The organism is Mycobacterium hackensackense, from assembly GCF_025822555.1.
GTDB classification, from domain to species: domain Bacteria; phylum Actinomycetota; class Actinomycetes; order Mycobacteriales; family Mycobacteriaceae; genus Mycobacterium; species Mycobacterium fluoranthenivorans.
On the sequence record NZ_JACKUC010000029.1, the window covers coordinates 566,679 to 1,028,051 of the forward strand.

At 66.8% G+C, this 461,373-nt stretch carries 428 protein-coding genes, 2 tRNA genes, 1 other RNA gene and 5 pseudogenes (1 of these 436 cut by a window edge); 216 read left to right on the forward strand and 220 right to left on the reverse strand.

Going from position 1 to position 461,373, the window contains the following annotated elements:
* Positions 1-813 carry the 5' portion of an LLM class F420-dependent oxidoreductase gene (locus H7J86_RS05845; protein ID WP_090357166.1) on the reverse strand. The gene continues 225 nt to the left of window position 1, outside the view, so 813 of the gene's 1,038 nt are visible here — the first part of the coding sequence; its start codon is at positions 811-813; the stop codon falls past the left edge of the window.
* A gap of 59 nt (positions 814-872) precedes the next feature.
* Here H7J86_RS05845 and H7J86_RS05850 point away from each other — a divergent pair, with 59 nt between their 5' ends.
* Positions 873-2,381, forward strand: coding sequence for an acyl-CoA carboxylase subunit beta (locus tag H7J86_RS05850; protein WP_267289846.1), 1,509 nt, complete (start codon positions 873-875; stop codon positions 2,379-2,381).
* Positions 2,382-2,414: 33 nt separating this feature from the next.
* On the opposite strand, the gene H7J86_RS05855 is transcribed toward H7J86_RS05850, so the two are convergent.
* The 3 genes from H7J86_RS05855 to H7J86_RS05865 are packed head-to-tail and all read right to left on the reverse strand — an operon-like array spanning position 2,415 to position 4,920.
* Positions 2,415-3,461, reverse strand: a complete 1,047-nt coding sequence (locus H7J86_RS05855; protein WP_090357170.1) for a TIGR03857 family LLM class F420-dependent oxidoreductase — start codon at positions 3,459-3,461, stop codon at positions 2,415-2,417.
* Positions 3,462-3,511: 50 nt separating this feature from the next.
* The gene (locus tag H7J86_RS05860; protein ID WP_187098849.1) at positions 3,512-3,883 is read right to left on the reverse strand and encodes a nuclear transport factor 2 family protein; all 372 of its coding nucleotides are present in this window, start codon (positions 3,881-3,883) and stop codon (positions 3,512-3,514) included.
* Positions 3,880-4,920: a phosphotransferase gene (locus tag H7J86_RS05865; RefSeq protein ID WP_267289848.1), complete on the reverse strand. Its 1,041-nt coding sequence runs from the start codon at positions 4,918-4,920 to the stop codon at positions 3,880-3,882. Before H7J86_RS05865 ends, H7J86_RS05860 begins: the two co-directional genes overlap by 4 nt.
* Before the next feature lie 66 nt (positions 4,921-4,986).
* Here H7J86_RS05865 and H7J86_RS05870 point away from each other — a divergent pair, with 66 nt between their 5' ends.
* The gene (locus H7J86_RS05870; RefSeq protein ID WP_235632824.1) at positions 4,987-5,604 is read left to right on the forward strand and encodes a TetR/AcrR family transcriptional regulator; all 618 of its coding nucleotides are present in this window, start codon (positions 4,987-4,989) and stop codon (positions 5,602-5,604) included.
* On the opposite strand, the gene H7J86_RS05875 is transcribed toward H7J86_RS05870, so the two are convergent.
* Entirely contained in the window at positions 5,601-6,047 is a 447-nt protein-coding gene (locus H7J86_RS05875) for a nuclear transport factor 2 family protein (RefSeq protein WP_267289850.1), read from the reverse strand. The two genes, H7J86_RS05870 and H7J86_RS05875, sit on opposite strands and share 4 nt — an antisense overlap.
* Before the next feature lie 2 nt (positions 6,048-6,049).
* Positions 6,050-6,871: a mycofactocin-coupled SDR family oxidoreductase gene (locus tag H7J86_RS05880; RefSeq protein ID WP_187098846.1), complete on the reverse strand. Its 822-nt coding sequence runs from the start codon at positions 6,869-6,871 to the stop codon at positions 6,050-6,052.
* A gap of 84 nt (positions 6,872-6,955) precedes the next feature.
* Here H7J86_RS05880 and H7J86_RS05885 point away from each other — a divergent pair, with 84 nt between their 5' ends.
* The 3 genes from H7J86_RS05885 to H7J86_RS05895 are packed head-to-tail and all read left to right on the forward strand — an operon-like array spanning position 6,956 to position 10,198.
* Complete coding sequence (locus H7J86_RS05885; protein ID WP_267289852.1) at positions 6,956-7,954, forward strand: aromatic ring-hydroxylating oxygenase subunit alpha; 999 nt, start codon at positions 6,956-6,958, stop codon at positions 7,952-7,954.
* Complete coding sequence (locus tag H7J86_RS05890; RefSeq protein ID WP_267289854.1) at positions 7,951-8,541, forward strand: cysteine hydrolase family protein; 591 nt, start codon at positions 7,951-7,953, stop codon at positions 8,539-8,541. Before H7J86_RS05885 ends, H7J86_RS05890 begins: the two co-directional genes overlap by 4 nt.
* A complete protein-coding gene (locus H7J86_RS05895; RefSeq protein ID WP_267289856.1) occupies positions 8,534-10,198 on the forward strand; it encodes an acyl-CoA synthetase in 1,665 nt (554 codons plus the stop codon). The genes H7J86_RS05890 and H7J86_RS05895 overlap by 8 nt, the downstream gene beginning before the upstream one ends.
* Here the strand turns inward: H7J86_RS05895 and H7J86_RS05900 are convergent.
* Positions 10,185-11,660: an aldehyde dehydrogenase family protein gene (locus tag H7J86_RS05900; protein WP_267289858.1), complete on the reverse strand. Its 1,476-nt coding sequence runs from the start codon at positions 11,658-11,660 to the stop codon at positions 10,185-10,187. The two genes, H7J86_RS05895 and H7J86_RS05900, sit on opposite strands and share 14 nt — an antisense overlap.
* 177 nt (positions 11,661-11,837) lie before the next feature.
* On the opposite strand from H7J86_RS05900, the gene H7J86_RS05905 reads away from it, so the two are divergent.
* Positions 11,838-13,061 (forward strand): cytochrome P450, encoded by a 1,224-nt coding sequence (locus tag H7J86_RS05905; RefSeq protein ID WP_267289860.1) that lies wholly within the window; start codon positions 11,838-11,840, stop codon positions 13,059-13,061.
* A gap of 63 nt (positions 13,062-13,124) precedes the next feature.
* On the opposite strand, the gene H7J86_RS05910 is transcribed toward H7J86_RS05905, so the two are convergent.
* Complete coding sequence (locus H7J86_RS05910) at positions 13,125-14,591, reverse strand: aldehyde dehydrogenase family protein (RefSeq protein ID WP_276065096.1); 1,467 nt, start codon at positions 14,589-14,591, stop codon at positions 13,125-13,127.
* A 186-nt stretch (positions 14,592-14,777) separates the two neighbouring features.
* Between H7J86_RS05910 and H7J86_RS05915 the strand changes: the two genes are divergently transcribed.
* From H7J86_RS05915 to H7J86_RS05940, 6 genes and pseudogenes are all read left to right on the forward strand, one after another.
* Complete coding sequence (locus H7J86_RS05915; RefSeq protein WP_090357189.1) at positions 14,778-15,200, forward strand: Zn-ribbon domain-containing OB-fold protein; 423 nt, start codon at positions 14,778-14,780, stop codon at positions 15,198-15,200.
* A gap of 11 nt (positions 15,201-15,211) precedes the next feature.
* Positions 15,212-16,357 (forward strand): thiolase family protein, encoded by a 1,146-nt coding sequence (locus tag H7J86_RS05920; protein ID WP_267290605.1) that lies wholly within the window; start codon positions 15,212-15,214, stop codon positions 16,355-16,357.
* Positions 16,358-16,450: 93 nt separating this feature from the next.
* Positions 16,451-17,683 (forward strand): amidohydrolase family protein, encoded by a 1,233-nt coding sequence (locus H7J86_RS05925; protein WP_090357193.1) that lies wholly within the window; start codon positions 16,451-16,453, stop codon positions 17,681-17,683.
* A 3-nt stretch (positions 17,684-17,686) separates the two neighbouring features.
* Positions 17,687-18,901, forward strand: coding sequence for a cytochrome P450 (locus H7J86_RS05930; RefSeq protein ID WP_090357195.1), 1,215 nt, complete (start codon positions 17,687-17,689; stop codon positions 18,899-18,901).
* Positions 18,902-18,938: 37 nt separating this feature from the next.
* Positions 18,939-20,158: pseudogene (locus tag H7J86_RS05935) on the forward strand (HNH endonuclease signature motif containing protein).
* A 137-nt stretch (positions 20,159-20,295) separates the two neighbouring features.
* Complete coding sequence (locus tag H7J86_RS05940) at positions 20,296-20,598, forward strand: PLD nuclease N-terminal domain-containing protein (RefSeq protein WP_090364846.1); 303 nt, start codon at positions 20,296-20,298, stop codon at positions 20,596-20,598.
* Between the two features lie 7 nt (positions 20,599-20,605).
* Here the strand turns inward: H7J86_RS05940 and H7J86_RS05945 are convergent, their stop codons facing one another.
* The 8 genes from H7J86_RS05945 to H7J86_RS05980 all read right to left on the reverse strand — a co-directional run bounded on the left by H7J86_RS05945 (position 20,606) and on the right by H7J86_RS05980 (position 29,181).
* A complete protein-coding gene (locus tag H7J86_RS05945) occupies positions 20,606-21,787 on the reverse strand; it encodes an acyl-CoA dehydrogenase family protein (RefSeq protein ID WP_187098836.1) in 1,182 nt (393 codons plus the stop codon).
* A 2-nt stretch (positions 21,788-21,789) separates the two neighbouring features.
* A complete protein-coding gene (locus H7J86_RS05950) occupies positions 21,790-22,860 on the reverse strand; it encodes an acyl-CoA dehydrogenase family protein (RefSeq protein ID WP_267289864.1) in 1,071 nt (356 codons plus the stop codon).
* Entirely contained in the window at positions 22,860-23,711 is an 852-nt protein-coding gene (locus H7J86_RS05955; protein ID WP_267289866.1) for an amidohydrolase family protein, read from the reverse strand. Before H7J86_RS05955 ends, H7J86_RS05950 begins: the two co-directional genes overlap by 1 nt.
* A complete protein-coding gene (locus H7J86_RS05960) occupies positions 23,708-25,330 on the reverse strand; it encodes an acyl-CoA synthetase (RefSeq protein ID WP_267289868.1) in 1,623 nt (540 codons plus the stop codon). Before H7J86_RS05960 ends, H7J86_RS05955 begins: the two co-directional genes overlap by 4 nt.
* An 8-nt stretch (positions 25,331-25,338) precedes the next feature.
* Positions 25,339-26,589, reverse strand: a complete 1,251-nt coding sequence (locus H7J86_RS05965; protein WP_267289870.1) for an amidohydrolase family protein — start codon at positions 26,587-26,589, stop codon at positions 25,339-25,341.
* Positions 26,590-26,604: 15 nt separating this feature from the next.
* The gene (locus H7J86_RS05970) at positions 26,605-27,417 is read right to left on the reverse strand and encodes an enoyl-CoA hydratase (RefSeq protein ID WP_267289872.1); all 813 of its coding nucleotides are present in this window, start codon (positions 27,415-27,417) and stop codon (positions 26,605-26,607) included.
* 153 nt (positions 27,418-27,570) lie between these two features.
* A complete protein-coding gene (locus H7J86_RS05975) occupies positions 27,571-28,368 on the reverse strand; it encodes an SDR family NAD(P)-dependent oxidoreductase (protein WP_267289874.1) in 798 nt (265 codons plus the stop codon).
* 45 nt (positions 28,369-28,413) lie between these two features.
* The gene (locus H7J86_RS05980) at positions 28,414-29,181 is read right to left on the reverse strand and encodes a crotonase/enoyl-CoA hydratase family protein (protein WP_276064979.1); all 768 of its coding nucleotides are present in this window, start codon (positions 29,179-29,181) and stop codon (positions 28,414-28,416) included.
* A 171-nt stretch (positions 29,182-29,352) separates the two neighbouring features.
* Between H7J86_RS05980 and H7J86_RS05985 the strand changes: the two genes are divergently transcribed.
* A complete protein-coding gene (locus tag H7J86_RS05985) occupies positions 29,353-30,090 on the forward strand; it encodes a TetR/AcrR family transcriptional regulator (RefSeq protein WP_267289876.1) in 738 nt (245 codons plus the stop codon).
* 34 nt (positions 30,091-30,124) lie between these two features.
* Here the strand turns inward: H7J86_RS05985 and H7J86_RS05990 are convergent, their stop codons facing one another.
* Together H7J86_RS05990 and H7J86_RS05995 are read right to left on the reverse strand one after the other, a co-directional pair.
* Positions 30,125-31,300: a thiolase family protein gene (locus H7J86_RS05990; RefSeq protein ID WP_090364833.1), complete on the reverse strand. Its 1,176-nt coding sequence runs from the start codon at positions 31,298-31,300 to the stop codon at positions 30,125-30,127.
* A 74-nt stretch (positions 31,301-31,374) separates the two neighbouring features.
* Positions 31,375-32,250 carry an enoyl-CoA hydratase/isomerase family protein gene (locus H7J86_RS05995; RefSeq protein WP_267289878.1) on the reverse strand — a complete coding sequence of 292 codons (876 nt, stop codon included), beginning with the start codon at positions 32,248-32,250 and terminating at the stop codon, positions 31,375-31,377.
* A gap of 214 nt (positions 32,251-32,464) precedes the next feature.
* Between H7J86_RS05995 and H7J86_RS06000 the strand changes: the two genes are divergently transcribed.
* The 4 genes from H7J86_RS06000 to H7J86_RS06015 are packed head-to-tail and all read left to right on the forward strand — an operon-like array spanning position 32,465 to position 36,274.
* Positions 32,465-33,247, forward strand: a complete 783-nt coding sequence (locus H7J86_RS06000; RefSeq protein ID WP_090364831.1) for an enoyl-CoA hydratase/isomerase family protein — start codon at positions 32,465-32,467, stop codon at positions 33,245-33,247.
* Between the two features lie 13 nt (positions 33,248-33,260).
* A complete protein-coding gene (locus H7J86_RS06005) occupies positions 33,261-34,064 on the forward strand; it encodes an enoyl-CoA hydratase/isomerase family protein (protein ID WP_090364829.1) in 804 nt (267 codons plus the stop codon).
* A 6-nt stretch (positions 34,065-34,070) separates the two neighbouring features.
* A complete protein-coding gene (locus H7J86_RS06010; RefSeq protein ID WP_187098830.1) occupies positions 34,071-34,844 on the forward strand; it encodes an enoyl-CoA hydratase/isomerase family protein in 774 nt (257 codons plus the stop codon).
* Positions 34,844-36,274, forward strand: a complete 1,431-nt coding sequence (locus H7J86_RS06015; RefSeq protein ID WP_267289880.1) for a class I adenylate-forming enzyme family protein — start codon at positions 34,844-34,846, stop codon at positions 36,272-36,274. Before H7J86_RS06010 ends, H7J86_RS06015 begins: the two co-directional genes overlap by 1 nt.
* Before the next feature lie 34 nt (positions 36,275-36,308).
* Here the strand turns inward: H7J86_RS06015 and H7J86_RS06020 are convergent, their stop codons facing one another.
* Positions 36,309-37,496: a CaiB/BaiF CoA transferase family protein gene (locus H7J86_RS06020; protein ID WP_267289882.1), complete on the reverse strand. Its 1,188-nt coding sequence runs from the start codon at positions 37,494-37,496 to the stop codon at positions 36,309-36,311.
* 77 nt (positions 37,497-37,573) lie between these two features.
* Here H7J86_RS06020 and H7J86_RS06025 point away from each other — a divergent pair, with 77 nt between their 5' ends.
* The gene (locus tag H7J86_RS06025; protein ID WP_267289884.1) at positions 37,574-38,008 is read left to right on the forward strand and encodes a VOC family protein; all 435 of its coding nucleotides are present in this window, start codon (positions 37,574-37,576) and stop codon (positions 38,006-38,008) included.
* Position 38,009: 1 nt separating this feature from the next.
* Here H7J86_RS06025 and H7J86_RS06030 read toward each other — a convergent pair whose 3' ends face one another.
* Genes H7J86_RS06030 through fabG form a run of 7 tightly spaced genes read right to left on the reverse strand, consistent with a single transcriptional unit; the run spans position 38,010 to position 44,757 of the window.
* A complete protein-coding gene (locus tag H7J86_RS06030; protein ID WP_267290609.1) occupies positions 38,010-38,891 on the reverse strand; it encodes an alpha/beta hydrolase in 882 nt (293 codons plus the stop codon).
* Between the two features lie 11 nt (positions 38,892-38,902).
* Complete coding sequence (locus H7J86_RS06035; RefSeq protein WP_090364819.1) at positions 38,903-39,526, reverse strand: TetR/AcrR family transcriptional regulator; 624 nt, start codon at positions 39,524-39,526, stop codon at positions 38,903-38,905.
* Positions 39,523-40,848: a flavin-containing monooxygenase gene (locus H7J86_RS06040; RefSeq protein WP_267289886.1), complete on the reverse strand. Its 1,326-nt coding sequence runs from the start codon at positions 40,846-40,848 to the stop codon at positions 39,523-39,525. Before H7J86_RS06040 ends, H7J86_RS06035 begins: the two co-directional genes overlap by 4 nt.
* 51 nt (positions 40,849-40,899) lie before the next feature.
* Positions 40,900-41,613 carry a GntR family transcriptional regulator gene (locus tag H7J86_RS06045; protein WP_267289888.1) on the reverse strand — a complete coding sequence of 238 codons (714 nt, stop codon included), beginning with the start codon at positions 41,611-41,613 and terminating at the stop codon, positions 40,900-40,902.
* Positions 41,597-42,790 (reverse strand): acyl-CoA dehydrogenase family protein, encoded by a 1,194-nt coding sequence (locus tag H7J86_RS06050; RefSeq protein ID WP_090364813.1) that lies wholly within the window; start codon positions 42,788-42,790, stop codon positions 41,597-41,599. Before H7J86_RS06050 ends, H7J86_RS06045 begins: the two co-directional genes overlap by 17 nt.
* Complete coding sequence (locus H7J86_RS06055) at positions 42,787-44,016, reverse strand: acetyl-CoA C-acetyltransferase (protein ID WP_267289890.1); 1,230 nt, start codon at positions 44,014-44,016, stop codon at positions 42,787-42,789. The genes H7J86_RS06050 and H7J86_RS06055 overlap by 4 nt, the downstream gene beginning before the upstream one ends.
* The gene (gene fabG, locus H7J86_RS06060) at positions 44,017-44,757 is read right to left on the reverse strand and encodes a 3-oxoacyl-ACP reductase FabG (protein ID WP_267289892.1); all 741 of its coding nucleotides are present in this window, start codon (positions 44,755-44,757) and stop codon (positions 44,017-44,019) included.
* Positions 44,758-44,859: 102 nt separating this feature from the next.
* Here fabG and H7J86_RS06065 point away from each other — a divergent pair, with 102 nt between their 5' ends.
* Positions 44,860-46,050, forward strand: a complete 1,191-nt coding sequence (locus H7J86_RS06065) for an acyl-CoA dehydrogenase family protein (RefSeq protein ID WP_267289894.1) — start codon at positions 44,860-44,862, stop codon at positions 46,048-46,050.
* Here H7J86_RS06065 and H7J86_RS06070 read toward each other — a convergent pair.
* The gene (locus tag H7J86_RS06070; RefSeq protein WP_267289896.1) at positions 46,043-46,498 is read right to left on the reverse strand and encodes a MaoC family dehydratase; all 456 of its coding nucleotides are present in this window, start codon (positions 46,496-46,498) and stop codon (positions 46,043-46,045) included. The genes H7J86_RS06065 and H7J86_RS06070 overlap by 8 nt on opposite strands.
* Positions 46,499-46,898: 400 nt before the next feature.
* On the opposite strand from H7J86_RS06070, the gene H7J86_RS06075 reads away from it, so the two are divergent.
* From H7J86_RS06075 to H7J86_RS06085, 3 genes are read left to right on the forward strand one after another with little or no spacing between them, the layout of a single operon-like run.
* Positions 46,899-47,642: a hypothetical protein gene (locus H7J86_RS06075; RefSeq protein ID WP_267289898.1), complete on the forward strand. Its 744-nt coding sequence runs from the start codon at positions 46,899-46,901 to the stop codon at positions 47,640-47,642.
* The gene (locus tag H7J86_RS06080) at positions 47,639-49,762 is read left to right on the forward strand and encodes an Rv1355c family protein (protein ID WP_267289900.1); all 2,124 of its coding nucleotides are present in this window, start codon (positions 47,639-47,641) and stop codon (positions 49,760-49,762) included. The genes H7J86_RS06075 and H7J86_RS06080 overlap by 4 nt, the downstream gene beginning before the upstream one ends.
* Positions 49,759-51,633 (forward strand): putative bifunctional diguanylate cyclase/phosphodiesterase, encoded by a 1,875-nt coding sequence (locus H7J86_RS06085; RefSeq protein WP_308204825.1) that lies wholly within the window; start codon positions 49,759-49,761, stop codon positions 51,631-51,633. Before H7J86_RS06080 ends, H7J86_RS06085 begins: the two co-directional genes overlap by 4 nt.
* A gap of 26 nt (positions 51,634-51,659) precedes the next feature.
* Here the strand turns inward: H7J86_RS06085 and H7J86_RS06090 are convergent, their stop codons facing one another.
* Complete coding sequence (locus tag H7J86_RS06090; protein WP_267289902.1) at positions 51,660-52,406, reverse strand: FAD-binding protein; 747 nt, start codon at positions 52,404-52,406, stop codon at positions 51,660-51,662.
* Positions 52,407-52,802: 396 nt separating this feature from the next.
* Between H7J86_RS06090 and H7J86_RS06095 the strand changes: the two genes are divergently transcribed.
* On the forward strand, positions 52,803-54,035 hold the full coding sequence (locus H7J86_RS06095; RefSeq protein WP_267289904.1) for an acyl-CoA dehydrogenase family protein: 1,233 nt from the start codon (positions 52,803-52,805) through the stop codon (positions 54,033-54,035).
* Positions 54,036-55,202, forward strand: a complete 1,167-nt coding sequence (locus H7J86_RS06100; protein ID WP_267289906.1) for an acyl-CoA dehydrogenase family protein — start codon at positions 54,036-54,038, stop codon at positions 55,200-55,202.
* Here H7J86_RS06100 and H7J86_RS06105 read toward each other — a convergent pair whose 3' ends face one another.
* The gene (locus H7J86_RS06105) at positions 55,203-56,795 is read right to left on the reverse strand and encodes an FAD-dependent oxidoreductase (protein ID WP_267289908.1); all 1,593 of its coding nucleotides are present in this window, start codon (positions 56,793-56,795) and stop codon (positions 55,203-55,205) included.
* 181 nt (positions 56,796-56,976) lie between these two features.
* On the opposite strand from H7J86_RS06105, the gene H7J86_RS06110 reads away from it, so the two are divergent.
* Genes H7J86_RS06110 through H7J86_RS06120 form a run of 3 tightly spaced genes read left to right on the forward strand, consistent with a single transcriptional unit; the run spans position 56,977 to position 59,266 of the window.
* Complete coding sequence (locus tag H7J86_RS06110) at positions 56,977-57,570, forward strand: TetR family transcriptional regulator (RefSeq protein ID WP_170847524.1); 594 nt, start codon at positions 56,977-56,979, stop codon at positions 57,568-57,570.
* Positions 57,571-57,626: 56 nt separating this feature from the next.
* The gene (locus tag H7J86_RS06115; protein WP_090364850.1) at positions 57,627-57,812 is read left to right on the forward strand and encodes a MalT transcriptional regulator family protein; all 186 of its coding nucleotides are present in this window, start codon (positions 57,627-57,629) and stop codon (positions 57,810-57,812) included.
* The gene (locus H7J86_RS06120) at positions 57,809-59,266 is read left to right on the forward strand and encodes an AMP-binding protein (RefSeq protein WP_267289910.1); all 1,458 of its coding nucleotides are present in this window, start codon (positions 57,809-57,811) and stop codon (positions 59,264-59,266) included. The genes H7J86_RS06115 and H7J86_RS06120 overlap by 4 nt, the downstream gene beginning before the upstream one ends.
* A gap of 18 nt (positions 59,267-59,284) precedes the next feature.
* On the opposite strand, the gene H7J86_RS06125 is transcribed toward H7J86_RS06120, so the two are convergent.
* Together H7J86_RS06125 and H7J86_RS06130 are read right to left on the reverse strand one after the other, a co-directional pair.
* Positions 59,285-60,052, reverse strand: coding sequence for a DUF2127 domain-containing protein (locus tag H7J86_RS06125; protein ID WP_090364787.1), 768 nt, complete (start codon positions 60,050-60,052; stop codon positions 59,285-59,287).
* Between the two features lie 10 nt (positions 60,053-60,062).
* On the reverse strand, positions 60,063-61,118 hold the full coding sequence (locus H7J86_RS06130) for a LacI family DNA-binding transcriptional regulator (RefSeq protein ID WP_267289912.1): 1,056 nt from the start codon (positions 61,116-61,118) through the stop codon (positions 60,063-60,065).
* 98 nt (positions 61,119-61,216) lie between these two features.
* Between H7J86_RS06130 and H7J86_RS06135 the strand changes: the two are divergent.
* From H7J86_RS06135 to H7J86_RS06150, 4 genes and pseudogenes are all read left to right on the forward strand, one after another.
* Positions 61,217-62,647 (forward strand): annotated as a pseudogene (locus H7J86_RS06135) (sugar porter family MFS transporter); the annotation flags it as partial.
* A gap of 21 nt (positions 62,648-62,668) precedes the next feature.
* Positions 62,669-63,589, forward strand: coding sequence for a sugar phosphate isomerase/epimerase family protein (locus tag H7J86_RS06140; RefSeq protein WP_267289916.1), 921 nt, complete (start codon positions 62,669-62,671; stop codon positions 63,587-63,589).
* A gap of 13 nt (positions 63,590-63,602) precedes the next feature.
* Positions 63,603-64,634 (forward strand): Gfo/Idh/MocA family protein, encoded by a 1,032-nt coding sequence (locus H7J86_RS06145; RefSeq protein WP_267289918.1) that lies wholly within the window; start codon positions 63,603-63,605, stop codon positions 64,632-64,634.
* A 2-nt stretch (positions 64,635-64,636) separates the two neighbouring features.
* On the forward strand, positions 64,637-65,515 hold the full coding sequence (locus tag H7J86_RS06150; RefSeq protein WP_267290611.1) for a sugar phosphate isomerase/epimerase family protein: 879 nt from the start codon (positions 64,637-64,639) through the stop codon (positions 65,513-65,515).
* Positions 65,516-65,521: 6 nt separating this feature from the next.
* On the opposite strand, the gene H7J86_RS06155 is transcribed toward H7J86_RS06150, so the two are convergent.
* Complete coding sequence (locus H7J86_RS06155) at positions 65,522-65,785, reverse strand: hypothetical protein (RefSeq protein ID WP_090355107.1); 264 nt, start codon at positions 65,783-65,785, stop codon at positions 65,522-65,524.
* A gap of 188 nt (positions 65,786-65,973) precedes the next feature.
* Between H7J86_RS06155 and H7J86_RS06160 the strand changes: the two genes are divergently transcribed.
* On the forward strand, positions 65,974-67,698 hold the full coding sequence (locus tag H7J86_RS06160; protein WP_267289920.1) for a GMC oxidoreductase: 1,725 nt from the start codon (positions 65,974-65,976) through the stop codon (positions 67,696-67,698).
* Here the strand turns inward: H7J86_RS06160 and H7J86_RS06165 are convergent.
* From H7J86_RS06165 to H7J86_RS06180, 4 genes are read right to left on the reverse strand one after another with little or no spacing between them, the layout of a single operon-like run.
* The gene (locus H7J86_RS06165) at positions 67,683-68,402 is read right to left on the reverse strand and encodes a hypothetical protein (protein ID WP_267289922.1); all 720 of its coding nucleotides are present in this window, start codon (positions 68,400-68,402) and stop codon (positions 67,683-67,685) included. The two genes, H7J86_RS06160 and H7J86_RS06165, sit on opposite strands and share 16 nt — an antisense overlap.
* The gene (locus H7J86_RS06170; protein ID WP_267289924.1) at positions 68,399-68,749 is read right to left on the reverse strand and encodes a hypothetical protein; all 351 of its coding nucleotides are present in this window, start codon (positions 68,747-68,749) and stop codon (positions 68,399-68,401) included. The genes H7J86_RS06165 and H7J86_RS06170 overlap by 4 nt, the downstream gene beginning before the upstream one ends.
* Positions 68,750-68,753: 4 nt before the next feature.
* Positions 68,754-69,851 carry an alpha/beta hydrolase family protein gene (locus tag H7J86_RS06175; RefSeq protein ID WP_235683610.1) on the reverse strand — a complete coding sequence of 366 codons (1,098 nt, stop codon included), beginning with the start codon at positions 69,849-69,851 and terminating at the stop codon, positions 68,754-68,756.
* Complete coding sequence (locus H7J86_RS06180; RefSeq protein WP_267289925.1) at positions 69,848-72,472, reverse strand: helix-turn-helix transcriptional regulator; 2,625 nt, start codon at positions 72,470-72,472, stop codon at positions 69,848-69,850. The genes H7J86_RS06175 and H7J86_RS06180 overlap by 4 nt, the downstream gene beginning before the upstream one ends.
* A gap of 236 nt (positions 72,473-72,708) precedes the next feature.
* Between H7J86_RS06180 and H7J86_RS06185 the strand changes: the two genes are divergently transcribed.
* The 3 genes from H7J86_RS06185 to H7J86_RS06195 all read left to right on the forward strand — a co-directional run bounded on the left by H7J86_RS06185 (position 72,709) and on the right by H7J86_RS06195 (position 76,018).
* Positions 72,709-73,905, forward strand: coding sequence for a hypothetical protein (locus tag H7J86_RS06185; protein WP_267289926.1), 1,197 nt, complete (start codon positions 72,709-72,711; stop codon positions 73,903-73,905).
* A 41-nt stretch (positions 73,906-73,946) separates the two neighbouring features.
* Positions 73,947-75,677: a ubiquinone-dependent pyruvate dehydrogenase gene (gene poxB / locus H7J86_RS06190; protein WP_267289927.1), complete on the forward strand. Its 1,731-nt coding sequence runs from the start codon at positions 73,947-73,949 to the stop codon at positions 75,675-75,677.
* A gap of 191 nt (positions 75,678-75,868) precedes the next feature.
* A complete protein-coding gene (locus H7J86_RS06195; RefSeq protein WP_090355121.1) occupies positions 75,869-76,018 on the forward strand; it encodes a hypothetical protein in 150 nt (49 codons plus the stop codon).
* A gap of 58 nt (positions 76,019-76,076) precedes the next feature.
* On the opposite strand, the gene H7J86_RS06200 is transcribed toward H7J86_RS06195, so the two are convergent.
* The 6 genes from H7J86_RS06200 to H7J86_RS06225 are packed head-to-tail and all read right to left on the reverse strand — an operon-like array spanning position 76,077 to position 103,983.
* A complete protein-coding gene (locus H7J86_RS06200; RefSeq protein ID WP_267289929.1) occupies positions 76,077-76,883 on the reverse strand; it encodes a hydroxypyruvate isomerase family protein in 807 nt (268 codons plus the stop codon).
* A 3-nt stretch (positions 76,884-76,886) separates the two neighbouring features.
* Positions 76,887-77,621, reverse strand: a complete 735-nt coding sequence (locus H7J86_RS06205; RefSeq protein WP_187098803.1) for an SDR family oxidoreductase — start codon at positions 77,619-77,621, stop codon at positions 76,887-76,889.
* Positions 77,622-77,631: 10 nt separating this feature from the next.
* Complete coding sequence (locus H7J86_RS06210) at positions 77,632-100,188, reverse strand: non-ribosomal peptide synthase/polyketide synthase (protein WP_267289931.1); 22,557 nt, start codon at positions 100,186-100,188, stop codon at positions 77,632-77,634.
* Entirely contained in the window at positions 100,185-102,005 is a 1,821-nt protein-coding gene (locus tag H7J86_RS06215; RefSeq protein ID WP_267289933.1) for an ABC transporter ATP-binding protein, read from the reverse strand. Before H7J86_RS06215 ends, H7J86_RS06210 begins: the two co-directional genes overlap by 4 nt.
* Entirely contained in the window at positions 102,002-103,714 is a 1,713-nt protein-coding gene (locus H7J86_RS06220) for an ABC transporter ATP-binding protein (RefSeq protein ID WP_267289935.1), read from the reverse strand. The genes H7J86_RS06215 and H7J86_RS06220 overlap by 4 nt, the downstream gene beginning before the upstream one ends.
* A gap of 14 nt (positions 103,715-103,728) precedes the next feature.
* Positions 103,729-103,983: an MbtH family protein gene (locus H7J86_RS06225; RefSeq protein WP_090355129.1), complete on the reverse strand. Its 255-nt coding sequence runs from the start codon at positions 103,981-103,983 to the stop codon at positions 103,729-103,731.
* 114 nt (positions 103,984-104,097) lie between these two features.
* On the opposite strand from H7J86_RS06225, the gene H7J86_RS06230 reads away from it, so the two are divergent.
* On the forward strand, positions 104,098-105,042 hold the full coding sequence (locus H7J86_RS06230) for a methionyl-tRNA formyltransferase (RefSeq protein ID WP_167157962.1): 945 nt from the start codon (positions 104,098-104,100) through the stop codon (positions 105,040-105,042).
* Between the two features lie 63 nt (positions 105,043-105,105).
* Here H7J86_RS06230 and H7J86_RS06235 read toward each other — a convergent pair whose 3' ends face one another.
* Positions 105,106-106,437, reverse strand: a complete 1,332-nt coding sequence (locus H7J86_RS06235) for a lysine N(6)-hydroxylase/L-ornithine N(5)-oxygenase family protein (RefSeq protein WP_267289937.1) — start codon at positions 106,435-106,437, stop codon at positions 105,106-105,108.
* Positions 106,437-106,844, reverse strand: coding sequence for an aspartate 1-decarboxylase (panD, locus tag H7J86_RS06240; protein WP_267289939.1), 408 nt, complete (start codon positions 106,842-106,844; stop codon positions 106,437-106,439). Before panD ends, H7J86_RS06235 begins: the two co-directional genes overlap by 1 nt.
* A 76-nt stretch (positions 106,845-106,920) precedes the next feature.
* Here panD and H7J86_RS06245 point away from each other — a divergent pair, with 76 nt between their 5' ends.
* Positions 106,921-107,931: an iron-siderophore ABC transporter substrate-binding protein gene (locus H7J86_RS06245; protein WP_267289941.1), complete on the forward strand. Its 1,011-nt coding sequence runs from the start codon at positions 106,921-106,923 to the stop codon at positions 107,929-107,931.
* Here H7J86_RS06245 and H7J86_RS06250 read toward each other — a convergent pair.
* Genes H7J86_RS06250 through H7J86_RS06265 form a run of 4 tightly spaced genes read right to left on the reverse strand, consistent with a single transcriptional unit; the run spans position 107,928 to position 111,685 of the window.
* Positions 107,928-108,746 carry an ABC transporter ATP-binding protein gene (locus tag H7J86_RS06250; protein WP_267289943.1) on the reverse strand — a complete coding sequence of 273 codons (819 nt, stop codon included), beginning with the start codon at positions 108,744-108,746 and terminating at the stop codon, positions 107,928-107,930. The genes H7J86_RS06245 and H7J86_RS06250 overlap by 4 nt on opposite strands.
* Positions 108,747-108,758: 12 nt before the next feature.
* Positions 108,759-109,817 carry a FecCD family ABC transporter permease gene (locus tag H7J86_RS06255; RefSeq protein WP_267289945.1) on the reverse strand — a complete coding sequence of 353 codons (1,059 nt, stop codon included), beginning with the start codon at positions 109,815-109,817 and terminating at the stop codon, positions 108,759-108,761.
* Positions 109,814-110,845 carry a FecCD family ABC transporter permease gene (locus tag H7J86_RS06260; protein ID WP_267289947.1) on the reverse strand — a complete coding sequence of 344 codons (1,032 nt, stop codon included), beginning with the start codon at positions 110,843-110,845 and terminating at the stop codon, positions 109,814-109,816. The genes H7J86_RS06255 and H7J86_RS06260 overlap by 4 nt, the downstream gene beginning before the upstream one ends.
* A 3-nt stretch (positions 110,846-110,848) precedes the next feature.
* A complete protein-coding gene (locus tag H7J86_RS06265; protein WP_267289949.1) occupies positions 110,849-111,685 on the reverse strand; it encodes a siderophore-interacting protein in 837 nt (278 codons plus the stop codon).
* Between the two features lie 204 nt (positions 111,686-111,889).
* Here H7J86_RS06265 and H7J86_RS06270 point away from each other — a divergent pair, with 204 nt between their 5' ends.
* Entirely contained in the window at positions 111,890-112,999 is a 1,110-nt protein-coding gene (locus H7J86_RS06270; protein WP_372517223.1) for a GGDEF domain-containing protein, read from the forward strand.
* Between the two features lie 102 nt (positions 113,000-113,101).
* Here H7J86_RS06270 and H7J86_RS06275 read toward each other — a convergent pair whose 3' ends face one another.
* From H7J86_RS06275 to H7J86_RS06295, 5 genes are all read right to left on the reverse strand, one after another.
* A complete protein-coding gene (locus H7J86_RS06275; protein ID WP_090355150.1) occupies positions 113,102-113,260 on the reverse strand; it encodes a DUF6131 family protein in 159 nt (52 codons plus the stop codon).
* A 158-nt stretch (positions 113,261-113,418) separates the two neighbouring features.
* A complete protein-coding gene (locus H7J86_RS06280; RefSeq protein WP_090355153.1) occupies positions 113,419-114,225 on the reverse strand; it encodes a transglutaminase-like domain-containing protein in 807 nt (268 codons plus the stop codon).
* A 255-nt stretch (positions 114,226-114,480) separates the two neighbouring features.
* Positions 114,481-114,639, reverse strand: a complete 159-nt coding sequence (locus H7J86_RS06285) for a DUF6307 family protein (RefSeq protein WP_170847159.1) — start codon at positions 114,637-114,639, stop codon at positions 114,481-114,483.
* A gap of 195 nt (positions 114,640-114,834) precedes the next feature.
* On the reverse strand, positions 114,835-115,296 hold the full coding sequence (locus H7J86_RS06290; protein ID WP_267289951.1) for a DUF5994 family protein: 462 nt from the start codon (positions 115,294-115,296) through the stop codon (positions 114,835-114,837).
* A gap of 295 nt (positions 115,297-115,591) precedes the next feature.
* The gene (locus H7J86_RS06295; protein WP_267289953.1) at positions 115,592-115,828 is read right to left on the reverse strand and encodes an ANTAR domain-containing protein; all 237 of its coding nucleotides are present in this window, start codon (positions 115,826-115,828) and stop codon (positions 115,592-115,594) included.
* A 321-nt stretch (positions 115,829-116,149) separates the two neighbouring features.
* On the opposite strand from H7J86_RS06295, the gene H7J86_RS06300 reads away from it, so the two are divergent.
* The 3 genes from H7J86_RS06300 to H7J86_RS06310 all read left to right on the forward strand — a co-directional run bounded on the left by H7J86_RS06300 (position 116,150) and on the right by H7J86_RS06310 (position 118,441).
* Positions 116,150-116,857, forward strand: coding sequence for a GAF and ANTAR domain-containing protein (locus H7J86_RS06300; RefSeq protein WP_090355159.1), 708 nt, complete (start codon positions 116,150-116,152; stop codon positions 116,855-116,857).
* A gap of 125 nt (positions 116,858-116,982) precedes the next feature.
* Entirely contained in the window at positions 116,983-117,660 is a 678-nt protein-coding gene (locus H7J86_RS06305; protein ID WP_267290615.1) for a GAF and ANTAR domain-containing protein, read from the forward strand.
* A gap of 25 nt (positions 117,661-117,685) precedes the next feature.
* Positions 117,686-118,441, forward strand: coding sequence for a GAF and ANTAR domain-containing protein (locus tag H7J86_RS06310; protein WP_267289955.1), 756 nt, complete (start codon positions 117,686-117,688; stop codon positions 118,439-118,441).
* An 84-nt stretch (positions 118,442-118,525) separates the two neighbouring features.
* Here H7J86_RS06310 and H7J86_RS06315 read toward each other — a convergent pair whose 3' ends face one another.
* From H7J86_RS06315 to H7J86_RS06325, 3 genes are read right to left on the reverse strand one after another with little or no spacing between them, the layout of a single operon-like run.
* Complete coding sequence (locus H7J86_RS06315) at positions 118,526-119,416, reverse strand: LLM class flavin-dependent oxidoreductase (RefSeq protein ID WP_187098788.1); 891 nt, start codon at positions 119,414-119,416, stop codon at positions 118,526-118,528.
* A gap of 28 nt (positions 119,417-119,444) precedes the next feature.
* Positions 119,445-120,218 (reverse strand): SDR family NAD(P)-dependent oxidoreductase, encoded by a 774-nt coding sequence (locus H7J86_RS06320; RefSeq protein ID WP_090355166.1) that lies wholly within the window; start codon positions 120,216-120,218, stop codon positions 119,445-119,447.
* A gap of 24 nt (positions 120,219-120,242) precedes the next feature.
* A complete protein-coding gene (locus H7J86_RS06325) occupies positions 120,243-121,328 on the reverse strand; it encodes an alkene reductase (protein WP_267289957.1) in 1,086 nt (361 codons plus the stop codon).
* Positions 121,329-121,525: 197 nt separating this feature from the next.
* Between H7J86_RS06325 and H7J86_RS06330 the strand changes: the two genes are divergently transcribed.
* Positions 121,526-122,029: a MarR family winged helix-turn-helix transcriptional regulator gene (locus H7J86_RS06330; RefSeq protein ID WP_187098785.1), complete on the forward strand. Its 504-nt coding sequence runs from the start codon at positions 121,526-121,528 to the stop codon at positions 122,027-122,029.
* 387 nt (positions 122,030-122,416) lie between these two features.
* Here the strand turns inward: H7J86_RS06330 and H7J86_RS06335 are convergent, their stop codons facing one another.
* Positions 122,417-122,869 carry an LppU/SCO3897 family protein gene (locus H7J86_RS06335; protein WP_267289959.1) on the reverse strand — a complete coding sequence of 151 codons (453 nt, stop codon included), beginning with the start codon at positions 122,867-122,869 and terminating at the stop codon, positions 122,417-122,419.
* Between the two features lie 539 nt (positions 122,870-123,408).
* Here H7J86_RS06335 and H7J86_RS33560 point away from each other — a divergent pair.
* Complete coding sequence (locus H7J86_RS33560) at positions 123,409-123,840, forward strand: transposase (RefSeq protein ID WP_372517224.1); 432 nt, start codon at positions 123,409-123,411, stop codon at positions 123,838-123,840.
* The gene (locus H7J86_RS33565) at positions 123,837-124,001 is read left to right on the forward strand and encodes a hypothetical protein (RefSeq protein ID WP_372517225.1); all 165 of its coding nucleotides are present in this window, start codon (positions 123,837-123,839) and stop codon (positions 123,999-124,001) included. Before H7J86_RS33560 ends, H7J86_RS33565 begins: the two co-directional genes overlap by 4 nt.
* A gap of 32 nt (positions 124,002-124,033) precedes the next feature.
* Here the strand turns inward: H7J86_RS33565 and H7J86_RS06350 are convergent, their stop codons facing one another.
* Both H7J86_RS06350 and H7J86_RS33355 read right to left on the reverse strand, forming a co-directional pair.
* Entirely contained in the window at positions 124,034-124,348 is a 315-nt protein-coding gene (locus H7J86_RS06350) for a hypothetical protein (protein WP_267289961.1), read from the reverse strand.
* A 1-nt stretch (position 124,349) separates the two neighbouring features.
* A complete protein-coding gene (locus H7J86_RS33355) occupies positions 124,350-126,368 on the reverse strand; it encodes a colicin D domain-containing protein (protein WP_267289963.1) in 2,019 nt (672 codons plus the stop codon).
* Between the two features lie 547 nt (positions 126,369-126,915).
* On the opposite strand from H7J86_RS33355, the gene H7J86_RS06360 reads away from it, so the two are divergent.
* Positions 126,916-127,179, forward strand: a complete 264-nt coding sequence (locus H7J86_RS06360) for a hypothetical protein (protein WP_090355180.1) — start codon at positions 126,916-126,918, stop codon at positions 127,177-127,179.
* A gap of 459 nt (positions 127,180-127,638) precedes the next feature.
* On the opposite strand, the gene H7J86_RS06365 is transcribed toward H7J86_RS06360, so the two are convergent.
* Together H7J86_RS06365 and H7J86_RS06370 are read right to left on the reverse strand one after the other, a co-directional pair.
* A complete protein-coding gene (locus tag H7J86_RS06365; RefSeq protein ID WP_139169871.1) occupies positions 127,639-128,160 on the reverse strand; it encodes an Rv0964c family protein in 522 nt (173 codons plus the stop codon).
* A gap of 15 nt (positions 128,161-128,175) precedes the next feature.
* Positions 128,176-128,499: a type VII secretion target gene (locus H7J86_RS06370; RefSeq protein ID WP_090355185.1), complete on the reverse strand. Its 324-nt coding sequence runs from the start codon at positions 128,497-128,499 to the stop codon at positions 128,176-128,178.
* Between the two features lie 766 nt (positions 128,500-129,265).
* Between H7J86_RS06370 and H7J86_RS06375 the strand changes: the two genes are divergently transcribed.
* The 7 genes from H7J86_RS06375 to H7J86_RS33570 all read left to right on the forward strand — a co-directional run bounded on the left by H7J86_RS06375 (position 129,266) and on the right by H7J86_RS33570 (position 135,763).
* Complete coding sequence (locus H7J86_RS06375) at positions 129,266-129,412, forward strand: lasso RiPP family leader peptide-containing protein (RefSeq protein ID WP_170847160.1); 147 nt, start codon at positions 129,266-129,268, stop codon at positions 129,410-129,412.
* A gap of 209 nt (positions 129,413-129,621) precedes the next feature.
* The gene (locus tag H7J86_RS06380) at positions 129,622-130,554 is read left to right on the forward strand and encodes an aKG-HExxH-type peptide beta-hydroxylase (RefSeq protein ID WP_170847161.1); all 933 of its coding nucleotides are present in this window, start codon (positions 129,622-129,624) and stop codon (positions 130,552-130,554) included.
* On the forward strand, positions 130,551-132,380 hold the full coding sequence (locus H7J86_RS06385; RefSeq protein ID WP_090355191.1) for an ATP-binding cassette domain-containing protein: 1,830 nt from the start codon (positions 130,551-130,553) through the stop codon (positions 132,378-132,380). Before H7J86_RS06380 ends, H7J86_RS06385 begins: the two co-directional genes overlap by 4 nt.
* Positions 132,381-132,391: 11 nt before the next feature.
* Positions 132,392-132,670 (forward strand): PqqD family protein, encoded by a 279-nt coding sequence (locus H7J86_RS06390; protein WP_090355197.1) that lies wholly within the window; start codon positions 132,392-132,394, stop codon positions 132,668-132,670.
* 16 nt (positions 132,671-132,686) lie between these two features.
* Complete coding sequence (locus H7J86_RS06395) at positions 132,687-133,601, forward strand: aldo/keto reductase (RefSeq protein WP_267289965.1); 915 nt, start codon at positions 132,687-132,689, stop codon at positions 133,599-133,601.
* 67 nt (positions 133,602-133,668) lie between these two features.
* Positions 133,669-135,276 (forward strand): asparagine synthase-related protein, encoded by a 1,608-nt coding sequence (locus H7J86_RS06400; protein ID WP_267289967.1) that lies wholly within the window; start codon positions 133,669-133,671, stop codon positions 135,274-135,276.
* Positions 135,266-135,763, forward strand: a complete 498-nt coding sequence (locus H7J86_RS33570; protein ID WP_170847163.1) for a lasso peptide biosynthesis B2 protein — start codon at positions 135,266-135,268, stop codon at positions 135,761-135,763. Before H7J86_RS06400 ends, H7J86_RS33570 begins: the two co-directional genes overlap by 11 nt.
* Before the next feature lie 644 nt (positions 135,764-136,407).
* Here H7J86_RS33570 and H7J86_RS06405 read toward each other — a convergent pair.
* Positions 136,408-137,025, reverse strand: a complete 618-nt coding sequence (locus H7J86_RS06405) for a TetR/AcrR family transcriptional regulator (RefSeq protein ID WP_267289969.1) — start codon at positions 137,023-137,025, stop codon at positions 136,408-136,410.
* 232 nt (positions 137,026-137,257) lie between these two features.
* On the opposite strand from H7J86_RS06405, the gene H7J86_RS06410 reads away from it, so the two are divergent.
* Positions 137,258-137,716, forward strand: coding sequence for a tyrosine-type recombinase/integrase (locus H7J86_RS06410; RefSeq protein ID WP_267289971.1), 459 nt, complete (start codon positions 137,258-137,260; stop codon positions 137,714-137,716).
* Here H7J86_RS06410 and H7J86_RS06415 read toward each other — a convergent pair.
* The 3 genes from H7J86_RS06415 to pgm all read right to left on the reverse strand — a co-directional run bounded on the left by H7J86_RS06415 (position 137,708) and on the right by pgm (position 140,820).
* A tRNA-Ala gene (locus H7J86_RS06415) sits at positions 137,708-137,780 on the reverse strand. The genes H7J86_RS06410 and H7J86_RS06415 overlap by 9 nt on opposite strands.
* Positions 137,781-137,835: 55 nt before the next feature.
* The gene (locus tag H7J86_RS06420; protein WP_187098783.1) at positions 137,836-139,089 is read right to left on the reverse strand and encodes an MFS transporter; all 1,254 of its coding nucleotides are present in this window, start codon (positions 139,087-139,089) and stop codon (positions 137,836-137,838) included.
* Positions 139,090-139,185: 96 nt separating this feature from the next.
* Positions 139,186-140,820 (reverse strand): phosphoglucomutase (alpha-D-glucose-1,6-bisphosphate-dependent), encoded by a 1,635-nt coding sequence (gene pgm, locus H7J86_RS06425; protein WP_267289973.1) that lies wholly within the window; start codon positions 140,818-140,820, stop codon positions 139,186-139,188.
* 74 nt (positions 140,821-140,894) lie between these two features.
* Between pgm and H7J86_RS06430 the strand changes: the two genes are divergently transcribed.
* Positions 140,895-141,557 carry a hemerythrin domain-containing protein gene (locus H7J86_RS06430; protein WP_267289974.1) on the forward strand — a complete coding sequence of 221 codons (663 nt, stop codon included), beginning with the start codon at positions 140,895-140,897 and terminating at the stop codon, positions 141,555-141,557.
* Here the strand turns inward: H7J86_RS06430 and H7J86_RS06435 are convergent.
* A complete protein-coding gene (locus H7J86_RS06435; protein ID WP_267289976.1) occupies positions 141,554-144,829 on the reverse strand; it encodes an ATP-binding protein in 3,276 nt (1,091 codons plus the stop codon). The genes H7J86_RS06430 and H7J86_RS06435 overlap by 4 nt on opposite strands.
* A gap of 48 nt (positions 144,830-144,877) precedes the next feature.
* Between H7J86_RS06435 and crcB (H7J86_RS06440) the strand changes: the two genes are divergently transcribed.
* Genes crcB (H7J86_RS06440) through mbtN form a run of 6 tightly spaced genes read left to right on the forward strand, consistent with a single transcriptional unit; the run spans position 144,878 to position 149,775 of the window.
* Positions 144,878-145,273, forward strand: a complete 396-nt coding sequence (gene crcB, locus H7J86_RS06440) for a fluoride efflux transporter CrcB (protein ID WP_090355222.1) — start codon at positions 144,878-144,880, stop codon at positions 145,271-145,273.
* The gene (crcB, locus tag H7J86_RS06445; protein ID WP_267289978.1) at positions 145,270-145,647 is read left to right on the forward strand and encodes a fluoride efflux transporter CrcB; all 378 of its coding nucleotides are present in this window, start codon (positions 145,270-145,272) and stop codon (positions 145,645-145,647) included. The genes crcB (H7J86_RS06440) and crcB (H7J86_RS06445) overlap by 4 nt, the downstream gene beginning before the upstream one ends.
* The gene (locus tag H7J86_RS06450; protein WP_090355228.1) at positions 145,644-146,705 is read left to right on the forward strand and encodes a DUF190 domain-containing protein; all 1,062 of its coding nucleotides are present in this window, start codon (positions 145,644-145,646) and stop codon (positions 146,703-146,705) included. The genes crcB (H7J86_RS06445) and H7J86_RS06450 overlap by 4 nt, the downstream gene beginning before the upstream one ends.
* A 45-nt stretch (positions 146,706-146,750) precedes the next feature.
* On the forward strand, positions 146,751-147,044 hold the full coding sequence (locus H7J86_RS06455; protein WP_267290616.1) for an acyl carrier protein: 294 nt from the start codon (positions 146,751-146,753) through the stop codon (positions 147,042-147,044).
* Positions 147,041-148,618, forward strand: a complete 1,578-nt coding sequence (gene mbtM, locus H7J86_RS06460) for a long-chain-fatty acid--ACP ligase MbtM (protein WP_267289980.1) — start codon at positions 147,041-147,043, stop codon at positions 148,616-148,618. Before H7J86_RS06455 ends, mbtM (H7J86_RS06460) begins: the two co-directional genes overlap by 4 nt.
* Positions 148,615-149,775 carry a mycobactin biosynthesis acyl-ACP dehydrogenase MbtN gene (mbtN, locus tag H7J86_RS06465; protein WP_267289982.1) on the forward strand — a complete coding sequence of 387 codons (1,161 nt, stop codon included), beginning with the start codon at positions 148,615-148,617 and terminating at the stop codon, positions 149,773-149,775. Before mbtM (H7J86_RS06460) ends, mbtN begins: the two co-directional genes overlap by 4 nt.
* Before the next feature lie 10 nt (positions 149,776-149,785).
* Here the strand turns inward: mbtN and H7J86_RS06470 are convergent, their stop codons facing one another.
* Both H7J86_RS06470 and H7J86_RS06475 read right to left on the reverse strand, forming a co-directional pair.
* Positions 149,786-150,415, reverse strand: a complete 630-nt coding sequence (locus H7J86_RS06470; protein ID WP_267289984.1) for a GNAT family N-acetyltransferase — start codon at positions 150,413-150,415, stop codon at positions 149,786-149,788.
* An 85-nt stretch (positions 150,416-150,500) separates the two neighbouring features.
* Positions 150,501-150,887: a DUF2237 family protein gene (locus H7J86_RS06475; protein WP_090355242.1), complete on the reverse strand. Its 387-nt coding sequence runs from the start codon at positions 150,885-150,887 to the stop codon at positions 150,501-150,503.
* A gap of 168 nt (positions 150,888-151,055) precedes the next feature.
* Between H7J86_RS06475 and H7J86_RS06480 the strand changes: the two genes are divergently transcribed.
* Positions 151,056-151,286 (forward strand): hypothetical protein, encoded by a 231-nt coding sequence (locus tag H7J86_RS06480; RefSeq protein ID WP_090355245.1) that lies wholly within the window; start codon positions 151,056-151,058, stop codon positions 151,284-151,286.
* Here H7J86_RS06480 and nagA read toward each other — a convergent pair.
* The 3 genes from nagA to H7J86_RS06495 are packed head-to-tail and all read right to left on the reverse strand — an operon-like array spanning position 151,243 to position 153,644.
* Positions 151,243-152,403 carry an N-acetylglucosamine-6-phosphate deacetylase gene (nagA, locus tag H7J86_RS06485; RefSeq protein WP_267289986.1) on the reverse strand — a complete coding sequence of 387 codons (1,161 nt, stop codon included), beginning with the start codon at positions 152,401-152,403 and terminating at the stop codon, positions 151,243-151,245. The two genes, H7J86_RS06480 and nagA, sit on opposite strands and share 44 nt — an antisense overlap.
* Entirely contained in the window at positions 152,404-153,189 is a 786-nt protein-coding gene (gene nagB, locus H7J86_RS06490; protein WP_187098771.1) for a glucosamine-6-phosphate deaminase, read from the reverse strand.
* The gene (locus H7J86_RS06495; RefSeq protein WP_267289988.1) at positions 153,189-153,644 is read right to left on the reverse strand and encodes a PTS sugar transporter subunit IIA; all 456 of its coding nucleotides are present in this window, start codon (positions 153,642-153,644) and stop codon (positions 153,189-153,191) included. The genes nagB and H7J86_RS06495 overlap by 1 nt, the downstream gene beginning before the upstream one ends.
* 68 nt (positions 153,645-153,712) lie before the next feature.
* Here H7J86_RS06495 and H7J86_RS06500 point away from each other — a divergent pair, with 68 nt between their 5' ends.
* Positions 153,713-155,257, forward strand: a complete 1,545-nt coding sequence (locus H7J86_RS06500) for a PTS transporter subunit EIIC (RefSeq protein ID WP_267289990.1) — start codon at positions 153,713-153,715, stop codon at positions 155,255-155,257.
* Between the two features lie 12 nt (positions 155,258-155,269).
* Here H7J86_RS06500 and H7J86_RS06505 read toward each other — a convergent pair whose 3' ends face one another.
* Positions 155,270-155,914 (reverse strand): TetR/AcrR family transcriptional regulator, encoded by a 645-nt coding sequence (locus H7J86_RS06505; RefSeq protein WP_372517226.1) that lies wholly within the window; start codon positions 155,912-155,914, stop codon positions 155,270-155,272.
* A gap of 93 nt (positions 155,915-156,007) precedes the next feature.
* Here H7J86_RS06505 and H7J86_RS06510 point away from each other — a divergent pair, with 93 nt between their 5' ends.
* From H7J86_RS06510 to H7J86_RS06525, 4 genes are read left to right on the forward strand one after another with little or no spacing between them, the layout of a single operon-like run.
* Entirely contained in the window at positions 156,008-157,132 is a 1,125-nt protein-coding gene (locus H7J86_RS06510; RefSeq protein ID WP_187098768.1) for a VOC family protein, read from the forward strand.
* The gene (locus tag H7J86_RS06515) at positions 157,129-158,064 is read left to right on the forward strand and encodes a fumarylacetoacetate hydrolase family protein (RefSeq protein ID WP_267289992.1); all 936 of its coding nucleotides are present in this window, start codon (positions 157,129-157,131) and stop codon (positions 158,062-158,064) included. Before H7J86_RS06510 ends, H7J86_RS06515 begins: the two co-directional genes overlap by 4 nt.
* 41 nt (positions 158,065-158,105) lie before the next feature.
* Positions 158,106-159,428, forward strand: coding sequence for a bifunctional 3-(3-hydroxy-phenyl)propionate/3-hydroxycinnamic acid hydroxylase MhpA (gene mhpA, locus H7J86_RS06520; RefSeq protein WP_372517239.1), 1,323 nt, complete (start codon positions 158,106-158,108; stop codon positions 159,426-159,428).
* Positions 159,425-160,591: a cytochrome P450 gene (locus tag H7J86_RS06525; protein ID WP_267289996.1), complete on the forward strand. Its 1,167-nt coding sequence runs from the start codon at positions 159,425-159,427 to the stop codon at positions 160,589-160,591. Before mhpA ends, H7J86_RS06525 begins: the two co-directional genes overlap by 4 nt.
* On the opposite strand, the gene H7J86_RS06530 is transcribed toward H7J86_RS06525, so the two are convergent.
* Positions 160,588-161,487 carry an LmeA family phospholipid-binding protein gene (locus H7J86_RS06530; RefSeq protein WP_267289998.1) on the reverse strand — a complete coding sequence of 300 codons (900 nt, stop codon included), beginning with the start codon at positions 161,485-161,487 and terminating at the stop codon, positions 160,588-160,590. The genes H7J86_RS06525 and H7J86_RS06530 overlap by 4 nt on opposite strands.
* A 48-nt stretch (positions 161,488-161,535) precedes the next feature.
* Here H7J86_RS06530 and H7J86_RS06535 point away from each other — a divergent pair, with 48 nt between their 5' ends.
* Entirely contained in the window at positions 161,536-163,287 is a 1,752-nt protein-coding gene (locus H7J86_RS06535; RefSeq protein WP_267290000.1) for a sulfatase-like hydrolase/transferase, read from the forward strand.
* 26 nt (positions 163,288-163,313) lie between these two features.
* Here the strand turns inward: H7J86_RS06535 and H7J86_RS06540 are convergent, their stop codons facing one another.
* Positions 163,314-163,982: a YceI family protein gene (locus H7J86_RS06540; protein ID WP_267290002.1), complete on the reverse strand. Its 669-nt coding sequence runs from the start codon at positions 163,980-163,982 to the stop codon at positions 163,314-163,316.
* Between the two features lie 111 nt (positions 163,983-164,093).
* On the opposite strand from H7J86_RS06540, the gene H7J86_RS06545 reads away from it, so the two are divergent.
* From H7J86_RS06545 to H7J86_RS06555, 3 genes are all read left to right on the forward strand, one after another.
* Positions 164,094-165,701, forward strand: a complete 1,608-nt coding sequence (locus H7J86_RS06545; RefSeq protein WP_267290004.1) for a peptide chain release factor 3 — start codon at positions 164,094-164,096, stop codon at positions 165,699-165,701.
* Positions 165,702-166,197: 496 nt separating this feature from the next.
* The gene (locus H7J86_RS33360; protein WP_267290006.1) at positions 166,198-167,409 is read left to right on the forward strand and encodes an amidase domain-containing protein; all 1,212 of its coding nucleotides are present in this window, start codon (positions 166,198-166,200) and stop codon (positions 167,407-167,409) included.
* A 5-nt stretch (positions 167,410-167,414) separates the two neighbouring features.
* Complete coding sequence (locus tag H7J86_RS06555) at positions 167,415-167,921, forward strand: hypothetical protein (RefSeq protein WP_267290008.1); 507 nt, start codon at positions 167,415-167,417, stop codon at positions 167,919-167,921.
* 51 nt (positions 167,922-167,972) lie between these two features.
* Here the strand turns inward: H7J86_RS06555 and H7J86_RS06560 are convergent, their stop codons facing one another.
* From H7J86_RS06560 to H7J86_RS06570, 3 genes are all read right to left on the reverse strand, one after another.
* A complete protein-coding gene (locus H7J86_RS06560; protein ID WP_139169877.1) occupies positions 167,973-168,311 on the reverse strand; it encodes a hypothetical protein in 339 nt (112 codons plus the stop codon).
* A 290-nt stretch (positions 168,312-168,601) separates the two neighbouring features.
* A complete protein-coding gene (locus tag H7J86_RS06565; RefSeq protein ID WP_267290010.1) occupies positions 168,602-169,417 on the reverse strand; it encodes an SDR family oxidoreductase in 816 nt (271 codons plus the stop codon).
* Positions 169,414-170,325, reverse strand: coding sequence for a haloalkane dehalogenase (locus H7J86_RS06570; RefSeq protein WP_267290012.1), 912 nt, complete (start codon positions 170,323-170,325; stop codon positions 169,414-169,416). Before H7J86_RS06570 ends, H7J86_RS06565 begins: the two co-directional genes overlap by 4 nt.
* 96 nt (positions 170,326-170,421) lie before the next feature.
* On the opposite strand from H7J86_RS06570, the gene H7J86_RS06575 reads away from it, so the two are divergent.
* The 5 genes from H7J86_RS06575 to H7J86_RS06595 all read left to right on the forward strand — a co-directional run bounded on the left by H7J86_RS06575 (position 170,422) and on the right by H7J86_RS06595 (position 174,481).
* Positions 170,422-170,727 carry a WXG100 family type VII secretion target gene (locus H7J86_RS06575; RefSeq protein ID WP_187098759.1) on the forward strand — a complete coding sequence of 102 codons (306 nt, stop codon included), beginning with the start codon at positions 170,422-170,424 and terminating at the stop codon, positions 170,725-170,727.
* A 3-nt stretch (positions 170,728-170,730) separates the two neighbouring features.
* A complete protein-coding gene (locus tag H7J86_RS06580) occupies positions 170,731-172,287 on the forward strand; it encodes a DUF4185 domain-containing protein (RefSeq protein ID WP_267290014.1) in 1,557 nt (518 codons plus the stop codon).
* A gap of 44 nt (positions 172,288-172,331) precedes the next feature.
* The gene (locus tag H7J86_RS06585) at positions 172,332-172,862 is read left to right on the forward strand and encodes a hypothetical protein (protein ID WP_267290016.1); all 531 of its coding nucleotides are present in this window, start codon (positions 172,332-172,334) and stop codon (positions 172,860-172,862) included.
* A 19-nt stretch (positions 172,863-172,881) separates the two neighbouring features.
* Positions 172,882-173,388 carry a hypothetical protein gene (locus tag H7J86_RS06590; RefSeq protein ID WP_267290018.1) on the forward strand — a complete coding sequence of 169 codons (507 nt, stop codon included), beginning with the start codon at positions 172,882-172,884 and terminating at the stop codon, positions 173,386-173,388.
* A 136-nt stretch (positions 173,389-173,524) separates the two neighbouring features.
* On the forward strand, positions 173,525-174,481 hold the full coding sequence (locus tag H7J86_RS06595; protein WP_267290020.1) for a DMT family transporter: 957 nt from the start codon (positions 173,525-173,527) through the stop codon (positions 174,479-174,481).
* A gap of 3 nt (positions 174,482-174,484) precedes the next feature.
* Here H7J86_RS06595 and H7J86_RS06600 read toward each other — a convergent pair whose 3' ends face one another.
* The 7 genes from H7J86_RS06600 to H7J86_RS06630 all read right to left on the reverse strand — a co-directional run bounded on the left by H7J86_RS06600 (position 174,485) and on the right by H7J86_RS06630 (position 183,163).
* Positions 174,485-175,540 (reverse strand): DUF7159 family protein, encoded by a 1,056-nt coding sequence (locus tag H7J86_RS06600; RefSeq protein WP_267290022.1) that lies wholly within the window; start codon positions 175,538-175,540, stop codon positions 174,485-174,487.
* Positions 175,541-175,772: 232 nt separating this feature from the next.
* Positions 175,773-176,630 carry an NAD(P)-dependent oxidoreductase gene (locus H7J86_RS06605; RefSeq protein WP_090355294.1) on the reverse strand — a complete coding sequence of 286 codons (858 nt, stop codon included), beginning with the start codon at positions 176,628-176,630 and terminating at the stop codon, positions 175,773-175,775.
* A gap of 47 nt (positions 176,631-176,677) precedes the next feature.
* The gene (locus H7J86_RS06610) at positions 176,678-176,965 is read right to left on the reverse strand and encodes an ANTAR domain-containing protein (protein ID WP_267290024.1); all 288 of its coding nucleotides are present in this window, start codon (positions 176,963-176,965) and stop codon (positions 176,678-176,680) included.
* Positions 176,966-177,214: 249 nt separating this feature from the next.
* Positions 177,215-180,313 (reverse strand): DEAD/DEAH box helicase, encoded by a 3,099-nt coding sequence (locus H7J86_RS06615; protein WP_267290026.1) that lies wholly within the window; start codon positions 180,311-180,313, stop codon positions 177,215-177,217.
* A gap of 150 nt (positions 180,314-180,463) precedes the next feature.
* Entirely contained in the window at positions 180,464-181,615 is a 1,152-nt protein-coding gene (locus H7J86_RS06620) for a hypothetical protein (RefSeq protein WP_267290028.1), read from the reverse strand.
* A 197-nt stretch (positions 181,616-181,812) separates the two neighbouring features.
* Positions 181,813-182,130, reverse strand: a complete 318-nt coding sequence (locus H7J86_RS06625; protein WP_090355306.1) for a hypothetical protein — start codon at positions 182,128-182,130, stop codon at positions 181,813-181,815.
* A 400-nt stretch (positions 182,131-182,530) separates the two neighbouring features.
* On the reverse strand, positions 182,531-183,163 hold the full coding sequence (locus H7J86_RS06630) for a DsbA family protein (RefSeq protein WP_267290030.1): 633 nt from the start codon (positions 183,161-183,163) through the stop codon (positions 182,531-182,533).
* Positions 183,164-183,265: 102 nt separating this feature from the next.
* Here H7J86_RS06630 and H7J86_RS06635 point away from each other — a divergent pair, with 102 nt between their 5' ends.
* Positions 183,266-183,595 carry a hypothetical protein gene (locus tag H7J86_RS06635; RefSeq protein WP_167157843.1) on the forward strand — a complete coding sequence of 110 codons (330 nt, stop codon included), beginning with the start codon at positions 183,266-183,268 and terminating at the stop codon, positions 183,593-183,595.
* A 48-nt stretch (positions 183,596-183,643) separates the two neighbouring features.
* Here the strand turns inward: H7J86_RS06635 and H7J86_RS06640 are convergent, their stop codons facing one another.
* Positions 183,644-186,496 (reverse strand): MMPL/RND family transporter, encoded by a 2,853-nt coding sequence (locus tag H7J86_RS06640; RefSeq protein WP_267290032.1) that lies wholly within the window; start codon positions 186,494-186,496, stop codon positions 183,644-183,646.
* 219 nt (positions 186,497-186,715) lie between these two features.
* Between H7J86_RS06640 and H7J86_RS06645 the strand changes: the two genes are divergently transcribed.
* The 3 genes from H7J86_RS06645 (at position 186,716) to H7J86_RS06655 (ending at position 188,340) form a co-directional block, all read left to right on the forward strand.
* A complete protein-coding gene (locus H7J86_RS06645) occupies positions 186,716-187,144 on the forward strand; it encodes a MarR family winged helix-turn-helix transcriptional regulator (protein WP_267290617.1) in 429 nt (142 codons plus the stop codon).
* A gap of 32 nt (positions 187,145-187,176) precedes the next feature.
* Positions 187,177-187,536 (forward strand): nuclear transport factor 2 family protein, encoded by a 360-nt coding sequence (locus tag H7J86_RS06650; RefSeq protein WP_267290034.1) that lies wholly within the window; start codon positions 187,177-187,179, stop codon positions 187,534-187,536.
* Between the two features lie 63 nt (positions 187,537-187,599).
* Positions 187,600-188,340, forward strand: coding sequence for an SDR family NAD(P)-dependent oxidoreductase (locus tag H7J86_RS06655; RefSeq protein ID WP_267290036.1), 741 nt, complete (start codon positions 187,600-187,602; stop codon positions 188,338-188,340).
* Positions 188,341-188,355: 15 nt separating this feature from the next.
* On the opposite strand, the gene H7J86_RS06660 is transcribed toward H7J86_RS06655, so the two are convergent.
* The 5 genes from H7J86_RS06660 to ilvD form a co-directional block, all read right to left on the reverse strand.
* Positions 188,356-189,162, reverse strand: a complete 807-nt coding sequence (locus H7J86_RS06660) for a transglutaminase-like domain-containing protein (protein ID WP_090355323.1) — start codon at positions 189,160-189,162, stop codon at positions 188,356-188,358.
* Positions 189,163-189,210: 48 nt separating this feature from the next.
* Positions 189,211-189,936, reverse strand: coding sequence for a proteasome-type protease (locus H7J86_RS06665; RefSeq protein WP_090356197.1), 726 nt, complete (start codon positions 189,934-189,936; stop codon positions 189,211-189,213).
* A 151-nt stretch (positions 189,937-190,087) separates the two neighbouring features.
* On the reverse strand, positions 190,088-191,752 hold the full coding sequence (locus H7J86_RS06670) for a glycoside hydrolase family 13 protein (RefSeq protein ID WP_267290038.1): 1,665 nt from the start codon (positions 191,750-191,752) through the stop codon (positions 190,088-190,090).
* Positions 191,749-192,669 carry a glycosyltransferase family 4 protein gene (locus H7J86_RS06675; RefSeq protein ID WP_235683600.1) on the reverse strand — a complete coding sequence of 307 codons (921 nt, stop codon included), beginning with the start codon at positions 192,667-192,669 and terminating at the stop codon, positions 191,749-191,751. The genes H7J86_RS06670 and H7J86_RS06675 overlap by 4 nt, the downstream gene beginning before the upstream one ends.
* Before the next feature lie 245 nt (positions 192,670-192,914).
* Complete coding sequence (gene ilvD, locus H7J86_RS06680; RefSeq protein ID WP_267290040.1) at positions 192,915-194,756, reverse strand: dihydroxy-acid dehydratase; 1,842 nt, start codon at positions 194,754-194,756, stop codon at positions 192,915-192,917.
* 76 nt (positions 194,757-194,832) lie between these two features.
* On the opposite strand from ilvD, the gene H7J86_RS06685 reads away from it, so the two are divergent.
* The gene (locus H7J86_RS06685; RefSeq protein ID WP_267290042.1) at positions 194,833-195,624 is read left to right on the forward strand and encodes a helix-turn-helix transcriptional regulator; all 792 of its coding nucleotides are present in this window, start codon (positions 194,833-194,835) and stop codon (positions 195,622-195,624) included.
* Here the strand turns inward: H7J86_RS06685 and H7J86_RS06690 are convergent.
* Entirely contained in the window at positions 195,609-196,193 is a 585-nt protein-coding gene (locus H7J86_RS06690; RefSeq protein ID WP_267290044.1) for a hypothetical protein, read from the reverse strand. The two genes, H7J86_RS06685 and H7J86_RS06690, sit on opposite strands and share 16 nt — an antisense overlap.
* A 188-nt stretch (positions 196,194-196,381) precedes the next feature.
* Between H7J86_RS06690 and H7J86_RS06695 the strand changes: the two genes are divergently transcribed.
* Genes H7J86_RS06695 through H7J86_RS06705 form a run of 3 tightly spaced genes read left to right on the forward strand, consistent with a single transcriptional unit; the run spans position 196,382 to position 199,724 of the window.
* On the forward strand, positions 196,382-197,632 hold the full coding sequence (locus H7J86_RS06695; RefSeq protein WP_267290046.1) for an aminotransferase class I/II-fold pyridoxal phosphate-dependent enzyme: 1,251 nt from the start codon (positions 196,382-196,384) through the stop codon (positions 197,630-197,632).
* On the forward strand, positions 197,629-198,573 hold the full coding sequence (locus tag H7J86_RS06700) for an NAD-dependent epimerase/dehydratase family protein (RefSeq protein ID WP_267290048.1): 945 nt from the start codon (positions 197,629-197,631) through the stop codon (positions 198,571-198,573). Before H7J86_RS06695 ends, H7J86_RS06700 begins: the two co-directional genes overlap by 4 nt.
* A gap of 53 nt (positions 198,574-198,626) precedes the next feature.
* On the forward strand, positions 198,627-199,724 hold the full coding sequence (locus H7J86_RS06705) for an acyl-CoA dehydrogenase family protein (RefSeq protein WP_267290050.1): 1,098 nt from the start codon (positions 198,627-198,629) through the stop codon (positions 199,722-199,724).
* Here the strand turns inward: H7J86_RS06705 and H7J86_RS06710 are convergent.
* The 3 genes from H7J86_RS06710 to H7J86_RS06720 form a co-directional block, all read right to left on the reverse strand.
* Positions 199,708-201,900 carry an MMPL family transporter gene (locus H7J86_RS06710; protein WP_267290052.1) on the reverse strand — a complete coding sequence of 731 codons (2,193 nt, stop codon included), beginning with the start codon at positions 201,898-201,900 and terminating at the stop codon, positions 199,708-199,710. The two genes, H7J86_RS06705 and H7J86_RS06710, sit on opposite strands and share 17 nt — an antisense overlap.
* A 126-nt stretch (positions 201,901-202,026) precedes the next feature.
* Positions 202,027-203,265, reverse strand: a complete 1,239-nt coding sequence (locus tag H7J86_RS06715; protein WP_267290054.1) for a hypothetical protein — start codon at positions 203,263-203,265, stop codon at positions 202,027-202,029.
* 70 nt (positions 203,266-203,335) lie between these two features.
* Positions 203,336-204,262, reverse strand: coding sequence for a UTP--glucose-1-phosphate uridylyltransferase (locus tag H7J86_RS06720; RefSeq protein WP_090355353.1), 927 nt, complete (start codon positions 204,260-204,262; stop codon positions 203,336-203,338).
* Positions 204,263-204,882: 620 nt separating this feature from the next.
* Between H7J86_RS06720 and H7J86_RS06725 the strand changes: the two genes are divergently transcribed.
* Positions 204,883-207,234 carry a glycosyltransferase family 2 protein gene (locus tag H7J86_RS06725; protein ID WP_267290056.1) on the forward strand — a complete coding sequence of 784 codons (2,352 nt, stop codon included), beginning with the start codon at positions 204,883-204,885 and terminating at the stop codon, positions 207,232-207,234.
* Between the two features lie 53 nt (positions 207,235-207,287).
* Here H7J86_RS06725 and H7J86_RS06730 read toward each other — a convergent pair whose 3' ends face one another.
* Entirely contained in the window at positions 207,288-208,316 is a 1,029-nt protein-coding gene (locus H7J86_RS06730; protein ID WP_267290058.1) for a glycoside hydrolase family 26 protein, read from the reverse strand.
* Here H7J86_RS06730 and H7J86_RS06735 point away from each other — a divergent pair.
* Entirely contained in the window at positions 208,315-209,613 is a 1,299-nt protein-coding gene (locus H7J86_RS06735; protein ID WP_235632759.1) for a glycoside hydrolase family 26 protein, read from the forward strand. The genes H7J86_RS06730 and H7J86_RS06735 overlap by 2 nt on opposite strands.
* A 238-nt stretch (positions 209,614-209,851) precedes the next feature.
* Positions 209,852-210,508, forward strand: a complete 657-nt coding sequence (locus H7J86_RS06740) for a helix-turn-helix transcriptional regulator (protein ID WP_267290060.1) — start codon at positions 209,852-209,854, stop codon at positions 210,506-210,508.
* Between the two features lie 121 nt (positions 210,509-210,629).
* Here the strand turns inward: H7J86_RS06740 and ssrA are convergent.
* Together ssrA and H7J86_RS06750 are read right to left on the reverse strand one after the other, a co-directional pair.
* Positions 210,630-211,001: a transfer-messenger RNA gene (gene ssrA / locus H7J86_RS06745) on the reverse strand.
* Positions 211,002-211,080: 79 nt separating this feature from the next.
* Positions 211,081-211,914 carry a maleylpyruvate isomerase family mycothiol-dependent enzyme gene (locus H7J86_RS06750; protein ID WP_267290061.1) on the reverse strand — a complete coding sequence of 278 codons (834 nt, stop codon included), beginning with the start codon at positions 211,912-211,914 and terminating at the stop codon, positions 211,081-211,083.
* Between the two features lie 109 nt (positions 211,915-212,023).
* On the opposite strand from H7J86_RS06750, the gene H7J86_RS06755 reads away from it, so the two are divergent.
* The 6 genes from H7J86_RS06755 to H7J86_RS06780 all read left to right on the forward strand — a co-directional run bounded on the left by H7J86_RS06755 (position 212,024) and on the right by H7J86_RS06780 (position 217,976).
* Complete coding sequence (locus H7J86_RS06755; protein ID WP_267290062.1) at positions 212,024-212,236, forward strand: hypothetical protein; 213 nt, start codon at positions 212,024-212,026, stop codon at positions 212,234-212,236.
* 31 nt (positions 212,237-212,267) lie between these two features.
* The gene (locus H7J86_RS06760) at positions 212,268-214,097 is read left to right on the forward strand and encodes a serine/threonine-protein kinase (protein WP_267290064.1); all 1,830 of its coding nucleotides are present in this window, start codon (positions 212,268-212,270) and stop codon (positions 214,095-214,097) included.
* A 115-nt stretch (positions 214,098-214,212) separates the two neighbouring features.
* A complete protein-coding gene (locus tag H7J86_RS06765) occupies positions 214,213-214,953 on the forward strand; it encodes a CDP-alcohol phosphatidyltransferase family protein (protein ID WP_267290066.1) in 741 nt (246 codons plus the stop codon).
* A complete protein-coding gene (locus H7J86_RS06770) occupies positions 214,950-215,561 on the forward strand; it encodes a lysophospholipid acyltransferase family protein (RefSeq protein WP_187098737.1) in 612 nt (203 codons plus the stop codon). Before H7J86_RS06765 ends, H7J86_RS06770 begins: the two co-directional genes overlap by 4 nt.
* Positions 215,545-216,393, forward strand: coding sequence for a phosphatidate cytidylyltransferase (locus H7J86_RS06775; RefSeq protein ID WP_267290068.1), 849 nt, complete (start codon positions 215,545-215,547; stop codon positions 216,391-216,393). The genes H7J86_RS06770 and H7J86_RS06775 overlap by 17 nt, the downstream gene beginning before the upstream one ends.
* Positions 216,390-217,976 (forward strand): ABC transporter ATP-binding protein/permease, encoded by a 1,587-nt coding sequence (locus H7J86_RS06780; RefSeq protein ID WP_267290070.1) that lies wholly within the window; start codon positions 216,390-216,392, stop codon positions 217,974-217,976. Before H7J86_RS06775 ends, H7J86_RS06780 begins: the two co-directional genes overlap by 4 nt.
* A 67-nt stretch (positions 217,977-218,043) precedes the next feature.
* On the opposite strand, the gene H7J86_RS06785 is transcribed toward H7J86_RS06780, so the two are convergent.
* Genes H7J86_RS06785 through prfB form a run of 7 tightly spaced genes read right to left on the reverse strand, consistent with a single transcriptional unit; the run spans position 218,044 to position 223,568 of the window.
* Positions 218,044-218,889 (reverse strand): EamA family transporter, encoded by an 846-nt coding sequence (locus H7J86_RS06785; protein ID WP_187099297.1) that lies wholly within the window; start codon positions 218,887-218,889, stop codon positions 218,044-218,046.
* Entirely contained in the window at positions 218,886-219,380 is a 495-nt protein-coding gene (smpB, locus tag H7J86_RS06790; protein ID WP_090355375.1) for an SsrA-binding protein SmpB, read from the reverse strand. The genes H7J86_RS06785 and smpB overlap by 4 nt, the downstream gene beginning before the upstream one ends.
* A gap of 2 nt (positions 219,381-219,382) precedes the next feature.
* On the reverse strand, positions 219,383-220,276 hold the full coding sequence (gene ftsX, locus H7J86_RS06795) for a permease-like cell division protein FtsX (protein WP_090355378.1): 894 nt from the start codon (positions 220,274-220,276) through the stop codon (positions 219,383-219,385).
* On the reverse strand, positions 220,277-220,966 hold the full coding sequence (ftsE, locus tag H7J86_RS06800; protein WP_090356209.1) for a cell division ATP-binding protein FtsE: 690 nt from the start codon (positions 220,964-220,966) through the stop codon (positions 220,277-220,279).
* 35 nt (positions 220,967-221,001) lie between these two features.
* Entirely contained in the window at positions 221,002-221,535 is a 534-nt protein-coding gene (locus H7J86_RS06805) for an Rv3103c family proline-rich protein (RefSeq protein ID WP_267290074.1), read from the reverse strand.
* Positions 221,532-222,440 carry a mechanosensitive ion channel family protein gene (locus H7J86_RS06810; RefSeq protein ID WP_235632763.1) on the reverse strand — a complete coding sequence of 303 codons (909 nt, stop codon included), beginning with the start codon at positions 222,438-222,440 and terminating at the stop codon, positions 221,532-221,534. The genes H7J86_RS06805 and H7J86_RS06810 overlap by 4 nt, the downstream gene beginning before the upstream one ends.
* Positions 222,441-222,443: 3 nt before the next feature.
* On the reverse strand, positions 222,444-223,568 hold the full coding sequence (prfB, locus tag H7J86_RS06815) for a peptide chain release factor 2 (RefSeq protein WP_090355381.1): 1,125 nt from the start codon (positions 223,566-223,568) through the stop codon (positions 222,444-222,446).
* Positions 223,569-223,708: 140 nt separating this feature from the next.
* On the opposite strand from prfB, the gene H7J86_RS06820 reads away from it, so the two are divergent.
* Positions 223,709-225,064: an FAD-dependent oxidoreductase gene (locus H7J86_RS06820; protein ID WP_267290076.1), complete on the forward strand. Its 1,356-nt coding sequence runs from the start codon at positions 223,709-223,711 to the stop codon at positions 225,062-225,064.
* On the opposite strand, the gene H7J86_RS06825 is transcribed toward H7J86_RS06820, so the two are convergent.
* Complete coding sequence (locus H7J86_RS06825; protein ID WP_090355387.1) at positions 225,065-225,472, reverse strand: PPOX class F420-dependent oxidoreductase; 408 nt, start codon at positions 225,470-225,472, stop codon at positions 225,065-225,067.
* A 93-nt stretch (positions 225,473-225,565) separates the two neighbouring features.
* Positions 225,566-225,913, reverse strand: a complete 348-nt coding sequence (locus H7J86_RS06830) for a hypothetical protein (RefSeq protein ID WP_090355388.1) — start codon at positions 225,911-225,913, stop codon at positions 225,566-225,568.
* Positions 225,914-225,937: 24 nt separating this feature from the next.
* Between H7J86_RS06830 and hisN the strand changes: the two genes are divergently transcribed.
* The 4 genes from hisN to H7J86_RS06850 all read left to right on the forward strand — a co-directional run bounded on the left by hisN (position 225,938) and on the right by H7J86_RS06850 (position 230,909).
* On the forward strand, positions 225,938-226,714 hold the full coding sequence (hisN, locus tag H7J86_RS06835) for a histidinol-phosphatase (RefSeq protein WP_267290078.1): 777 nt from the start codon (positions 225,938-225,940) through the stop codon (positions 226,712-226,714).
* A gap of 80 nt (positions 226,715-226,794) precedes the next feature.
* Positions 226,795-228,171, forward strand: coding sequence for an acyl-CoA dehydrogenase family protein (locus H7J86_RS06840; RefSeq protein ID WP_267290080.1), 1,377 nt, complete (start codon positions 226,795-226,797; stop codon positions 228,169-228,171).
* A gap of 20 nt (positions 228,172-228,191) precedes the next feature.
* A complete protein-coding gene (locus tag H7J86_RS06845; RefSeq protein WP_090355394.1) occupies positions 228,192-229,400 on the forward strand; it encodes an acyl-CoA dehydrogenase family protein in 1,209 nt (402 codons plus the stop codon).
* A gap of 114 nt (positions 229,401-229,514) precedes the next feature.
* Positions 229,515-230,909, forward strand: coding sequence for an FAD-dependent oxidoreductase (locus tag H7J86_RS06850; RefSeq protein ID WP_267290082.1), 1,395 nt, complete (start codon positions 229,515-229,517; stop codon positions 230,907-230,909).
* Between the two features lie 66 nt (positions 230,910-230,975).
* Here the strand turns inward: H7J86_RS06850 and H7J86_RS06855 are convergent, their stop codons facing one another.
* Complete coding sequence (locus tag H7J86_RS06855) at positions 230,976-231,944, reverse strand: esterase family protein (protein WP_090355398.1); 969 nt, start codon at positions 231,942-231,944, stop codon at positions 230,976-230,978.
* A 231-nt stretch (positions 231,945-232,175) separates the two neighbouring features.
* Here H7J86_RS06855 and H7J86_RS06860 point away from each other — a divergent pair, with 231 nt between their 5' ends.
* From H7J86_RS06860 to nuoN, 28 genes are all read left to right on the forward strand, one after another.
* A complete protein-coding gene (locus tag H7J86_RS06860; RefSeq protein ID WP_090355401.1) occupies positions 232,176-232,742 on the forward strand; it encodes a TetR/AcrR family transcriptional regulator in 567 nt (188 codons plus the stop codon).
* A gap of 44 nt (positions 232,743-232,786) precedes the next feature.
* Positions 232,787-233,944: an acyl-CoA dehydrogenase family protein gene (locus H7J86_RS06865; protein ID WP_267290084.1), complete on the forward strand. Its 1,158-nt coding sequence runs from the start codon at positions 232,787-232,789 to the stop codon at positions 233,942-233,944.
* Between the two features lie 68 nt (positions 233,945-234,012).
* Positions 234,013-234,180 carry a hypothetical protein gene (locus H7J86_RS06870; protein ID WP_267290086.1) on the forward strand — a complete coding sequence of 56 codons (168 nt, stop codon included), beginning with the start codon at positions 234,013-234,015 and terminating at the stop codon, positions 234,178-234,180.
* Positions 234,181-234,383: 203 nt separating this feature from the next.
* Positions 234,384-235,487, forward strand: a complete 1,104-nt coding sequence (locus H7J86_RS06875; RefSeq protein WP_267290088.1) for a homogentisate 1,2-dioxygenase — start codon at positions 234,384-234,386, stop codon at positions 235,485-235,487.
* Positions 235,488-235,495: 8 nt separating this feature from the next.
* Positions 235,496-236,686 carry an alpha/beta hydrolase family protein gene (locus tag H7J86_RS06880; protein ID WP_267290618.1) on the forward strand — a complete coding sequence of 397 codons (1,191 nt, stop codon included), beginning with the start codon at positions 235,496-235,498 and terminating at the stop codon, positions 236,684-236,686.
* Positions 236,683-237,885, forward strand: coding sequence for a CaiB/BaiF CoA transferase family protein (locus H7J86_RS06885; RefSeq protein ID WP_187098726.1), 1,203 nt, complete (start codon positions 236,683-236,685; stop codon positions 237,883-237,885). The genes H7J86_RS06880 and H7J86_RS06885 overlap by 4 nt, the downstream gene beginning before the upstream one ends.
* A complete protein-coding gene (locus H7J86_RS06890; protein WP_267290090.1) occupies positions 237,882-238,772 on the forward strand; it encodes a hydroxymethylglutaryl-CoA lyase in 891 nt (296 codons plus the stop codon). Before H7J86_RS06885 ends, H7J86_RS06890 begins: the two co-directional genes overlap by 4 nt.
* Position 238,773: 1 nt before the next feature.
* Positions 238,774-239,388, forward strand: coding sequence for a TetR/AcrR family transcriptional regulator (locus H7J86_RS06895; protein WP_187098724.1), 615 nt, complete (start codon positions 238,774-238,776; stop codon positions 239,386-239,388).
* Positions 239,389-239,408: 20 nt separating this feature from the next.
* A complete protein-coding gene (locus H7J86_RS06900; RefSeq protein ID WP_187098723.1) occupies positions 239,409-240,647 on the forward strand; it encodes an acyl-CoA dehydrogenase family protein in 1,239 nt (412 codons plus the stop codon).
* Entirely contained in the window at positions 240,644-241,624 is a 981-nt protein-coding gene (locus tag H7J86_RS06905; RefSeq protein ID WP_267290092.1) for a phosphotransferase family protein, read from the forward strand. The genes H7J86_RS06900 and H7J86_RS06905 overlap by 4 nt, the downstream gene beginning before the upstream one ends.
* The gene (locus tag H7J86_RS06910; protein ID WP_267290094.1) at positions 241,621-241,947 is read left to right on the forward strand and encodes a DUF6285 domain-containing protein; all 327 of its coding nucleotides are present in this window, start codon (positions 241,621-241,623) and stop codon (positions 241,945-241,947) included. Before H7J86_RS06905 ends, H7J86_RS06910 begins: the two co-directional genes overlap by 4 nt.
* A 19-nt stretch (positions 241,948-241,966) precedes the next feature.
* Entirely contained in the window at positions 241,967-242,335 is a 369-nt protein-coding gene (locus H7J86_RS06915; RefSeq protein ID WP_267290096.1) for a nuclear transport factor 2 family protein, read from the forward strand.
* Positions 242,332-242,841: a YceI family protein gene (locus tag H7J86_RS06920; protein ID WP_090355428.1), complete on the forward strand. Its 510-nt coding sequence runs from the start codon at positions 242,332-242,334 to the stop codon at positions 242,839-242,841. The genes H7J86_RS06915 and H7J86_RS06920 overlap by 4 nt, the downstream gene beginning before the upstream one ends.
* Positions 242,842-242,851: 10 nt before the next feature.
* Complete coding sequence (locus H7J86_RS06925; protein ID WP_090355431.1) at positions 242,852-243,253, forward strand: Rv3143 family two-component system response regulator; 402 nt, start codon at positions 242,852-242,854, stop codon at positions 243,251-243,253.
* 159 nt (positions 243,254-243,412) lie between these two features.
* A complete protein-coding gene (locus H7J86_RS06930; RefSeq protein WP_090355434.1) occupies positions 243,413-243,787 on the forward strand; it encodes an NADH-quinone oxidoreductase subunit A in 375 nt (124 codons plus the stop codon).
* Entirely contained in the window at positions 243,778-244,332 is a 555-nt protein-coding gene (locus tag H7J86_RS06935; RefSeq protein ID WP_090355436.1) for a NuoB/complex I 20 kDa subunit family protein, read from the forward strand. The genes H7J86_RS06930 and H7J86_RS06935 overlap by 10 nt, the downstream gene beginning before the upstream one ends.
* Entirely contained in the window at positions 244,329-245,003 is a 675-nt protein-coding gene (locus H7J86_RS06940; RefSeq protein WP_267290098.1) for an NADH-quinone oxidoreductase subunit C, read from the forward strand. Before H7J86_RS06935 ends, H7J86_RS06940 begins: the two co-directional genes overlap by 4 nt.
* Positions 245,003-246,328, forward strand: coding sequence for an NADH dehydrogenase (quinone) subunit D (gene nuoD / locus H7J86_RS06945; protein WP_090355439.1), 1,326 nt, complete (start codon positions 245,003-245,005; stop codon positions 246,326-246,328). Before H7J86_RS06940 ends, nuoD begins: the two co-directional genes overlap by 1 nt.
* A 7-nt stretch (positions 246,329-246,335) precedes the next feature.
* A complete protein-coding gene (gene nuoE / locus H7J86_RS06950) occupies positions 246,336-247,046 on the forward strand; it encodes an NADH-quinone oxidoreductase subunit NuoE (RefSeq protein WP_267290100.1) in 711 nt (236 codons plus the stop codon).
* Positions 247,043-248,347, forward strand: a complete 1,305-nt coding sequence (nuoF, locus tag H7J86_RS06955) for an NADH-quinone oxidoreductase subunit NuoF (RefSeq protein ID WP_267290102.1) — start codon at positions 247,043-247,045, stop codon at positions 248,345-248,347. Before nuoE ends, nuoF begins: the two co-directional genes overlap by 4 nt.
* Complete coding sequence (locus H7J86_RS06960) at positions 248,344-250,713, forward strand: NADH-quinone oxidoreductase subunit G (RefSeq protein WP_267290104.1); 2,370 nt, start codon at positions 248,344-248,346, stop codon at positions 250,711-250,713. The genes nuoF and H7J86_RS06960 overlap by 4 nt, the downstream gene beginning before the upstream one ends.
* On the forward strand, positions 250,710-251,927 hold the full coding sequence (gene nuoH, locus H7J86_RS06965) for an NADH-quinone oxidoreductase subunit NuoH (protein ID WP_267290106.1): 1,218 nt from the start codon (positions 250,710-250,712) through the stop codon (positions 251,925-251,927). Before H7J86_RS06960 ends, nuoH begins: the two co-directional genes overlap by 4 nt.
* Positions 251,920-252,459 carry an NADH-quinone oxidoreductase subunit NuoI gene (gene nuoI, locus H7J86_RS06970; protein ID WP_090355453.1) on the forward strand — a complete coding sequence of 180 codons (540 nt, stop codon included), beginning with the start codon at positions 251,920-251,922 and terminating at the stop codon, positions 252,457-252,459. Before nuoH ends, nuoI begins: the two co-directional genes overlap by 8 nt.
* Complete coding sequence (locus tag H7J86_RS06975) at positions 252,456-253,190, forward strand: NADH-quinone oxidoreductase subunit J (protein WP_267290108.1); 735 nt, start codon at positions 252,456-252,458, stop codon at positions 253,188-253,190. The genes nuoI and H7J86_RS06975 overlap by 4 nt, the downstream gene beginning before the upstream one ends.
* Positions 253,190-253,489 carry an NADH-quinone oxidoreductase subunit NuoK gene (nuoK, locus tag H7J86_RS06980; RefSeq protein ID WP_090356218.1) on the forward strand — a complete coding sequence of 100 codons (300 nt, stop codon included), beginning with the start codon at positions 253,190-253,192 and terminating at the stop codon, positions 253,487-253,489. Before H7J86_RS06975 ends, nuoK begins: the two co-directional genes overlap by 1 nt.
* Complete coding sequence (nuoL, locus tag H7J86_RS06985; RefSeq protein WP_267290110.1) at positions 253,489-255,363, forward strand: NADH-quinone oxidoreductase subunit L; 1,875 nt, start codon at positions 253,489-253,491, stop codon at positions 255,361-255,363. The genes nuoK and nuoL overlap by 1 nt, the downstream gene beginning before the upstream one ends.
* Positions 255,357-256,937 (forward strand): NADH-quinone oxidoreductase subunit M, encoded by a 1,581-nt coding sequence (locus H7J86_RS06990; RefSeq protein ID WP_276065129.1) that lies wholly within the window; start codon positions 255,357-255,359, stop codon positions 256,935-256,937. The genes nuoL and H7J86_RS06990 overlap by 7 nt, the downstream gene beginning before the upstream one ends.
* Entirely contained in the window at positions 256,934-258,517 is a 1,584-nt protein-coding gene (gene nuoN / locus H7J86_RS06995) for an NADH-quinone oxidoreductase subunit NuoN (RefSeq protein ID WP_267290114.1), read from the forward strand. Before H7J86_RS06990 ends, nuoN begins: the two co-directional genes overlap by 4 nt.
* On the opposite strand, the gene H7J86_RS07000 is transcribed toward nuoN, so the two are convergent.
* Complete coding sequence (locus H7J86_RS07000; protein ID WP_267290116.1) at positions 258,507-259,397, reverse strand: alpha/beta hydrolase; 891 nt, start codon at positions 259,395-259,397, stop codon at positions 258,507-258,509. The two genes, nuoN and H7J86_RS07000, sit on opposite strands and share 11 nt — an antisense overlap.
* 30 nt (positions 259,398-259,427) lie before the next feature.
* Between H7J86_RS07000 and H7J86_RS07005 the strand changes: the two genes are divergently transcribed.
* Positions 259,428-260,192, forward strand: coding sequence for an enoyl-CoA hydratase (locus H7J86_RS07005; RefSeq protein ID WP_187098711.1), 765 nt, complete (start codon positions 259,428-259,430; stop codon positions 260,190-260,192).
* A 7-nt stretch (positions 260,193-260,199) separates the two neighbouring features.
* On the opposite strand, the gene H7J86_RS07010 is transcribed toward H7J86_RS07005, so the two are convergent.
* Positions 260,200-260,796, reverse strand: a complete 597-nt coding sequence (locus H7J86_RS07010; protein WP_090355467.1) for a TetR/AcrR family transcriptional regulator C-terminal ligand-binding domain-containing protein — start codon at positions 260,794-260,796, stop codon at positions 260,200-260,202.
* Between the two features lie 42 nt (positions 260,797-260,838).
* On the opposite strand from H7J86_RS07010, the gene H7J86_RS07015 reads away from it, so the two are divergent.
* Entirely contained in the window at positions 260,839-261,963 is a 1,125-nt protein-coding gene (locus H7J86_RS07015) for a phosphotransferase family protein (RefSeq protein WP_267290118.1), read from the forward strand.
* Between the two features lie 2 nt (positions 261,964-261,965).
* Positions 261,966-263,081, forward strand: a complete 1,116-nt coding sequence (locus H7J86_RS07020) for an Rv3169 family protein (protein ID WP_090355472.1) — start codon at positions 261,966-261,968, stop codon at positions 263,079-263,081.
* A 73-nt stretch (positions 263,082-263,154) separates the two neighbouring features.
* Here the strand turns inward: H7J86_RS07020 and H7J86_RS07025 are convergent, their stop codons facing one another.
* On the reverse strand, positions 263,155-263,490 hold the full coding sequence (locus H7J86_RS07025; RefSeq protein ID WP_090356223.1) for a DUF4345 domain-containing protein: 336 nt from the start codon (positions 263,488-263,490) through the stop codon (positions 263,155-263,157).
* Positions 263,491-263,542: 52 nt separating this feature from the next.
* Here H7J86_RS07025 and H7J86_RS07030 point away from each other — a divergent pair, with 52 nt between their 5' ends.
* Entirely contained in the window at positions 263,543-264,298 is a 756-nt protein-coding gene (locus H7J86_RS07030) for an AraC family transcriptional regulator (protein ID WP_267290120.1), read from the forward strand.
* Here H7J86_RS07030 and mug read toward each other — a convergent pair.
* From mug to H7J86_RS07045, 3 genes are read right to left on the reverse strand one after another with little or no spacing between them, the layout of a single operon-like run.
* Positions 264,263-264,781, reverse strand: coding sequence for a G/U mismatch-specific DNA glycosylase (gene mug, locus H7J86_RS07035; RefSeq protein WP_267290122.1), 519 nt, complete (start codon positions 264,779-264,781; stop codon positions 264,263-264,265). The two genes, H7J86_RS07030 and mug, sit on opposite strands and share 36 nt — an antisense overlap.
* A gap of 48 nt (positions 264,782-264,829) precedes the next feature.
* The gene (locus H7J86_RS07040; RefSeq protein WP_267290124.1) at positions 264,830-266,428 is read right to left on the reverse strand and encodes a flavin-containing monooxygenase; all 1,599 of its coding nucleotides are present in this window, start codon (positions 266,426-266,428) and stop codon (positions 264,830-264,832) included.
* A gap of 45 nt (positions 266,429-266,473) precedes the next feature.
* A complete protein-coding gene (locus H7J86_RS07045; RefSeq protein ID WP_187099294.1) occupies positions 266,474-267,445 on the reverse strand; it encodes a TIGR03617 family F420-dependent LLM class oxidoreductase in 972 nt (323 codons plus the stop codon).
* 59 nt (positions 267,446-267,504) lie between these two features.
* Here H7J86_RS07045 and H7J86_RS07050 point away from each other — a divergent pair, with 59 nt between their 5' ends.
* The gene (locus H7J86_RS07050; protein ID WP_267290126.1) at positions 267,505-268,833 is read left to right on the forward strand and encodes a flavin monoamine oxidase family protein; all 1,329 of its coding nucleotides are present in this window, start codon (positions 267,505-267,507) and stop codon (positions 268,831-268,833) included.
* 49 nt (positions 268,834-268,882) lie between these two features.
* Here H7J86_RS07050 and H7J86_RS07055 read toward each other — a convergent pair whose 3' ends face one another.
* Positions 268,883-269,806: an alpha/beta fold hydrolase gene (locus H7J86_RS07055; protein ID WP_090355490.1), complete on the reverse strand. Its 924-nt coding sequence runs from the start codon at positions 269,804-269,806 to the stop codon at positions 268,883-268,885.
* A gap of 53 nt (positions 269,807-269,859) precedes the next feature.
* On the reverse strand, positions 269,860-270,948 hold the full coding sequence (locus tag H7J86_RS07060) for an NAD(P)-dependent alcohol dehydrogenase (protein WP_267290128.1): 1,089 nt from the start codon (positions 270,946-270,948) through the stop codon (positions 269,860-269,862).
* Between the two features lie 23 nt (positions 270,949-270,971).
* Here H7J86_RS07060 and H7J86_RS07065 point away from each other — a divergent pair, with 23 nt between their 5' ends.
* The gene (locus tag H7J86_RS07065) at positions 270,972-271,940 is read left to right on the forward strand and encodes an NADPH:quinone oxidoreductase family protein (protein ID WP_090355495.1); all 969 of its coding nucleotides are present in this window, start codon (positions 270,972-270,974) and stop codon (positions 271,938-271,940) included.
* On the opposite strand, the gene H7J86_RS07070 is transcribed toward H7J86_RS07065, so the two are convergent.
* From H7J86_RS07070 to H7J86_RS07120, 11 genes are all read right to left on the reverse strand, one after another.
* On the reverse strand, positions 271,937-273,601 hold the full coding sequence (locus H7J86_RS07070) for a CocE/NonD family hydrolase (protein ID WP_267290130.1): 1,665 nt from the start codon (positions 273,599-273,601) through the stop codon (positions 271,937-271,939). The genes H7J86_RS07065 and H7J86_RS07070 overlap by 4 nt on opposite strands.
* A gap of 15 nt (positions 273,602-273,616) precedes the next feature.
* Positions 273,617-275,146 carry a long-chain-fatty acid--ACP ligase MbtM gene (gene mbtM, locus H7J86_RS07075; protein ID WP_372517240.1) on the reverse strand — a complete coding sequence of 510 codons (1,530 nt, stop codon included), beginning with the start codon at positions 275,144-275,146 and terminating at the stop codon, positions 273,617-273,619.
* Between the two features lie 145 nt (positions 275,147-275,291).
* Positions 275,292-275,582, reverse strand: coding sequence for a WhiB family transcriptional regulator (locus H7J86_RS07080; RefSeq protein ID WP_267290134.1), 291 nt, complete (start codon positions 275,580-275,582; stop codon positions 275,292-275,294).
* Positions 275,583-275,694: 112 nt separating this feature from the next.
* Entirely contained in the window at positions 275,695-276,516 is an 822-nt protein-coding gene (locus tag H7J86_RS07085) for a BtpA/SgcQ family protein (RefSeq protein ID WP_267290137.1), read from the reverse strand.
* A gap of 46 nt (positions 276,517-276,562) precedes the next feature.
* Positions 276,563-277,333, reverse strand: coding sequence for an SDR family NAD(P)-dependent oxidoreductase (locus H7J86_RS07090; RefSeq protein WP_267290139.1), 771 nt, complete (start codon positions 277,331-277,333; stop codon positions 276,563-276,565).
* A gap of 36 nt (positions 277,334-277,369) precedes the next feature.
* On the reverse strand, positions 277,370-278,440 hold the full coding sequence (locus H7J86_RS07095) for an ABC transporter ATP-binding protein (RefSeq protein ID WP_267290140.1): 1,071 nt from the start codon (positions 278,438-278,440) through the stop codon (positions 277,370-277,372).
* Between the two features lie 23 nt (positions 278,441-278,463).
* On the reverse strand, positions 278,464-279,279 hold the full coding sequence (locus H7J86_RS07100) for a carbohydrate ABC transporter permease (protein ID WP_090355510.1): 816 nt from the start codon (positions 279,277-279,279) through the stop codon (positions 278,464-278,466).
* Positions 279,276-280,127, reverse strand: coding sequence for a carbohydrate ABC transporter permease (locus H7J86_RS07105; protein ID WP_267290620.1), 852 nt, complete (start codon positions 280,125-280,127; stop codon positions 279,276-279,278). The genes H7J86_RS07100 and H7J86_RS07105 overlap by 4 nt, the downstream gene beginning before the upstream one ends.
* A gap of 67 nt (positions 280,128-280,194) precedes the next feature.
* Positions 280,195-281,529 (reverse strand): ABC transporter substrate-binding protein, encoded by a 1,335-nt coding sequence (locus H7J86_RS07110; RefSeq protein ID WP_090355512.1) that lies wholly within the window; start codon positions 281,527-281,529, stop codon positions 280,195-280,197.
* 25 nt (positions 281,530-281,554) lie between these two features.
* Positions 281,555-283,036 (reverse strand): FGGY-family carbohydrate kinase, encoded by a 1,482-nt coding sequence (locus H7J86_RS07115; RefSeq protein WP_267290141.1) that lies wholly within the window; start codon positions 283,034-283,036, stop codon positions 281,555-281,557.
* A complete protein-coding gene (locus H7J86_RS07120; protein WP_090355516.1) occupies positions 283,033-283,833 on the reverse strand; it encodes a DeoR/GlpR family DNA-binding transcription regulator in 801 nt (266 codons plus the stop codon). Before H7J86_RS07120 ends, H7J86_RS07115 begins: the two co-directional genes overlap by 4 nt.
* A 290-nt stretch (positions 283,834-284,123) precedes the next feature.
* On the opposite strand from H7J86_RS07120, the gene H7J86_RS07125 reads away from it, so the two are divergent.
* From H7J86_RS07125 to H7J86_RS07135, 3 genes are all read left to right on the forward strand, one after another.
* On the forward strand, positions 284,124-284,366 hold the full coding sequence (locus H7J86_RS07125) for a hypothetical protein (protein WP_267290143.1): 243 nt from the start codon (positions 284,124-284,126) through the stop codon (positions 284,364-284,366).
* Between the two features lie 67 nt (positions 284,367-284,433).
* On the forward strand, positions 284,434-285,645 hold the full coding sequence (locus tag H7J86_RS07130; protein ID WP_187098696.1) for a sensor histidine kinase: 1,212 nt from the start codon (positions 284,434-284,436) through the stop codon (positions 285,643-285,645).
* Entirely contained in the window at positions 285,642-286,304 is a 663-nt protein-coding gene (locus H7J86_RS07135; protein WP_267290145.1) for a response regulator, read from the forward strand. The genes H7J86_RS07130 and H7J86_RS07135 overlap by 4 nt, the downstream gene beginning before the upstream one ends.
* Positions 286,305-286,308: 4 nt before the next feature.
* Here the strand turns inward: H7J86_RS07135 and H7J86_RS07140 are convergent, their stop codons facing one another.
* The gene (locus H7J86_RS07140; RefSeq protein WP_235632764.1) at positions 286,309-286,884 is read right to left on the reverse strand and encodes a hypothetical protein; all 576 of its coding nucleotides are present in this window, start codon (positions 286,882-286,884) and stop codon (positions 286,309-286,311) included.
* A gap of 440 nt (positions 286,885-287,324) precedes the next feature.
* On the reverse strand, positions 287,325-287,687 hold the full coding sequence (locus H7J86_RS07145; RefSeq protein ID WP_090355524.1) for a histone-like nucleoid-structuring protein Lsr2: 363 nt from the start codon (positions 287,685-287,687) through the stop codon (positions 287,325-287,327).
* A 444-nt stretch (positions 287,688-288,131) separates the two neighbouring features.
* Between H7J86_RS07145 and H7J86_RS07150 the strand changes: the two genes are divergently transcribed.
* Positions 288,132-288,332 (forward strand): hypothetical protein, encoded by a 201-nt coding sequence (locus tag H7J86_RS07150; protein WP_187098694.1) that lies wholly within the window; start codon positions 288,132-288,134, stop codon positions 288,330-288,332.
* A 35-nt stretch (positions 288,333-288,367) separates the two neighbouring features.
* On the opposite strand, the gene H7J86_RS07155 is transcribed toward H7J86_RS07150, so the two are convergent.
* Positions 288,368-288,673, reverse strand: a complete 306-nt coding sequence (locus tag H7J86_RS07155; protein ID WP_090355530.1) for a DUF4193 family protein — start codon at positions 288,671-288,673, stop codon at positions 288,368-288,370.
* Between the two features lie 175 nt (positions 288,674-288,848).
* Between H7J86_RS07155 and H7J86_RS07160 the strand changes: the two genes are divergently transcribed.
* Positions 288,849-289,478: a TetR/AcrR family transcriptional regulator gene (locus H7J86_RS07160; RefSeq protein ID WP_267290147.1), complete on the forward strand. Its 630-nt coding sequence runs from the start codon at positions 288,849-288,851 to the stop codon at positions 289,476-289,478.
* A complete protein-coding gene (locus tag H7J86_RS07165) occupies positions 289,475-290,299 on the forward strand; it encodes a hypothetical protein (RefSeq protein ID WP_267290149.1) in 825 nt (274 codons plus the stop codon). The genes H7J86_RS07160 and H7J86_RS07165 overlap by 4 nt, the downstream gene beginning before the upstream one ends.
* A gap of 47 nt (positions 290,300-290,346) precedes the next feature.
* Here the strand turns inward: H7J86_RS07165 and H7J86_RS07170 are convergent, their stop codons facing one another.
* Positions 290,347-290,706, reverse strand: a complete 360-nt coding sequence (locus H7J86_RS07170; protein WP_090355535.1) for an Rv2640c family ArsR-like transcriptional regulator — start codon at positions 290,704-290,706, stop codon at positions 290,347-290,349.
* Positions 290,707-290,808: 102 nt separating this feature from the next.
* Between H7J86_RS07170 and H7J86_RS07175 the strand changes: the two genes are divergently transcribed.
* The 7 genes and pseudogenes from H7J86_RS07175 (at position 290,809) to H7J86_RS07205 (ending at position 296,390) form a co-directional block, all read left to right on the forward strand.
* Complete coding sequence (locus H7J86_RS07175) at positions 290,809-291,303, forward strand: ArsI/CadI family heavy metal resistance metalloenzyme (protein WP_267290151.1); 495 nt, start codon at positions 290,809-290,811, stop codon at positions 291,301-291,303.
* Between the two features lie 48 nt (positions 291,304-291,351).
* Complete coding sequence (locus tag H7J86_RS07180) at positions 291,352-291,726, forward strand: ArsR/SmtB family transcription factor (protein WP_267290153.1); 375 nt, start codon at positions 291,352-291,354, stop codon at positions 291,724-291,726.
* Positions 291,723-292,787 (forward strand): annotated as a pseudogene (arsB, locus tag H7J86_RS07185) (ACR3 family arsenite efflux transporter); the annotation flags it as partial. The gene H7J86_RS07180 and the pseudogene arsB, both read left to right, overlap by 4 nt.
* 38 nt (positions 292,788-292,825) lie before the next feature.
* Entirely contained in the window at positions 292,826-293,494 is a 669-nt protein-coding gene (locus H7J86_RS07190; protein ID WP_267290155.1) for an arsenate reductase ArsC, read from the forward strand.
* On the forward strand, positions 293,491-293,916 hold the full coding sequence (locus H7J86_RS07195) for an arsenate-mycothiol transferase ArsC (protein ID WP_267290157.1): 426 nt from the start codon (positions 293,491-293,493) through the stop codon (positions 293,914-293,916). Before H7J86_RS07190 ends, H7J86_RS07195 begins: the two co-directional genes overlap by 4 nt.
* 173 nt (positions 293,917-294,089) lie before the next feature.
* Positions 294,090-294,725 (forward strand): GPR1/FUN34/YaaH family transporter, encoded by a 636-nt coding sequence (locus H7J86_RS07200; protein ID WP_187098687.1) that lies wholly within the window; start codon positions 294,090-294,092, stop codon positions 294,723-294,725.
* A 972-nt stretch (positions 294,726-295,697) separates the two neighbouring features.
* Positions 295,698-296,390 carry a hypothetical protein gene (locus H7J86_RS07205; RefSeq protein ID WP_267290159.1) on the forward strand — a complete coding sequence of 231 codons (693 nt, stop codon included), beginning with the start codon at positions 295,698-295,700 and terminating at the stop codon, positions 296,388-296,390.
* A 114-nt stretch (positions 296,391-296,504) separates the two neighbouring features.
* On the opposite strand, the gene H7J86_RS07210 is transcribed toward H7J86_RS07205, so the two are convergent.
* The gene (locus tag H7J86_RS07210; protein ID WP_267290161.1) at positions 296,505-297,122 is read right to left on the reverse strand and encodes a DJ-1/PfpI family protein; all 618 of its coding nucleotides are present in this window, start codon (positions 297,120-297,122) and stop codon (positions 296,505-296,507) included.
* Positions 297,123-297,200: 78 nt separating this feature from the next.
* Here H7J86_RS07210 and H7J86_RS07215 point away from each other — a divergent pair, with 78 nt between their 5' ends.
* Complete coding sequence (locus H7J86_RS07215) at positions 297,201-298,538, forward strand: aminotransferase-like domain-containing protein (protein ID WP_267290163.1); 1,338 nt, start codon at positions 297,201-297,203, stop codon at positions 298,536-298,538.
* 123 nt (positions 298,539-298,661) lie between these two features.
* Here the strand turns inward: H7J86_RS07215 and H7J86_RS07220 are convergent, their stop codons facing one another.
* Both H7J86_RS07220 and H7J86_RS07225 read right to left on the reverse strand, forming a co-directional pair.
* Positions 298,662-299,726: a hypothetical protein gene (locus H7J86_RS07220; protein WP_267290165.1), complete on the reverse strand. Its 1,065-nt coding sequence runs from the start codon at positions 299,724-299,726 to the stop codon at positions 298,662-298,664.
* 477 nt (positions 299,727-300,203) lie between these two features.
* Positions 300,204-300,965, reverse strand: a complete 762-nt coding sequence (locus tag H7J86_RS07225; RefSeq protein WP_267290167.1) for a hypothetical protein — start codon at positions 300,963-300,965, stop codon at positions 300,204-300,206.
* Positions 300,966-301,301: 336 nt separating this feature from the next.
* Between H7J86_RS07225 and H7J86_RS07230 the strand changes: the two genes are divergently transcribed.
* From H7J86_RS07230 to H7J86_RS07260, 7 genes are all read left to right on the forward strand, one after another.
* Complete coding sequence (locus H7J86_RS07230; protein WP_372517242.1) at positions 301,302-302,453, forward strand: MCE family protein; 1,152 nt, start codon at positions 301,302-301,304, stop codon at positions 302,451-302,453.
* Positions 302,453-303,484 (forward strand): MCE family protein, encoded by a 1,032-nt coding sequence (locus H7J86_RS07235; protein ID WP_267290171.1) that lies wholly within the window; start codon positions 302,453-302,455, stop codon positions 303,482-303,484. Before H7J86_RS07230 ends, H7J86_RS07235 begins: the two co-directional genes overlap by 1 nt.
* Entirely contained in the window at positions 303,471-304,541 is a 1,071-nt protein-coding gene (locus H7J86_RS07240) for an MCE family protein (protein ID WP_372517243.1), read from the forward strand. The genes H7J86_RS07235 and H7J86_RS07240 overlap by 14 nt, the downstream gene beginning before the upstream one ends.
* Entirely contained in the window at positions 304,538-305,944 is a 1,407-nt protein-coding gene (locus H7J86_RS07245) for an MCE family protein (RefSeq protein WP_267290175.1), read from the forward strand. Before H7J86_RS07240 ends, H7J86_RS07245 begins: the two co-directional genes overlap by 4 nt.
* Entirely contained in the window at positions 305,941-307,107 is a 1,167-nt protein-coding gene (locus H7J86_RS07250) for an MCE family protein (protein ID WP_267290177.1), read from the forward strand. Before H7J86_RS07245 ends, H7J86_RS07250 begins: the two co-directional genes overlap by 4 nt.
* The gene (locus tag H7J86_RS07255; protein WP_267290179.1) at positions 307,107-308,789 is read left to right on the forward strand and encodes an MCE family protein; all 1,683 of its coding nucleotides are present in this window, start codon (positions 307,107-307,109) and stop codon (positions 308,787-308,789) included. Before H7J86_RS07250 ends, H7J86_RS07255 begins: the two co-directional genes overlap by 1 nt.
* A 184-nt stretch (positions 308,790-308,973) precedes the next feature.
* A complete protein-coding gene (locus H7J86_RS07260; RefSeq protein ID WP_187098675.1) occupies positions 308,974-309,621 on the forward strand; it encodes a TetR/AcrR family transcriptional regulator in 648 nt (215 codons plus the stop codon).
* Positions 309,622-309,963: 342 nt separating this feature from the next.
* Here H7J86_RS07260 and H7J86_RS07265 read toward each other — a convergent pair.
* The 4 genes from H7J86_RS07265 to H7J86_RS07280 all read right to left on the reverse strand — a co-directional run bounded on the left by H7J86_RS07265 (position 309,964) and on the right by H7J86_RS07280 (position 315,840).
* Positions 309,964-310,037: transfer RNA gene (locus H7J86_RS07265), tRNA-Met, on the reverse strand.
* Positions 310,038-310,088: 51 nt separating this feature from the next.
* Positions 310,089-311,498, reverse strand: coding sequence for an FAD-binding oxidoreductase (locus H7J86_RS07270; protein WP_267290182.1), 1,410 nt, complete (start codon positions 311,496-311,498; stop codon positions 310,089-310,091).
* A 199-nt stretch (positions 311,499-311,697) separates the two neighbouring features.
* Positions 311,698-314,697 carry a UPF0182 family protein gene (locus H7J86_RS07275; RefSeq protein ID WP_267290184.1) on the reverse strand — a complete coding sequence of 1,000 codons (3,000 nt, stop codon included), beginning with the start codon at positions 314,695-314,697 and terminating at the stop codon, positions 311,698-311,700.
* Positions 314,698-314,799: 102 nt separating this feature from the next.
* Positions 314,800-315,840, reverse strand: coding sequence for a YlbL family protein (locus tag H7J86_RS07280; protein ID WP_267290186.1), 1,041 nt, complete (start codon positions 315,838-315,840; stop codon positions 314,800-314,802).
* An 81-nt stretch (positions 315,841-315,921) separates the two neighbouring features.
* Between H7J86_RS07280 and H7J86_RS07285 the strand changes: the two genes are divergently transcribed.
* The 3 genes and pseudogenes from H7J86_RS07285 to H7J86_RS07295 all read left to right on the forward strand — a co-directional run bounded on the left by H7J86_RS07285 (position 315,922) and on the right by H7J86_RS07295 (position 319,545).
* Positions 315,922-317,277, forward strand: coding sequence for a zinc-dependent metalloprotease (locus H7J86_RS07285; protein ID WP_187098671.1), 1,356 nt, complete (start codon positions 315,922-315,924; stop codon positions 317,275-317,277).
* 35 nt (positions 317,278-317,312) lie between these two features.
* Positions 317,313-318,164 carry a cyclodehydratase gene (locus H7J86_RS07290; protein ID WP_267290190.1) on the forward strand — a complete coding sequence of 284 codons (852 nt, stop codon included), beginning with the start codon at positions 317,313-317,315 and terminating at the stop codon, positions 318,162-318,164.
* A gap of 42 nt (positions 318,165-318,206) precedes the next feature.
* Positions 318,207-319,545, forward strand: a pseudogene (locus tag H7J86_RS07295) (macrolide-binding ATPase MABP-1).
* Between the two features lie 23 nt (positions 319,546-319,568).
* Here H7J86_RS07295 and H7J86_RS07300 read toward each other — a convergent pair.
* The 3 genes from H7J86_RS07300 to H7J86_RS07310 all read right to left on the reverse strand — a co-directional run bounded on the left by H7J86_RS07300 (position 319,569) and on the right by H7J86_RS07310 (position 322,423).
* Positions 319,569-319,847 carry a WhiB family transcriptional regulator gene (locus H7J86_RS07300; RefSeq protein ID WP_090355590.1) on the reverse strand — a complete coding sequence of 93 codons (279 nt, stop codon included), beginning with the start codon at positions 319,845-319,847 and terminating at the stop codon, positions 319,569-319,571.
* Positions 319,848-320,000: 153 nt separating this feature from the next.
* A complete protein-coding gene (locus tag H7J86_RS07305; RefSeq protein ID WP_090355593.1) occupies positions 320,001-320,210 on the reverse strand; it encodes a hypothetical protein in 210 nt (69 codons plus the stop codon).
* Positions 320,211-320,329: 119 nt separating this feature from the next.
* Entirely contained in the window at positions 320,330-322,423 is a 2,094-nt protein-coding gene (locus H7J86_RS07310) for an ATP-dependent DNA helicase UvrD2 (protein ID WP_267290622.1), read from the reverse strand.
* Between the two features lie 147 nt (positions 322,424-322,570).
* Here H7J86_RS07310 and mrx1 point away from each other — a divergent pair, with 147 nt between their 5' ends.
* Positions 322,571-322,813: a mycoredoxin Mrx1 gene (mrx1, locus tag H7J86_RS07315; protein ID WP_267290192.1), complete on the forward strand. Its 243-nt coding sequence runs from the start codon at positions 322,571-322,573 to the stop codon at positions 322,811-322,813.
* Between the two features lie 220 nt (positions 322,814-323,033).
* On the opposite strand, the gene nudC is transcribed toward mrx1, so the two are convergent.
* Complete coding sequence (gene nudC / locus H7J86_RS07320) at positions 323,034-323,960, reverse strand: NAD(+) diphosphatase (RefSeq protein ID WP_090355601.1); 927 nt, start codon at positions 323,958-323,960, stop codon at positions 323,034-323,036.
* Between the two features lie 3 nt (positions 323,961-323,963).
* Positions 323,964-325,049, reverse strand: coding sequence for a potassium channel family protein (locus tag H7J86_RS07325; RefSeq protein WP_090355604.1), 1,086 nt, complete (start codon positions 325,047-325,049; stop codon positions 323,964-323,966).
* A gap of 42 nt (positions 325,050-325,091) precedes the next feature.
* Here H7J86_RS07325 and H7J86_RS07330 point away from each other — a divergent pair, with 42 nt between their 5' ends.
* Positions 325,092-325,487: a DoxX family protein gene (locus tag H7J86_RS07330; RefSeq protein ID WP_267290194.1), complete on the forward strand. Its 396-nt coding sequence runs from the start codon at positions 325,092-325,094 to the stop codon at positions 325,485-325,487.
* A 3-nt stretch (positions 325,488-325,490) separates the two neighbouring features.
* On the opposite strand, the gene H7J86_RS07335 is transcribed toward H7J86_RS07330, so the two are convergent.
* Together H7J86_RS07335 and H7J86_RS07340 are read right to left on the reverse strand one after the other, a co-directional pair.
* On the reverse strand, positions 325,491-328,712 hold the full coding sequence (locus H7J86_RS07335; protein ID WP_267290624.1) for an ATP-dependent helicase: 3,222 nt from the start codon (positions 328,710-328,712) through the stop codon (positions 325,491-325,493).
* Positions 328,712-331,798, reverse strand: coding sequence for an ATP-dependent DNA helicase (locus tag H7J86_RS07340; RefSeq protein ID WP_267290196.1), 3,087 nt, complete (start codon positions 331,796-331,798; stop codon positions 328,712-328,714). Before H7J86_RS07340 ends, H7J86_RS07335 begins: the two co-directional genes overlap by 1 nt.
* Positions 331,799-331,857: 59 nt before the next feature.
* Here H7J86_RS07340 and H7J86_RS07345 point away from each other — a divergent pair, with 59 nt between their 5' ends.
* Together H7J86_RS07345 and H7J86_RS07350 are read left to right on the forward strand one after the other, a co-directional pair.
* Positions 331,858-332,640: an alpha/beta fold hydrolase gene (locus H7J86_RS07345; RefSeq protein WP_308204827.1), complete on the forward strand. Its 783-nt coding sequence runs from the start codon at positions 331,858-331,860 to the stop codon at positions 332,638-332,640.
* A 1-nt stretch (position 332,641) separates the two neighbouring features.
* Entirely contained in the window at positions 332,642-332,941 is a 300-nt protein-coding gene (locus tag H7J86_RS07350) for an MGMT family protein (protein ID WP_090355613.1), read from the forward strand.
* Here H7J86_RS07350 and H7J86_RS07355 read toward each other — a convergent pair.
* The 11 genes from H7J86_RS07355 to H7J86_RS07405 all read right to left on the reverse strand — a co-directional run bounded on the left by H7J86_RS07355 (position 332,926) and on the right by H7J86_RS07405 (position 343,777).
* The gene (locus H7J86_RS07355) at positions 332,926-333,996 is read right to left on the reverse strand and encodes an MSMEG_0565 family glycosyltransferase (RefSeq protein WP_187098666.1); all 1,071 of its coding nucleotides are present in this window, start codon (positions 333,994-333,996) and stop codon (positions 332,926-332,928) included. The two genes, H7J86_RS07350 and H7J86_RS07355, sit on opposite strands and share 16 nt — an antisense overlap.
* 1 nt (position 333,997) lies before the next feature.
* On the reverse strand, positions 333,998-334,843 hold the full coding sequence (locus H7J86_RS07360; protein ID WP_090355619.1) for a carbon-nitrogen hydrolase family protein: 846 nt from the start codon (positions 334,841-334,843) through the stop codon (positions 333,998-334,000).
* Positions 334,844-334,851: 8 nt separating this feature from the next.
* A complete protein-coding gene (locus H7J86_RS07365) occupies positions 334,852-336,258 on the reverse strand; it encodes an MSMEG_0567/sll0787 family protein (RefSeq protein ID WP_267290200.1) in 1,407 nt (468 codons plus the stop codon).
* Entirely contained in the window at positions 336,258-337,313 is a 1,056-nt protein-coding gene (locus tag H7J86_RS07370; RefSeq protein ID WP_090355624.1) for an MSMEG_0568 family radical SAM protein, read from the reverse strand. The genes H7J86_RS07365 and H7J86_RS07370 overlap by 1 nt, the downstream gene beginning before the upstream one ends.
* 9 nt (positions 337,314-337,322) lie before the next feature.
* Positions 337,323-338,594: an MSMEG_0569 family flavin-dependent oxidoreductase gene (locus H7J86_RS07375; protein ID WP_187098663.1), complete on the reverse strand. Its 1,272-nt coding sequence runs from the start codon at positions 338,592-338,594 to the stop codon at positions 337,323-337,325.
* Complete coding sequence (locus H7J86_RS07380) at positions 338,591-338,887, reverse strand: MSMEG_0570 family nitrogen starvation response protein (RefSeq protein ID WP_167157606.1); 297 nt, start codon at positions 338,885-338,887, stop codon at positions 338,591-338,593. Before H7J86_RS07380 ends, H7J86_RS07375 begins: the two co-directional genes overlap by 4 nt.
* Positions 338,880-339,779 carry a carbon-nitrogen hydrolase family protein gene (locus H7J86_RS07385; protein ID WP_187098662.1) on the reverse strand — a complete coding sequence of 300 codons (900 nt, stop codon included), beginning with the start codon at positions 339,777-339,779 and terminating at the stop codon, positions 338,880-338,882. Before H7J86_RS07385 ends, H7J86_RS07380 begins: the two co-directional genes overlap by 8 nt.
* A 12-nt stretch (positions 339,780-339,791) precedes the next feature.
* Positions 339,792-340,313 carry an MSMEG_0572/Sll0783 family nitrogen starvation response protein gene (locus tag H7J86_RS07390; RefSeq protein WP_090355635.1) on the reverse strand — a complete coding sequence of 174 codons (522 nt, stop codon included), beginning with the start codon at positions 340,311-340,313 and terminating at the stop codon, positions 339,792-339,794.
* Between the two features lie 234 nt (positions 340,314-340,547).
* Positions 340,548-341,402, reverse strand: a complete 855-nt coding sequence (locus tag H7J86_RS07395; protein WP_090355638.1) for a TIGR02569 family protein — start codon at positions 341,400-341,402, stop codon at positions 340,548-340,550.
* A gap of 37 nt (positions 341,403-341,439) precedes the next feature.
* Positions 341,440-342,615, reverse strand: coding sequence for an adenylyltransferase/sulfurtransferase MoeZ (gene moeZ / locus H7J86_RS07400; RefSeq protein WP_267290202.1), 1,176 nt, complete (start codon positions 342,613-342,615; stop codon positions 341,440-341,442).
* A gap of 97 nt (positions 342,616-342,712) precedes the next feature.
* Positions 342,713-343,777 carry a DUF3152 domain-containing protein gene (locus H7J86_RS07405; protein ID WP_372517227.1) on the reverse strand — a complete coding sequence of 355 codons (1,065 nt, stop codon included), beginning with the start codon at positions 343,775-343,777 and terminating at the stop codon, positions 342,713-342,715.
* 171 nt (positions 343,778-343,948) lie between these two features.
* Between H7J86_RS07405 and fasR the strand changes: the two genes are divergently transcribed.
* Entirely contained in the window at positions 343,949-344,608 is a 660-nt protein-coding gene (gene fasR / locus H7J86_RS07410) for an HTH-type transcriptional activator FasR (protein WP_090355646.1), read from the forward strand.
* Here fasR and H7J86_RS07415 read toward each other — a convergent pair.
* Complete coding sequence (locus H7J86_RS07415; protein WP_090355649.1) at positions 344,595-344,849, reverse strand: DUF3107 domain-containing protein; 255 nt, start codon at positions 344,847-344,849, stop codon at positions 344,595-344,597. The two genes, fasR and H7J86_RS07415, sit on opposite strands and share 14 nt — an antisense overlap.
* Before the next feature lie 236 nt (positions 344,850-345,085).
* On the opposite strand from H7J86_RS07415, the gene H7J86_RS07420 reads away from it, so the two are divergent.
* On the forward strand, positions 345,086-345,847 hold the full coding sequence (locus H7J86_RS07420) for a hypothetical protein (RefSeq protein ID WP_187098661.1): 762 nt from the start codon (positions 345,086-345,088) through the stop codon (positions 345,845-345,847).
* A 16-nt stretch (positions 345,848-345,863) separates the two neighbouring features.
* On the opposite strand, the gene H7J86_RS07425 is transcribed toward H7J86_RS07420, so the two are convergent.
* Positions 345,864-346,556 (reverse strand): ferritin-like fold-containing protein, encoded by a 693-nt coding sequence (locus H7J86_RS07425; RefSeq protein WP_090355654.1) that lies wholly within the window; start codon positions 346,554-346,556, stop codon positions 345,864-345,866.
* 291 nt (positions 346,557-346,847) lie between these two features.
* On the opposite strand from H7J86_RS07425, the gene H7J86_RS07430 reads away from it, so the two are divergent.
* Together H7J86_RS07430 and H7J86_RS07435 are read left to right on the forward strand one after the other, a co-directional pair.
* The gene (locus H7J86_RS07430; RefSeq protein WP_090355656.1) at positions 346,848-348,365 is read left to right on the forward strand and encodes a DEAD/DEAH box helicase; all 1,518 of its coding nucleotides are present in this window, start codon (positions 346,848-346,850) and stop codon (positions 348,363-348,365) included.
* A complete protein-coding gene (locus H7J86_RS07435) occupies positions 348,366-349,595 on the forward strand; it encodes an Rv3212 family protein (protein WP_090355659.1) in 1,230 nt (409 codons plus the stop codon).
* A gap of 19 nt (positions 349,596-349,614) precedes the next feature.
* Here H7J86_RS07435 and H7J86_RS07440 read toward each other — a convergent pair whose 3' ends face one another.
* The gene (locus H7J86_RS07440; protein WP_090355663.1) at positions 349,615-350,418 is read right to left on the reverse strand and encodes a ParA family protein; all 804 of its coding nucleotides are present in this window, start codon (positions 350,416-350,418) and stop codon (positions 349,615-349,617) included.
* Between the two features lie 50 nt (positions 350,419-350,468).
* Between H7J86_RS07440 and H7J86_RS07445 the strand changes: the two genes are divergently transcribed.
* The 5 genes from H7J86_RS07445 to H7J86_RS07465 all read left to right on the forward strand — a co-directional run bounded on the left by H7J86_RS07445 (position 350,469) and on the right by H7J86_RS07465 (position 356,443).
* A complete protein-coding gene (locus tag H7J86_RS07445) occupies positions 350,469-351,113 on the forward strand; it encodes an acid phosphatase (protein WP_187098660.1) in 645 nt (214 codons plus the stop codon).
* Complete coding sequence (locus H7J86_RS07450; RefSeq protein ID WP_235683592.1) at positions 351,098-352,180, forward strand: isochorismate synthase; 1,083 nt, start codon at positions 351,098-351,100, stop codon at positions 352,178-352,180. Before H7J86_RS07445 ends, H7J86_RS07450 begins: the two co-directional genes overlap by 16 nt.
* Positions 352,173-352,658: a GNAT family N-acetyltransferase gene (locus H7J86_RS07455; protein WP_267290204.1), complete on the forward strand. Its 486-nt coding sequence runs from the start codon at positions 352,173-352,175 to the stop codon at positions 352,656-352,658. Before H7J86_RS07450 ends, H7J86_RS07455 begins: the two co-directional genes overlap by 8 nt.
* Positions 352,659-352,817: 159 nt before the next feature.
* The gene (locus tag H7J86_RS07460; protein WP_090356240.1) at positions 352,818-355,037 is read left to right on the forward strand and encodes an adenylate/guanylate cyclase domain-containing protein; all 2,220 of its coding nucleotides are present in this window, start codon (positions 352,818-352,820) and stop codon (positions 355,035-355,037) included.
* Entirely contained in the window at positions 355,034-356,443 is a 1,410-nt protein-coding gene (locus H7J86_RS07465) for a mechanosensitive ion channel family protein (RefSeq protein WP_090355673.1), read from the forward strand. Before H7J86_RS07460 ends, H7J86_RS07465 begins: the two co-directional genes overlap by 4 nt.
* On the opposite strand, the gene H7J86_RS07470 is transcribed toward H7J86_RS07465, so the two are convergent.
* The 3 genes from H7J86_RS07470 to H7J86_RS07480 are packed head-to-tail and all read right to left on the reverse strand — an operon-like array spanning position 356,440 to position 359,032.
* On the reverse strand, positions 356,440-356,826 hold the full coding sequence (locus H7J86_RS07470) for a hypothetical protein (protein ID WP_187098656.1): 387 nt from the start codon (positions 356,824-356,826) through the stop codon (positions 356,440-356,442). The genes H7J86_RS07465 and H7J86_RS07470 overlap by 4 nt on opposite strands.
* The gene (gene aroQ, locus H7J86_RS07475) at positions 356,823-357,263 is read right to left on the reverse strand and encodes a type II 3-dehydroquinate dehydratase (protein WP_090355678.1); all 441 of its coding nucleotides are present in this window, start codon (positions 357,261-357,263) and stop codon (positions 356,823-356,825) included. Before aroQ ends, H7J86_RS07470 begins: the two co-directional genes overlap by 4 nt.
* On the reverse strand, positions 357,260-359,032 hold the full coding sequence (locus tag H7J86_RS07480) for a sugar phosphate isomerase/epimerase and 4-hydroxyphenylpyruvate domain-containing protein (RefSeq protein WP_267290206.1): 1,773 nt from the start codon (positions 359,030-359,032) through the stop codon (positions 357,260-357,262). The genes aroQ and H7J86_RS07480 overlap by 4 nt, the downstream gene beginning before the upstream one ends.
* Positions 359,033-359,138: 106 nt before the next feature.
* Between H7J86_RS07480 and H7J86_RS07485 the strand changes: the two genes are divergently transcribed.
* The 17 genes from H7J86_RS07485 to H7J86_RS07565 all read left to right on the forward strand — a co-directional run bounded on the left by H7J86_RS07485 (position 359,139) and on the right by H7J86_RS07565 (position 375,241).
* Positions 359,139-359,783 (forward strand): TetR/AcrR family transcriptional regulator, encoded by a 645-nt coding sequence (locus H7J86_RS07485; protein ID WP_090355683.1) that lies wholly within the window; start codon positions 359,139-359,141, stop codon positions 359,781-359,783.
* A gap of 99 nt (positions 359,784-359,882) precedes the next feature.
* On the forward strand, positions 359,883-360,743 hold the full coding sequence (locus H7J86_RS07490) for a shikimate dehydrogenase (RefSeq protein WP_187098653.1): 861 nt from the start codon (positions 359,883-359,885) through the stop codon (positions 360,741-360,743).
* A 39-nt stretch (positions 360,744-360,782) separates the two neighbouring features.
* Complete coding sequence (locus tag H7J86_RS07495) at positions 360,783-362,117, forward strand: MFS transporter (protein WP_187098652.1); 1,335 nt, start codon at positions 360,783-360,785, stop codon at positions 362,115-362,117.
* 15 nt (positions 362,118-362,132) lie between these two features.
* Positions 362,133-362,918: a protocatechuate 3,4-dioxygenase subunit beta gene (pcaH, locus tag H7J86_RS07500; protein ID WP_187098651.1), complete on the forward strand. Its 786-nt coding sequence runs from the start codon at positions 362,133-362,135 to the stop codon at positions 362,916-362,918.
* Entirely contained in the window at positions 362,915-363,469 is a 555-nt protein-coding gene (gene pcaG, locus H7J86_RS07505; RefSeq protein WP_090355693.1) for a protocatechuate 3,4-dioxygenase subunit alpha, read from the forward strand. Before pcaH ends, pcaG begins: the two co-directional genes overlap by 4 nt.
* Entirely contained in the window at positions 363,466-364,662 is a 1,197-nt protein-coding gene (locus H7J86_RS07510; RefSeq protein WP_267290208.1) for a lyase family protein, read from the forward strand. Before pcaG ends, H7J86_RS07510 begins: the two co-directional genes overlap by 4 nt.
* Complete coding sequence (pcaC, locus tag H7J86_RS07515; RefSeq protein WP_235632766.1) at positions 364,659-365,033, forward strand: 4-carboxymuconolactone decarboxylase; 375 nt, start codon at positions 364,659-364,661, stop codon at positions 365,031-365,033. The genes H7J86_RS07510 and pcaC overlap by 4 nt, the downstream gene beginning before the upstream one ends.
* 76 nt (positions 365,034-365,109) lie before the next feature.
* On the forward strand, positions 365,110-366,162 hold the full coding sequence (locus H7J86_RS07520) for an acyl-CoA dehydrogenase family protein (protein ID WP_267290210.1): 1,053 nt from the start codon (positions 365,110-365,112) through the stop codon (positions 366,160-366,162).
* A 1-nt stretch (position 366,163) separates the two neighbouring features.
* Positions 366,164-367,399: an acyl-CoA dehydrogenase family protein gene (locus H7J86_RS07525; RefSeq protein WP_267290212.1), complete on the forward strand. Its 1,236-nt coding sequence runs from the start codon at positions 366,164-366,166 to the stop codon at positions 367,397-367,399.
* Positions 367,400-367,403: 4 nt separating this feature from the next.
* Positions 367,404-369,683 carry a CaiB/BaiF CoA-transferase family protein gene (locus tag H7J86_RS07530; RefSeq protein ID WP_267290214.1) on the forward strand — a complete coding sequence of 760 codons (2,280 nt, stop codon included), beginning with the start codon at positions 367,404-367,406 and terminating at the stop codon, positions 369,681-369,683.
* Positions 369,684-369,704: 21 nt separating this feature from the next.
* Positions 369,705-370,622 carry a LysR family transcriptional regulator gene (locus H7J86_RS07535; protein WP_187098645.1) on the forward strand — a complete coding sequence of 306 codons (918 nt, stop codon included), beginning with the start codon at positions 369,705-369,707 and terminating at the stop codon, positions 370,620-370,622.
* Positions 370,609-371,010 (forward strand): YchJ family protein, encoded by a 402-nt coding sequence (locus H7J86_RS07540; protein ID WP_267290216.1) that lies wholly within the window; start codon positions 370,609-370,611, stop codon positions 371,008-371,010. The genes H7J86_RS07535 and H7J86_RS07540 overlap by 14 nt, the downstream gene beginning before the upstream one ends.
* 10 nt (positions 371,011-371,020) lie before the next feature.
* Entirely contained in the window at positions 371,021-371,524 is a 504-nt protein-coding gene (locus H7J86_RS07545; protein ID WP_267290218.1) for a M15 family metallopeptidase, read from the forward strand.
* A 69-nt stretch (positions 371,525-371,593) separates the two neighbouring features.
* Entirely contained in the window at positions 371,594-372,223 is a 630-nt protein-coding gene (locus H7J86_RS07550; protein WP_187098642.1) for a TetR/AcrR family transcriptional regulator, read from the forward strand.
* Positions 372,220-373,437, forward strand: coding sequence for a glycosyltransferase (locus tag H7J86_RS07555; RefSeq protein ID WP_267290220.1), 1,218 nt, complete (start codon positions 372,220-372,222; stop codon positions 373,435-373,437). Before H7J86_RS07550 ends, H7J86_RS07555 begins: the two co-directional genes overlap by 4 nt.
* 10 nt (positions 373,438-373,447) lie before the next feature.
* The gene (locus tag H7J86_RS07560; RefSeq protein WP_187098640.1) at positions 373,448-373,696 is read left to right on the forward strand and encodes a F0F1 ATP synthase subunit C; all 249 of its coding nucleotides are present in this window, start codon (positions 373,448-373,450) and stop codon (positions 373,694-373,696) included.
* A gap of 126 nt (positions 373,697-373,822) precedes the next feature.
* Positions 373,823-375,241, forward strand: coding sequence for an HNH endonuclease signature motif containing protein (locus H7J86_RS07565; RefSeq protein ID WP_267290222.1), 1,419 nt, complete (start codon positions 373,823-373,825; stop codon positions 375,239-375,241).
* Here H7J86_RS07565 and H7J86_RS07570 read toward each other — a convergent pair.
* From H7J86_RS07570 to H7J86_RS07585, 4 genes are read right to left on the reverse strand one after another with little or no spacing between them, the layout of a single operon-like run.
* Entirely contained in the window at positions 375,238-375,885 is a 648-nt protein-coding gene (locus H7J86_RS07570; protein WP_267290223.1) for a CoA transferase subunit B, read from the reverse strand. The genes H7J86_RS07565 and H7J86_RS07570 overlap by 4 nt on opposite strands.
* Positions 375,882-376,658, reverse strand: coding sequence for a CoA transferase subunit A (locus tag H7J86_RS07575; protein ID WP_090355711.1), 777 nt, complete (start codon positions 376,656-376,658; stop codon positions 375,882-375,884). The genes H7J86_RS07570 and H7J86_RS07575 overlap by 4 nt, the downstream gene beginning before the upstream one ends.
* Positions 376,655-377,407, reverse strand: coding sequence for a 3-oxoadipate enol-lactonase (gene pcaD, locus H7J86_RS07580; RefSeq protein ID WP_267290225.1), 753 nt, complete (start codon positions 377,405-377,407; stop codon positions 376,655-376,657). The genes H7J86_RS07575 and pcaD overlap by 4 nt, the downstream gene beginning before the upstream one ends.
* Positions 377,404-378,615 (reverse strand): acetyl-CoA C-acetyltransferase, encoded by a 1,212-nt coding sequence (locus tag H7J86_RS07585; protein ID WP_267290227.1) that lies wholly within the window; start codon positions 378,613-378,615, stop codon positions 377,404-377,406. Before H7J86_RS07585 ends, pcaD begins: the two co-directional genes overlap by 4 nt.
* Before the next feature lie 77 nt (positions 378,616-378,692).
* Here H7J86_RS07585 and H7J86_RS07590 point away from each other — a divergent pair, with 77 nt between their 5' ends.
* The 3 genes from H7J86_RS07590 (at position 378,693) to whiB1 (ending at position 381,148) form a co-directional block, all read left to right on the forward strand.
* Positions 378,693-379,580 carry a LysR substrate-binding domain-containing protein gene (locus H7J86_RS07590; protein WP_187098634.1) on the forward strand — a complete coding sequence of 296 codons (888 nt, stop codon included), beginning with the start codon at positions 378,693-378,695 and terminating at the stop codon, positions 379,578-379,580.
* A gap of 114 nt (positions 379,581-379,694) precedes the next feature.
* On the forward strand, positions 379,695-380,642 hold the full coding sequence (locus H7J86_RS07595; RefSeq protein ID WP_187098633.1) for a diacylglycerol/lipid kinase family protein: 948 nt from the start codon (positions 379,695-379,697) through the stop codon (positions 380,640-380,642).
* A gap of 251 nt (positions 380,643-380,893) precedes the next feature.
* Entirely contained in the window at positions 380,894-381,148 is a 255-nt protein-coding gene (gene whiB1 / locus H7J86_RS07600) for a transcriptional regulator WhiB1 (RefSeq protein WP_036402183.1), read from the forward strand.
* Positions 381,149-381,220: 72 nt separating this feature from the next.
* Here whiB1 and H7J86_RS07605 read toward each other — a convergent pair whose 3' ends face one another.
* Both H7J86_RS07605 and H7J86_RS07610 read right to left on the reverse strand, forming a co-directional pair.
* Positions 381,221-382,729, reverse strand: a complete 1,509-nt coding sequence (locus H7J86_RS07605; protein ID WP_090355723.1) for a sensor histidine kinase — start codon at positions 382,727-382,729, stop codon at positions 381,221-381,223.
* Between the two features lie 12 nt (positions 382,730-382,741).
* The gene (locus H7J86_RS07610; RefSeq protein WP_090356248.1) at positions 382,742-382,957 is read right to left on the reverse strand and encodes a biotin/lipoyl-binding carrier protein; all 216 of its coding nucleotides are present in this window, start codon (positions 382,955-382,957) and stop codon (positions 382,742-382,744) included.
* A 126-nt stretch (positions 382,958-383,083) separates the two neighbouring features.
* Between H7J86_RS07610 and H7J86_RS33575 the strand changes: the two genes are divergently transcribed.
* A complete protein-coding gene (locus tag H7J86_RS33575) occupies positions 383,084-383,176 on the forward strand; it encodes a 50S ribosomal protein bL37 (protein ID WP_090355725.1) in 93 nt (30 codons plus the stop codon).
* A 64-nt stretch (positions 383,177-383,240) separates the two neighbouring features.
* Here H7J86_RS33575 and rsrA read toward each other — a convergent pair whose 3' ends face one another.
* Entirely contained in the window at positions 383,241-383,549 is a 309-nt protein-coding gene (gene rsrA, locus H7J86_RS07615) for a mycothiol system anti-sigma-R factor (RefSeq protein ID WP_267290229.1), read from the reverse strand.
* Complete coding sequence (locus H7J86_RS07620) at positions 383,546-384,193, reverse strand: sigma-70 family RNA polymerase sigma factor (RefSeq protein ID WP_170847192.1); 648 nt, start codon at positions 384,191-384,193, stop codon at positions 383,546-383,548. The genes rsrA and H7J86_RS07620 overlap by 4 nt, the downstream gene beginning before the upstream one ends.
* A gap of 207 nt (positions 384,194-384,400) precedes the next feature.
* Between H7J86_RS07620 and H7J86_RS07625 the strand changes: the two genes are divergently transcribed.
* From H7J86_RS07625 to chrA, 4 genes are read left to right on the forward strand one after another with little or no spacing between them, the layout of a single operon-like run.
* Positions 384,401-384,892, forward strand: coding sequence for a YbaK/EbsC family protein (locus H7J86_RS07625; protein WP_187098632.1), 492 nt, complete (start codon positions 384,401-384,403; stop codon positions 384,890-384,892).
* 19 nt (positions 384,893-384,911) lie between these two features.
* On the forward strand, positions 384,912-385,769 hold the full coding sequence (locus H7J86_RS07630; RefSeq protein WP_267290231.1) for an SDR family oxidoreductase: 858 nt from the start codon (positions 384,912-384,914) through the stop codon (positions 385,767-385,769).
* Positions 385,770-385,772: 3 nt separating this feature from the next.
* Positions 385,773-386,099, forward strand: coding sequence for a GNAT family N-acetyltransferase (locus H7J86_RS07635; RefSeq protein ID WP_267290233.1), 327 nt, complete (start codon positions 385,773-385,775; stop codon positions 386,097-386,099).
* Positions 386,100-386,116: 17 nt separating this feature from the next.
* On the forward strand, positions 386,117-387,268 hold the full coding sequence (gene chrA / locus H7J86_RS07640) for a chromate efflux transporter (protein ID WP_235632768.1): 1,152 nt from the start codon (positions 386,117-386,119) through the stop codon (positions 387,266-387,268).
* Between the two features lie 31 nt (positions 387,269-387,299).
* On the opposite strand, the gene H7J86_RS07645 is transcribed toward chrA, so the two are convergent.
* Positions 387,300-388,019 (reverse strand): YqjF family protein, encoded by a 720-nt coding sequence (locus H7J86_RS07645; RefSeq protein WP_267290235.1) that lies wholly within the window; start codon positions 388,017-388,019, stop codon positions 387,300-387,302.
* 27 nt (positions 388,020-388,046) lie between these two features.
* On the opposite strand from H7J86_RS07645, the gene H7J86_RS07650 reads away from it, so the two are divergent.
* A complete protein-coding gene (locus H7J86_RS07650) occupies positions 388,047-388,802 on the forward strand; it encodes a class I SAM-dependent methyltransferase (protein WP_267290237.1) in 756 nt (251 codons plus the stop codon).
* Between the two features lies 1 nt (position 388,803).
* On the opposite strand, the gene H7J86_RS07655 is transcribed toward H7J86_RS07650, so the two are convergent.
* Both H7J86_RS07655 and H7J86_RS07660 read right to left on the reverse strand, forming a co-directional pair.
* Positions 388,804-390,270: a DUF7782 domain-containing protein gene (locus tag H7J86_RS07655; protein ID WP_267290239.1), complete on the reverse strand. Its 1,467-nt coding sequence runs from the start codon at positions 390,268-390,270 to the stop codon at positions 388,804-388,806.
* Between the two features lie 13 nt (positions 390,271-390,283).
* Positions 390,284-391,042, reverse strand: a complete 759-nt coding sequence (locus H7J86_RS07660) for an SOS response-associated peptidase (protein ID WP_170847176.1) — start codon at positions 391,040-391,042, stop codon at positions 390,284-390,286.
* A 19-nt stretch (positions 391,043-391,061) separates the two neighbouring features.
* Between H7J86_RS07660 and aroA the strand changes: the two genes are divergently transcribed.
* Both aroA and rsgA read left to right on the forward strand, forming a co-directional pair.
* Positions 391,062-392,366 carry a 3-phosphoshikimate 1-carboxyvinyltransferase gene (aroA, locus tag H7J86_RS07665; RefSeq protein WP_372517228.1) on the forward strand — a complete coding sequence of 435 codons (1,305 nt, stop codon included), beginning with the start codon at positions 391,062-391,064 and terminating at the stop codon, positions 392,364-392,366.
* A 7-nt stretch (positions 392,367-392,373) separates the two neighbouring features.
* Positions 392,374-393,360 (forward strand): ribosome small subunit-dependent GTPase A, encoded by a 987-nt coding sequence (gene rsgA, locus H7J86_RS07670; protein ID WP_090355747.1) that lies wholly within the window; start codon positions 392,374-392,376, stop codon positions 393,358-393,360.
* Positions 393,361-393,429: 69 nt separating this feature from the next.
* On the opposite strand, the gene H7J86_RS07675 is transcribed toward rsgA, so the two are convergent.
* The 4 genes from H7J86_RS07675 to H7J86_RS07690 form a co-directional block, all read right to left on the reverse strand.
* A complete protein-coding gene (locus tag H7J86_RS07675) occupies positions 393,430-394,677 on the reverse strand; it encodes a fatty acid desaturase family protein (RefSeq protein ID WP_187098628.1) in 1,248 nt (415 codons plus the stop codon).
* Positions 394,678-394,748: 71 nt separating this feature from the next.
* A complete protein-coding gene (locus H7J86_RS07680) occupies positions 394,749-395,882 on the reverse strand; it encodes a ferredoxin reductase (RefSeq protein WP_267290241.1) in 1,134 nt (377 codons plus the stop codon).
* Positions 395,883-395,961: 79 nt separating this feature from the next.
* The gene (locus tag H7J86_RS07685; protein WP_267290243.1) at positions 395,962-396,468 is read right to left on the reverse strand and encodes a DUF6912 family protein; all 507 of its coding nucleotides are present in this window, start codon (positions 396,466-396,468) and stop codon (positions 395,962-395,964) included.
* Positions 396,465-397,874 carry a WS/DGAT/MGAT family O-acyltransferase gene (locus H7J86_RS07690; RefSeq protein WP_187098625.1) on the reverse strand — a complete coding sequence of 470 codons (1,410 nt, stop codon included), beginning with the start codon at positions 397,872-397,874 and terminating at the stop codon, positions 396,465-396,467. The genes H7J86_RS07685 and H7J86_RS07690 overlap by 4 nt, the downstream gene beginning before the upstream one ends.
* 235 nt (positions 397,875-398,109) lie before the next feature.
* Between H7J86_RS07690 and H7J86_RS07695 the strand changes: the two genes are divergently transcribed.
* Positions 398,110-398,577: an Rv3235 family protein gene (locus H7J86_RS07695; RefSeq protein WP_090355760.1), complete on the forward strand. Its 468-nt coding sequence runs from the start codon at positions 398,110-398,112 to the stop codon at positions 398,575-398,577.
* A gap of 14 nt (positions 398,578-398,591) precedes the next feature.
* On the opposite strand, the gene secA is transcribed toward H7J86_RS07695, so the two are convergent.
* The 7 genes from secA to H7J86_RS07730 all read right to left on the reverse strand — a co-directional run bounded on the left by secA (position 398,592) and on the right by H7J86_RS07730 (position 408,019).
* The gene (gene secA, locus H7J86_RS07700; RefSeq protein WP_090355762.1) at positions 398,592-401,405 is read right to left on the reverse strand and encodes a preprotein translocase subunit SecA; all 2,814 of its coding nucleotides are present in this window, start codon (positions 401,403-401,405) and stop codon (positions 398,592-398,594) included.
* Positions 401,406-401,558: 153 nt separating this feature from the next.
* Entirely contained in the window at positions 401,559-402,197 is a 639-nt protein-coding gene (hpf, locus tag H7J86_RS07705) for a ribosome hibernation-promoting factor, HPF/YfiA family (RefSeq protein WP_170847178.1), read from the reverse strand.
* Positions 402,198-402,536: 339 nt separating this feature from the next.
* Entirely contained in the window at positions 402,537-403,166 is a 630-nt protein-coding gene (locus tag H7J86_RS07710) for a ComF family protein (RefSeq protein ID WP_090356259.1), read from the reverse strand.
* A 75-nt stretch (positions 403,167-403,241) separates the two neighbouring features.
* Positions 403,242-405,008, reverse strand: coding sequence for an MtrAB system accessory lipoprotein LpqB (lpqB, locus tag H7J86_RS07715; protein ID WP_187098623.1), 1,767 nt, complete (start codon positions 405,006-405,008; stop codon positions 403,242-403,244).
* Positions 405,005-406,654, reverse strand: coding sequence for an MtrAB system histidine kinase MtrB (gene mtrB / locus H7J86_RS07720; protein WP_267290245.1), 1,650 nt, complete (start codon positions 406,652-406,654; stop codon positions 405,005-405,007). Before mtrB ends, lpqB begins: the two co-directional genes overlap by 4 nt.
* Complete coding sequence (mtrA, locus tag H7J86_RS07725; protein ID WP_090355772.1) at positions 406,651-407,337, reverse strand: two-component system response regulator MtrA; 687 nt, start codon at positions 407,335-407,337, stop codon at positions 406,651-406,653. Before mtrA ends, mtrB begins: the two co-directional genes overlap by 4 nt.
* A gap of 52 nt (positions 407,338-407,389) precedes the next feature.
* Positions 407,390-408,019, reverse strand: coding sequence for a dTMP kinase (locus tag H7J86_RS07730; RefSeq protein ID WP_267290247.1), 630 nt, complete (start codon positions 408,017-408,019; stop codon positions 407,390-407,392).
* Positions 408,020-408,130: 111 nt separating this feature from the next.
* Between H7J86_RS07730 and H7J86_RS07735 the strand changes: the two genes are divergently transcribed.
* The 6 genes and pseudogenes from H7J86_RS07735 to H7J86_RS07755 all read left to right on the forward strand — a co-directional run bounded on the left by H7J86_RS07735 (position 408,131) and on the right by H7J86_RS07755 (position 414,531).
* Positions 408,131-408,817 (forward strand): WXG100 family type VII secretion target, encoded by a 687-nt coding sequence (locus H7J86_RS07735; protein WP_372517229.1) that lies wholly within the window; start codon positions 408,131-408,133, stop codon positions 408,815-408,817.
* Positions 408,814-409,101, forward strand: coding sequence for a WXG100 family type VII secretion target (locus tag H7J86_RS07740; protein ID WP_235632770.1), 288 nt, complete (start codon positions 408,814-408,816; stop codon positions 409,099-409,101). The genes H7J86_RS07735 and H7J86_RS07740 overlap by 4 nt, the downstream gene beginning before the upstream one ends.
* A gap of 464 nt (positions 409,102-409,565) precedes the next feature.
* Positions 409,566-412,235: pseudogene (locus H7J86_RS33720) on the forward strand (toxin glutamine deamidase domain-containing protein); the annotation flags it as partial.
* 148 nt (positions 412,236-412,383) lie between these two features.
* The gene (locus tag H7J86_RS33725; RefSeq protein WP_504928624.1) at positions 412,384-412,863 is read left to right on the forward strand and encodes an SUKH-4 family immunity protein; all 480 of its coding nucleotides are present in this window, start codon (positions 412,384-412,386) and stop codon (positions 412,861-412,863) included.
* Between the two features lie 730 nt (positions 412,864-413,593).
* Positions 413,594-413,830 (forward strand): hypothetical protein, encoded by a 237-nt coding sequence (locus tag H7J86_RS07750; protein ID WP_267290253.1) that lies wholly within the window; start codon positions 413,594-413,596, stop codon positions 413,828-413,830.
* An 80-nt stretch (positions 413,831-413,910) separates the two neighbouring features.
* The gene (locus H7J86_RS07755; RefSeq protein WP_267290255.1) at positions 413,911-414,531 is read left to right on the forward strand and encodes an FMN-binding negative transcriptional regulator; all 621 of its coding nucleotides are present in this window, start codon (positions 413,911-413,913) and stop codon (positions 414,529-414,531) included.
* On the opposite strand, the gene H7J86_RS07760 is transcribed toward H7J86_RS07755, so the two are convergent.
* The 12 genes from H7J86_RS07760 to mftA all read right to left on the reverse strand — a co-directional run bounded on the left by H7J86_RS07760 (position 414,514) and on the right by mftA (position 424,976).
* Entirely contained in the window at positions 414,514-416,319 is a 1,806-nt protein-coding gene (locus H7J86_RS07760; protein WP_267290632.1) for a CocE/NonD family hydrolase, read from the reverse strand. The two genes, H7J86_RS07755 and H7J86_RS07760, sit on opposite strands and share 18 nt — an antisense overlap.
* Positions 416,320-416,370: 51 nt before the next feature.
* Positions 416,371-417,663: a lipase family protein gene (locus H7J86_RS07765; protein ID WP_372517244.1), complete on the reverse strand. Its 1,293-nt coding sequence runs from the start codon at positions 417,661-417,663 to the stop codon at positions 416,371-416,373.
* Between the two features lie 109 nt (positions 417,664-417,772).
* The gene (locus tag H7J86_RS07770; protein WP_267290257.1) at positions 417,773-418,237 is read right to left on the reverse strand and encodes a hypothetical protein; all 465 of its coding nucleotides are present in this window, start codon (positions 418,235-418,237) and stop codon (positions 417,773-417,775) included.
* Positions 418,238-418,242: 5 nt separating this feature from the next.
* Positions 418,243-419,703 carry an adenosylhomocysteinase gene (gene ahcY / locus H7J86_RS07775; RefSeq protein ID WP_090355792.1) on the reverse strand — a complete coding sequence of 487 codons (1,461 nt, stop codon included), beginning with the start codon at positions 419,701-419,703 and terminating at the stop codon, positions 418,243-418,245.
* Between the two features lie 150 nt (positions 419,704-419,853).
* Positions 419,854-420,486 (reverse strand): TetR family transcriptional regulator AlkX, encoded by a 633-nt coding sequence (gene alkX, locus H7J86_RS07780; protein WP_090355795.1) that lies wholly within the window; start codon positions 420,484-420,486, stop codon positions 419,854-419,856.
* Positions 420,487-420,558: 72 nt separating this feature from the next.
* Entirely contained in the window at positions 420,559-420,741 is a 183-nt protein-coding gene (locus H7J86_RS07785) for a rubredoxin (RefSeq protein ID WP_267290259.1), read from the reverse strand.
* Between the two features lie 10 nt (positions 420,742-420,751).
* Positions 420,752-420,916 (reverse strand): rubredoxin, encoded by a 165-nt coding sequence (locus H7J86_RS07790; protein WP_090355799.1) that lies wholly within the window; start codon positions 420,914-420,916, stop codon positions 420,752-420,754.
* A 2-nt stretch (positions 420,917-420,918) separates the two neighbouring features.
* Positions 420,919-422,172, reverse strand: a complete 1,254-nt coding sequence (locus tag H7J86_RS07795; protein WP_090355801.1) for an alkane 1-monooxygenase — start codon at positions 422,170-422,172, stop codon at positions 420,919-420,921.
* A 102-nt stretch (positions 422,173-422,274) separates the two neighbouring features.
* The gene (gene mftD, locus H7J86_RS07800; protein WP_090355803.1) at positions 422,275-423,441 is read right to left on the reverse strand and encodes a pre-mycofactocin synthase MftD; all 1,167 of its coding nucleotides are present in this window, start codon (positions 423,439-423,441) and stop codon (positions 422,275-422,277) included.
* Between the two features lie 10 nt (positions 423,442-423,451).
* Positions 423,452-424,612: a mycofactocin radical SAM maturase gene (gene mftC, locus H7J86_RS07805; RefSeq protein WP_090355805.1), complete on the reverse strand. Its 1,161-nt coding sequence runs from the start codon at positions 424,610-424,612 to the stop codon at positions 423,452-423,454.
* Positions 424,609-424,869 (reverse strand): mycofactocin biosynthesis chaperone MftB, encoded by a 261-nt coding sequence (gene mftB / locus H7J86_RS07810; protein ID WP_187098613.1) that lies wholly within the window; start codon positions 424,867-424,869, stop codon positions 424,609-424,611. The genes mftC and mftB overlap by 4 nt, the downstream gene beginning before the upstream one ends.
* Before the next feature lie 2 nt (positions 424,870-424,871).
* Positions 424,872-424,976 (reverse strand): mycofactocin precursor MftA, encoded by a 105-nt coding sequence (gene mftA / locus H7J86_RS07815; RefSeq protein WP_090356266.1) that lies wholly within the window; start codon positions 424,974-424,976, stop codon positions 424,872-424,874.
* Between the two features lie 159 nt (positions 424,977-425,135).
* Between mftA and mftM the strand changes: the two genes are divergently transcribed.
* Entirely contained in the window at positions 425,136-426,002 is an 867-nt protein-coding gene (gene mftM, locus H7J86_RS07820) for a mycofactocin oligosaccharide methyltransferase MftM (RefSeq protein ID WP_090355808.1), read from the forward strand.
* Here mftM and H7J86_RS07825 read toward each other — a convergent pair.
* Together H7J86_RS07825 and H7J86_RS07830 are read right to left on the reverse strand one after the other, a co-directional pair.
* The gene (locus H7J86_RS07825) at positions 425,999-427,108 is read right to left on the reverse strand and encodes a sensor histidine kinase (RefSeq protein WP_267290260.1); all 1,110 of its coding nucleotides are present in this window, start codon (positions 427,106-427,108) and stop codon (positions 425,999-426,001) included. The genes mftM and H7J86_RS07825 overlap by 4 nt on opposite strands.
* A complete protein-coding gene (locus H7J86_RS07830) occupies positions 427,108-427,830 on the reverse strand; it encodes a response regulator transcription factor (RefSeq protein ID WP_187098610.1) in 723 nt (240 codons plus the stop codon). Before H7J86_RS07830 ends, H7J86_RS07825 begins: the two co-directional genes overlap by 1 nt.
* Before the next feature lie 167 nt (positions 427,831-427,997).
* Here H7J86_RS07830 and H7J86_RS07835 point away from each other — a divergent pair, with 167 nt between their 5' ends.
* The 4 genes from H7J86_RS07835 to H7J86_RS07850 are packed head-to-tail and all read left to right on the forward strand — an operon-like array spanning position 427,998 to position 430,377.
* Positions 427,998-428,207 carry a hypothetical protein gene (locus H7J86_RS07835; protein ID WP_187098609.1) on the forward strand — a complete coding sequence of 70 codons (210 nt, stop codon included), beginning with the start codon at positions 427,998-428,000 and terminating at the stop codon, positions 428,205-428,207.
* Positions 428,208-428,253: 46 nt separating this feature from the next.
* On the forward strand, positions 428,254-429,345 hold the full coding sequence (locus H7J86_RS07840) for a catalase family peroxidase (protein ID WP_267290262.1): 1,092 nt from the start codon (positions 428,254-428,256) through the stop codon (positions 429,343-429,345).
* Positions 429,335-429,901: a cytochrome b gene (locus H7J86_RS07845; RefSeq protein ID WP_267290264.1), complete on the forward strand. Its 567-nt coding sequence runs from the start codon at positions 429,335-429,337 to the stop codon at positions 429,899-429,901. Before H7J86_RS07840 ends, H7J86_RS07845 begins: the two co-directional genes overlap by 11 nt.
* A complete protein-coding gene (locus H7J86_RS07850) occupies positions 429,898-430,377 on the forward strand; it encodes a DinB family protein (protein WP_267290266.1) in 480 nt (159 codons plus the stop codon). Before H7J86_RS07845 ends, H7J86_RS07850 begins: the two co-directional genes overlap by 4 nt.
* 10 nt (positions 430,378-430,387) lie before the next feature.
* On the opposite strand, the gene H7J86_RS07855 is transcribed toward H7J86_RS07850, so the two are convergent.
* From H7J86_RS07855 to mdo, 7 genes are all read right to left on the reverse strand, one after another.
* Positions 430,388-430,723, reverse strand: a complete 336-nt coding sequence (locus H7J86_RS07855) for a sigma factor (protein ID WP_267290268.1) — start codon at positions 430,721-430,723, stop codon at positions 430,388-430,390.
* A gap of 35 nt (positions 430,724-430,758) precedes the next feature.
* Positions 430,759-431,421: a MadR family response regulator transcription factor gene (locus H7J86_RS07860; RefSeq protein WP_267290270.1), complete on the reverse strand. Its 663-nt coding sequence runs from the start codon at positions 431,419-431,421 to the stop codon at positions 430,759-430,761.
* Entirely contained in the window at positions 431,418-432,755 is a 1,338-nt protein-coding gene (locus tag H7J86_RS07865; RefSeq protein WP_276065156.1) for a MadS family sensor histidine kinase, read from the reverse strand. The genes H7J86_RS07860 and H7J86_RS07865 overlap by 4 nt, the downstream gene beginning before the upstream one ends.
* A 51-nt stretch (positions 432,756-432,806) precedes the next feature.
* On the reverse strand, positions 432,807-433,991 hold the full coding sequence (locus H7J86_RS07870) for an iron-containing alcohol dehydrogenase (RefSeq protein WP_267290634.1): 1,185 nt from the start codon (positions 433,989-433,991) through the stop codon (positions 432,807-432,809).
* A 180-nt stretch (positions 433,992-434,171) separates the two neighbouring features.
* On the reverse strand, positions 434,172-435,665 hold the full coding sequence (madC, locus tag H7J86_RS07875; RefSeq protein ID WP_267290272.1) for a MadC family VWA domain-containing protein: 1,494 nt from the start codon (positions 435,663-435,665) through the stop codon (positions 434,172-434,174).
* Complete coding sequence (locus tag H7J86_RS07880; RefSeq protein WP_267290274.1) at positions 435,662-436,762, reverse strand: MadB family AAA-type ATPase; 1,101 nt, start codon at positions 436,760-436,762, stop codon at positions 435,662-435,664. The genes madC and H7J86_RS07880 overlap by 4 nt, the downstream gene beginning before the upstream one ends.
* Positions 436,763-436,835: 73 nt before the next feature.
* Positions 436,836-438,107, reverse strand: a complete 1,272-nt coding sequence (gene mdo, locus H7J86_RS07885) for an NDMA-dependent methanol dehydrogenase (RefSeq protein ID WP_167157462.1) — start codon at positions 438,105-438,107, stop codon at positions 436,836-436,838.
* A 62-nt stretch (positions 438,108-438,169) separates the two neighbouring features.
* Between mdo and H7J86_RS07890 the strand changes: the two genes are divergently transcribed.
* Positions 438,170-438,301 carry a hypothetical protein gene (locus tag H7J86_RS07890; RefSeq protein ID WP_267290276.1) on the forward strand — a complete coding sequence of 44 codons (132 nt, stop codon included), beginning with the start codon at positions 438,170-438,172 and terminating at the stop codon, positions 438,299-438,301.
* Positions 438,302-438,327: 26 nt separating this feature from the next.
* Here H7J86_RS07890 and H7J86_RS07895 read toward each other — a convergent pair whose 3' ends face one another.
* The 5 genes from H7J86_RS07895 to H7J86_RS07915 form a co-directional block, all read right to left on the reverse strand.
* Positions 438,328-438,930, reverse strand: coding sequence for an acyltransferase (locus H7J86_RS07895; protein WP_235632773.1), 603 nt, complete (start codon positions 438,928-438,930; stop codon positions 438,328-438,330).
* A gap of 76 nt (positions 438,931-439,006) precedes the next feature.
* Positions 439,007-440,239 carry a mannose-6-phosphate isomerase, class I gene (gene manA / locus H7J86_RS07900; RefSeq protein WP_267290278.1) on the reverse strand — a complete coding sequence of 411 codons (1,233 nt, stop codon included), beginning with the start codon at positions 440,237-440,239 and terminating at the stop codon, positions 439,007-439,009.
* Between the two features lie 39 nt (positions 440,240-440,278).
* Complete coding sequence (locus tag H7J86_RS07905) at positions 440,279-441,358, reverse strand: TobH protein (protein WP_267290280.1); 1,080 nt, start codon at positions 441,356-441,358, stop codon at positions 440,279-440,281.
* Complete coding sequence (locus H7J86_RS07910) at positions 441,355-442,794, reverse strand: phosphomannomutase/phosphoglucomutase (protein WP_267290282.1); 1,440 nt, start codon at positions 442,792-442,794, stop codon at positions 441,355-441,357. Before H7J86_RS07910 ends, H7J86_RS07905 begins: the two co-directional genes overlap by 4 nt.
* Before the next feature lie 109 nt (positions 442,795-442,903).
* Positions 442,904-443,338, reverse strand: coding sequence for a DUF3499 domain-containing protein (locus tag H7J86_RS07915; RefSeq protein WP_090356282.1), 435 nt, complete (start codon positions 443,336-443,338; stop codon positions 442,904-442,906).
* A 131-nt stretch (positions 443,339-443,469) separates the two neighbouring features.
* Here H7J86_RS07915 and H7J86_RS07920 point away from each other — a divergent pair, with 131 nt between their 5' ends.
* Positions 443,470-443,892, forward strand: a complete 423-nt coding sequence (locus tag H7J86_RS07920) for a metallopeptidase family protein (protein ID WP_090355842.1) — start codon at positions 443,470-443,472, stop codon at positions 443,890-443,892.
* 79 nt (positions 443,893-443,971) lie between these two features.
* Here H7J86_RS07920 and H7J86_RS07925 read toward each other — a convergent pair whose 3' ends face one another.
* Entirely contained in the window at positions 443,972-444,223 is a 252-nt protein-coding gene (locus tag H7J86_RS07925; protein WP_170847195.1) for a WhiB family transcriptional regulator, read from the reverse strand.
* 504 nt (positions 444,224-444,727) lie between these two features.
* On the opposite strand from H7J86_RS07925, the gene cofD reads away from it, so the two are divergent.
* Genes cofD through H7J86_RS07940 form a run of 3 tightly spaced genes read left to right on the forward strand, consistent with a single transcriptional unit; the run spans position 444,728 to position 447,626 of the window.
* Positions 444,728-445,738, forward strand: coding sequence for a 2-phospho-L-lactate transferase (gene cofD, locus H7J86_RS07930; protein WP_187098601.1), 1,011 nt, complete (start codon positions 444,728-444,730; stop codon positions 445,736-445,738).
* A complete protein-coding gene (locus H7J86_RS07935) occupies positions 445,735-447,090 on the forward strand; it encodes a coenzyme F420-0:L-glutamate ligase (RefSeq protein ID WP_187098600.1) in 1,356 nt (451 codons plus the stop codon). The genes cofD and H7J86_RS07935 overlap by 4 nt, the downstream gene beginning before the upstream one ends.
* Positions 447,087-447,626 (forward strand): NUDIX hydrolase, encoded by a 540-nt coding sequence (locus H7J86_RS07940; protein WP_090355851.1) that lies wholly within the window; start codon positions 447,087-447,089, stop codon positions 447,624-447,626. The genes H7J86_RS07935 and H7J86_RS07940 overlap by 4 nt, the downstream gene beginning before the upstream one ends.
* Before the next feature lie 4 nt (positions 447,627-447,630).
* Here the strand turns inward: H7J86_RS07940 and manB are convergent, their stop codons facing one another.
* From manB to H7J86_RS07955, 3 genes are all read right to left on the reverse strand, one after another.
* The gene (gene manB / locus H7J86_RS07945) at positions 447,631-448,707 is read right to left on the reverse strand and encodes a mannose-1-phosphate guanylyltransferase (RefSeq protein WP_187098598.1); all 1,077 of its coding nucleotides are present in this window, start codon (positions 448,705-448,707) and stop codon (positions 447,631-447,633) included.
* A gap of 14 nt (positions 448,708-448,721) precedes the next feature.
* Entirely contained in the window at positions 448,722-449,642 is a 921-nt protein-coding gene (locus H7J86_RS07950) for a glycosyltransferase family 2 protein (RefSeq protein WP_308204831.1), read from the reverse strand.
* Between the two features lie 79 nt (positions 449,643-449,721).
* Complete coding sequence (locus H7J86_RS07955) at positions 449,722-450,774, reverse strand: endo-1,4-beta-xylanase (protein WP_187098597.1); 1,053 nt, start codon at positions 450,772-450,774, stop codon at positions 449,722-449,724.
* 207 nt (positions 450,775-450,981) lie between these two features.
* Here H7J86_RS07955 and H7J86_RS07960 point away from each other — a divergent pair, with 207 nt between their 5' ends.
* Entirely contained in the window at positions 450,982-452,454 is a 1,473-nt protein-coding gene (locus tag H7J86_RS07960) for an LCP family protein (protein WP_187099279.1), read from the forward strand.
* 1 nt (position 452,455) lies between these two features.
* Entirely contained in the window at positions 452,456-453,166 is a 711-nt protein-coding gene (locus H7J86_RS07965) for a TIGR03089 family protein (RefSeq protein ID WP_090355855.1), read from the forward strand.
* Between the two features lie 16 nt (positions 453,167-453,182).
* Here H7J86_RS07965 and H7J86_RS07970 read toward each other — a convergent pair whose 3' ends face one another.
* The 3 genes from H7J86_RS07970 to H7J86_RS07980 are packed head-to-tail and all read right to left on the reverse strand — an operon-like array spanning position 453,183 to position 456,167.
* A complete protein-coding gene (locus H7J86_RS07970) occupies positions 453,183-454,340 on the reverse strand; it encodes an acyl-CoA dehydrogenase (RefSeq protein WP_090355857.1) in 1,158 nt (385 codons plus the stop codon).
* A gap of 47 nt (positions 454,341-454,387) precedes the next feature.
* A complete protein-coding gene (gene purE / locus H7J86_RS07975; protein ID WP_090355860.1) occupies positions 454,388-454,915 on the reverse strand; it encodes a 5-(carboxyamino)imidazole ribonucleotide mutase in 528 nt (175 codons plus the stop codon).
* Positions 454,908-456,167, reverse strand: coding sequence for a 5-(carboxyamino)imidazole ribonucleotide synthase (locus H7J86_RS07980; RefSeq protein WP_267290638.1), 1,260 nt, complete (start codon positions 456,165-456,167; stop codon positions 454,908-454,910). The genes purE and H7J86_RS07980 overlap by 8 nt, the downstream gene beginning before the upstream one ends.
* Before the next feature lie 86 nt (positions 456,168-456,253).
* On the opposite strand from H7J86_RS07980, the gene H7J86_RS07985 reads away from it, so the two are divergent.
* Positions 456,254-456,940 (forward strand): GtrA family protein, encoded by a 687-nt coding sequence (locus tag H7J86_RS07985; RefSeq protein ID WP_267290284.1) that lies wholly within the window; start codon positions 456,254-456,256, stop codon positions 456,938-456,940.
* Here H7J86_RS07985 and H7J86_RS07990 read toward each other — a convergent pair.
* From H7J86_RS07990 to H7J86_RS08005, 4 genes are all read right to left on the reverse strand, one after another.
* A complete protein-coding gene (locus H7J86_RS07990) occupies positions 456,895-457,413 on the reverse strand; it encodes a PH domain-containing protein (protein WP_090355866.1) in 519 nt (172 codons plus the stop codon). The two genes, H7J86_RS07985 and H7J86_RS07990, sit on opposite strands and share 46 nt — an antisense overlap.
* 10 nt (positions 457,414-457,423) lie before the next feature.
* Complete coding sequence (locus H7J86_RS07995; protein WP_267290286.1) at positions 457,424-458,239, reverse strand: biotin--[acetyl-CoA-carboxylase] ligase; 816 nt, start codon at positions 458,237-458,239, stop codon at positions 457,424-457,426.
* A complete protein-coding gene (locus tag H7J86_RS08000) occupies positions 458,236-459,507 on the reverse strand; it encodes a lipase family protein (RefSeq protein WP_267290288.1) in 1,272 nt (423 codons plus the stop codon). The genes H7J86_RS07995 and H7J86_RS08000 overlap by 4 nt, the downstream gene beginning before the upstream one ends.
* Positions 459,508-459,573: 66 nt before the next feature.
* Positions 459,574-461,022, reverse strand: a complete 1,449-nt coding sequence (locus H7J86_RS08005) for a sugar transferase (RefSeq protein ID WP_090356294.1) — start codon at positions 461,020-461,022, stop codon at positions 459,574-459,576.
* Positions 461,023-461,373: the final 351 nt, after the last annotated feature.

The window sequence follows — 461,373 nt, forward strand, 5'->3', positions numbered from 1 at the left end:
CAGTTCGGTGTGCAGGTCGCCCCAGCCGTGCAGGTCCAACACCTTGCGGTAGGCGGGGGTGGATCCGTAGAAGGCGATCTGCTTGCGGTGCGCGGCGGCCGCGGCGGCGAACTGCTCCTCGGTCTCGCCGGTTACGACGAAGACCGGGCAGGACACCTCCAGTGCGCATCGGTCCCGACCGGACCGCGCCAACCCGGCCCGCACCGCGGGGATGGTCACCTCGTCGAGGTAACGCCGGGTGGTGAAGGCGTGCGCAATGAGCCCGTCGGCCACCTCACCGCACAACTGCGTCATCGCATCGCCGACGGCGGCCAGGAAGATCTTCGGCAGGCCATGCGGATGCGGCTCCGGGGTGAACATCGGGGTCATCAGCCGGTGCGTGTAGAACTCCCCCTCGAAGGCGAGCCTGCTGTGGTCGCGCCAGGAGGCCCAGATCGCCTGCACCGCAGCGACGAACTCGCCCATCCGGCGCACCGGCTGCCCCCACGGCATGCTGAACCGTTTTTCGATATGCGCCTGTACCTGGGTACCGAGACCGAGGATGAACCGGCCTTGCGAATAGGACTGCAGGTCCCAGCCCAGACCCGCGACGATCATCGGATTGCGTGCGAAAGCCACCGCGATGCTCGTGCCGAGCTGCATCCTGGTGGTGTGCTCGGCGGCAAGAACGAGCGGCAGGAAGGGATCATGGTTGATTTCACCGGTCCAGCACCCGTCGTAGCCCTGTTCCTCCAGCGTGCGCGCCACAGCGGGCACCTCATGCAGGTCGCTGGGGATGCCCCGATCAATGGCGAGCCGGGCGCGGTTACCCATGCCGGGGACGCTACAGTAAGCAATTCAGTATGGTCAACGCCAGCAGACAGGGACCGGTGATGGCGAACGCTTCGGACTGGCAGGAAACTCTCGACGATCTCGATCGCCGACGACGGCACACACTCGGCATGGGGGGCCACGAGCGGGTCGCCAAGCACCGCGCCAAGGGCAAGCTGGATGTGCGCGCCCGACTGGACCGACTACTGGACAAGGGTTCGTTCCGCGAGCTCGGCATGCTCGCCGGCGAGGATATCGCCGCCGACGGCATCGTGACCGGCTCCGGGCTGATCAACGGCTCACCGGTGATGGTGGGCGCCGAGGACTTCACCACCCTGGCCGGCAGCATCGGGCCATCGGGTAACGCCAAGCGGTACCGGGTGGCCGAACTCGCGCTGCGCGACAAGATTCCGTTGGTCATGTTGCTGGAGGGCGCCGGCCACCGTGCCAGCGGGGAGCGCTACGGACGTACCCCCACCGATCTACTGGCCCAGGCACAGTGCTCAGGCCGGGTGCCGACGGTGGCCGCTCTGCTCGGTCCGTCGGCCGGACACGGCGCGCTGGTGGCACCGGTGAGCGACTTCCGCATCATGAGCAGCCAAGGTGCCATCTTCACCGCGGGTCCCCCGGTGGTGAAGGAGTCCACCGGCGAGGAGATCACCAAAGAAGACCTCGGCGGTCCGAGCGTCGCCCTCTACAGCGGAGTGGTCCACAACCTCGGCGAAGACGACGAGGCCGTCATCGACGACATCCGGCGCTACCTGTCGTACTTCCCGTCGAGTGCGTGGTCCTATCCGGAACAGGTCGCAGAGGACATCGCAGAGGACGAGGAGACCGCGCCCCGGCCGACCCCAGAACTGTTGGACATCATCTCGCGCGACAATCGGCGCGTCTACAACATGCGTTCGGTGCTCGACGTCGTATTCGACAACACCGATTGGTTCGAGGTCCAGCCGTATTTCGGCAAGGCCATCATCTGTGCACTGGCGCACCTGGGCGGCCATCCGGTCGCCGTGGTCGCCAACCAACCCAACGTGCTGGCCGGATCCATCGATGCCGACGCCGCCGACAAGGCAGCACATTTCATCATGGTGGCCGATTCCTTCCATCTGCCGATCGTGTTCTTCGCCGACAACCCGGGCATGCTGCCGGGCAGCCGCTCGGAGCGCTCCGGCGTGCTGCGGGCCGGCGCCCGGATGTTCGCCGCGCAGACCGCCGCCACCACGCTCAAACTGCATGTCACACTGCGTAAGGCGTACGGCTTCGGCTCAATGGTGATGTCGCTGCTGGGATTCGACGGGCAAGACGCCACCTTTGCCTTCCCCGGCGCCACCATGGGCGCCATGAGTGCGGCGGCGCTGTCGAAGGCCTCGCACGCCGAGGAGGATTTGGCCGCCACCCTGCGTGAAGCCGAACTCACGGCCTCGTTCCGGTCCGCCGGGCGTCTCGGTTTCGATGAACTCATCGACCCGCGCGAGACCCGCGACCAACTGCTCGACGCGTTGCGGCGGGGACTGCGATCCCGCCAGGCGGCCGCCGAACCGGTGCAGCGCACCGTCATCCTGCCCTGAGCACGCGGTGCGGGTGTGGCGGCGCCCGAGGGCTCAGGACTGCCGGTAGGCCGTCACGATCGGTTCCAGCTCGTCCGGGGTCGCCCCGTGCAGGATGACCGCGTCGGCGCCGTAGCCGAACTCCTTGCGGATCCGGTCCACACACTGGCGCGCCGATCCGGTCGCCGAGGGCTCCAGCCATTCGTCGGGGATCAGGGTGGCGATGTGCTCGATCTGTTCGGCGGTGGCCTTGTGGTCGATTCCGCCGGGGATCGAGGTGACCACAGGGTCCTCGCGGAAGCGTTGCAGCACAGCAGGATCCCAGTTGTTCGTGGCGACCAGGAGATCGCCGTAGCCCTGGAGGTAGGTAGCCAGGCGGGCAACGGTCTTCTTCAGCCGCAGTTCCTCGGGTAGGTGGTCGCCGACGGTGGCGAAACATGACCACACCCGCACGCTCGCGGGATCTCGGCCGGCTTGCTCGGCGGCGTCCTTGACCGTTTTGACCGCGCGCTGCAATGTCTCCGGTGTGAAGTAGGTGTGCAGGATGACATCGTCGAAGGCGCGGCCACCGAGGGCCAGCGTCTGGGGCCCGAACGCCACGATCGCCAATCGGATGTCCTCCCGGAAATCGGGATCCAGGAACAGCACCTGGTACTTGCCGATCGGTCCGTCGTGGTTGAAGATCACCTCGCCGTGCCACAGCCGGCGCATCACCTGCGCGAAGTCCTCCATCTGCGCGGTCGTCACCGCGGGCACGCCGAAGGCGTGGTACATGGCCGCGATCCCGCGCCCGATGCCCAGGGTGAACCGACCCCGGGACAGCTTGTGCATGGTGGTGGCCCAGGATCCGGTGATCAACGGGTGGCGGGTGTGGTGATTGGTGGCGGCGGTGGCGATCTGCATCCGATTCGTCACCGCGCACGCGGCACCGGTGAGCGACGAGGCCTCCTTGACGTTCCAGCGCTCGGAGATGAACGCGGTACCGAATCCGAGCTCCTCGCCCCGGCGCGCCTCGTCCATCAGCGTCGCCGGACCCTCACCCCCGGCGCCGGCCAGCAGGTAGTAGCCCAGTTCGTCGAGTACTGCTGCGCCGATCCCCATGCCGCTTCGCTCTCCCCCGCAAGCGGGAGGTACCCCCAGCCCGCCGGACGTCACGCCCAAACTCCTTGCTTGTAGCCACAATTCCACACCTCGGTGATACGGCCGTCGCGCACCCGGAAGATCTCGATGCTGCTGATGGTGGTCGCGGCACCGTCCTTGAGCGTCATCGGAGACTGGTAGACGATCGCGACGTGCTCACCGTCATCGCCGGCCACCACCAGGTTCAGGTCGAACCGGATGGTGTCGAACATCGCCCAGTGATCCACCACCCGCCGGACCGCTTCGGCATGGGTGAGGGTGGTGGACTCCCCGACGTCATGCCGGATCACCTGCTCGCCCAGCAGTTCTTCGGCCAGCGCGAAGTCACGTTCGTTCCACACCACCAGGTTGTACTGCTCCACCACTTCCCGTGCCGACCTCACCGGAACTCCTCCAGCGCACCGGTGTCCTCGATCGCCGCGACGGCGCGGTCGATCAGCGTCACACACAGCCGCCTCGACCGGTCGGGCACGATATCCCAGGTGAGCAGGGCAACCACCGGCATGTACATCAGAAGGGCGACGCCGAGTCGGTAGTGCCGCCATGCCTGCTCGAACGAGTAGTCGTTGACTCCATGGGATTTCAGGTATCCCACATATTCGTGCACCAGGTCACGGTCCTTGCCGCGGCGAACCTCGGTCGGCAGGCCCTGGCTGACCAGGTAGGCGATATCGGCCGCCCCTGCTCCGCGCACCGCCAACTGAAAATCGACGATCTTGAGAGCGTCGTCGCGGAAGAACATGTTGTCGGCGCGGATGTCGCCGTGCAGCAACATCGCCCGTTCGGTCAGCGCGGTCAGCGCCTGCGGCGCCAGGTCACCGAACCGCTCGGCGAACCTGGCGACCTGGTCGGGTACCGGTTGGTCGGTCTTGTCCAGATACAGTTGCCAGCCGGGAGTGAAAGCGGGCAGGAACAGATCCCTGGTCAGCGCATCATCGATCACCGGAAAACGTTGCAGGGAAGCCTCTTCGGCATCCGTCTCGGACCACGCGTGCAGGCTTGCCAGTGCGTTGAGGGTGGCCCGGGCCCGCGGCAACGACAGGCCGGCGAGATGGTCGGCGTTCTCCCAGTCCCGCAGGTCCTCCAGCACCAGCACGAAATCGTCGCCCGAGATCAGCGCGGCGTGACAGGCCGGGACGGACAACGGCGCCGCGGCTGCGATGTGGCGGTAGAAGTCGAACTCTCGCCGGTACCCACCGAGCAGCGCCATACCGCCGCGCGCCTCGGATTCCGCGGGGAGTTTCACGATCACGGTCTCGGGAACATCGGTCCCGGTCAACTGCAACCGGTAGAGCAGCGCCGAGAATCCGGTGTCCTCGGCGATCCGCTCGGCCCGCGCGGCGGTGACGGTGCCGGGCAGCGCCTCCGACAGCCAGGCCGCCGTCACCTCATCGATACCGGACGGCACCACCGAAGTCATCGTTGACCTTTCGGGAAATTTGACGCTGAACAACTAAGTTAGTTGTCGGCCCACTAATATGCAAGGGTGCCGTCCCCCGCCCAGGGCCTGACCCAACCACAACGCGTCGAGATGTCCTCCCAGCGGCTGCTCATCGCGGCCGCCGAATTGATCGTCGAAAAAGGCTGGGAGGCAACGACAGCGGCGGAGATCGGGCGGCGCGCCGGGTACAGCCGGGCCATGGTGCACGCCCGTTACGGCAGTAAGGACGCCATCCTGGCGGCGTTCCAGCAGACCTACGTGGCCCGGCTGAACCCCGATCCGGAGCCCGATGCCGATGGTCTGGCGCAGGTGCTCGCGCATTTCGAGCGCATCCAGGAGATCCACGCGGTGGACCCCGCACTCATGCGGGCCATGTTCGTGTCGGCGTTCGAGGCGGTCAAGACCGTCTCCCCGCTGCGTGAGGCCGTCCGCACCCAACTGCGCGACGCGGCCGGCAAGATCGAGGCCGGCCTGCGCACCGGCATCGACGACGGATCGATCCGGCCCGATATCGATATCGACAGCGCCCGGGAGGACATCACCGCGTCGGTATTCGGCATCGCCTTCCAGTGGATCGTGGTGCCCGAGGATCACGATCTCGACGCCGAGATCAACCGCGTTCGGGCACGGCTGATCTCAAGCTACGCGCCGGCGCGCGTCTAGCCGCCGGCACTGCCCGCGGTGAACCGCAGAATGGTGCGCGTCAGATGCAGGCTGGTGATCACCCATGTGCCCGCGCGCTTCTCGTACGTCTCGTGATAGTGGCCGGCCCCGAACAGTTCGCCCCCGTTCGCGAACAGCAGCAGATCCTCCATCGCCCAGATCGCGGTGGCGGTGGTGTCCGAGGTCAGCGTGATCTCCGGGGTGTGACAGTGATGTTTGGTCTGAGCACCCTCCACCCCGCCGAGCACGACGGGCAGGAATTCGTCCAGGCCGTGCAGATCCGGCGCGGTCTGTCCGTCGGCTCCCCCGGTGGAGATCGCCATGTCCAGTTTGACCACCACGTCCGGTGCGAACACCGTCTTCCATGCCTCGATGTCCTTGGTATCCAGGAACCTGCAGTAACGGGCCTTGAGCTGGCGGATCGCCTCGACGTCATCGGTCATGTTCAGAACTGTGCCATTCCGTTGTCGATCGACAGGGCCACCGCGCTGATGTGCCGGGCCTCGTCGGAGGCCAGCCAGACCGCGGACGCGGCGATGTCCTCCGGCTCGACGATCCAATTCGGGGTGAACGGCGTGCCCATCTGCACCAGCGCCGGGTTGGTCTCGAAGGCCTTGTTCAGGGCGACGACCATGTCACCGGTGCCCATCGCGGTCGCCACCGGACCCGGGTGCAGGCTGTTCACCCGGATGTGATGCTTACCGAGTTCGGCGGCGAACGCGCGTGCCATTCCGGTGACGGCGTGCTTACTGGCGGTGTAGTGCACCATGAACGCCTGCATCTTCACGCCCGCAAGCGAACTCACCAGGATGACCGACCCGCCCCGGCCGCCGTCGATGATGTGCTGAGCGCCGGCCATCACCGTGTTCCAGGTGCCGATGACGTTGACGTCGATGGTGTCGCGGAACGATTCCGGGGTGATGTCGTGCCATGCCTCGGGGATGGTGATACCCGCATTGGCGACGATGACATCGAGGCGCCCCAATTCGGCCACACCGTCAGCGACGGCGGCATTCAGGCCGTCGTAGTCGCGGACGTCGACCACGCGGTGAAAGATCCGCCGGCCCTCGGCCTTCACCAGATCGACCGTCTCCGCGAACTCATCGGGTGTGGCCGACAGATAGGGCACCTTCGGTGGCAACGGTCCGGCGATGTCGACCGCGATGATGTCTGCGCCCTCTCTCGCCATCCGCACCGCGTGCGCGCGCCCTTGGCCACGCGCCGCTCCGGTGATGAACGCGACCTTGTCGGTCAACAACCCTGGCATCGTGCTCCTTTTGCATTTCACAGCAGTTGCAGACGATACTACTGTAAGCTGTTCAGTATCTCGGCCGGATCGCGGAGGTTGATCGTGAAGGTTCCGTTCACCTGGAAGGTCACCGGCTGGTTCGTCATCGGCTGGTCGGCGGAGTTCCTCACCGGCGAAACCCGGGCCCTCCGATACTTCGGTGAAGACCTCGTCGCCTGGCGGGACGAGTCGGGTGAACTGCACCTGATGGAGGCGCACTGCAAGCATCTCGGCGCCCATCTGGGCCACGGGGGCAAGATCGTCGGCGACTGCGTGGAATGCCCCTTCCACGGGTGGCGCTGGGGACCCGACGGCACCAACAGATTCATCCCCTATCAACCCGACCGGCCCAACCGTGGAGTCCGCCTGCGCGTGTACCCGGTGCGGGAACAACACGGTGTGGTGTTCATGTGGCATCAACCGCACGGGACGCCGCCGCAGTGGGAGCTGCCCGACATCTTCGACAAGTTCCCCCAGTTCCCCACCGACCCAGACGGGTACTACCGCCCGTTTCCCGAATTCTCCCGGTTCGCCGAGAACGAGCCCGTGCATCCGCAGATCGTCGCCGAAAACGGGCCCGACAGCGCACATTTCCGCTATGTGCACCGCGCCACCGTCACCCCGGTGTGCCTGGACTGGAAAGTGGTCGACAACGAATGGCAGTTCCTCACCGGGTGGCCCGACGCGCGCAGTGCCGACCCCGACCGGATGGCGCTCTACATCCACAGCCACTTCTCCGGCCTCGGCTTCGCCATCAGCGTCTTCGAAGGCGCCTCCAACCACCGGCTGATCTTCGCGTGCACACCCGTCGACGACCAGGTGTCGAACATGTTCTATTCGATCTGGTGGCCCAAAGAACCCGGCGACACCTCCGATATCCCACCCGAGGAGGTCCGTAAGCGGGTGGAGAAGCAGTACCTCGTCACCGTCTGGGACGACCTGGAGATCTGGCGCTATCAGAAATACGTCGAACGGCCGTCGCTGTCCAAGATCGACGCGAAACCCTATATGGCCATCCGTAAGTGGGCCACCCAGTTCTATGAGGTCGGCGTGGACGCGTGAGCACGGCCGTCATCACCCAGGAACTCCAGGGTGCCGTGGTCGGGCCCGACGCCGGGCTGGCCCTGCTCGCCGAGGAGGCACAGCGGGTGGCACTGCCCAACATCGCCCGGTTGCTGCCCGCGGCCCGTGCCGCCGGCCACCACGTCGTGCACTGTCTGGTGCAGCGCCGGCCGGATGGGTTGGGCTCCAATCACAATGCCCGGCTGTTCGCCGCGGGTAAGCGCTCCGTCGACATCACCCCCGGGAGCGCCGGTGCCACCCTGCTGCCCGAATTCGGTCCGGAGCCCGCGGATCTGGTGCTGTCACGCTGGCACGGCGTCGGCCCGATGGGTGGCACCGATCTGGACGCGATCCTGCGCAATCTGGGTGTGACCACCATCGTCGCCGTCGGCGTCTCGCTGAACATCGCCATCCCCAACCTCGTGATGGACGCCGTGAACGCCGGCTACCGGGTCGTGCTCCCGCGCGACGCGGTCGCGGGATTCCCGGCCGAGTACGGTGCGGCTGTCATCGACAACAGTCTGTCCCTACTTGCCACCGTCACCACCACCGATGATCTGATCGCGACTTGGAGCACACATGCCTGACGCAGCAACGCAATTCACCGTTACTGCCGTGGCCGAATCGGTCGCAACCGCCATACCGGACCGCACCCTGGTCAGCCAGGGCGAGCGCCGGTACAGCTATCGCCATATCGTGGACCGGTCGAATCGGCTGGCGACCTACCTGCATTCACGCGGTCTGGGCTGCCACACCGACCGTGATGCGCTGGCCGGTCATCAGGTGGGCCAGGATCTGCTCGGCATCTACGCGTACAACGGGCCGGAGTTCGTCGAAGGACTGCTGGGCTCCTTCCGCGCCCGGGTGGCGCCGTTCAACGTGAACTACCGCTACGTCAAGAACGAATTGCAGTATCTGCTGGCCGATTCCGAGGTTTCGGCATTGCTGTATCACGCGGCGTTCGCACCCCGGGTCGCCGAGATCCGCGCTGAGCTGCCGAACCTCAAGGTGCTCATCCAGATCGCGGACAGTTCCGGTAATGAGCTGCTCGACGGCGCGGTCGACTACGAGTCGATTGTCGCCGAGAATGTCCCGGCACCCCCGGTGCAGCCCTCCCCCGACGATCTCTACGTCCTCTACACCGGTGGCACCACCGGCATGCCCAAGGGCGTCTTGTGGCGCCAGCACGATATCTTCATGACCGCCTTCGGCGGCCGCAACATGGTGACCGGCGAGCGGGCCGGCTCGGTCGACGAGATCGCACAACGGGCGGCCGAGAACCCCGGCACCAAGCTGCTGATTCTGCCGCCGCTCATCCACGGCGCCGCCCAGTGGGCCGCCATGACGGCGATCACCACCGGTCAGACGCTGGTCTTCCCCAGTGTCGTCGATCGTTTCGACACCGATGACGTGGTACGCACCATCGAGCGCGAACAGGTGCTGGTGGCCACCGTCGTCGGCGACGCCATGGCCCGGCCGCTCCTGACCGCGATCGAAACCGCTCTGCGTGACGGCACCGCAGATGTCTCCAGCCTGGCTGTCGTCGCCAACGGTGGCGCGCAGCTCACTCCGTACGTCAAACAGCGATTGATCGACGCCAAACCGGGGCTCATCGTGATCGACGGCGTCGGCTCCTCGGAGACCGGTGCGCAGATGAGCCACATGTCGGCTCCCGGCACCGTCTCGACCGGCACCTTCAATGCGGGACCCGATACCTGTGTGGTGGCCGAGGATCTCAGTTCCGTACTGGCGCCGGCACACGACGGTCTGGGCTGGCTGGCCCAGCGTGGCTACGTCCCGCTGGGTTACAAGGGGGACGCAGCCAAGACGGCGGCGACCTTCCCCGTCATCGGCGGCGTGCGCTTCGCGGTGCCGGGTGACCGTGCTCGCCATCTGGACAACGGCGCCATCGAACTACTCGGCCGGGATTCGGTGACCATCAACTCCGGCGGCGAGAAGATCTTCGCCGAAGAAGTCGAATCCGCGATCGCCTCGCACCCCGCGGTCGCCGATGTCGTGGTCGCCGGCCGGCCCAGTGAGCGGTGGGGCTCCGAGGTCGTCGCGGTGGTTGCGCTGGCAGACGGCGCCCATGTCGACGCCGAGGAGCTCATCCGGCACGCCGAGAAGTCCATCGCGCGTTACAAACTGCCCAAAGCCGTGGTGTTCCGGCCGGTGCTTGAGCGCAGCCCGGCGGGCAAGGCCGACTACCGGTGGGCCCGCGAACAGGCGATCACCGCTTCCTGAGCCTGCGATGGGTGCGCCGGCGCGCCATGGCGAGGGTGGCGTCGGCGTACAACCGCAGTCCGCGCCGGAACGGCGGCGCCGCGCTGCCGGTCATGCTGAACGGCAGGTCGGTACCCACCACCGTGCGCTGGTGACTGAACGCATCGAAGCCGGCCTTGCCGTGGTAGGCGCCCATACCGCTGCGCCCGACGCCGCCGAATGGTGCCGCCGACGGAATCATCTGCGCGGCGAAGTCGTTGCGGGCCACACCACCACTGCGGGTGTGGCTCACGAAGGTCCGGAACGCCGTGCCGTCGGGTCCATACCAGTAGGCCACCAGGGGCGCGGGGCGGGCGTTGATGTAGTCGATCGCCTGTGTCAGCGTGGAGTACCCGTGCACCACCAGGACAGGTCCGAAGATCTCCTCCTGGGCGATCTTCATCGTGTCGTCGACATCGCGCACGATGGTCGGTGCGATCTTGCGGCTCGTCCGGTCCGGCAGCGGCTCGCCCAGCGGCGCAACGGCTTCCACCGTGGCCCCGCGGGTGCGCGCATCGTCGATCAACCCGACCACCCGGTCGAAGTTGGCGTCGTTGACGCTCGAGCAGTAATCGCCGTTGGCGATGATCGACGGGAACATGGTGCGCAACGTCTGGCGGGCGACGTCGACGAACTCGCCGATCTTGTGGTCTGGCACGAAGACGTAATCGGGACAGACGCATACCTGTCCGCCGTTGACCATGCGTGCCTGAGCGATCCGGGTGGCCGAGCGGCGGATATCGGCGTCGGGTGCCACCACCACCGGGTTCTTGCCCCCGAGTTCGAGGGTCACGGGGACCAGGTTCTCCGATGCAGCGCGCTGCACCAGGGCGCCGACTCCGGGCGAGCCGGTGAAGAAGAGGTGATCCCACGGCAGCGTCGAGAACTCCGCGGCCGTCTCGGCACCACCGACCAGCACGGCCAGTTCGGTTTCGTCGAAATAGTCAGGCGCCTTCGCGCACATCACCTCTGCTGTGTGCGAGGTGATCTCGGACATCTTGATCATCACCCGGTTTCCTGCGGCGAACGCGGCCGCGGCCGGCAGCACCACCAGATTCAGCGGGAAGTTCCATGGACCGATGATGCCGACGACACCCAGCGGCGCCGGCTCCACCTCGGCTCGCAGGCCCGCCACCCGGGCGGCACGCATCAGCTTGGTCGCCCGCATCCATTGCGCCACGTGGGCTCTGGTGTGTTCGATCACCGGGATGATCCCGACGACTTCGGTGAACAGTGATGCCGACCGGGACCGGGTGCCGAAGTCGGCCGCCATCGCGTCGGCGAACTCGTCGGTGTTGTCGAGCACCAAGGCCAGCAACCGGTCGATGCGGTGCCGCCGGACCGCGACGTCCGGCGGTCCGTCGGCGATGAAAGAGCGCCGCTGACGGTCCAGCAGGGCACGCATGTCGACCCGGCCACTCACCCGTTTGTCGGTCGTGCCCATATCCGCCCGCTCCCTTCCGGTGACTGCCACGGTAGCAGCCCGCGCCGTCCCAATGCGCTGACGCCGTCCAGCGACATCCCCGCTGGAAAGCGAGGTGTTTCGACCTACCGGCATCATCTACTGTAATCTTTACCGTAATAACGATTGCATTCGATCGCACCACAGCGGGGAGCAGGCGTGGAAAGCCAGATCGAGGATCCGACCGGTACCCCGGACGTCCTGAGCGAATCCTTCAACCTCTTGCGGGATCCGTATCCCCTGTTCGCGTATCACCGCGCCCGCAACGGCGTGTTCGAGGGCAGTGTGATGGACTGGCGCAAGACCCCCGAGTCGCTGCGCGCCGAGCATCAATTCGCCGCAGTGTCGTTCGATGCGGTCAGCACCGTCTTCCGGGACGGCAAGTCCTTCAATTCGAAGATCTACGACGCCACCATCGGTCTGTTCATCGGACCGTCCATCCTGGCCATGGAGGGCAAGCCGCACCGGGACCATCGAAACCTCGTCACCACGGCATTCAAGACGAAGTCGCTGGCCCGCTGGGAACCCGAGATCGTGCGGCCCATCTGCGAGGCGCTGATCGACGAGTTCATCGAGGCCGGGCGCGCGGACCTGGTCCGTGATTTCACCTTCGAGTTCCCCACCCGCGTCATCTCGAAGTTGCTGGGTCTGCCCGAAGAGGATCTGGCCTGGTTCCGCGCGCGTGCCGTCGAATTGATCAGCTACACAGTCAAATACAAGCGCGCCTTCGAGGCGTCCGCGGCGCTCAAGGACTACTTCCTCAACCAGATCGAACTGCGCCGTTGCTCGCCCACCGACGACATCATCGGAGACCTGGTGACCGCCGAGGTGTCCGGCGAGAAGCTCACCGACGAGGCCATCTACTCCTTCCTACGACTGCTGCTACCCGCCGGACTGGAAACCACCTACCGCTCTTCGGGCAATCTGTTGTATCTGCTACTGACCCATCCCGAGCAGTTCGCGGCCGTCCAAGCCGACCGGGGACTGCTCGGCCAGGCCATCGAGGAAGCGCTGCGGTTCGAGACACCGCTGACCACCGTGCAACGTTCGGCCAATGTCGAGACCGAGCTCGATGGGGTGAAACTGCCCGCGGGCGCCGTGATCGACGTGTGTATCGGCTCTGCCAACCGCGACGAAACCCGTTGGGAGCGATCCGAAGAATTCGACATCTTCCGCACGCGCGTGCCGCACATCACCTTCGCCGCCGGCGAGCACACGTGCCTGGGCCTGCACCTGGCCCGGATGGAGACCCGGGTGGCGATGGAGTGCCTGCTCAACCGTGTCACCGATATCGAACTCGACACCAGCACCGATCCGCATGTCTTCGGGCAACCGTTCCGTTCACCCACCGCCATCCCCGTCACCTTCGAACCGGTCATCTAGCCAGCGCCGCGGCCGACGACGGCGATCGCGTTGTCCGACTTCCCCATTCGTGGCCACTTTCTGCTATGCGGACTGCCGGGGCAGTCGCCATCCGATCGTCTTGGTCTCGGTGTACTGCGCAAAGCCCTCGATACCGCACTGCCGGCCGACACCGCTGTTCTTGTAGCCGCCGAACGGAGCGTCGGCTCCGTAGTACATGCCGCCGTTGACACCGACGGCGCCGCTCCGGATCCGGCGTGCCACAGCCATGGCACGCTCCGACGATGCCGACACCACCGCTCCGGCCAGGCCGAAAGCACTGCCGTTGGCCAGCCGTACCGCTTCGTCGTCATCGTCGAACGGGATGAGCACCAGGACCGGACCGAACACCTCGTCCTGCGCGATCGACGACGACGGATGCGCCCCGACGATGACCGTGGGCGCCACGAAGTGTCCACCGGCCAGATGAGCCGGCAACCCCTCGGGCACAGCGCCGCCCACCACGATCTCGGCACCGTCGCGGCGCGCGCCCTCGATGGCGTCGAGCACCCGCTGTTTCTGGGCTGCACTGATCAATGGGCCCACCAGCGTGGTGGGCAGTACCGGATCGCCGACCGGCACCGCGCCGAAGGCCATCGCCACCTCGGCGACGGCCTCATCGAACAGGCTGCGGTGCACCAGCATCCGGGTGTTGGCCGCACACGCCTGACCGGCGTGCACGCAGGCGCCGATGGCGCCGGGGATGATGTGCGCCGGGTTGGCGTCGTCGAGCACGATCATCGCGGACTTGCCGCCCAATTCGAGGAATGTACGCTTCATGGTGTCCGCACCGACCCGCATGAGGTGCTTGCCCACGGCGGTCGACCCGGTGAACGACACCATGTCCACGCGCGGGTCGGTGCCGAGCCGGCCGGCCACCTCGTTGGACGGCGTCGGCACCACATTGACCACACCTGGCGGGATGTCGGTATGTTCGGCGATCAGACGACCCAGCCGGGTGGCGTTCCAGGGCGTGTTCGGGTCCGGTTTGAGCACCACCGTGTTACCGGCCGCCAGGGCCGGGCCGAGCTTGTTGAGGATGACCTCGATGGGGAAGTTCGACGGTGTGATCGCCGCGACCACACCGACCGGTTCCTTGACCACCGTCCGGGCGTTGCGCTCACCGAACAGGCCGCCCCCCACGAGTGCGCGCTCCCATTCGAATTCATCGATCAGTCGGGCGGGGTAGCGCAGCGCATCGGCGAGCGGCCAGTCCAGTTGTGCGTTCTGCGTCGTCATGGCCGGGCATCCGACCTCGGCGATCAGTTCCTCACGCAGATACTCCATTTCGACCTCGATGGCATCCTGCAGTTGCAGCAGCACACGCCGGCGCAGTGCGCGATTGGTCGACCACTCGCTCTCATCGAAGGCGCGCCTGGCGGCGCCGATCGCGGCGTCCATATCCTCGGCATCGGCGGCCGCGGTCGCGCCCAGCACCAGCCCGGTCGCCGGGCTGACATTGTCGAACTCGGCGCCGGAGGCGGCCGCCACCAACCGACCATCGATCAACATGCGTTTCTCCGCACGGCTCGCCGCACGCCGCCCGATCTCCACGCTCGTGCTCTGCTCTGCGACGAGCTCGCTCACCACAACCTCCCTCACCCCGGCTTCGTGGCCTTACCGACCAGACCCGATATACGATACTGTAAGAATTACAGTTGGCTTCTACAGTTCACCGAATCGGCAGGAGGCGCGCCCATGCAGACAGCACTGGCACCGGAGATCTCGACATGGCCGGCTGCCGATCCAGCGCTGATCGGCAGCCGCTGCGGCGCCTGCGCCGCCACCACGTTCCCGGTGCAGCACCGCTGCCCGAAATGCAGCAGTGACACGATGACCGCTGAACCGCTGCCCCGCCGCGGCACCCTGGTGGCCTGGACCACCCAGGGTTTCCCGCCAGGCCCGCCGTACAAGGGTCCGACCGGCAAGGATTTCGTGCCGTTCGGTGTGGGGCTGGTCCAGCTGGGAGATGTGGTCCGGGTTGAGGGCCGGTTGACCGAGAACGACCCCGCCGCACTGCGGTTCGGCCAGCACGTCGAACTGACCATGGTGCCGTTGGCCACCGATGCCGAGGGCAACGACATCATCACGTTCGCGTTCGCCCCTGTGCAGGAGGACTGATGAGCGCCGGCGTGAACGACGTAGCGATCATCGGGGTCGGCCTGCACCCGTTCGGCCGGTTCGAGGGCAAGTCCGCCATGGAAATGGGAGTGGACGCGATTTTTGCGGCCGTCGCCGACGCGGGAGTCGAATGGCGCCACATCCAAGCGGCAACGGGCGGCAGCTGGACGGTCGCCAACCCCGACGCCATCGTCGGCATGGTGGGGCTGTCCGGAATCCCGTTCACCAATGTGTTCAACGCGTGCGCCACCTCCGCGTCCGCGGTCAAGGTGTGCGCCGACGGTATCCGGCTCGGCGACTACGACATCGGCATCGCCGTCGGGCTGGACAAACACCCGCGCGGCGCGTTCACCGAGGATCCGGCGCTGGTCGGGATGCCGAGCTGGTACGCCGAGAACGGCCAATACCTGACCACCCAGTTCTTCGGCATGAAGGCCAACCGCTACCTGCACGACCACCACATATCGTCGCGCACGCTGGCCAAGGTGGCCAACAAGAACCTGCGCAACGGCGCACTCAATCCGAATGCTTTCCGGCGCAAGCCGATCGCCGAGGACGACATCCTCAACTCGACCATGCTGAACTATCCGCTGACGCAGTACATGTTCTGTGCGCCCGATGAAGGCGCCGCCGCGGTGGTCATGTGTCGCGCCGACATCGCGCACCGCTACACCTCCAAGCCGGTGTACCTCAAGGCCGTGGAGATCCGCACCCGCCGCTACGGGGCTTATGAGGTGAACACCACGTGCGCGCCGGTGGAAGAAGACGTGGCACCCACCGTGTACGCCGCCCGAGCCGCATTCGAAAAGTCCGGTGTCGCACCCGAGGACGTCGATATCGTGCAGCTACAGGACACCGATGCCGGCGCCGAGATCATCCATATGGCCGAATGCGGATTCTGCGCCGACGGCGACCAGGAGAAGCTCCTCGCCGACGGCGCCACCGAGATCGGCGGCTCACTGCCCATCAACACCGACGGCGGATTGATCGCCAACGGCGAACCGATCGGCGCGTCCGGTCTGCGGCAGATCCACGAACTGGTGCGCCAGCTCCGTGGCGAGGCCGGTGATCGTCAGGTCCCCGGCACACCGCGAGTCGGCTTCGCCCAGCTCTACGGCGCCCCCGGCACCGCCGGCGCCACCATCCTGACGCTCTGACCCACCCCCCGCCGAAATGAACACACGGGCCGCAAAGTGCGAGTAGATCCGGCCATTTCGTCGATCTCGGCATCCTGAGAAAGGCAAACCCCGATGACCCAACAGTTCCGGGACGCACCGATCTTCGACGCGGACCAACACATGTACGAGACCGGCGACGCGTTGACGAAATTCCTACCGGAGAAGTACAGCCGCGCCGTGCAGTACGGACAGTTCGGCAAGCAGACCCGCATCGTGATCAACAACCGCGTGACCGACTTCATCCCCAACCCCACCTTCGAACGGGTGGCCGCCCCCGGAGCGCACGAGAAGTTCTTCGCGGGTGAGAACACCGAAGGCCAGACCCTGCGCGAGATGCAAGGCCAGGCCGTCGAGGCACCCGAGGCGACCCGGAATCCGGTCGCACGGCTCAAGGAGCTGGACCGCCAGGGGGTGACCGAGGCGTTGAACTACCCCACCCTGGGCAGCCTGGTAGAGCACTCCAGTGCCGATGACCCGGCCCTGACCCTGGCGATCATCCACGCGCTCAACGAGTGGATTCACGAGCACTGGGGGTTCAACTACGAAAACCGGGTGTTCACCACACCGATCATCAACCTCTCCGAGGTCGATGCCGCCCAGCGCGAGCTCGCCTGGCTACTCGAGCGCGGCGCGAAAGTGGCGCTCATCAAGCCCGGTCCGGTGAACGGACTGCACGGCTGGCGCTCCCCCGCTCTCCCCGAATTCGACCCGTTCTGGCGTGATGTCGAAGCCGCCGGGTTACCCATCGTGCTGCACGCCAGCTACCCACCTTTGGACGACTACGTCGGCAAGTGGGAACCGCCGTACACGCAGAACTTCATGACGCAGAGCGCCTTCCGCTGGATGGTGCTGGGCCACCGCGAGATCGCCGATATGATCACCGCTCTCATCTGCCACGGCACCCTGACCCGGTTCCCCAAGCTGCGCGTCGCCAGCGTGGAGAACGGCAGTGGCTGGATCTTCCCGCTGTTCAACGATTTCGAGGACCTGCAGAAGAAGATGCCGCAGAACTTCCCCGAACACCCGCACGACGTGTTCCGGCGCAATATCTGGGTCAGCCCGTTCTGGGAGGGCTGTGTGTCCGATGTGGTGAACACCGTGGGCTGGGACAAGGTCATGTTCGGTTCGGACTACCCACACCCGGAGGGGCTTGCCGAGCCGAAGGGCTTCTGGAAGTACGCCGAAGGCATGGACGTACGTCGCACCTACGACTTCATGGGTGACAACGCGCGCCGGTTCATGGGCCTGCCGTTGGCGAATCCCGACCCCGCCGCGGCGCAGCCGCCCGCCCTGGCCGAGATCTGAGCCATGACCACGGCGACCTCACCCAAGGTCGAATTCGACCCGTTCTCCGAGGACTTCTTCGCGAATCCGTATGACATCTATCGCCGGATGCGGCAGGAGACCCCGGTCTATTACAGCGGTCGGTACGACTTCTATGCGTTGTCCCGGCACGAGGACGTCGCTGCGGCGTTCAAGGATTACGAAACCTTCTCCTCCGCTTACGGTGTCGATCTGGCGCAGGTACGCAAAGGCGAAGTGACCGAACACGGGTCGATCATCGCCATGGACCCGCCGGCGCATCGCCGGATGCGCAGCCTGCTCAACAAGGTCTTCACCCCGCGCGCCATCGAGGCGCGCCGCGAGTTGGTGACCTCGTCGGTCGAGCGGCACTTGGCGGCGGTCGACCCGCGCGGGTTCGACTTCGTCCAGGACTTCTCGGCGCGGTTCCCAGTCGACGTGATGACCATCATGCAGGGCGTGCCCGAGCCGGACCGCCAAAAGGTCCGGGTATGGATCGACGATCTCCTGCACCGGGACCCCGGCCAGGTCGACATGAGCGAGTCCGGTCTGAAGGCCGGGGTGGACATGGCGGTCTACTACTACCGGCTGGTCAAGAGGCGCCGTGGTGAGCTCGGTGAAGATCTGCTGAGCACCCTGATCGCCGCCGAGATCGAGCGCGACGGCGGTGCGATGGAACCGCTGACCGACCTCGAAATCACCGAATTCGCCATGCTTTTGGGCGGCGCCGGTGCCGAAACCGTCACCAAATTGCTGGGGAATGCGGCCGTCGTGTTCGCGCAGAACCCGGATCAATGGCAGAAGCTGCTCGACGACCGCAGCAAGATCCCGCTCGCCGTGGAAGAGCTGTTGCGCCTCGAAGCGCCCGCACAGTACAACGTCCGCCGGGCGCTTCGGGACGTCACACTGCACGGCGTGACCATTCCCGCAGGCAAGCCGGTCTTCCTGCTGGGCGGCTCGGCCAATCGAGATCCTCGGGCCTGGACGGATCCCGACCGATTCGACATCGCGCGTGACCGCACCCAGGCGCAGAATCTCGGGTTCGGCTACGGAATCCACAGCTGTTTGGGGGCGGCGTTGGCCCGGATGGAGAGCGGGGTGGCACTCGAGCGGATGCTGGACTTCATGCCGCACTACGAAGTGGACTGGTCCGGCTGCAAACGCGTCAACATGCAGAACGTCGCGGGCTGGAGCCATGTGCCGGTCAGGGTACTTCCCTAGCTCCACCTTGTCGTACCCCTCTGCGAGAATTGGGGTCATGTCCGGTACCGCAACATCTTTGGCCGCCGGAGAGCGGCTGGAGGTGTTGTTCGACGAGATCGCCGAGTTGTGCGGGCAACGCAATGCGATCGATGGGCGCCTGGTGCAGATCGTGGCCGAATTGGAGCGCGAGGAGTTGTGTGGCCTGACCGGCGTCCGCTCCATGTCCGCTCTGGTGGCCTGGAAAACCGGGGTCGCCCCGCGCAACGCCGAGACCGTCGTCGCGATCGCACGGCGGCTGGAAGAGTTCCCGCGCTGCACCGACGCCCTGCGGGAGGGCCGGTTGTCACTGGATCAGGTCGGGGTGATCGCCGAACGCGCCGCCGAAGGCTCCGACGCGCACTACGCCGAACTCGCTGCGGCGGCCACCGTCAGCCAATTACGCACCGCAATCAAGATGGAACCGCGACCCGATCCCGAGACACCGCCCGAATCCGGACCCGAGGTCAGCACAACCTCCACCGGGGAGCGGTACACCACCTATCGGATCCGGCTCCCGCGGCTGGACGCCGCGAAATTCGATGCCGCCGTGCAGTCCCACCATGACGCGCTGATCGCCGAACACCCCGCCGACACCGAGGAAGCGTTCCCGACGCGGATCGATGCGTTCATGAGCCTGGTCGAGGCCGGCTGGGATTGCGACGTGGCCCAGCGTCCGCACGGCCAGCACACCACCGTGGTCGTACACCTCGACATCGACAAGCCGGTCGCATCACTGCATCTGGGCCCGCTGCTGTCCGACGATGAACGCCGTACCTGCTCTGCGATACCACCTGCGAGATCTGGTTCGAACGCCACGGCCAACCGATCGGCGCCGGCCGGACCACCCGCACCGTCAGCCGCCGCCTGCGCCGCGCACTGGAGCACCGCGACCACCGCTGCGTGATCCCCGGCTGCAGTGCCACCCGCGGGTTGCACGCCCACCACCTCCAGCATTGGGAAGACGGCGGCCCCACCGAACTGTCCAACCTGGTACTCGTCTGCCCGTTCCACCACCGGTTGCATCACCGCGGCGGCCTCACCCTCACCGGCCCCGCGGATCGGCTGGTCGTCACCGACAGCGACGGCCGAAAACACGAGGGCGGAGCCTTGGCCCGCCCACCCACCACACCGGCACCCGCGGTCCCGCCCTACCCCGGGCCGACCGGGGAACGCGCCCAATGGTGGTGGTACCACCCCTTCGAACCCCAGCCGCCGCCGGAAACTGACCGGGGGTGACGTCCGCGCAGGTCAGGCCGTCCTGCGGCGCGAGCCTGCGCCGCGTTTGCTAGATTCGCAGCATATGAGTCGGCCCATCGTTGCGCCATCCGGTCGATCACGCCACTGACCGCCGGCCTACGAGAGGACCGTTGCCCGTGCCCTACCTGGGATTGCTGGTCACCGCGCTCATGGTGATCGCCATCGTCGACATCGCCCGCGCTGACGAATCGCGCATCCGCGGACTCCCCCGCACCCAGTGGACATTGCTGGTCGCCCTCGTTCCGGTGGCAGGCGCGCTCGCGTGGTGTATCGCGGGGCGCCCATCGCAGGATCGGAGTGCACCCGAGCAGCCGATCACCGATCCGGGTGCCGAAGAAGAATTCCGCCGGCGGTGCCGGGAGCGCGCCGAGATGCAACGCCGGGCCGCACGCTCGGGGCGGGACAACTCGACCGACTGACAGGTCGTCAGGAAACCACCTTCTGGCGCGGCGGCGCGTAGGCCGGCTTACCCAGCCCCAGCACGTGCTGGGCGATCATATTGCGGAAGACCTCGAGCGTCCCGCCGTAGATCCCCACCAACGGCGCGAAGCGGTACACGTACTCGCTGCGGTCGTCCAGCCCGCCCTCGGCTCCGATGGGCAGTGCGGCGGCCGGTCCGGCGATATCCATCAGATCAGGTGCCACATCCCGCATGGTCTGCGCCAGCGCGACCCGTCCGAAGATGCTGGATGCGGACAGCGACGCCTCGATCCGGGCGATGCTGCGGCCCAGCCGATAGCCGACCGAGGTGTCTTCGGTGGCCCGCGCCCCGACCAGGGCGGCGATGTTGTCGGCGGCCTCCACCATGAATCCGGCCTGGTGCATCATGATCGACACATCGGCCAGCCCGTCATCGGCGGCCGCGACCGCGCCGTGCTCGGCGTCCAGGGGTTCACGCACGACCGTCCAGCCGCCATTGACCTCGCCCATGCGGTACGTGTCCTCGACGCGGACATCCGAGTAGTACACGATGTTGGTCCGGTCGCCGTCGACGGTGCGGATACCCTGGATCTCGATGCCCGGCAGATCCAGGGGCACCAGAAACATGGTGAGGCTCTTGTGTTTCGGTGCGTCGGGGTCGGTGTTGGTGATCAGGAAGACGTACTTGCAGTTGTGCGCGCCGGTGGTGAACATCTTGGAGCCGTTGATAATCCACGTTGATCCATCGCCATCGCGCACCGCGCGGGTCTTGCACGTGGCGACGTCGGAGCCGCCCTCCGGTTCGGTGTAGCCCAGGCACAGCCGCACCGTGCCGTCGAACACCCCACGCAGCACCTCGTCACGGATCTCGGGCTGGGCGAATTTCGCCACCGACCGGGCCACCATCGAGGTGGTTCCCCACGTCACCCATGGCACCTCGGCACGGCGCTTCTCCAGCTCCCAGATGCGGCGACGGACCCGGGTGAACCCGCCGTCGGTCTCGGACTTCCACTCCTTCTCCAGATACCCGGCGGCGGCGAGGGCCAGATGCACACCCTCGTCGAAGTTGTCACCGGTCTCCCGGTCGCGACGGATGACGTCCTCGGTCACCACGGCAGCCAGGAACTCGCGCACCTCGGCGCGAAAGGCCTCGTCCTCGGCGGATAGTTCGACTCGGGAGAAATCCATGCCTAACCCTCTTTCTTCTGGGCCGACCGGCTCTCGCGGGCCGTGACGATCTGGGCGATGTGTATCGCCGTGGCGCCGGGGTCACCACCGGCCAGTGCCCAGCCGCGGGCGCGGACCAGGTAGGCGGTGGCCGCGGCCTCGGCCGACACCCCGAGCCCACCTTGCACGTGCACGGCCATGGTGGCCGCCTTGGCGGCCTCCTCGGCCATGAACACAAATGCGGACGGTGCCAGTTCGGGCCGTTCGGCCGGCTCGTTGTCCAGGAACCACGCGGCCCGCCGGGTTAGACCGCGACCGCTCTGCACGGTGATCGCGATATTGGCCAGCGGGTGCGAGATCCCCTGCAGCGTCCCGATCGGCACGCCCAGGGTGTAGCGGGACTTGGCGAACTCCGCGGCGATGGTCATGGTCTCCTCGACCAGGCCAACCAATGCCGACGCGGTCAGCAGATTCCATTCATCCAGTGCGCGTTGATATTCGACGACGGCGGTGTCACCGCTGGCAAGTACCATCCGGTTGTCCGCACCGGCCGGGTCCACCCACGCCATCGGTAACTTGCCGATGTTGTCCACCTTGGCCGGCAGACTCGAGAACTCGAGGAGCACGATCGCTGCATCCTCTTCGCCGTCACGGATGATCACCCGGTCAGCGAGGGATCCGGCCGGGATCAGCCGGGTGCCCGACGGCGGGACCTGCTGCGGGCCGAACGCGACAAGCTGCGTTCCCTGCACGATCTCCTGCGAGTCCAGCGCTCCCAACCGCGCCAGGAGCCGGGACGCGACCACATGATCGATCCACGGGACCGGCGCCAGCGCCCGTCCGATCTCCTCGGCCACCAGGGTGAGATCGACAAGGGTGGCACCATCGCCCCCAACGGACTCGGGCAGCGCCATCGTGGTGGCACCCATGGCGCACAACCGTTCCCACAGACTCTTGTCGAAGCCACTGGGCTCGGCCGCCCGCACCGTCTCGATATCGCAGTGCGACTTGAAGAACTGCCGGTAGGCGGTCTGCAGATCGACATGGTCCGCGGTCAGGCTGTAATCCAGTCTGCGCAGTTCGAAGCGATCCATCACTTCTCCTTCTCTGGCCGTTCGCCGAAGAAGAACTCCGCGGCATTGTTGAACAGGTAGTCGTCCAGCACGTCGGCGGGAAGATCGAGGGCCAGCGCCTCCGGCACCACCCGCTCCATCCGCAGCACCGGAAAGTCGGAGGCGAAGATGACCTTGCCCTTGCCACGCGTGCGCATGTAGTGCAACAGGCTCTCCGGCAGGCGTTTCGGCGACCACGCCGACGTCATCAACCGAAGGTTCTGATACTTGATCAACATCCTGATCGCGATATCCCACCACGGGTCGGCGCCGTGAATCATGCACAGCTTGAGTTCGGGGAACCGTACGCAGACCCGGTCCAGGTGAATCGGGTTCTGCACCTCGCCGGGGATCGGCGGTCCCGGGATACCGGTGTTGACGCACAAGGGCAGTTCCAGTTCGGCGCACTTGGTGTAGAGCGGGTAGTACACCGCGTCGCTCGGCGGGTACTGTCCGTCGCCCCAGAAACTCGGTCCGACAACGGTATACGCGACGGGTAGATCGTTGGCGATGGCCGCGAGTTCGCGCAGCGATGGGATGGGCCGTAGCAGGTTCACCCCGCCCATCGCCAGCGCGAAGCGGTCGGGATGGGCATCGACGAACTTGCGCGCCGTCACCGACGGCTTGGCCAGCGAGTCCATCAGGATGGCGCGCCGCACACCGTGAGTGTCCATCTCGTCGAGCAGTTCGGCCAGATCGATGGGGTCGTACATCGATTTCGGGCCCTTGAAATAGTCGTCGCGCACCTTCGTCATGAAGGCGGGCTGGTTCTCCGTCTCACCGAAATGCACGTTGGCCAGACAATCGATGACTGGACGGGCACTACTTGTCATGCCTTGACTCCTCCGACCGCGAGTTCTTTGGCCCACCGATAGTCGGCCTTGCCGTTGCCGAGCCTGCGTATCTGATCGACGAACAACACGTCCTTCGGGATCTTGAAGCGCGCCAACAGTGTCGTGCAATGTTCGCGAAGCTCCTCGGTGCCCACCTCGGTCCGCGGCCGTATCGAGACGATCCCGACGATCTCTTGACCCCAGCGTTCGCTGGGCCGACCCACCACCAGAGCATCGGCAACGCCGGGGTGCGCACGCAGCACCTCTTCGACCTGCTCGACGAAAACCTTCTCACCACCGGTGTTCACGACCAGCGAATCCCGGCCGTACAACCGCAGCGACCCGTCGGACTCCAGGGCCGCACGATCACCCGAGACCACCACCCGCTGCCCGGCAACCTCGGGGAAGGTGCGGGCGGTGCCGGCCGCATCGTCGAAGTAGCCCAGCGGTATTCGCCCGTTACGGGCCACCCAGCCGATCTCGGGCTCTCCCGGCGTCAGGAACCGGGAGTAATCCTCGGCGAGCACCAAACCGCCGGCCCGCAGCTGGAAGGTATCGGCGGTGGGGGTCTCACGCCGGGTGTGCCCGAACCCCATGTTTCCGGTCTCCGATGAACCGAAACCGTTGATGATGGTGATCTGCGGAATGTGTTCCAACAGCGCCCGTTGGTGTGTGGGATTGGTCGCGGCACCGCCGGTGCCGATCGCGAACATCGACGACAGGTCGTAGGACCGCCGTGTCAATTCCTCCACCAATGGTGCGGCATAGGCGTCGCCGACCATGGTCATCAGGCCGATCTTCTCGCGCTCTGCCGTGACAAGCACCGTCCGCGGATCGAACTTCGGCTTGGTGTCGTGCAGTACGACGGTTTGGCCGGATAGCAGGCCGGAGAACGCCGTCCACATTCCCGCGGCATGCATCAGCGGGGACACCGCGAACCAGGGCGGCCCGGCATGGGTGACCTTGGTGTGGATCTCCTCGACCGCGTCGTGATCGGCCCCGTTCATCGACGACACGTAGATGTCACCCTGACGCCACAGCACCCCTTTGGGACGGCCCGTGGTGCCGCCGGTACAGATCATCAGCAGGTCGTCCGGTGACACCGGACCCACGCAATCGGTATCACCTTGGGTCAGTGCGTCATCCAGTGAGATCGAACCCGCCAGCTCGGGGCCTTCCCCATCGTCGACCGAGATCAACAGATCGCCGCTCAGTGCCGCATCGCGCAACACAGAAGCAAACCTCGCACCCAGCGAGCGGTGATAGATGACCGCCCGCGGCGCCAGGTACGTCAGCAGGTCGGCGACCTCACCGGGCGAGTAGTAGTAGTTGACGTTGACCGGCACCGTGCGCGCCTTCAGGGCGCCGATGACCATCTCCGGGTACAGGTCGTTGTGCATCAACAGCGCAACCCTGTCCTGGCCGCACTCCCACCGGTTCAGCTCGCCGCGTTCGGTGTGCGCACCGAGTCCGTTGGCGGCCAAGAAGTTCGCCAGCCTGCGGGTTCGGTCCGCACCGTCGGCAAAGGTGGTGCGCCGTGATCCGCACACCGTCATCTCACGGTCCGGAACCGCGTCGGCGATGGCGTCGATGACGGCGCCGATGGTCCACTCGGGCACGGCGGTGGCTAGGCCGGCACCGTCAGATGTGCCACACCGGGCGCGATTCGGTGCACATCACCGAGGAGTTCGAGTGCGTTGTCGCGCATCACCTTTCGGGTGTCCTCCAGGCTGAACTCGGGGAACTGCGGGATATCGGCGGTGAAGGTGGTCGGGTCGGCGAGCCCCTCGCCGTGCGGCCAGTCCGAACCGAACAGGATCTTGTCCACGCCGATGGTGGCCGCGAGCAGTTTGACGTCATCCTCGTAGTAGGGCGCGATCCAGACATTGTTGCGCAGTTGCTCGACCGGATCCTCTTTGAAGTGATAGGGCGCGTTGTTGGCCGCCTTCTTCAGACGTTTGATCAGCCGGTAGACGAAATACGAACCGTTCTCGATGCTGGCGACCTTGAGTTCGGGGTGCCGGGTGAAGACCTGGTGCACGATCATCGACGCCATCGTGTCGTGGATCGCGCGGTCGTCCATGATCACCATGTCCAGCGGATCGCGCTTGCCGAATCCCTTGAACACGCCGCTACCGCCCCATAACGCCGGGACCGCCATGTACCCGGAGTCGGACAGATGGAAGACCACGGCGACGCCCGCCTCGGCCAGCCGCGCCCAGACCGGATCATGGGACGGGTCACCCAACGAACGCGGCTTGGCCACCCCCGGCACCGGAGCCGGTCGCACACAAACGATCTTGGCGCCGCGGCCGATCACGAACTCGACCTCCTCGACCGCCTTGACGGGGTCAGCCAGCGAGATGATCGGTGCCGACACGAAGCGGCCGTCGGGTCGCTCGAATCCCCAGTCCTCATCCAGCCACAGGTTGAACGCGTGCACCGAGGCCATGGTGGCCTCGATATCGTGCTTGAGACCTTCCTCGACACCGCAGGCGAAGGTCGGCAGCATGAACACCGTCTCCAACCGCTGCCGGTCCAGCACCGTCAGCCGGGCGTCCCGGTTCTGATATTCGGGATGGTCGGACAGCCGGTCCACCTTCATCAGCGAGGCCGGATCGACACCCTCGGGGATCTCGCCGCGGAACAGCAGATCCAGGCAGCCCGGTTCGATGATCGGGTCGAAGGTCGGGTTCGGGATGAAGTGGTTGACCGTGCCGCCGAACACCGCGAGCGTACGTTTGCCGTCCTGCACCATCTGGACGCCGCGGCTGCGGAATTCCTTGGGCAGGTGCCGGGTGAACGCGTCGATCGGCTCGTAGTAGTGGTTGTCGACATCGACGGCCAAGTAGGGCAAGCGCTCGGGTGTATCGGTCATGGTCATTCCTTCCAATCAAGCAAGCGGCGGGAAATTCGGGGGGCGTTTTTCGAAGAATGCGGTGATGCCTTCGACAAGATCCGGCCGGACCATCGATTCGTGCATCAGGGCTTCGGCGCGGGAGCTGACGTTCACCACCTCATCGGTGGCGTCGCCGTAGAGCTGTCCCTTGATCACGGCCATGGACGCCGGCGAGCAGTTGCGGGCCAGGTCCTCGGCATATTCCAGCGCGCGTTTGAGCAGATCCTCGGGCGCCACAACCTCTTTCACCAAACCGAGCTGCTGAGCCTCCTCCGAGTAGAAGGTGCGCCCGGACAGCAGCAGATCCGCCGCCGCACCCCAGCCGGCCAGTCGCGGCAGGATCCAGGTGATGCCGTACTCGCCGATCAGCCCACGGCGCGGAAAGGCCGTCGCGAACTTCGCGCCGGCCGCGGCGAACCTGACATCGCACATGAGTGCGTGGGTCAGTCCGATCCCGACGCAGGCACCGTTGATCGCCGCGATGACGGGTTTGCCCAAGGTGGTCAGGAAGTGTGGATGACGTTCCCCGACGATCTTGCTGACGTCGGTGTCACCGCTGATCGATGCACCCAGATCCTGCATCGCACCCATGTACGCGCCGGCACAGAACCCCCGGCCGGTGCCGGTCAGCACGATGACCCGGACCGCCGGATCGCCCTCGGCGCGGTCGAACCTGGCGTACACCCCGGCGGAGATATCGGCTCCCCAGGAGTTCAGCCGCTCGGGCCGGTTCAGGGTGATGACCGCGACGCCGGTATCGGTGACCTCATACAGGACCGCATCACAGGGCGACGTGTCACTGACCATAGATACTGTATACCTATCGGTAACGCATTCTGCAAGCCACTGTATGCCCCGCTACCAGCGGAAAACTCCCGCCACGCGGGGGCTTCGCCACGGCCGGAAGTTCGGCTTGGAGCGGGCGCGAATACGGGTGGTCACCGCGGTGGGCATGCCCGGTCAGACGAAATCGCTGCCACCGTCGACGTTGATGTTCGCCCCGGTCATATACGAGTTGCGCTTGGACGCAAGAAACGCTGCCACCGGACCGATTTCGTCGGGCAGGCCCGCGCGCGGCAGGTGCGCCGGGTGGCCGAAGTGCTCGTCGATGGCCGACATCAGCCGGTAGGGGTTGGTGCCGTCGATCCCCACCGAATCGGCCCAGCCGAGCAGCGCCTCCGACGAGATACTGCCCGGGGACAGCACATTGACCATGATCTCGTCCTTGGCCAGCAGCAACGACAGGTTTTTCGACACGCTGTTGACCGCGGCCTTGGCGGCGGTATAGGCCGGCAGCCGGGTGCTCTGCCGCTGGGTGGAGTGCGCGGAGAAGTTGACGATGCGGGCCCACTCGGCACGGCGCAGCAATGGCAGGGCGGCCCGCACGCAACGCACCATGCCCATCACACCGGCATCGAACGCGGCCTGCCACTGGCCGTCGGTGAGCGCCTCGAAATCGCCTGCCGCAGCAGGGCCCACGGTATTGATCAGGGCATTGAGCGTGCCGTCCCAGCGTCGGCCGATCTCGTCGAACGCCCGGTGCACATCGGTGTCGTCGCCGATATCGGCGACGACACCGACCGCATCGGGACTGCCCAATCGAGTCAGCTCGTGCGCGGCGGTATCGAGGACGTCCCGGGATCGCCCGACGATCGCGACCTTCGCGCCGTCCTGCGCCAGGCACCTGGCGGTGGCCAGCCCCATACCGCGACCGCCGCCGACGACGACAGCGCCGGCCCCGTCAAACCCGAGATCCACGGTGAATCGATCGCCTGGTCGCTTCGCTCCTGCCCGCCGGCGGCGCTAGCTACCGGTCCAGTTCGGGGCGCGCTTCTGCGCGAACGCGGTGGCGCCCTCGATGGCGTCCTTGGACCCGAACACCGGGGCCATGATCTCGTTCTGCTTCTGCCACATCTCGGACCGGCTCCACTCGCCCGACTTGACGATGATCTCCTTGGTGGCCGCCACCGCCAGCGGGCCGTTGGCGGTGATCTTCTCCGCCAACTCCAGCGCCCCGGCCAGGGCCTCGCCGGGCTCGGTGAGCTTGTTGACGAAGCCCCACGCGGCCGCCTCCTCGGCGGTGAAATTCTCGCCGGTGAGCGCCAATTCGAGCGCCTTCTGATAGGGGATGCGGTGTGGTAGACGAAGCAGTCCGCCGCCGCCGGCCACCAGACCGCGCTTGACTTCGGGGATACCGAACTTGGCGGTGCGCGAGGCCACGATCAGATCGGTGGCCAGCACCATCTCGGTGCCGCCGGCAAGCGCGTAGCCCTCCACCGCGGCGATCACCGGCTTGCGCGGCGGGCGCTCGGTGAAACCGATTCCGCGACCCTCGACGTAGGGCAGCTCGCCGGACGCGAACGCCTTGAGATCCATACCTGCACTGAAGTTTCCGCCCGCTCCGGTGAGGATCGCCACCGACAGCTCCGGGCTGTCGTCGAGCTCGTCCATCGCCGCCGCCAAGCCCTGGGCCACCGCCAGGTTGAACGCGTTGCGCGCCTCGGGCCGGTTGATGGTGATCACCAGGGTGCGCCCCTGCCGCTCGGTGAGGATCTCGTCCGCCACGCTCATCCCTCGCTTATCGCCTTGATTCGGTCACCGTGAATGCCGGTTCAGCCGACACCCGGAAAAACTTACTATAGCCATTTCGGTAACCGGGCCGGAAGTGTGCGAACCCCGCGTCACGGTATGCCTACCGGTAAGCTTGACGGTCTCCCACCGCATGTGGTGGCGGGAAAACAGATGGAGGTGTCTGCGGTGGCAAAGCAACCGGTGGCCGAGAAGCGGCAACGACGGGAGCGCGGGTCCATCAATCCGGACGACATCATCAAGGGCGCCTTCGAACTCGCCGAGCAGGTCGGCATCGACAACCTCAGCATGCCGCTACTGGGCAAGCACCTCGGCGTCGGCGTCACGAGCATCTACTGGTACTTCCGCAAGAAGGACGACCTGCTCAACGCCATGACCGACCGGGCACTGAGCGAGTATGTCTTCGCGACCCCGTACGTGGAGGCCAAGGATTGGCGCGAGACGCTGCGCAACCATGCCCGCACCATGCGGAAGACGTTCGTGGGCAACCCGATTCTGTGCGACCTCATCCTGATTCGGGCCGCGCTGAGCCCACGCGCGGCCAAGCTCGGCGTGCTGGAGATGGAGAAGGCGATCTCCGGCCTGGTCGAGGCCGGCCTTAGCCCCGAAGAAGCCTTCGACACCTACTCCGCGGTGACCCTGCACGTCCGCGGATCGGTGGTACTGCAGCGGCTGGCCGAGAAGAATCAGGCCGACGCGGAGGACGGGCCGGGAGCCTACGACCAGACGTTGATCATCGATCCCGAGGTGGCACCGCTGCTGGCGCAGGTCACCGGTGAGGGACACACGTTCGGTGCCGCCGACGAAGGCAACTTCGAGTACGGGCTCACATGCATCCTGGACCACGCCGCAGCCAAACTCAGCCCGCCGAAGGCGAAACGTCGAGCGTGAACTCCCGCACGAGTTCACGTTCGACGTCCGGTGTCTAGACCTCGATGACGAGCCCGCCGCCCTGACCGCCACCGGCGCACATCGCGGCCACGCCGATGCCGCCGCCGCGGCGCTGCAGTTCGTAGATCAAGGTGGTGACCATCCGCGCGCCGGACGCCGAGATCGGGTGGCCGAGGCTGCAGCCGCTGCCCGAGAAGTTGACCAACTCCTCGTCGATACCGTACTCACGGACCGCGGCGATGGGCACCGAGGCGAACGCTTCGTTGATCTCCCACAGCGTGACATCGGAGGGCTTGAGGCCGGCGCGCTTGAGCACGTGCCCGATCACCTTGACCCCGCCGAGGCCGGTGTCCTTGGCGGCAACGCCGACCGAACCCCAGGCCCGGACCTTGGCCAGCACGTTGAGGTGCTCCGCTGCGGCGTAGTCGTCGGCGACGAGCGCGACAGCGGCGGCAGCGTCATTGGTGCCACTGCTGTTGCCCGCGGTGATGGAGAATCCTTCGATCTCCGGATGCAGGACCTTGAGCTCGGCGAGCTTCTCCGCGGTGGTACCGCGACGCGGATGCTCATCGACGCTGAACTCGATGACCGAACCGTCCGCCTGGGTCACCTTCAGCGGCACGATCTCGTCGAGGAACTTGCCCGCGTCGATCGCCGCGATCGCGCGCTGATGCGACCGCGCGGCCCAGGCGTCCATCTCCTCACGGGTGATACCGGCAGCCTGCGCGGTGTTCCAGCCGACCGTGATGGACATATCGCGCATCGGCGAATCCGGCGTCTCGACGTGGGTCGGGGTCATCCACGGCTCGATGAAGGTCAGCTCCGGCCCGGGCACCCGCCACTTCATCAGCGGCGAGGAGGACAGCGACTGCACACCACCGGCCAGCAGCACCCGTTCCATCCCGGAACCGATCTGCGCGGCGGCGTTGCCGATCGCGGTGAGGCTGCCCGCGCAGTGCCGGTTGACGGCCTGACCGGGAACCGACTCCCAGCCCAGCGCGTCGGCAGCGTAACGGGCGATATCGCCGCCACCGTAGTTGGATTCGGCGAAGATCAGGTCGTCGATCGCCTCCGGCGCGATACCGGCACGACGCACCACCTCGGGCAGCACCGTGGTGATCAGGTCTTCCGGGGTGGTGTTGACCAGCGTCCCTTTGAATGACCGGCCGATGGCGGTGCGGGCAGCACCGACGACAACGGGTTGGGGCATATCTCTCCGCCTTTACGATATCCAGTGTTTATGTAAACGTAGCACCTAGCTTAGGCGCCCCGCTGTGAGGTTGGCTACTGCGGCTCCGGAACGTGGAAATGCTCGTCACGCAGCCGGAACGCCTCCTTGGTGCCGTGCTGGGCCCGGGTCTTGACGAAGTTGAACTCCCCCGGCGAGAACTGCAGATTGGTGCCGTACGCGTGGAAGATGTAGCTGGCGACCTCCTCCCCCTGGTATGCCTGGCTCTGCTCGACCAGCCGAAACGCCTCCTTGGCGATCACCACGCCGTCGGCGGGCATCTTGGCCGCCTTCTGCGCCCAGTACCGCGCCCGGGCCGGAACCTGGGCGGCATCACAGGTGTCGGTGAAGATGCCGAGATGTTCGATCGAACCTGCCTCGATGATGTCGCCGGTGAGCAGCATCCGCCGCGCGAGCACCGGACCGAGCCGGTGGAAGAACATGTGCAGGCTGCCCAGCGCCGGCCCGAGGAAACGGGTGGCGGGCATGCCGATCTTGGCTTCGCGGGCGATGACCGAGATATCGGTCATCAGCGCCATCTCGAAACCGCCACCGAGGGCGTAGCCGCCGATCTCCCCGACGGTGACCTTCGGGAAGCCCAGGAAGTTGTGATAGAAGTCGAATGACTTGCGGTCCACGGTAAGTCGACGCCGCTGGCTCGGACGGGACTTCTTGGCAGCTTCGTCGGCACCCTCCTTCTGTCCGTACCAGCCGTAGGCGTTGTTCATATCCGCCCCCGTGCTGAACACGCCCTCCGCGCCGCGCAACAACACCACCGTGATGTCGTCATCCTCGGCGACGATGTCGAGGTAACGAGCGATCTCGTCGCGCATCGCGGCGTCATAGGAGTTGCGCTGGGCGGGATTGTTGAAGGTGATGGTGGCGATGCGGTGGTCCGCGTCCACCTCGTAGAGCACCCGGTCGTCAGTCATGCGAAATCAGCCTCGCTTCAATCGTTTTGTCGGTTCCGGCGGCGAGCGTTGACCGCCGCGTGGAGATGATCGGCCGCGACCCTCGGCTGACATATGCGCGGCACCCGCACTCTCCTGTTCCCCCTGGGGGTTTTCCTTGCTAACTTGTACCGAATAGTAACTGCATGACATACCGTATGGTCAACTGTATGCACGTTGAAAGGCCGGGTCACAGGTGATCACCACCTCTGTCGACAACGCGGTCCTGCGGATCACACTCGATCGACCGGATCGACGTAATTCTCTGAGCCACAACATGATCGACGATCTGGTCAGACTTCTGGGTACGGCCGCGCACGACGACTCGTTGCGCGCGGTCGCGCTGACCGGATCCGGGGAGGACTTCTGCGCCGGCGCCGACTGGGTCGCCACCAACGCCGAGAACAAGCGGCCACGCACCGGTGATCTGGTGCGCCGGATCCCGCACACCGCACACCGCCTGGTCGAGCTGATCGCCACGATCCAGCTGCCGGTGGTGTGCACGGTGCGCGGCTGGGCCGTCGGACTCGGGTGCAATCTGGCGCTGGCCGCCGACTTCACCGTCGCCGACACCGCGGCCACCTTCTGGGAGCCCTTCCTCCAGCGCGGGTTCAGCCCCGACTCCGGGGCGACCTGGCTGCTGCCGCGGCTGGCCGGCGTCGCCCGGGCCAAGCGCATGCTGCTGCTCGGCGAGAAGGTCACCGGCGCCGACGCGGCCGACTGGGGGCTGATCCACGCCGCCGTCCCCGCCGATGAGCTGACCGACGCCGCCGATGAGCTCGTGACCCGCCTCGCCGCCGGCCCCACCGTCGCGATCGGGCTGGCCAAGCAGGCCCTGGCCTACGGACAGTCCGCCACCTTGGCCCAGTCGATGAACCAGGAACTGTCCAATCTTGAGCTGTCCTGCCGTACCGCGGATTTCAAGGAGGGCCTGGCTGCGTTCCGGGAGCGCCGCGACCCCGACTACAAGGGCTTCTGAAAGGGAACGACACGTGTCCTACGAGACGATCATCTATGAGGTGGACGGCCACAAGGCCACCATCACCCTCAACCGGCCGGATGCCCTCAATGCGCTGTCCCCGCACATGATCACCGAATTACGCTCCGCCTACCACGAGGCCGAGAACGACGACGACATCTGGGTCACGATCGTCACCGCCGCTGGGCGGGCATTCTGCACCGGCGCCGACGTCAAGGAGATCCCCGGCGACGGCAAGGTGGTCAATGAGCGGCCCTACCTGTCCACCTACGAACAGTGGGAGGCGCCGCAGGAAGGCACCCCGCCCTTTCGCACGATGACCAAACCCGTCATCGTCGCGGTCAACGGAATCTGTTGCGGCGCAGGACTGGATTGGGTCACCACCGGTGATATCGTGATCGCCTCGGACCAGGCGACCTTCTTCGATCCACACGTCAGTATCGGGCTGGTCGCCGCGCGCGAGATGGTACGGCTGGCCCGCGCACTCCCCCGGTCGGTGGCGTTACGGATGGCACTGATGGGCAAGCACGAACGGATGTCGGCGCGGCGTGCGTACGACCTCGGGCTCATCACCGAGATCGTCGAACACGCTCACCTGCTGGAACGCGCGCACGAGATCGCCGACACGCTGAATCTCAATGCGCCACTGGCGGTCCGCGGCACCCGGCTGGCCATCCACAAGACCCTCGATCTACCGTTGCACGAAGGTGAGATCCTCGCCGAGACGTTCCGGGAGCGTGTCACTCGCACCGAGGACGCCTTGGAGGGACCGCGGGCGTTCGTGGAGAAACGCAAGCCCAACTGGCAGGCGCGGTAACCGACGATGGACACCATCCTGCTCGATCTCGACCACGGCTCGCGGGTGGCCACCGTCACCTTGAATCGACCCGACGCCATGAACTCGTTCAACCGCGCGATGTGTCACGAGATGCGCGACGCGTGGCACGCCATCAAAGACGATGAGAGCATCAACGCCGTCGTGCTGCGCGCCGCCGGTGACCGCGCGTTCAGCGCCGGGCTCGACATCAAATCCTCGTACGGACAACCCGAGATCGTGTGGAATCATGAGGATCCGGGTGAGCTGCTGAGCCCGAAGTGGCAGAAGATGTGGAAACCGGTGGTGTGTGCCGTTCAGGGCATCTGCACCGCCGGCGCCCTGTACTTCGTCAACGAATCCGATGTGGTGATCTGCTCGCAGGACGCCACCTTCTTCGACTCACACGTGAGTGCCGGACTGGTGTCGGCGCTGGAACCGATCGGCCTGATGCGCCGCGTCGGGCTGGGCGACACCTTGCGGATGGCGTTGATGGGCAACGACGAACGAGTCGGCGCCGATACCGCGCTGCGGATCGGCCTGGTCACCGAGGTGGTGTCCCGCGCCGAACTGTGGGCCCGCGCCCACGAGATCGCGGCCACCATCGCCGCCAAACCACCGACCGCGACCCAGGGCACCGTCAAGGCCATCTGGGAATCGCTGGACAAGCCCTATCGCGCCGCCATGGATCAGGGTCTGATCTACACGCGACTGGGCAACCCGATCGCCAAGGCCGAGTTGGCCGACCGGCCGATCTCCACAGCCACACCGCGGATCCGTTGATGTCCCATCCCCTTTCGCTGCGCATCGGCCAGGTGCTCGACCTCGACCCGGCAGCGAGGGCCATCCAGTACGACGGCCGGTGGGCCAGCTGGGGCCAGGTCGGCCGCGCGGCGCGGCGTATCGGCGCGCTGACCGGTGCGCGTCGGGTCGGGGTGATGCTGCGCAACACCCCGGCGCACGTGGCAGCGCTGCTCGGCGTGCTGGAGGCCGGCGGCACCGTCGTGGTCATCAACCCGTCCCGCGGTGATGAGCGCACCCGCGCCGATATCACCGCCCTGGCCCTGCCGGTCATCGTCGGGCTCGAAGACGATCTCGCCAGCCTGGTCACCCCGACGGCCGGCACCATGCTGGTCACGCTCGCCGGCCTCGACGCCGAACCGGCCGCCGCCGGTGAGCCGGCCGACGACGCCGGCCGCCCCGGTGTCGCGGTGTGGATGCTGACCAGCGGCACCACCGGCCCGCCGAAACGCGTCGACCTCACCTACTCCATGCTGGCCCGCAGCGTCATGGGCCGCGACCCCGAGAGCTCGCCGGCACCGACGCGACTACGTCGCGGCGTGGCGATCGTCAACTCTCCGCTGGTCCACGTCGGCGGGGTGTTCCGGATACTGCTGTGTATCGCCGAGGCCAGACCGTTCGTGCTGCTGCCGAAGTTCGACCTCACCCAGTGGGCCGATGCGGTCCGTGAACACCAGCCACGCGCGGTGTCCCTGGTGCCGGCGGCCCTGCGGATGGTGCTGCATTCCGATCTCACCCGCGACGATCTGGCCGGTGTCCGTGCGGTCACGTCCGGGACCGCGCCCCTGTCGGCCGATGACGCCGACGCGTTCACCGCGAAGTTCGGCATCCCGGTGCTGACGTCCTATGCGGCCACCGAGTTCGGTGGCGGGGTGGCCGGCTGGACCCTGGCCGACCACGAACGATATTGGGCTGCCAAACGCGGCAGTGTGGGCCGGGCCAACCCGGGGGCCCGGCTGCGGGTCGTCGATGACGACGGCCGACCGTTGGGCCCCGACCAGCAAGGTCTGCTCGAAGTCATCCCTGCCCAGCTGGACACCGCCGAGTGGATGCGCACCACCGACCTGGCGCGTATCGACGCCGACGGCTTCGTCTGGATCCTCGGCCGAGCCGACCAAGCCATCATCCGCGGCGGATTCAAGGTGATGCCCGACGATGTCCGCACCGCTCTGGAAGCCCATCCCGCGGTGCGCGGCGCCGCGGTGATCGGGCGTCTCGACGAACGCCTCGGCGAAACACCCGTGGCGATGGTCGAATTGCACGGGCAGGCCACCGCGGACGAGCTTTCCGAGTTCCTGACCGCCAGGCTGGCCCGCTACGAGATCCCCACCGATATCGCCATCGTCGACGTGATCCCGCGTACCCCCTCCGGCAAGGCCGATCTCGGCGCCGTACGTGCACATTTCGCCTGACTCGCTGGCCGATCTGGTCCGCCAAGATTCGGACCTAGACGATGCCACCGGCCCGTAGGAGATCAATTTCTGCTGTGCCGTAGCCGATCTCACCGAGCACCTCGTCGGTGTGCTCACCGAGCAGTGGCGCGCGCCGCCGGATGGTGCCCGGGGTGGCCGACATCCGAAACGGGGTCTCGACGATCGGCACCTCACGGGAGGCCCCGGGGAACGGCACCCTCCGCAGATACCCCATCGCCCGGACATGCGGATCGTCGAGCACATCCTGGGTGGAATACAGCGGCGCAGCAGGCATTTTCGCCTTCTCCAACAACTCGAGGACCTCGGCCCTGGTCTTGTCGGCACACCAGGCGGCCATGATGTCGTTGAGCACGTCGCCGTGCTGCCAACGGGAATCGTCGTCGGCGAAGCGGGGATCGGCGAAGAGATCCAGACGGTCGACCAACCGGCACCACCGTTTGAACATCGGTTGGCCGGCGACCTGCAGCAGCACCCATTGCTCATCGGCGGTCTTGTACAGGTCACAGGGGGCGACCGAGGCGCCCTTGTTGCCCATCCGTGGCTTGTCCACCTGCAACAGTTCACGTTCGATCAGGAACGCGTTCGACAGCATCAACGCCGTCGGCAGCAGTGCTCCCTCCACATGTTGGCCCACCCCGGTGCGGTCGCGGTGATACAGCGCCATCATCACCCCGATCGCCAGCGTGAGCGCGGTGCCGAAGTCGGCGTACGGCACCACCGTGCGAATCGGCATGTCGGGCAGGCCCTGTCGGTACACCGCGCCGGACATCACCTGCCCGGCCCCGTCGAATCCGATCCTGTCGCTGTAGGGCCCACCCTCCCCGTAGGCGGTGGCACTGGCCAAGATGATATCGGGTTTGACTGCGCGCAAGGTCTCGTAATCCAGACCATTGGCACGCATCCCCGCGGCAGGCATATTGGCGATGACGATATCGGCCCGCGCCACCAGACGGCGGGTGATCTCCGTTCCCTCGACCGTGGTGGAATCCAGCGTGAGAGAGCGCTTGTTGCGGTTGCATTGCAAGAACGTGCCCCCCTCCCCGCTCTCGGTGACGGCTTGTACCCAACGATCCTCGCCGCCTTCGCGCTTTTCCACCCGTAACACCTCGGCGCCCATATCGGCCAGGATCGCGCTGCACCAGGGCGCGGCGATGAAGCGTCCGTAGTCGAGCACCCGGATCCCATCCAGCACACCTGACATCGCGCCGTCACCTCCATCGAAGTACAGACTGTAAGTATTACAGTACGGCCTCCCCAGCCCCGCGCTACCGTCGTGTCATGGATCAGCAGCTCAATTTCGTCACCATTGCCGCCGCCGACCTGGACGCCACCCGCCGCTTCTACGGTGCACTCGGCTGGCTTCCGCTGCTGGACGTGGCGGGCGAGATCGTCTTCTATCAGACCGCGCCCGGCCAGATGCTCGGATTCTTCCTCGCCGAGAAGTTCAACGCCGACCTCGGCCTTCCACCCGATGACGCGGCCGCTCACGTCTCGGGAATCACGTTGGCGCACAACGTGGCCAGCCGCGCGGATGTGGCACATGTGGTCGAGGTGATGGCAGGCGCAGGCGGCACCGTACTGAAACCCCCGCAACCCGGACAGTTCGGTGGCGTCTTCCACGCGCACGTCCGCGACCCCAACGGAGCGATCTGGGAGATCGCCCACAATCCGGGCTGGCGTGTCGAGGCGGACGGCACGGTCCGCCTCGGCTGATTCACACGGTGCGGGCCAGAAACGCCAGTTGGTCACCCACCGCGTGGTCGAACCAGTCATTGCCCGGCCACACGTCGAAGTGGTCGCACGGATAGTGATGCACCTGGGCGCGGGCCTGCTCCGCGGTCTTGGCCGCCGCAGACGCCGGGGCGAACCGGTCGAAGTCGCCGATCTGCACCAGCACCGGGACTCCCAGCCTGCGGGCCGCAGCCTTGGTGCTCATCCGGCTCAGTTCCAGTCCGACCGAGGCGTCGATCTCGTTGCGCCACGTCGGCCCGGCCATCGCCAGGTAGCTCTCGTAGGCTCCGGCCAGGGTCAGGGCCCCGGCCTGGCCGGGCCTGCCGACGATCGGCATGAACGTCGCTGCCGCGCCTCGGGTCACCGCGACCTTGTTGCGTAGTCCGGCCGCGGTCCAGCGCACCACGGGCAGCAGGTCCTTCGGCCCGGCGATCGCGGTTCGCCCGGCGGCCAGGCCGTCGGTCATCGGCGTCAGCGCGATCACCGCGGCGATATCGTCGCGCCCGGCTGCCACCCGCAGCACATGGCAGCCCGACATCGACACTCCCCACAACACGATGCGGTCCACGTTCGGCAGCGCCAAGGCCGCGTCCACGGCGCGGTGGTAGTCGCGCACCTGCCGCTCCAGTGAGATCGTCTGTCGTGGGTCGCCCCCGGAGGCACCGAACCCCCGGTAGTCGAAGGCCAGCGCGTCGATACCGGCCGCGGCGAACCGTTGCGCGAACGGCTGCAGACCCGAATCCTTGGTCCCCCCGAACCCGTGGGCCATCACCACGGCCGGCCGCCGCGCGGAACCTTCTGCCGGGAAATGCCAAGCGCTACAGGACGTTCCCTCAGAGTCGAAGGTCAGCTCGCGAAAGGACATCTCCTGGACGGTCACCGGCCCACTCCGTACACCGTCGACAGCCACACCGCGGCGGCCGCATCCGTCAGCTCCTCGCGCGACAACGGACCACCCAGGATGAACCGTTCGATGATCCGGTCGTTGAACTCCAGTAACACCAACGCGAGCACCCGCGGGTCCGGCGCGGCCTCCAAGGGCGAGCGAAGCGACGGGGAGTGACGCTGTGCGGCGATCAGCTCGGCCACCGACGGACCGAACGATTCCCGCGCCGAATCCCAGATCTCGCGCACCGCCGCGCTGGAACCCCGGGCCTCCAGCATGGCGGCGAACACGTGACGGTACCGGTCGCAGGTATCGAACAACCCGTCCAGCATGGCGTGCACCCGGTCCCTGGGGTTCGCCTCACCCGCGACGAATTCGGTGTTGACCATGTCGACTTCGTCGATGATCCGCTCCATCAGCGCCGCGACGGCGGCCGCCTTGTTCTCGAAGTAGAAGTAGAACGCCGACCGGGACACCCCGGCCTGTTTGGCGATCTCGGCGATGTTGACGGCCTCCAGGCTCGATGCCCGCAACCATTCGTCCAGCGCGTCGAGGATGGCCTCGCGGCGCATATCGCTGCGCACGACGGGCCTGCGGTCGGTCGGTGATCTCATACTGTCGCAGCCCGTTTCATCCCCGCGGGCAGCTCCCGCGTACGCAGATCATGTTCATAGACGAAGTAGTCCACCTGCTGGGTGTGCCGGGGGCGATCGGTGCAGTGCCCCGCGTGCAGCCGCTGATCGGCCTCGATGACCCGTTCCATCTCGTCCGTCGACGGGAGGGTGTAGCGCCCCACCGCGTAGGCGGCCAGGAGCCGAGCCTGGCATTCGACGAAGGGGAACAGGGTCGGCACCGCCTGGGCGAATCCCATGAAGACCACATCGTCGAATCCCGGCTTGAACATGCGTTTGTAGAGCCGGATCTGGTTGCCGGGGGCGCTGATCACCTCCGGGTCGAAGAACGGAAAGGTGATGTTGTAACCGGTCGCATAGACGATGACGTCGAACTCGTCGAAGGTGCCGTCCTCGAAATGCACGGTGGCGCCGTCCAGTCGCGACACATTCGGCTTGGGGGTCACGTCTCCGGAGCTCAGCCGTAGGGGCAGTTCCACCGATTGGGTGGGATGCGCCTCGAACAGCTTGTGATTGGGTGCGGGTAGCCCGTACTTCGTCGGGTCGGCGCCCACCAGCGGTACCAGCAGCTGCGCCATCTTGCGCTGCCAGGACAGCGGCAGGTGCGGTGAGGTCTTGAAGATCTTGTCACCCGGTACGCCGGCGAGGAACTTCGGCACGATCCAGGCACTCGAACGGGTCGACAGGGTGACCTTGTTCTGCAGTGTCTTCGACGAGAGTTCGACGGTGATGTCGGCGGCGCTGTTGCCGATACCGACGACCAGGATCCGCTTGCCGGTCAGCGCCAGCGGCGTCTGTGGGTCGATGTAATGGTGCGAGTGCATCGTCTCGCCGTCGAACGTGCCGGGGAACTCCGCCCACCGCGCGTCCCAGTGATGACCGTTGCCCACCACCAGCAGATCGAATTCCCGGCGGTTCCCGGCCTGGTCCTCGATCAGCCAGCCGCCGCCCGGGCGCCGTCGGGCCGACACCACCGCATTGTTGAATTCGATGTGCTCCAACAACCCGAATGCATCGGCATAGGAATCCAGGTAGGCCTTGATCTGCGAATGATGCGGGAAGGCCGGATAGTCCCGCGGCATCGGAAAGTCTTTGAAGGACAACCGATGTTTGGACGTGTCGATGTGCAGGGAGCGGTAGGCGCTCGACAGACCGTTCGGATTGCCGAACGCCCAGTTGCCGCCGATGCGATCGGAGATCTCGAACGTGGTGTACGGGACGCCGTAGTCCTTGAGCATCTTGCCGGCCGTCAACCCGCTGATGCCCGCACCGATCACCGCGGTGCGTGGCTGCGCTCGCTGCATGGCGGGCACCCTACCAGCCACCTGACACACGTCAACGACTTCTGACACTTGTCAATCGGGTGCGATGACGCCCCGTCCGATCAGATGCTCGGTCAGCGGCTGCACGCCGATGGTGAAGTGCTCGGCCATCGCCGCCCGGACCCGTTCACCGTCCCGAAGTCGCAGCGCGGCGATCACGTTGCGGTGGTCCTTGATCGACTGGGCCGGCCAGCCCTCCAGGGTCGGGAACACCGACTCCGGTGCATAGCGGGTGACCCCGGACATCACCTGGGTGAGCTTCGGCGAATCGGCGACGACGTTGATCAGCCGGTGGAACTCATGGTTGAGCCGCACCGTACGGTCCAGATCGTTGTGTTCGTAGGCCTTTTCCAGCTCGTCCTGGATGCCGGTGAGCTCGGCCAGCTGTTCATCGGTGATGTTCGCGGCCGCCCGCGCACCGAGCTCACCACCGACGTAGGCCTGCACGTTGGCCACATCGGCGATATCGCGGGCGGTCACCTCCAGCACCATGAACCCGCGCCGTGGGTGCTGCACCAGCAGCCCCTCGGCGCGCAGGTTCAGCAGCGCCTCGCGCACCGGCGTGACGCTGATCCCGAGGTCGTCGGCCAATTGATCCAGGCGCAGGTAAATCCCGGCCGGATAGGTGCCGTGGAAGATACGGCGCCGCACCACCCGGGCCACATCGTCGGAGAGTTGCGGGCGGACCGCGAAGTCCGGCTCTCCCCGTCGCTTCGCTCGCCCGCCGGATTCAGATGCGGTACTCATCGAGCAGATTCTTGCTGATGATGGTCTTCTGGATCTCGCTGGTGCCCTCGCCGATCAGCAGGAACGGAGCATCCCGCATGAGCCGCTCGATCTCGTACTCCTTGGAGTAGCCGTAACCGCCGTGGATCCGGAAGCTCTGCTGAGTCACCTCCGAACAGAATTCGCTGGCAAGGTATTTCGCCATCCCGGCCGCCACATCGTTGCGTTCACCGGAGTCCTTGAGCCGCGCGGCGTTGACCATCATCAGGTGCGCGGCCTCGACCTTGGTGGCCATCTCGGCCAACTGAAAGGCAATCGCCTGATGCTCGGCGATCGGCTTGCCGAAGGTGGCTCGCTGCTGGGCGTAACGCGCCGCCAGCTCGAAGGCCCGGATACCCACACCGCAGGCCCGCGCCGACACGTTCACCCGACCCACCTCGATGCCGTCCATCATCTGGAAGAAACCCTGCCCGGGCGCCGCACCGAGCACGTCCTCGTCGGAGGCGACATAACCGTCGAAGATGAGCTCGGTGGTGTCGATGCCCTTGTAACCCATCTTGTCGATCTTGCCGGGGATGGTCAGGCCCGGCTTCACCTCGCCGAACCCGGCGGGCTTCTCGATCAGGAAGGCCGTCAGGTTGCGGTGCGGTTTGGCCGCTCCCTCATCGGTTTTCACCAGTGCGGCCACCAGTGTCGAGCTGCCCCCGTTGGTCAGCCACATCTTCTGGCCACTGATGGTGTAACCACCACCCGGATTGCGCACGCCCTTGGTGCGGATCGCGGCGACATCGGAACCGAGTTCGGGCTCGGACATCGAGAAGGCACCGCGCACCTCGCCGGTGGCCATCCGCGGCAGATAGCGCTGCTTCTGCTCGTCGGTACCGTGCTGGCGCAGCATGTAGGCGACGATGAAGTGGGTGTTGATCACCCCGGAGACACTCATCCAGCCGCGGGCCAGTTCCTCCACGCACAGCGCGTAGGTCAGCAGTGACTCCCCCAGCCCGCCGTACTCCTCCGGAATCATCAGTCCGAACAATCCCATCTCGCGCATACCATCGACGATGGCCTGCGGATAGGTGTCCGAGTGCTCCAGCTCCTGGGCGTTCGGGATGACCTCCTTGTCCACGAACTGCCGTACCGTGGAAACGATTTCGGCCTGTACCTCGGTCAATCCGAGGGTCTGTGCGAGTTTGGTCATGACGCGATCCGTTCGAATACGGCGGCCAGCCCCTGCCCGCCTCCGATGCACATGGTTTCCAGTCCGTAGCGGGCACCGCGGGCGTCCAGTTCGCGCGCCAGCGTGGCGAGCATGCGCCCGCCGGTGGCGCTCACCGGGTGTCCGAGCGAGATTCCGGATCCGCGCACGTTGGTGCGCTCCAGGTCCGCCTCGGTGAACTTCCATTCCTTCAACACCGCCAGTGCCTGCGCGGCGAAGGCCTCGTTGAGCTCGATGATGTCGATCTGAGAGAGACTGAGCCCCGCGTGGCGCAGCGCCACCTCGGTGGCCGGTACCGGCCCGATACCCATCACCTTGGGCGCCACCCCGGCCAAGCCCCAGGAGACCAGCCGGACAAGGGGTTTGAGGCCGAGTTCGGCGGCCCGCTCGGTGGTCGTCACGATGCACATCGATGCCGCGTCGTTCTGCCCGCTGGAATTGCCCGCGGTGACCGTGGCATCCGGGTCGGTCTTGCCGAGAACCGGACGCAGCTTGCTCAGCGTCTCCACCGAGGTGTCGGCACGCGGATGCTCATCGGTGTCGATGACCTGCTCGCCGGACCTGGAGGTCACGGTGACCGGAATGATCTCCTCGGCGAGTACCCCGCTGGCCTGGGCGGCCACCGCCTTCTGGTGCGAGCGCACCGCCAGCTCGTCCTGTTCCAGACGCGAGATGCCGTACTCGCGGCGCAGGTTCTCGGCGGTTTCGAGCATGCCTCCGGGCACCGGGTAGTTCTTGCCGCCGGCGGTGACCCGCCCACGGGCCAGGCCGTCGTGCACGGTGATGCCGCCGCGCGAGCCACCCCACCGCATATCGGTGGAGTGGAACACCACGTTGCTCATCGACTCGGCGCCGCCGGCGATGACGAGTTCGTGTGCGCCGCTGCCGACCTGCAGACACGCCTGGATGACGGCCTGCAGGCCCGATCCGCATCGACGGTCGAGTTGCATGCCGGGCACCGTGATCGGCAGACCGGCGTCCAATGCGACCACCCGGCCGATGGCCGGTGCTTCGCTGGACGGATAGCAGTGGCCGAGAATGACGTCCTCTACCGCGTCGGCGGGCACCCCGGTGCGCTGCAGCAGGCCCTGTAATGCCGCCACGCCGAGGTCCACGGCCGTCAGCGAGGAGAACATCCCGCCGTAACGGCCGATCGGGGTGCGCACCGGTTCACAGATGACCACCGCGTCATTGACAGAGTGCGCCATCTAGATGTGCCGCCCGCCGGTCACTTCGAGCACACAGCCGGTCATGTACGAGGACATGTCCGAGGCCAGGAAGGCCGCGACCGATGCCACCTCGCTGGGCTCCGCAGCGCGCGCCATCGGAATCTCCGCCAGCTTCTGATCCCAGATGCGTTGCGGCATGGCCTCGGTCATCGCCGAGCGGATCAGTCCGGGCTGGATCGCGTTGATCCGGACGCCCAGATGCGCGACCTCCTTGGCCGCGGCCTTGGTGAGGCCGACGATGCCGGCCTTGGCCGCCGAGTAGTTGGTCTGACCGATCAGGCCGACTTTGCCCGAGATCGACGAGATGTTGATGATGGCGCCGCTCTTGGCCTCACGCATGATGTTCGCGGCCAGCCGGGTACCGTTCCAACACCCCTTCAGATGGACGTCGATGACCTGATCGAACTGCTCCTCGGTCATCTTGCGCATGGTGGCGTCCCGCGTGATTCCGGCGTTGTTCACCATGATGTCCAGGCCGCCGAAGGTGTCGACGGCGGATGCGACGAGCGCCTGCACCTCGGCGGCCGAGGTGACGTCGGCACGCACCGCATGTGCGACAGCGGTGCCGCCGAGCCGGGCCACCGCCGCTTCGGTCGCGTCGAGATCGAGGTCACCGAGGATCACGCGGGCCCCCTCGGCGATGAATCGTTCCGCGATTGCGTAGCCGATCCCCTGAGCACCGCCGGTGATCACCGCGGTGCGTCCGTCTAGCAGGGCCATCGCGCCTGCTCCTTCCTCTGCAGCTGTTGGACACAACATAAAATATGATATTTCTTGCATCAAGTCTGAGTTCCCCCGGGTAGCAGTCAAGGAGATCGACCCATGTCATCAGCCGTCACCAGCGAGGTCAGCGACAAGGATTTCGCGGATATCCATACCGCCACCCGGCAGTTCATCCGCACTCAGGTGGTACCCCGCGAGCTGGAGATCATGGCCGCCGACAAGGTGCCCGACGATATCCGCCAACAGGCCAGGGACCTCGGCCTGTTCGGCTATGCCATCCCCCAGGAATGGGGCGGCCTGGGGCTGAACCTGGCCCAGGACGTCGAGTTGGCCATGGAGTTCGGCTACACCAGCCTGGCGCTGCGGTCGATGTTCGGCACCAACAACGGCATCGCCGGACAGGTGCTCGTCGGCTTCGGCACCGACGAGCAGAAGACCCGCTGGCTGGAGGACATCGCTTCCGGTGCGGTGGTGGCCTCCTTCGCCCTGACCGAGCCAGGAGCCGGGTCCAACCCGGCCGGCCTGCGCACCAAGGCGGTCAAGGATGGTTCACAGTGGGTGATCAACGGCCAGAAGCGATTCATCACCAATGCTCCGACGGCTGACCTGTTCGTGGTGTTCGCCCGCACCCGTCCGGCCGATGCCGACGGTGCCGGAATCGCGGTATTCCTGGTCCCCGCCGCCACACCGGGCGTGGTGATCGGGGCCAAGGACGCCAAGATGGGCCAGGAGGGCGCCTGGACCGCCGACGTCAGCTTCGACGATGTCCGTGTCGGTGCGGACAGCCTCGTCGGCGGCAGCGAGGACATCGGCTATCGCGCCGCCATGACGTCGCTGGCCCGCGGCCGCGTCCACATCGCCGCACTGGCGGTCGGCACCGCTCAGCGCGCACTCGACGAGTCGGTGTCGTACGCCGCCACCGCCACTCAGGGCGGCACGCCGATCGGCAATTTCCAACTGGTACAGGCGATGATCGCCGACCAGCAGACCGGCGTGATGGCCGGCCGCGCCCTGGTCCGCGACGCCGCTCGGCTGTGGGTATCCGGCGAGGACCGGCGGATCGCACCGTCGGCCGCCAAGTTGTACTGCACCGAGATGGCCGGGCAGGTCGCCGACTCGGCTGTCCAGATCCACGGTGGCAGTGGATATATGCGCGAGGTGGCAGTGGAGCGCATCTACCGCGAGGTGCGGTTGTTGCGCCTGTACGAGGGCACCAGCGAGATCCAGCGGCTCATCATCGGTGGCGCCCTCGTCAAAGCCGCTGCTCGTCAGCGCGCCTCGCTCAGCTGATGTAGCGGACGATCGACTCGACCGCCGCGGCAGGCTTGTCCGACCCCTCGATCTCGATGGTGACGGTGACCGTCGCCTGCGCGGTGCCCTGGGCGGGTACGGCGACATCGGTGAGCACGCCACAGGCGCGGATCTTCGCACCCACCTTCACGGGGCTGATGAAGCGCACCTTGTTGTAGCCGTAGTTGACCGCCAGCTTGACACCCTCGACGCCGTAGAGCTGATGGGAGAAGTGCGGCAACAGCGACAGCGTCAGCAGGCCATGGGCGATGGCCCCGCCGAACGGCCCGGCGGCAGCCCGCTCCGGATCGACGTGAATCCACTGATGGTCCTCGGTGGCGTCGGCGAACAGATTCACCCGGTCCTGGGTGATCTCCAGCCATTCGGTGGGCCCGAGTTCGGTGCCCACCCCGGCCACCAACTCGGCGAGATCCTTGAAGACTTTCACTATTTCTCCTCTCGAGTAACGCTTCATACATAGCCTCTTGTGAGGACGGCCCGACCACCGGGTCCGAAGCGCGAACTCGTCGCCTTCGGCCAAATACGGCAATCCGGGCCCCGAGACGGCCAGTCGGCCGCCATCACGCAGGCAATTATTGACACAATGCGAAATTTTTGCCGTATCCTATGGTTCGTCCCCATTAATTGACGCAAAACATAATAAATGGCCATGGTCGGGTCATTGCTGTTCAGTCAGGGTTTTCGTTACAGCAAATGGTTGGCATTTACGGTCAAAAGATTCCCCTGGAATAACCCCAGGATATGGCGATACTTAATCGACCTATTTGAAATGGCATGAAAATGCACGCATCGCAGCTGCGATGCCGGCTACTCGATCGGGGTTCACGATGAGCACTTCCTTGGCCGCGGTGACTGCCGCACCGGGCGCAGTCGAAACCGCGCAATGGTGGGACGTCGGCACCGACTGCACCCTCGTGATGAGTACGCCCGGAGCCGAGCCCGAACTGTGGGACGACTTCATCGACGGCGCGCTGTACAGCTACCGGGAGCACGGCGCCGAACGCGCGATCGACGAAGATGTCCTGCGCGACCCGGCCATGACGCCGCTCTTCCTCGCCGCACTCGACTCCACCGGCACGGTCGTGGGTGGGGTGCGCGCCCAGGGGCCCTACGGTGCGGTCGAAGAGTCGCACGCCGTCGTGGAGTGGGACGGCCAGCCCGGGCTGACGGCCGTCCGCAAAATGATCGGCGACCGCCTACCGTTCGGCGTCGTGGAGATCAAGACGGCCTGGACCGCCAAGCACGACCGAGGACGAAATCTGACCGCCGCGCTCGCGCGGATGCCGCTGCACGCCACCGCGATACTGGGAGCCAAATTCGCCATGGCGACGGCCGCGGCGCATGTACTGGACCGCTGGCGGTCCTCCGGCGGTATCGTCGTGTCTCGCATACCCGCCACCCCCTATCCCGATGCCAGGTACCAGACGAAGATGATGTGGTGGGATCGCGCCGAATTCGCCCGCTCAGCCGATCCGCAGCAGATCTCGACGATCTTGGCCGAGTCGCGAATTCTGTTGCCGCTCATGGCCGGGCTGGATGCCGACGACACCGCGGCCGGGAGCGACGCGTGACGGATACGGGCAACGCGATCATCCTGTCCGATGACGAGGCCGGCCACGCCGAGTTGCTCTGGCAACTGCGCGCCAGGCCGGATATCGAGTTCATCGACAATCTGGCCGGACAACGCGCCGCTCTGCTCAAGCTGACGCCCGAACCGACCGAGGACATCCTCGCCGAGTCCCCGCACTGGATCTACTTCCCGTGGCGGCGATCGGTGTTGGCGATGCTCGGCCCGCGGGCGTTCCGCCGGCTCCGGCTGGACCGCAACCGCAATCTCATCACCCTCGACGAGCAGAACCGGCTCGGGGAGCTGCGCATCGGCGTCGTCGGACTCAGCGTCGGTCATGTGATCGCCCACACTCTTGCCGCTCAGGGCATCTGCGGCGAACTGCGGCTGACCGATTTCGACGATCTGGAGCTCAGCAATCTCAATCGGGTGCCCGCCACGGTGTTCGACGAAGGCCACAACAAGGCGATCGTCGCCGCGCGCCGGATCGCCGAACTGGACCCGTACCTGCCCGTGCGCGCCGAAACCTCGGGGCTCACCCCCGAGACGATCGACGCCTTCCTCGACGGCCTCGACATCGTCGTCGAGGTCTGTGACTCCCTGGACACCAAGGTGCTGCTGCGCGAGGCCGCGCGGGCCCGCCACATCCCGGTGCTGATGGCCACCAGCGATCGCGGTCTCATCGATGTCGAGCGTTTCGATCTGGATCCGGCCCGACCGATTCTGCACGGGCTGCTCGGAGACGTGCAGACCGCCGGGCTGGCGGGTCTCACCAGCGCGGACAAGGTGCCCCATGTGCTCGGCATCCTCGATGCCGGCCAATTGTCCGCGCGGATGGCGGCGTCGCTGTGCGAGGTGGGCGAGACCCTGTCCACCTGGCCGCAACTGGCCGGTGAGGTGACCCTCGGCGCGTCACTCATCACCGAAGCGGTGCGACGGATCGGCCTGGGTGAAACCCTGCCATCGGGCCGGGTGCGCATCGATATCGGGGCGGAAATGGCGCATTCCACCGATCCGTACAGCGCCCAGCAGGACCACGCCGACGAGGTGATCCCCGACCTCGACCAGGGCGAGTTCGCGTCCGTGCCGGCAGTCATGGCGGCGGCCGCCACGCGCGCCCCGTCCGGCGGCAACGCACAACCCTGGCAGATCGAGACGGGGCGGGACTCGCTGACGGCGCGCATCGATCCGGCTCGCACCACCATGATGGACGTCGAGTTCCGCGGCAGCGCGGTTGCCCTCGGCGCCGCGGTGTTCAACGCCAGGGTGGCCGCCGCGTCGCGTGGCCACGGCACCGAGGTGACCGTCACCGGCGGCGGCGAGCGCTCACCGCTGGAGGCCGTCGTGTCTCTGTCCGGCGCGGCCGACCCCGAGCTGGCGGCGCTGTACGCACCGATGCTCGACCGCGCCACCAACAGACATCGGGGCTCCGGCAACGAGATCTCGCCGCACGTTGCAGACCTGTTGCGGGCCAAGGCTTCCCACTTCGGCGTCCGGCTGCACCTGCTCACTGCCAGAAGTGAAATCGAAGCGGGCGCATCGGTTCTGGCCGCCGCGGACCGTCTAAGATATCTCACCCCGACACTGCACGCGGAGATGTTCTCCGAGCTCTGGTGGCCGGGGGATCCCGCTCCGGAGTATGGGATCGACGTGCGCGGCCTGGAGTTACCGGCGTCGGATCTGGCGGTCCTCGACGTGCTTCGCCGCGCGGACGTGATGGCACAGCTGGCCCGCTGGGACGCCGGTGGTGTGCTCGGCACCGACACCCGCGACCGAGTGGTCGCCGGTTCGGCCCTGGCGGTGGTGTCGTTTGACGGAGGCACGCTGGCCGACTACGCCCGGGCGGGCGAGGCCGTCGAGGCGGTCTGGATCACCGCCCAACTGCACGGACTGGCGGTACAACCCGTCTCCCCGGCCTTCCTCTACGCCCACGATGACAACGAACTGGCATCCTTGACCCCCACCTTCACCGGTGAACTGCGTTCCCTGCAATACACTTTCCGCAAGCTGATCGGCGCCGAACCGCAGGAGGCACAGGCATTGGTGTTGCGATTCACCGAAGCCCCGCCTCCCTCGGTGCGGAGCCGCCGTCAGAGTCCACCCCGCCAGACCGTGTCGCCGTGACGGCGACGCCCGGACAAGAGGTAGAGGTGTCGCCCCCCAGTCTGGAGCTACTCGTCACAGCGGTCGCCACCCGACTGATCGCCGTCGACGCCGCTACCGCCGCTTCGGTCAGCAGGCAGGTCCTGGCCGAACTGGTCAAGTACTTCGACGTCGACTTCAGCTTCCTGCGACACAACGACCACACGATTCATGCGACCCGCTTGATCGCCGAGTGGCCGCCGAGGCCGGAGAGCGAGGGGCCCGATCCCCTCGCGCTCGTCTACTTCGCCGATGCCGACCCGGTGTTCAAGCTCGCCGAAACCCTCAAAGCGCCCAAGGTATTCGATCCCAACAGCACGCTCGACTACCAGCGGACCATCGAGTCGGGGCGGCACATCCCCACCACGTCGATGGCGTGCGTGCCGTTGCTGTCCGGCGAGGTGACCACGGGCGTCCTCGGCTTCGTCAAGATCGGTGTGCGGCAGTGGAGTGACGAGGAACTCAATGCCCTGATGGCTATCGCCTCGCTGTTCGCGCAGGTGCAGGCCAGGGTCGCCGCCGAGGACCGGCTGCGGTTTCTCGCCGAACACGACGACCTGACCGGGTTGCACAACCGGCGGGCCCTGACCGCGCACCTGGACCAGCGGCTACGAGCCCGACGACCGGGTCCGGTGACGGCGCTGTTCCTGGATCTCGACCGGCTCAAGGCGATCAACGACTACCTCGGCCACATCGCCGGCGACCGCTTCATCCGGGTGCTCGCCGAGCGGCTGGCCGCGGCAGTCGGACCCGCCATGATCGCGAGGCTCGGCGGCGACGAGTTCGTGGTGATCCCAGCGGTGGCGATGTCCACGGTCGAGGCAGAAGAGCTGGCCTACCGGCTGCAAACCGTATTGGGCGAACGCGTACCGATCGACGGTGAAATGCTCACGCGCACCGTGAGCATCGGCGTCGCGCTCGGAATCCCGGGCCGCGACACCACCTCGGATCTGCTCCGACGCGCCGATCAGGCGGTCCTGACCGCGAAAAACTCCGGCGGCAATCAGGTGGCGGTGTTCTCCGACGCGATGGAACTGGAGAACGAGTTCCGCAACGATATCGAACTGCACCTGCAGAACGTGGTCGAGACGGGCGCACTGTTCCTGCGCTATCTACCTGAAATCGATATGCGGACCGGGAAGATTCTCGGCGCCGAGGCGCTGGTGCGATGGCAGCATCCGACGCGAGGTTTGCTCTCGCCCGACTCCTTCATCGGAGTGGCCGAATCCATCAACCTCGCCGGCGAACTCGGCCGCTGGGTGATGCGTACCGCGTGCGCCGACTTCGCCCGATGGCAGGCCAACGGCGTCGGCCAGGACACCGTATTGCGGATCAACGTCTCACCGGTGCAGCTGGTGGCCGACGGGTTCGTCGAATCGGTCGCCGGCATCCTGCACGAGTTCGGACTCGAGCGCAGCTCGGTGTGCCTGGAAATCACCGAGAGCGTCGTCGTCCAGGACATCGATACCGCACGGATCACCCTGGCCGGATTGCGCGATGTCGGGGTGCAGGTGGCCATCGACGATTTCGGGACCGGATACAGCGTGCTGTCGCTGCTGAAGTCGCTGCCGGTGGACGCGCTGAAGATCGACAAGAGCTTCGTCCAGGACCTCGGCGCCAGCCCGGGTGACCTCGCCATCGTGCGCGCCATCATCGCGCTCGCGGAGGCATTCGGACTCGAACTGATCGCCGAGGGGGTGGAGACGGATTCGGCCGCGGTGACGCTGCTGCGCCACGGTTGCCACCGCGCGCAGGGATTCCTGCTCTCGCGCCCGATCTCCAGCGACGCCATGGAGGCGTTGCTACGCCAGCGCCGGGTCTCGGTCGATTTCTCGACGGGCCTGCGGCCCTAGACGATCTCTCGACGCCGGCCGCGGCCTCAGTCCGGGGCATCCCCGGTGTGCACCAACTCAAGCCGCACGAATCGGCTCCCCGCCAGCCCGACCAGCGCGATATCGCCGCCGGCGGGGACCGACGCGGTGGGTGGCGGCTCGGTCGGCGTCAACGCCACGCCGTGCCGGGCCTGCACCGCATACTCGCCGTCGGGCGTGTCGAAGACCACGCCGATCACCCGGCCGTCCTCGAACACCAGGCGCTGCAACGTGGCGTCTTCGAGGGTGGAGATCTCCCGCTCGTGCACCGCCTCGGCCAGCCAATCGTCCAGTTCGCGGCCGTCCGCCGCGCCGATCGGGGCGACTCCCACCGAGAGACCCTCGGCTGTGCGCATGGTGGCCGGCCAGTGGTCCACCGTCGTGAGCACCGCGCCGAACGAGGACGCCAGGCAGGCGCCGGCCCAGACGGACAGGCGTGGACCGACGAAGGTCTCCACGACGGCTTTTCGCGTGCGCTGCGCGGGCGGGCTGTACAGCATGCGCACCGGCAGGTCGGGAGCGGCGGCAGCGGTCGGCGCAGTCGCCCCGGCGACCAGTTCTGCCAGGTACTCGTCGGTGAGAGGATCGCTGACGGCGGGCAGCCAGCCGCGCGCGGCGTCACCGGCGTGGACGTCCGTGCGGCGCGGCGGCGCCGCGATCAGGACATCCAGCCCGGCGTCGGCGGCGGCCGCCACGTAGGCCAGGCCCCCCGGACCCGCGCCTACCGAAATGATTTCGACCTCGTCGTCCCACATGGCTCGTTAGTGACCTCACCGTTGCTCAATCTTGAACCGCCGCGTACGCAGTGTGGCTGTGAGCAACAGAGGCGATGCGTTCAGGCAGACCCGGAAGTCGGGGCTCCCCACAGTATTGACACTTGTGGAAGGAATCAACCGAGACGCACACAGCCCCGCGCCAGCACACTTTCGCAAAGAGGAGCCGCGGTCCACGCGAGGGATCGAGGGGGTTTGCCAGCATGGACCGCGGCAACCAGATGAAGATAGCACCCAACCCGTCGGAACAGCTGTGCAGAATCGTGCGCCGACCACGTGTCCGCAACCCTGTCGACCCGATCAAACCCTTCGGTACCGCCGGGGCGAAGGCTCCAGTTATATTACGTAGTTAGATAGCCGAGGGAAGGTTACGGAGATATGGACCTGAGTTGGTCGGAGGCGGATGCCGCCTTCCGGGACGAGGTGCGCGAGTTCCTCGCGGCCCGGCTCACACCCGAACTACGGCGGGCCGGCCGCCTGATGACCAGCGTTTACAGCGATCACGAGGCCAGCATGGAGTGGCAGCGGATCCTGCACGAACGTGGCTGGGCCGCTCCCGCCTGGCCGGTTGAGCACGGCGGGTGCGACTGGACGCTGACCCAGCACTACATCTTCAGCCGGGAATCCCAGCTCGCCGGTGCGCCGTCGTTGTCCCCGATGGGGATCCGCATGGTGGCCCACGCCATCGTCAAGTTCGGCACCGACGAACAGAAGAACTTCTTCCTGCCGCGCATCCTCACCGGCGAGGTGTTCTTCTGCCAGGGCTATTCCGAACCCGAGGCCGGCTCCGATCTCGCCGCACTGACGATGGCCGCCGTGCACGACGGCGACGACCTGGTCTGCACCGGCAGCAAGATCTGGACCACGCACGCCACCGAGGCCAACTGGATGTTCGCCCTGGTGCGCACGTCACGCACCGGCAAGAAGCAGCAGGGCATCACGTTCGTGCTGATCGACATGACCACCCCGGGGATCGAGATCCGGCCGCTGGTGATGACCTCCGGCGAGGAGGTGCAGAGTCAGGTCTTCTTCGATGAGGTCCGGGTTCCGAAAGCGAACGTCATCGGACAGATCGACGACGGCTGGACCGTCGCGAAGTATCTGCTGGAGTTCGAGCGCGGCGGCGGTGCCACCGCACCGGCGCTGCAGGTGATGGCCGAACAGGTGGCCGAGGCAGCGGCCACCCAGCCCGGGCCGGCCGGGGGCTCGCTGATCGACGACCCGTCTTTCTCCCGCAAGCTCGCCGATGCCCGGATCCGCACCGAGGTGCTCGAGATCCTGGAGTACCGGGTCCTGGCGGCGCTGGCCGGTGGCGGCCATCCCGGTGCAGCCTCTTCGATGCTCAAGATCATCTCCACCGAACTGAGCCAGGTGCTCACCGAACTCGCCATGGAGGCGGCCGGGCCGCGCGGCCGGGCCTACCAGCCGCACGGAACCTGCCCGGGCGGACCCATCGCCGACTTCCTCGTGCCCGAGGACGGCTACCTCACCGGCGAGCCGTGGCAGGCGGTCGCCCCGCTGCGTTACTTCAACGACCGGGCCGGCTCAATCTATGCCGGCAGCAACGAGATTCAGCGCAATATCCTCGCCAAGGCAGAGTTGGGACTGTAAATGGACTTCACACTGACCGATGAACAGGAACTCCTGCGCGACGGCCTCACCAAATTCCTGTCGACCCGTTACCAGCTGGAGTCCAGCCGTGCCGCGGCCAAGATCGGAGCCGGTTGGCAACCCGAGATCTGGCGCGCGTTCGCCGACGAACTCGGCATCCTCGGCGCCGCGCTGCCCGAGGAGGTCGGCGGTATCGGCGGCGGCCCGGTCGAGGTCATGGTGATCGCCGAGGCGCTGGGGCAGGCACTGGTCGTCGAACCGTATGTGGACACCGTGGTGGTGGCGGGCGGCCTGTTGCTGCGGGCCCGGGCGAGCGAAGCGACGGGGAATGTACCCGGGGCGAGCGAAGCGACGGGGAATATGTCCAGGGCGAACGAGCTGCTGGAGCAACTCGTCGCGGGTGAGGCTGTCATCTCGCTGGCCGCCACCGAGGCACAGTCCGGGGAACGTTGGCAGGACGCAGCCACCACGGCCCGCCCTGACGGCGACGGCTGGGTGCTCGACGGCGCAAAGATCATGGTGATGGGTGCACGGCTGGCGACACACCTGCTGGTGACCGCCACGACGACGGCGGGACTGTCACTGTTCCTGGTCGACGTGGCCGACCCGCCGGCCGGTCTCACCGTGCACGGGTACCGCACTGTCGATGACCGCTGGGCGGCCGATATCGAGTTCGACGGGGTTTCGGCGACTCTGCTGGGCGAGGACGGGGCCGCCTGGCCGTCATTGGCCCAGGCCCGTGACGAGGGCGCGGCCGCGGTATGCGCCGAAGCGGTGGGCAATATGCGCAAGGTGCTGGCCGACACCGTCGAATACAGCAAGCAGCGTCAGCAGTTCGGGACCGCGATCGGCAGTTTCCAGGCCCTGCAGCACCGCATGGTCGACATGCACATGGAGCTCGAGCAGTCGGTGGCGGCGGTGTACCTGGCCGTGCTCAATCTGACGGCCGACGCCGACCAGCGGGCCCGGGCGGTATCGTCGGCCAAGGCCACCATCGGTCGCGCCGCCCGGTTCATCGGCCAGAACGCGGTGCAGTTACACGGCGGGATGGGCATGACCGAAGAACTCGCCATCGGCCACTACTTCAAGCGGCTCACCGCAGTGCAGTACGAGTTCGGCTCCACCGACCACCATCTGGCGCGCTACGCCGAGCTCACGAGGCGCTGATCAGCTGTCGGCCAGTGCCGCGGCATGCAGGTCCTCGATGGCGATGAACTTCACCCGGGGACGTGATGCCACGGCGCCGCGGTCCCGTTCGGCACCGTCGATCGCCCGCCATCCCGACCAGTCCAGAGGCCGGATCCCGCGTTCCTCCAGCAGCTTTCGCAACGTCACGGGCTCGGCCACATCGCGCTGCAACGCACCGTCGAGGTGGTCCTGCCAGAGCGCGTCGACGGTTTGCACGGCGCAGGTCCGGTTGGTCCCGATGACGCCCCGCGGACCGCGTTTGATCCAGCCGGTGACATAACTTCCCCGCACACCGGACACCCGGCCGTCCTCGTTGAGCACCACCCCGGCGGCCTCGTCGAACGGGAGCCCGTCGACCGCGAGCCCGCGATAGCCGATGGACCGCAGGATCAATCCGGTCGCCAGGGTCTCGGTGGTTCCGCCACGGGCGACCCGCAACTCCTGCGCCACGCCGCTACCGATGATCTCCTGCGGAGTCGCGTTGAAGCGGAACACGATTCGCTTGTTCCCAGGTGTCTGCGCCCGACCCGCGTATTCGCGGGCGATGTCGACCTTCAGCGCCGCGCCGAATCTCTCTCCGTCGCTTCGCTCGCCGTCGGCCGGATCGGAGAGGTCGCCGTCGATGACGATATCGACCCCGTCGAGGTGCCCGAGCGCGAGGAACTCCCCCACCGAGAAGGCGGCGTCGGCGATTCCACGCCGCCCCAGAATCACCACTTCCCGGATCGCGCTGGTACGCAAGGCTTCCAGGGCGTGCTCGGCGATATCCGTCGCGGCCAACGCGTCCCGGTCCATCAGCAGCACGCGTGCGACGTCCAACGCGACATTGCCGTTGCCGACGATCACGGCACGTTCGGTGTCGAGATCGAAGGCCCGGCCGGCGTGATCGGGATGACCGTTGTACCAACCCACGAAATCGGCGGCCGGGTGGCTGCCGGGAAGGTCCTCACCGGGGATGCCGAGCGCCCGACTGGTCGCGGCGCCGACCGCATAGATGACGGCGTGGTGATGCGCCAGTAGATCCTCATGGGTGAGGTCACGGCCGATCTCGACACCGAGATGACAACCGAAACGCCGATTGGTGAAGACCCGTTCGAAGATGTTCACCACCGACTTGGTGTGCTGGTGATCGGGAGCCACCCCCGCCCGGATCAGACCGAACGGTGTCGGCAGTCGTTCGAAGAGGTTGACCTCGACACCGTCGATGGCGATCAACTCGGCCGCGGCGTAGCAGGCGGCCGGTCCGGCACCCACGATCGCGACCCGCAGAGCGCCGCTCGGGACGGCGGGCCGGGAGGGCCGCAGCGGCGCGGTATCGGGTTGCAGCGGATACCGCTCGAAGTACGCGGCGTTGATCTCCCGGAAGCGCTCCTGCCCGGGCGGCAGGTCGTCTTCGTAGTGGATGGCATCGACCGGGCACTCGTCGAAGCATGCCCCGCAGTCGATACACGAGTCCGGGTCGATGTAGAGCATGTCCGTGTCATCGCCCTCGACGGGACGGATGCAGTCGACCGGGCAGACCGGTATGCAACTGGCGTCCTTGCAGCAGTTCTGCGTGATCACGTAGCTCATGACATCCCCTTCAGCGTCGCCCGAACACTACTGGACACTTGTCCGGAAATCCTAGCTGGACGTCACCCGCGGCACAGCGCAGCACAGCCGAAAAAGCCGGAGACCGTACAAAAACAAGCACGTAGAGACGTCTTTCTGGCGAGCGATTGCCAATCAGACGGTGCGCCTATATCCTGGACACATGTCCAGCCCAGCGGTGGCTGATGTCACCTTCCTGCAGGATCGCGTGCACGATCCGGTCGTTCGGCTCAAGCAGACACACCAGCAGGTGTTCGGCGCCGCCGCCGCGATCCTCGATGCGCGCGCCGAGCTGTCACTCGGCGAGCTGGCCACCCGCGCCCGCATCGCGCCGTCGGCGGTGTCCGCACATTTCCCGTCGGTCGACGCGATGTTCGCCCAGCTGTATCTGGCCCGGGTGTACGAGCTGCCGCTGATCGTCGATCCCGACGCCGACGTCCGGACTCGGGTCGGCACGCAGCTGCGCGCGCTCACCTTGGTGCTGGCCGAGGAACCTCTGCTGGCCTCGGCCTGTGCCCGCGCATTGTTGCGTGATGACGACGACGCGGTGGCAGCGATTCGCACCCGTGTCGCCGCCGAAGTACGCCGGCGCACGGCCGCGGCCCTGGGGATGGGCGCGTGGCCGGAGGTCATGGACACCTGCGAGACGCTCTTCTGGGGCGCGCTGCTGCAGGTGCAGACCCGCGTCATGAGCTATCACGCCATGGCGGACCGCCTCGACACCATGCTGTCGCTGCTGCTGCCCGACAGCGACTGACCGCAGCCCGATTGCCCCTGCGCCCGGGCTCCGGCTCGGTCAGAATGCAGCCCAGCATGGACACCACATTCGAGAGCAACGATCTGGTCGCCGGTCGACTCAACATCGCCCCGGCCACCGTCCGCACCCACCTCCAGCGGGTCGGGGTCAAGTACGTCGCGGCGGGCAGGCCCGCGCCGACCAAGGCCGCGTTGGTGGCCCGCCCCGTTCAGGACGGCATCATCAGCATCGATGACCTGTGACCGCGCTCCTGCACGAACTGATCACCGCGGTCGCCGCCGAGGCACCCGACCGGCCGGCCCTCATCGGCCCCGACGGGACCTCGATCAGCTTCGCGCAGTTCGACACCCAGATCCGCCGCACCGCAGCATGGGTGGCGGCCCACAGCAGCCCCGGTGACCGGATGGCCGTCATCGCCGACAACGGTGCCGACTATGCCAGGGTGTACTACGCGGTCCCGCGCAGCGGTCGCGTGCTGGTGCTGATCAACCAACGGCTCAACAGCACCGAACAACTCGACCAGCTGGCGTCGGTCCAGCCGGCCCTTGTGCTCGGCGATCCCGGCTACCTGGCACCGCTGGCCGGTAGCGGATACCGGTTGGTGCCGTTCGACAGCATGCGGTGCCACGATCTTCCGGATCCGCCGGCCACCGCGGTGGTCGCGCCGGATGATCCCGCCTGGCTGCTGTTCACCAGCGGCTCAACCGGAAAACCCAAGGGTGTCATACATACCCACCGTTCACTGCTGGCCGCCGTACGCGGGACCATCGCCGGTCGGTCGGTCCGCGCCGGCGGGGTCTACCTGCTGCCGTTCCCCATGTGTCACATCGCCGGTTACAACATGCTGGTGCACCATGCGGCCGGCTCGACAGTGCTTCCGGTACCGGCGTTTCGGCCGGACGCCTTCACCGATGCGGTCAACACCCACGGCGTGACGTCCTGCTCGCTCGCCCCGACGATGCTGCACGCCCTGCTGGCCCATCTCGAGGACACCGGGACCGAGCTGCCCACCCTGCGCGATATCGCCTATGGTTCGGCCGCGATCCCGGCCGACCTGTTGGACCGGGCCGTCACCCACCTCGGGGTGGGATTTCATCAGGGTTACGGGATGACCGAAACCGGCGGCAACATCACCTTTCTCGGACCCGAAGAACACCGGTCCGGTGACCCGGCGATTCTGGCGACCGCCGGCCATCCGCACTCCGGGGTGCAGATACGCATCGCCGGCCCCGGGCCGATCGGCGAGATCCTGGTGCGCGGCGAACAGGTCGCCACAGGCTACTGGCCGGATCTGCCGGCCACGGTCGACGGCTGGTTGCACACCGGGGATATCGGCCAGTTCGATCAGAATGGTCGCCTGGTGGTATCCGATCGCCTCAAGGATGTGATCATCACCGGTGGGGAGAACGTGTCCTCCCGGGAGGTCGAGGACGTGCTGTCGCGGCATCCGGACGTGGAGCAGGTTGCGGTGGTCGGCGTACCCGATGCCTATTGGGGCGAGGCGATCTGTGCGGTGGTCGTGGCCCGGTCCGGCAGCGCGGTCAGCGCCGCGGATCTCGTCGAGCTGGTGCGCGGCAGCCTCGCCGGATTCAAACGCCCCCGACATGTCCTGTTCGTCGAGTCCCTGCCGCTGACCAGCAACGGCAAGATCGCGAAAGAGGCTGTGCGGCAGTATGCGCGGGGGCGGTTGGGCTGAGCCGGCCGCCGCACCGCGCTACCGCGTCGCGCCTTCCAGGCCGGCCCGCTCCACGCTCATCAGACTCTCGGTGTGGTGCTCGGCCCAGTACGCCGCGGCCCCGCCGTTGAGGCCGAACAGCCGCTTGCTCCACAGCAGCCACACCACTGCGATCACGTTGATGACCACCGCCGCCACCCGCAGCACGGTCACCTTCTCGGTCAGTTCGTAGATCTCCAGTGGCAGGAAAGCACTGGTCGCCACGACCGCGAAATACTCCCCCCAGCGCTTCATCAACCACAGACCGGTCGCCTCGACCAGTTGGGTGCCGGCGTAGGCGGCCAACCCGATCGCGATCCACAACAACGTGGTCGACGACAGGGAGAAGGCGTCACCGATATGACGGATGATCTTGGAATCGTCCAGATTCCAGCCGATCTGATCGGCCAAGGGGCGCAACAACGGAAGCTCGTCCTCGAAGGCCTGCTTCAGGTGCTCCCGTTCACCGCGAACCTTGAGCACCCCGCCGGCGGCCAGGAGCAGCAGCAGCGCGCGGATCACCCGTTCGGCGGCCAGGATCCGCATCAATGTCCGGTCCCGGAGCAGGCGGCCACGCGGCACCTCGGGTGCGGTGTCGGCGGGACCATGCCCACGCGGCGGGCCGACCACGAACGTCTCGCAGCGCAGGCATCGCCAGGCCTCACCCACCGGGGTGTCCACCCGAAGCCGTTCCCGCAATTCGGGCTCATCGGGCGCGAACGTCGCGTGCCCGCGCAGGCCACAGGACCGCAGCGCGAAGTTCACCATGGCAGGGACACTACCGCCGGGCTCGTGAGGGCGGCACGCCGCTGGTACCGCGGACGACGAGTTCGGCTTCCAGCACAATCTCTTTGGGCCCACTGCAGCGCTGCTCCAGCAGCTCGACCGCCAGCCGCACCGCGTGCCGGGCCAAGCCGGGGGCATCCTGATGCACCGTGGTCAGGTCGATCCGCGGATAGTCCGAGAGCCGGCTGTCATCGAATCCCACCAGCGAGAGATCCCCGGGGATGTCGACGCCGGCGCGGGTCAGGACGTCGAGCAGGCCCAGTGCACTACGGTCGTTACTGGCCAGCACGGCGGTCGGCAGGTCCGGGCGGGCGAGCAGTTCCCGCGCGGCGGTGCCGCCACCCTCCTCGGTGTGCGCGCCGGCGATGACGTCGATTCGGTCACCGAGACCGTGCGCCTGCATGGCGGCACGGTAACCGCGGCGACGCTCAGGCGAGCCCGAGTCCTCGCCGCCGTCGACATGCACAATGTCCTTGTGCCCCAAGGCGACCAGATAGTCGACCGCTTCCCCCGTCCCCTGGGCGTCATCGGTGCGCACTGAGGCCAGATTCAGCCCGTCGCGCAACGCTTCGGCGGGAAGCCGGGGACCCACCACGACGACGGGCACCTCGGACGCCAGGGTGGTCAGATAGTCGACTCCGGACGTGGGCGCCAGCAGCACCAGGCTGCCGCACCGGTGACTCAGCAGCGCATTCACCGGTACCGATTCGGGGCGGTCGGACAGGTTCGTCGTCAGCAGCACCTCATAGCCCAACTCTTCGGCGGCCGGGTAGATACCGGTCACCAACTCGGCCTGAAACAGCTGACGGACATCGGTCAACACACCGAGCGTGCGACTTCGCCCGAGGGCGAGGCCGCGGGCCGCCGAATCGGGCCGGTAACCGATCTCCTCGGCGATGGCGAGCACGCGTCGCCGGGTCTCCTCGCTGGCGCCCGGTTTGCCGTCGAGGATGAACGACACCAGAGTCCGGGAGACACCGGCGCGCGCGGCGACCTCGGCCATCGTCGGGCGGCGCGACGACGTGGCATGGCGTGGCGCCTGGGGCATCTCACCTCCCGGATGACGTGATGGTTGACACATCCCCATCGATGCACCCATAGTAGCTCTAACGCGCGTTACTAACGCGCGTTAGATCAAAGGAGTGGCGACGTGTCCGTCGCTCTCGGCGAGACAGACAGGGTGCACCGATGACGTTGACAACACCGGGCTCACGACGATTCCTGACCAAGCTCACCGTCATCGCGACGCTCGGTGGTCTGCTGTTCGGCTACGACACCGGCGTCATCTCCGGCGCGCTGCTCTACATGAAGGACGATCTGGCACTCTCCGCCTTCGACGAGGCCACCGTGGTGAGCTCTCTGCTGTTCCCGGGTGCGGCGTTCGGCGCGCTGTTCGGCGGGCGGGTCGCCGACCGGATCGGGCGCAAGCGCATGCTGTTGGTCTGCGCAGGGCTGTTCCTGCTCGGCGCCCTCGGCTGCGCGCTGGCACCCAACGTCCAGATCATGGTCGCCGCCCGGATCGTTCTCGGCCTCGGTGTCGGCGCCGCCGCGGTGACCTGCCCGCTCTACCTCGCCGAGATGGCGCCCGCCGACCGGCGCGGCCGGATGGTCACCATCAACGAACTGATGATCGTCACGGGGCAGATGCTCGCGTTCGCCACCAACGCTCTGCTCGACCATCTCATCCACGACCCGCATGTCTGGCGGACCATGCTCGCCGTCGCGGCGGTGCCTGCCATCGCACTGTTCCTCGGGATGCTCGTCCTACCGGACTCTCCCCGCTGGTACGGATTGAAGGGTCGGATGGCCGAGGCGCGCGAGGTGCTCCGGCGTGGCCGCAGCACCGCCGAAGCCGACGACGAGTTCGCTCTGATCGCCGAGCACACCGCTCACATGCTCAAGAGCACCGCCACCCCGTTCTCGGTGATCCGCGATGTGCCGTGGATCCGCCGGGTGGTACTGATCGGTTGCGGTCTGGCGATCGTGCAACAGGCCACCGGCATCAACACCGTCAACTACTACGCGCCGACCATCCTCGAGCAGAGCGGACTCGGCGTCAGCGCGGCACTGGTGGCGACCATCGCCGTCGGCGTCACCTCGGTGGTCACCACCATCATCGGCATCATCCTGCTCGGGTTCGTGGGCCGGCGCACCATGCTGCTCATCGGATTCGCCGGCGTCGCGTTGTCGCAGGCCGCCCTCGCCGCCACCTTCGTGCTGCCCGGATCGATGACCCGCAGCTACGTCATCCTGGCCTGCATGGTGCTGTTCGTCGCGTTCGTCCAGATGTTCATCGGCACCGTCGTGTGGCTGCTGCTGTCGGAGATCTTCCCGCTGAGCATCCGCGGATTCGCCATGGGCATAGCAGTTTTTGTGCTGTGGTGCACCAATGCCATCATTTCGTTCGCCTTCCCGCTGCTGAATACCGCGCTCGGGTCGACGGGCACCTTCGGACTGTTCGTCTTCGTCAACATCGCCTCGTTCCTCTTCGTTCTGCGCCACGTACCCGAGACCAAGGACACCACCCTCGAAGAGCTCGAAGAGCGCTTCGAGGCACAGCACAGCACCGCCGTCTGAACACCGAAAGGACTATCCCCGATGAGCACGATTCTTGTTGGCTCCGCACCCGACTCCTGGGGCGTGTGGTTCCCCGACGACCCGAATCAGACCCCGTACACCCGGTTCCTGGACGAGGTCGCCGAATCCGGTTACCAGTGGATCGAGCTGGGCCCGTTCGGCTACCTGCCCACCGACCCGAAGGAGCTGTCCGACGAACTGGCCCAGCGCAACCTGAAGCTGTCCGCCGGCACGGTCTTCGAGCACCTGCATCGGGATGGACCTCTGGCGGCCGAGAATTGGGACTCGGTCTGGAGCCAGGTAGAGGATGTCGCGAAATTGACCGCTGCCGTGGGCGGTAAGCACGTCGTCGTCATTCCCGAGATGTGGCGCGACCCGGCCACCGGAGCAGTGCTCGAGGACCGCAACCTCACCCCCGAGCAGTGGCACAAGAAGACACGCGGGATGAACGAACTGGGCAAGGCCATGTTCGAGAAGTACGGCGTGCGTGCGCAATACCACCCGCATGCCGACAGCCACGTGGACACCGAGGAGAACGTCTACCGCTTCCTCGACGGCACCGACGGCGAGTTCGTCAACCTGTGCCTGGACACCGGGCACATCAGCTACTGCGGCGGCGACAACATCGCCATCATCCGGCGAGCCCCGGAGCGCATCGGCTACCTGCACCTCAAGCAGGTCGACCCTGAGGTGCGCGCCAAGGTGGAGGCCGAGGACCTGCCGTTCGGCGAGGCCGTCAAGCTCGGCGCCATGACCGAACCGCCCCTCGGCATTCCGGAGATGCCACCGCTGCTCGCCGAGATCGACAAGCTCGGTATCGATGTCTTCGCGATCGTCGAGCAGGACATGTACCCCTGCGAGGTCGACGCTCCCCTGCCCATCGCCAAGCGCACTCAGAACTACCTGAGCTCGTGTGGCATTCCCTCCGTCCGTTTCCGCTAGGAGCCGAAAACTCATGTCCGATATCAAGATTGCCGTCCTTGGCGTAGGGATCATGGGCGCCGACCACGTCGCGCGGATCACCTCCCGTATCTCCGGGGCCAGGGTGGTCGTGGTCAACGACTACCTCGCCGAGAAGGCCGGGGCCATCGCCGCAGGCATCCCCGACTGCCGTGCCGTCGGCGATCCCCTGGACGCCATAGCCGATCCCGAGGTCGACGCGCTCGTGATCGCCAGCCCGGGGCCCAGCCACGAGAAACAACTGTTGGCGTGCCTGGAGCACGGCAAGCCGGTGCTGTGCGAAAAGCCGCTGACCACCGATACGGAGACCTCACTCGCGGTGGTCAAGCGCGAAGCCGAACTGGGCAAGCGATTGATCCAGGTCGGCTTCATGCGCCGTTTCGATCATGAGTACGCGCAGTTGAAGTCCCTGCTGGACGCCGGCGAGTTCGGTCGCCCGCTGGTGCTGCACTGCGTGCACCGCAATCCGGCGGTTCCACCGACTTTCGATTCGGCGATGGTGGTCCGCGATTCACTGGTGCACGAGGTGGACGTCACCCGCTTTCTCCTCGAGGAGGAGATCGTCTCGATCCAGATCGTGAAACCGTCGGCCAATCCCGGTGCACCCCAGGGACTTGCCGACCCGCAGATCGCCATCATGCGCACCGCGTCGGGAAAGCACATCGACGTCGAACTGTTCGTGACGACCGGGGTGGCCTACGAGGTGCGCACCGAGCTGGTCGGCGAAAAGGGTTCGGCGTTCATCGGTCTCGATGTCGGCCTGGTCCGCAAGACGGCCGCCGGTATGTGGGGCGGGCAGATCACCCCGGGCTTCCGGGAGCGGTTCGGGCAGGCCTATGACACCGAATTCCAGCGCTGGGTCGATGCCGTGCACGCTGGAGCGACCACCGGCGACTACACCGACGGTCCGGTGGCGTGGGACGGTTACGCCGCGGCCGCGGTCTGCGAAGCGGGCGTGCTGTCGCTGAACAGCGGTGAGCCTGTCGACGTCCGCATGGTCGCCCGCGAGTCCATCAAGGGAGCATGACGGTGAAGATCGCGCTGGATCCCACTCCGTTCCATCATGATTACGAGCTGCTGGCGTTGCCGCGGGTGGTCGCGGAGTTGGGGTATGAGTACCTGCAGCTGACCCCGCACCGGGATTTCATCCCGTTCTTCAACCACCCGCGCGCCGACGACGACCTGGTCACCACGTTCCGCAAGGCCTGCGCCGACGCCGGCGTCGGGATCGCCTCGGTGCTCCCGGTACTGCGCTGGTCCAGCCCCGACCCCGACGCCCGCGAGGCCGCCGTGCGCAACTGGAAACGCGTCATCCAAATCACCATCGACCTCGGCGTCAACGTCATCAACACCGAATTCTCCGGACGCCCGGAAAAAGCCGAGGAATCCGAGCGGGCATTCTTCCGGTCCCTGGAAGAACTGCTGCCGATCATCGAACGCGAAGGCCTCGACGTCCGGATCGACCCGCACCCCGACGATTTCGTCGAAGACGGGCTGGAAGCGGTGCGCATCATCCGCGGGGTCAACTCCCCCAACATCGGCATGGTCTACGTCGCCTGCCACACCTACCACATGGGCGCCAACATGACCGAGATCATGCGCGCGGCCGGTGACAAGCTGCGCCTGGTGCACGTGGCCGACACCATGGACCACCACCGCAGCCACGGCCTGCGCTACATCACCAACCCACCGGGCAACCCGGTGCGGGTGCACCAGCACCTCAAGATCGGTGACGGCGACATCAACTGGGACGAGTTCTTCGGCGGCCTGGCCGAGATCGGCTTCTACGACCGCGATGACACCGTGATGGTGTCCTCGGTGTTCGCCGAGGACGAGACGGCCCACGACGTCTCGGTCTACCAGCTCAAGACCATGACCGACCACGTCTCCAGATACTCGCGTCGCTGACCGGCGTCATTCGGGTTGCTTGTAGCGATTCAGGAACGCCAGGGCGGCGATCGCCGCGGTGACGCCGATGGCGGTCCACAGGACGAACGGGAAGACCAGTGCGATGGGCGACCAGCCGACACCGGCCAACACGGTGGCGGAGTAGACCAGCCAGACGAGCCGGTAAACCGACCACAGCACGGTCAACCCGGCGACGATGCCGAGCACCATGGCCCGGGAGCGGTCGACGCGGTTGATCTGTTCCTGGATACGGGCGGGCACGATGTTCATGTCTTCGGAGTTCCTCTCATGGTGCGCCGCCCCGGTGGCGTCGCTGTGAGAGCAAGTACAGTGCGCGCCGATCGCTACCGATCCCAACATTCGTCCGCCGAACGGATGGATATCGCGCGTTGGCGCTGCTCGGCGTGGGTGGTGGACTAATTTCTAGGCACCAGCCAACCGCCCCCGGAGATTTCGCCATGCCACTGGACAAAGAACTGCCACCGGACACCGAGGTACTCATCGTCGGAAGTGGTTTCGGCGGATCGGTGATGGCCGCGGAGTTGGCCAAGGCCGGGCGCGATGTCTGCGTGTTGGAGCGGGGGCGCGCCTATCCACCCGGATCGTTCCCCCGAGATCCGGCCGGGGTGAGCCTCAACTTCTGGGATCCCGCCGCCGGACTGCATGGCATGTTCGATGTGTGGAGCTTCGACAACATCGACGCCATCGTCGCCAGCGGGCTCGGCGGCGGATCGCTGATCTACGCCAATGTCATGCTGCCCAAGGATGAGTCGTGGTTCACCCAGCCGACTCCCGACGGCACCGCCACCGAGCAGTGGGCGCTGACGCGCCGACACCTCGACGAGCACTACGGCGCCGTCACCGAGTTCCTGCGAGTGCAGACCCTGCCGAACGGCCCGGCGGACGCCGCATTTCAGCTGCCCAAGACGACCCGTTTCCTGCAGATGCGCCCGGCCGACGGCGGTGAGCCGGCCGTCCTCGCCCCGCTGGCGGTCCGGTTCCGCGACGATGACGGGCACCCGTCGGTGGGAGCACCGCTGACCGGCGAACCCTACGGCAGCGTTCACGGCCCGGGTTATCACCGCCGCACCTGCCGGCTCTGCGGCGAATGCGACCTGGGGTGCAATGACGGCGCCAAGAGCAGCATGGACACCACCTATCTGTCGCTGGCCGACCATCACGGGGCGAGCATCCACACCCGCACCGAGGTCATCGGTTTCACCCCGATCTCGACCGAGGAGGGCCACCTCTTCGACGTCCGCGTGCGGGTACATCACGAAGGGTCATCGACCGAGCGCTCCGTCAAGGCCAAGCGCCTGGTGCTCGCGGCGGGCACCCTGGGTAGCACATATCTGCTTCTGCGCCAGCAGGATACGTTCAATATCGACAACGGCGCCCTGGGCACCCGGTTCAGCGGCAACGGCGACTACCTCGGCTTCGTGCACAGTGCCGACGGCGACCTGGCCTGCACCAAAGGCCCGGTGATCACCGCCTACCGTCACTATCCGGGTGACGGACGCGGTCAGGGTATGTACATCGAAGACGCCGGCTATCCCGCGTTCGCGGCATGGCTGATGCAACTGGGCCAAGCCGGCGGTATGGCGGTGGACGCGATGCGGATGGTGCTGAGCCGCAAGCTCGGCGACGTGCTCGGTCGCAGGAAGGACCCCAACCTCGCATCGGAGATCAACCAGATCCTCAAGGATGGGTCGTTCTCGGCCGGCTTCATGCCGCTACTGGGAATGGGACGGGATCGACCGGACGGACGGCTGTCCCTGGACGACAGCGGCGCGGTCCTGCAGAACGACTGGTCGGTCGCCACCTCGGAACCCTATTTCGACGCGATGCGAACGCGGATGGCCGCCATCGCCTCCGGTTTCGGCGGTGAGTTCACGCCCAACCTGATCGCCGATTTCTTCGAGCGGGTCATCACCGTGCATCCCGTCGGTGGCTGCCCGATGGACACCAACCTGGCCGCGGGGGTGATCGACACCTACGGTCGGGTGCGTGAGGTGCCCGGGCTTCGGGTCTGCGACGGTTCGGTGTTCCCCGGCCCGATCGGCCCCAACCCGTCCCTGACGATCGCAGCGTTCGCCCGCCGCTCTGCCCTGAATCTGCTGGCCGAACCCGATTTCGGTCGCGCACCGCACCCCGCCGACGAGTTCGGTCAGCCGCCGACGTAGATCCGCACCAGCGAACCCGCGAAGAAGCACAGGAACCGGGCCACCGTGAACGGTCTGCGATACCACGGGGCGCCGATGGCACGCATGGACAACAGTTGCGCACCGAATCCGGCCGGCGTGATCCTGATCTTTCCGGCGAGATACTTGGGCCTGCGGTAATCGCGCAGTGCGGCAGATTCTTCGACGTCGATGGCGGCCAGCCAGGCGGGTGTGGCGGGCCCAGGGTCTGCGGTCAGCACGGTCTGATCCACCGGTCCCCCGACGTCCACGCGTCCGCCGTGGGTGACATCGCGGAGCACCACGAACAGCACCGTGGTGTCCGGCCACACCCGGTACAACCGCCAGCCGGGTTGCAGATACTTGCGTCCGGTCATCTGGTACACGCGATCACCGTCGGTGAGGAAGGCGTCGTACACCATCCAGTAACCGCGCCGTCCCGACGGCACCTCGCCGGCCCGGAACAACTCGAACTCACCTTCGTGGGCCACGAATCGTCGGGTACCGAGTACGGGGATGTCCAGCTCGACATCGAGTCGCCCACGATGCGGCAGTCCGCCGTCGACGAACAACGTGAGATCCGGGATGTCGATGCGCGCCCGCAGGGTCGCCGCCAGCGCCCCGGGCGCGTCGTACCCGGCGATCGGCGAAGGTTCCTGCGGCGCAAGTCTTCCGCTCATCGTCTCGCCGAATCGCAGACCGGTCATCGGTCCTCCCGCCCCTGAAACGCCAGGTATCCGAACCAGGTCGCCACCGCGCACCAGCCGATCAGCCACGCCACCGCGCTGCCTGTCGGTGCCGCGGCGTCGTCACCCATGACGAACCACCCGGTTGCCAACGAAGCGAGCGCCACCACCGGCACCCATCTGATACCGGAGAAGATCTCGGTGAGAAGCATGACCGTCCCGGTGACCGCGCCGGTGACGGTGACGGCCGCGACGATGTGCCGCGGTACGGCGGGGCCCGCATCGAGCAGCGCCGGCACGCTCGCCCCGGCCAGCACCGAAAAGCAGAGCAGGAAGAGGAGATTCACCACGACAATGAGCTTCGGCATGACGTCACTCACTCAACTTGGCGATGATGTAGGGATAGACGTCGTTATGCGCATTCTTGCCCACGAAGATGTCCATGTGGCCGTAGCCGGGGAACTCGTGGAAGCTGTGCCGGTCCGAGCCGGAGAAGCTGTTGAGAAACCATGCCGTCTTCTTCATCGCCGCCGGCCGGAAGGTGCGGTTATCGGCGCCGGTGATGAGGTGGAACGTGGTGTCCAGTTTGGGATTACGTTCGGCGAACTCCCGGGGCAACACCTCCTCGGGGTAGTCGCCCATCGACACCAGCCGGCCCTTGGCCACACATCGGGCTATCTGCCTGAACACCTTGACCGGGACCGCACCGAACTCGCCCTTGAGCCATTCGTGGGTCTCGTCGTCGAGATTGTCGTGGTTCCACATGGTCGGGAATCCGAACCCGTACACGAAGCTCGCGTGCTTGCAGACCGCGTTGCTGCACTCGTGGTGGAACGACCGCACGATCCAGTCCATCACCTTGGGCCAGAACCTGGGTGCGTACAGGCCGTACTGCGGGTCGAACCAGTCGACGAACGGCGCGAGTGCGAACATGGCGATGGGCAGCTTGATCCGCGCCGGCCACGGCACCAGGGGGTGCAGTCCTGACGAGTTCGCCACCACCGTGCTCACCTGAGGCAACTTGCCCGCCACCATCGACATCAGGAACGAACACGACCCCTGGCAGTGGATGAACGCCTTGAGCGTATCCCGCTTGGTTTGTTGCAGGATCACCTTCACCGCCACCGGATAGTCCAGAACCGCGGCGTCATCGAGGTTCCATTCGATGGGACGCAGATCGATACTGGAGCGCCAGTTCAGCATCCACACGTCGAACCCGGCAGCCGACAGCATCGCCGGCAGGGTGAGGGTGGTCGGCGGGCACAACAGGTTGGCGCGCACCCCCGCACCGTGCACCAGGATCACCGGGCCCCGGTCGACCGCCCTTTCCGGCGCCGGCGGTAGGTGCTTGAAATTGAGCCAGTGTCCGTCGAGGGCCTTGAACCACACCGTTTCCGGTTCCGGAACGGTGTAGCCGGGGGCGGCCCGCAACCGGATCTCGGGTGCGGTGGCAGTGCGGGTCTCGATCACGATGTCCCTGTTCCCCCGATTCGCGAAGCTGCCACCGCCTGGGCCAGCATCGTGCGATCCTCCACATCGAGTTTGATGCAGGCCCGGTAGATGTGACCTTCGACGGTGCGCACCGAGATGCTGAGCCGTTCGGCAATATCCTTGTTGGACAGGCCCGTCGCCACCATGATGGCGACTTCCCGCTCCCGGCCGGTGAGCGGCAGCGGGTTCACCACCCGTTCCAGCGCCGGGGTCAGCAGGTTACCGCACCGCTGGGCCAGCTCGGCGGCCCGCGCCCGCGCGGCCAGCTCGGCCTTGCGTTTGCCCGCCGCGGCCTGCGCTACCGCCGACTGCGCGGCCGCATCGGCCGCTGCGCAGACCATCCCCAGTCGATCGAACTCGTCTGCGACGGCATCCAGTTCCGTCCCGTCCCGCGCGGCCAGCGCCTGCACGTGGCGCATGACGGCGTGCCCCAACACACAGTCCAGTTCTGCGGACAGTCGGGCGATCCCGTCGGCGCCGCCCGTGTCACCGAGGCGAACCGCGTCATGGAATGCCAGCATCGCCACACCGCGCTGCCCGGACCGCAGCGCATCCCGGACCGCCGCCCGCGCAGCCGCCGTCGCACCATGCAGATCACGGCCCGCCGCCAGGGTCCAGGCGCGTGCCAGGTGCAATTCGGGTGCATACAGTTGCGAACGCATCCCGTGGCCGGCCTCGGCGCGGTGCAGAGCCTCGGCGGCAGCCGCACCGAGACCTTGCTGGCCAAGGGCTTTGGTCAAATGCATCAATCCCATCGGGCCCCAGGAGTAGCCGGTGTCCCGCAGTGCGGCGGTGGCGTGGCGCAACGTGGTCACCGCGGCGTCGAGCTCACCCTTGGCGATCAGGACCTGGCCCAGGATCACCTCGCCGATGGCGCGGCCGGGTTGTTCGAATTCGGCGAAGCCGAGATAGTGCCGCGCCAGGTCTTCCGCCTGGGCGATATTGCCGGTCAGCAGGGCCGTCTGCACTTGGCCGAGACCACTGGCATAGCGCACCAGCCCCGGATGTGCCGCCGACAGGCATCTTTCGGTGAAGGTGTCGACGTCGGCGAACCGCCCCATCCGAGCAGACGACAGGGCCGCTGCCGAAGCGGCCCAGGCGATCGCGAGATCGTCGGCCGTGGTGGCCGACAGCACTGCGCCGGCGATCTCGATGGCTTCGGCCGGCCGGCCCGCACTCATCGCGAATGTGGCCGCCAGCGCGTCGATGGTATTCAGCGGCGCCGGTTCGGAGATCCGGGCCCGGGTCTCGTGCAGGACGCGCACCGCCTCTTCGGATTCACGCAGCATCCAGAACTGGTTGGCCACTTTGGGCAGCAGCCAGGCCGTCAGTTCCCATTCGGACAAGGCGTCGGTATCGACCAGCGACAGTGCGTCGTCGGTGTCGCGGCCACGGCCCTGCCAGGACAGCGAGTGCGCCAGCGCCAACCGGGCCGGCAATCCATCGGACCGGTCCAGGGCGCCACGGGCCAGTCGCTCCCCCAACGCCAGGTCGCCCAGCTGCATCGCCTGCCAGGCGGCGGTGAGGATATCGGTCACCGCCGGCGCCCTGTCACTGTCGATGGCCAGCGCCGTCCAACGCAACCGGTCGCTGAGGTGAGTGGTGGTGCGAGCGGAGAACTGTTCCACGAGTTCGGTTCTCAGCCGCCGCGCGGTCAGCAACCCGAGCGATCCGCGCACGGTCTCGGTATAAAGCGGATGGACCGGTTGCACCACCAGCTCCGCCCCGCGGGACACCACCGTGACCGCTCCGGCCGCCTCGGCCGCTTCCACCGCGTCACCGCCCGCGACGGCGGACAGCTCCCGGACCGGCAACGGTTCCTCCACCGCGAGGTACTGCAGCACGGTGCGCACCGGATCCGGCATGGCGGACAGGTGTCCCGAGATGAGGTCGCTCAGCGCTGCGGTCAGCGGCATCTCCCCGCGCAGCTGCCACACCCCGTCCACCGCGCGCAGGTTCCCGGCCTGTACGGCGCCGTCCACCAGATGGCGAAGATAGAGCGGATTGCCTTCGGTGAGGGTGAAAATGCGGTTGGCACTGGCCGATTCCAGCGGACCGCCGAGTACCGCCTCCACCAGCCGGGTGGTCTGGGTGCTGTCGAAGGGCTCGACGTCCAGCCGGGCGAGCAGCTCGTCCTTCCACAGGGCGGTCACCGCGTCGGGCGGCTGCTCGGTGGATCGGTGGGTGAGGATGAGGCGGGCCGCGGCGGTGACCGCGACCTGATGCACCAGGGTGGCGGACAAGTTGTCCAACAGATGCGCGTCGTCGACGACGACGAGAACGTTCGCCCCGGCGGGACACAGCGCAGCCCGCGCCCGGGTCAACAGGGCGGCGGCTTCACCGGTCCCGGTGACCTCCACCAGGTGGCTGAACGCGCCGAACGGCACCCGGCGCGCCGATGCGGTCGCCGAAATCCAGTGCACGGTCGCCTTGGGATGACGCCGGGTGAATCGCTCGGCCGCGGCGCGCGCCAGCACGGTCTTGCCCACCCCGGCCTGCCCCACCAGCAACGCACCCCGACGGTCGACGGCGGTGACCGCGGCGTCCAACTGCCCCGCCGATACCCCGCGTTGTGCGGTGACCCACTTCACTGCCGTCACCTCCGGATATTAAGGCCAGGACACCGGTACCGCCGGAGTCACCCGCCGAGGGCGGCCGCGAAGGCCGCCACCACCTCGGCAGCGCATCGACCCGCTCGGCCCCACCCGGTGTGCTGCCGCTCCCGCGGAGACGTCCCGGTGGAATACACGTAGTGCGCTACGCGTGAATGCGCCACGCGGCTGGCGATAGCGTCGCGGTGCAGGCAAAGCGCCTGGTCACGGCGAGGAGCACGAGTATGAAGTTGGCGCGTTACACGCGGTACGTCAAACGGGCCGCCGGCACCCCCGGGGACTCGGCCGGCCCCGCACCTCGCGCGCTTCCGGCCGACTCGCTGTGCGGGCCGTACGGTTTCGACCACGACCATGAACTGGGTCTGACCCTCGGCGAGTTCGTCTACTTCTTCCCGGTGGCTCACGGTCTCACGAGGCGTGCCGGTATCGCGGTCACCGGGGCGCAGAACGGCAGCACCAGAACGTTCGGTCCGTTCGATGTCGACGCCCGCCTGTCCGGCGGCAACGCCGATCTGACCGGGCCCGCGTTCGGCCTCGCACCCGGCACGTACGTCGGAATCGTGTATCGCCCCAGGGACCTCGCGACCGCACGCCGGGAGCCGACCAGTGACACCATCACGGTGTCGGTGACCGATACCAAGGGCATCACCCGCACGTCTGCGCGGTTGTCGCTCACCGTTCCGCCGGTCGGCATCCCGGCCTCCACGACATGGGGGCCGCATTCGCCCGAACCCATCGACATCGGCCACCTCGATGCGTTCACGGGTGCGACGTTCCTGCCGACCGGTGAGGTCGTGTTCGACGTCCAGATGGGTGAACACGAGAACGTCACCGTCACACAGCCCTGCTACGGCTCGGTCGTCGCCGTGCCCACCGACGCGAACACGCATCTGGTCCAGTTGGTCTACACGCCCTACGAGCAGCACCGCACCGATTCGGCGGTCTACCGAGACAGCTTCACCTTCAGCATCCACGACGAGAACGGCGACGTGAGTGTCACGACGGTGCCGGTGGCGATCCCGAAGCTGGCCACCGTCACCCCCGCGGGGCCCTATCTGGGCGAGGGCACGTTCACCGGCCGGCTCAGCGCGCCGCTGGACGATATCGCGGGCTATCTGGTGGTGCCGGCCTCGCTGCTGGCCCAGAGCATCGCCGGTGTCGCCGGCAGCGATTGGTATGACGGCGAGATGGACTGCGGGTCGGTCACCATCGACGAGGGCGGTGTGTTCGCCTACACGCGCAAGGCTCCGGCCGAGGCCGTACCCGCCGACGCGATCGACGACTCGTTCGCCGTGATCGCCTACACCCCACGTAACGAATGGGCGGTCGCGATGGTCCCGGTGGGAGCGGCGGCGCTGACCAGCTATCCCTCCATCGTCGATGTGCTGACCAGCGTCCCGACCTCACCGCAGGACGTCTAGCACCCGACCGTGACTTGTGCACGGCACCTAGGGTTGACGCCATGACCACCGTCGCCGATCACGTCATCACCACCCTGAGCGCCAGCGGCGTGCAACGGGTCTATGGATTGCCTGGAGACAGCCTCAACGGATTGACCGATGCGATCCGGCGCTCGGAGGGCTTCGCCTGGGAGCATGTGCGGCACGAGGAAGCGGCCGGATTCGCCGCCGCTGCCGACGCCGCGCTCACCGGACGACTCGCGGTGTGTGCGGGCAGTTGTGGCCCGGGCAACCTGCATCTGATCAACGGGCTGTTCGATGCCCAGCGCAGCCGCGTTCCGGTACTGGCCATCGCCGCGCACATCCCGCAGGCCGAGATCGGATCACAGTATTTCCAGGAGACCCGCCCGCAGGAGCTGTTCCGAGAGTGCAGCGTGTACTGCGAGCTGGTCACCACCGCCGAGTCCGCACCGCGTGTCCTGGAGATGGCGATGCGGGCGGCGGTCGAGGAGAACGGGGTGGCCGTCGTGGTGATCCCGGGTGAGATCTTCCTGTCCAAGATCGGCGATGTGCGCGTCACCCCGGTGTTGCCCACGCACCCCGTGATCCGCCCCTCCGACGATGAGCTGCGCCGCGCGGCGGCAATCCTGAACGGCGCCAACAACATCACCATCCTCGCGGGGGCCGGTGTGCAGGGCGCCCACGATCAGCTGGTGGCGCTGGCCGAGACCTTGCAGGCACCGGTGGTGCACGCCCTGCGCGGCAAGGAGTTCGTCGAGTACGACAACCCGTACGACGTCGGGATGACCGGCCTGCTCGGGTTCGCCTCCGGCTACAAGGCCATCAAGGAAGCCGATGTGCTGCTCATGCTCGGCACCGACTTCCCGTATCGGCAGTTCTACCCGGAGAACGCGACCGTCATCCAGGTCGATGTCCGCGGCCGGAACCTGGGTCGGCGCACCCCCGTCGATCTCGGTCTGGTCGGCACGGTCACCGACACCCTGGCCGCGCTGGCGCCGCTGCTCACCGCCCGGCACGACCGCACCCATCTGGACCGGTCCCTGAACCATTACCGCAAGACCCGGCGCCGGCTCGACGAGTTGGCGGTCAACGACCGGGACCGTACCCCCATCCGCCCCGAGTACGTGGCGGCGGTGGCCGACCGGCTGGCCGCCGACAACGCGGTGTTCACCGTCGACGTCGGCTCGCCGGTGGTGTGGGCGGCGCGGTACCTGACCATGAACGGCAGGCGCCGGCTGCTCGGGTCCTTCAACCACGGCACCATGGCGTGTGCACTTCCGTTGGCGATCGGCGCGCAGACCGTCAACCGGGACCGCCAGGTGGTCGCGTTCGCCGGTGACGGCGGGCTGACCATGTTGTTCGGCGAGCTGATCACGCTCGTTCAGAACCGGCTCCCGGTCAAACTCGTCGTGTTCAACAACTCGTCGCTGAACTTCGTCGAGCTGGAGATGAAGGCCGCGGGCATCGTCACGTTCGGCACCGACCTGAAGAATCCCGATTTCGCCGCGGTGGCCGAGGCGCTGGGACTGTTCGCACGCCGGGTGGAGCACCCGGCAGACCTGGAATCCGCCCTGGCGGCGGCGTTGGCTTACGACGGCCCGGCCCTGGTGGATGTGGTGACCGCCCGTCAGGAACTGTCGATCCCGCCGGCCATCACCGTCGAGCAGGCAAAGGGCTTCTCGCTGTACGCGATCCGCACCATCATGGCCGGGCGCGCCGACGAACTGCTCGACCTGATGACCACCAATGTGGCGCGCCGCATCCTGGACTGAGGATTGTGGCGGCCGCCACGTTTTCGCGCCCAAATCGCCTGGGCTGTAGCGAATCTCACACCGAGAAAGTTGCGTTACACAGAATTAACAAGGAGCATCGAGGTGTTCCACATATCGGGTGATCCCCGACCGGTGGGCACCGACAACAACTGAGTCCCCGCGACCCGGGGAACTTTCGAGGAGTGAAGAAAATGTCTTTCGCGCAGTTTCGCGCCGATGTGAAGCGGGCCAACAGCCGGCGACGCCTCTACGCGCGGATCAACGCAATGCCCGATTCGACGGTTCGTGAAGAACTGATCGCCGTGGCTCAGCGGTACGAGTTCGAGGACTCGCTGCGCTGATCCGATTTGCCAGAACAGAGCCGGTGGCCTTCGGGCCCCGGCTCTGATTTCTTTTGCGCTAACCCCACGGGCTGACGCCCCGTCGGGCGGGCGGCAGCCACCCGAAGGGGTCGGGGCCGTCCGCGCGGTATTCGAGGCTGACGTGTCCGCGGTAACCGCGGGCGGCGAGGTGCGTCAGGTGACCGGGAAAGTCGATTCCACCCGTTCCGGGAGCTCCGCGGCCGGGGGCGTCCGCGATCTGGACGTGCCCGATCCGCTCGGTATACGCCTCGATGACGCCGGCGAGATCATCACCGTTGACGGTCAGGTGGTACAGATCCGCCAGTAGTCGCACCGTCGGCGCGCCGACGCGGTCGAGGACCGCGATCACGTCGGCGGCCGTCCGCAACGGGTAACCGGGCACACCGCTGAGCGGTTCCACGAGGATGTCCGCACCGATCGTGCCTGCCCGCTGGGCCGCATGGGCCAGGTTGGCCGTCGCGTTCTCCGCTTGAATCTCGGGCGGGATACCGTCGACGCGGTTGCCGTAGAGCGCGTTGAATGCCTTGGTGCCCAACCTTTCCGCGATGCCGACGGCCACATCGACGTTGTCCCGGAACTCCTGTCGGCGGTCGGGATCGGATACCAGCCCCCGCTCCCCCGCCCCCATGTCACCACCGGCGAAGTTCAGCGCGACCAGCCGCACACCGGCGTCGGTGACAGCCCTGACAAAGGCCTCGACCTCGGCATCGGCCGGCACGGATTCGGTGAACGGCCACCAGAATTCGATCGCCTCGAAGCCCGCGTCCCGGGCCGCCTGCGGGCGTTGTAGCAGCGGGTGTTCGGTGAGCAGTATCGAGCAGTTGACGACGTAGCGCGCCGGCACGGTTCACCCCCGCCCGAAGTACGGCATGGCGCGCGCCATCACGGTCAGCTGCGGTACCGACACCTCGAGCGGCAGATCGACGATATGCGCCACGGCCCCCGCCACGTGGTGCACGTCGAAGGTCGGCTCGGCGGCCAGCCTTCCGTCGGCCTGCAGTGTCTCGCTGAATCCGGCCGTCATATCGGTGGCCGCGTTGCCGATGTCGAGTTGCGTCACACAGATATCGAGGGCACGCAGATCCAGCAACATCGATGCGGTCAAACCGCTGATGGCGTGTTTGGTGACGGTGTAGGCCAGGCTGTGCGGGCGTGGCCGGTGCGCGGACAGCGAACCGTTGTTGATGATCCGCCCGCCCCGCGGCAGCTGCGCGGCCATGATGCGGGCGGCCTCGCGCGCGCAGAACACCGACCCGTCCACATTGGTCCGCCACACCGTGTGCCACTGCTCGACGTCGATCTCGGCGATCGAGGCCGCGGGCCCGAACACTCCGGCGTTGTTGAACAGCACATCGACCCGTCCGAAGGTGGCGACGGTGTCCGCGAACAGCGCCCGCACCGACTCCGCGTCGGTGACATCGGTCGGCACCACCCGGCCATTCGGCCGGCCCGCGGCCGCCTCGGTCAGCTGTTCGGGTCTGCGGCCGGCCAGCACGACCTGATGACCGGCGTCCAGCAGCACCCGCGCCGTGGCCCGGCCGATACCGCTACCGGCTCCCGTGATGACGACTACTTTCCCCACCGGGAGATTGTCACACGTCCCGATCGCCGTGCAGTCGCGCCGCGATCAGCGGACCGAGATGGTCCAGGGTGTCGGCGTCCATCAGCTCGGAATGCCGGCAGTTCAGCGACACCACCTCCAACTGGCCGCCGACGTGCGCTCGCCACCCGTGTGACGCGATGCCGTGCAAGTCCATCTCAAGGATGGCGGCGTCCACGAAGAACACGTCGCCGTCGAACCGGCCGTAGTCGGCTCCGGCAGTGAAACGCTCTGCGGCGACGTAGTTCTCGATCACCTGCGCGATCCGGGTGTCGTCGAGCATCGCGATGGCATCACCGCTCTCGCGTACCAGCGTCACCGCATCGGCCACCGTCAGCCGCACACCGGGTGCGACGGCGAAGCCCATCTCACGCAACAGGCTGCCCAACACGGCGTCGGCATCGAAGGCGGTGTCCGGGGTGACGTCGGTACGCGCATCGAGCATGCCGACGAAGCCGACCTCGCGGCCCCGGCGGTGCAGCTCACCGGCGACCAGGAGCGCCATCGAACCGCCGAACGACCAGCCGAGCAACCGGACCGGCCCGTTCGGCGCCACCCGCTCCACCGAATCGGCGTAATCACTGGCGAGTTCGGCGATGGTGCCGGGCAACCGGCCGGTGGAGAACAGTGGGGACTGCAGTCCGTAGAGGGGAATGCTTTCCGGCACATACCGTTTCAGTCCGGCGAACTGCCAGCTCAGACCGCTGGCCGGATGCACACAGAACAGCGGCGGCTCTGATCCGTTCGCGCGCAGGGGCAGCACCGCCGCCAGGCCGGCCGAGCCACGGTCCGCGTCGCCGCGCAGCAGCGGCGCGATATCGGCCACGGTCGGGCTCACCATCAGGTCCGCCACCGCAACGTCGACGCCGAACTCGCGCCGGATCGCAGCCGCCAGACGCACCAGCAGCAGCGAATGCCCGCCGAGCGCGAAGAAGTCGTCGTCGATGGTGGTGATTGCGCCGCCGAGGACATCGGCGAACAGTGCGCAGAGCCGGTGTTGTTCCGGTGTCTGCGGCGGCCGTCCGGTGCCCGCGGTGATCTGCGGATCGGGCAGCGCATTGCGGTCCAGCTTGCCGCTGGGGGTCAACGGGAACTCGGTCAGTTCCACGAATGCCGAGGGCACCATGTGGATCGGCAGGGCGGCGACGGCGTGTTCGCGCAGCGCGTCCGGGGTCGACATGGCGGCCCGCAGGTAGTACGCCACCAGCCGGTCGTGGCGAACCACCACCCGCGCCGAGGCCACCCCGGGATGAGCGGCCAGCACCGTCTCGATCTCGGCGGGTTCGATGCGTACCCCGCGCAGCTTGATCTGATCGTCGCTGCGGCCCAGATACTCGAGCTGACCGTCGCCGCGCCAGCGCACCACGTCACCGGTGCGGTACAGCCGAGCGCCGGTGCCGAACGGGTCGGCGACGAAGCGTTGTGCGGTCAGGCCGGGGCGGTGCAGATACCCGTCCGCCAACTGCACACCGGCCAGGTACAGCTCTCCCGGCGCGCCGTCCGGGACCGGGTTGAGGTAGCCGTCGAGTACGTGGGCGCGCACATTCCAGCCGGGAACGCCGAGGGCCACCGCGCCACCGTCGGCGGTCCAGCCCAGGACGTCGACGGCCGCCTCCGTCGGACCGTAGAGATTGTGCAACGGCACCCCCAGGGCGGCGCCGAACCGGGCGGCCAGGTCATCGGTGAGCGCCTCGCCACCGACCGTCACCCGGGTCAGTGACCGGCACAGCGCCGAGCGCGGCTCGTCCAGGAACAGCTCCAGCATCGACGGAACGAAGTCGACCGCCGTGACACGTTGGGCGACAATGGTTTCCGCAAGGTAAGCGGGGTCCCGATGACCGCCGGGCCTGGCGACCACCAGCGTGGCGCCCACGCTGAGCGGCCAGAACACCTCCCACACCGAGGTGTCGAAGCTGATCGGTGTCTTCACCAGCATCCGATCCTGATCCGTGAGCGCATAGGCGTCCTGCAGCCAGGCGATCCGGTTCACGATGCCGGCATGCGTGACGGCCACGCCCTTGGGCCGGCCCGTGGATCCGGACGTGTAGAGCACGTATGCCCATGCCGCCGGGTCGATCTCGGGTAGCGGCGGGCGCGCCGGTTCGGTGCGCACGAGACGGATCACCGCGGGGTTGGCGAGCACGACGGCCGGCTGCGCATCCGCGACCATGTACTGCAACCGATCCGGCGGGTAGTCCGGATCCAGCGCCAGATAGGACGCACCCGACTTGGCCACCGCCACCAAGGCGACGATCAGTTCCACCGACCGTGGCAGTGACACCCCGACGATACTGTCCGCCCCCACATCCAGGGTGGCGGCCAAGCGGTCCGACCAGGCATCCAGCTCCGCGTAGCTCAGGTCCTCACCCTCGAACCGAACGGCGACGGCATCGGGGGTCACTGCGGCCTGCCGGGACACCAATCCGCCCAACCCGATCTGGGCGAGCGCGCGGTCGGTGGCGTTCCGGGCCGCCAGCGTTGCGCGTTCGTCGTCGTCGAGCAGATCGACCTCGCCCACCGCAAGACCGGTGTCCTGCGCGAACTGTCCGAGGGCGGCGACCAGTCGGCCCGCCAGGGTGCGGACCGACGAGGCGTCAAACAGGTCCGCGCTGTACTCGGCCATGATCGTGGCGCCGCCGTCGGCCCGGTCGTCGATCAGGGTGAACCCGAGGTCGAACATGGCGGCCGCCACCTCCGGTTCGCTCCACCGGGTCGGCAGCCCGAACATCTCGGTGCTGCCACCGTCGCGCAGGTGGTATCCGACGAACACGTTGAACAACGGGTTCCGGCCCGCCACCCGAGGCGGATTGAGCATCTCGACGAGCTGATCGAAGGGCAGCTCCTGATGCGCGAAGGCGGCCAGATCGGCGGTGCGGACCCGGGCCAGCAGTTCCTCGAAGGTCGGATTGCCCGAGATATCGGCCCGCAACACCAGCGTGTTGACGAAGAAACCGATCACCTCGTTCAGTGCGGCTTCGTCACGGCCGGCCACCGGTGTGCCGACGACGATATCGTCGCCGGCGCCGAGGCGGTGCAGCAGCGCGGCGACACCGGCGTGCAGCACCATCAGTGGGCTGACCTGATACCGTGCCGCCAGATTGCGCAGCGCCGCAGCGGTTTCCGCCGGAATGTCGTAATACGTGACACCGCCGGCCCCGCTGGGGTGTACCGGCCGGGGCCGATCGGTCGGCAGGGTCAGCTCATCGGGTGCGCCGCTGAGCGTGGCGCGCCAGAACTCGCGCTGCCGGGGGCCGACCAGCTCCAGCAGTTCCCGCTGCCACAACGTGTAATCGGCGTACTGCACCGGCAGGTCGGGCAGCGGGGCGGGGGCGTCGCCGCGCCTGGCGGCGTAGGCGCGGTTGAGGTCCGCGATGAACGGGCCGTCGGACCATTCGTCGGTGGCGATATGGTGCAGCAGCACCACCACGGTGTGGTCCTGCGGTCCGGTTCGCAGCACGGTGACCCGCAGCGGGATTTCGGCGCTCAGGTCGAACGGGCGTGCCACCGCAGCGGCGATTCGACCGTCGATGGCGGTTGCCGCACAATCGATCACCTCGAGGGGTGCCCGCGTGCCGGCCGCCAGGATGTGTTGGAAGTAGCGCCCGTCGTGTTCGGTGAACACGGTGCGCAGCGACTCGTGGCGGGCCAGCACATCGGCCAGCGCGTCGTCGAGGGCGTCGAGCCGCAACTCCCCCTGCACGCGGAAGACCAGCGGGTAGTTGTAGGCGACAGAACCTTTTTCGCTGATCCCACCGAGTCTGTCCAGCACGAGCAGCCGCTGCTGAGCCGGTGACGCCGGAATCCGTTCGGGCCGCGGCATCGCGGTCAGGTCGGGACGTGGGATCACTCGGGGCCGGCCGTCCAGATGTGCCGCGAGTTCGGCGACGGTGGGTGCGTCGAAGACATCCCGGAGGGACATCTCGACGCCCAGGGCCGCGCGCACCCGGTTGATCAGCCGGATGCTGACCAGAGAATGTCCGCCCAGGTCGAAGAAATCGTCATCGGCGCCCACCCGGTCGAGGCCCAGCACCTCGGCATACAGCGCGCACAACGTCTCCTCCGTCGCCGTCTGCGGCGGTCGGCTCGCGGCCTGCCGGTGCTCGACCTCGGGCAGGGCGCGGGTGTCGAGCTTGCCGTTGTCGGTCATCGGCAAGGCGTCGAGCACTGCCATCGCCGAGGGCACCATATAACCGGGCAGCCCGGCCTTGAGGTGGCTGCGCACCCGTCGGATCAGGTCCGGATCATGACCGGCGGCCGGAACGAGATAGCCGATCAACCGGTGTGAGCCGGAGGTGTTCGGGTCCGGCCGCGCGATGACGGCGGCCTGCGTGACCTCCGGGTGCGCGGTGAGCGCGGCCTCGATATCCCCGAGTTCCACCCGGTAGCCGCGGATCTTGACCTGATCGTCGGTGCGGCCCAGGAAGTCCAGGTTGCCGTCGGCACGGCGGACCACCAGGTCACCGGTCCGGTACATCCGGGCGTCCTCGTCGCCGGCGACCTGGAACGGGTTGGCGACGAACCGGCTCGCGCTCAGGGCCGGCTGACGCAGGTACCCGCGGGCCAGCCCGGCCCCGGCGATGTACAACTCACCCGGCGTCCCGTCCGGCACCGGCCGCAGCCAGGCGTCCAGGATGTAGCCGCGGGTGTTCCAGATCGGCGTGCCGACCGTGGGGGTCGCACTGTCGTCGGTGCCGCCGCCGAGGGTGTTGATGGTGTATTCGGTGGGCCCGTACAGGTTGTAGCCGTAGCTGGTGTCGCTGTCGCGCAACCGGTTCCACACGGTGGCCGAGACAGCCTCACCGCCGAGCAGTACCAGCACGGGTGCGTGCCCGCCGGCCCCGTCGAGCAGGCCCTGTTCGAAGAGCAGCTGCGCATAGGTCGGGGTGACGTTGATGACGTCGATCCGATGCTGGTGGCAGTAGGCCACCAGTGCGGTGGCGTCGCGGCGTAACTCCTCATCGCAGATGTGCACCTCGTGACCCTCGATCAGCCACAGCAGCTCCTCCCACGACATGTCGAAGGAGAACGACACGGTATGGGCGATGCACAGGCGCCGCCCGCCGGCCCTGGCGATGGCGGGCGCGAAGATGGCCTCGCGGTGGTTCAGGTGCATGTTGGTCAGCCCGCGGTGCGGGGTGAGCACACCCTTCGGTTTACCGGTGGAACCGGAGGTGTAGATGACGTAGGCGGGATCGTCCAGGCCCGGGCGGTGACCGTCCCACACCGACGGTGCCGCAGCGAGTTCGGCTGCGGTGTCGGCGTCGTCGAGGATGAGCACCGGGCAGGTCGCCGGGGCGACCGCGCCGATCCGGCCGGCCACCTCGCGGGTGGTCACGACACAGGCCGGCGCACCGTCGGCGAGCATGACGGCCAGCCGGTCGTCCGGATAGTCCAGCTCCAGCGGCAGGTAGGCCGCACCGGACCGCAACACCGCGAACAGCGCCACCACGGCGGTGATGGATCGCGGGATGGCCAGCGCGACCGTGGTATCCGGTCCGATCCCGCGGGCCCGCAGCAATCCGGCCATCCGGTTCAGCCGGGCGTCGAGCTGTCGGTAGTCGATGCTCTCGGCACCGCAGACCAAGGCGGTGAGATCGCTCGCGGCTTCGCTGCGCTCGGCCAGCAGGTCCACCACCGTCGTCGCGGGCAGGGGGTGCCGAGTCGCGTCGCCGCGGGCGCTAAGGGCACCGGACTCCTGCGGGAGAACCAGATCCGCTGCGGCCAGGGTGTTTTCGGGTTCCAGGTGAATCAGGACCTGCCGCAGCCGGTCCAGCAGACGCTGCGCGTGCGCGCGGTCCACCACGTCGGGCCGGTACTCCAGCTTCATCCACAACCGGCGCCCGGGTGAGGCCACCCAGGTCAACGGATAGTGCGAGGCGTCGACGGAGTCGTGACCGACGATGCCGTACTCGGCCTCCATATCGGTGAAGGTGTCGTCGTCCAGGAAGTTCTGCAGCACGTAGAGGCTGTCGAACAGGGCGCCTTGAATCCCGGCCGCGCGCTGGATGTCTCCCAGCCCGAGGTATTCATGATCCATCAACCGCAGGCGGTCGGTCTGCACCGCGCGCATGGCGTCGGCGATCGTCGTCTGCGGCCGCAGCCGCACCCGGGTCGGCACGGTGTTGAGGAAAAGCCCGATCACCGTGTCGATCCCGTCGATATCGGTGGGCCGCCCGGCCACGGTGGAACCGAAGACAACGTCCTCGGCACCGGTCTCGTAGGCCAGGACCAACGCGAGCGCGGTACTGATGAGCGCGTTGAGCGTGACACCGCAGTCCCGCGCGGCCTGGGTGAGCCGGGCGGTCTGCTCCTCGGTGAGGAAGAAGTCCAGCCGCAGCGCCAGTGTGGGCGCAGTGCCGACCGCGTCGGGAACCAGCAGGGTGGGCGCCGGCAGATCGGCGAGGGCGCGTGCCCACTGTCTGCCGGATTCGTCGCGATCCTGTCCGGCCAGCCACCTGAGGTAATCGGTGAACTGTGCCACCGGCTCGGGCAGATTCACCGACGGCGCACCGTGTTTGGCGGCCGCGTACTCGGCGAACAGTTCACGCAGCAGCTGCTCGCGCGACCAGCCGTCCAGCAGCAGGAAGTGGTAGCTGAAGATCAGCCGGTCGATGCCCGCGGTGCGGACGACGGTGAACCGGGCCAGCGGCGGCTCGGCGATGTCGAAGGTACGCAGCCGGTCCGCGGCGGTGATCTCCTCGATCCGGTCCTGCGCCTGCGCGGCGGTCAAGGCCGAGAGGTCGATGACTTCCGGTTCACAGAGCGGGCTTTCGGCGATGACGGCCACCGGTTGCGCCAGGTCATCAGCCCGGAATCCCGATCGCAGCACCGGGTTGCGGCGCATCACGGCGGCGAACGCGGTGCCCAGGGCGGCGGTGTCCACCGGGTCGGCGAAGTCGAACACGTTCTGCACGATGTACACGGCGGCATCGGAGTAGCGCGCCTGGAAATAGACGCCCTCCTGCAACGGCGACAGCGGCCAGATCGTCTGTATCGCGGTGCTTTCGGTGATCCGATCGATCTGCTGCTGGGTCAGGTCGACCAGGGGCAGATCCGACGGTGTCAGCGCTCCCGCGGTGCCGGTCGTACTTTCGGCGAACTCGCGAAGTACCGCGACCCAGTGGTCGGCCAAGTCGGTGACCGCATCTTCGTCGAACTCACCGTCGGGATAGGTCAGCGTGGCGCGTAGCCGCAGTCCGTCCCGCGTCTCATCGCAGATGACGTTGATCTCCAGCAGGTACGGCGTGCCCAGATCGGGGTTGGGCGAGACGCGCAGGGCATCGACCTCAGGCGCCGAAGCCCAGTCACCGTCGGAGTCCGACGCCCACCGTCCCAGGTAGTTGAACAACACCTGCGGTGTGGCCAGCCGGCTCAGCACCGCAGAGGTGCGCGGGTTGCAGTAGCGCAGCTGGCCGAAGCCCAGCCCGTGGCCGGGGACGGCGCGGAGTCGTTCCTTGACGTCCTTGAGGACGTCGATGAGCGTCGCACCGTCGACAGGTTCCAGCCTGACCGGCGCGATGGCGGTGAACCATCCGACCGTACGGGACAGGTCGAGTTCTTCGCTCCATCCGTCGCGGCCGTGCCGCTCCAGGTCGAGCACCAGGGGCGCAGCCGTCCCACGCCAGCGTTGCACCGCGATGTGCAGGGCAGCGATCAGGGTTTCGTTGACATCCGCGTTCGCCGCGGCGGGCACGGTGGTCACCAGCGGCAGCGACTCGGCGGCGGTCAGCCGGATCTCGTGATCGCGGGTCGACCCGACGCTGAGTGCCACCGTGCCGGCCTGCGGGTCGAGTTCGCCGCCGGGTGCCAGGGTGGCGGTCCAGTGGTCGAACTCGGCCAATCGGGCTGCCTGCTGGGCGTTCTCGTTGACCGCCCGGGCGTAGGTACGCAGCGAGGTCGGCACCGGATCGAGAACGATCGGACTGCCGTGCTGAATCTGATTCCAGCATTCGCCGAGATCGTCGATGAGGATGCGCCATGACACCGCGTCGACGGCGAGGTGGTGGGCCACCAGCAGCAGCCGGCCCTGGCGATCGGCGCCGAAATCGAACCAGACGGCCTGCACCACGACCCCGGTGTCAGGGTCCAATCGGTCGGCGGCGGCGTCGGACTCCGCGCCGAGCAGTCCACGCAGCTCCTCGTCCCCGTATGCCGTGGCGTCGACATGCCGTACCGGAACGGCTTGGCCCGCCATGGTTTCCAGAGACCACAGCATCGGCGCCGGGCGGTGCAGACGCAGCCGCAACGCGTCGTGGCGAGACACCAGGGCGTTGACCACCGTTTCGAGTTGCCGGTGGGTGGCGCCGGCGGGTGTACGCACCAGTTCACTCTGATTGAACCGCGATACGGTGCCGCCGAGCTCGGCGAGCCGTTGCACGATCGGGGTCAGCATGACCTCGCCGAGGTCGGGCCCCGCATCGTCGGAACCCGCGGGCTGCGGCGCCCGCGCTCCGGCCGCCTCGGCGAGGCCGGCCGGCGTGCGCGCGGTGAACACCTGCTGGGGCGTGATCCGCACCCCCTGCCGGCGTGCGCGGTTCACCAACTGGATGGCAACGATGCTGTCACCGCCCATACTGAAGAAATCATCGTCGACACCGACGGCGGTGCCCAGGATCTCGGTGCACAATGCCGCGAGCACCCCGGCGGTGCCGTCGGCGGCCGGGACCTGCGCGTCCCGCTGCGCCGGTTCGGATGGCGCCGGCAGCGCGGCGCGGTCCAGTTTCCCGTTGACCGTCAGCGGCAGGGCATCGAGCGCGATCAGCGCCGAGGGCACCATGTATCCGGGCAGCCGGGTGGCGAGTTCGTCACGCGCGGCGGCGATATCGATCTCGGCGGGGCCCACCAGGTATCCGAGCAGCCGGGCCCGGCCGGCCGCATCGGTGTGCACGGCGGCCGCCGCGTTGGTGATCCCGGGCAGGGCCGCCAACGCGGACTCCACCTCACCCAGTTCGATGCGGTAGCCACGCACCTTGACCTGCTGGTCGGAGCGTCCTATGTAGACCAGTTCACCGGCTTCGGTCCACATCGCGGTGTCGCCGCTGCGGTACAGCCGCTCGCCACCGAACGGGTTGGCCACGAAACGCGCCGCGGTCAGCCCGGGCCGGCCTGCGTAGCCCCGGGCCAATTGCCCACCGGCGATGTACATTTCGCCGACCACACCGGTGGGTACCGGCTGCAGGGCACCATCCAACAGATGGATCTGCAGGCCGGGAATCGGCCCGCCGATCACACTCTGGGGCGCACCCGTATCAATCGCGGACAGCGGCCGGAACGAGACGTGCACGCAGGTCTCGGTGATGCCGTACATATTGACCAGCTGCGGTGCATCGCTGGGATGCCGGTCATACCAGCCCGACAGCCGGGAGGTGTCCAGGGCTTCCCCACCGAAGATCACATAGCGCAGCGACAACGCCGGCCGGCGGCGCCGGTCGGCTTCGATCAGGGGGTAGAACGCCGACGGCGTCTGATTGAGCACCGTCACGCCCTCGTCGGTGAGCAGGTCGACGAAGCGGTCCGGGTCCCGGGCCACGGCCTGCTCGACGATCACCAGCCGCCCGCCGTTCAGCAGGGCGCCCCACAGTTCCCATACCGAGAAATCGAAGGCCGCGGAATGGAACATGGTCCACACGTCCGACGGGCCGAAGTCGAACAGCGTTGCGGCCCCGTCGAACAGCGCGGCCACCTGACGGTGCGCGACGGCCACGCCCTTGGGCACACCGGTGGAACCGGAGGTGTAGATGAGGTAGGCGGGGTGATCGGCGTCGACCCGGGTGCGCGGGGCCGGTCCGGTGTGGCGGGCGGCGTCGGCGAGCAGCACCGTCCGGGCCGATCCGGTGGGCACCCGGTCCGGCACATCCGTCAGGACGCAGACGGGGGCGGAGTCGGTGACGATGTGCTGAAGTCGCGCGGCCGGTGAGTCGATGTCCAACGGGACGTAGGCGCCGCCCGCTTTGAGTACCGCGAGCAGACCGACGATCAGGTCAACCGAGCGTGGAAGTGCAACGGCAACACAGGATTCCGGTGCGACGCCGGCCTCGTTCAGGGCCGCGGCGACGGCCGAGGATCGCGCGTCGAGGTCGGCGTAGGTGAGCCGCTCGGAACCGCAACTGACGGCGACGGCGTCCGGCGCTCGGCGGACCACCTCGGCGAAGGTGTCGACGAGGGTGCGGTCCGGACCGGAACGGGCCACGTCGGCGGCGACCCTGGCGCGTTCGGCCTCGGTGCGCAGGTCCACGGCGGCGACCGGGGCGTCGGGGTCCTCGGTGAAGGCGGCCAGGAGGTGTTCGACGCGTTCGGCGTACCGCGCTGCCTGCGCCTCGGTCACCACGTCGGCGTCGTATTTGATCTCGATGCCCAGCCGCTCGTCGAGATAGGCCACGAAGGACAGCGGATAGTGCGGGGCGTCGGTGCCGGTGAACCGGTGGAAGGTCAGCGCCCGCGGATCGTCGGGCGTGTCGGTGGCGGTGGCCGGGAAGTTCTCGACCACCACCATGGTGTCGAAGAATTCGCGTACCCCGGCCAGCCTGGCAAGTTCGGCCAGCCCCAGTTGTTGGGCGTCGAGCAGGGCGCTCTGCTGCTCCTGCAGCTGTGCCATGACGGTGCCGATCGGGGTGTCGTGCTGCCAGCTCATGGGTACCGGCAAGGTGTTGATGAGCAGTCCGACAAGGGAATCGGTGCCGGCCAGTTCTCCCCCGCGACCGGACACCGTGGATCCGAAGACCACCCGGGTGCGGTCCAGCAGCCGGCCGAGCAGCAGGCCCCACGCACCGTGCAGCACGGTGCTCGCGGTGACACCCCGCTGCCGGGCGGTGGCGGTGAGCGCGGCGGTCAGTTCCGGTGACAGTCGGCGCACGACACTGCGGTGTGCGCCGATGGTGTCCCGGTCGGCGGTGAACAGGATGGTGGGCTCGGCCCCGGCGAGCGCCGTCGACCAGGCCGCGCGGGAGGCCGCGTGGTGCTGTCCCCCGGCCGTGACCGCGTCGACGTGGTCGCGCAGCGTGGCGATCACCGGGGGCAACCCGGTGGCCGCGCCGAGGCCCGCGTTGTAGTGGGCGACGATATCGCCGAAGATCACCGGGTAGGACCAGCCGTCGGCGACGATGTGGTGCATCGTCTGAATCAGCCGGTGCTCGGTATCGCTGAGCGATACCAGGGTGTAGCGCACCAGCGGCGCGTCCGACAGCACGAAGGGCCGCGCCAGTTGCTGTTCGGCGATACGAATCACATCACCGCGGGTGGCGGTGAACTCGACCGCGGCATCCGCCCAGATGACCTGCGCGATCCGGCCGTCCCGCATCTCGCGGAATGCGGCGCGCAGTGCCTGGTGGCGGCGCACGGTCGCGATCACGCCGGCGCGCAGCGTCTCCACATCGACGGGTCCGCTGATCTCGGCGATCTGTTGCACGCGGTAGGTGTCCGTGTCACCCGAGGCCGCATCGGTGTAGGCGCTGTGGAAGTACATGCCCTCCTGCAGCGGCAGCAGCGGGAGGACGTCCTCGATCTCGCCGAGGTGCGCCCAGTCGTCCAGGTCGTCCTGGCTGACGGTGATCAGGCCGAAGTCAGACGGGGTGTGCCCGCTCAGGGCCGCACAACGGGTCAGGGCGCCCAACGCTTGCGACCACATTTCGGCCAGTTCGTGGATGTCTGCGGGGTCGATCAACCCGGCGGGCCAGGACAGTGTCATGGTCAGCACCGTGCCGTCGGCCCGATCCTCGGCCAGGGCGTTGATCTCCAGGGGCATCGCCGGATTGGTGTCATCGACGCCCTCGCGCAACGCACCGATCTCGTCGACGGGCTCCCAGTCGCGGCCCGCTCCCCCGGCGAACCGGCCGAGGTAGTTGAACAGGATCTGGGGTGCGGCACCGCTGATCGGTGCCGACGGGTCGAGATAGCGCAGCACGCCGTAGCCCAAGCCGCGATGGGGTACCGCGCGCAGTTGTTCTTTGACGGCCCTGGCCGCCGCCGCCAGCGGTGCACCGGCGGCCAGCACGTCCGCCCAGGATACCGCGCCGGGGTCGACCGCCACCGGGTAGATGGAGGTGAACCAGCCGACGGTGCGGGACAGGTCCAGCCGGCCCGGCACGAGATCGGACTCGCGGCCGTGCCCTTCCAGGCTCAGCACGGTGGCCGTGGTGTCGCCGTGGCCGCGGTCGGCTCGCCACTGGGCCACGGCCAGACCCAGACCGGTCAGCAGTACATCGTTGACACCGCCGTACATGGCGGCGGGCACACTGGTCAACAGTGCCGCGCTGATCTGCGCGGGCAGCGAGACGGTATGGCTGATCACCGTTTCCGCGATGTCCACGGCCGGGTCGAGGGGGCGGTGGCCCAGATCGGGATCCGGGGTGTCCAGCACCCGGTTCCAGTGCTCGACCTCGTCGGTGAACGTTGCGGCACAGAGGGTTTCGGACCAGGTACGGAAGGAGGTCGGGACGTCCTCTGCGGCCGGGGTACGCCCGGCCGCCACGTCCGACCAGGCACGGGTCAGGTCCTCGGTGAGGATGCGCCAGGACACTCCGTCGATCACCAGGTGGTGGATGACGAGCAGCAGCTGGCCCTGGCCCTTCCCGGTGCCCGGGTACCAGATCGCCCGCACCATCGTGGCGGCGGCGGGGTCCAGTTCGGCGGCCGCGGCGGTCACGACGGTATCGATATCGGCTGCCGTGAGTGCACCGGCCCGGCGGGTCACCACGACCGGGAGCACCCGCTCGGGCACGGTGAGGGTCCAGCCGTCGCCGGTTCGGTCCAGCCGGGCGCCCAGCATGTCGTGCGCCCCGAGCACCGTGCCGAGCACGAGTTCGAGTTGTTCGCCGGTGATTCCGGCCGGGGTGGCCAACACCATCGATTGGTGGAAATTGTCCAGCGGCGTGCCGGACTGTGCGGTTTCGGCCAGCATCGGCGTCGCCGAGATCAGCCCCACGCCGCTGTCGGCGACGACGGCATCGGGGGTGGTCTCGGTGACGGATGCCGCCAATGCGGATACCGTGCGGCGCCGGAAGATATCCCGCGGGGTGAGGGCCAGGCCGGCCTTGCGGGCCTTCCCGGACACCGCGATGGACGAGATGCTGTCCCCGCCGAGGGTGAAGAAGTCGTCATCGATACCGACCTCGGGGAGCCCGAGGACGTCGGCGAAGATGCCGGCCAACAGGACTTCGCGCCCGTCACGCGGGGCGCGCGCGGCACCGGCCGCCGGGGTGACGGGTTCGGGTAGTGCCTTGGTGTCCAGTTTGCCGTTGACGGTGAGCGGGACGGTGTCCAGCACGCCGTACAGCGCGGGCACCATGTAGTCGGGCAGCGTCCGGGCCAGTGCCGCGCGCAGTTCGGCGGCCAGTTCACGGTGCTCCGAAGCGGTTTCGGGCACCACATAACCGACTAGCTGTTTGGTGGAGCCCGCCGGTCGGGCGATCACCACGGCGTGCCGGATCCCGGGCAGGGTCTGCAGCGCCGCGGCCACCTCGCCGAGTTCCACCCGGTATCCGCGGATCTTCACCTGATCGTCGCTGCGGCCGAAGAAGTCCAGGATGCCGCTGCCGTCGGCGCGCCGGGCCACCAGGTCTCCGGTGCGGTACATCCGGCCGCCCGGGAGGTGCGGGTCGGCGACGAAGCGGTCGGCGGTCAGACCGGCCCGGTTCAAGTAGCCCCGCGCCAAACCCGCACCGGCGATGTACAACTCGCCGATCACACCGTCGCGTACCGGGCGCAGCCACGCGTCCAGGACATAGGCACGGGTGTTCCAGATGGGCCGGCCCACGGTCGGGGTGACGCTGTCGTCGGTGCCGCCGCCCAGGGTGTTGATCGTGTACTCGGTGGGGCCATACAAGTTGTAACCGGTGCTGTCCGGCCGGTCCCGAAGGCGGTTCCACACCTCCTCGGACACCGCTTCGCCACCCAACAACACCAGGGTCGGCGCGTGGCCGCTTCCCGGGGCGAGCGAAGCGACGGGGGAAGAACCCGGGGCGAGCGAAGCGACGGGGGAAGAACCCGGGACGAGATCACCCAGCAGGCCTTCTTCGAAGAGGTGGTGCGCATAGCTCGGGGTGACGTTGATGACGTCGATCCGATGCTGGTGGCAGTACGCCACCAGTGCGGTGGCATCGCGGCGCAACTCCTCATCGCAGATGTGCACCTCGTGACCCTCGACGAGCCACAGCAGCTCCTCCCACGACATGTCGAAGGAGAACGACACGGTGTGCGCGACGCGTAGCCGCCGGCCACCGGCCTTGGCGATCGCCGGTGCGAAGATCTCGGCCCGGTGGTTGAGCTGCATGTTGGTCAGGCCGCGGTAGGGCGTCACCACACCCTTGGGGCGTCCGGTGGAGCCCGAGGTGAAGATGACGTAGGCCGGGTACTCGAGCCGCCGCGCCCCCACGAAGGCACCGAGTTCGCTGTCGGACAGCGCAATTCCAGATGTCAGGGACAGTGCCTGCGCCACCGCTGCGCTGTCCGGGCTCACGACGGTGCCGCCGAGGCGGGTCTGGTGCGCGGCGAGTTCGGTGCTCGATTCCGGGCACACCAGCAGCACCGGGTGCGCGTCGTCGAGCATGCCGGTGAGTCGGGCCAGCGGATAGTCACGCTCCAGCGGCAGATAGGCCGCCCCGGTACGCAGGACCGCGAACAGCGCCACCACCATGTCCACCGATCGGGGCAATGCCAGTGCCACCACCTGTTCCGGGCGGGCGCCATGCGCGATCAACAGCCGTGCCAGCCGGTTGATCCGCTCGTCGAGTTCGGCGTAGGTGAGCCGCTGGGCACCGAAGACCAGCGCGATGTCCTCCGGGCATGACGCGGCACGGTCGGCCAGCAGATCGGCGATGGTCTCCCCGCCGATCTCGTGTTCGACACTGCCCCACTGCCTCACCAGTGTTTCGTGTTCGGCGGCCAGCGTCAGGTCGAGCGACCCGACCTGGGAGTCCGGCTGGGTCAACAGCAATTCCACCGCGCGGCAGAGCCGGGCGACCATCGCCGCCGCGGTGTCGGCATCGATCACATCGGGCCGGTACTCCAGCTTGATACGCAACCGTTCCCCCGGGGTGAGCACCCAGGTCAACGGGTAGTGCGTGGTGTCGACGAAGTCGACGCCGACGATGCCCTGCTCGCGTTCGAACTCGGTGAAGGTGTCATCGTCCAGGAAATTCTGCAGCACGTAGAGGCTGTCGAAGAGCTGCTGCTGACCGGTGGCGCGGGTGATATCGCCGAGGCCGAGGTAGTCGTGGGCCATCAGGTCGAGCCGGAAATCCTCCACCGCACGCAGGAGCTCGGTCACCGTCGACGTCGGCGCCATGTCCACCCGGACCGGGACGGTGTTGAGGAACTGTCCGATCACATGCTCGATACCGGGCAGCACCGGTGGGCGCCCGGCCACCGTCGTGCCGAAGACGACGTCGGTGCTTCCGGTCTCATACCCGAGCACGATGCCCAGCGCGGTGGTGAGCACGGTGTTGGCCGTGGTCTGCGTGCGACGGGCGTGCTGCTCGAGCAGTGCGGTGAGCTCCGCGGACAGTTCGCCGTAGACCCGTTGCGGCATCACCGGTTCGGCACCGGTGCCCTCCGCCGGGGCGACCAGGGTCGGCTCGTCGAGACCGGCCAGCGCCTCCGACCACGCCCGTGTCGAGGCGGCGCGATCCTGCGCACTCACCCACCGCAGGTAGTCGGCGTAGGTGGCGGTACCCGCGGGCAGCGCGCCACGCAGGCCGCCGGAGTTGTACAGCGCGAACAACTCCCGCAGGACCAGCTCACGCGACCAGCCGTCCCACAGCAGGAAGTGGCAGGTCAACAGCAGCCGGTCACCGCGGCCGGGCAGCCGGATGACGGTGAGGCGCACCAGTGGTGGCATCCGCAGATCGAAGGGGGTTTCGCTGTCGGTGCGCATCACCACGGCGAGCTGAGCTTCGGCGGCATCGGCGGTCAGGTTCGACAGATCCACCTCGGCGACCGTGGCGGGCACGAACCGTCCCACGTATTGCACGGGCCGCGGCAGGTCATCGCTGGTGAATCCGGCGCGCAGGTTGTCGTGGCGGGTCAGCAGGGCCCCGAATGCGACCCGCAGGGCGTCGACGTCGAGCCGATGGTCGAAGTCGAAGACATTCTGTGCCAGATAGGTGTTGACGTCGTCGGTGTAGGTGCACTGGTAGTACACGCCTTCCTGCAGCGGCGAGAGTGGCCACACCTCGGCCACCTCGACGGGGCTCGACGCGGTCAGCAGGGCCAGCTCGTCCTCGGAAAGTCCGTGCCATGCTTGCGGTGTCACCGCAGCGACGGCGGGAGCTTCTGCGCCCAGCGCGGTGGCCAGCGCACGTGCGGTGCGCAGCCGGAACAGCTCGCTGGTGGCCAGCGTCAGTCCGGCCCCGGCCAGCCTGTTGACCACGCGTAGCGCCAGCAGACTGTCTCCGCCCAGTGCGAAGAAATCCTCGTCTGCTCCGGCGTCCTCGGTGCCCAGTACCTCGGCGAAGGTCGCGCAGATCAGTTTCTCTTGGTCGGTGCGCGGCGCCGTGCGCGAAACGGTGCGCGCGGGCTCAGGCAACGCCGAGCGGTCCCGTTTCCCATTGGGCAGCAACGGGATCGCGTCGAGCGCCGTGACGGTGGCCGGAATCATGTGGGCCGGCAGGACGCCGGCGAGCGCAGCCCGGACCGTTTCAGGGTCGGGTTGGCATCCTGCGCGGGCGACCACATACCCGTCCAGACGTTGCCGGCGGGCGGTGACCACCGCCTCGGCGATATCGGGCAGCCCGGCCAGGGCGGTCTCGATCTCGCCGAGTTCGACGCGGAACCCGTTGACCTTCACCTGATTGTCGGCGCGGCCGAGATACTCGACCGTGCGCTCCGGCGTCCAGCGCGCCAGATCGCCGGTGCGGTAGAGGCGCTCACCGCCGGCGCTGAACGGGTCGGCGACAAACCGGGCGGCGGTATCGGCCTGCTGACCGAGGTACCCGCGGGCCACCTGCACTCCGCCCACATAGATTTCGCCGACGGCACCGGGCTGCACCGGCGACAGGTCCGGTCCGAGCAGGTAGATCCGGCAGCCCGGGACCGGCCGGCCGAGCGTGACGGCCCCGGTCACCGCTGCGGCGAGCACATCGCCGGTGACCTCGGAGGAACCGTAGGAGTTGACGATCTCGGCTTCTGGCGACACCTGTTGCAGTGCAGCGACAGTGGCCGCATCCAGCGGTTCACCGCTGCAGATCCAACGCGCCACGGTCCCGAACTTGTTGCTCGCGACCTCGGCCATCGCCGCGCCCAGACTGGGTACCACCAGCAGTTGGGTGGCAGCGACGTCGTCGACCAGTCGGGCCAGCGCCGCACCGTCCTTGGCCGTGGCGTCATCGGCGACGACCGTGGTGGCCCCGGCGACAAGTGCGCCGAGCAATTCGGTGGTGCCGTCGATGAAGCTCATGGAACTCTTGGCGATGCGCACATCGTCGCGGTCACGGGACCACGCCGTCCTGGCCCACGACAGCCGGTTGGTCAGTGCGCCGTGCGTGCCGACGACGCCTTTCGGGCGCCCGGTACTGCCGGAGGTGTAGACCACCGATGCGGCGTCATCCGGATCGAGGACGGTGTCGCGCCATGGCCGGCCCACGGCGTCGGTGCTCACCACCGGCAGTCCGTGGTCGGGCAGCGTCGTGCCGTCGGTGAGCACGATCTTGGGTCGCGCGTCGTCGAGCATGTAGGAGATCCGCGCCGACGGATACCCGGGGTCGATGGGCAGATAGGCTGCGCCGCTTCGCAACACGGCCAGCAGGGCGGTGGCCATCGACGTGGTCCGGCTGGTGGCCACGGCGACGAGGTCACCGCGTCGCACGCCCGCAGCCACCAGGGCGCCGGCCAGGGCGGCCGACCGGTCGTCGAGATCGCGGTAGGTCAGCCGCGTACCGGTGTCGCTGACGGCGACGGTGCTGGGCGTACGGCGGACCTGGTTGTCGAAGAGTTCCGGGACCGTGCCGGTACGCGCGGGCGCACCGGCGCCCGCGCGCAGCACCTCATCGCGACCGGCCGGATCGAGCACGTCGATGTCGCTGCACCGGGTCGTGTCGCCCTCGGTGATGACGGCCGCCAGCGTCCGGCGGAAGAGGGCCAGCACCTGCTCGGCGGTCGCCGTGTCGAGCACCGCGCGGTCATGGGTCAGCGCGACGTGCAGATCCCTCCCCGGCTTGAGCATCAGGGTCAGCGGATAGTGCGGCGCCTCGATGACTTCCATGCCGGTCACGTGGATCGCGGCGGTGCGGTCGTCGGCGGCGGGATAGTTCTCGATGACCACCAGGGTGTCGAAGAGTTCTGACACCCCGACGGCGTGCTGGATGTCGGCCAGCGCCACGTGGTGGTGCTCGAACAGGGCGGCCTGTGCCTGAGCGTGGCGCTGCACCACGGCCGCAAGGCTGTCCGACGGTGTCCAGCGGGTGCGCGCGGGCACCGTGTTGATCAGCAGCCCGACCATATCGTCGATGCCGGGAACGTCACTGCCGCGACCGGATACGGTGCTGCCGTGGAGCACATCGGTGCGGCCGGTCAGCCGGCCGACGGTGATACCCCACGCCGCGCCGAGTACCGCGCTGACGGTGACGCCGTGTCCGGTGGCCCAGTCCGCGATCCCGTCGGCGATCTCGGCCGGAATGTCGGCGCTCACCTTGCCGAATCCGGTGTCGCCGCGGTCATGCGGCGGCAGTGCGTCGGCAAGGCGGGTCGGCTCGTCGACACCGTCGAGCGCGGCGCGCCACGCGGCCTGCGACGCGGCCGGCGCGCTGCGGTGCAGCCACTCCAGGTGGTCGCGGTAGCGGGCCGGCGCCGGCAGGGCGTGGGTATCGGGATTGTCGTGCAGGGCAGCCAGTTCCCGCAGCACGATCGGTACCGACCAGCCGTCGGCGATGATGTGGTGCACCGTCTGGATGAGTACGTGCCGATCGGCCGCCAGACGGACCAGGGTGTACCGCATGAGCGGTGGTGCGGCGAGGTCGAAGGGTTCGGTGCGCTGTTGTTCGGCGATCTCGTCGATGCGGGTTCGGGTGTCCGCACCCGCCGGCGCACTCAGGTCGTGGTAGTTCCATCGCACGGCGGGCGCGGCACCGAGAACGGCCACCAGGCTGCCGTCGGCCAGCGGGCGGAAGGCCGCGCCGAGGTTCGGGTGCCGCGCGATCACGGCGTCGGCGGCGTGGCGCATCCGGACCGGGTCCACCGGCCCGGTATAGGAGATGATCTGTTGCACCACATAGGGATCGGCGTCGGCATAGGTCGAGTGGAAGTAGATGCCGGCCTGCAGCGGTGACAGCGGTAGCACATCGACCACGGGCGCCGGTAGCGCGTCGACGTCGGCCTGGGTGAGCGTCACCAGCGGAAAGTCCGACGGTGTGGGACCGGCGACGTGGGAGCTGTGTGCGATGGCGGTCAACGCGTCTGTCCACAACCGCGCGAGCCGCGAGACATGGTCGCGGTCGAGCACACCGGCAGGCCAGCTGAAGGTGGCTTCCAGACACACACCGTCGCCGGCCGCCACCGCGATCGCATTGATCTCGAGGGCACGCGGCAGCGGCATGCGCGGGTCGCGGTCCTCGCCGATCGCCGCGTCGTGGCCGGTATCGGCCGGGGCCCAGGGCAGCTCACCGGCACCGGTGAACCGGCCGAGGTAGTTGAACAGGATCTGCGGGGCGACGGCAAGGTCCGAGCGCCCGGAAAGGTGGCGCAGCGCACCGTAACTCAGTCCGTTGCGCGGCACGGCACGCAGTTGGTCCTTGACGGTCTTGACCGCGGCGCCGAGCGCCGGTCCGCCCGTCATCAGCTCGGCCCAGCCTGCGGGACCGGGGTGAACGTGGACGGGGAACAAGGTGGTGAACCAGCCCACGGTGCGGGACAGGTCGAGGTGATCACCTGCGGCGCCGAGGTGGTCGCTCTCCCGACCGTGTCCCTCGAGTTCGAGAAGCACGCCACCGGCGTCGCCCCGCCAGTACGCCACGGCGGCGGCCAGTGCGGTGACTAGTGCATCGTTGACCCCGCCCCGGATCGCGGCGGGCACCGGACCGAGCAGCCGCGCGGTGACGTCCTCGTCCAGTCGCACCGTGAGCCTGGCCTCGGTGGCGACGGTGTCGACGGCCGGGTCCAGCGGACGGCTACCCAGCTGCGGATCGTCGACCGCCACAGCTCGCAGCCAGTACTGCTCGTCGGCGGCGAACTCGCCCCGCGCGCACGCGGCCCGCAGCTCGGTCGACCATGTCCGGAAGGTGGTGTCGGGTTTGGCCATGGTGATCGGGCGGCCGGCGGCGACGTCCGACCACGCCGAGTCCAGATCCTCGGCGAGTACCCGCAGGGACACGCCGTCGATCACCGTGTGATGGATGACCAGGAGCAGCCGACCGGGACGGCCCGCGCCGGCGTCCAGCCACACCGCTTGCAGCATGCGGCCCGACGCGGGAGCCAACCGCGCGACGGCACGGTCACGTTCGGTCCCGATATCGGCGGATCCGTCGACACGGGTGAGCACCTCCGCGGCGGTCACCGCGCCGGCAGGTGGCACGGTCAATCCCGCGCCGGCACCCAGCCGTGCCCGCAACAGGTCGTGGCAGTCGAGCAGGGCGTCGAGCATCGCGGTCAACGTGGGCAGGGTGAGCCCCACCGGGGTGTGCAGGGTGACGGACTGGAAGAAACCCTCGGTGCCGTTGCCTATTTCGTGCAGCCAGGCCAGGATCGGGGTTGGCTCGATCTCACCGGTGCCCTCCAGCGGTGTCGCGGCGGGTCCCGCGATATCGGTGACCGCGGCGGCGAGTTCGGCCGGGGTACGCAGGGTGAGGACATCGCGGGGCCGTACGCGCAATCCCATCCGGCGGGCTCGGCTGACCAGTCCCATGGCGGCGATGCTGTCGCCGCCGAGGGCGAAGAAGTCGGTGTCGGCTCCGACCGACGGCACGCCGAGCAGTTCGGCGTAGATATCGCAGATCGCCTGCACGCGTGGGTCGGTCACCGGTGTGCCGGCGCCGGGTGCGGCCAGAGCCGGTTCGGGCAGCGCCCGCCGGTCGATCTTCCCGTTGGCGGTCACCGGGAATTCGTCGAGGACCATGACCGAGTTCGGCACCATGTGCTCGGGCAGCTTCTGTGCGCACCAGGCCCGCAGCTCGTCGGGATCGGCACCCGTGGTGGACAGGGCGTAACCGGTGAGCTGTGCGCCGCCGGCGGGAGTCTTACGCAGAATCACCGCGGCGTGGCGCACCTGCGGGTGGGCGGCGAGGATGACCTCGATTTCCTCGAGTTCGACCCGCATCCCGCGGATCTTGACCTGGTTGTCGACGCGGCCCAGGAACTCGAGCACTCCATCGGCGGTCCACCTCGCGAGGTCGCCGGTGCGGTACATACGGGATCCGTCCTGCGCGAACGGGTTCGCGATGAACCGGGCACCGGTGAGTCCGGGAGCGTTGACGTAGCCGCGGCCCAGCAGGAAGCCCGCCGCGTAGAGTTCGCCGCCCTCCCCGACCGGGACCGGGTGCAGGTCGTCGTCGAGGACGTAGAGCTGGGTGTGCGGATTGGGCCGTCCGATCGAGGTCTCGATACGTTCGGCCTTGTCGCGGTAGATGACATGGGAGACACCGATGGTGGCCTCGGCGGGACCGTAACCGTGGTAGAGCGTCGTGGACAACTGGGACCGGAAGCGGTCGAACAGCGCCGGGGTCAGCACCTCACCGCCGCACCAGACGTGCTTGAGGCCGGACAGCAGGGTGGTCCCGTCGGCGAGCTCGAGCAGCACATCGAGCATCGAGGACACCAGGTAGACGAACGTCACCTTCTCGGTGGCGATCAGATCGAGCAGGTACTGCGGATCCCGTTCCCCGCCCGGGTCGGCCACCACGACGTAGCCGCCGGACACCAGCGGCAGCAGCACTTCGTTGATCGAGATATCAAAGGACAGTGGTGCTTTGAACAGGGACGCGTCGCCGGGCCCGAAGCCCAGGATCTCCTGCGCCTGCCAGTTGAGGCGTTCGCAGATGGCTTCGTGCCGGATCATCGCGCCCTTGGGCTTGCCGGTGGAGCCCGAGGTGAAGATGACGTACGCCAGTTGGCTGTCATCGATGTCCACGACCGGAGCGATGGCGGGCTGGTCTTCGAAAGCCCAGTTGTCCAGATCGAGTTCGATCGGATGGGGGTCGTCGTCGCGCCCGCCGCCGGGCGCGACGAGTACCGCCGTGGCCTTCGTGTCTGCCAACACCTGACTGCGACGCTCGGCGGGCCACTGGGGATCGACGGGCACGAACGCACCGCCGGCGGCGAGGATCGCGACCACCGCGACCACCATCTCGGGCGAGCGCGGGACCGCGATCGCGACCACCTGCTCGTGCGTCACGCCGGCGGCGCGAAGGCGATGGGCCAGCTGGTAGGCGCGCAGCGCGAGGCCGCGATACGTCAGCCTGGTGTCACCGGCCACTACGGCCAGTGCATCCGGGGTCAGACGCGCCTGTTGGGCGAACAACTCGGGCACGGTGGTGGTGGCCCCCGGCCAGGTGTCGTTGTTCCACTGCCGCAACAGGTCCAGGCGGTCATCGGGGGTCAGTCCGTCGTCGATACCCGGGATCGTGGTCACGCGTCCGTCCTCTCCGCATCCGTGTGGTGCGCCGCCCAGGCACGCCACAGCTGGGCGTACCGACCCTGCGCCGAGATCAGCTCGGCGTGGGTCCCCTCTTCGATGATGTCGCCGTGCGCCATCACCACGATCCGATCGGCGGTGGCCGCCTGCGTCAGACGGTGGGCGACGACGAGTGTGGTACGCCCCTCGGTGACGGCTGCCGCGGCGCGTTCCAGGTCGCGTGCGCCCAGGCTGCCCGCCTCGGCGGTGGCCTCATCCAGGATGGCGACCGCCGGATCGAGAAGCAGCAGCCGTGCCAGCGCCAGTTGTTGCGCCTGGGCCGAGGTCAGCTCATGCCCACCCTCGCCGACCACCGTCCGCACACCGTCTTCGAGCGCGGCGACCCAGTCCCCTGCGCCGACGGTATCCAGTGCCGCAAGCACTTCGGCGTCGGTGGCGTCGGGCTTGGCCAGCCGAAGGTCATCGGCCAGCGTGCCCGCGAACACATGCACGTCCTGGCTGATGATCGCGACATGCTTGCGCCGCTGCTCGGGGGTGAGGTCGGTCAGCGGGGTGCCGCCGATGCGCACGCTGCCGTGTTGCGGGGTGAGCACTCCCGCGGCGATGCCGGCGACGGTCGACTTGCCGGCACCGGTCGACCCGACCAGCGCCACCCGCTGCCCGGGCGCCACTCGCACGGTCACGCCGTGCAGGACCGGATGCTCGCCGTCATAGCTGAATTCGAGATCTGTCAGATCCAGCGCGGTATCTCGCGGTGCACGGCTCGGATGCTCGACAGCCGGCGGTCGCGGAATGCTGACCAGGCCGACCAGCCGGGCCAGACTGGCCCCCGCGTCCTGGGCCTCGTCGACGGTGAACAGCAGCATGCTGATCGGTCCGAAGAGCCGGTGGAACAGCAGGGCCGCCGCGGTGGTCTGCCCGACGGTGACCGAACCGTGCTGCACCAGCCAGTAGCCGGCCACCAGGATCACCGAAAGACCGATGAACTCGGCGCGATTGATCCGTCCCACGAACCGGGTGAAGAACGTGAAGACGCCGATCGAGATATCCCGGACCCGGGCCGAGGCATCCTCGATACCGTCCTGATGGACGGTGTGGGCGTGGTAGGCGTGCACGGTGGGAGCCCCCAGCATGCTCTCCATCAACACCTGCGACCGCTCCGCGATCACCCGACGCTCCTGTGCGTATCGCGGCGCGGAGCGCGGCAGATACCAGCGCAGCGCCAGCAGGTAGAACGGGATGGAGACCGCGCCGGCCAGAGCGAGACGCCAGTCCAGGCCCAGCATCGACACCAAGGTCAGCGCTGCCAGCATGAGCGCGGAGAACATCGTCGGGAACACGTCCGTCACGGCTTTGGCGATGGTCGCCACATCCGTGCTCACCCGGGACAGCAGGTCGCCCCGCCCGACTCGTTCCACGGTCGTGCTCGGCAGGGCCAGCGCGCGGTTCACTCCCGTTTCCCGCAGATCGGCGAGCATGACCGCGCCGAGCCGGCCGATCAGATAGTTCGACCATCCGGTGGCGGCACCGCCCACCAGTGCGGCAGCTCCGAGTACCAGCGCGACGGTGACGATGACCGACGACGGCGATCCGTCGATGATCCGGTCGACGAGTACCCCGAGTACGTAGACCGGGAGTACCGTGGCCGCGGCCGCCAAGATGCCGACCAGGATGGTGGCGCTCAATGCGGCGGTGCGGGAACGCAATTCACGGCGCAGCCAGATCCAGGTCTCGCGGCCGGTCGCGACGGGGAGGATCTGCTTTTCCTCGGATTCGCTCAGCTGCTCCTGGAGCTCCTCGCCAGAACGACTCATCGCAGCACCGCCGAGGTGTAGTCGGGGCGGTCCAGCAGTTTCTCGTGGGTTCCCTGGACGACCACTCGCCCACCGTCGACCAGCACCACACGATCGGCCACCGCCAGCAGGGCCGGACTGCTCGTCACGATGACGGTGGTGAAATCGCCCGTCTCCGGGCCATGCCGTAAGTCGGCGATGCCCTGGGCCACCGCACTTTCCGTCACCGCATCGACTGCCGTGGTGGGTTCGTGCAACACCAGCACCGGCGCCGCCTGCAGCAGCGCACGTGCCAACGTGAGGCGCTGGCGCTGACCGCCGGACAGACTGGAGCCGCGCTCGGTGACGCGGTGATCGAGCCCGTCGTGGTGCACATCGATCACGTCGACCGCGCTGGACGCCTGCAGCGCCTTCTCCAGCCTCGGCGCGCCCGCGCCATCGACGACCAGGTTGGTGCGCAGCGATCCGGTGAACAGGTCGGCTTTGTGCGGTTCGACCAGCAGGACCCGCCGGGCCTCGGCGAGATCGAGCTCTTCCAGGGCTGTACCGCCCAGCCGGATCTCACCGGAATAGTCCTCGCGCGCCAATTGACCGGACAGCACTGCGACAATCGCATCGGCGTCGCTGGCCCGGGTGGTCACCACCCCGACCAATTGGCCCGGCTCGACGGACAGCGTGATTTCCTCCAGCGTGCCGTACCGCACCCCGTCCAGGACGATTTCATGCGGGCCGGCGCCCAGCGTGCCACCGCCGGGCGACAGTGTGAGCGGCGCATCCTCGATCCAGCCGACACGTTCGGCCGAGGCTCGCGCCTCCGCGATCCAGCTGGGTACCTCGGCCATGGTGCCGAACGGCTCCAGCAGGAATTGTGCGAGCCCGATCACGGTGATCAGTTGCCCGACGGTGATATCCCCGCGCAGCGCGAACCAGCCTGCGAGCACGGCGATCCCGACGGCCAGCAGGGCACTCAGTGCCGTGGAGAAGCCGAGATAGACACCTTGGGTGCGGGCCGCGCGGATACTGGCCGCGAGCGCGTCGCGACTCACCGTGCGGTAGCGCTGCGCGGCCGCCTGCTCGGCGCCGATCCCACGCAAGGGGCGTAGCCCCGCGATGAGGTCCGCCGACATCGCGGTGGCCTCACCGGCGAGCTCCTGCTGGTCGGCCACCCGACGGGTGATCACCGGTCCGCCGAAGTGCAGAACGAACAGGATGACCGGCGTACCCAGCAGGACGGCCAGGCCGAGCGGAATGTCGATGGTGAGCAATACCGTTGCGCACACCACGATCGCGGTGATCGCACCGGCGATGCGCGGAATGTAGTCCAGCAGGTAGGAGGTGTTGTCGGCGTCGGTGCTGGCGATCGACAGGAGTTCACCGGTGCGCTGGGTGGTGCGCAGTCGCTGCGGGTGCAGGATCCGGGCGGCCAGGTCGACCCGCAGTTGGTGTCCCTCGGTGGCGATCGCCCGCATCAGGTGCCGCGCGCCGAGCCGGTAACAGATGGTCAGTGCGACGAACAGCGCCGCGAGTACCCCGATCCACAGCAGCAGTTGCGTGGCGTCGCCGGGCTTCACGGCGCGGTCGATGAGCACGCCGATGAGCACCGGAACCATGGCCTCACACAGCTGATGACCGCAGATGAGCAGGGACCCGCTGGTCAGCAGGCGGGCGTTACGGGTGACGGTGCGCCACAGGATGGCCAGGCCGGTGCGGGTCCGTTGCGCCTCTTGCACTGCGCCGCCGGTGCTTACGATGAGCCGTCACCCAGCGCCGGGCCGCCCGCCGCAGCCATCCGCAGCCGAAGGCTTTTCGGCCGCATGTCCGTCCAGTTCTGCTCGACGTAATCCAGACACGCCTGGCGGCCGGTCTGGCCATCGGCGCCGAAGGCGATGGTCCATCCACCCGGCACCTGCTTGAACGTGGGCCACAACGAATGTTGTTCCTCGTCGTTGACCAGCACATAGAACGTCGCGGTCTCGTCGTCAAAGGGGTTGCCCGACACAAAGTCTCCTCAGCAGTGCGTGGCTGTCGGCGTGCCTGTGACACGCCCGCCTGAACCTGGACACCCTATCAAAGGTTAGGCTTGCCAAAGACGGCCGGATACAGAAGGTGAGACATGCGGGTAGCAATGTTCGGGTACCAGACCTGGGGACACAAGACCCTGGAGGCACTCATCAAATCACCTCACGAAGTCGTGCTGGTCGTCACCCACCCACCGAGTGATCAGCCCTACGAATCGATTTGGGCGGATTCCGTCGAAGATCTGGCCCGTGACCACGGTATTCCGGTGTGTTTGGCCCAACGACCCGATGATGCCCTGATCGAGCGGGTCCGCAGCGCACAGCCCGACATCATGGTGGCCAACAACTGGCGGACCTGGCTGCCCCGCGAGTTGTTCGACCTACCACCGCACGGCACCCTCAACCTGCACGATTCGATGCTGCCCCGGTTCACCGGATTCTCGCCGGTGATCTGGGCAATGATCAGTGGCGCCAACGAGGTTGGACTGACGGCTCACCGGATGGACGATGACCTGGACACCGGCGATATCGTGCTGCAACGCGCCATCCCGATCGGCCCTGCGGACACCGGAACCGAGTTGGTGCGCGCCACCATCGACCTCATTCCCGAGGTGCTGATCGAGTCCCTCGACCTCATCGAGCGCGGGGCGGCCACCTGGACACCCCAGAACCTCGATGAGCGCACGTTCTTCCACAAACGCTCGGCACGCGACAGTCTCATCGACTGGCGTTGGTCCGCAGCGGAATTGGACCGGTTCGTGCGCGCATTGTCCGACCCTTATCCGAATGCGGTCACCTACTACCGCGGTGAACGAATCCGGATCCTCAAGGCCGCGGTATCGCGTTATCGATACGGAGGCACACCGGGTCGCGTCTTCATCGCCGAAGGTGACGGCATGGTGATCGTCACCGGAGCCGAGGCGCACCGCGGGCAGGAGCCCGGCTTGGTGATCCACCGGGTTCGCCTGGACGACGGTACCGAGCTGCCCGCCCTGGAGTACTTCGGGCGCGGCGGCGGGTACCTGACCGATCGTCCGTGAACCCCCGATAGCGGGGTTGGACATCTCCAACCCCGCTATCGTGCACGTGCTTTCGTGATCGGGTCAGTGACCTCCGACCAATTCGTGGGTACGCCGACCGGCCTCCACGCGGCGCGCGATGGACTCGACGATCTCACCGCTGCGGACCGCCACATTCGACAGCAGCGATGAACTCAGTCCGTGCGTGTGCTCGGTGCCGCCCTGCAGGTAGATGGCGCCGGAGATGTCCCGGGACGTCCGCAATCGGTAGTCGCGGGTCAATTCGGGCAGATCCACCCCGAATTCGCCCGCCTCGTACAGGTCGCCGAGTATCTCCGGCAACGGCATCGGGATGAAGCCGGTCGCGTAGACCACCGCATCGCAGTCCAACACCTCTACCGTGCGAGTGGGGTGATGCTCGATCGTCACCCGGACACCGGTGTCGTGCTCCACGGCGCCCTGCACGCTCGACGCACCGCGGAAGAAGAGCCGGCGCTTACCCGCGACCCGCTCGGCGTACTCGCGGGTGTAGAGCTCCTCGATGAGCGGCAGATCCACGCACGAGTAGTTGGTGGCCCGGTGGTAGTCCATCAGCCGCTGCCGGACCGTCGGCGCGGCCATGTAGAAATCGTCGACTGCGGCGGGATCGAAAACGCGGTTGGCGTAAGGACTGTCGTCCGCCGGGCTGTAGCCGTACTTGGCGAATACCCCGTGCACCTCCGCATCGGGGTAGGTGACGTGCAGATAGTCGGTGACCTCGGCCGCGCTCTGGCCGGCCCCCACCACGACGAACCGGTGATTGGTCGTCGACGGCACCTTCGGGAGTTTGCTCAGTAGCTCGTGATTGTGGAACTGCCGCGCAGTCTCGGTGACCCCGATCGGCAACTGCGCCCGCAGCCCGCCTGCGAGCACCACGGCGCGGGCCCGCAGCGTGGATGACTGACCATCGCGTACGACTTCGATGGCGAGCCAGTCTCCCTCGTCACGAACCGCCACCGCGCGGGTGCCGTAGTGCACCGTGGCTGCGACCCGCGCCGCCGCCCACTCCAGGTAGTCGTGGAACTCGAGCCGGGTCGGGAAGAACGTCTGGTGATTGATGAAGTCACTGAGTCGGCCACGGTCGGTCAGATAGCTCAGGAAGGTGTACCGGCTGCGCACGTTGCGCTGGCTGGCCAAGTCCTTCAGGAACGAGATCTGCATCGTCGTGCCGGGAATGAGCATTCCTGTGTGCCAGCCGAATTCCGGCTTTGCCTCGATGAACTCGGCGGCGATGGCCGGATTGGGTCCCCGGTCGTGGTTGTGTTCCTCGATCGCAATTGCCAGACCGAGGTTCGACGGGCCAAAGCCCACGCCGACAACGTCGAGCACGCGGCCTATCGCGTTGCCAGAATCGCCATTTCCGGAACTGAAGGACATCAGGCTCCCGCCATCTGGTTGATCGCACCGGGCACCGGCTCGGAAGGGTCGGAGCCCAGGGCCACGATGCGATTGCGCTCATCGACGTGCACCACCCGGGGTGCGTGATCGGCGATCTCCCGGTCGTCGAGCGTCCGGAAGGACATGATGATGACCAGGTCGCCCGGATTGATCAAATGCGCTGCCGCCCCGTTGATCCCGATCACCCCAGAGCCGGCCGCCCCGGTGATCGCGTACGTGGTCAGGCGCGCACCGTTGGTGATGTCCACGACGTCGACCTGCTCGCCCTCGAGGATGTCGGCGGCTTGCATCAGGTCTTGGTCGATGGTGATCGATCCTACGTAGTGCAGATCGGCCTGGGTGACGGTGGCGCGGTGCACCTTGCCCCCCAGCATGGTTCGGAACATATGTCCCTCCAACAGTTGTTAAGTTAGTTCGCACCCGATTGGCAGTCAGCCACGGAGCGTAGGTTAACCTAACCTTATGTCGCTTACAAACCTCGGAATGGTCTTCCGGCGTACCACGATCATGTTGGCCGCTGCGGCGCTCGGCACCGGCCTCTTGGTCGGCTGCGGCGGGTCGACCGCCAAGAACGAGAACGCCGCCTCCAGCACCACGGCGGCGGCGGAATCCGTCTCCATCGCACATAAATTCGGCGAAACCAAGGTTCCCGCCAACCCGCAGCGGGTGGTCACGGTGGGCTGGAACGACCAGGACGATGTGCTCGCCCTCGGCGTCGTGCCGGTGGGTACCCGCAGCTTCTTCGACAACTACAACAACTTCCCGTGGGTAAAGGAGGCCACCGGCGGTAAGGGTGTGCCCGTCATCCCGGGCGACGAGATCAACTACGAGGCCATTGCCAAGGCAAAGCCGGACGTCATCTTCGCCATCTACGAGACCATCGACAAGAAGACCTACGACCAGTTGTCGCAAATTGCGCCGACCGTGGTCCAATCCGACAAGTACGCCGACGAGGAAACCCCCTGGGACGTGCAGCTTCTGACGATCGGCAAGGCCCTGGGCAAGGAGACACAAGCCCAAGCCCTCGTCGACAAGGTCAAGACGAAGATCGACGAGACCAAGACCGCGCACCCCGAGTTCGCCGACAAGACTCTGGTGGCCGACTACACCACCGAATTGAACTCGCAGTACCTGCTCCCGGCCGGCGATCCGCGTCGCCAGTTGTTCGACGCGCTGGGCTTCAAGGCCCAGCAGGACTCCGGTGACGTGTCGGACGAGAAACTGTCCCTGCTGGAGGGCGACGTGCTGTTCGTCAACGGCCTCTCCAAGGAGCAGGTCGCAGGATCTCCGGCGTTCTCCCGGCTGAAGGTCGTGCAGGACGGCCGTGCGCTGTATGCCGGTTCGGACTCCACGCTGAGTGGCGCGCTGACCTACAGCGGACCCGAAGCGCTGCTGTACGCGCTGAACGTGCTGACCCCGCAGCTGAGCAATGCGCTGACGGGCAAGCCGGTCACCGACCTGTCGAGTTCTTAACGCGTGCCCCGGGTGTCCGCCCGCGCCTTGTCGCGAGCGGATGCCCGGGGTATCACCAACGGCGTCCCGGTCTCCGGGTCGTCGATGATCTGGCATTTCAGGCCGTAGACCTCCTCGACCAGTTCCGCGGTGATCACCTCAGCCGGATCGCCCTGGGCCACAATGGCACCCGACTTCATGGCGATGATCCGGTCGGCGAATCGGCAAGCATGGTTCAGATCGTGCAGCACCGCCACGATGGTGCGGCCCCCGGTGGCGTTCAGTTCCACGAAGAGGTCCAGCAGTTCGATCTGGTGGGCGATGTCCAGATATGTGGTCGGCTCATCGAGCAGGATCACCTGCGTGTCCTGGGCCAGCACCATCGACACCCACACCCGCTGACGCTGCCCGCCGGAGAGCTCATCGACGGGCCGGCCGGAGATCGCGGTGACACCGGTGGCCGCCATGGCGTCAGCCACCGCCTGCTGATCGGAACGCGAGTACTGCCGTAACACCCGCTGATGCGGAAACCTGCCGCGTGCCACCAGGTCTGCGACCGTGATGCCCTCGGGCGCGGTGGAGGTCTGCGGCAGCAACCCCAGCTTGCGGGCAACATCCTTGGTCCGCAGCCCGGCGATATCGGCACCGTCGAGAACGACCTGACCGGCTATCGGACGCAGCAACCGCGCCAGCCCCCGCAACAGGGTGGACTTGCCGCAGGCGTTCGGACCGACGATCGCGGTGATGGCCCCCTCGGCGATATCCACCGTCAATCCGTCGACGATGCGACGATCGCCGTATCCCAGCGACAAGCCGCGTGCGCCCAGATCCGTCATTGCACTTCCCCTCTATTGCCGCCGGGCCTGCATGACAAGCAGCCAGATCAGATACGCCCCGCCGGCCACCACGGTGACCGCACCCACCGGAAGTTCGTCCGGGGCAAAGATTCTCAGCGCGATCAGATCGCTGGACAGCAGCAGGAACGCGCCCATGACCGCCGACGAGATGAGCCCGACACCCGGTGTGCCCACCACCCGACGGGCCAGTTGGGGCGCGGCCAGCGCCACGAACGAGATGGGCCCGGCCGCCGCAGTGGCCACCGCGATGAGCAGCACGCCCACACCGAAATAGGCGATGCGGGCTCGCTCGGGCTGAAGTCCGAGACCTCCCGCCGCGTCGTCACCCAACTGCAGGATCGACAACTGCGGGCCGATCGGCACCAGGATGACCACCACGATCGCGACACACACCAGCACGGGGACGGCCTGTTCCCAGCGCAGCCCGTTGAGGGCGCCCTGCTGCCAGACGGCGGCCGTGATCGCCTGGTGCAATTTGATTTTCAGGATGATCCACTGATTCAGCGAGCTGAGCATGGCGCCCACGCCGATACCGACGATGATGAGCCGGAAGCCGGCCATCCCGTTGCGGTAGGCCAGGAGGTAGACCACCACCGCGGTGAGCAGACCACCGATCACCCCACCGAGTGCGGTGAGGTAGTACCCGCCGCCGAAGGCACCGATGACCACCAACGCACCGGTGTAGGCGCCGAAGTTGAACCCGATGACATCGGGACTGCCCAGCGGGTTTCGGGTCAGCGCTTGGAAGATGGCGCCCGACATGCCCAGGGCCGCACCGATCACCAGGGCGAGCACAATCCTGGGCAGTCGCCATTGCAGCACCAGGACATTGACGAACCCCTGTTCCCGACCGGTCAGCACGCCGATCACCTCGGCGGGTGACACCGGGTACTCCCCCACACCGAGCGCCAGCACCGCCAGGGCCGCGGCGCCGATCCCGAGTGCCGAGAGCACGACGATACTGCGCCACGATGCCCGCAGTGCCAGTGTCGGTTCACGGCGCAGCACCAGCTGAGGGCGCCCGAAATCGACGGGCTGGAGCCGATTCACAGGCCGCTCGCCTTGGTGCGACGGACCAGCCAGATCAACACCGGGGCACCGAGGAACGCGGTGACGATGCCGGCGGGCAGTTCCCCCGGTGGCACCACGACCCGACCGACCACGTCGGCGGCGAGCAGTAGCGCCGGCGCGGCGAGCACACAGTAGGCACAGATCCAGCGCCAGTCCGGCCCGGTGAACCATCGCACGGCGTGCGGCACCATCAGACCCACGAATCCGATCGGCCCGGCCGCCGCCGTCGCAGCGCCGGTCAGCAGGGTCACCGCCAGCAGCCCGAGCACTCTGGTGCGGACCACGTTGCCGCCCATGGCCACCGCGAGATCATCGCCGAGCGCGACGGCGTTGAGCCCATGGCTGACGTACAGACACAGCACCGCACCGACGATGACGAACGGGACGACCGTGGCGGCGACCTCCAACGGCCTGCCGTCGAGCGCGCCGGCGTCCCAGAACCGCATCGAGTCGAAGGCCCGCGGGTGGCGCAGCCGGACGGCGAACGAGATCCCGTCGGCCACTGCCCCTATCGCGACGCCGGCCAACAGCATCCGCACCGGCGTTGCCGTCAGCCGGCCGGACGCGGCCACCCCGTAGACCGCGAGCATCGCCACGAAGGTGCCGAGAAAGGCGAACCAGAGGTAACTCGACAGCGACTGAAAGCCCAAGAACGCGATCGCCGACACCACGAACAGCCCGGCGACCCCTTCCAGGCCCAAGATCTGACTGTCGGCCAACGGGTTGCGGGTGATGCCCTGGATCAGCGCCCCAGACAGGCCGAGCGCGATGCCGACGACGATGCCCAACACGGTGCGCGGGATGCGCAGTTCATACACGATCCACTGGTTGCCGGTGTCGGTGTAGTCGGTCACGGCGTGCCAGACCGTGGACAGATCGACGGTCTGCGTGCCGACGGCCAGGCTCAGCACACACACCAGCACCAGCACCGCAGCACAGAACGCCAGTCCTGCCAGACGCCTGCGCTGCGGGGCACCGAGTTCGGGTTCCGCGGTCGCTGTCGCCATCGACTACAGGCCCACGCGCTCGAGCGCCAGGTCGTATTCCTCGGCCGCGGCCTTCGCGCTCTTACCGTCGGCCAGCGCACGCTCGTAGATGGCTTCGACCTCGACACTGACCGCCTCGTACTTGCGATCCCAGGTCTCGGAGTCGAAGCGCCAATAGCCGACGATGTCGTATTGGTCTGGCACCCAACCGTATTCGCTGCGCAGGTACTTGCGGACCATGCGGGTGGCCTGCGCTTCCCCGGCGAACCAGCAGTATCCCCGGCCGCCGGGATGTGGGTGAGCGCGGACCAGCTCGGGCAACCTGCTGGGGGCGAGTCCGTTGCCGGTCCCGATGGTGCCCACGACGGGGATATCGGACCGCTGCGGCAGATAGTTCAGATCGGCGCGGTCGGCGACCTCCACGATCGCTGCGGCCTCGGTATCGGCCGGAAGTTCGTCCAGTATGCGGGCCAGTGCCGGAAGGCCGGAGAGGTCAGCCACCAGCAGCTGCCATGAGGTGGCCGGCTCGGGTCGGTACCAGCTGCGCGCGTGGTCCACCGCCACCCGCTGGCCCGGGGCCGCCCGCCGCACCCATCGGGCGGCCAGTCCGCGTTCATGCAGGACGAAGTCGCAGGTGACCTGCCGTCCGTCGCGGCGACGCACGCTGTAATTGCGGCCCTCGGGTTCACCGTCCATATCCGGCGGACCGGGCTGGCCCGGCTCGGGAAAGTAGAGGCCGAGTGCGGCGTCGCCGGCGTCGGGCAATCCGAGCGAGTCCAGATCCGGCACCTCGAACACCACCCGGCGGATATGTGGGCCGATATCGCTGACTTCGGTGACGACACCCTGCGCGGTTCCCATGCAGTGCAGGCTAACCTAAGCAGCGCATGCTCAGGCAGCCGCGCACGGCCGACCGGGCTTCGGCAACCGTTCACACGATGTGACACCACACGTTGGCGCAGCCTTCCGCGCACGCGCGCCATCCCAGCGAACCGCCGGTAAGGTGACTTCGCAGTTCGCGCTGTACCCCACCGCAAGCAGAATCGAAGCCCGCAGGAGGTGGGTGTGAACGCCCCGCTGGTATCGCCCAAGCCGAGCGACGGGTACGACGATCGGTTCACCGAAGTCGACTATCTACGCGGCATGGAACGCCTGGTGCATGCGGTGCAGGAATTGTCACTGGCGCGCAGTCTGCCCGACATCCAGCGGATCGTGCGCACCTCCGCGCGTGAGCTCATCGGCTGCGACGGCACCACCTTCGTGTTGCGCGACAACGGGATGTGCTACTACGCCGACGAGGACGCCATTGCCCCGCTGTGGAAGGGCGGCCGCTTTCCCATAACGACTTGTATCAGCGGTTGGGTCATGCTCAACCGCGCCGCCGTCGTCATTCCGGACATCTATGCCGATGCCCGTATCCCGCACGCCGCGTACCGCCCGACCTTCGTCCACAGCCTGGTGATGGTGCCGATCCGCACACTCGACCCGGTGGGGGCGATCGGCGCCTACTGGGCTCAGGAACGTGCCGCGACCTCACGCGAGGTATCCCTGTTGCAGGCCCTCGCGGACTCCACTTCGATCGCCATGGAGAACGTGCGCATCTACGCGGAGTTGGAGCAGCGGGTGCGTGATCGCACCGCCGATCTCGAGCGGGCGAACGAGGAGATCCACCAGATGTCCCTCACCGACGACCTGACCGGACTCACCAATCGCCGCGGCTTCTACCTTCTCGGCGAGTCGGCGCTGCGCGCGGCCCGCCGGAACAACCACCACTGTCTGCTCGCCTATATCGATGTCGACGGGCTCAAACGGGTGAACGACGAGCTGGGACATGACGCCGGCGACTCCCTCATCGCCGACGTAGGCGACGTGCTGCGGACCATGCTGCGCGAGTCGGACATCCTTGCCCGGATAGGCGGTGACGAGTTCTGTGTTCTGGTCGCAGAACCCGGCCGAGACACGGCCGGACTCAAGGATCGTCTGGCCGAGGCGTTCCGCACGTTCAATACGACGCAGGCACGCCCCTATCGGTTGTCAGCGAGTGTGGGCCTGGCCCTGACCCATCCGGAGTCCTCACACACCTTGGACGAACTACTCACCCTCGCCGATGAGCTCATGTATGCGGACAAGAAGGCCGCTGCCGAGTCACGGGCCGGCGGAGTGAACACGGGTTGAGCGGCCGCACACGGGCTTCGGGTCATACGCGTGCCGAAGTGCCCCCGGCCAGAACGCTGAGGGCACTTCGGTATACGACGCTCGCGCGGCACTACCGCGCGATCAATACCAGACTTTTCGGCCCCCGATCGGGCGCCCGATCTGGCCCAGAACCAATAGCACCAGGCCTACGACCAGAACGATCCAGCCAATGGTGGCGATGACGGCCGGGACCGGCAAAAGATAGCCGATCGCGATGAGGATGATGCCTAAGACGATCACCTGACGCTCCTAAAGTTATTGACGACTCCGACAAAGGATGGGATACCCAGGAGCGGCGGGTTCTAATCCAGCCGTCTCATCCAGACATCGTCAACGACGGCGCGCAGCGCGGGGCGGCGGCATGGCCGCGGTCGAAGGCAGACCCGACCATCCGGCCATCAACCGATCGACACCAACTCGTCCAAAGGGTCGAACGGCAGGTCCTGATTGGTCGTCGCGGTCACCACCATGTTGGTGAGGGTGATCGAACCGCCGTGATTGTCGAGGAAGGCCGTGTCCGCGGCGTCGCGTCCGGTGGCGATCCGGACCAGTGTCTGGCGTGGCGCCAGGCAGGTGGCATCCACGACGCGCCACTGCCCGTCCACGAAAGCCTCGGCGACGGCGTGAAAATCCATGGGGACACAGCCCGGGGCGTACGCGGCGACCAGGCGGGCCGGGACGTTCACCGCACGCAGCAGCGCCACGACCAGATGGGCGTAGTCGCGGCACACTCCCGCCCCCGCCAGCAAGGTGTCCTCGGCGCCGTCGATGGGGTCGCTGGATCCGGGCACATAGCTCAAACGGGCCCCGACCCAGGATGAGATCTTGGCCAACAGCGTTGCCTTGTCGCTGAATTGACCGAACTCGAACCCGGCGAAACCGAAGAACTTGTCCGATTCGGCGTAGCGGCTCGGCCGCAGATACTGGGACAGGTCGTAATCGGTGACCGGTGCGGGCTCGCTCCGGCCGACGATCGTCGCGGCGTAGTCGACGGTCAGCCAGCCCGCCGCAGCTTCCAGTTTGTGGATCCTGTTGCCGTGTACACCGGTGATCTCCTCCGGACAGACCGATTGCCCGTTCAAAACGAAGGTCAACGACTCCGATACCTGCGCTCCGGGATGCGGAGCGACGGCAATCTGAAACTCCAGGGCAGCCGGGGCGGCGATGTCCACGTCGAGATGGGCTCCGACCTCACGGATGAGAATGCTGATGGTTTCCGCCGATCCATATGTTCACGAGAACTGCTACGGCGGCGTGCCGACAGTGCCACGCCTACATGCTTGATTCCGGCTCACCTTAGCGAGGCGAGCAGTGGCACGCCCGCTACGGACCGATGGAAGAAGGATCGGCCCCGACCTGTGGCCGGGGCCGATCTTCAAAAACAACATCTGACCTGCGTAAACACATTTTCGGAGCGCCAGACGCGGTCAGGGCACCACTGCAGGCCCTGTGCGATCGCTCTAGCGGATCTTCTCGGGGATGGTGTCGAGCGCATGCAGCACCTGCACGGCGAGCTTGCCGGCGCTGTCGTCATCGAGGGTCGCCGAGGTCAGCAGAGTCTCTTTGACGAGTTCGACGCGCCTTTGGTAGGGCGTACGGATGGTTGTCGGGGCGTTCATGGCGTCCTGTTCCGTCAAGCCTGTTAGGTCAATATGACACCGCTCGACACCCTCTACGCTACTCCCTGGCGACACTCCGTGTGACACATCGCCGACTGGGACCGAGTGCGGTCCCGCCGACTCATCGAATCAACTGGTACACAGACGATCTCGCGCGAGGGCGGATACGTCGCCGCCAGCAACGGTGGGCGCCGGTCAGGTTCCCATCGCCATCAGCGAGGGATGCTGTGTGGCCTCAGACGCATCCACCTCGGCTGGTTGCGCCGCAGCCATCATCTTGCTGTGCGCGGAACCAGCCTCCTCGCCCGGCGGAATGACCTCCACGATCACGCGTTCCCCGTCCAGCCCGAGAATCTCGATCGTGCCGACAGGTTGCCGCACATATCCGTCGAGACGAACGGTTCGGCCACCGGTGACGAGCTTGCGTGGCGGCGCCGTCCACTCATTGGAGTTGTACAACACTCGCTCGATGCGGCCGAGTCGAACCGACAGCACTGCCAACAGATCAGGCAACTCGGCAGCAAGGTCGTCGCCGTGCGGCCACCACGCCCCGTCCGTCCGGCCCTGCGGGGGCGCCTTGGGCTTCAGACGCAGTCGCGGCGTCTCTGCCGGGACCGTTCCGTTCGAATCATTCTTGCGTGACTGGTGTGACGTCATGACGACGGTCCATTCTTGGCGATCAGCCAGATACTTCGGATCAGCGATGACACGGCTCTAGTTGGCCAGGTGTGCGGGATACCGCCGATATCGTCCAGTATACGCCGAGCGGCAACAGCGCAGCAGACGCAAGGTCCATGACCGCCCCGCCGAGCCGAACGACGGACCAAAACTTTTGCAGCACATGTGGTTTCGTCGATGTCAGGTGGCGGCCCGGACACCGCCACACGAATGCCGCGATCACACCGCTCGTGACCACAGGGAAGCGAATCCGTTGTGGCGGCGCGTTCTCTCGCTACAGCAAGTGACCCCAGCGGCGATGCACCTCGGCGCCGCACCCTGGCGGCAGGGTGCCGTCGGCGGCCTCTATCAGTGCGGTGGCGAGGCCGATAGCCTTCACCCGTGATTCGCGCACCGCATCACCGAAGTCAGTGAGCGCGTCGTCCTGCGAACAATTGCGCAAGCCCATCAGCACCCCGATCGCAATCTCGACCTGTCGGCGCTCTTCGATCGCCGCAATCAGATCGGACAACGTGAACGTCGCAGCGACCCCGGGCTCCACCCGCCCGGTGCCGCCGTCATTCGAAACGAGGTCAGCGATTGCGGGCTCGCTCGGCGGAGCGGAGTTCGGTCATGCGTGCCCCCTGTGATGAGATGCCGTTCATCGTAGACAGGTGAATCGGAACCTGGTTCCGCTTCGCCGGATCTCGCACCGGAGGGATGATCGACTTCAGTTCGCGGATTGCCGTCACGACCACCCCGTCACCTGTACGCTGAATGGCTGAATATGTTCTGGCACTGTTCTTCTCGCTGACCATCGGTTCCACTGCGACCAGTCCGTTAGAGTGACGGTGTGCCCACGTACCCGCAGTCCATCGCCGCACAGCTCGCGGCGCTGGTGGCTGAGGTCCATCGTGGTACCGCACCGGAGGCCGCCGGACTTCGCGACTTGATCGACAGCGCATGCGAACACGTGGCCGGCGCCCAGTATGCGGGCATCACGGTGGCCGACCGTGCGGCCGGCATCACCACGGTGGCGGCTTCGCATCGTTATCCCGCGCTGTTGGACGAGATCCAGCAGCGCTACCAGGAAGGCCCCTGTGTCTCGGCCGCCTGGGAGCACGCCACGATGCACATCCGCGACCTCGAAACCGATCATCGCTGGCCCCGCTACCGACACGATGTGTTGAGCCAGAGTCCCATCCGTTCGGTGATGGCCTTCGAGTTGTTCGCGGACGGTCCCACGATGGGTGCGTTGAACTTTTACGCCGAACGGTCATACGCGTTCGACGACGAATCCGTCGAACTCGGACTGATCTTCGCCACCCATGTTTCGCTCGCATGGGCAGTCGTACGGCGTCAGGAGCAATTTCGCAGTGCCCTGGCCAGCCGCGACCTCATCGGTCAGGCAAAGGGCATGATCATGGAGCGGTATCGGGTCGATGCCGTCCGCGCTTTCGAATTGCTGAAGAGCCTGTCCCAGATATCGAACAGCAAGGTGGTTGACGTCGCGCAGGCACTGATTACCGCCGAGTTCCCGCCACCGGCTCACCACCGGTGACGAGTAGCCTGCAAAGAGGGCACGTGAATTGAGGGGACGATGATGACGAAGTGCATCGCGGTTCCCCACGACCCAGGCGCGGTGGCCTGACGGTGGCCACCATCGAGGAATCGCTGCTGGCCGCAATGGGTGAGCATCGCGGCTCGGCTGCCGCAGACCGGCTGTGCGAGTCGTGTGTGGCACTGCTGGGCATCGACGCCGCCGCGATATCCCTGGTGTTCGACGGCACCAACCACGGGACGCTCGGCGCCAGCGGTGCCGCGGCCCGCCGGTACGACGAAGCGCAGTTCACCTACGGCGAGGGACCTTGTCTGGATGCCGTCGCCCGCCGTGCGCCGGTGGTGTCCGTCGATCTGGCTGATCCTTCCGAAATTCGTTGGCCTGCATACGGTCCGGCAATGCTCGCCAATCGCATACATGGGGTCTACGCCATGCCGATCGTGGTGGCGGGCGAGTTCGTCGGCGCCTTGGACTTCTTCCAGGCGGATCCGATCGGGTTGGCGCCCCAGCAGGTAGCCGGTGTAATGGCGGCCGCCGAACTGGCGCGGATCCCGATGCTTGATCTGCTCGATCGGAAGCTGCACGACTCAGCCGTCATCCCCGGGAGCGACGCGTGGTCGGAGTTCAACGTGCTGACCCGGGCGGAGGTGAGCCAGGCCACCGGCATGATCATGGCTCAACTCAACATCCCGGCCCACACTGCGCTCGTTCGGCTGCGCGCACATGCCTACGCGACCAATCGCAGCGCCACCGAGGTGGCCCGCGACATTCTGGCCCGGCGGCTGCGACTGGAGGCCGACTGATGACCGGCGCGGGAAGGGACCTGTCATGACCGAGGCACCGCGGGAGACCCGCGTACTCGAAGCAGTGGTGTCTCTGGTGGACGGCCTGCTCGATGATTTCGACCTGGTCGAGAACCTGACCGACCTCACCCACCGTTGCGCGGCGCTTCTCGACGTGGATGCGGCCGGTCTGCTGCTCGCCGACCCGCACCGGCAATTGCACCTGATGGCAGCGACCTCAGAGCAGTCCAGCGATCTGGAGCTGTTTCAACTACAGGCGGAGGAAGGTCCCTGCCTGGACTGCTTTGCCGGCGGACGACCCGTTTCGGTCCCGGATCTTCCTCTCGAGGCGCACAGGTGGCCGCGGTTCGTGCCGGCAGCCACCGAGGCCGGGTTCGCATCCGTCCATGCCGTACCGATGCGCGCGGCCGGCACGGTGTTGGGCACGCTCGGCTTGTTCGGTGCCGACACCGGCGACCTCAACGAGGCCGACCTGCTGGTGGCCCAGACTCTGGCCCACGTCGCGTGCGTGGCGATTCTGCAGGATCACGCCCCCACGCCGGCGACCGTGGTGCCACGTTTGCAGACCGCGTTGACCAGTCGCGTCGTGGTGGAGCAGGCCAAGGGTTTCCTGTCCGAGCGACTGCACGTCTCGGTCGAGAACGCGTTCGGCCTGCTGCGCGGCTACGCACAGGCCCACCGGATTCACCTGACCGCGGTGGCGCGCAGTGTGATCAGCGACCCCGACGCCCGCGAGGCCATCCTGTCCACGATCGGTGCCGCAACCGCGCCGCCGGCCTGACACGGGGTGTCCACACGAGGCCAGGTGCTGCACGACCATTGGCGTCGAAGGGGACGCCGTAGCGCAGCGGTGGCTATCGCCGCCTCACCGGCGATGCTCGGCGACCGCTTGACGCACCGCGGGCACGACCCCCTCGGCGAAGCGTCGCGTCTGGGTGAGGTCGTCGTCGGGCGCACCGTAGATGAAGGTGTCCATTCCGGCCTCGACGGCGAGCATCGTCAGGTTATCGGTCCACTGCGACACCGTTCCCCGGAACGGATCTCCGGATGCATCCGTGCCGATCTCGCCGAACACGTTGTAGGCCCGCACAATCGAACCTGGATTGCGGCCCGCCTCGGCGGCACCGCGGTCGATCTGGGCGTTCATTGCTGGAAGTGCCGCTGGCGGGAAGTAGGAGTTCGACGGAAGCCACCCGTCGGCATGGCTGCCGAGGTAGCGCAGCAGCTTTGGTCCGCCGACGCCCAGCCAGATCTGCATGTCGTGGGCCGGCTGCGGCCCCGGGTGTAAACCCTTGAGCCGGTAGAACTCCCCGTCGTAACTGACAGACCGCTGCCCCGACCACATCAGTCGCGTCACCTCGACGGCGTCGCGCAGCGCCTGGGCGGCCTCCCCCGGCGAGCGCCGCGGTCCACCCATGGCAACGACCGCGTCCCAGAACGCCCCGGCGCCAAGAGCCAGTTCCATCCGGCCGCCGGAGATGACATCCAGGCTTGCCGCCGCCTTGGCGATGACCGCAGGGTTGTGCAGCGGCAGGTTGGCCACGTCGGGCACCACCCGCACCCGCTCGGTGCGCGCCAGCAGCGTCGCCATGAACGCCCAGGCGTCAAGGAAGTGCTTCTGATACGGATGGTCCTGTACCCCAATGAAGTCCAGGTGTTCGTCGGCGAGATCGGCGATCGCATAGCTGTTGTCGAGAAGATCCGGACTGGGGGTCACGAACACCCCGAAACGTAGCTCTCGTCCATAGTCGGTCATATCGGGTCCCCGTTCCGTTCCGTGCGCATCATCGCATCCACCCGCCGGCCACGTCGAGCGTCGAACCGGTGATGTAGGAAGCGTTCTGCGACAGCAGGAACGCGACCGCGTCGGCGATCTCGTCGGGCCGCGCGAGTCGGCCCAGGGCATTCATCGAACGAGTCACCTGCTGTGGTTCGACGCCGGCCAGCGCGGGATGGACATAGTCCGCACCGTTCTCGGCTGCCATGTCGGTGGCGGTTCCGCCGGGCGCCACAGCGTTGATGGCGATGCCCGCCTCTGCCAGTTCCGGTGCGAGGTTGAGCGCCATGGCGCTGACCGCAGCCTTGCTGGCGGCGTACAGCGTGTGGCGGTGGACCGCGATACGGGCACTGACCGAAGACGTGAGCACGATCCGGCTGCCGGGCGGCATGACGGCGGCCGCAGCCTGCACCGCGAACAGCTGGCCGCCGACATTGGTACGGAAGACGTTCTCGAAGTCGGCGAGGGTGATGTCGGCCAGCGGGGCGAAATGCTCGATGCCGGCATTGCTCGCCAGCAGGTGCAGGGCTCCGAACTCCTCGACGACCCTGGCGACCACGTCGGCGATTCGGGCGGGGTCGGTGACGTCGCCGCCGAACGCTTCGGCGCGGTGCCCGTGTGCGCGCAGTTCCTCGACGAGCTCGTCGGCAGCGCCGGCGTTGGAGCGGTAGTTGATGGCGACGGTGGCGCCCGCCTCGGCCAGGCGGCGCGCGATGGCGGCGCCGATGCCGCGGCTTCCTCCGGTGATCAGGGCGACGCGACCGTCGAATGTCGTACTCATGTCTGTCTCTTCTCCTGAGTCAGCTCACGCTGGGGTCGGCGCGGTGTCGAGTGCGGGATAGTCGGTGTATCCGCGGTCGTCGCCGCCGTAGAAGGTGGCGCGGTCGGGTGCGTTCAGCGGGGCACCGGTCGCGAGACGCCGGGGCAGATCGGGGTTGGCCAAGAACGCCGCACCGAAGGCCAGCAGATCGGCGGTGCCATCCTCGACCAGACCGAGTTCACCCGGACCGGTGATCTCACCCGGGGTTGCCGGATTGAGCACGAAGGTCCCGCCGAACCGCCGGCGCAGTTCGTGGGTGAAGTCGCGATCACCCGTTTCGAGGAGGTGCAGGTAGGCCAGTCCCCTCGGCGCCAAGGCATCGACCAGCGCGAGATAGGTATCACGGTAATCATCTTCGCGAATGTCGTTGAGCGGGTTGTTCGGCGAGATGCGCAGTCCCACACGTTCAGAGCCGATCGCGGCTGCCACGGCGTCGACGACGCGCACGATCAGTCGAATGCGATTCGCCACCGAACCGCCCCACCGATCGTCACGCACGTTGGCATTGGTCGACAGGAACTGGTGCAGCAGATAGCCGTTGGCGCCATGGACCTCGACGCCGTCGAAGCCCGCCGCGATGGCGTTGCGGGCCGCCGCGGCGAAGTCGTACACCGTCTCGGTGATCTGTTCCTCGGTGAGTTCCCGGGGCGTCACGTACGGCTTCGGGCCGTCGAGGGTGAACACCTCTCCGGCTGGGGTCACGGGTGACGGACCGACGGGAACCATCCCCGCCGGAAGCAAGCTCGGGTGGCCGATACGGCCGGTGTGCATCAGCTGGGCGAAGATGACGCCGCCGTTCGCGTGCACCGCATCGGTGACTGCCTTCCACGCCTGCACCTGCTCAGCCGCATGCAGACCGGGGGTGTTCGGGTAACCCTGACCGATTACCGACGGCTGAGTGCCCTCGGTGATGATCAATCCGGCGCTGGCCCGTTGCGCGTAGTACTCGGCCATGCTCGGAGTCGGTGACGCGCCCGGTCCGTACGCGCGGCTGCGCGTCATCGGTGACATCACGATGCGGTTCCTCAGTTCGGTGGCGCCGACCGTAATGGGGTCGAAAGCAGTGGTCATGACTGTCCCTTCGTCGTGGCTTCTCGCAACGGCCACAGGTTGTGACCTTGTGTTCCACATCCCGGTACGCGATTGCACCCGGTTACCTGTTCGAACAGCTAAATCTCGGAAGTCATTCCCCGCCGCACCAAATTCCCTGCTGTATCGCAGGAGATCTGGCTCTTCAGCCGCGCGACCTGGGAGTAAACTGCTCGAACATGAAACCCACCGACCGCCGAACCGCGGCCCCGCTCGATTCCAGCGTTCCGCTGCCCGCGGCCGCGGAGAGCGGCCCCATCAGTCACGCCATCTTCCGCGTGGCGCGTCTGCACCGGATGATCGCCGGGCATCTGCTGCGCGAGGTGGGCCTGCACCCCGGGCAGGAGATCGTGATGATGCACCTGTGGCAGACCGGGCCGCAACGCCAGGTCGACCTGGTACGTGTGCTGGACTCGGATGCCGCCACGATGACAAGGACGATCCGACGGCTGGAAAACGCGGGGTTCGTCCGCCGCGTGGCCACTCCAGCAGACAAGCGGGCCTCGTTGATCGAACCCACTCCGGCAAGCATCCCGCTGCGCCAACGTGTCGAGAGCATCTGGGCCGAACTCGAAGATGCCGCCGTCGGCGACCTCGACGTCGCGGAGCGTCGGCTGATCGAGAAAAGCCTCCTGATGCTGGAGGCTCGACTGAACCGTGCCGCGGACGGCCTGGCGCACTAAGCCCGGCGGGGAGCAGCGTGGCGAAATGCCCTACCAGATCTGAATGTGGCAGCCAGGTCAGAACACCACTCACTCACTTAGGTCTCGAGAAAGTCGTCATCATTTGCAGGACAAGGAATATCGGCCCAACTCCCAACGGCCACGTGCTTTGCCGCCTCGATCCACCGTCGCCGCTGTTCCCTTACGCCGGCTGTCATTGAAGCACCGATCCTCAGTCACGCTTCGGCGTGTACTTCACGCCTATCCATCTCGTTTCTGCGATCGCCATTGGCCCCCTGCAGAACTCCGGCGGATCACCAACGTCACAAAGCTCGAATCGGCCCGATATGCCAGGCACCGAACAAAAGCAACTGTTGCGGCGACTCACCTCCGGTCCGAACGCCTTAACTATTGCGTCTCCGTACACACCGTGAACTTGCGCACCGGGTGCGGGAACCCCCCAGTGGGGCAGTCGGCATTGGTGGTGGTGTTCAGGATGACTTTGAGCGGCTTCTCACGGTTCGGCATGGTGGTGTCTTCGCATTTGGCGCGGATAGCGGTCACCTTCCCGATACTCAAGCAGTCTGCGCTTTTCCATGCATAGTCCAGGCAAGCAGTAACTTGGCCCTCATCGGCGTTCATGTAGAACTTCTGAGCCACATCTGGCGGGCACTGGTCGGGCGTATACACCCGTTGGATCACCGTATAGCCGTTCGTCGGCGATCCGCATTCAACAATCCTGAGTGTGGCGTTGTTGCTCGGCCCGTCAAAGCTGACGCACGCCCCCACCGGGGCTACAGATTCTCCAGGGACGTTCGTGGCTTGCGGTGGGTACTGCCCAGGGATATGGCTGAAATCCACCGCTGCCGGCGTCGACGTAGTGGTGGTATCCCCTGCGTGAGGACCGCCGCATGCTGAGGCAGTGATCATGACCGCGATGAGCAGGACACCACGTTTAATCGCCTCGACCCGACCTCCGACGTTTTCGAAAGAGGTATATCGCGAGGCTCAACGAATACACGCCCACTAATCCCTCCACACATACCCAAACAAGGGAAGTGCCAGACACCGCGCCGACGACCGATCCAACTATCAGCATGACCGATCCCACCGCTAACAACGCAACGGGAACCATGTGCCTTGATGTTGTCATTTGTTACCAGTCCTTCGATGTGGAGTTGCCATCATCGGGTGCCACAATCTATCGCGGGTCTGCTGCATGATCAGGTGACACCGAGCTCGCTTGCCCAGACTGGGCGGGCTGAGAGGATGTCACTATGGCACGCCCGTATCCCCAGGAGTTCCGCGACGATGTCGTGCGGGTCGCCCGNGGGTCTGCTGCATGATCAGGTGACACCGAGCTCGCTTGCCCAGACTGGGCGGGCTGAGAGGATGTCACTATGGCACGCCCGTATCCCCAGGAGTTCCGCGACGATGTCGTGCGGGTCGCCCGCAATCGTGAGAACGGGGTGACACTCGAGCAGATCGCCGCCGATTTCGGGGTTCATCCGGTCACACTGTCGAACTGGATGCGCCAGGCCGACGTCGATGAGGGCGCCAAGCCGGGCACGACGACGAGCGAGTCTTCAGAATTGCGGGAGGCCCGCCGGCGGATCAAGCTGCTTGANCATCCGGTCACACTGTCGAACTGGATGCGCCAGGCCGACGTCGATGAGGGCGCCAAGCCGGGCACGACGACGAGCGAGTCTTCAGAATTGCGGGAGGCCCGCCGGCGGATCAAGCTGCTTGAGCAGGAGAACGAAGTGCTGCGCCGAGCCGCGGCATATTTGTCGCAGTCCAATCTGCCGGGAAAAGGCTCTACCCGCTCGTGAAAGAGCTCGCCGCCAACGGGATTCCCGTTGCGGTGACGTGCCGGGTCCTCAAGCTCGCCCGCCAGCCCTACTACCGCCGCAGACGCCAGCTCGCCCTCGGCCGGTTGACCCCGATCGAATACGAAGCAATCATGACCACACCGGCCAGCCAGGCCGCGTGAGAAAACTGTCACCTATTCGTGCAGCAGACCCATCAACTGATCACACCCGCGGTAGTTAGCTCACGCGAAAAGGATTCCCGGGCGATTCTGACCGCACTTTCCAGATCATGTTCATCAGCACCCTGAACCTCGGAGCGCAGTTGCGGGTCATCTACATAGTCTTCGACTGCATAGAACATCTGCTGGTAAGTATCGTAACCAATGGTCCTCCCGTCAGAAGTCCGGAGAATGACGTCGTTGTCCAGAACTCGACGTTCGAATTCACCGGCGGTGATCTCACCAGCAAGAAAGCTGTCCACATCTTGCAGAAGCACGCTATACGAAGGATGTATCGTTACTTTCGACATGTTAGAGGCTCCCTCGCATGAGAACATTCGCCAATTGATCCGCCTTCAACTTCCACCCACTGATGAATTGTCCGCCTTCCTGCTGTAGGACTGCAAGGCCTGACTGTGGCTGGACATTGAGTATCGTCGGGGCTCCCCTGTAGGTCCCAGCGATATGCAGCGTAGCCGGATCGTCGACAAATGCATTTAGCGCCTGCTGGAAGAGTTGCGCATTCTGGGGGTTGAACTTTCCGGCAATGCCGAAATCCCCCGCGTGCTTGAACTTGGATGCTAGTTGGCGCGAGGTAAACGAGATCCCAGGCGCTTTGGCCAGGGTTACCGCTCGCGAGGCACCCTGTACGGCCACTGCCTCCCCGCCGCTGAAGATCGCCATTGGAACTTGCTGGGAGAGTTGCGCCCCCACTTGTCCCGCGAGGTATGCGGCGTTGGGGGCATCAATGATGTTCGTGACTTGGTCGACCGTCGATGAGAGCGGGGCGAGCGGGTTGGCGGCTTGCATCGCGAGGCCTTGTGCGAGATTGCCCCAGGATTCGAAGACACCAGGCGCACCCGGACCGGCCGCGCCGAAGAGGGGCTGAATGCCTTGGATTCCGGCGTCCCAGGTATCACGGAAGCCTTCTGCTAGGCCGGGTTCGGGTGTTGGGGTCGTCGGGACCGCTGAAGCTTGCGGCAGAGTGTCGTTGGCGATCTGGGTGTTGAGCTGAGCAGCTCCGGCGACGACTTGATTGACCCGCTGGTCGACCTGAGAGGCCGGGACACCGTCGTTGGCCATCACCTGACGCAGGACTGCCACGTCTTGCGGGCTTGGGGTGAATGTGGGCGCTGCCGCGGATCCTGCTGGCGTCGGTGCGGGCGGTGGGCTGGTCAAAGCCGCGGCCAGGTTCTCTGGTGTCACCCGCACACCGGTACTGCCACCAGCGCCATCCAGGGCGACCTCCATCTCATCGGGATCGGCAGTGATCGGGTACACCGCGTCGGCGCGTGGCGAGATCGTCTGTGTCAACATGGTGCCCTGAGCCGTGAACTGCGTGGGCTGAGCGACGCCTGTCGCATCGCGCGCCCACGGGGCGCTGAAACCATCACCAGTCTCGGCGCCGGCAGCGTTCAAGACGGACACTGTTCGGTCGGGGTTGACGCGCAGGCTACCGCCCTCGGGAGTGAGATTCGTGGCGTCGAAATCGTATCGGGTCGGTGAGTCGGGGTCGGTCAAAGTCACCAGGGTTTGATCCCCATCGGCTTGTCCGATATGCGTGACGCTGAACCCTCCTCGCACCCCTTGCGAGGGCTCCGATGACGTGGTGCGCGTGGTGGAGCCGTTGCGCCGCGAGACCGCTCCCGCGCCGGCTGCGGCTAACCCGACCACGAGCGCTGTCGCGGGCCCGGTCGGATCATTCGGTGCCGCCGGGGTGACCGTGGTGGTGGTCTGCTCACCGGGCGCGTATTCGCCCTGTGCTGGCAGTACGACGCGCGGATTCTGCTGCGCGGCTGGCAGTGTCGCCGTCTGGGGCATTGGCGTGGCAGGAGCGGTGTCCTGCACCGGGCCGCTCTGCGGGGAGTTCTGTCGTCCCTGGCTGGGATTGTCGTTGATCACCTGGCTCGGTGTCTGCGCCGGCTGCGAAGGCTCGGCTTGGCTGGAAATCCGGTTGTTCACACTACGATTCGGCCCATCGGCGCTCCAGCGGTTGTTGGCGTTGGTCCGCTCAAAAAAGCTCGACCCGGACCGGTGCGGCGCGCGGTCCCCCTCAGAAGACTCGCGCGCGTTCGCGCCGTTGCTCTGGCGGTTGTTGTTCGACTTCTTGTTGTCGGACTTCTTTTTCTTCTTCTTGTTATCCCCGGGCTTGGAGTGATTACCACCCGGCGAACCCGGTTTCGGCGTCGCCCCCGCCTGCGCCACGATCGTGGGATCGCTGCTGATCAACGGGACCACCAAACCCGCGACCGGCACCAGCAGCGCGGTCAGCCCCGCGGCGACACCCAGACGCAGCCAGCGCCCCCGATCACCGACCGATCGCGACGGCACTGCCCGGTGCCGCCCTCGGTATGCACGGCCAGCATTCGACACCAACGGTGAAGCAACCGCTGGCTCCGACGATGGCCCCGCGGCGGCTTCGTCGTGCTGCAGCAGTCTCTCGTCTCGCGATGCTTCGAGCAGCCTCAACCACCCGCCGCTGGATGCGCCAGGGCAAACAACCGTTCGCCCGTCCGCGACGGCGACAGGCGCGCTGGCCGCGCCTGACGCCACACAACGGCGCCGCGTCACCACGCCCCCCACAGGGCGACGATCTGACCTGCTTGCCATCCCCACAGGCCCAGACTCTGCAGGTCAAACCCCGACAATCCCCCCACGACATCTCCCCCTCGACACCAAACCGGAGTCCATCAACCAAACGGGCTCTGCAAGGTGTAGTCGGGTACGGACGCCAGAACCGAACGTCAGCGAACGGTGATCTAGCCCACAGCAACATCAGTGCGAATCGCGTCTACGCTTCGACACCATCAACACGGTGGCCAGAACGTCACGACATCCAGACGTCAACGGTCCACCGCACTATCGATTCGGGGGAATCATGCACGCATCAAGCAACAGCACAGAGTTTCAGTTCAAAGACTTCGGCGCGCTCCTGGCCGGCCTCGCCATGCTCGTCGCCGGCTTCGCCGCCATCACCAGCCTGACCGACTGGATCGACCGGTGGGGCACCGTCCCGGTCTACCTCACGTACTTCCTGTACATGTCCCTCGCCGGACGCCTGTTCTGGAAAGGCGCCGACGCCGCCTGGGCCGCCATCAAATCAAGCCTCAACGCTGGGGCCGAAAGGAAACCGGTCGCCTAGCGCCTCGGCAGCTATCCCCCGGCCGGTGATTGCGAAATCAGGGACGGCTTCGTAACGTTCGGACTTCTCAGTTTTCCGGAGAAGTGTGGTGATGAACCAACAAGCGACGGTGGATACGTCGGGTCTCGGCGCGCTTCGATCTGCAGTAGGTACCCATCGGGCGCGTATCCGAACCGATTCGGCTTCATGAAGCCGTCACGCTCAAGGACCTGCAATCCCCATTGCTTCCAGACGTCGCCAGATCCTTTGATAATCGCGCTGAAATCCGTCCCCGACGGCAGAGACATGTCACGCCAATCCTCAACATGCGCGGGAGCGTTGTCGCCGCTCGGATTGTCTTCGCAATAGGCAGTACCGTCACCGCCTAAAGACGCCGCGAGCGGAGCATTCCGTGGACAAGTGCCCACGGCGCGACTCAGCTTGATGGAAGGACGACGGGAAAGGCAATGCTGTCCTTGGCTATTGAGGGAGGGGCGAATCGGGAATCGGGGTGTCACCGGTGGCCATGCTGATCGCCTGAGTGAGTGCCGCATCGGCTGCGGCCGCTTCAGCCAGAATTGCATCGAGCTTGGGTTGCAACTGCTCACGCTTGAGCTCGATCTCCATCGGGGGCCCACCCGCGGCACCCGGCCCCGCAACAACGGTGTTGGTCGCAGAATCGATTGCCATACCGAGGCTTTCCGCTTCTGCGCGCAGCGTCGCGAGGTCGTTCTTGACCTGCTCGATGTCTTCGGCCGCCTTGCTCGCGGCCCGGGCAACGGCCAGTGCCTCGTTGCCGTGGGCGTCAAGATCCTTGCGTGTGGCTTCAATCGCGTTCTTGGCGGCATCCGACGCCGTCCCGCCCCACGTCCCGAACGCTGGCAAGGTCGCAATCCCGTTGGCGGCCTCAAACGCCGCCTCAGCGCGACTCCGGGTCGCGTGAAACACTTCCCGGACATCGCCCGCATCCCACCGATGGACATCGGCAACTGAAACTGCCACAGCTGCGACAGAATGTCAGAGACCCGAATCGGGCATCTGCTCGCCGGCGTTTGCGATGTTGGTGGCGCCGGTCTCGTCGTTCTGGGAGTAGTTCATCGCTCCCATGCGTAGGCCGTCGCTGTGGCCCGCCATGTTGCCGTACAGAACACCGGTAGTGGCCTGCCATTCGGCGACCTTCGCGCTCAGCGCTGCGGCCGCACCAGCAGGCAATCCAGCCATCGACTCCTCGACTCGGCCATCGGCAGTGCCGTGCTTCGTGCGCATGTCATCGGCGTGCATATCCACCGTCGACGCAGACAGGTGCAGATGTTCAGGCACCACCCGCAGCAACTCCGACATGAGACCCCCATCCCCCGCGCAAATGACGCGTGAGTCAGCATACTGCGCCGTACCCGTCACCCCATGCGGCAAGTTTCGGCACGGCGGCGCACACCGCCGGCCTGCTTGGACTTCTCTGGGGCGGCCAGTCTTTTCAGGCCGCACCAGCAGGCCGGCAAACCATCATTCGCCTCACCCGACCCACCCGGGTCACGGCACAACGTAACAACACGAAGTAACTGCACCTACGAACATAAGGAGCCAACGGTGGGTGAGGGTCTCGGCATGACCGACATGACCGACGTGCCGCACGAGGTGTCGCTGTCAGACGCCTGTCTAGCACCACACCGATCGATAACACCCGCTACGGAACACACGACAGCAGTGCCTGCGACGTGATCCGTAGGCGAACATGCCCTTCATGCCACACAGCAACCACCGGAGTTGCAGGTAACTCCTTGACCTGCGTTTTCGCATTTACGGCTTACGCCCGACGGCCGACGAATTCCGATCGATCGACAGTATGACCGTATTGTCCCATTACAATACGATCATATTAATTGACTACGCAACCGATGCAGCCTCCCCGACAGGAAGTCAATAGGCCTCTGACCTGGCACTATCTAGCTCTCATACTGTTGCCTTCTCCGTGCTCGCGATCCCGAAAAGCGCACCAGTGCCCATTAAAACTCATTGCGATTGCGCGTAGGGCTTGACAGATAACGCGCCATCTGTCGAAAATTACACCCGGGGAGGCGTGGTCCGTTTACGCGCAAAGGGGATGATCATGGCAAACAACGGTATCAGTGTGAAGGCTTGGCGCAAGCCGATCGTGACCGACCTCGGATCAGTGAGTGAACTGACCAAGGGCGGCGCGGGAAGCGGCAAGGATCGGACCCAACGGGGCGGCAAGCCCGGCCCGATCAATCCGTAGTTCCCACGCAGTACGGGTGTGTTTCCTGCCTAGGCAACTGACGAGTTGCCGCCACGGGCAGATCTGCAGCAATCATGTAGTTCAACCTGAGTAGTGCGTTCTGGCTCAGATTCAACCGTAACTGGCGGTCCACGCCGACCCCCCAAGGAGCAGTATTCATGCAACCCGACTTAGAGACTCGCCTTAGGGGCACAGTCGCTGATGATTCGATGCTGACCGAATACCGTCGGGAGCTCACTCGATGGTTCAAAATTGCTGGTATGACAGCGATTTCACGCCAACTGGTTTCACATGGTGATGGGCAAGCCATTCGCTCTATGCTGACCGAGATCCATACACATCACGGACAGCTGACCAATCCAATGTTCGAGTACGCGTCCCAGGTGATGCGCGACGCGGTTACCGAAGAAAGATCCGTACCAGATGGGTTTGGCAACATGATTGCCGCGGCGGCGCATCCCGTCCCAGCCGGCATCGTTCGTATTGCGCCGCCCGAACATCACGGCACATACAAAATGATCCTCGACCAGGTCATAGCCCGGCAAGACGACATCGAAACAGCTTCCATACCAAGCACTTTGATGAGCGACACGAGAGCAGAAGAGAATATTCGGCGGTGTACCGAGATTATCAATCGACATGTGCCGCGCGACCTCGTCGACTTGCCGAGCTTCGCCAACACGATCGTCGCTTTCGATCATCCGGAGGTGAGCGGGACCAGCGTTTCCGGAGCGACCGGACTCGTCTTCGTTCGCCCGGAGCCTCGGATCGTCGACACGATCGACCACATTATTCACGAGTGGTCCCACAATAAGTTCGAACTGATTCTTCACTCTTACCAACTGTGGACAGACGACACGCGGCTACACCGCTCACCGATCCGCGACGCGCCCAGACCCTTGTACGGCGTCTTCCATGCCATCTACGTCCTACTCGTCGTCAGCGATGCGATGGTCCATCTCATGGAACTGGATGAACTGCGGGATGGCGCTACACACAAGGTTGACTCGTTCCTCGCCGAGTGCGACGCGTCCCTACGATCGCTGGAAACTGAACCCAGCCTGACTGATGACGGGCGCCTCTTCATCGACATCTGCCTTGACTGGATCACGACGATAGCGAAGGACCACGCGGCTTCATGACAGACAACAGGAAGATTCCACCCTATCTGCTGTTCGCCTGGCGCTTGTTGGTTAGCCTGCGCAAGCGTGACTGGAGCGCGCTCTTGCTGTTGGCAATGATGCTGGCTGCAGCTCCCCTGGCGACGCTCTTCATCATCCAGTTCCTCGTTGATTACGTCGCCGGGCACCAAGGCAGCAGCTTCACCATCTGGTCGGCGAGCATTTGGGTTCCGATCCTCATCTACTTCTTCATCAACGTTGTCGCTGACTCGGCCGAGACGTTGCAATTGCTGCAGATAACACTGCTGCGCGACCAGATCGCATTCGAGATTGAGCGTCGCACTCTTCGTAAGACCCTGTCGCACCACGACCTTGGCGTCTATGACGATAAAGAACTTAAAGCGTTGCAAACACTTGCCAATGACGCCACCGCAGACGGCCAATACCTCATTCAACTCGTCTCAAACATGCTCACTGGTTTGCTGCTCGTCGTACCAACCCTGGCCATTGCGGGCTCGTTAGGCCTGTGGATCCCGCTGCTCATATTAGCGACGACGGTTCCCGCGACACTGATGCAGCTTCGATACGAGGGTAAGTCGTGGGACGTGGAGCAAGAGTACGTCGGGTTGAATAATCGCATCCAGGAGACGCGATCATCGATGCTCAATCCGCGATTCGCCGTAGACATCCGAACCTATCTCATGCATATCAAACTGCTGCCGCGGTGGACATCGGATGCATTGGAGCTGTTGCGATTACGACGGGGTGTTCGAACTCGCGGCGCCTATCTGGTACTGGGTCTGGCACTTATCAGCGGGTTTGGACTGCTTATCCCTTACGGCTACGTGATCCAGAAGACTCTTGCCGGCGACGCATCAGTCGGTACCCTGGCACTGTTTATCGGGTTGATCCCCGAGCTTCGGCGAAGCCTGTTCATCGTGTTCGGCAACGCGAGCGAGATAGTCGGCGCAGCCAAGCAACTGGACGGACTACGCGAATACGAGTCAACTGTTCCGCGTATTGAGCTCGATCCGACCGCGCCGGCCGTCAATGGACCAGCGGAGCCCACACCGCCTGCCATTGAACTGCAGAATGTCGGCTTCGGATATGCCAGCGACGGGTCCGTGAAAGCCCTCAACGACATCACGCTGTCCCTCGAGCCCGGATCCAGCACTCTGGTTGTAGGCGCAAACGGCGCGGGCAAGACAACCGTCAGCAAGCTGGTCAGCCGCCTGTATGACCCGTCCACCGGAGTCATCCTCTTTAATGGCTCCGATCTGCGCAATATCCCGATACTCGAGCATCGACGGCGTACAGCTGTCTTGGCACAGGATCCAGCGCGTTTACCTCTTTCGTTTCGAGATGCACTGACATTTGATGTTCCCGATGCCACCGATGACGAGCTTGAAGAGGTCCTCCAGCGGGTAGGCCTAGGCGACAAGCTGACACATGCGACAAATGGTCTGGATACTGAACTTTCGACAACGCTGAACGCTGGTGTCGATCTGTCGGGCGGTCAATGGCAGCGACTGGCGATCGCACGTTTCTTCCTCGCCTTACCGCACAAGAACCTGGCAGTGATAGACGAGCCGACGACCGCCCTCGATCCCGTCGCCGACCGCCGACTGAGCATGGAGATTCTGGAGCGGTGTCGGGGAAAGACCACAGTCATCGTCAGCCACCGACTCCACATCGCACCGCATGTGGACCGTGTGGTTCTCATGAAAGGCGGTCAGATAGTGGCATCAGGACCTCATTCGACACTTCTCAACACCACACCTGACTACTTCGAGATGTTCTCGGCAGCAGATGATTTCAGCAATGACTCGTACCCGGTTTCACCCTGAAGGAGGACAGCATGACCACTATCGATGACCGCTCGCTCGTTACGCGCGCTGAGTATGCCGAGTTCATCGAACTCGATGCCGACAGAGCCATCCTGCTCGATCCGAAGGCTGGTTCGTATTTTGAGTTCAACGCCACCGGCGGAGCGGTGTGGAGAATCCTGGAGCGCCCATCGAAGATCGCTGACATAGTCGAACAGCTGTCATCAGAATTCGGTGGCGTCGTCGAAAACGAGGTCACCGTCTTCATCGAGCAACTGGCCAGCCGCGGCCTCGTCGCCATCCCGGCCTAGACCCGAGCACACGGCAATGATTGATCCGGGCCGACTCGTAATCGGCACCGCGAATTTTCACACTTACCACTGGGACTCGCTGGGGCGAAACTTGGCGACGCGCGATCAGGTGGCGGCGATCATCGGGCTCGCCGCGCAGATGCGTTTCGCAGGTATCGATTCGGCCGACGGATACGGATTCGGTGCCGCCGAGCACGCTCTGCCGCAACATCGTCTGCTCATCGAGAGACTCGGCCCGATGGGCGTGACAACCAAGGTCGGATACAACTTCTACAACCGCCGTTACGAATTCGGAAGACTCGTTGGTCGCCACTTCCGACACCTGCCGGCCGATGCGGTCGTGCCGTTCGACACCGGCAGAGTGCTGAGTCGCGAGTATCTCCTGTTCGCGGCTGCCCAGTCACGTCGCCGGATGGCGGGGATGCATTTCAATCTACTTCTTCATTGCCCCGATCTGACTGACATCAAGCGACTCCAATGCGACGACACGCTGGCCTATATAAAGGATCTGGAATACGTCCGCCAAGTCGGAGTGTCGGTCAAGCTGCCTGAAGAGGTCTTTCAGGCACTCAAAACTGAGGGTCTCGGCATTGTGCAAATTCCTGCCACAACGCTACACAGTCGTGCAATGCGACGAGCGGTCGATGCAGCGCGTCAACGCGATGTGGCCGTGATGGTCAATCAACCATTCGACGGCGGCAGAAAGGTAATCGACACCGGAGGCGCTATTCGATGCACCAATCCTCACCTAAGCCGAACAGCCGCGAACAATCTCGCCGGCCATTACGTGCTGACCGAGCTTTTCCAGATGGATTGCTTCGACTACGCGGTCGTCGGTGTGAGCAGCGCGGCCCAACTGATGGGCATCATTCGGGGCGAACCCGCCACAGCCCACGATACGCATGCCAGACCCCCCGGGGCGGGAGTCTGATATGACTGACCACTTGCTCTCAACAGTGTGGTTCAGCCCTCGGCAGAAATGCCTATCTCCGCATGCGATGACGCTCGATCAACTCGCGCTGTCGCTAGAAGACGCCGAGCCATCCACCGTCTGCCTGGCGTCTCGTCACACAGAAATAAAGCTCCCTGTCGAGGCGGCCGCACTTACTTCCGCCAGGTTCGAGGGCGACCCCTACAGTTCGGGCACCACGCTTAGCCTGAAGCCGGACTTGACCTCTGTGCAGCTACAAAGCGCATGGAGCCCCACAGAGCCCCTGTACTACCTGGACGCAAAGGTCCCGTATCGGGTGTTCTCGGATGACGTCTCAACTCTCAAAGAGTTATGCAACGCGCTAGGAATCACGCTCATCCCAGATGAACGCTTCGCCATCTGGTCCCTCACCGGCCTGCCCGCGGCGCAATTCGGACTGTCACCGATGCGCACTCCGTGGTCGAGCATCAAGCAAGTGCCCGCGGGTATTGACGCGACCGTAGCTGTCGGAACACGCGATATCCGACTCTCTCGAAGGTCGGGGGTGTTCTGGGATGTTGCGGAAGTATCCACCCGCCAAGCGCTGCGATCCGTCGCAGACACCTTCGTGCAGTCCGTAGCGGCGTGCAGCGAGGGGTCCATCGCTGTACTCGCCAGCGGAGGAATTGACTCCTCAGCTGTGGTCGGCGCCTGCTGCGTTCTCGGGCGGCGCCCAACCCTATTCACCAACACTTACCCCAACGCGCCTGAGACGGACGAACGTCATTATATCGACAACCTCCAGAGGCCATTCGGGCTTAACGCAGTCTCCATCGAATCAGCGCCAGCATCGTTACTCGCACATGCGCATCGTCAAGGCCGACCGTTCCGTGGCCTGTTCCGGGCTGACGATCAGAAGGTCATCGCGCAAGCCCTCTCTCACGGGATCTCCACGGTTCTCGACGGCCTCGGCGGCGACGAGCTGTTCGCCGTGCGCGACTATCCAATCGGACGACTCTCCAACGGCGCCGCGGCCAAGCAACTCCTGCCCCCAAAGACGTGGTCGAGGATCTTCGGCCGTTGCATCCCCGAGCACAGCGCCCTCGCACTTCTTCCGCCATTTGTGGTCGGAGTCGATGAACAAGAGCTGCTGTGGGAGTTCAAATTTCGTCCACTACTGGAGATGGGCTGCCCAGATCGCATCGTGAAACGAGTGTACAGCCTTATGTTCGAATCAAATTTCTGGGAAGAAGCGCAGTGGCTGGCGCGCGAAGTCTTTGCCCCACACAACCTGAAACGACGGCATCCCTTCATCGATACAAAGCTGATCCACGCAGTACTCAGCACGCCACAGCGACTATTCGGCCGGACACCTGTAGTGAAAGCCTTTCAGCGTCAAGCGTTTCGACGGCTTCTTCCAACGCCAATCGCCCACCGTTACGGTGGTGCCGAGCAGACCGCCAACGTGATGTTCAACCTCCAGTGTTCGCGCGACGGTATTGAAGACACCATCAACCGATCATTCCTGGCGGCGCGAAACTCGTTCATCGACGGCGACCGCCTCAGGAGTTACTACAGGGAAGGCCTGAACTCGCCATCTGCCTACGAGGGCGGGCCCATTGCCTTCGACAACCTGTGGTCCGCGCTGTGCTATGACCAGTGGGCTCTCCAGTGGGGACACCAGCATGCCACTTAGACCACTGCGCTCTTTCGACCGCGCAGCACACCTTTGGCGTTGCGCGACAGGCCTATCGAACTACGGCTGGATCGTTCTTGGCCTGCCGAAGCGGGAACTTCTTGCCTTCCATGTGGCGATCTGGACGCTCTGTCGTGCCGTTTTGACAACCGCCCCGACACAAACGGATCTCACAACACTAGGCCCAAGTCCGCGCGCGGTCCGACACCTGAGGATCAACGCGGAGTCAGACGTCCTCAAAGAACGCGTGGAATGGTTGATCTGGCTTGCGCGACTGCTCATCCCGGGCGCGCAATGCCTTCCCACCGCCATCGCCACATGGTGGCTCCTCGGCGATGGCAACGCGTACGTACAGATTGGGGTGCGTTGCTCACACGGGGAACCCTTTGCCCACGCATGGGTCGTACACCAGGGAGCACCCATGCATTGCGACTCCTTCGGAGCCAGCCACGTCTTCCTCCCTACCTGGAGGTCTCAACTCCGCTGACGCAGCGTATGCGGGATAAGGCGTGGCACCGTGGCACTTCATAAGTGCAGTGGCTATTACGCGCGCATGGCCCCGCCGTCACGGTAATCACGGCCAAAAGCGCGGGTTGTGTAGTCAGTTCGAGGCTTGCGGCGCCTCGCGGCTCTGGGGATGTCACGCGAAGCAATCAATGGGGGTATCTGAATATGAACTGTCGCAAGGGTGACGCTGTAACTGCACGCCGCCGAATCGACGGACTGAATGTTCCGGTGGTGCCAGCTGGTACCACCGGCGTCGTGGTGACCACCACGTTGCTCGGCCGGCCGAAACGTGTCGAGTTCGTCGTGAATGATGGTTGGGGCACAAAGCAATTCCAAGTCGACATTGCGCCCGGAGACATCGCGCCGGCTGCCAACGATGAGATGGCGTCTCAACAATCGCCATAGCCGTGGTATCCGGCGGACACGACAATCATGACGATGGTGCGCGTGGTGCGAGGTGGACGGGAGCTCTGGGTGCAGCACGGACACCAGCTGCGGAATCGGCCGAGGTCATTCACGACAGACGGCCACAGGCATTCTCTTAGTGCCAAGTTGCTCGAAGAGTGCCGGGCCGCATACTCATCTCAATTCCAGGCATACGTTGATCGCAACCCAGCGAGCAACTTACTGTTGCTTGAACTGACCTTTCTGGATAAGCCTGAGAACCGCGGCGTCCCACCGCGATGTTTCGTCCCAGTCGTAAAGAGATCCAGCAAGGCGCCTTTCAACGTGCGGGCGCAGCACGATTGTCCCCACCCGGATAATCAGTGGGAGCATCGCCGCCCACACCGAATCAAGGTCATCAGGCGTCAAGCCTTGAGCCGCGAAGGCGACGCCCTGTTGTTCACTGATGGCATACAGGCCGTCGAAGATAGCCCTCCCGACCTCTCCACCCTCAGCCAGAGCCCGGCCGACATAGTCCATGATCGCGGGGTTGTAGTGCATCAACTCCGCGAACTGGCTACCAACTTCACTGGCGCTGGCAACGTCGTCCGTGCCCGGCGATACCCCTAGCGCATCACGAAAGACGGTCAGAACATGTCGGTCGATGCTCTCGATCAACTGCCCCTTGGTAACGAAATAGTACTGAATGAGACCTATGCTCACGTCCGCAGCATCAGCGATCATTTGCAGCGACGTTCCTGCGACGCCGTTCTCGGCGAAGCACTTCATAGCCGCTTCGCGAATCTGCTCCGGCTTCGTCGCCGAACCTACCGGCGGTCGGGGCGCTGAGCCGTCCATCCTCACCATTCTCGCAGAACCACGGCCGGCCAAGCGAGATCTTCATCCCGGCGCTGTCACTCGACTCCCTTGACCGCGCAATAGAACCATGGTTGTCATCGGCTATCCGCAAGAACGAGCGATATCACCAGCCCAAGTGTCGGCTCCGGTCGAAAAGTGAGCACCCTTCTGACGTCAACGGGCGCGACATGATCGTGCCCACCAAAACCGACGCAGCGCCCGCGATCTGCCGGTGCCTCAGCGCGAGATGGCAATGATCAAGGCCATGCGCTCGGTGCACCTGCGCGAGCGCCTGGCTGTGGGCCGACCGCTGGCCGACGCCGACCTGTTGCTCTCGCGGGCGGACGGCACGCCGCTGCCGGTGCGCGACTACAGCCGGGAGTTCGCAGCCCAGCACAAGGCGGCGGGTCTCAAGGCGATCACGCTCGGCAAGCTGCGGCACTCCAGTATCTCTCGGATGCGCGCAGCGGGAGTCCCCGCCGATGTCGTTGCCGCGTGGCACGGCCACACCGAGCGGATGACTCAGGCCGTCTACGGGCGCGTGACCGACGACCGGCCGACCGCCGCGTCGGCGGTGTTCTCGCCCGCCGTAGGACAGAGGTTAGGACATTTGGGCGGATACGACACAGCCCCGCAAACAAGAATCCCGCCCCGACCAGTGGTCGAAGCGGGTTCTCGAACGTGGAGCTAAGGGGATTCGAACCCCTGACCCCCACACTGCCAGTGTGGTGCGCTACCAACTGCGCCATAGCCCCGTAACTTGTGCTCACCGAAAGTACACCACCCGTACCCCTGGTTCAAAACCGCTGGTCACGGAAGCTCTCCACCCGCCTCCGGGCCGAGCGGACGGGCCGGAGTGTGGGCTTGCGACGTCATCTGACGGGTCTCCGGCGCGAAAACCCACCCCAACGCGGCGATCAGCAGGATCACCCCGCTGATCACGAACGCCGACCCGAACGACAGGTACTGGGCGATCTGCCCGACCACCAGGGATCCGGCGATGGCCCCCACGTCGGACATCATCTGGTAGGTCGCCACCGCCGTGCCGGCCCGCGCCTTGCTGCCGATGATGTCGGCCACCGCGGCCTGCTGCGGCGAGGTGAACACGCCGGCCGCGGCCCCGGCGACGAATGCGGCAGCCATGAACAGCGTCAGCGAGGACGCCAGCCCGACCAGCAGGGTCGCCACTCCGGAAATCGCCAGCCCGGTGATCAACGGCACACGACGGCCTACCCGATCGGAGAGGTAACCGCTGGGAATCACCGCCGCGACGTTCCCGATGGCGAACACCGCCAAGGCCAGCCCGGCCATCCGCGGCCCGCGGTGCAGCACCTCGGTCACGAACAGCGGCACCAACGCGATCCGCAGACCGAACACCGACCACCCGGTCGCGAAGTTGGAGAACAGGGCCGCCAGGTAGGCGCGGTTGCCGAGCACATCGCGCACCGTCACCGTCGGCCCGCTGTGGTCGGCCGGCGCCCCCAGCGGCGAGTGTCGCAGGCTGACCCAGACCACCCCGGCCGCCACCACCAACGCCACCCCGTAGATCGCGAACGGCGCGGACAGCCCGAGTCCTGCGGTCAACGCGCCGAGCACCGGTCCGCCGACCGACCCGACCAGGAAAGCGCTGGAGAACATGCCCGCCACCCGGCCGCGCGCATCCGGCGGTGAGATCCGGATCATCAGACCGAGCGAGGACACCGTGAACATCGCCGATCCGAACCCGCCCAGCGAGCGGAACAGCAGCAGCTGCCAGTACGTCTGTGCGAAGGCGCACACCCCGGTGGACACCGCGACGATCAGCAGGCCGCTCAGGTAGACGCGCCGCTCCCCCAGCTTCTGCACGAAGAGGCCGCTGGCCGGCGCCGCGCACAGCCGCATCAGTGCGAACGCGGTGATGACGAAGGTCGCGGCGCTGATGCTGACGCCGAAGTTGCGGGCGTATTGCGGAAGGACGGGAGAAACCACGCCATACCCGAGGGCGATGACCGCGTTGGCGGTGATCAGCACCCACACTTCACCGGGTAGCCGCTGCTTACAGTCGTCCTCCGTAACAGAACTCACCCGTTGACTGTAGGCACCCACATCCGGGTGCCTCTCTGCTGGAGTGCGTCATCACATGATGACAACCTTCAGAAGACAACCACTCCGGACTCCGGTTCAGGCGATGACGGCGTTCACCACGTCCTTGGCCGCCTGCTGCACCTGTGCCAGATGCTCGGCCCCCTTGAACGACTCGGCGTAGATCTTGTAGACGTCCTCGGTGCCCGAGGGCCGGGCCGCGAACCAGGCGTTCTCGGTGGTCACCTTCAGCCCGCCCAGCGGTGCCCCGTTGCCCGGCGCCGTGGTCAGCTTCGCGGTGATCGGTTCACCGGCCAACTCCGTCGCGCTGACCTGGTCGGCCGACAACTTCGACAACCGCGCCTTCTGCTCCCGGTCGGCGGGCGCATCGATGCGGGCATAGGTCGGCGCACCGTACTTCTCGGCCAGCTTCGCGTAGCGCTGCGACGGGGTAGAACCGGTGACCGCCAGGATCTCCGAGGCCAGCAACGCCAGGATGATGCCATCCTTGTCGGTGGTCCAGGTCGAGCCGTCGGTGCGCAGGAACGACGCCCCCGCACTCTCCTCGCCGCCGAATCCGATTGAGCCGCTGATCAACCCGTCGACGAACCATTTGAACCCGACCGGCACCTCGACCAGCTTGCGGCCCAATCCCGCCACCACCCGGTCGATGATCGACGAGCTGACGGCCGTCTTACCGACTGCCGTCGAACCCGGCCACGACGGCCGGTGCGTGTACAGGTAGTCGATGGCCACGGCCAGGAAATGATTCGGGTTGAGCAGCCCGCCGTCGGGGGTGACGATTCCGTGCCGGTCCGAGTCGGCGTCGTTGCCGGTGGCGATCTGATAGAGGTCGCGGTTGGCGATGAGCGAGGCCATCGCGTTGGGCGAGCTGCAGTCCATCCGGATCTTGCCGTCGGTGTCCAGCGTCATGAACCGCCAGGTGGCGTCGACCAGCGGGTTCACCACCGTCAGGTCCAGCTGGTGCCGTTCGGCGATGGCACCCCAGTAGTCCACACTGGCCCCGCCCAGTGGATCGGCGCCGATGCGGATGCCCTGGGCGCGGATGGCGTGCAGGTCCACCACATTGGGCAGGTCCTCGATATAGGCGTTCAGGTAGTCGTGGCGCTGCGCGATCTGCAATGCCCGCGACAGCGGCACCCGCTTCACCGACTTGATGCCCTCGCGCAGAATCTCGTTCGCGCGCTTGGCAATCCACCCGGTGGCATCGGTATCCGCCGGCCCGCCGTTGGGCGGGTTGTACTTGAATCCGCCGTCGCGGGGCGGGTTGTGCGACGGGGTGACGACGATACCGTCGGCCAGGTCGGTGTCCCGGCCGCGGTTGAAGGTCAGGATGGCGTGGCTGACGGCCGGCGTCGGAGTGTAGCGGTCGGCGGCGTCGATCATCGCGACCACGTCGTTGGCGGCCAGCACCTCCAGCGCCGACGCCCACGCCGGCTCGCTCAAGGCGTGGGTGTCGCGGCCGATGAACAGCGGCCCGGTGGTGCCCTGCGCCGTGCGGTACTCGACGATGGCCTGCGTGGTGGCCAGGATGTGGGCCTCGTTGAACGCGCCGTCCAGGCTGGAACCGCGATGGCCGGACGTCCCGAACACGACCTGCTGGGCGATGTCGTCGGGATCCGGCAAGACGGTGTAATACGCCGTCACCACGTGTGCGATGTCGATGAGGTCGGACGGATCGGCCGGCTTGCCGGCGCGTGGATTGGGGGCCATGTCCTCGATTGTTCCGCACATCTTGCAAGCCCGCCGCAAGTGCGCCACAAGTGCCGCGCGACAACGTATGCGGCATGAACAGCTCACCAAAATCCGCGCAACAGAGCACCGAACCCGACCTGTCCGGCATCACCATGGCCCACCGCGCCATGATCAATGACGTCGGTCGGCTCGCCGAACTGCTGGCCGCGGTGGCCGGCAGCACCCACACCTGCGCTCATCCGAAGGACGTCACCCGCTACGTCCACCTGTTGTGCGAATCCATCCACCATCACCACACCGTCGAGGACGAGGTGCTGTGGCCGATCGTGACGGCCTCGGCGGGCAGTTTCGTCGATCTGTCCGAGCTCACCGACGACCACGCCGCCCTGGACCCCAGACTGGACCGCATCACCTCACTGGCCACCGCCTTCGGGAAGGCACCCGGCCCGACGACGGCGGCACCGCTGGCCACCGCGCTGGCCGACCTGCACCAACGGGTGTGCGAGCACATCGCCGACGAGGAGCGCGAACTCTTCGGCGTGATCCGCCGGCATGTGTCGGTCACCGACTGGGCCATCGTGGAGAAGGCGGCCCAGCGCGCCGGGCGGATGTCCTTCGACGGCCCGCGCATCGTCGGCGCGGCAACCGAGGCGGAGTACGCGCAGCTGGCGGCAGAGGCGAATCCGCTGCTCATCGGGTTCATCAAGCTGATGTCACGGCGCCACAAGCGCTTTGAGCGCCGGGTGTTCGGTTAGCGGAGCAGCCGCGCGGCCTCGGCGGCCAGGCGCGTGCGTAGTTCCGCCGCGGCCCGCCGGTAGCGGGCCGCGGCGGCGGTATCGCCGGTGGCCTCGGCCAGCACGGCCAGCGCCTCGTCCACCGGCCCGGTAAGCAGGGTGCCGTTGTCCAGCCCGGCCATCAGCCCGCTGTAGGGCAACAACTCGGCGGCCTCCGCCTTCGCTACCGCCAGATCGCTCACGGCCACGGCGGCGTGCACCCGCAGCGTCGTCATCGCCACCCAGTAATAAGACCGCTCGGTGGGTACCCGCTGGGCCCAGACCTCTTGTGCCTCATCGATTCTGCCCGCCGACATCAGCGCCAGTACCGCGCCGTCGGCCATCGTGGCCGAGATCGTGCGGTGCAGCACCAGCAGCTCATCGGCCATCGGTGCGAGGTCCCCGCGGCTGAGCGCCGCGCTGACCCGTCCGACCAGACCGACCAGCACCCCGTTGGCCACCCCATGCTCGGCCAGGCTGACACCGGCGGCCAGGTACCGGGCCTCCCCTTCGTCCGGGCGACCGGCCAGCACCGTCAACTGGGCGGAATAGGCGTCGAGCACGCCGAGCAGAAAGGCCAGCTGACCGGTGCCGGCCCGGGCCACGGCCTGATCGACGTGGTCAAGCGCAGCCGCCAGATCCGAGCGGCCCGATGCGGCGAGGAACAGCAGCCAGTGCCCCACCGCTTGGTAGTCCACGGCACCGCAATCCTGTGCCACCTTCAGCAGTTCGGCGGCCATCGGCTGACGTTGATCGGCCAGGTCCGGACCAAGGGCGGCAAAGGCACGCACGTTCAGCGCCGCGCACAACAGCCGGGCATGCGTGTCGGGGTCGGCCGCGTGCAGCGCCTGGGCCAGCTCCAGCGCCTCCACGCTGGCCGCCATCGCCACCTCGTGCTCGGCACCCTCGACCTCCTTGAACAAGGTGATGAGCAGCCGGACCCGCACCTGCGGCGGGTGGTCCCGGGCCAGGATCCGGCGCAGCGGTTCGACGATGACGGGGTCGATGTGATCGCCGGTTCGCAGCCGCCAGACCAGCGGGCTGTCCAACGCGGTCAGCGCACGCACCAACAGATCGTCGTCGCCGGCGGCGAGGGTGACGGTGCGGTTGAGTTCCTCGCGCGCCGAGATGGCGTCACCCGCGCGGGCCAGCGCCGAGATCAACCCGCAGCGGGCCGGTACCGCACGCTGCGGATCCGCAGCCGCCAGTTCCAGCATGTGCACCGCGGCCCGCCACTGCCGAGCTGCCTCGCCCGGCGCGCCGACCGCATCGGCCTCCTGGGCGGCTGCCGTCGCGAATTCTGCTGCCTCGGCGGCGGTTTCGGGAGTCGCGGCGGCCACCGCATGGTAAGCCAGCGACGCGGCGTCGGTGCCGCGTGCGCGCAACATGCTCAATGCCGTGGCGTGCAGCCGGGTCCGGCGCAGCAGTGACGTGTCGTCATAGAGAGTGTCGCGGATCAGGCTGTGCGCAAATCGGATCCGGCCGGGCGCGGGTTCGTCGAGCAAGCCGGCCAGTACTGCGGGTTCGAGCGCATCGAGCAGATCGTCGTCGCTGCGGGACAGTTCCTCCAACAGATCCAGGTCCACTTCGCGGCCGAGCACCGCGGCCTGCCGCAGGGCGGTGGCGGTCTGCCCGGGCAGCCGGGCCAGGCGGCGGCGTACCACGTCGCGCACCCCGGCCGGCACGCGGCCGTGCGCTGCGTCGGCTCCTTCGGCAACCATCAGCCGGGCCATCTCACGGACGAACAGCGGATTGCCACCGGTTCTGTCCCGCAACAACTTCAGGGTCGCTCCGGTCACCGTGGGCAGCCCGCAGTCGGTGGCCAGCTCGACCATGGCCGCGTCGTCCAGCCCGGTGAGCATCAGATGCGCGGCCGTGTGATTGGCCAGCGCGGCGCGGGCCATATCGAGTTCGGCACCCGATTCCGACGGGCGGTAGGTGCCGATCGCGAGCACCGGCCGGTCACCGAGCCGGTCGGAGACCAGGCGCAGGAGTTCCAGGGTCAGACCGTCGGTGCGGTGCAGATCGTCGAGGACGATCGCCAGGGGCTGGGCGGTCGCGGCGTCGCCGAGCACCTCGGCCAGGGTGTGCGCCAGCCAGAACGCGCCGCTGTCGGTAGCCGGGCCGTCGTGCAGCAGTGGCGCCAGGGCGCCCGCCTGCCCGGGATCCATACTCGACCGGAACGGGTCGATCACCTCGGTCCAGGCCCAGCCCGGTGGCGCGCCGTCGACCTCCGGGCAGCGCCCGAACACCACCGTCCACCCGGCCCGGTGCAGCGCGGCGGTGGCCGTGTCAGCCAGGGTGGTCTTGCCCGCTCCGGCTTCGCCGCCGATCCACACCACCTTCAGTCCGTCGCGCCGTGCGGTGGTGGCGGCCGTCTCCAGGGCGGCGAGTTCACCGGCCCGGCCCCGGGTGCGCGACCTCGTCGGAGCCGAGGCCACGGGGGTGGCCGTGGCGGGCGCGACCGCGATGGGGTCGAGGTGCTCGGCCTGGCGCAAGATGTCGCGCTCCAGATCACGCAGTGGCCGGCCGGGTTCGAGCCCGAGCTCGTCGGTCAGGTATTCGCGGGTGCGACGCAGCACCTCCAGGGCCGCGACCTGACGCCCGGCCCGGTACTGGGCGGCGGCCAGCAGGCAGGCGGCGGTCTCACGGCCCGGATGATCGCGGGCATGGGGTTCGAGCACCCGTAGCACCACCGCGTGCTGACCCAGAGCAGACTGGGCAGCGGCGTAGGACTCCACCGCCGACAGCCGCAGCTCGGTCAGCCGCGCGACTTCCGGTGCCGCCCAGAGCGTGTCGGCGACCTCCACGTAGGGATCACCCGTCCATTCGGTGAGCACCTCTTCCAGCAGATCCGACTGTGACTCGGCGGCAATCGTTTTCGCCTCTACCGACCACGCATCGACGGCGTCGTCGGGCAGCCGCAGGCAGTATCCGGGTGCGGCGCTGACGATCACCTGGGCGGCGGCTCGGCGTTGCCTGCCGGGTTCGAGCACCCGGCGCAGGTGGGATATGTAGGCCTGCAGCGCCGCCAGCGCTTTCGGCGGCGGTTCGCCCTCCCAGAGATCCTCGATGAGCCGGTCCACCGACACCACCTGACCGTGCGCGAGCACCAGCCGGGCCAGCACCGCCCGCTGCTTGGGGCCACCCAGATCGACGGGCTTGAATTCCCCGGTCGCTTCGCTCCTGCCCGCCGGCTCGCCATGGACCCAGGCACGGACCGGGCCCAGTACACAGATCCGCACGACCGTCATGGTGTGCCCAACATAACGGTCCCCGCGTCGGGCTACATACTGAGCGGCATGGCTGGTTTCGACCGACGTGAACTGGCGGCCGTGTTCGCCGGCGGCGCACTGGGCACTCTGGCCCGCGCGGGGCTGGCGCATGCGCTGCCGGTGCTGCCCGGACAGTGGCCGTGGCCGACGTTTCTCGTCAACATCGTCGGCACGGTGCTGCTCGCGTACTTCACCACCCGACTGCTCGAGCGGCTCCCGACCTCGGCCTACCGGCGTCCGCTGCTGGGCACCGGCTTGTGCGGTGGCCTCACGACGTTCTCCACCATGCAGGTCGAGACGGTGACCATGCTGGAGCACCGCTTCTACGGCCTGGCCGTCGCCTACACGGTCGCCGGCATCGTGCTCGGGTTGCTGGCCATGCACATCACCACGGCGCTGGTGCGACGGGCGCGGGTCCGATGACCTTCGCGGTGTGGATGGGCGTCGCCGTGATAGGCGGGTTCGGTGCGGTGGCCCGGTTCCTGGTGGACAAGGCGGTGACCAAACACGCGGCCAGGCGGTTGTCCCGGCCGTTCCCTGTCGGCACGCTGGTCGTGAACGTCAGCGGGGCGTGGCTGTTGGGCTTCTTCGGCGGTATGGCGCTGAGCCCGAACGCCGCGCTGTTGGCCGGCACCGCCTTCGTCGGCGCATACACCACGTTCTCGACGTGGATGCTGGAGACACAGCGGCTCGGCGAGGAGCGTCAGGTGTGGCCGGCGGTGGCCAATATCGTGATCAGCGTGGCGCTCGGGTTGGGCGCGGCCTGGCTGGGACTGACCGTCGGGAGGCTCGTGTGAGCACGGAGTATCTCAAGCTGACGGCGTACTTCGGGGAGCGGTTGCGCGGTAAGCGCGGCTTCGTCGCCGACGAGTTGCTGGACCTGTTCGGCTCGCAGCGGATCGCCACCAGTGTGGTGCTGCGCGGCAGCGCCGGGTTCGGTCCGCGCCACGTTCTGCGCAGCGACGCGACGCTGACCCAGTCGGAAGATCTGCCGGTCGCCGTCGCCGCGGTGGACCGCGCCGAACGGATCACCGCGATATCCGAACAAGCCGTGGCGATGATCAGCCGCGGCGTCGTGACGCTGGAGCGGGCTCGACTCCTCGACGCCCCCCTGCCCGACCAGGCCAAACTCACCCTCTACATCGGGCGGCAGACCCGCGTCGAGGGCCGTCCGGCCTACCGCGCGGTCTGCGACGTGCTGCATGCGCACGGATTCGCCGGCGCCGCCGTCTTCCTCGGAGTCGACGGCACCGTGGCCGGGCAGCGCAGGCGAGCGCGCTTCTTCAGTGCCAACACCGACGTCCCGTTGATGATCATCGCCGCGGGCACCGGCGAGCAGGTCGCGGCGGCGACACCGGAGCTGACGCGGCTGGTGCCCAGCGCCACCATGACGCTGGAACGCGCCCAGCTCTGCAAACGTGATGGGCGGCTGATCGCGCCTCCGCCCGCGGTGCCCGAGACCGATGCAGCCGGGCGTCCGCTGCGGCAGAAGCTGATGATCCACACCTCGGAGAGCACCGTGTCGACATCGACCGGCGCCACGCCGATCCACCGCGCACTGGTGGATCGGCTGCGCGAACACCACACGGTCAGCGGGGTGACCGTGGTGCGCGGTATCTGGGGTTTTCACGGCGACCATGAGCCACACGGGGACAAGCTGATTCAGTTGGGCCGTCAGGTACCGGTCACCACCATCGTGGTGGATACGCCGGCCCGCATCGCGGCAGGATTCGCGGTCGTCGACGAGTTGACCGCCCGGCACGGCCTGGTCACCAGCGAGCTGGTTCCGGCGTTCGTCAGCATCGACGGCGGGAAACGCCAGGGCAGCACCGAGCTCGCGGGGCCCACCTGGTGAGACACCCAACAGCGCCTGAGCCGGTGTAAGCCTAGCCTTAGCTAACTGCCCGGTGTAGCGTCCCCCGACATGGAACAGTCACAGTCCGCTGCTGTCAACCCTGAACTGCTCGCGGTCCTGAGAGACGATCTCAGCATCGACGTCAGCAAGGTCACCCGCGACTCCAGGCTGATCGACGATCTCGGCATGGATTCGGTGGCGTTCGCCGTCGGCATGGTGGCCATCGAGGATCGCCTCGATGCGGCCCTGACCGAAGAAGATCTGCTCAGCTGCGAGACCATCGGCCAGCTGGAGGACACCATCACCGCCAAACTGCCCGCCGGGCAGGCCAACTCGTGAGTGTCCTCGCCCAGGCCCTCTCGGCCGCGATGACCGGGTCGAACAACGATCTGCACGTCTTCGACGCCGCCGCCGGCGCCTGGCACCGCCATCCGTGGGCAGAGGTACACGCCCGCGCCGAGAACGTTGCCGAACGCATCTGCGCCGAGGGCACCCAGGCCGTCGGCCTGGTGGGCGATCCGAACGTCGAATTCATCGCCGCGATCGCCGGCGCCCTGTTGGCCGGGGCCGCCGTGTCGATCCTGCCCGGACCGGTCCGCGGCGCCGAACCGCAACGCTGGGCCCGAGCCACCCTGTCGCGCTTCGACGGCATCGGCGTGCGCTCGGTATTCAGCCACGGCACCCACCTTCGCGATCTCGAATCCGTCGGCGGCGACGTGACCGTCGCCGATGTGACCACGGTCGCGCACGCCCAGCGCTCCACCACTCACCACGGCACCGTGGGCAGCGCCGTCGCGGTCCTGCAGGGCACCGCCGGATCCACGGGCACGCCTCGCACCGCCCAACTTTCACCCGAGGCGGTGCTGGCCAATCTTCGGGCCCTGGTGGACCGCGTCGGCGTCGGAGCCGACGACACCGGGCACTCCTGGCTGCCGCTGTATCACGATATGGGGCTGTCCTTCCTGCTCACCACCGCGCTCGGCGGCGCGGACCTGTGGCACGCACCCACCTCGGCGTTCTCCGCCCAACCGTTCGGCTGGCTGGCCTGGCTGACCGAGAGCCGCGCCACCCTGACCGCGGCACCGAACATGGCCTACAACATCGTCGGGAAATACGCCCGCCTGGTCAGTGACGTGGACTTCTCGCACCTGCGCTTCGCCCTCAACGGTGGCGAACCCGTCGATTGCGACGGCAGCCGACGTTTCGCCACCGAGATGGCCCGCTTCGGACTGGACCCGGGCGCGCTCGCCCCCTCCTACGGCCTGGCCGAATCCAACTGTGCGGTCAGCGTTCCCACGCCCGGGAGTGGTCTGCGGCTCGACGAGATCCACGTCGTCAGCGATGACGGCGGCTTCGTCCGAAAGCACGCGGTGCTCGGCGAGGCGATCCCCGGGATGGAGATCCGGGTCGCCCCACGCGAGCAGTTCGTCGACAGCATCGCCGATCGCGAAGTCGGCGAGATCGAGATCCGGGGCACGTCCATGATGGCCGGATACCTCGGCGAGACCCCCGTCAAGCACGGAAACTGGTTTCCCACAGGCGATATCGGGTACCTGCTGGACGGCAGCCTGGTCATCTGCGGACGTGCCAAGGAGATCATCACCGTGGCCGGACGTAACATCTTCCCCACCGAGATCGAGCAGGTGGCCGCCCAGGTCGACGGAATCCGCCCGGGGGCGGTGGTCGCGATCGGCACCGAAGGCTCCTCGACGCGGCCCGGCCTGGTGATCGCCGCGGAGTTCAAGGGCGCCGACGAACCCGCCGCGCGCAGTGCGCTGGTGCAGCGCGTCGCCTCCGAATGCGGTGTGGTGCCTGCCGAAGTGGTGTTCATGCGGCCCGGGTCCTTGCCGCGCACCTCCTCGGGCAAGCTGCGCAGGCTCGAGGTCAAGCGCAATCTGGAGGCCGCACCGTGACGCTCGCCGCGCCGTCCGACGAGGACTTCTCCGCCCTGCTCGAGCGGGTATTCAACGATCAGGTCAGGGCCTGGACTACCGAAGCCGAAGCAACGGAGCACTTTCCGCGCGCACTCATCGAGTACCTGGGCCGGGAGGGCGTGTTCGCCGCCAAATGGGGTGACGCGCAGCAACCCGACGTCGGGGACGTGATCGCGTTGGCGATCGAACTGGGAAAGCTGGGTTCGGCCGGTATCGCCGTCGGGGTGAGTCTGCACGATTCGGCGATCGCCATCCTGCGCCGATTCGCCCGCAACGACTATCTGCGCGATATCGCAGAGCGGGCCATCCGCGGTGACGCGGTCCTGTGCATCGGCGCTTCCGAGGAGTCCGGTGGCTCCGACCTGCAGATCGTCGGCACCGAAGTACGTTCGGCGCGTGGCGGTTTCGAGGTCAGAGGTGTCAAGAAGTTCGTCTCGCTGTCGCCCATCGCCGACTATGTGATGGCCGTGGCGCGCGATGTCGGCGACGACCCGTCCAGCAGGAAGGGCAACGTCGTCGTCATCGCCGTGCCGCTCGACGATCCCGGGGTACGGGTTCAGGCGCCCTACCGCAAGGTGGGCGCCGGGCCGCTGGACACCGCCGCCGTGCACATCGACACCTGGGTGCCCGCCGAGGCGCTGGTGGCCCGCGCGGGCACCGGCCTGGCCGCGATCTCCTGGGGCCTGGCCCACGAACGGATGTCGGTGGCCGGCCAGGTCGCCAGCAACTGCCAACGCCTGCTGGGAATCACCTTGGCGCGCATGATGGATCGCCGCCAATTCGGTCACACGCTGTACGAACACCAGGCTCTGCGGATGCGTATCGCCGACCTGCAGGCCCGGGTGGACATGCTGCGACACGCACTGACCGGCATCGCGGCCGGCAAGAAGCTGGACCTGCGCACCGCGGCCGCCATGAAAGTCACCGCGGCCCGCCTCGGTGAAGAGGTGGTCTCAGAGTGCATGCACATCTTCGGCGGCACAGGCTATCTCATCGACGAGACTCCCCTGGGTCAGTGGTGGCGCGATATGAAGCTGGCCCGGGTGGGCGGCGGCACCGACGAGGTGCTGTGGGAGTTGGTCGCCGCAGCGATGAAGCCCGACCACGACGGCTATGCCGCGATGATGGCCCACTGACCCCGAGCGGCTATTCGTGCTCCGGGATGTCGTCCGGGGTCCGGGGAAACACGTAGAGCGCCATCCGGCGATTCGACATCTGATGCTCGCCCAAGAACGTGCATCCGACGTATTCCACCAGCCGGCGGGCCCCGAGGTTACGGTGGTCGGGGTCGAACATCACGCGGCGGCACTGCGGCTCGGCGGCGAACAGGTCGGCCAGCAGCTTCGGCATGATGAGCGGGGCGATACCCCGGTTCACCAGCTTCGTGTCGGCGATCGCGGCGTGCATGCCCAGGTCGTACGGATCGGCGTCGTACCGCGTGGCGATGGAATCTTTTGCCGCTCTGTACAATTCGATGTAGCCGATCTGCTCGCCCTTGCGGCTGGTGATGAACGGGCGAGAGAACGTACCGGCCAGCTGAGCCTTGAGGTACAGCCGCCAGCGCTCCGGCGGCCAGTCGTACTCCCACGCCTCGGCCAGATGCGGCAGGTTCATCCACTCCGAGACCAGCTCGGCGTCGGAATCTGGGTCGGCCAGGCGGGCCGCGTACGGTGCGGCGATCTGCGGGATCGCCGGCGCCGGGACGTCGCGGACCTCGTCGGAGATCGTGGTCAGCTCGCGCGGCAGGATGGGTAGCACGTCGTCAGAGTCGATCATTTGAGCGCCGAGCCTACCCAACACCGTGACGTTCGGGTGGGCTACACCGGCGGTGGGCGCAGCCCTGCGGGACCGTGCTCGGCCGTCAGAGATCGCTGGCGTCGTCGGGCACGTCGACGGCATGTTCGGCGAGCGCCTCCAAGGACACCACGTCCAGGGTGCGCTCGTGTGTGCACGCCATCACCACCGGCGCCGCGCACCCGTCCTCGTAGGCGCGCAGCCAGTTGGGTGCGGTCACGCACCACCGGTCGCCCGGCTGCAGTCCGGGGAACCGGTACTGCGGCATCGGTGTCGACAGGTCGTTGCCGATGGAACGCTGATGGTCCAGGAACTCCCGCGTCACCACCGCGCAGATCGAGTGCATACCCGGATCCTCGGGGCCGGTCGAACAGCAGCCGTCACGGTAGAAGCCGGTGAGCGGTTCCGTCCCACAGGGTTCCAGCGGACCGCCGAGCACATTGCGTTCGGGCATCGTCTCATCATGCCCTGCTCCTCAGCGTCGTGAGCGGTACTCCACGTGCCACCACCCGCGCGATCAGGCCGCCGGTGTGACGCGGCACACCCGGTGCACTTCTCGGATACCCGCCAGTAACCCTCACTCTGTACAGTCGTAGCCGTTGCCAGCATGGCGGCCACAGGCATGAGGGTGACACAGGATATGACGATGGACAGTTCGGCGAGCGATGCCGCGACGGCAATCGAGGAGCTGACGCTGACCGAACCCGAGGACGCTGCGCCGACGAAGCACGTCCCCAGCCCCGATGACGGCGCCACCACACCCGGTGGTCCGACCATGGTGCTGATCGGCACCGGCGTCTACCTCGCCATCAAGGTGTGGCGGTACCGACGCCGCCGTCGCCGCCAGGTGTGACGACCCAGCTCCCCCGGTAGAGCGTGCCGGTCACGCCCAGATCGGCATCCATTGTCACGACATCGGCGGGTGCCCCGGGCACCAGGCCGGGACGGGACAGCCCCAGCGCACGCGCCGGATTGATGGTGGCTTGCCGCACCGCCTGCAGCAGCGCGTCATCGCGGCCCAGGCCGCTGTGGGCGACCGCGAACCGGAACACCGCGTCCATGGTGGCGGTGCTGCCCGCGATGGTGTCGGTGCCCGCGACCCGTGCCTTCCCGTCCCGCACCTCGACCGACATGGTGCCCAGCAGGTAGTAGCCGTCGGCGCCACCGGTGGCCGCCATCGCATCGGTGATCAACGAGACCCGGTCGCTGCTTCGGCACACGTGCCGGTAGATGGCCGGGTCGACGTGCACTCCGTCGGTGATCAGCTCGACGGTCACCCGCGGATCCTCCAGCAGCGCGATGATGGGGCCGGGTGCGCGATGCCCGATGGGGCGCATCGCGTTGAACAGATGGGTCCCGACCGTCGCGCCGGCCTCGATCGCCGCCCTGGTCTGCGCATAGCTGGCCTCGGTGTGCCCGACGGCGGCCACCACCCCGGCGTCGGTCAGCGTGGCGATCGCCTCCAGCGCGCCGGCGCGCTCCGGCGCCAGCGTCACCATCCGCACCGCACCGCCGCCGGCGTCCAGAATGCGGGTGAGCTCAACGGGATCCGGGTCACGCATCAGCGATGCGTCGTGGGCGCCACAGCGATGGACCGATAACCACGGGCCCTCCAGGTGGATGCCGTCGATCAGGCCGGCGCGGGTGTGTTCGGCCAGCGCGCCGACTTGGCGCAGCAGGTCATCGGGCGCCGCGGTGACCAAGGAGGCGATCAGCGTGGTGCTGCCGTGCCGGCGATGCAGCCCGACTGCCGCCGATGTCGCGGCCAGGGTGCCCGCCGAGAAATCGGCTCCGGCGCCGCCGTGCACATGGGTGTCGACGAAACCCGGCACCACTACGGCCGCAGTGTGGTCCGCAGGCACCGGCGGGTGACCCGCCCCGACGGCGCGCACCGTGTCACCGGCGAGGTCAATCCACCCGGGCCGTAACAGTTCCGCGCCGGTGAGCACGTTGTCGGCGGCGATCAGCACTCAGATACCCTGCCAATCCGGTTTGGATCGGTAGGCCTCGCGGTAGTAGTCGGACAGCTGCAGGCGCCGGGCGGCGGCATCGTCGAGCAGCACGGTCACATGGGGATGGTGCTGCAGGATGGTCGCCGGCCACATGGCCGACACGGACCCTTCGACGAGGTGGTGCACCGCTTCGGCCTTGGCCGCGCCGGCGGCGATGAGGACGATGTGCCTGGCGGCCATGATGGTGGCCAGGCCCTGGGTGAGGCAGTGCGTGGGCACCGCGTCGATAGCGCCGTCGAAGAACCGGGCGTTGTCCACGCGGGTCTGGCGGGTCAGCGTCTTGATCCGCGTCCGTGACGCCAGCGAGGACCCCGGCTCGTTGAACGCGATGTGACCGTCGGTGCCGATCCCGAGGATCTGCAGGTCGACCCCGCCGGCGGCGAGGATGGCGTCCTCGTAGGCCGCGCATGCGGCGGGGATGTCGGCGGCCAAGCCGTCCGGCCCGTCCACCGCGCCGTGGGCGAAGTCGACGCGGGAGACGAACACGTCGTCGATGACGTTGCGGTAGCGCTCGGGATGTTCGGCGGGCAACCCGACGTACTCGTCGAGGGTGAAGGCGCGGGCCTGGGCGAAGCTGAGCAGCCCGGCCTGGTGACGCGCGATCAGTTCGTCGTAGACGACCAGCGGGGATGAGCCGGTGGCCAGTCCGAGCACCGCGTCGGGTTTGCGCGCCAGCAGGGCACTGATGGCGTCGGCGGCGAGGATCCCGAGCGTTCCGGTATCGGGCGCGATGACGACTTCCACTATTCTGTCGCCACGAAAAGCTCTGCACCACTGGCGATCTCGCCAGTGGTGCGCTGGGCGATACGGCCGGGTTCGCGTTCGTCCATGATGACCACGGGCACGACGGGGTTGAGTCCCTTGGCGACCACCGCGGGCACGTCGTAGGTGATGATGAGCTGGCCGGCGGTGACCTGCTGGCCCTGGGTCGCGTGGGTGGTGAAGCCCTCCCCGTTCAGCGCGACGGTATCCAGGCCCAGATGCACCAGGACGCCGACCTTGGCCGGGGTCAGCACGATATAGGCGTGCGGCATGAGTTTGAGCAGCGTGCCGCTGACCGGGGCCAGCGCCTCGACCACCGCGTGGGGCGGGTCGATGGCAGCACCGTGGCCGACCATACCCTGGGCGAATACCGGGTCGGGCACCTCACTGAGCGCCACCGCACGGCCGGGGACCGGCGCGAGAACTTCTGTGGTCATGGTGCTCAACACTACGATCCCGGCGCAACCGGGTCTCGGGTTCACCGGTTCTCGTTTAAGCTCCCCGAATGGGCGGGTCGACGAAACCTCAAAGTAGTCCGCGGATTCCGGGATTTGCGCAGTTACAGCGCCTCGGCAAGAGTCTCATGCTGCCGATCGCGGTGCTGCCCGCGGCCGGCATCTTGTTGCGACTGGGGCAGCCCGATCTGCTCGGCCGTATCGACACCCCGGTGATCGGCGCGTTCTTCAAAGCGATGAGCGCCGCCGGTGACGCGGTGTTCGCGCATCTGCCGCTGCTGTTCGCCGTCGGCGTGGCCATCGGCTTCGCCCGCAAGGCCGACGGCTCCACCGCACTGGCCGCCGTGGTCGGCTATCTGGTGGTCGAGGCGGTGTTCAAGACCATGTCGCCGATCGTGCTGGCCGGCCAGCTGGACAAATCCGGTGAGCAGGCCCAGATCAACTACAGCGTATTCGCCGGTATCGTCGTCGGCCTCGTCACCGCGTGGCTGTTCGACCGCTACCACACCATCCAATTACCCTCGTATCTGGGCTTTTTCGGCGGACGACGGTTCGTGCCGATCGTGGTGTCACTGGCGGCGCTGTTCATCGGCTTCGGTCTGAGCTACTTCTACCCGCTCTTCGACGCCGGCCTCACCGGCCTGGGTAAGTTCATCGGCGCCAGCGGGGCGTTCGGCGCCTTCGTCTACGGCTTCGCCAACCGGATGCTGATCCCGTTGGGGCTGCACCACATCCCGAACTCGTATGTGTGGTTCCTCTACGGCGACTACCAGACCCCCGGCGGGCAGACGGTCACCGGTGAGCTCACCCGGTTCGCCGCCGGTGACCCGAGCGCGGGCATCCTGACCTCCGGCTTCTACCCGATCCTGATGTTCGGGTTACCGGCCGCGGCGCTGGCGATGATCCACGTCGCCAACAAGAAGCAGCGCAAGGTGGCCGTCGGCATCCTGTCCGCCGCCGCGCTGACGGCGTTCCTCACCGGGGTCACCGAACCGCTGGAATTCGCGTTCATGTTCGTGGCGTTCCCGCTGTACGTCATTCACGCGGTCCTGACCGGGTTGTCGCTGGCGATTGCCTATCTGCTCGATATCCACCTGGGGTTCTCGTTCTCCGCCGGGCTGATCGACCTGCTGCTCTACGGTACGGCGCCGGCGGCGAAGAACATCCCGCTGCTGATCGGCATGGGCCTGGCGTTCTTCGCCGTCTACTACCTGTTGTTCCGGTTCGCCATCGTCAAATGGAATATGCGCACCCCCGGTCGCGAGCCGGAAGACGAGTTCGAAGCCGAGGAGCAGGCCAACCTCGGCGAGGGTGCCCAGTCGGCGACTGCCGTCGCAGTGCCCGTGGGGGCCGACGCGCAGCTGGATTCGAAGGCCGAGCAGGTGATCGCCGCGTTCGGCGGACGGGCGAATCTGGTCAACGTCGACGCGTGCATCACCCGGCTGCGGATGGAGGTCGCCGACCCCTCGAAGGTGGATCAGGCCCGACTGAAAAGCCTTGGCGCCGCGGGTGTCATCGAAGTCGGCAACGGTGTGCAGGCGGTGTTCGGCACCGAGGCCGAGGCGTTGAAGAACGATATCCTCGGCATCCTCTAGACCCGGCGCGAGTCAGGACGCCTCGGCCCGGGCACTGAGGTCGGGCAGCGGACGCGCACATACCTCGCGTGCATCGTCCTCGGTCATGCCGAACAGGCGCAGCAAGTCCGCCGTCACTGCATCAGCAGCCTGCGCATCATCGCGATCAGGTTGCGCCTGAAGCAGATTGCCCAACCCGAGCAACGCGCCACCCGCCATCGCGAGCGCCAGTTCGGGATCCGGGACCCGGAACCGCCCCGCGGCCACCCCTGCCCTGATGTCACGCAGCGCCCGAGGTGCCAGGCCGCGATCCGATACCAACAGGGCCATCCCATTGGCCAGCAACACCCGGCTCTCCTGCGGCCGGCTGCGGAACAACCGACCCGTCAATCGGAAGGCGGCCGCGAAAATCTCAGCCGGGTCGTCGAGCTCGGCGGTACACGCATCGAGCAGGGCTCCGTGCGCGTCGAGCGCCTCCGTCACCGCCGCTTCGAACAACTGCTCCTTGGTGTCGAAGTGGTTGTAGAAGGAGCCCATCCCGACATCGGCGGCCTGGGTGATCTCCAGGATCGGCGCATTGAGCCGGCCCGCGGCGACGAACGCCTGCGCGGCCTCGATCAGCGCGGCACGGGTGCGCCGCTTACGGGAGTCGACCCGGCTCACGGGTGCTTCAGGCACGCACAGCAGCGTAGCTCATTTCTGAGGATTTCGTCAGAAACATTGACTGACGGCCACGTCTCATGTGACGATTTCGTCAGAAAAGGGGGCAGTATGGACACTGACGTGCACAAAGACCTGCACAGCGAGCAGGGCGCGCACAAGGGTGAACATCCCGGACGCTCGCGTAACCCGGTCATCAAGGTGGTCGACCTGGCCTGGCTGGAGTTCGAGAAGCCCGATCTGACCCGGGCCGAAGCGTTCGCCCGCGCGTTCGGGTTCCAGACCGCTCTGCGCACCCCCAGCGAGGTGCATCTGCGCGGTACCGACGCGGACGCACCATGCGTGCTGTTGCGCCAGGGCCCGGCCACCCGGTTCGCCGGTCTGGCGTTGCAGGCCGCCGACGAGGTCGACGTGCTGCGGCTGGCAGAGCACACCGGTGTCGCGGCCCATGCGCTGCCGGAGGCGATCGGCGGGCTGGCCGTCGACCTCGCCGACCCGGGCGGCACACCGGTACGGGTGGTCGCCGGCATGCACACCCTGCCGCAACTGCCCGTCCAACCTCCGCTCGTGCACAACACCGGCCGCACCGTCACCCGCACCAACGCCACTCAGCGCCCCCCGCGGGTGCCGGCCCGCGTGCAGCGCCTCGGTCACGTGGTGCTGCAGTCCACCACCTACCGCCGGACCTTGAACTGGTACCTGGACCTGTTCGGGATGATCGTCAGCGACTTCCTCTACTTCCCCGGCCAGCGCGACCGCGGCCCCACCATGAGCTTCATCCGATGTGATCGGGGCGCCACCCCGGCCGATCACCACACCCTGGCCCTGGCGCTGGGTCCGGCGAACCGCTACGTGCATTCTGCCTACCAGGTCAGCGACCTCGACGCGCTGGCCGCCGGCGGCGAATACCTGCGGGAGCGTGGCTATTTCCGGTCCTGGGGTATCGGGCGGCACATCCAGGGCAGCCAGCTGTTCGACTACTGGCGCGACCCCGACGGCTTTCTGGTCGAGCATTTCGCCGACGGCGACATGTTCGACAACACGCTGGAGCCCGGCTGGGCGCCGTTCACCGCCACCGGCCTGTCGCAGTGGGGCCCGCCGGTCAGCCGGGACTTCCTGGGTACCGACGTGAAATCGGTCCGCCATGAAGCCGCGCACCTGCTGACCGCACTGCGCGGCGACAACGAATTCGATATCCGGCGCCTGGCCGGCCTACTGAAAGTTGCTTCCTCATGACCATTTCCGTGTTGCGCACTGCCGACGCCTGGTGGGTCAAGACGCCCACCGGGGCCGCCCGGATCGACACCGAGGCTGCCACCACCGGCGCGCTGCTGGCCGACCGGGCCGCCATCGACGCGGCGCGCACCGGCCAGAGTGTGTCGCTGGACAGCCTCGCGCTCGTCTCCCCCGTCACCGCGCCGTGCCGGGTGGTGGCGCAGATGACCAACTTCGAATCCCACGTCCGCGACTCGGGCATGGATCCGAAGACGGTTCCCCTGACCTTCTTCCGTAAGTCCTCGGCATCGATCAGCGGGCCGTTCGACGATATCGTCAAGCCCCAGGATGTCCGGTTCCTGGACTACGAGGTCGAGATCGGCCTGGTCATCGGACGCGACATCCCGGTGGGCACAACCCTTTCCGAGGCCGACCTGCCCGGCGTCATCGCCGGCCTGGTGATCACCAATGACGTGTCGGCTCGCGATATCCAGTTACCCCAGACCCAGTTCTACGAGGCCAAGTCCTACCCCACGTTCACCCCGACCGGCCCCGAGCTGGTACTACTCGATGCCGACGAGCTCAAGCGATTCGGCGACCTCCGGTTGCGGTTGAGCGTCAACGGATCGCAGCGACAGAACGCGATCGTGGAGGGGGACATGCTGTACCGGCCGCTGCAGGCGTTGCAGTCGCTGACCAGGTTCCAGGATCTGTCCGCCGGTGACCTGGTGCTCACCGGCACCCCCGCCGGCACCGCGCTGGTGGCCCCGGCGAAGGTGATCGAGATGATCGGTAACCTGCTGCCGCCGGCGGTGAAGTGGAAGGCGTTCTTCAAGCGGCAGGCCGGCAACCCGAAGTACCTGCGCGACGGCGATATCGTGGAAGCCACGATCGGCACCGATGACGGTGCGATCAACCTTGGCGCGCAGCGTTTGACGGTGCGCTACCGGTGACACACGTCTCGGTGGCCGTCATCGGCGCCGGGCCCACCGGAATGACCGTCGCCACCCTGCTGGCCCAGTACGGGATCGAGACCCTGGTGCTGGAGCGCTGGCCCGACGTCTACCCGCAGCCCCGCGCCGTACACCTCGATGACGAGGTGTACCGGATCGTGGACCGGCTGGGTGTGGCCGGCGAATTCGCCAAGATCTCCCGGCCCGCCCTCGGGTTGCAACTGGTCGACGAGCAGCTGAATGTGATGGCCCGGTTCCACCGCGGGCCCGGGCGCTGCGGCTTCCCGCAGGCCAACATGTTCGACCAGCCCGAGCTGGAGACACTCCTGCGGGACAACGCATCCCGGTACTCACAGATTCATCTGCGCGCGGGGGTCGAGGTCACCGGCGTCGAGCCCGGCCGGATCACCCTGGCCGACGGTGCGGTGATCGAGTGTGACTACATCCTGGGCTGCGATGGCGCGAACAGCCTGGTGCGCCGCAGCATCGGTGTCGCCATGAAGGACCTCGGCTTCGACCAGCGGTGGCTGGTGGTCGATATCGCCACCACCGCCGATCTTCGCCAGTGGGATGGGGTGTACCAGGTGTGCAGCACCCGCCGGGCCGCCACGTATATGCGTATCGGCGATGCCCGCTACCGCTGGGAATTCCAGCTGCTGCCGGGCGAATCCGCCTCGGACTACGGCACTCTGGAGGCACTGCGCCCGCTGCTGGCACCCTGGACCGAGGAACCCGACCTGGAGTTGGTCCGGGTCACCGAGTACACCTTCCGCGCCCTGCTCGCGCAGCGCTGGCGGCACGGCAACACGTTTCTGCTCGGCGACGCCGCACATCTCACCCCGCCGTTCATCGGCCAGGGTATGGGCGCCGGGATGCGCGATGCGATGAATCTGGCCTGGAAACTGGCCGGCGTGCTGCGCGGCGAGCTGCCGCCCGAGGTCCTGGACACCTACGAACGCGAACGCAAACCGCACGCTCGGGCCATGATCCGGCTGGCCCTGATGGTGGGCCGGGCGATGACCAGCGGCGGCCGGCTCGGTGATCTGCTGCGCCGCGTCGTCGTACCGCGATTGCACCTGATCCCCGGGTTGCGCACCAAGATGGTCGACTCGACCACGCCGGCACTGAAGGTGCGCGACGGCCGAGTCAGCCGCAGCCGGCTCACCGGCCGGCTGTACCCGGGCGCGCCGTGGGGCAACGGATTCGCCGTGGTGTCCGCGCGTCCGCTCTCCGACGCCGAACAGGCGCACGCCGACGCGTGCGGCGCCACCGTACAGATCGTGTCCGGCGCCACCGCGGACTGGCTGCGAGGCCAGACCCTGCTCGTGCGACCGGATTTCACCGTGGCCAGGAGGATCTCATGACCGCCACCTATGCCGCCGACCTGTACAGCACCGATGCCATCCTCGACCCGCACCCGCATTATGAGAAGCTGCGCCGGCTCGGGCCGGTGGTGTGGCTGGACCGGCACAAGTGCTTCGCCTTGCCGCGCTACCCGGAATGCAAGGCCACCCTGCGTGACGACGAGCAGTTCCTGTCCCGCGAAGGTGTGTCCCTGAATACCTTGTCCAACAAGCTGTCCCATGGGACCACGCTGGCCAGCGACGGCGACGAGCACGCTGACCGACGCAAACTCGTCGCGCACCGACTGCTGCCCCGCGCCCTGCGCGCCATCGGCGACACCGTCGAGAAACAGGCCAACACGGTGGTCGAAGAGGCGGTGCGCCGCCGGGACGTCGACGGCGTGGAGTTGGCGTCCGCGCTGCCGCTGGCCATCGTCCCCGATCTGGTCGGCTGGCCGCGGGATCAGCGTGAGCACCTGATCGAATGGGGCGGGGCCACTTTCGACATCCTCGGACCGCTCAATTGGCAAGCGGTCAAAGCGATGCCGCGGGCGCTGCAGATGCTGCGGTTCGCCCGCCGGGTGGTACGGCAGCGCAATGTCCTGCCCGGCAGCATCGTCGACGAACTGCTGACCGCGGCCGACGCCGGCGTGCTGGACCACAGTGCGTGCCCGGCATTGATGATCGACTACATCGCCCCGTCACTGGACACCACCATCAGCGCGATCTCGAATGCGCTGTACCTGCTGGGCACGCACCCCGAACAGTGGCGCCTGCTCAAGGACGACCCGGATCTGATTCCGGCCGCGGTCAACGAGATCGTCCGCTACGAGTCACCGCTGCGGGCGTTCGCCCGTCGGGTCCGCCAGGACGGCGAGATCGCCGGCACCACCTTGCCGTCCGGGTCCCGGGTGCTGGTGCTCTACGCCTCGGCCAATCGCGACGAGGACGCCTGGGACGACCCGGCGACGTTCGACATCCGCCGCGACGCCGGGCGGCACGTCGGTTTCGGCAATGGCGCACACGCCTGCGCCGGTCAGGGCCTGGCCCGGCTGGAGACGGTCGCCATCCTGCGCGCGCTGGTCCAACACGTGGATCGCATCGAGGTGACGGGCCGGCCGGTGTGGGCTGTCAACAACATCATTCGCAGACACAGTCACCTGCCCATCAGGCTCGTCGCCTAGAGATCGGCGAAGCAGGAATTGCTCGTGCCGGACGGGATCGTCGCGTTCCGGCTGGAGAACTTGCCGACCACACCGGTGCTCGTCACCTGCACGCTGTCGGCCTTGATGCCGAGCGGGTAGTTGTCGTTGAGCTTGGTGGTCAGATCGTTGAGCGCGGTCTGGACGGTGTCCTTGGCGAACGGGCCGGTGACGTCGGTGACGTTCAGGCTCAGCTTGCCGTCGGTCACCACGGGTTGAGCGGTGACCGTCGTGCCGCCGGCGGCCTCCATGATCAGCGTGCCCGCGCCGGTGTCGGTGTGTACGCCGGTGACCAGGCTGCCGACCACCGGCAGGTTCTGCGCCACCGTGTCCTTTATGCCGTTCGATGTCCAGGACAAGGTCGCGTCCAGGGATCCGATCGTCCCCTTCGAGTCGGCGGAGTCCTTCAGCGCGATCTTGCTGAGGGTGACGTCGGCGGTCATCCCCTTGGCTTCCTGCACCCGATTGCCGTCGGTGGCCACCGAGATGTTGGTGTAGTCACCGGACAGGTACTGCCACAGGAACGGCGGGCTCACCGAGAAGGAGACATTCGCGCCGTCCTGCACCAGGCAGTCGGTGATGCTCGACAGCAGGGCGGCCGCTTTGTACCGGGCGTACAGTTCGGCGCCGGCGAGGCTGCCGACCACAAGGGCGACCACGATGACGGCGACCAGGACGATCGTCTGGGTGTTGCGTTTCCTCGGCGGTGCGGGCGGCGGGGCTTGCTGGGGCAGGGCGATCTTCTCGGTGGCCAGTTCGGGCCGGACGCGGAGCTGCTCTGTCGGTGGCTCCGGGCGCGGAATCCGCTGGGTCGGCACCTCCGGTCGGGGCGGACGCGGTATCCGCCGAGTAGCCGGGTCGGGCGGCGGTGTCGACATGCGGCGATTCTCCCCCACCATGCTGGGCGCACGGTGTGAGATTCACATATGGACCCAGACATCGTCATCCTGATGACCGACGAGGAACGCGCCGCGCCGCCCTATGAACCCGAGGCGCTGCGGCAGTGGCGGCAGACCACCCTGGCCGGGTGGCGTTGGTTCGACGAGCACGGCGTGCGCTTCACCCGGCACTACACCGGGTCGCTGGCGTGTGTGCCGAGCAGGCCCACGCTGTTCACCGGGCAGTACCCCGATCTGCACGGGGTCACCCAGACCGACGGTATCGGCAAACGGTATGACGATTCGCGGTTGCGCTGGCTGCGCCCTGGTGAGGTGCCGACCCTGGGCAACTGGTTCCGCGCCGCCGGATACGACACCCACTACGACGGCAAATGGCATATCTCCCATGCCGATCTGACCGACCCGAAGACCGGAAAGCCGTTGGCCACCAACGATGCCAAAGGTGTCGTCGACCCGGCGGCCGTGCAGAAGTACCTCGATGCCGACCCGTTGGCGCCCTACGGCTTCTCCGGCTGGGTCGGCCCCGAGCCGCACGGGGCGTTGATGGGCAACAGCGGTTTTCGGCGTGACCCGCTGTTCGCCGACCGGATCGTGGCGTGGCTGAAGGACCGCTATGCCCGTCGACGCGCGGGCGATGCGGAGGCGTTGAAGCCGTTCCTGCTGGTGGCCAGTTTCGTCAATCCGCATGACATCGTGCTGTTTCCGGCGTGGGCCCGACGCTCCCCCTTGGCCCCCTCACCGCTGGATCCGCCGCCGGTGCCGCCCGCCCCGACCGCGGAGGAGGATCTTCGGTCCAAGCCCGCGGCCCAGGCCGCGTTCCGTGAGGCGTACTACTCCGGATACGGCCCGGCCGGGGCGATCGAACGGACCTACCGGCGCAAGGCGCAGGAGTACCGCGACCTGTACTACCGGCTGCACGCGGAGGTGGACGGGCCGCTGGAGCGGGTGCGCCGCGCCGTCACCGAGGGTTCGACGGACGCGGTGTTGGTGCGGACCTCCGATCACGGGGATCTGCTCGGCGCGCACGGCGGGCTGCACCAGAAGTGGTTCAACCTGTACGACGAGGCCACCCGGGTGCCGTTCGTCATCGCGCGCATCGGTGCCGGAGCCACCTCGGCACGCACCGTCGACGCGCCCACCTCGCACGTGGATCTGGTGCCGACGCTGCTGGGCGCGGCCGGCGTCGACGTGGCCGGGACCGCCGCGGTGTTGGCCGAGACGTTCAGCGAGGTGCATCCGCTGCCGGGGCAGAACTTGATGCCGGTGGTGGACGGCGCCCCCGCCGATGCGGACCGACCGGTGTATCTGATGACCCGCGACAACGTCCTCGAAGGCGACACCGGGGCATCGGGGGTGGCACGGATGTTCGGGGTCGCCTCGAATCCCCCGGCACCGCTACGCATCAGGGTGCCCGCAGATGTCGCGGGGAATTTCGAGGGGCTCGTCCAGAGATACGACGGGCGGTTGTGGAAGTTGGTGCGCTGCTTCGACGATCCGGGCGTCTGGACCGAGCCCGGGGTGCGGCAGCTGGCGTTCAGCGGGCGCGGCGGCGACCGGTACCGCAACGATGTGCTCGATGACCAGTGGGAGCTCTACGACCTGACCGGCGATCCGATCGAGGCCGTCAACCGCTGGGCCGATCCCACGCTCGATGACGTACGCCGGTTCCTGCGCACCCAGCTCAAGCAGGTGCGGGCGGCGTCGGTGCCCGAGCGGCACCGGCCGTGGCCGTATGCGGATCGGCACACACCGGCCAAGCGGGGCTGGTTGCGGTTCTGACGCTCCAGCGCACCGGGCCGATCGTGTCAGTTCTTGGCCAGACGCACCAAGAACTCGATGGTGGCCTCCGGCTGGATCTCCAGCACCCCGCCGAGGAGCTTGGGTGGGTGCACGTCGTAGTCGGCGAACCTGATCGGGATGCTTCCGGCGACATCGACGCGGTCACCGTTGCGCTGGATGCTCGTGTGCGCGGATTCCGGCCGGGTGACGCCGTGCAGGGTGACGGTCAGGGGGATCTCCACGTCCGCCGCCTTCCCGGTGTCGGGCACCGACGTGAGGTCGACGGGTGTGGTGACCTTCACCTCGGCGGTCGGGAACTTCCCGGCGTCCATGACGTCGGTGCCGCGGAACTTCTCGTCGCGGCCGCGGTGCGTGGACTGCAGCGATGCCGAATCGACGACGAAATCGGCTGACACCAAGCGGGATTCGGCGACCTTGGCGTCGCCGGTGACCTTATCGGTTCGGCCATTGACGTCGATCGGCTGGTACAGCAACTTCTGCCGGGCGCGGTAGCCGGCCTGCGAGTCCGGTTGCACCGTCCAGGACCCGTCGACCCCGGTGGTGGCCGGCTGAGCTCCCGTGGGAAGCGTCAGAGCAGGTTCCGGTGATCCTTCGACAAAGGTCCGGAACCCCCATGGCAATGCGGCCACCGCGATGAGCACCAGCACTACCAGGACCAGCCAACGCTTCTTCACGGGCATCATCGTCGCAGAAGGGCACGGTATGCACGGCCGTACTGTGGTACATGCCCCAACTTCGGCTAGATTTCAGGTTTGCCCACCTGGGCAAATACCATCAGGGGTGATATGACCGAGAACGCCCTGGATACCCGTACCGCCGGCCGCGTCACCGCCGAGGCGGAGCGCCGCCGTACCTTCGCCGTGATCAGCCACCCCGACGCCGGTAAGTCGACGCTGACCGAGGCGCTGGCGCTGCATGCCCGGGTGATCAACGAGGCCGGCGCCATCCACGGCAAGGCGGGCCGCAAGTCGACCGTGTCGGACTGGATGGAGATGGAGAAGGCCCGTGGCATCTCCATCACCTCGACTGCGCTGCAGTTCCCGTACCGCGACTGCGTGATCAACCTGCTGGACACCCCTGGTCACGCGGACTTCTCCGAGGACACCTACCGGGTGCTCACGGCGGTGGATGCCGCGGTGATGCTCATCGATGCGGCCAAAGGTCTTGAGCCGCAGACACTGAAGCTGTTCCAGGTGTGTAAGCACCGGGGTATCCCGATCATCACCGTGATCAACAAGTGGGACCGGCCCGGTCGGCACGCCCTGGAGCTGATGGACGAGATCCACGAGCGCATCGGGTTGCGGACAACCCCGCTGACCTGGCCGGTCGGTATCGCCGGTGATTTCAAGGGTGTGATGGACCGCCGGGCGAACAAGTTCATCCGGTTCACCCGGACCGCCGGTGGTGCCACCGCGGCCCCGGAGGAACACATCGCGGCGACCGACGCTCACGCCGCGGCCGGTGATGACTGGGACACTGCCGTGGAGGAGTCCGAGCTGCTGTCGATGGACGGCTCAGACTATGACCGGGACACGTTCCTGTCCGGCGAGTCCTCGCCGGTGCTGTTCACCTCGGCGGCGCTGAACTTCGGCGTGAACCAGCTGTTGGACGTACTGGTGGAGCTGGCGCCCCCGCCCGGCGCGATCGTGGATGTCGCCGGTGAGCCGCGCCCGGTGAGTTCTCCGTTCAGCGCGTTCGTGTTCAAGGTGCAGGCCGGGATGGACTCCTCGCACCGCGACCGGATCGCGTATGCGCGGGTGTGCTCGGGCACGTTCGAGCGTGGTGATGTGTTGACCCACGCCGGGACCGGCAAACCGTTCGTCACGAAGTACGCGCAGTCGGTGTTTGGGCAGCAGCGTTCGACACTGGACGACGCGTGGCCCGGCGACGTGATCGGGTTGGCCAACGCGGCAGCACTGCGTCCCGGTGACACGCTGTATCGCGATGTGCCCGTGCAGTTTCCACCGATCCCGAGCTTCTCCCCCGAGTACTTCTCGGTGGTCCGCGGCAAGGATCCGAGCAAGCACAAGCAGTTCCGCAAGGGCATCGAACAGCTCGACCAGGAGGGCGTGGTGCAGGTGCTGCGCTCGGATAAGCGCGGCGAGCAGGCCCCGGTGTTCGCGGCCGTCGGGCCCATGCAGTTCGAGGTGGCCGCGCACCGGATGGAGACTGAGATCGGTGCGGCGATCACTCTGGAGTCGCTGCCGTATCAAGTGGCGCGGATCGTGGATCCCGAGGACGCGGAGTTCATGAGCAAGCAGGTGTCCTCGGAAGTGCTGACCCGTTCGGACGGCGTGTTGCTGGTGCTGTTCTCCACCAAGTGGCGACTGGAGGGGTTCCAGCGGGACAACCCGTCGGTGAAGTTGCGGTCGTTGGTGGCGGCCGAGGGGTAAGAAGCTCTGTCGTCCTGGCCCTGCAGTCACACATGCCTCACCAGTCAATGTGAGGGGTCAGATACTCGAGTCCAGAAAGCGATATCGCTCTCGAGAGCGAGTACGCCAACCCGGCGCGGCACGCAGCGTAAGCGAAATGCCGACTACGGCAGGATCGCCAACCCTCGATAATGAGTTGATATCGTTCGACATCTATCTGCAACCGAGGGGGCGAAGTGGCAGATGAATTCGAGGCGGACGCGGCCGGGCTGCGGGCGGGTGCTACCACCAGTGCAGCTTTGGCGGGGGCTCTCACCAGCGGCGACGTCACTCCGGGACATAGCGGGGGCCAACGAAGCCACGCAGGCGCTGATGCAGTGGACGCAGCCGTGGCCTCGACGCGCGCCACTCAATCGCGTCGCATAAGCCAACAATCGGGCTTCCTGGCTGTCGGGGCCGACCGCTACGAAAGCACCGACGCCAGCCAGGCGGAACACGTCGCGGAATCGATGTGACAGTGGCTACGCCCGCCTCAGCCATCACTTCGACGCGGCTGACGCGGTCACAGATCGAGAACTGGGACATAACGCACCTCGACAATGCAGCTACCCGCTGGCGCACCCAAGCCGACGAATCCGAGCGTGCCTTCGAGCAGCACCGTCAGACCATATCGGCTCCCGGTGGCACCACGTGGTTCGGAGATGCCAAGGACTCCGCGTTGCATCGCGTAGCAGGCGACCTGAAGGTCGTCGAACGTCAGGCCCAGATTCAGCGGGTCTGTGCAGACATAGCCGTCAACGGCTCCCATGATTTGCATAGCGCTCAACGAAAAGCATTAGAAGCCATCACAGAAGCCGAAGCCGACGGCTATCACGTACAGGAGGACTTGTCTGTACGTGATACCCGCGACGTGCCTCTCTCAGAGATCATGCAGCGCCGACGCGATGGCCTTGAACATTCCGAGTACATCCGGTGGAACGCCGAACAACTTGCAGCAGCCGACGCACATATCGGGGCACAGCTGACGACCAAGGCCAACGAGCTGGCGGGTATCACGTTTACCGGAAACGGTGACGACGACTCCGTGCAAATGCTCGATGATCACAAGCACACAGATCGGGAGCTTTCAGAGGCTCGGAGGCGCGCCATTGCCTATGCAGACGAGTGGGCCGGAAATGAAAACGATCCGCACAAGCACAACCCCGACTACGCGAACTTTGGGGATGGTGGCGGCGACTGCACCAACTTTGCGTCGCAGGTGATGCGAGCCGGCGGATTCCAAGACGTCGGCGACGGCATTGACGACTGGCACCGCGGCGACGCCGACGACTGGTACTACAACAATGGCTTGCATGTGCCCGGTAACGACCGGTCCAATACATGGTCTGTCGCTCAAGCCAATCGCGACTTCATCACACAGCAGTCGAATCGCGGACAGATCGTTGGAACTGCCCCCATGCCTTCGAGTAGTTCCCTCGATCCGTTGGCCCCGTCGAAAGCCGGTTTGGTCCCAGGCGACCTCATCTATTACCGCGACACGAACGGAAACATCAACCACACAGCGGTCTATGTGGGACAAAGCATGCAGAACGGCGTTCTCACAGACGTTGTGGACCAGCATGCCAATGGCGACAACAACTTCCGCAACGACTGGATGCCGGACGGAACTGACTTCATCGGAGGGTCCTCCAGCGCGGAGTTCGTGCACCTTACCTATCCCGGAGAATGACAAGAATGCGTACATCAACGGCACGCCGAACCACGATCGTTGCCGCTCTTGCTGTTGTCGTTGTGGCCGCCGCGGCGGGGTTCGCGTTGTATCTCTCGACCAGGAACGACAGCACGAACACGATGAAGGACTATCCACCGCAGCGCCAGCAGCAGGCAGCCGAGTCGATCGTCACGGGTCTCAATACGGGCAACCCGAAGAATGTACCGCTACTCCGGAACACCAGCGCTGTGCCTGATGCCGACGTCGACAATGCACAAATCAACGCGAACATCACCGCTGCGATGCCGCCTGTGGGATGCCGCTACACCCTGGCCTCCGTTACCGACCGTGGCGATCAAGGCGTGCAGAAGCTGCCCTGGTTCAGCCCACACGAGACGCGAAGATTCGATATGACCGTCCACCAGATCTGCGCCGGGCGGCCTGACGTCGAGCGCACGATCGGCGTGCTGGCCATCCCTTCCGGTATGGGCGGATACTGGGCCGAGGCGTCACTGGTAGTCAACCCGTAGCGTTCTGCCGCCCGCCACGCGGCGAGCGGCAGAACAGGGAGCAGGCTCAGATCACCAGCACGGGATCGGGTGGAACAGATTCCACAGCGGGCCACCACATCTCATGTGGAAATCCGCCGGCGGCGCCCATCCGCCGGGGTTGTTCCAGTCGCCCGGGGGCTCCCAGCCCTCCGGCGGCCGCCAGCCCGGTGCCGGGTATCCGTCGTTCCAACCGGCCCATTCGGGGTGATGCCAGTCAGCCGGTCCGGGTCCACGGTTCCAGCCCGGGCCGTTGTTCCAGCCTGGTCCATGCGGACCCCAGCCAGGGTCGGCATTGGCCACACCAGCACCGACACCCATCGCGAGCGCGCCGGTAATCCCCACTGTGGAAATGACTTTCGCAAACTTCATGTCGATGATTCCTTTCAGACCTGACGTCGTGGGAACCGCGGCTACTGGGATCGCAACCGCGTGGGACCCGTACCGGTAGTCCCGATCCGGCGGAGGACGTCTGAAAGTTAGTTTTGCTATCGACCTTAAGTAGAGGCTATGCGTACGGTCAGGATTGCTTGTACAAGTGATAACCAGAGGTCGCAGTGCTGTCACGAAAAGCCATCTGCCAGCTGGCAATTCGCTGGAGGATCGCGATGACCTGGGGTAACCAGTCGCTCACCGTACCCAGCGCTCGTTCAGCTGACGGATCAGTCTTCCGGCGCGGGCTTGTCCAGGGTCCGCGTCTCGTAGTCGCGACGCTGTTCGGGATGTCCGAGAACGACCTGATTGGGCACGAGCAACCGCTGCAGGGCGCCACGCAGCCGGGGCGGTGTCACAGCCATTGCCAGTGCCGCCAGACCGGCCTTGCGCGGCAGAAACAATTCCGGCTGCCGCCCGTCGACGAGTGCGAGGACCCCGGCGGCGACCTGCTCGGGTGTCAGGAGCGCGACCTTGCCGCTGGAGGTGCCGGCCGCAAGCTCGGTGGCCACCACGGTCGGCATCAACACACTGACGTCGACACCGCTGCCCCGCAGTTCCTCCCGTACCGCGGTGCAGTAGCCGTAGACCGCGTGCTTGGTCGCCGCGTAGGTGGCCTCCCCCGCCGGTGCGAGCTTGCTGGCCGCCGACGCCACCACGACGACGTGTCCCGATCCGCGTTGGCGCATCGCCGGTGTCGCCAGCTTGAAACCGGTGATGACACCTTCGAGGTTGACGGCGATCTGGCGTCGCATCGCGGCCTCGGGTTCCTGGTCGAACGGGCCGACCCACATCACCCCAGCATTGGCGACCAGTACATCCAGTGCGCCAAGGCGGTTCTCGATGTCATCGAGGAACCGTTGGTAGGACGCGGCGTCGGTGACGTCGAGCTGCACGCCGATCGCGCCGGGCAGCTCATCGGCCAAGGCCTTGGCCGCGGTGGCGTCGATATCGCCGATGGCCACCCGGTCGCCGCGCGCGGCCAAGGCTCGGGCGGTGGCAGCGCCGATGCCGCGACCGCCACCGGTGACGGCGACAACCCTCATTGCGGAGTGCGCTGGATGAACGAGACCACTACCGCCGCGAGCTCGGCGCCCTTGTCCTCCTGCAGGAAGTGACCGCCGTCGACGATGGTGACGGGTTCGTGGTTCTTGGCTCCGGGGATGTGCGCGGCGAGTACCCGGTCGCCGCCCTGGGTGATCGGATCGGAATCGGAGAACGCACACAGGAAGGGTTTCTCGAAGCGCCCCAAGGACTCCCACGCGGCACGGTTGGCGGGGGTGGCCGGGTCGTCCGGGCTGGTCGGCACCAGCGTCGGGAACTGCCGAGCGCCTTCCTTGAACGTCTCGTCGGGGAACGGTGCGTTGTAGGCGGCGATGACGTCGTCGGGCAACGAGGTGGTGCAGCCGCCGTTGACGATGGCGCCCGCGTCGAACACCGGTGTCTGCTGGCTGAACTGCTGCCAAGCCAGGAAGGCCTTACCCGGCGGACGGTCGCCGGTCGGCAGGAAGGTGTTGGCCGCGACCACGCGGCTGAACAGCTCAGGGTGCTCCCCGACCAGGCGCAATCCGATCAGTCCGCCCCAGTCCTGGCACACCAGAGTGATATCGGCCAGGCCGATCGCGGCAATCGCGTCGCGTACCCAGTCGACGTGGGCCTGATAGGTGTAGTCGGTGCGATGCGCGGGCTTGTCGCTGCGCCCGAAGCCGACCAGGTCGATCGCGACGGCGCGCAGCCCCGCGCTCACCAGGACCGGCACCATATGCCGATAGAGGTAGGACCAGCTGGGTTCGCCGTGCAGCAGCAGGACCACGGGTGAGTCGGGTGCGCCCTCGTCGATGTAGTGCACCCGTATCGGCGTCCCGTCGGCGCTGCTGACCTCGACGTAACGCGGCTCGAAGTTGTAGCCGGGCAGGTTGGCGAAACGCTCGTCTGGGGTGCGCAGGATCTCCATCGGTCGACGGTACCGCCCGGTTTTCGCGTCCTGGGCCGGTTCGGCGCGAGCTTAGAATCGAGAAACGTCCGCGTTGTGGTCGAGGGGGTAGTTCTCATGGGGAAGTCGTTGCGGGTCGATCCGGCCCAGTTGCAGGTGACTGCGGAGTCGTTGAGTAGCCACGCCGAGTCGTTCACGACGGCGCACACGCAGGCGCAGTCGCGCGCAGGTTCGGTGGCGCTCGGAGCCGGCAAGGCCGCCGCGGCGCTGCCGGCGATGCTCAGTGAATGGCAGACCTCGGCCAGCCAGTTCGCGGCTCATCACGTCAAGCACGCGGACGGGCACCGGGCGGCGGCCGCGGCGTACACAAAGACCGATGATGGCGCTGCCGACGAGATCGAGGCCGCCGGGCGCGACCTGTAGCTCGTGGCCCTCACCCTGCAGGAGCTGTTGAACTGGCCGCCCGAGATCGGCGACCTGGGTAAGGCCGCACATGACGTGGCGACCAATCACGCCGACTCCGCCGATTTCCTGCGGTCGACGATGCAGGCGGCGGATTGGGACGGCGAGTCCGGCGACACCGCGCGCCAAGCGGTGTTCTCGACCGCCGGTGATCACGACAAACAGGCCGAACGGATCAAGGCGGCCGCGACCCTGATCGACACCGCGCATCAGGACGCCGACACGCTGGCCAACAAGGTCAAGGACATCCTCAATTACGCGGCCGAGGCGCCGGCGGTGCAGGTGGACCTCTCGACCAACAAGGTCAGCCTGCCGGCCAGCTACGAATACCTGGACGCCGAGACAAAGACAAAGGTCGCGGAGAAGGTCGCTGAGCTCAGAGCTCAGATTGCCGACGCCGTCATCGAGGGCGACCGGATCGACGACGAGTTGGCGAAGGCGATAGCGAAGGCGTCGGGGTTACCGGAGCCGGCACCCACTGCGACGTCACTCGAAGACCTCATGCTGGGGCCGCCCGGCGGCCCATTGAGGCCGGGCGAAGCTCGCAATCACGGACCGGTCGCCGGAACCGGCAGCGACCCCGGCATCCCGGGCATCGGAGCCGCAGATCTCGGTGAAGTCGTCACCCTGCCCGATGGAAAGCAGGTGGCGATCTTTGGCGACGCATTCGAAGGTGATCACGTCGGCGCGGATCCGCACTATCGGTCCGTGGCAGTGCCGGTGTCGTTCGACTCGGAGGGGCACCCGCATTACGGACCGCCGTTGACTGGGCCGAAGGGCAGTCCGAATGAGCTATTCGCGATTCCGGACTACGCGTTGGGCGCAGATGACACCCTCCCTGGCGGAACAGTCAAGGTGGGCGACGACACGTACATGATGGTCGTCGGCACCAAGAACAATCTCGAGCAGACCGGCTCCTGGCTGGTGAAAGTCAACGGTGACTTCTCCAAGCCGTTGCAGCCAGTTCCTGAATCCTGGGCCCCTGCCTCGGGCGAAGGCGCCAGACCAACCCAGATCAGCGGTTTTCAGAGCAGTCAGGACGGCAAGGTATACATCGTTGCCGACTCGTTCGACCGCAGTTCAGGCGTCACGATGTACCAGGTTGACCCGAGTCAGGGCGGCAGCATCGAAGACCGCGGCAGTTGGAAACCGTGGACGGGTGCCAGTTTCGGGTCTGGGAGTGATTCGCCCGTGTTTCTCACAGACCCGAACGTGACTTATGGAGAGCTGAGCTTCCAAGAAGTCGAAGGGAAACCCGTGCTCTCAGGATTCAACGGGTCCAGCGGAAACGTCGAAGTTCTTGTCGCCAACGACCCGACTCAGATCATGCAAGGCATTCCAACAACTGTCGTCGATTCACGCCAAGTGCCTCAGCCGTATGGCGGCTTCATCATGCCTGGATCGACGTTGGGCAACATGAACATCCTCGCCAGCCAGTGGAACAGCGACCCGCGGGTTCCAAATCCGGGCTCGGTCTACAACTCGCAGGAGATCACTGTCAATGTGAACCGGCCAAAGTAACGGATCCTCACGAGACAGCGACCTAAACTAAGAATGGAGGTCAGATGGATAGCAAGTCGCTACGCAACTTCGTCGCAGCGGCCCTGGTCGGGGTAGGTGTCGTCACGATGCAACAGCCGGTGGCCTATGCAGATCCGCCTCAATTTCCTGACATCGACTCCTATTCGCCGGTCAACACGCAGGATTACACTGTCGCACTGCCGAACCCGGGGCGCGCCCCCACTCAAAAGGTCTACTTCGCCACGCCCGACGGAATCTTTTGCGCATTCGCCCCATCAGCTGTGGGGATCACAGGATCTGCAGGCTGTTCTTCAACCCGACTTCCAGGACTGGCGCCAATGGGGCCATACACTTCCATCGGCACCACCAATGGGCCGAGAGCGACTAACTCGAGCCCTTTTGTCGACGGGTCGATCCAAGGCCAGAAACTCGCGACACTTCCGCCGTTTCACTCGATAAGTGTGGACGGCATGATCTGCGGCGTCGACGACAAGGGAACGACCGCTTGCAAGGATCCGCAAGGACGTGGCTTCCTCATCTCGCCGTCATGGACGGGCTGGCTGCCAAAGATCTAGCAGCATGACGATCCGCTCTATGTCTGTACTGGCCGCGGCAGCACTGCTCGTTGGAGCGCATTCTCCCAATGCACATGCCGACACACCGAGGTTCCCTGATCTCAGCCGCTACACACCGGTCGACTTCGCCGAGTACGCCATCGACACGTCGACACCGGGATTCACGGCCAGCACCATTGCTTTCCTCACACCGGACGGCATTTCCTGTGACTTCATGATCGAGCAAGCCCAATGCACAGGGAACAACTTTCCGAGTGTGCCACCAGTCAAGACGGATCCCGCCCGAGGACTCAATGGCGCCAACTGGATTGGCACACTGACAAAATTGAAGAAGACAGGTAATCCGGTCGCCGTGAACGGCACGCTTCGAGGCCAGCCAATCAAGGTGCTCCCGCCGTTTCACTCGATCACCTTCAACAGCATGACCTGCGGCGTGGATGATGCTCGCACCACCGCCTGCAAAGACTCGCAGGGTCGCGGCTTCATCCTGTCCCCCGCCTGGTCCGGTTGGCTGCCGAAAGTCTGACGGCACCAAACATGCTTCAGGCGCGATCTCGACGCCCGATCCAGCCCCGTCCCGCCGGGCAGTAGTCTTTGCGTGCGCAAGATCAGCCCGTACAACGACGTCGGCTCGATGCGACACGTGCAACGGGAAGGCAGCGGTGGGGCAGGATCTCGAGCACTCAGCTCGGCGTGGCTGGGTCGCCGGTGCGGCGTCGGCGCTCGCGTACGGTTCGATGCCGGTCGCGGCCGTGTTCGCCTACAACGTCGGCGCCAGTCCCGCGGTGCTCCTCACCATCCGCGGCATCCTCGGTACGGCCGTCATCGCCGCGCTGTGGCTGCTGAGCGGCCGGGCCCGGCGACTGCCGTGGCGACCGGTGCTGTGCATGCTCGCGTTCTGCGGTCCACTGTTCGGGGCTCAGGTGCTCGCGTTCTTCATGGCCGTCGAACGCGGCGGTGCGCAGATACCGGTCATCGTGGTGAACGTCTGCCCGCTCATGGTGATCGCCCTGGTGTGGCTGCGCGACCGGTCACCGGTACCCAAGTTGTTGATCCTGCTGGCCTGTGTGGCGATCTCTGGGTTGGTGATGGTCGGTGGTGCCGGATCGGGCGCGGTGTCCGTTGCGGCGGTGGTCCTCACCCTGCTCAGTGCGGCGGGCTATGCCGGGTATCTCGTGCTGAGCGAGCGGTGGGTGCGCCAGGTCGGCACCGTGGCCACTGCCGCCTTGGTGACGATCGGCTCGACGGTGACCACCGGACTCTTCGCCGTCGTCTCCGGCGAGCATTTCTCCGTGCCGGCGGGCGTATGGACGGTGGCCGCCATCCAGGGTGTGGTGTTGATGCCCATCGGCACCGGTGGCGCCCTCTTTGCCGTCCGCATGCTGGGCTCGGTGCCCCTGAGCCTGCTCGGCGCGCTCGAACCCGTCATCGGGATCACCTTGGCAGCAACACTTTTGGGCGAGCGCCTGGACCCAGTCCAGTGGATCGGCGTGGCGGTCATCTTGATCGCCTGTGGTGCCGTGCCCTTCGTCGCCGGCCGGAGCAAGGAGCCGAGCGCCGCCGCGCAGCATCCGTTGAACGGGCTCGGCGCTGGCGAGTCTCCGCTCCCGGAGACCTGAGGCCTAGCGGAACCTGCCGATGATCGGGATCTTGTCCAGAATCCGGTCACGCAGCCGGGGTGGCTGCGGCGGCGGGGCTGCCGGTGGCGGCAGGTAGGCCGGGGGCAGCACGGGTGCGACGTTGGCCGGCGCGGCGGGTTCCGGAGCGGGCGGCGGTGCGGCGGGGGCCGGTGCCGGCGCCTGCGGGGCGGGCACGTTCATGAGGGCGAAAGGCTTGCGGGCCATGGCCCGGACGGCGTCCACGCTTGGTGGCGGAGGTGCCGGACGGGCGAGGGGTGCCGAAGCGGCGACCGGCTCGGGTGCTGTCTCGCTCACCTGCGGCAACCCATGCGAGGCAAGCACCACTGACACCGACGTCACGAACGCCACGCTCGCCACACCCAGTGCCGAGGCCAGCAGCTGAACCCGGGAGAACCGCGGCTTGGCGGGCTCAGTCGCGGGCTGGCTGGCCAGCAATGCCGACGCCAGCGCCGCGCCACGCGTCATCGCGAAGTCCGCTTCGGTGGCGGTGACGACGGGACGGTCGGTCTCCTCCTGCAGCGCTTCGACGAGTTCCTCAGAGTCTTCCGAGCCAAGGACGAACACGGCGTCCGGGCTGGGGCGCGCACTGCGCACCACCGCGCACACCCGCTCGATCAGAGTGGCGGCATCCATGCGGTCGATCTGTTCCACCGCCACGTGATAACCGTCGACGGTCGCGACCACCGCCGCATCCGGTTCGACGATGCACACGACCAGGAAGTCATGCCCGGTCATCTCGGCGATGCCGCGGGCGAGGGCTTCGGTGGCTTCGACTTCCCGGACGGCCACCACGGGTGCTCCCCCGCCGTAGACATCGAGCGCCTCGCGCACCTTGATCGCGTCCGACTCGGCGTCCGGCGTCCAGGTCAGCCCGACGGCGGCGAGCTCCTCATCGGCGGGCAGTGTGGCCAGGTAGTCCTGGATGCCTGCGGCGTCGAGCACCGCCCGGTCCAGGTGGTCTCCCTCACCGGTAGCGCCGTCAACCAGCTCGCCGCGTATATCCCTCGTCGTCACCGAAAGGCCCAGTACGAGGCTCATGGACTTCCCCCTGATCCGTCGACTTCAGGGATGAGGTTACCCATTTGTGACCGACCACCACGCACCTGCTCAGGGCTGGGACTGCGTGATGAGCACCGCGACATGGCGAGCACCCGCATCAAAAGTGGGTGGCTGCCCTGGTCAGTTTGGGCGAGTTGCGCCAGGTAGACGTCGGTTTCCAGCCCAGAACACGCCCCGTCCAGTCGCCACCCGAGAGAGTCTGCGCCCGGATTCAGAATCCGAAATAGACCGCGGCCATGTCCTCGCCGCCGTGGCCGGCTTCGCTGGCGGCGTCGAACGCGGCGCGGACCCCGTCCACCAAGGCTGTCGACAGCCCCGCTGCCGCGATCGCGTCACGGATCAGTCCGGTGTCCTTGCGGACACCGTCGACACTGAACTGCGGCGCAAAGGACGAATCGATGATCGCCTTGCCCTTCACCTGCAGGTATGGCGAGCCCGCGGCGGACCCATCGAAGGCTTCCAAGATGAGTCGCTGATCCAAGCCCAAGCTCTTGGCCAGGGCGAATGACTGGCCAATGGCGGCGGCCAGGGCGCTGATCCAGGCGTTGCAGACGAGCTTGAGCTGAGACCCCAAGCCCGGCTCGTCACCTACCCAGATCGTCTTGCTCCCCATGGCGTCGAACGCCGGCTGCACCCGTTCACGCAGTCCGGGGTCACCGGAGGCCAGCATCACGAGGTTGCCTTGCTCGGCAGGCACTTTGGTGCCCAGCACCGGACAATCCAGGAACGCGACACCGTGCTGGGCGGCCAGGGCCGCGGTCTGCGCGGCGGCATCAGTACCGACGGTCGCGCACTGGACGAACACCGCGTCCGGCTCCAAAGCAGACAGCACCGTGGTCATCACCTCAAGCGTCGCTGCCGCATCGAAGAGCATCGCCACCACAACGTTGGCACCTCTGACGGCATCGGCCGGATCTGCAGCCACGTCCGCACCGGCGACGGCCAGCGGCCGCGCCCGCTCGGGCGTGCGGTTCCAGACCGCCACCTCGATTCCCTCACGCAGTAACGACTGCGCCATGCCGGCGCCCATGGCACCCGTACCCAGAACCGCGACTCTCATGGCGTTCATTCTGCCCGGGAGCCGACGGACCGCTACGTGGGGTGCGGCGCCGTTGCTCAGGCTGCCGCTGCGGAGGGGCTGAAGAGCGAGGCCCACTCCTGTTGCGCCGCAATATGTGCCGGGCCGGGCGTCTCGTCCGCGGGCCGGCAGGCCGCCATATCCACCAAGGCCAACGCGATCGTCGACAGCGGCACACCGTGGCGGTGCGCAGCATCGCGCAGTTCGTCCATCGCGGATTGCGGAGTGCATCGGCGAAGTGCCATCAACACCCCCTCGGCCGCCGCGAGCAATCGCTGCTTGTCTGATCCGACGACCGATCCGGGTCCGGCTGCTCCACCAAACATCGTCACAACTCCTTCAGGTCTTTCGAACGAGAGTGCCGTTCTGCGTCCGCACGATCGGCAGGTGCACTTCCGGCGAAAGGCGGATACCCCGAACAGGAGGGGTTTAGTCCTGTTTCGGGCCGGGCGGTGTGTGCCGTCCGGCACAGTTGTGCCAATAATTGCCGCTGGCACTACTCAGACAAAATGAAGGAAACCCTCAACGGAGAAATCACCCTGCGACCGCGCTAACCGACCCGTCTCGATCTCCCATCAAGCCACCGCCGCGCGGGCCCCTAGATATACCTCCGCTGGCATCGCCCGATGCAGCTTCCACGTGATCGCCATCGGCCGCTCCCCTTCGTGCGACACGTAGTCCGCTGGGCCGAGGAAAATATACGGCGCAGCGCCGAGCGCATTCGTCTTGGCTTCGCGGACGAACAGCAGCACGTGCGATCCTCGCTCGCGGTGGCGGATATAGCGCTGTCCAGTGGGTGACGCTGCGGAAGTGAGCGACTGTGACTCCCAGTGGAACAGCTCCGGGCTCAGCGCAAAGTCACGGTACATAGTGGTCGGTGAGTAGTCGGTGTCCGACTTCTTCAGCGTGATCAGGAAGGCGTCGGCGTTCGTCTCCTCGCACCATGCGACGCCCTCGCGCATAGTGGCCGGCGTCCGCTTCTCCGATGTCCATCCGAGCCCCGCGAGGATCTCTTCACGCGAGTACGTCGCATGCACCGCAAGTGGAACATCGCGCAGGTCGGCCAGCAAGTCGCCCAACGCGGTTGTACTTCGGTGTGCCGCATCGAAGGCGATATCGACCACCTGCATCATTTCGTCGGCAACCGCCTCTTCACGCAAGACGTCGAGCCCAGCTGCCGTGCCATCGAAACCTCCGCCGTTGGGGTACAAACCGAAGAACAGCATCCGCGCCAACCGCTTGTCCACATCGCTTCGCCCTATGTCGCTGCCGGCCAACAACGCGCGGTAAGCGTCTGCTCGTTGCCGGTCATCGACGTGTGCTAGAGCTTTGACCCGCCTCACCAAGTCCCCCTCGCGCGGTCCCGGCTCCGCGCCTAGCTTTCCCGCGTCACGACAGAGCGTCGTCCACGACCGATCAGTGCGCAGGATGTCCTCCACACCGCGCCCCGATCTCTCCAAATACGACGCCAGCCGGTCGTCTGGGTGCGATCGAACCTCAGAGATCAGAGTCGCCTTCTTCGGCGACACCTGCTGGCGCACGTTCTCCAACACCAGGTCGCGCGTGACTTCGTCGAGCACGATCTGACTTCCGGACGGCAGGAACGCGAATCCGTCCTTTACTTGCTTTTCCAGCTGCTTGCGTCCCAGCCCGGTCAAAGCCCGGAAGCGTTGGTCGAACCGGAACTCGCGACGCTGATGGCCCACAAAGTCCAGCGCCGTCAGCACCGGCTTGTCTTTGGTCAGCCGCAGCCCGCGTCCAAGCTGTTGGAGAAAGACGGTGGCACTCTCGGTGGGTCGAAGGAACAGCACCGTGTCGACCTGCGGGATGTCGAGGCCTTCATTGAATAGATCAACGGCGAAGAGCGCATTGATCTCACAGTTTCGCAACGCAGCCAAAGCAGAATGCCGTTCAAATGTTGACGTTTCTGCCGACACCGCGCGCGCCGGGACACCCGCGGCGTTGAACTTCTCGGCCATGTAGTGCGCGTGCTCGACGCTGACGCAGAATCCGAGCGCACGCATACCACCAACGTCAACGACCTTGTCGCGCAGCTGATCAAGCACGATGCGTGCGCGGGCGTCATTACCTGTGTACACATTGCTCAGCTCGGCCAGGTCGTAACGACCACGCGTCCACTGCAGTGTTTCCAAATCAGTACCGTCGTGGATGCCGAAGTAGTGAAACGGGCATAACAGGTTCTGTTCTAAGGCATCCCACAATCGCAGCTCCGCGGCAACCCGTCCGCCGAAGAATTCACGGACATCGACACCATCCGCTCGCTCCGGAGTGGCGGTAAGACCAAGAAGCTCCACCGGAGCGACATGGTCAAGCAACCGCCGGTACGACACCGCCTGTGCATGGTGGAACTCGTCAACTACCACCACATCGAAGTGACCGCGGTCGATCTGTGAAAGCTTTTCGGCAGTAAGTGATTGGATGCTGGCGAAGACGTGTCGCCAACGGGTGGGTTGGTCTCCGTCGACCAGCAGTTCACCGAATACGGGATCAGTGAGGACCTCCTGGTACATGCGCCGCGCCTGTGTGAGGATCTCTTTTCGGTGCGCAACGAAGAGCAACTTCATATCTCGCCTATGCACGTCGAGGACGAGTCGGCGGTAGTCAAGCGCGGCGATCACAGTCTTGCCAGTGCCGGTCGCGGCGACGATCAGGTTACGGTGCCGATCATGCAGCACGCGCTCCGCGTCGAGCTGTTCGAGCAGCTCCTGCTGGTAGGGCTTGGCCGTGACTTCCAGACCTGACAAGGTAACCGCGAGAGGGTCGCGTTCCTTCTTGCCGGACGCGATCTCTAACGCGTTCCGCAGCCTTGGACCATCCTCATTCGGACGGTAAGGCTCGAATTCGCGGTTCTGCCAGTAAGAGTCGAACGTGTTCCGGAACTTATCCAAGGGGCCAGGAGTAGCGATGGCGGACAATCGGACATTCCATTCCAGGCCGTCGACGAGAGCAGCGTGGGACAGGTTGGACGATCCGACATACGCGGTATGAAAGCCAGTGTTTCGATGCAGTAACCACGCCTTGGCGTGAAGCCTCGTCATGTTGATGTCGTAGTTGACGCGTACTTCGGCGCCAAACTCGTTGACCAACGCATCGAGTGCCCGAGCATCCGTCGCGCCGAGGTAGGTGGACGTGATGACCCGTACCGGAGTGCCTCGCTGCTTCAACTCGCGTAGCTCGCTTTCGAGAAGCCGAAGTCCTTGCCATTTCACAAAGGCGCACAGGAGATCCACTTGATCGGCACTGACAAGCTCAGCTCGTAGCTCAGCAGCCAACGTTGGCTCGCCGCGAGCATTCGTCATGAGATCGACGTCGGACAGAGGTGTTGCGGGCCGAGGGAGTAGCCGCGCACCGAGAGCTTTCGTGCCGACGGCATCCAACCGCCGAATCTTGCCCGCGTCGTCATCGTGCAACGCTTCTTGAAGATCATCGGGATCACCGAGAACGCCCAAGATGTTGCGCAGAAGTTGAGAGCGCGCCTCCGCGTTTCCGGCCACCTTTAACCGCCGCTCGATGAGTGGGGTGAGATGGCGCGCAATCGTCAGTGCCTGCTCGGCATCGTCGACGACGCTGATCTCAGCCTTCAGGTCTGGCGATGCGACTAGTGCAGAGTTAAGTCGTTCCGTTAGCAACGATTCGTACAGTCCGGCGTCCACGCCCGGAGGTTAGCGCGCCGAACCGACAATTCCGAGCAAGTTAGGTGTCAGTCGCAGCAACTACGCACAGCTGCAAAACCCACCTTGCGCGAGACCTCTTGCGATGGCTCACCCCGAGGTGCGGCCTTGGTCAGCGGCCCGCCCCGACTCCTAAGCCGACCAATCCCAGTTCTCGTCGTCATCCCATTTGCTCGCCTCTGCAATCACCCGCTCCCGAAAATCCGGCTCCTCCTCGCCGATTGCTGCCAGCGCGCGATCGGTTAGTTCCGGTCCAATCCCACTGAGCGCGTGGGCAATCGGTATGAAGACCCGCAGTAAGTCAGGCGCGTCGATCTGAGCATCGGAAGTCCTGAAGTCATCGAACGGAAGGAAGTCCAGCGCCCGCCTGACACGACACTCGCTCCAGCGCAACGGATCCCCGGTTCCACCGTCGACGATCTCGGCCAGTAGTTCCTCGTACTCGTCGCGCGGGGTAAATCGCGCCCCTTGTGGCGAGGTGAAGAACGCGTTGAACACCGCCGCTACAGCGCGATAGTCGTCGCGCGGAGGCTTGCGCCGCTGGCCGCCCGCTGGCAGCTTGGTGAGCAACCAGCGCAGCACCGCCGAGAAGCCGGGACGCGACTCCCGATAGCGCGGGAAGATGACGTTTTCCAGGGCCTGCTCGATCCAGGCGCGCGCATCGGCGAGGGTCATATCCACGACCGGAGCGCCGACGTCGTGGGCGTGCGCCACCGCAGAATCGAACGACGTATCCGTAACTCCGACATCGCTCACGTCGGAGAATGCCAGATGGTCGATCGTGACGGCGACGGTCTCCTGCTGATCGGCGATCCGCACATCGAGCAATATCTGGTCACGATCACCAAGCACATGCCCGATTCGAGCCGCACGGCATACCTGCGTGTTCGGAAGATTCCTGATCCAGGCCGGCAATGAGCCGCCCCGCGGCTCGACTTCGAGTCGGCACCGCCGCTGCAACGCTGGGCCATCAACCAACAGTTCGGCGAGCACCGCCAGAACCATCGTGTGCTCGAGGTCCGGCGCAGTGGAGACGTTGTCAACGAAAACCGAGAGGTCCATCGGCTTGGGCCCGCCCAGCCCAAAGCGTGGAAACACCTCGGGCGTTCCCTTTTCCACCGCCATTCCGATCAGTTGCAACAAGGCCAGCGGATAGCCTCCTGCGAGTGTGTTACGCACGGCGTCGGCCAAGGTCGGTTCCGGGAGTTGTCGTTCACGCTTGGCCTGGCGCCTCGCGTTTCGGCGCGCCTGCTTGGCCTGGCGCCGCTTGCGTCCGTCGTTCATGGCGCGGACGCTACGCCCGGGCACCGACAGCTCACTGAGCGTGCTGAATCGCCTTGATCACCGCGACAACCTGTTCATCCAGCGGTGCAACCGCGTCCGCCCAGTCGGGTGGAACGTCGGTCGCGTCGACCGTCATCTCGGTATGGATCAACAGGCCGACCGGTGGTAGCCGACCACTTGCTCACCTTGAGCACCGCTCACGGACATGTCTCCGAATCGAACCGCACCACCCCGAAACCAACCTTCGTGGTCGCGGTGAACTTCGCTCCTGGCGGCGGCGTCGAGCTGCACACCTGCCAGTCGCGGTCGCTGATCTGCGCCCGACCCCTCCCCGTCAGGTCCGTGGAGCTCGTGAACCACACCGCATCGTGGGTCAACGACTGGATCGAATCCTGGGCGCCCTGCAGGTCCCTGCCGATCAAGTTCGGCATGGTCCACGACGGTTCCGCCGACGCCGGTGGGCTCACAGCAATAGCCGTGCCGATCAGTACCGCCGCCAATACAAAGCCTCGCATGACATCCTCCTGCTTCGACGTAGCCGGACAGCGTCGCGTGGGGAACCGACACGATGGCTAACGCGGATCCGCGTAGCGCCGGGGCTCCGACGCGCGGACCACGCGGTCGCCTGTCGATGAAGAAGACGGCTCCGAGGGCACCACCATCGATTGTGCGCGGATCCCTGACCGTTTCGTCGGCAAATCGGCGCGAAGGTCGCCCACCTAGCGAATATCGTCGGGCTCGCCGGCGCGAAAAGAGAAGCTGCCCGGCCAGCTCTCCTCGAAGTCCAGCAGGTAGTGAGGACACCTCGTCGATGTCGGCTCCGCGCTGCACATCGATCCGGAGCAGAAGCTTTCGCAGGACTTCGATGTCGAAGTCCCGTTCAGCGTCGGAGGCATCCTCCGACATCATCACGACTCACCCCGGCAACCGCGCCAACCAATCCGACTCCCCATCCAGCGGCTCCCCGCCGAGAACGACGGTCGGCACCCCGGGCTCCGGGAACGTGTGCAGCACCGCGAGGTTCGACGCCGCGATCGCCTGCGGGTCGTACCCCAAGAACACCCCAACCCGAATCTGATCCACCGCAGCAGAAGGCGCGCCCACCGAAGCTGCCAACCCAGCCAGTTGGTCATTCGACAGGTCCGTCGCCCCGCCCTCGTGCGGCTGCTGCTCAGCCGAAAAGATCTGCTGCACAAACCGCCACGTCACATCACTCGACCCGGACTGCCCCGCCACCACGAACACCGCGCCGATCGCCCGGGCATCGTAAGTGCCGCTCGCGGAGTACTTCTCGAGGAAGTTCACGAATCGCAGATTCACCCGCAACGAGCCGTCTTCGATGCGCCGCCCGATCTCGGCCCCCTGTGACCGGATCATCTTGCCGCTGTACGGGCACAGCGGGTCGACATAGAGATCGATCTGCCCCAACGCGTCCGGATCCCCGATCGTCACCACATCCCCGGAAGTCGCGGCCACCGACGCCGACGACACACCGGGGAACAACATCAGCAACGTCAGGACCAGACCGAGGACAACGGGCAGCTTCATATCCCCATCATGCGCCCACCACAAACCCCGTCAGTTCCCCGTGTGACTTCTGTGACTCAGCCGTACAATCCTGACGACTATCAAAGAACGAGGAGCCGCTCCATGCCCGACCTGACCAAACGTGCGCTAGCCGCCGCCTTCGCCCTGGCCGCGCTCGGTGCCCCGGCCGCGCTGGTCATCCTCAACCCCGCGACCGCGCAGGCAGCCTGCAGCAGTGGTGAGGAAGAGGACCAGTTCACCACGCAGTGCACGCCGTTCATGGTGCCGAACTCACCGGATTCGTCGGGCTTCACCACCACGGCCGCCAACCCGGACATCCCCGAGATCGACGGTATCCCCTGCACCGGCGCCGACAGCGGCGCGTGCATCGGCCTGTCAGAGGATCAGATTCCGCAGGTCACCCCGCACGTCACCATCAGCTCCAGCCCCTAGCAAGGACACCCGCTGACGGCCGGGGCGCAAGCCCCGGCCGAAGCCGGTTCACCGGGTCGTGACCGGCTCCACTCCCGCCGCCGCCAACCGCCGGTCCGAATGCTCCGGCCGGATGATCTGCGGCCACCAGAACCACTTGCCCAGCAGTGCCGCCACCGCGGGTGTCATGAACGACCGCACCACCAGCGTGTCGAACAGCAGGCCCAGCGCGATCGTCGTACCCACCTGGGCCATCACCTTCAGATCGCTGAATGCGAACGACGCCATGGTCGCAGCGAACACCAGGCCCGCCGAGGTGACCACCGAACCGGTGCCCGCCATCGCGCGGATGATCCCGGTCTTGAGCCCACCCTGCAGCTCTTCCTTGAACCGCGATACCAGCAGCAGGTTGTAGTCCGAGCCCACCGCCAGCAGCAGGATCACCGCCATCGGCAGCACCATCCAGTGCAGTTCCAGGCCAAGGATGTGCTGCCACAACAGCACTGACATACCGAACGATGCCCCGAGCGACAGCAGCACGGTGCCCACGATCACCGCGGCCGCCACCAGCGACCGGGTGATCAGCAGCATGATCATGAAAATCAGTGCGGCTGCGGCGATTCCGGCGATCAGAAGGTCGTAGTAGGCCCCGTCGTGCATGTCCTTATAGGTAGCTGCCGTCCCGGACAGGAAGATCTTCGAGCCCTCCAGCGGGGTGCCCTTGATGGCCTCTCTGGCCGCCTGCTTGACCGGCTCGACGTTCGAAATACCTTCCGGTGTGGCCGGGTCGCCATCGTGGCTGATGATGAACCGCACCGACTTGCCGTCCGGTGAGATGAAGTTGCTCATCCCGCGCTTGAAGTCCTTGTTGTTGAAGGCTTCCGGCGGCAGATAGAAGGTGTCATCATTCAGCGCGTCGTCGAACGCCTGCCCCATCGCGTTGTTCTGATCCCCCGCGGCCGACTGCTGATCCTGAATACCCTTCTGGGTCTGGTACATGGTCAGCATCTGGTCGCGCATGTTCTTCATCACCCGGATGTTCTCCGGCATGAGCGCCACCATCTGCGGCATCAGGGTGTCCATGCGCTTCAAATCGGGCAGCAGCTGCTGGATGTCGTCGGTCATGGTGTCGATACCGTCAAGGGCATCGAAGATCGACCGGATCGACCAACACGCCGGAATGTCGTAGCAGTGCGGTTCCCAGTACAGGTAGTTGCGCAGGGGGCGCAGAAAATCATCGAAATCGGCGATGTGGTCCCGTAATTCGGCGATGTCGATGGTCATGTCGGTGGTCCGCTGCACCATCGAGTGCATGGTCTCCGCCATCTGCTCGGTGATCGAGGACATCTTCTCCATGGTCTCGACGTTGGTTTGCATATCGTCGGCCTGTTTGAGCATCTGGGCGAAGTTGTCCTGCTGGTACTTCTCGTTCATCTTCTGCGTCGCGCCCTGCTGGCCGAGCATGAACGGAATCGTGGTGTGCTCGATCGGCTTGCCGTTGGGCCGAGTGATGGTCTGCACCTTGCCGATGCCGGGTACCGCGAGAATGGCTTTGGCGATCTTGTTGATCACCAGGAAGTCGGCGGAGTTGCGCAGGTCGTGGTCGCTTTCGACCATGAGCAGGTCGGGGTTCATCCGGGCGGCGCTGAAATGCCGTTCCGCGGCGGCATATCCGACGTTGGCGGCGATATCGGTCGGCAGATACTTGCGCGCGTCGTAGTTGGTCTTGTATCCGGGCAGCGTCACCAAGCCGATGAGCGCCAGCGCCAACGTGGCCACCAGAACCGGGCCGGGCCAGCGGACCACGGTGATGCCCACCCGGCGCCAACCGCGGGAGCGGATGGCCCGCTTGGGTTCGAAGCGGCCGAAGCGGCTGCCGATGGTGATGATCGCCGGGCCCAGCGTCAGCGCCGCGATGACGGCCACGAACGTGCCGATGGCGCAGGGCACGCCCATGGTCTGGAAGTACGGCAGCTTGGTGAACGACAGGCACAGCATGGCGCCGGCGATCGTCATCCCCGAACCCAGCACCACATGCCCGGTGCCGTGGAACATCGTGTAGTAGGCGGTCTCTTTATCTTCGCCGGCGCCGCGGGCCTCCTGGTATCGCCCGATGGCGAAGATGGCGTAGTCGGTGCCCGCGGCGATCACCAGCAGCGTCAACAGGTTCACCGCGAACGTCGACAGCCCGATGATGTTGGTGTTGGCCAGGAACGCGACCACCCCACGCGCGGCACCCAACTCCATGAACACCATCACCATGATCAGCAGCATGGTGACCAGGGAGCGGTAGACGATCAGCAGCATGAGGGCGATGACGCCGAGCGTGATCGCGGTGACCAGGGCGATGCTCTTGTCGCCGGCGTGGTGCTGGTCGGAGATCAGCGGCGCGCCACCGGTGACGAAGACCTGCAGGCCGGGCGGCGGCGGATTCTTCGCGATGATGTCGCGCACCGCGGCCACCGAGTCGTTGGCCCGCGTCTCGCCCTGGTTGCCCTTCAGATACAGCTGGACGTAGGCAGCCTTACCGTCTTCGCTCTGGGCACCCGCCGCGGTCAGCGGATCGCCCCAGAAGTCGGCCACATGCTCGACATGCGCGGGATCGGCCCGGAACTTCGCGATCAGCTCGTCGTAATAGTGATGGGCGTCGGCCTCCAGGGGCCGGTCGCTTTCCAGCACGATCATGGCGTTGCTGTCGGAGGAGAACTCCTGGAAGTTCGAGCCGATGCGCTTCATCGAGATCATGGCGGGCGCGTCTTTGGAGCTGAGCCCGACGGTGTGGGCCTCACCGACCTCCTCCAGCTGCGGGACGAGGACGCTGGTGGCGACGTTGAGCAGAATCCAGCCGATCAGGATCGGCACGGAGAGCACCCGGATGAGGTGGGCGATCTTGGATCGCTGTTCAGTGGTGCTAGCAGTCATCGACACTCCGATCAGGCCCCGGCCCGTGGGGAGCTCGTCGGCATTACATCTGCGCAGTCACGCGTAATATACCTAGTCCGTCAAAGCATCGCGTGTCAACTGGACTTCCCAGACTCGGGGGCAATATCGGGTCATACTCATCAGGTGCCGAAGAAGCGGGACACATCACCAAAGCAGGAATGGCTGACGCCCAAGCAGCAACGCGCCTGGGTGGCCTATATGCGCGTGCAACTGCGGATGAGCTACGAAATGAACCGCCAGCTACAAGCCGACTCGAATCTATCCCTGGCCGACTACGACGTGCTGGTGGCGCTGAGCGGCGCGAAAGACGAGGGCATGCGGGTCAGTGATCTTGCCGCGCAGATCGGCTGGGAACGCAGCCGACTGTCACATCAGCTGCGCCGCATGGAAGAACGCGGTCTGACCGAACGCCGGCCCAGCGCCGACGACGGCCGCATCACCAATGTCATGCTCACCCCGAACGGACGCCAGGCCATCGAGGAAGCCGCGCCCCGGCACGTCGACCTGGTGCGACGGCTGTTCTTCGATCCCCTGCCCGACAACCTGCTCGCCCCGTTCACCGCGGCGCTGGAGCATATTCACGTCAACCTCAATCACAACAGCTCGCTCCCGCCCGCGCCGGGCTAGTATTTAGGTGATTAATCACCTAAAGGAGCGTCATGACCGAGACAATCACCCGACTGATGGAAGCCAATCTGCTGGCCGTGTTCGATGAACGCGACCCGCAGCGCCGCGCCGCGGCGATCGCGAGGACGTACGCGCCTGACGTGCAGTGGATCGATGACGAGGGCATCGCCACCGGCCACGACGAACTCAATGCCAAGGCCGCTGAGCTGCAGGAAAAGCTTCCCGGTCTGCATTTCGTTAAGGCCGGGCCGGTCCGCGCGACCCGCGGCCTGGGATTCCTGGCCTGGGAGGTGCGCACCCCGGACGACACCGCCGTGGCATCGGGTTTCGACGTGGCCGAGATCATCGATGACCACATCGCCAGACTGTGGACGGTACTCACACCGGAATAGGTGATGTATCACCTATGTTGTAGCGGGCGAACCGCACGAACCACATAGGGACGGAGCCCGATCATGGGACAGCTCGACGGCAAGACAGCACTGGTCACCGGTGGCACCTCAGGCATCGGCCTGGCCACCGCCAAGCGGCTCGCCGATGAAGGCGCCTACGTCTTCATCACCGGCCGCGACCGCACCCGCCTCGACGCGGCGGCCGCGTCGATCGGCGCCCACGGTGTGCAGAGTGATATCAGCAAGCCCGGCGATCTCGACGCCCTGGCCGCCGAGATCGCCGCGCACGGCACGGGCCTGGACATCGTCTTCGCCAATGCCGGCGGCGGCGACTTCGCCACCCTCGCCGACGTGACGCCGCAGCACTACCGGGACAACTTCGACCGCAACGTCGCCGGCACGGTCTTCACCGTGCAAAAGACCCTGCCGCTGCTCAACGACGGCGCCTCCATCATCCTGGCCGGCTCCACCGCCGCCTCCGAAGGTATGCCGGCGTTCGGGCTCTACGCCGCGTCCAAGGCGGCCATCCGCTCGCTGGGCCGCACCTGGGCCGCCGAGCTGGCCGACCGCAAGATCCGGGTGAACACCATCGTGCCCGGACCGATCGAAACCCCCGGGCTCACCGGTTTGGCGCCGGCCGATCAACAGCAGGAGTTGCTCGACGGTATGGCGGCCGGCCTGCCGCTCAAGCGCGTCGGCAAGCCGGAGGAGATTGCCGCAGCCGTACTGTTTCTGGCCTCGGACCAGAGCAGCTTCATGACCGGCGCTGAGCTGGCCGTCGACGGCGGGCAGATTCAGGTCTGACGGCCGGCACGTGGCTCAGCCGACCTCGTCGGTCCACACCCGAAAACCCGTCAAGGTATTGGCCCCGAACGCGTTGCTGAGCGCGACATCGGCGGCATCGCGTCCGCGGGCGATCAGCACTCGGCCGATGCGCGGCACGTTGTTGCGTGCGTCGAAGGTGTGCCATTGCCCGTCGAGGAACACCTCGAACCAGGCCGCGAAGTCCATCGGGCCATAGGGCGGGGGCATTCCGATATCGCCCAGATAGCCGGTGCAGTACCGCGCCGGAATGTTCATGCACCGGCAGAAGGCGACGGCCAGATGGGTGAAGTCCCGACACACGCCGACCCGGCCGGTGAACGCCTCCAGCGCCGTCCGCGTGTTGTCCGCCTGCTCATAGTCGAAGGTGATGTGGCGGTGCACGTAGTCACAGATCGCCTGCACGCGGTCCCAGCCGGTGGGTGTCTGTCCGAAGAGGTCCCATGCAGTCTGGGACAACCGATCGGTATCGCAGTACCGGCTGCCGAGCAGGAAGATCAGTGTGTCGTCGGGTAGGTCCTCCACGGCTGTCTGGCGCGCCCCGGGAACCAGTGCGTCGGGCAGCCCGCTGTCGGTGACGGTCGCGTCGGCGCTGACCCGGCTGCGTCCCGTCGGCGCGACGATGCGGGTGCACCAATTGCCGAAGTCGTCGCGGTAGGCCTTCATCGGCACCGGCGGGTCGACCATCAGGGCGTCACGGCCGAGGAGATCCGACACCCGGGTGTAATGGACGTTGAGGTTGAAGATCATCGGGGTGGGTTTGGGGCATTCGAAGATCATCTCGAAGCCGACGTTGATTTTCATATTGTCTCGCGATCTCTCAAGCTGGTTTTCGCGCAGGGCTTCTGCTCATCACCAATGAAGTTCGGGCAGCCTGCTGAACACCGCGCGGGTACCTTCGCTCCACGCCTCCCCGACCGCGGTGAAGTACGGGTCCTCGTCGTCGAATCGCCGCCGCCGCACCACCAGGCTGTCGCGTTCGTAACTGAGGAAGTCGATCGGCATACCCACCGACAAGTTGCTGCGCATGGTCGAATCAAAGGAAACCAGAACACATTTCGTGGCATCGGCCAGCGACGTGTCCGGTGCGAGGACACGATCGAGGATCGGCTTGCCGTACTTCGTCTCCCCCGTTTGCAGAAACAGCGTGTCCGTCCCGGCCTCGATGAAGTTGCCCTCCGCATAGATGCGGAACAGCCTCATCGGTTCACCGGCCAACTGCCCGCCGACGATAAACGACGCGTTGAACCCGACCGCGTTGCCGTTCAAGTACTTCGCGTCGCGTTCCTCCGTCTCGCGCATCGCATCCGAGACCAGCCGAGCGACGTCGAACATCGTTGTGGCGCCGAGCAGATTGGTGGTCGCGGCGCCATCGGCGCACCGCTGGGTCAGCACGCTGACGATGGCCTGGGTGCCGGCCAGATTCCCCGAACTGAGCAGCACGATCACCCGATTGCCGGGAATCTCGAACACCGTCATCTTGCAGAACTTGGCGACGTTGTCCACGCCGGCATTCGTGCGGGAATCAGAGGCGAAGATGAGTCCGTCGTTCAGCATCACGCCGATGCAGTACGTCACGAGATACCCCTGCCACACATGTGAATTACCCGTTTCGTCGGAACGGGTGAATCTGACTCGTGGCAGACGCAGGTCTCAGTACATCAGGGAGTTCACCCCGCCGAACACCTTTGATTCCTTCACTGTACGCCGAACGCCGACCATCCGCCGATCAGGAGCCGAGGCAGTAGATCCGGGCATCCCAACCCGACAGAGCGAGCGAGGTCGATGTCAGCGCGGCCGCAGTACCGGACACGTTGCCGAGCACCAACTCAGCCGACATCCATTCGAGGCCGACATCCACCGTTCGCGTGGTGCGCCCGCAGTTCGCGATCACCAGCAGCTTTTCCTGCGCAGTCGCCCTGGTATAGGCCCAGATCTGCGGGTCATCTGCCAGCACGGGCGTCAAGTCGCCGTCCACCAGAACGGGCAGCTCGTGCCGAAGCCGGATGAGGGCACGATAGTGCGCGAGTACCGAATCCGCTGCCGCTGTCTGCGCTGCGACGTTGAGCCAGCTGTGGTTGGGGTTGACCGGCAGCCACGCTGTTTCGGAGCTGAATCCGGCGTGGGGTCCGGCGTCCCATTGCATGGGGGTGCGGGCGTTGTCGCGGCTCATCTTCGCCAGTCCGGCCAGCGCGGCTCCCGGATCCCAACCTTGGTCGAGGACGCTGCGGAAGTAGTTCACCGATTCGATATCGGCGTACTCCTCCGGAAAACGGAACGGGTAGTTGGTCATTCCGATCTCTTCACCCTGGTAGACGAACGGGGTACCCCGCATCCCGTGCAGCACGGTGGCCAGCGCCTTGGCCGAGGCGGCCCAGTGATCCGGGTGGTCATCGCCGAACCGGCTCACCACACGCGGCTGGTCATGGTTGTTCCAGTACAGGCTGTTCCAGCCGACATCGGCCAGTGCTGACTGCCACCGGTGCAACGCGGTCTTCAGAGCGACCAGGTCGAGACCGATATCGTCGAACTTGTTCTCCGGGCGCTGGTCGACCGACATGTGCTCGAACTGAAAGACCATATCCAGCTCACCGCGCGCCGGATCGGTGTAGAGCCGTGCCTCTTCGGTTGTCACACCGGGCATCTCACCGATGGTGAGGAATTCCCCTGTGCGGCCACCGAAGACGGTGTCGGTGAGTTCGGCGAGGTAGGTGTGCACGTGATCTCCGACGGCGAATCGCTGCTGCGGCGAGACGCTGTCGGGCAGCCCATCTGCCTTGGAGATGAAATTGATGACGTCCATCCGGAATCCGTCGACCCCGCGGTCCAGCCACCACACCATCATGTCCCGCACGGCTTTTCGCACCTCGGGGTTCGCCCAGTTGAGGTCTGGCTGTTTGCGGGCGAACAGGTGCAGGTAGTACTGGCCGGTGAATTCGTCCCACTGCCAGGCCGACCCGGAGAAGAACGACTCCCAATTGTTGGGCACCGCGCCACCGCGGGCGTCTCGCCAGATGTACCAGTCCCTCTTGGGGTTTCCGCGTGCCGATCGCGAGGAGACGAACCACGGGTGCTCATCGGAGGTGTGGTTGACCACCAGGTCCATCACCAGTTTCATCCCCAGGGCGTGCACCTTGGCGATCAGTCCGTCGAAGTCGGCGAGTGTGCCGAACAGCGGATCGATATCGCGATAGTCACTGACGTCATATCCGTTGTCGGTCTGGGGTGAGCGGTATATCGGGGACAGCCAGATGACGTCGACGCCGAGATCGTGCAGATGGTCCAGCCGTTCGATGATCCCGCCCAGATCGCCGATCCCGTCGCCGTTGGAGTCGGCGAAGCTGCGGGGGTAGATCTGATAGACGACAGCGGTTTTCCACCACGCCGCGTTCACGCCCGGGCGCCGAGGACGTCGCGGTAGACATCGACGTACTTGTCGACCATCGCCGACACCGAGAAGCGCGCCGCGGCGCACTCGGCGATCTTGGCGCGGTCCAGCCCGCCTGCCGCGTCGACCGCCGCCACCGCGGCGTCCATGTCTGCCGCCAGGTAACCGGTGACGCCGTGCTCGATCAGTTCGCCCATCGAGCCCCTGGCGTGCGCGATCACCGGCGTTCCGCAGGCCATGGACTCGACGACGCTGTAACCGAACGGCTCATCGAAGTCGATCAGGTGCAGTAGCGCATGCGCGCCGCCCAACACCTCGGTACGGCTGTCGGCATCGACGGCCCCGAGGTAGCGCACCTGGTCGCCGTCGAGGTGCGGCGCGACGGCGTCGCGAAAGTACTCCTCGTCCTGGATGATTCCGGCGATGTCGAGTCGGCGCCCGCATCGGCGGGCGACCTCGATGGCATGGGCGGTGCCTTTGTCCGGATGGATCCGGCCGAAGAACAGCAGGTGCTCCCCCGGGCTCGGGTGGACCGCGAACCGGTCGATATCGATGCCGTGGTGAATGGTGGCGGCGTAGTGCAGGTCGGGATGGCGATCGGCGTCACTGATCGACACGTACGCACCTGCGCCGTCATAGCGTTGGTAGACGGGCACGATCTTCTCCGAGGAGAACCCGTGAATGGTCGTGACGACGGGGGTGTCGACCAGTTCGCTGTAGGTCAGCGGCAGGAAGTCGAAACCGTTGTGGATGATGTCGAAATCGCCGCCGCGTTCGAACACCGACGCGATGTGCAGGCACTCGGCGACCTTGGCGTCGATGCTGGTGTCCTCGGACCAGCCGGTGGGCGTCGTGGCCTGCAGCTGGGCCGCGGTGAGCGAGTCGGCGGTGGCGAACAGGGTGACGTGATGGCCGGCGGCCACCAGTCCCTCGGTGAGCAGCGATGCGAACTGCTCCCACGGCCCGTAGTGCCGCGGTGGGGTCCGCCACGCGATCGGTGCCAGGACAGCAATACGGAGGGGGTCGCGGACCGCGAGACGTTCGCAAGTGGTGATGACTCGAGCCTACGCGGGTCACTCCGTGCACCGCCTGCGCGCAATTGTGCGGTTTGGGCGGTCTGTCTCGGCGCGTCGCCGACGAAACCGCACACACGCGGCGCGGGGAACCGTCAGATGCCGGCCGGGATCTCCCGGACCGCGCCGCGATCCGCCGACGTTGCCAACAATGCGTACGCCCGCAGTGCCGCCGACACGGGCCGGACCCGGTCCCGCGGACGGTACGCACCGTGCAATTCGGCGCGGCGGCGGTCGAGTTCATCGTCGGAGACATCGAGGGTGATCGCCCGCGAGGGAATATCGATGACGATGCGGTCGCCGTCACGCACCAGGGCGATGGGTCCGCCGGCCGCGGCTTCCGGTGACACGTGACCGATCGACAGCCCCGACGTGCCACCGGAGAAGCGGCCGTCGGTGATCAGCGCGCACACCTTGCCCAGCCCCTTGCCCTTCAAAAACGAGGTGGGATACAGCATTTCCTGCATGCCTGGTCCGCCGCGCGGTCCCTCGTAGCGGACCACCACCACGTCACCGGCGCTGACCCGGCCGCCGAGGATGGCGTCGACGGCCTCCTCCTGCGACTCCACCACCACCGCAGGGCCCGCGAAGGTCAGCACGCTCGCGTCGACACCGGCGGTCTTGACCACACTCCCGTGGGGCGCAAGATTCCCGGTGAGCACGGCGAGCCCGCCGTCGGGTGAATAGGCATGCGCGACATCGCGAATGCAGCCGTGCGCGGCGTCGGTGTCCAGGCTCTCCCAGCGCTCGGATTGGGAGAACGCGGTGGCGCTGCGCCGTGCACCGGGGGCGGCATGAAACAGCTCGACGGCTTCCGGGGAGGGATTGAGCCCGCGAATGTCCCAGGCGTCGAGCCACTCGTCGAGGTTCGGGGCGTGGATCGCATGCACATCCTTGGCGAGGAGGCCGGCCCGGTACAGCTCGCCCAGAATCGCGGGGATGCCACCGGCCCGGTGCACGTCCTCCATCAGGTAGGCCCCGTTGGGGGCGACCTTGCACAGGCACGGGACGCGGCGGGAGATCTCGTCGATCTCTCCGAGCACGAAGTCCAGTTCGGCCTCATGTGCCGCGGCCATCAGATGCAGGATGGTGTTGGTGGAGCCGCCCATCGCGACGTCCATCGCCATGGCGTTCTCGAACGCCGACCGCGACGCGATGGCGCGTGGCAGCACCGAGACATCACCGTGGCCGTAGTACCGCGTGGTGAGGTCCAGGACGGCGGCGCCGGCCTTCTCGTAGAGGGCGCGTCGCGCGGTGTGGGTGGCCAGCACCGAGCCATTGCCGGGTAGCGCCAGCCCGAGGGCCTCGACCAGGCAGTTCATCGAGTTGGCGGTGAACATCCCCGAGCAGGACCCACAGGTCGGGCAGGCGGCCTCCTCGAGCCGGGCCAGGTCCTCGTCGGAGACGTTCGGGTCGGCCGCGCCGGCCATCGGATCGATCAGATGCAGGCCGGTGCGCACCCGGCCGTCCACCAGGGTGGCACGGCCACCCTCCATCGGCCCGCCGGAGACGAAGACCGTCGGGATGTTCAGCCGCAGGGCGGCCATCAGCATGCCGGGAGTGATCTTGTCGCAGTTGGAGATACACACCAAGGCGTCGGCCTTGTGCGCCTCCACCATGTACTCCACCGAGTCAGCGATGAGGTCACGCGAGGGCAGCGAGTACAACATGCCGGAATGCCCCATGGCGATACCGTCGTCGACGGCGATGGTGTTGAACTCGCGCGCAATGCCACCGGCCCGGTGGATCGCGTCGGACACGATCCGTCCGACCGGCTGCAGGTGGGTGTGCCCTGGCACGAACTCGGTGAAGCTGTTGGCCACGGCCACGATGGGCTTGCCGAAGTCTTCGCGGGCGACTCCGGCGGCGCGCAGCAGGGCCCGGGCACCGGCCATGTTGCGACCGTGGGTGACGGTACGGGAACGCAGCGGGATCATGCTTCTACTGTCGGGCGGGGAGCCTCACCTGGGAAGACGCCGTCACTACTAGTAGTGGCAGTACTAGTCTTGGCAGGTGCCCACCGATGAGGACCGCCGCGCCGAACTCAGCGCCTTCCTGCGCGCCAGCCGCGAACGTCTGGTCCGCACGGACTTCGGTCTGCCGCCCGCCGGGCGGGGTCGCACGGTGGGGCTTCGCCGTGAGGAAGTCTCCTATCTGTCCGGGGTGAGCGTCACCTGGTACACCTGGCTGGAGCAGGGCCGCGATATCAATCCGTCCCGCCAGGTGCTCGACGCCGTCAGCCGCACGCTGCGCCTCGGCGTTCCCGAGCACCGCTACGTGCTGGGACTGGCCGGGTTCGCTCCGCTGCCCGCGGCCTCGGCCGATGAGGTGTCGACGGTGCCGCCGCACCTGCAGCGCTTCCTCGACGCGATCGGGGACAACCCCGCCTATGCCCTGACTCCGGAGTGGGGCATCGCCGGCTGGAACGCCGCCTACCAACGTCTCTACCCCAACGTGGCGACCACCGCGCCGACCGAGCGAAATCTGCTGTGGGTGGTGTTCACCGACCCCGCGGTGCGAGATCTGCTCGACGACTGGCACGTGACGAGTTCGCGGTTCCTCGCCGAGTTCCGTGCCGAAATCGGTTCGCGCTTGGGCGATCCCGCCCTGCTGGACCTGGTGGCGCGACTGTCGGAGGCCAGCCCCGAATTCCGCGCCGGCTGGGAACGCCACGATATCCGCGGCTTCGAATCGCGCGAACGGATCTTCCATCACCCCGAATTCGGCGCCGTCACCTACGAGCACCACCAGCTGCGGCCGTCGGATCAGCCGGAGTTCCAGATCGTGGTCTACACGCCGGCGTGAGGCGGCGGGGTGTCATCGGGCCCCACCAGATCCTCCGCCGAGTTCGACGAGGTCCGACGCCACCGCCCGTACAGCGCCAGGTCGGCGCCGGGCAGCGACCAGCGGCGGCCGACGAACCGGATGACCGTGCGCACATAGCGGGTCGTCTCCGAGTACCACCGCCACTCGTAGAGCCGGCCGGTCTGCACCACATGCGCCAGCGCCTCGGATTCGACGCCCTGCAGGTATGGCCGGACCCACGTCACCAGCACCCACGCCGGGGCCCCGGCGTGGACAGTCCATTCGATCGGGCGGTCCCCTGCGGCCATGGTGTGCCGCACCGCGGGCGGGTCGGGTCCGTCACCACCGAACAGTTGCATCGTCACGTTGTGGAAGACGCCGGGCCCGCCCACCTCGAACCGGACGCGGCAGATATCGCCGTCGCGGTCGACGGAGAACGCCGCCAGGCCGCCGACGGCGACATAGCGGGCGAACACCAGCCCGCTCACCACCATGACGACCCGGCGCACCGCGAGCAGCACGGTAAACGTCGCGACCGTCAACGCCACGACGCGCCACATCAGGTCCACCGGCTCAGCGTGGCAGAGCCGCCGCCGAGACGCGTGCGCATCTGTGCGTCCTCGTACGCACACCCCGCCTCAGATCGAGATTCTCCGAGTTCCGAGCAATCCGCGGCGGCGTTGAACCCGAATTACTTCGGTGACGTGAGTTCGGTGAACGCTCGTCAGTGTCCATAGCCGATCGTTGGAGGGGAACCATGGATCACGACCTGCAGGAATTCGCAGAAACAGGGGATATTGCGAAGGATGTGGGGCAGCGAATCGAGCTGGTGCGCCACTTTGCCTCGACTGGCCAACTCCCGTTCTTCCAGCAAATCGACTCCGTCGACACACCGCGCGTCGGCATCCGGGGGCGGCAGTGCGTGTTGCTGGGCTCCAACTCCTATATCGGCTTGTCGACACATCCGGACGTGGTCGCCGCGGCGGTCGAAGCGACGAACGAATTCGGCACCGGTACCACCGGCAGCCGTCTGCTCAACGGGACATACCGGCTGCATGTCGCGCTCGAACAGCAGATCGCGGCATGGCTGGGCCATGAGGAGGCCCTCGTCTTCACCACCGGTTACCAGACCAACGTCGGCACCATCCAGGCGCTGCTCGGCGACGACTGCCTGGCGGTCGTGGACTCCCTGGCTCACGCGTCGATCCGCGACGGAGTACGGCTGAGCCGGGCCGTCGAAGCCAAGTTCGAGCACAACGACGCCGAGTCCCTGGCCGCGACCCTGCGCAGCCATGCCGGTACCCGATATCGCCGCATTCTGGTCATCGTGGACTCGCTCTACTCGATGGAAGGCTCGACCGCCCCGCTGGAGCGGATCATCGATGCGTGCAAGGACGCCGGGGCGCTGCTCATGGTCGACGAAGCGCACGGTATCGGCGTTTTCGGACCGACCGGGGGCGGTTTGACGCAACGCAACGGGGTCGCCAAGGACGTCGACATCCTGATGGGGTCGTTGTCGAAAGCGATCGGTGGCCTCGGCGGATTCATCGCAGCGTCGCGCGACTTCATCGACGAGATCCGGCTGAGCGCGCGATCATTCTGGTTCAGCACCTCCGCGACACCGGGCGCGATGGCCGCGGCCGCGACGGCGATCGACATCATCCGAAGCGACGAAGGCAGCCGGCGCCGGCGTCGCCTGGAACGCAACTCGCGGCTCATGCGCGACCTCCTTGCGCCCCTGGACGTCGCACTCCAGCGACCCGACGACCTCGGCCCCGACTGGTCCCCGATCATCCCCATCCGGCTGTCCGACGAGATGCGGACCGCATTGAGCTGGAACCAGCTTCGGGATGCGGGCGTGTTCGTCACACCGGCGATCTATCCGGCGGTGCCCATGGGCGAGCCGATACTGCGGGTCTGCATGACCTCGGAACTGAGCGAAGACGATGTCCGTCGTTGCGCCGACGTGCTCACCGCGGAATTGTCCTGGGCCTTGGCGGCCGTATGAGCGGAGGCCTCCGCCTCGCCATCACGGGTGGGACAGGAGATTTCGGACGGTCCATGCTCACGTGGGCCGTCGAGAACGACGACATCAAGGAGGTCACCGTCCTCGGCCGCCGGCCGGTCGAGGTGGCGCACCCCAAGGTGCGCGAAGCCTTCCTCGACTTGAGCAACCATGTCGACCTCGACGCGGTCGCCGGGTACGACGCGCTGATCCACCTGGCCTACTGCGTGGAGGAACCCAGGGACAAACGCCGGGCCTATCAGGTCAACGTGGTGGCAACGCGAACCCTCCTCGCCGAAGCCAACCGGGTGGGCATCGGCCAACTGATTCTCACCTCGAGCGCGAACGCCCTCGGCGTCGCGGCCTGCGGTACGGGAAAACAGTTGCCGGAGAACAGCTATCCCGCCGGCGATCAGAACCCCGACCACTACTACTTCTATCACAAGGCACTGCTGGAACACCTGGCCAACTGGTACTGGACACACTCTGGCGAGGGCGGCACGAAACTGGCGGTGGCGCGGCCGTGTTACATCGTCGGCGAGCACTTCGACAACTCGGGCCTGCAAGCGTTCCTGGCCAAAACGGTCGTCTACCCGGAGCCGGCCCGCTCGTTCTACCAATTCCTCTGGGACGCCGACCTGGTCGATGCCTATGCCACGATCCTCACCGAGGGCCTGACCGGCATCTACAACATCGCCCCGACAGATCAGACGACTGTCAAGGAGATCGCTTCGATGAACGGCGCACGGCTGATCGGCGGTCCGGTACGCCTGTTGAAACCGGGTGCCGATGTGGCTTTCCGGCTTCACCTTTCCCCGTTCTCCGGGCATTGGGTGACACGCGGTGACCCGCTACTCGACTCCCGGCTGCTTCGCACCACGACCGCCTGGAGACCGTCAGCCAGTTCCGCAGAAGCGCTCCGGCGCTACCTCATTCGCACCTGACGAGCAAGGACCCGCACATGGACCGCACTGGACTCGAGGCGAGACTGTCACACATGGCAGCCGTCCGTCATCACCTGCCTGATCTGGCCGACACATTGGAGGCGCTCGGCATGATGGCCGCCGAGGACCCGTCGACCAACGTCGTCGCGCTTTGGAAGGAGCACGACGGACCCCGGTTGACCGCGCCGAGCGCCCTCGGCGGACTGGGTGCGACCTGCGTGGAAACCCTTGAGCTGCAACGCGGTGTCGGTTATCTGAGCCCCTCCCTCGCGGCTGCGACCACCATGCATTACCTGTCGGTGGCGGGGTTGGCCGACTTCGCGAACACGGCCGACGAGGAGACCGTCGGCCTGATCAAATCGCTGATCGAGAACCGCACGGTCTTCGCTTCAGGTTTCTCGGAGGGCAAGATCGCCGGCAGTGTCTTCCGCCCCACGATGCAGGCCAGCCCGGCAGACGGTGGATACACGCTGACGGGACAGAAGAAGCCGTGCAGCCTCGCCGACAGTATGGACTGTGTGATGGCCAGCGTGCTGCTCGATGACACCAAACAGCGGGCCATCACCGTGATCTTCAACGGCAGCCCCGGGCTCAGCGTCACCCCGCTGTGGACCAGCGCACCCCTGTCGGGTGCGCAGACCCACGCGGTGGTGTTCGAGGACGTCTTCGTGCCGAACGAGCTGATGATGGTCAGCGACATCGAAGATCCCGACGGCCGCAACGAGAAGTCGGGCTACGTCCTGTTCGGTCTGATCATCACGGCCGGCTACGTCGGCGCGGCGACCCGGCTCGCGCTCAAACTGGCCGGCCGCGACGACTTCACCCCGGCCGACTTCGTCGAACTGTTCTCGCCGGTCGAAGGGGTGTGGCGTGCACTGCGGATGATCGCCGCGCGTTACGACTCCGGCGATCGCAGCGACGACCTGTTCGCCGACCTGTTGTGGATTCGGCTCGGCCTGCGCGACCAGCTGCAGACCGCCGTGGCCCGCCTGGTGGCGAAGGTGGGTGGCGTCGCCTTCGCCACCGACCCCGAGATCGCGTACCTCTCCTCGTGCATCTCGGCGTATTCGTTCCACCCGCCGAATCTGCGCGAATCCGGCGCCTTCCTGCTCGACCACGAATTGGCCGGGGAGATCAGCCTGACTCGCTGATCCCCACCTTGGCGTGCAACGTCGCCAGCGGTCCGGGAGCCCACCAATTCCATTTACCGGCAAGCTTCATGACGGCCGGCACCAACACCATCCGCACCAGCGTCGCATCGACCACGACGGCGAGCGCGAGTCCCACGCCGATCATCCGCATGAAGGCGACCTGGCCGCTGGACAGCGCCGCGAAGACGATCACCATGAGAATCGCGGCCGCGGTGATCACCCGGCCCGCACCGGCGATCCCGAGCGCCACCGCTTCGTCGTTGTTGCCCGTCTCGAGCCAGTGTTCGCGGATCCGGGACAGCAGGAACACTTCGTAGTCCATGGACAACCCGAACGCGGTCGCGAACAGGAACACCAGCACATCGGCGACCAGTGTGCCGGTCGGTGTGGTGCCGAGGCCGCCCAGATGCCCCTCCTGGAACACCCACACCAGTGCTCCGAGCGTCGCCGACAGGGATAACGTGTTGAGTACCAATGCTTTCACCGGCAGCAGGAGGCTGCCGGTGAGCAGGAAGATCAACACGAACGTGGTGACCGCGATGAGCAGCAGGACCGTGGGCAGCAGCCGGACGATCTCATCCACCGAGTCCTGGTTGAGCTGATTGGCACCGGTGAACAGCGCCTCGGCGCTGTGCGGCACGGGCACCGCGCGCAGCCGGTCGAGTTCCGCCCGGGACAACGAGTCCGACGACGGATGCTCGATCGCCACCGAGATCCACAGGCTTCCGTCCTTGAGCGCGGTCGGCAACAGCGGGGGGCCGACGACGCGGCCGTGCACGTAGGAGCCTTTCGGCGCAGACACCGCGACGGCACCGGGAACGTTGGACAACGCGGCGGCATACGCGGCGATGTCGCTGTCGGTCAGGCTACGGGCATCGGGGATGACGATCGAGGTCGCAACCGCGGCGTTGCCCGGGAACTCCGCACGCAACGTATCCCCCACCTGGCGTGACTGCGCGGTCGCGGGTAACACGCGATCATCCGGGAGCCCGAACCGCGCACTGAGGAACGGGCCGCCGAGAATCAGCAGCAGCGCGATCACCGCCAGCGCGCACGGGATCGCGTGCCGCATGACGAATGTGGCGGTCCGGTAGAGCACGCTGTGCCGGATGTCCGGGTCCGTGGTCTCCCGTCCGATCGCCGTGCGGATGTTGAGTGACTCGATCCGGTCGCCCAGGAGCGTGATCACCGCCGGGGCTACGACGACGGCATAGAGGCCGGCGAGCGCCACCACGCCGCAGCCCGCATAGGCCATCGACCGCAGGAAGTACATCGGGAACACCGCGAGCGCGCCCACCGCGAGGAACACCGTGCAGGCCGAGAACAGAATCGTGCGACCGGCTTTCGCCACCGCCCGGCGCAGGGCCTCGTCGCGATCACCGACCAGTCGGTACTCCTCCCGGTACCGGCTGACCAGGAGCAACGTGTAGTCGATCGCGAGTGCCAGACCCATCGCGGTCGTGAGATCCAGCGCGAAGATCGACACATCGGCGAAAAGCGTGATTCCGCGCAGCATCCCGAGGGTGCCGACGATGGCCATACCGCCGACCACGAGCGGGAGCAGGGCAGCGAACACGCCGCCGAACACCCAGATGAGTACGAGCAGCGAGAGTGGCAGCGCGATGGCTTCGGCGATGAGCAGGTCTTTTTCGGACTGCTCGTTGATCTCCGCGGACACCATCGCCGTGCCACCGGCCAGCACGGTGAGACCGTCACGCTCACCGGTGACCGTGTCGGCCACGTCCTTGCCGTTCTTGGGCGCCTCGTTCTCGCCCCCGGTGATCTGCGCGATCACCACCGCGGTCCTGCGGTTGGCGCTGAGCAAACCCTGACCGGCGGGGGAACCGTCCCAGGGTGATTCGACACCGCTGACCTGCGGGGTGGCCCGTAGGTCCGCGACGAGCTTGCGACCGGCCGTCACGGCCGCCGGTTCCAGGACGCTGCCCCCGCCGGAGCTTCGCACCACGAAGGTCAGGTCCATATCGCCCTGGCCGAACTTCTGCGTGAGCACCTTGGTCCCCCGCGCCGACTCGGAACTCGGGTCCTGGAAGCCGGCAGCGCCCAGGTGCTCCGTGACCGTGGCACCGCACACCCCGGCGATGATCGTCAGCAGCCCGACCGCGAGAAGTACCCGTTTTGGGGCCGCGATGACCACCCGGGCCAGCAAAGACAGCACGCTTCGGACGCTACGCGACGTGGCCGCCGCATTTGGGGGAACTCAACGCCGCGGACGGCGAATCGCGAAGGAAACGAACCGGACCCATTGACCGGCGTGAACCACAGGCAGATGGCTACGCCGGCATCAGCGCACCGCCGGTTGCTGAGCCTGACCGGACGGCGGACCCCACCACAGCTCGTGGATGTGGGCGTCGGCGACACCGATACAGACGACGTGTTGAGTCTGCTGCGCCTCGAAGGTGTATCCCGCGATGACATCTGGTCCACACGGAGGATCCCCGGTGGCCGCGGTCAGGTTGCCGGCGTGCCAGCCGTCGGTCCACCACAGTTCGTAGAGTCGACCGTCGGCGCCGACGTACACGATGTGCTGGGTGCCCTGCCGATCGAAGGCATAACCGCTGAGACGGCGCGCCGGCAGTGCGGGCGCGACCGCACTCAAGTCGGTGACGTGCCAGCCGGCGGTGCGCCCGGACCACAGTTCCAGCAAGCGCCCGTCCACGGTCGTGAACACGATGTGCTGGGTTCGGGTGGCCGCGGTGGTGTAGGCGGCGAGATTTCCCGCAGAACTCGTCGGACTCGGTGTGTTGGTGGCACTGCTGAGATCGCTGGATTGCCAACCGGCACCACCCGACCACAGCTCGTGCAGACGACCATCGACACCGGCAAAAACAACGTGCCGAGTTCCCTCACTCTCGAAGGCGTAGGCCCTGAGCTCACCCCTCGGCGCGGGTGACGGAGACTTCGTGATGTCAGTGAGATCGGCGGCATACCAGCCTGTTTGGCCGTAAGCCAGCTCATAGATATGGCCGTCAACACCCACGAACACCACATGCTGGGACCCACTCGCCGCCGCGACATACCCGGAGATGTTCCCCGGGCCGAGCGCGGGCGGAACGGTACCCGTGGCCAGCGTCAGGTCGCCGCTGTGCCACTGGCCGGCATCCGACCACGTTTCGTGAAGATGGCCATCAACACCGACGAAGATGATGTGCTCGGTCATCTGTCCGTCGAACGCATAGCCGTACACCGCCGACTGGTCCGCGACCGGCACCCCGCGCGCAGCGACGGTGAGATCGGCGAAATGCCAGCCGTTGACGTTCCACCACAGCTCCAACAGATGCCGATCCTGCGCTCCGACGTAGACGATGTGCTGCGTGCCCTGCGCCTCGAACGCATACCCGGTCAGGGCGGCTCCGCTTGCCGGGGGCGCCCCGGTCGAGGCGCTGACATCGTCTGATTGCCATACCCCTTCACCCGTGTGATCACGCCACGAAGGCACATCAGACGACTCGCTGTGGGCCGCACAGGCCACCACGGAAACCATCACGAGCACAACGAGCGCCGCGATAGACCGACCGTTCATCTGACCCCCCTGTCCCCCGGCACTCAGCCATACTCACGATCGCGCCGCCCCGACGATCAGTCGACGCGGTTCACGCCCCCACCGCGACCGCTGCGGTGATTCCCAGTCGCGTGAGAAGCCAACTCCGAAGCCCTGGGCCGTAGTCCGGGCGATCGAGCGCGAAATCCACTGCAGCCTTGAGATACCCCTCGGGATTGCCCAGGTCGTGACGCGCGCCCCGGTGCACCACAACGTGGACGGGATGTCCCTGCGCCACCATCCCCGCAATGGCGTCGGTGAGTTGGATTTCGCCACCGGCCCCGCGAGGCGTAGACCGCAGTGCATCAAAGACGGCGCGATCCAACAAGTAGCGGCCCGCCGCCGCGAAATTCGACGGCGCCTCTCCCGGAGCCGGCTTCTCCACCATTCCTTTGACCCGCAGAACATCTGGATTGATGATCGGCGGCATCGGGGCGACGTCGAAGACGCCGTACGCCCCGATATCCTCCAGGGGTACGTCGATGGCGCACAACACCGATCCGCCGAACGCCTCGCGGACCGCCATCATCGTTTCGAGCACGCCCGTCGGGAATACCAGATCATCAGGCAGCAGAACAGTGATCGCAGTCTCGTCGGGCGAGAGCAGCGGTTCCACACACAACACCGCGTGCCCGAGACCCAGTGGTTCGTGCTGAACAACCGCTTCGACCTTGATCAGCGCGGGGGCTCGACGGACTTTCTCCAGCATCGAGTGTTTCCCGCGGGCCTCCAAAGTGCCTTCCAAGACGAGGTCCTCGACGAAATGCGCTACCACTCCGTCCTTCCCTGGTGAGGTGATGATGACGAGCCGCTCGGCGCCACCCTCGGCGGCTTCTGCGGCAACCAGCTCAATTCCTGGCGTGTCGACCACGGGAAGAAGTTCTTTTGGCACAGTTTTCGTGGCGGGCAAGAAGCGGGTGCCGAGTCCTGCAGCGGGAACTACGGCGGTACGGGGCAGCAGTACCTGTGGCGCTGACATGGGTGAACGATAACCGAAAAATCACAGCGCGGCTTATCTCTCCCAGTAAATTTTGAGTCATTAGTACGTTCGTATCATTGAGTCATTCAATCGTATGACGTCATACGTACTAATATCGGCATCGATATCGCCTTTCGTGATGCACATCACAGATTATGACCTTATCTCGTCGCGCGGGTCGATGAGCAGGCTTGTATAAGTTAATCGAGGCGATGAGCCTTGATTCGGGGTGATTGTTGCGAGCGCAATCAATGGGGACTGCGGGTATGTGCGATCACGCGGGTTCCACGGGGAGGACTCCTGAGGCAGACATATTTATGCAGGTAATGCCGCATCTCTTCGTGACCGCCCGGACGACTTCGGGGCTCACGGCCGCCGAAATTCTTCGGCTCGAATGGCTCGATGGATTACCTTCTTGCGCGCCTTACAATCCTTCGGCTTGGATGATTAACTTCGCCTGCAAGGTCAGACTAAATGAGCATAAATTGCGTAGATCGATAGGCGCCTCCATCGAGTATTGAAATTCAATCGAATAGCGATAGAGCGCTACCGGTAAATAACAAACAATTAGCTGTCGTGCGATTTTGGCAACTCTTATATCGAGATGAAAAGAGCTCAGAATGACTAGTGGCCGACTCTTGGTCGTACGTTGTCTGGCATTGCTGGTCGTGGCTTTCGGTGGGACCTACATGGTGTGGCGATGGTCGTCGACCATCGCCTGGGGGGCCTGGTGGATTGCCGTTCCGTTGGTGCTGGCAGAGACCTACAGCTTCGGCGAATCCGTGCTCTATGGCGTGACCATGTGGAACTCTCGCCGACGACCCGCTCCCCCGCCGGCGCCGCGCGGTCGGACCGTCGACGTCTTCATCGCAACGTACAACGAGCCACTCGAGATCGTTCTCACCTCGGCGATCGCGGCACGCGACATGACCTACCCGCACAAGACGTGGATTCTCGATGACGGCAATCGGCAAGAGTTCGCCGACGCGGCCAAGCGAATCGGCGTGGGCTACATCGTCCGTGGTCCTGACTGGGATGGACGACCTCGATTTGCCAAGGCGGGCAACGTCAACAATGCGCTGTTCCGCACATCCGGCGAGTTCATCGCTGTTTTCGATGCAGACCAGGTGCCCGATCCCGCGTTCCTTGACCGCGTCCTGGGCTACTTCGACGACCCAGAAGTCGCGTTCGTCCAAACGCCGCAACGTTTCTGGAACGTACCGCGATCTGATCCCCTCGGCAGCGGTGCAGACCTGTTCTACGGTCCCATTCAGCAGGGTAAGGACGGTTGGGGTGCGGCGTTCTTCTGCGGATCCAACGCCGTCCTGCGTCGCGAAGCTCTCATGGCGCTTGGCCTGACCATGTTCTCGCGGTCAGCCGCAGAACGCGTGCGCAAGGCGCTACACGATGGGCGCCGGCGCGTACAGGCAGCCGTGAACATCCATCTCCCCGGTGACATCGGGCAGATCATCGGGCGGCGTGCGGTCGGGCTGCTGGTCGAAGCCGAGGCGAGGGTCCGCCGAGGCGACGTGCTCGCCGACGTGACCTACGTGCTGCGTCGCCAGATCAAGAGCATCGCCACGTCGGACATGCTGCCCCAACCGGTAATCGACGCGATCACCGATACCCTCGGCGCAGCAGAAGTGGCCCGCACCGACCGGGCACTGGCCATCGATCCGATCGTCACGTCATCGATCACCGAGGACATGGCCACCGCGATGCACCTGCATGCGCTGGGCTGGGCCAGCGTCTACCACCACGAGGTGCTGGTCCAAGGGCTCGCCCCCGAGGACGTGCGGACCATGCTCTCCCAACGCCAACGCTGGGCGACCGGAACCATGCAGGTCTTCTTTTCCGACAATCCGCTGTTGCTGCGTGGACTCACCATCGGTCAGCGCCTGATGTATCTGGCCACCATGACCAGCTACCTCAACGGGTTTGCCGCCGTCGTGTACATCGCGGCGCCGATGGTGTTCCTGGTCAGCGGGATCTTCCCCATCAAGTGCGACTCGATCGCGTTCTTCGTGTACTTCATGCCGTTCTTCTTGTGCTCGCAAACGCTGTTCGTCGTCGCCGGCAACCGTTCCCGAGGGCTGTGGCGCGGGCAACAGATGTCGTTCGCGCTGTTCCCGGCCTGGATCAAGGCCACGATTGCCGGGGCGAGTGCGGCGTTCTTCGGTAAGACGCTGACCTTCGCCGTCACCCAAAAGACCAAGCAAGCAACAGGTATCGGGCTGCGCCACATCCGCCCGCAACTGATCGCGATGGCGGCCCTGGTGCTCGCCGGCGGCTACGGCGCCATCCAAGCGGCCGACGGTGAACGTCCGTTGTTCGCCTCGATCATCACGCTGATCTGGGTCGGCATCGATATCGTGCTGCTGTCGGCCATGACGCGCGCCGCGCGGTACCGCGGGCCCGGCCACATCCACAGCCCCTTCCCGGCGGCGCTGACCGATGAGATGTGCGACGTCATCGCGGCCATCCACCATCCCACCAACGCCGCAAGCACCGCCGCCATAGAGCCATACCACGCACCGACACCCCCCGCCGCGAACGTGCCGGTCCGGGCAGCAGGCGCGGAACTGGCCATCCTCCTTTATGCGGCAGCCAGATTCGATGCCGTCGCGGCGTTGGCATTGCGTTCCCACGTCGCGGAGAGCGTCCTCGACGGTGCACCGGTCGTCCTCGTCGATGTGTCCGGCGTCCGCACCATCACCCCGTCGGCCGTGGCCGTTGTCGTGGACCTGCTTCGGCTGCTGCGCACCAGTGGCGGCGATCTCAGAATCTTCGGTGACTCTCGCTCGTTCGCGTTGGCCTACGAGACGATGGCACTGTCACACGTGACGCGGTTGCACGGTGACCCGGAAGAGGCCGCCGACTCGGCATACGCGAACGGTCCGTGGCGCCGAGGCCCAGCACAGCGTGGCCGCGGGGCACATCGCCAATCCACGATCATGTCCGGCCCGAGGTGACGGCGAGAACATCGACGGATGCCGACGCCGAGATGAATTGTCGATCATGGCCGCTACCGGTCGGCGAGGGCCCGCTTGAACGCTTGCTGGGATTGGCCGGACGAATTCAGGCGCCAATCACGCTCCTTGTCCATCTGGAACCAGACCACGGCAGCGACCCTGTCCTCGCGGCTGAGGAATTCGAACAGCTTGTTGATCCAGGCGGCCTTATCGGTGCCCGACTGCGGTCCCTCAACGCTGGCTGTCTCGGCGATCACGATCGGACGATTTCCTTCCAATGCCCGAAGTTGGTTCAGACCATCGGTGAAGATCTGTTCCGGATTGCGCCACGTATGCCCGCTGCCGTCACCCCAGTTGTAGCCATCCAGGCACAACAAGTCGACCGACTCCGCACCGGGATAGGTGCTCGCAAGGTCGTTGGATCCCTCCCCTGGCGCATCGGGGCACCACATGAACGACACATTGCCCGCCCGTGCACGCGAAAAGCGTTCCCGCACATGAGCCCATGCCGCGCGGTAGTCCTCCGCCGAGTTCCCGTTGACGCCGACCGACCATGGATAGTGATCGCTGTTCATCTCGTGCGCGAAACGCAGCACGACGGGCTGGCCCCACTCTGCGAGGTTGTGCGCCCATGTGTCTATCTGAGTGTCGAAATCACCAGAAGCGATATGCGACAACGCATATTCCGGTTGGTCTACACCTGCGCCCGGCTGCCAAGGCTCCAAGGTGATGATCGGTTGCGCACCGGAACTCGCGATGACATTGAGCTCGGGAATCGGTGTACGGTCGTCGAGCGCGGCGAACCGCATGACATAACGCGGCTGAGAGCCGGTCATTTCCCGGACGGTCCACAGATTGCTGGACGGCGCCCCGTCGTCGGGCAGGAAGACACCCCAGTCGATCCAGTGGGACGCACGCTCCCCGGCGGCCGCCGGGGAGGTGTCATGCCCACAGCCGGTGAGCACCGCAAGTACGGAGACAGTCACAGGCAACGTCAACTGCGAGAACCTCGGCCGACGAAACGCAATGTCGCGGATCTTCGTCCGGTCATTCGACCTGTGTCGATGAAAGGCGCTGGGCATGACACATGATATGCACGACAACGGAGTTCGCACATTCCCGAGACCGGGCGAGCACGGTGACACCTCGGCCCGTCACGACGGGGAGGAACCGGAGTTCGTCGCCCACCCCACCCGCCGTCGACGGCGCGGCCAGAATGTCATTGTGCCGCTGATCGCCATGCTGCTGGGCGTCATCCTGGTCATCGTCATCGAACCGCAGATCAGGCCCCTGCAGCTGCTGCTCGGACGATGCAAAGTCAGCAATGCCAGTGCGGTGATTCCGAAGGACGGCGTGCTTTTCGGCGTCAACCTGGACTGGAAGTCCGAAACACTCGGTGAGCACCGGGCGAACCTGGGGCATGCCCCGGCGATGGCGGTGGAATTCTCCGACATTCCGTACGACCGGCCGACCTGGGAGCACACGAAAAGCGCTGCCCGCCAGATCAAAGAGAACGGTGGGGCATTGTTGTTGACGCTGGAGCCGCACGGTGGACTCGATACGGTGAGCCCCGAGGTGATCCGGACACTCGCCTATGACCTCCTGGATTTGAACAACAGCGGTGTCGCCGTCATCGTGCGGTTTGCCCACGAGATGAACGGATCCTGGTACGCCTGGGGCCAGCAGCCCGACCACTACAAGGCGGTCTTCCGTCAGGTGGCTGATGCCGTGCACCATATCGCGCCGGGGTCGGCCATGATGTGGGCGCCGAATTATGGTGGCGGGTACCCATTCTCGGGTGGGAAGTTCGCCGCCGCGCCCGGCACCGAGGTCTATCACGAACTCGACACCGACCACGACGGTGTACTGACCATGACTGACGACTCGTACGAGCCCTACTATCCCGGCGACGCCTACGTCGACTGGGTTGGCGTGTCGCTCTACCATTGGGGTAACCGACGGCCGTGGGGCAACAACGAGATCACCGAGCCCCATAAGTTCATCGACATGTTGACCGGCACGTACGACGGAACAGCCGGCGACGACCTGGGAGTGCCCGACTTCTACCAGGTTTACGGAGTACAGCACCACAAGCCGGTCGCCATCGTGGAAACAGCTGCCATCTTCACCCCGTCACGCAGCGGCCAGTCCGAACTGGATGTCAAACAGGCATGGTGGCGTCAGGTTTTCTCGGCGGAGACACGCCAGCGCTTTCCGCAGCTCAAGATGATCAATTGGTTCGAATGGCGCAAGTTCGAGATCGAGATCAACGACTGGGTGGACTGGCGCGCGGCAGGTGCACCCGCCATCAAGAACGCTTTCGTTGCCGACCTGCCGGATTGGTTGCACTACGCGGATTCCGTCGATGCCTGCGAGTGACGTCGATCGTCACCGGACGTGTCGGGACGTGGCACAACGAGCAATTCAAAAGCGCATCTAGGTAGTCCACTACTCACGTGCGGAAATGAGGCGATATGTCATCATTGGGTTGAAACATAGCGAACCACCACCACTCTTCCTTCAGTGCCGAGGGTGAGCGCCGGCCACGTCCATCGCTGGTTGGGTGCCGCGGAACCTGCACGGGTGAGTGCGTTCAGGTGTGAGCCAAGGAGTGGGTATGGCCGAAGACTATCGGTCGCACTTATCGGTCGTCATCGTGTGCCCACCGACGCAGCGGTTCTACACCAGCATCTACAGGTGGCTGGAAGAGATCGGCGCCCCGGCCACGGTGTCGGCCGTGTACACGACCCTGAGCGACTTTCTCGAAGGCGCCCGCCTGTCCGCCACCACTCGCATCGATCTTGTACTCGTTGCGCGAACCTCCGATGACGACGACGCGGATATTGCGGCCATGCGACGAATCTCCGCTGACGGGTATCGCGTAATACTCTTCGGGACAACCCTTCTCGATGATGCAGTGCTGCACTATCTTGATGCCGGGGCTGCCGCATTCGTCGCTGGAGACCGCCGACCGTCGGGCTACACCGCGGTGACCACGTGCACGGCCTCCGAGTTGTACGCTCCGGCGACAAGCCCGGCCAGTGTCACGTCCCCGGGCTTGACGCATCGGGAATCCGAGGTCCTGATCGCGTGGTGTCACGCCAGCACCAAGGAGGATGTCGCCGCACGGCTGGCCATCGAACGCGCCACGGTGAGTTCACATTTGCAGCGGATCCGGGCGAAGTATGCCGCGGTGGGACGATCGGCCAGCACCAAGGCCGCCCTGATCGCACGGGCTGTCCAGGATGGATTGGTCGACGTCTACGAGTTGTAGACGCGAGTCCGCCTCAGCGGATCGAACGCGATGGCGCCCGGAGCGCTTGGGCGGCAGCGCACGTCTCCGGGACCGAACCGCATACGAAAGAAGGCCAGGGCTTGTGTGCCCTGGCCTTCTCTTGTGGAGCTGCCGGGAATTGAACCCGGGTCCTACGGCATTCCCTCAAGACTTCTCCGTGCGCAGTCCGCTATGCCTCTACTCGGATCTCTCGGTCACGCAGACGAGCCGAGATGACAATCCCAGTCGCTGTTTGGTGTCCCCACAGGTCCCGCGACCGAACCCGTGGGTGGGTCCCTCTAGCTGATGCCAGGGTCCGGGCCGAGGGCGCTCCCGGTCTGACAGACACGCAGTCGCTACTTAGGCAGCGAGGGCGTAGTCGCGCTGATTGGAATCGGCGCTTAATTGGTTGCAACGACGCTTACGGTGGTCTCTTGCCTGCACCGGCACGCTTCCCTTGATTCGATGCGCGAAGTCGAAACCGTTCAGCCCCTCGCATCCCCGCCGAGTTTCGGCAGGACGATCAATCATAGCGCTTTGTTCAACGACGGCCAGCGATTAAATGTTCCAGGTCAGATGACAAACGCCAGATTCGCCACGATCAGCTCCCCGACCTCGACGTCTCCGTCGTACTCCACCTCGTCCGGCCTGGTCACCGCCAACGGCCGGCCCCCGCAACGCCTGGTGAACTGCAGCCCGTCCATCCGGATCACCGTCGTCGGTTCACCGTCGAACGCCTCCACCACGGCCGCACGCTCATCGACGGCCACGCGGATCTCCCGCGACAGCGGCCCGGCCAACGAGAACAACACGCGTGACCCGGCCGGCGCCTTCCCCTGCTTGCCGACGACGCGGGCCAAGCCCGCCGCGATCTCGTCGAGCGCCATCCGGGCACCCGGACAGGACAGGTCCTCGTCGGTGGACGGCCGGCCCAATCCCTCCCGAATGTCCTGCTCGTGCATCCAGCAGTCGAAGATCCGCACCCGCATGAACCGGCCATAGCTCTCCGGCCCCACCGGTGTCGCCATCACCGCGTTCCACTCCTCGGTGGACATCGCCGCGAGTTCGGCCCGCCGTTTCGCGGTGACCTCCCGGAACCGGGCGAGCAAGCGATCGGGGGTCAGCACACCGAGATGCTGCACCCAGGCCTCGTTCATCTCACCGATCGGGTTGCGCACATGGGTCAGGGCGGACACCTCGGCCGGCGGCGCCGACTCCCCCTGCAGGAGCAGTTCGGTCCCCAGGACGTGGGCCACGACGTCGCGCACCCGCCAGGCGGGCAACGGCACCCGCGCCTCCCAGCTCACCTCGGGAAGTCCATCCAGCAGGCGGTCAATGTCGGCCAAGACGCCGAAGAGCGCCGGCACCACGTCGGCTTTGGGCAACACGGTGACGGGGCGGCTCACGGGGCAGACGCTACGTCGCCAGGGCCGCGGGCGGAGGGAAATCCGCGCCAAGAATGTGCCAAGCGCCGCCGTGCACGCTCGCCTCACCACCCCACCGAAAGGACCCGAAATGCACAGCTTCAGGCAAGTAGTCCTCGCCACCGGTCTCGCCATCGCGAGCCTGGCCATTGCGTCCGGGACCGCCTCGGCGTTCAACCCCCAGCCGGAACCGCCCGGACTCACGGGCCATGTGACCCCGGCCGAGACCCATGGCTTCAACCCGCAGCCCGAACCGCCGGGACGACCGGTTATCAAGGTGAACACCCAGGTCAATCAGCACTGACCCGGGGCCCGCGCTGGTTTATCTTGAACCGGTGGAGGGGACGCCTTTCGGCCGCTACCAGCTGATCGAACTGCTGGGCCGCGGTGGGATGGGCGAAGTATGGCGGGCGCACGACACCGAGATCGATCGTGTCGTCGCGCTGAAAATGCTGCTGCCGCACTTCGCCCGGGACCCTGACTATGAGACGCGGTTCCGCCGTGAAGCCCGCGCCGCGGCGCGGCTGGACGATCCGCATATCGTGCCCATCTACGACGTCGGCGAGATCGACGGGCGCCTCTACGTCACCATGCGCCTCATCACCGGCACCGACCTGCAGACCCTGATCAACAACGGTCCGCTCGATCCCGGACGTGCGGTGTACATCATCGGCCAGATCGCCTCGGCGCTGCACACCGCACACCAGGCCGGCCTCATCCACCGCGATGTGAAACCCTCCAACATCTTGTTGGCGCCCAACGACTTTGCCTATCTCATCGATTTCGGCATCGCTCGTGCCACCACCGACACCGCACTCACGTCGGCGAACACCACGATCGGTACGTGGGCGTATATGGCACCCGAACGCTTTCGCACCGGTGAGAGCGGGCCCAGCTCCGATATCTACGCGCTGGCGTGTGTGCTCTACCAATGCCTCACCGGCAACCTGCCCTTCCCGGGTGACACCTTGGAACAAGTCGCGGTCAGCCACATGATGATGCCGCCGCCGCGGCCGTCGCAGGAACTCGCCACCGTGCCCGCCGCCATGGATCCCGTGATCGCCACCGGCCTGGCGAAGGAACCCGCCCAGCGCTTCCCCACCACTGTGGAGCTGGCCGGCGCCGCCCAACGCGCCCTCACCTATCCCTCTGGTCCCTCCGGCCCCGACCCCGCCGCTCCCACTCAGCCGTGGCAGCAGCCGCCGGTACCGCGCAAGAAACGCACCGGGTTGATCCTCACCGCACTGGCGGCGGTCGTCCTGCTCGTCGCCGGCGGCGTCGTCACCACCGTCGCACTCACCAAGGACGACGCGCCCAGCGCTGCGCCCACCACGACCGCCAGCGCCTCCGTGGTCCCCGAGACGCCCCCGTTCACCGGGATCTACCAAGCCGTGTTCAGCGCGCCGACCCTGATCGACGGCGGCCCCTTGGACGACGCGAAGCCGTCGACGGCGATGTGGGCGGTGCGTTCGGCCTGTCGCCCCGACGGCTGTGTGGCCATCGCCGAGCGGCAGAGCGGCGACGGTGGTCCCCCGATGGCGAAGTTGGAGTTCGACCGGATCGACGACCGCTGGGTGGCCGTCGCGCTCGCCGCCGAGAAGTGCCACGACATCGCCGACGAGATCTGGTACGTCTTCACGCTGCGCGAACATCCCAATGGCAGCCTCACCGGTGACTACACCGGTGCCGCGGGCAATTCGTGTTCCGGCAGGTCCACCCTCACCTTCAACCGCACCACCGACGTCGACGTGGACACGCTGCCGGACCCGGCCGAGCTGCCCCCACGGGTGGTCTCCCCGGCCGAAGCCCTGCGCGGCACCTACCGCAGCACCCGGACCTTCCGCAACGGCGTGGCACCGATTCAGGGCGACTACACCGTCAAAACCGACTGTCTGCGCACCGGGGACCGGTGCATGAGCTACTTCCACAAACCCGAGGATTTCCGGCCGTTGCTGTTCACCAACGGCACCTGGTCACTCAACAGCCAATCCGAGGGTATGTGCGACGGCAAGGTCATCAAGATCACCGCAACCGGACAGTACCCGATGCCGCAACCGGCGCAGAATCCGATCAATCTGTTACTGGGGCATGGCAATTGGGAGGAGTCGGCGCCCTGCGCGATGACGTCCGAGTTCGATGAGACCTTCACTCGTACCGGGGACTGACATCACCTGCGCGTATCGACGGCACGTTCTCGTTTCGTGACAAGAATCCCCCAAGCACATGGCCGCAACCTGTTCGTGACCAGGCGACAACGCCTCGACACGAAAGGAGCCAGCCATGAACCAGCATGTGCCCACCCCGCAGCGACGCCGCATGGCCGGACTCTATGCGCTCAAGCCGTGGTTCACCGCCCGCCTCACCCCCATCCTCAACGCCGCCGTCGCCCATCGCATCTCGCCTGACGTCTTCACCGCAGCGGGTGTGCTCGCCGCCGGGGTCGCCGGCGTGTTCATCGCCCAAGGCTGGTGGCATCTGGCCGCGGTGTTCCTGGTGCTGCGACTGGCCGGCGCCAACCTCGACGGTGCCGTCGCCCGCGCCCGCGGCGTCAGCCGGCCGTGGGGTTTCGTGGTCAACGAGATCGGTGACCGCACCGCGGATCTGCTCACCTTCGGCGGACTCGCGGTCTGGGCCGCCCGCCAGCACGGCCCCGGCCTGCACGTCCTGTCCTGGACCGTCCTGCAGGTGGTACTGGCCGCGCTGGCCGCGACGCTGCCCACCTTCGCATCGCTGGCCGCCGCCGGAGCCGGCGCCACCCGCGTCAACGGCGGCCCGCTCGGCAAAACCGAACGGTGCGTGTTCACCGTGCTGGCCACCGCGTTCCCCGGCCTCATGCCCATCCTGCTGGCCCAGCTGGTCAACGGGTCGCTGATCACCACCGCGCTGCGGTTGCGCAGTGCACACCGCGAGCTGAACGCACGGGCCGTCGCCGACGAGGACCCGATCACCGTGCCGATGACCCGCCCGCGGATCGTCGTCTCCAACATCCCGACCCTGCCGATGCGGGCGGTGGCGGCATGAGCGGCGCCGGCTTCCTGCGGCACTGGCTGTGGCGCACGGTCTGCGGCGCCTCGGGTGGATTGACCGTAACCGGCCGTTGGCAGGTCGGCGGGGGCGCCGTGATCGTCGCCAACCACTCCTCCCACGCCGACACCGCGGTGCTGCTGGCCGCCCTGCCCCCTGCGGCGAAGGTGAAATTCGCTGCGGCCGCGGACTACTGGTTCGACGTTCCGGCCCGCCGGCTGGTCGCCACCTCGCTGATCGGGGTGCTGCCGCTGCGTCGCTCCGGCGACGGCGGCTACACCGCCCTGCGTGATACCGCGGGTCCGCTGCTCGACGCGGGCCACACCGTGGTCATCTATCCCGAAGGCACCCGGTCCACCGACGGCAGCATCGCCGAATTCCGTTCCGGCGCCTTGCGCCTGGCTCGTGACTTCGGTGTGCCGATCGTGCCGGTGGCACTGTTGGGTACCGCCGATGTTCTGCCCAAGGGCGGCAGGTTCTCCCCCGGCCTCCCGATGGAGGTCCGCCTCGGCGATCCCGTCGACCCGCATCACACCACCGCCGCCCAGCTGCGCGCCGAGGTCGTGCAACTGGCCACCGGAGTGCGTCATGCCCTCGCTGCTTGACACCGTGCACTTCGACCGGGGCCCCTGGTTCCTGCCGATCCTGACGGTGAGCATCCTGGCCGTTGCCGGTGTCGCGGTGCTGATCTCGCGCAAACCCGAGCTGATCCGCAAATGGCGCACCTGGGTGCTGATCGCCCCCGCCGTCGGTGTCCCGACCGTCCTCGGCCCGGGCACCACCGCCGCGTTCGCCGCGGCACTGGCCGTGGTGGCCGTCATCGAGTACGGCCGGCTGGTCCGGCTGAGCCGCGCCGACACCGCCGTCCTCATCGCACTCGCGGTCGCCTACCCGGTGGCAGCCTGGCTGCGTCCGTCCCTGCTGGGCCTCACCCCGCTGCTGGTGCTGCTGTGCGCGGTGCCCGCAGTGCTGTCCGGTGATATCGGAAACGGCGCGCGGCGTACCGCTTTCACCGCCTTCGGGTCGATCTGGATCTGCTGGGCGCTGGCACATCTGGTGCTGGTCTGGCCGGATGCCTTCCTGGTGTGCTTCGCGGTCGCGGCGACCGACGTCGCCGCCTGGTGCGGCGGAAAAGGGTTGCGCTTCATGCCCTGGGCGCGGCGCCCCATCTCCCCGCTGAGCCCGAACAAGACCCTCGGCGGTGTGGTCGGCGCGCTGCTCGGCGCCACGGCGGTGCTGTTCCTGCTCGGCACCGTCTCGGTCGGACTGGTCGGCGCCATCGCCCTCGGCGGCCTGTTCGGCGATCTGCTCGAATCGATGCTCAAGCGCCAAGCTCGCGTCAAGGACGCCGGCGACTGGCTGCCCGGATTCGGTGGCCTGCTCGACCGCATCGATTCGCTCCTGCTGGCCCTCCCCCTGGTGTACGTGCTGACATGACCACGCGATTGACCGATCCCAGCCTCGTCGTCCACGACGTCACCCTCGATACCCGCCTGGACTCGGTGTCGTTCTCGGCCGCACCCGGCACGCTCACCGCGCTCATCGGGCCGTCCGGTGCGGGCAAGTCGACCCTGGCACAGACCCTGGCCGGTGCCATCGCACCGGATTCGGGGATAGTGCGTTTCGACGGTTCCGTCGGCATGGTCCCGCAGGACGACATCGTGCACGGAAAGCTCACCGTCGCACAGGCATTGCAGTACGCGGCCGAACTGCGAGGCGCCGACCGGCAGGCCATCGCCGAGGTGCTCGCCGAGCTGGAGATGACACCACACGCCGGCACCCGCATCGACGCACTGTCCGGCGGGCAACGCAAACGGGTCTCGGTCGCCATCGAACTGCTCACCGACCCGGCGCTGCTGATCCTCGACGAGCCGACCACCGGCCTGGATCCCGCATTGGATCGCCAGGTGATGACGATGCTGCGCGCCCTCGCCGACGCCGGCCGGATCGTCATCGTGGTCACGCACTCATTGGCCTTCCTGAACGTGTGCGACCAGGTGCTGCTGTTGGCACCCGGCGGGCGGACCGTCTACTGCGGCACACCCGTCGATCTCGGGCCGGCGATGGGCAGCACCGACTGGGCCGAGATCTTCGCCGGCCTGTGCGCCGATCCCGAAGGGGCGCAACGGCGTTTCCTGGACCGCCGCTGGGCGCCCAGTCCGCCGCCCCGGCTGCGCCTGATCACACTCGCACCCAAGCCGTTGCCCGAAAAGGTCACGCCGACAGATCAGTTCTTCATCCTGGCCCGCCGCCAGCTGCGGCTGCTGCTCGCCGACCGCGGTCCTTTGGCCCTGCTGGCCGTGCTGCCGCTGCTCGTCGGGATCTTGCCGCTGACGGTGTCCGGGCATGCCGGGTTTCTCACCGCGGCCGCGTCGGCGCCGTTCGAAGCCAAACAGGTGATCGCCCTGACCAACTTCGCCGCCATCCTGATGGGCGTCACGCTGACGGTGCGCGACCTGACCAACGAGCGGGCCCTGTTCCGCCGCGAGCAGGCGGCCGGGCTGTCGACGACCGCCTACCTGCTGGCCAAGGTCGCCGTGTTCGGCGCGGTCGCCGTCGCGCAGTCGGTGGCGCTGGTGCTGATCGTCCGCCTCGGCAAGCCGGGACCGGCCGGCGCGTCGGCGCTGGGCAGCCCGCTGCTCGAGCTCATCGTGGGTGTCGCGGCCGCGGGGCTGGTCGCCGCGATCCTCGGCCTGGCCATCTCGGCGCTGGCCCGCACCGCCGATCAGGTGATGCCGCTACTGGCGGTGACCCTGACCGCGCAACTGGTGCTGGCCGGTGGGTTCATCCCCGTGACGGGCCGGCCGGCGCTGTCGGTGCTCGCATCGCTGACCCCGGCCCGCTGGGGCTTCTCGGCGACGGCCTCGACCTCGGATCTGAGCAACTCGGTGGTCGGGATCGCCCAAGACGGGCACTGGCAGCACACCGCCAGCGCGTGGTGGTTCGACCTGGTCATGCTCGGGGTGCTGGCAATCGGGTTCGCCGGCATCGCCCGGTGGCGGTTGCGTCGCGCTCGCTAGCCGCGAGGGTGCGCTGAATACCGGTTTTCGCGGCGTGTCGGTGTGCAAACACGCACGGTCGCGGCGGTTAGCCCGCGGCGATCATGGCGACCGCGGCCAGCGCGGCGACCATCCCGACCACCTGCCAGCGGGTGACCTTCTCCTTGAGCACCAGCAGCGCCAGCGCGACGGTGCCTGCCGGGTACAGCGCGATGAGCACCCCGGTCAACGACAGCAGGGAGTTCTGCAAAGCCCACAGCATGGCCACGTTGGCGACGGTGTCCAGCACACCGGCCGACAGTGCCAACCACAGCGGCACCCCGGTCGGCACCCGCAGCTGCCCGGCGACCAGGGCGATCAGCACCACCATCACCGAGGCGGCGATACGGGCGAACACCAGCGGCCATAACCCGGCGTCGTGGGGGGCCTCATTGATCACCACGAAGTTCAGCCCGAAGGCCAGGCCGGACCCGACCGTCAACCACGCCACCTTGGTGGTGAACCGGTGCTCGGTGACATCCTCATCGCTCACACCGCGGGACACCAGCACCACCGCCACCAGGGCCACCGCGATCCCGGCGAGGGCCACCGCGCTGGGGCGCTCGCCCATCAACACGCCGAAGCCGACCGGGACGCCCGCCACCAGGATCGCGGTCAGCGGGGACACCACCGAGATCGGACCCGACCCCAGCGCGGCATAGAACCACCACACCCCGAACGCCTGGCAGAACCCGCACAGCAGACCCCACCACACCGCAGGGCCCGTCACGTGGCCACCGACGAACAGCGCCAGCACGCTCAGCAGCACCATCGCCAGCGGGTAGGACACGATCACCACACGCAGCGCGGCGACCCGGCGCGAGGCGATGCCGCCGACGAAATCGCTCACGCCGTACCCGGCGGCCGAGACCAGCGCGAGCACTACGCCGATCAGCGCATGCCCTTGTTGCGCCGGCCCAGCTCGCGGGTGATCTCGCGCTGCGCGTCGCGCTTGGCCAGATCCTGACGTTTGTCGTGGGCCTCTTTACCCCGGGCCAGCGCGAGCTCCACCTTCACCTTGCCGTCGGTGAAATACAGCGACAGCGGCACCAGAGTCAGGTTGCCGTCGCGGATCTTGCCGACCAGGTTGTCGATCTCACGCCGGTGCAGCAGCAGTTTGCGATTGCGCCGCGGCGCGTGGTTGGTCCAGGTGCCGTGGTGATATTCGGCGATGTGCAGGTTGCGCAGCCAGATCTCGCCGTCGTCGATGGTGGCGAACGCGTCGACCAGCGACGCCTGACCTTCGCGCAGGCTCTTCACCTCGGTACCCACCAGCACCACCCCGGCCTCGTACACATCCAGAATCGAATAGTTGTGCCGGGCTTTGCGATTGGTCGCAACAACCTGGTTGTTGGCCTTGTCGGGCTTGGTGGTTTTCTTGGACATCTCTATCTTCGGACGTACAGGCGCAACGTGACGTAGGACGTGAGCCCCGCCATCGCCACGCCGACGAATAGCAGGGCGGGGGTGATGTAGAAAATGTCAGCGTAGTCGATGGGCGCAATCAAATTAGCCTGCGTGAACTGGCTCAGCGCCTTGTCCAGGAACAATGCCCGCACCACGACCAGGCCCAGGATCGCGAGCAGCACACCGATCAGCGCGGCCAGCATCGCCTCGACGAGGAACGGCAACTGCGTGTACCAGCGGGTGGCGCCGACCAGCCGCATGATGCCGATCTCGGTGCGCCGGGTGTACGCCGCGACCTGAACCATGTTGGCGATCAGCAGCACCGCACCGATGGCCTGCACCAGCGCGACCGCGAACGCGACACTGCTGATCCCGTCCAGCACGGCGAACAGCCGGTCGATCAAGTCCTTCTGGTTGAGCACGTTGAGCACACCGGGCTGGCCCTGCATGGCCACGTCGAAGTCCTTGTGCTGCTCGGGGTTGTCGAGCTTGACGATGAACGATGCCGGGAACGCGTCCTTGCCGGCGACGTCCTTGTACTGCGGGAACTTCCTGATCGCGTCGTCGTAGGCCTGGTCCCGGTTCAGGAACCGCACCGACTTCACGTCATCGCGCGCCTCGATCTGGGCGCGCAGCGCCTTGCACGGATCCGAGTCGCAGGTCAGGTCGTTGGCCGACACGTCGTTGGTGAGGAAGACCTGGCTCTCCACCCGGTCCAGGTAGATGGTGCGGGAATGGTCGGCCAGCAGCACCACCAGCAGACCACCACCGAACAGACCGATGGAGATGGCCGTCGTCAGGATCATCGCCACCGTCATGGTGACGTTGCGACGAAAACCGGTCAGAACCTCATTGATGAGGAAGCCAAAACGCACTTAGCGATCCATTCCGTAGACGCCGCGCTGTTCGTCGCGGACAAGCCGGCCCAGTTCGAGCTCGATGACGCGTTGACGCATGGAGTCCACGATGTGGTGGTCATGCGTCGCCATCAGCACGGTGGTGCCGGTGCGGTTGATCCGCTCGAGCAGATCCATGATGTCTTTACTGGTCTCGGGGTCCAGGTTGCCGGTGGGCTCGTCGGCCAGCAGCACCAGCGGCCGGTTCACGAATGCCCGCGCGATCGCCACCCGCTGCTGCTCGCCACCGGAGAGCTCGTGCGGCAGCCGGTTGGCCTTGCCGGACAGTCCGACCATCTCCAGCACGTCGGGCACCACCCGGTTGATGACATCGCCGCGCTTGCCGATCACCTCCAGCGCGAAAGCCACGTTGTCGAACACCGTCTTCTGCTGCAGCAACCGGAAATCCTGGAACACGCAGCCGATCACCTGGCGCAGGCTCGGGATGTGCCGGCCGGAGAGCTTGTTGACGTGGAACTTCGACACCCGGATATCACCCTTGGACGGGTGTTCGGCGGCCAACAGCAGACGCATGAACGTCGACTTGCCCGACCCCGACGGTCCGATGAGGAAGACGAACTCGCCCTTGTCGATCTTGAGCGACACATCGTCGAGCGCGGGCCGCGCCGAGGATTTGTACTGCTTGCTCACTTTGTCGAGCGTGATCATCACGGCACGCCAGTGTAGCCGGAAGGTGACGCGTGTCAGCTGGCGCTGCGTGCGGGCGGCACCGGTGTCGCGGGCGCCGCGTTCGGATCGACCGTCGTCTGCGTCGTCACCGCCGGGGCCGGGCCCGGGATGACGGGCAAGGTCAGCGGCGGAATCGGACCGGGCCCGTCCGGGTCGATCACCGTCGTGGTCGGCGCCGCTGGAGTGGACGTCGTTGTGGTCGGCGGCACACCCGGGGTGGTGGTCGTGGTGTCGGTCGACTCGGTGGTCGTGGTCGGCTCGGTCGTCGTCGGAGTCGGGGTGGTGGTCGTCGTGGTGCGGGTGGTGCGCGGCGACTCGACGTTGGTGCGCGGCACCCAGGTGTACTCGGGGTCGGGCACGAAGCCGGGCGGCACCACCTGCTGCGCCGGGACCGCCGGCGCCGGCGGCGGTGGCTGATAGGTGTTGTACAGCCACCAGGTGAAGAAGAACGCGACGATCAACCCGAAGGTGGAGGTGCGCACCCGGCCCCAGAACAGGTAGTTGGGCCAGTGCCGGTTCTCGCCTTCGCGGCGCAGCGTGAATTTCACTGGTGCGGCTCCTGCGGCACCACCGGGGCCAATGCCGCGGACTCGGCAGGTGAGGCGATACCCGCGCCGGCCAGGGCGGCGATCACCAGCAGCCGCAGCCGGCGGCCTACCTCGAACTGCTTGCCGGGCAGCGTGCGGGCCACCATGCGCAGGTTCACGGTGTCGACCTGGATGCTCTCCACGCCCATGAGCTGCGGCTTGTCCAACAGCAGTTCCCGCATCTGCGGATCGTTCATGGCGGACTCGCACACCCCGTTGAGCAACTCGTTGACGGTGTGCAGGTCGGCCGTGGTCGGCACGGGGATGTCCACCACCGCGCGGGCCCAGTCCTTGGACAGGTTCACCGTCTTGACGATCTGGCCGTTCGGGATGGTCAGCATCTCGCCCTCCGACGAGCGCAGCTTGGTCACCCGCAGCGTCACGTCGATCACCGTGCCCTCGGCGGGCAGCGCGATACCGGAGACGGTCAGCGCGACCAGGTCACCGAAGCCGTACTGCTTCTCGGTGATGATGAAGAACCCCGACAGCAGATCCTGCACCAGCCGCTGGGCGCCGAAACCGAGCGCGGCACCGATCACGGCGGCCGGTGCCACCAGGGAGGCGATGGGGATGGCCAGGATGTCGGTGAATTCGACGAAGACGATGACGACGAGCATCGCGATGGTCACCCAGGAGATGACCGAGGCGACGGCCTGACGGTGCTTGGTGGTCTCCGAGCGCACCAGGGCGTCGCTCTCGCGGAAGTCCGCATCGATGCGCTGGGTGATCTTCTGCGCGATCCAGTTGACGAACCGGGCGGCCAGCATCGCGGCGAGCACGAGCATGACGATCCGCAGGCCGCGGGTCAGGATCCATTCACCGATCTGACCGTGCCAGAAGTTGTGCCACTGCTGGGACCAGTTCAAGGGCTACTTCTCGTCATCGTCTTTGCGGTTGCGCCAACGGATTCCCGCTTCCAGGAAGCCGTCGATATCGCCGTCGAGGACGGCGGACGGACTACCCACCTCGTACTCGGTGCGCAGGTCTTTCACCATTTGATACGGGTGTAGCACGTATGAGCGCATCTGGTTGCCCCAGGAGCTGCCGCCGTCCCCCTTGAGGGCGTCCATCTCGGCGCGTTCCTCCAAGCGCTTGCGTTCCAGCAGCTTGGCCTGCAGCACCCGCATGGCCGACACCTTGTTCTGCAGCTGCGACTTCTCGTTCTGGCAGGTGACGACGATGCCGGTCGGGATGTGGGTGAGGCGCACCGCGGAGTCGGTGGTGTTCACCGACTGCCCACCGGGGCCGCTGGAGCGGTAGACGTCCACCCGCAGATCGCCTTCCGGGATGTCGATGTGGTCGGTGGTCTCCACCACGGGCAACACCTCGACATCGGCGAACGAGGTCTGGCGTCGGCCCTGGTTGTCGAACGGGCTGATGCGCACCAGCCGGTGCGTGCCCTGTTCCACCGACAGCGTGCCGTAGGCGTACGGCGCGTGCACGGCGAAGGTGGCGCTCTTGATACCGGCCTCTTCGGCGTAGGACGTGTCGAAGATCTCGACGGGATACTTGTGTGCCTCGGCCCAGCGGATGTACATCCGCATCAGCATCTCGGCCCAGTCCGCGGCGTCCACCCCGCCAGCCCCGGAGCGGATCGTCACGACGGCTTCACGTTCGTCGTATTCCCCGGACAGCAGGGTGCGGACCTCGAGTGCCTCCAGGTCCTCGCGCAGCTGCGACCGCTCGGCGTCGGCCTCCTCCAGGGCCGCCGTACGGGCGTCCTGGTCTTCCTCTTCGGCGGCCATTTCGTAGAGCACCGGCAGATCGTCGATGCGCTGGCGCAACTCCTCGACCCGGCGCAGCTCGCTCTGGGCGTGCGACAGGCTGCTGGTCACCTTCTGCGCGTTGGCCTGGTCGTTCCACAGGTTCGGATCGGTGGCCTCGGCCTCGAGCGTGGCGATGCGGGCGCGCAGACCGTCGACATCGAGCACCCGCTCCACGGTGGTGAGCGTTCCGTCGAGTGCGGCGATATCTGCAAGAAGGTCTGGATCCACGAAAGTTCAGGGTACCGGCCGCTTATCCAGAGTCCGCCCTCGATCGGCGCGGCGCGGCTAGCATCGGCCTGGTAACCGCTGCGGCGACGTCGCGACAGCCCCTTGCGCGCCGCCGGTCAGCCTCACGAAAAGGCTCGCACATGCGCCCGTACCACGTGGCGATCGTCGGCTCGGGACCCTCCGGGTTCTTCGCCGCCGCATCGCTGTTGAAATCCGCCGATGCGTCGCAGGATCGGGAGATTCGCGTCGACATGTTGGAGATGCTCCCCACGCCGTGGGGCCTGGTGCGCTCGGGTGTGGCACCCGATCATCCGAAGATCAAGTCGATCAGCGCGCAGTTCGCGAAGACATCGGAGGATCCGCGGTTCCGCTTCTTCGGCAACATCACCGTCGGCGAACATGTGCAGGCCGCGGAGTTGGCGCAGCGCTACGACGCGGTGGTCTACGCCGTCGGCGCGCAGTCCGACCGGGCCCTGGGCATCCCCGGTGAGGACCTAGCCGGCAGTGTCGCCGCCGTCGACTTCGTCGGCTGGTACAACGCCCACCCGCACTTCCAAGGCATCGCACCGGACCTCAACGCCCAGCGCGCCGTGGTGATCGGCAACGGCAATGTGGCCCTGGACGTGGCGCGGATCCTGATCAGCGATCCGGAGATCCTGGCGCAGACCGATATCGCCGACCACGCGCTGGACTCGCTCGGGGTCCGCGGCGTGCAGGAGGTGATCGTGGTCGGTCGGCGCGGACCCGTGCAGGCCCCGTTCACGACGCTGGAACTACGCGAGCTGGGCCACCTGGAACAGATGGCCGAGGTGGACATCGTGGTGGACCGAGCCGACTTCGACGCCATCACCGACGAGGAGCTGGAGGCAGCCGGCAAGGCCGTCAAGCAGAACGTGAAGGTGCTGCGCGAGTACGCGGAGATGGACCCGGCCGGCGCGAAGCGCAGGGTGGTCTTCAAGTTCGCCACCTCACCGATCGAGATCCGTGGCGACGGCCGCGTCGAGTCGATTGTGTTGGGGCGCAACGAGCTGGTGAACGAGGGCAACCGGGTGGTCGCCAAGGACACCGGGGAGCGCGAGGAGATTCCGGTACAGCTGGTGGTGCGCGCGGTCGGCTACCGCGGGGTGCCGCTGAGTGGGCTGCCGTTCGACGACCGCTCCGGCACCATCCCGCACACCGACGGTCGCGTCAAGGGTTCACGCAACGAGTACGTGGTGGGCTGGATCAAGCGCGGCCCCTCGGGCGTGATCGGTTCGAACAAGAAGGATTCGGCGGATACCGTCGCCACGCTTCTGGCCGGGCTCGGCGAACCCGGTTTCCCCGCCGAGCATTCCGAGGTACTCGTGCAGTGGCTGCTGTCGCGGCAACCCAAGCTCGTCACCGACGACCACTGGCAGCGCATCGACGCCCACGAGCGCGCCACCGGCGAGGCCCAGCACCGTCCCCGCGTGAAGCTGGTCAGCGTCGCCGACATGCTGGGCATCGCGCACGGCTGATCACCCACCCATGGGCGGGGTGATCTTGTCGGCTTCGATGGTGACGATGAGCCTTGTCTCGTCCGGATTTCCGCTGAAGTTCGGATACGGGATCCCGAGGTACTTGTGGGAGATCTCGTCGATGCTCTCCCTGCCACCCTCGGTGGTGACGGCGCTGACCCGGCCGCGGACCGCGTAGAACCGGCGGATGTCGTCGGGGTCGGCGATGTTCACCGCCACGCGCGGGTCGCGCGCGATGTTCCGCGCCTTCTGGTGCCCGTCGACGATGTTGATGACGACGTGTTCGCCGTCGGTGTGCACCCAGGTCTCGGTGAGCTGCGGTGACCCGTCCGGCATCAAGGTCGCGACGAAGCACGGGCTGGGCTTGCGCAGCAGGTCGAGCAGGTCTTCGGGCAGCGGCTGGGGCATGAATGTCAGCGTAGCCATCCCCCGCCCGTGCGCGAGATTGCCGTTGCTGCGGCCCGCACTCGACCTTTCGGGCGATAACCGCAATCTCGCGGGCTAGGACAACTCGCCCGGGTGGTCGGGTACCTGCGACGGGGCGAACCGCCAGTTGTCGGGGTTCTTCGGCGAGTAGACGACGGGGATCAGCTGGCCCACGGTCGGCCAATTCTCTACGTCGACCGCGAGCTGCTGATACACCACGTGTTCGGCCACGGTGGGGCCGTTGATCACGCCGGTGATGGTGACGAACTGTTCACCGGTGGCGTCCGGGCGGGGGCTCAGACCGGTCACCAACAGCTGGCCGGACTGCCAAGCGCCGGGAGTGCCCCGCCGGTTGCGCAGCCGCGGCACGACGATCAGGGCCAACGTGCCGACCAACAGCAACAGCAGAGCGAATTCCCACATAACCCCCATGGTAGGACTGCAGCCATGAGTACCGATCTCACGCTCGCCCTGCAGCTCGCCGATCAGGCCGATGCGCTCACCATGGAGCGCTTCGGCGCGCTCGATCTGCGCGTCGAGACAAAGCCGGATCTGACCCCGGTGACCGACGCCGACCGGGGCGCCGAGCAGGCGTTGCGCGCGGCACTGGCGCAGGCGCGGCCCACGGACGCGGTGTTCGGCGAAGAGTTCGGCGGCGCAACGACTTCCGGGACGACAGCGGGCCGCATCTGGATCATCGATCCGATCGACGGCACCAAGAATTTCGTGCGCGGGGTGCCGGTGTGGTGCACGCTGATCGCTCTGGTCGACGACGGTGTGCCGGTGGTCGGCGTGGTGAGCGCACCGGCGTTGGGCCGGCGCTGGTGGGCCGCCGCCGGCGAGGGTGCGTACGCGTCGTTCAACGGGTCGACCCGCCGGATTCAGGTGTCCGGCGTGACCGACCTGAGCGCGGCCAGCCTGTCCTACTCCGACCTCACCACCGGGTGGGAGGACCGCCGTGAGGAGTTCGTGGCACTCACCGACGAGGTGTGGCGGGTACGGGCCTACGGGGATTTCTGGTCGTACTGCCTGGTCGCCGAGGGCGCGGTCGACATCGCCTGCGAACCAGAGGTGAAGGTGTGGGACATCGCGCCGCTGGACATCCTCATCAGGGAAGCCGGCGGAACCTTCACCAGCGTGGACGGGCGGCCCGGCCCGCACGGCGGCAGCGCGCTGGCCACCAACGGCCTTTTGCACGACCAGGTCCTGCGCCGTCTGGTGTGAACTTAGTAACAGGTTTCGCCGATCTTACTCGGGAGTAAGATACGGTCATGGCACACCGCACCTACTAGACGAGGCTGCACATGACCCAGATCGAATCCCGCCCCAAGCGCACCGGACCCGAGAGTGCCATCGGGCTGCAAAAGCACAAGCGGACAGCGACCGATATCGGATTGGCGCTGATCACCCCCATCGTCGGCCAGGAATTCCTGGACCGCTACGGCCTGCGCGATCCGCTCAACAAGGGCCTGCGCTACGGCGTCAAGACGGCGTTCTCCGCCGCCGGCGCCTCGACGCGCCAGATCAAGCGCATCCAGGGGCTCGGCAAGCCGGCCACCCGGCTCAAGCCCAGCGGATCCGACTACTTCGACCTCACGCCCGACGAGGATCAGAAGCTGATAGTCGAAACCGTCGAGGAGTTCGCCGCCGAGATCCTGCGGCCCGCCGCGCACGACGCCGACGATGCCGCGACCTACCCCGGTGACCTGATCGCCAAGGCAGCCGAACTCGGCATCACCGCCATCAACATCCCCGAGGATTTCGACGGGATCGCTGCCCACCGGTCCACCGTCACCACCGCGCTGGTCGCCGAGGCGCTGGCCTACGGCGATATGGGCTTGGCCCTGCCGATCCTGGCGCCCGGTGGCGTCGCCTCGGCCCTGACCCACTGGGGCAGCGCCGACCAGCAGGCCACGTACCTGCCCGAGTTCGCCGGCGAGAACGTCCCGCAAGCCTGCGTCGCCATCACCGAACCGCATGCGCTGTTCGACCCGACCGCATTGAAGACGACCGCGGTCCGCACCCCCAGCGGGTACCGGCTGTCGGGCGTCAAGTCGCTGGTGCCCGCCGCCGCCGACGCCGAGATCTTCATCATCGGCGCCCAGCTCAACGGCAAGCCGGCGCTGTTCATCGTCGAATCGAAGTCCGAGGGTTTGACCGTCAAGGCCGACCCGAGCATGGGCATCCGCGCCGCCGCCCTGGGCAAGATCGAACTCGACAACGTCGCCGTCCCACTGCACAACCGGCTCGGCGAGGACGAGGCCACCGACAACGACTATTCAGAGGCCATCGCCCTGGCCCGATTGGGTTGGGCCGCACTGGCTGTCGGCACGTCACACGCCGTACTCGACTACGTCATCCCCTACATCAAGGAGCGCCAAGCGTTCGGCGAGCCCATCGCCAACCGCCAGTCGGTCGCGTTCATGGCGGCCAACATCGCCATCGAACTCGACGGCCTGCGGCTGATCACCTGGCGCGGCGCCGCCCGCGCCGAGCAGGGCCTGTCCTTCACCCGTGAGGCCGCGCTGGCTCGCAAGTTCGGCGCCGACAAGGGCATGCAGATCGGCCTGGACGGTGTCCAGCTGCTCGGTGGCCACGGCTACACCAAAGAACACCCGGTCGAACGCTGGTACCGCGATCTGCGGGCAATCGGTGTCGCCGAAGGCGTTGTGGTTCTCTAAGACAAGCTCAGGAGGCTTGCATGGCAATCAATCTGGAACTCCCGAAGAAGTTACAAGCGGTCCTCGAGAAGGGCCATCAGGGTGCAGCCGAGATGTTGCGGCCGATCTCCCGCAAATACGACAAGGCCGAGCACGCCTACCCGGTCGAGCTGGACACCCTGGCCAGCCTGTTCGAGGGGATCTCGGAGGCCAAGACCCTCTCCTTGGCCGGCGCCGACGCGTTCACCGCCGGCGAGGGCTCCGAGAAAAACGTCAACGGCGCCAACATGTCTGCCCTGTTGAATGCGCTGGAGGTCAGCTGGGGCGATGTCGCCCTGCTGCTGACGGTGCCCTATCAGGGCCTCGGCAACGCCGCCATCTCCAGCGTGGCCACCAAGGAGCAGCTGGAGCGTTTCGGCAAGGTGTGGGCCGCCATGGCCATCACCGAGCCGAGCTTCGGTTCCGACTCGGCGGCCGTGTCGACGACGGCCACTCTCGACGGCGACGAGTACGTCATCAACGGCGAGAAGATCTTCGTGACGGCGGGCTCCCGGGCCACCCACATCGTGGTGTGGGCGACCGTGGACAAGTCGCTGGGCCGGGCGGCCATCAAGTCGTTCGTGGTGCCACGCGAGCATCCCGGCGTGATCGTCGAACGCCTCGAGCACAAACTCGGCATCAAGGCCTCCGACACCGCCGTGATCCGCTTCGACAACGCCCGCATCCCGAAGGAGAACCTCCTCGGCGATCCGGAAGTCAAGGTGGACAAGGGCTTCGGCGGGGTCATGGAGACCTTCGACAACACCCGGCCCATCGTGGCCGCGATGGCCGTCGGCGTCGCCCGGGCGGCGCTGGAGGAACTGCGCACCATCCTCACCGACGCCGGGATCGAGATCTCCTACGACAAGCCCGCACACGCGCAGAGCGCCGCCGCCGCGGAATTCCTGCGCATGGAGGCCGACTGGGAAGCCGGCTACCTGCTGACGGTGCGCTCGGCATGGCAGGCCGACAACAAGATCCCGAACTCCAAGGAAGCCTCGATGGGTAAGGCCAAGGCCGCCCGGGTAGGTACCGACATCACCCTCAAGACCGTCGAAATGGCCGGCACTGCAGGCTATTCCGAAGAGGCGCTGCTGGAGAAGTGGGCGCGGGACTCGAAGATCCTGGACATCTTCGAGGGCACGCAGCAGATTCAGCAGCTGGTCGTCGCGCGACGGCTGCTGGGGCTGTCCTCAGCCCAGCTGAAGTAACGTCACGACGTTGGCGGCGCCCGTACGGAGTTTCGTGCGGGCGCCGTCGGCGTGCGCCGATTCGAGTACCGAATTACCCTACGTCGCGCCGACCAGCGCGCCGACACTCCAAGAATGGCTGTTCTCGGTGATCACGCGGTGGTGTTGGGCGCGAGCATGGGAGGGCTGCTGGCGGCGCGCGTGCTGTCCGAGCAGTATCGCCGCGTCACCATCGTCGAACGCGATGAGCTGAACGACGAGCCCATCCCCCGCCGCGGCGTCCCCCAGGGCCGGCACGGGCACGTCCTGCTGGCCCGGGGCGCGCAGATACTCGAAGAGCTGTTCCCCGGGTTCGGTGACGAACTGGTCCGCGACGGTGCCGCCACCCTGTCCACCGAGATGACGCGGATCCAGGTGGCGATTGCCGGCCACGTCCTGGCCCACCACACCGATGTCGAATCGCCCGACGCCGCCCGACTGTACTTTCCGAGCCGGCCTCTGCTCGAACGCAATGTCCGCCGGCGGGTCCGCGCGATCGACACGGTGACGATCCTCGACGGCCACGATGTGGTCGGGCTGACCTGCACCCCGGACGCCGCCCGGGTCACCGGCGCGAGAGTCGTCAGCCACGGCGGCGAGGATCCCCGGGTGACGGCTGCCGACCTCGTCGTCGACGCGACCGGTCGCGGCTCCCGGACGCCGACGTTCCTGCGCGAGATCGGATACAGCCGTCCACCCACGGACGAGCTCGTCGTCAAACTCGCCTATGCCAGCCAATTGCTGCGGATACCCGCCGGCACCCTGCCCGAGCAGATGATCGGTTATTTCCCGGCGCCAGGCCGGCCGAGGACGTGGACGATCGTCGGCCATGAGAACGACACCTGGATGATGACAGTCGGATCCATGTGCGGCCATGACGCACCCGCGAACCGATCCGAGATGCTCACCTTCGGTGTGGGATTCGCGCCGCCGCACGCCGTCGCAGCGGTGCGCGCGGCCACCCCGCTCGGCGAGGTCGAGCACTACCGCGTGCCCTCGAATCGGTGGCGGCGCTACGACAAGATGAAGCGCTTTCCGCAGGGGCTGTTGGTATTCGGTGATGCGATCTGCAGCTTCAACCCCGTGTACGGGCAAGGTATGACGATGGCCGCCATCGAGTCCACCATCTTGCGGGAGTGCCTGCGCCGAGGAGATCGCGACATGTCTCGGCGCTTCTTCCGAGCCAGCGCCCGCCAGCTCCGGGTGGCATGGCAGACCGCGGTGGGCTCCGATCTCTCCCTGCCCGAAGTGGCCGGCCCGCGCCCGCTGTCGATGCGGCTGTCCAACGCTTACCTCGACCGGGTGATGAGGGCGGCCGAGACCGATATCGATATCGCGGTCCAGCTGTTGCGCGTCACGGGCATGATGGACTCCCCGGTGCAACTGCTCCGGCCCGACTTCATGGCCCGCGTCGCACGGGTGAACCTGCGGCGCCCCGGGCCCACCGCTGCCCTCCAGCCGGTAGCGGCTTCCGCGCGCGAGACCGCATAAAAGAAATCCCCCGGGACCCTTTCAGGTCCCGGGGGTTTCTTCTATGTCGCAGATCTATGTCGCAGATCAGCCCAGCACGCGCTGCATGTCGGGGATCATCGCCTGCAGCTCCCGGCCCCAGTACGCCCAGTTGTGCGTGCCGTTGTCCGGGAAGTTGAAGACACCGTTCTTACCGCCCGCAGCCAGGTAGTTGTCGCGGAAGGTGATGTTGGTCTTGATGGTCAGGCCTTCGAGGAAGGTGGCGGGCAGGTCGCCGCCGCCGAGCTCATTGGGCTGGCCGTTGCCGCAGTACACCCAGATGCGGGTGTTGTTGGCCACCAGGCGGTCGATGTTGACCATCGGGTCGTTGCGCTTCCAGCCGCTGTTCGGGTCCTCGGTCTTGCCCCACATGTCGTCGGCCTTGAAGCCGCCGGCGTCACCCATGGAGATGTTGATGAGGAACGGCCACCAGCCCTCGGAGGGGTTCAGGAAGCCCGACAGCGAGCCCGCGTAGACGAACTGCTCGGGGTGCCAGATCGCCAGGGTCAGCGAGGCGGAGCCGGCCATCGACAGACCGACGGCGGCGCTACCGGTGGGCTTGACGCCACGGTTGGCCTGCAGCCACTGCGGCAGCTCCTGGGTGAGGAAGGTCTCCCACTTGTAGGTCAGCGTCGGGCCCTTGTTGCGGGCCGGGGAGTACCAGTCGGCGTAGAAGCTGGACTGTCCACCGACCGGCATGATCGCCGACAGGCCGCTGTTGAGGAACCACTCGAAGGCCGGGGTGTTGATGTCCCACCCGTTGAAGTCATCCTGCGCACGCAGACCGTCGAGGAGGTAGACCGCGGGCGAACCCTCGCCACCGCTCTGGAACTGGATCTTGATGTCCCGGCCCATCGACGGCGACGGCACCTGCAGGTACTCCACCGGCAAACCCGGGCGGGAGAAGGCCCCCGCTGGTGCGGTTTCGCCGGTCATGGCGACCGCGCCCGGAATGACAAGGGCGGCCGCGGCGGCGGCTCCGATCCGGCGCATCCACCGGCCTACAACGTTCTGCATAAATCCATCCCAACTCACATTGTCCGCGGTAACGCTCGGCTCTGGACGATGGCGGCACCGTCCAGCGACACCGCAGCGCTCCGTTGCACGGCGATATCACGCGTCCGCTCGACCTGACGTTCGGGCAGCAGAGCGGACCGAGAAATTCAGTTGTCGCGGATTGCAGTAAAACACGGTGCCAGCAAGTTCAGAAAGTCCGGGGTCACGGCGTGCCGCCGTAGGCTTCGCTTCATGGCGGGTGAACGGACCTCTTCGAGCAATCGTCTATCAGTTGATGACTGGCTGCAGGCCGGGTACACGATCCTCGCCGCCGAAGGGATAAAAGCCCTGAAAATCGACCGTTTATGCCGCCACCTCGAGGTGACCAAAGGCAGCTTCTACTGGCACTTCGACGGCATGCCCAGCTACCGCACAGCGCTTGTCCAGGGTTGGGGTGAGCTTCGCGACCGGGATCGCCGCTCGATAGAAGAGATCGGATCGTTGCCACCCCGCGACCGACTGCGGCACATGATGGCCTCGCTCATCACCCCGGGACACTGGACCTTGGAGCGCGCCATGCGCGAATGGGCCCGCACCGATGACGAGGTGGCAGAGAGTGTGCGCGCCGCCGACCGCCGGGTGTGGGCGGCTGTGCGCAACGCGTTTCTCGACGCCGGCTTCGCCCCCGACGAGGCCGAGTTGCGGGCCGATGCGACGTTTGCCGTGGGGGTCGGCCTACTGCATCTGTCGGGGCCGGTCCCCCATCCGCGCCAGGCCGCCCGCAGCGAACGATTTCTGGATCTCATGCTGGCCACCTGACGTCACCCACATGTCCATACCAAAAGGTATGGTACGTTCTGGCCATGCTGACCACGCAGCCCGAGATCACCGGTGAGTTCGTCACCGCGCTCGCCGCCCGCGCCGACGAAGCCGAAGCCTTGCGCCGACTGCCCGACGCCACCGTCGAAGACCTGCTGGCCTCGGGTTTCACCGATCTCCTGGTGCCGGCACGCTACGGAGGCGCCCAGGCCCCGTTTCCCGCCCTGCTCGATCCGGTCCGGCGGCTGGCCCATGGCTGCACCTCGAGCGCGTGGACCATCGGCTTCTTCGCCCTGCACAACTGGATGCTGGCGCTGTTCGGCGAGCAGGCCCAGGAGGAGGCCTTCGGCAGCAGGCCGTTCCTGGCGCCCGCTCCCCTGGCCCCGACGGGCCGCGGCGTGGCCGTCGACGGGGGGATCCGGCTGACCGGCCGGTGGTCCTGGTCGACGGGCGTGATGCACGGCAACTGGATCATCGTCGCCGCGCTCTGCGGGCCGGATGACGCTGTCTATCCGGCGCTGGCGCTGCTGCCGATGAATGAGGTCACCGTCGAGGACGTCTGGCACACCGATGGCATGCGGGCCACCGGGTCCAACGACGCGATCATCACCGACACCTTCGTGCCGGCGCATCGCCTGGTGAAGGTGACCGACATCTATGCGGGCACCGCGCCGGGAGCCGGGCTGCACGACGCGGCCACCTACCGCTGGCCGATGGTGCCGGCCCTGGCGCTGCTGGCGTCGATGCCCGCACTGGGCAGCGCCGAACGGGTCACCGAGATCTACGCGGAACGACTCGCCGAACGGGTGCTGCCGTATGAGGGCGTGATGCAGAAGGACAAGCCGATCGCCCAGGCACACCTGGCGGGGGCACAGGTCCGGCTACGCGCCTTGCGTGGGCTGCTCGCCGACACCGTCGGTGAGATCGAGTCCATCGTCGAAACCGGCGACGCCGTCGAGAAACCCGTCCGCGCACAGGCCCGCCTGGCCGCGGCGCATATCGTCACCGAATCCCGGGCCGTCATCGCCGAGCTGCTGGGCGCGGGCGGGGCGAGCATCCACTTCCTGTCCAACCCGCTGCAACGGTTCAAGCGGGATGTCGACGTGCTGGCCGGGCACGTGGTGTTCGACTACGACACCAGCCGCGAGCTGGCCGGGGCACTGAGCCTGGGCTTGAAGATCCCCCGTACATCGATGGTCTGATCGCGACGCTGTGGGTCGAGGCCAGTCGCAAGGGGGACGACGCGTCGGATCGCAAGGTGCAGAAAGCGGTGCGTCAGGCCTTCGCGGACCTCGGTTTCACACCGGAGCAGGCCAGGATGCGGGCCGGTGTCACGTTCGCCGCGGGCCTCGGATTCCTTCATATGGCCGGCGATAAACCCAGTCCGCTCAGTGCATCTGAGCGAGAGCAGTTCCTGGAGTTCATGCCGCGGCCGTGACTTCCGCAACGGTCCGCCCAGTTCCGGCTGGCCGTGCAACCCGACGGCACCATCTCCAGCCTGAAGTTCCTCAAGGAAGGTGTGCCGGTCCCCTGACAGTCCGGTTCTCCGCGGAGAACCGGCGCCGGATCGCCCTTGCCTCCTCGCGAAACAAAAAGTAAAGTCACTTTTAGTTTTGCATCGCCCGATCATCGAGGAGCGAGATGGAATCCTTCGTTCACCTGCGCAAGGGCAAGACCCCCAAGCGTGTGCACGCCGACCTGGACGGCCTCAAAGACGACGAACTCGGTCGCGGTGGGTTCGTCGGTCGCACCGCGAACATGTACCGGCGCCACGACCCCACCGCCTACCGCACCGTCGGTCCCCTGCGGCCCACCGATGTGTTGTCGTCCGAACTCAAGCCCAGCGACGCCACCGATGCTCACGGCGGGCCGCTACTGATGTACTCCAATGACGACTGCCTGGTGCTGCTGAGCCGGCGCAGCGAGGAGATGCCGTTCTTCGTCCGCTATGTCGACGGTGACCTGCTGGTGTTCGTCCACAAGGGCGCCGGCCTGCTGGAAACGGAGTTCGGCCCGCTGCGCTACCGCGAAGGCGACTGGGTGTACATCCCCAAGGCGTGCACCTTCCGGCAGGTGCCCGACGAAGAATCGACCTGGCTGATGATCCAGGCCACCGACGACTTCCGGGTGCCGCCCGCCGGCATCCTGGGCCGGCACTTCCCGTTCGACCCGGCGCAGGTGACCGTCCCCGAACCGGCACCGATCGACGATGGCGTGGGGCCGGCGGCCGACGGCGAATATGAGGTGCGGCTGATCCACGCTGGTGGGCCGACTTCGCTTTTCTACCAGCACAATCCGATGGACGTCGAGGGATGGCGTGGAGACAACTTCCCGTTCACCTTCAATATCGAGGACTACACCGTCATCACCTCCGAGAGCGTGCACCTGCCGCCGACGGTGCATCTGTTCATGCAGGCCACCGGGGTATACGTGATGAACTTCCTGCCCAAGCCGGCCGAGAGCGTGCCCGGCACCGAGCGCACGCCGTGGTATCACCGCAACGTCGACTATGACGAGATCGCGTTCTTCCACTCCGGCTCGCTCTACGGCATCCCGATGCCTCCGGGTCTGGTTTCCCATGCGCCGCAAGGCGTTCACCACGGCGCACCCGAGAAGGCGCGTGAGCGGGCCCGGCGAAAGTTCGACGATTACGACCGGGTGGACTGGTCGGTGATCGCCATCGACACCCGCCGCCGGCTCACACCGTCCGCCGAAATCCTCGCCAACGATCTGGGGCAGCACTAGTGACCACCGTGGAAACACCCGTGAAGTTCGAGTACGAGCGCATCCCGTATCTGGTCGCGTACCAGAACACCTCCAGCGTCCGCGACGTGTACGGCGGCGTCGCCGAACTGGTCGTGCTGGAGAGCTATCTACTCAAGCCCAAGACCACACAGAGTGACACCGTTCTGGTGTTCATGCACCCGATCGGCGGCGGCGCCTACCTGCCGATGATCAACGCACTGGCCCGCGCCGGCCACCATGTCATCTACTGCAACAGCCGGTTCCGCGGCACCGACTCCGCGCTGCTGATGGAGAAGGTGGTCGAAGACCTCGGCGAGTGCATCAAAGACGCCAAGAACCGGCTCGGCTACTCCAAGGTGGTGCTCGCCGGCTGGAGCGGCGGCGGCTCGCTGTCGGTGTTCTACCAACAGCAGGCCCAGCACCCGACCGTCACCGCCAGCCCGTCCGGCGACGGCCCCGACCTGACCACGCTCGGCCTCATCCCGGCCGATGGCATCATGCTGCTGGCCGCCCACATCAGCCGGCACGGCACCATGACCGAATGGATGGACGCCTCCATCCTCGACGAGAACGACCCGTCCAAGCGAGACCCCGAGTTGGACCTGTACAACCCCGACAACCCGAACCAACCGCCCTACACCCCGGAGTTCCTGGAGCGCTACCACCAGGCCCAGATCGCCCGGAACCGGCGAATCACGGCCTGGGTCAAAGACAAGCTCGCCGAACTCAAAGCCGCCGGCCGACCCGATGACGAGTTCGCGTTCGTCGTGCACGGCACCATGGCCGATCCGCGCTGGCTGGATCCGACCGTCGACCCCAATGACCGCACCCCCGGCCAGTGCTACCTGGGCGACCCCCAGGTGGTCAACATGAGCCCGGTCGGCCTCGCCCGGTTCTGCACCCTGCGCAGCTGGCTGTCACAGTGGAGTTATGACGACGCCAACGGTGACGCCGTGAAAGCCGGCCCTGACATCGCGGTGCCCGCACTGGTGATCGGCAACCTCGCCGACGATGCCTGCACCCCCAGCCACACCCGTCGGCTGTACGAGGCGATCGGGCATCCGGACAAGGAAATGCACGAGATCCCCGGGGCCAACCACTACTACTCCGGACCCGATCAGCGCGGCACGCTGCGTCAGGCCGTGGGGATCTGCACGGACTGGCTGCACCGGCACGGATTCTCGCTGGAAACGCCATGACCACCGGCGCCCTCGATGGCATCAGGGTGCTCGAACTCGGCACCCTGATCTCCGGCCCGTTCGCGGGCCGGCTGCTCGGTGACATGGGCGCCGAGGTACTCAAGATCGAGCTGCCCTCCGCCCCTGATCCGTTGCGCACCTGGGGGCAAGCCGAACTGGACGGGCACCACTTCTTCTGGACCGTGCACGCCCGCAACAAGAAGGCCGTCACCCTGGATCTGCGAAAGGAAGCCGGTCGGGCGCTGTTTCTCGAACTGGTCGACCGTTCCGATGTGATCGTGGAGAACTTCCGGCCCGGGACCCTGGAGAAGTGGAACCTGGGTTACGACGTGCTGCGCGAACGCAATAAGGGCATCATCCTGGTGCGGGTGTCCGGGTACGGGCAGACCGGGCCGGACGCCGGCAAGGCCGGATACGCCTCGGTCGCCGAGGCCGCCAGCGGCCTGCGGCATATGAACGGTTTTCCCGGCGGCCCTCCCCCACGGCTGGCGCTCTCCCTCGGCGACAGCCTGGCCGGGATGTTCGCCGCCCAAGGAGCACTGGCCGCGCTGTACCGGCGTAGCGTCACCGGCGTCGGTCAGGTCGTCGACACCGCGCTGACCGAATCATGTCTGGCCATACAGGAATCCACCATCCCCGACTACGATGTCGGCGGCGTGGTGCGCGGCCCGTCAGGTACCCGGCTGGAGGGTATCGCGCCGTCGAACATCTATCAAAGCGCCAACGGCAGCTGGGTGGTGATCGCCGCCAACCAGGACACCGTGTTCCGGCGCCTCTGCGAGGCGATGGGCCGGCCGGAGCTGGCCACCGACGGCAGGTTCGTCAATCACGTTGCGCGTGGCCGCAATCAGGATGAACTGGACAAGATCATCGGCGACTGGGCCGCGGAACGGCAGCCCGCCGAGATCATCGAGACGCTGTCGCAGGCCGGCGTGATCTCCGGGCCGATCAACACCGTCGCCGAAGTGGTCACCGACCCGCAACTGCAGGCCCGTGGCATGATCGCCGACCACTGGGATGAGCGGATCGAGCGAAATGTCAAGGGACCCGGTGTGGTTCCCGTGCTGACCGAGTCCCCCGGTTCGGTGCGCAACGCCGGCTCCGCGCGCCCCGGCCAACACAACGACGAGGTGTTCGGTGGCCTGCTCGGCCTGTCCGCCGACCAGATCGCCGCGCTACAGGAGGAGGGCGTCCTATGAAGGTCGACATCCGCGAGGTCTGCCTGCGCGACGGCCTGCAGATCGAGAAGCCGATCTCCCTGGCGGCCAAGGTCGCACTCCTGGAGGCCATCGTGGCGACCGGGGTGCGCGAGGTCGAGGCCACCGCGTTCGTCTCACCGTCCAAGGTGCCCGCCCTCGCCGACGCCGCCGAACTCGCCGCGCAGCTGTACCGGTTCCCGGACGTGGAATTCTCCGCTCTGGTCGCCAGCGCCAACGGCGCCAAGCGCGCCATCGCATCCGGGCTGCGGTCCATCGAATACGTGGTATCGGCCTCGGACGCGCACAGCATGGCGAACGTCGGACGCTCCAGCAGCGAGGCCACCGCCGCGATCGCCGACGTGGCCCGCATCGCGCACGACAGTGACGCCACCGTCGAGGTGATCATCGCCACCGCGTGGGACTGCCCGTTCGACGGCCCGACACCTGCCCGCCACGTGCTCGATATCGCCATCGCCGCAGTCGAACTCGGCGTCGACCGGATCGCCATCGCCGACACCATCGGCACCACCACCCCGCGGCGCGTCGGCGTGCTGATCGGCAAGCTGAAACCCCTCATCGGGGACATCCCCCTCGGGGCGCATTTTCACAACACCCGCGGCGCGGGACTGGCCAGCGCGTATGCCGCGGTGCAGGCCGGGGTGACCCGGCTGGACGCCTCCGTCGGCGGCCTGGGCGGCTGCCCGTTCGCCCCGGGCGCCTCCGGCAACATCGCCACCGAGGATCTGGTGTACCTGTTGCGCGACAGCGATATCGACGTCGACGTCGACCTGGACCGCGCGATCGACGCCGCCAAGGTGGCACAGGACGCCGTCGGCCACGAACTGCCCAGCGCGCTGTTGCGCGCCGGGGATCGCATCCTGGCCTGATATGGCGCCCGCCCAAGCGCTGACCGCCAAAGGCCGCCAGACCCGTGAAGCCATCGAGCTGGCGGCCCGGAAACTGTTCGCCGAACGCGGCTTTCACGGCACCACCCTGGCGGACATCACCTCGGCGGCGGGCAAATCCTCGGCGGTGTTCTACCGCTACTTCGACGATAAGGAAGACCTGCTGGCCTCGCTGGCCGAATCCTTCCTGCATGACATCGTGGAGCCGTCCGGCACCCGGGTTCGGCTGCCCGACTCCCCCGAGGACACCGAATACTTCACGACGGTGGTGACCGGATACTGGAATCTGTTCAAGCAGAACATCGGGATCATGATCGCCGTCGCCCAACTGGGCGCCACCCAGCCGCGATTCGCCACGGTGCAGCACGAGTTCCGCCGGTTCGGTATGGACATGGTTGCCGGATCGGTGCGCAGAGCCCGCCAACAGGGGTACGCCCAGGACCTGGCCGATGAGCACATCGCCGCCGCGATCGCGCTGCTCTTCGAGAACTTCACCGTCGTCGTGGTCGGCAATCCGGGATCCGAACTGCAGATCAGCGACCAGGACGCGATCAAGACGCTGTCGACGATCTGGAAGCGAACCCTGTACGGCTTCTAAAGGACGAAAGAGAGATCAGAGTGGATTTCGCTTTACCCGAACATCTTCCGGGGCTGCTGGCCGAGATGGATGCGTTCATCGAGGCGGAGATCAAACCGCTGGAACGCGAGAACATGCAGTACTTCGACCGGCGCCGGGAGTTCGCGCGCACCGACCTGGACAACGGCGGCGTGCCGGCCAGGGAATGGGAGGATCTGCTCGACGAGATGCGCCGGCGTGCCGATGCCGCGGGTTGGCTGCGGTATGGGCTGCCGGTGGAGTTCGGTGGGCGCGGCGGCAGCAACCTGGACATGGCCGTCATCCGGGAACACCTGGCCCACAAGGGTCTCGGGCTGCACAACGACCTTCAGGACGAATCGTCGATCGTCGGGAACTTCCCGCAGGTCATCATGATGAGCCGGTTCGGCACGGAGGCGCAGAAGGCCGAGTGGGTGGAGGCGATGCTCACCGGCGAGCGCTCCATGGCGTTCGGGTTGACCGAACCCAACCACGGCAGCGACGCCACCTGGATGGAGACCACCGCGGTACGCGACGGCGACGGCTGGGTGATCAACGGCGCCAAACGCTGGAATACCGGAGTGCACCGGGCCACCCACGACCTGGTCTTCGCGAGAACGTCCGGCTCGGCTGGGTCTGCCACGGGGATCACCGCCTTCCTGGTGCCCACCGACACCCCGGGCTTCACCGTCCCCTACTACTGGTGGACGTTCAACATGCCCAGCGACCACGGTGAGGTCGAACTCTCCGATGTCCGGGTGCCCGCCGACGCGGTGCTCGGCGAGGTGGATCACGGCCTCGAGGTCGGTCAGACATTCCTGCACGAGAACAGGATTCGGCAGGCGGCCAGCAGCCTGGGCGCAGCGCAATACTGTATCGACCGGGCCGCGCAATACGCCGGTGACCGGATCGTGTTCGGCAAGCCGTTGTCGGTGAACCAGGCGGTGCAGTGGCCGCTGGCCGAATTGCAGACCGAAGCGCAGATGGTGCGACTGCTCGTGTACTACGCGGCCTGGCACCTGGATCGCGATCACCATATGGAGGTCTCGGACAAGGTCTCGATGGCCAACTACCGGGCCAACCGGCTCGTGTGTGAGGCGGCCGACCGGGCCATGCAGATTCACGGCGGCGTCGGCTACAGCCGCCACGAACCGTTCGAACACATCTACCGCCACCACCGCAGATACCGGATCACCGAGGGGGCCGAGGAGATCCAGATCCGCCGCGTGGCCCAGCGGATGCTGAAGTTCGGCCGGAAGTGATCGATCCGCAAGCTCTCGCAGGGGTGCTGGAACCGGTGCTCGGCACCGTCCGCATCGCAGATCTTCGGGTGCTCACCGGGGGCGCGAGCCGAGCCACATGGGCGTTCACGGCCGACGACCGCCCGCTGATCCTGCGCACCGGCCCGCCCGATGAGGTCCACGCCGGGATGGAACTGGAGGCCGCGGCGCTGCGCCGGGCCGCGGCCAGTGGTGCGCCGGTGCCCGGTGTCCTGGCGGCTTCCAACTCGGTTGAGCCGCTTGGTAATCCCTACCTGGTGTGCGATTTCATCGCCGGTGAGACGATCGTCCGCAAGATCGCACGCACCCTGGACGGCACCTCCCGGGCCGCACTGCTGGCGCAATGCGCGCAGGCGCTGGCACAGATCCACCGTGCCGATCCCCAGGGTATCGGGTTGCCCGTCTCGGATCCGCTGACCGATTGGCGGCACGAACTCGACGACATGGGCGACACCACGGCCACCTTCGAGTATGCGTTCCGGTGGTTGGAACAACGCCGGCCGGCCCCGACCGCCCCGGTGCTCGCACACGGCGACTTCCGGATGGGCAACCTCATCGTCGCCGACGGCAGCCTGGCCGCCGTCCTGGACTGGGAACTCACCCACATCGGTGAAGCCGCCGACGATCTGGCGTGGTTCTGCATCAGGGCGTGGCGATTCGGCGCGCCCAGAGACCTCGGTGCCGGCGGGCTGGGCAGCATCGAGGACTTCGTCACCGCCTACGAGAACGCCGGCGGCGCCGCGATCGACCGGGCCGCCCTGCACTGGTGGCTGGTGCTGGCCACCCTGCGCTGGGGTGTCATCTGCCGCTATCAGTACGAGCGGCACCGATCCGGGCAGACCCGTTCGGTGGAACTGGCCGCCATCGGACGACGGGTGTGCGAAACCGAATACGACCTGCTGACGTTGTTGGAGGGTTCCGCAGGGTTGGAGCCCAGCGATTCGGGGAGTTCCGCATGAATCTGCACTACAAACCGACCGCGGCCGAACTGGTGGCCGCCGTCGCCGAATTCCTGGAAACCGAGGTCCGGGACGGCACCAGCGGGGCGGTGAACTTCCACGCCCGCGTCGCGGCCAACGTGCTGCGCACCGTCGAACGCGAACTGCTCGACGACAGCGCCGAGATCCCCCGCCGGGCTCTGGACGCACTGGGTTTCGCCGACGAACACGCCTTGGCGGCGTCCATCCGGTCCGGAGCCAGCGGCGACGAGGTGCTGCCTGCGCTGCACGCGCTGGTACGGCACCGGCTGGCCGTCGCACATCCCGGCTATGAACGCGAGTGAGTCAGCAACAGGAGGACAGATGAGCGTCGATGTGGCGAACCGGTTGTTCGGCGCCATCGAGCGCGGCGACTACCCCGGCGTCGAGGCGCTGTGGGCCGCCGACGTCACGGTGTGGCACAGCGGCGATACCCACGACAACGACAGGCGGCGCGCGCTGAAGGTGATCCGATGGTTCATCGACACCACCACCGCACGGCGTTACGAGATCCTGGACCGTCAGTTCTTCGACGGCGGGTTGGTGCAACAGCACGTCCTGCACGCCGACGCGACCAACGGCGCGTCCATCGCGTTGCGGGTCTGCATCGTCATCAAAATGGGGACCGACGGGCTCATCACCCGGATCGACGAGTACTTCGACCCGGCGGATATGGCACCGTTGATGTCATGACGAATACCGATTGGCTCGGCGACTGGCAGCTCGACCCCGAGCGCACCACGCTGGAGTTCCACAGCCCGACCTTCTGGGGCCTGGCCCATGTCAAGGGAACGTTCACCGACGTGAGCGGATCGGCGCGGGCCACCGAGGACAGCGTCACCGGGCAGTTGCAGATCGGCGCCGCGTCGCTGCGCACCGGTATCCGCAAACGCGATGAGCACCTGCGGTCACCGGATTTCTTCGACGTCCAGGCTTTTCCCAGCATCGCGGTCTCGATCGAGTCCGCTGAGGCCACCCAGCCGGGCTGGGTGTCGCTGCGCGCCCAGTTGACGGTCAAGGGCGTGCAGCGCGAGCTCGAACTGCCCACCCACGTCCGCGCAGACGGCGAGGGTGCGCTGCGACTACAGACCACCACCACCCTGAACCGGCTGCACTACGGCGTGGACGGCAACCTGTTCGGAATGATGGGCGAAGCGGTGAACATCGAAGCCACCGCGGTCTTCATCCGGCAGTCGTAGCATCGCAGGCGTGGCCGACACCGACGCGCAGGTCCGGATCCTCGTATACAGCTCCAATCCCCGCACCCGCGACGCGGTGCGGTCGGCACTCGGCCGCCGTGTGCACCCGGATCTGCCCGAACTGAGCTATCTCGATGTCGCGACCGCACCGGTCGTCGTCCAGCAGCTCGCCGACGGCGGGTTCGATCTGGCAATCCTCGACGGTGAGGCCGCGCCGACCGGCGGCCTGGGACTGGCCAAGCAACTCAAGGACGAGATCACCGACTGCCCGCCGATCCTGGTGCTGACCGGCCGCGCCGATGACGCCTGGCTGGCGACGTGGTCACGAGCCGAGGCAGCGGTATCGCATCCGATCGACCCGATCCGGCTCGGCGAGGCCGTCGCAGCCCTGCTCCGCGGGGCTGCTCTCTAAGCAGCACGAAAAGCGCTGTGGCCGTTAATTCTTCACGTCGTCGCCGGTGAGGACGTGGTAACCCAGCTGTCATTTTCATCCTAGCCAAAATGCGCCGGTCCGACCGGTAGCGTGACTAAGCTGTGTTCTAGCTCACATCGAAAGCCCAACGAGGGAGCTATGAACATCTACCTACCCATCCTCGTACTCGGGGTGATCGCGGCGGCCTTCGCGGTCGGCTCGGTCGGTATCGCCGTGTTGATCGGCCCGCGCCGCTACAACAGGGCCAAACTCGAGGCCTACGAGTGCGGTATCGAACCGCTGCTTCCTGCCGAGGACGCCAAGCTGGCCACGGGGCAGCGATTTCCGATCAAGTACTACCTGACGGCGATGCTGTTCATCGTCTTCGACATCGAGATCGTGTTCCTCTATCCCTGGGCGGTCTCATTCGACTCGCTGGGGATGTTCGCGCTGGTCGAGATGATCCTGTTCATGCTCACAGTGTTCGTCGCCTACGCCTATGTGTGGCGACGGGGAGGTCTGTCATGGGACTAGAGGAACAACTGCCCGGCGGAATCCTGCTCTCGACGGTGGAGAAGGTGGCCGGCTACGTCCGCAAAGGATCGTTGTGGCCGGCGACGTTCGGATTGGCGTGCTGCGCCATCGAGATGATGGCGACCGCGGGTCCGCGTTTCGATATCGCCCGGTTCGGAATGGAACGCTTCTCCGCCACTCCGCGGCAGGCCGATCTGATGATCGTGGCGGGCCGGGTGAGCCAGAAGATGGCACCGGTGCTGCGCCAGGTGTACGACCAGATGGCCGAACCGAAATGGGTACTGGCCATGGGCGTATGCGCGTCGTCGGGCGGCATGTTCAACAACTACGCGGTGGTGCAGGGTGTCGATCACATCGTGCCGGTGGACATCTACCTGCCGGGCTGTCCCCCGCGTCCGGAAATGCTGCTCAACGCAATCCTCAAGCTGCACGCCAAGATTGCCGAGATGCCGCTCGGGGTGAATCGGGCCGAGGCCATCGCCGCCGCCGAGCAGGCCGCCCTGGCCTCACGGCCCACGATCGAACTGACCGGGCTGCTGCGATGACGGACAAGCTGACCGACAAGGAGATCATCGGCGAGCGCCGGGGCATGTTCGGTGTGCAGGGCTCCGGTGACACCTCCGGATATGGTCGCCTGGTCCGGGAAGTCGCGCTGCCCGGCAGTTCACCACGTCCCTACGGCGGGTACTTCGACGACGTGGTCGACCGGCTGGCCGAAGCGTTGGGCCAGGAGATATTCGAGGCAGCGGTCGAGCGCGTCGTGGTGTTCCGCGACGAGCTGACGCTGGAGGTGCGTCGCGCTCACCTGATGGCGGTGGCGCAGACGCTGCGCGACGATCCCGGTCTGCGCTTCGAGCTGTGCCTGGGCGTGTCAGGGGTGCACTATCCCGACGAGCAGGATCGGGAATTGCACGCGGTCTATCCGCTCATGTCGATCACCCACAACCGCCGGATTCGCCTCGAAGTCGCCGCACCCGATGCCGATCCCCATGTGCCGTCGCTCTTTTCGGTATATCCGACCACCGACTGGCACGAACGGGAGACCTACGACTTCTTCGGCATCATCTTCGACGGCCATCCCGCACTGACCAGGATCGAGATGCCCGACGACTGGGTCGGCCATCCTCAGCGCAAGGACTACCCACTGGGTGGAATCCCGGTGGAGTATCACGGCGCCGAGATCCCGCCGCCCGATCAGCGGAGGTCCTACAACTGATGACGCTGCAGGGCAACATTCCCACCATCCCGCCCGACGGGCCGCCCGTCGTCGTGGTCGGCGGTCAGGACTGGGATGCGGTCGTGGCCGCCGCCCGGGAGCACGCCGGGGAACGCATCGTCGTCAACATGGGTCCGCAGCACCCGTCGACGCACGGGGTGTTACGTCTGATCCTGGAGATCGAAGGAGAGACGATCACCGAGGCCCGGTGCGGAATCGGCTACCTGCACACCGGCATCGAGAAGAACCTCGAGTTCCGCACCTGGACGCAGGGCGTGACCTTCGTGACCCGGATGGACTACCTGTCCCCCTTCTTCAACGAGACGGCCTACTGCCTCGGCGTGGAGAAGCTGCTCGATGTCACCGACGACATCCCGGAGCGAGCCACCGTCATCCGGGTACTGCTGATGGAGCTCAACCGCATCTCCAGTCATCTGGTGGCACTGGCCACCGGGGGGATGGAACTGGGTGCCATGTCAGCGATGTTCTTCGGGTTCCGCGGCCGCGAATCCATCCTCTCCATGTTCGAGACCATCACCGGCCTGCGGATGAACAACGCGTTCATCCGGCCCGGCGGGCTGGCGGCCGATCTTCCGGACGAGGCCATGCCCCAGCTGCGCGACCTGCTCAAGGACCTGCCGGGGCAACTGCGCGAAATGGAAAAACTGCTGCGCGACAACTACATCTGGAAGGCCCGCACCGAAGGGATCGGGTACCTCGATCTGACCGGCTGCATGGCACTGGGCATCACCGGGCCGGTGCTGCGCTCCACGGGTCTGCCCCACGATCTGCGCAAGGCCCAACCGTACTGCGGCTACGAAACCTACGACTTCGACGTGTGCACCGCAGACGGCTGTGATGCCTTGGGCCGCTACCTGATCCGGGTCGACGAGATGAAGGAGTCGCTGAAGATCGTCGAGCAGTGCGTGGACCGATTGCGGCCGGGCCCGGTGATGTTGACCGACAAGAAACTTGCCTGGCCGGCCGATCTGAAGGTCGGCCCCGACGGGCTGGGCAACTCCCCAGATCACATCGCGAAGATCATGGGTACCTCGATGGAGGCGTTGATCCACCATTTCAAGCTGGTCACCGAGGGCATCCGGGTGCCGGCCGGCCAGGTGTACGTCGCGGTCGAATCCCCGCGCGGGGAACTGGGTGTGCACATCGTCAGCGATGGCGGCACCAGGCCGTACCGCGTGCATTACCGCGACCCGTCGTTCACCAATCTGCAAGCAGTGGCGGCGATGTGCGAGGGCGGCATGGTCGCCGACGCGATCTCGGCGGTCGCGTCGATCGACCCGGTCATGGGAGGCGTGGACAGGTGAGTGCCAGGTGAGCGCCATCGATTTGCGACTGGGCCAGCGGCCCGATGAGGCCGGTCCCCCGATATCGGCGGGGCCGCAATCCTATTCGGCCGAGGTGATCAGCCGCCTGGGCGCCGACGCCGAGCAGATCATCGCCCGATACCCGCATCCGCGCTCCGCCCTGCTGCCGCTGCTGCACCTGGTCCAGGCGCAGGACGGCTACCTGACGCCGGCCGGCGTCCGGTTCTGCGCTGAGCAATTGGCGCTCAGCCCGGCCGAGGTGACCGCGGTCGCCACCTTCTACTCGATGTACCGGCGTAACCCGACCGGGGACTATCTGGTCGGGGTGTGCACCAACACGCTGTGTGCCGTCATGGGCGGCGACGCGCTGCTGGAGATCCTGCAGGAACACCTCGGCGTGCACGCCGGCGAGACCACCGCCGACGGGTCGATCACCCTGGAACACATCGAATGCAATGCCGCCTGCGACTTCGCGCCGGTGGTGATGGTGAACTGGGAGTTCTTCGACAACCAAACCCCCTCTTCGGTAAGGGAACTGGTCGACGATCTACGCGCGGGGCAGCCGGTCACGCCCAGCCGTGGCGCGACGCTGTGCACCTTCCGCGAGACCGCGCGGATCCTGGCCGGTGTCGAGGACACGGCCGCCGGCGCCCCCGACACCTCACCACCGGGCGCGGCGACACTCGCCGGGCTGCGGGCCGCCAGGGGTGAGCGATGACCGACCTGACGCCGGTGCTGAGCAGCTATTGGGATGCTCCGCAATCCTGGACGCTGCACACCTATCTGCGTCACGACGGGTACCAGGCGCTCGACGCGGCCCTGGACATGGAGCCCGACGCGGTCATCGCACTGGTCAAGGAGTCCGGATTGCGCGGCCGCGGCGGTGCCGGCTTCCCGACCGGACAGAAGTGGTCGTTCATCAACCAGTCCGACCCCAAGCCGCACTATCTGGTGATCAACGCCGACGAATCCGAACCCGGTACCTGCAAAGACATTCCGCTGATGATGGCCACCCCGCACGTGCTCGTCGAGGGTGCGATCATCGCCTCGTACGCGATCCGGGCCCGGCACGCCTTCATCTACGTGCGCGGCGAGGTGGTGCCCGTGTTACGGCGGTTGCGCGCCGCGGTCGCCGAAGCGTACGAGGCCGGGTATCTGGGCCGCGACATCCTGGGGTCGGGTTTCGATCTGGACCTGGTGGTGCACGCCGGGGCCGGGGCCTACATCTGCGGTGAGGAGACCGCGCTGCTGGACTCCCTGGAGGGCCGCCGCGGGCAGCCGCGACTTCGGCCGCCGTTCCCGGCCGTGGCCGGGCTGTACGCCTGCCCGACGGTGGTCAACAACGTGGAGTCCATTGCCAGCGTGCCGCCGATCGTGCGCCGCGGGGTGGACTGGTTCAAGTCGATGGGCTCGGAGAAGTCGCCGGGATTCACGCTGTACTCGCTGTCCGGTCATGTCACCCGGCCGGGCCAGTACGAGGCTCCGCTGGGCATCACGCTACGAGAACTGCTCGACTACGCCGGTGGGGTCCGGGCCGGGCACCAGCTGAAGTTCTGGACGCCGGGCGGCTCCTCGACCCCGATGCTGACCCCCGAACACCTCGACGTCCCACTGGATTACGAGGGAGTCGGTGGCGCCGGGTCGATGCTGGGCACCAAGGCACTGCAGATCTTCGACGAGACCACCTGTGTGGTGCGCGCGGTGCGCAGATGGACCCAGTTCTACGCGCACGAGTCCTGCGGCAAGTGCACGCCGTGCCGGGAGGGCACCTACTGGCTGAGCCAGATCTTCGAGCGGCTGGAGACGGGGGCGGGCAACCGGACCGACATCGACACCCTGCTGGACATCTCCGACGCCATCCTGGGCAAGTCGTTCTGCGCCCTGGGCGACGGTGCCGCCAGCCCGATCATCTCGTCCATCAAGTATTTCCGCGACGAGTACGAGGCACATCTGGGCAACGGATGCCCGTTCGACCCGTATGCCTCGACAGTGTTCGCGACGGAAGGGGCAGGGGTATGACGTTGGCCGAACCGGCTGGGCCGCTTGGCGATACCGCACCCGTGGACATGGTGACGCTGACCATCGACGACCACCAGATCAGCGTGCCCAAGGGCACGCTGGTGATCCGGGCTGCCGAGCTGATGGGTATCCAGATCCCACGGTTCTGCGACCATCCGTTGCTGGACCCGGTCGGCGCGTGCCGGCAGTGCCTGGTCGAGGTGGAGGGGCAACGCAAACCGCTCGCCTCGTGCACCACGACCGTCACCCCGGATATGGTGGTGCGTACCCAGCTGACCTCCCCCACCGCCGACAAGGCCCAGCACGGGGTGATGGAGCTGCTGCTGATCAATCACCCGCTGGACTGCCCGGTCTGCGACAAGGGTGGCGAATGCCCCTTACAGAACCAGGCGATGTCCAACGGCCGCACCGACTCCCGGTTCACCGATGTCAAACGCACCTACCCCAAGCCGATCAACCTGTCCGCGCAGGTGCTGCTGGACCGCGAGCGCTGCGTGCTGTGCGCGCGCTGCACCCGGTTCTCCGATCAGATCGCCGGAGACCCCTTCATCGAGTTACTGGAACGCGGTGCGCTGCAGCAGGTCGGCATCGCGGACGAGAGCCCGTTCGATTCGTACTTCTCCGGCAACACCGTGCAGATCTGTCCCGTCGGTGCGCTGACCGGCACCGCCTACCGGTTCCGCGCCCGCCCGTTCGACCTGGTGTCCTCGCCGAGCGCATGTGAGCACTGCGCCTCGGGCTGCGCCCAGCGCACCGATCACCGGCGCGGAAAGGTGTTGCGGCGGCTGGCCGGCGACGATCCCGAGGTCAACGAGGAATGGAACTGCGACAAGGGTCGGTGGGCGTTCGCCTACGCCACCCAGGGCGACCGGATCACCACCCCGCTGCTGCGCGACCCCGACGGAACACAACGGCCCGCCTCCTGGTCGGAAGCGGTGGCCGTGGCCCTGCGGGGTCTGACCGCGGGCAGGGCCGGGGTACTGACCGGTGGCCGCCTGACCCTCGAAGACGCCTACGGGTACGCCAAATTCGCCCGGATCATGCTGGGCACCAACGATATCGACTTCCGGGCCAGGGCCGGCTCGCAGGAGGAGCTGCACTTCCTGGCGCACGCCGTGGCCGGTCAGCCGTTCGCGGTGACCTACGCCGACCTGGAGACCGCACCCACAGTCCTGCTGGCCGGGCTGGAGCCCGAAGAGGAATCCCCCATCGTGTTCCTGCGGCTGCGCAAGGCGGCCCGCAAGCACGGGCTGCCGGTCCTCTCCGTGGCCCCCTTCGCCACCCGCGGGCTGACGAAGTTGGGCGGCCGGCTGGTCAGCGCCGCACCGGGCGGCGAAGCCGCGGCGCTGGACGGACTGCGCGCCGAGCTCCCCTCGGGCAGCATCATCCTGGTCGGTGAGCGGCTGGCCACCTCACCGGGTGCCTACACCGCAGCGGTCCGGCTGGCGGATGCGACCGGCGCCCGGATCGGCTGGGTGCCCAGGCGCGCCGGCGACCGGGGCGCACTGGAAGCCGGTGCGGCACCGAACCTGTTGCCCGGCGGACGGCCGGTCACCGACCCGGCCGCCCGCGCGGAAGTGGTCGCAAGCTGGAATGTCGAAGAGCTGCCGGAGCAGCCGGGCCGCGACACCGCGGGCATCCTGGCTGCCGCGGCCGCCGGCGACCTGGCCGCCCTGCTGATCGGCGGGGTGGACGTCGACGACCTGCCCGACCCGGCCGCCGCACTGGCCGCCGTCGAGGCCGCGGGTTTCGTGGTCAGCCTCGAGTTGCGCCACAGCGCGATCACCGAGCGCGCCGACGTGGTGTTCCCGGTCGCACCCGTGACCGAGAAGAGCGGCGCCTTCGTGAACTGGGAGGGCCGTCCCCGCCTGTTCGACGGTGCCCTGCCCCCGGCGGCGACCAGCGATATGCGGGTGCTGGCCGCGCTGGCCGACGAGGTGGGCGTCGACCTCGGCCTCACCGACGCGCCCCGGGTGCGCGCCGAGCTGGCCCGCCTCGGCGGGTGGCAGGGCAAGTCGGCCCCCGCACCGGATATCGCCCCGGCCCCCCGGGTGGCCGGCCCGGGCCAGGCCGTGCTCTCCTCGTGGCGGATGCTGCTCGATGCCGGCCGGCTACAGGACGGGGAACCGTACCTGGCCGGTACCGCCCGCCCGGTGGTGGCCAGGCTGTCGGCGGGCACCGCCGCCGAAACCGGTTGCACCGACACGGTTCGGATCAGCACCGACCGGGGATCGATCACCGTTGCCCTGGAGATCACCGAGATGCCGGACCGGGTGGTGTGGCTACCGCTGAACTCGGCCGGGTCGGCGGTGCATTCGACGCTGGGCGCCGGCGTCGGCGACATCGTGCGGATCGAGCCGCTATGAACACCCCGGATCTGACCTCATTCGGCCACGACCCATGGTGGCTGGTGATCGCGAAAGCGCTCGGCATCTTCGTCTTCCTGCTACTCACCGTGCTGGTGGCCATCCTGGTGGAACGGAAAGTGCTGGGCCGCATGCAGATGCGGTTCGGCCCCAACCGGGTCGGCCCGTTCGGGCTGTTGCAGAGCCTGGCCGACGGCGTCAAACTCGCGCTCAAAGAGGGGCTCATCCCGGCCGCGGTCGACAAGCCGATCTACCTGCTGGCCCCGGTACTGGCGGTGATCCCCGCGATCATGGCGTTCGCCGTCATCCCGATGGGCGGTTATGTATCGGTGTTCGGGCACACCACACCGTTACAGCTGACCGACCTGCCGGTGGCGGTGCTCTACGTGCTGGCGGTCACCTCCATCGGGGTGTACGGCATCGTGCTGGCCGGCTGGGCTTCTGGCTCGACCTACCCGCTGCTGGGTGGTCTGCGTTCCAGCGCCCAGGTGATCTCCTACGAGATCGCGATGGCACTGTCCTTCGCCGCGGTGTTCCTGTACGCGGGCACCATGTCGACCTCGGGCATCGTCGCCGCCCAGCACGACACCTGGTACGTCTTCCTGCTTCTGCCGTCGTTCCTGGTCTACCTCACCTCGATGGTCGGCGAGACCAACCGGGCGCCCTTCGACCTGCCGGAAGCCGAAGGTGAACTGGTGGGCGGGTTCCACACCGAGTACTCGTCGCTGAAGTTCGCGATATTCATGCTCGCCGAATACGTCAACATGACCACGGTGTCGGCCCTGGCCACCACGATGTTCCTCGGTGGCTGGCACGCACCGTTCCCCTTCAACATGATCGACGGCGCGAACTCCGGGTGGTGGCCACTGCTGTGGTTCGTCGCGAAGGTGTGGACCTTCCTGTTCTTCTACATCTGGCTGCGTGCCACCTTGCCCAGGCTGCGCTACGACCAGTTCATGGCGCTGGGCTGGAAGATCCTCATCCCGCTGTCCCTGGGCTGGATCGTCGTCGTCGCCGTCACCCACGAGTTGCGGGCCCAGGGCTCTCCGTCGTGGATGACCGCGGTGGTCAGCGTCGGCGTCATCGCGGCCGCCGCCCTGCTTCTACTGGTGTGGAATGCGCTGCGGCACAACATCGCGGCGCCGACTCCACCCCCTGACACCGGGGCCTTCCCGGTGCCGCCGCTACCGCACAAGGAGGCCGCAGATGTCTAAGGTCGGCGATGCACTGGCCGGGTTCGGTGTCACCTTCAAGACGATGTTCACCAAGCCGATCACCGAGCAGTACCCCGAACATCCCGGTCCGGTGGCAGCGCGCTATCACGGCCGCCACCAGCTCAACAGGTATGCCGACGGCCTGGAGAAATGCATCGGCTGCGAACTGTGCGCATGGGCGTGCCCGGCCGATGCGATCTTCGTCGAAGGCGCGGACAACACCGAGGGACAACGCTTCTCACCCGGCGAGCGGTACGGACGGGTGTACCAGATCAACTACCTGCGCTGTATCGGGTGTGGGTTGTGCATCGAGGCCTGCCCCACCCGGGCGCTGACCATGACCAACGACTACGAGATGGCCGATGACAACCGTGCCGACCTGATCTACGGCAAGGACAAACTGCTGGCCCCACTCACACCCGAGATGACCGTCCCGCCGCACGAGATGGCGCCCGGCAGCACCGACGAGGACTACTACCGCGGCAACATCACCGCGACAGGCCTCGGCATTCCGAAGGTCCCGGCCCGATGAACGCGACGGTACTCGCCGAGGGCCTGGCGCAGACCTCGACCACCGAGGCCGTCACCTTCTGGATCGTCGGCACCCTGGCCGTCCTCGGTGCGATCGGGGTGGTGACCGCCACCAAAGCGGTGTACTCGGCACTGTTCCTGGCGATCACGATGATCAACCTCGCGGTGCTCTATATCGCGCAGGACGCCGTGTTCCTCGGGATCGTCCAGGTTGTCGTCTACACCGGTGCGGTGATGATGCTGTTCCTGTTCGTGCTCATGCTGATCGGCGTCGACACCTCGGAGTCGCTGGTGGAAACCATTCGCGGGCAACGAGTTGCGGCCATCGTGGCCGGTATCGGCTTCGGGGTACTGCTGATCGGCGGGATCGGCAACGTCGCGGTGAACGGATTCACGGGGCTCGATGCCGCGAACCGGGGCGGCAATGTCGAGGGCCTGGCCGCACTGATCTTCACCCGCTATGTCTGGGCGTTCGAGCTCACCAGCGCGCTGCTGATCACCGCCACCCTGGGCGCGATGGTACTGGCGCACCGGGAACGGTTCGACCGCCGCAAAACCCAGCGCGAGCTGGCGATCGAGCGGTTCGGGCCGGGCGGTTATCCGACCACACTGCCCAGCCCCGGGGTGTACGCGCGGCACAACGCCGTGGATGTCCCGGCCCGGCTACCCGACGGCACCGCGGCCCGGACGTCGGTCAGCACCATCCTGGTTCCGCGGGACGGGAGCAAGTGATGAATCCCGCGAACTATCTGTACCTGTCGGCCCTGCTGTTCACCATCGGCGCCACCGGGGTGCTGTTGCGTCGCAACGCGATCGTCATGTTCATGTGCGTCGAACTGATGCTCAACGCGGCGAACCTGGCCTTCGTCACCCTCTCCCGGATGCACGGTCACCTCGACGGGCAGGTGGTGGCGTTTTTCACCATGGTGGTCGCCGCGTGTGAGGTGGTGGTGGGCCTGGCCATCATCATGACGATCTTCCGGGCCCGGCGATCGGCGTCCGTGGACGCGGCCAGTCTGCTGAGGAACTGATGACCTGGCTGCTGATCGCCCTCCCCCTGGCCGGTGCGGCCGTGCTGCTGCTCGGGGGCAGGGCCACCGACAGCTGGGGTCACCTGCTGGGTTGCGCGACGGTCCTGGCGTCATTCCTCGTGGGCGTGGTGCTGTTCGCCGATCTGCTCGGCCGCGATGCCGATGACCGGGTGATCCAGCAGACCCTGTTCTCCTGGGTACCGGTCGGGGCACTGCACGTCGACTTCGGTCTGCAAGTCGACGCGCTGTCCATCTGTTTCGTGCTGCTGATCACCGGGGTGGGTTCGCTGATCCACCTGTACTCCATCGGCTACATGAGCCACGATCCTGATCGTAGAAGGTCTTTCGCCTACCTGAATCTGTTCGTCGCGGCGATGCTGCTGCTGGTCCTGGCCGACAACTACCTGGGCCTGTACATGGGGTGGGAAGGTGTCGGCTTGGCGTCCTACCTGCTGATCGGGTTCTGGTCGTACAAGCCGGCGGCGGCAACCGCGGCCAAGAAGGCGTTCATCGTCAACCGGGTCGGCGACATGGGCCTGGCGCTGGCGCTGATGGTGATGTTCAGTACGGCCGGAACCGTCTCGTACGCCGGCCTTTTCGGGGCGGCACCGGGATTGTCCGAGGGTTCGCTGAACACGATCGGACTCCTGCTGCTGCTCGCCGCGTGCGGTAAGTCCGCACAGGTGCCGCTGCAGTCCTGGTTGGGTGACGCGATGGAAGGCCCGACGCCGGTGTCGGCGCTCATCCATGCCGCGACCATGGTCACCGCGGGCGTCTATCTGATCGTGCGATCCGGGCCGGTGTTCAACCTCGCCCCCCACGCTCAGCTGGCCGTCACGGTCGTCGGCGCGGTCACCTTGCTGTTCGGCGCGATCATCGGGTGCGCGAAGGACGACATCAAGAAAGCCCTTGCCGCCTCGACGATGTCGCAGATCGGCTACATGGTGCTGGCCGCCGGGCTGGGCCCGGCCGGCTACGCGGTGGCGATCATGCATCTGCTCACGCACGGCTTCTTCAAGGCCGGGTTGTTCCTCGGCGCCGGGTCCGTGATGCACGGTATGAACGACGAAACCGATATGCGCCGCTACGGCGGTCTCCGCACGTACATGCCGGTGACGTTCGTGACGTTCGGGCTGGGGTACCTGGCGATCATCGGGGTGCCGCCGTTCGCCGGCTTCTTCTCCAAGGACGCCATCATCGAGACGGCGTTCGCCACCGGCGGGGCACGCGGATGGCTGCTGGGCGGCGCGGCACTGCTGGGTGCGGGTATCACCGCGTTCTATATGACCCGGGTGATGCTGATGACGTTCTTCGGCGAAAAGCGTTGGGACGGGCACGAGCAACATCCCCACGAATCCCCCGGCATCATGACCGCCCCGATGATCGTGCTGGCCATCGGCTCCGTCGGCGCCGGTGCGCTCCTGGCCATCGGCGGCACCCTGGCGCACTGGCTGGAACCGGTGGTCGGCAGCCACGAAGCCCACGGTGCCGTCCCGGTGTGGGTCATGACCGTGGTGACCCTGTCGGTGGTCGCGATCGGTGTCGGTGTCGCCTACCGGATGTACGTAAAGCGCCCGGTACCCGACACCGCGCCGCAGGGCTCGGCATTGACCGATGCGGCGCGCGCCGATCTGTACGGCGACCGGTTCAACGAATCGGTGTTCATGCGGCCTGGCCGGCAGCTCACCGCGGGTCTGGTCGAGATCGACGATGACGCCGTCGACGGGGTGACCCGCGGCCTGGCCGGACTGATCGGTGATGCCTCCCGGCGAATGCGGTCCTGGCAGACCGGATTCGCCCGGTCCTACGCCCTGTCCATGCTCGGCGGTGCGGCCCTGGTGATCGGAGCGTTCCTGGTGGTGAGGATCTGGTGACCGGCATCGGCTGGTTGAGCGCGCTGTGGGCGGTGCCGATCGTCGGCGCCGCGGTGGTGATCCTGTTGCCCGCCAAGCAGATCGCACGCTATGTGGCGCTGGCGGTGTCGTGTGCGGTGCTGGCCATCGCGCTCGTGCTCGCGGTGCGGTTCGACCCGGCGGGACCGCAGTTCCAGTTCGTCGAGGACCACCAGTGGATTCCGACCTTCGGCACCGGCTATATCCTCGGCGTCGACGGGATCGCGCTGGCCCTGGTGGTGCTGACCGCGGTGTTGGTGCCGCTGCTGTTGATCGCGGGCTGGAACACCGGGGCCGCCGCAGCGACGGGAGAATCACCTGCCGGGGACCAGACCCGCTTCGGGATACGTTCCATCCAGAGTTATCTGGCACTGACCCTCGCTGTCGAAGGTATGGTGCTGATCTCACTGGTCGCCCTCGACGTGCTGCTGTTCTACGTGTTCTTCGAGGCCATGCTCATCCCGATGTACTTCCTGATCGGCGGGTTCGGTGGCGCCGGCAGAAGCGCCGCGGCGGTGAAATTCCTGCTGTACAACCTGTTCGGCGGGCTCATCATGCTGGCCGGGGTGATCGGACTGTACGTGGTGACCACCGACACCCTCGGAGGGACGTTCGACTTCCGGGCCATCGTCGGTGCGGTCTCCCGCGGCGAACTCGGCGCGAGCCCCGCCGTGCTCAATGCCCTGTTCCTCGGATTCATGTTCGCCTTCGCGGTGAAGGCCCCGCTGTGGCCGTTCCACCGCTGGCTGCCGGACGCCGCCGTCGAGGCCACCCCGGCGACGGCGGTGCTGATGATGGCCGTCGTCGACAAGGTCGGCACCTTCGGCATGCTGCGGTACTGCCTACAACTGTTCCCCGACGCGTCCATGACGTTCCGGCCGTTGATCATCACCCTCGCCGTGATCGGCATCGTCTACGGCGCCGTCGTGGCGATCGGTCAGACCGATGTCATGCGGCTGATCGCCTACACGTCGATCTCCCACTTCGGGTTCATCATCCTGGGTATCTTCGTGATGACCAGCCAGGGCCAGTCCGGGTCCACGCTCTACATGGTCAACCACGGCATCTCCACGGCGGCACTGTTCCTCATCGCCGGATTCCTGGTGTCGCGCCGGGGTTCGCGGCTCATCGCCGACTTCGGCGGTGTGCAGAAGGTGGCCCCGGTGCTGGCCGGAACATTCCTGGTCGCCGGACTGGCCACCCTGTCGCTACCCGGGCTGGCGCCGTTCATCTCCGAATTCCTGGTGCTGATCGGCACATTCACCCGATATCCGGCGATCGCGGTGTTCGCGGTGAGTGCACTGGTGTTGTCCGCGATCTACATCCTGTGGGCGTACCAGCGGATGATGACGGGACCGGTGAAGGACGGCAACGAGCGGTTGCGCGATCTGGTACCGCGGGAACTGATCGTGGTGGCGCCGCTGATCGCGCTGCTGCTGGTGCTGGGTATCTACCCGAAACCCGCACTGGATGTCATCAATCCGGCTGTCGACCACACCCTGCGCACGATTCATCAGCAGGATCCCGTCCCGACCGCGGAGGGCTCGCACCGATGACACTGCCTGGTCCATTTCCCGTCGCTTCGCTCTCTCCGGCACCGTCCATCGAGTACTTCCAGCTGTCACCGATGCTGATCATGCTCGGGGTGGCGGTGGCCGGCGTTCTGGTGGAAGCGTTCCTGCCGCGCGGTGTCCGGTACGCCACCCAACTGGTGCTCGCCGTGGGCGGTCAACTGGCCGCGCTGGCGGCGGTGGTGCTGGTGACCTTGTCCCTCAACGGCGCGGGCGGCCCGGCGGCGGTCGGCGCTGTCGCGGTGGACCGACCGGCACTGTTCCTCCAGGGCACCCTGCTGCTCATCGGTATCCTCGGCACGCTTCTGATCGCCGAGCGGCGGATACCCACCGACGAGGGGCTCGGTCTGGACGCGTTCACCCCGCAAGCAGCGGCGGTTCCGGGCAGCGTCGCGGAGAAGATCGCCGCGAAAGCCGTGGTCGCCCAGACCGAGGTCTTCCCGCTCACGATGTTCGCCGTGGCAGGGATGATGTTGTTCCCGGCCGCCGACGACCTGCTGACCATGTTCGTCGCGCTCGAGGTGTTCTCCCTGCCGCTGTACCTGATGTGCGGGCTGGCACGCCGGCGACGGCTGCTGTCCCAGGAAGCCGCGCTGAAGTACTTTCTGCTGGGTGCGTTCTCGTCGGCGTTCTTCCTGTACGGGATCGCGATGCTGTACGGGTTCTCCGGCGGCTTCAGCCTCGGTGGGATCGCCGCCGCGGTGACCACCGGCGGGGACACCTCGATGGCGGTGGTCGGGGTGGCCCTGGTGTCGGTCGGGGTGTTGTTCAAAGTGGGTGCGGTGCCGTTTCATTCGTGGATTCCCGATGTCTATCAGGGCGCCCCGACGCCGGTGACGGCGTTCATGGCGGCGGCCACCAAGATCGCCGCGTTCGGGGCGATGTTACGGATCTTCTATGTGGCGCTGCCCGGCCTGGCGCATGACTGGCGTCCAGTGCTGTGGGTCATCGCCATCCTCACCATGGCAGTCGGCACCATCACCGCCATCTCACAGAGCGATGTCAAGCGGATGCTGGCGTATTCCTCGGTGGCGCATGCCGGGTTCATCCTCACCGGGGTGATCGCCCTCAACGGTGCCGGACTGTCGGCGACACTGTTCTATCTGTTCGCCTACGGTTTCAGCACCTTGGGCGCGTTCGCGCTCGCCGGCCTGGTACGCAACGCCGACGGTGAGGAGGCCACCACGCTGTCCCAGTGGGCCGGGCTGGGCCGTCGTTACCCCCTGGTGAGCGTGGTCTTTTCGCTGTTTCTGCTGGCATTCGCGGGTATCCCGCTGACCAGTGGCTTCGTGGCCAAGTTCGCGGTGTTCAAGGCCGCCGCCGAGGGCGGAGCCGCTCCGCTGGTGATCGTCGGTGTGGTCGCCAGTGCCGTGGCAGCGTACTTCTACGTGCGCGTCATCGTGTTGATGTTCTTCACCGATCCACCCGAGAACCCACCCGTCGTGGTGGTCCCCAGCATGCTCAGCACGGCGACCGTGACCATCACCGCGGCCGTGACTTTCGCGCTCGGCGCGCTGCCCCAACCCCTGCTGGATCTGGTCAACGGCCAGCAGTTCACCGGTTGACGGCCTGGCGTACCTGCCCGGCGATCAGCTCGTACATGCCACGGGTGACCTCGGTGGCATCGCTCATGATGTTGTAGCCGTGGTCGACGGCGGGCACCTCGACATAGTCGGCGAGCGCACCGACCGCGTCCAGGTTCTTGGCGTAGGCGGCCGCCTCGTCGCGAAGCCGGTCGTACTCGCATGTGATCACCAAAGCCCGTGCAATACCGGCGATCTCGTCGGCGTTGTCACCCCACGCCGGCGAGGCCAGCGGATCGCGGCGGCGCTTCTGGTCGGGAATGTAAGCGGTATCGAACACCTCTCCCATCCACGGTTTCATGATGGCCTTGCCGCCCAGCGGCGACCGCTTGCGTCCCGTCGCCGTCACCAGGTCCAGTGGCGCATAGTGCAGCACCTGCAGCGCGATCGGCGGACCGCCGTGTGTCAGCGCCATCCGGGACACGGCCGCCGACAGATTGCCCCCTGCGCTCTGCCCACCCACACAGAGCCGGTCGCCCGCCTCCTGTGCCGCCGACCAGGACACCACGTCGTACAACTGCTCGGCGGGGGTCGGGAACCGGCAGTCGGGAGCGAGCAGATAGTCGGTGTTCACCACGGTGACGCCGGCGCGGGCCGCCAGGAAGCGGCACCATGGATCGTCCTGTTCCCGGTGCCCGACGACGAAGCCGCCGCCGTGGATGTTGACGTACACCCCGGCGGGCTCGCCGACCGGGTGGTAGATGGTTGCGGCGGTGTCACCGTGCCGGGTCGGGATGTCGGCCTCGGTGGTGCGCCCGGCGATGTCCGGGAACTGCACACCCGGTTTTGGGCTGGGGTTGACGACCCGGGAGAACAGCCGGGCCAGGGCATCGGCGATGAGAGGAGTCGACAAGATGGACACCGCATCGACCATACGCATTACGTTGCAGGGATGAGTGTCGTGCTGTCCTCCGACCACGGCGCCGTGCGGTTGCTGACCCTGAACCGCCCGGCGGCCAGGAATGCGCTGAGCCGTGATCTGATCCGGGCGCTGTACGCAGCGCTGACCTCCGCCGACGCCGACGACGCGGTGCGCGCGGTGGTGCTCACCGGGACCGATCCGGCGTTCTGCGCGGGGGTTGATCTCAAGGAAGCCGCGCGGGACGGGTTGACGTACTTCGAGGAATTCCGGTCGCAGAGTTGTATCACCGCAGTCCGGGAGATGCGCACCCCGATCATCGGGGCGATCAACGGCGCCACCTTCACCGGCGGGCTGGAGATTGCGCTCGGTTGCGACTTCCTAGTGGCGTCGCAGCGCGCGGTGTTCGCCGACACCCATGCCCGGGTGGGGATTCTGCCCGGCGGCGGGATGACCGCCCGGTTGCCTCAGGTGGTGGGCCTGTCGATGGCGCGGCGGCTGTCGATGACCGGTGAGGTGGTCGATGCGGCACGCGCCGAACGGATCGGATTGGTGACCGAGGTCGTCGAGCATGCGCAGTTGCTGAGCCGCGCATTGGAGCTGGCCGGCCAGGTCGCCGAGGTACCCGGCCCGATCATGCTGGGGCTCAAGCAGATCTATACCGAGGGCGCCGCAGCGGTGATCGACCCGGCACTCGAGGCCGAGGCCCGTATCGCGTATGCGCAGCACCGTGATCTCGACGGCCTGGGCGATCGGTTCGAGGCGGTGTCACGGCGCAACAGGAGTCAGATCACCTAGCGCTGGGTCAGCGGACGATGCCGTGCACCACGATGGCGGTGGTTTGGTCCAGCCACTGTTCGTCGAGTTCCCATCCGGGCACCAGCAGCATGCGCAGCAGGTTCACTCCGCCGATGACCTCGATGAGCCGGTCGGGGTCGACATCGGGACGCACCTCGCCACGCTCGACGGCGTGCACCAGCCGATCCCGCACAACGCCGAACAATCCGGTGAACCGGCTCATCACCCGGTAACTCAGGTCAGCGTCGGCGGCCATATCGGCGATGACGCCGGGCAGTGCGGCACGCACCACCGGGCTGGTGAACACCGCTGCCGCCGCGGCGATCATGGCGCGGACGTCGGTGGCGATATCACCCTCGGGCATGCCCAGGGCGGTGGGCGCGGTGGGGAACGCCGCCTCGTGCACTAACTCCGCCTTGCTCGACCATCGGCGGTAGAGCGCGGTTTTGGTGGTGCCCGCGCGTTCCGCGACGGCCGCCATGGTCAGATTCGAATAACCGATCTCCACAAGCAGATCCGCAGTGGCGCCGAGTATGGCAGCGTCGATGCGGGGATCCCGGGGCCGCCCGGCCCCCTTGTCAATCGAAGACGAGTCTGCTTTCATATCGCTACCAATGGTAGCGTAATTGGTATCGGAAGGAACACCGTGTCGAACGAACCGGCCGTCGAAGACGTCAGCCGCCTCCAGCACTCCAGCCGCGACGTCAGCACCGTGCCCGCCGCGATCGCCCAATGGCTCGGGACGCAACTGCCCGGCCACGGCACTCCCACCGTCACCGTCGAGAGCGGCGTGGACGCCAACGGCATGTCCTCGGAGACCATCCTGCTGACCGTCGACTGGGACGGCACGCAGCAGCGCCTGGTCGCACGCGTCGCCCCCACCGATGCCGATGTTCCGGTGTTCTCCTCATACCGGCTCGACCACCAATTCGAACTCATGCGCCAGGTGGGCGAGCTCACCGATGTGCCGGTCCCCCGGGTCCGCTGGATCGACACCACCGGTGACGTGCTGGGCACCCCGTTCTTCCTGATGGACCGTGTCGACGGCATCGTGCCGCCCGATGTCATGCCCTACACGTTCGGCGGCAACTGGTTCGCCGACGCACCGGTGGATCGGCAGCGCGAATTGCAGGACTCCACCGTCGAAGTGCTGGCCGCACTTCACTCGATTCCCGATGCCGCGCAACGGTTTGCGTTCCTGTCCGAATCCGACCCACCCGGAGACACCCCGCTGGCCAGGCATTTCGGCTGGCTCAAGGATTGGTATGAGTTCTCGGTGCCCGATATCGGGCGTTCCGAGCTGGTCGAGCGGGCATTGGGCTGGTTGGCGGACAACTTCCCGGCCAAGGTGGCCGCCACGACTCCCGTGCTGGCGTGGGGCGACTCACGTATCGGCAACGTGCTCTACGAAGACTTCCGGCCGGCCGCGGTGCTGGACTGGGAGATGGCGACCGTCGGCCCACGCGAGCTGGACGTCTCGTGGATCATCTTCGCGCACATGGTGTTCCAGGAGCTGGCCGGACTGGCAGGGCTGCCCGGCCTGCCGGACGTGCTACGCGAGGAGGACGTGCGCGCCACCTACGAACGGCTGACCGGAGCCACCCTGGGCGACCTGCGCTGGTTCTACATCTACTCCGGTGTGATCTGGTGCTGCGTATTCATGCGCACCACCGCACGCCGTGTGCACTTCGGCGAGATGGACAAACCCGAGGACGTGGAGTCGACGTTCTATCACGCCTCATTGCTGCGACGACTGCTGGAGGACTCCTAGACATGCTCGGTCCGCTCGACGAATTCCCCGTCCATCAGATCCCGAAACCCATTGCCTGGCCGGGATCTTCGGACCGCAATTTCTATGACCGGTCCTACTACAACGCGCATGACCGCAGTGGGGACATCTTCCTCATCACCGGTATCGGCTACTACCCCAACCTCGGGGTGAAGGACGCCTTCCTGTTGGTCAGGCGCGGGGACACCCAGACCGCGGTGCACCTGTCCGATGCCATCGACCAGGATCGGCTCAACCAGCACGTGCTGGGCTACCGCATCGACGTCCAGGAGCCGCTGCAGAAGCTGCGGATCACCCTGGACGAGACCGACGGGATCGCCGCCGACCTCACCTGGAACGGTTTGTTCGACGTGGTGCAGGAGCAGCCGCACATCATGCGGCAGGGTAACCGGGTCACCCTGGACGCCCAGCGCTTCGCCCAACTGGGTTCGTGGAGTGGCTCATTGCAGATCGATGGGGAACACATCACGGTGGACCCCGCCGTGTGGATCGGATCCCGGGACCGGTCGTGGGGTATCCGGCCGATCGGTGAGGCCGAGCCCGCGGGCCGGCCGGCGGACCCGCCCTTCGAGGGCATGTGGTGGCTGTACGTGCCGATGGCGTTCGACGAGTTCTCGATCGTGGTGATCATCCAGGAGGAGCCCAACGGGTTCCGCTCGCTCAACGACTGCACCCGAATCTGGAAGGACGGGCGCGTCGAGCAGCTCGGCTGGCCGCGGGTGAAGATCCACTACCGTTCCGGCACCCGCATTCCCACCGGCGCCACCATCGACGCCACCGCGAGTGACGGTGCGGTGCTGCGTTTTGAGGTGGAATCCAAACTGCCCGTGCCCATTCACGTCGGCGGTGGCTACGGCGGCGACTCGGACTGGACGCACGGCGTATGGCGAGGCGAGAAGTTCACCGAACGGCTCACCTACGACATGACCGATCCGGCCATCATCGGGCGCTCCGGGTTCGGGGTGATCGATCACGTCGGCCGCGCCGTCTGCACCGAAGGTGACCGCTCCCCCGCCGAGGGCTGGGGATTGTTCGAGCACGGCGCGCTGGGCCGGCACGACCCGTCCGGGTTCGCCGACTGGCTGACCGTCGCGCCGTAACCGGAGAGTCTGGAGCACCACACCTGCGCGGTGCTCCAGCGAGATCGACGTCAGGGTCGTGCGGGCAGGCGCGTCACACCGCCCCGAACAGCGCCGCCGCGGCCACAGCTTCCACCAGGCAGTAGAACCAGTTGGGGTAGAACGGCGTCCGCCCGTCGAACACCGACACCACCCGTCCGACAGCCATCCCCGCCAGGGCGACACCGACGGTGATCAGTACGCCGGTGCGCGCCTCCGGCACCCGTGATGCGTAGACGAGCACCGCGGCGATGGCCAGACCGAACCCGCCGTACACGGCGCGGACTTCAGCGCGCGCGGTCGCCGTGCCGAGGGTGACGCCGAACGGGCGCAACATGGTTGCCGGGGCCGTCAGTGCGTACAGACCCATACCGGCGAAGAACAGCGCCATGACGAGTTCGACCACGGTAACCTCCTGTTTCGTCAGCGATCAGGAGTCCAGCATGCCCAGCCCCGTACCGGCGGCGCTTCCACAAACCTGCTCCCCAACGGTGTGGTTGTGGCCCGGGCAGGCGTTGTATGCCGGTCCAGCGCTGGGATTGGACCCGCATTCCGGGTCGGCGTGGTGCCTGGCCGTCGGGGTCGACGGACCGCTGACCGTCACCGTGGGTACCCAGCGGGTCGTCACACGTACGGCGCTCATCTCACCGCGGGTGACCCACCACTTGGCCCTGGACGGCCGTTTGGTGACCTGCTACCTCGATCCCGCGTCCGAGCGCAGCGCGTCCTGCCGGCTTCGTTTCACCCAGTTCCAGGGCGCTGTCGGCATCGACCATGAGCGCCGGGACGCGTTGTTGACGCTGCCCCAGGATGATGGCGCCGCGGCACGCTGGCGCGATGCCGCGGCCCCCGCCGCAATCCACCCCATCGATGCCCGGATCAAGATGGCGGCCAAACAGATTCGTGACGATCCCGCGGTGTCCATCCCGGCCGGAGAAATGGCCGCGGCCTCCGGATTGTCCGAATCGCGGTTCCTGCACCTGTTCCGGCAAGAGACCGGATGCAGCCTGCGGCGCTACCGGCTGTGGAGCCGGCTGATCCGGGCCGGAACCGAGCTGGCGACCGGCAGCAATCTCACCACCGCCGCTGCCGAGGCAGGTTTCGCCAGCCCGTCGCACCTGGCCGACCGGTTCAAGACGACGTTCGGACTGTCCGCCACCCAGCTACTGGCGACCGGCGTCACCATCCGCACGCCGTAATTCGGCATACGCGGCGACGAGCGCGTCGAGTGTGAAATTCCGGTTCAGACCGCTCGGATTGGGCAGCACCCACGCCTGTGCGCCCGCGATGTCACGCGGTTGCCGTCCCCACTCGAGATCGGGACGCGACAGCATCGCCGCCAGCGCACGCTTGCCGAGGAACGCGACCACCCGCGGCGCGTAATGCCGGATCTTGGCCTCGAACACCGGTGCCGAGTCACGAAATTCGGCTGCGGTGACGTCACTGGCCCGCGGCGTCGGCCGGGTCACCACAGCGGTGATACCGCAGCCGTAGGTCAGCAGCAGCTGCTCCTGGTCGGGACGCAGCCGGACGTCGGTGAATCCCGCACGGTGCAGTACCGTCCAGAACCGGTTGCTCGGGCTGGAGAAATTGTGACCGTCGGCCGCGGCGGTGGACGCCGGGTTGATCCCGCAGAAGACGACATCCAGGCCGGTGGCCAGGATGTCGGGCGAATACCCCATCAGTGAGATTGTGCACTGTGGTCGAATGGAATCGATAGCTGCCCGGAACTAGATGGCGACCTTCGGTGTGGCGGCCGGCTTGCCAGCGGCGGAGTTGACCGGCACCCGGCCGAAGACCATCGACTCACCGATCCGGTCGAGCCGGTGCTCCAAGGCATCGAGGGCGTAGTTGTGCCGCACCTTCCACGGCCGCCGGGTACCGGATTTCGGCAGCGCATGCGGGGCACGCTGCACGTACCCGGCGTTGAGATCCCAGGCCGGTCTCTCCTGCATGGGTACCCCACCCAAATGTGGATAGGCATGGGTGTATCCGTGAGAGTCCATGTAGGCCAGCAGCTTTGCCACTGCTTTGGCGGTCATGTCGGCCCGCAGTGTCCACGAGGCGTTGGTGTAGCCGACACACCACGCCATATTCGGCACCTCCTCGAGGAGGTGCTCCTTGTAGACGAAGCGATCGGTGGGGTCGATGCGCTCCATGTCGATACTGAGCTCGATCCCGCCGAGCGCCTGCAGCGTCAGCCCCGTCGCGGTGACGATGATGTCGGCGTCCACCCGCTCGCCCGACTTCAACACGATGCCGGTGGTGTCGACGTGGTCGATGTGGTCGGTGATCACCTCGACACGCCCGGCACTGATGTCTTCGAAGAGATCGCCGTCGAGCACCAGACACATCCGCTGATCCCATGGCCGGTAGCGCGGGTTGAAATGCACATCGATGGGATATCCGTGCGGCAGTCGCGCCTTGTTGCGGTCGCGGATCACCTTGCGCCCCATGTTCGGGGCCTTCCGGAAGAAGACGTACGTCAGGTAGTGAACCCAGGCGTTGAGTGTGCGCACGATCTGATGAGACATCTTGCGCGGCAGTATGTTCCGGATTCCCTGCGTGAAAGCAGGGACAGCGGACATCGATGCCATGTAGGTCGGGGAGCGCTGCAGCATGGTGACGTGGGCGGCCTGCTCGGCCAGCGCGGGCACCAGGCTGATCGCCGTCGCGCCGCTGCCGATCACCACCACCTTCTTGCCTGCGTAATCCAATGACTCGGGCCAGAACTGCGGATGTACGACCTGACCGCCGAAATCCTCCATTCCGGGGATCGGCGGGTTGTGCGGCTGGTCGTAGTCGTAATAGCCGGTACCGAAGAACAGGAACCGCCCCCGGTACACCGCGCCATCGGAATCGCCCCCCGTCGCTTCGCTCGCCCTCGAATTTTCCCCCGTCGCTTCGCTCGCCCTGGAATTTTCCCCCGTCGCTTCGCTCGCCCTGGTACGCACCGTCCAGGTATCAGTGGCCGAGTCCCAATCGGCCGAGAGCACCCGGGTGCCGAACCGGATGTGCCGATCGATGCTGTATTTGCGGGCCACATCGGTGAGGTAGTGGCGGATATCGGCGCCGTCGGCGACGTGTTCCTGCCGGGTCCACGGCTCGTAGGGGAAGCTCAGGGTGAAGATATCGCTATCAGATCGAATACCCGGATACCGGAACAGATCCCATGTGCCGCCGATGCGTTCACGCCGCTCCAGAATGGTGTAGCTCAGCTGCGGGTTCTGTTCGTGGATGCGGTAGGCGGCGTTGATCCCGGAGATCCCGGCCCCGATGATCAGTACATCTGACCATTCGGGAGAGGACTCGACCTGCTCCTCGCCCATGGACAACCTCCTCGTGGTCCGTTGCCGTACCACCACCATAGGTGCTCAGGTGCGCAGCGCGTCAACGATCTGCGCCAGTGAATCCACCGCGATCGGTCCGGGCTGGTAGATGCAGATCCGGTCCGAGATACCGGCCACCCGATCCCTGATATGGGCGGCCACCTCGGTGGGTGTACCGCATGCGGCGATGGTGTGCAGCACGTCGTCGTCGATCAGCGCCCCCATCTCCGTCCACCGTCCCTGCTTGGACAGCGCGTTGAGTTCGGGCTGCAGGTCGCCCCATCCGTGCACGTCCAGTACGGGCCGGTAGGCCGGAGTGGAACCGTAGAACGCCAGCAACTGGCGCGTCGCGGCGTGGTCGTCGCCCACCGAGACGATGATCTCCGGCACGATCGCCAGGTCGGCGCGATCCCGCCCGGCCGCGGCGAGCCCTTCATCGACGGCGGCCATCGTGACCTCGTGGAGGAACTTCTTGTTCCCGAACGGCATCACCAGCAAGCCGTCGGCGTGCTCAGCCACCGCCCGGGTCAGTCGCGGACCCAGCGCACCCACATAGATGGGCGGCGGCCCGTAGACGTTGCCGCGCGGCGTGAAGGTCGGGGTCATCAGGGTGTGCCGATAGAACTCGCCCCGGAACTCCAGCCGCTCCCCTGTCGACCAGGTGGTGAAGATGGCCCGCAGTGCCGCGACCATTTCGGTCATCCGCGCCACCGGCCGGTCGAAATCGGCGCCGAACCGCTTCTCGATCTGGGTGCGGATCTGAGTGCCGAGCCCCAGGGTGAACCGGCCGCCAGACAGGATCTGATGATCGATGGCCTGGTGCGCCAGGTGAATCGGATTGCGCGGGAATGCGATCGCCACATTGGTCATAAGATCCAGGCCGCCCACGGTGGACGCCAGCGTCAGCGGCGTGAAAACGTCGTGCGGCCCTTCGAAGGTGAACACCCCACTGGCCCCGGCATCGCGCAGCGCCCGCGCACGGTCGACAGCGTCGGTCGGCCCGTACAACGCCGTCATGACCTTCACAGCGGCTCACCTTAGTGCGATTCTGCGAAGATTCGGGGCAGACTGAGCCTGTGGGCGATGTCATCGTGGTGGGAGCCGGATTCGCGGGACTGTCGGCAGCGCGTGAGCTGACCAAACTCGGGCACGAGGTGGTGGTGCTGGAGGGCCGCGACCGCGTCGGCGGCCGGTCGTACACGACCACGATCGCCGGCGTGCCGGTCGACCTGGGCGGCACCTTCGTCGGCCCGACCCAGGACGCGGTGCTCACGCTGGCCGCCGAGCTGGGCTGCGAGACCGTGCCCACCCACACCCGCGGGAAGAACCTGATCGATTGGCACGGACGGGTGCGGTCCTATCGGAGCACCATCCCCAAGCTGTCGATGATCGAACTGTTCGACGTGTCCCGTATCCAGTGGCGTTTCGAGCGGCTGTCCCGGCTGATCCCGGTGACCAACCCGTGGTCGGTCCCCGCCGCCGCGCGGCTCGACCGGCGCAGCCTGGACAGCTGGCTGCGGTCTGTGCACGCGAATGCCTCGACGCGGAATCTGATGGCGATCATGTCCCGGGTGACCTGGGGGTGCGAACCCGACGAGGTCTCGATGCTGCACGCAGTGCGCTACGTGAAGGCGGCCGGCGGCCTGGGACCGATGCTCGACGTCAAGGGCGGCGCCCAGCAGGACCGCTTCCCCGCCGGGACGCAACCGATCGCGGTGCGGATGGCTGAAGACCTGACCGTCTACCTGAACACGGCCGTACTCCGGATCGCGCGGGACGACACCGGCTATCGCGTGGAATCGGCGGCAGAGTCATGGCACGCCACGGCGGTGATCGTCGCGATCCCGCCCGCCCATCGCGGGGCGATCGCCTTCGAGCCGGCCCTGCCCGAAGATCACCGGGAACTCATCGCGCATTGGCCGCAGGGCAATCTCAGCAAGGCCTACGTCGCCTACGAGAAGCCGTTCTGGCGGGCGGCGGGCTTTTCCGGGGAGGCGCTGTCCGACGAAGGACCGGTGTTCATCACCTTCGACGTCAGCCCGAGCGACGACGGACCGGGGGTGCTACTGGGCTTCGCCGACGCCCGCACCTTCGACCCGCTGCCGGCAGCGCAACGCCGGGAACGGGCCCTGCGCAACTTCACCGCGCTGTTCGGCGAAGCGGCCGCGAACCCCATCGACTACATCGATCATTGCTGGGGTGCGGAACCTTTCGCGCCGGGCGGCCCCACCGCGGCGGTGCCGCCGGGATCGTGGAGCAACTACGGCCACGTGCTGCGGGCCCCGGTGGACGGCGTGTTCTGGGCGGGTACCGAGACCGCCGACAAATGGACCGGGTTCCTCGACGGCGCGGTGCGTTCCGGGCAGCGTGCGGCTGCCGAGGTGATCGACTACCTCAGTCGGTGATTTCGGCGCGCTCGCGTTCGCCCACCGAACGCGAGCGCGCCGAAATCGCTCAGGAACTGAGCTGTTGCCGCGCCACCGATTCGGCGAGGCTGCGCAATTGCCGGTTCACCTCGGCCGGCCGTTCCAGGATGGCGCAGTGGCCACCGGACATCTCGACGAACGCCGAAAGATTGGGTGCGTGTTCGGCGATGTGACGCGACGAGTTGATCGGTAGCAGCCGGTCCTTGCGGCTGCCGATCACCAGCGTCGGCACCGTCAGGTTGTGCAGCGAAATGTGTGTGGGCCCAAGGCCGTCCACCAGAACCCTGGCCCACCCGCCGCGGCCGGCCGGCGGGGTGGCGGCGAACAGCCGGTAGATCAGGTCGGCCACCTCCGGGTCCGCATCGCGGCCGACGGCCAGGTATTGGACGAATCGCTTGTTGGGCCCGCCTGCGAGGTTGGGGATCGGAGTGGCCCCGAACGTCTTGAGGAAGGTCCCGGCGGCCCGGATCCGGGCCTGTGTGAGCGGGGCGGGCACCGGCGCGAGCCGCACATTGCGCAACAGGTCCCCCGTCGTGGTGTTGATCAGGGCGACGGCGTCGGCGCACTGGGCTACGCGCTGCGGGTAGCGCTGCGACCAGGACGAGATCGCGATCCCGCCCATCGAGTGCCCGGCGATGACAGCCCGCTCACCGGGCACCAACGTGGCGTCCAGGACGGCATCGAGGTCGGCGGCCAGGTGGTTGAGGCTGTAGCCGCGGCGCTCCCTGGGGGTTTCGCTGCGGCCGTGGCCGCGGTGGTCGTAGGCGATGACGCGGTAGTCGCCGGCCAGATCCGCGATCTGGTGGGCCCAGACCTCCAGGGCGCAGGTGATGCCGTGTGCCAGCACGATCGGGTAACCGTGCTCCGGCCCGAACACCTGCGCGTGTAGCCGGGTGCCGTCGGCCGAACGCACTGTCAACGTGCGGCTCGAAGGTAGCGAGGGAAGCGCCATCGCCTGCTCCAATCGTCTCGGCCTCTTTGCCGGACCGCCCAGCCTACGCCGTGTCAATCCGAGGTGACGAGCACCGGTTTGATCACCTCGGCGGCCTTCGCCGCGGACCACACCCGTCCGAAATCATCGAAGGGGAAGCTGGTGACCAGCTTGTCCAGGGGCAACTCACCACGCAGGTGCAGGTCGGCGAGGTACGGGATGAACACATGCGGGTCGCTGTCACCCTCGACGACGCCGCGCACGGTGATGCCCTTGGCCATGATGAGCGCGACCGGCAGCTCGGCCATCGGCGCGCCGAGCCCGAGCAGCGCCAGGGTGCCGCGAGAGCGCAGCAGCCCGACCGCGGAAGCGACGACCTCCGGGCGGGCCGTGGTGTCGATGACGGCCGCGGCCCCACCGGTCAGCTCCAGCACGGCGGCCGGGATGTCGGTACCGGCGGGGTCGAACGTGTGGGTGGCGCCCAGTTCGGTGGCGAGTTCGCGGCGCGCGGCGATCGGGTCGACGGCGATGACGGTGCGGCACCGGGCGATGCGAGCCCCCATCACCGCCGACAGCCCGACCGCGCCGGCACCGAACACGACGACCGCGTCGTCGGCGGCCGGGGTCAGCACGTTGAGCACCGCACCGGCACCGGTCTGCACGCTGCAGCCCAGCGGTGCGGCCAGCGCGGGGTCGATGCCCTCGGGCAGCGTGACGGCGTTGCGGCTGCGGGCGATGGCGTAGGTGGCGAAGCTGGACTGGCCGAAGAATCCTCCGGTGATGGGCTCACCGTCCAGGCACAGGGCGCTGGTGTCGTCGCGGCGGCTACCCCTCATGTTCAGGTTGGTCGACTGGTCGCAGTAGGCCGGACGGTCACCGGCACAGTTGGCGCATGTGCCGCAGCTGGCGAAGGTGAGCACCACCCGCGCCCCGATGCGGTCCTGTGCCCGGGGTCCCGCGGCCACGACGGTGCCGGTGCCTTCGTGCCCGAACACCATGGGCACCTTGGAAAACCAGGACGCCACGCTGATGTCGGTATGGCAGATGCCGACGGCCTCGATGCGGACGAGCACCTCGTCAGCGACCGGATCTCGCAGTTCGATAGCGGTGAGCTGCGGGTCCTGACCTGCTGCGCGGAGTACCGCGGCACGTGCTGATATCACGCCGGGATGTTAAATGGTGCTTCATGCGCGCCATACACATACCCCGGTTGGACGGTCCGTCGGTCGCGGAGTTGGTCGACATCGAGGAGCCAGGCACCGACGGGGTGGTGATCGAGGTGCACGCGGCCGGCGTGGCATTCCCCGACGCCCTGCAGACCCGCGGGCTCTATCAGTACAAGGCGCCGTTGCCCTACATCCCGGGAGCCGAGGTAGCCGGGGTGGTGCGCAGCGCACCGGCCGATGCCCATGTGCGCGCCGGGGATCGGGTGGCGGGACTGACGCTGCTCACCGGCGGGATGGCAGAGGTGGTGACGCTGCCCGCCGAGCGGGTGTTCGCCTTGCCCGACTCGGTGTCCTTCGAGGCCGGTGCGGGCGTGCTGTTCAACGATCTGACGGTGCACTTCGCCTTGCGGACCCGTGGCCGGTTGGCCGCCGGGGAGACGGTGCTGGTGCACGGTGCCGCCGGCGGGATCGGTACCTCGACGCTACGGCTGGCGCCGGCGTTCGGCGCCGCCCGGGTGATCGCGGTGGTGAGCACCGAGGCCAAGGGTGAGACCGCCCGTGCCGCAGGAGCCACCGATGTGGTGCTGGCCGACGGGTTCAAGGACGCGGTGGCCGAGCTGACCGGCGGCCGCGGCGTGGACATCGTGCTGGATCCGGTGGGCGGGGACCGGTTCACCGACTCGCTGCGTTCCCTGGCGCCGGGTGGCCGGTTGCTGGTGGTCGGGTTCACCGGCGGCGAGATCCCGACCGTCAAGGTGAATCGGTTGCTGCTCAACAACGTCGACGCCGTCGGTGTCGGCTGGGGCGCGTGGACCATGACCCACCCGGGTTACCTCGCGCAGCAGTGGGCGGAGCTGGCCCCGCTGCTGGCGTCCGGCGCGGTCAGCGCACCCGAACCCGAGGTCTATCCGTTCGAACGGGCCGGTGACGCCATCGCGTCGCTGGAAAACCGCAGTGCCACCGGGAAAGTCGTGCTGAAGGTGCGCTAGGCCGGGTCCGTCGGCACCGGCAGCAGCAATCGGGAGCCGGCGCCGATCTCATGGGATGACGACACCATCTGCGTTGCCGCCCATACCGATTCGCCGGTGCCATGGTTGCGCGCATAGCGTGGATGCGAGCCGCCGGCGATCAGCAGCCTGATCCGGGAGCCGGCGGAGAACCGGTGCGCGATCGGGTCCAGGTCCAGCTGCAGCACCGGTTCGGCCCCGGGTGTCCGTCGCACGTAGCCGTCGCTGACATTGCGGGACGCGCCGCCGGGCCCCACCTCACTGATCCGCACCCACACGTCGGCCCACCCGATGTCGGTGCGGTGCACGAGCTCGATCCGCGGGGTGCCGATCACCTCCAGCGCCTCGGTGAGCGAGGCGGTGGTGAAGGTGACGACATCGGCACGCGCGGCCAGAGCCCCGTCCTCGCAGTACCCACTGGGCGCGAACAGAAGTCGGCCACCGACCGTCGGGGTCGGGTCGGCCGGGTCGAACACGAACCGGGCGATGGTCCCCTCATCGGCAGGCCGCCGGTCGGACAGTGCGGCCCGGGACTGCAGGTACAGCACGGTGTTCTCGGCAGGCGGTGGCCATGCGGTCAGCTCACGCCACGGGCTCTCGCTCGCGCCGGCGCCGGTGCCATTCCCCGTCGCTTCGCTCGCCCCGGTACCACCACTGACGTAGATCCGCGCCCCGCTCCAGCGTGGCCCGGACAACCAGGCCAGCGTCTCGCGGACCGCGTCACCACCGCCCTCGGCATGGGTCCACGGCCCCACGATCAACGCCGGCTCCGTACCCCGGCGCGCCAGCGCGCCGTACTGCTCAAGGGTCTGGGTGAGGAACACGTCTTGCCACCCGGCGATCAGCAGCACCGGCGCGGTCACCCGGTGCAGTGCGTCGTCGAGCCGGCTGGGCTGCCAGAAGGGATCAGCGGGATCCGGTGTGGTCAGCCAGGACTCCACCCAGGGGACGCGGCCGTCGAGCACCCGGTCGCCGGCATCGCGCAGCGGCACCGTCTGCAACGGCCGCCGCATCCTGCGCACCGTGGTGAGCGCCCGCACCAGGCCGCGCACGGTGCCGCCGTCTTCCTGATGAGCCACCTGGTAGCTCCAGGTGAGGATGTCGGCGAGCGCGAATGACCCTGTACTCCAACATGACTCGCCCAAGTTATGCGATGCCATGGCGATGACCGATGTGGCCAGCTCCGGCGGCGCGTCGGACAGCAACGCCCACTGGGTGAACCCGAGATAGGACGCCCCCATGGTGGCGAACTGCCCTTCGAACCATGGTTGAGTACGCAGCCACGCCACTGTGTCGGCCGCATCCGCGGTCTCGTCGCGGCCCGGTTCGAACGTTCCGCTGGAACCGAAAGTCCCTCGCGCACTTTGCAAGACGACACGGTACCCGCGTCCGGCGTACAGCCCGACGACCACCGTGACCAACAGACTGGAGCGGCCGTACGGGGTGCGCATCAGCAGCGTGCCGACCGGCTCCGACTCCGGTGTGTAGACGTCGGTGCGCAGCCGTTCGCCATCCCGGGTCGGGACGTCGATATCGCGGGTCACGTCGTAGTTCGTCGTGGGCGGCCCCAGGCCGAACCGAGCGGCGGCCACCCGCAGTACCAGTGCGGTCAGCATGCGTTTGGCCGGCGTGAGATCAGACATATATGTCCAGCGTAGCTAACGGTTCTCCAGATTGCGCCTGACCTCCAGGCGACGCAGCTTGCCCGAGGACGTTCTGGGCAGGGTGCCCGGCCTGACGAAGATGACGTCCGCGGGCATGACTCCGCATCCCGAGGCCACGTGCTGCATCAACTGGGTGCGGGCACCGGCCTCGTCGGGACCGCGGAACTCGGCGGTGACCACCAGGGCGGGCCGCACCGACCCCTCGCCGATGCCGACGGCCACCACGGCACCTTCACGCACCCCGGGCACCTGGGCGGCCAACTGCTCCACCTCGGTCGGGAAGATGTTGCGCCCGGCGACCGTGATGATCTCCTTGGCCCGGCCGCACACCACCAGACCACCATCGGCGAAGTAGCCGAGATCGCCGGTGCGGAACCAGGATTGGTCGCTGTGTGGCTCGTCACCGAGATACCCGGTCATCATCGAGGTGCCGCGGATGGCGATCTCGCCGATGGCTCCGTCGGTGTCGTCGTCGCGGGGTTCGATTCGCACCTCCATCCCGGTGATCGGTGCACCGAGCACGGCGCGCCTCCCGGTTTCGGTCTCGACCGCACGCAAACCCCTCCCGGGTACGGGAACCGTGACCGCGCAGTTGGATTCGGCCAGACCGTAGGACGGCGACAAGGCCCCCGCATCGAAGCCGAACCGCACCATCTCGGTCGCGAACCGTTCGGTGAGTTCACAGTCGACGGGTTCACCGCCGTTGAGCGCGAAGCGCAGTGCGGACAGGTCGACATCGGTGACGCGGCGGGAGTATTTGCCGATCATCCCGTAGGCCATATTCGGTCCGGCCGTGATGGTGGCCCGACTATCACTGAGCCAGTTGAGCCACCGGAACGGTGAGGCCTGGAATGCCGAGGTCGGGGCCTGCCACACGTCGATGGCCGCGACTGCGCCGGACAACAGGAAGCTCAGGCCCATATCGTGATAGAGCGGCAACCACGAACACCCGACATCGTCCGGTGCCACCCCGATGCGTTCGTTGAGCCCGTTCAGGTTGGCCAGCACCGCGGCCGGTGACATCGCCACCGTGCGGGGGGTGCCCGTGGAACCGGCGGTGCCCTGCAGGACGGCGATCGGCGCGTCGACGTCGGGCAACGCGACGGTGGACGACCGCCGCGGATGCGCGATCGTGGCGAGCTCGGCCACAGCCGGCGACTCGGCGGCGAGGCGCTCCAGATAGCTCCCGTGACTCAGCACCGGCCGGACGCCGATCCCGGCGAACCGTGCCAGTGTGCCGCGCGCCCATTCCGCGGGATCGGCGCCACGGATGGGGCCCGGCAGGATCGATACCGCGGCGCCGGCCAACTGAGCGCCGATCACCGCTGCGACGAACTCCGCGGACGGCTCACCCACCAGCCCGATCGCGGTGACACCGGCGTCGAGGGCCCACTCGGCCACATTCTCGGCCCTGGCATAGATCTCCGGCCACGGGTGCCGGACCCAGACGCCGTCCTCGAGCAACACCAGATGGTTGCCGCTGACCGGTAACCGTTCACGCAGTATCGCGGCCAGTGGGTTCACCATCGGTGTGCGATTCGGGCAATGATCGTCATGAGGGTCATATCGCGACCCCAGGCGCACCGAGCGTCATGGGAGGAAATTACAGCAAAGGATCGGCATGTGGGCGCCTACCCTGACGGCACCGTCAACGGCGGCGTCCGTGGCGCTACTGCCCGCGCGCGGTCAGAAGTTTGGCGCGGTCGCGCGCCGACATCGCACCCCACACCCCGTGTGTTTCCCGCGTCGACAGGGCATGGTCTCGGCAGTGCGCGAGGACGGGGCACGCGCGGCAGATCTGTTTGGCGCGCTCTTCGCGGGCCCGCAGGCCAGACCGGCCCGAATCCTCGGGGAAGAACACCTCGGGAGCCAGCTGCCTGCAGGTGCCCAGCGTCTGCCAGGTCCAGTCCTCAACCAATGGCCGCACGGTTCGCCACTGGTGATCACTCAGTACCGTCATCTGCCGACAACGCCTCCTGTCCCGGTGACTGTGTGCTGCCAGTGTCGCGGGCGGTGCGGCACGGGACCAGAGATCGACTCGCCGTGAGCCGAGCCCGGTCCCGTGCCCCGGATCAGGCCAGCTGTTCCCGGAATGCCCTGGCGGCGAGCATCAGTTCCTCGACCCGCTTCTGGTCGGCGCGGTTCTCGAACACACCGTCAGCCTTGAAGTACGTCCCCACCACCGCCCCGTCCGCGACGCCGAGTTGCGTCGCCACGTTCTCGGCCCGCACCCCGGTGTTGACGAACACCGGTACGTCACCGGCCGCGGACTTCACCACACGCAGCGCCTCCGTGTCGGTCGGCGCGCCCGCGGTGGCCCCCGACACGCAGATCGCGTCGGGCAGCGTCGCGAACACCGTGGTGCGGGTGATCGAGGCGAGGTCGCGCGCGGCCAGATAGGTGGCCGACTCGGGGACGATGTTGAACAGCAGCTTCACCGCGGACCCGCCGACGCGTGCCCGGTGCCGGGCCACCTCGCCGACGTTGGTGTCCCACAAGCCGAAATCACTGGCGTACACGCCGGTGAAGATCTCCCGGACGAACTTGGCACCGGTGGCGACGGCCAGGTCGATGGAAGCGCGCCCATCCCACAACACGTTGACGCCGTAAGGCACGAAGAGGTCGGGCAGCAGCTCGCCGATGATGCGGGCCATGGTGATCGCCGTGATCGGTTCGGTCTTGGTCAGATACGGCAGGCTGAACTCGTTGCTGATCATCACGCCGTCCACTCCCCCGGTCTGCAGCGCGTCGAGCTCGGCGCGGGCCCGGTCGACCACCGCGGCGATCCCGCCGGCGGTGTCGTAGCCGGGATCTCCGGGCAGTGCGCTGAGGTGGAGCATGGCGATGACGGGCTTTCGTACTCCGAAGACCTCGTCGAGCCAGGTGGTGGTCACTGATATGCCTTTCTTATTGACTACAAAGCTGATCGGGAGCGGACGGCTAATCCATGTAGGCGCCGCCGTTGACGGCCAGCGCCTCACCGGTGATGAACCGGGCGTCCGCGGAGAGCAGGAACGCCACCACACGGGCGACATCGTCGGGCTGTTCCAGCCGCCCCAGCGGGGTGTCGTCGATCATCATCGTGCGCACACCGTCCGGCGTGGATCCGCGGAGCTCCGCCTCCCACTCCAGTTCCCTTGTCTGCATGGGCGTCTCGACGTAGCCGGGGCACACGCAGTTCACCGTGATGCCATGCTCGCCGAGCTCGTAGGCCATCGCCTGGGTGAGGCCGACGACGCCGAACTTGGACGCCACATAATCCGACAGGTAGGGCACCCGGCCCTGTTTGCCCGCCATCGACGCGGTGTTGACGATGCTGCCGGCGGTACCGCTGCGCACCATGGCACGGGCGGCCGCCTGACCGCACACGAAGACGCCTTTGAGGTTGACGTCCATGGTCTGGTCGTAACGGGCCACCGGCGCGTCGAGAAACTTGTGCATGAACGAGATTCCGGCGTTGCTCACCCATGCATCCAGGCCGAGGCGATCGGCGATCCCGTAGGCGACGGTGGCGGCGTCCTCGGGTGCGCTGACGTTGAGCACCGCCGATTCGTGCCCGGCCTCCTGGTTCGGCAGGCCGGCCGCGACGTCACACGCGGCATCGCCGTTGATATCGGTGACGACCACGCGCCAATCACGTTGCGCGAGGGTGGTCGCGATCGCCCGTCCGATGCCGGATCCCGCGCCGGTCACCACGACTGTCTTGGTCATATATCTGCTTGTTCCTCTTCTCTCAGGTTCTATGCGTCACACGCCGGCCAGGCGCAGCTGTGTCCGTGCGTCGAAGGCGTGGGCGGCACCCGGCCGGACCGAGAGCGCCACCGCGGCGCCCTCGGTGATACCCGTCAAGCGTGCGGTCTCCACGACACTGGTCAGTTCGGTGCCGCGCGCCTCGATGGTGACGATGGCGCGCGGGCCCAGCAGTTCGATCAGGGTCACGTGTGCGGTGGCAGCTTCATCCCCCGAGGCCGCCACGGGCACGAGGTCGTCGGGCCGGACGCCGAGGATGAGTGGTCCGGTTGCGGCCATCCCGTCGACGTCGATGGTGAATCCGGTTGGCACGGTGAAGGTCCGGCCGACCAGCTCGCCGTCGAGCAGGTTCATCTTGGGGCTGCCGACGAAAGAGGCCACGAAGGTGTCCGCCGGGCGGTTGTACACCTCCAGTGGGGTGCCCTCCTGGGCGGTGCGCCCATCGCGCATCACCACCATGCGATCCGACAGCGTCATGGCCTCCTCCTGGTCGTGCGTGACGTACACGGAGGTGATGCCGAGTCGACGCTGGATCTGCAGCAGTTCGGTCCGCGTCTCGACCCGCAATTTGGCATCCAGGTTCGACAGCGGCTCGTCGAAGAGGAAGACCGACGGTTCCCGGATGATCGCGCGCCCGATGGCGACCCGCTGCTGCTGACCGCCGCTGAGGTCCTTGGGCTTACGGCCCACCAGCTTGCCCAGGCCGAGCGATTCGGCCACCTCGTCGGCACGGCGCAGCGCCTCGACGCGCGGCGTCTTGGAAGCGCGCAGCGGGAAGGCGATGTTCTCCCGCACACTCAGATGCGGGTAGAGCGCGTAGTTCTGGAACACCATGGCCACGTCGCGGTCGCGTGGCTGCAGGTTCGTGACGTCGCGGTCGCCGATGGTGATGGTGCCCGAGGTGACGGATTCCAGTCCGGCGAGCATGCGCAGGGAGGTCGATTTGCCGCAGCCCGACGGTCCCACCAGCACCGTGAAGGAACCGTCGGGCAGTTCGAGGTTCAGGTCCTTCACGATGGACGTGGAGCCATAGGACTTGTTGACGCCGGAGAAACGGACTGTTGCCATGACGCGTTGCTACCCAATCATTTCTAGAACTTGACCGCGCCGCCGCTGATGCCCTGCACGAGCCGGCGCTGGATGAAGAAGCTCGCGATGACGACCGGCACCACGGCGATGAGGATCGCCGCGCTCATCGAACCGATCTGTACGCCGCGGAAGGTGTTGAACCCGGCGATGGCGACCGGCAGGATCGCCGCCTTACCCGGTGCCAGGATGAGGCCGTAGAAAAGGTCGTTCCAGGACAGGGTGAAACCGAAGATGGCCGCAGCACCGATCCCGGGGAACACCTGCGGGAGCACCACCATCCGGAACGCCTGGAACCGGGTGAAACCGTCGACCTGGGCCTGTTCCTCCAAGGACCGCGGCACCGCCTCGAAGAACCCGATGAGGAACCAGGTGACCACGGGCAGAACGAAACTCAGATGCGCGAAGATCACCGGCACCACGGTGTCGTTGAGCCGCAGCGCATAGGCCATCGTGAGGAAGGGGAAGACCAGCACCGCGGGCGGCAGTACCTGCGCGGCGAGCATGCCGAACCGGGTCGCGGTGCCGCCGGCGCGGAACCGCGCGATGGCGTAGGCGCCCATGCTGCCGACCACGACACTGATGCCGACGGTGACCAGTGCGACCAGCGCGCTGCGGCCGGCCGCCGCGAGGATGCCCGAGGACAGCACGTTGCGCCAGCTGTCGAGCACCGGGGTGAAGCTCAGCAGAAACGGATCATTGAGCTGCTGGGCAGTTTTCACGCTCGCCAGCGCCACCCACAGCACCGGGAACAGCACCGTGATCGCGGCAGCCCACAGCAGGGTGATCCGGCAGGCGGTCAACAGGCGGGAGTTCTTCATGACTGTTTCGCCTTCTCCATCCGGCGGAACGTGATCACGATGACCGCCAGCACGAGTACCAGCACCACGAACGCCATCGAGGACGCCGAGCCCAGCCGGAAGAACTGGATGCCGGTCTGGTAGATGAAGTACTGCAGCGTCTCGGTTTCGGTGCCCGGGCCACCGCGGGTGGTGGCGAAGACGTACTCGAACACCTTCATGGCGTCCAGCGACCGCAGCATGATGGCCACCACCAACACCGGAGCCAATAGCGGAAGTGTCACCCTGCGCAGCACATACCAGCCGCTCGCGCCGTCCACCCGGGCCGCCTCCAACGGTTGGCGCGGAATGGATTCCAGGCCGGCCAGCAGCAGCAGCACCATGAACGGCGTCCACTGCCAGACATCGATGAACGCCATGGTGAACAGTGCCCGTCCGGGCCCGAAGAAGTCGTAGTCGATACCGATCGCCCGCAACAGGTGCGGAATGGCGCCGAGTTGGTCATTGAGCAGGAAACGGAAGATCAGCCCGACCGCGATGGGGGTGATGAACATCGGAGCCAACAGCATCGAACGGGTCAGATCGCGTGCCCAGCGCTGCTTTTGCAGCGAAAGGGCGATGGCCAGCCCGACCACCAGCTCCAGCCCGACGGCGATGAGTACGTACAGCGCGGTGGTGCCGAACGCGTGCCAGAACTCCCCGTCGCCGAAGGTGTTGACGTAGTTGTCGGCGCCCACCAGATTCGGTGTGCCGTGATTGGTGAGCTTGAAGTCGGTGACGCTCAGGTAGAAGGCGTATCCCAGAGGGAAACCGACCACCCCGACGAAAAGGGCGATCAGGGGGGCGACCATGCCGTGTTTGAACTGCACCATGGTCATCGCTCCTTTCGTGGGGTGGTCGGTTTCGGGGAGGGCCAGCTCGTCGGGGGGAGGTGAGCTAGCCCTGGATCTTCTCGGCGGCGGCCTGTGCCGCAGCCAGCGCATCGTCGACGCTCTTGGTGCCGGCGACGGCCTCGTTGAGTTCGGTGCCGACGGCCTGGATCATCTCCTCGCCGCTGGGTCCCTGGCTCAAGGGCGCGGAGTTGGCGAGCAGCTTCTCCACTGTTTGGTAGTAGTCCGCGCCGAATGTGCCGTTGAGCACCGCCGGATCCTTGAGGGTGCTCTGCCGGATCGCGGCGCCGCCCTTCTCGGTGCGCACGACATCGTGCGGCTTGGCCGTGATCCACGAGGCGAACGCCCAGGCGGCGTCCGAAGCACCGGAGTTGGCCGGGATGGCCCAGCTCCACGAGCCCAGCACCTGCTTGCCACCGGGGATGGTCGCCAGCTTGAACTTGCCGGCGGACGGACCTGATCCGGGTTCGTTGACGGCGGGCAGCTGCCAGTTGTAGTTGATCATCGACGCGGACTGGCCGGCGGCCAGCGAGCGCTGCGCCTCGTCCATGCTCCAGTTCAGGCTGTTCGCCGGGGCCGCGTTCTTGTACGTGTCGATATAGGCCGCGAGCGCACGCTTGGCTTCCGGCGTGTTCAGGGTGGGCTTGCCGTCGGGGCCGTAGATGGAACCGCCCGCGGCGAACAACCAGTTGCCCCACTCTTCGAAGATCTTGTACCCGCGCTGCGGCTGCATGGCGATACCCGCACGGTCGCCGGACTTGAGCGCCTTGGACACCGAGACCAGTTGGTCCAGTGTGGTCGGCACCGACTGCTTGGCCTGCGCCATATCGTCGGTGTTGTAGAGGTATCCGAGTGCGTAGTTGTAGAACGGCACGCCGTAACGCACACCGTCGACGGTGGTGATATCGGTGAGCGGCTTGAAGAAGTCGGCCGCGTCGTAGTCGGGGGTGCTGTCGATGCGGGCGTCCAGCGGCTGCAGGAACTTGGCCTTGGCGAAGTCCACCATCCACGGGTTGTCCACCACGATCAGGTCGTAGTTCGGGGTGCTGGACTGGAAGGAGGACACCAGCTTGTCGCGCATCTGGTCATAGGTCAGTTGTTCGATGTCGACCTTGATGTCCGGGTAGTCCTTGTTGAAGTCGGCCACCATCGATTTGACGATATCGCTGTCGGGGACGTTCTCCATCAGGATGCGGACATTGCCCGAGGTGCTCTTCGGGATCTCGCCGGTGCCGGTGGCCGAGGGAGACGAAGCCTGCCCGGGGCCTCCGCTGCCCGCGCAGGCGCTCAGCAGCAGTGCGACGGCGGACACCAGGGCGAACAGGGTGGCCAGGAAGAACGGCCGCCTCCGCCCTGGTGTCGGGGTGGTGGTGATTTTCATTGCGGCACTGATCCTTTCGTATTACTCATCGAGGTGTACGAGCCAACCGGTGCGAGATGGGTGTCATCGCCGCACCGAGTTCACGCCATGCCGAATACCCGTCGTCGTAGGCTGCAGCCCGGGCCGGATCGGGTACGTACGGCGCGTCCAGGGTGATGAACCGGCCGGCATCGGACCAGTCGTCCAACGCACCGATGCCGATGGCGGCGATCACCGCGGCGCCCAGCGACGCGCCGGGGTGCCCGCGTACGGGCAGCATCTCCAGGCCGAGCACGTCGGCGTGGATCTGTTTCCACAGTGTGGATTTCGAGCCGCCGTTGGTGATCATCACCCGGCTCAGCGGGATCCCGATATCGGTGAAGACGTCGACGTGGTGACGGAACCCGAACGCGATCGCCTCCAGTACTGAGCGGTACATGTCGGCCCTGGTGTGGCCGAGGTGAAGACCCGCGAACGTGCCGCGCAGGTCGGGGTCGTGCAGCGGGCTCTTCTCGCCGAGAAAGTAGGGCAGACACAGGATTTCGGCGGGCGCACGCTGAGCCGCCTCGTCATCGAGGGTGGTCAGGTCGGCGCCCCCGACGAGCGCCTGGAACCAGCGGATCAGGCTGCCACTGGTGGCCATACACCCATTGGGCAGCCAGTGCCCGGGCACCGGGTGCGCGTCCAGGTAGAGGCGTTCGTCGACGACCTGGGTGTCACTGGCGACCAGGATGTCACCCGCACCACCGAGTTTCACCAGCGCGTCGCCAGGCCTGTTGACTCCGGCGGCGTACGCGGACAGCACATGATCGGCGCCGCCGACCACCAGTGCCGTGCCCGCACGCAGGCCGGTCAGTTCGGCGGCCCGTGCACTGAGTTCACCGACGCGAGTGCCCGGACGGTGCACCGGCGCGAGGGTTTCCGGGTCCAGCTTCGCGGCCGCGAGGACGGGGGCGGCGATCGGTCCATCGATGCCGAACAGTCCCGATTCCAGCGCCCAGTTCTGTTCGACGTGACACGGCGCGCCCAACGCGGTGAGCACCCAGTCGTAGGAACCGACCCAGTGTGCGGTGCGGGCATAGATCTCGGGTTCGTGCTCACGAAGCCAGACGGTGGTGGGCGCCACCGACTGCTGGGTCAGTGCGGACCCGGTCAGGGTGACCAGGTCGACCCCGGACAATGCGGCGCCGAGTTCGGCCACCTCGCGGTGGGCCCTGGCGTCGTTCTGAAGGATGGCCCGCCGCAACGGGTTTCCCTCGCGGTCCACCGGGATGACGGCGGGCACCATGCCCGAGGTGGCCACGGCGCCGACGGAGGCGGCGGAAACGCCACCGACGGTGAGGACTTCGCGGATGGACTCGATGACATTGTCGAGCCACTGCGTGGTGTCGGCCTCGGCGATACCCGGCCCGGTCGAATACAGCGCGGTCTCACGGGTGGCGGTGGCAACGATGCCACGGTCCGTGCTGAACAACACCGTCTTGGTGCCGGTGGTGCCGATGTCGACGCCGATGGTGTAGTCGCTCACGAGTTGGCGTCCTCATCCCCGGCGACACAGATGACCTCCACACCGGCACCGCGGGCGGCGACCAGGGCCGGATGGTCGACCTCACCGTCGGTGACGATGACCCCGATATCGGCCAGTGCGGCGATGCTGACGAACGTGACGCGCCCCAGCTTGCTCTTGTCGGCGGCGACGATGACCCGGTCCGCGCGACGGCTGGCCGACCGCTTCACCCGGCTCTCACCGTGGTGGTAGTCGGAGATCCCGCGGTCGACGTCGATGCCGGCCACACCCATGACGAAGGTGTCGCAGTTGTACTGAGCCAGCGTGTCCTCGGCGGTCGGACCGATCAGGCTCAATTCGCCCGGCCGCACCTCACCTCCGGTCAGCACGACGGTGGTGTCCGGTTCGTCGACGAGTTCCAGGGCCACCAGGATGCTCGGGGTGACCACCGTCAGGCCGAGGCGGCGGCCGCGCAGTGACCGGGCCACCGCGAGCGCGGTGCTGCCGGAATCCAGGATCAGGGTCTCACCGGGGCTCACGAGATCGGCCACGGCATCGGCGATATGCCGTTTCTCCTCGGCCGCGTCGGCCACCCGCGTCGCGAAGGAGGGTTCGGCATCTTTGCCTTTCACGGCGATCGCGCCGCCGACCACTCGGCGTACCACGCCCAGGGCCTCCAGCGCTTCCACATCACGCCGGATGGTCATCTCGGATACCGCGAACTCGGAGGCCAGTTCGGCGTAGCCGACTTCGAAGTCGCTTCTGACGCGCTGCTCGATGCGGTCGCGACGGGTCTTCGCGTCCACGCTCACACCCAACTCCGCTGTGTAAAATTCACATTAACAGTGACCGATACCGGCCAGACTGCCCCTGATGCGTTCATTGCGTGTGAATCTATGACATGAATTGTGAGCTGTCCACACAAAAGTGAGATTTTTTCTCACCCGCAGCCACGGACCCGAGGACTGGGGCCCGCACCGCATGGTCTCCTGCCCGGGCGGGGCCCTCCTCCTACCACGGTCGCAGATCAAGATCGGACCTCGGCACGATGTGCCGCGGGCTCACGCTTCGTAGCGTCGAGGTATGACACGAGAAGAAGCCAAAGATCATGGCTAGCAACACAAGTCCACGACGGGTCGGCCTGTTCGGGTTCCTGCTGATGGGGCATACCGTCCGGCCGAGTATCAGTGTGGCTCCCGCATGCGCGCGCGGCGCCACCAGACGACGGCTCGCCGCCCTGCTCGCGGCGGTACGCAGCACGCCCGCAGAGAAGTACCAGCCCTACTACCCGCCGCGGCGCGCCGCATTCGTCGAGGACGCGGCCATGGCCCGCGAGATGAACCGGCTTTAGGCCTCCTACCCCGGTAGTACAACCCGGGCACGACGTACACGAGGGCCTATCGCCTTAGCATGAAACGATGCTCGAAGCGGCCACACGTTACGTACGGGCCTGGGCGCGCCTACAGCAGCCGCGCATCCCGGGCGGCTTCAGCTGGCCCTTCGTTCTCACCATCGATGTCACCATGGTCGTGATCGGCGTCATCGCCACCCTGCAGCGGCCGATGTCGGACTGGCCGGCCGCGGTGCTCGCCAATGCGATCGCGATCATCCCGTGGGCGATGTTCTTCGTGTTCAAGGACCACCGGTGCGAGGGCCCCGCGCTGTGGGCGGCCTGGACCGGCGCCTCGGCCATTCTGCTCTTCGGCACCTCCACCCCCATTCACGGCGACTTCGCACCCTTGCTGCTGCAACTGACGGTGGGCGTCGTCGGCGCCATCACCTCGACCCGCGGCGGCGCGCTGGCCGCGGTATCGGCCGCCGCCCTGTTGGCGTACGCCGCGATCACCCACCGCATCGACACTCCCGCGATCTACCTGAGCTTCGTCGGGATCGCCTGGCTGATCGGATATCTGGTGCGTGGTCAACAGATACTGCTCGTCAAACAGCGCGAGGCCCAGGCACAGTTGGCCGCGCTCGCCGCTGCCGACGAGCGCCGGCGCATCGCCCGCGAAGTGCACGATGTCATCGCCCACTCGCTGAGCATCACGCTGCTGCACCTCACCGGTGCACGCCACGCACTCCAGCATGACGGCGACGATGTCGAGGCCGTCAACGCGCTGCAGCAGGCCGAACGCCTGGGCCGCCAGGCCATGGACGATATCCGCCACACCGTCGGTCTGCTCGCCGCCGACGCCGACCCCATGGCGCCGGAACCTGGTGTGTCCGACATCTCGACTCTGGCCGAGGATTTCGCGCGCGCCGGGTTGGACCTCACCGTCGAGATCAGCGGGAAACTCGAATATGTGTCCGCCGCTGCCGGTCTGGCGCTGTACCGGATCGCCCAAGAGTCGCTGTCCAATATCGCCAAGCACGCGCCGACCTCGCCGGCGATGGTGACCCTGACGGTATCCCGCACCGCCGCGACACTCAGCGTGATCAACGCGCTGCCCGACCACGACATGCCGCCGAACACCACCCAGGGCCGCGGCGTCCGCGGCATGCGCCAGCGCATCGAACTGCTCGGTGGCACCGTCGACATCGGAGCGGGCCCGCTCAGCTGGTCGGTGCAGGCCACCGTGCCGTCGTATGCCGCGGATATGGATCTGCCGGCCAGGATGCGGGCCTCGTGACCGCCGGCGCGCCGGTCACCGCGCTCATCGTCGACGATCAGGAGCTGGTGCGGTCCGGACTGTCGCTGATCCTGCGCGAGAAGCACGGCATCGTGGTGGTCGGCGAATGCTCCGACGGGGACGAGGTCCCGGCTGCCGTCGAGAGATACCGTCCCGACGTCGTGGTGATGGACCTGCGCATGAAACGCGTCGACGGCATCGAGGCCACCCGACGGCTCACCGCAGCCGAGGGTCCGCCCGTGCTTGCTCTCACCACCTTCAACGACGACGAGCTGCTCTCCGATGTGCTGCGCGCCGGTGCCGCCGGGTTCGTTCTCAAGGACTCTCCCGCCGAGGAACTCATTCGCGCCGTGCGGGCTGTCGGCAGCGCCCAGAGCTATCTCGACCCGGCCGTGACGGCCCGCGTCCTGACCACCTACCGCAACTCCGCCGCGCCGGTCGCCGATGGTTCCGCGCTGGAGGAGCTCACCCCGCGCGAACGCGATGTGCTCACCTTGATCGCCAAGGGTCACACCAACACCGAGATCGCCGACGAATTGTTCATCTCGGGACTGACGGTGAAGACCCATATCGGCCGGATCTTCACCAAACTCGGTCTGCGCGACCGTGCTTCGGCGATCGTGTTCGCCTACGAGCAGCGCATCGTCACGCCCCGGTAGGGCGTCACTTGCAGAGTTCCTCGACCGCGGCGTTCTGGGCGTCCGCATCTTTGAGGCGAGCGTCCTGTCCCGGATCGCTCTTGGGTACCTGTGCCATCGCGGCGGCGCCGATATCCATCAAGGTGTTCCCGAACTTGCGAGCTGCGTCCGCGACGTCGGCGGGCGCGGCGGGCTCGATCCGGGCCAGCAGGTACTGACCACCGCCGTAAAGCGCGAGGCGGGCATTGGCCGCCACGGCCAATGCGCCGGCCACATCTTCGTCGCCCCCGGGGGCCTGCAGGGCGCTGCTGTTGGCCACACCGGCGCGCACGAGTTCGAACGCAGCGCACAGCTTGGTCTTGGCGTCGTTCTTCTCGGTATCGCTGAAGGTCGGCGCGGCCGCCTCGGCGGGCGCGGCGGGCGCACTGTTCGTCGGATTTCGCCACATCCACGCCGACGCACCCAGGGTGGCTATCGCGATCAGCACCGCGATCATGGCCAATACACCGGGACCGAAATTGGACCCGGACTTGGCCTCCTCGGCATCCGGTGCGGAATCCTCGGATACGTTCTCGTCGTCGGGCTCGTTATCAGCGGACACGAGGGCAAGGGTAACAATCGGATGGGACCTGGCTTGATCGTCGGTGCGGCGCGGCCCCGGCCGGCGTTGCCCCCGGAGCGACGGTTTGCCGCTCGATCGACACTGTCGAGCCCGATACGCCGTGAAAGTGGGCGTCAATTCTTTTTGCTCGCTATCGCGGCGCGCCCCGTCAATCCTGCGACTATCCGGGAATCCATGTCACCGAAAGAATTGCCGACTCGCGCAGGTCGCCAGCGGCGCATCCGGGGCCGGCAACGTGGTCGATGAATTGCTAGCCCGGGGCCAGAGTCCGGCGCGCCTCGAAACGGTGAGCGAGAGGTCCGGCAGTGCTGAGTCTGAATAGCGGAACAGATCGTTGGTTATCGCCACTGTTCGTCAACGTCGACTTCTCGTCGAGAAACTTCCCTATATCGACGAGAAGTCGACGTTCGTGCGGAAATCTAGTGCGCAGCCTCGAAGGCCTCGAGGATCTCGCCCTTGATGCGTCCCCGGTCGGAAACCTCAAACCCGTTCTTCCTGGCCCACTTCCGGATGGCCGCCAGCTGCTCCTTGGAGCCGCCGCCGCTGCCACTACCGTTGAGGGAAATCGATTTCACGGCGCGACGCGGGCGCGATCCGCGAACCTTCACCGCTGCGTCGACAAACGGCTTCAACGCCTTATCGAGCTTGGCGATGTTCGACGCCGCCAAGTCGATCTGATACTCAACACCGCGCACCGAGAACTCGATACGCTCACCGCCGCCATCCGAAATTTCAGAACCATCCAGGTCGTCAATTAATTGGCGGACAACTCGTTCGGCCATTGGAAATGCCCCCATCTCTTCGATTGCCTTCGCAGGCTACCAGCGAGTACACGCTCTTTCACATATCAACTACCAGATTCTAATGATTCAGGGCCGGTTCATAGCAACTTGACCGGAGATGCTCATGTCACATAGGAGGCCGGAGACCTTTCGTATTGATTCGGCGAATCCGACAAAGCCGGACCGGAATCATCGCCACCAGTTAGAGGCGGCACCCATTTCTCCGACACGCACCCGTGGCAGCCGAGCGGATTTCACGCCGATAGGTGATCGTGGTGACGGCCGCGTCCACATTCGGGCGTGCACACATTATTCATTGACATCCACGTCAATTTCCGCGGCCGGAAAGGGGATGCGAAGTCCCTGTAGACAGAAATTGATTTCTGCACACTCCCGCCCTATCCGGCCGGGTTTGATGTCCCGACTGGCGGGTACTCCGTCTCGATGGACCCCGAGAGCCTTCCCGATGACGTGCCGATTGCTGACGCCGTCGAACAGTCGCGCGACCTCACCACAACAGACACCGATATCGAGGCCACCGCCAGCGGGCCCGACGGCCCACCGCTGGAGGCCGAAGCCCCCGATTGGCAGGAGCAGAACGACCCCGTCGAAATCGATCCGGATTCCGACGAGTACGGGCGCTGAAGCGCCGACTCACACCGCTTTGCGTGGACGGCTTGTCAGGCGCAGTCGGCGCAGACCGTCTCCGCCCCTCGGGCGAAACCGAGCCGATGCCGGTGGGTCACCAAAAAGCATCTGGTACAGGTGAACTCGTCGTCCTGTTTCGGGACAACCGTGACCGTGAACTCTTCACCGGAGATGTCGGCACCCGGGAGCTCAAAGGACTCGGCCAGTTCGGCGGGGTCATCAGCATCTGTAGGCACCGGCTTCAATTCGGCAGCCAGGTCGGCCAGCGGGTCCGCGACAGTACCCTCCTCTTCGATCGTGCGCCGTCGCGGTGCGTCGTAGTCAACTGTCGCTGCCATGGTTTCATCCGTCCTTACCGAGGGGCCGCAACAATAGCGCCGCGGATGCCGATAGCGCCGTGTACCCCGTGTCGGGGTCGGTCACACCTGCCCACAGCCGGCGAAACACGCGCCCTCTCGGTTCTCATTGACGGCTGTCATTGACGACCGTCAGCAGTGGCCGTACGGTGACGATATGCAGTCGTCGCACACCACGCGAAAAGGCGGATCGCCCGCCGGCAGCGCCCGAGAGGCCCGACGACGTGAAACACGCGCGCGCATATTCGATGCCGCGGTCGCCGAAATAGGCCGTTCGGGTCTGGCGGCCGCGGATGTCACCGCCATCGCTAACACGGTGGGCGTGGTGCGCGGAACCTTCTACTTTCACTTTCCGACCAAAGAACACGTCTTGGTCGAGTTGGAACGTCATGAAGAGGCGAATATCGTCGCCGAACTTCGCGACGCGCCAACCGGTGACGGCGACCTGATATCGATTCTGCTGCTGTTGGTGCGGCACGTGCTCGCCGCAGAACGCCGACTGGGACCCGTCGTCTTTCGGGACATGCTGGGACTGCATTTCTCCTCAACACGGCCGGTCGAAGACGAGGTGGCCGAGCATCCCCTTGCGGAGTTCCTGTGCGGCGTCATCACCGCGGCGCAACACGCCGGACAGATCCCCCCTAATGCGGACGCAGGTGAACTCGGGGTCTTCTTTCTCACCGGCCTATTCGCATTGCTTGCCACCGGCGTGCAGGACTCCCCCACCGCAGACGCGGTGCTGGGTCGTTATGTCACAACGATTGTCAAAGGAATGGAGACACGGTGAGCACGACGAGTATCGAGGGCTATCGCGACTATCTACGCAGACGCGACGGTGAAGCCGACCTTCTCAATCGGCGCCTGGCGAATCGCGAAGACTTCTTCGACCATCTTGAGACCAATCCGATCCGGTCACAGCAGCCTGCCGACCGGACCACCTTCCTGCGAAACCTGCGCCGCCGGGTGCCCGAACCGGGTCTGGACCGGAAGATGCTGTTCCTGCTGGCGACCGCCAAACTCAATCAAGCCGAGCGGTTCGGCGTCGGACTCGGCGAGACCTACGGGATGAACAGCGATGAGAACCTGCCTCCCGAACGTGTCTATCTGGAACTCGAAGAGCATTATCACACAAGGCTTCTCGCCTACGTGCTGGATGTTTTCGACTTGACCTTCCAGGTGGTGCCTCCCCCGTTCGTGATGCGCCAGTTCGTCAAAGCGGGAGTGTTCCTGCCCGAGCGGCTCGGGGTGATGTTTGTCGGCGCAGCCGAGATGGCGGGATGCGTGATGTTCGATGAACTCCGACGCGTCGGGATGGAACTGTTCGCCGACGAGCCCGAAGTCTGCGAGCGCATTCAGCGGCTCTACACCGAGATCCTCACCGACGAGATCGGTCACGTCGGCTACTGCGCCTCTCGATGCACACCCGCCGAGCGAGCGATCATGAGATGCGCCTATCCGCTCATCGGCCGGGTATTTGCACGACAAACCGTGGAGATCGGTCTGCTCATCGAACCCGCCGCGCTCCGCGCTCGGCTGGACCGGCCCTTCGACGTCGAAGAACTGACCGTCGGCCTGGATAACGAGACGTATCTGGTCACCCATCCCTGACAGCCGCGCGCCCTATCGGACTGTGCGCGCCAGAGCGGCGCGGCAACTCACCTGCAGCAGTTGGGATCCAAGACGACGCACAATGCCTGCATCGCTTCCGGATGAGCGCGGTGAAACACCTTCATGCCGCGGCGCTCAGAGAGCACCAGGCCGGCATTGCGCAGTTGAGTGAGGTGGTGACTCACCGTGGATTCGGTGAGCGCGAGTGCGGCCGCCAAGTCGCCACTGTTCTCTTCTCCCGCCGCGGAAGAGAACAGGTAGGACATCACCTTCACGCGCGCAGGATCGGCAAGCGCTTTGAGCCGCAGGGCCACGTTGAGCGCATCGTCGTCGCTCATCGGGCCGGCGGCGACCGGGGCGCAGCACACCGGCGCGGACGTGTCGATCACGGGCAGCGCTTTGGGCATGGCACGAGTCTGCCAGAAAGATTGACATATATCCAAAAGGTGGCATGCTGGGCGGTGTCGCACTAGTTCGATATATGTCCAACAACCCGAGGAGGGTGAGTCATGTCCCGTGTACAACTGGCACTCAACGTCGACGACCTTGAGGAAGCAATCACGTTCTACACCAAGCTGTTCAACACCGCCCCGGCCAAGGTGAAACCCGGCTATGCGAACTTCGCCGTCGCCGAGCCCCCACTGAAGCTGGTGCTACTCGAGAACCCCGGCAAGGGGGGCACCATCAACCACTTGGGCGTAGAGGTCGCCTCCAGCGAGACCGTGCACGACGAGATCGCCCGCCTGACCGGCGAGGGCTTGTTCACCGACGAAGAGATCGGCACCACCTGTTGCTTCGCCACCCAGGACAAGGTGTGGGTGACCGGGCCGGCCGGCGAGAAGTGGGAGGTCTACACCGTGCTCGCCGACTCCGACACCTTCGGCTCCAGCCCGCAGCATCTCGATGAGAACGCCGACGCCGCGGGTGGGTGCTGCGGGAGTCAGGTCGACAACCAGTCCGGCGCCGCCACCTCACCAGCAGCCGCAGCCTCGTCCTGCTGCTGACCCTTCCTCCGCCTTGCCGATGATATCGATATCTGTCAATATCGATGGATGTCGAATCAACGGGAAGTGGTGACCGACGCGGACCCGTGTTGCGCACCGGGGGCGCTACTGCGGCAGCCACTGTCGGCAGCTGAAGCCGCAGATATGGCGGTCAAGCTCAAGGCACTCGCCGACCCCGTTCGGCTGCAACTGTTCTCGGCGATCGCCAGCCGCGAAGGCGGCGAGGCGTGCGTATGCGATATCTCCGACGGGGTCGAGGTGTCGCAGCCCACCGTGTCCCATCACCTCAAGGTCCTGCGCGACGCCGGCCTGCTCACCTCGCAGCGCCGCGCGTCCTGGGTCTACTACGCCGTCGTCCCGCAAGCACTGGCCAGCCTCGCCGTACTACTGGGTGCCGATATCCGTATGGGAGCCACCGCATGACCGACACCGCACCGGCAGTCGTCGGCAAGCTGTCCACCCTGGACCGGTTCCTGCCGGTCTGGATCGGCGCCGCGATGGTCGCCGGCCTGCTCCTCGGCCGGTGGATTCCGGGCCTGAACACCGCGCTGGAAAAGGTTCAGATCGACGGGATTTCGCTGCCGATCGCACTGGGCTTGTTGATCATGATGTATCCGGTCCTGGCCAAGGTCCGCTACGACCGCCTCGACACGGTCACCGGCGATCGCAAACTCCTGGTGTCCTCGCTGCTTCTGAACTGGGTGCTGGGCCCCGCACTGATGTTCGCCCTGGCCTGGCTGTTGCTACCGGATCTGCCTGAGTACCGCACGGGACTGATCATCGTCGGCCTGGCCCGCTGCATCGCGATGGTGATCATCTGGAACGACCTGGCCTGCGGGGACCGGGAAGCGGCCGCCGTCCTGGTCGCGTTGAACTCGATCTTCCAGGTGGTCATGTTCGCGGTGCTGGGCTGGTTCTACCTGTCGGTGCTGCCGGGTTGGCTCGGCTTGGCGCAGACCACCATCACCACCTCGCCCTGGCAGATCGCGAAATCGGTGATCATCTTCCTGGGCATCCCCCTGGCCGCCGGCTACCTGTCGCGACGCCTCGGCGAGAAGGCCAAAGGCCGCGACTGGTATGAGTCACAGTTCTTACCGCGCATCGGACCGTGGGCGCTGTACGGCCTGCTGTTCACCATCGTCATTCTCTTCGCGCTGCAGGGCGAACAGATCACCAGCCGCCCACTGGATGTCGTGCGCATCGCGCTGCCCCTGCTGGCCTACTTCGCGATCATGTGGGGCGGCGGGTATCTGCTGGGCTCCCTGCTCGACCTCGGCTATGAACGCACCACCACCCTGGCGTTCACGGCCGCCGGCAACAACTTCGAACTCGCCATCGCCGTGGCGATCGCCACCTACGGCGCCACCTCGGGCCAAGCGCTGGCCGGCGTCGTCGGGCCGCTGATCGAGGTACCGGTCCTGGTCGCGCTGGTCTATGTCTCTCTGGCCCTACGAAAGCGGTTCACCCACCACACTTCGCAGCACCTTCCCACCGACGAGGCGACGAGAACGGAACCCAGCTCATGACCGAGACACCTGTCACCCACGCACTGCGCGCAGATCTGTCCATCGACCAGAAGCTCGCCCTCAAAACGGCAGCGACACGGCTGCGGACCGAATTCGAGGACACCTTCGGGGTGGCGACCATCGAACGGTTCCTGCACACCTCGTATGACCAATTCGCCGGACGGGCCACCATTCCCAACTTCCTTCCGCTGCTCGCCGAACGGTTCGCCCGACAGCGGCTGCACGCCCTGGCCCGTGTGGAAGGCAAGATCGTCGACGGAAAGCCGACCGTGCTGTTCCTGTGCACCCACAACGCCGGACGCTCCCAGATGGCACTGGGCTACTTCACCCACCTGGCCGGCGACCGTGCGGTGGCCTGGTCGGGCGGCTCCGAACCCGGCACCGAGATCAACCCCGCGGCCATCGCGGCGATGGCCGAAATCGGAATCGACATCACCGGCGAATATCCCAAACCGTGGACCGACGAGATTGTCCAAGCCGCGGACGTCGTCATCACGATGGGCTGCGGGGACGCCTGCCCGGTGTTCCCCGGAAAGCGTTACGAGAACTGGCAATTGCCCGATCCGGCCGGACAAGGGCTCGATGCGGTGCGCCCGATCCGCGAGGACATCGAGGAACGTGTGCGGCGGCTGCTGGCCGACCTCAACGTCACCGTCACGCAATGACCGACACCCCCACGGTGCTGTTCGTCTGTGTCAGCAACAACGGAAAATCCGTGATGGCCCAGGGTCTCATGGGTCAGGCCGCCGGCGACCGGATCACGGCCACCTCCGCCGGCACCAAAGCGAAGGCCGGCGTCAACGCGCAGTCCGTCGAGGCGCTCGCAGAATTGGGTATCGATATCAGCGGCCACACCGCAACCCAGTTGACCGACGACCTCGTCGCCGGAGCGGACCTGGTCGTGGTCCTTGGCGCCCAGGCGCACGTCGACCCGGTCGGTGACACCCCGATCGAAACCTGGGAGACCGACGAGCCGTCGTTGCGCGGTATCGAGGGCATGGAGCGGATGCGGTTGATCCGCGACGATATCGCCGCCCGGGTGATCGACCTGGATTCGCGCCTGGCCGGACGCCACCCCGCTCAGTAGCACTGCCGCATCCACGGATTCGAACCGGCGGCGAAGGTCACTTTCGACGGGGCACGCCGAACCAGCCGGGCATAAGAGACTTCGCCTGACGGCGATCAGAACTATGGTTGCCCCGCGACCTGGCACCTACTGTTCGGAACCGTGACTTCAGCGCGACGAACGAAAGAACCGCTGTGACGACGCTCGCCGAACGCGACGCGGCTTCACACACGGCACCCACTCCGGTGCAGCCGGCCCCACCCGCCGAAGGCAACCCAGGGTTGATCGGGCTGCCGCTCATCATCCCCGGCGCACTCGGCCTCGGCGCAGTCAACACCGGCCTGGTGAGCACATCGGCGGCTGCGGTGCCGATCCTGGCGTCCGCCACCGCAATCGGACTGCTCCTCACCACCATCTGGTCAGCGGCCTTGCGGCAGAACGTCAATGCCACCATCTACGGCACCTTCTTCGGCTTCTACGGCAGCTACGCAGTGCTCGCCCTCGGCCTCACCCACGACTGGTTCGGCATCGCCGCGTCCGATGCCCGCCAGACCACGAATCTGTGGCTGGCCAGTTGGCTTCTGGTCATCGGCCTGCTCACCGTTCTCACGCTGCGGCTACCATGGCTGTACCCCGCGGTGCTCGCCATCGTCGACATCGCCTTGGTCTTGCTGATCATCGGCAACCAAACCGGGAGCGTGCCCGCGAACCGGGCGGCGGGTTGGCTCGTCTTCGCCTTCGTCGCCGTGGTCGTCTACTTCTATTTCGCTGCGCTGTGGGAAGAGCTCGGCGGAAGAGCCCTCTCGCTGGGTCGACCGATCATCCGGTAGGGCCCGGAATGTGGCCCGCTGGAACGCGCATATCTCCGAGCTCCCGGCAACCATAGACAACCAGAACTGGAACCCGGAATCTTCAACACACTGTCCGCGATCGACGAAGGCCGCTCCCCGTTGCTTTCCGTCATATAAGTGGGCCGACCTCGACATATGGTGCCGAAGACTCCCAGACTTCGGTTGGGTCGTATGCAGCGAGGCCGCTGCGATATCGAGTCGCTCGTTCGAAGATGCCGGGTGGGGTGATCTTCCGCCCGAGGGTGTGTGGGTGAGTTGCAAGGGTGATCGGTCGTACGTGTATGACATGGTTCGCCTCAATGCTCAGGGGGCGGCAGGTATCCAATCCCGTTAGGGTTGTCCAGTTTTCAGCATTGCATAGCGGACCTACCAGTGGCGTCGTGGCCAGCCAGACAACGAACGTCAGCGGCGGACACGATATCGGCGGCGGTGGTGACGAATAGCCGAGGTAGGTACGTAAACGCTCGCGTAGCGATGCCGGATGTCGGTCAATCACCCAGACAACACCCGATGCAGATTCTTGGAATGTTCAAAGAATCTGATGCGAGCATTCGACCCATGAACTCACCCCTGTCTGTGGTGGCCGAGACCTCACAGCCCGGGACCGTCGCCGGGTCATCCGGTCGAGGGTCTGCAGATGGCGAGATTTGACGAATGTCAACGACGAACAACGGTGAACCAGGACTTGGGCGACCACTCCTGGGATCAGCTTCGTCAGGAGAAGGACCAACCACCGGACCACAATCCGCGAGCCGCGAGTCGCAATGCGCAACCACGAACTCCGACCATGATCCCACCACCCGGATGTTGGCCACACGGAATACGGGTACCAATCCCAGAGGCCCAGTCGCGTTCGGATCAGCTCTCATTGAGCTTGCCGCACAACATATTCAGCTGCGTCAAGCCAACCGCACCTCACGGGCGAGCATCCTCGGGGATGCCGATGCCAACGTGTCGTTGACCAGTTACGGAAAGCGCATCTCCACGGTGTGGCAGACCATCGAGACCATAGGCGCCGGAAGCACCAGACCCCGTCGCCTCATTTTGTGGCTCGATGATGCCGAGGCGCTGGGCGATCTGCCGTCCTCATTGCGACGGCTAGAAGCGCGCGGGCTGGAAATCCGACGGTGCCTCGACTATGGGCCGCACAAGAAGTATTTTCCCTACGTCAACGAGATCTTTCCGTCGGAACCCGATCGCACTTTGGTCACCGCCGACGACGACGTGTTGTATCCGGCGAACTGGCTGAACGATCTTCTGAGCGCGCATCGCCCGAATCAGGTGACGGCGTTTCGAGCACGAATCCGCGGCGAAGGCCCCTATCGCACATGGCCCATATGCCAAACGAGCGAGGCTTCGGACATGGTATTCGCGACCGGCACCTCCGGTGTGGCGTATCCGCCGGCGGTACTTCTCACCTTGAGGCATCGCGGCGACGCATTCACCCGGGTTTGTCCGCGCGCTGACGACTACTGGCTGCACTACGCCACGATCGCTTCAGGTGTGCAGATTCGCCAAGTGCGCGAGTCCGCTGCGTTGTGGTGGTCGGTCCCTACCGCGCGCAACCGAGGGCTATGGGACGGTACCGGGACCGCAAATGACGCCATCGCTGATAAAACACGCCGCTTCTGGCTGGAGAACTGAGAGGGGTCTGCACAGCACCGGTGTGGCCGTCATGCATAAGAGACGTTGCGCACCGAACGTGGTGCTGGAATCGGACTGGGCGCGCTCACGTCCAATCCCTGCCCACTGCCCTCGCTAGACGGCAGCGACCGGGTGTTCCAGGTACGGGGCGATGTTGCCCATGGCCCGAGTGACGTACTCTTCCTTCTCACCCACGGGCGCAACGTAATGCAACGCGCTTTCGGCTGCGTGAACGCCTTCGAGGCGAGCGATGATCCACGCGGCCAGATAGGGCGACGCAAGACAACCGCCTGCGGTCGCGACGTTGCCCCTCGCGTAAAGGGGTTGATTGAGAACCTCGACGCCGGCCTCGATCACCCACGGCTTCGTCGTCAGATCTGTACAGGCCGGAACACCCTGCAGCAAGCCGAGTTTGGCCAGGATCAACGTCCCTGAGCACTGGCCGGCGAGCAACTGCCGTGACGGGTCGAGTCGAAGTTGTTCCATCAGGGCCGGATTGGCCACCACCTCGCGTGTCTGCATGCCACTGCCCACGATCACGGCGTCGGCGGAGCCGGCCTCCTCCAGGCTCGCCATCGACTCGATCACCACACCGTTCATGGAACGCACACGCGGTGTCGGGCATGCGATCGAGACGCGCCAATCAGCTTTGCGCACCCGATTGAGCACACCCAGCGCGATCAGCGAGTCGAGTTCGTTGAAACCTTCGAAGGTGAGGATGGCGATGTGCATGGGTGTCTCCTGTCGTCGCCGAAAGCGTAGGAGACCTATTCATGACATTCAAAAAATTGTTCTAGATACAATCGCCGCGTGCCGGCTCTCCGCTACAAGACGATCGTGGACGCACTGGCGTCCGATATTCGCGCGGGCCGGTTGACCTCCGGGACACGTCTGCCCACCCACCGCGACCTCGCCACCCGCGAGCGCATCGCGCTGGCGACCGCATCGCGCGTCTACGCCGAACTCGAAGCCATGGGCCTGGTCAGCGCCGAACAGGGGCGTGGCACCTTCGTGCGGGAAGTCACACTGCCCCCTGGCCACGGCATCGACCAACAGGTCACCAGAAGCGACACCATCGACCTCAACTTCAACTATCCCTCCGTGCCCGGCCAAGCCGAGACACTCCGGCACGCGCTACGCGACCTCGCGAACTCCGGTGACCTCGAAACACTGCTGCGGTATCAGCCCCACGGCGGCCGACCACACGAACGCGCCATCTTCGCCGACCACCTACGACGCAGGAAGCTCGCCGTCGACGCCGAGCACGTGCTGATCGTCAACGGGGCACAGCACGGACTCACCACCACCATGCTGGCGGCACTGCGCCCCGGCGACGTGGTCGCCGCCGACGCCCTCACCTACCCGGGCTTCAAAGTGCTCGCCGAAAGTCTGCACATCGAACTGGCACCCATCCCGGTGACCCCGAACGGTCCGGACCTCGACGCACTTACCCGCCTGTGCACCACGCGCAGGGTTCGCGCCTTGTACGCGATGCCCACCATGCACAACCCGTTGAGTTGGGTCATGGACCTCGATACGAGACGGCGCCTGGTCGACATTGCCCAGGAACATCAACTCCTCATCATCGAAGATGCCTCCTACGCCTATCTCGACGAGAAGCCACCCCCTCCCCTGGCCGCACTAGCCCCCGCCTGCACCGTCTATGTATCGGGTCTGTCCAAGAGCGTCGCGACCGGGCTACGTGTCGGGTTCCTCGCTGCCCCAACATCATTGATCCCTGCGATCGAGCGTGCCATCCGCGCCACCACGTGGAACACACCCGCATTGACGACAGCCATCGTGACCCGCTGGCTTCACGACGGCACCGTCGACCGGCTCGAAAACGAAAAACGTGCAGACGCGCGAACCCGACAAGCCATCGCCGGCGAGGCATTTGGTGACCTGGCGCTCATCACCCACCCCTCGTCGTACTACGCATGGCTCCCGCTGCCCGAGCCAGCCCGTGCAGACCGGATCGCCGCAGCACTGCTGCGCGAGAACATCTCCGTGTCGACCGCCGAACCCTTTTCCATCTCCGGCCATGTACCGCAGGCGATTCGACTCGCCCTCGGCTCCGCGGACATCGATAGCCTCGGCGTGACGATGAGCACGGTCAGGCAGGCCGTCGATGCAGAGATCTATCGTTGAGGTGTGCGCCCGGAAATCTGGAGTCATAAGCTAGCTCAACGACATTGACACGCTTGTACCGTCTTTACGCGATCACCTGTCGGATCGCAGTCACACGGTTGGACAGTGTCGCGGTCCTGCCTCTCAGGTGAGAGCGGGCGCCGCAACGGGACCGATCGTGAGGGTGACGGCGGCTTCCGATTGACTCCAGTTGGACGGCGCGTACGGCGGGATGACTATGGAGCCCAAGCTGGGATCGAATGCCCGCAGGAGGTTGCCAATCGTTGCCTGCAGGATCGCGTCTACGAGCTGGGTAAGGCTGTGGAAGTGGAGCGCGCCGTTGGTCTCGACCGCAGCGAAAATAAAGGTGTGCTGGTAGTTCGGTGTGGCTGACGCGGTTGCCGACGGAGTGTAAGTGTACGTGTAGCTGCCGTCGCCGTGATCTGTCACCGTGGTGGGGCCGTCGCCATGATTGAGCAACGTGATGGGTCCGTCGCCCTGGTCGGGCAGCGTGGTAGGGCTTCCTGTCTGGAACGGGTCGCGGATGGTCAGCGGGTCACCGTCGACATCGGAGGCGGTGAACTGACCGGTGTAGGTCCCGTCAGCGTTCTTGGTCGGTGGGGAAACTGTGATCGTGGGCAGAGTGTTGCTGAATGTCTTCTTGAACCAGCTGTAGAAGTCGGTTGAGGTGGCCGCCGCTGTCGTTGCCGCGGCGGTTTTGGGGGCAGGCGGGGTGAACAACTGCACCTGAATGTTGTGCAGGAACGACCGGATGGCGTGATTGACCGCCACCAGTGGGTTGGCGGGTGCCGAGGTGGCGTTCTGAGCCTTGGAGGTCGGCAGTACGACCGATTTCGGCACCGAGACAGTGTCGGTCGTTGCCGCTGCGACCGCTGGCGTGAGCTTGGACGTGACCTTCGCAGTGGCGGTGGCCGCATCGACATCGCTGGACCGCTTGTGGGTGGTGGCACTCGGCCGCGCGACCGGAGTATCCGCGTCCGTCTTGTCTTCAGCTGCTTCCGTTTTGTCTTCAGCTGCTTCCGTTTTGATGGATGCACCGCTGGTGTCAGCGTCGGACCGGTGGCGCGATTTCTTCTTCGGTGTGGTGGTAGCGGCCGGTTTATTCGCCGACGCGGCATCGCCATCGTGCTGGGTCGCGCTCGGGGCACTCGTCGTCCCGCCGGATTCCTCGGTGCTCGCGTTGGCCACGGCGGCGCCGCTGCTCAGTGCTGCTCCGATGCCCAACGTGATGGCGCCGGCGCCCAGCCACGCCGCCACTCCCGGCTTGACCATGTCTGCGCGATGCTGTCCGCCCACATTTCCCCCTCTGACGAATAATAATTTACGAATATGTTAATTACCATGCGTCAGCGCGCACAGGCAACGATTTGTGACGCGCAATTCTTCCGACGTTCATAGTTGTGGCAGATAATTGGCCGGATTTTGAAATCTGTTAGCTAGGAACATGTTCGAATGACACCATCAGCCCATGCGGCCTGACTTGTCTTTGCTGACCCCCTGCGGGAATGCCGTGATAAATTTGCAATAGCAAATTGCGTCAGTTTGCTGAACTACCAAATCCGCATAGCGTGGTGACGACCCGCGGTGGTCGAAAGCGCCAGGCGTTCGCGGCGAGGCGCGGCAAAGGTTGGAAGAAGAAACCGATCCGGATGGCGGAATGGAGCTTTAGAACTTCGCTTGAAGGTCTTGGCGAGTCAGCCTGCGGACACCCCAGAAGTAGGTGACCAGTGGCATGGTGCACCAGAGGACGTTGATCAGGACGAACTTGACCCACATTTCTACTGGGCTGGACATGCTCTGCAGGTTGTTGGCGATTTCTACGCCGAAGTAGACAGCTGGGAGAGTGACCTCCACGATCATTCCCGCCATGATCAGCGATAGCTGAATGCTGGTGAATCGCTTTCCGTTTCGGAAGAACTGAACTAGCGCGTAGGCCTCGAAGAGGCCGACGAACAGGGCGATCCATTCCATGCAGACGATGAGGGGATCACCGTTGAGGTAGCGGGCGTCTCCGCCAAGGAGGATCGGCGACCACATGTAGGTCCACAGCGATCCGCTTTCGACGCCGGCGCGGATCTGATCGAAGAGCAGAAGCCAGGGCAGTTCCCAGATGAAACGCGGGATGAGTGCAATAAATACCCAGACGATGACCATCGCACTCAGGCGCTCCCACCTGGTGCGGTCACGCTGATCGGGTAGTGGCAGCCACGGCAAGATCAGTGCTGTCGCAAAGCATCCGACAACGACGAGCACCAACACTGTCGAGGCGACGGCGTGGGATACCCCCGCGTGGAACTCCAAATACCAGAACACCGGATGGATGGCGAAGAAGAACGCGAGGACTCCGAAGAGCGCCTTCTGAAGCGAGGACAGTCCGCGCTTGGCCGATGACTCCCGTTTGCCATCACGAGCGATCGTGTCGGTCATGTGAACCTCCGCGTTGAGGGAGCAGGGCCGGTCGTGAAACCTGCCTTGCGGGGCGCCGGCCAACGCATCGGGGTGACGACGACCTGGCTACGAATCTGGGCTTCGATCCGACTAGGTTTATATCACGTGTGATGTTATAACGATCAATATGTTTCTGCGCCCGATCGCTGCACGCATACGAGACGCGGACGCCACGCTCGCCACACCGGCAGACTCATCGCCGCTGCCGGTGACGCGATGCGCGCGCACTAACTCGCCGTCGCGGTCGGTACGCGATGCAGCAACGAGGAGCGTCGGGTGAGTCGTCGCGCTCACGTACGCGTCGCCGCAGCAGTGATGACGGCGCTACTGGCTTTCGCATCCGGCGTCGTCTATCTGGGGTATCAGGGCGCGTTCACCGACACCGACACGGTCACCCTCACATCCCAACGTGCAGGACTGGTCATGGATCGCGACGCGAAGGTCAAATTTCTGGGTGTCCCGATCGGCACGGTGTCCCAGATCGACTATGACGGCGCGTCAGCCCAGCTGACCCTGGCGATCCGCGCCGACGAACTCGCCAAGATCCCAGCCAACGTGACCGCACGGATCGCCAGCAACACGATCTTCGGCGCGAAGTCCGTCGAATTCCAGTTGCCCGAGCACCCGACCGCCAACCGGCTATCCCCACGTGCCCACCTACAGGCCTCAGACGTCAGTGTCGAAGTGAACACCTTGTTCCAGACATTGGCCGACACACTGCGCAAGATCGACCCCGTGCAGCTCAACACCACGCTCGCTGCGTTAGGAAATGGACTGCGCGGCAACGGAAAAAACCTCGGAGACACCCTAGCCACCTTGAGCGACCTCATGAGCCGGATCAACCCGTACCTGCCCACGCTGAAGTCTGATATCCAGAAACTGAGCAGTACCGCTGACATCTACAACTCCGCCGCCGACGACCTGGTGTCCGCCCTGGGCAATGTCCCCACCATCAGCCGCACAATCGTCGACGAGCAAGACAATCTCACTGCCACGTTGCTGTCCACGGCCGGCGTCGCCACTGCCGGCGCCGACACCCTCGCGCCGGCCGAAGGTGACCTGATCGCGGCAATCCAACGACTCCGCGCACCACTATCCGTCTTGAGCGACTATTCACCCGAATATGGCTGTCTGATCACAGCATTGGCGAAGGCGTACAAAAAATTCGGTCCCTACATCGGCGGTGTGAAACCCGCACTGTTCGTCAACGCCGGTTTCATTCCCGGCTCGCCGGCCTACACCTATCCCGAGAGTCTGCCAATCGTCAACGCCTCCGGTGGGCCCAACTGTCGAGGACTACCTGACCTGCCCACCAAACAGGGCGCAGGCTCCTGGTATCGACCACCGTTCCTGGTCACCGACAACGCCTATGTCCCCTATCAGCCGAACACCGAACTACAGTTCGACGCCCCCTCCACGCTGCAGTTCCTGTTCAACGGCGCCTACGCCGAACGAGACGACTACTGATGACCACGTCCCGGACCGGACTCAAAGTCGGCGTGTTCACGGTGGTCATGCTGCTCGTGCTAGCGGGGCTGGTCGTGACGTTCGGCCAATTCCGATTCGGCTCCAGCACTGTGTATCACGCCGAATTCTCCTCGGTGTCACGACTCAAAACCGGCCAGGACGTCCGTATCGCCGGCATCCCAGTCGGCAGCGTCAAAGAGATCGCCATCGACGGTGATCATGCCGAAGTCACCTTCACCGTCGACAAACGACAACAGCTCTACACCTCCACGAGAGCCGCGATCCGCTATCAGAATCTCACTGGTGACCGCTACCTGGAGATCCTGGCCGGACCCGGCGATCTACAGAAACTCCCTGCCGGCGCGACGATCCCGCGCAGCAACACCAAACCCGCCTTGGATCTGGACGCACTGCTTGGTGGTCTGCGGCCGGTACTCAAAGGCCTGGACGGAGCCAAGCTGAACGAGGTCAGCAACGCCCTCATCGAACTGCTGCAGGGCAAGGGCGGAACCCTGTCGACTGTACTGGCCAACACCGCCAGCTTCACCCACACCATTGCCGCCCGAGATCAACTCATCGACCAGACCATCGACAATCTCAACACCGTGCTCAGCGCAGCGGATGAGAAAAGCGCCGACCTCAGTACCGGGATCGACCAACTCCAGCAGCTGGTCACCACTCTGAGCCAGGGCAGCGACCCCATTGCCAACGCCTTGCCGCCGCTGGCCTCTGCACAGCAGGACCTCACCGATGTCCTGAGCACCGCGCGGCGGCCCTTCCAGGGGGTCATCGAGAACACCGGACCGCTCGCCACCGCACTCGATGACCGCAAGAAGGATGTCAATGCCGCGATTGAGCCGCTCGCCGAGGACTACCTGCGACTGAGCGCGCTGGGCGCCTACGGTTCGTTCTTCAACATCTATTTCTGCTCGGTCAAGATCAAGATCAACGGACCGGCCGGCAGCGACATTCTGTTACCCGCGGTGACCCCACCGACGTCCAATAACGGTAGGTGCGATTTTGCCAAATAATCCCGAGCGCCGAGACCCGCTGCGCACCGGAATCTTCGGTATCGCCGTAGTGACCTGCCTGGTGCTGGTGTCATTCAGCTACACCGAGCTCCCGTTCTGGCCCAAAGGCCAGCAGTACACCGCCTACTTCGCCCATGCGGGCGGTATCGCCACCGGCAATCCCGTGCAGATCTTCGGATACACGGTCGGAAAAGTCGACAGCGTCGAACTCGACATCACCCATCGCGCGGCCAAGATCGGCTTCACCATCGATCGCAAGATCCGAGTCGGGGACCAATCACTGGTCGCCATTAAGACCGATACCGTGCTCGGTCAACGTTCCATTGAGGTAGCACCCCGCGGATCCGGTTCTGTCACCTCCATCCCACTGGCCCGCACCACAACCCCCTACACCCTCAACAATGCCCTGCAAGACCTCGGACACAACGTCGGTGAACTCGATCAACCCCGCTTCGTCGAGGCGCTCCAGACGCTGACCGAGGCCATGCGCGATGCCACCCCGCAGGTGCAGGCGGCCCTCGACGGCATCACCAGCCTGTCGCGCAGCGTCAACAACCGCGATGAGAAGGTCCAACAGCTTCTGCACCATGCCAAGTCGCTCTCTGATGTCGTGGCCGCCCGCTCCAGTCAGATCGACCAGCTGATCACCGACGGCAACGTCCTTTTCGGTGAACTCGCGGCGCGCCGTCAAGCCATCGACCAACTCATCACCGGAATCAGAGCATTAGCCGGCCAACTCTCCGGCTTCGTCACCGACAACGAGCGACAGCTCGGCCCCGCACTGACCAAGCTGAACCTCGTGCTCGACAACCTCAACGAGCGTCGAGAACACATCTCCCAAGCACTCACCCGGCTTCCCGCATACGCAACCTCCCTCGGAGAAGTCGTCGGCTCGGGCCCCGGCTTCCAGGCCAACGTGTTCGGAGTGCCCCCGCCAACCTTGGGCGGAGTCCTTCTCGACTCCTACTTCCAACCCGGGAAGCTACCTGACAGTCTCGCCGACTTCCTGCGCGGCTTTCTCACCGAACGCGCCGTCGTGAGGCCGAAATCACCATGACCACACTCAATGTTCGGCTCCGCCACGGATACCGGCGCCTCTACCTGCTGGTGGTCCTGCTGGCAGTGCTCGCCGGCGGTCTGCTGACCGCATGGCCCAAACCACAGCCCCTGACCATCACCGGATACTTCTCCTCGGCTGTCGGCCTGTATCCCGGCGACGACGTCGAGATCCTCGGAGTACCGGTCGGATCCGTGACAAGTATCAAACCCGGACCGGAGCACTCCGAGATCACCTTCACGATCCGGCCTGACGTACCCGTGCCGGCCGGCGCCGCTGCGGTCATTGTGGCGCCAAACCTACTGTCAGCGCGCAGCATCGAACTGGCACCGGTCTACACCGACGGACCGAAACTCGCCGACCACGCCACCATTCCCGCCGATCGCACCGCCGTCCCCGTGGAATGGGATGACGTCAAAGATGAACTGACCCAGCTGTCGACCCAGCTGTCGACCCGGCTGGGACCGCAGAACGGCCGCCTCCAGGGTCCGCTCAGTGACGCCATCAATCAAGCAGCCGACACCTTCGACGACAACGGTCAATCATTTCGTGACGCCGTCCGTGAACTCTCCAAAACTGCTGGGCGACTGGGTGATTCACGTCACGATCTGGTCGGCACGGTGAAAAACCTACGCACCCTTGTCGATGCATTGTCTCACAGCAACGACCAGATCGTCCAGTTCACCGGCCACGTCGCCTCCCTGTCACAGGTCTTCGCCGACAGCTCCACCGACCTTGCTGGCGCACTGGATGCCCTCACTTCAGCGCTGGCGCAAGTGAAAACGTTCCTCAACCACAACAACACCGCGATCGGCGATCAGGTGAACAAGCTGACCGAGTTCACCTCACTGCTCACCGAGCACAGCGAAGATATCGAACAGGTACTGCACGTCGCGCCCAACGGGCTGGCGAACTTCTACAACATCTACAACCCCGCCCAAGGCTCGATCGGAGCGATCCTGTCTCTGCCGAACATCGCCAACCCGGTCCAATTTCTCTGTGCGGGCGTGTTCGATGCGGCAGCGACCCCCGAGTACTTCAAACGCACCGAGATCTGTCGGCAGCGCATGGCGCCCGTCCTCAAGAGAATCATGATGAATTTCCCGCCTGTGCTCTTCCACCCCATCAACACCATCACCGCCTACAAGGGCCAGATGGTCTATGACACTCCACAAACCCAGGCCAAGGCCCAAACACCGGTATCGCAGCTGCAATGGCAACCGCTACCAGGAATGACCCCGCCACCTGGCGCGCCCCCACCCGATCTCGCCAGCATGCTGCTTCCACCACCGGCATCAGAGGCAGTCCCGACCCCACCGACTCCACCGGGGAACCCCGCCGCCGAAACCGATCCAGCCCAACAACCCGTACCGGCGCCACCGCCACCGGGACCCGGCCGATGACCGGCGCAAGGCTCCGCGGTCGGGCGGCGTGGCGGCTCGTCGCGCTCGGGTCACTCATCACGGTGGTCAGTGGGTGCCAATTTGGTGGCCTCAACTCACTGGACATGCCCGGCACCGTCGGGCACGGCGCCGGATCGTTCACCATTACCGTCGAACTACCGGATGTGTCCACACTGGCGCAGAACTCGCCGGTGCTCGTCGACGATGTCACCGTCGGCAGCGTGTCCGGACAACACGTCAGGCAACGCGCAGACGGAACCTTCTACGCCGCACTCCAACTCTCGCTCAGCTCAGCAGTACACCTGCCGGGCAACGCCGTCGCGACCATCGGGCAGACCTCACTGCTGGGCTCTCAACACGTCGCGCTCGCCGAATCTGCCACCGAGGCACCCGAAGGCGCATTGACCGACGGCGCCACGATCCCGCTTCAGCGGGCCGGCCTCTATCCCACCACCGAGGAAGTCCTGTCCACACTGGGTATCGTCGTCAACAAAGGCAATCTCGGCGCACTCCAAGACATCACCGACGAGCTGTACTCCGCCGTCGCCTGCCGCGCGGGGCAATTCACCAACCTCCTTCCGCAACTGGCCGACCTCACTGCCTCAATTGACCGGCAAAGCACCGACATCGTCAACGCCACCGAGTCAATCAATCGCGTCGCCGCAAAATTCGCCACCAAGGACACCACGATCACCGCCGCACTGGCCGCTCTTCCGCAAGCAACCCAGATTCTCAACGCCAACGCAGGACGAATCGTTGACACCTTCGCCGCACTACGCCGCTTCAGCGAGATCGCCTCACGCATCCTCGCGCAAACCAAGACCGACATCACCGCCGACCTCGAGGCCTCCTACGCCGTCGTCAAACCACTAACCGATCACGCGCAGGAACTCATCGACGCCCTCCCCATCACCGTGACCTACCCCTTCCCTCAAACCGGGATCAAACAAGCCATCCGCGGTGACTACCTCAACGCGATCGCCACCCTGGACCTCACCCAGCGCCGCTTCGGAGAGAACATCTTCACCACCTCACCGCTGGACCCAAACATGAAGCACCTCAACGAAATCCTCACCACGCCCGACTTCCTCATCGGCGAACAGGCCAACCTGTCCGGACAAGCTGCCGACCCGTTCACCATCCCGCCGACAGGACCCCGCTGATGCTCACCCGGCTCGCTCGCTGGCAGCTGAGCATCTTCGCAGCCGTCACCGTCTTCGCCATCGGCACCCTGGCGTTGTACTACTTGCGCGTACCCGAAGCACTGGGAATCGGGCGGTACGCCATCACGGCCAACTTCGCTGCCAGCGGCGGGCTCTACCCCAACGGCAACGTCACCTACCGTGGCTCCACCGTCGGGCGCATCACCGCCGTCACGCTGACCGACAACCTCAGCGTCGATGTACACATGCGGCTCAACTCCGACACCGCAATTCCCGCCGATGTCACCGCGGCAGCCAAGAGCGTCTCCGCAGTCGGCGAACAATACGTCGACCTCATCCCCACAGCCGAAAGCCATTCGGCCGCCGATCTGCGCAACGGATCGGTGATCGACCGATCCCACACCGCTCTCAGCGGCGACATCGCAGGACTGCTACGCGAGGCACAAGGACTGGTCAGCTCGCTGGATCAAAGCAAACTGAAAGACGTCCTGCGCGAAACAGCAACCGCCTTCGACGGCTCCGGTCCCGAACTTGCACGACTGATCAACTCCACCAAAGCGCTGCTCGACGAACTCCACGCCGGCAGCGAAGACACCACCACCCTGATCGACCAGCTCGGCCCGTTCCTCGACGCCCAGATCCGCAGCGGCGACAACATCACCTCGCTGGCCGACGGACTGGCCCGATTCACCACCGAACTACGCAAAGCCGATCCGCAGCTGCGCGCGCTGCTCCAAACCACGCCCGCAGCAGCGGATTCGGCGACCAATACCTTCAACGGCATCAGGCCGTCGTTCCCGATGCTCGCCGCCAACCTCGCCAACTTCGGCCGCATCGGTGTCATCTACCACAAGTCCATCGAACAGACTCTCGTCGTTCTTCCCGCCGTGACCGCCGTGCTGATCAGCGCAGCTGAACAGCTACCCGCCGATGAAGGCGTCAAAGTCGACTTCAAGCTCGGATTGGGCGATCCGCCGCCGTGCAATGTCGGCTTCATCCCCCCAACCGAGATCCGATCCCCGGGTGACCAAACGTTGCGCGACCTACCAAAAGACATGTACTGCAAAGTTCCACAAAACTCGTCCGCGGTGGTCCGCGGGGCACGCAACTACCCCTGCCAGGAATTCCCCGGCAAGCGCGCTCCCACCGTGGCCCTGTGTAGGGACCCCGCCGGCTATATTCCGATCGGTAACCAGGCGTGGCGTGGGCCCGCCGTCCCCGAAGCGACGGCGATCAATGATCCACGAAACATCCTGCCCTACAACAAATTCCCCTACATCCCACCGGGCGCCGACTACGACCCTGGTCCCCCGGTCACCCAGCTGCCCCCTGGCGTGCCCCCTGGCCCGGGGCCAGCAGAGTATGCACCGTATCCACTACCCGTCCCGCCAGTCACACCCGGCCCGCCACCGCCGCCCCTGCCCTACAACCCGCCCCCTGACCAACAGGTCCCGCCCTATGGACAGAACCCTGCGCCGGCGGTCACCCCTTCATCTGCTCCCGTCGGAGCGCCATCGGAAATGCCGCCGGCCGTCGCCAGCCCTGCCGTGACGACGTACGACTCCAGCAACGGACTGTTCCAGGACCAGAACGGAGACCTCGGCGTCTTCGCCGCCGCCAGTAGCAAGATCAAACCCGCTGAAAACTGGGTCGATCTGATGCTCGCTCCACCGCAATCCTGACACGCGGGTGACTTTTGATGAGAGGCCAACGCGGGGCACCTAGGATCGAGCCCGTGGTCGCGGAAAACGTCTTTCATCATCCTGGACCGCAGAACCCCGTTTACGGAGCGGGCCGTTCAGCTTTGCGCTGCACCTGCCATGCTGGCAGCGACGGTCACGACCGCTCGACAGAATCGCCTCTTCTATGACGTCCAAGTCCAATGATTCAGCAGCTCCGAGGCGATCCCGGCAGCGAGTCCAAGAACGTGCCGACCGGACCCGTGAACTGGTCATCAACGCAGCCATCGAGTGCATCCGCGAAGAAGGCTTCGCTGCAGCCAGCACCCGACACATCATCGAACGCGCAGGAGTGAGCACCGGGGTCGTTCAATACCACTTCGGCGACCGCGATGGTCTGCTCACCGCGGTCATCGACCACGCTATATCCACGTTGGTCACCTCTGTGAACGATCTAGCCGACAAGGTCGCCGGGATCAAGAACATAGACGACCGAATGACAGCTCTGGCCGACGCTGCGTGGGAGACCTTCCTTAACCCCGCCAGCATGACGGCTATGGAAATCCTCATCGCCACGCGGTCACTGCGATCCACCCTCGACATCGAGCAACTCGTCGACCTACAACCTGGCCTGGAACGAATCGCCGAACTCATCGGAGCACCTTCGCCCCACGCCAGGGCCATCGCCGACCTTCTCTGGGCCGCCCCCGTCGGCCTCATGGTCGGTCAAATGGTCACCACCGTGCCACTACCGACCGAACCCCAACGACAAGCCATGGCGCAGCTGATGGCCGATCACCTACATCGCAGCCGGACCCGACGCCGGATTGAGTGACAAGCTTTGTCATGGAGTTCAACGCCGGCACGGTCGTCGTCACGCGATAGCCAGGCGGGTTTGGTCAGCCACGACCGACGCTACCGCCGCCGCGATTTGTGCCCTAAGCGCACGAATACTGTCGGGCAAAGCTGCCTCTGAGGCCTGCGCCGTGTCGGTGTGGGGCCCTACGGCCTGGACCACTCGACCCAACGTTGGCGGACTCAGCGGACTCGAGCGAAGTCGCAGCAGTTGCCCGACCGATCCGTTCCCGAACTCGCTAGTTTTGCGAATGCTCCCAAAAGCGTTCACAAACCAATGAGAACGGCCCCCGGAGTGATCTCCGAGGGCCGTTCTACCTAGTAGCGGGGACAGGATTCGAACCTGCGACCTCTGGGTTATGAGCCCAGCGAGCTACCGAGCTGCTCCACCCCGCGTTGGTGAATACAACGTTACAGAAGGGGTGCGTGCAGATCCAAATCGAGTGCTCAGAGGCTCTTTTCGGGCAGTTCTGCGGCTGGGTGACGCACCACTTGACCTGTCCGGAACACACCCTCGGGGTCATACCGGTCAGCGAGGACGGCCAGCCAGTACCGGGTGTCCTCGTCGTACACCCGCGCCATCCGCGCAGGATCGGCCGACGGCGCGAAATTCGGCATCAGGCCACCGGTCGACCACGGCGCCAGTGCCCGCCCCAGCGCGCCGGCCTGAGCAGGCACCAGCTGCGCGGTGGGGCCGGCGAGCACACCAATGGTGGTGACCGCGTAGGCGGCGTTTCGGTGGCAGAATGCGCTGCTGTGCTCGGCCTGCCGGGCGAACGCTCCGCCGAGCATCCGCACCTCGACGATGGTCTGCACCGACGCGGACCCCGGCCCGGCCGCGGCGAGCAGAATGTCGACCGCATCGGAGGTGAGCTCGCGCAACAACGTCTGCTCCTCGTGCACCGGCATCGGATCGACCGGATCCGCATGTACCGCTGCGATCGCCGCATAGGGATGGATCTCGACGGTGTCGAGGACCGGCGTTCCGGCGGCCCGAATGGGGTCCAGCAGCGTTGCCGCCTCGGCGAAATCGTCGAGGGCTGCGTAGCGCACCGCAACGGTCAAGCGGCCGGCCAGTGGTTCCGGCACCCCGGGCAGCGGCGGCAGATGCTGCAGCGCGATCGAGGTGTTGACATTTTCGGGCAACGTGGCACACCAGTCGCGCCATGTCCGCAGTACCGAAGCAGCCTCAGCGCCATCGAAATAGACGGCGCCGCCGTAGAATTCGGGAATCGGCAGGAGCTCGATCTCCACCGCGGTGACGATCCCCAGTGTCGCCTTCCCGCCGCGCAGTCCCCAGTACATGTCGGCGTGCTCATCGGGGGTCACATGCAACAACTCCCCCGCCCCGGTCACCACATCGAAGGACCGCACATAGTCGGAGGACACCCCGATACTGCGCGCCAGCGGCCCCACACCACCACCGGTGAGGAATCCCACCACCCCGACACTGGTCGACGATCCGCACAGCGGCGCAAGGCCATACGGCGCAGCGGCATCGATCACCTGCTGCCATCTCACCCCCGCGGACACCCGCGCAATGCGGGCGTCGGCGTCGATGACGCATTCGGACATCGCCGAGGTGAGCACCAGAATGGCGTCCGGCCCGATCGGGATGGCCCCGTGACCGGTCGCCTGCACGGTAACCCGCCTACCGCACCCGGCGGCAAACCGAACCGCCTCGGCCACGTGGTGTGGTTCGGTGGCGAAGACCACCGCCGCCGGCTGCACCTGCGCAGCCACATTCCACGGGGTGCAGCGTTCGTAGCCGGGCTCGCCGGGCAGCGCGACCAGCGCACTGACGTGATCGGGCAGCGTGGACAGAACATCATCGCCGACAGTTTCGGCCAGGGTCATCGGAGTCCTTTCAACCATGCACGTATGACAGGCGAAAAGAATGGACGAACCCACTTGGGATCTTCTTGGAACGCACTCCAAGTACGCGGGCGACGCGTTTGTGCGGTCTCATACGCTCGCACCGGCGAGTGAGGTATGAAACCGCACAAACGCGGCTACATCGAGCTACTTGGCCTAGCCAGTCGGGCCAACCCGCAAGCTACTTGGCCTCGCGATACTTGTTCATCGCGTCGTCGAGCCTCTGCAACGCCGCGCCGTAGTCGGAGAAGTTGCCGGTGTGCTGCGCCTGCTGTACCGCATCCAGCGCGCTGTTGACGTCCTGCAGCGCAGCGGCTTTGGCGGTCGACAGCTGGACGCCACCACCGGGGATGGCCCCCACCGGCACCGGGACCTCGGGCGCCTGGCCTTGCTGCGGCGGCGTGGCCGGGGTCTGCGCCGCAGGCGGCGACGCGGGCGGCTTGGCACCCGGAACGTCGGTCGGCGCCGGCCCGGTGGCCGTAGCCGCCGCGCCGGGACCGAAGATCTCGGTGAGCGCGTCGCCGACGGTCGGGCCGTACCCGACCTTGTCGTTGTACATCATCGCGACCCGGATCAGGCGCGGGTATGACGACGCGGCGTCACTGGCACCCGGCGAGGCATACACCGGGGCCACGTAGAGCAGGCCGCCCTCACTGACCGGCAGGGTCAGAAGATTGCCCCACCGGATCCGGTTCTGGTTGTCCCGGCCGATGACACCGAGGTCCTGACTGACCGCGGTATCGGTACTGATGGCGTTGAACGCCAGCTTCGGACCGTTGACCTGACCCGGGATGGTGAGCACGGTGATCTTGCCGTACGTCTGCGGGTCGGAACTGGCGCTGATATAGGCGGCCAGGAAGTCGCGCCGGAACCGGTTCATAGCACTGGTCAACTGGAACGACGCCGAGTTGTCGTTCTGTGCAATGTCTTTGGCAACGATGTAATACGGCGGCTGGTAACTGCTGGCGGTCGGGTTGGGATCCAGCGGCACGTCCCAGAAATCCGACGTGGAGAAGAACGTCACCGGATCGTTGACGTGGTAGCGGGCCAGCAGTTGGCGCTGCACCTTGAACAGATCCTCGGGGTAGCGCAGGTGCTCCCGCAGCTCCGGAGACATCTCACTCTTGGGCTTCACCGTGTTCGGGAACACCGACATCCACGCCTTGAGCACCGGATCGTTCTCGTCCTGCGCATACAGCGTCACGGTGCCGTCATAGGCGTCGACGGTGGCCTTCACCGAGTTGCGGATATAGGACACCTGCTTGTCCGGAAGCAGCCGGTTGACCGCCACCTCATTGGAGTCGATGGTGGCGCTGGACAGCGAGGTCAGCTCCGAATACGGGTAGTTGTCCAGCGTGGTGTAGCCGTCGACGATCCACACCATCCGCTTGTTGACGATGGCCGGGTACACCCCGTTGTCGGTGGTGAGCCAGGGCGCCACCGCCTCGACACGCTCGGACGGATCCCGGTTGAACAGGATCTTGCTATTGGAGCCGATCACGTTGGAGAACAGGAAGTTCCGCTCGGCGAACTTCGCCGCGAACACACTGCGCGACAGCCAGTTGCCGATCGGGACGCCACCACCACCGGTGTAGGTGTAGTTCTTGGTCTCGGTGTTGGTCTCGTAGTCGTATTCGCGGTCACCGCCGTTGCGGCCGACGATCGCGTAATCGCCGGGCGCGCTGGCGATCACCGGGCCGTAGTAGATCCGCGGCTGATCCAGCGGCGCGGGGCCCGGCGAGACCACGCTGCCATTGGCGCCGACCACGCTGGCCAGGAACTCCGGGTAGCCACCGTTCTGGTTGGGGTCGTTGGCGACACCGCGCACGGTGTTGGCCGGCGAGGCGATGAAACCGTTTCCGTGGGTGTACACGGTGTGCCGGTTGATCCAGTCCCGCTGATTGTCGATCAGCCGTTCCGGGTTGAGTTCGCGTGCGGCGACGACGAAGTCGCGCAGGTTGCCGTCGGGCCCGTTGTAGCGGTCCATGGCCAGCTGCTCGGGGAAGCTGTAGAAGTTCTTGCCCTGCTGGAACTGGGTGAACGCCGGGCTGACGATGGTGGGGTCGAGCAGCCGGATGTTCGACGTCGTCGCGCGGTCGGCCGCCACCTGCTGGGCGGTCGTCGCGGCGTTGCCGCTGTAATCGCGGTAGGTGACGGTCTGATCGGTCAGACCGTAGGCCTGTCTGGTCGCCGTGATACTTCGGCTGATGTATTCGCTTTCCTTCTGCGCCGCATTCGGTTTGACGCTGAACTGCTCGACGATCATCGGCCAGCCCGCGCCGATGATCAGCGAGGACAGCAGCAACAGCACCAGCCCGATGGCGGGAATACGCAGGTCACGCAGCACCAGGGCGGAGAACACGGCGGCCGCGCAGATCAGCGCGATGGCCAGCAGGATCAGCTTGGCCGGCAGCACGGCATTGATATCGGTGTAACCGGCACCGGTGAACGGCTTACCCCCGCGGGTGTTGCTGAGCAGCTCATAGCGGTCCAGCCAGTAGGCCGCGGCCTTGAACAGCACCAGCGTGCCGACCAACGACACCAGTTGGATGCGCGCAGCCCGGCTGAGCACCCCGGCGCGGCCGGACAGCCGGATTCCACCGAACAGGTAGTGCGTCACCAGGTTCGCCAGGAACGCGATGAACACACCAGTCATCAGCAAGTCCAGCAACCACCGGTAGAACGGCAGATCGAAAGCGTAGAAACCGAGATCGCGGCCGAACTGCGGATCGGTGACGCCGAAATCGCCACCGTGCAGGAACATCTGCACGATCGTCCAGGAGTTCCAGGCGAAGACGGCCGCTCCGAGGCCGATGATCACCGGGACGCCGATGCCGAAGAGCCGCAGCCGGCTCATCACCGTGGTGCGGTACCGCGCCACCGGGTCGTTGGGCCCGTTCGAGGGCACGAACACCGGCCGGGTGCGGTAGGCCAGCGTCATCCCGGCGAACACCAACGCACCGATCAAGACGGCGGCCGCCAGGGCCAGCACGATCTCGGTGAACAGCCTCGTGGTGAAGACCGACCGGTAGCCCAGCTCGCCGAACCAGAGCCAGTCGACGTAGGTGTCGATGATCCGGGGTCCCACCAACAGCAGTAGGACGACGGCCAGGGCCACCCCGATGAGGATTCGGCTACGTCGTGTCAGCTTCGGCATTCGCGCCGCGGGCCGCATACCCACTCGTCAACTCCAGTCTGTGGTTCATGCTGATCGGGTGGCCGCCGCCACCGGAAGGGCCGCCACAACTGCAATAACTCTACGCATGGCCTGCCAAGCGCACTCTCAGCAACGCGGCGGTTCGCCACCGGCAGAAATGGTGTGCAAGGCGTCGACGGCCGTGGTGAGCGTATCGACCTTGACCAGGGTCAGCCGGTCGTCGCGCGCCGTCAGCGCCTCGGCGCAGTTCTCCGCCGGCACGAGGAACACGGTCGCCCCGGCCTCCTGCGCGGCCATCATCTTGTGGGTGATACCGCCGATCGACCCGACGACACCGTCGGCACTGATCGTGCCCGTGCCCGCGACGAACTTCCCGTCGTTGAGGTCGCCGGTGGTGAGTTTGTCGATGACAGCGAGGCTGAACATCAACCCGGCCGACGGCCCGCCGATATTGGCGAGGTTGAACTCGATGTCGAAGGGAGCCCAGGGCGCGTCCAGCACGCCGATGCCCAGGAATCCGTGATCGCGGTCGGGATTGGAGCCCAGGGTGACGGTGACGGTGCCGGCGGGCTGATTCTTCCGCCGGTAGTCGATCACCATCTGCTCCCCCGGCTTCGTGCTCTTCACGATCGCCTGGAATGCCTCCATGTTCGGCACCTCGACATTGTTGACCATGTCGATCGCGTCACCGGCCTTCAACTTGCCCGCCGACGGCCCGGGATCGGTCACCGATTCGACCGTCACCGCCTTCGGGTACTTCAGATACGACAGTGCCGCGTACTCGGCGTTGTCCTCCGAAGCCTTGAAGTCGTTGGTGTTGGCCTTGTCGATATCGTCCTTCGACTTGTCCGGCGGATACACCAGCTCGCGCGGCACCAGCTGATCGCGTCCGGACATCCACAACGCCAGCGCCTCACCGAGGGTCAGCCCGTCCCGCTGCGACACCGTGGTCATGTTCAAATGCCCGGAGGTGGGATGCACGATGGAGCCGGCCGTGCTGTCGGTGCTCTTGATGTCGACGACCTGCTTGCCGTCCACTTCACCGAGGGTGTTGAAGGTCGGGCCCGGGCCCAGCGACACATAAGGGACCGTCACCAACGACAGCAGTACGCCGAACGCCACGATCGGCACCAGCGCGACCACCAGCGTCATAATCCGCCTGTTCACGCCGCCCACAGTAGAGCGCGTTCACCCACAGCGTGACCCGCGGCCCCACGGTGATCGCCAGGTATGAGTACCGTTGAAGCCATGGCTGACCTGCCCTTCGGCTTCTCCCACGGGGACGACCCCGACCGTGACAAGCGCAAAGAAAACCCCGGCCAGGGGTCCGGCGCGGACCCGTTCGGACTGGGCGGGGCCGGATTCGACATGGCCGATCTGGGCCAGATCTTCACCAAACTCGGCGAAATGTTCAGCGGCGCAGGCAATGTGACAGGCACCGGCCAACAGGCCGGTCCGGTGAACTACGACCTCGCCCGTCAGCTGGCCTCCAGCTCCATCGGATTCGTCGCCCCGGTGTCGGAGAAGACGAGCTCCGCGATCGCCGACGCCGTACACCTGGCCGAGACATGGCTCGACGGTGTGACGGCGCTGCCCGCCGGCACCACGAAGGCCGTGGCCTGGACGCCGACCGACTGGATCGACAACACCCTGAACACCTGGAAGCGGCTGTGCGATCCGGTCGCCGAACAGATCTCGACGGTGTGGGCGTCGGCGCTGCCCGAGGAAGCCAAGGCCATGGCGGGCCCGCTGCTGGCGATGATGTCGCAGATGGGCGGCATGGCGTTCGGCAGCCAGCTCGGCCAGGCGCTGGGCAAACTGTCCAAAGAGGTCCTGACCTCGACGGATATCGGCCTGCCGCTGGGCCCCAAGGGGGTCGCCGCGCTGCTGCCCGAGGCCGTCGAATCCCTGTCCGAGGGACTGGAACAGCCCCGCAGCGAGGTGCTGACGTTCCTGGCCGCCCGCGAGGCCGCCCATCACCGCCTGTTCAGCCATGTGCCGTGGCTGTCCAGCCAGCTGCTGAGCGCCGTCGAAGCGTTCGCCAAGGGCATGAAGATCGACATGAGCGGGATCGAGGACATGGCCAGCGGGCTCAACCCGGCCATGCTCGCCGACCCGTCGGCCATGGAACAGCTGCTCAGTCAGGGCATGTTCGAGCCCAAGGCCACCCCAGAACAAGTTGCGACGCTGGAACGGCTGGAAACCCTGCTGGCCCTCGTCGAGGGCTGGGTGCAGACGGTGGTGACCGCGGCCCTTGGCGACCGCATCCCCGGCACGGCCGCCCTGTCGGAGACACTGCGTCGCAGGCGCGCGACCGGTGGCCCCGCCGAGCAGACCTTCGCCACCCTGGTCGGACTGGAGTTGCGACCCCGCAAGATGCGCGAGGCGGCGGCGCTGTGGGAGAAGCTGACCGAGGCGGTCGGGCCCGACGCACGCGATGCCGTCTGGCAGCACCCCGATCTGTTGCCCGGGGCCGACGATCTCGATGAGCCGGCCGCGTTCATCGACCGGGCCATCGGCGGCGACACCACCGGCATCGATCAGGCCTTGGCCGAGCTCGAAGACGAAGGGAAACAAGGCCCCGAGGGCCCTGTGAATAACTGACGCGACCGGGCTTCCGGCCGTGGCACAGTCGATACATGAGGCGCTACCTGCTGAATCCGTCGATGCCGGTGCTGCTGCGACCCGATGACACGGTGCAGGTGGGCTGGGATCCGCGCCGGGCGGTGGTGGTGCACCCGCCGGCCGGTCTGACCTCCACCTCGCTGGCCGCCCTGCTGCGCCGAATGCAGACGGCGGCGACCGTGGCCGAGCTGTGCGATTGCGCACGACGGCTCGGGGCGCCCGAGTCCACCGGCCCCACCGTGGTGACCGAACTGCTCGGCGTCCTGGAACAGGCGGGTGTGCTCACCACCGGCCAACGCGCCGGACGGTCGGTGACCATCCGCATCCACGGCCGGGGTCCGCTGTCGGACCTGCTGGCCGGTGCCCTCAAATGCTCGGGAACCCGCGTCACCCAGAGCAGTCAGCCCCACGCCGTCGTGACCACCGACCACGCCGACCTGGTGGTGCTCACCGACGCCCTGGTCGCCGATCCTCGCGTGGTGCGCGATCTGCACGCGGCCGAGGTTCCGCACCTGCCGGTTCGGGTGCGCGACGGGACCGGGTTGGTGGGACCGCTGGTGATTCCCGGTGTGACATCGTGTCTGTCCTGCGCCGACCGGCACCGCCGAGACCGGGACGCGGCCTGGCCCGCGGTCGCCGCCCAACTGCGTCATGCCGTCGGGGCGGCGGACCGCGCCACCCTGATGGGCACCGCGGCACTGGCCCTCAACCAGGTGGACCGGGTGGTCCACGCGCTGCGCTGCGCAGGTGATCCGCTGGGCACCCCGGAACCGCCGATGACCCTGGACACCACCCTGGAATTCGACGTCGGCAGTGGCTCCGTGCTGGCCCGGCGCTGGTCCAGGCATCCGTCCTGCCCATGCTGACCTGTGCGGATGCAGGTTCGGTGCGGGACAGACAGCGTAGTCATGGATGATGGTCAACGTGGCTGATATCAAGCGTGGAAGCGTGGCGCGCAACGCCAAGCTCGCGACCCTGCCCGTCGGCTTCGCCGGCCGGGCGGCACTCGGTTTCGGCAAGCGGCTGACCGGCAAGTCCAAGGACGAGGTCACGGCCGAGTTGATGGACAAGGCGGCCCAACAGCTGTTCACCGTGCTGGGTGAACTCAAGGGCGGGGCGATGAAGGTGGGCCAGGCCTTGTCGGTGATGGAAGCCGCCATCCCCGAGCAGTACGGCAAGCCCTACCGCGAGGCATTGACCAAACTTCAGCGCGAGGCCCCACCGTTGCCGGCCGCCAAGGTGCACCGCGTGCTCGACGCCCAGCTGGGCACGAAATGGCGCGACCGGTTCACGTCCTTCGACGACACTCCGATCGCGTCGGCGAGCATCGGCCAGGTTCACAAAGCGGTGTGGTCCGACGGGCGCGAGGTCGCCGTGAAGATCCAGTACCCGGGTGCCGACGAGGCACTGCGGGCCGACCTGAAAACCATCCAGCGTCTGGTCGGCGTGTTCAAACAGCTCGCGCCGGGCGCCGATATCGAGGGTGTCGTCGACGAGCTGATCGAACGCACCGAGATGGAACTGGACTACCGGCTGGAGGCCGACAACCAGCGCGCCTTCGCCAAGGCCTATGAGAACGACCCGCATTTCGCTGTGCCGCACATTGTGGCCAGTGCACCCAAGGTGGTGATCGCCGAATGGATGGAAGGCATCCCGATGTCGGTGATCATCCGCGAGGGCACCCCCGAGCAGCGTGATCTGATGGGCACCCGGCTGACCGAGCTGACCTTCGGTGCACCGAAGCGCCTGGAGATGATGCACGGCGACGCGCACCCCGGCAATTTCATGCTGCTGCCCGACGGCCGGATGGGCGTCATCGACTTCGGTGCGGTGGCCCCGATGCCCGGCGGATTCCCGTCCGCGCTCGGCCGGACCATCCGGCTGGCACGCGACAAGAATTACGAAGAAGCACTGCCCGCCATGGAGGCTGCCGGTTTCATCCAGAAAGGTCAGCAGGTCTCGGCGGAAGAAGTCGACGATATGTTGCGCCAGTACGTGCAGCCCATCGAGGTCGATGTCTTCCACTATCGCCGGCGCTGGCTGCAGAAGATGGCCGCCGGCCAGATGGACAACTCGGTGGCCCAGATCAAGATGGCCCGTCAGCTCGATCTGCCGCCACAGCTGGCCATCCCGCTTCGGGTGATTGCGTCGACGATCGCCATCTGCTGTCAGCTGGACGCCCACGTGCCCGTGAAAGCGATTGCCACAGAACTGGTTCCGGGGTTCGCCGAGGACGACGCCGCCTGAGGCCAGGCGGCCTAGCTGAGAAGCTAGGCCGCCTGCCCCTCGCGGTTGTCCTTCCGCGGACGCCCACGCGGACGCTTGCGCGCCACGACGGCACCCCGCTCGAGGATCTCGCCGCCCCAGACGCCCCACGGCTCCTGGCGTTCCAGCGCCTCGGCCAGGCACAGGCTGCGGATGGGGCAGTCGGCGCACAGCGCCTTGGCCTGCTCCAGTTGGATCGGGTTCTCGGCGAACCACAGGTCGGGATCCCCCCCATGGCACGGCACCGCGGGCAGTTCGAGTTCCTGGCATGTCATGTCCGACATGTCTCTCCCTATTTCCTGGTCGTTGTATCGGTGTCGGTCTTTGTTGTGGACCGGTGACCAGGTGTTCGGGAGTTCCGAAAAGGTTTCCCAAAAACGATGGCCACGGATCCGGTGACATCGGGTCCGTGGCCTTTTCGGCGTTCTGGGGGCTACCTAGGTGGTGCCCCGCTTGACGGACGTAGATGTCGCGGCGGCGGTGCGGCGCTTGTACTGCGGGTTAACGGCAGTGAGCGCCCAACCAGCTCGATGGGCGGAGGCGACGGCGGGCATGACGGGCATGCCCGGGTGAAAGGCCGCCCCGGAGAGGACAGACATCGCCACCGCATCGGCGTGTACGCCGCTGGTTCCCTGAATGTTCAGCATGATGTCGTTCCCCTCCTTTCGATGAGTCGCACGGAATTTGGTGATCTCGAGGTTAAACGGTACCAGCCCAAACCGACAAGCGATTTTCTGACCTGCAGTTTTGGCAGTATTTATGGGACCTATGACCGATTCTTGACGAGTTCCAGCACATCCGTCCCGTACTGCTCGAGCTTGCGCGCTCCGATACCGGGAATCGATACCAGTGCCGTGTCGTCGGCCGGCCGCATCTCGGCAATGGCGATGAGGGTGTTGTCGGTGAACACCACATAGGCCGGCACGTTGAGCTCCTTGGAGGTGCGCAGCCGCCATTCCTTGAGTTCGGCCAACAGCGCCTCGTCGATATCGGACGGGCAGCCCTCACAACGGCGCAGCGTGATCGCCGTGGCGGATTCGAGCGCCTTGTTGCACACCCGACACCGCGGCGCGGGGCCGCGCGCCTTTCGGGCCCGCCCGGCCGGAGCGTCGACCGGGGACTGCGGGGCCACGCCGTTGAGGAATCGCGAGGGGCGCCTGCCCTGTCGGCCGCCCGCGGCCCGGGCCAGTGCCCAGCTGAGCATCAGATGCACCCGCGCCCTGGTGATTCCGACATAGAGCAGGCGACGCTCCTCCTCCACCGGCTCGCTGTCGGCGCCTTTGGCCAAGGCATGCGAGATGGGCAGCGTGCCATCGGTCAGCCCGACCAGGAACACCGCGTCCCACTCCAGCCCCTTGGCCGCATGCAGCGATGCCAGCGTGACACCCTGCACGACCGGCGGGTGCCGTGATTCGGCACGTTGCCGCAGTTCGACCAGCAGGGTGCGCAGATCCAACGAAGGCCGTTGCGCCACTTCGTCATCCACCAGTTCGGCGAGCGCGGCCAGCGCCTCCCAGCGCTCCCGCGCCTTGGTGCCGGTGGGCGGCTCGGCCGTCAGCCCGAGCGGCTCCAACAACGCGCGCACGACCTGCGGCAGCTCACCGTCGTGTTCGGCCCCCGCGGCGCGCTGGATGGCCAGCAGCGCCTGGCGGACCTCCTGACGGCTGAAGAACCCTTCACCACCGCGCACTTGGAACGGGATACCGGCCTCGGTCAGCGCCTCCTCGTAGACCTCGGACTGCGCATTGATCCGGTACAGCACCGCGATTTCGGATGCCGGCGTGCCGGATTGGACGAGCTTGGCGACTCGTTTGGCCACGGCGGCCGCCTCGGCGGCCTCATCGGAGTACTCCGTGAAGGACGGCTTGGGCCCCGGGTCACGCTGGCCGACCAGGTGCAGCTTGCTGCCGGCCATCCGGCCGCGGGCTGCCGCGATGACCTGATTGGCCAGTGACACCACCTGAGGTGTGGAGCGGTAGTCCCGCTCCAGGCGGACCACGGTGGCCTCCGGAAAGCGCCGGGAGAAGTCGAGCAGGAATCGCGGTGTGGCACCGGTGAACGAGTAGATGGTCTGGTTGGCGTCGCCGACGACGGTCAGATCGTCGCGGTCGCCCAACCACGCGTTGAGCACCCGCTGCTGCAGTGGCGTGACGTCCTGGTACTCGTCGACGACGAAACAGCGGTAGCGGTCCCGGAATTCACTGGCGACGGCGGTGTCGTTCTCGATCGCCGCGGCGGTGTGCAGCAGCAGGTCGTCGAAGTCGAGCAGTGCGGTGCCGTCGCGGTGGGCCTTGAGATGCTCGTAGCCGTCGTACACCTTGGCCACGGTGGCGGCGTCCATCGGAATGTCGCGTCCGGCCTTGGCGACCGCGGTCGCGTAACCCTCCGGCGTGATCAAGGACGCCTTGGCCCATTCGATCTCACCGGCGAGGTCGCGCACATCGTCGGTACTGGCCTGCAGCGCAGCGCGATTGGCGGCCTGAGCCACCACGGCGAACTTACTGTCGAGCAGCTGCCAATCGGTGTTGCCGACCACGCGGGGCCAGAAGTACTGCAGCTGCCGGCGCGCCGCCGCGTGGAAGGTGACCGCCTGCACCGCCGCGGTGCCCACCCCCGACTCGTCGCCGAGGGTTCGGAGTCTGGCCCGCATCTCCCCGGCCGCGCGCGCGGTGAACGTCACCGCGAGCACCTGTCCGGGTGCGACATGACCGGCAGCCACCAGATGCGCGATGCGCCGGGTGATGGTGCGGGTCTTGCCGGTACCGGCGCCGGCGAGCACACACACCGGCCCCCGGGGGGCGAGCACGGCCTCGCGTTGTTCGTCGTCGAGGTCGACGAGGAGGCTGTCGACGGACGGCATGGCGTCCATCATCGCAGGGCGTGGTGACATCCTCGCTCGCCCGTCGCTCCCCCGTCGCTTCGCTCGCCCCAGGACGTCGTCTCGCTCGTCCCAGGACGTCGCTTCGCTGCCGGGCATGCACATGAGGTCCGCTACGTTGTAGGCACTATGAATACCGCTGCGTTGACCATGTACACCACCTCATGGTGTGGCTATTGCTCTCGCCTGAAGACCGCCCTCAAGGCCGAAGGCATCGCCTGGACCGAGATCGATATCGAGGGCGATCCCGCCGCAGCGGAGTTCGTCGGTTCGGTCAACGGCGGTAACCACGTGGTGCCGACGGTCAAGTTCGCCGACGGGTCGACCCTGACCAACCCGAACATCAAGCAGGTCAAGGCAAAACTGGGCTGATCGCGCGCTTGTCGGTGTATCGAACTAGTGTTCGATACATGAACGGCAACCTCGACACGATCGATGCACTTCGGGCCGAGTTCGACGCGGTCAACGCCGAGATCGACGCACTGTCATCCGAACCGTCCAGGCTGCGCGATGCGTGGCACCTGATGACGCTGTGTGACCGTGCCCGCGATATCGCGCGCGAGTACGAGCTGCGGGTACGCGGTCGGGCTGGTCAGCCGGCCGCGGCCCACGACTCGATGATCTCCCGGGCGATCGAGATGGATCCGGGCAGCAACAGCCGCGACGGTGAGTCGCTGTTCCAGTCGCCGTGTTCGAGTGCTTCGCGCACCTGCGCGCGGGTGAACCACTCGGCCTCGGCGATCTCACCGTCGTTGAACGAGAACGGCTGGTCGGGGTCGCCGATGGCATGAAAACCCACCATCAGCGAGCGCGGGAACGGCCACGGCTGGCTGCCGAGGTAGTGGATATCGCGCACAGTGAGCCCGATCTCCTCGGCGATCTCGCGCTCCACGCACGACTCGAACGACTCCCCCGCCTCCACGAAGCCGGCCAGTAGCGAGAACAACCGTTCCGGCCAGACGGTCTGGCGGGCAAGCACCGCCCGGTCGTGGCCGTCGTGCACCAGGCAGATGATCGCCGGATCGATACGGGGAAACTCCTCATGCCCGTTGACCGGGTTGATGCGGGCCCACCCGGCCTTGATCGTCTTGGTCGGTGAGCCGTCCACCGGGCTGAACCGAGCGGCGTCATGCCAGTTCAGCAGTGCCGTGGCGGTGGCCACCAGCTGTGCGCTGGCATCGTCGAAGATCGGTCCGGCGCGGCGCAGATCGAGCACCTCGGTCTCGACGGAGTCGTCCTCCGGGGCTTCCAGGGCGCCACGGATCGCCCAGACATGCCGGCCGTCGGCCAGCGTGCCCAGGAACACCGCGTGGTCCGGCGGGGTGTCACCGAGAGCGGTCGTCTTGCTCAGCACCACACTGCTGCCGGAGATCAAGACCTGGTTGCGCCGGTCGACATGCAACACGGCGGCGTCGGGCCAGCCGGCGATCGCGGCATCGATATCGGTGCGGACCTGGTCGTCACGGTCGGCGCCGATGCGGGACAGCAGCGGGACGTTGCGCAGCGTGAACGCGCTCATCGGTTACTCCTTCGACCGGATGTAGAGCAGGCGGTCGGTCGGCTCGAGGGCGTCGACACGTTCGTCGTCCACACGCAGCAACTGCCCGTCGCGCACCACACCCAACACGATGTCGGCCAGATGGCGCGGTGAACCGCCCTCCTCCTTGGGCTCGACGGGCCGTTCGGCAACCGCGAACCCGGCATCGGGAGTGAGCAGGTCCTCCATCATCTCCACCACGCTCGGCGTCTGCGTGGCGATCCCCAGCAGCCGACCCGCGGTCTCGGAGGTGACGACGGTCGTGTCTGCGCCGGATTGGCGCAGCAGATGCTGGTTCTCGGCCTCCCGCACCGCGGCGATGATCTTCGCGTTGGGGGCGAGTTCGCGTGCCGTGAGCGTGACGAGCACCGCGGTGTCATCCCGGTTGGCGGCGACGATGATCGACTTGGCGTGCTGGGCGCTTGCCAGCCGCAACACCTCCGAGTCGGTGGCACTACCGCGCACGGTGACGAGCCCGGCGCTCTTGGCCCGCTCCAGCGCGGCCGGGTCGTCGTCGACCACGACGATGTCCCCGGGCGCCACGTCATCGCCGATCATCGCGGAAACCGCAGTCCGGCCCTTCGTTCCGTAGCCGACGACGATGGTGTGGTTGCGCACGGATCTCCTCCATCGTTGGATCTTCAGTGCCTGGCGCGACTGGGTGGTCAAGGTCTCGACGGTGGTCCCGATGAGCACGATCAGAAACGCCACGCGCAGCGGCGTGATCACCAGAACGTTGACCAGGCGCGCGGATTCGGTATAGGGCGTGATGTCGCCGTAGCCGGTGGTGGACAGCGACACGGTGGCGTAGTAGATGCAGTCCAGCAGGGACAGCGGGTCGCTTTCCTCCGGGGTGGCCGCGACATCGCGGTAGCCGTGCCGGTCGATGTAGACGATGAGCACCGCCGCGACCAGAGCGGACAGCGCCCAGATGACCCGCATGAAGATTCGGCGACCCGGACTGACGAACTTCTCCGGGATGTTGAGGATTTCGACGAGGTCGGCGTCCGGGCGAGAAGTCAGGTTCTGGTCGACCGCCTCCAGCCGCCGACGCAACCTACCTTTGGCCACGGTTCACCGATTGGCGTGAGCTGGGCACGTCACAATGTAACCATGACTTCCATTTCCTCGGCCGTTCGACAGTCATCCAACCAGTCCCGTGCTCGCTTCATGGGTGGCTGGCTGGTGGGCATGGGCATCCTGCACTTCGTCGCGCCCAAGCCCTTCGACACGATCGTCCCGGAGGAACTTCCTGGTAGCGCGCGGTTTTACACCTACGCCTCCGGTGTTGCGGAGGCCGGGGCAGGCGCACTGCTGCTCGCACCGCGCACCCGCAAGCTCGGTGCGCTCGCTTCGATCGCGTTGTTCGTCGGTGTGTTCCCGGCCAACGTGAACATGGTCCGGCTGTGGAAGGACAAGCCGCTGCCGATGCGCATCGGCGCGGTGGCCCGGTTGCCGTTGCAGGTACCGATGATCACGCAGGCGTGGAAGATCTACCGCAATTCGTGACTGTCACGAGGTCAGCTCCTCCTGCGCCAGCAGCGCGGCCAGTTCATCGGGCCCGGGGAGTTCGTCGGGCCGCACGGTGACACCGCTACGCACGTAGTGGAACGCCGCCCGCACCGAGTCCAGCGGACGGCCGGACATCCCCGCCCACGCCAGCCGGTACACCGCGAGCTGGACCGCGGCCGCCCGCTGAGCTTCGGGGGTGCTCGGCGGGTCACCGGTCTTCCAGTCGACCACGATCTGCGCGCCGTCCACGTCGTCGAACACGGCATCGACACGTCCGCGCACCACCGTCGTGCCGATCATCATGTCGAACGGCACCTCGACGTCGATGGGGGTGCGCGCCGCCCACGCCGATGACGCGAACGCGGCCTGCAACCCGGCCAGTTCCTCGGCGTGCGCCCGCCCGGTGTCCCCATCGACGGCACCGGGCAGATCATCCAGGTCGAACAGCCGCTCGGCGTGGAAGAAGCGCTGCACCCAGTCATGAAATGCGGTGCCCAACAAGGCATGCGGGTCGGGCCGGACCGGCAGCCTGCGCCGCAACAGCTGCGCGGCGGCCGCCCTGTCCTTACCCAGTTCGACCAGCATGCTGACCGACAGTTGCGCGGGCAGCGTCACCGCCTCCGGCGCACCGGCCCTGGCCCGTTCGGCCAACAACGCGTCGACATCGGCGGCCCAGTTCTCCGCATCGGCGGCGCTGACATCCGCCGAGGAATCGGCTCGGCGCACAAGTTCGGCGCCACGGTCGAGCACCTCACGCCGCGCCGGCTCAGCCGGCCACACCGCCTCGACGACCGTGTCACGCAACGGGTTCGGGTCCCCTTCGGCCGGATCAGGGGCCCAGTGGTCGATGACCCCGCAGGGATCACCGGAGGCCGCCGAAGCGTCGATGATGCCCCGCAGCTCCAGGAGGAATTCCGATGGCCCGCGTGGCTTCGACTCGGTGGGCCCCCAATGGTGGCCGGACACCAACAGCGTGTGTTCGCAGCGGGTGAGTGCCACGTACAGCAGCCGGCGCTCCTCATCCACCCGCCGCTGCGCCAGATGGTCCTTGTGCGCGGCGATCCTGTCGGACAGGGCTTTCCGGTCGAAGACGTCGGTGGTGTCCAGTACCGGCACACCGTGCTGCGACTCGGTGGCCCGATCGCCGCGCAGCAGCGGCGGTAGGTCGCCGGCATCGGTGAGCCAGGTTCGCGCCATGGCGGTGGACGGGAACACCCGGGCGCTCAGATGAGGCACGGCGACCACCTGCCATTCCAGGCCCTTGGCCGCGTGCACGGTGAGAATCTGGACCCGGTCGGCGGCGACGGTGACTTCGGCCGGCGCCAAACCGTTCTCGATGTCGGCAGCCACCTCCAGATAGGCCAGCAACCCGTCCGGGGAAGCCTCGGCGCGATCGGCGAAATCGGCGACGATGTCACCGAAAGCGTCGAGATGTTCGGTGCCGCCCCAGCCGGCAGCCACCGGCCGGGCGGCCCTGGCCTCGGCGTCGACCCCGAGCACCCGGCGGATCTCGGCGATCAGATCGGGCAGCGGATGTGCCAGATGGGCGCGCAGGACCGTCAACTCGCGGCCGAGCGCGACGATGCGCGCGTAACCCTGCGCCGAGTAACGGCCCTGCGCTCCCGGGTCGCAGATCGCGTCGGCGAGGCAGGCCGCGTCGGCATCCGGCGCGGCGGCGGCGACGATCTGCGCGGTGCTGCCCACCGCCGCCGGCCCGTCCAACTCCACCGCTCGCTGCCACAGGGCCGCGATATCGCGGGCGCCCAGACGCCAGCGCGGTCCGGCCAACACCCGCATCGCGGCCGCCCCGGCCGTCGGGTCGGCGATCAGCCGCAGCATGGCGACCACGTCGGCGACCTCGGGGATGGCCAGCAGCCCGGCCACACCGACGACCTCGACGGGGACGCCGCGCGCGGTCAGCGCGTCGGCCATCGGGGCGGCATCGGCATTGCGGCGCACCAGCACTGCCGTGCTGGGCGGGGTGGGGCCGGCCAGGTAACGCCGTGCGATCTCGTCGGCCACCCAGTTCCGTTCGGCCACCACATCGGTGAGCAGTGCGCAGCGGATATCGCCGCGCTCGGCATCGGGACGCGGCAGCAGCTCCCGCACGCTGACCGAGCGGCGCCGGGCCTCCGCGGACACCGCGTTGGCCAGATGCAGTGCCTGCGGCGGATTGCGCCAGCTGGTCCGCAGCTCCAGGGTGGGTGCCGGCGTCCCGTCCGAGAGCGGGAAATCGGTGGCGAACCGGGGCAGATTGGTGGCCGAGGCACCGCGCCAGCCGTAGATGGACTGAATGGGATCTCCCACCGCGGTGAGCGCCAGGCCGTCGTCGATGCCGCCGCCGAACAACGACGACAGGGCGATCCGTTGCGCGTGACCGGTGTCCTGGTATTCGTCGAGCAACACCACCCGATAGCGTTGCCGCAGCTGCTCTCCCACCCGTGGCGCTGCCACGGCCAAGCGGGCCGCCGCCGACATCTGTGCGCCGAAGTCCATCACTTTTGCCGCGCGCATGCGGCGGTGCAGTTCGTCGACGAGCGGGACCAACTGGGTGCGTTCGGTCTGGGTGTCCAACAACTTCAGCAGCCATTGACTGGGGCCGCGGTCGCGCTGGTTGGCGCCCGCGGGCAGATTCAGGATGAGCCGCTCCAACTCGATATGGGTGTCGGTCAGCGCAGCGGTGTCCACCAGATGCTCCGAGAGCGCCCCCGCCAGCCGCAATACCTGACCGGTGACCGCGGCCGGGGACTTGTCGGTGTCCAGTGTCCGGGGATGCTCACACACCACCTGGAAGGCCAGCTGCCACAGCTCGGTCGCCCCGATCAGCCGGGTGTCGGGTTCCACCGGCAGCAACAGGCCGTGTTCGCGCAGCAGGGAACCGGCGAACGCGTGGTAGGTGCTGATGGTCGGGGGCTCGTCGGCCCGGAGTTCCGGGCACAGCCCGGAGCCGGCGAGTCTGGCCAGCCTGGCGCGGACCCGGCGCAGCAGCTGGCCGGCGGCCTTGCGGGTGAAGGTCAGCCCGAGCACCTCGGCCGGCGCGGCGTAACCGTTGGCGACCAGCCACACCACCCGCGCGGCCATCGTCTCGGTCTTGCCCGCACCCGCGCCGGCGATCACCACCACCGGCCCCGGGGGCGCGGCGATGACGGCCGCCTGCTCGTCGGTCGGCGCGAAAAGACCCAGTGCATCGGCGAGTTCGGCCGGGCTGTACCTGGTGCTGATCACTGCTCCTCCCCACGCTGGTGCGCCGGACACATCGCGCGCACAGGGCAGTGCCCGCAATTGTCGTTCACCCGGGCGACGAAGGCGGGCCCCTGGGTGGCCCCGGCCGCGGCGGCGACCTGTTCGCGCCACCGGGCCACGGCCTCCGGTGTCAGCGCGTCCTGGTGGCGTTCGGTCGCCCCGCCGGCACTGGGCTTGCCGGGGTACACCAGCACACCGCCACCGGGTTCGTCGCCGTGTGGCAGCACACCTTCGGCGACGGCGAGTTGGTAGAGGGCCAGCTGGGCGTGGCGCTGGGCGTCGTCCTTGGTGACCGGGCTCTTCCCGGTCTTGACGTCGACGATCACCAGCCGGTCGGCGTTGTCGCGCTCCAGACGGTCGATGCGGCCCCGCACCCGGACCCCGGGGGCGACCATGCCGTCGACCGCGACCTCGGTGCCCACCTCGGTCAGCTGGTGACGGGTGAGTTCGCGCCATTGCGCGAACGCGGTGAGCATGGCGCCGTGGCGGGCCAGTTCGTTGTCGGCGTACCACCGGGATTCGAACGGCAGGGCCCCCCAGATGCTCTCCAGTTCGGCCAGCAGTTGGTTCTCGGTCTTGGTCGAGTCGGCGACCAGGGCGTGTATCAGGGACCCGACCGCCGAGCGGACATCGCGGCTGTCGCCTGCGCCGTGGCGTTCCAGCAGCCAGCGCAGGGGGCATTCGGACAGGGTCTGCACGGTCGACGGCGACACGGTCACCACGTGCTCATCGCCCGACCACAGCGGCTCGCTGGTGGACGGCGCCGTCCTGCCGTACCAGGATGCCGGGTCCGCGCCGGCCACCCCGGCTTCGGCCAGCCGGGCCAATTGTGCCGCCGCACAGGCACGTACCTCGTCGCCGAGCTCTCCTTCCGGGGCGCACACCACGGCCCGCAGTCGGCCCACCAGCGCCGCGGGGGTCAGGATCCGCGGGGCGACGACGGGAGCGGGGTCGCTTACCTGCGCGTCGGTGGCCAGATCGGCCAGTTCGGCGCAGAACGGTGACGGCAGCATCGCGGCGTCACCGGCATCGCTGTCGACGGCCGTCACCAGCAGCCGGCTACGGGCCCGACCCATTGCGGCGATGAGCAGGCGTCGTTCCTCGGCCACCAGCGGCGCCCGGACCGACACCGGCTGGCCGGGCTCGGTCACCCCGTCCAGAATATCGACCAGGTGCTGGGTGGCCAGCACGCCGCCGCGCGGAACGGTGTTGGGCCACAACCCTTCCTGTACACCGGCGATGACCACGAAGTCCCAGTCCCGGTCCAGTACCGCGTGCGCGCTACACACCGCAACCGCCTCGCCGCGAGGCGTGCGATCGGCGGTCACCGGCAGGCTCAAACCGTCGACGTGATCGAGTAGACCCGTCAGCGTCGCCCCGGTGGTCCGGGTGACGTACTGCTCGGCCACCTCGAACAGGGTGGTGACGGCGTCCAGATCACGCTCGGCGGCCGCTCCCGCGGCGCCGCCGCGCTCGGCGGCCGTCACCCAGCGGCGCTGCAGTCCGCTGCGGTGCCAGGCCTGCCACAGCGTGGCGCGGGGATCTTCCCCCGCGCGGTGGCTGCGCTGCGCGGCGCGCAGCACGGTGCCGACCCGCTGCAGGCTGCGGCCGTGTTCGGGGGCCAGTCCGTCGGGCACGTGCCGCACGGCTTCGGCGAGGAGTTCGGGGAACTCGCGCTGATGGTTGTCGAGACGGCGCAGTGTCCGGCGCAGCTGGCGCAGGGACACCGGGTCGATCCGGCCGATCGGACCCGTGACCAGGTCGAGCACCGCGTCACCCGGCATATCGCCGGCGGCGGCAGCGAGCACGGTGAGCAGGGCATGCACAGCGGGCTGGCGGGCCAGGATCGGTTCGGCGGCGGGCAGGTCCACCGGGACACCGGCGGCGGCCAGGGCCCGCCCCAGCGCGGCGCCGGCCCGCGGCACCGACCGCACGATCACCGCCATCTGCGACCACGGCACCCCGTCGACCAGGTGGGCACGCCGCAACGCGTCGGCGACCAGGGTGGCCTCGGCGTGCGCCGAGGCCGCGATGCGCACCGAGACCGACCCGGGATCCTCGGTGGCACTGGTGAATTCGCCGAACCCCTCGGCAGCGGGCAGCCTGCGGGCGATGCCGGAGATCGCGGTGGCCACGGCCACCGAGCAACGATGCGAGGCGGTCAGCGTGACCGCGGGGGTGTCGGTGCGCAACAACGCGGGGTCGGCACCGCGATACCCGAAGACCGCCTGGTTGGGATCACCGGCGATGACCGTGAGCCCGGCACCTGCCGAGAGCACCCGCACCAGCAGCGCGGCCTGCGGGTCGAAGTGCTGGGCATCGTCGACCAGCAGAAGCTGGACGCGGGCGCGTTCAGCCGCCAGCAGGTCGGGATCGGTGGCCAGCGCGTCCAGGGCCGCCCCGACGAGTTCGGCGGCGCCCAGGGCCGGCACGGTGGCCTGCGGGGCCGCCATCCCGACCGCGGCGCGCAACAACATGACCTGCTCGTACACCTGCGCGAAGCGACCCGCCGCCTGCCATTCCGCGCGGCCGGACATCCTGCCGAGGCGTTGGAGCGCCACTGGGTCGACCCCGCGTTCGGCGCAGCGCGCCATCAGATCACGCAGTTCGGAGGCGAAGCCCGCGGTGCTCAGTGCGGGATGCAGCGCCGACGGCCACATACCGGCACCGTCTTCGAGATCACCGGCGAGCAGCTCGCGGATGATGCCGTCCTGCTCGGCGCCGGTGATCAGGCGCGGGGGCGGGTCGCCGTTGCGCTGGGCGGCCAACCGCAGCACCGCGAAGGCGTAGGAATGCACGGTACGCACCAGCGGTTCCCGGACCACGCCGGCTCCGCTGCGCAGCAGGGTGGCGGTGATCTCGGCCCTGGCGGCCGCACCGAGGCGCGCCGACCCGGTGAGCAGCAGCACCGATTCGGTCGGGGCACCGGCGGCGATGTGCGCAGCGGCCGTGTCGGTGAGCAGCCGGGACTTGCCGGTGCCGGGACCGCCGAGAACCCGCACGGTGCCGCGCAGACCGGAGTCGGCCAACGCGCCGGGGCTCAGCGCAGTCCTCGATGCGGTCATGGCGACATGTCATCACGGGGGTACGACAAGTCCGGCCGAGCGAATGTAGCGTCACCCACGTGCTGCACACCTATCGCTACGGCCCCGACAAGCCCGTCCAGGTCCTGGCCATCCACGGACTGACCGGACACGGCAGGCGGTGGGAGAAACTGGCCACCGCGCATCTGCCCGAGGTGTCCATCCTGGCTCCCGATCTGATCGGGCACGGCCGGTCGAGCTGGGCGGCGCCGTGGACCATCGAGGCCAACGTGGCGGCGCTGGCCGACGTGCTGGACGCCGAGGCTTCCGGGCCGGTGCTGGTGGCCGGCCACTCGTTCGGCGGGGCGGTGGCGCTGACACTGGCCGCGACCCGCCCCGATCTGGTGGCCGGGCTGGTACTGCTCGATCCGGCGGTCGCGCTGGACGGCGGCTGGATGCGCGATATCGCCGATGCGATGCTGTCCTCCCCCGACTACCCGGATCGAGACGAGGCTCGCGCGGACAAGCTGTCCGGCTCATGGGGCGAGGTCGCCGCCGCCGACCCCGCCGAACTCGAGCGTGAACTCGACGAGCATCTGATCACGCTACCCAACGGCCGGCTGGGCTGGCGGATCAGCGTTCCGGCCACGATGTCGTACTGGAGTGAGCTGACCCGCCCGATCGCACTGCCCGCCAACGTCATTCCGGTCACCTTGATTCGCGCCACCCGGACTTCGCCGCCGTATGTCAGCGCCGAACTGATCGGCGCTCTGCAGGCGGCGCTGGGCGACCGGTTCGTCCTGACCGATCTGGATTGCGATCACATGGTGAGCCAGGCACTCCCGGCCGAGATCGCCGCCATCATCCGCGGTCAGCTGGGCTGAGATGGCGCGCGTCACCGAGGAGCAGGTGGAGGCGGTGCGCGCGCTGGTGGCCGCGATACCGGCCGGCCGGGTGAGCACCTACGGTGATATCGCCGCGGAGGCCGGTCTGTCCAGCCCCCGGATCGTCGGCTGGGTGATGCGCACCGATTCCTCAGACCTTCCGTGGCACAGGGTGATTCCCGCATCCGGGCGACCCGCCCCGCATCTGGCGGCCCGGCAACTCGAACGACTTCGGGCCGAAGGGGTGCTTGCCGCCGATGGGCGGGTGCCGCTACGCGAGTACCGTCACGCGTTCGCGTAGAAGTCCAGGTGGGCCCGGGCGGCCGCCTCCCAGGTCATCGAGGCCGCCAGTTCCCGGCCGGGCGTGGGGTCGGCGTGTTCGGCAAGGGCCGCAACCATTTCCGCGGCGAATCCGGACATATCGGCAGCAAAGCGCACCGTGTCGCCGAACACCTCCCGCAGCACCGGCAGATCACGGGTCACCACCGGCCGCCCGGCCGCCAGCGCCTCCATCGCGGCCAATCCGAATCCCTCCTTGGTGGACGGGAAGGCGAACACGTCGCACCCGGCGACCAGTGCCGGCAGATCATCGTCGGCGATGGCACCGAGGATGACCGGGTCGACATCGAGCTCGGCACAGGCCGTGTCGAAGGCGGCCCGGTAGTCGCGGTAGTCGAACAGCGTCTCACCGCCCGCGATCACCAGGGCCAGTTCGGGGTGCTGTTGTCGCAGAAGGTGATAGGCGCGCACCAGATCCACGGTGCCCTTGCGCGGTTCGATACCACCGACGGTCAGGATGTAGCCGCCCAGCTCGTCCCGCCAACGGGATTGTCCCTCGGTGTCCGCGGCCGCGTCGATGAATCGTTGTGCGTCAACACCATTGGGTATCACGACGGGGTCGAATCCCCAGCCGGCACGTACCTCGGCCGCCACCGCGGCGGACACGCAGATACGGGCGTACGGCTCGACGATCGCCTTCTCGTGGCATTCCGCGAGCACCGGGGTGGTGAACTGGTCGAGGTGGTGGATGGTGCGGATGCAGGCGCCGACGGCGTTGGCGCTGATGCAATCCTGCGCATGCACGATGTCGTAGTCGCCCGGGGTGAACGCACGCCCGAGTACCTCGATCGACCTGACGATACGATCGGTGACGGTGTCTCCCGCATGGTCGGTGAACTCCACCAGCCGGACCGTCACGGCCGGGTCGACGTCGCGGAAGAAGCCCCGGTCCCCGGCACGGGCCAGCGACCACACTGTCACCTCGGCGCCCAGCCGCGCCAGCGCCTCGGCGAGATAGAGCGTATGCACCACTCCCCCACGGGGTTTGGTGGAGTACGTCAGCAGGGCGATCCGCATGTCAGCCCCGCACCGACTTGACACGATACGTCTCCGGGCGCCGTTCGGCGAGGTGGTTCAACACCCTTCTGGCGCGTGAGATCTCGGCTTCGACATCGATCTCGACCTTGGCCATCCCGCCCTTGGACCGCGTGGTGGCCAGGATGTCCCCGCCCGGTCCGACCACCTTGGCCTGCCCGAGGAAGCGCAGGTTGCCCATCACGCCGGTCTGATTGGAGGACACCAGGACCACCTGGTTCTCCGCCGCCCGGGCGCAGTCGTAGAGGTCGAACAGCCGTGACTGCCGATCGGCGGGCAGCCGGGATGCGCGGTCGGTGATGCTCGCGGGCCAGGCCGACAGCGCAGCGATGATGTGCGCACCGTCGAGCGCCAGCGCCCGGGCGGCCTCGGGGAAGGTCTTGTCGTAGTCGATGAGCATGCCGACCCGCCCGACGGGTGTGTCGAACGCCGCGAACGTGTCACCGGCCAGATAGGTCAGCGCCTCACCGGCGGGCTGGTGCACCTTGCGGTAGGCACCGAGCACGCCGTCGCCGGACACGCAGATCGAGGCGTTGTACCGGCCCCCGCCCGGTGCGGCCTCGGCGTAGCCGACACACACGGTCATCGGGCCCGCCGCGGCGATCACGGCGGCGATCTCGGGGCCGTCGGGATCCAGTGCCGGCGGCGGGTCGTCGGGGTCGGGCGCGGCGAAATCACCGATATAGCCCCCGAGGCAGGCATCCGGCAGCACCAAGAGGTCGACCCCGTCACGGGCCGCCGATTCGACGATGCCGACGACCTTGGACACGCCGCGATCCACATCGCGGCCGAAATGAGCGGCAACGGCTCCCAGCGTGACTGTCGCCATGGCTCCCCTCAAGCCGCTCCGAGACCGGTGACCGACGACGTCAGTGCCGTCGTCGTCACCCCGTCAGGCCAGCGTAGGCGCACTCCCGGCGCTCTGGTGAGCGACCCGCAGGCGGCGGTGACCACCCCCGGTGGTGTCGGCACAGACTCGAGGGCACCCGCGGTGAGCATCGCGTAGCCGGGAAAACAGGTCAGCCACGAACCCATCGCAGCGCCGGCGGGACGCGGCACCGCGGCGACGTCCAATTCCGCTCCGGTGCCGCCCGCTTCGGCCAGCATGCCCAAGGTGCCGACGACGCCGGCCATGCTGACATCCTTGGCCGCGGCGGGGCGCATCGCGGCGACGAGTCCGGTCATCGCACGCAGGTCGGTACCGTCCCGTCCGCTTGTCGAATCCCATTGCCGGCCGGTATATCCGGGCCGCCAGCCACCGGTGAGATCGGCGGTGAGCGCGATGGCGTCACCGGCGCGCCCGCCGCCGCCGGGCACGGGTGTGCGGGTGCGGCCCAGTGCGGTCACAGCCAGGGCAGCGGGCACGCCGAGTTGGGTGTGCCCGCCGAGCACCGGCACGTTCCAGGCGTGCGACGCCGCGGCGATGCCGCGGATGATCCGATCCAGCAGGGCCCGGGTGGGGGCACCGACCGCGTCCAGCAGCCCCACCGGTGCGGCCCCCATCGCGGCCAGGTCGTTGACATTCACCAGCACCGAGCACCAGCCCGCCCATTCGGGGTCGCGTTCGACCATGGACGCAATGATGGCGTCGCAGGCGGCCACGAGATCGGTGCCCGGGACCGGCGCCCCGTCGTCGCCGACGAACCCGACCGGGCCGAGTGCGCCGTCCGCGGCCCGCAGCGGAGCCAGCGCCGGCCCGAGAAACGTCTTGGTGGCCGCGGCCAGGGCCCGGAAGGGATTGAGCGGCCAGCGGACCGCCGCGTGCGGCCGGCCGGCGACCTCGGTGTCGCCCAGGGTCTGCCAGCCGAGTGCGTCGAACAGCGGCAGATAACGCGGTTGCACGGTGGCTTCGAAGCGCAGTACGCCCGCTGACTCGGCGTATGCGCAGGCGGCCTGGATCAGCGCCGGCCCGACACCACGGGGCCCGCCGCGTTCGGCGACCAGCCGGCTGCCGGTCCACCAGCCCAGGTCCACCGCACCCACGGGTGCCAACCGGACTCCCCCGAGGACTCGCCCGTCGGGCCCGGTGGCGACCAACACCACGGTGCGGGGATCGTCATCGATATCGTCACGGTCGCTGTGGGCGAACAGGCCCTGCTCGAGGACGAAGGCGTCGCGGCGCAGCCGGTGATACCCGTCGAGCTCGTCACCCACGGCCGGGTGGATGAGAAACGGTGCAGGCGGACGTGTTCCGGCGAGAATGGACAGCTCCGAGGGCACCGGGCTGGCATCGAATCTGATCATCAGGCCCCCAGGCTTTGCAGTACCGAGCAGGCTCCGCAGGCCGCGCACCCGGCCCGCTGGTCGGTCCCGGCCATCCCCGCCATCGCCAGCGCCGCGGCGACCTCGCGGGAGACCTTCTCCACCAGAGCCGAGTCCGGGGCGGCGGCAGCATCGACGTCGACGGCCAACGAGCCGGGCTGCGGCCGGTAGGGCACCACGAACGGGTACACACCCATCTCGATCAGTTCGGTTGCACCGGCGACGAGTTCGTCCGGATTCTCGCCCAGTCCGACGAGCAGGTACGTGGAGACCTGGTTGCGGCCGAACACCCGCACCGCCTCACGCCACGCGGCCCGATAGCTGTCCATCGGCACCGTGGCCTTGCCGGGCATCCAGCGCCGTCGCACCTCCTCGTCGAGCGATTCGACATGGATACCGATGGCGTCCGCGCCCGCCTCCCGCAGTTCGGTGAGTACCGCCAGGTCGGCGGGTGGCTCGCACTGCACCTGGATGGGCAGGTTCGGCACGACGGCCTTGACGGCCCGCACGCAGCGGGCCAGATGTCGTGCACCGCGGTCGGTTCCGGCCGAGGTGCCGGTGGTCATCACCATCTGGGTGACGCCGTCGAGCCGGACGGCGGCCTCGGCCACTTCGGCGAGTTCGGCCGGCCGCTTGACCGCCGTGGTGGCGCCGCTGCGCAGCGACTCCTCGATGGTGCAGAACCGGCAGCGCTGGTCCTCCCCGTAGCGGATACAGGTCTGCACCACGGTGGTGGCCAGCACGTTACGACCGTGCAGCCGGGCCAGTTTCTCGTAAGGCACCCCGTCGGAGGTGCTCAGGTCGTAGAACCTGGGCCGGTCGACGACCTCGACGTCCAACCCGGTGTCCTCGCCGTCGAGCAGCACCCGGGTGCCGTCGAACACGAACGGACTCTGCGGATTTCGCGGAATGGCCGCGTTGAGGCCGTCGATGACGAGGTGGCCGTCGGCGCTCGGGCCGGCGCCCGCGGTACGGCTGACCGGTGGACGGCCGCGGAAACCCAGCAGGGCCAGGTCAACTCGCGTGGATACAGACACAACAACTCCCTAGATCGCGACGGCGTCGGTATGGAAGGTGCGGCGGCGAACCTTGCTGCTGATGATGGTGTCGGCGACGTGTTTGGCGTCGCGGTCGATGCCCAGAAAACGGCCGGATCCCCAGGTGTGCATCCACGGTAGCCCGATGAAGCTCAGCCCGTCGACGTTGGTGATCCCGCGGGTCTGCATCGGCCGGCCGCCGCCGTCGAAGGCGCTGGCCTCGATCCAGCGGTAGTCGGGCCGATAGCCGATGGCCCACACGATGCTGGTGACGCCGGCTTCGGCCAGATCCAGTGCGGTGGGTTCGGTTTCGGGTAACCACACCGGCTGGTAACGGGACGGCGGTGGCGCGTCGATTCCCGCTCCGTCGATGTAGCGGTCGATATCGGAGCAGATCGAGTTGTACACCGCATCCGCGTGGTCCAGCGCCTCGCCGAGGGTGGGCTCGAACCGCAACCACGAGTCCTTCCCGTCGGCCAGCGTGCCGTAGAGCTTCATCCCCTCGGCGGCGAACTGGCGCAGGTCGACATCACGTCCACCGTCACGGCCGGTGACGTAGTGGTTGGTCTTCTCGATGGCGGCCTTACCACCCGGGTACTGCTGGGCAGGCTTGTCGTAGAGCCCCATATCCGCCAGCCAGGTCATGCAGTCCCGGCCCCGGTAGAACCGGGCGACGCGTGGCGCGCTGCCGACGGCCAGGTGCACCTGTCGGCCTGCCAGATGGAGATCCTCGGCGATCTGGGCGCCGGACTGTCCGGTGCCGACCACCAGGACCGCACCGTCGGGCAACTGGGCGGCGTTACGGTACAACTCGGAATGGATCTGAGTGATACCGGCGTCCAATGTGCTTGCGTACGGGGGTATCACGGGAAGTGGATAGCCGCCGGTGGCGATGACGGCCTGGTCGCAGGTCAGCGTCTCCCGCCCGTCCAGGGTGAGCTCGAATCCGCCCTCGGCGCGGTTGGCCAGCCGGGTGACCCTGGTATGCGTGCGCAGCGGCGGCTCGAACGTGTCCAGCCAGCCCGCCAGCCAGTCCACCACCTCGTCGCGGGTCATGAAGCCGTCCGGATCCGGTCCGGCATAGGCGTACCCGGGTAGCCGGCAGTGCCAGTTGGGCGTGACCAGAGTGAAGTTGTCCCAGCGGGTGTCAGCCCAGGCATGCGCCGGGGTTTGGGCCTCCAGCACGACGTGCTCGACGCCCATGCGGCCCAGGTACCAGCTGACCGACAGCCCGGCCTGCCCGCCGCCGATGATCGCGACCGGGATGTGCGTGGTGGTCATGACTGCTCCAGTGCGGGATGCATGCCGGTGATCTGGATGAGCGCCTGTTGCGGGAATCGGGCCGCGGCGCCGGCGATCCGCTCCGTGGTGTCGGCGGCCGAGGTGCAGGCGAACCCGAACTTGGCCCGCACCCGCTCACTGGCCTCGGCCAGTCCTCGGGTGGACCGGTCCACGAACTCGCCGACGGTGTAATGCGTTCCGGTGCACAGATAGTCGTGCATGACCAGGCTCGGCGAGTAGCACCGCTGGGTGCTGCCGTCGGGCCAGCGCACCTCGAAGGTCATCTCAGGCATGAGCCAGCTCCCGCCACTTCGCCTCGCGCATGGCGTCGGTATCGGTGAGCGGGCCGTACACGTCGGGCCTGCGGTCGCGCAGATGGAACATCCCGGCGCGCATGGTGCGGAACGTGTCGTCGATGTCGACCTCGGCCACGGCCATCCCGCTGCCGAGAAGTGTGGTGGCCAAGATGTTTCCGCCGGGATCCACGACCTTGGCATTGCCGACGTAGCGCAGCGAGCCGAAGGTTCCGCTCTGATTGGAGGCGATCCAGAACACCTGGTTGTCCAGTGCACGAGCGGTGTCGAAGAGGTTGAACCGGTAGGTCCACCGGTCGTCCTGCAGGTTCTCCGCGGTGGCGGTGCGCGCCGCGGGCCAGGCCGACAGGCTGGCGATGATCTGCGCGCCGCCCAGGGCCATCATCCGGGCGGCTTCGGGAAAGGCCTTGTCGTAGCAGATCTGCAGGCCGACACGGCCGACCGGGGTGTCGAACACCCCGTATCCGGATCCCGCGGAATAGGACATGCCCTCACCGAGTGGCTGGTGCACCTTGCGGTAGGTGCCGTACACGGTGTCGCCGTCCAGCACCGCGGCGGTGTTGTAGCGTGTCTCGCCGTCGTCGTCCAGTTCGCAGAAGCCGATGGCGATCACCAGGTCACCGACGATCTGCTGAACCCTGGCGATCTCCGGTCCGTCCAGCCGAATGGCCGGTGGCAGTGAGCGTTTGGTGTTCTTGACGGTGTCGCCGTGGTTGCCCAGCGAGGACAGGTAGCCGCCGATGGCGGCCTCCGGGAACACCAGGAAGTCGACGCCCTTGGTACGGGCCTCCTCGGTGAGCGCCGCGATGAGCGCGTAGTTCTGTTCCAGGTCCCGGGTGAAGTTGGCCGAGACGGCGGCAAGTGTGGTCATGACGATGCGCCCCTAGACCATGTAGGTCGAGTTGATGATGGCGCCCTTGCGGGCGTAGTAGATGAGCGCATCCTGGACATCGAGCGGATGTGCCGGGATCACGCCTTCGATGAGGTCCTCCTCGCGCCCACCGTGCAGGGCGAGCCCGAACCTGCAGGCGAACACGGTGCCGCCCTCCTTGATGAAGGTCGCCAAGGCGTCGTTGATGTTCTGCTCGCCGGGGAAGCCGGAGTCACCGGTCTTCGGAAAGCCTCGGGTGGCAAGGCAATTGATGGCGCCGGGGCCGTAGAAATAGATCGCCGACTCGAAGCCCTTGCGCAGCGCCCGGGTGGCCTGCAGCACCGCCACGAAGGAGACGGAGGATTCGTGGGCGATACCGTGCACGAGGGTGAAGTAGCTCTCGCCCTCCTCGGCCTGGTAGTCGGGGAAGATCTTGGTGCCGCCGTAGATGTTCGACCCCTTGGGGAGCGACGGGTGCGGGATCTCGGCCAACGAGGTGGCGATGTTCTCGGCGATGGATGCGTCAAATGCCATGAAGGACTCCAAGTTTGGGTGTTGTTGGGGTGCTTCCAATTACAGGCGCCCACCATTACCGACTGGTTAGGGATGGAATACATCTGCATTGCGCGCACCTCACCGCCGCAATGGCGGCGTAACACACCGATGCCGGAACAGCGAGCATCGTCGACTGCCGAGATCGACAAAATGGTGGAGTGTTCCTGGCACTTTCGCGCCCGTTTGTTCAATTGGGCGCGGGTGAGGGGAAGGTTAGAGCGCCAGGCGGACCAGCGCCGCGGTGCGGGCGAGGCCCGGGAATGCCGCCGCGGTCGCCCGTGGGTGCAGCGCGTGCACGGCGAGCCGGAACATCAGTGCGCGCAGCAGCATCTGCGGCCACTCCGGCAGCGGACTCCAGCGCTCGACCAGACCGTCGTCGGCGTCACCCCACGCCAGTGCATCGACGACGACGACGCCGGCCGCCCATACCGAGGGCCGCCAGTACGGGGTGATATCGGTGATACCGGGCGCGGCGGCACCGGCGAAGAGCACGGTGCCGTACAGATCGCCGTGCACCAGCTGGCTGGGGCTTCGGGTCGGCTTGCGCAGCGAGGCCAGCTGATTGATCAGTTCGATCGATTTCTGCCCGTCCGCCGAACCCGGTGAAACCCGCGCTCCCGGGGGCAAGGCGTGCAGCGGCCGGTCTTCCCACGCGGCACGGTCGGCGGCGATGAACACGTCGACATCGGACCACGGCGCCACCGGCGGCTGGGTGAGGAATCGCGGCCGCTCGAGCTTGGCCGTCGCTTCGTGCAGCCGCACGGCCGCCGAGACCACCTCATCGTGCCGTGGTTCCGGAGTGCCCGCGACGAAGGTGTCGGCACGCCACCCGGCCACGACATAACGGCCGTCGGTGGAACGGACGGGCCGGGCCAGCCGGATCCCGTCGGCGAACAACGTCTCGCGGATCTTCGCCGACCAGGCGGCGCGCGCGTGGTCGGCGACCATCGAGAGCACCACTTCGCCGCAGCGCCAGCCGCCCTCCCAACTGGAGCCGAGCGGGACGGGGCTCAACCCCGCCAGTCCGAACGCCGCCAACACATGATCCGGTGGCAGTTCGTCAGTCACGCACGTCAGCCTAAGCGGTGCCTGCGTCACAGAGCGCTCAGTACATCACCATGTCGGGCTCGAGTTGCTTCGCCCAAGCCACGATTCCGCCCTGTAGATGCAGCGCATCGGCGAAACCGGCCTTCTTCACGGCGGCCAGCGCCTCGGCCGAACGCACCCCGGTCTTGCAGTACAACACCGGGGTCCGGTCCTGCGGCAGCTGAGCCAGACCGCCGCCGGCCTCCAGCGCCGATTTCGGGATCAGCTCGGCGCCCTCGATGTGGTTGATCTCCCACTCGACCGGTTCGCGGACATCGATCAGGGCGACCGGCTTGCCCGAATCCAGCAGCTCACGCAGTTCGCGCGGGGTCACCGTGGAACCCGCCGCGGCGTCGGCAGCGGCATCCGAAATCACGCCGCAGAAGGCCTCGTAATCGATCAGTTCGGTGATCTTCGGCGTCGACGGATCCTTGCGGATCTTGATGGTGCGGTACGTCATGTCCAACGCGTCGTACACCATCAGCCGGCCCAGCAGGGTCTCGCCGATTCCGGTGATCAGCTTGATGGCCTCCGTTCCCATCACCGAGGCGATGGACGCGCACAGGATGCCCAGCACGCCACCTTCGGCGCAGGAGGGCACCATGCCCGGCGGCGGCGGCTCCGGGTACAGGTCGCGGTAGTTGAGGCCCAACCCGTCGGGGGCGTCTTCCCAGAACACCGAGACCTGGCCCTCGAACCGGTAGATCGAACCCCACACGTACGGCTTGTGTGCCAGCACGGCGGCATCGTTGACCAGGTAGCGCGTCGCGAAGTTGTCGGTGCCGTCGAGGATCAGGTCGTACTGCTCGAAAAGGTCCACCGCGTTGTCAGGCTCCAGGCGCAGCTCGTGCAGCACCACGTTCACCAGCGGGTTGACCTCGAGCACGGAGTCGCGCGCGCTCTGCGCCTTGGACCGGCCGATATCGGATTGGCCGTGGATGATCTGTCGTTGCAGGTTCGATTCGTCGACCACGTCGAACTCGACGATCCCGATGGTGCCGACGCCGGCCGCAGCCAGGTACAGCAGCGTCGGAGATCCCAACCCGCCGGCCCCGATGACCAGCACTTTGGCATTCTTGAGACGCTTCTGACCGTCCACCCCGAGGTCCGGGATGATCAGGTGACGGCTGTATCTGGAAACCTCGTCCCGGGTCAGTTCGGCGGCTGGTTCCACAAGCGGTGGTAACGACGTCACCGTGGCTCTCCTTGACTCGATCGCAATGCTGGCGTCAATCTCACCAGGCCCACAGCTTCAACGGTAATCCAGGGGTAAACCTTCCCCTGCCGCGCCGTCAGGCGATCGGATACGGCCAGGAGTTGAACTTGCAGGTGAGTCCGTTGGGCTTCACCGATTCGGGGTCGAATTTGGCGGCATCGTCGTTGTCGGTGGAGAAGGTCTGCTGCATCATCACCGGGGCCAGCGCGCCGTTCTCCGGGCACGGTTCGTGCTTCGGGTAGCCGATCGCGTGGCCCACCTCATGGTTGATCAGGTACTGCCGGTACGAGCCGATATCGCCCTGGAACGGCACCGCACCGCGCACCCAGCGGGCCTCGTTGACGAACACCCGCGGCTGATTCTCCGCGTACGCCGGGTTGTAGCAGGACGCCTCCAGCGGGATGTCGTACCCGCAGCCCTCCCGCACCGTCAGCGGCGAGGTCAGCGACACCCGGAAATCCGGCTGGGCGTCACCGTCGACACGTTCGAAGGCGAACTGGGGGTTGTGCCGCCAACTCTTCGGGTTGGCCAGGGTCTCGCTGACCATGCGGGCGAAGCCGTCGTCGCCGCCGAAGGATGTGGTGTCCACGCCGTCCTCGACCTCGACGGTGTAGCGGAAGGTCTTGGTGTCCCCCGTGCCCACCTTGGGGGTGGTGCCGGGAACCACATGCCAAGTCTTGGCGCCCGACTCGGTGAACGGGCCACCGTCGGGCAGGATGCCGGTCGGCAGGTTCGCGTCGAACTGGGTGAGGCCCTTGGGCGGCGCCCCGATGATGGCGGTGCCGGCAGCGTTGAGGGTGGGCGGACCCTGGATCGGGCCGTCGGCCTTGGCCGGCATGGGTGCACTCGTTCCGGTGACGGTCTGGTACAGCACCACGACGGTGAGTACGGCCAGCACCGGCAGTGCGTAGGCCCGCCATCCGTAGGTGGACACGAACCGGCCCAGCCACGTCTGCTTGCGCAGATTCCGACGGTCCTCGCGGTTGGAGCGGGGCCGGCCCTGGTCGTCGGCCAGCGGGTCGCGCTGGGCGCGCAGCGGCTCGCGCCGGTCACTGCGCAGCACGGGAACATTCCCCAGGTCGCTCCGCTCCTCCCCGAGGGGCGCACGGTCGCTTGCGCGACGCCCCGGGTCGTAGGTCACCGCACCAGGATTACACAGACCGTGACGTGCGCAGGTCCGGCGCGCCACCGTCACAGGGACCTGCGACGGGGCCTACCTCACGGTGCGGTAGTAATGTCGTGACGATCAACACATGGGCACATGCCCGCTAGCGCCCGAGTGCGCGTATGAGAGTTCAAGATTGAGGACCTGATGAGTGATCTCGCCAATGCCGCCGAACAAAGAGGCGCCAAGGCGGGCACCGGCGGCACCCGGCGCGGAAACCGGCTCCCGCGTGACGAACGCCGCGGGCAGCTTCTCATCGCCGCCAGCGAGGTGTTCGTCGACCGCGGCTACCACGCCGCAGGCATGGATGAGATCGCCGACCGGGCCGGTGTCAGCAAACCTGTGCTCTACCAACACTTTTCGTCCAAGCTGGAGCTGTATCTGGCGGTGCTGCAACGGCACGTGGACAATCTGGTGTCCGGTGTCCGGCAGGCGTTGCGGACCACCACCGACAACCGTCAGCGACTGCGTGCGGCCGTGCAGGCCTTCTTCGATTTCGTCGAACACGACAGCCAGGGCTACCGCCTCATCTTCGAGAACGACTACGTCACCGAGCCTCAGGTATCGGCCCAGGTACGGGTCGCCACCGAATCGTGCACCGACGCGGTGTTCGACCTGATCAGCCGCGATTCCGGGCTGGAGGCGCATCGAGCCAGGATGATCGCGGTCGGTCTGGTGTCCACGAGTGTGGACTGCGCGCGGTACTGGCTCGACAACGACCGCCCCATCACGAAAGAGGCGGCCGTCGAGGGCACGGTGCAGTTCGCCTGGGGCGGCCTGTCACACGTGCCGCTCACCCGTTCTTGACGGCCTCGGCTCCCACCGCGCCCACACCGAAGCCGACTCGGCGGGTATCGGCGGCGCCGATTTCCACGTAGGCGATTTTCGACGCCTGCACCAGGTAACGGCGCCCCTTTTCGTCGGTCAACGCAAGCACTCCGTCCGAACCCAACGCCTTGGTGATGAGTTCTTCGACCTCGCCTGGGGTCTGCGCGCTGTTGATGACCAGCTCTCGCGGGCTGTCGGCGACCCCGATCTTGACGTCCACGCTGCGACCCTTTCGGTTGGTGTGCCTTGCGTGCAATCAGGCTAGTGGACGCGGCCCGGGCCACGACGCCAAGGTCGGTACGCCGAGAGCGAAGCGGGCTGTCACACGGGTCGCGACCCGACAGCTACGAGAACGAGTCCGGACCGTGACCGGCGGCCTCGCCGCGTCGGCCTCACCCGCCACAGCAGTCCCATTAGCATCGGCCAAGTACGCACCGAGACCCCTTGGGAAACGCTATGAGCAGGCCTTATTCACGAAATTCCGCGACGCGCGATGCCGGCTACCGGTCGCGCTATTCCGATGACTCCTACGAGTACGACGATGCCGACACCGGCGCTGAATACGCCGAATACGACGGCGCGGAATATGAGTATGAGTTCCCCGCCGACTACCACGACCAGTTGGACCGCCGGTGGATCTGGGTCGCGGGCGTTGCGGGCGTCATCCTGATGGTCGCCGTCATCTGCACCGGCGTCATCCTCGGCGGCGGCGACAGCGGTTCGGTGTCAGCCACCCAGGCGTCGACCTCCGCGGCGCAGGCGACCACCAGCGCCCCCGCCACCACCTCGGCCTCGGCCCCGGCCCCGCTGCCCGCTCAGCAGCAGATCCCGGCCCTCCCGGCGGAAACGGTCACCACCGTGACCCCCACGCCGACGGCCACCGCGGCACCGCCCACGGCAGAAACCCCGGTGGCGCCGGCCGCCGCGCCCGCCGTCGACCCCGCAGCCGCCCGCACGATCACCTACAAGGTCGACGGCCAGCGGCAGATGCTGGACCTGGTGACCATCATCTACACCGACCAGCAGGGCGCACTGCAGACCGACGTCAACGCGGCGCTGCCGTGGACCAAGACGGTCACCCTCGATCCGGGGGTTCAGCTCAGCTCGGTCACCGCGACCAGCATCGGGGCTCAGCTCAACTGCGCGATCACCGACGCGGCAGGTACGCCGCTGGTCGCTCAGACCAACAACACGATCATCGCGACCTGCACCAAGTAGCGGGCCGGGCCCGGCGTCAAGCCAGGCCGAGTTCCTGCATCCGGCTCGCGTGGGTGCGCTGCAACCGGTCGAAGAACTCCGACATCTGCAGCAGCCCGTCACCGCTGGAGATGACCAGATCGACGAGTTCGTCGTGATCGGCCATCACGTACTGGGCCTGGGTGATGGCCTCACCGAGCAGCCGCCGCGACCACAACGCCAGCCGATGGCGCTGCCGGTCGCTGGCGGTGACGGCGGCGCGCACTTCGGCGACCACGAACTGGGAGTGCCCCGTCTCGGAGAGCACCGACCGCACCACGCCGGCTGCATCATCGGGTAGCACGTGGGCGATCTCCAGGTAGAAATCCGCGGCCAGCGCATCGCCGACATACGTCTTGACCAACGCCTCCAGCCATGTGCTCGGCGTCGTCAGTCGATGGTAATTCTCAAGTGCCGAAGCATATTTCGTCATTGCCGGGACGACGTCGACGTGGCGTTCGGCCAGCGCGTCACGCAGCAGTTCGTAGTGCCGCATCTCGGCGGCGGCCATGCTGGCCATGCTGATCCGGCCGGCCAGATTCGGCGCCATCCGCGCCTCCTCGGTGAGCCGGTAGAAGGCCGCGACCTCGCCGTAGGCCAGCAGTGCGAACAGTTCGGTGACGCCGGGATGGTCGGCCGAGACGGCCGGCTGCGGCTCTGCACCCGGCTGCGCCGGGGACGTCTGAGACATGGGCCAACTCTAGACGCCAGGTGCCGTTGCGACCGAGCCGCGGACAAGCCAGCTATCATAGGGACAGGCAGCGGCTTGTTTACGGCTTCGCTGAGGCGCCGTCGCCTACGGCAATGTGCGTGCACGTGGTTCGGCCGGCCCGATCGACAGGGCAGGGCCCAGCGGGCTGACATCACCCCATCCGGGGAGAAGCGACCGCTTTCTCGTCATCTTCGTGCGCGCGTGACAACAGACGCGACGAGGAATGACACCGAAAGGCAGCAAGGCAGCGAAAGCTATGCCGACCACCATATGACCGCTCTGACCAGCAAACCGAATATCACCTTCGCCGACCTCGGCGTGCGCGACGAGATCGTCCGTGCACTCCTCGAGAGTGGCAAGGAGCATCCGTTCGCCATCCAGGAACTCACCATGCCGCTCGCGCTGGCCGGTGAAGACCTGATCGGCCAGGCCCGCACCGGGATGGGTAAGACCCTCGCGTTCGGCGTCCCGCTCCTGCACCGGGTGTCCACCGACCAGGACCGCCCGCTGACCGGCGCCCCGCGCGCCCTGATCGTCGTCCCGACCCGCGAGCTGTGTCTGCAGGTCTTCGACGACCTGACCACCGCGGCGAAGTATGTGCCGGGCCCGGACGGCCGCAAGTTGAAGGTCACCGCCATCTACGGCGGCCGCCCCTACGAACCGCAGATCGAGGCGCTTCAGAAGGGCGTCGACGTCGTGGTCGGCACCCCGGGCCGGCTGCTGGATCTGGCCCAGCAGGGCCATCTGCAGCTCGGGGGGCTGTCGGTGCTGGTACTCGACGAGGCCGACGAGATGCTCGACCTGGGCTTCCTGCCCGATATCGAGCGCATCCTGCGGCTCACCCCGGACACCCGCCAGGCGATGCTGTTCTCGGCGACCATGCCGGATCCGATCATCACGCTGGCCCGGACCTTCATGAATCAGCCGACGCATATCCGCGCCGAAGCACCGCAGTCCTCGCAGACCCACGACACCACCGAGCAGTTCGCCTACCGCGCCCACGCCTTGGACAAGGTCGAGATGGTCGCGCGCATCCTGCAGGCCGAGGGCCGCGGCGCGACGATGATCTTCACCCGCACCAAGCGCACCGCGCAGAAGGTGGCCGACGAACTGGGCGAGCGCGGTTTCAAGGTCGGCGCCGTGCACGGCGATCTGGGTCAGATCGCCCGTGAGAAGGCCCTCAAAGGCTTCCGCAACGGTGACGTCGACGTCCTGGTGGCCACCGACGTGGCCGCCCGCGGTATCGACATCGATGACATCACCCACGTGATCAACTTCCAGATCCCCGAGGACGAGCAGGCCTACGTGCACCGCATCGGTCGCACCGGCCGCGCCGGCAAGACCGGTATCGCCGTCACCTTGGTCGATTGGGACGAGCTGCCCCGGTGGACGATGATCGACAAGGCGCTCGGGCTGAACACCCCCGATCCCGCCGAGACCTACTCGAACTCGCCCCATCTGTACACCGAACTGAATATCCCCACCGAGGCCAAGGGATCGATCGCGGCCCCACGCAAACCCAAGACGCGCACCCCCGACGAGGGCGGCGAGCGGACCGAACGGGCCGAGCGCCCGGCACGCACCCGCAGTCGGCGACGCACTCGTGGTGGCCAGGGGGCGACCGGCCATCCCGAGCAGGTGGACGGCGCAGCGCTCAACGAGGTCGCCGTGACCGAGCTCAGTGGCACCGGCGAGACCGCCGAGGAGGGTACCGACGAAGCCGGTGGTGCGCCCAAGCGCCGGCGTCGCCGCCGTCCGCGCAAGGCCGCGACCCCCGCTGCCGGCTAAATGCCCGCACTCCCCCGACTACTGTCGCCGGAGCGCCGCACCCGCGGTGACCTGGTGGCAGCCGCGGCCATCGCCGTGGTGGTGGCGGTGGTCGCCGCGCTGATCTGGTGGACCAGTGATGCGCGGGCCACGATCAGCACACCGGCCGCCGCGCCGGTGCCGAGCCTGAAACCCGCCGCGAAGGTTCCCGACGCACTGCACGAGCTGTGGTCGACCCCGAGCGCCAAGACCACGCAGCCCCTGGTGGTCGCCGGTGCCGTCGTCACCGGTGACGGCCGCGAGGTCGTCGGGCACGACCCGGCCAGCGGTACGCGGCTGTGGTCCTATGCACGTGACCTCGACCTGTGCGGGGTGACCTGGGTCTACCAGTACGCGGTCGCGGTGTACCCGGACGACCGGGGCTGCGGACAGGTGAGCACCATCGACGCCCAGACCGGGCGCCGTGGCCCCACCCGGACGGCCTACGCGGACGCCGAGGTGACGCTGTCGTCCGACGGCACCACGGTGCTCTCGGCCGGTGACAGCCGGCTGGAACTGTGGCGCTCGGACATGGTGCGCATGCTCAGCTGGGGCGCACTGGACGCCCGGATCAAACCCGATGTGCCACAGGACCCGCTGTGCCGCCTGGTGTCCGCCGCGGCCAGCTCATCGCAGGTCTCGGTGCTGGAGGGCTGCCCCAATCAGGCCGATATGCGCCTGACGATGCTGACGCCGTCGGACGAGGAGGACACTCCCAAGACGAAATTCCAGCAGCAGCCCGGTGTCTCGGTCGACTCGGACGCGCGGGTGATCGCGGTGTCCGACACCACCACCGCGCTGTACATCCCGACCCCGAAACCGACCGTGAACGTCGTGGACGACACCGGCACGGTCACGGCGAGCACCCTGCTGAACCAGAAGGTGTCCCCCAACGCCGCGGTGTCCCATCCCGGTGACCTGATCACCTGGTGGACCGGCGATTCGGTGCTGGTGTTCGACGCGAATCAGCTGCGCTACAAGTACACGGTGGCACCGTCGGGATCCAACGCTCCGGTCGGGCCCGCAACGTTGATGGCCGGCGAGTTGCTGGTGCCGGTCACCTCGGGCTACGACGTGTTCAATCCCGAAACCGGTGCCGGGGTGCGCCATATCGATCTCAAGCGGCCGCCGTCGCAGGACCCGGTGATCCCCGCGGTGGCCGGGTCGACGCTGCTGGAACAGCGCGGGGGCACCGTGGTGGCGCTGGGCTGATCCCCTCGGGCGCTGGGACTCAGAGCTCCGGAGTGAACGTCGCCAGCGCCTTGCCGGTCTTCCAGTGTCGCAGCAGCGCACCGGCCAGATCGCGATAAGCGTTGGCGCCCTTGTTCTTCCGACCCGTCAGGACCGAGGCGCCGGAGGCCGTGGCCTCCGCGAACCGCACCGTACGGGGAATCGGTGGTGCGAGCACCGGAAGGTTGTACCGGTCGACGACGTCGAAAAGCACGTCACGGCTGTGGGTGGTGCGCGAGTCATACAGCGTGGGCAGTGCACCGAGCAGCTTGAGATCCGGGTTGGTGATCTGCTGGACATCGCTGACGGTACGCAGGAACTGGCCCACACCGCGGTGCGCCAGCGTCTCGCACTGCAGCGGCACGATCACCTCATCGGCGGCCGTCAGACCGTTGAGCGTGAGCACCCCGAGCGACGGCGGGCAGTCGATGATGATGACGTCGAACTGATCGGACACCTTGGCCAGGGCGCGCTTGAGCGCGTATTCACGGCCGGCCCGCATCAACAGCATCGCCTCGGCACCGGCAAGGTCGATATTGGCCGGCAGCACCGTCATGCCCTCGGCGGTGGTCACCAGCGCCGCATTGGGCTCCACGTCACCGAGCAGCACCTCGTGCACCGACACCGCCAGGTCGTCCGGATCCTGGCCCAGCGAGAACGTCAGACAGCCCTGCGGGTCCAGGTCGATCAGCAGCACCCGCTGCTTCAGCTCGACGAAGGCAGCACCCAACGACGCCACTGTCGTGGTCTTGGCGACCCCACCCTTTTGATTGGCGACCGCTAGTACTCGCGTCACACCGACCATCCAAGCACGCGAGCGTCCACTGCGGCCGGGCGTGGGGCAGAATCGGCCCGGTGGATGTCCCCCGTCGCTTCGCTCGCCCCGAAGCGAGCGTCCAGCAACACCGGCTGTTCCTGCTCCGCCACGGTGAGACCGAATGGTCGAAGATCGGCAAGCACACCGGCCGTACCGATCTCGAACTCACCGATGTCGGCAGGAAGCAGGCCGAGCTCGCCGCCGAGGCGCTGGGCGATCTGCAGCTGCGCAACCCGCTGGTGGTGAGCAGTCCGCGCCGGCGCGCCCTGGTGACCGCCGAGTTGGCCGGGCTGACCGTCGACGAGGTGACGCCCCTGCTGGCCGAGTGGGATTACGGCGACTACGAGGGGCTCACCACACCGCAGATCAGGCAGTCGGTGCCGGGTTGGACGGTGTGGACGCATCCGTGCCCGGGCGGCGAGAGCATGGCCGACGTCACCGCACGGGCCGACGCCGCGGTGGAGTTGGCGCTGGGCCAGATGGTCGACCGTGACGTGGTGTTCGTCGGGCACGGCCACTTCTCCCGCTCGATGTTGACCCGATGGATCGAGTTGCCGGTGTCCGAGGGCATCCGGTTGTCGATGGCCGCGGCCTCGATCGCCGTATGCGGTTTCGAGCACGGCGTACGCCAGATCACCGCGCTGGGCCTGACCGGCCATGTGAACCCGTGCCTGCCGGCGTGACACCGTCGTTCGTGCTCTCCGGGCCGTCGGGCACCGTGCTCGCCGACGGAGCCCTCCGGCACTACCCCCGGATACCCGATGCCCAAGAGGCGCTGCGATCCGGCGCAGCCGCTATCGTGTTGGGCGCGTTGCCTTTTGATCTGAGCAAGCCCGCCGCACTGTTCACCCCGGAGCGGGTGGAGTTCACCGGCGCCCTGCCGGACTGGCCCGTCACGGCGGCCCCGACGGTGCGCACACGGGAGACCCTGCCCGCCAGCGAGGTGCACCGGGCCCGGGTCACCGAAGCGGTACGCCGGCTGCGCGAGTCGGCCCTGGACAAGGTGGTGCTGGCCCGCGCGCTGCAACTGACCGCCGACGACGGCTGGGATCCACGCTCGGTGCTGCGGCGGCTGGCGAGCGCCGACCCGGCCGCCACCGTCTATCTGGCGGAACTGGGATCGGCGGGCACGCTCATCGGTGCCAGCCCCGAGCTGCTGGTGGCACGCGAGGGCGAGACGGTGATCTGTCAGCCGTTCGCCGGATCGGCTCCACGATCGGCGGACCCGGCTGTCGACGCCGCCTACGCCGCGGGGCTCGCGGCGTCCGAAAAGAACCGCCGCGAACACGCATTCGTCGTCGATGTGATGCGCAAGGCGCTCGACCCGCTGTGCGTCGAGCTTCAGATCGCACCCGAACCCGAGTTGCACGGCACCGACGCGCTGTGGCACCTGAGCACCCCGATCCGCGGCCGGTTGCGCGAAAGCAGCACCACCGCATTGGATCTCGCGCTGGCTCTGCACCCCACTCCGGCCGTCGGCGGGGTACCCACCGACGCGGCGGCCGCACTCATCGCCGAACTCGAGGGTGACCGCGGCTTCTACGCGGGCGCGGTGGGCTGGTGTGACGCCCGCGGCGACGGCCGGTGGGTGGTGTCGATCCGCTGTGCGGTGCTCTCGACCGACCGCCGCACCGCGCTGGCGCATGCCGGTGGCGGGATCGTCGCCGAATCGGATCCCGATGACGAGGTCGACGAAACCACCACCAAGTTCCGGACGATCCTGACAGGACTAGGAGTAGCGAATGAGTGAGTTGATCCGCTGGGCCCGACCCGGTGACGAGCCCGAGATCGTCGGGATGATCCGGGAGCTCGCCGAGTTCGAGAACGCTTCCGACGAGTGCACCGTCACCGAAGAGCACTTGCACACCGCCCTTTTCGGCCCCGAGCCGGTGGCATACGCGCATGTGATCGAGGTCGACGGACAGGCCGCGGCCACCGCGGTGTGGTTCCTGAACTTCTCCACCTGGGACGGGGTGACCGGGATCTACCTCGAAGACCTGTTCGTGCGCCCGGCATTCCGGCGACGGGGTCTGGCCCGGAAGTTGTTGGCCACCTTGGCCGCCGAATGTGTGCGGCGCGGCGGCACCCGGCTGTCGTGGGCGGTGCTCAACTGGAATGTCAACGCGATCGCCCTGTACGACAGTGTCGGCGGCAAGCCGCAGACCGAGTGGACCACCTATCGGGTGTCCGGACCCGAACTGACCGCACTGGCGCACGAGAGCGCCTGACCACACGCGCTTGCCCAGGATCCGCTGCGGTTTCCGGTCTCAGCCGGCCTGCGTTTGCGTAAATTCTTGACAAATCCCATCAGACACTTGGTCCCCATCTGTCACTTCGGTGTTAATCTGCGGCCGGACCGGTGAGGTCGGAGCGGCGAAGGGATGCCGATGGCAGAGGTATCGGAGCAACACGCTGCCGCGGATCGGGGTGACAACGCGCCCGGATCGGGTACCAAACCCCCGGCTCTGTCTCGGCGAATCGACCGTTTCCAGCGTCGTCGGCTGCTCGCCAATGTGAGCATCCAGTCGAAGCTCGTGGTCATGTTGGTGCTGTGCACCATCGTGGCGGCCACCGTCGTCGGCATCATCGCTTTCCAGGCGGGCCGGACCTCACTGCGCGATTCCGCCTTCACCCGGCTGACGGAAGTGCGGCAGTCACAGTCGCGCGCGCTTCAGGAACAACTGAACGACCTGAAGAACTCGATGATCATCTACGCCCGGGGCGCCACCACCCAGAGCGCCCTGGCGGACTTCACCGCCGGATTCGACGCACTGGAGAACAAACCCCTCAGCCCGGCGCAGGCGCAGTCACTCACCGACTACTACACCAAGACCTATCTCACGCAGGTTCAGCAGTCCAGCGGAGTCAAGCTCGACGCCGACCAGTTGATCCCGCAAGACACCGCCCAGCGCTACCTCCAGGCCAACTACACCGCACTTCGGCAGAACGACGACGCCGCCGTCAAGATGGACGACGCCCATGACGGCAGCCTGTGGTCGGCCGCCAACGCCCGATACCAGGATTTCTTCCGCGAGATCGTCACCCGCTTCGAGTTCGAGGACGCGATGCTCCTGGACACCCGCGGCAACATGGTCTACACCGCGTACAAAGACGTCGATCTGGGCACCAACATCCTGACCGGGCCGTACAGCGGATCCAAACTGCGGGCCGCCTACGAAAAAGCCTTGGCCTCCAATGCTCTCGACTACGTGGGATTCACCGATTTCGAGATCTACCAGCCCGCCGAGAACGAGCCCACGGCGTGGATGGTCACCCCGGTCGTGGCGGACGGTCACGCGGTGGGTGTGCTCGCCATGCAGTTCCCGGCGTCGAAGATCAACAGGCTGATGACCTTCGACAAGCGTTGGACGGAGTTCGGCCTCGGTGACACCGGCGAAGTCTTCCTGGTCGGCCCCGATGATCTGATGCGCTCCGATTCCCGGGTGTTCCTGCAGGATCCGCAGGCCTACCGACACGATGTCGTCGAGGCCGGCACCCCGCGCGATATCGCCGACCGGGCCATCCAGCTGGGCGGCACCACCCTCGTCCAGCCCATCCCACCGGATACCACCCGGGCGGCCGCGCGCGGTGAATCGGGGACGCAGATCGCGACCGACTACCTCGGGAACAGGGCGCTGCAGGCCTATGCCCCGGTGGTGATCCCCGATTCGGATCTGCACTGGTCCATCGTCGCGACGGTGAACACCGCGGAGGCCTTCGCCAGAGAGTCGACGTTCACCAGGACCATGGTGATGTCGACGGTCGGGATCATCTTCGCCGTCTGCGTGGCCTCGGTGTTCCTCGCCCAGCTGTTCGTCCGGCCGATTCGACGACTGGAAGCCGGCGCGCAACGGATCAGCGCCGGTGACTACGACGTCGCGATACCGATCGAGACGCGCGACGAGATCGGGGATCTGACCGAGGCTTTCAACGAGATGAGCAGAAGCCTGACGGTCAAGGAGGAACTCCTCGTCGAGCAGCGTAAGGAGAATGCCCGGCTGTTGGCACTGCTGATGCCCGAGCCGATCGCCGAGCGCTACCGGCAGGGTGAGGAGATCGCCGCCGAGGAGCACCAGGACGTCACGGTGATCTTCGCCGATATCGTCGGGCTCGACCGCCTCCAGGCCGAGCTGACCTCCGATCGCTCGCTGGCCCTGGTCAACGAGATCGAGCGGCAATTCGACGCCGCCGCAGACAGTCTCGGCATCGAACGCGGCCGGGCGGTGCGCAACGGCTATCTGGGCAGTTGCGGCTTGAACGTGCCGCGGCTGGACAACGTGCGCCGGACGGTCGATTTCGCGGTGGAATGTCAGCGCATCATCGACCGGTTCAACAGCGAGACCAACAACAATCTGGGCCTGCGTGCCGGTATCGACACCGGCACAGTGAGCAGTGGTCTCGGCGGCCGCCATTCCGTCGTGTTCGACATGTGGGGAGCGGCGGTGAACGTCGCCTACCAGATCAAGAGCGGCTCCTCACAACTCGGGATCGACGTCACCGACCGGGTGTACCAAGCGCTGCGCGAGACGATGACCTTCACCTCCGTCGGCACGGTGAACGTGGACGGGCACGACGAACCCATCTGGCGACTGGTGGAGCCACGATGACGACCGACGTCTTCACCTCGTCCTGGTTCTACTGGGCCGTCGGCATCGCGATCGGACTGCCGATCGGACTGGTGCTACTCACCGAGTGGCAGCATGCGCTGCGGCGGAAACAGAGCGCCCTGGCCCGACCGGTGACGGTGATGCGCAACTACCTGCTACCGCTCGGTGCGCTGTTGCTGCTGCTGACCGAAGCCAGACAGGTTCCGGCCGAAGCCACCTCGGTCCGCACGGTCGCCACCCTCTTCGCCTTCGTCGTGCTGGTGCTGCTGCTGTCCGGGGTGAATGCCACCCTGTTCCAGGGCGCTCCCGCAGGCACCTGGCGCAAGCGGGTTCCGACGATCTTCGTCGACGTCGGGCGCTTCGTGCTGATCGCCGTCGGCTTGGCGCTGATCTTCTCCTATATCTGGGGCGCGAACGTCCGCGGCCTGTTCACCGCGCTCGGCATCACCTCGATCGTCATCGGTCTGACCTTGCAGAACTCGGTCGGCCAGATCATCTCCGGCCTGCTGATGTTGTTCGAACAGCCGTTTCAGCTGGGCGACTGGCTGGACACCGCGGCCGCCCGCGGCCGGGTCGTCGAAGTCAATTGGCGCGCAGTCCACCTGGAGACCAGCACCGGATTGCAGATCACGCCGAACTCGGTACTTGCCGGCGCCTCGTTCACGAACCTCAGCCGGCCCGGCGACAAACACAAGATCACCGTGACCACGATTTTCTCGCTGTCCGATCCCCCCAATCAGGTGTGCGCTCTGCTGACCAGGGTGGCCTCCGAACTACCGCAGTTGCGCCCCGGCGGCACGGTGTCGGCGACACCTGTCGGCGGGCTGGAGTACCGCACCACCATCCCGCTGACCTCGCCCGCCGAGGACGGGCCGGCCAAAACCATATTCCTGCAATGGATCTGGTACGCGTCGCGGCGTGCGGGGCTGCATCTCGACGAGGCCGCGGACGATTTCACGACACCCGAGCGGATCGCCGCGGCGGTCGCCGAAGTGGTGGCACCGACGTTGCGGCTGAACGCCGAGCAGCAACAGGAGCTGATTCCCTCCGCCACGCTGGATCGCTACGGCGCCGACGAGGTGATCCAGCGCGCCGGTGAGGTGCCGGATCGCATGACGTTCATCCTGGCCGGTCGTGTCGCCCTGACCACGGGGACCGGAGACGAACCGCGGCTGATGATCGGCACCCTCGAAGAGGGTGGGTTCCTCGGCCAGAGCACCCTGACCCGGCAGCCCGTCATCGGCTACGCGCATGCCCTCAGCGAGGTCACGGTGGTGCACGTGGACCGTGAGCACATCGAGTTGGTGGTGCAGCGGAACCCCCTGCTGCTACAGGAATTCGGCCGCGCCATCGAGGACCGGCGAGCCAGCGCCCGGCGGGTGCTCAGCACCCGAACCGAGGGCTAGTCTTCCCCGGTGGTCCAGTGCACGGCCGACGGGCTGAACAGCATGCCCAGCGTCAGGACGGCGAGTGCCGCGACGGCGAACCCGTAGGCCACCTGGTGCGAGGTGAACAGGTACCACGCCACCCCGAGCAGCAGCAGATTGGCGAACACCCCGATCCCGCGCCCCCAGCGTCGGCCGGTGATCAGCGCCCAGCCGCCGGCCAGCAGGCCGGTGCCCATGATGGCGAACCAGCCCGCGGTGCCATAAGCGTTGAATCCCTGCGCATGTTTGTCGGTGCCGCCACTGGCCAGCACGGCCAGGACGACGGCCACGATGAGGGCGGTGACCGCTTCGGCGGCCACCAGATAACCCGCGTAGCGCACGATCGGGGGCTGCAGGCTCATGTCAGCTTGGCGGCGAGATACCGCACCGCGTAGTCGTAGCCGGCGGGCCCGGCACCGGCGATGACGGCGTCGGCCACCGCCGAGACATAGGAGTGGTGCCGGAATTCCTCGCGGGCGTGGATATTGCTCAGGTGTACCTCCACGACCGGCAGGTTGACCGAGGACAGCGCATCGCGGATCGCGATCGAGGTGTGGCTGTAGGCGCCCGGGTTGATGATGACGCCGGCGCATTCGCCACGGGCGGCATGGATCGCGTCGATCAGCGCACCCTCGTGATTGCTCTGCACCGCACGCACCCCGAAACCGAGCTCGGCGGCCAGGGCGGTCACCGCGGCCTCGATCTCCGGCAGCGTGGTGGCGCCGTACACCTCGGGCTGCCGGGTGCCCAGCAGGTTCAGGTTGGGCCCGTTGACGAGCAGCAGTACGCGTTCGGTCACGTCCGTACGGTACCGAGGCGGCCCCGCTGAGCGGCAAGGCGCACCGGTGCATTGTCGGTCCCGTAACCGTCGTAGGCGCCGAAACGCTGCACGAATTCCAGGAACACGGTGCCGACCGTGCGGGTGTAGAAGTGGATGAAGTGACCGTGCGGTGACCGGTCGTAGAGCAGGTTGAGCTCGCGCAGTTCGGCCACGGTGTCCTCGGCCAAGCCGAACCGACCGGACAGGTAGTCGTAGTAGTTGTCCGGTATCGCCAGGAACTGCAGCCCCGCGGCCTGTGCGGCGCGGGCCAACGCGAGGACATCGGTACAGGAGAACGCGATGTGCTGGGGCAGACCTGCGCCGTCCAGGATGTGCGGCGCGACGTTCAGCGGCAGCCGCACCGACTTGTCGGCGTTGTGCATGACCTGGCTGCGCACCAACCCGGTGGGCCCGGGCACCTCGGCGGGCTCCCCCGCGCTCAGGCCGAACACACTGGTGAGGAAGAGCACGGCGTCCTCGGCGGTCTGCCAGGGCTGGGTGAGGTTGACGTGGTCGATCGTGGCCACCGGGCTCGGGCCCTGGGGCGCACCGCGTTCGAACTCGGCGACCCAGGCGGGCTCGCTGCTCCAGAACATCTCGGTGCCGTCGGGCGCGACGGCGGCACCGAACGGCTGCTCGGCGGCGTACGTGCGCCGGTAGGCCACCGGCGCCATCAGTTCGGCCGCACGCCGCGAGGTGGCCTCGGCATCGGGCACCTGCAGGCCGATGGCGGCGACGTGCGGCACCTGATCGCGAGCCTGCTGTTCGTTGAGCACCACCCGGGCCGCGCCGGCCGACCACAGCGAGACCGGTTTGGTGCGGTGCCGTCCGCGCGGGGTGAAGCCGAGCTGGGTGAGCAGGACTTCCACCTCGCTGGTGTCCTCGGCCTTGATCTCCACGAAGTCGAAGCCGGTCGGCGGTTTGGCCTCGGTGAGGGTGTGGGCCACCTGATCGTCCAGCCACACCAGCGACCGAAGGGCGTGCACGGCGGTGTGACCGGGATCGGTCTGGCGGAAGGTGTCGTTGAAGACCTCCAGCGACAGCGGGCCGGTGTAGCCGGCGGCCAGCGTGTGGCGGACGAATCCGGCGAGGTCGAATGAGCCCTCTCCGGGGAACAGGCGATGATGGCGGCTCCACGACAACACGTCCATGGACAGTGCGGGCGCATCCGCCAGTTGCAGGTAGAAGATCTTGTCGCCGGGGATGTCCTCGATTTGCGAAGGATCGTGCCCGCGCGAGAGCACATGGAAACTGTCAAGGCACACACCGACATTCGGGTGTGCGGCCAGTTCCACCACCCGCCAGGCGCGGCGGTAGTCGTCGATGAAGCGGCCCCAGGCCAGCGCCTCGAAGGCGATCCGCACGCCGTAACCGGCGGCGACCTCCCCCACCTGGCGCAACTGCTGCGCCGACACCTCGTCGGAGTCGATGGTCGCCGTGGCCACATTGCTGCACACCAGCACGGTGTCGATACCGAGCCGGCGGGCGGTGGCGAAGGTGGCCCCGGCCCGGCGCAGGTTGTCGGCGAAGACGTCGTCGTCGACACCCTCCAGGTCACGCAGGGCTTGGTAGAGGTCCAGGGACAGCCCCAGTCGGCGGGCCAGCTGGCGGATCTCCTCCGGTGAGTGATCACCGGCGATCAGGTCGGGTTCGAAGATCTCGACGCCGTCGAATCCCGCCGCCGCGCAGGCGTGCAGCTTCTCGACGAGCGAGCCGGAGAGCGAGACCGTGGCGATCGATGTCTTCATCATTCCTCCTGTGACGGGGGCCACTCTTGACATCAATGTACCAAATAGTTAATTGAGCCGGAAGCGGTGCACCGGCCGAACCCGCTCACCAGTAAGCTCTGCCGTCATGGCCGCCAAGCCGAAAGCCGATCTGCAGCGCGATGCCGAACGCACCCGCGCGGAGCTGCTGGCGGTGGCCACCGAGGTGTTCGCCGAATCGGGCTACTCCGGCGCCCGGGTGGACGAGATCGCCGAGCGCACCCGCACCACCAAACGGATGATCTACTACTACTTCGGCGGCAAAGAGCAGCTCTACCTGGCCGTTCTGGAGAGCGCGTACCGCGGCATCCGCGATGCCGAACAGAAGCTGCGGGTGGATCACAAGAGCCCGGTGGAGGCCATCAGGATGCTGGCCGAGGTCACCTTCGACCACCACATCGCGCACGATGCGTTCATCCGACTGGTGGCCATCGAGAACATCCACCGCGGCGAATTCATCACCCAGCTGCGTGAACTGCCCGAACTGTCCCGGCCGGCGACCTCCCTGCTGGACGAGATCCTGCGCGACGGCCGCGCCGCGGGTGTCTTCCGGGTTGACGTCGACGCCCTGGACGTGCACCTGGTGATCAGCTCATATTGCGTTTTCCAGGTGGCCAACCAATACACCTTCGGGTACCTGTTCGGGATCGACTTCTCCGATGTCTCACAGCGCGCCCATCTGCGCCGAATGATCGGCGATGTGGTCGTCGGCTGGCTGACCAGCCAACCCTGACGTCGCGAGACCCGCCTCACATTTCCTTCTTGACGCGACGCGCACCACAGTGCTCTACTTTGCGTACGTACTAGTTCGTACATTAAGGAGCGCGAGCAGATGACCACACCGCACCCCTACCTCGTGGGGCTGGTCGGCACCGGCGTCGGCCCTTCCCTCACGCCGGCCCTGCACATGACCGAAGGGCGCGCCCAGGGCCTGGACTACGTGTACCGCACCCTGGATCTCAACGTGCTCGGCCTGTCCCCCGACCGCGTCGGCGATGTGCTGAGCTGGGCCCGGACCCTGGGCTACGACGCCCTCAACATCACCCATCCGTGCAAGCAGCTCGTCGTCGAGCACCTCGACGACATCGACGACACCGCGCGCGCCCTGGGCGCCGTCAACACCGTCGTGTTCCGCGGCGGACGAGCGCACGGATACAACACCGACATCACCGGGTTCGCCCACGGTTTCACCGAAGGCCTGCCCGGCGCGTCCACCTCGCACGTGATCCTGGTCGGCGCCGGCGGCGCCGGAACCGCGGTCGCCGCAGCCCTGTTGGGCCTGGGCACCGACCACCTGACCGTCGTGGACCTCGACGTGGACCGGGCCACCGCACTGGCCGCTGACCTGGCCGCCCGCCATCCGCAGGCCCATGTCGACGCATCCTCGTTCGACAAGCTGTCGGTGCTACTGCCCGAGGCCGACGGCGTCGTACACGCCACCCCCACCGGGATGGCCGAACACCCGGGTATCGCCTTCGACACCGCACTGCTGCACCCGGGCCTGTGGGTGGCCGATATCGTCTACCGCCCGCTGGACACCGCCCTTCTGCAGGCGGCCCGCGCCGCCGGCTGCCGGACCCTCGACGGCGGCCATATGGCCGTGCACCAGGCCGTCGATGCCTTCGCCCTGATCACCGGTCTCGTACCGGACGCCGCCAGAATGTCCGCCCATTTTCGCAATCTCGTCGCCTAAGACAGCTCAGCCCAACATAATTCGTTCATAGGAGAACCGATGACCACCACAGCGCATCCTCCCGAGACCGCATCCGGCCGAACCCCACGGCGCGCCGCCCTGGCCAGCTTCATGGGAAGCGCCGTCGAGTACTACGACTTCTTCCTGTTCGGGTCGGCCGCCGCGCTGATCTTCCCGCACGTCTTCTTCCCCTCGGGTGACGAGGCCGCGCTGGTGATGTCCTTCGCCACCTTCGGCTTCGCCTATGTGGCCCGACCGGTGGGCGCCTTCATCCTCGGCCACTTCGGCGACCGGATCGGCCGCCAGAAGGTCCTGATGTTCACCCTCGTGCTGATGGGGCTGTCCACCTTCCTCATCGGCTGCCTGCCCACCTTCGAGACCATCGGCTGGGCCGCACCCGCCCTGCTGGTGATCTGCCGTCTCATGCAGGGCTTCTCGGCCGCCGGCGAGCAGGCCGGTGCCAGCTCGCTCACCCTCGAGCACTCCCCCGACAACCAGCGCGCCTACTACACCTCGTGGACGCTGACCGGAACCCAGGGCGGGCTGATCCTGGCCTCGCTCGTGCTCATCCCGTTCGTGTCGCTGCCCGACGAGGCCAAGTACAGCTGGGGCTGGCGGGTGCCGTTCTGGCTGAGCGCGGTGGTGGTCGTGGTGGCCTACTTCATCCGCCGCCAACTGCACGAGACGCCGCAGTTCACCGAGGCCAAGGCCGCAGGCACCATCGCCCGGATGCCGCTGATCCCCCTGCTGCGCAACCACTGGGCCGACGTCCTGCGAGTCATCTTCTGCGCCTTCATCGCCGCCGTGTCCACCGTGTTCGGCAATCTGGCCATCGCCTATGGCAAGAAGGTGGGCCTGCCCGCCGATATCACGCTGTGGCTGGTCGTGGTGGCCAACGTGTTCGCACTCTTTACCCAGCCGCTGTTCGGCAAGCTGGCCGACCGGATCGGGCGCAAGCCGGTGTTCATCTACGGCGCGCTGTCCTCGGCGGTGCTGATGCCCTTCTACATGCTCTCGATGAGTGAGGGCAATCAGCTGCTGACCTTCGTCCTGGCGGTGGCCACCTTCTCGTTCGGCTACGCCGCGGCCAACGCGGTCTGGCCGTCCTTCTACGGGGAGATGTTCGCCACCCCCGTGCGGTTCTCCGGTGTCGCGATCGGTACCCAATTGGGTTTCCTGGTAGCCGGTTTCGCCCCCACCATCGTCACCGCGCTGGGCGGGGTGCGCGAGGGCGGCTGGGTGGTCATCAGCATCTTCACCGCCGTGGTCTGTGTGATCGCCGCGGCCGCGGCGCTCACCGCCCGCGAGACGCGCGATGTGCCCACCGATCTGCTGGGCCAGAAGGCGCCCGCCGACCACCTCGTCCGGCACTGAATCGCAGGAGACGATATGACCGCCCGCATCGACACCAACCCCGACAGCGCATCGGCGAGCCAGGCTGAGGTCAACGCCGAGATGTCCGCCATCGAAACCGCCTACCTGCAAACGGGTATCGAAGAATTCCAACCGAGACTGGACTACGCGCCCTACCGCAGCAGCCTGCTGCGCCATCCCACCAAGGATCTGCACCACGCCGATCCCGAGACGCTCGAGATGTGGTCACCCGTTTTCGGGGAGCGCGATGTGCACCGCCTGGAATCGGATCTGACCATCCAGCACAACGGTGACCCGATCGGTGAGCGCATCGTCGTGACGGGCCGCATCGTCGACGGCGACGGACGTCCGGTGCGCCGCCAGCTGGTGGAGATCTGGCAGGCCAACTCCGCGGGACGCTACATCCACAAACGCGACCAGCACCATGCGCCACTGGATCCGAACTTCACCGGAGTCGGCCGCTGTCTCACCGACGACGACGGAACCTACCGCTTCACCACCGTCAAACCCGGCCCGTACCCGTGGAAGAACCACCACAACGCCTGGCGGCCGGCCCACATCCACTTCTCCTTGTTCGGCACCGATTTCACCCAGCGGATGATCACCCAGATGTACTTCCCCGGCGACCCGCTGTTCCGGTTGGACCCGATCTACCAGTCCATCACCGATCAAAAGGCGCGCGACCGCCTGGTCGCCACCTACGATCACGACGTCACCAGCCACGAATGGGCCACCGGCTACCGCTGGGACATCGTGCTGACCGGTTCGCACCGCACGCATTTCGAGGAGGACCAGCGATGAGCACGCTGCTGACCCCGACCCCGGGCCAGACCATCGGACCGTTCTACGGATACGCCCTGCCCTTCGAACGCGGTAATGAGCTTGTGCCACCCGGTGTTCCAGGCTCCATCAGATTTCACGGCACCGTCACCGACGGCGCGGGAAAGCCGGTACCCGATGCGATGCTGGAGATCTGGCAGGCCGACGCGACCGGTCGGGTACCGCACACCGCGGGCTCGCTGCACCGGGACGGCTGGTCGTTCACCGGCTGGGGCCGGGTATCCACCGACGATGAGGGGCATTTCAGCTTCACCACCGTGGAACCCGGTGCCACCGACCCGGGCCGGGCGCCGTTCATCGCCGTCACGGTGTTCGGGCGCGGGCTGCTGAACCGCCTGTTCACCCGGGCCTACGTGCCGGGCCCCGCGTGTGCGGAGGACCCGCTGCTGGCCGGCCTGCCCGCCGACCGGCGCGACACGCTGATCGCCGACCGCGACGACCACGGGCTGCGTTTCGACATCCACTTGCAGGGCGAGCGGGAGACGGTGTTCCTGCGCTTCCCCGGCCAGTGAGCGAGATGTTCTGGCCGGGCGAACACCGGGCCGGCCCGGCGATGAGCGATCAGGCATTGCTCGATTACCTGATCGCCGCCGAGAATGCCTGGCTGGCAACCCTTGTCGAGGCGGCGGTGGCTCCGGCGTCGGCGGCCGCCGAATTGGGCGAACTCGTCACCGCAGCCGATCTCGCCACGGTGGCCGCCGGTTCCGAACGCGACGGCAACCCGGTGACCGCCCTGGTGGGCCTGCTGCGAGACCGTGCCGGTGCGGACACCGCGCGGTGGCTGCACCGGGGACTGACCAGTCAGGATGTGCTGGACACCGCGCTGATGCTGTGTCTGCGCGACGCCTTCACCACCCTGGCCGGTGCACTCGACCAGCAGGTGCACGCCCTGATCGGGCTGACCGAACGGCACCGGGCCACCCCGCTGCTGACCCGTACGCTGACCCAGCCCGCGCTGCCCGGGACCGCTGCACGCAAGTTCGCGAACTGGCTGGCCGGCATTCTGGACGCCGTCGATACCCTCGAAGCACTTCCCGCCCTGCCTGTTTCGGCCGGCGGAGCGGCCGGAACGCTGGCCGCGACCACCGAACTGACCGGCTCTGCGGAGGCGGCGCTCGCGTTGGCGGGGTCCTGGGCGGACAAGCTGGGCCTGGCGCCGGCATTTCCGTGGCACACCACCCGCGCGGTGATCACCCGCACCGGTGACGCCCTCGTCGGCTGCTGCGATGCCTGGGGGCACATCGCCAACGACATCGCTGCGGGCGTGCGCGCCGGCGAACTCACCGAAGGGTCCGGCGGCGGGTCATCGACCATGCCGCACAAGAGCAATCCGGTACTGACCGTGCTGCTGCGCCGGACCGCGTTGACCGCGCCACACCTGGGCGCCACCCTGCACGCGGCGTCGGCGGCCAGCGTCGACGAACGGGCCGACGGTGGCTGGCATGCCGAGTGGGCGACCCTGCGGACCCTGACCCGGCGTGCCCTGGTGGCCGCGTCCCAGGCCACCGACCTGTTGTCCGGACTGCGTGTCGACACCGCGCGGGCCGCCACCCATCAGCGGGAAGCCCACGGCATCTATGCCGAACAGCAGACCATGGCCGGGCTGACCGGCCGGACCCCGGCCGCGCAGTACCTGGGTGCCACCGACATGCTGGTGGACCTGGTGCTGCAGCGAGCCCGCAACCATCTCAAGGAGGCACAGTGAGCGGCTACGACGAGGGCATGGCGGTCCGCCGGGAGGTCCTCGGGAATGCGCATGTCGATCGCGCCATCGCCGGTACCACCGCGTTCACCGCCGACTTCCAGGACATGATCACCCGCTACGCGTGGGGTGATATCTGGACCCGTCCGGGTTTGGATCGGCGCAGCCGCTCCATGATCACGCTGACCGCACTGATCGCGCGCGGACACCATGAGGAGTTCGCCATGCATGTCCGGGCGGCGCTGCGCAACGGAGTGACCGCAGACGAGATCAAAGAGGTGATCCTGCAGAGCGCCATCTACTGCGGGGTCCCCGACGCCAACAACGCGTTCCGGATCGCCGCCGGGGTGCTGGCCGAGGACGGCGATAGCTGAGCATTTCCGTATCGGAAACGTATCGGTGTCGCGATACGTGATGTACACCATGCCCGCGGTCGCGTTGCATGGACGGATGACGATCAGCGTGGCCGAACGCGCCGAACTGCGATCAGCGGTGCGCGATCTGCTCTCCAGCGAGGCACCGGGTGAGTTCGATCGGACCCTGTGGCACAAACTGGCCGCCCAGGGCGTGGCCGGACTGCTGGTGGGCAGCGAATACGGCGGGGTCGGCCTGGGCGCCCAGGAGTTGGAGGCGGTGGCCGAGGAGACCGGCGCGGCGTTGCTGCCCGCGCCGTTCCTGGCCAGCGCCGTACTCACGGTCGCGCTCATCGAGGCGGCGGGTGACGAGCAGGACCGCCGCCGCCTGCTGCCCGGCCTGGCCGACGGCACCCGGATCGGCACCGTCGCGCTGACAGGTGCGACCGGCACGTGGTCCCCCGGCGGTGTGGCGGTACGGGCAGACGGCGACATCCTGCACGGCACCGCGCATTACGTGTTGCATGGTCAGGTCGCCGATGTGCTGCTGGTGGTGGCGCGCATCGGCCACGACTTCGGCGTGTTCGAGGTGACGCCGGATGCACCGGGCCTGCAGCGCACGGCGGCAACGGTTTTCGATCCCTCCACACCGCTGTCCACCTTCAGCTTCGACGGCGTCCCGGGGCGCAGGCTCGGCGCCGCGGGATGGGATGCGGTGCAGCGCGCCCTCGACCTCGCGGTCATCGCGCTGGCCGGTGAGCAGGCCGGCGGGGCGCGGCGGATCTTCGATATCACCGTCGACTACCTGAAGACCCGGATCCAGTTCGGCCGGCCGATCGGCAGCTTCCAGGCGCTCAAGCACATCGCGGCCGATCTGCTGCTGGAGGTCGAATCGGCGACCTCGGCCGCCCAGCATGCCGCCGCGCGGTTCGGCACCGAGAATGCCGACGCGGCAATCGCACTCGCCGGATTCACCTGCGCGCAGGTGTATCACACCACCGCCATGCAGGCCATCCAGATGCACGGCGGAATCGGCTTCACCTGGGAGCATCCGGCGCACCGATACCTGCGCCGGGCCCGCACCGGCGTGCCGTTGTTCGGCAGTCCCGCGCAATTCCGGGAACGCTACCTGGTCGCGAAGGGGGCCTGAGATGTCGGACTACTCCCCGTCGCTTCGCTCGCCCCAGGACGACTCCCCGTCGCTGCGCTCGCCCCAGGACGACCTGCGTTCCGAGGTCCGCGAATGGCTGGCTCACCACTGGATCGGCCTGCCCAAATCCGCTGACCCGTGGTCCAGTTCACCGGAGAAGATCGCCTGGTTGGAGAAGGTGCTCGACGCCGGCTACGCCGTGCCCACCTACCCCACCCAATGGTTCGGCCGCGCGTACCCCAACGAGTTGGCCGCCATCATCGAGCAGGAGTTCCGTGCGGTCAAAGCGCCGGGAGCCCGGCAGGACAAATACAGCATCCCGGCCAACACCGTGCTCAAGTTCGGCAGCGATGACCTGAAAGCCCAACTGTTACGCGGCTTCATCACCGAACGATCCCGCACCTGCCTGCTCTACAGCGAGCCCGGCGCCGGATCGGATCTGGCCGCGGTGCGCACCACGGCGGTGCGCGACGGCGACGACTGGGTGATCAACGGCCAGAAGGTGTGGACGTCGGGCGCGGCGACGGCGGAGTACGGACTGCTGATCGCGCGCACCGATTGGGATGTGCCCAAACACAAGGGCATCAGCTTCTTCATGATCCCGATGCGCCAGCCCGGGATCGAAGTGCGGCCGCTGGTCCAGATCACCGGGGAATCCCATTTCAACGAGGTGTTCATCACCGATGCGCGGGTGCCCGACGCCAACCTGATCGGCGGCGAGGGCAACGGCTGGCGGGTGCTCCAGACGGCACTGGCCTACGAGCGGTCGATCATGGGCGACGCCGGTCGCGCGTCGCGCAACCGGTCCCGGGCCGACAGTCTGATCGAGCTGGCCCGCGACCACGACCGTCTGGACGATCCGGCGATCCGCGGGCAACTGGCGGAGGTCCTGGCGCTGCGCGAACTGAACGCGCTGAACAACGCCCGCGCCAAAGCCGCGACCGCACAGGGCACGTCGAGCTCGATCATGTCCCTGGGCAAACTCGCGATGTCGCGCATCCTGCACTCCGAAGCCGCGTTGAAGACCGAGATCATCGGCGCCGAGGCGCTTTTGGCCGGACCCGACAACGCCGAGGCCGACGACGTCAACTTCCTGGCGCTCAACGCCTTCTTCACCTCCATCGGCGGCGGCACCGACCAGATCCAGCGCAACATCATCGGCGAGCGGGTGCTGGGGCTGCCCAAGGAGGCCGAAGTGGACCGCGACATCCCGTTCCGCGAGGCTCGGCGGAGCTGAGAGCATGACTTACGACCCGCCGCTGTCCGGCGTCCGGATCCTGGACCTGTCCTCCGGCCCGATGACCGCCGTCGGCCGGCTGCTCGCCGACCTCGGCGCTGAGGTCACCCCGGTGCTGCTGTCGGGCGTCACGGAGAACAGACCTGTTGGCCCGCATATCGATTCGGTCCCGTTGACAACGGCGATCAATCGACACGGAATGACTCCGCTGGAGGTCGACGCCGCAGACTGGGGCCGGCTGCTCGGCGATGCGGACATCCTCATCGAGAACACCGCCCCAGGTTCCGCGGCCGAGAAGGCGCTGTCGGTCACCACGATCCGCACCCGGCACCCGGGTCTGGTGATCCTGTCCCTCAGCGATTTCGGCCGGGACACCCGATTCAGCGGCTGGCAGGCCACCACCCCGGTGTTACACGCCCTGAGCAGCGAGCTGTCCCGGTCGGGTATCCCGGGACGCGAACCCCTGGTGCCGCCGGCACACCAGCTGCCCTATCACGTCGCCGCCGCGCAGGCCGCCGTCATGACGGTCAGCGTATTCCTGGACCGATTACGCACCGGCGCAGGTGATCTCATCGATTTCTCGGTGCTCGAAGGCGCGATGCAGACCCTCGATCCGCCGTTCGGCACGGCCGGGACGGCGTCCGCCGGTGTCGCCCTGAACGCGCAGCGCCGCAATTGGGACGCCGAACAACTGCGTTACCCGATCATCGCCTGCAAGGACGGGCACGTCCGGATCTGCCTGCTGGCCAAACGGCAGTGGCAGGGCATGTTCGAATGGATGGGCCGGCCCGACGAATTCGCCGACCCGTCGTTCTACGGCCTGCGGGTGCGGTTGAGCTCGCCGGCCCTGCTGGCGGCGATCGGCCGGTTCTGCGCCGATCGGACCCGCGCCGAGTTGGAGGTCGAGGGCCAGCGTCACGGCGTGCCTACCGCGGCGGTGCTCACGCTGCCTGAGGCGCTGCGCACCGAGCAGGTCGAACAGCGTGGTTTCTTCCGCGAGGTGGAACTCGAGGCCGGGCTACGCGTACCGGTCCCGGTCGGTGTGGCCGAGATCGACGGTCACCGGGCCAGCGCACTCAACGCCCCCGGTACTGCGGCCGTCCCGCCCCGCAGCGCGCCGATCCTGGCCGACCGGCCCCGTCGTCACGAGGGCCTGCCGCTGGAGGGGGTGCGGGTGCTCGATCTCGGCGTGATCGTGGTGGGCAGCGATACCGGCCGGCTGTTCGGCGATCTGGGCGCCGACGTGGTGAAGATCGAGAACTCCGCGTTCCCGGATGGGCTGCGCGGCAACCTGACCACGGTGAGCCACACCTATGCGGCCGGACACCGCAACAAGCGGTCGATCGGACTCGATCTGCGCGGCGCCGAGGGCCGCGCATTGGCGCACCGCCTGGTGCAGATCTCCGATGTGGTGCTGACGAACTTCAAGCCGGGAGTGGCCGCGAGCCTCGGGATGGACCACGCCACCTTGAGCGCGATCAATCCCGGCATCGTGGTGGTGGACAGTTCGGCGTTCGGGCCGACCGGACCGTGGGCCACGCGGATGGGCTACGGCCCGCTGGTGCGGGCAGCGGCAGGCTTCACCGACCTGTGGGTGTATCCGGGCGAACCGGAGACATTCTGCGACACCGTGACCGTCTACCCCGACCACGTCGCCGCCCGGATCGGGGCGCTGAGCGCGCTGACCCTGCTGGTGCGCAGGGAACGCACCGGCACCGGCGGTGCGGTCAGCGTCGCGCAGTCGGAGGTGATGCTCAGCCATCTGGCCGCCGAGATCGCCGGCGAAGTGCTGGCCCGCCGTGGACACACCCGCACCGACAGTGCCGACCCCGACGCGCCGTGGGGACTGTTCCCCGGGTCCGGTGCGGATGCCTGGATCGCGGTGACCGTCCGCGACGCCGCCGACCGCGAGGCACTGCGCACCGTGATCGGCACCGAGGACCTGCGCGAATGGACGGCTCGGCGCACTCCGGCCGAGGCCATGGAGCTGCTGCAGGCCGCGGGCGTCCCCGCGGGTGCGGTTTTCCACGCGGCTGACGTACCGGACTGGGAGTACTACGTCGCGCGCCGCGATTTCCGTGAGGAGTTGCACCCGCATGGGGCCGAGCCGTTCGTGTTGGAGAACGTACAGATCCACTCCGAGCGGATCGCCGATCCGCCACTGCGGCAGGCGCCGCTGCTGGGGGAACAGACCCGGGAGATCGCCCGCGAGATGTTGGGACTACCCGATCCGGAGATCGACGACCTCATCGCGCGCGGCGTGCTGGAGATCGCCGGCACCTGAGCCTCGTACGATGCGGGGATCATGGGTATCGACATCACCCGGTTGCGATACTTCGTCGCAGTCGCCGACGAACTGCACTTCAAACGTGCCGCCGACCGGCTGATGATCACCCCGCCCCCGCTCAGCAAGCAGATCAAACTGCTGGAGCGCGAACTCGGCGGGCCGTTGTTCGAACGCAACTACCACGAGGTTCGACTCACCCCGCTGGGCACGCAACTGCTCGAGCCGGCGCGCGACATCCTGCGCCGGGTCGATGACCTGAGTGCGGCAGCGGCCCGGATCACCGGTGCCGCCGCACCCGTGCGCATCGGCGCCACCGCCTACGCACCGTCGGATTTCCTTGCGCTGCTGGAGACCACGGTTGCCGCCCTGCCCGTCCCGGCAGAGTTCAGCCTGCCAGGCTCGGCCGCCGAGGTGACCGCCAAGCTGGTGTCCGGGAACCTGGACGTCGGACTCATCCATCTGCCGTCCTCGGACAAGCGCCTGCAGCACCGCGTGGTGGCCCGGTATCCGGGCGCTATCGCGGTCCGCTACGACGATCCGCTGGCCGCCCACGATCTGGTCACCATCGAGGCGCTGCGCGACCGGGACGTGGTGATCGACTTCGCCCGGCCGAACCCGGTGGTGCTGGCCGGCCTCACCCGCAGCCTCAATGCCCGCGGCATCACCAGAATCGTGCGCACCACCAACCAGCTCGGCGGTGAGCTTGAGATGGCCACCCAGGTGTTCAACCGCCAGCTGGTCGCGGTGGTCACCTATGCACCGGCGTCGTTCATCGGCCGGATCTTCTCACCGCCGGAGTTCAAACTCATTCCCATCGACGAAAGCACTTGGGCCCCAGCACAGATCGCGCTCGCGTGGGTGACCGGTCGGCCCGACCTGGAAGCACTGGTGGACCAGCTCGCCGGCGAACTGGAGCTGGCACGTGCCCGGCCGTGACACCTGCCCGTGCGGGTCGGGCACGGACTACGCCGGGTGCTGTGGTGCGTTGCACCGCGGCGAGCGCTCTGCTGCCACCGCCGAAGCGCTGATGCGTTCGCGCTTCAGCGCTTTCGCTGTCGGCGCGGTCGAGTACCTGCTGGCCAGCTGGGACCCGGCCACCCGGCCCGATCGGCTGGAATTGGACGACACCATGACCTGGCGCCGGCTGCAGATCGTGGACACCGAGGCCGGCGGGCCGGATGACGCGACCGGAATCGTCGAATTCCGTGCCCAGTACGTTGCCGACGGTCGGCGGCAGATCCTGCACGAGCGCAGCCGGTTCCGTCGTGGCCGTGATGGCGCGTGGCGCTATGTCGACGGCGTCTTCCCAGGAGAGCGAACGTAGGCTGGCGGACATGCGGACGACGGCGGCGGTGGGTGCCCTGGTGATCGGATTGCTGGCGGCGCCCGTCGCCCAGGCCGACACCGCGGACGGCTCGCTGACCGATGACCAGGTGCTCACCGCATTCGACGTGCAGAATCCGGCGATCGGCCGGCTTGATCCGGCACTGCTCGCCGCCATCCAGAACGCGACCACCGCGGCGGCGGCCGACGGCATCACCATGACCATCACCTCCGGCTGGCGCTCCCCCGAATTCCAGCAGCGACTACTCGACGACGCGGTGGCCACGTACGGCAGCCTGGCGGCGGCCCGTCAGTACGTGCAGACCCCGGAACACTCCAAACACGTCATCGGTGCCGCGGTCGACGTCGGCGGGACAGGTGCCGACCAATGGCTGATCACCAACGGTGCCCGATTCGGGCTGTGCCGGACGTACGCCAACGAGCTGTGGCATTTCGAACTGACCGCCGACCCGTACGGGAACTGCCCGGCGTTGCTGCCCGACGCCGCGGGCTGATGTCCCTTCGCACTCGCCCCTGAGTTCGATGCGCTTCCAAAAACAGATCAACTGATCTAATCTTCGATCATGCGATCTGATACCGCAAAGCCGCTGACCTTCATCCAGTCGGCCCGCCGCGCCCAGATCGTCTCCAGTGCCATCGAGGTGGTCGCCGAGATCGGCTGGACCAACACCTCCATTCGCAAGATCGCCGACCGGGTCGGCGTGGCGATGAGTGCCGTGCTCTATCACTTCGGCACCAAGGACAAACTGGTCGACGCGATCATCGAATCGATGTATCGCGCGGCGCTCGACGTGGTGCATCCCGCACTGGAAGCCGAGACCACCGCACACGGCAAGCTCGCCGCCTACATCCGGTCGAACATCGCCTATTTCGACACGAACCGAGCGCACCTGGTCGCCTTGACACAGATCAGCGCCAACTTCTCCCCCGCCGACGGACGTCGTTTCGACGAAATGGGACTCAGCCCCGAACTGACCGGACACCTGGCCGCTGTGGATCCCGGAGCATTTCTGGCTGTGGGCCAAACCGACGGCGAGTTCGGTGACTTTCCCATCGAATCGATGGCCATCGCGCTGCGTGGTGCGGTCAACGCGGTGGTCGAGAAGATCTTGCGGGAGCCCGATTTCGACGCACTGTCCTACGGCGAGGATCTGGTCAAGATCTTCAGCACGGCCTGCGGAGCGTCGACGTGAGCCGGATCAGCATCATCGCCATCGGCAGTCGCGGAGATGTCGCACCACTGACCGGCCTCGGGGCCGCCCTCCAAAGCGCAGGGCACGATGTGTCTGTCACGGCCTACTCCCCGTTCGGTGCCATGATCACCGACTGCGGGCTTCGTTTCCGCGAGCTTCCCGCAGCCATCGAAAGCACGGACGATCCGGCACGAGAACTCGCCGCATTCGCGTCCCCGGCCGGGATGCGCAAACTCGGCAACACCATCCTCACCGCCGATGCCGACGAACCCGCCGACATATTGCTGCTCTCACCGTTCGCCGAGCTGGCCGGACATCCGCTGGCTGAAGCCAAAAGTATTCCCGCACTGGGAGTTCGGCTACAACCGATCTCGGCGACCTCCGCCTATCCGCCGTCCGTGCTCGGCATCCGAAGCCTGGGCCGGCACGGCAACCGCGTCATCGCCGACGCCGGCGCCTGGTTTGTCGATCGTCTCTATGGTGCGGTGATGGCGGGGTTCCGTCGGGACCTCGGGCTACCGAAGGTATCCGCACGCAAGCTGCGCAGACTGCGAACGAACGCAGATTGTCCAGTGCTGCATGGATATTCACCACTCGTCGCACCGCGGCCCGTAGATTGGCGCCCCGGCCTTGAGGTGACGGGCTACTGGTGGCCACCCACGCCGACACACTGGGAGCCACCCGACGATCTGGCAGCCTTCCTCGCCGACGGGCCGCCGCCGGTGTTCGTCGGGCTCGGCAGTGTGATGACCACCGCCGCGCGCGCGAGGGAACTGGCCGGACTGTTCGTCCGCGCAGCGGAGTTGACCGGCAGCAGGATGCTGGTGCAGTCCGGGTGGGCGAGTCTCGAAGCGGCTGGCGACGGCGTCCTCACCATTGGCGACGTGCCACACGACTGGCTGTTCCCGCAAACAACGGCCGTGGCCCACCACTGCGGCGCCGGAACCGCGGCGGCTGGACTGCGGGCCGGAGTGCCGTCCATCGCGCTGCCCGGCCACGGCGACAGCGCATTCTGGGCTCGCCGACTCCGCGAACTCGGCGCGTGCAGTGCCATCATCCCGCAACGGCGACTGACGGCAGAGCGCCTTGCCACGGCGATCCGCGGCGCGCTCGATCCCGGGTTGAAGGCCGACACCGAACGGATCGCATCCGAGATCAATTCCGAAGACGGTATCGGACAGGCCATTTCGATCATCGAGAAACACCTACCCTGAAGGAGAGCCGATGACCGATCCAACAGTGCTGGGGTACGCACTCCTCTCTGGAGCGATCGTCCTTGCCGGCGGCGCGATCGGAGCCGGTATCGGCGACGGATTGGCGGGTTCGCAATTCATCGCCGGTGTCGCGCGGCAACCCGAGGCGCAATCGAGACTCTTCACACCGTTCCTCATCACCGTCGGGCTGGTCGAAGCGATCTACTTCATCAACGTCGCGTTCATGGCGTTGTTCGTCTTCGCCACACCGGGCACCTGACAAGCCTCTTCGCTTAGCTGGGCTAGATAAGTCCGGGATCTCACCTAGCCCAGCTAAGCGAAGAGGCTTCCGCTGCACAAGTTTTGACGCCCAAGAATGTCAGTGCGCCCACATATGATCGAACGTATGTTCGATACACTGTTGAATGCAGAACGCCGGCGGGCCGCCGCGGCGCTGGATGCCATGCACGCCGCCAGCCGCCAGGAGAATGCGGCCGGCGCGGCCCGGTTGTCGGCGATTGCCGATCTCTATGAGCTGCGCTCGCCCGAGGATGACGTGGACAAGCTCAATTGGGTGATCGACGGCTACAGCGGTCTGGTGGCCGAAGTGGCCGCCGCACAAGGGGTCTCTCAGCGCCGGGCCAAAGCCCAGGTGAAGTTGGCCATCGCGCTGCGCGAACGGCTGCCCGCGGTGGCCGCGGTGTACGCCAGCGGTGCCGTAGACCGCCGACTGGTCGGGACGGTGGTGGCGCGTACCGATTTGGTGGACGACCCCGGCCGCATGGCGGTCATCGACGCACAACTCGCCGCCAAAATAGCCAGGTGGGCCCGACACTCGGGTCCAGAACAGCAGAGACGCATCGACGGGGTCATCGCCCGCACCGACCCCGCCGGGGTCCGCGCACCCCGCCCGGCGGTGGACAACCGCCGGGTGGATATCGACCCCCGCCCCGGGGGCATGGCCGATGTCTGGGCCAGTGTCCGCGCCGAGGTCGCCGCGGCGTTGGATGCCGCACTCGATGTCCTCGCCGACGGAGTGTGCCGTGGTGATCCGCGAACCAAGACCCAACGCCGCGCCGATGCCCTCGGCGCGTTGGCGCTGGGACGCCCCCTGGCCTGCCTGTGCGGCCAGGACGATTGCCCTGCTACCGCTACCGCTGGGGGTACGCCAGTCGCGGGGAAGTTCGTGATCCACGTGATCGCCGAACAAGCCACCCTCACCGGCGACCCGCACACCCCCGCGCTCTTACCTGCACACGGATTGGTCCCCGCCGAGCAGATCACCGATTTGGTCGCGGCCGGGGCCACCATCAAAGAAATCCTTATCCCGCTGCCGCAGGCCGAATCCCGGTACCGGCCCAGCGCCGCGCTGGCCGAGTTCATCGGCTGCCGCGACCTCACCTGCCGATTCCCGGGGTGTGACACACCCGCCGAACACTGCGATGTCGACCACACCATCCCCTGGCCAGCGGGACCAACTCACCCCTCAAACCTGAAGCTACTGTGCAGGTTTCATCACCTGTTGAAGACCTTCCACGCCGGGTGGTCTGACATCCAGGCACCCGATGGCACCGTCGTCTGGACCACACCCACGGGACACTCGTACACCACGACACCCCACGGCGCGCACTGGTTCCCTGCGCTAGGGGAACCCACCGGGACACCGGAGCTGCAGCCGCCGCACGCCGCGTTAGGGCGCGAACTCAAAATGCCCAGACGCACGCACACCCGCACCCAGGAACACGCCGCCCGCGTCCACGCCGAACGCACCGAAAACCAAGCGCGAATCGATCAACGAAAGGAGCAACGAAGGAGCCGAAGCTAGGCGACCGCGACCCGGCTGTCGGTGACGGGCGCACCCGTCTTGGCAACAACGTCCTCGAGGGTGACACCGGGGGCCAGCTCGACGACCGCGAATCCGTCACCGGTCACATCGAACACGCCGAGATCGGTGATGACCTGACTGACCACACCCTTGCCGGTGAGCGGCAGGTCGCAAGCTGACACCAGCTTGGCTGCACCGGATTTGGCGACGTGGTCCATCAGCACGATGACCCGGCCGGCGCCGCTGACCAGATCCATCGCACCGCCCATCCCCTTGACCATCGATCCGGGCACCATCCAGTTGGCCAGATCACCGTTCGCGGCGACCTGCATGCCACCCAGGACGGCGACGTCGACGTGGCCCCCGCGGATCATCGCGAAACTGGTGGCGGAGTCGAAGAACGACGCCCCCGCCACCACCGACACGGTCTGCTTGCCCGCGTTGATCAGGTCGGGATCGACCTCGTCGTCATAGGGGAAGGGCCCGACGCCGAGGATGCCGTTCTCGGCGTGCAGCGTCACATCCGAGCCTGCAGGCAGGTAGTCGGGGATCAGCGTGGGCAACCCGATACCGAGGTTGACGTAGTCACCGTCGCGCAGTTCACGAGCGGCACGGGCCGCCATCTCGTCGCGGGTCCAGCTCATTGGTCGGCTCCTCGGGCTCGGATGGTGCGCTTCTCGATGTCCTTGTGGGCGGCCTGCTGCGGGGTCAATTCGACGATCCGCTTCACGAAGATGCCCGGTAGGTGGATCTCGTCAGGATGCAAGACCCCGACCTCGACGACCTGCTCGGCCTCGACCACGGTGATCCGTCCCGCCATGGCCGCGGGCGGGTTGAAATTCCTTGCGGCGGCATGGAACTTGCAGTTGCCTGCCTTGTCGACAACTGCCGCCCGCACCAGCGCGTAATCGGTGACGATGGATTCCTCCAACACCATCTCCTTGCCGCCGAAGGTACGGACCTCCTTGGCCGGTGACGCCAGGGCGACCGAACCGTCGCTGCGGTAGCGCCACGGCAGACCCCCCTCGGCCACCAGCGTGCCCACACCGGTAGGGGTGAAGAACGCACCGATCCCGCTGCCGCCGGCCCGCAGTCGCTCGGCCAGCGTGCCCTGCGGGGTGAGTTCCACCGTCAGCTCACCGGACAGGTACTGCCGCGCGAACTCCTTGTTCTCGCCGACATACGACGCGACCACCCGGCTGATCCGGCGGGCCTCGAGCAGCAGGCCCAGACCGGCCCCGTCCACACCGCAGTTGTTGCTGACGATGGTGAGATCGCCGGCGCCCTGCTCAAGCAACGCGCTGATGAGAAACCACGGGATTCCGGCCAATCCGAATCCACCGACGGCCAGGCTCGCGCCGTTCGGGATATCGGCGACCGCTTCGGCGGCCGAACCGACGACCTTGTTGAGGGTCATGACTGCTCCAGGTGATCGATGATGGCGGAGGTGATGATGGCGGGCTGTTCGGCGTTGGCCAGATGGGCGGCCTGCTCGACGATCAGCAGCCGGGCGTCGGGTACGGCGTCGGCGATCGAGGCGAGCACGGCGGGCGGGGTGGCGGGATCGTCGCTGCCGGCGATGACGAGCGTCGGCGCGGCGATATCCTGAAGTTGTTCGCGTACATCGAGTTTCGCAATGGCCTCACAACATGCCGCGTACCCTTCGGCATCCGTGGCGGCCACCATCTGCTGCCAGTACGTGCGGTCGCCCGGGTAACCGGGACTGAACCAGCGCGCGACCACCGCCTCGGCGACCGCGTCACTGCCACCGGCGCGGACGGTGGCGGCCCGGTCGGTCCAGCCCTGCGCGGGCGGCAGGTGAGCCCCGGTGCACAGCAGGACCATCCGGTCGACGCGTTCGGGGTTGCGTGCCGCCAGTCGCATCGCGGTCATCCCGCCGAGTGACAGGCCCACCACGTGGGCTCGCTCGATGTCGAGGCGGTCCAGCAGGGCGACCAGGTCATCGGTGAGATCGTCGATCGAGTAGGGGCCGGTGGGCACCGGGGAGGCGCCGTGTCCACGGGTGTCATAACGCACCACGGTGAAGTGCTTCTCAAGCTCGGCCACCTGGGCGTCCCACATCCGATGGTCGGAGCCCAGCGAATTGGACAGCACCACGGCCGGGCCGGACCCGGTCACGACGGCGTACACGTCGACGGCGCTCACTTGACCGCCTCGAAAACCGCTGCGAGGCCCTGCCCGCCGCCGATGCACATTGTCTCCAGCACGTAGCGGGCGTCGCGGCGGCGCGCTTCGTAGGCGGCCGTGGCCAGGATCCGTGCGCCGGTGGCACCGATCGGATGCCCCAGTGAGATGCCGGACCCGTTGGGGTTCAGTCGTTCATCGAGGGCGTCGACCTTCCATTCCGCCAAGACCGCGAGCACCTGGGCGGCGAAGGCCTCGTTGAGTTCGATCAGATCGATCTCGTCGAGGGTGAGCCCGGCCCGGTCCAGCGCCGCGGCGGTCGCGGCGACCGGTCCGATCCCCATGGCCTCAGGCGCGCACCCGGTGACCGCCCAGGACCGCAATGCCAACAGCGGTATCAGGCCCCGCTTTTCGGCCTCCGCACGGGTGGTCACCACACACATCGCCGCCCCGTCGTTCTGCCCCGAGGCATTGCCCGCGGTGACGGTGGCCGCCGCGTCGAACTTACCGCGGATCGGCCGCAGGGCCGCGAGCTTCTCGACGGTGATGTCGGCGCGTGGATGCTCGTCCCGGTCGATCACGGTGTCCGGCGCGCCACGCCGGCCCGGGACCGTGATCGACACGAGTTCGTCTGCGAACAGCCCGGATTCGTGAGCGGTGACGGCGCGCTGATGCGAGCGCACGGCGAGTTCATCCTGTTCCGCACGGCCGATCCCGTATTCGCGGCGCAGGTTCTCAGCTGTCTCGATCATCCCGCCCGCGATCGGATGCGTTGCCCCGCCGGCGGTTTCCCGGGCCCGGTCCAACCGGTCGGCCAGCGTGATGCCGCCCTGCCGGACACCGGTGCGCAGACCGAGCGCGTAATGCTCGACATTGGACATCGATTCGGCGCCGCCGGCGACGATGACGCGGCCCGCACCGGTCGCCACCTGACCAGCGGCGTAGAGCACCGCCTGCAGTCCCGAGCCGCAACGACGGTCGATCTGCAGGCCGGGCACCCCGGTGCCCAGACCCGCGTCAAGCGCCGCGATCCGCCCGATCGCCGGCGCCTCGCCGCTGGCGTACCCGTTGCCCAGGATGACGTCGTCGATATCGCCCTCACCGAGACCGGTGCGCCGGCTCAGCTCGCGCAGGGTGGCCGTGGCCAGGTCTGCGGCGGTCAGGGCCGCGAGAGCACCGCCCATCCTGCCGACCGGCGTGCGGAGCGGGTTGCAGATGACGACGTCCATGCATCCGACGTTAGGACTCGCACGCCATATTCTGAAATACTTAAATAAGCACTATTGATAGGTATAGAGTCTCAATTGTGGAGCTTCGCCACCTGCGCTACTTCCGCGCCGTCGCCGAACATCTGCACTTCGGCCGCGCCGCAGAAAGCCTGCACATCGCGCAGCCACCCCTGTCCCAGCAGATTCGCCAACTCGAGACCGAGCTCGGCGTCGCCCTGCTGACCCGCACCACGCGCAGCGTCGAGCTCACTCCCGCCGGCCGGGCCTACCACGCCCGCGTCATCCGGATCCTCGACGCCGTGGACGACGCCGGCGCGCAGGCCCGCCGGATCTCCGGCGGGACCGAGGGTCAGCTCGCCATCGGCTGCGTCGGCTCGGCCACCTACTCCCTGCTGCCCAGGCTGGTGCGTGCGCTGGGCGAGTCACTGCCCGGCGTGGAGGTCAGCGTGCGCGGCGAGATGCTCGCCCCCGCACAACTGGCGGCACTAGCCGCCGGCGATATCGATCTGGCCCTGCTGCGCCCTCCGGTGCAGCAGGGCGGCGTCGTCACCGAGACGATCCGGCGTGACCGACTCCTGGTGGCACTGCCCGCCGAACACCCGCTGACCGTCCGCGACACCTTGGCCGTCGAGGACCTGCGCGAGGCGGACTTCATCGCTCACGCGAGCCAGGGGCGCTCGGTGATGAGCAGCGTGCTGTCCGCGGTGTGCGCCGAGGCCGGATTCGTCCCTCGGGTACGGCATGAGGTGATGGAGACCTCGACCCTGGTCACCTTGGTGGCCGCGGGGCTGGGCGTGGCGATCGTTCCCGCGCCGACCGCGGCGCTCGACATCGCCGGGGTGCGCTACCTCCCACTGGTACCGGAGAGCCTAGGCGTGGATCTGGTCGCCGCCCACCTGGTCGGCGACCGGTCCCCGCTGATCGAGAATGTGTTACGGGTACTCCACGAGCAGTCCGACCTGTAGCCGGCTCACGAGATCATCTGTGCGCCAATACAACATCTGATGGTCATGCGCCGGCCACCTGGCGTTGCAGTGGCCGCGGCGCGGTACGGCCGTTCCAGGTTAGGCTGATACCCCGTGCGTGCCGTGCTGATCGTGAACCCGAACGCTACGTCGACCACCGCCGCGGGACGTGATCTGCTGGCACACGCCCTGGAGAGCCGCACCGAGCTCAGCGTGGTGCACACCAACCACCGCGGGCACGCCATCGAGATCGGCCGGGAGGCCACGGCGACGGGCATCGACGTGGTGATCGTGCACGGCGGTGACGGCACGGTGAACGAGGTGGTCAACGGCATCCTGGAGAATCCGGCACCCAAGACTCCCGCGGTCGCCATCGTGCCCGGCGGTTCGGCGAATGTGTTCGCCCGCTCGCTGGGCATCAGCCCGGACCCGATCGAGGCGACCAACCAGCTCGTGGACCTGCTCAGCGCGCACCGCAACGGTGCCGCGTGGCGCCGTATCGGCCTGATGCACTGCGGCGAGCGGTGGGGTGTGTTCACCGCGGGGATGGGTGTGGACGGAGCCGTCGTCGCCGCGGTGGAGGCGCAGCGCGAGAAGGGCCGCAAGGTCACCGCAGCGCGCTACATCCGCGTGGCGATCCGGGAAGTGCTCGCCAACGCGCGCAAGGAACCCACCCTGACCCTTGAGCTCCCGGACCGCGACCCCGTACCGGGCGTCCATTTCGTCTTCGTGTCCAACTCAAGCCCGTGGACCTACGCCAACACCCGTCCGGTCTGGACGAACCCCACCACGACCTTCGAGACCGGCCTGGGAGTCTTCGCGACCACGAGCATGAACGTGTGGGCCAACCTCGGGCTGGTGCGACGGATGATCTCGGCCAAGCCGGACATCAAGGCTCGCCATCTGATCCGCGAGGACGACCTGCCCTGGCTGCGGGTGACCAGCGCCACACCCGTTGACTGCCAAATTGACGGTGATTACATCGGAAAGCGGGAAACCATGACGTTCACGTCGGTCCCGGACGCTCTGGCCGTCGTGGCACCCGCGGCAAAAAAGGCCTGACCAGCGGATTTAGGAAAGCCTCAAAAATTTTTGAGCGCAAGTGAGTTGAGTGTAGTACAAACGGGTAAGCGGTCAGGTAACCCGGTCGGGTAGTGACATTGCCCACGAGTTAACGCGCCGCTATTGACATCTGTTCAGCCTGTGAAAGCATCGGATGCAACAGTGCAGAAACATTTCGTGTGCACGCGTTAACAACAGCCGAAAAACAAAATTAGCGCGCTGCCGCGCGCAAACGATAAGGAGTTGGACTCATGGATTGGCGCCACAAGGCGGTCTGTCGCGACGAGGATCCGGAACTGTTCTTCCCCGTGGGAAACAGTGGGCCGGCCATCGCTCAGATCGCCGACGCGAAGCTCGTCTGCAACCGGTGTCCGGTAACCACCGAGTGCCTGAGCTGGGCACTTGAGTCGGGCCAGGACGCCGGCGTGTGGGGCGGGATGAGCGAGGACGAGCGTCGCGCGCTCAAGCGTCGCAACGCTCGCACCAAGGCCCGCAGCGGCGTCTGACGCTTCGCTCGCTCAAAGGTGTGGCTCCGCCGAAATCGGCGGAGCCACACCTTTTTTGAGCAATGATCTGTGTCACAGCTTACTGTCCAATGTGAATCTGCTGCGACGCCCGATCGGCACCCGCAACACCACGTCCGTGCCACCGGTGGGGACATCGTGCATTCCCAGCGATCCGTCCAGTTCGGCCGACACCAACGTGCGAACGATCTGCAGGCCGAGCCGGTCCGACTTCTCCAAGCTGAAGCCCTCCGGCAGTCCCCGCCCGTCGTCGTGCACGACGACATCCAGCCAGCGCGCGGATCGCTCCGCGCGAATCGTGACCGCGCCATACACCTGACCGTCGAACGCATGCTCCAGCGCGTTCTGGACGAGTTCGGTGATCACCATGATCAGGGCCGTCGCCCGGTCTGCGTCCAGCACGCCGAGGTCGCCTTCCCGGGTGATCCGGATGGGGCTGTCGACGGACGCGACATCGTTCATGATCGGCACGATGCGGTCCACCACCTCGTCGAGGTTGACCTCCTCGTCCACCGACATCGACAGCGCGTCGTGCACCAGGGCGATGGAAGACACCCGGCGCACCGATTCGTTGAGCGCCTCGCGGCCTTCGGCATTGTTGGTGCGACGAGCCTGCAAGCGCAGCAGTGCGGCCACCGTCTGCAGGTTGTTCTTCACCCGGTGATGGATCTCGCGGATGGTGGCGTCCTTGGACAGCAGCGCCCGGTCCCGGCGTTTGATCTCGGTGACGTCGCGAATCAGCACGGCCGCACCGGCCGCCTCGCCGCCCGTGAGCAGCGGGATGGTGCGTAGCAGCACCGCCGCGCCACCGGCGTCGAGTTCCATCCGGGTGCTGGCGCCGCCGGCCACCGAGATCCGCACGTGCTTGGCGAGTTCCTGGGCCTCGAACGAGTCCATCATGAGCGGGCGCGTGATGGCGATCAGATTGTGCCCTTCGAGCTCGGCGTTCAACCCCATCCGGTGATACGCCGACAGCGCGTTCGGGCTGGCGAACGTGACATCCCCGTTCACGTCCAACCGGATGAACCCGTCACCCACCCGGGGGCTGGAGCGCGACATCGCGGCGTCACCGACATTGGGAAAGGTGCCCTCGTTGAGCATGCGCAGCAGGTCACGCGCGCAGTCCAGGTAAGCCCGCTCCAACGGACTGACCTTACGGCGATCGGCCAGTGCGGTCTGATGGGTGAGGACGGCGACGACCTGATCGCGGTGACGGACCGGGACCGCTTCCACGTTCAGCCAGTTGCCGTCATGCGAGTCCGTTTCGCCGGCATCGCTTTCCCGGCCGATGGTCCCGGAGTTGAAGGCGTCCACGACGACCGGCATCGCCGGGCCGTCCTGGGTGGTGCCGACGGCATCGGTCAGCAGCACGGTGGGAGCGGTGTTCGGCCGGACCTGGGCCACGCACACCAGCATTCCGTCGTCGCGGCGTACCCACATCAAGTAGTCGGCGAAGGACAGGTCTGCGAGCAACTGCCACTCCCCGACCACCGCGTGCAGGTGGTCGACGGCGTTGCCGGGCAGGACGGTGTGCTCGGCAAGCAGGTCGCCGAGAGTCGACATGGGCCGGGAGTGCTAGCTGATCACGGCGATGAGGTCGCCGGCCTGGATGACGTCGCCGACCGCGACACTGACCTCGGTGACCGTGCCCGCCACCTCGGCGAGCACCGGGATCTCCATCTTCATCGACTCCAGAAGCACCACGGTGTCGCCGGCGCCGATCTGGTCACCCTTCTTCACGACGACCTCGAGCACACTGGCCACGATTTCGGCGCGTACGTCCTCGGCCATCTTCACCCCACTCTTTCGGCGAACACTTACTAGAGGGCTCTATCGAACCACACCGTCCGATGGACGGAGCACCACCTGCGCCGTGAGACACTGGACGTAAGCGTCAACAAACACGGAGGTAGAAACATGGCCAAGCGGGGCCGCAAGAAGCGCGATCGGAAGCACACCAAGGCCAACCACGGCAAGCGGCCGAACGCAGGCTCGAAGTCAGTGCGCTGACCCCCACGCATCACGAAACCGCCCGGACTCGCTGAGTCCGGGCGGTTTCGTCTGTGGGGCGAATTCAGCCCCGGATGATGGTGGTACGGCTGATCTCCAACCGCAGGCGCGCACGGAGGCCGTCAGGGGCCTTTTCGCCGCCGCATTTGGTGGACAGCAGGTTCTTCACCCGCTCCTCCACGCCGTAGTGGCGCAGGCAGGTCGGGCACTCGTCCAGGTGATGACGGAGCTTGTCCCGCGTCTCGGCGGTGCATTCACCGTCGAGCAGTGTCCACACCTCGGCGATCACCGCCGCACACTCGGGATGGTCGGGATCGACCGGACCCACCGGGGGTACGAACGTGTGCTCCTCGGACCGCGGGTACTCGCTCATGACGAAACCTCCTCGGTGGCCAGTCGCTCGCCACGCAGGAATCCGCGTTCGCGGGCCACATCGGCCAGCAGGTCGCGCAGCTGTTTACGGCCTCGGTGCAGTCGAGACATCACCGTCCCGATCGGGGTATCCATGATTTCCGCGATCTCCTTGTACGGGAATCCCTCGACATCGGCGTAGTAGACCGCCATGCGGAATTCCTCCGGTAATGCTTGCAGGGCATCCTTGATCTCGCTGTCCGGCAGGGCCTCCAGCGCTTCCACCTCCGCCGACCGCAAGCCCGTGGAACTGTGCTCGGCGTTCGCCGCCAGCTGCCAATCGGTGATCTCGTCGGTCGGATACTCCGCCGGCTGACGCTGCTTCTTGCGGTAGTTGTTGATGTAGGTGTTGGTCAGGATGCGGTAGAGCCACGCCTTCAGGTTCGTGCCCTCACGGAACGACCGGAACCCTGCGTAGGCCTTGACCATGGTCTCCTGCACCAGGTCCTCGGCATCGGCGGGGTTGCGCGTCATCCGCAACGCGCCACCGTAGAGCTGATCCAGCAGCGGGATCGCGTCGCGTTCGAAACGGGCGGTGAGTTCGGCGTCGGTCTCTTCGGTCGGGGCGGGCGCCTCGTCTATATCGGTCATCGTGACAGGACCCATCCCTTCCGTCGCGGCACGACCGAACGGCTCCAGCAGGTACACCGGGCGTTCCAGGCATGCCGTTGACACTGAAAAACTCCTTCCACGATCCTAAAGGTTGCCGCCGACAATTCCTGCCGGTGGCCGTTGCGCCCCGTCGCACCTGCAATAACACCGGTACCCGGCTCGGTCATTCCCAGCGTTGGGACTCGGTCCTAGGCTGACGCCGTGGCACACGCAGCGACTCCCGCGATCGCGGCCCTGATCACCGCCGGCCTCCCGCACGAGATCCTGCGCTACGACCACGACCCACGAGCCGAGTCGTTCGGCGAGGAGGCCGTCGCACAACTGGCCTCCGCGCATGGTCTGCAACCAGGGCAGATCTTCAAGACCCTGGTGGTCGCGTCGGGTCGTGACCTGGCGGTCGCGGTGCTACCCGTGCCCTCGAAGCTGTCGCTGAAGGCCGCGGCCGCCGCACTCGGCCTCGCCAAGGTCACGATGGCGGACCGAACCGCGGCGGAACGCTCCACCGGCTACGTGCTGGGCGGCATCTCTCCCCTGGGCCAGCGCCGGACACTGCCGACCGTCGTCGACGCCTCCGCACTCGGCTGGGACCGGGTGCTGTGCAGTGCGGGCAAGCGCGGCTGGGATGTCGCGCTGTCACCCCAGGATCTGATCACCGCGACCAAGGCCGTCATCGCCGACATCAGTGCCGGATAGGCGGCATAAGGTTTCAGCCATGACGCAAGCGCCACTCTCCGGGAAGACCATGTTCATCTCCGGCGCCAGCCGCGGTATCGGGCTGGCGATCGCCAAACGGGCCGCCGCCGACGGTGCCAACATCGCCCTGCTCGCCAAGACCGCCGAACCGCATCCCAAACTCGAGGGCACCGTCTACACGGCCGCCAAGGAGATCGAGCAGGCCGGCGGGCAGGCCCTGCCCATCGTCGGCGATGTCCGCGACGGGGACTCGGTGGCCTCCGCGGTAGCTCAAGCGGTCGCCCAGTTCGGCGGTATCGACCTGTGCGTGAACAACGCCTCGGCGATCAACCTTGGCTCCGTCGAAGAGGTGCCGCTCAAGCGCTTCGACCTGATGAACGGTATCCAGATCCGCGGCACCTACGCGGTGTCCCAGGCCTGTATCCCGCATATGAAAGGCCGCGCCAATCCGCACATCCTCACCCTTTCGCCGCCCATCCGGCTGGAATCGAAATGGCTCAAGCCGACCGCTTACATGATGGCGAAGTTCGGTATGACGCTGTGCGCGTTGGGAATCGCCGAGGAACTACGGGAGGCGGGAATCGCGTCCAACACGCTGTGGCCGCGCACGTTGGTGGCCACCGCGGCGGTGCAGAACCTGCTGGGCGGCGACGAGGCGATGGCCCGGGCGCGTAAACCGCAGGTGTATTCCGATGCGGCCTACGCGATCTTCACCCAACCGGCCCGCGAATACACCGGCCAGAGCCTGCTGTGCGAGGACGTGCTGCTGGATTCCGGGGTCACCGACCTGTCGGTCTATGACTGCATTCCCGGGTCCGATCTCGGCGTCGACCTGTGGGTGGACACCCCGAATCCGCCGGGATACGTCGGGCCCTGATCCATGCAACCCACGGTCGTCAACGCCCCGCCACTGTCCCGGTTCGAGGTGTACTACGGCGGTGACCTCGCCGGCTTCGCCCAGTACCTCGACCACGAGAATCAGCGGATCTTCTTCCACACCGAGATCGGCGCGGAATTCGGCGGTAAAGGTCTGGCCAGCACGCTGATTCGCGCTGCCCTGACCGCCACCGTCGAATCGGGACTGCGGGTCGTGCCGCTGTGCCCGTTTGTGAAAAGCTTCCTGGACAAGCACGCCGAAGACGAAGCCTTCGCGGCGTCGGTGGATCCGGTGACCGAGTCGGCGGTGGAGCTGGTCCGCGCTCGATGACCTGAAGGGAACGACACGTGGGCGAGTCCCGGGTGCCGCTGATGACCATCGCCGGCCAGTGGGGCCGAATCGGTTGCCTGGGCTTCGGTGGGCCACCGGCCCATATCGCCCTGCTCAGGGAGCTCTGCGTGCAGCGGCGCCGGTGGCTGGACGCAGACGAGTTCGAGGACGCGATCGCCGCGATGAACCTGCTGCCGGGTCCCGCGTCGACACAGCTGGCGATCTACACCGCCTGGCGGCTGCGTGGGTTCAGCGGGGCGATCGTCGGCGGTCTGGCGTTCATCCTGCCCGGGTTGTTCGTGATCCTCGCGCTCGCGGCGTTCTTTCTGTCCGGCGGCGCACCCGGCTGGGCACGCGGCGCCGCCGCCGGCGCGGGTGCCGCGGTGGCGGCGGTCGCGGTACATGCGGCCTTCGGATTGATCCCGTCGAGCTGGCAGCGCGCCGGCGTGAGCCGCTGGAACCGGGCCCGCTGGATCGGCTACTTCGCCGCCGGCGCGCTCGCCGCCGCATTGACCGGTCCGTGGCTGGTACTGGTGTTGATCGCCGCCGGCCTGCTGGAGATCACAGCCCGGGTCAGACCGTCGCGCGCCGCCGCACATGCCTGGCCGGTACTGCTGGCCGCCGCCCCGGCACTGGCCGGGATCCCGGCCCTGCTGTGGACGGCGTTCAAGGTCGGTGCGCTGTCCTACGGCGGCGGGTTCGTCATCATCCCGCTGATGCAGGACGACGCCGTGCACCAGCACCACTGGATGACCGACGCCGAGTTCCTCAATGCCGTGGCGCTGGGCCAGCTCACCCCGGGGCCGGTGCTGCACACCGTCGCGGTGGTCGGCTACGCCGCGGCGGGGCTGGGCGGCGCACTCCTGGCCGCGCTGTTCGCCTTCGGACCGTCGTTCGTGATGGTCATCGCGGGCGGTCGGCATTTCGACGCACTGCGCGCGAACCGGTATGTGCAGGCGTTCCTGGCCGGTGCCGGCCCCGCGGTGATCGGGGCGATCACCGGGTCCGCGGTACCGCTGGCACTCGGCGCCGAACATGCTTGGCAGTTCGGCGTTCTGGCGGCGGCGGCGGTGGCCCTGCTGATCGCCCGCCGCGGGGTGGTCGGCACACTGGTCGGCGCGGCCCTGCTCGGCGTCGGTGCGTACCTGATCGGGTGGCCGGTGGGCTGACCGGCGGGTGGGTACTCAGACCGGGTGGGTGTCAGACCAGACTGGGCCGGCCGAAACGGGCACGCACCCCGGCCGAGTACAGCGCCCGCAGCCGCGGCCCCGCCACCGTGACACCGCTCGCCGGCACCAGATCGTCGTCGAGCCCGATGACCTCGGCGGCGTGCAGGGACCACGCCGGGTGTTCGTTGGGCACCCACCAGGTGCGCCCGGCCTTGCGGGTGTGCGCACCCCAGCGGGCGGTCAGCCAGATCTCCAGCGGGGTCGGTTGCACCGGATCCCCGACCAGCACCTCCAGCCGGGAGCGCAGCCCCCGCCGCGGCCAGCGCCGGACACTGGCGTAGGCAATCGTGTTGTCGTGCCGGGTGACTCGCATCCGGGCCCAGGTGTAGGGCACGCCGAGCACGGCCCGGGTGAGCCCGACGACCGCGAGCCGCTCGGTCTCCAACGACCGGAACAAGACACCGTGCCGGCCGGCGTCGTCGACCGAATACAGCCGGACGTTGGTCTCGGCGAATGCGCCGAAGTACGGCAACGGCAACCGGTCGCCGAGTGCGCTGCACGTCATGACGAACGGCACCAGACCCACGTAGGTCAGCCCGTCCTCGAACACATCCGGACGGGTACCCGCCGGGTACAGGTGCGCGACGGAGTCCGGTTCGGCAGGCCAGTGCAGGAACGTCAGGTCCCCCCAGAACTGCCCGATGAACACCGGGCGCGGCAACGGCGGCGCGGTGACGGAGAAGCCTGACACCGGGTCATCCTGACATAGGGTGACCAGGTGACGACCTGGTCCGCAGGACGGTATGAATCCGTCGCCGAACACATCGCCCCGATCGCCACGCGCATCGTCGCAGCGCTGGGACCGCTGCACGGTGCCGACGTGATCGACGTGGCCTGCGGGACCGGCAGCGCGGCGCTGGCCGCCGCCGCCGCGGGTGCGAAGGTCACCGGGGTCGACATCACGCCCGAACTGTTGGCGATCGCCGCCGCCAAACCCGGCGGTGACGCCGTGCGCTGGGTGGCCGCCGACGCCAGTGCCACCGGGCTGCCCGCTGCCGAATTCGACGCCGCCGTGTCGAATATGGGCCTCATCTTCGTCGAACCCGGTGCCATGGTCGCCGAACTGACCCGGTTGCTGCGCCCCGGCGGCGTACTCGGCTTCTCCACCTGGGTGCGCGCTGCCGACAACCCGTTCTACAACCCGATCGTGGAGGTGCTCGGGCCGCCGCCACCTGGTGCATACGGTCCCGACCAGTGGGGTGAGCCGGGCACCGCCGAGGCTCGACTGGCCGGCGATTTCACCGATATCCACGTCGAATCCGGTGTGCTCACATGGCAATTCGAATCAACCGAGCAGGCGATGCGGTTCCTCACCCGGGAATCGCCGGTACACCTGTCGATCCTGGGTCAGCTCGACGACGGGACGCGGTCCCGGCTGCTGGACGCGTTCGCCTCGGCGTTCTCCGCGCACGCCGGACCCGGTGGGGTGACCTTCGATTCGCCCTATGCGGCGGTGACCGCCGTCCGACGCTGACTCAGCCTGCCTGGTAGAGGATTCCGCGGCCGATGGCCTCGCGGATCTCGGGCAGCGCGGCTTCGGTCAGCGCGTCGGCATCGACACCGTGGTGGGTGGCCAGCAGTTGCAGCAACGTGCCCAGTGGCACCTCACCGCGGCATCCGGCCAGCAGGGCCCGCAACACGTCGTCGACGCCGATCACCGCGGCCGGCCCGCCGGGCCTGCGCACCGCCGCACTGACCTGCTGCCAGCCGTCGGGCCCGGGCAGCGACCGCTCCTCCAGAATCACCGGCGCCGTCGACAATCTCGCCGCCAGCAGGTCCGCATCGATGGTGTCGCGCAAGTAGGCGCGGCGCGCGAAGAAGGCGTCGACTTCGGCTCCCGTGACCGGCTCGTCGAGAATCTCCTCATACGTCTGTTCCGCCGCTTCCCCGGGACGGGGCGCGCGCAAGGAGATCAGCCCCATGCCGATACCGGTGACGCCCTGTTCGGCGAACCAGTCCAGCCACGCGCCACCCCGCGCCGCGGCCTGCTCGGGTTCCTCACCGGCATCGGCCAACCACAGCGAGACATAGCTGACCGGGTCGGCCAGTTCGCGCTGCACCACCCAGGCATGCAGTCCGGCGCCGGCCAGCCAACCCTGCACGCGCGGACGCCAATCCTCGCCCTGGACAATCCAATTGGCCATGACGAGGGCGGTACCGCCGGGGTTCAGATGGTCGCCGATCTGTTCGACAATGGTGCGGCACAACGCATCTCCGGCCATGCCGGAGTCGCGGTAGATATAGTCCTGAGACCCGACGCCGACCACGAACGGCGGGTTCGACACGATCAGGTCGAACCGCTCCCCCGAAACCGGCTCGAACAGGCTGCCGCGCCGCAGATCCCACGACATGCCGTTGAGACGCGCAGTGGCCGCGGCCAGCGTCAACGCCCGCTCATTGGTATCGGTCGCCACGATCTCCGCGCAGTGCGCATCCAGGTGCAGGGCCTGGATGCCGCAGCCGGTACCGAGATCGAGTGCACGTCGCGCGGGTGTGCGCACCACGGCACGGGCCAGGGACATCGAGGCGCCGCCGATACCGAGTACGTGGTCGGGCTGGACGGGCCCGCTGCGCACGGCGGCATCCTGATCGGACACCACGAGAAAGTCGCGAGCCCCGTCGGAATGGGGCCGGATGTCGAGGATCGCGCGGACGGTGTCGCCGGTGTCCTGCAGGACCCCCTCGGCCGTCAGCCTCGCCAGTCCAGCGCTGGGGAACGCCGCCGCGACCCGCTCAGGGGTCTCCTGCGCACCGAGCAGGAACAGCCGCACCAATGTGGCCAGCGGCCCACCGGCCGCATCGCAGGCACGCAATGCGGGCCACCACACGCCCTTGCCGAGCGCGGCGTGCGCGTCGGCGCCCAGCAGGTCGGCGACGCCGTCGACGGTGTAGCCGGCCGCGCGCAGGTCTGCACCGAGAGCATCGACCAGGTCGGGGGTCACAGGGCCGCCTTTCTCAAAAGAGGCCGGGTTCGGGTTCGGCGGCCTCGATGAGCTCAGGGCCGTTGTTGCGGACACTGTTCACCAGCCGAGACACCTCGCGGATCTCGATGCGGTCCAGATCCCCGTGCCCGCGCAGCAGTCCCTCGTCGATGGGCGCGTCGGGGTCCAGCCAGCGGTCCCAGTCGGCCTCGCTGATGGTCAGGGGCATCCGATCGTGGATATCGGACAACTGGGCGGCCGCGTCGGTGGTGATGATGGTGCAGCTCAGCAGCGGGGTGCTGTCCTTCGCCGCGTCTTTCGGCCGCCAGGTGGACCACAACCCCGCCATGAACAGCGGTTCACCGTCACCGGCGTACATGTAGAACGGTGTCTTGGTTGCCTTCTTGCCGTCCGCCGCGGGATTGGGTTTCCACTCGTACCAGCCGTCCATCGGCACCAGACAGCGCTTGCTTTTCGCCGACCCGCGAAACGCGGGCGAGGTCGTGAGCGTCTCGGCGCGGGCATTGATCAGCAGCGGCCCCTTGGTGTCGGGGCTGCCGTCGGCATTGGATTTCGCCCAGGGTGGGACCAGTCCCCACCGCATCGACCGGAGGCGCCGGGTGGACTCGTCGTCGGGTTGGTCATGCCGTTTGACCACCGTGCTCACGGTCGTGGTGGGCGCCACGTTGTAATTGGGACCAGCATCTTTGGCGGTCTCAGCCGTCTCGTCGAGAGCCTTGATTTTCTCGGCCAGCAGCGCCGGGTCGGTGGTCACCGCAAATCGCCCACACATACCAGGCAGGATAGAGGTCGTGACTGACTGGCCGGCACCGTCGACATCGGAACCCGTGAACGCCACCGTGACCGTGCCGGGGTCCAAGTCGCTGACCAACCGGGCGCTGATCCTGGCCGCGCTGGCGACGTGCCGGGGTGAGCGAAGCGACGGGGAAGAGCGGCGCACCTCGACCGTGAGCGGCGCGCTGCGCAGCCGGGACACCGACCTGATGATCGGCGCGCTGCAGGCGCTGGGCCTGACCATCCTCGGCGACACCGAGCTGACGATCAGCGGGACCATCGCCCCCGCGCCGGGCACCCGGATCGACTGCGGACTGGCCGGCACGGTGTTGCGGTTCGTTCCCGCGGTGGCCGCGCTGAGCACCCAGACCGTCACCTTCGACGGGGACGAGCAGGCCCGTGCCCGGCCCATTGCCCCGCTGCTGGACGGGTTGCGTGGCGTCGGGGTGCGGATCGACGGCGACGGACTGCCGTTCGACGTGCGTGGGCAGGGCGGGGCCGACGGCGGCGAGGTGCACATCGACGCCTCCGGGTCGTCGCAGTTCGTGTCGGGTCTGCTGCTGGCGGGCGCCACCTTCCGCGACGGCCTCACCGTGGTGCACACCGGCGAGTCGGTGCCGTCGGCTCCGCATATCGACATGACGGTGTCCATGCTGCGCGACGCCGGTGTGACCGTGGACGATTCGCAGCGCAACCGCTGGCGGGTCGAGCCCGGCCCGATCGCCGCGCGGCACTGGGACATCGAGCCCGACCTGTCCAACTCGGTGCCCTTCCTGGCCGCTGCGGCCGTCACCGGCGGGACGGTGCGGATCAATCGCTGGCCGGCCGTCAGCATCCAGCCCGCGGAGGTCATTCTGGGCTTGCTTGCACTCCTGGGTGTGGAAGCGGTGCAAAAGGATTCGTATCTCGAGGTGCAGGGCGCATCGTCCTATGACGGTATCGACGTCGACCTGCACGATGTCGGCGAACTCGCCCCGTCCATGGCTGCGCTGGCCGCTCTGGCCCGCCCCGGTTCGGTGTCCACGCTGCGCGGGATCGCCCACCTGCGCGGACACGAGACCGACCGGCTGGCCGCCTTGAGCGCCGAGATCAACGGCCTGGGTGGTGACTGCGTCGAAACGCCGGACGGTTTGGTGATCACCGCCACCGCGCTGCACGGCGGAACCTGGCATTCCTATGCCGACCACCGGATGGCCACCGCCGGGGCGATCATCGGGTTGCGCGTACCCGACGTGACGGTGGAGGACATCGGGACCACCGCCAAGACGCTGCCGGACTTTCCCGGGATGTGGACCGACATGCTGCTGGACGATCAGGGATAGCCGGATCGTGAGAGCGGCCGACTACGACGAGTCCGATGTCCGGGTGCGCCCGGGCAAGGGCTCCCGGCCGCGCACCAAGAACCGTCCCGACCATGCCGACGCCGCCGAAGCGATGGTCGTCACCGTCGACCGCGGCCGGTGGGGGTGCGCCCTGGACGGTGACCCGGACCGGCACGTGACCGCGATGCGGGCCCGAGAGCTGGGCCGCACCCCGATCGTCGTCGGCGACGAGGTGGACATCGTCGGCGACCTGTCCGGGCGCACGGACACGCTGGCCCGGATCGTTCGCCGCAAGGACCGGCGAACGGTGTTGCGCCGCACCGCCGATGACACCGATCCCACCGAACGCGTGGTGGTTGCCAACGCCGATCAGCTGCTCATCGTGGTGGCACTGGCCGATCCGCCGCCACGGACCGGCTTCGTGGAACGGGCCCTGATCGCCGCGTACGCGGGCGGACTGACGCCGATCCTGTGCCTCACCAAATCGGATCTTGCGCCGCCGGAGCCCTTCGCGGCGCAGTTCGTCGATCTCGACCTGATCGTGTTGACGGCCGGGCGCGAGGATCCGCTCGATGTGGTGGCGCCCATGCTGCAAGGTCACGTGACCGTGTTGCTGGGACATTCCGGGGTCGGCAAGTCGACTCTGGTGAATCGTCTTGTGCCCGATGCGGACCGGGCCACCGGGTCGGTGACCGGTGTCGGCAAGGGCCGGCACACCTCGACGCAGTCGATCGCGCTACCGCTGCGCGGATCCGGCTGGGTGATCGACACCCCGGGTATCCGCTCGTTCGGCCTGGCCCATATCGCGCCCGATGACGTGGTGCAGGCCTTCTCCGATCTGGCCGAGGCGGTGCAGGACTGTCCGCGCGGGTGCGGGCACATGGGGCCGCCTGCCGATCCGGAGTGCGCGCTCGACGAGTTGACCGGTCCCGCCGCCGCACGGGTGGCCGCGGCGCGGCGGCTGCTGGCGACGCTCAATGAGCCCGCCTACTGAACATCTTTCGCGCACAACACAAACCCCGCCTTCCGTTGCCGGGAAGCGGGGTCTGCGTGTGCTCGTGTCCTACGCGGCGCGCCTGTCCTGACGCCAGCCCCGAACCGTCGCGATGGCGGTCTTGAGTCCGCGTCGCCTTCCGGTGACGGGATCCTCGACCCCGAAACCTTCCAGCTCCGTGAACATCCGCTCACTGCGGGTCTCCGGCGCATTGTCCGCGGTGTCGCGCAGATACTTGTTCGGCAACGACAGTTTCGCGATGGTGCGCCACGTCTTGGCGTACTGCACCAGAAACGATCCCGTGGTGTAAGGCAAGTCGTACTTGTCACACACCGCCTGCACCCGGAGGGACACCTCGTAGAGCCGGTTGCTGGGCAGATCCGGATACAGGTGATGCTCAATCTGGTGGCACAGGTTGCCGCTCATGAAGCGCAGCACCGGACCGTTCTTGAAGTTGGCGCTGCCGAGCATCTGCCGCAGATACCACTCGCCGCGGGTCTCCCCGATCATGTCGGTCTTGGTGAACTTCTCTGCCCCGTCCGGGAAGTGACCGCAGAAGATCACCGCGTTGGCCCACACATTGCGAATCACGTTGGCCCAGAAGTTGGCTTTCGCCGTCGACTTGAAGGTCGCGGCGGGCGACAGCGAGGTCAGCGCCGGGAAGGCGACATAGTCCTTGAACAGCTGGTGCCCGATCTTCACCCCGACCTCACGCAGGCGCACCATGGTCGCCTTGCGGTCGTCGCGGCCCTTGGCGATCTTGCCCAGTTCCAGGTGCTGTAGCCCGATGCCCCACTCGAACAGCATCGCCAGCACCGTGTTGTAGAGCAGATTGAAGGCGTTGAACGGCTTCCAGCGCTGGTCGCGGGTGACGCGCAGCAGGCCGTAGCCCACGTCGTCGTCCATGCCGAGGATGTTCGTGTACTTGTGATGCATGAAGTTGTGCGTGAACCGCCAGTGCTTGGATGCACCGTTCATGTCCCACTCCCACGACGAGGAGTGGATCTCGGGGTCGTTCATCCAATCCCACTGACCGTGCAGGACGTTGTGGCCGATCTCCATGTTCTCGATGATCTTGGCCACGCCGAGTGCAGTCGTGCCGGCCCACCAGGCCGACCGTCGCGAACTGGCCGCCAGCACGATCCGGGCGGACACCTCGAGGGCGCGCTGCGCGGCGATGGTACGGCGGATGTAGCGCGAGTCGCGCTCACCGCGAGAGTCCTCGATGTCCTGTCGGATCGCGTCGAGTTCGACGGCAAGGCTTTCGATATCGGCGTCAGTCAGATGCGCGAACGCAGGTACGTCGGTAATAGCCACTGGTCAACCCTCCTTTGCAATTCCTACTCTAGCGTAACCTACGCTACCGTAGGTTAGCTCTTGGTTAACAGTTATACGTCGACGACGCAGTCGCCGGATGCCGCCGAGACACAAGTCTGCACCCGGGTTCCCGGCTCGTGCTCCACACCTGTCCGCAAGTCCCGGACATGGCCCTCGACAAGCCCGACGACACAGGACTGGCAGATTCCCATCCGGCAGCCGAACGGCATCCGGATACCGACCTCCTCGCCGGCCTCCATCACCGACGTCGCCGCATCGGCTTGCACGGTTTTGCCGCTGCGTTCGAAAGTGATCTTCCCGCCGGTGCCGTGGGGAGCGGCCCGCGTCACCGCGAACCGCTCAAGATGCAGTCGCTCCCCCACACCGGCCGCGGTCCAGATGCGCTCGGCGTCGTTGAGCATGCCCTCAGGGCCACACGCCCACACCTGACGATCACGCCAGTCGGGCACCACATCGGCCAGCCGCAGCAGGTCGAGCCGCCCCTGGGTGCGGGTGGTCCGCACGATCAGCCGGTAGCTCGGGTGCGCGCGCTGCAGTTCGGCCAGTTCGGCGGCGAACAGCACATCGGATTCGGTCGGAGCCGAATGCACGTGCACGATATCGGTGACCTGGCCGTGGCGGGCCAGCGTCCGCAGCATCGATATCACCGGGGTGATACCGGAGCCCGCGGTGAGGAAGAGCACCTGGGCCGGCGCCGGGTCGGGCATCACGAAATTGCCCTGCGGCGCGGCGAGTCGAACGATGGTGCCCGGCGTGACGCCGTCCACCAGGTGGGTGGACAGAAACCCCTCGGGCATCGCCTTCACGGTGATGCTGATGGTCCGCTTGCCCCGGCCCGGCACCGGCGCCGAGGTCAGGGAGTAGGACCGCCACCGCCACCGCCCGTCCATCAGCAGTCCGATGCCGACGTACTGACCGGGCTCGTAGTCGAAGGTGAATCCCCATCCGGGTTTGATCACCAACGTCGCCGAGTCCGGCGTCTCCCGACGCACCTCGACCACCCGGCCCCGCAATTCGCGGGCCGACCACAGCGGATTCGCCAGCTTCAGATAGTCATCGGGCAACAGCGGCGTGGTGATCCGGCCGGCGATGGCGCGCAACGTCTTCCAATGGGGCGCCCCGGGAACCGCGGGACGGACCGTGTCAGCCACATTGGCCGAGGTCTTGACAGTGTTCTTGGCCACGCAACCTACGGTACCGTAACTTACGCTTCCGTATCTAGTACCAGCCGGTAACTTATTGCCGAATACTACGTCGACAATGTCACAGCAGGTCGAGCAGGAACGGCAGCTCCTGGGGGGCGTACCAGGCCAGATCGTGGTCCTGGGCATCCCCGACCGTGAGTTCGGCATCCTCATCGCCCAGGTCTGCCGCGTCGATGACCTCCACCGCTGCCACCACCGCCGCCTCGGCCGCGGCATTGTCGACGTACGCGGCGACGACGTCGTCGTAGCCGATCGGACCGGCCAGCCGCACCACCGCATCATCCAAGTCCGGACGGAACGTGACGGCTGAGGCGTCTGGGGCGTCCGCGACGAGCACCACCCGACGCGGCGGCAGGTCGCCGGTGCCGCCGGCGAGCAATCTCAGCGAAGCCAGCGCCGCCTCGCCCAGGGCCACCTCGGCCAACTCCTCGTCGTCACCGTGGGCGTACGCCTCACGCAGCGTCGGGGTGACCGCGAAAGCCGTGCCGCTGCGGGCGTGGATCATCCGATCGGCGACCAACTGTTGCAACATCGCCAACGTGGCCGGCACATACACGCGCATCAACGGGCGGCCTCCAACAACTCGTCCAGGGACTCTCTCAACAGGGTGGGGAACACGTCCACGTCGCTCATCGCGTCGCGGTCGGCGTTGATCCCGAAGTACAGCATGCCGTTGTACGACGTCACCCCGATGGCCAACACCTGATTGTTCAGCAGCGGCGGCACCGCGTAGGTCTCGACGAGCTTGGTGCCGGCGATGTACATCTGCTTCTGCGCACCCGGCACGTTCGTGATCAGCAGGTTGAACTGCCGTGCGGAGAAACTGGTCGCGACCCGGATACCCATCGCGTGCAGGGTGGGCGGCGCGAAGCCGGACAGCGTCACGATGGTGCGCGCGTCGACCAGGCTGGCCGCGGTCGAATGCGACTCGGTGGCGTGCGCGATCTGCGACAGCCGGACCACCGCGTTGCCCTCCCCGATCGGCAGGTCCACCAGGAACGGGGACACTTCGCTGATCGCCTGCCCCGGCCCGGTCGAATCGATCTCGGCATCGGGATACACGGAGTTCGGTGCCATCGCGCGCACGCTCGAGGTGGCCGTGACCGGCTCGCCGCGGGACAACAACCAGTTGCGCAGGGCACCCGCGACCACCGCGAGCACCACATCGTTGACATCGCAGTCGTACCGCGCGCGCAGCAACCGGTAATCCTCCAGCCGATGGCCCGCCACCGTGAAACGCCGATTGCGCGACACCGTGGTGTTGAGCGGGCTACTGGGCGCGGTGCCCCTGGCGACCGTGCGCGCCACATCGGCCACCCGGCGCCCGACGTCGACGAGCGCGCTTGCACTGGTGGCCACCTCGGTCACCGTCGAGCGCAACGACGCCAGCTGGGCCGTGGGGCGGGTGATCCATTCGCCGAGCGCACCCAGCAGCAGCCAGGTATCACTCGGCTCCCGGCCCGGGATCCAGATGTCCTCGCCGAATTCCGGCGCTTTCGGGGTGCGATCGGCGATCACGTGACCGATCTCGAGCGCCGACATCCCGTTCACCAGCGCCTGATGCGATTTGGTGTAGATCGCGATCCGGTTCTGGGTCAACCCCTCGACGACGTACATCTCCCACAGCGGACGGGTCTTGTCCAAGGGCCGCGAACCCAGCCGGGCGATCAGGTCGTGCAGTTGCGCGTCGCTGCCCGGCGACGGGAGTGCCGAACGCCGGATGTGATAGGTGATGTCGAACTCGCGGTCGTCGACCCACACCGGCCGGCCCAGTCCGTAACTGACCTCGCGGACCTTCTGTCGATAGCGCGGAATCTGCGGCAAACGCCGCTCCACCGTCTCCAACACCGATTCGTAACTCAGCCCGGCACGCGGTTTGCGCACGATCGACAACGACCCCACGTACATCGGGGTGGCGGTGTTCTCCCGGTGGTAGAAGGCCGCATCGGATGCCGACAGCCTGGTCACCATCGCGGTGTGGCCCCTCCCCTCGCCGGATCAAGCACGAATGACCGTCAACTTAGTCGGCATCGGCTCCGCACCGCATCACGGGTGCATGGGACACCTTCGGAACCGTGCGATCATCAATATGCCTGTGCCTCTCCAGCAGCGCCCTGTCCGTGCCGTTCAGCTGGATTTGTCTTGGAGAGACACTGTGACGACCCTTCCGCATGTAGCCACAGAGCCGACCACCCCGTGCGTGGCGATGCCGATCATCGATTGCGAGCCGCCGGCACTAGGGCCCGTCGCCTGCCCGCCACCGGTACTGCGCAGGCGGTCCGCAGCGCATCTACGGCCCGTTACCCGGGCCGACGCGCCGCCGCCGGGCGCCGGAACTCCCCTGCCGCCACCGGCGGCCGGCACCTTCGCCGATCTTGCCCTGCGCCGCGTCCTTGAGGTGATCGATCGCAGGCGTCCGGCCTCGCAGTTGCGGGGTGTGCTGGCTCCGGGCCTCGTCGACGCCACTGCCGCACTGGCACGCACACCCCAACCGGGCGGCACTGCAGTGCTGCGCCGGGTGGGCTTGCGCCGGGCCTCCGACTGCGCCGACAACGAGGTCAGCGCGGCCGAGGTGTTCGCCAGCTACACCCGGGGCGCCCGGGTGCGGGCCATTGCGGCACGCATCGAGCTGGTGTGCGACCGCTGGCAGGTGGTGGCCCTGCAGGTGGGTTAGCGCCGCTCAGCGGCTCAGCGGCCGCGGGCCTTGGCGTCGCGCGCCTGCTGACGGGCCGCCTCGCGACGCTCCTTGCGGGTGCCCGGTTCCGTCGCTGCGTGCCGCCCACCGGCGGGCCGCTGCACCTCCGCCGAACCGTCCTCGGACGGCCCGGAATAGGTGAGCCGCGACGAACCGTCTGCTCCGTCGTCGATCCCCTTGGCGTGCAAGCCCGATGGGCGCTGCTTGGTGGCCACTTGACCCTGCGCCTGCTGGGCCGCAGCCGCCGCGAATTCGGCCAGGCCCTGCGACATGGGCTGCGCCGCGGGGGCGGGCGCCGGCGGTGCGGCCTCGACGGCGACGTTGAACAGGAACCCGACCGACTCCTCCTTGAGACCGTCGAGCATCGCGACGAACATGTCGTAACCCTCGCGCTGGTACTCGACCAGCGGGTCACGCTGGGCCATCGCGCGCAGGCCGATGCCCTCCTTGAGGTAGTCCATCTCGTAGAGATGCTCGCGCCACTTGCGGTCGATCACGTTGAGCAGCACATTGCGTTCCAGCTGACGCATCGCGCCCTCGCCACCGATCGCATCGATCTGCTTCTCGCGCTCGGCGTACGCCCGCTCGGCGTCCTCGACCAAGGCGCCGAGCAGTTCGTCGCGGGTCAGCTCACCGGGCTCTCCGACTGCTCCCGAATCGAGGAGATCGTGATGATCGATACCCACCGGGTACAGCGTCTTGAGCGCCTCCCACAGTTTCTCCAGATCCCAGTCCTCCGAGTAACCCTCGGCGGTGGCACCGTCGACATAGGCGGTGACCACGTCGACCAGCATGTCGTGGGCCTGCTTCTGCAGGTTCTCCCCCTCGAGGATCATCCGGCGCTCTTCGTAGATGACCTTGCGCTGCTGGTTCATCACCTCGTCGTACTTGAGGACGTTCTTGCGGACCTCGAAGTTCTGCTGCTCGACCTGGGTCTGTGCGCTCTTGATCGCGCGGGTCACCATCTTGGCCTCGATGGGGACGTCCTCGGGCAGGTTCAGTCGCGTCAGCAGGGTCTCCAGCGTGGCACCGTTGAACCGCCGCATGAGCTCATCACCCAGCGACAGGTAGAACCGCGATTCACCCGGGTCACCCTGACGGCCGGAGCGACCACGCAGCTGATTGTCGATACGTCGTGACTCATGACGCTCGGTACCCAGCACGTAGAGACCGCCGACCGCGATCACTTCCTCGGCCTCGGCCTTGGCTTCGCTCTTGATCGCCTTGACGGTCGACTCCCAGGCGGCGTCGTACTCCTCCGGCGTCTCGACCGGGTCGAGGCCCATATCTTTGAGCCGCTTGTCGGCGAGGAACTCGACGTTGCCGCCCAGCACGATGTCGGTACCGCGGCCGGCCATGTTGGTGGCCACCGTGATGGCTCCACGCCGCCCGGCCTCGGCGATGATGTTCGCCTCCTGCTCGTGGTACTTCGCGTTGAGCACGTTGTGCGGGACCTTGCGCTTGGTGAACTGCCGCGACAGGTACTCCGAGCGTTCCACCGAGGTGGTGCCGATCAGGACCGGCTGCCCCTTCTCATAACGTTCGACGACATCGTCGACGACGGCGATGTACTTGGCCTCTTCGGTCTTGTAGATGAGGTCGGAGGCGTCGACGCGGATCATCGGCCGGTTTGTCGGGATGGCCACCACACCGAGGCCGTAGATCTCGTGCAGCTCGGCGGCCTCGGTCTGGGCGGTACCGGTCATACCGGAGAGCTTGTCGTAGAGCCGGAAGTAGTTCTGCAGCGTGATGGTGGCCAGCGTTTGGTTCTCGGCCTTGATCTCGACGTGCTCCTTGGCCTCGATGGCCTGGTGCATGCCCTCGTTGTAGCGGCGGCCGATCAGCACGCGGCCGGTGAACTCGTCCACGATGAGCACCTCACCGTTGCGGACGATGTACTCCTTGTCGCGCTCGAAGAGTTCCTTGGCCTTCAGCGAATTGTTCAGGTAGCTGACCAGCGGCGAGTTGGCGGCTTCGTACAGGTTGTCGATGCCGAGCTGATCCTCGACGAACTCGACACCGATCTCATGCACGCCGATGGTGCGCTTCTTCAGGTCCACCTCGTAGTGGACGTCCTTCTTCATCAGCGGGGCCAGCCGGGCGAACTCGGAATACCAGTGCGAGGCGCCGTCGGCCGGACCGGAGATGATCAGCGGGGTACGGGCCTCGTCGATGAGGATCGAGTCGACCTCGTCGACGACGGCGAAGTTATGGCCGCGCTGCACCATCTCGGGCACCGAGTGCGCCATGTTGTCGCGCAGGTAGTCGAACCCGAACTCGTTGTTGGTGCCGTAGGTGATGTCGGCCGCGTAGGCGGCGCGGCGCTCATCGGGGGTCAGCCCCGACAGGATGACGCCGACGTCAAGCCCCAGGAAGCGGTGCACACGACCCATCTGCTCGCTATCGCGTTTGGCCAGGTAGTCGTTGACGGTGACGATGTGCACGCCCTTGCCGGACAGTGCGTTGAGGTAGGCCGGCAGCACACCGGTCAGGGTTTTGCCCTCACCGGTCTTCATCTCGGCGACGTTGCCGAAGTGCAGCGCGGCGCCACCCATGATCTGGACGTCGAAGTGGCGCTGGCCCAGCACACGCCAGGCGGCCTCGCGGGCCACCGCGAACGCCTCGGGCAGCAGGTCGTCGAGTTCTGCGCCGTCGGCGACGCGCTTGCGGAACTCGTCGGTCTTGGCACGAAGTTCGGCGTCGGTCAGCTTCTCCACGTCGTCGGACAAGGTGTTCACATAGTCAGCGACCTTTTTGAGGCGCTTGACCATGCGGCCTTCACCGAGACGGAGCAACTTATCCAGCACGCTATTTCCTCTTCAGTGGATGAACATCACAGCAGGTAACTGCGGTCCATCGTAGGTGAACGAAATCGGCGGCCCGGCGAGATACGGCCCGAAGACGCAACGAGCCCCCGGCTGCGCGCCGGGGGCTCGTGCTCGGATCTCGCTCCGTGGGAGTCAGGACAGCCTGATCAGCCCATAGTCGTAGGCGTGTCTGCGGTAGACGACGCTCGGTCGGTCGGATTCCTTGTCGTGGAACAGGAAGAAGTCGTGCCCGACGAGTTCCATCTCGTAGAGGGCGTCATCGACGGTCATCGGCGTGGCCTCGTGCTCCTTGGTACGCACAATCCGGCCGGGTTCGTGATCGTCCACCGCGATCTCGGTCTGCACCGACTCGGGGGCGGTGGTGGGCAGGTCCTGCTCTGGGATCACCGCGGTCGCTTCGTGCAGAGAGACGGGCCTCTTGTCACCGTAGTGAATCTTGCGCCGGTCCTTGCTGCGACGTAGCCGGTTCTCGAGTTTGCAGACCGCCGATTCCAGGGCCGCATAGAAACTGTCGGCGCAGGCTTCCCCGCGTACCACGGGGCCTCGGCCGCGCGCGGTGATCTCGACATGCTGACAATTTTTGCGCTGGCGCCGATTCTTCTCATGGTCGAGTTCGACATCGAAAAGATAGATGGTCTTGTCGAACCGCTCCAGTCGCGCCAGCTTCTCGGAGACGTAGAGGCGGAAGTGGTCGGGAACCTCGACATTGCGGCCCTTGACGACAACGTCGGCGTTGGTGGCCGGCGTGAGGTCCTCGTCTTCGACGACCATGGTAGTGCGATCGGTTTGCACGGATTGGGTTGACATACTTGACAACTCGTTTCTCCTGCGGTGTCGCACGCGCATTGCGTGCCCGGATTGTCAGAACACGCGTCGGCGGGAAAGTGCATATGCGGCGCCCGCCGGCGCAAGGTGTCGAGTGATCACCTCCTACCGCGTCTTGGCAGCCGCTCGGTGCACGGGCGCCCCGGTGAGGGGGTGCCGCCGTGAAACCTTCACGGGTGGTTGGCCCCAACGTAGTCCGTGTTCACCTGACTGTGCCACCAATTTCGCAGACCTGTTTTGAGTTCTTCATCTGACGGCAATCGAAGACATCGTCGCCGCGGGTCATCACGCATTCGCGATGGCGAGCACCGCGTGCACCGACACGCCGGAGGTTTGCAGCGCGTCGACGGATGCACATGCCGTGGCGCCGGTGGTCACCACATCGTCGAGCAGGATCACGGGGACTGCGGGCAACGCGCGGACGCGGACACGGCCCGCCAGATTCCGTTGCCGGTCCGCACTGGAGAGGCCGACCGAATCGCGCGCGAGGCCGGTCAACCGCAGCGCGCGGGTGACCGTGACGCCCGGCAGGGGTGCGACGGCAGTCTCGGCCACCCTGGTGACCGGGTCGCCTCCGCGACGACGGGCCGCCGTCCAGCGCGTCGGTGCGGGCACCACGGTCAGCGGCGTCTCCAGCAGGCCCCAGGTGAGCAGCTGCGTCAGTCCGGTGCGCACCGCCCCTGCCAGCGGCTCCACCAGATCGGCCCGGCCGTGTTCCTTGACCGCGACGATCGCCTGCCTGCGTGCCGCGGCATAGCGGCCCAGCGATAACACCGGCACCCCGGGGTCCAGCCGCGGTGTCACGACGCGGGGGTCGGCGGCCTTGGTACGCAGTTCGGCGGCGCATGCCGGGCACCAGCGCACACCCGGGGTACCACAGCCTCCGCACTCCACCGGCAGCACCAGATCAAGCAGCACGGACCCAGTGTGGCCGTGGCGTCTGACATCCCGTTCCGGACAGACGTGGTGACGGGCCGGCCCGTCACGCAGTCAGCCGGGGAGCACCGGCAACGCCCCGGCGACCATGAGCGGCCGCACCTCGGCCCAGCTCATGTTGTCCTCCGCGGCCGACCCGGACAGCTGCAGCACCCCGCGCTGATCGGCGACGTACACCGTCGACGGATTGGCCGCGACGGTGGTCACCGGCGCCAACAGGTTCTGGGCCGGCCCGTCGGAGTTCACCCCGTCGAGATTGACGTACGACACCGGGTGTGCCGTATCGGTGCGGGTGACGACGATGTCGTCCCCGGTGCGCCAGGACAGCGACACCGCGGTGTCGCCGAGCCCGAAGCCCAGCCGGCGCGGGTAGGTCAGCGCGTACTGCCCACCGGGAGTCTGCTCGACGCCCGCCAGGATCACCTGGCCGTTGATCACCATGGCCGCGCGGGTGCCGTCGCGGGAGAGTTGCAGTTCGGAGATGGGCCCGGAGAACTTGGTCGCGACGGCCGTCGAGTCGACGGGGATGCGCGCGGGCTGCCCCGAGGCCGCCTCCTGGAGCACGCGCACCACATTGTTGCCGTCGACGACGATCCAGATGGCGTCGTCGAGCGACCAGGTGGGCCTGGTCAACGTGCGCCCGTCGATGGCCTGGCCGGTGTCTCCGCCGAGCGGACCGATCCACAGCGATGACGACATGTCGGGGGCGCCGGGTCGCAGCAGTACCACCGTTGCCGCCTCCTGGCCGCTGCGCGACAGCGCCGCCGACACCTGCCCCGGCATCTGCCCGAACGAACCGGGCACCCGGGGTGCGTTCTGGCCGTCCAGGGAGACCATCGATCCACCGATGAGCGCATGCAAGCCCGCCGCGGCACCGTCGGCAGCACCGGGGTCGCTGGCCGCCACATCGGCGGTGTTCCACCCGTCGGCGAATCTGTCGTCGAGGGCGGCGCCGTCGGCGTTGATGACGTACGGTCCGTTGATACCGGCCCGGGACAGCGTCCAGATGATCTGCGCCGCAAGCAGTTGACGGGTGTGCGGATCCGTCGTCGGCAGATTCTCCAGGTCGATGCGGGCGCCCCCGTAGCCGCGTCCGACACCCGTCTTGCCACCGTCGGCCCTGGTCACCGGGCCGCGCAGGCGCAGCGGGGCGGCCAGCAGGTTGCGCACCGTGCGCGCCATCTCCGGACGCGGCCCGGTGGTCAGTTTGGTGACGAGTTCGGTGGCCAACTGGTCGGCGTCGGCGACCGCGACGTAGCGCGGATCGGGTACGACGGTCTTGCCGGTGGGGTCGGAGAAATACAGCGTGCTGCGCTTATAGGTCTGCTGGAACTGCTGCCAGTCCAGGAAGACACCGTTGGGCAGTTTGTCGATGCGCCAGCCGCCCGGGGTCTTCACCAGTTCGATCGAACCCGGGTCGGGCAAGGCGCCCTCCGCGGTCTCGAACACCCCGACGTCGGACAGCGAACCCAGCATGTCGGCCCGCATGTTTACCGAAACCCGTTCGGGTCCACGGGTTTCCACGAACACGACCCGGTCGATCAGCAGGGCACTACCGGCGTCGTCCCAGCCACGTGAGGCCGATTCGGTGAGAAACTGCCTGGCCGCCAGATGCCGGTTGGCGGGATCGGCGGTCGCCTTGAGGAATTCGCGCAACAACACATCGGGGTCCATGCCCGGGGTGGGCGTGGGCAGGCTCGGCGGGGCGGGCCGGTCGACGGTGCCGATCGCCTGTGGGGACGACGAACTCGGTACGCCGGCGCAGCCGGCCAGCGAAACGATCAGCACCACAAGCCACGTCAAGGCCGGCAGGCGCTTCACACGCCCTCCCCCGCCGGTTCGCGTTCCCGGCGTGCGGGTGCGGCCTGATCGACGGGTTTGAGCGGCAGCGGGCTGGTGGTCACCTTGTGACCGCGCACCAGCGGCAGGGTGAGCCGGAAGCATGCACCCTTACCCGGTTCGCCCCAGGCCTCCAGCCGACCCTGGTGCAGCCGGGCGTCCTCGATGCTGATCGCCAACCCCAGCCCCGTGCCGCCGGATCGGCGCACCCGGGACGGGTCCGACCGCCAGAACCGGCTGAACACCAACTTCTCCTCACCAGGGCGCAGACCGACGCCGAAGTCGCGGACGGTCACGGCGACGGTGTCCTCGTCGGCGGCCATCCGGATCTGCACCGGCTTGTGCTCGGCGTGGTCGATCGCGTTGGCGATGAGGTTGCGCAGAATGCGTTCCACCCGACGGGGATCCACCTCGGCGATCACCCCGGCCAACGGCATGTCGACGTCCAGTTCGATACCTGCGTCGGCGGACAGGTGCCCCACGTTGTCCAGCGCGCTCTGCACCACCGACTGCAGGTCGACCGCTTCCACGGCCAGCTCGGCGACGCCGGCATCGTGGCGGGAGATCTCCAGCAGATCGGCGAGCAGGGTCTCGAAGCGGTCGAGTTCGTTGACCATCAGCTCGGTGGAACGCCGCAGCGCCGGGTCCAGGTCCTCGCTGTGGTCATAGATCAGGTCCGCCGCCATCCGCACCGTCGTCAACGGCGTGCGCAGCTCGTGACTGACGTCAGAAGTGAAGCGGCGCTGCAGGTTTCCGAATTCTTCGAGCTGGGTGATCTGCCTGCTGAGGCTCTCGGCCATATCGTTGAAGGACACCGCCAGCCGCGCCATGTCGTCCTCGCCGCGCACCGGCATGCGTTCGGTGAGATGGCCTTCGGCGAACCGCTCGGCGATCCGCGACGCCGACCGCACCGGCAGCACGATCTGGCGTGCCACGAGCAGCGCGATCGCCGCGAGCAGTCCGAGCAGCACGACGCCGCCGGTGGCCATGGTGCCGCGCACCAGCGAGATGGTCGATTCCTCGTTGGTCAGCGGAAAGATCAGGTAGAGCTCCAGGTTGGTGACCTGTGAGGATGTCGGGCTGCCGACGATCAACGCGGGACCGGAGAAGCCGTCGGTGTGCACTCCGGCGTACTGGTAGCTGACCTGGCCGGCCTTGACGAAATCGCGTAATTCCTTGGGCACCTGCTGTACCGGTCCGGCCGCGGTGGCGGCGCGGGGTCCGTCGCCGGGCACCACGAGAACGGCGTCGAAGGCACCGGCCAGCCCCGCACCGGTGTCGACCTTGCGGTCGATGAGGGTGTTGCGCGCGAGTTGCAGGCTGCTGTCGAGGGATCGGGTCTCCTCGCCACCGACGATGCCACTGACGGTGTTGCGGGCCCGTTCGATCTCCTCGGTCGCGGCCCTGACCTTGACCTCGAGAATACGGTCGGTGATCTGACTGGTGAGCACGAAGCCGAGCACCAGGATGACCGCCAGCGACAACCCGAGCGTCAGGCTGACCACTCGCAGCTGCAAGGATCGCCGCCACGCGAAACCGACTGCCCGGCCGAGCGCGGCCAGACCCCGCACCATCGGGCCCGAGCCGCGGAAGCGGCTGCGGACGCGACGCCGCGAGCCGAAGATCACGGCGGTCCGGCCTTGTATCCCACTCCTCGAACGGTCAGCACCACCTGCGGGTTCTCCGGGTCGGTCTCGACCTTGGCCCGCAACCGCTGGACATGCACGTTCACCAAACGGGTGTCGGCTGGGTGACGGTATCCCCACACCTGTTCGAGCAGCACATCACGAGTAAACACCTGCCGCGGTTTGCGTGCCAGCGCCACCAGCAGGTCGAACTCCAGGGGCGTGAGGGAGATCTGTTCCCCCGCACGGGTCACCTTGTGTGCGGGCACATCGATGTCGATGTCGTGGATGGAGAGCAGCTCGGCGGGCTCGTCGTCGTTGCGGCGCAGCCGGGCCCGGACGCGCGCCACCAACTCTTTGGGTTTGAACGGCTTCATCACGTAGTCGTCGGCGCCGGACTCCAGGCCCAGCACCACGTCCACGGTGTCGGTCTTGGCCGTCAGCATGACGATCGGCACGCCGGAGTCGGCGCGCAGCACGCGGCACACGTCGATTCCGTTCATGCCGGGCAACATCAGGTCGAGCAGCACGAGGTCGGGGCGCAGTTCGCGCACCGCGGTGAGGGCCTGGGTGCCGTCGCCGATGACCGCGGTGTCGAAACCCTCCCCACGCAGCACGATGGTGAGCATCTCGGCCAGGGAGGGGTCGTCGTCCACGACCAGGATCCGTTGCCTCATGGGCCCCATCGTGTCACCAAATCGTGACAAACCGCCGGTGCCACACCGCGTCAGTTTCGACCTATGCGAGGAGGGTCGCGGCCAGTTGCCCCGGATGGATATCCGGGGCGGCCACCGCCCACCGGCCGGCCCAGTCGGCAGCGGCCAGCGCGCGGTACACCTCACCGGTCCGGCGTTGCAGTCCGCCGTCACGCTCGTAGGCGTCGCGGGCGCGGTCGGCTTCCTGCGCCGCGCGGGACACCGCGCGCTGCTCGGCCAGCTCCACGGGGACGTCGAGCAGCACCTGCCAATCCGGGCCGGGCAGGTTCAGCCGGCCGAATTCGAGGTCACGCACCCAGGCCACCACCTCCCCGTCGGCGTGCTGATGCAGCCGGGCCGCGCTGTAGGCGGCATTCGACGCCACGTAGCGGTCCAGGATGACGACATCGTGAGAATCCTTGCGGCGGTTGATCTCGTCGCGGGCGCCGGCCCGGTCGAGGGCGAACAACGTCGCCATCGCGTACACCGAGTCGGCCAGGTCGCCATGGCCGCCGTGCAGCGCCTCGGCGGCCAGGTCGGCGTGGATCGATTCGCCGTACCGGGGGAAGGCCATCGTGGTGACGGTTTTCCCGCGGGCCTCGAAGTCCGCCCGCAGGCCCTCGGTCAGAGTTCGCTTGCCGGCGCCGTCCAGACCTTCGATGACGATGAGCACGGGGCGAGCGTAACTGGTGCATCAGGGTGCCCTCGGGGGCGAATAAGCTGCACAGTGGTGTCGGCCGTCCGATGACGCGGGGGTGAGATGGAACGTCCGGTCGAAGTTGTCGTGTCCGAACTGCATCTTGCCGCGAACCGGCTGCGGGAGGCGGGACAGCGCTTGCAGGACGGCCTGTCCAGCGTGGACCTCGAAACCCGGGAGCTCTTGGGGTCAGGCTGGAAAGGCGACGCCGCGTCCGCCTACTCCACCGCGTGGGACCAGTGGCACCACGGTGCGGGCCAGGTGGTCCGCGGGGTGCAGACCATGTCGGACCTGCTGAGGGTGGCCGGCGATCAATACGACAGAACCGACGAGCAGGCCGCCGGTGCGGTTGCGTCGTCGTTCCCCGCGTCGGGTGCCGGTGACGGTCAGGGCACTCCGGCGGGCTCTCCAGCGACCGGCGCGACGGCGCAGCCCTCGACGGGTGCGGCGTCCGGTCCCTCAGGATCGTCCGACGCACTGTCGTCTTCGGTAGGGCGAGTGGGGCAGGTCGGTGGGCAGGTGGCCTCCGGGCTGGCACAGGCCGGTCAAACGGCCGGCGCCATGGTGACGCAGGCCGCACAGGCAGCGGCCGGGGTGGCGCAACAGGTCGGCCAGACCATCGAGCAGGCGGTCGAGAAAGCCGCCGAGACAGCCAAGGACGCCAAGGGCCCGGAAGACCATGACGGGGCTGCGCCCGGCGATCACAGTCCCACGGGGGCACCGGTCGAGCCGCCCGCTGACTCCCAGACGCCCGGCCGCGAGGTGCCGCAGTGACTCAACTGGTGGTCGATTTCGGGAAGATGCAGGCGGCAATCGAGCACATGCAGGCGTTCGAGCGTGAAGTCACCGAATGCCTGGAGGACATCGACCGCACGATGGCCACGCTGCGCACGTCCTGGCATGGCGAAGGTTCGGATGCGCAGGCGCAGGCTCAGCAGCAATGGGAGGACGGCGCCGAGCAGATGAAGTCGGCGCTGAAGCAATTGCGGTCCATCGCCCAGGCGGCCGAAAAGAACTACACGGAAGCCGTCACCAAGAACGGCGCGATGTGGGGGTAGTCGCCTCGGCGCACGGCCGGATCGACGTCGACCCGGATGTCCTGATCGATGCCGGCAAGCGCGTCGAATCGCTCGGGTCACAACTGGGGATGTTGTGCGACTCGTTGAGTTCCGCTCTGGGAGGCGGCATCTCCTCAGGTGCGGATACGGCCGGGCTGAGTTTCGCTCTCGATTACGGGCGCCAGGCACAGGATTTCGCCGATACGCTCGCCAAGGCGGCGAATGCGTACAAGGCCGTTGGGCGGATGCTTCAAGCCACGGGCTACAACTACAAAAACGCCGATGCGGGGTCGACCATCGGTGGTCATGGTGCGCCCGGCGCCGTAGGTCCACAGCCGAGCGACACCGTGGCCGGTGATATGCCTGCGGGCCCGAACGGGGTCATGGTCCCGCCGCCCACCATGTGGTACCTCGTCGAGCCGCTGCTGCTGACGCTGCCCGGCCTGGGATTGTTCGGGGCGGCAATGACCTGGCCGTCCGGGAACGCGGCAATGATGAATGTGCTTGCCGCCCAATGGCGTAACTTTGCGACGGGGTTCGCCATCTTTCAATCCGAGTTGAACGGACTCAAGCCTGCTGTCGCCGCCCAGGACATCCCCGAAGGCGCGAAGATCGGCGAGGCCTTCGACTCCATCGGCGAGGCCATGGCGTGCCTGACGACCACGGCTTCGGATTTGGCCCAGCACATCACCAGTTTCGCTCGGGAGGTGCAGCAGACCCAAGATGCCATTCGCCGATTGCTGGATCGACTGTCACTGTCGGGTTTGTGGGACACCGTCACCGACTTCTTCAGCGGCGACGGAATGAAAGTCCTGCGCGAGGTCGCACACGATGTGGGCACCGTGCTGAGCAATTTCCAGCGCCAGGTCGAGGGAATTGTCGGTCTGCTCAACGAACTCAAGAATCTCATCAGCGATGCCGCAGACGCATTCGAGAAGTGGGTCCGGCCCGTCCTGGTGGCGCAGTTCGGCGACGGCGTGGGCAATGCCCTGGCCGATGCCGTCACGCTCTACACCGATTTCGAGGTCGGTATCGCGAACGGCCTGATCAATACGGTGTCCGGCGTGGTGTCGATGGCCAACCCGGAGATGTGGGAGGGCCTGGCCAAGACGGCATGGGCAGTGGCCAACGATCCGTCGAAGGCACCGGGCGTGCTGGCCGAGATGGGCAAGCAGTTCATCGCCTTGGACCAGTGGACAGGTGACCATCCGGCCCGCGGCGCGGGTGAGGCGGCGTTCAACATCGGTTCCTTGTTCGTGCCCGGTGGCGCGCTGTCGAAGACGGGCAGCGTCGCCAAGAGTCTGAACATGACCAGGCGAATCTTGGATGAAGGTCGCCTGCCCAAGCTCGGGGAGATCGGCCCGTGGAGTCGGGGCGCACCCAGCGTCGAGGGTCTGGGTGATCTCCCTGGCGGACAACGGGTTCCAGATGTTCCCGAGGTCCGGCCCGGTGCGATTCCCGATTCGCTCGTGGGCCCGAGCGCACCTCATGGCATCGACGCGCCCACCGCCCCGCGCGGACTCGTGGGGCCGTCCGGGCCGCCCGATCCGCCAGGGCCGCAGAGCACCCCTGGTGGACCTCACCAAGGAACGGGTGGCGGTGACGGTCCCCCGCCGGAGCCGCCCGGGCGTTCCGTTCCGCCTTCGGATTCCGGCCCGGGGCGCGTCGACGGTCCGTCGCCGGAGTCCTCCGCTTCGCCGCACTCCCCTGACTCTTCGGCACCGCCTGCGCCCACGCATGTGCCCGAATCGCCCAGTCCGACTGGCACGCACGAAGCCCCGCGAGCGCCGTCGGAGTCGACGCCCGCCGCGCCGGCACATGCGCCTGAGTCACGCGTGCCGGAGTCCAACCCGCATGCGTCGGAGACAGGTCCGCGCCCAGTCGAGCACCAGGGCGGCCCCGGTGGCGGCGAGAACCACTCGCCTGCCGGCCACGATGCGCCGACTGCCAGCCACACTCCGGTCGAGCACCAGCCGACGATGGAACGGCCCGTTGGGCACGAGGCGCCGGCGGTGCACGAACCCAGCACGCACGAACCAGCGGCGCATCAGCCCACCTCACCTGACTCCGTCGACCACGGTTCGGCTCAGACCCCGACAGACCGCAACGGGGGACAGCATTCTGCGCCGGCGCCCATGATCGGCGGCATGCCGATGGCACCGCATGCCGCGGGCGGCATGCACGGTCCGACCGACGCGCCGAGTCGTACGCCGACCCCCGAGACCCCGGCGCGCAGCCCCGAAACCCGGGCACCGCAGGGCAACACACCAGAGAGCCCGCGCGCCCAGTCGCCCAGCGGCGCCGGGCCGTCGGTTGAGCGCTCGCCCCAGGCGCCGGTGAAGCCGGCGGCGGCGCATGAGCCGGGCGCGGCTACAGCGACCCCGCGGCCCGGGCCAGAGACACACGCGCCGAGAGCGGGAGAAGGTACACCCACTCCCCCGATTCACGAGACGCCCCATGCAGGTGACCCCTCTGGACATCACCCCGATCCATCGGGCTCCAGTCATGAACCCGGTGGCGGCCAACATCCTGACCCGGATCCGACTGGCCCAGTGGGCAATCCGGCGAACGACCGTATCTACGGCCCGCATCAACTGGATCGTGTCGAGGACCCTGCGTATCAGACCGCGGTAGAGAATGCCCTGCGCGACCCGCACGGTGACTACCTCAGGCACGCCGATCCGCGAACAAACGACTACGGCAACCTGATCAACGATGGCGGCCCGACCGTCGACGGTCGGGCCAATAACTGCCTCGACTGTTCTCTTTCGGCATTGTCATCGTTCCGCGGCGAACCGACCGTAGCGGCGCCACGATTCCTAGACGAGTTGCCAGACGGCAGGATTGATCGAGAATCGGGTGAACGAAATGGGCTAGACCGTGCCAAAAACTGGCTCGGCGAAGGGCTCTTGGAGTTTCCTGGGCACGCGCTTGTCGACCAATTCGATCTGCTTCATCGGTACATTGACCACCTCGGCCCAGGATCGGCCGCCTTGGTCGTCAATGGCTGGCACGGGCGTGATCTGCTAACTGGGGAGTTTCTTTTCGATGCCCATGGCGAGCCGATCACGCACGGATCCCACGCAACGGTCATCCTGCACCCCGAGGGCGGCGGGGGTCCGGTGTGGTGGGATCCCCAGCAAGGACTGACCTCCGATCGACCTCCCGCATGGATGGTGGGCCAGTCGACGTACCTCAATTTCACCCCGATCGAACCAAGCCTAGGAGTGCATCATGGTGGAACTGGCCACCCGGGAACAGACGCAGGCGTATCTGGCACAGATGTCACCCACCGAGACGTTCCACGTGCAACCGTTTCAGCACGGGTGGGTGGCGACGAAAGTGCTTACCCCGGAACAGATGGCCTCGGGCCAGTCGGTGGGTCTGGCTCGGCTGGTGATCGATTCGGAGACGGGGATCGTCTATCAGTACCCGAGTTGGTCGGAGACCATGGTGGCCGAGGCGTACACGACGTTCAAGGAGACGGGGTTCAACCGGGGCGCGAACCAGATCTATCCGTATCAGTGGGAGATCACGATTCGACGCACGCAGGAGGACGCGGAGAAGATCGTCTATCAACTGACGGCGGAGTCTCTGACCGATCCACCCGAACCGACCCAGCAACACCCGCTGACCATCGAGAAGAACTCTTACCTGTCCGATCCGAGGGATCCGCTGTCCAAGGTGGCGGCGTCGCACGCGAGATGGGTCAGCGACCAGAATCAGGGAGCGTGGCCGGAGACGGACACCATGCACCGATAATTGCCGATGGCAACGAACCCGTCTCCAACGAGCCTTCGGGTTCCGACAATCCAGCACAAGACAGTGAGCAACGGGAACTGAGTGCGGGCCGCACTGAAGGAAGCCCCGCCCCCGGAGAGCAATCTGCTCATACCGGCGCCGATTCGGAAAGCAACGCCGTCAATTCAGATGAAGGGACACATGCCGACTATTCGGACACTGGCGGTGTCCCCATCAGTAGGGAGAAGTTTGACGAGATCCTCGCCACCGAAAAGGGGCAGCGACCACCGCCCGAGACCTATTTGCCTGCTGAGTACATCGCCGAACACCTTCAGAACTTCGAGGACGGCGCGTCACGGATCTTGATCCGAAGCAGCTATGAGGAATACGGCATCGGGAAACCAGATCCGGGTAGGAGCGAGTTCGTCTTGACCAACGCTGATGCAAAGGCAATGCTCGACGAGTCCGGCGGCGATCCAATCAAACTCGCTCAGAAGCTCGGCATTCCTGAAGATCAGCTAGCCAATGACAGCCTCGTCATCGTCCACTTCCACCCAACGAGCTCGTACGCTTCGCACATGCCTTCAGGCAACGAGTGGGGTGCCAATGACCAGTGGCTCCCCGGCGGAAGGCTTCCAAAGGGAGACTTGGAGGCAATCGTTCACACGGAAGACATGGCCAAAGGGCGCGATTACACGGTGATCGATATAGCGACAGGAGACGTACTGTAGTGGAAGTAACTCGAGTGGCGATGAATCCATGGGACTTCACGCTCTATAGGTCTACCAACGGCGACCTCATCCTGAAGGTGATTTTCAGCGAGGGTGAGTACAAGACCGATATCGGCCGGTACTTCCTCATCAACTCCCTGAAGGTCGACGTAAACAACATCGAACAACTGAAATCACTCGCAGCCCGAATCCGAGAAGACTATCCCGCAGTACCCCATCAAGAGATCGCCAAGTCAGACGTGATCATCGTCAAGTAGGTGAGGTGGCATGTCCTCTGATGGCCGGGCCCCTCTGAAAACCCCTTGCCCCCACCCACCCCATCCCGGACCCTGGACCCATGTACGTCCCCGCACATTTCGCCCCCGACGATGACGCCGTCCGTGAGCTGCTCACCCACCACGGCGCCGCCGATCTGATCACGGCGACACCGGAGGGCCTGGTCGCGACGATGTTGCCGTTCGTCTACGACGCCGAGCACCGGACGCTGCTGGGACATCTGGCGCGCAACAACCCGCAGTGGCAGTTGCCCGTCCTGGGCGAGGCGATGGTCATCGTCCGTGGCGCCGACTCCTACATCAGCCCCAGCTGGTACCCGTCCAAGGCCGAGCACGGCCGCGTGGTGCCCACCTGGAACTACTTGACTGCCCACGTCTACGGCACCGTCACCATTCACGACGATCCGGCCTGGCTCGACGCTCTGGTGCGCCGACTCACCGACAAGCACGAAGCGAACCGTCCGCGCCCCTGGAGCGTCGATGACGCGCCCGAGAAGTTCCTCACCGGGCAGCTGCGGGCCATCGTCGGCGTCGAGATCAACATCAGCCGGATAGAGGCCAAGTTCAAGCTGAGCCAGAATCGGCCCGCCGCCGATATCGACGGAGTCATCAACGGGCTCAAGGAATCCGGGGACGAGGAGAGCGCCGCAGCAGTCGAACGCTGGTCAGGGAATGATCGGTAGCGTGACCGACGACGGGTGCGCGGGATCATGCAGGATGGTCTGCACGGCCGGCACCGTCACGGTGTCCTGCCCGAACGGCGCCCCGGTGTTCGGGTTCGGTGCGAACTGCGGGTAGTCGCTGCTGGAAATCTCCAGCCGCACCCGGTCCCCGGACCTGAACTCATAACTCGTGGGCCAGATCTGGATGTGCAGCTCATATGGCTGACCGGCCACCATCGGTGTGGGCTGCGACAGCGAGTCCCGGAAAGCGGTCCGCAGGATGCCGTTGTTCAGGTTGACGGCCTGCCCGTCGGGTTTCACCACGACAAGCTTGGCAGTGAAGTCGGTGTCGACAGCCGAGGACTGCGCCCACAGTGTCACCGACACCGGCCCGGTGATCTCGGTGTCGTGCGTCATCGGCGCCGAGTCGTAGACCAACACATCAGAACGCTGCTCGACCGGCGTCTGATCGTAGGGGCCCTGTGGCCCCGACTTCGCGCCGCAGCACGAGTGCCCGCCGAGGCTCGGCGCCGGGTAGGCCGGGTCATAGGTGTAGGTATCCGGCCCCTGCGCCGCCGGTAAGACCGGCAACAGCGATCCCTTACGCTCGGCCGATCCCCCATTGCCCGACAGATACCAGTTGGCCCATTCCGTCTGCGGCAGTGGCCAACCCGACGACTGCCGCCAACTGTTGGCACCCATGACGAAGTAATCGACCCGCGGCTTGCCGCCGATGCCGTTGTCGGCGCCTTTGAGGAAGTGGTCGAACCACTGCAACATCAACTCGTTGATGGGGCTGTTGCCGACGGGACCGATATCGGCGAGCATCGGCGCGGGGCGCGAGTCCGGCCGACCCCATGCCACGTGATCCCACGGCCCGATCACCAGCCGCTGATTGGCGCGGGCGGTCTCGCTCCCGCCGCGAGTAGTCATTCCGGTGAAGTTCTCCACCCCGCCAGCGAGAAACGCGTCATACCAGCCCTCCACATCCAGTACCGGGATACGCACCGACGGATAGCGGTCCCGGATGCTGACCGACTTCCAGAAATCGTCACGGGTGCCGTGCCGGATCCAGTCGAAGTACCACGGCGCGACCGCGGGGTTCTGCGGCTGCAGCGGCGGAAGGTCTTTGAACGGACGGAAATTCAGCCACCGGGTCTGTTCTCCCTCGGCCGCCTCCAGACGGGCCAGCGCGGACAGGTCGTTGCGGTTGCGCGCGGCGGTGATGGCGATCGATCCGATGGCCCACGGCTGGACGAACGCCAGCCGGAACTCACCGCCCTCATAGGTCCAGCCGTCGAAGTAGTCCGATGCGGTGTTGGCCGGAACGATGGTCACCAGATGAGGCGGTGCCGTCACGGCGCCGAGCCACTGGGTGGCGCCGACATAGGACGACCCGTACATGCCGACTTTGCCGCTCGAGCCGGGCAGCGCCGCCGCCCGTTCGACCGAGTCATACCCGTCGTCCATGTCATGGGTGAACTCGCTGAACGTGCCGCCGGATGCGCCCTGACCCCGGACATCCTGCACCACAACGAGATAACAATGGGAGGCGAACCAATCCGGCGGCTGATACCGATCCGGCTCATCCTGGGCCCCGGACTTCCCGTACTGCGTGCGCATCAGGATCACCGGCACGGCGTCGGCGCTCCTGGGCCGGTAGACGTCGGCGCGCAGCACGGTGCCGTCCCGCATGGTCGCGGGCACATCGTGTTCGGTGTCCACGGCGCAGGGTCCCCGGCCGGCCGCAGCCGGGAAGGGCGACAAAATGCCGCCCCTGGTCGGCCCGCAGGCGCTTGCCAGGAGCATCACCGTCACAAGGATGGCGGCGGCTCGCACATTCGGCAGCCTAGCCCTGCGTCAGTACGTCCCGCAGTTGGGCGCGGTCGGCACTCCGTTGAACCGGTCGGCGATCCACTGCATCGCCGGTTCCCCGTCGACCAGCATGGGTAGCGCGTGGTTGATGATTGCCTTGTTCAGAAACGGCGGCTGCTCATTGGTACGGAACTCCACATCGGCACCCTTGTCGCACCAGTCCCTGGCCATCTGATTGGCCGCCGTCCACGGCACCAGAGGGTCAAACCTGTTGCTGTTGACCAGAACCGGCGCATTGGGCCGCAACGTGCCGATGCGCTGCAGGTCGAACAGCCCCTTGAAGGCCGGTTCGGCCATCAGTTCCTCGATGGGCTCGTTGAAATAGGGCTGCAGGTGCCGGAACATGAACTTCATCAGCGTCTCGGCGATGCACTGGTCCTTGACCTTGGCCAGCAGATCCTCGCCACGCGGCGTCAGCTTGGACCTGATCAGGGGCTCTGCCTCAGGATACGACTGCATGATGCCGTTGAGCGCGTATCCGACCACCCCGACCAGGGCACTCCCGTCGGCAAAGGGCATCAACTCGGCCAGATCTGCCGGCGGCGCACCCGCATACGATCCGACGATGTTGAGGTCCGGGGCATAGCTGGAGGCCAATTCGGCGGCCGAGGCTGCCGCCCCGCCACCCTGGGAATAGCCCCAGAAGGCCGTGGGCCCACCGGGACTCAGCGAGGTGCCGGGCAGTAGCCGCGCCGCGCGGGCGGCATCCAGCATGGCGTGCCCCTCGGAGAGCCGGTTGACGTAGGTGTGCGTGACACCGATGGTGCCCAGCCCCTCGTAGTCGGTCATCAGGATGGCGAACCCGCGCGCGACCATGGTGGCCACGAACATCTCTTCGTAGTTGAACGTGAAATCCAGATACGGCGACCAATGGATGCCCTGGTTGAACTGTCGCGATGGTGCGCACTGGTCGCCTTGCCCCTGGGTGCCTGGACCGTAGACGATGAGTGGCCGCGGCCCCTGGCCCGGCCAGGCGTTATCGGGCTCGAAGTAGGTCCCGGTGACCACGTCGGGGTTGCCGCGGGCGTCGGTCGACAGGTACATCACCCGGGTCCCGGTAGCCATGATGGCCCCGAGCTGGCCCGACGGTTCCAGCACCAACCGCGATGGTTCGGTGCGCACCAGGTCGCCCGGCTTACCGGCGGGCAACGGATTCGGTGGCGTGTAGAAGTCGGTGTATTCGTCCTCGTTGTAGTACGGATACCAGTCGTCCGCCGCCGCCCGCGGGACGAAACCCGTTGCCAGACAACCGGAAAAACCGACCAAAAACACGACCAGTAGACCAACCCCGACCCGAATCACTACCGGACAGTAACAGTCCGGTCACCGAATGGACACGGATTCCGTACGTGTCGGTCTACATCGAAAATGTAAAGGTGAGCCGCAGCTACACCAGGCTGGTCGCCTGCAGCACCAAGGTGGCGTGCTGACGGTCCAGGAACGCATACGCACTGGTCGCCGCAGAAGAGAACCCGTCATCCAGACGCTCCCCTGTCAGGAACGGCCCCTGCGGCACGTCAGCCGACAGTTCTTCCTGCACTTGGGGTTTGCGGCCGGTATCGGTGGGCTCGAACTGGCCGGCCATGGCCTCCACCACGGCGGGCGCCAAGTGCACGACGGCATCGGTCCACTGTGCGGTGGTGTCGCCGCCGGCCGAACCCGACCATTGCACCCAGGCAACCGATTCCGGGACGCCGATCGCCGGGAAAACGGCGGTGAGACCGGCAACGTCGTGCCGGACCTCCAGAGGCGGGGCCGCCGGTGCGGACTGCTCCTGCCCCTTCGAACAGCCGATCGCCGCGACGGCGCAGAGGGCCGTCGCGGCGATCGCGCGTGTGATTCTGACGAGCACAGACGTCAGTAGCGGTAGTGCTCCGGCTTGTACGGGCCGTCGACGTCGACGCCGATGTACTCGGCCTGCTCCTTGGTGAGCTTGGTCAGCGTGCCACCGAGGGCCTCGACGTGGATCTTGGCGACCTTCTCATCGAGGTGCTTGGCCAGCCGGTAGACCTCGTTGTCGTACTCGTCGTTCTTGGTCCACAGTTCGATCTGCGCGATCACCTGGTTGGAGAAGCTGTTGCTCATCACGAACGACGGGTGCCCGGTCGCGTTGCCGAGGTTGAGCAGACGCCCCTCGGACAGCACGATGATCGAGTGGCCGTCGGGGAAGACGAACTCGTCGACCTGCGGCTTGATGTTGATCCGGCGGATATCCGGGTCACGCTCCAGGCGCGCCATCTCGATCTCGTCGTCGAAGTGGCCGATATTGCCCAGGATCGCCTGGTGCTTCATCGAGCGCATGTGCTCCAGGGTGATGATGCCCTGGTTGCCGGTGGCGGTGATGACGATATCGGCCCAGCCGATGGCCTCTTCGACGCTCTTGACCTCGAAACCGTCCATCAGTGCCTGCAGGGCGTTGATGGGGTCGATCTCGGTGACGGCAACACGTGCACCCTGGGCCTTGAGCGCCTCGGCGCAGCCCTTGCCGACGTCACCGTAACCGCAGACCAGGGCGGCCTTGCCGCCGATGAGCACGTCGGTGCCACGGTTGATGCCGTCGATCAGCGAGTGCCGGGTGCCGTACTTGTTGTCGAACTTGCTCTTGGTCACCGAGTCGTTGACGTTGATGGCCGGGAAGGCCAGCTCACCGGCGGCGGCGAACTGATAGAGCCGCAGCACACCGGTGGTGGTCTCCTCGGTGACACCCTTGACCGACTCGGCGATCTTGGTCCACTTGTCCTTCTCGGACTCGTAGCGCTTGCGCACCAGCCCCAGGAAGACCTTCCACTCATCGGAGTCGTCGTCCTCGGTGGGCGGCACGACGCCCGCCTTCTCGTACTGCGCACCGCGCAGCACCAGCATGGTGGCGTCGCCGCCGTCATCGAGAATCATGTTGGCGGGCTCGCCTGGCCAGGTGAGCATCTGCTCGGCGGCCCACCAGTACTCCTCCAGGGTCTCGCCCTTCCAGGCGAACACCGGGGTGCCCTTGGGCTCCTCGGGGGTGCCATGCGGGCCGACGACGACCGCGGCAGCGGCGTGGTCCTGGGTGGAGAAGATGTTGCAGGACGCCCAGCGCACCTCGGCACCGAGCGCCACCAGCGTCTCGATGAGCACGGCGGTCTGGATCGTCATGTGCAGCGATCCCGAGATGCGCGCGCCCTTGAGCGGCAGCACATCGGCGTACTCGCGGCGTAGCGCCATCAGGCCCGGCATCTCGTGCTCAGCCAGGCGGATTTCCTTGCGGCCGAATTCGGCCAGCGACAGATCGGCGACCTTGTAGTCGATGCCGTTGCGGACATCGACCTTCAGCTCGGTCATGTAAGAGCCCCTTTTTTTCGTTCGTCATTGCTGTGAGTGCATGGACGCGTGCCGCGGCGGGCCGCGTGCACACTCCTGCCGGCAACCCGAAGCCTGCGGGCTCGCGGGACAGGCGCTGCGCAATGTTGAACGGCGGCGGCGCTCTGACAGCTAAGGGGTGCCTATAACACCGTATCGTTCGGCGAACGGTGACATGAGGCGGGCCAGGTCACGGGCCACATCGTGGTCGGCTTCCGGCGGCATGGACACGTAACTCATGGCCAGCCGGACGATCGCGCGGGCCAGTACCCCGGCATCCTCGTCACTGGAGCGGATCCAGCTGTTCTGGAAGGTCTCCTGCAGCCGCGCCGAGCAGCGGCTGATGATCGGGCCGCTGCCGATGGTGATGATCTGCAGCAGGTCGGGTTTGGCCGCACCGGTGAGCAGGGAGATGACCAGGGGGTCGGATGCCGACTCGGCGAAGAAGTCCCGGAAGCCCTCCAGGAACGCGTCGTAGACCTGGCCGACGTTGCGGTTGATGGCCTGGGCGACGGCGTCGACCAGGCGGTCGGCCAGTCGCAGCGCATAACCTTCGGCCAGGCCCTGGCGCGATCCGAACTCGTTGTAGATGGTCTGCCTGCTGATACCGGCGGCCCTCGCCACATCGGTGAGGGTGATCGAGGACCAGTCCCGCACCAGCAGCTGTTCGCGCATGCCGTCCAGGATCGAGTCCCGCAGCAGCACACGCGACGCCTCGGCATAGGGCACGCGCTGTGCCGTACGCCGAGGCACCGGGGTGTTCATATGCGCGAGGTTATCGCGACTTGCCGCCCATACGGCGGTCACGACATTCTCTCCCGTCGCTTCGCTCGCCCTTTAACGAGAGACCTCCACCATGTCGAAGTCGGACTTCGCCGCGCCGCAGTCCGGGCAGCTCCAGTCTTCGGGGATGTCGTCCCACCGGGTACCCGGGGCGATACCGTCCTCCGGCCACCCCTTCGCCTCGTCGTACTCGAATCCGCACTGGATGCAGACGTACAACTTGTAGGCCTCACTCACCGCGGACTCCTCACGTCACTTGTTCGAAATCGGGCTTCTCACGTACCGCGCAATCCGGGCAGGTCCAGTCGTCGGGCACCTGCGCCCACACCGTTCCCGCCGGAAAACCCTCCCGCGGGGCGCCTTTGGATTCGTCGTACACGTATCCGCAGCCGGGGCATCGGAACACGCCCACGTTCAGGCCTTCTGCTCGTCGCGCGAGCGCTCGTCACCGGCCCCGTACTTGGCGAGCACCTTGTCCCGCATCCGCGGATGGATGTTGGCGCGGGTGATATCGCCCTCATAGTGCGCCAACACCCGGTGGTCCATGACCTTGCGCCACAGCGGCGGGATGTAGGTCAGTCCGATCATCGAGGCGTAGCCGCTGGGCAGGTTCGGCGCGCCGTCCATGCTGCGCAGAATCTGGTAACGCCGGGTCGGGTTGGCATGGTGATCGCTGTGCCGCTGCAGGTGGTACAGGAACAGGTTGGTCACGATGTGATCGGAGTTCCAGCTGTGCACCGGCGCGCAGCGCTCGTACCGTCCGTTGTCCAGCTTCTGCCGCAGCAGACCGTAGTGCTCGAGGTAGTTCACCGTCTCCAGCAGGGCGAAGCCGTACACCGCCGAGATCAGGATGTACGGGATCAGCGCGAGCCCGAAGATCGCGATCAGAGCGCCGTAGAACACCACCGACATCGCCCAGGCATTGAGCACGTCATTGGAGGGGTGCCACTTGCTCTTACCGGCACGCTCCAGCCGTTTGGCCTCCAGCTCCCAGGACGACTTCAGACTGCCCCAGACGCTGCGCGGCAGGAACTCCCAGAACGTCTCACCGAAGCGGGCCGACGCCGGATCCTCCGGGGTCGCGACGCGCACGTGGTGACCGCGATTGTGCTCGATGTAGAAGTGGCCGTAGCAGGTCTGCGCCAGCGTGATCTTGGACAGCCAGCGTTCCAGCGCATCCTTCTTGTGCCCCATCTCGTGGGCGGTGTTGATCCCGACCCCGCCGAGCACACCCACCGACAGCGCCAGACCGATCTTGGCCGGCCAACCCAATCCACCGTCGAAGCCCAGCCAGCCCAGGTCGGATGCGGTGAACAGATATGCGCCGAAGATGACGCTGGCGTACTGGAACGGGATGTAGATGTAGGTGCAGTAGCGGTAGTACTTGTCGTTCTCCAGCCGCTCCATCACCTCATCGGGCGGGTTCTGCCCGTCGGGGCCGAAGAACCGATCCAGCACCGGCAGCAGGACATAGACCAGGATCGGGCCGACCCAGAACGGGATCTGCGCCGCGGCGTGCCAGCCGGCGTGGTTGAACGCCCACACCACCGGCAGCATCACGAACAGCGCGGTCGGGGCGATCAGGCCCAACAACCAGAGATACCGCTTGCGGTCCCGCCAGTCGGCGGCCTGCACCGGCTGAGGGCTGGCATCTATCTGCGACGTCATCGTCAACTCCTCCTGTGAGTGCCATCACTATTGGAGTTGACTATAGGCCGCATTTTGTCCTACGTCTAGACAAACCACCATGGTTTGTAAAATCGACGGCGTTCAGACCCCCAGCGCCCGCGCGAACCCATCCGGAATGACCAGGTCGGAGGGTTGTAGTTCCTGTACCGAGGACAGGCCCAGCCCCAGCAAGGCGGAGTCGATACCGCCGCGGATGACGTCGAGCACGTTCTCCACCCCGGCCTGCCCGCCGGCGGCCAGGCCCCACAGGTAGGCGCGGCCGAGCATCACGGCGCGGGCACCCAGCGCGACTGCCTTCACCACATCGCTGCCCCGACGGACACCGCCGTCCAGCACGATCTCGACTTCGGCACCGACGGCCTCGGCGATCGCCGGCAGGGCACGGATCGACGCGGGGGTGCCGTCCAGGTTGTTCCCGCCGTGGTTGGAGACCGAGATCGCGGTGACGCCGGCATCGACGGCCCGGCGGGCGTCATCCACCCGCATGACGCCCTTGAGCATGAACGGCCCACCCCAGCGCTCACGCAGCCACGCGATATCCGCCCAGGTGGGCAACGGGGTCTGCATCCACTCGCCGTACGCGCCGAAGAACGTCGGTGCCGTGGCCCCGGGCTCGGCCAGGTTGGGCGCGGTCAGGTCCGGCACCCGGCCGGTGCGGGCGAAGTCGAGCAGCCAGCGCGGCCGCAGCAGACCTTCCGGCGCGAACCGGGCCATGGCCCGCAGATCCATCTTCTCCGGGATCTTCGGGCTACCCCAGTCCCGGCCGTGCGAGAACGACCAGTCGGTGGTCATGATCAGCCCGACGGCACCCGCCGCGCGGGCACGCTCCATCCGAGCTTCGAGCTGATCGCGGGTACCGGTCCAGTACATCTGGAAGAAGGTCTGCGGGTTGGCCGCGGTCACCTGCTCTATCGCCTTGCTCGCGAAGGACGACAGGCTCATCGCCGTGCCGCGGGCCGCGGCGGCACGGGCCACCGCCACCTCCCCGTCGGGGTGCACGGCCTGCACACCGGTCGGTGAGATGAACACCGGCAGTGAAATCGCCTGTCCCATCACCGTGGTCGCGAGGTCACGTTTACTGGACAAACCCGCCACATGGGGCGCGAATCCGAGCTCGCCGAACGCGGCGGTGTTGTCGGACACCGTGGTGCCCTTCTCGGACCCGGCCAGCAGCGCGCTGTACACACTCTTGGGCAGTCGTTTGGCGGCCCGGCGCTGCGCCTCGGCCACCGTCTCGAACCATGCCATGGTTACCTCCTTAGAGCAGTTCACTGACGGGGTTGACGTCACACACCCGCTTGGGCTTCTTGAGCACCGTCAACGGCAACGACCGGGAGTGGTCGACGGCCGGGCGGGGTATGGCGCGGTCGGCGCTCAGCGCCGATTCCCCATACCCCTGAACGCATTCGGGGTCCGGGCCGTCCATCGGCAATCCGGTGAAGAACTTGGCCGCCATGCAGCCGCCGCGGCAGCTGTCGAAGTGCGCACAGGACGCGCAGGCACCGCCGGTGGTGGGGCTGCGCAGTTCGGCGAACAGTTCGGAATGCTTCCAGACGGTGTCGAAACCGCCGTCACGCACCACGTTTCCGGCCAGGAACTTGTCGTGGATGGCGAACGGGCAGGCGTACACGTCGCCGACGGGATCGATCAGGCACACCACCCGGCCCGCACCGCACAGGTTCAGTCCAGGTAGCGCACCACCGAAGGCCGACAGATGGAAAAACGAATCCCCGGTAAGAACACCGTCACCGCGGGCGACCAGCCAGTCGTAGAGGCGGCGCTGCTGGGCGGCGGTGGGGTGCAGTTCGTCCCACACGTCTGCGCCGCGGCCGGAGGGCCGTAGCCGGGTGATGCGTAGGGTCGCTCCGAAACGATCCGCCAGCGCCTTGAATTCATCGAGCTGCTCCACGTTGTGCCGGGTGACGACGACCGAGATCTTGGCGTCCCGGAAACCCGCGTCCTTGAGGTTCTGTAACGCACGCACCGCCATGTCGAAGGATCCGCGCCCGCGGACCGCGTCGTTGACCTCCGCGGTCGCGCCGTCCAACGAGATCTGAACGTCGACGTAGTCGCTCGCGGCCAACCGGGCCGCGACGGCGGGGGTGATCCGCACGCCGTTGGTGGAGAACTTCACCCCGACGTGGTGGGCGGTGGCGTAGTCGACCAGCTCCCAGAAGTCCGACCGCACAGTCGGTTCGCCGCCGCCGATGTTCACGTAGAACACCTGCATGCGCTCGAGCTCGTCGATGATGTCCTTGCACTGCTGCGTACTCAGCTCACGCGGGTCCCGCTTGCCCGACGAGGACAGGCAGTGCACGCACGCCAGGTTGCAGGCGTAGGTCAGCTCCCAGGTCAGGCAGATGGGGGCGTCCAGGCCGAGTTCGAACTGGTCACTCAACGTGACGGCATGCACGGTCATGGCCGCACCAGCATCTGCGACCGGGCCAGCGCGGCAAGCGCTTTGGTGTAGGGACCGGAATCCTGCACGCCGGCGGCGCGCAGCGCGGCCGTCGCACTCGGATGCTGAGGCAGGGCCTGCACCACCTCGACCACCGTACGGTTCTTCAGGAACGACAGCTTGCGGGTGCCGAAGTGGTACAGCAGCGCGCCGAACGGCTCGGGGCGGACGGCCACCTGCGGGTGCAGCCGCCACGGGCTGTCCGGATCGAAGTCCATGTTCAGTACACTCCGCACATACCATCGATGAAGACCTCTTCCACAAGGGTCTCCTCGACGAGCGCGGTTGCCGTCGCGCTGTTTTCAGTGGCGTCATGGGTGGGCATCGGAACCTCCAGGGCTGTGATGGACACCACTCACGCTAGGTGACGCGGCCGCCGCGCAACACTGGCCGGACGGGCAGTTGAGCACCCATCCGGTCAGCTCACGATTGCGACCGGTTGGCGCGGGTGCACACATGACGTTCACGAATAGCGTTGTCCACCATGACAGTTGCACTACTGGAACCGGCTCTGGTCAATCCCCTGGCGCCGACCTCAGGTGGCACCTGGCATGGCGACGGGGTTCTGGTCCGCCGCCGCACCGGCCGGCACCATCCGCATGACGCCGTGTGCACGCCGCGGTTCTGTATGGACCGCCGCGAGGGTGTGCTGGCGGTGGAGCACGATCTCACCCCGGACGAACTGTCCGACGAACTCGCGGTGCTGCTGACCGAGGAGCTCGGCACCCGGTTGCGCGGCCGGCCGGAGTTCGAACAGGTCTTCACCGGAGTGGTGCGCTCCACCGTCGAGGGCGGTCTGGCGGCCTGGCTGCAGTTCTACCGCAATTCGATCGGCGCACTCGAGCAGGGCCGGACGGCGTTCGCGCCCATCCACACCAGGGCCGCCGGACTGGCCGTCGGAGAGCGGTTGATCGATCTCGGCTCCTGCTTCGGATTCTTCCCACTGCGCATGCAGCGCTTGGGTTTCGACGTCCTGGCGACAGATCTGAGTGCCCCGACCATGGATCTGCTGCATCAGGTGAGCCGGCCCCTGCACCGCAGGGTGCGGACCCTGGCCTGCGACGCCGCGCACGTCCCCGTAGCCGACGGCGCGGCCGACACCGTCACCGCGTTGCATCTGCTGGAGCACCTGGACCCGGTAACCGGTGAACAGGTTCTGGCCGAAGCTCTGCGACTGGCACGCCGTCGCGTGGTGGTGGCGGTGCCGTTCGAGGACGAACCACAGGCCTGCTACGGGCATATCCGCCGATTCGACACCGCAGCGCTGACTCGGCTCGGGGCGCGATTTCCCGGGGTGCGTGCCACCGTCACCGAGTTCCACGGTGGCTGGCTGGTACTCGACCGGGACTAACACACCGGAATCGTGAAGGTGAACGTGCTGCCGCGGCCGAGTCCCGCGCTGGCAGCGGTGAGGTGGCCGCCTTGCGCCTCGACGAACGCCTTGGCGATGGCCAAGCCGATCCCCGCTCCCCCGTGCTCACGATCGCGCGCCGCGTCGACGCGATGGAACCGCTCGAAGATCCGATCCAGATGTTCGGCGGGGATCCCGTCGCCGGTATCCGACACCGACACCGTCACGGCGTCGAGGTGCCGCCGCGCCGCGATCCGTACCCGATCGCCACTGTGATTGTGACGCAACGCATTATTGAGGAGATTCGTCAAGACCTGTCCGATGCGTTCGGGATCGCCGCTGGCCTCGGGCAGGTCGGCCGCGATCTCCGACGAGAGGTCGATACCCTTCCCGCGGTATTGCGGTTCGAACGACACCACCGCGTTGGCGATCAGTTCCCCGACCCGAACCGGGCGCACCTCGATGGCGTTCGGGCTCTGCTCCGCGTTGAACAACGCACCGACATCGGCGCTGAAGCGGGTGAGCCGGCGGGTCTGATCGCGCAGCACGCCCATCGTGTCGGCATCGAGGGTCTGCACACCGTCTTCGAGTGCTTCGAAGTAGGCCTCCAGCACCGCCACCGGTGTCCGGATCTCATGGGCCAGGTCGGCGAGCATCTGGCGCCGGGTGCGGTCGACGTCGCCCAGGCGTTGCGCCATCGTCGTGAAGGCGGCCGCGATCTCGTCGAATTCCTTTCCCAAACCGGCCGGTGACACCCGGACCTCGTAGTGACCGTCGGCGACCGCCGTTGCCGCGTGGGCCAGTTCGGAGGCCGAGCGGTACACGCGCCGACTGAGATACCAGCTCAGGCTCAGTGCGGCCACCGCCGACACCGCGAGTGCGGTGCCCACCGACACCGTCGTCGCGCGTTCGAATGCGCGCTGGTACGGATGATCGGTGGCGCTGCCGGGTTGGACGGCCCTATCCATCAGCCGCTGGAACATCGGCGGCCCGACGAGCATCGCCACCACGATGGTCGTCGCGATACTGGCCACGACCACAACGGAATTGGCCGCCAGCAGCCGGGTGCGGATACCGAAGCGGGCACCGTGTCCGGCGGTAGCCATCAGCCCTTCCCCATCCGGTAACCGACACCACGCACCGTGCTGACGAACCGCGGCTGCGCGGGATCGTCACCCAACTTGCGACGCAGATGGCCGACGTGGACGTCGACGATGTTGTCGTTGCCCACCCAGTTGCCGCCCCATACCGCCTCGATGAGCTGCCGGCGTCCCATCACCAGCCCGGGCCGGGCGGACAGTGCGGCCAGAATGTCGAACTCCGTTCGTGTCAAAAGGATTTCGGATCCGTCGACGTGCACCTCCCGGCTGGCCGGATCGACGCGCAGTGCACCGATCTCCCGCGGCGGGTGTTCCGGGCCGACGTCCCTTCCGCGGTTGTCTCGGCGCGGCCGGCGCAGCATCGCCTGGATCCGGGCCACCAGCTCGCGTGGGCTGAACGGCTTGGTCACGTAATCGTCGGCGCCGACCGACAGACCCACCACCGTGTCGACCTCGGTGTCCCGCGCCGTCAACATCACGACGTAGGCATCCGAGAAGGTCCGCAACTGACGGCAGACCTCGAAACCGTCCATCCCCGGCAGACCGACATCGAGCACGACCACGTCGGGGTCGACGTGGCGGGCCTGTGACAACCCCGCCGGACCGTCGTGCGCCGTGTGCACCTCGAAACCGTTCTTGACCAGGTAGCTCCCCACCACGGTGGTCAGCGGCACCTCATCGTCGACGATCAACGCGCGCAGCGTCACGGTGCCGGCAGTATCTGACATTCCTTCATGATGCCCCGCCCGTCTGCGCAGGTACGCCGATAACCCCGGCCTCGGGACGACCTACATCAAATCTTCAGAAAGCGATTAATGAACCGTCGTGAAGTCCCGGCAGGTTGAGAGTCACCGGGAACGCGATGTGCGGCCCCCCAAGCGATTAGGAATCCCTCATGAAGCACAACACCCTTGTTCGCCGCTTCGGCTGGCTGCTCCTCGGTGCCGCAGGTGCCGCCATCGCGCTGGCACCGCTCGCCGGCGCCGACACCGACCCACTGGTCCCCTACGGGACGAACCCGCAGGTGCCTTATCTGGTCGGGCTGCACTCGTCCAATCACGACGAGCTCGACACCACGCAGGGTCGACTCGACCTGCCGTTCTGAATGCCTTCCGCTGACGCCGCCGCCACGAAAGGGCAGTCTTAAACACATGACGCAGGAGAACGAGCCGGGTTTGCGCCTCAATCGTCGCGATGCCCTCATCGGCCTGGCCGCTGTCACGGGGGTGGCAGCGGCCGGTGTCGGCGGCGTGGCTGTCGCCTCGGACTGGCTGGGGCCGCCCCGCCTCACGGCGTCCCGTTTCGCCGACCGGTTCGAACAGCTCTACGGCCGGCACGACGGCTTCCGCCGCAACCACGCCAAAGGGGTGGCCGCCGCCGGTACCTTCGCCAGCTCCGGGGCCGGTAGTGAGGTGTCCAAAGCGTCGGTCTTCGCCAGCGGAACCTCACCGGTGGTCGCCCGGTTCTCCCTGTCGGGCAGCCTGCCCGACGTTGCCGACGATCCGGCCACCGTGCGCGGGCTGGGCGTGATGTTCCAGCTGCGTGACGGCCAGCAGTGGCGCTCCGCCATGGTCAACATCCCCGTCTTCCCGGTCAGCACGCCACAGGCGTTCTTCGAGCAACTACTCGCCGCCAAACCGGACCCCGCCACCAAGAAGCCCAACCCCGCCGCCATGGCCGCGTTCCTGGCCGCACACCCCGAGTCGGCCGCAGCGATGAAGATCATCAAGGCCGCACCGCCGACCGCGGGTTTCGCCGACAGCACGTTCCGCAGCCTCAACGCGTTCCTGGCCGCCGACGGCAACGGACGAACCACCCCGATCCGGTGGTCGCTGGTGCCCCGCCAGCCCGCCGATCCACCCGGCCCGGGCGGCAACGCCCACGACAAGCTGTTCGACGCTCTCGTCGAGCAGGCCGGCCGCGGACCGCTGTCCTGGCGGCTGGTTCTGACGATGGGCGCGCCCGGCGACCCGACACACGACGCGACCCTGCCCTGGCCGGCCGACCGGCGCACCATCGAAGCGGGCGTGCTCACCATCGATCATCTGCTCACCGAGGCGCCCGGAAATGCGCGGGACATCAATTTCGACCCGACCGTGCTGCCCGACGGCCTGGCCGTCAGCGACGACCCGTTGCCGCGCGCCCGGTCCGCGGTGTACGCACAGTCGTTCAACCGGCGCGCCCGAGAACCCAAGTCGCCCAGCGAGATCAACGTCGAACAGGTGATCCACGATGAGCACTGACTCCCCGGCCAAGTTCACCCTGCTATCCCGGCTGCTGCACTGGGCCATGGCGGCGATGGTGATCGTGCAGTTCTTTGTCGGCATCACCATGGTCGCCGCACTCACCTACTACCCGCTGCTGCTGGCCATCCACCGGCCGTTGGGCATCGCGATCCTCGTCTTCGCCGTCGTCCGGTTGATCAACCGGCTCACCCACCGGCCACCGCCCTTCCTGAAGACGATGGGCCGCGCCGAGCGCAAGGTCGCGACCTATTCGGAGTATCTGCTCTACGCCTTGCTCTTAGCGCAACCTCTGGTCGGCTGGGCCATGTTGTCCGCCGCCGATTCACCGATCACGATCCTCGGGCCGCTGCACCTGCCCGGTATCGCACCACACGGCATCGCGCTGTACGCCTTCCTGCGCACCACGCACACCGTGCTGGCCTATCTGCTGTTCGCCGCGTTCACGGCCCACATCTGCGCCGTCACGTTCCACACCGTCGGGCTGCGGGACGGACTGCTGAGCCGAATGACGCTCTGGCCCAGCCGGACCGCGCGCGAGGGGGAACTCCCATGACCTCGTTCGATGTGCTGCTCGAACCGGAGCGTTCCCAGCTCGAGGCGTTCATCGAGGACTACCGGTCAGCCATCGAGCGCACCCTCGACGGCCTCACCGAGGAGCAGGCCCGTCGCCGGCTCGTCACCTCGGCGACGACGCTGCTCGGCTTGCTCAAGCACGTCACCTGGATGCAGCGGGTGTGGTTCGAGCAGTGTGTCGGTGGTACGTCGCGACGTGAACTCGGCCTGGTGGCCAGTGTGGACGAGTCCTTCCTGCTCGCCGACGACGACACCGTCGCCTCCGTCACGGCGGCCCACCGGCAGGCCTGCAAAACCGCCCGTGCCATGGTCGCAGGCATGTCCCTGGACACCGTGGTGACCGGCCATGACGCCGGACCGCGCACACTACGCTGGGTGTTCCTGCAGGTCCTGCGCGAACTGGCACACCACTGCGGGCACGCCGACATCCTGCGCGAGCAGGTGCTCGCGGACTGAGAAACGTCGACTACAACGTCATCGCACGGCGAATCCACCATTGGGCGTGCACGGTGAACGGGTGACCCGCGGCGGGGTCGAACGTCTCCACGGCCCGTTGGAGCCCTGCACCGCCGGCGATGAGCAAATCGAGAAAGGCCACCCCGGCACCGGTGCGGCTCTTCGCCTCCGCCATGACAAGGTAGCGGTACGGCCTTTCCGGCGCGGTCACGTCGTCCTCTCCACGGCGGTACGCCCGCCACGACTCCACGGTTGCGAGGTAGTCAGCGTCCCGGATGGCCTGCCTCAGGTTCGCGGCTTCGGCCGCGGTCCAGCCGAATTCAGCGGGGTCCTCCACACCACTCACCCCATCGACGGTACCCCGCTCGATGAGTGAGATCCCTAGATGAGCCCGCGCTTGCTGGCCGCGTACACCGCCTCGGCCCGGCGGCTGACCTGCAGCTTGCGCATGATGTTGCTGACGTGGAACTTGGCGGTGGTCGCCGAGATGAACAGCTTCTCGCCGATCTTGTTGTTGGACAACCCCGTTGCCAGCAGCCGCAACACCTCCAACTCCCGGTCGGTGAGCTGCTCGCGCGCTTCGGCGCGACCGTTGAGCGACCGCACCACCGCCGCGGCACTACGCGAGTCGAATGCGCTCTCCCCCGCCGAGATCGCCCGGATGGCCCGCACCAACTCCGTGGTGTCGACATCCTTGACGACATAACCGCGCGCCCCGGCATGCACCGCACGCACCACCAGATCCTCATCGAGGAACGTGGTGAGGACCAACAGGCCGATCTGCGGGTGGGCGGCCGACAGCTTGGCGCACAACGACAGTCCCTCGAAATCCGAACCCGCCGACAGTTTCAGGTCCAGCAGCACCACGTCCGGTCGCGCCGCCACCACCATGGTCTCGGCCTCGTGTTCACTGGAGGCCTCACCGACCACCACGAGATCCTCCTCGCGTTCCAGCACCGACCGCAGTCCCTGCCGCAGAATCCGGTGGTCATCGACCAGCGCCAGCCGGATGGCCTGGGTTCTGGTCTGCGTGTTCACCGTCATCGCGGTACTCCTTCGGTTCGGGCCCTGGGTATGGTCGCGGCGACGCGCACCCCGCCGATACGGGAACGCTGGACCACGAACGTGCCGCCGTGCTCACGGCAGCGGGCGAGCATATTGGCCAAGCCGCGGTGATGGCCGTCGACGTCGGTGGCGCCGGCCATCCGCAGCATGAGGCGCATCTTGTCCGGGTCACCGGTACCGTCGTCGGAGACCGAAAGGGACACGGTCGACGGCCGGTACCGCAGTCGCACGATCGCCCGGGTGGCGCGGCCGTGCATGGCCGTGTTGAACAGGGCCTCCCCTGCCACCCGCAGCAGGGCGTGTTCGATCTCGCCGGGCAATTCGACCACTGCCCCTTCTACTTTCAAGGTGACGTGCAGGTCTTCGGGCATGTGCACGGTGGCCAGTTGCTCCATCAGATCGGGCAGGGTGGACCGGCCGGCATCACCCGGCTGGTTGAGCGTGTAGATGGCCGACCGCAGCTGCTCGGTGGCCGAGCGGGTCAACGTCTTGGCCGTGTGCAGCCGCTCGATGAGTTCGGGCGATCCGTTACCGGCCTGGATCTCGCTGCGGCACACCTCGATCTGCATACCGGCCGACAGCACCGTCTGGGCCACACTGTCGTGCAGCTCTCGGGCTATCCGGTGGCGCTCCGAGTCGAGCACCTGATGTTGTTGGGCCGCACCGAGTTCACGCTGTGTGGCCAGCAACTCGGCGTTGCGCGCCTCGGACTCCGCGAGCAGCGTCTGCGCGCGCTGGAACAACTCGCAGTTGTGCAGGGCCACGGCGGTCTGGCTCGACAGGATGCGCATGACGGTCTCATCCGTGCCGTCCAGCGTCCGATCGGTCGGCGTCCAGGCGGCGAACGCACCGATCACGCCGCCGTCCAGTTCGATCGGCACATGCGCGTGGTGCGGTTCGATGACCGGTAACCGGAACTGCGCCAACTGTCCGCGCAGGATGTCGTTGAGCCGGTTGAGCACCGCGTCGGGCAGGTGCGGCTCCGGATTCTTTGCCCCGGAGAGCCCTTCGAAGGAGTAGGCCTCACCGTCGGCGTCCAGGATGAGATGCCGCGGGCGGGCCTCCGGCAGGGCGCCGTCGGCGAGCGCGATGAGCACCCACTGCGCCCCGAGATGGCTGCGTGCCGCTTCGGCCACCGCACGGACGAGTTTCTCCGGGCCGTTGACGGTTTGTACGAGTGCGCGCGAGATCGCATCGAGAGCGGCGATGACGCGTTCGGTGCGCAGGGCCGCGACCCGGAACTCGGGGTAGAACGTGCCCTTGCCGGACCGTACCCCGGTGAGCCGCTCCAGATCCGGCGCCGGCCGCCGCAGCGGCCCGTGATGAGAGGTGGCGGTCACTGTGCGGATCTCACAATGCCGTCCTCACAGCGCGGCCCGGAACAGGGCCCGCAACTGGGCCTCGTCAGCGGCTCTCGGGTTGGTGGTCAGGCAGGCGTCGGCCATCGCATTGCGGGCCAGGACCGGCACATCGTCCTCACGCACGCCCAGTTCGGCCAGCCCGCGCGGGACGCCCACCTGCCGGGCCAGGTCCTGCAGCCGATCGGCCAGGGCCAGCGCGGATTCCAGATCGGGGGCACGCTTGTCGGCGATCCCCAGGCAGGCGGCGATGGTGGCGAACGGCGCGGGATCCGCCTCGGCGTTGAAGCGCACCACATGCGGCAGCAACACCCCGTTGATCACCCCGTGCGGCAGGTCGAGCAGCCCGCCCACTTGATGGCTCATCGCATGCGCGGCGCCCAGGATGGCATTGGTGAAGGCCAGCCCGGCCTCCAACGCGGCCTGCGCCATCAACACCCGGGCCGGCATGTCCTGCGGCCGTTCGATGGTGGTCACCAGATTCTCGGTCACCATGACCACCGAGCGCAGCGCATGGTGGTCGGTGAGCTGGTTGTGGCCGAGTGAGACGAACGCCTCGATTCCGTGCGTGAGGGCATCCAATCCCGTTGCCGCGTTGAGCCATTCGGGCATCGTGGTCAGCAGTCTCGGGTCGATGACGGTGATATCGGGCACCAGCGCCCGGCCCAGGATGGTGATCTTGGTGTTGCGCGTGGTGTCGGTGACGATGCAGAACTGGGAGACGTCGGCACCCGTACCCGAGGTCGACGGGAGCACCACCAGCGGTGGAATGGGCATGGTCGCCTTGTCCACACCGGCGTAGTCCAGGATGTCTCCGCCATTGGCGGCCAGGATGGCGATGCCCTTCGCCGCGTCGATCACCGAACCGCCGCCCAGGGCGATCAGCACATCGCAGCCGCGCGAGCGGTAGAACTCGTGGCCCGCGGTGATCTCGTGGTCCTTGGGGTTTGGCGTCAGCGCACTCCATCCCTGGGCCTGCACCCCTTGGTCCCGGAGATGGCCGACGAGTTCGTCGACCCAGCCGGCTTCGATGAGCCCGGGATCGGTGACCAGCAGGGGCCGCAGTCCGCCGAGACGCAACGCGGCGTGCGCCGCTTCGGCCATCGAGTCGAGGCCGAACACGATCTCCGGGGCGTGGAATTTCAGCAGCCGGCTGGGCAGCCCATCACCCCGGGTGGTCGGTACCGACAGCGATACTCCCGACGCTCCCGTCGCTTCGGGCTGTGCGAACTGCGCTATCACCTCGCGCGCTCCCTGCTGTGTGATCCACGTAACACTCCCTACCCTACGTCGGCATACGGGTGGAACCAATGTGCAGGTGGGCAGGCGCCGACCTACCCGATCGGGCAGGTCATGCGGGGGCAAACCGGGTCAGGACAGGGCGTTCGCCAATTCGGCCGCCCGTGCGGCGAGACCTTCGGCGTCACTGGCGACGACGACTTTGTCGCATATCTGCGCGTAGTCGGGCATGGCGCAGGTGGCCTGCGCCCAATAGCGCTGCGGTTCCGGGGTCACCCAGGCCAGCCGGTGCACGCGCCGGCGCAGCGCCCGGAGCCGGTCGACGCCGGGCGGCAAACCGCCGCTGCGGCCGTCGCCGACGATCAACACCGCGGTGCGCGAATCCAGGGCATCGGCCTGACCACCCAGCATCTCGCCGAACACCTGTCCGTAGTCGCTGCTGGCCTGCAGATCCAGTTGCGCCTCGGCCAGCACGGCGGCCAGCGCGTCGTCACCTCCGGCGCGCAGCAGGACCTCGGTGACGTCGACGGGGCGGTCCACGAAGGCCATCACCCGACAGCGGTGGGCACGCCGGTGCATGGCCTGAGCCAGCCGCAGGGTGAAGGCGGTGACCGGCCGCACCGACAGCGAGACGTCGGCGATCACCAGCAGCCGAATCCGGTCCGGCAACGGCGTACGCATCACCAGGTGGAACGGGACACCGTCGGTGCGCAGGCCGGCGCGGCTGGTGCGACGCATGTCCAGCCGGCCCCGGCCGTGCTCCCGGGGCCTGGGCCGGCGCGCCCCGCGCATCCGGCGCAGCACCTCATGGCAGGCCAGATCGATGTCGGCGGCCAGACCGGTATCCGTCGGTGCACCCGAACCGTCGGGCTCGGCGCTGAGCCCGGCGCGTTCGGCCAGCGCCGCGACGAACCCCTCGACCGCCTGCGTCAGCTGGTGCAATTGTTCGGCCGTCAGCGGGTCTCCGGCGTCCCCGCCATACGTCCGGCCGGGGTCGTAGGTGTCCAGCCAGGCCAGGATGGAGTCGGGATCGTCGAAGCTCAACGAACCGGCCACCACCGGTCCCACGGAATCGGCGAGATCACCGGCCGCGCACGAGGCGGCCCGGTCCACCTCCACCGTGTAGCGGACGCCGCGACGACCCTCATCGGCCTCGGCGGATACCGTCAGCTCGTTGTCGGCCCCCGTCACGCTGTAGTCGTCATCGTCTTTGTGTGGGTTGAAACCCTTGTCGGCCTCCGGGGTGTCGAAGTGATCGCCCACCTCCGCGGCCCGCTCGTTGTACTCGGCGTACCGGCCCACCTCCGCGTCGTCGTAGATATCGAGGTGGTCGGGCAGGCCCGAGCCGGTGTGAGCACGGCTCGGGCCTGCCTCGTGCTGCGGCTGCGCCGGCGCCGAGGCACCGAACATCGCGTCGAAGGCACGATCGAAACCTCGTTGTTCACGACCGTATTTCGCGCAGGTGGCCCGCAGCGCGGCCCGCAGCGCCGCGTGGTCGGAGGCACCGAGCAGGCCGAGAACCCGACGTACCTCGATCACCTCGGCAGGGGAGGTGGCCACCCCGGATCTGCGCAGCAGCTGCCCGAACGCCGCTGCGACAGCGTCGAGCAGCTGCGCCGGTGTCATCGCTTGCCGCTCTTACCAGCCCGGCTGTGCCCGCCACCCCGGCTGTGCTCGTTCCCGCCACCCCGCCCGTGCCCGTTCCCACCACCCCGCCCGCGGAACGTCGCGGTCGTGGTGTTGGCGGGCCGCGATGCCACCGTGACCCGCTCCGGCGTGGCGGTGTCGGTCGGCACCTCGGGCGCGGAGGCCAAGTGCCGCAACGCGATATCGCGATCGCTGGTGAACTTCACCAGCGCCGACAACAGGAGCGCATCGTCGTGGGTGCCGAGGATCGCGGCCGCCCGGGCCACGTCGATCACCTCGGAGATGGACGGACTCTTGCGCAACGGAAGCTCACGCAGGGTCCGGGCCAGCTCCACGACTCCGGCGACAACCGCCGGTTCCACCTGCGGGGCGCGCACCCCGACGATCGCCCGTTCCCGTTGCGGGGTGGGGAAATCGAGGTGGTAGTGCAGGCACCGACGTTTCAGCGCAGCGGACAACTCCCTGGTGTCATTGGACGTCAGCACCACCCACGGCACCGAACGTGCGACGAACGTGCCGATCTCGGGGATGGTCACTTGGCGCTCGGCAAGCACCTCCAGCAGTAACGCCTCCATCGCCTCCTCGGTGCGGTCGACCTCGTCGATCAGCAGCACCACCGGTTGCTCGGAGAGCACCGACTCCAGCAGTGGCCGCACCGACAGGAACGCCTCCGAGTACAGTCCGAAGTCACGCTCGGACAGATACCGGGAGGCCTCCTCGACATCGCCGATGTCCTTGGTGGAGGCGGTGATCCGGTCGCGCAGCATCTGCACGTGCAGCAGTTGCTTGGCGTAGTCCCACTCATAGAGCACCCGGTTGTCGTCGAGGCCCTCGTAGCACTGCAGTCGGATCAGCCGACGGCCGCTCGCGGCGGCGAGCGCCTTGGCCAGTTCGGTCTTGCCGACCCCGGCCGGTCCCTCCAACAGCAGCGGGCGATCCAGCGCCGTCGCCAAATGCACCACGGTGGCCAGATCGTCATCGGCGATATAGTCCTGCTCGCGCAACGCTTCCGCCAGATCGCCTGCACTGGAATAGGTGACGAGCTCATCAAGGTTGTGGACCGGCACAGCGGTCATCTCAATCTCCTGGTCTGGCGATTTGTGCACGTTCAGCGGCGAACTGCGCCGCTGAACGTGCACAAATCGCTGCCTAGTAGGACTCGTTGATCGCGTGCCCGACGACCGGGACCATCGATTCCACGGTGACCTCGCGCGGGTTGCCGGGCGTGCACCAGTCGCCCTGGATGTGCTCGGAGATGGCCAGCACGGTCTTGTCGTCGCCCAAGATGCGCTCGCCCTTGCCGGCGTACTTGCCCGTGTTCATCCGGTTCTTCGCGTAGGAGTCCGTGCGCACCTGGGAGAAGTTGTCCGGGATGCCGACATCCTGGGACAGCCGGATGGCCGCCTCAACCGCGGCGTCGGCCGCCTGCACGGTGGTCATGTTGCGGGTGTCCACGCCCATGGCGGTGGCCAACTGCGCGTAGCGCTCGTAACGCGAGGGCAGGTTGTACTCCCACACCCGCGGCAGCGCGATGGCGTTGTTGAGCCCGTGATGGCTGTCGAAGAACGCCGAGACCGCGTGACTGATCGAGTGCACGATGCCCAGTCCGCCGGAGTTGAACGCCTGCCCGGCGATGTACTGCGCGTTCATCATGCCTTCGCGGGCCTTCAGGTTGCGCGGTTCGAACACCGCCTCACGCAGATGCTTGGCCACGAGTTCCACTGAGTACAGGGCATTTCCGAGCGACGGCGCGAAATCCAGCCGCGACACGTACGGCTCGCTGCCGTGCGCCAGCACGTCGAAGCCGCAGTAGGCGGTGAAGTGCTGGGGGCAGGTGTAGTACAGCAGCGGATCGTCGATGGCCAGGGTCACGATGGTCGCCTCGTCGAAGCCGACCCACTTGTGCGGGTGCTCCATATCGGAGGTGTCGGTGATGACGTAGGCCCACGAGGTCTCCGAACCGGTCCCGGCTGTCGTGGATACCGCGATATGCGGCGGGTTCTGCTTGTTGGTGGACTTGGCGAAGCCCTCGAACTCGTTGATGTTGCGGCCGTCGTGGGCGATCACCACGCGGGCGCCCTTGGCGGCGTCGTGGCTGGAGCCGCCGCCGATGGAGATGATGCTGTCGCACTTCTCCTGCTGGTAGAGGGCGGCGGCCTCCATGACGTTGTAGTCCTTGGGATTGGACTCCACCTTGTCGTAGAGCACGACCTCGACGCCCTGGTACTCGATCTTGCCGGTGAGTTCCTCGATGATGCCCGAGCCACGCAGGCCGGTGGTCATCAGCAGGGTGCGCTTGAAGCCGAGGTTGCGGGCCTCCACCCCGATGATGTCGTGGGCGCCGACACCGAGCAGCGCGCGCGGGAACGGATGGAACTCCTTGATGGGGAAATCCCAAATCTGGTTCAGCTCAATGGCCATTGGATTCAACTCCTCGCGGTTGGCGACGGACTTTTGCGTCCGTGCACCTACCGTGGACCCGCGTGGCCCGCGTCACAATGGGTTACGCGCAGTACCCGCCGACCGGACCCGAGGAACTACCCGATCAGGCAGGCGTCGAGGCACGCCGACAAGTCAGGCCGACGGCACCCGTGGGCCTGGGTGGCCGGGCGTGAACAAGCCGGGTGTGAACAGGCCGCCGCTACTCGGCGGCGGCGTCGGTCGTCTTGACCGTCTGGCCGATGATCTTGGCGGGCACGCCGCCGACGATGACCCCCGGCGGGATGTCACGGGTGACGACCGCATTTGCGCCGATGACCACGTTGTCACCGATGGTCACGCCCATCAGGATGGTGGCCTTGGCGCCCACCCAGACGTTCTCACCGACGATGATCGGTGCCGCGTCGCGTGGGCGGAAATGGAACGGGACATCGTTGTCGGCGCCCACGTGGGTGTTGTCGTGGACGGACACGCATTCGGCGAACTGTGAATTCGCACCGATGACGATCTTGTCGTGCACCGACAGCGTGACCTTGGGGGCGAACCGCACATTGTCACCGACGATGAGTTCGCCTTCGATACGCCAGTCGTTGTGGCGATCGATGAACAGCGATTTGCAACCCCGGATCTTGGCGCCCGGCTGGACATGGAGGTGAAAGCCGCGCCCGATCCAGAACGGCGGGGCCTGCATATCCTTGACGCGCAACCGCAGATTGATCCACCGCAGCAACGCCGTGAATTTCGTGGGGGTGAAACGCCTCAGCTGTCGCGCCAGTCCGCCGCTCGCGGGCTCCGTGGGAATCACAGCGGGGATTCTACCGGTCGTACCGCCGCGGCGGTCAATGCCATTGTGGACGCCATTGTCGTCGCCATTGCCGTCCTCACCGGGGGATTCCCACCGTCGAACGGAACAGTGCCGTGGGCACCTCGGCCACCACTCGGATCGGACCGTCGTCGGCCGAAACCCACGCAGCACTGCCCTGTTCGAGTTTCACCGAATCCGATCCGGTGCTCACGATGGCGGCACCTCGCGAACACAACAGGATCTGCGGCCCGTCATGGTGGGATGTCACCTCGACCTCCCGACTGAGGTCCTCGCCGTCGAATGACAGCACCGACACCGCGAACTCCTCGGCGGGTGTGACGTAGTCACGCTCGAACCCGTCCTGCTGGACCGGCGGCAGCAGACGCTCCTCGGTCACCGGCTCGAAGTCCAGCACCCGCAACAGCTCCGGTACGTCGACGTGCTTGGGCGTGAGGCCACCACGTAACACGTTGTCGGAGTTGGCCATCACCTCCACACCCACCCCGCGCAGGTAGGCGTGCAGATTGCCGGCCGCGAGGTAGATCGCCTGGCCCGGCTCCAGGTGCACCCGATTGAGCAGCATCGAGGCCAGCACACCGGCATCACCGGGGTACCGCTCGCCGAGTTCGAGCAGGGCCTTGGCCACCGGCGCGAATTCCGTTGCACCAGAACGTACATAATTGATGGCACCGTCGATGACGGCAGGAACCAGGACATCGAGGTCGGGTTGCGGCGCGGTGATCCACGTGGTGAACAGCGCCCGCAGGCCGTCGGCGTCCGACTGGTCCTTCAGCAGCTCGATGTACGGTTCGAGGTCAGGGACCGCCAGCGCCCGCATGAGTTCCATTGTGCGTGCGACCGGACGGAATCCGGCCAAGGCCTCGAACGGTTCGAGCGCGACGATCAATTCCGGCTTGTGGCTGCGATCCCGGTAGTTGCGCACTGCCGACGACAGCGGGACACCCTGCCGGTCCTCACGCTCGAAACCCTCGATCGCCTGCTTCGTGCTCGGATGGGCCTGGAGTGACAACGGCTCGTCGGCCGCGAGCACTTTGACCAGGAAGGGCAAGGCGTCTCCGAACCGGGCGCGCACCACCGAGCCGAGCTGACGCTCGGGGTCGGCGGCGATCACCTCCAGCAGAGATCGTTGGCCCTCGGGGTATTCCACCCACGCCGGATCAGCCGGGTGCGCGCCGAGCCACAACTCTGCCTCTGGATGCGCGGTGGGCGCCGGACGACCCGTGAACTCGGCGATCGCCGTCCGCGACCCCCACGCGTAGGTCCGTATCGCTCCGCGTAACAACTGCACTTGGTCCTCGGCCCTTCCGTATTCGTACCTGCGGCCTTCTCAGCCCCGTGTGAGTCGAAGATAAACAGCAGCCATCTCCAGTCGCACCGCCAATGTCGCCAACTGCTGCTCGGGCCGGCCGGGGTCGACGGGCGCCGCGAGAGCATCGGGTACGTCCTGCGCACCCACCAGGGCGAGGTCGGGGTGGTGACCGCCGACGCGGGCCGTCACCGCGGCCCGCTCGGCGGCCAGCGTCAACACCAGCACCCGCCAGCGGTCTGGCAGCGGTCCGTCCAGTTCCTCGTCGTGGAAGAGTGCCGCCATGTCGTCGGGGGCGGTGGCGACGCCGGCACCCGAATGCAGTGCGGCCAGGGCGTCGGACAATCCGGCCGCGGCGATCACCCGGTGCCCCACCCGCAGCAGGACGGCGCTGACATGGCGGGCCAGCACCAGCGTGGCGGGATTGTCGCCCGTGAGCACCGTATTGCGGTCGGCCAGACGGTCGGCCAGCGTTTTGGCGGCATTGGTGAAGACCTCGCGGCCTGCGCTGTTGCGCAACGCCTCGGCGTCGAGCTCGTCGGCCAGAGCCGTGAGGTCGACCTGCACCGCAGGGTCGATGTGGTGCAGGGTCGCCAGGCCCACGGCCAGATAACGGCACAGGCCGAACTCCGGGGGCACCCACAACCGCGGCTCGAGCACGACTGCCCGGCCCCCCGCCGCCTCGCCGAGTGGCCCTTCGTAGGGTGCGGCCAGCACCACCCGCGCACCCCGTCGGACACCGGTCGACACCGCGGTGGCCAGCACCGGATCACCCGGATCGTCACCCGCGACGACGAGGACGTCCAGCGGTCCGATCCAGGGCGGCACCGCGGGAGCGATCACGATCGGTTCGGCGGCCGTCCCGGCTGTAAGTGCCGCCAGCAGGGCGCCCGCCGGCTCGGCGGCGCCACGGCCGGCAACCCAGATCAGTGAGCGTGGACGCTCGGTACCCAACCTGTCGAGCGCGCCCTCGTCGACGGCCGATGCCGTCGCGCGCACCTGCGCCCCCGCCATCGATGCCGCACGCAACAGACCCTCGCGGTCGGCACCGATCAATCCCTCGGTGTCGTCGAGATCTATCGTGGCGGCCCGCGAGGTCACGGCACCGACTCGCTTTCCGGTGGCGCGCCGCCGCCGTGCACCGCAGCGGCGATCAACGCGGCCACTTCCTCGACGACCTCGTCGACTTCCTCGGCCGTGCGAGCCTCGACATTGAGCCGCAGCAGCGGCTCGGTGTTGGAGGTGCGCAGGTTGAACCAACGGCCGTCACCGATGTCGACGGTGACCCCGTCGAGATGGTCGATCGAATTGATGCGGCTGCCGAAGGCGGTGAGCACCGACTCGACGACGGCGGGGGCATCGCTGACGGTGAAGTTGATCTCCCCGGATGCCTCGTAGCGCTGATAGTCGGCCATCAGCTCCGACAGCGGGCGCTGCTGCTCCCCCAGCGCGGCGAGCACATGCAGGGCCGCCAGCATCCCGGAGTCGGCACCCCAGAAGTCCCGGAAGTAATAGTGCGCCGAGTGCTCGCCGCCGAAAATGGCGCCGGTGTCGGCCATCAGCGCCTTGATATACGAGTGCCCGACGCGGGAGCGCACCGCGGTGCCGCCGCGTTCGACGATCAGCTCGGGGACCGCGCGCGAGGTGATGAGGTTGTAGATGACCGTCGCACCGATCTCACGGCCGAGCTCGCGACCGGCGACCAGCGCGGTCACCGCCGACGGCGACACGGCGGCGCCTCGTTCGTCGACCACGAAACACCGGTCCGCGTCACCGTCGAAAGCCAGTCCGATATCGGCCCCGGTGGCGAGGACATGTGCCTGCAGATCGACCAGGTTGGCCGGGTCCAGCGGGTTGGCTTCATGGTTCGGGAAGGTGCCGTCGAGTTCGAAGAACAGCGGCAGCACCGTCACGCCGGGGATCGCGCCGAGAACCGCCGGTGTGGTGTGGCCACCCATGCCGTTACCCGCGTCGACCGCGACACGCAGCGGGCGAAGTTCGGACAGGTCGACCAACGACCGCAGGAACGCGCCGTAATCGGCGAGGACGTCGCGGTCGGTCACCGTGCCCGGCTGCCCGTCGTATCCGGGTACGCCGTCGATGACCTCGGCGCTGATGGTGGCCAGCCCGGTGTCCTTCCCGACCGGCTTGGCGCCGGCCCGGCACAGCTTGATGCCGTTGTAGGCGGCCGGGTTGTGGCTGGCGGTGAACATGGCGCCGGGGCAGTCCAGCAGTCCGGACGCGAAGTACAGCTGATCGGTCGAGGCCAGCCCGATCCGGACCACGTCCAAACCCTGCGCCGTGACACCTTCGGCGAACGCATCGGCCAGCGACGGTGAGCTACTGCGCATATCGTGGCCGATCACCACCTGGGTGACGGGGCGCTTCAGCCCGCCGGGTCCGGCCTCGTCGCGCACCAACCGTGCGAAGGCACCGCCGACATCGCGGACGAACGCCTCGTCGATCTGCTCACCCACCAGCCCGCGAACGTCATAGGCCTTGATCACAGCGTTGACTGCGGCGGCGGGCCGAGGCATGGCTGTCCTCGCTCTCTGGATCGACCGGACGTGGGAAAAGATGACTCGGCAGCCAGCCTAGTGGCTCACGAATTCCGCCGCCGGAGGTCCCGCCACCCAGCTGAATGTTCTATTCCGTACCGGTGTCGGGCGGGTCGGGTAGCACCCGCAAATGCCCGCGCCGGCGGCCGTTGGATTCCGGTCGGCGCACCGGCGGGGCGATCAGCGCACCCCCCGGAAGTCCCGTCGACGGGTCCGAGAAACCGGCGGTCACGCCGTTCACCAACGAGGGCAGACCGTCGTTGCGTTCACGCACCGCGTCGGCCAGCGCCACCAGATCGTCCTCGTCGGGATGCGAGGGCAACGGTCCGGCGTGCCGGACCAGTTCCCAGCCGCGTGGTGCGGTGATACGTCCGGCGTGCACGACGCACAGATCCCACGAGTGCGGCTCCGACACGGTCGCCAGGGGTCCGACGACAGCTGTCGAGTCCGAATAGACGAAGGTCAGCGTCGCCACGGCGTAGTGCGGGCACCCGGGCCTGCAGCAGCGACGGGGAACATTCACGTTGCGAAGATTATCGTGCGGAAACGTCGCGGGCATACGGACACGCGCAGTGCGACGAGGGCCGATCTCCAACCGTTACCATCTGTCACGTGGCTCAGCGCAACCCTCGCGGATCACGCCGCGGCCGCGAAATGCGCGGGCCGTTGCTCCCGCCTACCGTGCCGGGCTGGCGCAGTCGGGCAGAGCGATTCGACATGGCCGTGCTGGAAGCCTACGAACCGATCGAACGCCGCTGGCATGACCGGGTGGCCACCCTCGATGTGGCGGTCGACGAGATTCCCCGCATCGCACCCAAGGATCCCGAGAGTGTGCAGTGGCCCCCGGAGGTGGTCGCCGACGGTCCCATCGCCCTGGCGCGCCTGATCCCCGCCGGCGTGGATGTGCGCGGCAACTCCACCCGCGCACGAATTGTGTTGTTCCGCAAGCCAATAGAACGCCGTGCCAAAGACAGGGACGAGCTGTCGGATCTTCTTCATGAAGTACTGGTGGCCCAGGTGGCCACCTATCTGGGTGTCGAACCGTCGGTCATCGATCCCTCGATCGACGACGACTAGCCCGCAACGCAGAACGGCTCAGCCGTGAGGCCGAGCCGTTCTGATACCCGGGTCGCTACGCTCGCGCCCGCCGGACCTGTCAGATGATGCCGCGCTTGAGGCGGCGCCGTTCTCGTTCTGACAAGCCACCCCAGATACCGAACCGCTCATCGTTGGCCAGTGCGTACTCCAGGCAACGGTCGCGCACCTCACAGCCCAAGCAGATGCGCTTGGCCTCCCGAGTGGAGCCGCCCTTCTCCGGGAAGAAGGCCTCAGGGTCGGTTTGCGCGCACAAGGCACGCTCCTGCCACTGATCGTCTTCCTCATCGGTCGCGGCCGCATCGAAATCCATCCGTTCCGGCACCAAACTCAACTGCGGGCGCCCGGGCACCTCGAATGGCACCGGGTCGGTAGTGGTGTGCGGTTCGTTGTCCACTGAACCGAGCAGCCGGTTGTCGAACCGGAGCACGCGGTCGAAATCGACCTGCTCAAAAGACATGTTCCGCCTCCTCACCTGATTAATAGTCCCCATATTGGAGCTCTACGGAGCTCCTGTCCCGCCAACACTATTGTGGTGTAAGGCCATCCCAGATACGCTCACTCTCGAACACATTCGAACAAGTGATCGAATCTTGGTCTGCGACACCGGAACCGGGGTGCAACCGCGAAATGACACTGATGTGATTAGACACTTGTTAGCTGCCAGGGTCAAGCGGTAGGGCCTGTTTTCATACCATCTCGTGACATAGATCCGGCGTGTCACTGCACCGGCGTGTTCGCCACACCCCGGCGCGATGTCCGCCACACCCCGGCGCGATGTCCGCCACACAGGCCCGCTGGCCTAGGGTCTGAAGGCGTGAAGGTCACCGTTTTGGTCGGCGGCGTGGGTGGCGCCCGGTTCCTGCTCGGAGTGCAGCACCTGCTGGGGCTGGGCCAGTTTGCCAACCAAACGAGCCAGGATCCCCCGTCATCCGACGGCCCCGCCGAACACGAGCTGACGGCCGTCGTCAACGTGGGCGATGACGCCTGGATGTTCGGCGTGCGCATCTGTCCGGACCTCGACACCTGCATGTACACCCTCGGCGGCGGCATCGACCCGGAGCGCGGCTGGGGTCATCGCAACGAAACCTGGCACGCCAAGGAGGAACTCGCCGCCTACGGGGTACAGCCCGACTGGTTCGGCCTCGGCGACCGGGATCTGGCCACCCATCTGGTGCGCAGCCAGATGCTGCGTGCCGGGTACCCGCTGTCCCAGGTGACCGAGGCACTGTGCGATCGGTGGTCGCCCGGCGCCCGGCTGCTGCCCGTCAGCGATGACCGCAGCGAGACGCACGTGGTGGTCACCGATCCCGACGGGGAACGTCGTGCCATCCACTTCCAGGAATGGTGGGTGCGCTACCGGGCCCAGATACCCACTCACAGCTTCGCGTTCGTCGGCTCCGAGAAGGCAACGGCCGCACCCGGAGTGCTCGACGCCATCGCCGGTGCCGATATCGTGCTGCTCGCCCCGTCCAATCCGGTGGTGAGCATCGGGACCATCCTCGCCGTTCCCGGCATCCGCGGGGCGCTGCGCTCCACCGCCGCACCGGTGGTCGGCTACTCCCCCATCGTCGCCGGAAAGCCGTTGCGCGGCATGGCCGACGAATGTCTGCGCGTGATCGGTGTCGAATCCACCTCCCAAGCAGTCGGAAACCACTTCGGCGCCCGCAGCGGGACCGGCATCCTGGACGGCTGGCTGATCGATGAGGGCGACACCGCCTCGATCGACGGCGTGAAGGTGCAGCAGGCACCGCTGTTGATGACCGATCCGGCCGCCACCGCCGAGATGGTGCGCGCGGGAATCCGGTTGGCGGGCCTGAGCCTATGAGTGACGTGACGAGCACCGACCACGGCACCTCGAGAGCCATCGAGATCATCCCGGTCCTCGGCCTCGGCGAGTTCCGACCGGGTGATGACGTAGCCGCGGCCATCGCCGCGGCCGCCGACTGGTTGCGCGATGACGACGTCGTCGTGGTCACCAGCAAGGTGCTGTCCAAGGCCGAAGGCCGCATCGTCGCCGCACCCACCGATCCCGAGCAACGGGATGCCTTGCGGCGCAAGCTCATCGACGACGAAGCCGTCCGCGTGCTGGCCCGCAAGGGCCGAACCCTGATCACCGAGAACGCCTTCGGGCTCATCCAGGCCGCCGCCGGGGTGGACGGTTCCAATGTCGACGGCGCCGAACTCGCGCTCCTGCCGGTCGATCCGGACCGCAGCGCGGCCGCCGTACGCGACGGACTGGCGCAGCGCCTCGGGGTCCGGGTCGGCGTGGTGGTCACCGACACCATGGGCCGGGCCTGGCGCAACGGTCAGACCGATGTGGCGATCGGTGCCGCCGGACTGACCGTGCTGCACGGCTACGGCGGTTCACACGACAGCTTCGGCAATGAACTGATCGTCACCGAGATCGCGGTCGCCGACGAACTCGCCGCGGCCGCGGACCTGGTCAAAGGCAAGCTCACCGGGATACCCGTCGCCGTGGTCCGCGGACTGACACTGCACGACAACGGCACCGGGGGCCGCACCCTGGTGCGCAGCGGCGAGGACGATCTGTTCTGGCTCGGCACCGCCGAGGCGATCGACCTGGGCCGCACCCAGGCGCAACTGCTGCGCCGATCCGTCCGCGAATTCCGGCCCGACCCGGTCGATCCGGCACTCATCGAAGCCGCGGTGGCCGAGGCACTGACCGCCCCCGCCCCGCACCACACCCGCCCCGTTCGGTTCGTCTGGTTGCGCGACCCCGCCACGCGTGCCGAACTGCTGGACGCGATGAAGCGCCGGTGGGAAGCCGACCTGAGCGGCGACGGCCGCACCGCCGAGGAGGTGGCCCGTCGCGTGAACCGCGGCCGGATCCTCTACGACGCCCCCGAGATCGTCATCCCGTTCATGGTTCCCGACGGGGCGCACCACTATCCGGACCCGGCGCGCACGGCTGCCGAACACACCATGTTCACCGTCGCCGCCGGCGCGGCGGTGCAGGGCCTGCTGGTGGCCCTGGCCGCGCGGGCGGTCGGCAGCTGCTGGATCGGGTCGACCATCTTCGCCGCCGATATCGTGCGCCGCCAGCTGGACCTACCCGGCGACTGGGAACCGTTGGGCGCCATCGCAATCGGGTTCCCGCCCGAACCGCTGACACCGCGGGAGCCGGCCAGCACCGACGGCCTGCTGGTACGTCGATGACCTTGCATTCCTCGGTACTGGAGGCGCTGACGCGCTGGGCGGCACCGAATCCCGAGCAGGATGCGCTGCGGCACGCGGTGCTGGCCTTCGTGCTGGCCCGGCCCGATGCCTGCCGTCGCGCCTGCGCACCCGGCCACATCACCGCATCGGCGTTGGTCCTCGACCACACCGGCACGCAGGCACTGCTGACCCTGCACCCGAGGATCGGGCGCTGGCTGCAACTCGGCGGGCACTGCGAGGACGAGGATTCCGACATCACCGCCGCGGCGCTTCGCGAGGCCACCGAGGAGTCCGGTATCACCGGCCTGCGGCTGGATCCGGAACTGGCCGCGATCCACGTCCACCCGTTGACCTGCTCGCTCGGTGTGCCGACCCGCCACCTCGATCTGCAATTCGTGGCACACGCCCCGGCCGGCGCCGAAATAACGTGCAGCGACGAGTCACTCGATCTGCGGTGGTGGCCGCTGGCCGCGCTGCCCGAGGGCGACCCGGCACTGCACGCACTCGGCGCCGCGGCGGCCCGTCGATCGGCCTGAGGACTCAGACGTCCGAGGAATACCGGATGCCGCCGTCCGGAATGGTCACACCCGGCCACACCCGCGCGCCGCGCAGCAGTTCGCACCGCGCACCGATATCGGCGCCGTCGCCGATCACCCCGTCACGGATGAGCGCACGCGGCCCGATCCTGGCACCGAAACCGATGATGGAGCGTTCGATCACCGCACCGGCGTCCACCCGGACACCGTCGAAGATCACCGCGCCGTCCAACCGCGCACCCGCACCGATCTCGGCACCCCGGCCCACCACGGTGCCGCCGATCAGCACGGCCCCCGGGGACACCGAGGCGCCGTCGTGCACCAGCGACTCACCGCGCACATGCGTCAGCGCCGGTGACGGGGCGATACCGCGGACCAGGTCGGACGAGCCACGCACGAAATCGTCGGGCGTACCCATATCGCGCCAGTACGAGTTGTCGACATAGCCGCACACCTTGCGGCCATCGGCCAGCAGCCCCGGAAAGACCTCGCGTTCCACCGAGACCGGGCGGCCCTTCGGCAGCGCGTCGACGATCTCGCGCCGGAAGACATAGCAGCCCGCGTTGATCTGGTCCGTCGGCGGATCCTCGGTCTTCTCCAGGAACGCGGTCACCCTGCCGACGGTGTCGGTGGGGACGCAGCCGAACGCGCGAGGGTCACTGACCCGGACCAGGTGCAGGGTGACATCGGCCTGATTCTCTTCGTGCGAGGCCAACAGCGCGCCCAGATCGGCGCCGGAGAGGACGTCGCCGTTGAACACGAGCACGGTGTCATGACGCAGCTTGGAGGCGACGTTGGCGATACCGCCGCCGGTCCCGAGCGCCTCGGTCTCGACCACGTACTCGATCTGCAGACCCAGTTTGGAACCGTCACCGAACTCGGCCTCGAACACCTCGGCCTTGTACGAGGTACCCAGGACGACATGTTCGATCCCGGCTGCCGCGATACGCGAGAGCAGGTGGGTGAGGAACGGCAGGCCGGCGGTGGGCAGCATCGGTTTGGGCGCGGACAGCGTCAGCGGGCGCAGCCGGGTGCCCTGGCCGCCGACCAGCACGACGGCGTCCACCTTCTTGGGATCCACAGGAGCATTCAACGTCAGCGTGGTCCTTTCGCCTGCCTGCGCCGTGAGCGACGCACCACCGCGCCGGACCGGGCGGTCAGCGCGGCCTTAATCGTCCAACGTAGCGGCGCCTGCCACCAATCGGGGTAGCGATCGGCGAGAAAGGTGTAGGTACTGCGGTGGTGCGCGGCCAGGTTGCGCGCGGGGTCGCGCCCGGTGGAATGACCCTTGTCGTGCAGCACCTCGGCGGTCGGCACGTAGACGTTGTCCCAACCGGCCCTGGCCAGGCGATTCCCGAGGTCCACATCTTCCATGTACATGAAGTAGCGCTCGTCGAACCCGGCGATGGCGTCGAACGCGGAGCGCTTGAGCAGCAGGCAGGAGCCGGAAAGCCAGCCGACCACCCGCTCGCTGGGTGCCAGGTTCTCCTGGCGGTAGGCCGCGCTCCAGGGATTGGATTTCCAGACCGAGCCCACCACGGCGTGCATGCCGCCCCGGATCAGGCTCGGCTGCAGCCGTGCCGAGGGGTACACCGTGCCGTCCGGGTCACGGATCAGCGGCCCGAGCGCACCGGCGCCGGGCCAGCGCCCGGCCGCCTCGATCAGCGCATCGATGCTGCCCGGACCCCACTGCACATCCGGATTGGCCACCACGAAGTACTCCGCGTCGCTGTCGGCCAGGTGGCGCTGCACCGCCATGTTGACCGCGCTGCCGTAGCCGAGGTTCGCGCCGGTCCGCAGCAGGTGCACCTCGGGATGGTTCGCCACCGCGGCCTCCGGTGCACCATCGGTCGAACCGTTGTCCGCCATCACCACGGTGACCGGCAGTTCGGTGGCGTGCGGGAGTGTCGCCAGGAAGCGCTCCAGGTGCGCTCCGGGCGAGTACGTCACCGTCACGACGGTCAGTCGGCCGATCCGTGGGGTACCCGGCTCGGGGTTCGACCGATCGTCTGTCACGGCGTCGAGGGTATCGACGTCCCGGCGCCCGGAAGCCTGCGGGGCCGCCCCCTGCCGCTCGATCCGCACTCGGTCCCGACTATCGGGCGAGGACGCTGGCGGTGAACTTCGGCTGCCAGTCCGTCGTCAGCAGTGCACCGAAATTCGCTTCGCGGTCACCGCGATTGGAGCTGTCGTTGTCGCGGATGCTGTAGATGAACGCAGGCCCGACGTAACCCAGACCGGCCGCGGCGGCCAACACATCGGTGATCTGCTTGGCCTGCTCCTGCTGGCTCACACCCTCGGCGGTGTCACTGGTCGGCGCGCCGAGTTCGGTGAACCAGATCTTCTTGCCGCCGTCACCGGCACCAGTCATCACATCGTGCATCAAGCCGACCTCGGACCACCCGCCCTCGGGGTCGGCCGCGATACCGCCCGGCGTCACATAGGGGTGCGCCGCGGCGGCATCGAACGATCCCTGGACACCCGCGGCGTACAGCTGCTTGAGGAAGTTCGACGGAGACTCCGGGCCGGGCTGGCGACTGAGACCGGACATCACCACCGTGGCGCCGGGGTTGGCGGCCTTGATGGCCGGGTACGCGGCCTTGAGCATCCCGGCATAGACGGCAGCCCGGTTCTGGGTGAAGCCCATGAACAGCGGCAGGTTCGGCTCGTTCCAGACCTGCCAGGCCTGAATCCGGCCGGCGTAGCGTTGCACCGCCTTGCCGGCGAAGTCCGCGAACTGGGAGGCGTCGGCCGGCGGCACCGACGGGAGCAGCGAGTTGAGTGCCTGCGGGCGGGCCCACGGCGGGGTGTAGAGCAGGACGCCCAGCACCCGCAGACCCTTCGCGGTGGCGGTGTTCACCGCGTTGTCCAGGTAGGCCCAGTTGTACTGGCCCCTGGTCTTCTCGATCGTGCTCCAGTCGACGGCGACGCGGTACCAGGAGGCACCCGTACGCGCGACGGCATCGAGCTCGCGATTGGTGTCCTCGAACGGCTCGTAGGTCGGCGCTGCGCCCTGCCCGAACCCGTAACCGTCGGCCGGTGCGACGACTCCGGCATGCGACACCGCCGGCCCGACGGACACGAATGACGCGACCAGCGCTGCGATCAAAACAGCACGTCGCGCGGTATGTCCCAGGGTTCTCAGCATGAACCGCATGTTATCGCACCCTCGTTTCGGCGAAATTGACACGCAGTCGACAGGGGGTCGACAGGGTATTGCCAGCTTCAGCCGGTTATCGGCGCCGGGAGCCCCGGTGTTACCCGCTCCCTGGGAGATCGGCAAAGTACTGCCACGCCGATCGGGCTAACGGGTACCGACGCCCGATCCCAGTAGCCTGTCGGGGTGCCCCGCCGAATGCTCCAGATCGCTGCTGCCGTGGTCGCCTCGACCGTCGTCGCAGGCACCGGCTTCGCGTGGACCACCATCCGCTCGTTCGAAGACGGCATCAACCACGTGAACTCGGCGGCCCTCGGTGGTGGTGGCGACGACGGCGCGATCGACATCCTGCTCGTCGGACTCGACAGCCGCACCGATGCACACGGCAACCCCCTATCCCCCGAGGAACTGGCCACCCTGCGCGCCGGTGACGACGTGTCGACCAACACCGACACGATCATCCTGGTCCGCATCCCCAACAACGGGAAGTCGGCGACCGCCATCTCGATTCCCCGCGACTCCTACGTCGATGCGCCCGGTCTGGGCAAGATGAAGATCAACGGTGTGTACGGCTCGGTGCACCTGGAGAAGATGAAGGAACTCGTCGAGCAGCAGGGCGAGGACCCCGCCACCGCAGAGCCCAAAGCCACCGAGGCGGGCCGCGAGGAACTCATCAAGACCGTCGCCAAGCTCACCGGCGTCACCGTCGACCACTATGCCGAGATCGGGCTGCTCGGCTTCGCGCTCATCACCGATGCCCTCGGCGGCGTCAACGTCTGCCTCAAAGACGCCGTGTACGAGCCGCTCTCCGGTGCGGACTTCCCCGCCGGCTGGCAGAAGCTCAACGGTCCGCAGGCCTTGAGCTTCGTCCGGCAGCGCCATGACCTGCCGCGCGGCGACCTGGACCGGGTGACCCGCCAGCAGTCGGTGATGGCATCGCTGGCCCACGAGGTGATCTCCAGCAAGACGCTGTCGAGCCCCTCCACGCTGAACCGGCTGCAGGACGCCGTACAGCGCTCGGTGGTGCTGTCCGACGGCTGGGACATCATGGATTTCGTCCAACAGCTGCAGAAGCTGGCGGCCGGCTCCGTCGCTTTCGCGACCATCCCGATCCTGCAGGAGGACGGGTGGAGCGATGACGGCACCCAGAGCGTGGTCCGGGTCGACCCGACACAGGTCCGCGACTGGGTGGAAGGGCTGCTCAACGACCAGGCCCAGGGCAAGACCGAGGAGCTGAGCTACTCGCGGGAGAAGACGACCGCCGATGTCGTCAACGACACCGACATCAACGGGCTGGCCTCATCCGTGTCCGAGGTGCTCACCGGCAAGGGCTTCACCGCCGGCGCGGTGGGCAACAACGAGGGCGCGCACGTCACCAACAGCCAGATTCAGGTCGCCAAGGTCGATGACCTGGGGGCACAGGCGATTTCGAAAGAGCTGGGCAACCTGCCGGTCGTCGAGGACGCCACGCTGGCCCCCGGCACGGTGCGCGTCGTGCTGTCCTCGGATTACACCGGACCGGGTTCGGGCCTGGAGGGGCCCACCGGCCTGTCCGGAGACTCCGCCGTCGTATCGCAAAGCTCGGGCGACGTGTCGGACTCCACCGACGCGCCCCCGCCGCCGTCGCCGATCCTCACCGCGGGTTCCAACGACCCGGCCTGTGTCAACTGACATGACGACAGTCAGTGCGGCACTGCTCGATCCGCTGATGCAACGCGATCCCGTCGGGCCCCGGATCACCTTCTACGACGATGCCACCGGCGAACGCATCGAACTGTCGACGGTGACGCTGGCCAACTGGGCCGCCAAGACCGCGAACCTGTTGCGCGACGAACTCGGCGCCGGGCCGGGCAGCCGGGTGGCTGTCCTGCTGCCGGCGCACTGGCAGAGCGCGGCCGTGTACTTCGGCATCTGGTGGGTCGGCGCGGAGGTCGCACTCGAGCGCACCGGTGCCGCCGAGATCGCCCTGTGCACCGCCGATCGCCTCGACGAGGCCGATGCGGCCGCGCCGATGGGTGAGATCGCCGTGCTGTCGCTGGACCCGTTCGGCAAGCCGGTACCGGATCTGGCGATCGGCCTGACCGACTACGCCACCGCGGTGCGGGTGCACGGCGATCAGATCGTGCCGGAACGCCATCCCGGGCCGGCACTGGATGGTCGTAGCGTCGACGAGGTCCTCGCCGGCGCATCGGAGAGCGCCCGGGCGCAGGGCCTCACCCCGCAGGACCGGGTGATGTCCGGCCGGCCGTGGTCCACCGCGACCGAACTGACCGACAACCTGCTGGCGGTCTTCGCCGCGGGGGCGTCGTTGGTACAGGTCGCCAACCCCGATCCGGCCGCACTGGACCGGCGCCGGCAGACCGAGAAGGTCACCCGGGGCTGATCGCCCCGTCGGCGGATCAGCGCAGCAGCTGGCGCGACATCACCACACGCTGGATCTGGTTGGTGCCCTCGTAGATCTGGGTGATCTTGGCATCGCGCATGAACCGCTCCACCGGGAAGTCCACGGTGTACCCGTACCCACCGAACAGCTGGACGGCGTTGGTCGTGACCTCCATGGCCACATCGGAGGCGAAACACTTCGACGCCGACGCCAGGAACTGCAGGTTGGACTCGCCGCGCTCACCGCGCGCCGCGGCGGTGTACACCATCAGCCGGGCGGCCTCGATCTTCATCGCCATATCGGCGAGCATGAACTGGGTGTTCTGGAAATCGGCGATCGACTTACCGAACTGCTTGCGTTCCTTGGTGTACGCGATCGACGCGTCCAGTGCGCCCTGGGCGATACCCACGGCCTGGGCGCCGATCGTCGGACGGGTGTGATCCAGGGTGGCCAGTGCGGTCTTGAAGCCGGTACCGGGCTCGCCGATGATCCGGTCGCCCGGAATACGGCAGTTCTCGAAGTACAGCTCGGTGGTGGGCGATCCCTTGATGCCCATCTTGTGTTCCTTGTGCCCGGCCGAAAAACCTTCGTCGTCCTTGTGCACGATGAACGCCGAAATCCCGTTGGCTCCCTTGTCCGGGTCGGTCACCGCCATGACGGTGTACCAGGTGGACTTGCCACCGTTGGAGATCCAGCATTTGGTGCCGTTGAGGATCCAGTCGTCACCGTCGGCCACTGCGCGGGTGCGCATCGCACCGGCATCGCTGCCGGCCTCCCGCTCGGACAACGCGTAGGAGGCGGTGGCCTCACCCGCGGCGATCGAGGGCAGCACCTTCTGCTTGAGCTCCTCGGAGCCACGCATCAACAGGCCGGTGGTGCCCAGCTTGTTGCAGATCGGGATCAGCGACGACGACGCGCACACCCGCGCGACCTCTTCGATGACGATGCACGCGGCGACCGCGTCGGCACCCTGACCGCCGTACTCCTCGGGGATGAACACCGCCGAGAAACCCGATCCGTCCAGCGCGGCCAGAGCCTCGTCGGTGTAGCGCGCCTGGGCGTCCACCTCTGCGGCGTACGGCGCGATCTCCTTCTCGCACAGTGCGCGCAGCACGGTGCGCAGCTCATTGTGCTCGTCGGACAGCTGGAACAGATCGAACGACGGGTTGTCCATCACAGGCTCCTTGCTACTCGTGGGTAACTTTAGGTGCTACGCCCGCGCTATTCCAAGCCGCCCAGTAATCGGTCGCGCAGCGCCGCATCCTTGGCCAGTACGGTCGCCTCCAGGTCGGCCTGGAACTGCTCGATCCGGGCGCGCAGCGCGGCATCGCCGGCACCCAGGATGCGCACGGCGAGCAGGCCGGCATTGCGCGCGCCGCCGATGGACACCGTCGCCACCGGCACCCCGGCCGGCATCTGCACGATCGACAGCAGCGAGTCCAGGCCGTCCAGTCGCGCCAGCGGCACCGGCACACCGATCACCGGCAGCGGCGTCGCCGAGGCCACCATGCCGGGCAGGTGCGCGGCACCCCCGGCGCCCGCGATGATGACCTCGATACCCCGGCCCGCCGCGGTCTGTGCGTAGTCCAGCATCCGGCCCGGCGTGCGATGCGCCGAGACCACACCGACCTCGAACGGGATGTCGAACTCGGCGAGCGCCTCGACGGCCGCCTCCATCACCGACCAATCGCTGTCGCTGCCCATGATGACCCCGACCCGCGGACCCGCCTTGGCCCTGCCTTCAGTCATGTGAATGCCCATCCCATCCGTCCGTCCACTGTGCGTGCGACAACCAGTGCGCCGCCCGCTGAGCTCGTTCCCTCAGTCCCGCAACGTATTCCGCATTGTCGGCAGATGCCGGGCCCACCCCTGCCCCATTCGGCCCGCCGACGATGTTCACGTGCCCGATCTTGCGGCCCGGCCGCTCCCCCTTGCCGTACATGTGCACCTTGGCGTCGGGCATCCGGCCGAACAGGTGGTGCACCCGCTCGTCCATCGACATCTGCGGGGTCTGCGCGGCACCCAGAACATTGCCCATCACGGTGACCGGGGCCAGCGCACCGGTATCGCCGAGCGGATAGTCCAGCACGGCACGCAGGTGCTGCTCGAACTGGCTGGTGCGCGCGCCGTCCATGGTCCAGTGCCCGGAGTTGTGCGGCCGCATGGCCAACTCGTTGACCAGGATCGCGCCGTCGGTGGTCTCGAACAGTTCGACGGCCAGCACGCCGACCACCCCGAGCTCATCGGCCAGCCGCAAGCCCAGCGCCTCGGCGGCCGCGGCGGTGTCCCCGCTCAGTCCCGGCGCCGGCGCGATGACCTCGACGCAGATGCCGTCACGCTGAACGGTCTGCACCACCGGCCACGCCGCACCCTGCCCGAACGGCGACCGAGCGACCAGCGCGGAGAGCTCCCGGCGCATGGCCACCCGCTCCTCCAGCAGCACCTCGACGCCGTCGGCCAGGTATCCCTGCACCACCTCCCTGGCCTGGGCCAGGTCACGGGCCAGCACCACACCGCGGCCGTCGTATCCGCCGCGGACCGTCTTGATCACCACCGGTCCGCCGATCCGGGCGGCGAACGTATCCACGTCGTCGACGTCCGTCACCGCCGTGTACCGCGGGATCGGGGCACCGAGCGCCTCCAGCTTGCGCCGCATCACCAGCTTGTCCTGCGCGTGGATCAGCGCCTGCGGTGGCGGTGCCACCGTGACGCCTTCGGCGACCAACTGGTCCAGCAGTGCGGTCGGGACGTGCTCGTGGTCGAAGGTCAGGGCGTCGGCGCCGGCGGCCACCCGTCGCAGCGCGTCCAGATCCGTGTGGGCGCCGAGCACCACATCCGGGCTGACCTGCGCCGCGGGCTCATCGGGCCCGGCCGAGAGCACCCGCAGGGTCTGGCCGAGCGCGATCGCCGCCTGGTGCGTCATCCGGGCCAGCTGCCCACCGCCGACCATGGCGACGACGGGTACCGAGGAGCTATCGCGAGTTCGGGGCACGGGACCTATGTTGGCATGTCCGGATGGCGGCTCTGCACCCACCGCGACCTGCGCAGGTTCACGTTGGCAACCGAGTTTCCGTAGACTCGACCCTCGTGTCCTTTGCAGATGCCACGATCGCGCGGCTTCCCAGCCCGATCCGGCCGTTCGCCGAGCGGCACCACGAGCTGATCAAATTCGCACTGGTCGGTGCGACGACGTTCGTCATCGACTCGGCGATCTTCTACACGCTGAAGCTGACGGTGCTCGAACCCAAGCCGGTGACCGCCAAGATCATCGCCGGCATCGTCGCCGTCATCGCCTCCTACATCCTGAACCGGGAGTGGAGCTTCAAGGACCGCGGCGGCCGGGAGCGGCACCACGAGGCCCTGCTGTTCTTCGCGGTCAGTGGCGTCGGCGTGCTGCTGAGCATGGCACCGCTGTGGGTGTCGAGCTACATGCTCCAGTTGCGCGTGCCCGAGGTGTCCCTGACCGTCGAGAACATCGCCGACTTCGTCTCGGCCTACGTCATCGGCAACCTGCTGCAGATGGCTTTCCGGTTCTGGGCCTTCCGGCGGTGGGTCTTCCCCGACGAGAACGCCCGCAACCCGGAGAAGACGCTGGAATCCACGCTGACCGCGGGCGGTATCGCCGAGGCGTTCGAGGACCAGCACGAGCACGGACATCTCGGCGACAGTGCACAGAAGTCCGGCCCGACCGGCACGGTCACGCCGCTGCGGCGGTCGCGCCGCTCGGCTCAGCTGGGCGATTCCTCGGACCCCAGGGTGTCGAAGACTTCGTGATACAGCAGCGAGTGGACCTGCTCCACCCGCGGAATGTCGTGGAACTCGAGCGGGTCCTGTGACGCCGACTCGATGATCAGCGTGCCGGTGCGCAGCATCCGGTCCAGCAGCCCGTGCCGGAACTCCACACTGTTGATCCGCGCCAGCGGAATATCGATCCCCGACCGGGTCAGCAGCCCGTGCCGGAACATCACCCGCCGGTCGGTGATCACGAAATGAGTTGTCCACCAGTTGAGGAACGGCCACACCGTGAGCCACCCGACGATGATCAACCACAGCGCGGCAAGCACCAGCAGCACGACCCGTTTGACGGTGCCGTCCCAGTCGGAGTTCTGCACGACGGCCGCACCGAACGAGGCCAGCGCGGTGACGATCAGAAGCACCAGAACCGGTCCGATCAACCGCTTCCAGTGCGGGTGCCGGTGCAGCACCACCCGCTCGTCACCGGCGAGCACATTGTCCGGATAACCCACGCAGACGACCTTACTGCTCGGCAGCTCCCGGAGCGGGCCGTAAATGCACAATGTCACCGGCGGCGACCGTCACCGTTGCATCCGCCGACTCGATGCACAACTGGCCGCGGTCGTCGACTCCGGTGGCGGTGCCGACGATCTCACGGTCCCCCGGCAGCAGCGCCCGGACCCGCGCGCCGATCGTGCTGCTGCGCCGCCGGTAATCGGCCAGCACACCGCCGCCCCCGCCGCGCCATTCCTCGATACGCGTACCGAGGTGCCGAAGTACGTTGAGCACCAATTGATCACGGTCGACGGTGCCACCGGCGGCGAGCACCGAGGTTGCGCCCGGCTGATCGATCTCGTCCGCGCCGACGGTCACGTTCAGGCCGATCCCGACGACGACCGCCCGTTGCGGCGAGGCGACCTCGGCCAGGATGCCGGCGATCTTGGCCCCGTCCACGAGTACGTCGTTGGGCCACTTCAGCGAGCCGGCCACACCGACCTCGTCGAGCGCCTCGACCACGGCAACCCCGGTCAGCAGGGGCAGCAGGGCCCAGTTCTGCTCGTCGACCCCCGCGGTCGATACACCGACCGACATCGCGATCGAACCCCTCGGAACGCCCGACCACACCCGGCCGCCGCGGCCTCGTCCGGCCGTCTGATGCTCGGCCAGGAGGACAGCACCGCCGATGTCCTCGCCAGCGGCCGCACGGGCGACCAGGTCGGCGTTCGTGGAGCCGGTCGTCTCGACGACGTCGAGACGCCGCCACCCGGACGTGGCCGCGGTGATCTTCGTACGCAGTACCGCGGCATCCAGAGGAGCCCGGTGAGTGTCAGCAGTCATCGACAGTCATTGTGCACGGGTCGACCGGCGAAACGGTCGAGCAGCCATTGCAACTGCGCCGCCAGGTCGACGTCTGAGTGTCCCTTGCCCGGTTGGAACTCGATGGTCACCGTGCCGCCCATGGCGCAGGCTCGCGCGATCGCGGCGCGCGTCCACTCCGCATTGATGTAGGCGTCCGCGCCGCCGTACCACACCGACATCGGGGCAGACAGGGCACGTTGCGGAAGTGCCCACTGCTGCAAGAACTTTCGCAACATCGCGGCAGCTTCCGGGGTACGTGGCGCGAACTCCGACCCGGTCAGCTTGTCCGCGACCGCAGACCTCTGCATCAGCTCCGAACCCTGACACGCGGTCAGCACCGCCCAGTCCTGCGCGGACACGCCGGTGCGGAAATCGTCCCGATTGAGATCGGGATGGCGCCGCGCCAGCGACTCGACGATCAGCGTCATGCTCAGCCGCTGTTCCCGGCTGAGCGTGCCGGCCGCCGCCAAGTCGACGAATTTCGTCACGTCTGCGGCGGGTGCGGCCGCGACCGCACCGATGAGCTGCAGTTCGGGTGCGTACCCGCCGGCCTGTTCATCGGCCGCCCACGCGGCGGCGCCGCCCTGCGAATGACCGAATGCGGCCCATGTGGTCGACGTCTGCCCGGGGAACGCGTGCCGCAGCGCCCGAACGGAGTCGATCATGTTCAGTCCCGCCGTCCGGGCGTCCAGATAGGGGTGCAGCCCCTTGACGCCCAGGCCTTCGTAATCGGCCACCGAGACGGCGTAACCCCGCTCGACCAGCGGCGCCACGAAGCTCAGTGCACCCTCCAGCCACGGCGACAGGGACGGCCCACAGGGCCCGTCGATACCGACCGTGCCATGGCCGACCGCCACCACCGGCCACCCACCCGCGGGTGGTGCACCCAACGGTGTGAACACCGAACCGGAGACCACGGTGGGTGAACCGGTATCCCCCGACGTGGACCGATAGACGACACGCACCGCCCGCAGGTTGCGGCCCGCCAGGGTCTGCGTCACCGACGGCATCGTGGTGGCCGTGACCAACGAACCCGGACCCGAACCGGAGAAGTCCGCCGTCGTGACCGGCACCGGCGGACCTTGCAGAGATGAGAAGGCGTTGTAGGAGGCGTTGACGAGCCAGGTCGCCGCGGGCACCGCGAGCGGCAGCAGTTGCACGCCGCCGATGACGAACGCCATCGCGGTGACGAGTGCGAGGATGGCCTTGGCCCAACCCGCCGGGCCATTCACCGACGGGCGCCACATTCCAGCCACATTACCGGAGCCGAGCGGGACGGCTCTCGTGCGATTTCAGCCGGACGACGCGTCCGATCAGTAGGCGCCGGCCCCGCCCAGGACCGTGCGGACCGTCTTGAACGCGATGAGCACATCGCTGCTGATCGACCAGTTCTCGACGTAAGAGAGGTCCAGCCGAACCGAGTCGTCCCAGGACAGGTCTGCACGGCCACTCACCTGCCACAGTCCGGTGATCCCGGGCAGCACGAGCAGACGGCGACGCACCTGCTCGGTGTAGGCGTCGACCTCGCAGCGCAGGGGCGGCCGCGGACCGACGACACTCATGTCCTTGGCGAGGACGTTGAAGAACTGCGGCAACTCGTCGATGCTGTAGCGCCGAAGAATGCGGCCCACCGGTGTCACCCGCGGATCCTCGCGGATCTTGAAGAGCACGCCACCGGAGAAGTCGTTGAGTGCACTCAGTCGGCCGACCTGCTTGTCGGCATCGACCACCATCGTGCGGAACTTGATCATCTTGAACGGGGTGCCGTCGATGCCGATACGTTCCGAGCAGTAGAAGATCGGGCCGCGGCTGGTGAGCTTGATGGCGATCGCACTCAGGATCATCAACGGCGCGGCGCACATCAGCACGCCCAGGGACACCACCACGTCGAAGACGCGCTTCTGCAGCTTCTTGGTTCCGCTGTACTGCGGCCGCTCCATGTGGATCAGGGGCAAGCCGGCCACCGGCCGCATGGTCAGGCGCGGACCTGCCACGTCGACCATGCCCGGGGAGACCACCAGGTCCACGCCGAGGCGGTCCAGGTCCCAGGACAGTTCCCGCACGCCGGCCGGGCCGAGGTGATCGGTGGTGGTCAGCGCGACGGTGTCGGCACCGCTGGCCGCCAGCGCCGTCTCGACGCTGTGCTCATTGCCCAGGACCGGCAGCGACCCGACTCCCGGGATGTCGATGGTGCCGCCGGCGGGATGACCGGTAAGACACACCCCGACCACCGAATAGCCGTAGTCACGCGCGCGGCCCAGGGATTGCACGAGGCTCTGCACGGCCGCGGGACTGCCGACCGCCAGCACCGAGTTCACACAGCGGCCGCCCTTGCGGTACCAGCTCAGTACCCGGCGAGCCAAGCTGCGGCTGATCATCAACAGCACGAGGCCGAGCGGGAACGCCACCGCCAGGTAACCGCGGGCGTATTCCGGCCGGAAGATCATCACGGTGACGGCGACGACGCCGATGGTCGACATGGTGGCCGACAGCACCCGTCGGTACTCCTCGGTCCCGGCGCCGACGATCCGCGGCGAGCGGGTTCCGTAGGCGGCCAGCATGCCCAGCCACATCAGGCCGAAGATCACGGACAACAAGCCGAAGTAAATGGTCAGCGGGTCGAACTGGGTAACAGGGCGCCCCAGCCGGACCATCTGCGCACACGCCATAGCGGCACCCACGACGACCACATCGGAGACCGTCAGGGCAATGACGTAGCGACGTTGCCATGCCAGTCCTTGCGAACGGTCGGCAACCGCCACCAGCGGCGATTGCACCGAGGTCGCGTCCCGGGGTTCAGCAAACTGTCCGAGAGCAGTTGTATCACTAGAAACCAGTGCCACCGCTAATTCCCTCTCATCGTGGCGAGATTCTTCATATTACACACGTTTCAGGCCGACGGAGCATCTTTGCAGAGGTTTGCTAGCCACTAGTACGGCGGTGCAACATTGCCAGTGCGTCCGCAATCATGCCGACTGGGAGCTACCAGGAACAGCTGGACTGAGGCTTATCTCACCACAGACAAAAAGTTCTGCAACCGCAACGGGAATGCTAGTTGCCAGAAACCCGCCGTCAAAGCAATTCGCCGCATAAACCGCGGACGTATCGAGAAT

Excerpts from the sequence above, each read along its gene's own strand:
- H7J86_RS06850 (WP_267290082.1), top strand. The coding sequence starts at position 229,515 with ATGGCTGTTCTCGGTGATCACGCGGTGGTGTTGGGCGCGAGCATGGGA.
- H7J86_RS07695 (WP_090355760.1), top strand. The coding sequence starts at position 398,110 with ATGCCGATCATCGATTGCGAGCCGCCGGCACTAGGGCCCGTCGCCTGC.
- H7J86_RS07575 (WP_090355711.1), bottom strand. The coding sequence starts at position 376,658 with ATGACCCTCAACAAGGTCGTCGGTTCGGCCGCCGAAGCGGTCGCCGAT.
- H7J86_RS07055 (WP_090355490.1), bottom strand. The coding sequence starts at position 269,806 with ATGGCGCTTCCCTCGCTACCTTCGAGCCGCACGTTGACAGTGCGTTCG.
- H7J86_RS07070 (WP_267290130.1), bottom strand. The coding sequence starts at position 273,601 with ATGTCTGATCTCACGCCGGCCAAACGCATGCTGACCGCACTGGTACTG.
- H7J86_RS06645 (WP_267290617.1), top strand. The coding sequence starts at position 186,716 with ATGCGCGTGCAACTGCGGATGAGCTACGAAATGAACCGCCAGCTACAA.
- H7J86_RS07845 (WP_267290264.1), top strand. The coding sequence starts at position 429,335 with ATGAGCACTGACTCCCCGGCCAAGTTCACCCTGCTATCCCGGCTGCTG.
- H7J86_RS07100 (WP_090355510.1), bottom strand. The coding sequence starts at position 279,279 with ATGAAGAACTCCCGCCTGTTGACCGCCTGCCGGATCACCCTGCTGTGG.
- H7J86_RS06495 (WP_267289988.1), bottom strand. The coding sequence starts at position 153,644 with ATGACCACAGAAGTTCTCGCGCCGGTCCCCGGCCGTGCGGTGGCGCTC.
- H7J86_RS07840 (WP_267290262.1), top strand. The coding sequence starts at position 428,254 with ATGACGCAGGAGAACGAGCCGGGTTTGCGCCTCAATCGTCGCGATGCC.
- nuoF (WP_267290102.1), top strand. The coding sequence starts at position 247,043 with ATGACCGACCTGACGCCGGTGCTGAGCAGCTATTGGGATGCTCCGCAA.
- H7J86_RS07020 (WP_090355472.1), top strand. The coding sequence starts at position 261,966 with ATGCTCGGTCCGCTCGACGAATTCCCCGTCCATCAGATCCCGAAACCC.
- H7J86_RS06195 (WP_090355121.1), top strand. The coding sequence starts at position 75,869 with ATGTCTTTCGCGCAGTTTCGCGCCGATGTGAAGCGGGCCAACAGCCGG.
- H7J86_RS05865 (WP_267289848.1), bottom strand. The coding sequence starts at position 4,920 with ATGACTTCGGTGGTGCCGTCCGGTATCGATGAGGTGACGGCGGCCTGG.
- hpf (WP_170847178.1), bottom strand. The coding sequence starts at position 402,197 with ATGGTCGTCGAAGACGAGGACCTCACGCCGGCCACCAACGCCGACGTT.
- H7J86_RS06145 (WP_267289918.1), top strand. The coding sequence starts at position 63,603 with ATGTCCGATATCAAGATTGCCGTCCTTGGCGTAGGGATCATGGGCGCC.
- H7J86_RS07545 (WP_267290218.1), top strand. The coding sequence starts at position 371,021 with ATGCGGACGACGGCGGCGGTGGGTGCCCTGGTGATCGGATTGCTGGCG.
- H7J86_RS06115 (WP_090364850.1), top strand. The coding sequence starts at position 57,627 with ATGGACACCACATTCGAGAGCAACGATCTGGTCGCCGGTCGACTCAAC.
- H7J86_RS06780 (WP_267290070.1), top strand. The coding sequence starts at position 216,390 with ATGACCACGCGATTGACCGATCCCAGCCTCGTCGTCCACGACGTCACC.
- pcaH (WP_187098651.1), top strand. The coding sequence starts at position 362,133 with ATGACCGCCCGCATCGACACCAACCCCGACAGCGCATCGGCGAGCCAG.
- H7J86_RS06725 (WP_267290056.1), top strand. The coding sequence starts at position 204,883 with ATGACTAGTGGCCGACTCTTGGTCGTACGTTGTCTGGCATTGCTGGTC.
- H7J86_RS06390 (WP_090355197.1), top strand. The coding sequence starts at position 132,392 with ATGACCACTATCGATGACCGCTCGCTCGTTACGCGCGCTGAGTATGCC.
- H7J86_RS07225 (WP_267290167.1), bottom strand. The coding sequence starts at position 300,965 with ATGACCGACACGATCGCTCGTGATGGCAAACGGGAGTCATCGGCCAAG.
- H7J86_RS06155 (WP_090355107.1), bottom strand. The coding sequence starts at position 65,785 with ATGAACATCGTGCCCGCCCGTATCCAGGAACAGATCAACCGCGTCGAC.
- H7J86_RS07160 (WP_267290147.1), top strand. The coding sequence starts at position 288,849 with ATGCAGTCGTCGCACACCACGCGAAAAGGCGGATCGCCCGCCGGCAGC.
- H7J86_RS06380 (WP_170847161.1), top strand. The coding sequence starts at position 129,622 with ATGCTGACCGAATACCGTCGGGAGCTCACTCGATGGTTCAAAATTGCT.
- fasR (WP_090355646.1), top strand. The coding sequence starts at position 343,949 with ATGAGTGATCTCGCCAATGCCGCCGAACAAAGAGGCGCCAAGGCGGGC.
- mtrA (WP_090355772.1), bottom strand. The coding sequence starts at position 407,337 with ATGGGGCCCATGAGGCAACGGATCCTGGTCGTGGACGACGACCCCTCC.
- H7J86_RS07440 (WP_090355663.1), bottom strand. The coding sequence starts at position 350,418 with ATGGTCGGTGTGACGCGAGTACTAGCGGTCGCCAATCAAAAGGGTGGG.
- H7J86_RS33575 (WP_090355725.1), top strand. The coding sequence starts at position 383,084 with ATGGCCAAGCGGGGCCGCAAGAAGCGCGATCGGAAGCACACCAAGGCC.
- H7J86_RS07520 (WP_267290210.1), top strand. The coding sequence starts at position 365,110 with ATGACGATCAGCGTGGCCGAACGCGCCGAACTGCGATCAGCGGTGCGC.
- H7J86_RS06830 (WP_090355388.1), bottom strand. The coding sequence starts at position 225,913 with ATGTGGGAATTCGCTCTGCTGTTGCTGTTGGTCGGCACGTTGGCCCTG.
- H7J86_RS07150 (WP_187098694.1), top strand. The coding sequence starts at position 288,132 with ATGGACCCCGAGAGCCTTCCCGATGACGTGCCGATTGCTGACGCCGTC.
- H7J86_RS06250 (WP_267289943.1), bottom strand. The coding sequence starts at position 108,746 with ATGACGGATCTGGGCGCACGCGGCTTGTCGCTGGGATACGGCGATCGT.
- H7J86_RS05855 (WP_090357170.1), bottom strand. The coding sequence starts at position 3,461 with ATGGGGATCGGCGCAGCAGTACTCGACGAACTGGGCTACTACCTGCTG.
- H7J86_RS06920 (WP_090355428.1), top strand. The coding sequence starts at position 242,332 with ATGACGAATACCGATTGGCTCGGCGACTGGCAGCTCGACCCCGAGCGC.
- H7J86_RS07495 (WP_187098652.1), top strand. The coding sequence starts at position 360,783 with ATGACCACCACAGCGCATCCTCCCGAGACCGCATCCGGCCGAACCCCA.
- H7J86_RS06050 (WP_090364813.1), bottom strand. The coding sequence starts at position 42,790 with ATGACCAAACTCGCACAGACCCTCGGATTGACCGAGGTACAGGCCGAA.
- H7J86_RS07550 (WP_187098642.1), top strand. The coding sequence starts at position 371,594 with ATGCGATCTGATACCGCAAAGCCGCTGACCTTCATCCAGTCGGCCCGC.
- H7J86_RS07455 (WP_267290204.1), top strand. The coding sequence starts at position 352,173 with ATGAGTGAGTTGATCCGCTGGGCCCGACCCGGTGACGAGCCCGAGATC.
- H7J86_RS07230 (WP_372517242.1), top strand. The coding sequence starts at position 301,302 with ATGACGGCGCTACTGGCTTTCGCATCCGGCGTCGTCTATCTGGGGTAT.
- H7J86_RS07065 (WP_090355495.1), top strand. The coding sequence starts at position 270,972 with ATGCGCGCCATACACATACCCCGGTTGGACGGTCCGTCGGTCGCGGAG.
- H7J86_RS06165 (WP_267289922.1), bottom strand. The coding sequence starts at position 68,402 with ATGACCGGTCTGCGATTCGGCGAGACGATGAGCGGAAGACTTGCGCCG.
- nuoD (WP_090355439.1), top strand. The coding sequence starts at position 245,003 with ATGACGCTGCAGGGCAACATTCCCACCATCCCGCCCGACGGGCCGCCC.
- nuoL (WP_267290110.1), top strand. The coding sequence starts at position 253,489 with ATGACCTGGCTGCTGATCGCCCTCCCCCTGGCCGGTGCGGCCGTGCTG.
- H7J86_RS06940 (WP_267290098.1), top strand. The coding sequence starts at position 244,329 with ATGACGGACAAGCTGACCGACAAGGAGATCATCGGCGAGCGCCGGGGC.
- H7J86_RS06105 (WP_267289908.1), bottom strand. The coding sequence starts at position 56,795 with ATGAGCTACGTGATCACGCAGAACTGCTGCAAGGACGCCAGTTGCATA.
- H7J86_RS07300 (WP_090355590.1), bottom strand. The coding sequence starts at position 319,847 with ATGTCGGACATGACATGCCAGGAACTCGAACTGCCCGCGGTGCCGTGC.
- H7J86_RS06500 (WP_267289990.1), top strand. The coding sequence starts at position 153,713 with ATGGGCGGGTCGACGAAACCTCAAAGTAGTCCGCGGATTCCGGGATTT.
- H7J86_RS07095 (WP_267290140.1), bottom strand. The coding sequence starts at position 278,440 with ATGGCAACAGTCCGTTTCTCCGGCGTCAACAAGTCCTATGGCTCCACG.
- H7J86_RS07635 (WP_267290233.1), top strand. The coding sequence starts at position 385,773 with ATGCAACCCACGGTCGTCAACGCCCCGCCACTGTCCCGGTTCGAGGTG.
- H7J86_RS06430 (WP_267289974.1), top strand. The coding sequence starts at position 140,895 with ATGAACAGCTCACCAAAATCCGCGCAACAGAGCACCGAACCCGACCTG.
- H7J86_RS06625 (WP_090355306.1), bottom strand. The coding sequence starts at position 182,130 with ATGCGAGGCTTTGTATTGGCGGCGGTACTGATCGGCACGGCTATTGCT.
- H7J86_RS33570 (WP_170847163.1), top strand. The coding sequence starts at position 135,266 with ATGCCACTTAGACCACTGCGCTCTTTCGACCGCGCAGCACACCTTTGG.
- H7J86_RS06640 (WP_267290032.1), bottom strand. The coding sequence starts at position 186,496 with ATGACTGCTAGCACCACTGAACAGCGATCCAAGATCGCCCACCTCATC.
- H7J86_RS07835 (WP_187098609.1), top strand. The coding sequence starts at position 427,998 with ATGAAGCACAACACCCTTGTTCGCCGCTTCGGCTGGCTGCTCCTCGGT.
- H7J86_RS07465 (WP_090355673.1), top strand. The coding sequence starts at position 355,034 with ATGACGACCGACGTCTTCACCTCGTCCTGGTTCTACTGGGCCGTCGGC.
- crcB (WP_090355222.1), top strand. The coding sequence starts at position 144,878 with ATGGCTGGTTTCGACCGACGTGAACTGGCGGCCGTGTTCGCCGGCGGC.
- H7J86_RS07350 (WP_090355613.1), top strand. The coding sequence starts at position 332,642 with ATGGCGCGCGTCACCGAGGAGCAGGTGGAGGCGGTGCGCGCGCTGGTG.
- H7J86_RS06630 (WP_267290030.1), bottom strand. The coding sequence starts at position 183,163 with ATGAAGCTGCCCGTTGTCCTCGGTCTGGTCCTGACGTTGCTGATGTTG.
- H7J86_RS06705 (WP_267290050.1), top strand. The coding sequence starts at position 198,627 with ATGGCAGCCGTCCGTCATCACCTGCCTGATCTGGCCGACACATTGGAG.
- H7J86_RS07030 (WP_267290120.1), top strand. The coding sequence starts at position 263,543 with ATGCCCAGCCCCGTACCGGCGGCGCTTCCACAAACCTGCTCCCCAACG.
- H7J86_RS07585 (WP_267290227.1), bottom strand. The coding sequence starts at position 378,615 with ATGGACGTCGTCATCTGCAACCCGCTCCGCACGCCGGTCGGCAGGATG.
- H7J86_RS05930 (WP_090357195.1), top strand. The coding sequence starts at position 17,687 with ATGACCACGGCGACCTCACCCAAGGTCGAATTCGACCCGTTCTCCGAG.
- H7J86_RS07175 (WP_267290151.1), top strand. The coding sequence starts at position 290,809 with ATGTCCCGTGTACAACTGGCACTCAACGTCGACGACCTTGAGGAAGCA.
- H7J86_RS07830 (WP_187098610.1), bottom strand. The coding sequence starts at position 427,830 with ATGTCAGATACTGCCGGCACCGTGACGCTGCGCGCGTTGATCGTCGAC.
- H7J86_RS06160 (WP_267289920.1), top strand. The coding sequence starts at position 65,974 with ATGCCACTGGACAAAGAACTGCCACCGGACACCGAGGTACTCATCGTC.
- H7J86_RS07340 (WP_267290196.1), bottom strand. The coding sequence starts at position 331,798 with ATGACCGCATCGAGGACTGCGCTGAGCCCCGGCGCGTTGGCCGACTCC.
- H7J86_RS06045 (WP_267289888.1), bottom strand. The coding sequence starts at position 41,613 with ATGAGTACCGCATCTGAATCCGGCGGGCGAGCGAAGCGACGGGGAGAG.
- H7J86_RS06740 (WP_267290060.1), top strand. The coding sequence starts at position 209,852 with ATGGCCGAAGACTATCGGTCGCACTTATCGGTCGTCATCGTGTGCCCA.
- H7J86_RS06315 (WP_187098788.1), bottom strand. The coding sequence starts at position 119,416 with ATGACCGACTATGGACGAGAGCTACGTTTCGGGGTGTTCGTGACCCCC.
- H7J86_RS06605 (WP_090355294.1), bottom strand. The coding sequence starts at position 176,630 with ATGAACGCCATGAGAGTCGCGGTTCTGGGTACGGGTGCCATGGGCGCC.
- H7J86_RS06375 (WP_170847160.1), top strand. The coding sequence starts at position 129,266 with ATGGCAAACAACGGTATCAGTGTGAAGGCTTGGCGCAAGCCGATCGTG.
- H7J86_RS07480 (WP_267290206.1), bottom strand. The coding sequence starts at position 359,032 with ATGAAGACATCGATCGCCACGGTCTCGCTCTCCGGCTCGCTCGTCGAG.
- H7J86_RS06170 (WP_267289924.1), bottom strand. The coding sequence starts at position 68,749 with ATGCCGAAGCTCATTGTCGTGGTGAATCTCCTCTTCCTGCTCTGCTTT.
- H7J86_RS07690 (WP_187098625.1), bottom strand. The coding sequence starts at position 397,874 with ATGGTGACCAGGCTGTCGGCATCCGATGCGGCCTTCTACCACCGGGAG.
- H7J86_RS07620 (WP_170847192.1), bottom strand. The coding sequence starts at position 384,193 with ATGGGTCCTGTCACGATGACCGATATAGACGAGGCGCCCGCCCCGACC.
- H7J86_RS06475 (WP_090355242.1), bottom strand. The coding sequence starts at position 150,887 with ATGCCCGAACGCAATGTGCTCGGCGGTCCGCTGGAACCCTGTGGGACG.
- nuoK (WP_090356218.1), top strand. The coding sequence starts at position 253,190 with ATGAATCCCGCGAACTATCTGTACCTGTCGGCCCTGCTGTTCACCATC.
- H7J86_RS06370 (WP_090355185.1), bottom strand. The coding sequence starts at position 128,499 with ATGTCGGAGTTGCTGCGGGTGGTGCCTGAACATCTGCACCTGTCTGCG.
- H7J86_RS07155 (WP_090355530.1), bottom strand. The coding sequence starts at position 288,673 with ATGGCAGCGACAGTTGACTACGACGCACCGCGACGGCGCACGATCGAA.
- H7J86_RS06130 (WP_267289912.1), bottom strand. The coding sequence starts at position 61,118 with ATGCCCCAGGCGCCACGCCATGCCACGTCGTCGCGCCGCCCGACGATG.
- H7J86_RS05965 (WP_267289870.1), bottom strand. The coding sequence starts at position 26,589 with ATGACCGATACACCCGAGCGCTTGCCCTACTTGGCCGTCGATGTCGAC.
- H7J86_RS06610 (WP_267290024.1), bottom strand. The coding sequence starts at position 176,965 with ATGTTTGGTGGAGCAGCCGGACCCGGATCGGTCGTCGGATCAGACAAG.
- H7J86_RS06055 (WP_267289890.1), bottom strand. The coding sequence starts at position 44,016 with ATGGCGCACTCTGTCAATGACGCGGTGGTCATCTGTGAACCGGTGCGC.
- H7J86_RS06030 (WP_267290609.1), bottom strand. The coding sequence starts at position 38,891 with ATGTCCTTTCGCGAGCTGACCTTCGACTCTGAGGGAACGTCCTGTAGC.
- H7J86_RS06260 (WP_267289947.1), bottom strand. The coding sequence starts at position 110,845 with ATGGCGACAGCGACCGCGGAACCCGAACTCGGTGCCCCGCAGCGCAGG.
- H7J86_RS07485 (WP_090355683.1), top strand. The coding sequence starts at position 359,139 with ATGGCCGCCAAGCCGAAAGCCGATCTGCAGCGCGATGCCGAACGCACC.
- H7J86_RS07255 (WP_267290179.1), top strand. The coding sequence starts at position 307,107 with ATGCTCACCCGGCTCGCTCGCTGGCAGCTGAGCATCTTCGCAGCCGTC.
- H7J86_RS06325 (WP_267289957.1), bottom strand. The coding sequence starts at position 121,328 with ATGACCACTGCTTTCGACCCCATTACGGTCGGCGCCACCGAACTGAGG.
- H7J86_RS07940 (WP_090355851.1), top strand. The coding sequence starts at position 447,087 with ATGACCTTGCATTCCTCGGTACTGGAGGCGCTGACGCGCTGGGCGGCA.
- H7J86_RS07960 (WP_187099279.1), top strand. The coding sequence starts at position 450,982 with ATGCTCCAGATCGCTGCTGCCGTGGTCGCCTCGACCGTCGTCGCAGGC.
- mftM (WP_090355808.1), top strand. The coding sequence starts at position 425,136 with ATGACAGTTGCACTACTGGAACCGGCTCTGGTCAATCCCCTGGCGCCG.
- H7J86_RS07490 (WP_187098653.1), top strand. The coding sequence starts at position 359,883 with ATGACCACACCGCACCCCTACCTCGTGGGGCTGGTCGGCACCGGCGTC.
- H7J86_RS07375 (WP_187098663.1), bottom strand. The coding sequence starts at position 338,594 with ATGACCACCACGCACATCCCGGTCGCGATCATCGGCGGCGGGCAGGCC.
- mftB (WP_187098613.1), bottom strand. The coding sequence starts at position 424,869 with ATGGACTTCGATCCGGACAGCCCGTGGCGGCTGCACCCGCAGGTGGCC.
- H7J86_RS07605 (WP_090355723.1), bottom strand. The coding sequence starts at position 382,729 with ATGTCGACTCTCGGCGACCTGCTTGCCGAGCACACCGTCCTGCCCGGC.
- H7J86_RS07090 (WP_267290139.1), bottom strand. The coding sequence starts at position 277,333 with ATGACCAAGACAGTCGTGGTGACCGGCGCGGGATCCGGCATCGGACGG.
- H7J86_RS07080 (WP_267290134.1), bottom strand. The coding sequence starts at position 275,582 with ATGACGGTACTGAGTGATCACCAGTGGCGAACCGTGCGGCCATTGGTT.
- nuoH (WP_267290106.1), top strand. The coding sequence starts at position 250,710 with ATGAACACCCCGGATCTGACCTCATTCGGCCACGACCCATGGTGGCTG.
- H7J86_RS06575 (WP_187098759.1), top strand. The coding sequence starts at position 170,422 with ATGGGGAAGTCGTTGCGGGTCGATCCGGCCCAGTTGCAGGTGACTGCG.
- H7J86_RS07565 (WP_267290222.1), top strand. The coding sequence starts at position 373,823 with ATGTTCGATACACTGTTGAATGCAGAACGCCGGCGGGCCGCCGCGGCG.
- H7J86_RS07420 (WP_187098661.1), top strand. The coding sequence starts at position 345,086 with ATGAGCAGGCCTTATTCACGAAATTCCGCGACGCGCGATGCCGGCTAC.
- H7J86_RS06840 (WP_267290080.1), top strand. The coding sequence starts at position 226,795 with ATGACCCAGATCGAATCCCGCCCCAAGCGCACCGGACCCGAGAGTGCC.
- H7J86_RS06515 (WP_267289992.1), top strand. The coding sequence starts at position 157,129 with ATGACCATTTCCGTGTTGCGCACTGCCGACGCCTGGTGGGTCAAGACG.
- H7J86_RS07005 (WP_187098711.1), top strand. The coding sequence starts at position 259,428 with ATGAGTGTCGTGCTGTCCTCCGACCACGGCGCCGTGCGGTTGCTGACC.
- H7J86_RS07760 (WP_267290632.1), bottom strand. The coding sequence starts at position 416,319 with ATGCTCCTGGCAAGCGCCTGCGGGCCGACCAGGGGCGGCATTTTGTCG.
- H7J86_RS06215 (WP_267289933.1), bottom strand. The coding sequence starts at position 102,005 with ATGAGTCGTTCTGGCGAGGAGCTCCAGGAGCAGCTGAGCGAATCCGAG.
- H7J86_RS06100 (WP_267289906.1), top strand. The coding sequence starts at position 54,036 with ATGGACTTCACACTGACCGATGAACAGGAACTCCTGCGCGACGGCCTC.
- H7J86_RS05915 (WP_090357189.1), top strand. The coding sequence starts at position 14,778 with ATGCAGACAGCACTGGCACCGGAGATCTCGACATGGCCGGCTGCCGAT.
- H7J86_RS07660 (WP_170847176.1), bottom strand. The coding sequence starts at position 391,042 with ATGTGTGGGCGATTTGCGGTGACCACCGACCCGGCGCTGCTGGCCGAG.
- smpB (WP_090355375.1), bottom strand. The coding sequence starts at position 219,380 with ATGTCCAAGAAAACCACCAAGCCCGACAAGGCCAACAACCAGGTTGTT.
- H7J86_RS06090 (WP_267289902.1), bottom strand. The coding sequence starts at position 52,406 with ATGTGGGACGACGAGGTCGAAATCATTTCGGTAGGCGCGGGTCCGGGG.
- H7J86_RS07130 (WP_187098696.1), top strand. The coding sequence starts at position 284,434 with ATGCTCGAAGCGGCCACACGTTACGTACGGGCCTGGGCGCGCCTACAG.
- H7J86_RS06265 (WP_267289949.1), bottom strand. The coding sequence starts at position 111,685 with ATGGGAACCGCGCAGGGTGTCGTCACCGAAGTCAGCGATATCGGCCCA.
- H7J86_RS06775 (WP_267290068.1), top strand. The coding sequence starts at position 215,545 with ATGCCCTCGCTGCTTGACACCGTGCACTTCGACCGGGGCCCCTGGTTC.
- whiB1 (WP_036402183.1), top strand. The coding sequence starts at position 380,894 with ATGGATTGGCGCCACAAGGCGGTCTGTCGCGACGAGGATCCGGAACTG.
- H7J86_RS06525 (WP_267289996.1), top strand. The coding sequence starts at position 159,425 with ATGACCGCCACCTATGCCGCCGACCTGTACAGCACCGATGCCATCCTC.
- H7J86_RS06715 (WP_267290054.1), bottom strand. The coding sequence starts at position 203,265 with ATGAACGGTCGGTCTATCGCGGCGCTCGTTGTGCTCGTGATGGTTTCC.
- H7J86_RS05980 (WP_276064979.1), bottom strand. The coding sequence starts at position 29,181 with ATGAGCGTGGCGGACGAGATCCTCACCGAGCGGCAGGGGCGCACCCTG.
- H7J86_RS06035 (WP_090364819.1), bottom strand. The coding sequence starts at position 39,526 with ATGAGATCACCGACCGACCGCAGGCCCGTCGTGCGCAGCGATATGCGC.
- H7J86_RS07110 (WP_090355512.1), bottom strand. The coding sequence starts at position 281,529 with ATGAAAATCACCACCACCCCGACACCAGGGCGGAGGCGGCCGTTCTTC.
- H7J86_RS07285 (WP_187098671.1), top strand. The coding sequence starts at position 315,922 with ATGGCTGACCTGCCCTTCGGCTTCTCCCACGGGGACGACCCCGACCGT.
- H7J86_RS06360 (WP_090355180.1), top strand. The coding sequence starts at position 126,916 with ATGCACGCATCAAGCAACAGCACAGAGTTTCAGTTCAAAGACTTCGGC.
- mhpA (WP_372517239.1), top strand. The coding sequence starts at position 158,106 with ATGACCGTCGCCACCCTGCTGGCCCAGTACGGGATCGAGACCCTGGTG.
- H7J86_RS06535 (WP_267290000.1), top strand. The coding sequence starts at position 161,536 with ATGGACCCAGACATCGTCATCCTGATGACCGACGAGGAACGCGCCGCG.
- H7J86_RS05950 (WP_267289864.1), bottom strand. The coding sequence starts at position 22,860 with ATGGATCGCTTCGAACTGCGCAGACTGGATTACAGCCTGACCGCGGAC.
- H7J86_RS06915 (WP_267290096.1), top strand. The coding sequence starts at position 241,967 with ATGAGCGTCGATGTGGCGAACCGGTTGTTCGGCGCCATCGAGCGCGGC.
- H7J86_RS07560 (WP_187098640.1), top strand. The coding sequence starts at position 373,448 with ATGACCGATCCAACAGTGCTGGGGTACGCACTCCTCTCTGGAGCGATC.
- H7J86_RS06755 (WP_267290062.1), top strand. The coding sequence starts at position 212,024 with ATGCACAGCTTCAGGCAAGTAGTCCTCGCCACCGGTCTCGCCATCGCG.
- mftC (WP_090355805.1), bottom strand. The coding sequence starts at position 424,612 with ATGACCGTGCATGCCGTCACGTTGAGTGACCAGTTCGAACTCGGCCTG.
- H7J86_RS06320 (WP_090355166.1), bottom strand. The coding sequence starts at position 120,218 with ATGAGTACGACATTCGACGGTCGCGTCGCCCTGATCACCGGAGGAAGC.
- H7J86_RS06400 (WP_267289967.1), top strand. The coding sequence starts at position 133,669 with ATGACGCTCGATCAACTCGCGCTGTCGCTAGAAGACGCCGAGCCATCC.
- H7J86_RS06405 (WP_267289969.1), bottom strand. The coding sequence starts at position 137,025 with ATGGACGGCTCAGCGCCCCGACCGCCGGTAGGTTCGGCGACGAAGCCG.
- H7J86_RS06305 (WP_267290615.1), top strand. The coding sequence starts at position 116,983 with ATGGGTGAGCATCGCGGCTCGGCTGCCGCAGACCGGCTGTGCGAGTCG.
- H7J86_RS07145 (WP_090355524.1), bottom strand. The coding sequence starts at position 287,687 with ATGGCCGAACGAGTTGTCCGCCAATTAATTGACGACCTGGATGGTTCT.
- nuoI (WP_090355453.1), top strand. The coding sequence starts at position 251,920 with ATGTCTAAGGTCGGCGATGCACTGGCCGGGTTCGGTGTCACCTTCAAG.
- H7J86_RS06655 (WP_267290036.1), top strand. The coding sequence starts at position 187,600 with ATGGGACAGCTCGACGGCAAGACAGCACTGGTCACCGGTGGCACCTCA.
- ftsE (WP_090356209.1), bottom strand. The coding sequence starts at position 220,966 with ATGATCACGCTCGACAAAGTGAGCAAGCAGTACAAATCCTCGGCGCGG.
- H7J86_RS07850 (WP_267290266.1), top strand. The coding sequence starts at position 429,898 with ATGACCTCGTTCGATGTGCTGCTCGAACCGGAGCGTTCCCAGCTCGAG.
- H7J86_RS07330 (WP_267290194.1), top strand. The coding sequence starts at position 325,092 with ATGACTTCCATTTCCTCGGCCGTTCGACAGTCATCCAACCAGTCCCGT.
- H7J86_RS06730 (WP_267290058.1), bottom strand. The coding sequence starts at position 208,316 with ATGCCCAGCGCCTTTCATCGACACAGGTCGAATGACCGGACGAAGATC.
- H7J86_RS06480 (WP_090355245.1), top strand. The coding sequence starts at position 151,056 with ATGAGGGTGACACAGGATATGACGATGGACAGTTCGGCGAGCGATGCC.
- H7J86_RS07195 (WP_267290157.1), top strand. The coding sequence starts at position 293,491 with ATGACCGACACCCCCACGGTGCTGTTCGTCTGTGTCAGCAACAACGGA.
- H7J86_RS07010 (WP_090355467.1), bottom strand. The coding sequence starts at position 260,796 with ATGAAAGCAGACTCGTCTTCGATTGACAAGGGGGCCGGGCGGCCCCGG.
- H7J86_RS07385 (WP_187098662.1), bottom strand. The coding sequence starts at position 339,779 with ATGACCACACTTGCCGCCGTCTCGGCCAACTTCACCCGGGACCTGGAA.
- pgm (WP_267289973.1), bottom strand. The coding sequence starts at position 140,820 with ATGGCCCCCAATCCACGCGCCGGCAAGCCGGCCGATCCGTCCGACCTC.
- H7J86_RS06140 (WP_267289916.1), top strand. The coding sequence starts at position 62,669 with ATGAGCACGATTCTTGTTGGCTCCGCACCCGACTCCTGGGGCGTGTGG.
- H7J86_RS06650 (WP_267290034.1), top strand. The coding sequence starts at position 187,177 with ATGACCGAGACAATCACCCGACTGATGGAAGCCAATCTGCTGGCCGTG.
- H7J86_RS06095 (WP_267289904.1), top strand. The coding sequence starts at position 52,803 with ATGGACCTGAGTTGGTCGGAGGCGGATGCCGCCTTCCGGGACGAGGTG.
- rsrA (WP_267290229.1), bottom strand. The coding sequence starts at position 383,549 with ATGAGCGAGTACCCGCGGTCCGAGGAGCACACGTTCGTACCCCCGGTG.
- H7J86_RS06560 (WP_139169877.1), bottom strand. The coding sequence starts at position 168,311 with ATGAAGTTTGCGAAAGTCATTTCCACAGTGGGGATTACCGGCGCGCTC.
- H7J86_RS06845 (WP_090355394.1), top strand. The coding sequence starts at position 228,192 with ATGGCAATCAATCTGGAACTCCCGAAGAAGTTACAAGCGGTCCTCGAG.
- H7J86_RS05875 (WP_267289850.1), bottom strand. The coding sequence starts at position 6,047 with ATGACCGATGACGTCGAGGCGATCCGCCAGCTCAAGGCCCGTTACTGC.
- pcaG (WP_090355693.1), top strand. The coding sequence starts at position 362,915 with ATGAGCACGCTGCTGACCCCGACCCCGGGCCAGACCATCGGACCGTTC.
- H7J86_RS06590 (WP_267290018.1), top strand. The coding sequence starts at position 172,882 with ATGTCTGTACTGGCCGCGGCAGCACTGCTCGTTGGAGCGCATTCTCCC.
- mftA (WP_090356266.1), bottom strand. The coding sequence starts at position 424,976 with ATGCCCACCCATGACGCCACTGAAAACAGCGCGACGGCAACCGCGCTC.
- H7J86_RS07245 (WP_267290175.1), top strand. The coding sequence starts at position 304,538 with ATGACCACACTCAATGTTCGGCTCCGCCACGGATACCGGCGCCTCTAC.
- H7J86_RS07860 (WP_267290270.1), bottom strand. The coding sequence starts at position 431,421 with ATGACGGTGAACACGCAGACCAGAACCCAGGCCATCCGGCTGGCGCTG.
- alkX (WP_090355795.1), bottom strand. The coding sequence starts at position 420,486 with ATGAACACCCCGGTGCCTCGGCGTACGGCACAGCGCGTGCCCTATGCC.
- H7J86_RS07460 (WP_090356240.1), top strand. The coding sequence starts at position 352,818 with ATGGCAGAGGTATCGGAGCAACACGCTGCCGCGGATCGGGGTGACAAC.
- mdo (WP_167157462.1), bottom strand. The coding sequence starts at position 438,107 with ATGGCCATTGAGCTGAACCAGATTTGGGATTTCCCCATCAAGGAGTTC.
- H7J86_RS07180 (WP_267290153.1), top strand. The coding sequence starts at position 291,352 with ATGTCGAATCAACGGGAAGTGGTGACCGACGCGGACCCGTGTTGCGCA.
- H7J86_RS06890 (WP_267290090.1), top strand. The coding sequence starts at position 237,882 with ATGAAGGTCGACATCCGCGAGGTCTGCCTGCGCGACGGCCTGCAGATC.
- H7J86_RS07995 (WP_267290286.1), bottom strand. The coding sequence starts at position 458,239 with ATGACTGCTGACACTCACCGGGCTCCTCTGGATGCCGCGGTACTGCGT.
- H7J86_RS06015 (WP_267289880.1), top strand. The coding sequence starts at position 34,844 with ATGTCCCATCCCCTTTCGCTGCGCATCGGCCAGGTGCTCGACCTCGAC.
- H7J86_RS06110 (WP_170847524.1), top strand. The coding sequence starts at position 56,977 with ATGTCCAGCCCAGCGGTGGCTGATGTCACCTTCCTGCAGGATCGCGTG.
- mug (WP_267290122.1), bottom strand. The coding sequence starts at position 264,781 with ATGGGGTATTCGCCCGACATCCTGGCCACCGGCCTGGATGTCGTCTTC.
- ilvD (WP_267290040.1), bottom strand. The coding sequence starts at position 194,756 with ATGATCCCGCTGCGTTCCCGTACCGTCACCCACGGTCGCAACATGGCC.
- H7J86_RS05850 (WP_267289846.1), top strand. The coding sequence starts at position 873 with ATGGCGAACGCTTCGGACTGGCAGGAAACTCTCGACGATCTCGATCGC.
- H7J86_RS33725 (WP_504928624.1), top strand. The coding sequence starts at position 412,384 with ATGTCACCCACCGAGACGTTCCACGTGCAACCGTTTCAGCACGGGTGG.
- H7J86_RS07290 (WP_267290190.1), top strand. The coding sequence starts at position 317,313 with ATGAGGCGCTACCTGCTGAATCCGTCGATGCCGGTGCTGCTGCGACCC.
- H7J86_RS06530 (WP_267289998.1), bottom strand. The coding sequence starts at position 161,487 with ATGTCGACACCGCCGCCCGACCCGGCTACTCGGCGGATACCGCGTCCG.
- H7J86_RS05995 (WP_267289878.1), bottom strand. The coding sequence starts at position 32,250 with ATGACTGACGACCGGGTGCTCTACGAGGTGGACGCGGACCACCGCATC.
- H7J86_RS06975 (WP_267290108.1), top strand. The coding sequence starts at position 252,456 with ATGAACGCGACGGTACTCGCCGAGGGCCTGGCGCAGACCTCGACCACC.
- H7J86_RS06230 (WP_167157962.1), top strand. The coding sequence starts at position 104,098 with ATGCGGGTAGCAATGTTCGGGTACCAGACCTGGGGACACAAGACCCTG.
- H7J86_RS07360 (WP_090355619.1), bottom strand. The coding sequence starts at position 334,843 with ATGGCGACAGTCACGCTGGGAGCCGTTGCCGCTCATTTCGGCCGCGAT.
- H7J86_RS06660 (WP_090355323.1), bottom strand. The coding sequence starts at position 189,162 with ATGAAAATCAACGTCGGCTTCGAGATGATCTTCGAATGCCCCAAACCC.
- H7J86_RS07425 (WP_090355654.1), bottom strand. The coding sequence starts at position 346,556 with ATGTCTCAGACGTCCCCGGCGCAGCCGGGTGCAGAGCCGCAGCCGGCC.
- H7J86_RS07535 (WP_187098645.1), top strand. The coding sequence starts at position 369,705 with ATGGGTATCGACATCACCCGGTTGCGATACTTCGTCGCAGTCGCCGAC.
- madC (WP_267290272.1), bottom strand. The coding sequence starts at position 435,665 with ATGACACCGGCGCAGCTGCTCGACGCTGTCGCAGCGGCGTTCGGGCAG.
- H7J86_RS07610 (WP_090356248.1), bottom strand. The coding sequence starts at position 382,957 with ATGGCCGAGGACGTACGCGCCGAAATCGTGGCCAGTGTGCTCGAGGTC.
- mrx1 (WP_267290192.1), top strand. The coding sequence starts at position 322,571 with ATGAATACCGCTGCGTTGACCATGTACACCACCTCATGGTGTGGCTAT.
- H7J86_RS07365 (WP_267290200.1), bottom strand. The coding sequence starts at position 336,258 with ATGATCAGATTCGATGCCAGCCCGGTGCCCTCGGAGCTGTCCATTCTC.
- poxB (WP_267289927.1), top strand. The coding sequence starts at position 73,947 with ATGACCACCGTCGCCGATCACGTCATCACCACCCTGAGCGCCAGCGGC.
- ahcY (WP_090355792.1), bottom strand. The coding sequence starts at position 419,703 with ATGACCGAGCTGAAGGTCGATGTCCGCAACGGCATCGACTACAAGGTC.
- H7J86_RS07235 (WP_267290171.1), top strand. The coding sequence starts at position 302,453 with ATGACCACGTCCCGGACCGGACTCAAAGTCGGCGTGTTCACGGTGGTC.
- H7J86_RS06930 (WP_090355434.1), top strand. The coding sequence starts at position 243,413 with ATGAACATCTACCTACCCATCCTCGTACTCGGGGTGATCGCGGCGGCC.
- H7J86_RS06620 (WP_267290028.1), bottom strand. The coding sequence starts at position 181,615 with ATGAACGACGGACGCAAGCGGCGCCAGGCCAAGCAGGCGCGCCGAAAC.
- H7J86_RS06695 (WP_267290046.1), top strand. The coding sequence starts at position 196,382 with ATGGATCACGACCTGCAGGAATTCGCAGAAACAGGGGATATTGCGAAG.
- H7J86_RS06245 (WP_267289941.1), top strand. The coding sequence starts at position 106,921 with ATGTCGCTTACAAACCTCGGAATGGTCTTCCGGCGTACCACGATCATG.
- H7J86_RS06290 (WP_267289951.1), bottom strand. The coding sequence starts at position 115,296 with ATGACGTCACACCAGTCACGCAAGAATGATTCGAACGGAACGGTCCCG.
- H7J86_RS06385 (WP_090355191.1), top strand. The coding sequence starts at position 130,551 with ATGACAGACAACAGGAAGATTCCACCCTATCTGCTGTTCGCCTGGCGC.
- H7J86_RS06040 (WP_267289886.1), bottom strand. The coding sequence starts at position 40,848 with ATGCAGCGAGCGCAGCCACGCACCGCGGTGATCGGTGCGGGCATCAGC.
- H7J86_RS06395 (WP_267289965.1), top strand. The coding sequence starts at position 132,687 with ATGATTGATCCGGGCCGACTCGTAATCGGCACCGCGAATTTTCACACT.
- H7J86_RS06545 (WP_267290004.1), top strand. The coding sequence starts at position 164,094 with ATGACCGAGAACGCCCTGGATACCCGTACCGCCGGCCGCGTCACCGCC.
- mftD (WP_090355803.1), bottom strand. The coding sequence starts at position 423,441 with ATGGCATGGTTCGAGACGGTGGCCGAGGCGCAGCGCCGGGCCGCCAAA.
- H7J86_RS07380 (WP_167157606.1), bottom strand. The coding sequence starts at position 338,887 with ATGCCTGAGATGACCTTCGAGGTGCGCTGGCCCGACGGCAGCACCCAG.
- H7J86_RS07470 (WP_187098656.1), bottom strand. The coding sequence starts at position 356,826 with ATGAGCCTGCAGCCCCCGATCGTGCGCTACGCGGGTTATCTGGTGGCC.
- H7J86_RS05910 (WP_276065096.1), bottom strand. The coding sequence starts at position 14,591 with ATGTTGATCGATGGTCGGTTGGTGGCGGCCGCCTCCGGCGCCGAGTTC.
- H7J86_RS05880 (WP_187098846.1), bottom strand. The coding sequence starts at position 6,871 with ATGCCAGGGTTGTTGACCGACAAGGTCGCGTTCATCACCGGAGCGGCG.
- crcB (WP_267289978.1), top strand. The coding sequence starts at position 145,270 with ATGACCTTCGCGGTGTGGATGGGCGTCGCCGTGATAGGCGGGTTCGGT.
- H7J86_RS06075 (WP_267289898.1), top strand. The coding sequence starts at position 46,899 with ATGAGCACTTCCTTGGCCGCGGTGACTGCCGCACCGGGCGCAGTCGAA.
- H7J86_RS07530 (WP_267290214.1), top strand. The coding sequence starts at position 367,404 with ATGACTTACGACCCGCCGCTGTCCGGCGTCCGGATCCTGGACCTGTCC.
- fabG (WP_267289892.1), bottom strand. The coding sequence starts at position 44,757 with ATGGCCCTGCTAGACGGACGCACCGCGGTGATCACCGGCGGTGCTCAG.
- H7J86_RS06350 (WP_267289961.1), bottom strand. The coding sequence starts at position 124,348 with ATGTCGAAAGTAACGATACATCCTTCGTATAGCGTGCTTCTGCAAGAT.
- H7J86_RS06820 (WP_267290076.1), top strand. The coding sequence starts at position 223,709 with ATGCGCCCGTACCACGTGGCGATCGTCGGCTCGGGACCCTCCGGGTTC.
- H7J86_RS06875 (WP_267290088.1), top strand. The coding sequence starts at position 234,384 with ATGGAATCCTTCGTTCACCTGCGCAAGGGCAAGACCCCCAAGCGTGTG.
- H7J86_RS06825 (WP_090355387.1), bottom strand. The coding sequence starts at position 225,472 with ATGCCCCAGCCGCTGCCCGAAGACCTGCTCGACCTGCTGCGCAAGCCC.
- H7J86_RS07570 (WP_267290223.1), bottom strand. The coding sequence starts at position 375,885 with ATGAGCTGGACCCGCGACGAGATGGCGGCCCGTGCCGCTCGTGAACTG.
- H7J86_RS06010 (WP_187098830.1), top strand. The coding sequence starts at position 34,071 with ATGGACACCATCCTGCTCGATCTCGACCACGGCTCGCGGGTGGCCACC.
- H7J86_RS06435 (WP_267289976.1), bottom strand. The coding sequence starts at position 144,829 with ATGACGGTCGTGCGGATCTGTGTACTGGGCCCGGTCCGTGCCTGGGTC.
- H7J86_RS06555 (WP_267290008.1), top strand. The coding sequence starts at position 167,415 with ATGCGTACATCAACGGCACGCCGAACCACGATCGTTGCCGCTCTTGCT.
- H7J86_RS06025 (WP_267289884.1), top strand. The coding sequence starts at position 37,574 with ATGGATCAGCAGCTCAATTTCGTCACCATTGCCGCCGCCGACCTGGAC.
- H7J86_RS07040 (WP_267290124.1), bottom strand. The coding sequence starts at position 266,428 with ATGGGCGAGGAGCAGGTCGAGTCCTCTCCCGAATGGTCAGATGTACTG.
- H7J86_RS07825 (WP_267290260.1), bottom strand. The coding sequence starts at position 427,108 with ATGGCTACCGCCGGACACGGTGCCCGCTTCGGTATCCGCACCCGGCTG.
- H7J86_RS07880 (WP_267290274.1), bottom strand. The coding sequence starts at position 436,762 with ATGACCGCTGTGCCGGTCCACAACCTTGATGAGCTCGTCACCTATTCC.
- H7J86_RS07970 (WP_090355857.1), bottom strand. The coding sequence starts at position 454,340 with ATGGACAACCCGTCGTTCGATCTGTTCCAGCTGTCCGACGAGCACAAT.
- H7J86_RS05900 (WP_267289858.1), bottom strand. The coding sequence starts at position 11,660 with ATGGGCACGACCGACAAACGGGTGAGTGGCCGGGTCGACATGCGTGCC.
- H7J86_RS07435 (WP_090355659.1), top strand. The coding sequence starts at position 348,366 with ATGCCCGCACTCCCCCGACTACTGTCGCCGGAGCGCCGCACCCGCGGT.
- H7J86_RS07750 (WP_267290253.1), top strand. The coding sequence starts at position 413,594 with ATGAATCCATGGGACTTCACGCTCTATAGGTCTACCAACGGCGACCTC.
- H7J86_RS06235 (WP_267289937.1), bottom strand. The coding sequence starts at position 106,437 with ATGTCCTTCAGTTCCGGAAATGGCGATTCTGGCAACGCGATAGGCCGC.
- H7J86_RS06565 (WP_267290010.1), bottom strand. The coding sequence starts at position 169,417 with ATGAGGGTTGTCGCCGTCACCGGTGGCGGTCGCGGCATCGGCGCTGCC.
- H7J86_RS06600 (WP_267290022.1), bottom strand. The coding sequence starts at position 175,540 with ATGAGCCTCGTACTGGGCCTTTCGGTGACGACGAGGGATATACGCGGC.
- H7J86_RS07925 (WP_170847195.1), bottom strand. The coding sequence starts at position 444,223 with ATGGATTTCGATGCGGCCGCGACCGATGAGGAAGACGATCAGTGGCAG.
- H7J86_RS08000 (WP_267290288.1), bottom strand. The coding sequence starts at position 459,507 with ATGTGGCGCCCGTCGGTGAATGGCCCGGCGGGTTGGGCCAAGGCCATC.
- H7J86_RS05985 (WP_267289876.1), top strand. The coding sequence starts at position 29,353 with ATGGAGGTGTCTGCGGTGGCAAAGCAACCGGTGGCCGAGAAGCGGCAA.
- H7J86_RS06885 (WP_187098726.1), top strand. The coding sequence starts at position 236,683 with ATGACCACCGGCGCCCTCGATGGCATCAGGGTGCTCGAACTCGGCACC.
- H7J86_RS06510 (WP_187098768.1), top strand. The coding sequence starts at position 156,008 with ATGGACACTGACGTGCACAAAGACCTGCACAGCGAGCAGGGCGCGCAC.
- H7J86_RS06700 (WP_267290048.1), top strand. The coding sequence starts at position 197,629 with ATGAGCGGAGGCCTCCGCCTCGCCATCACGGGTGGGACAGGAGATTTC.
- H7J86_RS06470 (WP_267289984.1), bottom strand. The coding sequence starts at position 150,415 with ATGATCGACTCTGACGACGTGCTACCCATCCTGCCGCGCGAGCTGACC.
- H7J86_RS06125 (WP_090364787.1), bottom strand. The coding sequence starts at position 60,052 with ATGGTGAACTTCGCGCTGCGGTCCTGTGGCCTGCGCGGGCACGCGACG.
- H7J86_RS06895 (WP_187098724.1), top strand. The coding sequence starts at position 238,774 with ATGGCGCCCGCCCAAGCGCTGACCGCCAAAGGCCGCCAGACCCGTGAA.
- H7J86_RS06855 (WP_090355398.1), bottom strand. The coding sequence starts at position 231,944 with ATGCAGAACGTTGTAGGCCGGTGGATGCGCCGGATCGGAGCCGCCGCC.
- H7J86_RS07920 (WP_090355842.1), top strand. The coding sequence starts at position 443,470 with ATGCGCGGGCCGTTGCTCCCGCCTACCGTGCCGGGCTGGCGCAGTCGG.
- H7J86_RS06910 (WP_267290094.1), top strand. The coding sequence starts at position 241,621 with ATGAATCTGCACTACAAACCGACCGCGGCCGAACTGGTGGCCGCCGTC.
- H7J86_RS07935 (WP_187098600.1), top strand. The coding sequence starts at position 445,735 with ATGAGTGACGTGACGAGCACCGACCACGGCACCTCGAGAGCCATCGAG.
- panD (WP_267289939.1), bottom strand. The coding sequence starts at position 106,844 with ATGTTCCGAACCATGCTGGGGGGCAAGGTGCACCGCGCCACCGTCACC.
- H7J86_RS07965 (WP_090355855.1), top strand. The coding sequence starts at position 452,456 with ATGACGACAGTCAGTGCGGCACTGCTCGATCCGCTGATGCAACGCGAT.
- H7J86_RS07910 (WP_267290282.1), bottom strand. The coding sequence starts at position 442,794 with ATGCCTCGGCCCGCCGCCGCAGTCAACGCTGTGATCAAGGCCTATGAC.
- H7J86_RS05925 (WP_090357193.1), top strand. The coding sequence starts at position 16,451 with ATGACCCAACAGTTCCGGGACGCACCGATCTTCGACGCGGACCAACAC.
- H7J86_RS07955 (WP_187098597.1), bottom strand. The coding sequence starts at position 450,774 with ATGCTGAGAACCCTGGGACATACCGCGCGACGTGCTGTTTTGATCGCA.
- H7J86_RS07430 (WP_090355656.1), top strand. The coding sequence starts at position 346,848 with ATGACCGCTCTGACCAGCAAACCGAATATCACCTTCGCCGACCTCGGC.
- nudC (WP_090355601.1), bottom strand. The coding sequence starts at position 323,960 with ATGAGCGCGTTCACGCTGCGCAACGTCCCGCTGCTGTCCCGCATCGGC.
- H7J86_RS07125 (WP_267290143.1), top strand. The coding sequence starts at position 284,124 with ATGGCTAGCAACACAAGTCCACGACGGGTCGGCCTGTTCGGGTTCCTG.
- H7J86_RS06570 (WP_267290012.1), bottom strand. The coding sequence starts at position 170,325 with ATGGAGATCCTGCGCACCCCAGACGAGCGTTTCGCCAACCTGCCCGGC.
- H7J86_RS06635 (WP_167157843.1), top strand. The coding sequence starts at position 183,266 with ATGCCCGACCTGACCAAACGTGCGCTAGCCGCCGCCTTCGCCCTGGCC.
- H7J86_RS07390 (WP_090355635.1), bottom strand. The coding sequence starts at position 340,313 with ATGGCATTTGACGCATCCATCGCCGAGAACATCGCCACCTCGTTGGCC.
- H7J86_RS07525 (WP_267290212.1), top strand. The coding sequence starts at position 366,164 with ATGTCGGACTACTCCCCGTCGCTTCGCTCGCCCCAGGACGACTCCCCG.
- H7J86_RS05970 (WP_267289872.1), bottom strand. The coding sequence starts at position 27,417 with ATGGTCAGTGACACGTCGCCCTGTGATGCGGTCCTGTATGAGGTCACC.
- H7J86_RS06735 (WP_235632759.1), top strand. The coding sequence starts at position 208,315 with ATGACACATGATATGCACGACAACGGAGTTCGCACATTCCCGAGACCG.
- H7J86_RS06765 (WP_267290066.1), top strand. The coding sequence starts at position 214,213 with ATGAACCAGCATGTGCCCACCCCGCAGCGACGCCGCATGGCCGGACTC.
- nuoN (WP_267290114.1), top strand. The coding sequence starts at position 256,934 with ATGACACTGCCTGGTCCATTTCCCGTCGCTTCGCTCTCTCCGGCACCG.
- H7J86_RS07630 (WP_267290231.1), top strand. The coding sequence starts at position 384,912 with ATGACGCAAGCGCCACTCTCCGGGAAGACCATGTTCATCTCCGGCGCC.
- H7J86_RS05955 (WP_267289866.1), bottom strand. The coding sequence starts at position 23,711 with ATGACAAGTAGTGCCCGTCCAGTCATCGATTGTCTGGCCAACGTGCAT.
- H7J86_RS06865 (WP_267290084.1), top strand. The coding sequence starts at position 232,787 with ATGCTGACCACGCAGCCCGAGATCACCGGTGAGTTCGTCACCGCGCTC.
- hisN (WP_267290078.1), top strand. The coding sequence starts at position 225,938 with ATGAGTACCGATCTCACGCTCGCCCTGCAGCTCGCCGATCAGGCCGAT.
- H7J86_RS07190 (WP_267290155.1), top strand. The coding sequence starts at position 292,826 with ATGACCGAGACACCTGTCACCCACGCACTGCGCGCAGATCTGTCCATC.
- H7J86_RS07270 (WP_267290182.1), bottom strand. The coding sequence starts at position 311,498 with ATGACCCTGGCCGAAACTGTCGGCGATGATGTTCTGTCCACGCTGCCC.
- purE (WP_090355860.1), bottom strand. The coding sequence starts at position 454,915 with ATGACTGAAGGCAGGGCCAAGGCGGGTCCGCGGGTCGGGGTCATCATG.
- H7J86_RS06310 (WP_267289955.1), top strand. The coding sequence starts at position 117,686 with ATGACCGAGGCACCGCGGGAGACCCGCGTACTCGAAGCAGTGGTGTCT.
- H7J86_RS07250 (WP_267290177.1), top strand. The coding sequence starts at position 305,941 with ATGACCGGCGCAAGGCTCCGCGGTCGGGCGGCGTGGCGGCTCGTCGCG.
- H7J86_RS07310 (WP_267290622.1), bottom strand. The coding sequence starts at position 322,423 with ATGCCGTCCGTCGACAGCCTCCTCGTCGACCTCGACGACGAACAACGC.
- H7J86_RS05945 (WP_187098836.1), bottom strand. The coding sequence starts at position 21,787 with ATGGATTTCTCCCGAGTCGAACTATCCGCCGAGGACGAGGCCTTTCGC.
- H7J86_RS07170 (WP_090355535.1), bottom strand. The coding sequence starts at position 290,706 with ATGCCCAAAGCGCTGCCCGTGATCGACACGTCCGCGCCGGTGTGCTGC.
- H7J86_RS06065 (WP_267289894.1), top strand. The coding sequence starts at position 44,860 with ATGTCATCAGCCGTCACCAGCGAGGTCAGCGACAAGGATTTCGCGGAT.
- H7J86_RS07045 (WP_187099294.1), bottom strand. The coding sequence starts at position 267,445 with ATGACGGCGTTGTACGGGCCGACCGACGCTGTCGACCGTGCGCGGGCG.
- H7J86_RS05990 (WP_090364833.1), bottom strand. The coding sequence starts at position 31,300 with ATGCCCCAACCCGTTGTCGTCGGTGCTGCCCGCACCGCCATCGGCCGG.
- H7J86_RS06285 (WP_170847159.1), bottom strand. The coding sequence starts at position 114,639 with ATGAACGCCCCGACAACCATCCGTACGCCCTACCAAAGGCGCGTCGAA.
- H7J86_RS06185 (WP_267289926.1), top strand. The coding sequence starts at position 72,709 with ATGAAGTTGGCGCGTTACACGCGGTACGTCAAACGGGCCGCCGGCACC.
- H7J86_RS07755 (WP_267290255.1), top strand. The coding sequence starts at position 413,911 with ATGTACGTCCCCGCACATTTCGCCCCCGACGATGACGCCGTCCGTGAG.
- H7J86_RS06720 (WP_090355353.1), bottom strand. The coding sequence starts at position 204,262 with ATGTCAGCGCCACAGGTACTGCTGCCCCGTACCGCCGTAGTTCCCGCT.
- H7J86_RS06935 (WP_090355436.1), top strand. The coding sequence starts at position 243,778 with ATGGGACTAGAGGAACAACTGCCCGGCGGAATCCTGCTCTCGACGGTG.
- H7J86_RS06860 (WP_090355401.1), top strand. The coding sequence starts at position 232,176 with ATGGCGGGTGAACGGACCTCTTCGAGCAATCGTCTATCAGTTGATGAC.
- H7J86_RS06020 (WP_267289882.1), bottom strand. The coding sequence starts at position 37,496 with ATGTCAGGTGTGCTGGATGGGATCCGGGTGCTCGACTACGGACGCTTC.
- H7J86_RS06585 (WP_267290016.1), top strand. The coding sequence starts at position 172,332 with ATGGATAGCAAGTCGCTACGCAACTTCGTCGCAGCGGCCCTGGTCGGG.
- H7J86_RS07210 (WP_267290161.1), bottom strand. The coding sequence starts at position 297,122 with ATGCACATCGCCATCCTCACCTTCGAAGGTTTCAACGAACTCGACTCG.
- H7J86_RS06770 (WP_187098737.1), top strand. The coding sequence starts at position 214,950 with ATGAGCGGCGCCGGCTTCCTGCGGCACTGGCTGTGGCGCACGGTCTGC.
- H7J86_RS05895 (WP_267289856.1), top strand. The coding sequence starts at position 8,534 with ATGCCTGACGCAGCAACGCAATTCACCGTTACTGCCGTGGCCGAATCG.
- H7J86_RS06960 (WP_267290104.1), top strand. The coding sequence starts at position 248,344 with ATGACGTTGGCCGAACCGGCTGGGCCGCTTGGCGATACCGCACCCGTG.
- H7J86_RS07305 (WP_090355593.1), bottom strand. The coding sequence starts at position 320,210 with ATGCTGAACATTCAGGGAACCAGCGGCGTACACGCCGATGCGGTGGCG.
- H7J86_RS07025 (WP_090356223.1), bottom strand. The coding sequence starts at position 263,490 with ATGGCGCTGTTCTTCGCCGGTATGGGTCTGTACGCACTGACGGCCCCG.
- H7J86_RS07355 (WP_187098666.1), bottom strand. The coding sequence starts at position 333,996 with ATGCGGATCGCCCTGCTGACGTACTCCACCAAACCCCGTGGGGGAGTG.
- H7J86_RS07795 (WP_090355801.1), bottom strand. The coding sequence starts at position 422,172 with ATGACGTCGCAGATAGATGCCAGCCCTCAGCCGGTGCAGGCCGCCGAC.
- H7J86_RS06330 (WP_187098785.1), top strand. The coding sequence starts at position 121,526 with ATGAAACCCACCGACCGCCGAACCGCGGCCCCGCTCGATTCCAGCGTT.
- H7J86_RS07260 (WP_187098675.1), top strand. The coding sequence starts at position 308,974 with ATGACGTCCAAGTCCAATGATTCAGCAGCTCCGAGGCGATCCCGGCAG.